Raw genomic sequence first — 450,861 nt, forward strand, 5'->3', positions numbered from 1 at the left:
CCGGGTCTTCCCCGGCATCGACACGCTCAACGTGCGCCACATGGACAAGGTGCGCATCCGGGTGGGCAACCTCACCATGACCAACCACCCTATCCACCTGCACGGCCACGAATTTATGGTGACCGGCAGCGACGGCAGCCCCTGGCCGCTGGCAGCACGCGTGCCTGAAATCACCACCGACATTGCGGTGGGGCAGATGCGGCAGTTTGAGTTTTTGGCCGACGAAGAAGGCGACTGGGCCTTCCATTGCCACAAGAGCCACCACACCATGAACGCCATGGGCCACAACGTACCGACCATGATCGGGGTGGACCACCGCGGGATGGTGGGTGCCCTACAAAAAGCCATGCCCGACTACATGGTGATGGGCGAGCGCGGCATGGCCGACATGGGCGAGATGGAAATGGCTATCCCCGACAACACCGCCCCCATGATGACCGGCAGTGGCCCCTATGGCGGGGTGGAAATGGGCGGCATGTTCAGCATCCTCAAGGTGCGCAAAGACCAGAAGGCCGGGGATTACAAAGACCCCGGCTGGTACCGGCAGCCCCCGGGAACCCAGGCCTTTGAATGGACCGGCGCCCTGCCCGAACCCGCACGCTTTCAAGCCGAGGGCAAAGGCAGCATGCCGCTGGCCCAGCCGCCCCACCATGACACCCAGGTCCAAGTACGCAAGCCCACGGGCCATATGAACCACTGAGCTTTTCTTTCAGACTCAACACCCATCAAGACCATGAAAAATACTATCAAATTCATAGCTTCTAGCGCAGTATTGGCAAGCGCCGGAGCCACATTTGCCGCCGGAAGTCACGCCGGAGGCCACGGCCACGGCACCGAGGCCATCGGCAAGCCCGGCGTCGCCGCCAAAGCGACCCGTACGGTGCAGATCGACATGACCGACAACATGCGCTTCACGCCCGATACCGTGACTGTGCGCCGGGGGGAGACGGTGCGTTTTGTCGTCAAGAACTCGGGGAAGCTCAAACACGAGTTCAACCTCGGTACCGAGAAAGACCTGAGGGAACACTACGAGATGATGAAGAAATTCCCCGAGATGGAGCATGACGAACCCAACATCGCCAGCGTGGAGCCCGGCCAGACTGGTGAGGTCATCTGGCAGTTCACCAAGGCGGGTACCGTGAACTTTGCCTGCCTGCACCCCGGCCACTACGAGGCCGGCATGAAAGGCGCTGTGAAAGTGGGAGCTGGCAAATGATGAACACACGCCGTAGCCTGCTTGTGTCCTTGGGCGCCCTGTTGGCCGCACCTGCGTGGTCCGCCAAGCCACCGGCAATACCGATGGAGGTCTGGAAAGACCCGAACTGTGGCTGCTGCAAAGACTGGGTGAAACACCTGGAGCAAGCGGGCTTTGCCGTGCGGGTGTACGACACCGGCAACGAGGCCAAGCGCGCAGCACTCGGCATGCCACAAACCCTGGGCTCGTGCCACACCGGCCTGGTGGGCGGCTATATCATTGAAGGCCATGTGCCCGCCAAAGACATTCAGCGCCTGCTGCGCGACAAGCCCAAGGCGCTGGGCTTGACAGTACCCGGCATGCCGATCGGTTCACCAGGCATGGATGGCGCGATTTACAAGGGCCGCAAAGACCCGTTTGATGTGCTGCTGGTGGCTGCCAATGGCAGCAGCACCGTGTTCCAAAGTTACCGCTGAAAAGACTGCACCATGAATCTCAATCGATATGCCCGACGCGTCGGTGTCGCTTTGGCCGCGCTGTCTTGCGCGACGTCTGTCTGGGCGCAAGCGACAGCGGGTCTGGCGCATGGCGAGATCCGAAAAATCGACAAGGCTGCGGCCAAGATCACCATCAAGCACGGGGACATTCCCTCCCTCGAGATGCCGCCCATGACCATGGTGTTCGGCGTCAAGGACGCGGCGTGGCTTGAGAGCGCCAAGGCGGGCGACAAAATCCGCTTCGATGTCGTCTTGGAGGGCGGTAGGTACATCGTCACCCGCTTCGAAGCCGCCCCGTACGAGGAGACTTTGCGTTAGGGGCTGCGGTCCGTTAAAAGCAGCGCCGCAGCCACCAGCACGGCCACGGCCACACCGGCCATGGGCCACACCAGGCCCGCCAGAAGAGGCGTAATCCACACTAGGCTGCGCAAGCCCACGCTGTAGAGCAGTCCGGCGCTACGCAGGTGGCGGCGCCCGGTGTCCATCCACTGGGTGCGAAAGGCGGAGCCCACCGGCATGGCGCACACAAAGCCGGTGTGGTGGTAATAGCGGATGGACAAGGTGGTGGTCACCAAGGTCAGCACGAGCAACAACATGACGGTGATCTCTCCGGCCAAGGCGGGGGTCAACACGGGGCTGCCGCCGCCTTCCGACAAGCTGCGCAGAGCCGGCGCCGCCAGCCCCAGCGCCCCCATGAGCCCGAGTGCCGCAGTGGACGCTGTCATGGTGGCGGTCATGACGGAGTTACGCAGGGTTTGCACCGCCAGTATTTCAGAGCCGGGCTGGGCGGACATGGCGTCCAGCCAATCCTGGCGCAACTGGCCGTGGGTACGCCAAGCAACGGTGCGTGCCAGGAGTGCGAGGTAGAGCATGTAGGCCACCATGATGGTGACCGTAGCGCACCACGCCCACCAAGCGGGTTGCAAGGTGGTCATGGCTTACAGCGCATTGAGCGGAATGCGCAAGTAGGACACGCCGTTGCTGTCAGCAGGTGGCAGGTCCCCCGCACGGATGTTGATTTGCACCGAGGGCAGGATCAAGGTGGGCATGGCCAGTCCGGCGTCGCGGGTGGTGCGCATCGCGACGAACTCCTGCTCGCTCACGCCATCGCGGATATGGATGTTAGCTGCACGTTGTTGGGCTACGGTGCTTTCCCATGCGGCCTCGCGGCCGGCGGGCGGATAGTCGTGGCACATGTAGAGGCGGGTGTCTTCGGGCATGGAGAGCAAGGTGCGCACGCTGCGGTACAGGGTGTTGGCATTGCCACCGGGAAAGTCGCAACGGGCGGTGCCCACATCGGGCATGAACAAGGTGTCACCCACAAACACGGCATCCGGCGCGCTGCCACCCTCCACTTTGAAGGCCATGCACGCGGGGGTGTGGCCGGGCACGGCCAAGGCCTGCGCGCTGAGTTCGCCAATGGCAAAGGTTTCGTCCGGCGCAAACAGATGATCGAACTGGCTACCGTCCGGGTGGAATTCGGGTTCCAGATTGAAGATGCCTTTGAACACGTTTTGCACATGGGTGATGGCGGCACCGATGGCAATGCGACCGCCCAGGTGCTTGCGCAGGTAGTGCGCGGCGGACAGGTGGTCGGCATGGGCATGGGTTTCCAGAATCCACTGCACGGTTAAGCCTTGCTCTTTGACAAATGCCATCAACATATCTGCCGAGGAGGTGCTGGTGCGGCCGGCTTTGGCGTCGTAGTCGAGCACCGAGTCCACGATGGCACATTGGCCGCCGGTGTGGTCATAGACCACATAGCTCACGGTCCAGGTGGCGGGGTCAAAAAAGGATTTGACTTGGGGGCTAGCAGTGGAAGCGGTCATCGAGAACTCCTTGTAAAGGTCGTTATTTCAATTGCGAAGTAAATAGTTTATTGACTTATATATTGTTTGTCAATAAACTATCGGTATTGAATGTGAAAGGAGCCTCCTCATGATGGCTGACACCGCAACTCCCGCCGCCGCTTTGGATCTGGAGCAACTGCGTCGCTCCGCAGACGCCGCCTGCCGGCTGATGAAAGTGATGTCCAACCCCGACCGCTTGCTGCTGCTGTGCCAGCTCAGCCAAGGGGAAAAGCGGGTGGGCGAACTCGAAGAACTGGTGGGCATTGCCCAGCCCACCCTATCGCAGCAGCTCGGCGTGTTGCGGGAAGAAGGCCTAGTCACCACCCGGCGCGAAGGCAAATCCATTTACTACGGCATTGACAGCCCACAGGCCATGGCGGTCATGGGCGTTCTCTACAACCAATTCTGCCAAGCCATCCGTGGCGAGTAAGCACTAACAACCACTTAGAAAGACACACCATGCAAATCGATTGGAACCATTTCACCCCCTGGGCCTCGCTGATCGGCGGCCTCTTGCTGGGGCTCTCTGCCAGCCTCTTCATTTTGGTGAACGGGCGCATTCTGGGCATCAGCGGCATCGTGGGCGGCCTGCTCACACCACGCGCAGGAGACACCTCGTGGCGGCTGGCGTTTGTGTTGGGCTTGGTGATCGCGCCCTCGGTTTACACCCTTTTTGCCGGACCGGTGCTGGCCACGGTAGACGCCGGCTGGGTCACCCTGATCGCCGCCGGCCTGCTGGTGGGCGTGGGCACCCGCTATGGCGCGGGCTGCACCAGCGGACACGGCGTATGCGGCTTGTCGCGCTTGTCCCCCCGCTCGCTGGTCGCCACCCTGTCCTTCATGGGCGCGGGTTTTGCCGTCGTGTTTGTGATTCGCCACTTGTTAGCCTGAGTTGAATTGTTGAATCTGGAGCCACTGATATGAAAAACACTTTCCATCCCCACCGTCTTGCTGAATTCGGCGTAGGCCTGCTATTCGGTATCGGCCTGATCCTCGCCGGCATGACAGACCCGTCCAAGGTCTTGGGCTTTTTGGACTTGGCGGGCTTGTGGGACCCCTCGCTGGCCTTCGTGATGGGCGGTGCGATTCTGGTGAGCCTGGGTGCGTTCACCTTGGCCAAGAAGCGCACCACCAGCCTTTTGGGTGGTGCCATGCGCTTGCCTACCAGCCGCGACATTGACAAACGCCTGGTCACAGGCAGCCTGCTGTTTGGCGCCGGCTGGGGTCTGGCAGGCTTTTGCCCCGGCCCTGCGCTCGTGTCTCTGGGCACCGGCAACCCTAAAGCCGTGGTGTTTGTGGTGGCCATGCTGGCGGGTATGGCGCTGTTTGAAGTGCTGGAACGCCGCCCCGCTACACTCGCGCTGAAAGGATGAACCCGCCATGAGCCTGCCCGTACGTTCCGTCACCCCCGAGTTTTATGTGGCCGCGCAATTGGCGCCCACCGACATGGCAGCCGCTGCTGCCATGGGCTTCAAAACCGTAATCTGCAACCGCCCCGACATGGAAGGCGGAGCCGAGCAACCCGCCAGCAGCAGCATGCAAGCGGCGGCCGTGGCCGCCGGCTTGCACTATGTGTACCTGCCCGTCGTGCCGGGCTCCATCACCCCCGAACAAGCGGTTGCCATGAAGCAAGCACTGGACGTTGCCCAGCAGCCGGTGCTGGCGTTTTGCCGCTCTGGCGCCCGCTCTACCCAGCTGTTCATGCTGGCGCAGCAAACCGCTGCCTGAACACTCCCCCCCTGTAAAGCGCAAAAGGGCCACCGGTCAGACCGGTAGCCCTTTTTTGCTATTGTTTTGGTAGCTTCTGGCGCACACGCTGTGTGCGCTGGCAGCAGTTTTTGCTTAGCGCCCGCTGTTGAACGACAGGGACTGGCCCAAGGCGAATACCGAATTCGGCGCCGTCGTGCGAATCACCGACTGGGGCTTGAGCTTTTGCAACACGCCCTTTTTGGTGATCTTGCGCTCTTTGACCGCAAAACCCTTGGAGCGCTGCTCGTCCGCCAAGCTGCGTAGGGTGATGGTGCGCATGTGCGCCACCACGGTGCCTTGCAGCGCAGCCCACAGGTCGCGGGTCATGTCTTGTGCGCTCTGCGAGGTCTCACGGCTGGACTCCTCTTTCTCTTCAATAGCGCCAATGATGTCAGCCACGGTGATGTTGTCACCCCGGAAGCCCAGGGAATAACCGCCACCGGGGCCACGGGTGCTCTCCACCAGACCGTGCTGGCGCAATTTGGCGAACACCTGCTCGAGATAAGACAGCGAAATGCGATGGCGCAGTGCGATGTCCTGCAAAGGCACCGGTTGACCACTTTCGCGCAGGGCCAAGTCAATCATGGCAGTGATGGCAAAACGTCCGCGGGTACTGAGTCGCATACAAGGTCTCCTTTGGTGAACGACTGATAGACCTGTAATGTAGAGATGGTTATGCTTCGCGTAAATTCGAATTTTGTAAATTTTTAATTCGTTTTTTTCGCAGTTTTTCGGTTTGTATCCAACAAGGCGACCATGAACTTCAAGCACCTTCACTACTTTTGGGTCACGGCCAAGGCCGGCGGCATCATGCGCGCAGGCGAACAACTGCACACCACGCCCCAAACGCTGTCGGGCCAGATCAAGCTGCTGGAAGAGTGGCTAGGCCGCAAACTCTTCCAGAAAAGCGGCCGCAACCTGGAGCTGACCGAAGACGGCCGCCTTGCCTTGGGCTACGCAGACCAAATTTTTTCGCTGGGTGCCGAGCTCGAAAACGCGGTGCGCCTACCTCGGGGCGCTCACAAGGTGCTCGACTTCAAGGTCGGCGTGGCGGACTCGGTCACCAAGTCCCTGGCCTACCGCCTGCTAGAGCCGGCCCTCAACCTCGAAGACCCGGTGCGCATGATTTGCAGCGAGGGCAAGTTCCCCGACCTGTTGGCCAAGCTCGCCTTGAACCAGCTCGACCTGGTGATTGCCGATGAACCCATGTCCAAGCGCATGAGTGTGAAAGCCTTTAACCACGAGCTAGGAAGCACCCCGATGAGCTTCTTTTGCGCACCGGCCTTGCGCAAGACGCTCAAAGGCGACTTCCCGGAGTGCCTGAACGACGCACCGATACTTATCCAGGGGGCACAAGCCTCGATCCGCCAGCAATGGGAGGGCTGGCTTAGTCGCCACCAGCTGCACCCGCGCACCATCGGGGAGTTTGACGACGGCGCGCTGATGAACGCGTTCGGGCGCAAGGGGCGCGGCATATTCATGGCCCCCTCGGTGATGGAAGCCGACATCATTGAGCAGTTCGGGGTGGAGGTGATCGGCCGCAGCGACGAGCTGGTGGAAGAGTTTTTTGCGGTGTCGGTGGAGCGACGTATCACCCACCCCTGCGTGGTCGCGATCACCAAAACCGCGCGGGGGCAATTGTTCAGTTAAGGCTTACAAAGCCTACGGGCGTAGACAATGCGCACCTGACCCCACCTCTTATGAAAGCCCCCTGATGTACGACCTGTCCAAACTCCTGCACCTGATTGCTGCCATCGTCTGGATGGGGGGCATGACCTTTATGCTGATCGCCCTGCGCCCTGCCACACTGGCGGTCATGGATGCGCAGCCCCGCGCCCGGTTGATGGACCAGGTCTGGCAACGGTTTTTCGCGGCGGTGCTGATCGCCATCGTTGTGCTGCTGGCAACCGGCGGCTATATGTTCGGGGGGGCCATGAAAGCTGCCCGCGAGGCGACCGGCAATGCTGTAGCGCCCTTGGGCTGGACCATCATGACCGCGCTGGGCAGTTTGATGTTTTTGATCTTCGGGCACATTTACTTTGCGGGCTTCAAGAAGTTCCGCCGCGCTGTCGCTGGCATGCAATGGCCTGTGGCCGCCAAAGCGGCGGAGCAGATTCACCTGTTGGTGGTGGTGAACTTTGTGCTCGGCTGGGCTGCTATTGCCGCCGTGAAGCTGCTGTAACTCACTTTTTACGGACTACCCATGCCCCATCAGCGCCCCACCCCCACATCAACCACGCTCAAACAGCGTGCAGCACCCTTACGCTCTGCCCTGTGCGCGGCCGCACTGCTCGCAACCACCTTGGGTGCTACACCGGCCCACGCCGACACCGCCAGCGAAGGCCTGCCGCTGTGGGAGTTGGGTATGTTTGCCGGCGCGGTATCCACCCCGGCCTACCCAGCGTCGGTGGAGCGCAGTGGCCTCGGGCTGGTGCTGCCGGTGCTGGTGTACCGCGGGGAAATCTTCCGGGCTGAGCGTGGCAGCGTAGGTGCCCGCCTGGTGCACACCGAGGACACCGAGTTCGACATCGGCTTTGCCGCCTCCCTGCCCGCCAGCTCCAACGATATTGCCGCCCGCAAGGGCATGCCCGACTTGGGTACGCTGGTGGAGTTCGGTCCCCGCCTCAAGACCGTGCTGGCCCGCCCTGACAGCCAGAGCCAAGTGCGCCTCGAGCTGCCTTTGCGCAGCGTGATCGAAGTCCAGGGCGGACTGCGCACCCAGGGCTTTGCGGCGGAGCCGGAGTTGATCTGGGAGACCCGTGCCCCCGGATCGGCGTGGCGCTTTTCAACCAGCGCCGGCCTGATCTTTGGGGATGCCCGGCTTAACCGCCACTTTTATGGAGTTCCGGCCGACCTGGCTACGGCCCAGCGCCCTGCCTATGACGCCCAAAGCGGGCTGATTGCCTCCCGGTTTTCTGTCAGCGCCTCCCGTGCGCTGGGGCCGGATTTACGCATCTTTGGCTTTGTGCGTGCCGAGAACTATGCCTCCAGCGCCAACATCGGCAGCCCACTGCACCAGCGCAGCACCGGTACGTCGGCAGGTATTGGCCTGAACTGGACGCTCAAGCGCTCTGCAGCCCGGACTTACTAATAACCAGTTTGCAGGGCTAAGACCCTGTGCTTAGACGTAATTGCACATAAACAAACAACGAACTATTCGTTGTAGTTTGCGCCCCGCGTCTTCAGAATCGGATCATCACCGACTTGTGGGCCGTTTTGTTACGGCCCACGCACCTTCTGGAGCCGCTATGAATTTCAAACAAAAAACCTCGTTGGCGCTTGCTGCCATTGCGCTGACTGCTAGCAATTTTGCAGTAGCACAAACCTCGCTGCTCAACGTGTCGTATGACGTGGCGCGCGAGTTCTACAAAGATGTGAACACCGCGTTCATTGCCAATTACAAGGAAACTACCGGCAAAGACATCAAGATCGACCAGTCCCACGCCGGCTCCAGCGCCCAGGCGCGCGCGGTGAACGATGGCTTGGAAGCCGACGTGGTCACCATGAACACCACCACCGATGTGGACTTTTTGGCCGGCACCGGTGTAGTGGCCAAAGACTGGGCCAAGAAATTCCCCAACAACGCAGCCCCCACCAGCTCCACCATGCTGTTTCTGGTGCGCAATGGCAATCCCAAAGGCATCAAGGATTGGGACGACCTGATCAAGCCCGGCGTGCAGGTGATTGTGGTGAACCCCAAAACGGGCGGCAACGGCCGCATGGCCTATATGGCCGCATGGGGCCAGGTTCGAAAAAAGGGCGGCACCGACGCCCAAGCCCAAGAATTTGTGAGCAAGCTGTACAAAAACGTGCCCATCCTGGCCAAGGGCGGCCGCGATGCGACCAGCGTCTTCTTGCAGCGCAACATCGGTGACGTGCTGATTACGTTCGAATCTGAAGTCGTGTCGGTGAACAAAGAGTTCGGCACGGGCAAGGTCGATGCGATCCACCCCGGCATCTCCATCGTGGCCGAGAACCCGGTCGCCGTGGTGGAACGCACCGTGGCCAAGAAAGGCACTGCCGAGCAGGCCCGCGCCTACCTGAACTTCTTGTACACCGATGAAGGCCAAGAAATTGCAGCCAAGCACGCCATCCGCCCCAGCAACCCAACCATCCTGAAGAAGTACGCCAGCACCTTCAAGCCGATCACGCTGTTCCGTGCGGAAGAATTCTTTGGCTCGTTCGCGGAAGCGCAAAAAGTGCACTTCAACGATGGCGGCCAATTCGACAAGCTCTACACCGTCAAGTAAATGACTGCTGATGTTCTGCAGGCGCCGCTTAGCAAGCGGGCGCCCAAACGGGTGCTGCCCGGTTTCCGGCTGACGCTGGGCTACACCTTGTTTTATCTGGCGCTGATCGTGCTGTTGCCGCTCTCAGCGCTGGTCTTCAAAACCTTCACCCTCACGTTAGACCAGTTCTGGGCAGCCGTGGCGAGCCCGCGTGTCGTAGCCTCGTACCAACTGACTTTCGGGGCTTCATTTTTTGCTGCACTGGTGAATTCGGTGTTCGGCCTGCTGATCGCCTGGGTACTGGTGCGCTACCAGTTCCCCGGCAAAAAGATCATTGATGCGCTGGTCGACCTGCCTTTTGCGCTGCCCACCGCAGTGGCGGGCATTTCGCTCACCGCGCTGCTGGCGGGCAACGGCTGGATTGGCAGCTTGCTGGAGCCGCATGGCATCCAGCTGGCCTTTAACCGCAATGGGGTGGTGATCGCCCTGATCTTTATCGGCCTGCCCTTTGTGGTGCGCACGGTGCAGCCGGTGCTGGAAGATGCAGAAAAAGAACTCGAAGAAGCCGCTACCTGCCTGGGTGCCACGCGCTGGCAGACCTTCAGGCACGTGATCTTTCCGACCATCGCGCCCGCGCTGCTCACCGGCTTTGCCATGGCCTTTGCCCGCGGTGTGGGCGAGTACGGCTCGGTCATTTTTATTGCCGGCAACATGCCCATGATTTCTGAAATCACCCCGCTCATCATCATCAGCAAGCTCGAGCAATATGACTATGCGGGCGCCACGGCGGTCGCTACCGTCATGCTGCTGGCGTCTTTTGTCATGCTGATGGTGATCAACAGCCTGCAAGCTTGGCAGCGCAAACGTGCGGGAGCCTGATCATGAGTAGCACACGCACGATCCGCCGCGCCAAAGCTGGCACTACCGAGCCCGCATGGGTGAAGTGGTCGCTCATCGCTGTGGCGCTGGGCTTTATCTTTTTGTTTCTGGTCTTGCCGCTGGCTGCGGTGTTTACCGAGGCCTTGCGCAAAGGCGGCGAAGAGTTCCTGCTGGCCCTGAAAGAGCCGGACGCTTGGAGCGCCATCCGCCTGACGCTGCTGATCGCCGCCATCACGGTGCCGATGAATCTGGTGTTCGGTGTGGCAGCCGCCTGGTGTATTGCCAAATACGAGTTCAAGGGCAAAGCCTTTTTGACCACGCTGGTGGACCTGCCGTTCTCGGTGTCACCTGTGGTGGCGGGCCTGATTTATGTGTTGATGTTCGGAGCGCACGGCTGGTTCGGCCCGTGGCTCATGGCCAATGACATCAAGATCGTGTTTGCTGTGCCCGGCATTGTGTTGGCCACCATCTTTGTAACCGTGCCTTTCATTGCCCGGGAGTTAATCCCGCTCATGCAAGCGCAAGGTACCGACGAAGAGCAGGCTGCCCAAGTGCTGGGTGCCAGCGGCTGGCAGACCTTCTGGCACGTGACACTGCCCAACATCAAGTGGGGCCTGATTTATGGCGTCATCCTGTGTAACGCACGCGCTATGGGCGAATTCGGCGCGGTATCGGTTGTGTCTGGGCACATCCGTGGCCAGACCAACACCATGCCACTGCACGTCGAGATTTTGTACAACGAATACCAGTCGGTCGCCGCTTTTGCCATTGCCTCGTTGCTGGCCTTGCTGGCGCTGGTCACCCTGGTGATCAAGTCCTTTGTGGAGTGGAAGTTTGAGCGCGACCAGAAGGCCGCTGCAGACTTGCCCCCTGAGCGCCCTCTGGCGTAAGCGCCCCATTTTTCGAGATTAGAACCATGAGTATTGCAATCCGCAACGTCAGCAAAGACTTCGGCACCTTCAAGGCGCTGCAGGACGTGAACTTGGACATCGAGTCCGGTGAACTCGTCGCCCTGCTCGGGCCCTCCGGCTGCGGCAAGACCACGCTCTTACGCATCATCGCGGGCCTGGAAACTGCAGACCACGGCAACATCCTCTTCAGCGGCGAAGACACCACCGACGTGCATGTGCGTGAGCGCAACGTGGGCTTTGTGTTCCAGCACTACGCCCTATTCCGCCACATGAGCGTGTTTGACAACGTGGCTTTCGGCCTGCGCATGAAGCCGCGCGCTATCCGCCCTTCTGAAGCCGTCATCAAGCAAAAGGTGCACGACCTGCTAGGCCTGGTGCAACTGGACTGGCTGGCCGACCGTTACCCCGCGCAGCTCTCTGGCGGTCAGCGTCAGCGCATTGCGCTAGCCCGCGCTTTGGCCGTAGAGCCCAAAGTGCTGCTACTGGACGAGCCCTTTGGCGCGCTGGATGCCAAGGTGCGCAAGGAACTGCGCCGCTGGCTGCGCCGCCTGCATGACGACTTGCATGTAACCAGCATCTTCGTGACCCACGACCAGGAAGAAGCCCTGGAAGTGGCCGACCGCGTGGTGCTGATGAACAGCGGCAAGGTCGAGCAGATCGGCTCGCCCCAGCAGGTGTGGGACCACCCCGCCAGCCCGTTTGTCTACGGCTTCTTGGGCGATGTGAACCTGTTCCACGGCCGTGCCCACGAAGGCGAAATGCTGATCGGCGAAGACCACCACGGCGTGCGCCTGGCCAGCCCTGAGCACAGCGAAGCGCAAAACGCCAAAGCCTTTGCCTATGTGCGCCCGCACGATCTGGATGTGCAGCCCTACAAGGCAGGCCAGCCGGTGAGCGGCATCGTTGCCAAGCTGGTTCGCGCCATTGTGGTGGGCCCGATTGCAAGGCTGGAGCTGCTGCCCGAAGACCGCAGCGCAGCGGGCAGCGGCGACATCATCGAAGCGCAGATCGGCGCGCAGGAATACAAAGCGCTGGAACTCAAAGACGGCGACACCGTGGTGCTGACACCGCGCAAGGCGCGGGTGTTTACGGCTTGATGTGAGATGAAGAGCGCGAAAGCGCTATAAAAACAGGAGCTGCTAGCGCAAATTCCATATGCGCTAGCAGCTCTTTTGACTATAGCGCCGATTTCCAGAGCACCAAGGAGTGCACAGTGGTTTAGCGCGTCGTCAACAAATAGACAACTGCCCACACCAACATCGCGACGGCCCCAGTGGTGAGGTAAGACACCAGCGCCAGTCTGCGGCGATGGAGCTCTACGCGTTGCACCAAGACGGTGTTCTGGTCGGCCAGCTGTTTGATCAGACCGGTGGCTGAGAGCAACTCCTCCCGTAACTCTCCGACCGAGGCCTGCAGTACCTGGACATCCGCACGCAAGCGCTGGATTGAATCGTCCGGCAGATCGCCCCCGGTAGCGCCGGTACCGGCTTGGGGTGCGAGCTCGGCGTCGTTCTTTTTTCTGCGGGTGACCGCGCCCCACAATTTGGTGGCGCCCTCTGCGACTTTGGGCGCAGCGTCGATCACTTGGCCCCAAGGTACGTTGGAAAGCACAGTGATGATGGTTCCTGCGGCCATGAAAATCTCCTCTTGGGGGGTTAAAGGACCCTGCGTCTTCCCTCCATTTTGCGGGATGGTCCGTTTTCACCAAAAGCGGTAGGGGTACCGGGTATTGGCAGACACTACTAAAACCATAGCAACTCCCGCAGACTGTGCGTGGGCCAGCATCAGATTTAGCTTGAAATCACAAGCCACAGCCCCGCAAGATAAACGACACCAAGTGCTGGGTCGCGCGCTCAAAGTCTTTCTCACCGAGCGTCTCCTGGTCCATCACGGCACAGACCTGCACATCAAAGTCAGCATAGGTCTGAGTGGCGGCCCAGATGGTGAAGAAAAGGTGCATGCCGTCCACCGGAGCGATGCGCTTGGCGTCCACCCACGCTTGTACCACTGCGGCTTTTTCCAGCGTGAGTTGGCGCAGGTCCGTCGCCAACAACTCTTTCACCACCGGCGCGCCGTGCAACAGTTCGTTGGCCCACACTTTGGAGCCGTCAGGCCGCTGGGCGGAAAGCTCCATCTTGGCGCGTATGTATTGTTCCAGCGCGGTGCGCGGGTCGGCATCGTCGGTAATGCCATGGGTGGGCACCAGCCAGTCGCTCAGAATTTGGGCCAGTACGGCGCGGTACAGCACTTCTTTGCTGCCGAAGTAGTAGTGCAGGTTGGCCTTGGGCAGTCCACTGGCCTCGGCGATGGCGGCCATGGTGGCTCCACTGAACCCGGCTCGCGCAAACACTTTCTCGGCGGCAGACAAGATAAGGGCCTCATTCGCCCGGCGAATGAGGCCCTTGGGAGCTTCGGCAACGTGAGTCATGTCGCCGAACTATAAACGCCCCCACGCTCCGCCGCTGCGCGGGTCGCTGCCCCCCGAGGGGGCGCGTTACGCCTTGGGGCGGCCCGGCGGCGAAACGTCATCACTTCTGGGCAGCTTCATAGATGGCGTGCGAATACGCAGCCTTGCCCGGGTCTTTCTTGATCACCGGGTCGCTGCCACCGGCCAGCAACACCTTGACGGTGCGCTCGTAAGCGGCGGGCTCGAGGTAACCAATCTTCTTGGTACCGGCATTGGTGATCAGCTTGGCCACGTTTTCCATCTGGCGCTTCTGCACCTTCACGCTGGCGCTGCCGGAGGTGTCTGCGGCGACCACGGCTTTGGCAGCACCTTCGGGATCTTTGACCGCAGCGTCCCAGCCCTTGAGCGTGGCTTTGAGGAACTTGCCCATCTTGGCGACGAAGGCCGGATCCTTCAGGTTGCCTTCGAGCACGTACAAGCCGTCTTCCAGCGTAGCGACACCTTCTTTTTCGTAGAAGAAGGTGACCAGGTCGTTCTCTTTCACACCCGCGTCCACCACTTGCCAGTACTCGTTGTAAATCATGGTGGAAATACAAGCGGCCTGGTTCTGCAACAACGGGTCGACGTTGAAGCCTTGCTTGAGGATCTTGATGTCGGAGTCGGTTTTCAGGCCGAGCTTGCCCATCCAGTTGAGGAAGGGGTATTCGTTACCGCCGTACCAGACGCCCAGCGTCTTACCCTTGAAGTCTTTGGGGCTGGCTACGCCGCTGGCCTTTTTGCAGGTCAGCATCAGGCCGGACTGGTTGAACACCTGGGCCACGTTCACCAAGGGCACACCGGCTTCACGCGCGGCCAAGGCCGAGGGCATCCAGTCCACCACGATGTCGGCTTGTTTGCCCGCAATCACCTGGGTGGGCGCAATGTCGGGGCCACCCGGCTTGATGGTCACATCCAGGCCGGCATCTTTATAGAAGCCCTTGGCCGCAGCCATGTAGTAGCCGGCAAACTGGGCCTGGGGCACCCACTTGAGCTGCACAGTCACCTTGTCGGCAGCGTAGGCGGCAAAGCCTGCAGCAACCAGCGCCAGAGCCAGCAGGCTCTTGGCACATTGGGAAGAACACATCATGGAAAGCTCCTTCTACGGGTTAATGGAAAAACGCAACACGGACCTAGCGCGGGCTCACCCTTCGCGCACTGAGGGATGCCAGAACGCCGCGCGGCGCTCCAGTGCAACTAGCAAGGCGTAGGCCACCGATCCGGTTACCGCCGCCACCACAATCGCGCCCCAGACCAACGGCATGTTCATGCGCGCTGCTTCGGTGCTGATGCGAAAACCCAGGCCCGCCGTGGGCGAACCAAAAAACTCGGCCACGATGGCGCCAATCAGTGCCAGCGTGGCATTGACCTTGAGCGCCCCAAAAATGAAGGGCAGCGCAGCCGGCAAGCGCAGCGCCAACAAGGTGCGCGGGTAACTGGCCGCGTAGCTGTACATCAGCTCCCGCTCCAACTTGCCGGCTGCCTGCAGGCCTGCCAAGGTGGACACCAGCATGGGGAAAAAGGTCATGAGCACCACCACCGCTGCTTTGGAGGGCCAATCGAACCCGAACCACATGACCGCAATCGGCGCCACACCGACCAGAGGAATAGCGCTGGTGAGCGAGGCCACCGGCAGCAGGCCGCGCTGCAAAAACGGCATGCGGTCAATCGCCACAGCCACGCCAAAGCCGAGGCCGCAACCCAGTGCCCAACCGATCAGCACCGCCTTGCCCACGGTTTGCACAAAGTCGCCCCAGAGCTTGGGGGCGTTGTCGCCAATCGAACCTATCACCAGGCTGGGGGCGGGCAGCAGTACACGGGGTACCTCCAGCGCGCGCACCAAAATCTCCCAGAACAACACCACCCAGGCACCAAACAGGGCGGCAGTAGCCATGCCCACCCAACTGCGGCCCTGGATGGCTGCCATGCGGTAGACGCTGTAACCCGCAACCAGAGCTAGCAGCACGATGCCGGGCCAAAACCATGGAGCAACGCCGGTAGCGACGGTTTCGATTGCGGCTGTATCGCTCATTTCGCACCCCGGCTACGCAACACCAAACGCTCCACACCAGCGACGATGCCGGTGAGCGCTAGACCCAACAGGGCAGACATCACCAGCGCAGACCAGATTTGCGTGGTCTGCCCGTAATACGAGCCTGTGAGTAAGCGGGCACCCAAGCCAGCCTGCGCACCGGTGGGCAACTCCGCCACCATAGCGCCGACCAGGCCCGCCGCCACGCCCACCCGCAGTGCGGGAAACAAGAAAGGCAGAGCCGCCGGCAAGCGCAGCAACCACAGCGATTGCCAGCGCGAGGCGGCGTAGGTGTACATCATCTCGGTTTCTATTTTTTGCGGTGAGCGCAAGCCCTGCACCATGGCCACGGTGACCGGGAAAAAGCACAGGTACATGGCAATGAATGCCTTGGGTGCAGTACCGGCAAACCCGAGACTGCCCAGCACTACCAGCACAATGGGCGCAATCGCCAGCACCGGCACGGTTTGCGACGCCACGATCCACGGTAGCAAGGCTTTATCGAGCGTGCGGCTGTGCACGATCAGCACCGACAGCAACAAACCCAAAGCCGTGCCCATGGCAAAGCCCAGTAAGGTCGACTGGCCGGTGACGATGACGTGGTAGATCAGGTTGCGGGGCGAGTCGATGGGCCATTCGGTAAGGCTCTCGTAGAAGTCGGCAGCCACTTGGTGGGGCGCCGGCACGAGTGGGCGCTCCATGGTCATGGTGGCTTCAAACAGCTCCATGTGGGTGTAGCCGGCCTCTTCGTCCAGCACACGCTCGATGGCGCCTTGTGCATTCATGCCCCAGGCCGCGCCGTACCAGGCCAGCACCACGGCCAGCAGCACCACCACGACCGGCAGCCAGTCGTGCGCGATGCGTTGGGTCAGGGTTTTAGTGGTGGCCATCGGCTAGAGCCTCGCGCACTTCGTGGGCCAGCTCCATAAAAGCCGGCGTATCCCGCAATCCCAGATGGCGCTCATCGGGCAAGGGGGAGTCAATCACCTTGACGATGCGCCCGGGGCGCGGAGACATCACCACAATTTTGGTGGACAGATAAACCGCCTTCGAAATGCTGTGGGTCACAAACACTACGGTGCGCCGCTCGCGCTGCCAGAGCTGCTGCAACTGCTCATTGAGCCGGTCGCGCGTGATTTCATCCAGCGCACCAAAGGGCTCGTCCATCATCAGAATCTTGGGCTCGAAAGACAGTGCACGCGCAATCGAGACCCGCTGCTGCATGCCACCGGAGAGCTGCCACGGGTATTTGCCCTCAAAGCCTTTGAGACCCACGCGCTCCAAGTGCTCGAGGGCAATGGCTTTGGCCTCGGCCCTGCCTTTGCCCTGGATTTGAAGCGGCAGGGTCACGTTGGCCAACACATTGCGCCAAGGGAACAGGGCGGGTGCCTGGAACACATAACCATAAGCACGGGCCAGCCGGGCATCGTGCGGGCTCACGCCATTGACCAGCACTTCGCCGGAACTGATGTGCTCGAGGTCTGCAATCACTCGCATCAGCGTGGTTTTGCCGCAACCGGATGGGCCAATGAGCGAGACGAACTCCCCCTCACGGATATCAAGATCGATGTTGGATAACGCATGAACTGGTGTGTCCGCCGTTTGGTAGATCACGCTGGCATTTCGGACAGCCACCGCGGTGCGGGCAGCGATGGGCGCCGCGGTATGGGAGGTGGCCCGGGGGCCTGATGCTTCGGAATGGTTCATTGGCACACAGTAGCAGGAGTCATGGCTGCACCAAGGATGGGCACAGCCGCCGATTCAACCGTCACAAGTTAACCAAACGGTCAAGTTATAGACCCATCCTAGCCAGTTCCGTGCCAAACCTATTACGGGGTTTGTACGGGGCCTGTGTTTCAAACCTTGTCCGGGGGAGCGCCTATGGGCTGCAGGCGGCCGAGCTTGTGGGCCAGCTCGATGGCCGAGCTCACCCCCATTTTTTCGAAGATGTTGGCGCGGTGAAACTCCACCGTGCGCGGAGTGATGCCCAAATGATCCGCAATGTTCTTGTTGTAGTGCCCCAGGATGAGCTGGTCCAGCACCTCGCGCTCGCGCGGGCTCAGCGAGGCCAGTGCATAACGCAGGCGGTGTGCCTCTTGATTGGCATTGCCGTGTGCCGCTGCAGCGGCCAGGGCCTGCTCGACACGGTCGACCAGCACATTGTCTTGAAATGGTTTTTCCAGAAAGTCCCAGGCCCCGTTTTTCACAGCGGCTACTGCCGTGCCCACATCGCCATTGCCCGTCAAAAACAACACCGGCCAGGGGCAGGCTAATGCCTTGAGTTGCTCAAACACCTGAAGGCCGGTCATCGGCACCATCCGGATGTCGAGCAACACCACCGCCTGCTCCCACACGCCGGCGCGGGCTCTGACAGACTCCAAGAACGGCGGGCCGCTGTCCCAGGTAGTGGCTTTGTGCCCGCGGGAATCAAACAGCCATGCCAAGCCCTCGCGCATGTCGGCGTCGTCATCAACGATGTAAATGGCTGCAGTGCTCACAGGTGCCTTTCCGGGGGGCCTATTGTGCCGCTAGCGGCAAACTGACCGTAAACCGTGCGCCCCTGAGCTCCGGTGCACGGTCTACGACGATGCGCCCGTGGTGGGCCTCGACGATCGAGCGGCAAATCGGCAAGCCCATGCCCATGCCGCCTTCTTTGCTGCTGTAAAACGCATCAAAAATGTGCGCCTGGTTTTCATCGGGCACCCCCGGCCCGTTGTCCGACACGCTGAGCTGGGCCCACTCCCCCTCCACCAACAATGCCAGATGCACTTGTGGCGTATCGGAGTGCGCTTGGGCAGCCTCTTGGGCGTTTGTGAGCAGGTTGTTGAGCAGGTGTTCGATCAGCAGCTCATCCGCCTTGACCCACACCGGTGCGAGCTCGGGCATGGCGTGGGGTGCCATGCTTTGGAGCACCGGCACCAGATCGAGCCGCTGCAAGGAAATTTCGCGCCGGCGGGCAATTGCGTTGACCCGTTGAATGATGCGGCCGGCGCGCTCCGCGAGACCGGCAATACGTTGCACCACAGGCGCTGTCTCATCAGGGCTGATGCGTCCGTCTTTCAACCGGTTCAGCAAGCCGGTAGCAAAACTGCTGAGGGCACCGAGCGGCTGGTTGAGTTCATGTGCCAAGGTCGACGCTACCTCGCCAACAGCAACCAAACGGCCTGTAGCCTCCAGACGCTCTTGCTGCTGCAACGCAACGGCTTGCGCCCGCTTGCGCTCGCTAATGTCAAGGACCGAGCTCATCCAGCCGATGTGCGCGCCGGTGTCGGTATGCAATGGGGCTTCGTGGATCAGCACATCCAACAGATGGCCATCCCGATGCTGGAACTGCACCTCGACACCATCGATCTGCGTGCCGTGGACCAAGATATCTCGGTGCACCTGCTCAATGTGAGTGTCGTTGCCCTTCGGCCAATACGGCATGGGTGCAGCCACACCCACCAGCGCCTGCGCCGGGTAGCCTACCAAGCGGCAAAAGGCTTCGTTGACATACAGCACCCGGCCTTCCATGTCCCATGCCCGCAAACCGATGGTGACCGAGTTCTCCATGGCGGTGCGCAGGGCCACCTCGGCCTGCAAACGCGCCTGCACTCGCTGGCGCTTCTGGATATCGCGCCTCAGCGCCCACAGACTCACCAGCATGCCGCCCAAAAACACCATGGCCACCAGCAAAAACATACGCGGCACGGTAGCGGGTTGACCTTGGATCGGTGTGACCTCCAGATACACATCGGTGCCGGCAAGGTTCATGGCGGCACGAAAGGGTTTCAGCGAAGAGGGTTCCGCCTGCACCCTACCCTCGTCAAGCACGAGGCGCACTTGGTGTTCACGTGCAAACCACTCTGGCACCACGCCCTGCACCGCAACGTCGAGTGACAAGGCGGCCACGTAGTTGCCCACAAAATAGCCCCGCTCAAAATACGGCACCGCCAGCCACACCACCGGCAGCAAAGCGCCATCAGACGCCCGCATCGGGCCCCCATAGGCGGAGCGGCGCAGCCCTCGTGCGGTGTCATTCATGGTGGCCAGCGCCTGAGCATTCAGGGGGTGGCGAGACTCGTCTACTTGCCACAAACCCGGCGGGGCGTTCAAAGGCGCGCCCACCCAACCTTGGGCCAGCAACACACCGGGCTCGCGCCACAGCAAGCCCCCCTGCACATCGGCCGACTGGCGCGCAGCGACCCGCAAATCTTCTTCGAGACGGCGGAAGTGAAACTGCACACTCTGCTCCAGCCATTGTGCGTCCGCCGCCCTCCGTCGGGTGTCTTCCTCCGATTCAAAGTGCTGGAGATACAGCACCAATGCAATCACAGACCCCACCACCAAGGCCAAAAAGCCCGACAGCCATACCCCGGGCCAGCGGCCACGGCTCCCTGTGCCTGTGCCGCTTTCGCGCAAGGCAGCAAAGTTCAAAGCAGCGGACGGGTTGCGCTCAGGCATGGTGAAGGTGAGATCAAAGGCACTCGCATAATAGCGACCATGCCCTCGAGCCGCACTCCTACGCTGACACGGCGCCACTGTTTACAGCTGGCTGCAGCCACTGGTGCGGCCAATACGGCGCCCAGGGTTTGGGGTGCCCCGTCGATCACGGTACGGCTGTCCCATGTCGTTGCGCGTGACACCCCCAAAGGCATGGCGCTGGAGCGCTTCCGCGCCCTGACCGAAGAGCGCAGCCAAGGGCGCTTGCGGGTTCAGATTTACCCACAAGGCCAGCTCTATGGAGACCACGACGAGATGCAGGCCCTGCAGCTCGGTGCGGTCGACATGGTGGCCCCCTCATTGTCCAAGTTCGGCCCCATCGGATTCCCGGAATTCGAGTTGTTCGACCTGCCCTTCCTGTTCGACACCTTGGACGCAGTGCGCCGACTCACCCGTGGCAAAGTGGGCAAGACCCTGCTGGAGAGCTTGCAGCGGCAGCGGTTATCGGGCTTGGGGTTTTTTGACAACGGCTTCAAGCACATGAGTGCGAACCGGCCCTTACTGGAGCCCCGCGACTTTGTGGGTCTGCGCATGCGAGTACAGGCCTCCCGGGTGATTGCACAGCAAATGCGGGCTTGGGGCGCTTGGCCCGTCACGCTGCCATTCAGTGAAACAAGGCGCGCATTGGAAACCGGGGTGGTGGACGGTACCGAAAATCCGGTGTCCAACTTCTGGACACAAGGCATGCAAGCGGTGCAGAGCGACTTGAGCCTTACCGCCCACGGCTACCTCGGCTATGCCGTCGTGACCCACCAGCGCTTTTGGGAGAACCTCCCGGCAGGCGATCGCCGCATCATGCATAGCGCACTCGAAGACGCGCTGGTATTCGGCAATGAAATTGCAGATGCGCAAAACGGCAAAGCACTCGCCGCATTGCACTTAACCGGCGCAGCCCACATCCATAACCCGACCCCTGCGCAAACCCGACTCCTCAAGAATGCATCCAGACCGGTGCACGCCGAGCTGGCTGCCCGGATCGGGCAGGACTGGTTACGCACGGTACAAAGCGCCCTCGCCAAAGGCGCCTAGGGTTACTACTGAAGGGTTTTCCCGAGCTGTTGAACGCCACAGTTACCGGGTCAGACACCACTGGATAACCTTCGCCCCGCAGAGTCGGGTTGCAGCTTCGGCAACCACGCCCGCGATCTCGTTTTCCCCAAAAACAAAGAAGGCACTCACTTGAAAATCCAAAGTCAAAAAGACTTCTACTCCGGCCTGATGTTCACCATCGTGGGCGGCAGTTTTGCGCTGGGCGCCAGCTCTTACCAGTTGGGTACCGGCGCCCGCATGGGCCCGGGCTACTTCCCCCTGATCCTGGGCATTCTGCTCGCCGTGCTGGGCTGTGCGATTGCTGTGAAGAGCATGATCACTCCCACGCCAGACGGCGACAAGATCGGCAAATTCGCCTGGAAGCCGCTGTTCTTCATCATCAGCGCCAACTTGGTGTTCGGCGCCTGCATCGGCGGCCTGCCAGTCATCGGCTTGAAACCCCTGGGCCTGATCGTCGGTATCTACCTGCTCACCTACATCGCCAGCCACGCAGGCGATGAACACAAGTTCAAGGAAGTCGCCATTCTGGCCACCATCTTGGCTCTCTTGAGCTACGTCGCCTTCATCGTTCTCCTCAAGCTGCAGTTCCCGGTCTGGCCTGCTTACTTCACCGCCTGAGCCACGACTGAACCATCGACAGGAACTGCACACACCATGGAACTCTTTGACAACCTCGCCCTCGGCTTTGGCGTGGCCTTCACCGGCCAGAATCTGATTTACGCCTTCATCGGCTGTTTGCTGGGCACCTTGATCGGCGTCTTGCCCGGCATCGGCCCCTTGGCGACCATCGCCATGCTCTTGCCTGCCACCTATGCACTCCCACCGGTATCCGCACTGATCATGCTGGCCGGTATTTACTACGGCGCCCAGTACGGCGGATCAACGACCGCCATCCTGGTGAACCTGCCCGGGGAGTCGTCTTCGGTGGTGACCGTGATTGACGGTTACCAGATGGCCCGTAACGGCAGAGCTGGTCCTGCACTCGCTGCAGCGGGCTTGGGTTCTTTCTTTGCCGGTTGCGTAGGCACCCTGATCCTGGCGGCCTTTGCAGGCCCCCTGACTGAGGTGGCCTTCAAGTTCGGCCCGGCCGAATACTTCAGCCTCATGATCCTGGGTCTGATTGGTGCAGTGGTGCTGGCCTCGGGCTCTTTGCTCAAAGCGCTGGCCATGATTCTCTTGGGTCTCTTGCTGGGCATGATCGGCACCGACGTGAACTCCGGTGTGGCCCGTTACAGCTTTGATATCCCTGAGCTCACCGACGGTATCGGCTTCATCGTGATTGCCATGGGTGTCTTCGGCTACGGCGAGATCATCAGCAACCTGTCCAAGAGCTCCAGTGAGCGGGAGATCTTTACGGCTTCTGTCTCCGGCCTCTTGCCCACCAAACAAGACTTCCAGCGCATGGTGCCCGCTGTTCTGCGCGGTACCGCCTTGGGCTCCTTGCTGGGTATCCTGCCCGGCGGGGGTGCGGTTATGGCAGCCTTTGCGGCCTACACGATTGAGAAGAAGACCAAGCTCCAGCCCGGTGAAGTAGCCTTCGGCAAGGGCAACATCCGCGGAGTGGCAGCGCCTGAAGCGGCGAACAACGCTGGTAGCCAAACCTCGTTCATCCCCCTGCTGACACTGGGTATCCCGCCGAATGCGGTGATGGCCTTGATGGTGGGTGCGATGACGATCCACAACATCCAGCCCGGCCCGCAGGTGATGACAGCTAACCCAGAACTCTTCTGGGGTCTGATTGCCTCCATGTGGATCGGCAACCTGATGCTGGTGATCCTGAACCTGCCACTCATCGGCGTCTGGATCAAGCTCTTGTCCGTGCCTTACCGCTGGTTGTTCCCCTCCATCGTGCTGTTCTGTGCGATCGGGGTGTATTCGACCAACAACAACACCTGGGATATCTGGATGGTGGGCCTGTTCGGCATCATTGGCTACATCTTTATCAAACTGGGTACTGAACCAGCTCCACTGCTGCTGGGCTTTATTCTGGGGCCGATGATGGAGGAGTACTTGCGCCGGGCGCTGCTGCTCTCCCGTGGCGACTGGAGTGTGTTTGTGACACGTCCAATCTCAGCGAGCCTGTTGGTCGCGGCGCTGGCATTGCTGGTGGTGGTGATGCTGCCTTCCATCAAGGCTAAGCGGGAAGAGGCGTTTGTGGAGGATTAGGGGCAGAATCTTGGCTTGTTAAAAACTACACGTTGGCGCACCATGATCCTCCTCCGCACCGCACTGCTCGGACTCTGTCTTGCCAGTACTTGGAATACAGCCCAAGCGCAACTTCGCATCGAGCAAACCGTAGGGGTCACAGGCGCAGTGGCCGCAACGGTCCAAGAGGCCGGACTGGGTGCGCAGCTCTACATTGATACGATCAATGCCAAGGGCGGTGTGGGTGGAGAAAAAATCGAACTTATCACCCTGGATGACAAGTTCGACCCCAAACTCACCGTGGCCAATGCGACGGAACTGATCGAAAACAAAGGAGTGCTGGCACTCTTCATGACACGCGGAACCCCTCACACTGAGGCGCTGATTCCGGTTCTGGACAAATACAACGTGCCGCTTCTGGCGCCATCCACAGGCGCCATGTCCTTGCACCAGCCGGTGAAGAAATACATATTTAACGTGCGCGCCACCTATCAACGGGAGGCCGAGCGCGCAGTGCTTCATTTGGCCGCTACGGAGCTGACCCGGTTGGCCATCATTCATGTGGACGATAGCTTCGGCTTGGATGGCCTGGCCGGCACACAAAAGGGATTGGAAGGGGCAAGGCTCAGCCCGGTAGCAGTAGCCAAATTCGACCGCAGCAAGCCTGACTTTTCACAAATCGGGCCTGCTATTGCCAAGCTCGAGCCCCAAGCGGTCATGGTGATCGGGTCTGGCACCGCGGTTGTCGATGCCATGAAATCCCTGCGCGACAACGGCAGCAGCGCGCAATTACTCACACTGTCCAACAATGCATCGTCTGGCTTTATCAAATTGCTGGGCGCGAACGCCAGCGGAGTGATCGTGAGCCAAGTGCTCCCGCAGTCGCCGAACTACGCGCTGGTTCAAGAAGCCCCCAGTCTCGCCAAAAGCAAAAACATCACCGACGTCAGCCCAGCCATGCTGGAAGGGTTTGTCTCTGCCAAGGTCTTGGTAGAGGCACTGCGCCGCGCAGGACCCAAGCCCACCCGGGCTAGATTACAAACGGCGCTGGAGACCATGAAAGGCTTCGACCTTGGCGGCCTGAGCCTGAGCTTCAGCGCATCCGACCACACGGGACTGGACTTTGCCGACTTGTCCATCGTGACAGCGTCTGGAAAATTCAGACGCTAGGCTCTAGGCGGCCGCACGGTGCCTCCACCGAACCGCTCAAAGCGGTATGCAACAGGGAACCACCACCCGCAACGCACAAGGGCTAAACCTTGGCGGGTCATGCTAGCGAGCTTGAAAACATGTCAGCGTTTGAATTGAAGAAGCTACAGCTCCACACGCTGCGAGGCCGCCTGGCGCTCTGGTTGGTAGTGCTGGCGATGCTGACTTTGCTCAGCGTGGGCTTGTTTGTCGGGAAACTGGCCACCCAGCAACGGGCCGCCTCTGCCGGCCAGACGCTGCACGCCGCGGCTACCGCGGCCGCCCAACTCCTGAGTGCAAACCTGCGCGAGCGCGAACTCGACATCGCACTCCTTGGACAAGAGCTGCATATGACCCGGGGCCCACTCAACCACCCGGACTTGCTGAAGTCCCTGCAGCTTCGGCGTGAGTCGCGCAGCGAGCTGGTCTGGATGGGTCTGGCCGATGCAGAGGGCAAGGTGATCCAGGCCATTGATGGCTTGCTGGTCGGGCAATCGGTCGCCTCGCGACCCTGGTTTATCGCGGGCAAACAACGCGTGTTCACCGGCGATGTGCATGAGGCTGTTTTACTGGCCAAACTCTTGCCTGCAGTAGCACCAGGGGAGCCTGTACGATTCATTGACTTTGCAGCACCGATCCGGGCTCCTGATGGCCGATTGCTTGGTGTTGTAGGTGCGCACGCAAGTTGGAGCTGGGTCACGCACACCGTGCAAGAGGCGATCCAGAAAGCCGGGAGTGATGTAGAAGTCTTGATTCTGGATCGGCAAGGCGCGGTCTTGTTTCCGGAGGCCATGCTCCAGGAAGCCAAGCGTCCACCTACTGCATCTCCGCCGCCGGCCTTTAGCACCGTGACATGGGAGGATGGCCGCGACTACCTCACCAGCGAAGTGGCGGTAGACGCCAAAACGCCCAATGACCTAGGCTGGCGGATTGTGGTGCGCCAGCCCATTGACGAAGCTTTGGCGCCTGCACGAGCCTTGCGCGACCACTTGATCGTGCTGGGCTTTATCGCCGCCTTGGGCTTTGGTTTGCTGGCGCTACCGCTGGCGCACACGGTGAGTCGCCCGATCGAACAACTGGCCGCTACCGCCCAGCATATCGAGCAACGCTCCGGGCTACCGACGGCGCCAGTGCGAACGCGCTTGCGGGAAGTACAGCAGCTCGACAGGTCCATCCAGTCCATGACACGCTCCCTGCTCGCGCGGGAGCAGGAACTCGAAACCCTGAATCAGACCCTGGAACAACAAGTCACGCAGCGCACACGAGCCTTGGAAACCGCCAACCTAGAGCTCGAACGCCTGGCAACCCACGACGCGCTAACAGGCCTGTACAACCGCCGGCACTGCGACGACCGCCTGGCCGAATGCATTGCTGCGGGGCTGCGCACGGGCAGGCCGTTTGGCATGTTTTTGCTGGATGCAGACCACTTCAAACAGATCAACGACCGGTTCGGCCACGCCACCGGCGATCTGGTGCTACAGCAAGTGGCCGAAGTCCTGCGAAGCCAGGTACGACAAACCGACCTTGCGGCCCGCTATGGCGGGGAAGAGTTTGTGGTTGTTCTACCTTTGAACGGTGATACTGAAGGCGTAGCGCAGGTGGCGGAGAAGGTGCGCGCAGCCATCGAAGCGGCTGAGTTTTCGGACGTCGGCAAAGTCACCGTCAGCATCGGCACCTGCGTCTGGGAACCACCAAACACCAGTGTGGCTGGCCTGGTGCACCGGGCCGATCTCGCGCTCTACCGCGCCAAAGCCCTGGGGCGTAACCGGGTGGAAATAGCGGCCCCCACAGCCTGACACACCAACGACAGCAAAGCGGGTGCCGCATGTCTATAGTGGAGGTTTCGCACCTCCAGGGAATTCAACCATGCGTATCTGGCAAAAAGACGTGTCTGTCGACATCCTCACCCATATCAGCCTGAACACAGCGGTACAGCAGTTGGGGATCGAGTTTCTGGAAGTTGGCGACGACTACCTCAAAGGCCGGGTACCTGTGGACCACCGCACCCATCAACCCTATGGCCTGTTGCATGGGGGCGTATCAGTCGTGCTGGCTGAAACGCTTGGCTCTTGTGGTGCGGGCTTTTCGGTTCCTGAGGGCTACAACGCGGTGGGCCTAGATATCAATGCCAACCACCTCAAAGGCGTCAAAACCGGTTGGGTGACCGGTATTGCCCGGCCGGTACACCGGGGCCGCACCACCCACGTGTGGCAAATCGACATGCACAACGACGCCGACGAATTAACCTGCGTCTCGCGCATCACCATGGCCATATTGGCCCCCCGCTAAAGGCGCCTTTTCAGCCCTGCTCCACCCGGTTGCGGCCGGCCTGCTTGGCACGGTAGAGCGCCTCGTCTGCAGCGCTGATGACGGTGTCCAGCACCTCCGGGGCGCTGTCACAGGTGTGCACACCAATGCTCACCGTCAGCGAAATGCTGCGGCCATCCAGTGTGCTCCACCCGGCGCTTTCAACATCCGCAGGCAAGTGATCTGCCAAGGCTACCGCACCCATGGCGTCGGTATCGGGCAGCACTACCAAAAACTCTTCACCCCCCCAACGGCCTGCCATGTCCTGCTCGCGCAGCCTGTTGCGCAAGCCGGCGGCCAAATGGCGCAAGACCCGGTCCCCCGTCAGGTGGCCGTAGGTGTCATTGATGGATTTGAAATGGTCCACATCCAGCATCAGGATAGAAACGGGTTTGCCGCTGCGTCGGGCCTGCGCCAGCTGGATGGCCAGTGCCTCCATGATGAATCGGCGGTTGCTCAAGCCCGTGAGCTCATCCTGCATGGCCAACAGGCGATTACGTTCGTCCGCACGTTCGTTGGTCATGAGCACCAGCCCCTGACACACCATCATCAACGCAACCGATACAAATAAGAAAGTAGCGCTTTGCACGGGATTGGACGTGTTGATGGACCCGATGCCCGCCTCGCCGGACAAGGCGCCCACGGTGCGCAACACAAAGGCCGCACTGATCGCCAAGAAACTGCCGATCACAAAATAAGCCCCCCGGCCGGTTGTCTTGTCAAGCTGCGAGCCAAGCTGCCACGCAATCAGCCCACACTGCCAGGCAATGATCACGCCAGAAAGGATGATCCGCGTCTGCGCATGGCCCAACAGCACAAAAAACAGCACCGCCACCAGAGGCACCGGAGCCCAGACCAGCCAGCGTGGCCACCGGACCTGCAAGAACTGCTGCACCCCCTCTGAAATCAGGGCGAAGCTGATCGCCAGCAAAGTGTTGGCCAGCACCACCGAAACCAGATCGCTGATATGCCCGCGCAACACAAACAGGACATAGGTCAGGGTATGCAACACAAAACCCCAGGCCCAATACATCATGCCGTCGCGCTTGAAGCGGCGGGCCACAGAAGCCAGTGTGGCACTCAAGGTAAAACTTACCACCAGAATGACCAGTAGCAACGTAGGCGTGTGAAGGTCAATCATGTGTACACGCTAACGCACAAGCGATGCCCGCGCGCTAGGGGAACTACCAAGCCAGCGCCGGCCTTGTGCAACTACCTTGCACACGCCATACTGCCCGCCAAACCACGAGGCAACTTTGTGATTCCGGCACACCCCATAACCCGGCGCACCGCGCTTGCTGCAAGCCACGCATTTCTCTGCGCCCTGCTTTTGGGGAGCCAAGCCGCACAAGCCCAAGCAGAGGGGGATGACCCAGCCAACCATTACGACAGCTACACCTCCGCCCAGCTGGAGGCAGTGTGCGACGCCATGTCGCCCACCCGCTACATCAGCGGCTTGACGGACGGTGGCTGGGGCTCTATTGGCATAGGCGGTAAAACCTACTTTTACCGTTCGGCCTGCTACATGGAGCTGGTTCGCCGCACCGGGCGTGCGGAACTGTGTGCCAAGGTGGTGGAGCGCCGCTCGCTGCTGGGGGACGGCTCTAATCATTCACCCAAAGCCTGCGCGGCGGTGGCTGCGGCCTACCAGGCGCGCGAAAAACAAAGCGCCGAGGACGTGGCGGCTTTCAAGGCATCGGTAGAAGGCGCCTTCAAAATCAGTGATCTGCAGGTGCAAGTCCTGCCGGGAGGGCGTTGGCGCGTAGAGGTCCACACCGTGGGCCAGCGCGTGGGCAACTATCAGCTGCAGCTCGTGAAAGTGCGCGACGGTGCGGTTTTGCGCGAGAAAACCGTTGCACTGAGCCGCCCCGAAAATTTCCAGTGGGATCTGAGTCGTGCCGAAGTGGTTGCGGGCACGCCGCTCCCGAACATCTTCCCGATGGCAGTCCGCATGAGCTATCTCGTACCTGCCAGCGCCAGTCGGCCTGCGGCAGAGCACAGCACAGACCTACGCAACTTCACACTCTCTGCAGAGTGAGTGGTGTTCAGGCAGACTCGCTGCCGTTCTTGGCCATGCGCTCGCTCTTCCAGTACACATCGTCGCCCACTGTGCCATCGGTTCGGTAGCGGTTGAGCACGCGCGAGAGCACAAACATCAGGTCCGAGAGGCGGTTGAGGTACTGGCGGGGCGTGTCTTTAAGCGCCTCTTCATTGCCCAGTGCCACCACCGCGCGCTCGGCCCTGCGGGCCACGGTACGGCAGACATGCGCCAGCGATGCAGCGCGGGTACCGGCCGGGAGAATGAATTCCTCGAGGCGCGGTAATGCCGCGTTGTGTTCAGCCAGTGCCTCATCCAAGGCCAGCACCGCTTCGTGCTTGAGCAACTCAAAGCCGGGGATCGACAACTCGCCGCCCAGATTGAAAAGCTGGTGCTGGATTTCGACCAACAGGCTGCGCACCGCAGGCGGCATGTCTTCGCACAGCAGCACACCGAGGTGGCTGTTGAGCTCATCCACATCGCCCATGGCGTGCACCCGCAGGCTGTTTTTAGAAACACGGGTGTTGTCGCCCAGCCCCGTGGTGCCGTTGTCCCCTGTACGGGTGGCGATTTGTGTAAGTCGGTTTGCCATGTACCCATTGTGGCAGGCAGCGCTGCCGCTTGCCCGCCAGCAAAGTGACAGCCCCTCGCGCCGCGCAGATTCCTACAATGGCGAAAACAAGGAGACCTGCCATGAACGCCCCCACCGCCCTGAACCACCTGTTGCCCCAAGTCAACCTGCGTGAGGTGCCAGCTGCTTTGCTGGACGCCCTCAAAGCCCGCTTCGGCGACCAGCTCTCCACCGCGCTGGTAGTGCGCGAGCAGCACGGGCGCGATGAGTCGGCCTTTGACGTGCCGCCACCCTCGGCGGTGGTGTTCGCGCAAAGCACCCAGGACGTGAGCGACGCGGTGAAGTTGGCCGCGCAATACCTGGTACCGGTGATTCCCTTCGGCGTGGGCTCCTCACTGGAAGGCCATTTGCTGGCCGTACAAGGTGGCATCAGCCTGGATGTGAGCCGCATGAACAAGGTGCTCTGCATCAATGCCGAGGACCTGACGGTGACCGTACAGCCCGGCGTGACCCGCAAGCAGCTCAATGACGAGATCAAATCCACCGGCCTCTTCTTCCCCATCGACCCCGGTGCGGACGCCACCATTGGCGGCATGAGCGCCACCCGCGCCAGCGGCACCAACGCAGTGCGCTACGGCACCATGCGCGAGAACGTGTTGGCCCTGGAAGTGGTGACCGCCAGCGGGGAAATCATCCGCACCGGCACCCGCGCTAAGAAAAGCAGCGCCGGCTACGACCTGACCCGCCTGATGGTGGGCAGCGAAGGCACGCTGGGCGTGATCACCGAAGTCACCGTCAAGCTCTACCCCCTGCCCGAAGCAGTGATGGCAGCCACCTGCTCATTCAACAGCCTGGCCGACGCGGTCAACACCACGATCCAGCTCATTCAGCTCGGCGTGCCGATTGCGCGCTGCGAACTGCTGGACGAAAACACCATCCGCATGGTCAACGCGCACTCCAAGCTCACGCTGCGCGAAGGCGCCATGTTGCTGATGGAGTTCCACGGCTCCCCCGAGGGCGTGAAGGAGCAAGTGCAGACCGTGCAGGACATTGCAGCCGAGTTCGGCGGTGCTGCGTTCGAGTGGGCCGAGACGCCGGAAGAACGCACCCGCTTGTGGACCGCGCGGCACAACGCGTACTTTGCCGGCATCCAGTCCCGCCCGGGCTGCAAAGCCATCACTACCGACACCTGCGTGCCCATTTCCAGCCTCGCGGATGCGCTGCTGGACAGCGTGACCGAGGCCCAGGCGGCGGGTCTGCCCTTCTTCTTGGTCGGCCACGTGGGCGACGGCAATTTCCACATGGGCTACCTGATTGACCCGGCCATTCCTGCCGAGCGTGAGCTGGCCGAGCAGCTCAACCACCAGCTGGTGGCGCGCGCGCTCAAACTGGGCGGCACCTGCACCGGCGAGCACGGCGTGGGCCTGCACAAACAGGGCTTTCTGGTGGAGGAAACCGGCAGCGGCGCAGTCGAGATGATGCGCACCATCAAACGCGCACTGGATCCGCACAACATCCTGAATCCCGGAAAGATCTTTGCGCTATAAATAAGATAGCTGACTGCGCAGATTTCATTAGCGCTAGCAAGGTATTTCTTCATTAATTTACAACAAGGGGTTGGCAATGGGCGTGATGTTTTGGGTAGTCTTGGCGGTCGCGGTGTTTTACTTGATCAGCCTCTACAACGGGCTGGTGGAGGTCAAAAACGCGGTGTCCAAAGCATGGGCCAACATCGATGTGCTGCTCAAACAGCGCCATGACGAGCTGCCCAAGCTGATCGACACCTGCAAGCAATACATGCAGCACGAGCAAGCTACCTTAGAGAAGGTGATTGCCGCCCGGGCCAAGGTGTCGAATGCGCGTGAGTCGCAAGACGTGGCCGCCGTGGGCCGGGCCGAGACCGGTTTGCGCAGCGGCCTGGGCCAGTTGTTTGCCCTGGCCGAGAGCTACCCCGACTTGAAAGCCAACGAGCAGTTTGTGCAACTACAAGCGCGCATCAGCAGCCTGGAGAACAGCATCGCCGACCGGCGCGAGTTTTACAACGAGTCGGTCAATATCAACAACGTGCGCATCGAGCAGTTTCCCGGTGTGCTGGTGGCGCGACTCTTTAACTTCAAGGCGTTTGAACTGCTCAAGTTCAGCGCCGAAGAACTCACCGACGTGGACGTCAGCGCCCGCTTTAAAGCCTGATAGAGAACCGCGTGAGTCTGGAACTTGCAGGTCTGCGCTCGCTGCGCAGCCAGAGCCTGAACGGCCTGCTGGCGGCTGCCTACTTCGGAGCGGCCGGCGCTGCTTTTCACGTGGGGCCGGGGCGCGCGCGGCTCTGGTGCGTCGGGGCTGCCAGCGTGATCGGCTTGCTGGCCTGGGGAGCCTCCTTGCGTCGAGCCCGGGCAATTGCCAATATCGCCACATCGCGCATTGCCTCTGCCGCGCAAGGCTATGTGGAGCTGCAAGGCCGCTCCACAACCACCGACCTGATCTACAGCCCGCTGACCCAGACACCCTGCATCTGGTACCGCTACCGGACCTACGAGCGCGACAACCGCGAAAAAGAATGGCGGGAAATAGACAGCGGCGTGAGCAGCGCCACCTTTGACCTGCTCGACAGCAGTGGCAGTTGCACCATCGACCCTGACCATGCCGAGGTCATGGGAGCGGAGGTCGTGACCCGCTATGCCAACGAGCACAAGCATGTCGAAGAACTCTTGCACGGGGGCCGCACCCTGCACGCGCTGGGCGAATTCATCACTATCGGCGGTGCACACACTGCCTTGAGCTTGCGCGAAGACGTGAACGCCCTGCTCACTACCTGGAAACAAAACCCCACCGATCTGCACCGACGGTTCGACCTGAACCGCGACGGGGAGATTGACCTTCAGGAGTGGGAGCTGGCCCGCCGGCTGGCGGTGCGCACGGTAGAGCATGAACACCGCAACATCCGGGCCCAACCCGGTGTGCACATGCTGCGCGCCCCGCAGGATGGGCGCCTGTTTTTGCTCTCCCCCCTCTCGCCGCAGGCCTTGCGCCGGCGCTATCTGCTGTGGAGTGCGCTACACCTGAGTGTGTACTTGGGTGGCGCGTTTATCGCCCTCAAGGTGCTACTAAAAATATAGCGCTATCCGTACGTTTAACGTGCGCTGGGGGCTGATTACGTACTTAAAGTACGGCCACCTCGGCAATCGCGTTGGCCATGTATTCGATCTTCTGCTGCATGTCGGCATTGGTATCGGCATGGCGCACCGCGATACTGCGAAAGGTTTCATGCACCTCTAAGAACGCATCCACAACAGCAGGGTCGAAATGCGCGCCCCGCCCTTCGGTGATGATTTGTACCGCCCGGTCATGCGACACGCCATCTTTGTAGACCTTGTTGCTGATCAGCGCATCAAACACGTCCGCCAGGGCCACAATGCGCGCCGACAGGGGAATCTGCTCCGCCCACAGGCCTTTGGGGTAGCCGGTGCCATCCCATTTTTCCTGGTGGCACAGCGCCAACTCTTTGGCAACGGCTAACAAGGGCGATGCCCTGCCCAGGGTTTTCTCCGCACGCACCAAGGCGTCGTGGCCGAGCGTGGTGTGGGTCCGCATGATGGCGACTTCATCCGGTGTCAGGCGTCCGGGCTTGAGCAAGATACGGTCGGGAATGCCCACGGTGCCCATGTCGTACATCGGCACGCTGCCCGCCAGGGTTTCGACATACGCCGGTGTCAGTGTCCCGGCATAAGCGGGGTTCTTTTGCAGCTCGCCGCACAAAGCCCGCACATACTGCTGCACCCGGATGAGGTGGCTCTCGGTATCAGAGTCGCGCAACTCCGCCAGAGTGGCCAACGCGAATACCACGACCTGCGCGGCGTGCAAGGCTTCATGGACGTCGACTAGGGGAGGAGGGTTGGTTTCGGTCATGCAATTTCTCCTGGTTGCAACGGCAGAGGCACTTGGTATAGCCACACCATTTTGCCACCCGGCCCGCGCCAATGGGCAACAGGTGCCGCGCTGGTGGCTTCAAATTCCAAACTCACCAGCCAAGTGCCGGGCCGCATCTCTGCATTGGCCTTGGCAACCGCACGTGCCATGCTCTCGGGTCTTTGGAACAGGTACACCATGTCATAGGTAGACCAGTTGGCCCGCCAGATGTCACCCCGCGTTACGCGCGCCCAAGGGCAGCGCAGACCGCACAGCAGGCGCAAGGGCCAGCTCCACTCCATGCCGTGCAGTTCGGCCTGCGGATAGGCCAAGCGCAGTGCCTGGAGGCCGTGGCCCAAGCCGCAGCCTGCATCGAGCACATGGGCGCCCACCGGCAGCGGTGAGTGGGCAGGCAACTCTGCGAGCGCGTTGGGCGGGGTGGGAAACAGCGGCGCATCGCGCCAGGCATTCACCGGGTACACCAGCAACAGCAGCGCCAAGGGCAGCAACCAGGCCCAGGCCGGCAAAGACTCGGCGCTTAGGGTGGAGAGGCTCACCAGCAAGGACAGCGGAAAGCCCCCCGCGATCAGCAGGCGCCGCCACCAGGTAGCACCCCAGAGACTGCACGCCACGCCCAGCGCACTGCTCAGGCCCAGGGCCCACGACAGCGCGACCCCCTGCCCCAGCAAGGCGCGAAAGAGTGCCCAGCAAGCAGCCCAGGCAAACACCGCAGGCAGCGGCCATTGCCAATGGGCGGGGTTGAGGCGGCGCATCATATTTAATAGCCCAAAGAGCCTCTAGCGCTCGTGGAATATGCGCAGAATGCTCTCATTTTCATAGCGATTTACAGTTAACGGTTACCGCCGGGTGCCAAGCGGTCGATCAGGCCGTTGAGCTCTTCGAGCGAGCCGAACTGGATCACCACTTCGCCCATCTCTTCCATACGGCCGTGGCGTTTGACCCGCTTTTTGATGTGCACATCCACCTGCGCCATGAGCAGGTCGGAGAGCTCTTCTTCGACCCGCTTGATATCGCGCGATTTCTCTTTGGCCGGCTTTTGCGGGGTGAGCGAAAACTCGGCGCCCAGTTTCTTGACCAGGCTCTCCGCCTCGCGCACCGACATCTTTTTGGTGGCAATCTGGTTGGCCGCCGTGATCTGGGTCGCACGGTCCAGTGCGAGCAAAGCACGGGCATGGCCCATGTCGATATCGCCGGCCATCAGCATGGTTTGCACCGGGTCGGCCAAGTTCAACAAGCGCAGCAAATTGCTGGCAGCACTGCGCGAGCGGCCTACGGCCTGGGCCGCGGTTTCGTGGGTCAGGCCGAACTCTTTGATCAAGCGTTGCAGGCCTTGGGCCTCTTCAAGCGGGTTGAGGTCTTCACGCTGGATGTTTTCGATCAGCGCCATCGCGGCCGCAGCCTCGTTGGGCACATCGCGCACCAGCACTGGCACCTCGGTCAGGCCGGCCAACTTGGCGGCGCGGAAACGGCGCTCGCCGGCAATGATTTCATAAATGGCGCGCTTGCGGCCTTCGCCGATGTGGGGTGCCGCATCTGCCTCATCGAGCTTGCGCACCAAAATCGGCTGCATGATGCCCTGCGCCTTGATGGATTCGGCCAGCTCGTACAAAGCACCCTCGTCCATGTGGGTACGCGGCTGGTACACGCCGGCCACCATGTCGGCCAAAGACAAGGTGCTGGGGGCAGCCGCAGTGGTGGTGCCCGTGGACTCGGTAGCCGGGGGCGCGTCGACCACTTTGGGGCCGAGCAGGGCTTCGAGGCCCATGCCCAGGCCTTTGGGTTTTTTGGTGACCATGTTCTTTTCCTTCTTGATATCGTATGTGGTGGTTGCCGGCATATCAGCCGGCGCGCGCCATCAGCGTGTGCAGGCGGGCGATGCCCTCAGGCCAGTCGCCCAGGCCGGAGTCGGCATTGAGGTGGCCGGCGTTGCCGCAGTCCACCCAGTCAGCGCCCCAAGCGGCGGCGAATTGCCGGGCGCGCTCAAAGCTGCAATACGGGTCATTGCGGCTGCCCAGCAGTTCGGCGGGAAACAGCAGTTTGTCCATCACTACTGGCCACCAGCTTTTGAGCTGGGCTTGCAACTCTTCGCGCTCCGGGTCTCCGGGCCCGACCAGAAAGGCGGATTTCACCCGGTGGGTGTTTTGCGAATGCTGGGCCCAGGCAGCGGTGAGGATGCAACCCAAGCTGTGCGCTACCAGCACTACGGGTGTAGGCGCGGCCAGCACGGCTTCTTCCAGTTGCATCATCCAGTCGCCCCGCAAGGGTTGCATCCAGTCGTGCTGCTGCACACGGGTGAAGCCGTGCAGTGCCTCCCAGCGGCTTTGCCAGTGGGCGGGGCCGGAGTTTTGCCAGCCAGGCAGAAGGAGGACAGTCGGGTTGGGCATGGTTGCTATGAATTCAGGAGCTATTGGGGCAACAAGCGTCTGGGCCAAAGGCGAATTTGGCTTGCAATGGCGCCTACATCACCTTGATGCGGTCGACCATTTCTTGCGCGAAGGTCAAAAAGGCCTGTGCCCCCTTGGACTGGGGATCAAACACCACACCGGGCACCCCATAACTGGGCGCCTCGGCCAGGCGCACATTGCGGGGGATGACGGTGTTGAACACCTTGTCGCCAAAGTGGGCGCGAAGCTGTTCGCTCACCTGCTGCTGCAGGGTAATGCGCGGGTCAAACATCACCCGCAGCAGACCGATGATTTGCAAGTCGTCGTTCAGGTTGGCTTTGACTTGCTTGATAGTGTTGACCAAATCGGTCAGCCCTTCGAGCGCAAAATATTCGCACTGCATCGGCACGATCACGCCATGGGCACAGCACAAGCCGTTGAGGGTGAGCATGCTCAACGAGGGCGGGCAGTCGATGAGCACGAAATCGTATTCATGGTCCACCACCGCCAGCGCCTGCTTGAGGCGGCGCTCGCGCCGCTCCAGCTCCACCATCTCGACCTCGGCACCGGCAAGCTCGCGGTTGGCGCCCAGGATGTCGTAGCTGCACCCCCCCTCGATCAGCTTCTCGCTTTGGGCACGGGCTTCGGCCACCGTGGCGGATTCGAGCAGCACGTCATAGACCGTGAGTTCCAGCTTGCGCTTGTCCACGCCCGAACCCATGGTTGCGTTGCCTTGGGGGTCGAGGTCAATCATCAGCACACGCTGGCCGACTTTGGCCAATCCGGCCGCCAGGTTCACAGTAGTAGTGGTTTTGCCGACGCCACCTTTTTGGTTGGCAACGCAGAAAATTTTGGCCATAGAGCGCTCAGGGTGAGAAAACAGAAAACCGGTTCAACGGGACTTTTATTTGGCCGACTGCAAGGCCAGGCGGATGCCAAAGCCGACCAGGAACACGCCCGCCAGCTTCTCGAGTACCCGCCCGATCATGGGGTTGGCGCGCACGCGCTCGGCGAAAAAGTGGGTCAGCAGCGTAGCGCCCAGTCCGTACAGAAATGTGAGAAAAGCGATAGTGGCCGCCATGAAGGCATACGTCACCAAGCCTTGCTGGCTGGTGCGGTCCACAAACAGGGGGAAGAAGGCCATGTAAAACAAAATGGCCTTGGGATTGAGCAAGGTGATCAGGAGCGCCTGGCGCAAGTAGTGGCCAGCCTTGATGTTGAGTACCGGCGCTGCGCCGGGTTTGGCCGTCAGCATCTTGAAGCCCAGCCACCCGAGGTACGCGGCACCCGCCCACTGTACGGCATGGAAGGCATCCGGATACGCCGCCAAGAGCGCCGCCACCCCAGCCACCGCAGACCACATGAGCACCTGGTCACCCAGAATCACACCCAGGGTTGCGGCTAGCCCGCCCTTGATGCCACCCTTGCTGGTGGACGTGACTAGCGCGAGATTGCCCGGGCCGGGGATCGCCAGAAACACGATGATGGTAATGACAAAGGTGCCGTAATCGGTGACGCCGAGCATGGGTTTTCTTTCGGGAGGAAGGCGTCGAGTTTACGTTGGAAATTTTGTGGCGGGCGTTGGGTTCAACCAAGCGGCTGCGAGATGGGTGCCTGAGTGTTGTTTCACGTGAAACTTGCCTGTGCGCAGCTTGCTCATTAACGATCTTGCTGAGCACATCTTGGGGTAGGCGTGAGCCCCGCCGTTCGTGTCCCCCGCCTGCTGCGCAGGCTCCTCCTTGACCTCACTCTGGGGCTCACGCCCACCCCAAGACTACGAAAAACGGCCAGAAACTCAACAGGCCGCGAAAAGATCAATCACACCGCTAGGTTGGGTAGGGTTACGCGTTTTGCGCAGGTCAAGGAGGAGCCCGCGCAGCGGGCGGGGGACACGGAGCAAAACGCGTAACCCCACCCAACCTTCACACCAAAGGAAAAAGCAAAAAGAGCTTAGTTCACCGCCCGCTTACGCATCCACACAATGCACCGCTCCGCATCCAACCCCGGCACCACAAGTTGTTCCACGTGAAACACTTCCACCGACGGTGACAGGGCAGCCATTTCATCCGCAGGGTGCTTGCCCTTCATGCCCATCCACACGCCCTGCTCTGCCAAGGCTTTTTCAGACCAAGTCGCAAAGTCGACCAACGATGCAAAAGCGCGCGAGCTCACTACGTCGTAAGGCTCGCTCAAGCTCTCTACCCGGGCATGAATGCCACGCAGATTTGGCAACTTCAAGGTCACCGCCACTTGCTGAATGAACGCAGCCTTCTTGGCCACTGTGTCCACACAGTGCACCGTGATGTGGGGGAAGCAAATCGCAATCACGATGCCGGGCAAACCGGCACCGGAGCCCACATCCAGCAGGCGGGGCTTGTCGCCGCAAACACCTGCTGCCTGCTGTACCGCCAACTGCTTTTGCAGCGGCGCAATCGCTGCCAAGCTGTCAAACAAGTGGTGGGTTAGCATTTCGGCCGGATCGCGCACCGCCGTCAGGTTGTAGACCTTGGTCCACTTCTGGATCAAGCCCATGTATTCCAGCAGCGCCGCCGACTGCGCAGACTCCAAGCTGAGGCCTAGCGCCGCACAAGCCTTGTCCAATTGCTCCGAGTGCCCTACCCCGCTCATACCGTCTCCCCCTTTTCCACAAAGCCGCGGAAGTTACCTTTCCGGAGGTGAATCATCAACAGCGAGATCGTAGCAGGCGTGATACCGGACAGGCGCGAGGCCTGCCCCAGCGTTTCGGGCTTGAACTTAGTGAGCCGTTGGCGGGCCTCGATGCTCAAGGCGGTGACCTGCATGTAGTCGAGGTCTTCAGGCAAGCGGAGGTTTTCGTAATGCGCGGCGCGTTCGACTTCATCTTTCTGGCGATCGATGTAGCCGGAGTACTTGGCGGCAATCTCCACCTGCTCCACAACAGACGCCACAAATGCAGCTTCCGCCAGATCTGTCGCGGGCAGGCCCGCTGTTTCACGTGAAACGTTGTCCAGCAAATCACGGTTGGCGTATTTGCCATGGTCCAGTGACATCAAGCCGCCGTAACTCACATTCGGGCGGCGCAGCAAACCGGCAAGGTTGTATTCGTGTTCAATCGACTTGCCCAACACCCGCTCGGATTCATCGGCAGCGAGGTTGCGGGGGTTGACCCAGATACTGCGCAGGCGTTCTGTTTCACGTGAAACAGCATCCCGCTTGCGGCAGAAAGCATCCCAGCGGGCGTTGTCCACCAAGCCCAGCTCGCGACCCACTTCGGTCAAACGGGCATCGGCATTGTCTTCACGCAGCTGCAGACGGAACTCCGCCCGGCTGGTGAACATGCGGTAGGGCTCGGTCACGCCCTTGGTGATCAAGTCATCCACCAGCACACCCAGATAGGCTTGGTCGCGGCCGGGCAACCAGCTACTACCGGTATAGCTAGCCGCACCAGCGGCACTCAGCGCCACATTGCCACCGCCCATGGCGCGCACTTGCAGTGCCGCGTTGATACCGGCAAACATGCCTTGTGCCGCCGCCTCTTCATAACCGGTGGTGCCGTTGATCTGGCCGGCAAAGAATAGGCCGCCGATCTGGCGTGTCTCGAAGCTGCTCTTGAGCGAGCGCGGGTCAAAGTAGTCGTACTCAATGGCGTAGCCAGGCCGCAGGATGTGCGCGTTTTCCAAGCCGGCCATGCTGCGCACCAAGTCGTACTGAATATCAAACGGCAGGCTGGTACTGATGCCGTTGGGGTAGTACTCGTGAGTGGTCAGGCCTTCGGGCTCGAGAAAGATCTGGTGACTGTCTTTGTCGGCAAAGCGGTTGATCTTGTCTTCCACGCTCGGGCAATAGCGCGGGCCCACGCCCTCGATCTTGCCGGTGAACATGGGGCTGCGGTCAAAGCCACTGCGGATGATGTCGTGGGTGCGCTCGTTGGTGTGGGTGATCCAGCAGGGCACTTGCTGCGGGTGCATGGCTGTGTTGCCCATGAAGCTCACCACCGGCATCACATCGCTCATACCGCCGGGCACGCCGTCGCCTGGTTGGATGATGCACTTGCTGAAGTCAATGCTGCGCCCGTCGATCCGCGGCGGGGTGCCGGTCTTGAGGCGGCCTTGGGGCAGCTCCAGTTCCTTGAGTCGGGCAGACAGCGACACGGCGGGCGGGTCCCCTGCCCGGCCGGCGGCGTAGTTGTTCAGGCCCACATGGATCTTGCCATCCAAGAAGGTACCGGCAGTGAGCACTACCGTCTTGGCGCGGAACTGGATACCCACTTGGGTCACCGCCCCCACCACACGAGCGCCGTCACCATCGCCCTCGACCATCAAATCGTCCACCGCTTGCTGGAACAGCCACAGGTTGGGCTGGTTCTCCAGCATCCGTCTAACGGCGGCCTTGTAGAGCACGCGGTCCGCCTGCGCACGGGTTGCCCGCACTGCCGGACCCTTGCTGGAATTGAGGATACGGAACTGGATACCCGACTCGTCGGTGGCCAGCGCCATCGCGCCGCCCATGGCATCCACCTCTTTGACCAGGTGGCCCTTGCCGATACCGCCAATGCTGGGGTTGCAGCTCATCTGCCCCAGGGTTTCGATGTTGTGGGAGAGCAGCAGGGTTTTACTGCCCATGCGGGCAGCCGCGAGCGCAGCTTCGGTGCCGGCATGGCCGCCGCCGACAACGATGACGTCGAATTCTTGTGGGTACAACATGGCAAGGGGGCGCGAGGGCGGACCACGGTGCGAGTCCGGCCGGCGCGAAAAGAAAGGGAGTTGCCTATTTTAACGGCAGCTCCCCTTTTTGCCGAGTGCGGGGGCTTGCTGCTACCCCAACGGCTTGTTCAACCATCAAAACAAGTGCTAGCCCAATCGCATGTTGCGGAAGCAGCTCCTATTTTTATAGCAAAGCGTAATCCACGTCAAAACGGATAGTGACGCGGCGTGGTTTGCAGGGTGATCCAACGCAGCTCGGTGAACTCGGCAACACCGGCTTTGCCCCCAAAACGCCCCATGCCGCTGCCCTTGACGCCACCGAACGGCATCTGGGCTTCGTCATGCACCGTGGGACCGTTCACATGGCAAATGCCGGAGTCAATGCGGCGCGCCACGTTGAAGGCGCGCGCCATGTCACTGCCAAACACCGCCGCGCTCAGGCCGTATTCATTGTCATTGGCGCAGGCCACCGCCTCTTCCACACCGCGGACCCGCACCACCGCCTTGACCGGGCCGAAAGTCTCCTCGTGGTAGATACGCATGGCCGGTGTCACATGGTCCAGCACGGTGGCGGCCATCAGGGTGTTGGTCGCCTTGCCGCCGCACAGCAGCTTGGCCCCTTTGGCCAGCGCATCGTCAATCAATGCGTTGCAATGCTCGACCGTGTTCATGCCGATCACCGAACCCAGCACCACCGGGTCGGGCTTGCGCGGGTCCCCCACGGGCAGGGCTGCGGCCTTCGCGGCAAACTTCTGGGTAAACGCATCCGCAATCGCCTGATCCACGATGATGCGCTCGGTGCTCATACAGATCTGGCCGCTGTTGGCAAAGCAACCGAAGGCCGCGCCGTTGACCGCATCTTCGATGACGGCGTCGTCCAGAATCACCATGGGCGCCTTGCCCCCCAGTTCCAGCACCACCGGCTTGAGGTATTTGGCACAGGTCATCGCAATGATCTTGCCGACGCGGGTAGAGCCGGTGAAGTTCACACGGCGCACCGCCGGATGCGCCACGATGGCCTCCACCACTGCGCCGGCATCGGCCGGCGCGTTGGTGATGTAGTTCACCACGCCAGGCGGAAAGCCCGCATCTGCAAACGCCTCGGCAATCAACTGGTGGGTGCGCGGGCAGTTTTCGCTGCCCTTGAAGATCACGGTGTTGCCGCAGGCCAAGGGAGTGGCAATGGCGCGCACCCCCAGAATGATGGGGGCGTTCCAGGGTGCAATCCCCAGGACCACGCCTGCAGGCTGGCGCACTCCCATGGCCAAACTACCAGGCACATCGGACGGAATGACCTCACCGCTGATCTGGGTGGTCAGCGAAGCGGCCTCCCGCAGCATGCCGGCCGCCAAGTGCACATTAAAGCCAGCCCACATGCCGGTGCCACCAGTCTCCGCGCCCACCGCCTCGATGAACTGCGGCGTTTTGACCTCGAGGGCATCTGCCGCTTTGAGCAGCAGCGCACGGCGTTCGCCGGGCCCGGTCTGGCTCCAAGTCTTGAAAGCGGCAGCCGCCGCATCGGCCGCCATGACCGCATCCGCCGCCGAGGCGGCAGGGGCCCGGGTGGCCACGCTGCCATCCAAAGGGTTGCGCCGCTCAAAGGTCGCGCCTTGTTCAGCCGTGACATGGAGGCCGTTGATCAACATAGACAAATCATACATGGGTTCTCTCCTGTAAGGGGTGGGGTCAACGCTCCATCGTAAAAAGCCCCTGGGGTATCCGCTGTGCTCCGCGTGCACAAAGTACTGACTCGGGCGTGCACAAGCGCTAGGGATAACCCTTGCAGCCCCCGCAGACTCCACTGCCCCGCCCATAATGTGCCACCATGCCCCACCGACAGGCCATGAGCACCGACGACTTCGCCCCCCGCGAGCGGGCGCCGCTGTGGTGCGAGTGGGTGTGGAAACACTTTGGCGGCCTGCGCTCCGACCTCTATGGCGACACAGACTTTAACGGGCATCTGAGTACCGGTCGTGCCGGCGACTTGATCCTGACCCGGCTGGAAGCCAACCGCCACCGCGTGGTGCGGACCCTCGACATGGTGCGCGCTAGCGAGGAAAGTTATCTCAAGATCGTGGCACCGCTGCGCGGCCGCGCGGGGGTCGAGCAGTCAGGCCGGCAAGCCTGGGTAGGCCATGGTGCATGGACCATTTACGACACCACCGCTGACTACCTGATTGCCAACCCCGAACGGGTAGAGCACTTGATCGTCATGGTGCCCAAGTCCCAACTGGCAGGCCAAGGCTTGCGACTGGAACAATTGATGGCACGACCGATCAACGGGCAAAGCGGTATCGGCCGGGTAGCACTCACCACCATGCGCAGCACTTTCGAGGAACTGCCCCACATGCGCGTAGATGCCGCCCGCGGCGCCGGCGAGTTGCTCACCCAGCTGGTACGGCTATCACTCACTGAGCTGGCGGGCCTGCACACGCCGCTCACCCAGCGGGAAGCGCTCAAAGACCGTATCCGTCAGTACGTGGCTTTGCACCTGCGGGACCCGCAACTCTCGGTCGAGCAGATTGCCACGGCGCTCAACTGCAGCAAGCGCCACCTCTACAACGCCTTTGCCGACGAAGCCCAGCCACTGGCCAGCTACATTCAACATCAACGGCTAGCCGCTTGCTTACGCGAACTGCAGCAGGTGGGATCCGCCGGGCGCCCTATCACCGAGATTACGCTGCACTGGGGCTTTAACAGCCCCTCGCACTTCAGCCGCGTGTTCCGGGAGCACACGGGGCTCAGCCCCAGCGAGTTCCGGCAACAGCACTGAGCGGGGCTGCTTCAGGCGAGTGCGGCCTCGCGCTTCAACAGCTCGGTGTCGCGGAACTCGATGTGCCCATACCCCAGCGCAAGCGCACCTGCGCCCACTAAGTACTTGAGCTCTTTGGCAAGCGTTTGCCGGGTCACACCGAGCATCATGGCCAACTCCTCATGGGAGACCTGCACACCGCTGCGACTCTGGTGAGAGAGGGTCATGTCGCCGCGGGCCAGGCTGATCAGGCGCCGCGCCACCCGGGTGCGCGTGGAACGCAACATCGAGTCTTCAACCAACCCACACAAGCCCCGCACCCGGGTCGCCAGCAGCACGCTGATGCCTTGCACAAACCCGATCCGCTGCATCAAGGCCTGAAAATCACGGGGGGTAATCACCAACAGAGTGCCAGCCTGCAGGGCGACGACGTCGTGGGGCCGGATTTCTCCGTCCACCATGGAGGTCTCACCGAACCAGTGTCCGGCCTCTAGGACCGACAAAATCCCCTCGCGCCCATCTTCGCCCGAAGCGGTCACCCGGAACACGCCGGAGAGCACGCCGTAAAAGCCCCCGCTCGCATCCCCACGGCGGTACACCGCTTCACCCGGCGACACTTCTTGCTCAATGGCCACCGCGAGCAGCGCTTTGCGCTCGACGAGCGGCAAGCCATCGAACCAGGTGTTGATTGACATTTTTTTAATAACTCTGCTTTGGAGTGTGTCATCCATTCCCCTTTAGTGATTACCCTGAATTGTTAGTTTTTTTACAGTGTATCGATCGCGATGCAAGTACGCTGGACCTTGTTGTAACTAGGGAGGCATCCATGCCCGCTTCATCCGTTCAAGCCCAAGTCAGTGCGCAAGAGTGGCAGCTGCGCCAGGATCTGGCTGCTTGCTACCGCCTTGTGGCCCATTACGGCTGGAGCGACCTGGTGTTCACCCACATCAGTGCGCGCATACCGGGTCCGGATCACCATTTCCTCATCAACCCATACGGATTGATGTTTGACGAAATCACTGCAAGTAGTCTCGTCAAAGTGGACCAGCATTGCAATAAGCTGAATGACTCACCCTACTCCGTCAATCCGGCCGGTTTTGTAATCCACAGCGCGATCCATGAAGCGCGGGAAGACGCCGGTTGCGTGCTGCACACCCACACCCGCGCCGGTGTTGCCGTCAGTGCCCAAAAGGATGGCGTACTGCCCTTAAGCCAGCAGTCGACCTTTGTGCTGGCGTCCCTGGCGTACCACGACTATGAGGGCGTCGCCTTCCGCCCGGAAGAGAAGCCCCGCTTGCAAGCCGACCTCGGGCACGCCAATTTCATGGTGCTGCGCAACCACGGCTTGCTGGTGGTGGGTAAAACCATTGCCGATGCCTTTTTGAGCATGTACACCTTTGAGGCCACCTGTCAGATCCAGCTCGCCGCCCAATCGGGCGGTGGCGCCCTGACCCATGTCGACCCGCGCATCGTGAGTGGTGTGGCCGAGGCCATGCGGGTCCAAACCGGCGGACTGGGCGGCGCATTTGTCTGGCCTGCGCTGCTGCGCAAACTGCAACGCATAGACCCCGGTTACCTGGATTGAGACCGTATGAACCCCACAGAATTTGACTACATCGTCGTTGGTGGCGGCTCTGCCGGCTGCGTGCTCGCGGGGCGCTTGAGCGAAGACCCGAACACCACCGTCTGCCTGCTTGAAGCCGGTGGCCCGGACACCAGCGCCTTTATCCATGCACCGCTAGGCTTTGCAGCCACCGCCCCGCTCGGCATCTTCAACTGGAACTATGAAAGCGTGCCGCAACCCGGCTTGGGCGGGCGCCGCGGCTTCGCGCCCCGCGGCAAAGTGCTGGGGGGCAGCAGCTCGCTCAACGCCATGGTCTACACCCGCGGCAACGCTGCCGATTACGACCGCTGGGCAGACCACGGCAACCCCGGCTGGAGCTATCGGGATGTCTTGCCCCTATTCAAGCAATCTGAAAACAACCAATGCATCGGCGCCACCGACCTGCGCGGTGTGGGCGGCCCCCTGAACGTGTGCTACCTGCGCAGCCCCAGCCCGCTGAACCAGGCCTTTATTGAGGCATGCAAAAGCCAAGGCCTGCCCCGCACCACCGACTACAACGGCACCCAGCAATGGGGCGTGGCGCCCGCCCAGGTCACCCAAAAAGACGGCGAACGCTGGAGTGCAGCCAAGGGCTACCTCACCCCCCACCGCCACCGCAGCAACCTGACGGTCATCACCCAAGCCCACACCCACAAGGTGCTGCTCGACAGCAGCCACGGGGACCCGCGCGCCACCGGTGTGCAGTACGAGCACAAGGGCCAGCTGCGCGAGCTGCGTGCCCGCCGCGAGGTGCTGGTCAGCAGCGGCGCCTTCGGCTCGCCGCAGTTGTTGATGCTCTCAGGCATCGGCCCCGCAGAGCACCTGCGCCACCATGGCATTCCGGTGCGGCACGCCCTGCCGGGCGTTGGCCAAAACCTGCAAGACCACATCACCACCGTGCTGATCTACCGCACCCGACACCAGCGCGAAACGCTGGGCTTCTCATTCGGCGGCGCACTGGCATTGCTGAAGTCCATCTTTGAATGGCGCAGCCAACGCACCGGCTGGATCACTACCAACGTGGCTGAGACCCAAGGCTTCATGAAAACCCGCCCGGAGCTCGACATACCCGATATCCAGCTCGCTTTTTGCACCGGCATCGTAGACGACCACACCCGCAAGCCCCACCTCGGCCACGGCTACACCCTGCATGTGACCCTGATGCGGCCTAAGAGCCGTGGCAGCGTGACCCTGCAAAGTGCCAACCCCGAAGACGCTCCGCTGATCGACCCTGCCTATCTGCAACACCCTGAAGACCTCGAGGCCCTGGTGCGCGGCACCCAGATGGGCCTGGACATCATGGAAGCGCCCGCCTTGCAGCCCTACCGCGGCAAGATGCTCTACCCGGTGGAGCGCAACAACCGCACGCAAATCGAGCAGTTTTTGCGCAACCACTCCGACACCGAATACCACCCGATCGGCACCTGCAAAATGGGCCCGGCCAGCGATCCGATGGCGGTAGTGGATGCCAACCTGCGGGTGCACGGCATCCAGGGGCTGCGGGTGGTGGACGCGTCCATCATGCCCGACCTGGTCACCGGCAACACCAATGCGCCCACCATCATGATTGCAGAAAAAGCCGTGCACAGCATCCGCACTGCCGAGGTCCGCTAGCATGTCGGCTTCACCTCTTTAAGGCCCACCATGAAGCTGTACTACTCCCAAGGCGCCTGCTCGCTGGCACCCCATATCGTGATGCACGAAGCTGGCTTGACTTTTGACGCCATTTCCGCGCCCACCAAAACCCACCAGCTGGCCGACGGCACCGACTTCTACACCATCAACCCGCTGGGCTACGTACCGTTTTTGGTGCTGCAAGACGGCCGCAGCCTGCATGAGACACCCGCCATCGTGCAATACCTGGCCGATTTGGTGCCTGAAAAACACCTCGCCCCGGCCAACGGCTCGTTTGAGCGCTACCAACTGCAACAGTGGCTCACCTTCATCGGTACCGAAGTGCACAAAAACTTCAGCCCCTTGTTCAACCCGGCAGCACCCTTAGAAGCCAAAGAACAAGCCAAGCAAACCTTGGCCAAACGCTTGGCATGGGTGGACGGCGAACTGGCCGGCAAAGACTACCTGCTCGGCGCCACTTTCAGCGTGGCCGATGCCTACCTGTTCACCGTGACCAATTGGGCCCGTCTGGTCAAGGTAGACCTCAGCGCCTTCGCCAACCTGCTGGCCTACCGGGCCCGCGTTGCCGAGCGCCCCGGCGTCCAAGCCGCCATGCGTGCAGAAGGATTGCTGAAGTAACACGCAGCGCGCTTCAAAAGCCAAGGGCCCTTACGGGCCCTTGTTGCTATGTAAATAGTAGCAACAAGCGCAATTATCAAGAGGGCTTCAGTGCTTTTTGACGTATAGCCAGCGCGGCACCCATCCACAAAGCAATTGCCGAAAACACCAGCCCCCGTGCCAAGCCACCGGGGCCGTCTGCGATCCAGCCGACCACCGTGGGGCCCACAATCTGGCCGGCTGCAAACACTGTGGTGAACGCACTGATACCCGCTGCCCAGGCCGTGGGCGGCAAGTTGTGCCGCACCAGGGCAGTGGTGGACGCCACCACCGACAAAAACACCGCGCCAAACAACATGCCCGAGGCCAGCAACGCCGGCCACCACTGGGTGAGCGCCGGCAAAACAATGGCCACCCCCAACAGGGTGTTGAGGGTCGCCAAGGGCCGGCCGTCCTGGTGCTTGTCGAGCAAACCCGCCCAAATGCGGCTGGAGGCAATCACTGCCGCACCCAAGAGCGCATAAAACACCGTCACCGCCGCAGCCGACGTGCCCTGAGATCGCAGGAGCGCCACCACAAACGTCATGTAGCCGATATAGCCCACCCCGAAAAACAGGTACCCGGCCAGGCCAAAGCGGAAATCTCTCCAGTGAAACTGCTGCGGCCCGCCCGCACCCGCAGGTGCACCCGGCAGCGCCCAGCGCGACATGACCCGTGCCGGCCACGCCAACACAGCAGTACCCGCCACACACGCCAACGCCAAGGCCCACCACGACCACTGCCAACCATGGGGCTGCGCGGCATACACCTCCAGCAGGCGGGGTACAACCAGCGCACTGAGCACAATGCCCACGCCGGTGCCCCCGTAGTAGATGCCCAGCAGCAAACCGTTATGGCGCGGAAAGCGTGCACCCAAGCGAGCGGCGAGCAAACCACCGGCCACAAACACCAGCGCACTCGCCACACCAGCCAACAGGCGCTGCGCGAGCAGGGTCGTGGTATCGGTAAAAAACCCGCTCAGGCCCATGAACACCGAAGCCAGCACCGCGCCGCGCCACAGCACCTCGCCCGGGCCGCGGGTGCGCAACAAACGGGGCGCCCACAGCGCCCCGATCAAGTAGCCCAGCGCGTTGGCCGTGTTCATGGCGCCAGCCAGGGTGTAGCTCCAGCCCAGATCGGTGCGCATGGCTGGCAAAAGCAGGCCATAGGCAAAACGGGTAATCCCCAGAGAAACCGCAGCCCCCAAAGACAAAGCCAGCGCGAGGCACCAGCCTTGAAAAGAGATTGCTGCAGGGGTGGCTAAGGGTTGGTCCGCGCCCGCCATCAGGCGGCGCTGCCCTGCAAGCGGAACTGGCGCACCACCTGCGCCAAGGCATCGGCCTGCTCGCGCAAACCTTGGGCAGCTGCAGCGCTCTGCTCCACCAGCGCCGCGTTTTGCTGGGTTGCCTGGTCAATCAACCCGACCGACTGATTGACCTGCGCAATACCGCTGGACTGCTCGGTGGAAGACGAAGAGATTTCGCCAATGATCTCGCCCACGCACTGCACGCCATCCACCATTTCTTTCATGGCGGCACCGGCCTCTTCCACCAGCTTGACGCCGCCATCGACCGCATGCACGCTGGTGCTGACCAGGCCCTTGATTTCTTGCGCCGCCGCCGCCGAGCGCTTAGCCAGCATCCGCACTTCAGACGCCACCACCGCGAAGCCGCGACCCTGCTCACCAGCGCGGGCGGCCTCAACGGCCGCGTTCAGCGCCAGGATATTGGTCTGGAAAGCAATGGAATCGATCAGCCCGACGATGTCGTTGATCTTGCTGCTGCTGGCGGCGATCTCGTGCATGCTGCCCACCGCCTGGGTCACCACCTGACCGCCACGGGCTGCCAAGTTGTAGGCTGAGTCCGACAGCTGGCGCGCGGTTTGGGCCGCATGGGCGGTTTGCTGCACGTTTTCGGTCAGCTCTGCCAAAGAGCCCACGGTGTCTTGCACGCTGCTGGCAGACTTTTCGGTACGGACCGACAAATCCTGATTGCCTGAGGCAATTTCCTGGCTGGCCGTGGCCACACTTTCGCTGGCGTTGCGCACCTGCGAGACCAAGGCGCTCAGGCCGTCTTGCATCGCCTGCTGGGCGCGCTGCAAATCGGCCACCTCGTCTTTGCCATGCACCACGACCCGGTGTGACAAATCACCGCCGGCAATCGCCTGTGCCAGCAACCGGGCTTTCTCCAAGGGCTGGCAAATCGAATTCATGTTCAAAATAGTCAGCGGCACCACCACGAGCGACGCCACCGCCAGTGCTGCAATGAACACCCACCGCACCACTTCCGCCACCCTGTGCTGCTCCTCCACCGACGCTTCGACCTCCCGGTTGAGAATCAGCTCTAACTCAGACAGCTGCTTATCAATCACCAAAAACTCAGCGAGTGCTTTTTGGCTCATGCGGTTGGCGGTGGTGGCGGATTCGTAGCCACTACTTTTGAGTTGCACAGCGACTGCCTCAAACGACTTGGCATAGGTCTGCAAGCGCAAAACCAACTCGCGGACCACCACGTTACCCGGGTCTTCCTCGCCATCCAGGAAGCCATTAGCAACCTTCTCGGTTTCTGCGAGGTTCTGCTTCCAGCGGGTATAGGCTTTCTCTACTTCGTTGGGGCGCTCGTACTCAATGATCATGTCTTTCTCTGCCATGCGCACCATGGCGAGTGCGCCACGCAGATGGGACAGGTGCTGCACTTCTGCGAACGCGTGGTGCAGAAAATCATCGCTCTGAGCTTTGATCTGCCCCATGCCCCAGAGCCCGCCCAAGCCCAACATGCTGAGCAGCGCCAACACCATGGCAATGGCACACAGCATGCGCAGCCGGATCGTGAATTGGCGCATCATTGTCATCATGGTCATGTGGTGTTCCTCGGGTGAACCGGACTGGCGTGTCTGGCCATTCTTTCAGAGTCTAGAGCGGGCTACAAGCCGCAATCCAAGGCAAAAACCCTGTGTTGCCCGCCATTTCCCGCCTTCGGGGCGCCGCAAGAATCCCACGAGGCACCGTGCCCTGTTTTGACCTCAGTTATACCGGGGCGCGCGGCCCCAGTACGATGATCGCCATACCGGCCAAAGCCAAGCCTGCGCCCAGCAGATCCCAGCGGGTCGGCGCAATGCCATCCACCCACCAGAGCCACACCAGCGCGGTGGCGACATACACACCGCCATAGGCCGCATACACCCGGCCGCTGGCAGCGGAGTGCAGGGTAAGCAGCCAAACAAACAAAGCGAGTGACGCCGCCGCCGGCAGCAGCACCCACACCGGTGTGCGCTGCTGCAGCCACAGCCATGGCAGGTAGCACCCCACGATCTCGGCGATCGCGGTGAGCACATAAAGACCGGTAGTGAGCAGCAGGGATTGCATGGGTGCCTTGAAGTTTGCTCACATTTTAGGAGCTAACCGCGCAGATTCCATGAGCGCCAAAGGCACTTTTTACTACTATTCAGCGGCTTACTTGCCACCCTGCTCCGGCGTCCAGCGCTTGAGCAGCAGGGCATTGGTCATCACGCTCACCGAGCTCAGCGCCATGGCCGCACCTGCCACCACCGGGCTCAAGTAGCCCAGCGCCGCCAGCGGAATGCCCGCCGCGTTGTAGGCAAAGGCCCAAAACAGGTTTTGCCGGATTTTGGCCACCGTGCGGCGGCTGATATCCAGCGCAGCAGCCACCAAAAGCGGGTCGCCCCGCATGAGGGTGATGCCCGCCGCGTGCATGGCGACATCGGTACCGCCACCGTGGGGGTTGGCCATGGCCATACCCACATCGGCCGCCGCCAGCGCGGGGGCATCGTTCACACCGTCACCCACAAAAGCTACGCCGCCTCGGCCCGCCTTCAGTTCCAATACCTTCGCGGCCTTGTCGCCGGGCAACACCTCGGCCAACACGTCCTTCACGTCCAAGCCCAGCCGTGTGGCCATGGCTTCGGCCGCACCGCGGTTGTCACCGGAAATCATCACAGTCTGGATGCCGCGGGCCTTCAAGGTGGCCAACGCTTCCCTGGCACCGGGCTTGGGTTCGTCCGCGAACGCAAGCAGGGCCAGCAGCTGTACACCATCGACTTGTTGCTCCGCCATCGCCGACACGGTGGCGCCGCGCTTCTGCAAACCCGCCGCTTGCGCTGCGACCGGCGCCATGTCCACCCCCAGCTCCGCCATCCAGCGCAGGCTGCCCAGCAAGACGCCGCGCTCGCCCACTTTGCCTTGCATCCCCCGGCCGGCGACGGCTTGCACATCGGTAGGTGCGGCCACAGAGAGTCCTTTGTCTTTGGCGGCCTGCAACACGGCGCGGGCCAACGGGTGCTCGCTGCCGCTTTGCAACGCAGCCGCCAAGGCCAGTGCTTCGTCTTCTGCCATGCCCACAGGCACCAGCGCGGTGAGGCGTGGCTGGCCTATGGTGAGCGTGCCGGTCTTGTCAAAGGCCACCACGCGCACGGTGCGCGCCACTTCCAGCGCTTGCGCGTCCTTGATCAAAATGCCGAACTTGGCCGCCACCCCGGTGCCCGCCATGATGGCGGCCGGTGTGGCAAGGCCCAGCGCGCAGGGGCAGGCAATCACCAATACCGCCACCGCGTGAATCAAGGCCACTTCAAAGCTGTGGCCGGTGAAATACCAGCCCAGCAGCGTGACCAGCGCAATCACCAGCACCACCGGCACAAACACTGCGCTCACCTTATCCACCAAGCGCTGGATAGGCGCCTTGGCGGCCTGCGCGTCTTCCACCAGGCGGATGATGCTGGAGAGCACTGTGTCCACGCCTACCGCGCGCACCAGCAACACCACGCGGCCTTCGCCGTTGATGCTGCCGCCGGTGAGCTTGGCGCCCACCTCTTTGGTGACCGGTAGAGGCTCGCCCGTCAACATGGATTCGTCCACCTGCGTGCGGCCTTCGAGCAGCGTGCCATCTACCGGAAAACGCTCGCCGGGTTTCACCACCAGCCTGTCGCCCACCAGCACTTCGGCCACAGGCACATCCACCTCGCCATCGCGGCCGATCAGGTGCGCCGTGTCGGGCCGCAGGCTGTGCAGGGCGCGAATGGCGGCCGTCGTCTGGCGCTTGGCGCGGGCCTCCAGCCACTTACCCAGCAACACCAGCGTCACCACCACGGCACTGCCTTCAAAGTACAGGTGCGGCTCCATGGCGGGCATGCCGTGCGCGCTGTGGTCCGGCGCAGTCAGCCACAGCCACATGGACAAAGCCCAACCCGCCGTGGTGCCCAGCGCTACCAGCAAATCCATATTGCCGCTGCGTGCCAGCAAAGCATGCCAACCGGCCTTGTAGAAACGTGCTCCCAGGATGAATTGCACCGGCGTAGCGAGCAAAAACTGCCACAGCGCGGGCAACATCCAGTCTTTGCCAAACAGGTCACCCACCATCGGCAGCACCAGCGGCGTGCAAAGCGCCAGGCCGATGCCCACCGGCCCGAAGCCCGCCCAGGGCGAGGCATCCACCGCGTCAATGGCCGCACTCGGCGCCAGCGGCTCGTAACCTGCGTCCCGCACCGCGCGACGCAAACGGGCTTCCATGCCCGCGTCATGCACCGCAATGCGGGCGGACTCGGTGGCCAGATTTACCGTGGCACTGTCCACACCCGGCACTTTTTTTAACGCTTTTTCCACCCGCATCACACACGATGCGCAGGTCATGCCGCCAATGCCGATATCGATGGTCGTGGAGGACGGGTTGACGGAGGGATTTTCAGTGTTCATGGGCAGAGCGTAAGCCTTGCCATGGTAGGAAGGTCAAGCGCCTATTTTGGATAGGTGTCCTTCATTCAAACCGAATGGCGACATTCAGAAACCAATGTCTGTAAGCTCAATTACCCAGGAATATGCGACAGTCAATCGCATTACGCGAAAAATTCAAATTGGAGTGCCGCCGATGCGGGAATTACCGACACCACCTATCGATCCAGAGATTTTAAAAATAGCAAAAGCAATGTCGTTGGCCAAGACGCCAGCGAAGAAGCTAGAGCTGTTAAACACACTAAAAGAATTGTCTGGGAAACTGGAACAGGCTACCCAGAACGCCGTAGCGGAAGCCCGTCACAAGCAAGTCTTAGCGGAACTGAAAGTGACTCAAATTCAGACAGGGCAAGCGATTCAAGCAGCGTACGGCGAAGGTTATAGCGCCGGCTCATGGCCGCATACCAGTGGTACTTCCAATTAGCGCTTTCCGCCACCCTTCCACCTCCAACGGCCGCAACCCAAAACGCACCGCATTACCTGCATGCAGCGCCTTGAGTTCAAGCAATGCGAGCGCCGTAAAACCCGATTGATCCGCCTGTGCCACTTCCAGGGGCATACGCCTGAGCAGGGCCTCCTCGGTCGCAGGCGCTATCCCTCGCACCATGGCGGCCACTACGTCACTCAGTTCCCGCCGATAGCGCATGCGAAACACATCCGGCTTGCCCATGTTTTGCTGCACCGCCACGTACTGCTGGCAAGAGCGCCCGTAGGCCCACACAAACACATCGCGCAGCAACTCCACCCGGTTGAGTTCGTACACGCCCAGCATAGCGTCCACGTAGGCTTGTTGGGGCACGTCAATAAACGACAACGGGCACAGGTTGTGCTGAATGAACGGAATGTTGGCCGCCAGGCGCGAGACGCGTTTGTTCACATCTTCAAAGGGCTGCAAGTAGGGCAGGTGCACCATCAGAAAGAAAGCTTGTTCGAATGGGTCTGCAATCTCTGCCGCCATCTCCAACACAAACCCGAAAAGGTCTTGTATCCCTTGCGGCGAGGCCAAGGGCAAATACACGCTCCCCCCAATGCCGACCGCTCGCTGCCGTAGACGGCCTACTGCGGCAGGGTCGGCCATCAACCCATCGGATAGGAAAGCGTGCAGCGCTATCACCGTATCGGGCGTCAGACTCGCGCGCTCGGGGTCGTGCACCAGGTATTCAATAGCCTCTTTGTGATTCAGGATCATCTGGGTTTCCACCGCGTCTTTCCCCTCGGCCACTTGGCCCTGGGCAATCAGGCGCTCGGTGTCCAGACGGCTGTAGGTGTTGCCCTCCAGCCGGGAAGACGCCCAAGCAAGATCAATCAACAAGCGGTTCAGGATGTCTTTCGCAAAAGTGCCTGCCGGGGTCTGCGCGGCGGGTGACTGGCCCAGGGTGTGAAGCTGGGCGCGTAGCTCTGGCAACAGGTAGGCGGTGACATTGGGAACGTAGGCCTCCAGAAACGCTTGTTGGTAGCCCACGGGCTTGCGCAAGTGGCGCGGCTGGCGCACATAGGCCTTGATGGCCTCACCCTCGGGAGAGGTGGGCACGTAGGCGTCAGTCGGATAGTCCGCGCCGGGTTCGCGCGCAAGCACGGGGGCAACGGGCTGAGGCACTGTCTGTGCGCTGGTGGTCGCCAGCACATACCGGGCCCCCCGCCCTTTGCCTTCCAGCACCACGGCGTGCGCCTGCGCCAAGGTGGCCATGCGCCGCTGCAGGGTGCGTCTGGGTACCGAGGGGAACGCGGCACACAAGGCATCCATGCCCAGGCCTGCTGGGCATCGGGCGATAAAGCGAAGCGCATCTGATTCAAGCGTGGCGTGATTTGGCGTATTCATGGCGCATTCATTCTTAATTGCGCCATTATTGCGCCACCACCCATGGCGCGCAAGCCAAACCCCACAGTGCTTGACCCTCCCACCATGGCAAGGTTCACAATACTTCGATTCACTATCGAAGGAGTCCCCATGAACCAAACCTTTACCGTCACCGGCATGACCTGCGGCCACTGCGAAAAAGCCGTCACCCGCGCCATCCAGGATGTGGACGCCCAAGCCCAAGTAAAGATTGACCGCAGCGCCAACTTGGTAGAAGTCGAATCCACCCAAGCCCGCGAAACCCTGGCTAAGGCGATAGCCGAAGAAGGCTATGCCGTCGCAGCCTGAAGGTGGGGTTTCGCCGCTGGGCCGCCCCAAGGCGAAACGCGCCCCCATGGGGGGCAGCGCAGCACACGAAGTGGCAAGCGTGGGGGCATCAACTCAACCGGTCAACATCGGCGAAGCAGCGCGGCAAAGCGGCGTGTCCGCCAAGATGCTGCGGCACTACGAGTCGCTAGGCCTGCTGGGAACAGTGTGTCGCACTGACAGCGGTTACCGCCTGTATAGCCCGGCCGACGTGCACACGCTGCGCTTCATCAAGCGCTGCCGCGACCTGGGGTTCTCGATGGCCGAGATTGGCGAGCTGGTGGGTCTGTGGCAAAACAAGCGCCGCGTTAGCGCTTACGTCAAAAACATCGCCCAAAAACACATGGACGAGTTGAGCGAGCGCATCGCCGCCATGCAGGCCATGCAGCGCACGCTGTCCACCCTGCTGCACTGCTGCCATGGGGATGACCGACCGGACTGCCCCATCCTCGATGATCTCGCAGGTAACATTAAGCCGCTATCTAATTCATAGCTACTCGCGCAAATTCCACGAGCGCTAGAGCACTAAAACACCACAATCTATGTCCACCGCCATCCTCAACCTGTACCCCGCGCTGGCCGATGTGTCGCCCGCCCTGACGGCACTGGGGCCGGAAGGGCACAGCATGACGGTGCCGGACCACACCGAGCTGTTCTCCGAAGGCCAGCCCTGCCAGGGCTTCCCGCTGGTCTTGCGCGGCGAGGTACGAGTAGCACGTCGTGCCAGTGACGGTCGCCACCTGGAGCTGTACCGCGTAGTGCCGGGCGAGTTGTGCCTGGTGAGCAGTGCGTCGCTGTTCCGCAGCCAGGCGCTCAGCGCACATGGCGTCAGCACCAGGGAGACGGAGCTGGTCATGATCAGCCCCGCCACTTTTGCCCAGTGGCTGGACACACCCGCCTTCCGCAACCTCGTGCTGGGCCTGTTTGCCGAACGCATGGCCGACTTGACCAGCCTGATCGATGCGGTGGCCTTCCAGAAGCTGGACCAGCGCCTGGCCAATGCCCTGGTGGGGCGAGGGCAGGACTTGCACCTCTCGCACCAAACCCTGGCCGACGAGTTGGGCACGGTGCGCGAAATGGTGACGCGCCTACTGCGCCGCTTTGAGCGGGAGGGCTGGCTGACGCTGGGACGGGAACATATCCACATCTTGAACAGCCAAGCCTTGCGGGCACAGGCCAGCGGGGGCTGAGCGCCATACTGACTGGATGAAGGCTGCGTGACCTAGGTCACATACTTCTATGGCCCAAGGGCGTCCAATCACTCCATACCAACCCAAGGAGTGATTCCATGAAAGCAAATGTCGGCGGTATTGACCGCATCGTCCGTATCGGCGCTGGCGCCGTACTCATCGGCCTGGCCGCCACTGGCACCGTGGGATGGTGGGGTTGGCTGGGCGCCGTGCCCCTGGCCACCGGCTTGATGGGTTGGTGCCCGCCGTATGCCATCTTTGGTTTCAGCACTTGCGCTGTCAAACACTGAATCCGCTATGAAATCAGGAGCCGACTGCGCATATTCCATGAGCGCCAAGACCTGATTTCATATGAATCAAAGCAAGCGTTCTTGCAGTGACGCATCCGCCAAAGGCCGCAGCCGCGCATAGTCCAGCAGCTCTGCCAGCCGCGCGCCTTTGCCCTGCCACTCGTAGACGACGTTTTCTGCCAGCAGCACGTAGTGCCACGGTGGGCCGCCGCGCTGCCCGGGCGTGAGGGCGTTGATGCGCTCACACCACGCCAGCGCTGCCTTGAGCTTGCGCTGCACGTTGGGGTGCGCCGTTTGCTGCTGCGCCTTGGTTTCTGCCAGGTACACCGCGTCTGCTGTGCGCACCAGAAAATCGGGGGAGTAGAAGGCGGGCAAGCCGTCTTCTTTCACATACCGCAGTCGGGCAAAGGTGTGGCGGTTTTCGCTGATCTTGCAAAACGCCTGCACCTGCGTGTCGGCCTGCGCCCAATGAATGAAAGCGCGCTCCAAGCCGCCGTTACGGGCAGGCCAGCCCAGGCGGGTGTAGATGCACTTGCTCACCTCCACCGAATGGCTCTCGCGCAGCATCAGCTTGGGCACTTCGCTCAAAGCTCGCAGATGCACTTCGGTCTGGCCGGTGGTGTGCTTTTGCTCGGATTCCAGCAAGGCCACCGCAAACACCTTGGTAATGTGGTCCACCACCGGCTGCAGCAGTAACACGCGCCAGTTTTCGCCCTCCAGCGGGTTGAAGGTGGCGCCAAATAAAGCGGTCCAGATGTAGTCGTCCAACCAGCCCGTCAGCTCCGCCGTGTTCACCTGTAGATACGGTTTGGCCAAATGGGTGGCAATCTTGTTGCCCTTGGGCATGGGCTCGCTCAGCGCCTGGCTGATGCGCCGGGTCAGGCGCGACAGGTATTCGTTGTAGCCACCCACATTCATCACCGCGCCGTCCACCCGGTAGTCGCCGAACAGCGTGGCGCTCTGCAGGTCCTGTGAGATAAAGGTGTCGCCCTTGCCCAGCATGCCGGTGAGTTGGTCCACACTCATAGTGGTAAATGTCGGCAGTGCCGATACGTCCAATTCATCATGGGCATGCAGTTCATCCGCCTCTTGCAGGATGAAGGGAATGCCAAAGTCAAACGCCTCAAAACCATCCCGCAGCTCTGCCGCCAGCACATCGCCGGTGCTGGAGGTGTCGTCGGTATCGTCTCCCGTGGTGCCTGCCAAGCCTTCGTTCAGCAGCTCGTCATAGAACGATTGGAACGCCGGGTGCTCCACGATGGACAGCACGTCGATCAGGCTGCCCGGCTCTTGCCCGGCGTTGATGCGCTCGCGGTTCTCGCGTTTCAGGTCGGTATATTCATCGTCGCGCCACATCAGGCGCAGGCCCCGGCCAATGGTTTGCTCCAGCAGAATCTGCGCCTGGCTGGAGCGCAGCGGCACGATGACGCAGATGTTGTTCACGTCAAAGCCCTCGCGCAGCATCAGCACGCTCACGATCACACGCGGAGTGGCATGGCTGTCTACACTGAACAAGCGCTCACGCACGGGCGCCCAGTCCTTTTCGCCCAACTCCGCCTTTTTGCCGGAGTCGATAGTCATCACCTCTTCGTCGCTTAGCCCTTCTTGCTCTTGCAGAAAGGCGGCCACCAGCGGCGACACGGTGGTGTCCTCGCACACCACCAGCATCTTGGGGTGCCGGTTTGGGTCGATCTTGGCAAAGTCGGCTTCCAGCTTGCGCAGCTTCTTCAAGCCTGCGCGCAGCATCACGCGCTGGCCCTCGCTCAGCGTGGGGTTGCCAGATTCATCGCGCTCGGCTTTGAACTCCAACGGCAGCGCGCCAATCTCTTTGCGCCGGTCCAGCACCAGAGACTTCACTAGTCCGGCGCGCATGGCGCTTTTCAGGTCAAAGTCCACCACGATGTGCGGGAAGTACAGCTTGCGTTTGTTCTTACCGCTGCCCACAGCGTTGTAAGGCGTGGCCGAAAAGTCCACCTGTACAAACCGCCGCCCCTTGATGGCGGCAATCCGGCTCAGGCTCTTTTGCCATTCCACCTCGGTGGTTTCGCCTTCCTTCTTGAATTCATGGATGTGGTGCGCCTCGTCGTTGAACACCATCAGCTCCGGCAAGCCCGCCAAAAACTCCAGCACATTGCCACGCGCATAGCGGCGGTCCAGCACGTCCAGGCTGTTGCCTGTGGCGCGACCCGGCGTGAGTGGCAGCACTGCATCCACCACCAAGTGCGGGTCCAGCGGCGCACCCAAGGCCTCCACATCTTCCACCGTGTCATCCAGCACATCGCCCTCGGCCAATAGATGCCAGTTGGTGATGGCAATCATGCCGTTGCCCGTAGCCTTGAGGCCAATCTCGGCTTTGCTGCACACATTGCCGCGCACAAAGGCAAATACCGCATCGCGGTAGGCCTCGGGCACAAACAGGTCGGCAAACTTGAAAACGTCCGAGGTGCTGAAGTCACGCCCCGTGCCGCCCGCAACGAGCTTGCCGCAAAACGCATCCAGCAGCCGCTCGTACACGATCAGCCCCGGCGCCACCACCATGAACTGGCGTGTAAACCGCGCATCGTTGATGCCTTCTGCCGAGGCAGCCGTCTTGTTCAGCAGCTGCCACACCATCAGCGCCTGCATCACCCAGGTTTTGCCTGTGCCCGTGGCCATCTCGAAGCAGTACTTGGGGTGGGCGTGTTTGGGTGAGGCCACCTCGTTCATGCGGTTTCCGGTCAGCAATGCATCGGGCGCGCAGGCCTGGTACAAGTCCAGTAGCGTCCAGTGCTCGCGTTCATGCCCCAGTACTTCGTGGGCCACGATGGCGTTCAGGATGGCCTGCTTTTGCCCGGCGTGGAAGTTAAGCCCCTGCCGGGCTAGCACCATGTCTTCACCAAACCACCACAGCAACAGCTCGGCGGTGGTCGGTGTCACCAATTCCAGAATGTCCGCCGCGCCAGACTCTAGGCCCAGGCACAGTTGCTGGGTCTTGGCGGTAAGGCCTGCGGCCAGGGCCAGTTGATCTTCGGCCTTGGCGCTCATGCGGCACCCACCATCGTCACCACCTCGGCCTCAAAGCCGAACACATCCACCACGCGTACGCACACCGTGCGCGGCCCGGCCTTTACAGGGGCTGTCACTGTCGCCGTAGTAACTACCCGCAGCGCATCGGCATCGTTGGCGGTGTTGCCCCGGTAGTCCTGCCAAACTGAGCGGAATACCTTGCCGTCGTAGTCTGGGTCCACCGCCCAGTACTCAATCAGGGCTAGGGGCTCGGCATTGGCAATCTGCTGCAGCTTGAGGCGGTTGGTGTCGTCCAAGTTGATGGCCTCGGGCGAGAGCAGCACATAGTTCTTAAGCTGTACGGTCAGGGTCTCGTTATCACCGTCAGGCTTGCGCGAAATGGGGTGGATGGTGAGGTACTGCAAGCTAGAGAAGCGCACCTGGCCGCGCAGCTTGTCGATGCCGCCTTTCTTTTTGAGCCGGTCCATCAGGTCGGGGGGAATCACCAGCACCTCAAGGCGCGAATCGTTGAGTGCAGTAATGGTCTCGCCAATGCTGGGCTCAAAGTTCCAACCTAACACCACCACTTTGTCCCAGCCGCCCAGCAGGTTGTCGCGTTGGGCGATGGCTTTTTTGAGCGTGGCCATGCCGGTGAGCTTGTTGGGCGAGTCGGCCAGCACCAGCGTCTTGCTGCCACGGCGCCCGCCGAACTCCAAGCCTGCAATTTGGCCCAAGTTGCGCTGCGGGTTCACGTCAGCAGGCAGGGGCAGTGCGCCGTAGAGCGAGAGCACGATGTGCGACAGGTCGCCAATGCGGAAGTCCCGGCCCAGTGTGGCCTTGGCGGCCTCCACTTGGTAGTCGCCAATGGCTTGGTACAGGAAGGGCTTGGCTTCTAGGTCGATCAGGCGCTTGCGCATGATCATGCAGGCGGGCTTACCGAGATCAGTGGTGATCCACCGACGATTCAGACTTTCAGCGACAGAGGCGGTAGTACCTGAGCCTCCGTTGAAATCTGCTACGAGGGCACCCTCTTTGGTTGACGCTTTAATAATTCGCTCTATCAAACTCTCAGGCTTTTGCGTCGCGTAATTTCGCGACTCCTTCGCAGAGTTGTTGATCTTGTCAATTTTCCAAACGTCATCTACGACTTTGCCACGTGCGAGTGACTCTTCCAAGTAGATTGCCGTTTGACGAGTTCCACCATCGCGGGTATCCAGCGTGTACTCACGCCCTGATTCATCTGTGTAGAGTTTTTGCTTACGAGTAGCAAGATACTCATCTTTCGATTTGTAGGGCTCTGCGTAAGACGCGAAAAATTGACCTTCAGTTTTTCCGTAGAGAAAGATTGTGTCGTGTCTCTTTTCGAAAGAATTCAATAAGGACTTGTTCCATCCGGAGTAGTGCCAAACAATTTCATTTCGAAATTGCTTTTTCCCAAACACCTCATCCAACACCAACTTCACGTAGTGCCCCACATGCCAATCTAAGTGCACATAGATGGAGCCCGTATCCGCGAGCAGCTCCCGCATCAGGATCAGGCGCGGCGTGATCATGGCGAGATACGACGCAGTGCCGTCGCTCCAGGTGTCGGAGTAGGCGAACTGCTCGATCACCGTAGGCTTTTGCTCCAGCTCCAAGCCCGGTAGCGTGACCTTGGTGCGGTAGTCGGCCTTGCTGTCAAAAGGCGGGTCGATGTAGATCAAATCGACCTTGCCGCGCAGGCTGGGCGTGGTGTCGTCGCCCGCAAGCAACGCGGCCATGGCCAACAGGTTGTCGCCATAGATCAGGCGGTTGGCCCACGGTGCTTCGACCTGCTCAGTACCCAGCAGCGGCTGCGCGCTCTCCAACAAGCTGCCCTGCCCCGGTGCAAAGACTTCACGCCGGTCGGCACGGGCTTGGGCCGTAATCCAGTCGGTGGCCGCCGCGTCTTTGGCGGGCAGCACCACTTCACGGGTTTGCAGGCTCACGCGGTGCCGGCTCTCAATGCTCTCTAGGATTTTTTCGGCTTCTTTGCGGCCCTGGGCCACGATCTCGGGGAGTTGTTCTAGTAGGGATTTGGGCATGGGTGTTGCCGCAGCAACCGGCCTCCCGCCGGACCACTGCGGTTGAGTGATTAATTCAACTAATGATTGAATTAATCGTACAACACTAAGTTGAACCGTCGTTCAACCGGAAACTACTTTCGCCGGATGGACAACAAGATTGAATTCGCCCAGCGTTTGAAGGACGGTATGGTGGCCGCGGGCATGGAGCCGCGGCCGGGCGTTTTGTTGACCCAGTTCAACACGCGGTACTGGGGACGCTCAGTCACGTTCCAAGCGGTATCACGTTGGTTAAAAGGCGAGGCGATTCCTGCACATGACAAGCTGCTGGTGCTGGCGGAAATTCTGAACATCGAACCCGAGGTTTTGCAGTTTGGCGAAGCGATACGCAAAACACTTCAAGAACGCAAACAGCGTTGGGAAGATGGCGTGGGCTATCTAGAACGCGAGACCTTTGATGCTTATTTACGCCTGGAGCCCAAGGCACGAAACACCGCCCGAGAGGTCATTCTGGCGTTAGCTACCGCACAAAAAACAAATCACGACAAATAAGCAACCAGAGTTCGCTATGAAATCAGGAGCTGCTTGCGCACATTCCATGAGCGCCAGAGGCTGATTTGACTCAGTAAAAGCGGGTAAAAGCTCTCCGGCTTGCACCAAAGCCGCGCGCACCGCTTTGCTCACAAGGCGTGTTGCACCGCACAATGCCGGTGCATTTTGTACACAATCTTTGAAAAACATTGTGTACAAAGCTGGCACGCGGTTTGCGTAAAGGTGTGGCATGAACGCCATCGCACCTGCCGCCATCGAAGTCATCGGGCTCACCAAGCGCTACGCGCAGGGCAAACCCGCTGTGGACAGCATCAATTTGCGCATTGCCAGCGGCAGTTACTGCTGCCTGCTCGGCCCTTCGGGCTGCGGCAAGAGCACCACGCTGCGCATGATTGCAGGGCACGAGTCGGCCTCTGACGGCGACATCCTGCTGGAAAACCGCAACATCACCGACCTGCCCGCCGCAGAGCGTGGCACCGCCATGATGTTCCAGAGCTTTGCGCTCTTCCCCCATCTGAGCGCCCTGGACAACGTGGCCTTCAGTCTCAAGATGAAAGGCGTGGGCAAAACCGAGCGCCACGCCAAGGCCAAAGACTTGCTGGAACGCGTGGCCATGGGCCATCTGGCAGACCGCAAACCGACTGAACTCTCGGGTGGTCAACAACAACGTGTGGCGCTGGCCCGGGCATTGATTACCCAACCTCGTGTGCTGTTGCTGGATGAGCCGCTCTCAGCCCTCGACCCCTTCTTGCGCATTCAGATGCGCGCCGAGCTGCGCCGCTGGCAAAAAGAACTGGGCCTGACCTTCATCCACGTCACCCACAGCCAGGAAGAAGCCATGGCCCTGGCCGACACCATGGTGGTGATGAACCACGGCGTGATCGAGCAGGTAGGCAGCCCGCACGAGGTGTACAACCGGCCCGCCAGTGAGTTCGTGGCCCGCTTCATGGGGGGTCACAACGTGATCGAGACGCCTGAGGGCAAGGTGGGCGTGCGCACCGACCATCTGCAGGTCGTACCCGAACACGAAGCCGAGCATGCTGCCCCGCACACCAAGATGGCGCTAATCACCGACGTGGAATACCAGGGCACCTACGTGCTACTGGGCCTGCAGAACCCGGGCACCTCAGTGACTGCATCCACCACCGCCGACATCTCGGTGATGTTGTCTGAATCCGCGTTTACCGCACGGCCCTATGCCGTAGGCGAGACCGTGCAGCTGCGTTGGGCGCCTGAAGCTGCGCACCCGCTTGCGCGCTGAACGCGCCACTTGTTTTTCCCTGTCTTCGCAAGAAGTTTTCAAACCCTCCGTAACCCACTAGGAGTTTTCTCATGGCTGACGATCTGAAAGACACCCTCACCAACGCCGCCCCCGTGCAGCGCCGCAGCTTGCTCAAAGGCACCGCCGGAATTCTGGCCGCTGGCATGTTCCCCGCAGTGCACTCTGCAGAACCCATCGTGCTGCGTTACCTGGGCACCGCCGTGAACCAGGACAAAGCCATTGGCGAAAGGTTTGAAAAAGACACCGGCATCAAGATCCAGTACGTGGCTGTGACCACCGATGACGTGACCAAGCGTGCCGTAACTGCGCCCAACAGCTTCGACCTGATCGACACCGAATACTTCTCCCTGAAGAACATCGTGCCTACCGGCAACCTGAAGGGCATCGACACCAAGCGCATCAAAAATGCGGACAAGATCACCACCCTGTTCACCACCGGCATGGTGGCCGGCAAGGCCGTGGGCGACCAGGGCACGGCGCCGAAGAAGACCATCTTCCTGGAAGGCGAAAAGAGCAAAGTGTTTGCCAAAAGCCCCACGCAATTCATGTCCATCATCCCCACCGTGTACAACGCCGACACGCTGGGCATCCGTCCTGACCTGATCAAGCGCCCGATCTCGTCGTGGGCCGAGTTGATGAACCCCGAATTCAAGGGCAAGGCCGCGATTCTGAACATCCCTTCCATCGGCATCATGGACGCCGCCATGGTGGTGGAAGCCATGGGTATCTACAAATACCCCGACAAGGGCAACATGACCAAGAAGGAGATTGATATCACCATCAAGACCCTGATTGAAGCCAAAAAGCAAGGCCAGTTCCGCAGCCTGTGGAAAGACTTCAACGAGTCCGTCAACCTGATGGCCTCCGGCGAAGTCGTGATCCAGTCCATGTGGAGCCCCGCAGTCACCGCCGTGCGCACCAAGGGCATTGCCTGCAATTTCCAGCCACTGAAAGAGGGCTATCGCGCGTGGGCGTCCGGCTTCGGTATTCCATCCACACTGTCCGGCCGCAAGCTTGATGGCGCCTACGAGTTCATCAACTGGTTCTTTGACGGCTGGGCGGGTGCTTACCTGAACCGCCAGGGCTACTACAGCGCTGTGCTGGAAACCGCCAAAGCCAAGATGGAAGCCTATGAATGGGCGTACTGGATGGAAGGCAAGCCTGCCAGCCAGGACATCAAGAGCCCGAACGGCGACGTGCTGGCCAAGAAGGGCGAAGTGCGCGACGGCGGTAGCTACGAACAGCGCATGGGCGGCATCGCCTGCTGGAACGCCGTGATGGACGAGAACGCCTACATGGTCAAAAAATGGAACGAGTTCGTCGCGGCGTAACTTGTGACCCACCCCTGACCGGGCTCACTGCGTGTAGCCCGTTCCCCCCTCAAGGGGGCAACACCAGCGGTCTGGCAAAGCCAGTCCCGCGGTGTTCCCGGACATCACAAACCAACTGACTTATGAGCACGAACACATCACCCCCACTTCCGGCGGCATCTGCCCCGGGCCGCAGCCTTGCGGCCTGGTGGCAGGCTTTGCCGCTCACCACGGTGTTTGCGCTCTTCTTTTTGATTCCATTAGCCCTGGTGTTGATGGTGAGTTTCTGGGACTACAACCAGTACGAAATGCTGCCGGGCTTTACCTTCAAAAACTATATCTCGGTGTTTGAAGGTTGCCTCTCGCGCAATGAATACGGCGACTTGTGTGTCACCCTCAAGACCTACTTGTCGACCTTTAAGTTTTGCTTACTAGTCTGGGCTCTGACCTTGGTGATCGGGTTCACCGTGTCGTATTTTTTGGCCTTCCATGTGAAGTCCAGCGGCATGCAGGTGGTGCTCTTCGTCATTTGCACCATCCCGTTCTGGACGTCTAACGTGATCCGCATAATTGCCTGGGTGCCGCTGCTGGGCCGCAACGGCTTGGTGAACGACACCCTGATAAGCGCGGGCTTGATGGAGACACCGGTGGAGTGGCTGCTGTTTTCTGACTTTTCGGTGGTGCTGGCTTTTGTGCACTTGTTCACCACCTTCATGATCGTGCCCATTTTCAACAGCATGATGCGGATAGACCGCAGCCTGCTGGAGGCCGCTAACGACAGTGGCGCCAGTGCCTGGCAAACCCTGTGGAATGTGATCGTGCCACTGTGCCGCACCGGCATCATCATCGGCTCCATCTTTGTCATCACCATCGTGATGGGCGACTTTGTGACCATCGGCGTCATGGGCGGGCAGCAGATTGCATCGGTCGGCAAGATCATTCAGGTGCAAACCTCTTACCTGCAGTTTCCACTGGCGGCGGCCAACGCAGTCGTGTTGCTCGCCATCGTGCTCATGATCATCTGGGCCTTGACCCGTATGGTCGATATCCGCAAAGAGCTGTGACCATGACCCACGACAAACGCACTCCGGCTTTCTGGCTACTGGCCGCTTTTTTCGGTGCCTACGTTTTGTTCTTGTACGGGCCGATGTTGGTCATCGTTGTCCTGAGTTTTCAAGGCCCCGAGGGTGGACTGACATTCCCGATGCGCGGGCTGTCGTTGCACTGGTTCCATAAACTGGCTGAAGGACTTGGCGTTGTGGATATCGGAGCGGCCTTGTATCGGTCCCTCGGATTGGGCCTGGTCGTGATGGGTTTCACGATCGGATTTTCCGTGCTCGCAGGTCTGGCATTTCGTAAGAAGCTGCGTTTTGCCAACGTGCTGTTTTTTACCGTAGTGGCGAGCTTGATCATGCCGTCCATCATCGTGTCGCTAGGGATCGGCCTGGAGTTCCGCCTGCTCGATTCCGGCATCAAAAAAGCACTTGAGTGGGCGGGCATGGAAAGTAGCTTGGAAACCTATGGCACCGCCTTAGGTATCTACACCTCGGCACTGGGCGCCCATTTGACCTGGACCTTGCCTTTCGGCTTGCTGATCATGTTCGCCATCTTCAACCGCTTCAACCCTGCTTATGAAGAAGCCGCCCGCGATCTGGGTGCCACGCCGTGGCAAACCTTCCGGTACGTGGTGTTGCCGCTGATAGCGCCCTCGGTAGTCGGTATAGGGATGTTCGGCTTCACCCTCAGCTGGGATGAAATTGCCCGCACCTCGCAAGCGATCGGCGATGTGAATACCCTGCCCTTGGAGTTACAAGGCCTCACCACCACCGTGACCACACCGTCTATCTACGCGCTGGGCACAGTGACCATGGTGGTATCGTTTCTTGTGATGGGACTGGCCGTGGGGCTGTCCACCCTTTTGGCTAAACGCCAGCATGCAAAGCGGGACACATGAGCGATTTTGTAGCACTGACCGAGAACGAGATCTACGAGCGCATGGTCGCCACCATCCTGGACCACCGGCTACCGCCCGGGACCAAACTCATTGAAGAAAAGCTGGCCAGCGCCTTCGGCGTATCGCGCACCCGTATTCGGCCAGTGCTGGTGCGCTTGGCGAACGAACAAATCGTGACGCTGACACCCAACCGCGGCGCCATGGTCGCGCAACCCACTGAAAAAGAAGCGCGCGAAGTCTTTGAGGTGCGCCGCATGATCGAGCCTACGCTCATCGAATGTTTTATTGTGAGCGCCACTGCGGACGACATTGCTACCCTCAGTCAGTGCATCGACGACGAGGAAGCAGCACGGGCCAGTGGCGACATGCGCCGTGCCATCCGACTCTCGGGCGACTTTCACCTGCACATTGCCAACGCCTCGGACCATCAGACGCTGGGGCGCATCTTGCGGGAGCTGGTGTCGCGCACCTCGTTGATTTTGATGACTTACAGCGATAACCATGTGCAGGCCAAAGCAGAGGCTACCTCGTGCGGCTGCCAGGAACACCGTGCCCTGCTCGACGCCATTCGCTTGCGGGACCCGCGTGAGGGCGCTCGCCTGATGCGTGAGCATCTTGCATTACTGGAACAGCAGCTGCAATTCAAAGAGACGGTCGAAGACGCACCGGATCTGCTCTCTCTGTTTGGCGGCACCGGCAGCAGGGGTACCTGATCGCAATGCGACGCTTGCTGGTTATCAACCCGAACACCACCGAGTCTGTCAGCGGACTGCTGCAAGGCCATGTGCAAGGTATTGCTGGCCCGGGCGTCCGCGTCGATACAGTGACGGCCCGCTTTGGTGCGCCCTATATCGCCTGCGAAGCCAGCTATGCCGTAGCTGGTCACGCGCTGTTGGATGCATGGGCTACAGATCAATGTGCCGCGCCTCATGCGCTACCGGATGCGGTACTGATTGGCTGCTTTGGCGATCCTGGGCTTTGGGCCCTGCGCGAGGCCAGTGCTGCGCCGGTGACCGGACTGGCGGAGGCTTCATTTCTTCAAGCACGTCGCCATGGTGGCTTTGCCGTTGTCACGGGGGGCGCCAAGTGGCGACCCATGTTGGAGCGCCTGGCATGGGGATTGGGTGTCACTGAGCAATTGGTCGCTATCCACACTGTGGCGCCCAGTGGGGTGGAGCTGGCTAACAACCCGACGTCTGCAATTGCGCTGCTGGCGCAAGCCTGCCAAGAGGCTGCCAAAGACATCTCGGTGAAAACAGTCGTATTGGGCGGCGCAGGTCTGGCGGGTATGGCGGCGCAAGTGCAACCTTACGTGTCGCTGCCCATCATCGACAGTGTGACGGCGGGTACCGAGTACGCGCTCTCCGTCCCAATGCCTAGCGGCGCCACCAACCGGTTTGCAGTGCAATGGCGCCACGTATCCGCAGAGTTAAGCGCCCTCGGCCAGACGTAAGCAAGTAACCACAGGTGTAAAGACCTGTAATCCGCGTCATCCCGGCAGACATCCACGCGTTGAAAGTGCATAAACCGTTACTTTTAACGGTACGGGCCTCGCCCCTTGTTGCATGTTGAACTTGTCTACCCTCCGTCGTGCCTTGACACATTCCCGTTGGATGGCGGTCCCCCTGATGGCCGCAGCTTTGTGTGCGGCGCCACTGTCGCACGCCAATGACTGGACGCCCATCCTGGGCGGTGGTGCTGGTGCAGCGGCTGGCGCTGTGCTGGGGCAAAGTGTCGGTGGCAAAAGCGGCGCAGTGATTGGTGGTGCTATCGGCGGCGCAACAGGTGCGGCCGCGACCTCGCCCGGACGCAATCAGAGTGGCGCCATGATTGGCGGTGCGGTCGGTGGTGCTGCCGGTGCAGCAGTGGGCCAATCGGTCGGTGGCCGTTCAGGCGCCGTGGTGGGGGCTGGTATTGGCGGCGCTGCGGGCACGGGTATCGCACGCGGCATGAACGACCATGCACAAGCAGAGCGTTATGCACAGGGTGGCCCTCGCCACCCGGGTTACCAATCCGGCTACCGCGATGATGACCGTGGCTACCGCAAAGGCTTTGGCCATCACAAGCCGCACCATGGCCACCACGGCAAAGGCCGCGGCCATGACCGGTTCCGCGACTAACCCTTAGCTTTTCAACGTCTGGCTGAAGAATGCCAAGGTGCGTTCCCACGCCAGCTTTGCAGCAGTCGCGTCAAAGCGAGGCGTGGTGTCGTTGTTGAAGCCGTGTTGGGTTCCGGCGTATTGGTGCGCGGTGTAGCGCGCGCCAGCTGCCTTCAGGGCGGCTTCATACGCGGGCCAGGCAGCATTGATGCGCTCGTCCACCCCAGCAAAATGAATCAACAAAGGCGCTTTCACTTTGACGGCATCCTCTGCCGCCGGGTGGTTGCCATAAAACGGCACGGCCGCTGACAGGCCGGGCAAGCGCACAGAGAGCGCGTGTGCCACACCGCCGCCATAACAAAAACCCACGGTGCCAAGCTTGCCGGTGGAATCCGGGTGCGCTTGCAGCCATTGCGCCGCTGCCACAAAATCTTCGGCGGTTTTCTTTTGGTCCAGTGTTGCGAATAGTGCTCGAGCCTTGTCCTCGTCGCCAGGGTAGCCTCCCAATGGGGCGAGTGCATCTGGCGCTAGAACCAAATACCCCTCAAGCGCGACGCGGCGGGCAATGTCTTCAATGTGCGGGTTCAGCCCCCGGTTTTCATGCACCACCAATACGACTGGCAATTTGCCGGTCACGCCTGCAGGCCGCACCAGATATCCCTTGACCGTGCCGTAACCAGCGGCAGATGGCAGCTCCACCGTGCTGGTCAGCAGGCGTTTGTCATCTTTCGGTACTTGCTGTGCCGCCGCAAAGTTGGGGCTGAGCGCCGCCAACAAGCCTGCTGCCGTTAAACCACCGACTGCAAATTTCTGCGCTTTCTCCAGAAAGCCCCGCCGGTCCACGATGCCATGCACATAGGCATCAAACAGAATGAGCAGTTCTTGGTCAAAGTCTTGGGCAGTTTTGCGTGACATGCGGTCTCCCTTTTAAAAGCGACAGCGTAGCCGAGCCCGGCAGTGTCTGGGCCGCCGTCAGTCGGAAGCCCCTGTCTGCGTCGCGCCTTTATGGGGCAACAGGCATGCCCGGCATAGAGCCCAAGGGAACTTCACCGCCCAGTGCTTCCATCAAGTCGGGAATCAGCTGCGATAGCTCACCGGTAGAAATCACAACGTCGGCATCAAAGTTGTCTTCTTTGCGGTCGCCTGCGGCTTTGGGCGAGTCTTCAAACACGGTATCCAGAAAAGTCACTTTCTTTAACTGCAGGGCCTCGGTCAACACGAAAGAGACGCGGTCGTTCCATGTCATGGCCAAACGGGTCGGCATCTTTCCGAGTGCGATGTGTTGGCTCACCTCTTCGGTGTCCAATGGGTGGCGGGTATAGCGGACCACGGCCTTGGATTCATCAGACGCCTTGAGCTCACATTCGCGGTCTACCGAGAAGTCAGGGGGAGACTCGCGGGTCGACAACCAAACCGCCATCGCTGCAGCTGGAGAAATTTGGGTGTTCACTAATTGCACCGCAAAACCGGGAACGGCCTTGATCAGCGCAGTCATGACCTCATCCGCCTTGCTCTGGCTGCCTGCATCCAAAACGAGTAGGCCGTCTTTGGGATCGATCCAGACACCCACGCTACCCTGCTTGGTAAATGCCATTGGGAGCAAGGTCAAACGGGCTTCGTCCCGCAGTTCACGCACCTCTTTTTTACCGGGCTTGCGGCCAGTGCTCACCTCGATCTGTGCGACTTGTTCTTCCACCTTGCGCTTGACCACCGAACCGGGGACCGACTTCACTTCCATCATGAGTTTGAGTACCCATTGCCCGCCGACCACCTCCACCAACGGACCATGGGCTTGACCACGCGGCTCCACCCAACCTACAGACTTTTCTTGACTGGCACCGCACTCGACAAAGCGGTCCGGTTGCAAAGCGTCTTCTAAATCAGCCTGGGTGACAGACCAGGGTGACGCCAAGCGGTACACGATCACGTTTTTAAACACACAACACCTATCGATTTGTTAATGGAGCATTTTCACGCATCTTTACAAAGCACCATGCTTCCTGCACATCGCAGTTACATGGCCGGACCACACTTACTCTCAACCTGAACGCGATTCCCGCTACCAGGTGCACCACTCAAGGACAAACCTATGAAACCCGCATTCAAAACTTTGGTAGTTGCAGGCTTGTTGGCAACGGCTGGCTTTTCAGTGATGGCACAAAAGCACGGAAATCCTGATGAAGCCATGGGCGGCCGCCCGGGCATGCACCGGATGGATCCCGCAAAAATGGAAGAGATGCACGCCAAGCGCAGCGCTGAACTGAAAGACAAACTCAAGATCACCGCGGCCCAAGAGGCTAACTGGAACACGTTCTCCAATGCCATGAAACCCGCAGCACGGGCCGACAAGCCCAAAATGGACCGCGCTAAATTGGCCAAGTTATCGACCCCTGAACGCTTGGACAAGATGAAAGCTATGCGCACAGAGATGACCAATGAGCACAACAGCCGCATGGAACAACGCGACCAGGCCGTAAAGACCTTTTACGCTACTCTGACGCCAGAGCAAAAGAAGATTTTTGACACCGAATCATCCAAGCACAAGGGCGGACGCGGCGGGAAGTCCAAGCACTGATCTTCTGAAAGCTTCCGTTTTCAACCATTGAATTGATTTTCGTCAATCGATGACGGGGAGGGGTGCCATAGACTGGTTTGCACTATGGCCCCAACCCCCATTTCTCGCATCACGATTCGCCAAGTGGGTTTCTTACAACCCTTGGCCTGGCTGGCTATGGGATGGCGGGACCTGCACAGGGCGGGAATCGTCAGCCTGACCCATGGACTGGTACTGACGTTTATCGGAGCCGTGATTGTGGCCTTTGCACGCCACCAATTTTGGCTTCTGGCGGGGGCACTGAGTGGGTTTCTCGTCATTGCACCGGTTCTCGCCACTAGCTTGTACGCACTGAGTCGCGTTCTCGAGCGGAATGAGCCTGCAGATTGGGGCGTAATTTCTCAAACCTGGCTGAATTGGCAAGATCAGCGGCTGAATCGTTGGGGTGAAGATTACTGGCGCATGCTGCGCTTCGGCATCTTGCTGGCCGGTGCTGCAACTACCTGGGTATTGACGTCGGCAGCACTCATTACCTTGTTTGCACCTTCGCCAGTTCACTCGCCCATAGACTTTGTCCGCTTTGTCATATTGGCCAAGGATGGCTGGCTTTTTGAAGTCTGGATGGCCTTGGGTGCGGTGCTGGCTGCCCCAATGTTTGCATCGACTGTGGTCGCAATGCCTTTGCTACTGGACCAACAAGTCACTCTCAAAACCGCCATATTGACCAGCTGGCGGGCCGTCCTGGAAAACCCTGCAGTCATGGCGTGGTGGGCCGCCCTGATTATGGGCTTCACCTTGCTGGGATTGGCCTCCTTACTGCTCGGCTTGATTCTGGTGATCCCCATGCTGGGCCATGCCAGTTGGCATGCCTATCGGGATTTGGTGCGGATCGAGCCCTTGTCTGACGAGGCGCCTTGATGCTGGGTTTTTCCGAAGAACAGATTGCCACTTTCGGACTCACGTTCGGAGTAGGCGCCTTTATTCTCTACATGCTGTTCATCATTGCCCAGCTGGCTTGGGAGTCAAAAGCCGGAAAGTTTGGCACCTTTGTCCTTTTCCTCGGGCTCGCCTTCGGCATGGTGGGTTTTATCGCCAAATTCCTGATTCAGTGGTTTCTTACTTCAGCACTGTGAAGCCGCCTCAAGCGCCGAGCACCCGGTTTTTACCGGCTCTTTTGGCAAGGTACATCGCCTGATCCGCACGACGTATCGCCTCAGCCGGTGTTTCACTCTCGGTCATTTGGGCGACCCCGGCACTGAAGGTGATCAACACCTTCTCGGTACCGGCCAGAAAGAACCGTTTAGTCAATTCACGCTGCAGACGGGTCATGGCCTCGATTCCCTTGTCGAGCACCGTATCGGGCAGCAAGATCACAAACTCTTCGCCACCGTATCGGGCCAGAGTGTCTTGCGGTCGCATGCATTCACGCGCGACCGTGGCCAAATGGGTGAGCGCGATATCGCCCGTAGCGTGGCCCATCGTGTCGTTGAGCTTCTTGAAGTTATCAATGTCCAACAGTGCCACACTCAACACACTGGCATTCCGCTTGGTGGTTGACACCTCACGAATAAGCGCTTCGTCGAGACCCTTGCGGTTCAAAGCCCCTGTCAATGCATCATGGCGGGCTTGCAGACTCACGCGGTCCAACTCTTTGTGCAGCTTGGCCAACTCCACTTCGGTTTGCTTGGCGCGCTCTTGCATGGCCCCCAGCTGTTCGCGCGACATCTGACTCTCTTGCGCCATACCGCGGGTGGTACCCACCACATCTTTCAAAACAGGCGCAATGTCTGACAAGTTTTTGGCTTGCTCAATCAGGCGTGCACTTTCTTCCAATTTGCCCTGAAAACTACCGGTGGATTGGGTCATCTGGGCCAAGCGCTCGATAAAGGTCGCCAGCATGGTGCGCATTTCGTCCTGCGCCTTCAGCATTTTGAATTTGGCATCCTTCTGCTTGAAGATCACATCGTTGAGCAATCGCTCCAGCTCATCGATCCGGCGCAAGCTCAGAGGTGGCGTGGACACGCTGATCAAGGCATCCATTTGGCCTTTGAGCCATTGCTCATCAATGCTGAGTTCGCCGATATTGACGAAAACCAGGTGCAAAAGCTTGAGCAAGCCATTACGAATTTCTGCCTGATCCTCGGCTGCAAAGGACAAGCGATGGCTGTATGCAGAGAGTAGGTTTTTAAGCGTCAATGCCTCAGCCTGAGGGTCACGCATCGCTTGCAGCAACTGCTGTGTTTGCTCGCGGAATCGGGCATCGTCAGTATCAAGCGCAGGTTGAGCGTATTCGATCAAACGCGCTATCTGCACAAAAAACTCGCTGGTCAGCGCTGCCGGATTGGGGGTCGCAGCCCCATTCGCACTCTCTGCGCCGGCCAGTGGAGCGCTACCTGATGAATCTGTTGCCACTGTCGACACAAAACCACCATAGCCCACCAAGGCTGTTTTCACACCATCCCAGCTCAAGCGATCAATCGCGTAGTCCAACAAAGCCTTTTGCTTTTGCTGCCCGGGCGTTTTAAGTGGCAAGGAATGCGATAGATCCCGGAGGAAATCCGCCGGGAACGGTTGTATGGACGGAATACCAGCGATCTCGTTGTAGACCGACTGGTAATTCGCAGGCGTAGGTACCAGCTTTCTGGCGGTGAGTTGCTTCAGCGTTTCTCTGGCAATTTCAAAAGAACGTTTTTCGACCATGCGCAATTCTCTCTTTGACCCACGCCTGTACCAAGCGGGACCTCATTGTCGTTCGAATGGATGGAGAGACATCTCTCCGCTTCGCCATTGTCACTCAGACCGCGAACCTTCGATGAGAATAACTCTGTGTATAAACTTCACAACAACTCAGAGTTATCCACAAAATTTTCGAAAAACTCGAAGTTATTCAAGGTTTGGGTACAACTCAAAAGCAGAGTCACGCACAAGACTGAGAATACCGTAAGTTATTGATTCATATAGTGAAAAATTGCTTATCCACAGAAGAGGGCAATCCTTATCTACTACTACTATTTTGAATTTAAAGAATTAAGACAATAGCAAGGAACTTTTTTTCCACTTTTTTGAGCTCGTTTTTTTTTATGAAAAAAACTTGTGTACATCTGAAATTTCGTGATCGAATCTGCTCAAACCGCACCATCGATCAAGTAAGATTTGCGTATTCGAATCCGTTCAGTACTTACAACCCTCCATGCCAGTTACTCCTGCAGCGCAAACGCGTCAGACGTTTGAAATCAAAAGCGCTCAAATGAATCTGGTTGCTTTGCTGGTGAAGTCGGCAAATCTGGAGGAGTTGTCAGAAGAACTCGCGAAAGCTTTTGGAGCTGCAGGGGAAACACCAGATTTTTTTGACAACGATGCGTTAGTCATTGATTTCTCACAGGTTCCAGACAATGAGCAGCCACGAGATCTTGTGGAATTCACCGGATTTCTCAAAAGCTGTCGTTTAACGCCTGTAGCTGTCCGTGGGGGACACCCTGCTTGGAAAGAGTTCGGCCTGAAAGCCGGTTTGGCAGAAGCGGAACAGGACGTGCAACTAAGCAAACAAGTTGCCAGACCGGTCGCAGTCAAAGAAACCGTCATTCAAGAAGTGATCCGGGAAGTACCCGGGCCTTCAACAATGGTGGTCGACAAACCTTTGCGATCCGGACAGAAAGTCTACGCAAGAGGCTGCGATCTTGTGGTGTTAGCTATCGTCAACCAAGGCGCTGAAGTGGTCGCTGACGGTAACATTCATGTATATGCACCCTTGCGTGGCAAAGCCATGGCAGGTGCGCGTGGAAATACCAAAGCACGAATTTTTGCTTTGCAATTGGAACCTGAACTGGTGTCTATCGCCGGGGTGTACCGCACCAGCGAAAATCCTTTGCCCAAAGACATCCACGGAAAAACTGCCCAGATTCGCTTGAGCGAAGATGGGCAAGAAAAATTACTGATTGAAGCCCTCAAGGCTTGATGTTCCACACCTTTTGAAAGATTTGCTTTTCATGACCAAGATCATTGTTGTCACATCCGGTAAAGGGGGCGTTGGAAAGACAACGACCAGCGCAAGTTTCGCAACAGGTCTGGCGATGAGAGGCGCAAAAACCGCGGTTATTGACTTTGACGTGGGTTTGCGGAATCTGGATTTGATCATGGGTTGCGAACGCCGCGTGGTGTACGACCTGATCAATGTGATTCAGGGAGAAGCGAACCTGAACCAGGCGCTCATCAAAGACAAGCAGTGCGACAACCTTTACATCCTGGCAGCTTCGCAAACCCGGGATAAAGACGCACTGACCCAGGAAGGCGTGGAAAAAGTTTTGAAGGACTTGTCCGCTTTGGACTTCGAATTCATCGTGTGCGATTCACCCGCCGGTATTGAAACCGGTGCACTCATGGCGATGCATTTTGCCGATGAGGCCTTGGTGGTTACCAACCCTGAAGTGTCTTCAGTCCGCGATTCCGATCGTATTTTGGGAATGTTGTCGAGCAAGACCAAACGCGCCATGGAAGGCGGAACGCCCATCAAAGAGCATTTGTTGATTACCCGCTACAACCCTGCGCGAGTCGATCAAGGACAAATGTTGTCCTTGGACGATATCCAGGACATCTTGCGTATTCCTTTGATCGGCGTTATTCCCGAGAGCGAGTCTGTTTTGCAGGCATCGAACCAAGGCGTTCCTGCTGTTCACATGCAAGGCAGTGATGTGTCAGAGGCTTACAAAGACGTGATTGACCGTTTCTTGGGCACTGACAAGCCGATGCGTTTTACAGAAGCACCCAAACAAAGTCTGCTGAAACGCTTGTTTGGAGGCAAGTAAGGCCATGTCACTTCTTTCCTTTTTGCTTGGTGAAAAGAAAAAAACAGCAAGTGTTGCCAAAGAGCGTTTGCAAATTATTCTTGCCCACGAGCGCAGCGGCCGCAATGCCGCCGAACCGGATTACCTGCCTGCGTTACAACGTGACTTGGTCGCCGTTATCAGCAAATACATCCATATCAATCCGGATGACATCAAGGTAAATCTGGAGCGCCAGGACAATCTGGAGGTTTTGGAAGTCAAGATCGAACTGCCTGACGCTCGTTAAGCGATTCAGGTCACCGGCAGCGCGGTTCTGTCGATGACGCGGCGCAAGACGAAACTGGAGTGCACACCGGTAACGCCGTCGATACGGGTGAGCTTGTTGAGCAGCAAGGCTTGGTAATGGTCCATGTCCTTGACGGCAACTTTGATCTGGTAATCCGCATCTTGTCCGGTGATCAACAGGCACTCCAACACTTCCGGCAGGACTGCAACACTGGCTTCGAAGTTGGCAAAACGCTCCGGTGTGTGCCGATCCATGGAAATGTGGACGAGTGCTATCAGCGATAGGCCCAGCTTTTTCGCGTCCAGCATCGCCCTGTATCCCAGAATCAAACCAGACTCTTCCAAAGCGCGGACGCGTCGCAAACACGGTGATGGAGACAAACCAATGCGGTCAGCAAGGTCCTGATTGGCAATACGGCCATCTACTTGGAGAATTTCCAAAATTTGCTGGTCATAGCGATCGATATTCATTAGATTCCAATTTTTCTTTGATTGTTGAAATATTGTGCCATTAATACGCGAAATCTCTGCAATTACGCTATAACCTGACTCACCTTCAGTTTTACACTTTAGCCATGGATTGAACAACGATCCTGTTGAACGAAGTGATCCGATCAAGATCGTTTTTTCGGGAAATCCGCAAACCGGATGACCCGTAAAAAATGCCCTGACCTCCACCTGGAGTCAGGGCATTTTTTTCGCCGCTAGGATGTCAGCATGACTGAACAAGCTCCTTACCAGACAGTTTTGCAAAATCTACTGTTTCAGCAACGGGTTGCCGCCTTGGGGACCGTGGACGAACACGGGGATCCACAGGTATCGATGGTGCCTTTTGCCTTGGACCGCGAAACGGGTCATCTGGTCATCCATGTGAGTACCTTGTCCACGCATACAGCCAACTTGAGAAAACAAGCATCAGCTGGTTTGATGGTCATGCAGCCAGAACAAGCCGACACAGGCGTTCATGCGCTGCCACGCGTATCACTGCAAGTGGAAGCTAGTTTTGTGGACCGTGATACGGCACTCTATGGGCAAACGAAAGAGATCTATACCAACCGGTTTCCGGACATGGCATCCATGACTGATTTCGCTGATTTCTCATTGGTACGTCTGGTTCCACGATCCGTACGCCTGATTTCAGGCTTTGGAGCAGCCCGAACAATAGAACTTTCGCAATGGATGGGCGCTGTGGCCCCAGATTAGGCTTGTTCAATAAACTTGACCATCACTTTGGCAAAGTCTTGGCCTTCATGTCCGAGCTCTAAGCTTTCCATACTCTCTGCGTAATGGGCTTCGCCCAAGACGTGTTTGCGTTTATTCAGCAGATAGGCACTGTAATCTTCTACAAACTCCGGGTGCGGCTGTATGCACAGCACTTCATTCCCTTTCGCGTAGGCCGCAATCGGGCAGCGGTCACTGCTGGCTAGTAGGCGGGCACCCTCTGGCAACTCTAGAACCTGATCTTGATGGCTTGCCAACAAGGCAAACTGCTCCCGGCCACTAGCTGCGAAATCCGCGTCATGCCATTGATAGGTGTTGCGACCAGTCAACCAGCCTTGAGGAGCTCTTGCCACCTTGGCTCCAAGACAATAAGCAATTAATTGATGGCCAAAACAGATACCCAGCAATTTGGTGTCGGTCTTCAGGAGTTCTGTCACCCGACGACGCAGTTCGACGACCCAATCTTCATCAGAAAACGAATCGGCTTTGCTGCCAGTCAACAACACAGCGTCGTAATCGTCAAAAGAATTGGGGTATTGCTGGTGGGGCGTACTGAAATGATCCATCGCCCAGTCTGTTGCGCCCGCTTGACGCAAAACCTTTTCCAGCATCGCACCGTAGCTGCGATAGGTTGGCACGAGTGCTTCGTCGATTATGTCGTTGTCCAGAATACAAATTTTCATCATCTCGCCTGTCGCTGTTTCACTAAGAAAACCACACCCGATCGGCCGGGAATCCCCGTCGAATATCGCTTTTGAGCGCTCCATGCTACATTAGCGGGTCGCCAAAAAGCGATTGGCAGTGTGAATGCGTGATGCAAAAACACAATTCTCCCGGCTGTGGAGAGTCCAATCCGGCTCCAATAAAGCCACTTGCAGCGATAGATTCCACGAAACGGCAGCTTTTCTCCTCGTGAGCACTTTGCCTCTGCTGTGGCCAGCGTGTTGGTATTTTATTGATTCAGAACCGAAATTAGATTGACGATTTGCATCCAGTCATCACCGGCGAACACCGCATTGTTGCCCGCATCCAGTCACATTGTGTTGGAAGGCAGCTGCACAATCACCGATCGTGAGCGTTAACGCATCAACCGATCGAATCATGCGCAATCACGACAAATTTTTCACGCTAGATGCGACTGCAGTCGCTGCAATCGCATCAGGCAACCATGGGGTTCTGGCCTTGTCAGTCCCCGGTAATACATAAGTTCAGAGGACGTTATATGGCTAAAGAAGATCTGATTGAAATGATGGGCGTAGTGAACGAAGTTCTGCCTGATACGCGTTTTCGCGTGACTTTGGATAACGGTCACCAGTTGATCGCTTATTCGGCGGGCAAGATGCGCAAGAACCACATCCGTATTTTGGCGGGTGACCGTGTGTCCCTGGAGTTGTCTCCTTACGACTTGAGCAAGGGTCGTATCAACTTCCGCCACATCGAAGGCCGCGGCCCGATGACCCCACGTCGCTGATCACCGAATAGAGATCTGGCCGAAAAGCGCTATTGAGTGCAATTAGGCCGCTCATTCAGTTCTTTTGTGTCCTCGCCAATCTTCATTGGTAGCCGAGTGCAAAAGTATAGCTTTGCATTGGACCCCACCAATGCCCGACCGGGTGCAATACCTTGATCTATCGATCGAGGTCTATGTTCACCGTAGACATCCCTTCAAATTTGCTCCTGATTTGATAGCGGCTTGCGGACATTCCATAAGCGCCAGAGCCTGATTTTGCTCATAACTTGAAAGTCGCCACTACCTGTACCAGGTCATTGGCCTGACTTTTCAAACTGCTGGCTGCGGCCGCCATTTCCTCCACCAAGGCGGCGTTCTGTTGGGTAGCCTGGTCCATCTGGGTAACTGCTTCTCCGACTTGGGAAACACCGGCACTCTGCTCAGAGCTCGCTGCGCTGATGGCTCCCATGATGTCAGTCACCCGGCGGATGCTGCTGACGACTTCGGTCATGGTCTCGCCAGCCTTATCCACCAGGCTGCTGCCCTGCTCCACCCGCTCCACACTGGCGTTGATCAGGCCCTTGATTTCTTTCGCGGCTTCGGCGCTGCGGCCGGCGAGTAATCGGACTTCGGAAGCTACCACCGCAAAGCCTCTTCCCTGTTCACCGGCCCGGGCCGCTTCAACCGCCGCATTCAGGGCCAGGATGTTGGTCTGGAAAGCGATGCCGTCAATCACGCTGATGATGTCCGCAATTCTGCGGCTGGACTCATTGATGCCTTTCATCGTCTCCACCACTTGACCCACCACTTCGCCACCTTGAATAGCCACGGTAGACGCATTCATGGCCAACTGATTGGCCTGGCGGGCAGAGTCGGCGTTTTGTTTGACGGTGGAGCCGAGCTCCTCCATGGAAGCTGCGGTTTCTTCCAAGGCGCTGGCTTGTTGTTCGGTGCGGGCACTCAGATCGTGGTTACCTTGGGCAATTTCAGAGCTGGCAGTGGCGACGGATTCGGAGCCTGAGCGCACTTGGTAAACGACGCTGGCCAATCTGGCTTGCATGCGCTGTAATGCAGCCAGCAGTTGACCTGTCTCGTTCATCGAATCCACCGTAATGGTTTTAGACAAATCACCGTCTGCGATGTTGTCAGCCAAATCGATCACCGTCGATATGGGCCTGGTCACCGACTTGGTGACCCATAAGGTGGCGAAAACTGCAGCGATCGCACCCACCAGCAAGGCCGTGAGCATGGAGACGCGCGCGGTATGAAAGCTTTTTTCGGTTTTGCTGCTGGCACTCGTCGCACCGGTTTGGTTGTATTCCGAAATCTTTTTGGTTGTGACGATGATCTTGTCAAACAAGACTTTGCCTTCTCCTTCAAGCAGCTTGCGGGCCGGAAACTTTTCGCGTTTGGCGGACATGTCCATCAACTGCGCGTGAAGTGCCTGATACGCTTTCCAATCGGTTTCCAATGCAGCGAACAGGGCTTTTTCGTCGGGTTCGTTCACCAGCTTGCCGTATTCCTGGCGTGTGGCCTCGACGGTCGCTACTGCTTGCGAAGCCAACTTGTCGATGCGTTCCATGGCACCTTCATCGGTATTGAGCACATGCTGGCTTTCCCATGCCCGCAAATCCGCCAAGCCCGCTTTCAGATCGCCCACCAAGCCGATAGTGGGTAGCCAATTGGTGGTAATAGCGGTAGTGTCGTGGCGCATGGCTTGCATCTGCGAGATTGCAAGCACCACAACGGCGACCAGCAGTGCGGTCAGACCACCCATCACGGCCATCAGGCGCGTGGAAATCTTCATGTCTTTGATACTCATGGCCTGTCTCCCTATGGTTATAGCGGGGCCAAATTAGCAAGCGTCGCAACGACGAAAAAGGCCCATAACAACGGTGTTTCCGTTGCTATGGGCCTTCAAGGCTTTAAACAGTACGCAATTTTTAGTGGGAATCGCGCGGAACAGCCGCTCCGCTTCCGCCCACCAAAAAGTCTAGGTCGGCACCCAAGTGCGCTTGCTGCACGGTCTCGACATAGAGCTTGTACCAACCGCGTTTCGGCTTTTCAGGCGATTTCCATAATGCCAGGCGGCGCGCGAGTTCTTCGTCTGAAATTTCAAGATGCAGTTTGCGCTCCGGCACATTAAGTTCAATCATGTCGCCGTTTTGCACCACGGCCAGCGGGCCGCCTGCCGCCGCTTCCGGAGAAGTGTGCAAAACCGTCGTGCCATAAGCGGTGCCGCTCATCCGCGCATCCGAGATACGGACCATATCGGTGATGCCCTTTTTGAGCACCTTGGGTGGCAGGGGCATGTTGCCGACTTCCGCCATGCCGGGGTAACCGCGCGGGCCACAGTTCTTCAACACCATGACGCTGTTTTCATCGATGTCCAAGTCAGGGTCATCAATCTTGGCGTGAAATTCTTCAATCGATTCAAACACCACAGCAGGCCCACGGTGCTGCAGCAAATGCTTGGACGCGGCAGACGGTTTGATCACGGCGCCATTTGGGGCCAGATTGCCACGCACCACTGCAATGCCGGCTGCCGGCATGAAAGGATCGTCGACGGTTTTGATCACGTCGCGGTTGTAGCAAGGGGCGTTGGCCACGTTGTCGCGGATGGTTTTTCCATTCACAGTGAGGGCATCACCGTGCAGCATCGGCAGAATTTCGCGCATCACTGCCGGCAAACCGCCGGCGTAGCAGAAATCTTCCATTAAGTACTTGCCCGACGGTTGCAGGTTCAGGATGTTGTTGACCTCAGAACCCAGCCTATCGAAATCTTCGAGCTTCAGCTCAACACCGATACGGCCCGCGATCGCCAACAAGTGAATCACAGCATTCGTGGATCCACCGATCGCAGCATTTGTGCGGATGGCGTTCTCAAATGCCTGGCGCGTCAGGATCTGAGACATCTTGATGTCCTGTTTCACCATTTCGACGATACGGCGGCCTGTCAATTGGGCCAAACGTTTGCGGCGGGTATCGGCAGCAGGAATCGCTGCATTTTCTGGCAGTGCCATGCCCAAGGCTTCGACCATGCTGGCCATGGTGGACGCTGTACCCATGGTCATGCAGGTACCGCTGGAGCGGTGCATATCGCTTTCGCAGGAAGAAAACTCTTCCATGGTCATTTCGCCGGCACGCACCATTTCGGACATTTGCCAGACACCTGTGCCGGAGCCGACATCCTTGCCACGGAACTTGCCGTTGAGCATGGGACCTCCCGACAAACCGATGGTCGGTAAGTCACAACTGGCTGCACCCATCATCAAGGAGGGCGTTGTCTTGTCACAGCCCATGAGCAGCACCACGCCGTCAATCGGGTTGCCACGGATACTCTCTTCAACATCCATTGATGCCAGATTGCGGAACAACATGGCCGTGGGGCGCAGCTGGGTTTCACCCAGCGACATCACCGGAAACTCGAGCGGGAAACCGCCTGCTTCGTACACCCCGCGCTTGACGAATTCAGCCAACTCACGGAAGTGGCCGTTGCAAGGAGTTAACTCACTCCAGGTGTTGCAAATGCCAATGATCGGACGGCCATCCAGCAAGTCGTGGGGATAGCCTTGGTTTTTGATCCAACTGCGGTGCACAAAACCATCACGGTCTTGCCGGCCGAACCAGGCTTGGCTGCGGCGGAATGGGGGCTTTTCGGAACTCATGGGCTTGCCTCTTTATAGGTGGAGGCGGTGCCTCCGGTTCTTGACAGCAGGCATGGTAACAATGCACAGTGATAATAGAAAATGAATTTCGAGACAGTTCATATATCTATATTGCAATCAAAATTGAGAAAAAATGATGTCAGACCCTACAAAACTCGCTCGCTATCTCAGTCTGGAAGGTAAAAACGTTTTCATTACAGGTGGTGGAACAGGCATTGGCGCAGCCATCGTCTCCGCGTTTGTGGAGCAAGGTGCCAACGTGGCGTTCGTGGATGTGGCCGAGGCCGAAAGCCGCGCACTGGCGGCGCAGCTGGCAAGCAGCAGCAAGGCGAAAATTTGGTGGCGCACCTGCGATGTGCGCAATATCGCTGCCTTACAGGCCGCAACGACCGAAGCTGCCCGAGATCTTGGCGAATTTTCGGTATTGGTGAACAACGTAGCGCGCGATGACCGGCATACCTTGGAATCGGTGACCCCTGAGTACTGGGATGAGCGCATGGCAGTCAACCAGCGTCCGGCCTTCTTTGCTATCCAGTCATTGGTGCCGGGTATGAAACGTCTTGGCGGTGGGTCCATCATTAACCTCGGGTCCACCGGTTGGCAAACCAAAGGCAGTGGCTATCCTTGCTACGCGGTGGCGAAATCATCAGTAAACGGACTCACCCGAGGCCTTGCAGACACCTTGGGTGCGGATCGTATTCGTATCAACACAGTGTCTCCCGGCTGGGTCATGACAGAGCGCCAGATCAAGATGTGGCTTAACGCTGAAGGAGAAGCTGACATCCAGCGCAACCAATGTCTGCCGGACAAGCTCCAACCCCCTGATGTTGCACGCATGGTGTTGTTCCTCGCCTCAGATGACGGCGCCATGTGCACCGCCCAGGAATTCAAAGTTGACGCCGGCTGGAACTAAGTCCGATAGCGCTTAACCAGCAGGGCCGGGCTCTACGCTGAAAGCTTTGCCATAGACGGTCATGGCAGATGCTTTCAGCGCCCGCAATACCACCTCGCCGGCGGGCGACAAAAGCCGGTCCCGTCGGGTGATGAACCCGAAGGGCTCCATCTCACACGGCATGGCCACCGGCAAAATCGACATCAGTCCGTGGTTGGCGTAATAACGCGCGACGTCTACTGCCATCACACTCACCATATCGCTCTGCTGCATCATTTTGCTGATGAAAAGCATGGCGCTGGTCTCCACACTGTTGGAGGGCTGCTCCAATCCGAGTTCCTGAATCATCAGATCAAAGCGGTGCCGCAACATACTGCCGGCAGGCGGCACAATCCAACCGAACTTGAAAACGTCTTCCAAGCTCGGTTTGATGGCGGTAAGCAAAGGATGCCCCGGTCGAGCCACTGCACAAATCGGCTCTTCAGCCACCATCTCGTAACGCAGAGCGGCCTTGTCGTGTTCTGGCGAAAGGCGCCCCACCAGAATATCCAGGCTGCCGCGATTCAGTTTTTCGATCAGCACATTGCTCGGCTCAATCTGGATAGTGATTTGCAGATTCGGATGTGCCTGCTTTACGGCAGCAACCGTCGGTGGCAGTAAGGCCAGCCCCGGCGCGGTGATGGAGCCGATATTCACTTGACCGAATTGCCCGTTCTTAGCAGCTTGCAACTCCTCGTGCGCCTGATTCAGGCTCGCCAATGCCGCACGGGCATGGCGAATCATGGTGTCGCCGTACCAAGTCGGCCGCATACCGCGCGGCAAACGCTCAAACAGAGACACCCCCAGCACGTCTTCCAAGTCTTTCAGCAATTTAGACGCAGCAGGCTGCGTCATGTTGAGCACTTGGGCTGCGCGGTGGATATTGCCTTCCTCCGCTAACGCGACCAATAGCAAAAGTTGTCTGGTTTTCAGCCTTGCACGTAAGAACCAATGGGTGTAATTCGTCATATAGGGTTACCACCAATCTGTATTTACATATCGAATAAGCCCCAAACTATATTGGAAATAAATCAATGTGCTGAGTAAGATTCGCCGCCTGAGCCAAAAAGGCGAGGACGTATCTGACAGAAGCAATCAAACACAGGAGACATTTCATGACAGCACGTAGAACCACCCTCAAGGCGCTTGCAGCAAGCCTTGCCATGGGTCTGGCATTTGGCACCACCGTGGCCAATGCGCAAGACAAGGGCCTGGTCGGCGTCGCCATGCCCACCAAGAGCTCGACCCGCTGGATCGCTGATGGCAACAGCATGGTCGCTGCTTTGGCAGCCAAAGGCTACAAAGCCGACCTGCAATACGCCGAAGACGACATCCCCAACCAGTTGGCCCAGATCGAAAACATGATTACCAAGGGTGCCAAGGTGTTGGTGATTGCCGCGATTGACGGCACCACCCTGACCAACGTGCTGCAAAAAGCCGCAGACAAGGGCATCAAGGTCATCTCATATGACCGCCTGATCGTCGGCTCCAAAAACGTCGATTACTACGCCACTTTCGACAACTTCCAAGTGGGCGTATTGCAAGCCCAGTCCCTGGAAAAAGCGTTGGGCCTGAAAGAGGGCAAAGGTCCTTTCAATATCGAATTGTTCGGTGGTTCCTCTGACGACAACAACGCATTTTTCTTCTACGACGGAGCCATGTCCGTGTTGGACCCTTACATCAAGTCCGGCAAGCTGGTGGTTCGCTCTAAGCAAACCGGCATGCAAAAGGTGGCAACCCTGCGCTGGGACGGCCAAGTGGCCCAAGCCCGTATGGAAAACCTGTTGAGCGCCTTCTACGGCAAAGACAAAGTGAACGCTGTTTTGTCTCCGTATGACGGCATCTCCATCGGTATTCTGTCCGCACTCAAGGGTGTGGGTTACGGTACTGCTGCTCAGCCCATGCCTTTCGTGAGCGGCCAGGATGCGGAAGTGCCTTCCGTGAAGTCCATCATCCGCAAGGAACAGTACTCCACCATCTTCAAAGACACCCGCGAATTGGCCAAGGTCGCTGCCAATATGGTGGATGCCGTGATGACAGGCAAACAACCTGAAATCAACGACACCAAGACCTACAACAACAAAATCAAGGTGGTGCCTTCCTACCTGCTGAAGCCTGTCGCTGTGGACCTGTCCAATTACAAGCAAGTGTTGGTCGGTAGCGGATACATCAAAGAAGAGCAGCTGAAGTAATCTTTAGCGGCGGTAAAGAGGCCCTGTGCCCCACAGCACAGGGCTTTTTACATTCTTCTGGTTCAAGAGAACGATCGTTGAGGCACCATGGCTGAACCCATTTTAGAAATGCGTGGAATGCGCAAGACATTCCACGGCGTGACCGCCCTAAGCAATGTGAACCTCACAGTGCAAGAGGGCCAGATCCACGCCGTCGTCGGCGAAAACGGCGCCGGCAAATCAACCCTGATGAAAGTGCTGAGCGGCGTCTACCCTCACGGCGACTACGAAGGCACCATCCGCTACCAGGGCGAAGAATGCCGCTTCCGCGGCATTCAGGACAGTGAAGAAAAAGGCATCATCATCATCCACCAGGAGCTGGCCTTGGTGCCGCTGCTGTCGATTACCGAGAACATTTTTCTCGGCAACGAGCAAGCCAAAGGTGGCGTGATTAATTGGAACGCGTCTTACGTCAAAACGCAGGCCTTGCTGAACAAAGTCGGTTTGAAGGAATCTCCAAACACCCTGATTACCAATCTGGGTGTTGGCAAACAGCAGCTCATCGAGATTGCCAAAGCGCTGTCCAAAGAGGTCAAGCTGCTGATTCTGGATGAGCCCACCGCCAGTTTGAACGAGACCGACAGCGATGCACTGCTCGAACTGCTGCTCGAACTCAAGCGCCAAGGCATTTCCTGCATCCTAATTTCGCACAAGCTCAATGAAATTTCCAAGGTCGCAGACGCCATCACGGTGCTGCGCGACGGTGCGACCGTGGCCACGCTGGACTGCAGAGCAGAACCCGTCAGTGAAGACTTGATCATCCGTCACATGGTCGGGCGTGAAATGGCGGACCGCTACCCCAAGCGCACGCCCAATGTAGGTGACACCGTGTTTGAAGTGCGCGACTGGGTGGTGCACCACGCGATTCACCCCGAGCGCAAGGTCATCAAGGGCGTGAACCTGCATGTCAAGCGTGGTGAGATCGTCGGCATTGCCGGCCTCATGGGTGCAGGCCGCACCGAACTGGCCATGAGCATCTTCGGCCGCACCTACGGCCAGAACATCAGCGGCAAAGTGCTGCTCCATGGCAAAGAAGTCGACACCGGCACCGTGCAAAAAGCCATCGATCACGGCATCGCCTATGTGACCGAAGACCGCAAAGGCTACGGGTTGGTGCTGGACGAAACCATTGCCTGGAACACCACACTCGCCAACTTGCCAGCGGTCTCCAACAAAACAGTGGTGGACGAAGGCAAAGAGTTCAGCGTAGCTCAGGACTTCCGCAAAAAGCTCAACATCCGCAGCCCCAATGTGTTTGCCCGCACCGTCAATTTGTCAGGCGGCAACCAGCAAAAAGTGGTGCTGAGCAAGTGGCTGTTTTCGGAGCCCGAAGTGCTGATCCTCGATGAGCCTACCCGCGGTATCGACGTGGGTGCCAAGTACGAGATTTACACCATCATCGCGCAGCTCGCTGCCGAGGGGAAATGCGTACTGATGATCTCCAGCGAAATGCCCGAATTGCTGGGCATGTGCGACCGGATCTGTGTGTTGAATGAAGGTGCTTTTGTGGCGGAGTTTCCGGCTGCAGAGGCAACCCAAGAAAAAATTATGCGTTCTATCGTGACGTCAGGAGTGAACTGAAATGACAAGCACAACCCCGGAAACAAACGCCCCCGCTTCGGGCGGCGGCATGGCTTTCCTGAAAAGCAATCTGCGCGAATACGGCCTGCTGATTTCGCTGGTCATCATCATGGTGTTCTTCCAGGTGCAGACCGAAGGCACGCTATTTCAGCCCCTGAACCTTACCAACTTGATTCTGCAGAACAGCTACATCATCGTGATGGCGCTGGGCATGCTGCTGGTCATCGTGGCCGGACATATCGATCTATCGGTGGGTTCGGTGTGCGGCTTTATCGGCGCCGTTGCCGCGGTGTTGATGGTCAACTACAACTGGCACTATGTGCCCGCCGCCATCGTCTGTTTGATTCTGGGCGGTGTCATTGGCGCAGCACAAGGCTATTGGGTGGCGTTCTACAAAATCCCATCCTTTATCGTCACGCTGGCTGGCATGTTGGTATTCAAGGGATTGGCGTTGGCGGTGCTCGAAGGCGCATCTGTCGGCCCCTTCCCGCCCGAGTTCCAGTTGCTCAGCACCGGCTTTATTCCTGACCCCTTTGCCGGCGAAACTTTACGGGTTGCCACTCTGGTGATCGGTTTGTTGATTGCTCTGGTCATGTTGATTGCCAAGGTGCGCGGCCGTGCAGACCGCGCAGCGCATGGCATGGAAAACGAGCCCATCGCCTTCTTTGCGATTGCCAACCTGATCTTTGTCGCCATGATCGTGGCCTTCAGCTACCAGCTGGCGTCCTACAAAGGCTTGCCCAACGTGTTGGTCGTCATGTTGCTGCTGATGCTGGTCTATGACTTCGTAGCATCCCGCACCACCATCGGCCGCCGCATCTATGCGCTGGGCGGCAACGAAAAAGCTGCCAAGTTGTCGGGTATCCGCACTGAACGCCTGACCTTCTACACCTTCATCAACATGGGTGTGTTGGCGGCTCTGGCCGGACTGATCTTTGCGGCCCGCCTGAACACTGCTACCCCCAAGGCTGGCCTCGGTTTCGAGCTCGACGTGATTGCCGCCTGCTTTATCGGGGGCGCCTCCGCCTCCGGTGGTGTGGGCAAAGTATTGGGCGCAGTGATCGGCGCTTTCATCATGGGCGTCATGAACAACGGTATGTCCATCATGGGCATCGGTATCGACTACCAGCAGGTCATCAAGGGCCTGGTCTTGTTGGCAGCCGTCTGCTTCGACGTCTACAACAAAAACAAATAAGGACTCACCATGTACTCCGCAATGAATGCCCGCTACAAGGGCGTATTCCCTGTCGTCCCTACGATCTTCAACGACGCTGGCGAGCTGGACCTCGAGAGCCAGAAACGCTGTGTCGACTTCATGATCGACGCCGGCTCTACCGGCCTGTGCATTCTGGCCAACTTCTCTGAGCAGTTTGTACTGGCGGATGCCGAGCGCGAAGTGCTCACCAAAACCATCCTCGCGCATGTGAATGGCCGGGTGCCGGTCATCGTGACCACGACGCACTTCAGCACCCAAGTCACCATCGCGCGCAGTGTGCAGGCCCAGCAGCTGGGTGCGTCCATGGTCATGGTCATGCCTCCGTACCATGGCGCCACCATCCGCGTACCTGAGGGTCAGATCTATGAGTACTTCGCCCGCCTGTCCGATGCGATTGATATTCCCATCATGATCCAGGACGCGCCGGTCAGCGGCACAGCGCTGTCGGTGCCTTTTCTGGCCCGCATGGCGCAAGAGATCAAACAGGTGTCGTATTTCAAGATCGAAACCGCCGGCGCAGCCTCCAAGCTGCGCGAGCTTATTCGCGTAGGTGGTGCCGCTATTGAAGGCCCATGGGATGGCGAGGAAGCCATCACCCTCATGCCCGACCTGGACGCTGGTGCCACCGGCGCCATGACCGGCGGTGCCTACCCCGACGGTATCCGCAAAATTGTGGACGCCTATGCAGCAGGCAAGCGCGACGAGGCCGCCGCCCACTACCAGCAGTGGCTGCCCCTCATCAATTTTGAAAACCGCCAGGGCGGCATACTGACTGCCAAGGCCCTCATGAAGGAAGGTGGTGTCATCGCTTGCGAGGCCGGCCGCCATCCCTTCCCCGCCATGCACCCTGACACGCGCGCCGGTTTGATCGATACCGCCAAGCGTCTGGATCCCATGGTGTTGCGCTGGGGTTGCTAAACCCACATACCACCCGATAAGGAATCGCCACCATGTCAGAAAACACCGTCTTCCAACTTCTGGGTCGCCGCTTGCGGTTGGCCGTAATCGGTGGTGGTCCCGGTTCCTTCATCGGTGCCATGCACCGGCAGGCCGCGCGCCTGGATGACCGGTACGAGCTGGTCGCGGCGGCTCTTTCTTCCGATCCCGAGCGGTCCAAGGCCGGAGGCCAGAGCATCGGGGTACCGGCAGACCGCTGCTATGCAGATGGCAGCGCTTTGATCAAAACCGAAGCCCAACGCGCAGATGGTGCGGAGGTCGTGGCCATCATGACGCCCAATGACAGTCATTTCCGGTTTTCCATGCTCGCGCTGGACCACGGCATGGACGTCATTTGCGACAAGCCCATGACCAACACCTTGCAAGAAGCCGAAGCTTTGCACGCCAAGGTGCAAAGCAGCGGGCGCGTGTTTTGCCTGACCCACAACTACACCGGCTACCCCATGGTGCGCCAGGCGAAAGCCATGGTGATGGACGGTTTGCTGGGTGACATTCGCCTGGTGCAGGTGGAATACGTGCAGGGCGGTCGTGCTAAGGCAGGCCCCGGCCGCAGAGCCTGGAAAGAAGACCCCACCCGTGGCGGCCCCTCACTGGTGATGGGCGACATAGGCACCCACGCCCACAACCTGTTGCGCTTCATTACTGGTCTGGAAGTGGCAGAAGTAGCGGCAGACGTCGGCAGCGTCGTGCCCGACCGCATCACCCATGACTACGCCGGTGCCATGCTGCGCATGAGCAACGGTGCGCGTGGCAGCTTCTGGGTCACACAGGCCGCAGCCGGTGTGGAAAACGGCTTGCGCATCCGCGTAAGCGGTTCATTGGGCAGTGTCGAGTGGCATCAAGAGCACCCGCAAGTGCTGCAGTTCAAGCCATTGGACGCCCCTGCCCAAGTGCGCACTCCCAACGGCCCCGGCACCCTGCCCCTAGCAGCCCGCGCTTCGCGCATCGTGGCAGGCCACCCCGAGGGCTTTCACGAAGCCTTTGCCAACCTGTACACCAATGCGGCAGACACCATTGCCGCGCAGCGCAGTGGCAACACGCCAGACCCGCTGAACCAGTTTTTCCCGAATGCGACCGATGGCCTGCAAGGCATCCGCTTTGTAGACGCCGCTATTCGTTCCAGCCACCACAACGGCGCCTGGACCACCGTTTAACTAACCTGATCTCACCATGACCACCCAACACAACAACCTGATCAACGGCGAATGGCTCGCCGGCACCGGCTACGCGCCCAACCTCAACCCCTCCAATCTCGCCGACGTGGTGGGCGAATACGCCCAAGCCGATGTAGCCCAACTCAACGCTGCCGTGGCTGCCGCCCAAAAGGCCTTCCCCGCCTGGTCCACAGGTGGCATCCAGGCCCGCGCCGACGCGCTCGACAAAATCGGCACCGAAATCTTGGCCCGCAAAGAAGAGCTGGGTACCCTGCTCGCCCGTGAAGAAGGCAAGACCCGCGCCGAAGGCATCGGCGAAGCTGCCCGTGCCGGCAACATCTTCAAGTTTTTTGCCGGTGAATGTCTGCGCCAGGCCGGTGAAACATTGCCCTCGGTGCGCCCGGGCATCGGGGTCGAAGTCACCCGTGAGCCTTTGGGTGTGATTGGTCTCATCACCCCCTGGAACTTCCCGATCGCTATTCCCGCCTGGAAGATTGCACCCGCTCTGGCCTATGGCAACTGCGTGGTGTTGAAACCTGCAGATCTGGTGCCCGGCTGTGCGTGGGCGCTGGCTGACATCATTCACCGCAGCGGTATTCCGGCCGGTGTGTTCAACCTCGTCATGGGTTCCGGCCATGTGGTTGGTGATGCCTTGGTCAACCACCCCGGCATCACCGCGGTGAGCTTTACCGGCTCGGTAGGCGTGGGCCAGCGCATTGCAGCCGCTTGTGCCGGACACATGAAGAAGGTGCAGCTGGAAATGGGTGGCAAGAACCCGCAAGTGGTGCTGGACGACGCTGACCTCAATGTGGCGGTAGAACTCAGCGTGCAAAGCGCCTTCTACTCCACCGGCCAGCGCTGCACCGCATCGAGCCGTTTGATCGTGACCGACAAAATCTACCCCGCGTTCATCGAGGCCATGCAAAAACGCATGGCCGCCATCAAGGTGGGCGATGCGCTACAAGCCGGTATCGACATTGGCCCCGTAGTCTCGCAGGCCCAGTTAGAGCAAGACTTGTCCTATGTAGAAATCGGCAAGGCGGAAGGCGCCACGCTGCTCACCGGTGGCGAGCGCCTAATGCGCGACACCGAGGGCTTTTACATGGCTCCCGCCCTGCTGGTCGACAGCACGGCCTCCATGCGCATCAACCGCGAAGAAATTTTCGGCCCGGTGGCCAGCGTCATCCGTGTCAAAGACTACGACGAGGCCCTGGCCGTCGCCAACGACACCCCCTTTGGCCTGTCGGCCGGCATTGCCACCACCAGCCTCAAGTACGCCACCCATTTCAAGCGCCACAGCCAGGCCGGCATGGTGATGGTGAACCTGCCCACCGCAGGGGTGGACTACCACGTGCCCTTCGGCGGGCGCAAAGGCAGCAGCTACGGCTCACGCGAGCAGGGCAAATACGCTGCCGAATTCTTCACCACGGTGAAGACGGCTTACACACTGGCATAAGCAACACGGCCCACCGCATGCACACCCTTCGACGGATCTTTTTGAGTAGTTTGTTGTTGGTGTCCATGCCCTGGGCCTATGCACAGAACAGCAAGGGCGGCGTGGGCATCCTGATGCCCACCGTCACCTCCCAGCGCTGGGTGGTCGATGGCCTGGCCATGGTGCGCGCGATGGACAAACTGGGCTACCGCCCCGACCTCAAGTACGCCAACGACGATGTCGCCACCCAGATCGCCCAAACCGAGGAAATGCTGAGAAGCCCCGATATGAAGGTGCTGGTCATCGGCGCCATCGACGGCAGTAAGCTGGCACCGGTGCTCAAAAAGGCCGCAGAGCGCGGCATCAAGGTCGTTGCCTATGACCGCCTGATCCGCGATACCCCGCATGTGGACTACTACGCCACCTTTGACAACTTCCAGGTGGGCGTTTTGCAGGGCAGCTACATCATCGAAGCCCTTGGCGTCGATAAAGGCAAGGGCCCGTTCACCATCGAACTGTTCGGCGGCTCTTCGGACGATAACAACGCCTTCTTTTTTTACAACGGCGCCATGTCGGTGCTCAAACCGTATATCGACAAAGGCCGCCTGGTGGTGGGTTCCGGCCAGATGGGCATGGAGAAGGTTGCCACCCAGCGCTGGAGCGGCTCGGTAGCCCGTGCCCGCCTAGTGCAGATCCTGGACAAGCACTACACCAAGCAGCGCCTGGACGCCCTGCTCTCGCCCTATGACGGCATCAGCATAGAGCTGATCACCGCCATGAAAAAAGCCAACTACGGTCCTGCCAGCCAACCCTTGCCGGTGGTCACCGGCCAAGACGCCGAAATGCCCTCCGTGCGCTCCATCATCCGGGGTGAGCAAGCGTCTACCGTTTTTAAAGACAACCGCGAACTGGCCCAGGTCGTCACCACCATGGTGGACGCTATCCTGTCGGGCAAAAAGCCCACCATCAACGACGACAAAACCTACAACAACGGCCAAAAGGTCGTACCTGCGTTTTTGCTCAAACCTGCGGTCGTCGATATCAATAACTGGCGTGCCACCCTGGTGAACTCCGGCTACTACAAGCCCGACCAGTTCCGCTAAACACGCCCCTTGCCGGCCCCATAGCCCCCTCGTGCAGGGGGCTTTTTTACGTGCGCGCCGCGCAGTGCTGCTAAGGTACATCTAGAGGCCCCGAAGGTGGGCCGCACACACAGAGGAACCCCTATGACCATGCATGTGATTGACTACGAAATCTTCGGCGCTGAAATGCAATACGTCGAGATCGAGCTCGACCCCGGCGAGGCTGCCATTGGTGAAGCCGGTGTGATGATGTACATGGAAAACGGCATCACCATGGACACCATCTTCGGCGATGGCTCGCAGCAAGGCGGCTTTTTCGGCAAGCTCATGGGCGTGGGCAAGCGCCTGCTCACCGGCGAGGGCTTATTTACCACCGTGTTTCAAAACGACGGCAACGTAAAACAGCGGGTGGCGTGTGCAGCGCCCTATCCCGGCAAGATTGTGCCCATCGACCTGCGCCAACTGGGCGGCACCCTGATCTGCCAGAAAGACTCTTTTTTGTGCGCTGCCAAGGGGGTGGCGTTGGGCATTGCCCTTCAGCGCAGGCTGGGTGCAGGTTTGTTTGGTGGCGAAGGCTTCATCATGCAAAAGCTCGAGGGCGATGGCATGGCCTTTGTCCACGCCGGTGGCACCCTCATGGAGCGCACCCTCGCCCCGGGCGAGACCCTGCGGGTCGACACCGGCTGCGTAGTGGCATTTCAGCCCACGGTGGACTTTGATATCCAGTTTGTCGGCAAAGTGAAGTCCGCCATCTTTGGCGGCGAAGGCTTGTTTTTTGCCACCTTGCAGGGCCCGGGCAAGGTGTGGCTGCAGAGCTTGCCGCTCTCGCGTTTGGCCAATCGCATCATGCTTGCGGCCCCGGCAACCCGCAGCCTGGCCGGGGGTGGCGGCAACGACGACTAAACCGCCGCCACAGGGGCCCGGCGGCTTGTCATCACCGTATCAGGCGATTGACGCACAATGGCTGCACAACCTACCGCGCCATATGGCTACTACCCCTCCGACCGAACGCCCGCAACTCACCGATGAGATCCGCAAGCTGGTGGAAACCCACCAGCCGGTGGTGCACTCGGTAGCGCGCCACGTCGGCAAGCGCCTGCCCCCCAACGTAGACCGGGCCGATTTGGTGCAAGACGGCATGCTCGGCCTGATGGAGGCGCTGCTGCGTTGGACCAAAGAGGCTTCTGGCCCCTATTTTGAAAACTACATTGCCCTGCGAGCCCAGGGCGCCATGATCGACGGCCTGCGCGCCGCCGACCCCATGAGCCGTAGCCTGCGCGACCAGATGCGCAAGGTCGAAAAATCTCTCCAGCTCCTCAGCCACCAGCTCGGGCGTGCGCCCACTGAAGGCGAGCTAGCCGCCCACCTGGACATGCCCCTGGCTGACTACCAACGCCTTTTGCAAGACGCACAGGGCTATGTGCTGCTCTCTTTGCAAGACCTGAGCGGCGACAACGTCGACCACTACCTCCAGCGCTGCATGGACGAGCACGAAGACCCTTTTGCCGTGCTGGAGCGCGCCAGCTTGCGCAAAGCGCTGGCCGAGTCGATCGAGTTGCTACCCCGCAAGAGCCAGATACTGCTGACCTTGTACTACGAGCACGAAATGCGCATGCACGAGATTGCCCGGCACCTGGGGCTCTCAGAAGCGCGCATCTCGCAAATGCACACCCAGTCCATCGCCCAGCTGCGGGCTTCGCTGGCCATGCGCGACGTCCAGACTCTGCTAACCCCCCGCAAGCGCCCGCGCGATCAGCCGGACACCGCGTTCCAGAGCATTTAAGCCAGCTCAGGCCCGGTCTTCTGGCGGCGCGCACGCACAGCGGCCGCCAGTTGTTCCAGCACCGGCACAGTCTGCGCCCAGCTGATGCAGGCGTCCGTCAAGCTCACGCCGTGCTGCAGCGGCTTGCCATCCACGATGTCCTGGCGGCCCTCGTTGAGGTGGCTCTCGATCATCAGGCCGGTAATGCGTGCATCGCCTGCGGCAATCTGCGCCGCCACGTCTTGCGCCACCACGATCTGGCGGGCGTGCTGCTTGCTGCTGTTGGCGTGGCTCACGTCAATCATCACCTGCTCGCGCAGGCCCGCAGCTTTGAGCAGCGCGCAGGCTGCGTCCACATCAGCCGCCGAGTAGTTGGGCGCCTTGCCGCCACGCAAGATCACGTGGCAGTCGTTATTGCCACGGGTTTCAAAGATGGCGGCCTGGCCCATTTTGGTCATGCCCATGAAGGCGTGCGCCCCTTGCGCGGCTTGGATGGCGTCGGTGGCGACCTTAATGCCGCCGTCCGTCCCGTTCTTGAAGCCCACCGGGCAGCTCAGGCCGCTGGCCAGTTGGCGGTGGCTCTGGCTCTCGGTGGTGCGCGCACCAATGGCGCCCCAGCTCACCAGCTCGCTGATGAACTGCGGCGAGAGCAAATCCAAAAACTCGGTGGCCGCAGGTAGGCCGGTGTCCAACACGTCGAGCAACAGCTTGCGCGCCATCTCCAGCCCTTGGTTGATGGCAAAGCTGCCGTCCAGGTGCGGGTCGTTGATGTAGCCCTTCCAGCCCACGGTGGTGCGCGGCTTCTCAAAGTACACTCGCATCACCACCAGCAGGTCGGCGCTGAGCGCATCGGCCTGCGCCTTGAGCAGGCGCGCGTATTCCATGGCCTGGCTGTGGTCGTGTATGGAGCAGGGCCCCACCACCACCACCAGCCGGTCGTCCTGCCCCTGCAGGATGCGCGAGATGGCCGCACGGCTGCTCTCCACCAGCGCCTCGGCCGCGGCCGGCACGGGCAGCTTTTCTTCTAAGAGCGCGGGGGTGATGAGCGGGCGCACCGCACCGATGCGCACATCGTCAATGCGGGTGGTGTCGTGGGTGGTCAGGGCGGCGATGGTGGAGTGGGTCATACTATGAAATTGATAGCTGCTCGCGCAGGTAATACGAGCGCTGGAGGGGTTTTTTGTTTAAAAATTGATAAAAAATGGTACGGACGCTGTACAGGATCGACATTCAGCAAAAAATTCCTTGCCGCTCTTCCGAAGCTTTCCCTCTTCTCCACATTCGGGGCAGTCAAAACGTAGAGGTGTGTTCTTTGTGCAAGATTTGCACTGGAAGTAGTAGCCGAACTTTCCGTAACTTAGTTCAAGATTGTCGCTTGCGCAGTGTTTGCAGGCTTTATCGGGCAATTTCCCGCCAGCGGTGCTGGGTGTCGGCGCTGGGTTAGTGTCTGGCGCTGATGCTGGCGGCACAGTCGTTACTTCTTCCGGCGCTACTGACAGCACAGGTTTGTGCTTTTTCATCAAGAACTCGGCAATACGCTTTCTGTTTTCGCTGTTTAGAACCGATGGCGTCGTTTGCAGGGACTGGATAAGCGATTGGACTTTGCCGGGAACTTGGTCGGCTTTGCAAACTTCGGGTAGCGGACCCGTTGATGGCCATTGAATTGTTCCGCCGTCCGAGATGGCAACAATGACGTCAAAGCGCACCTTATCGAAGGCAGCTTTGTTTTTAACGCTCTCAGTTAACAACTCTTTCAGCAAGTTGCATTGCATTTGAGCTTGAGTAATTGGGGATCGCATTCCAGAAGCTTTTTTCTGTTCGTTGATAACGCTCCAACGTATCCATTGACCGTCATCTTTTATTTGAACGCTTCCAGCCACACTTTTGCTTTCCACGATCAGAACGCCGTAAGGATGCAAAACTATGTGGTCCATTTGGGCTATTTCGCCATCTAGCTCGATGCGAATACCGTTTAAACAATCGATAGATTCACTTTTTCCAAAAAAGCGCAGGAGGTAATGCACCATTTGTTCTTCGGCCTTACGCCCCGCTCTGTCGAATTTGCTTTGTGCGATGAATGGATCAAGCTCTTTGAAAATCATGGGGCTCCCTAAAAACAGGCCCATATTATTGGTCGCAAAAGTAGTACCTTCTTCGCCTGGCATACTGATTCTTCAATCGGAGGGACACCATGGCCAACGAAGCCAATCCTAGAAATTTGTGGACTGAAGAGCAAACGCTTGCGGCCTTGCATGTGTATCTGCAACTGCCTTTTGGGAAGCTGCACACAGGCACTCCAAAGGTCAAGGAGTTGGCAGTATGGATTGGTCGTACACCGAGCGCGGTTGCTCGCAAACTTTCTAACTTGGCAGGGCGAGATCCGGCCATACTTGCAAGTGGAAAGGTCGGCCTAACTAACGGTTCGGCTGTCGATGACAAGATTTGGGCTCATCTCAAGGCGAACTGGGATCAGACGGCGACGCTAGCCGCTGAGGCTCACGACCGATTCGCAAAAGCGCACGGCGTCGAACCCGAAGCCGAGTCGTTAGAGAAAGTCCCAGAAATTGAGATGGGAAGAACTCGCATGGCCACGGTTCAATTGCGGGTGAACCAAGAGCGTTTTCGAAGCTACGTACTTGCGGGTTACAACAGCACCTGCTGTATCAGTGGTTTGCAGAATGAAAAATTACTCATTGCGAGTCACATCGTTCCTTGGAGCGAAGATACCCACAACCGCTTGAATCCACAAAACGGCCTGTGTCTTTCTGCGCTGCATGACCGCGCATACGATCAGGGGTTGATTACGGTGCTACCTGACTACACCGTCCGCGTGAGCTCCAAACTCAAATCTAAGAGTGCTGATTCGTTTCTGCAAGATTCACTTTTGCGGTTTGATCATGCGCCCATTCGTATTCCTTCGAGGCTGGCACCCTCACCCGACTTTTTGACTTGGCATGCCGCTCACTTTGGGTTTATTTAATGGCGTTAGATGATCGAGATTACATGCGGGAGCGCAGCGAGAGTGAGAAGGTGCGCCATTTCAGGCCTGCGCCACAGAAGGCATCGGTTTTTACCATTGCGCTGTGTGTCGTAGCGGCTTTGTATGTGCTGTATCAAGGAGCACTTTGGTGGCAGAACAAGCAGCGGCAAACGAAGTTATCGCCGGCACCTTCGATAGTTATTCCCAATTCACGATCCTTGGACTCAGATCTGCCGCGCGTCCAAAAACCTAAGCCACAAAGTGCCGCGCAGACAGTCCCGAATCAACCGCCCGCGCCTGGTACGGTCAACAAATGTGTAGTGAATGGACACGTAACTTACTCGGATGCGGCATGCCCTAAGGAGGCCGTCGTTGGAAGCGTGAAACTACCTCCCCCTCCAGATGTTGACCCAAACCAAATGCCCAGAACGGTATCTGCGCCCAACATTGCGCTTCAACAAGCAGGTGCATCGCCAGAACCTCAGCCCACATTTCACGACGCATCACAGCTAGCACCTGCGAAGTCTGCCGAGTGCAAACAATTGGATGAACTTGTGAAGCAAATCGACATTCGGGCTTTGCAGTCTCAGTCTCTGCAGCTCCAAGATTTGTTGCGTGCGGACAGAAAGAAAGCGCGAGATCGGCAGTTCTTCTTAGGCTGCTAGTGCTCTAATTTTGATAGCTACTCGCGCAATATCTACCAGCACTAGAGCATGATTCGGTCCCCAAGCCAACCCACGCCGCTCCATCACCTCCCGCCAAACCGCCAGCTTGCGCTCAAAGCTTTAGCTAGCATTCGCCAGGCTGCTGCCGGGGAGCTGGTAAACGGGCACGCCGCCGTTGTCGGCGACGGCCTGTAGCTGTGGCGGGCGCAGCGCGGCAATATCGTTGGGCACCGCATTGCGGATCGCACTGTCCAAGCGGCCTTCTCGCTCCAGCAGCCAATTGCTACTAATTTCATAGCTGCTTGCGCATATTCCATGAGCGCTAGAGCCCCAAAAGGTGTTGACTTACATGTCAGATGCAAGCAGGGTGGGGGCGGGGTGAGTCTGGTGTGAATGGCAGAACCAGTGCCGTCCATCTGACCCGAAACGCCGTAGCCCCGCTGCATGGCTCATTCGGACTATTGATCATCACGGACCCACGGCCCTAGCATGCGCAGGCACCTCACGTTTTTCAAGTCACTCAACCTAGGGAGATATTTGAAGTATGCAAAACGCAAAGAAACTGATGTCCGTAGTTGCAACAGCGCTACTTTTTGCAGCACCAGTAGCTTCCCATGCTGTTGACCTGGACTTCAATGGAGCTGTCAGTAACGGCGTCAGTCTTGCCCAAACCTATGGCGACGGCCCAACGTGGGACGTCACCTACCGGGACTTAACAACTCCCTCTTCCTCTCTCTTGGGTTGGACCACGGGTTACCAAGGAACGCGGGATGTGCTCTATTCAGGCACCAGCGACGCCAACTCGCATGGTCGCATCACCATTGCCCCCTATGCGGGCTACCAAGTGACGCTCAACTCGTTTGACCTAACCCCTTATTTGCCAAACAACCCGCTTGGCTTTTCATCGCAATGGGCGGTCTACGCTGCTGGAGGTACCCCTTCATTCGCATCCGTCGGGCCGTTGACTACCTTGACTACGTTTAGCCCAGCTTTGTCGTCAACCACCGGTGTTGTCATTGAGTGGAAGACCAGCGCATACGACATGGGTATCGACAACATTCGTTTTACAGTGACCGCTGTCCCCGAACCCGAAACCTATGCATTGCTGTTGGCTGGCTTGGGCGTGGTGGGTGCGATAGCGCGCCGCAAAAAGCCCGCCGCCTGACAAGCACGTTAATGGCATGTCAATGAACTGCAAACCCCGCTTCGGCGGGGTTTGTCGTTTCTAGAAGCTCGGTCGCTACACCAATGCACTCTGCATGCGAGCCAGCTACATGCTTGGGCCACTGACCGCGAGGTGTCGCTGAAGCCTTTAAACCGCCTCGAATCCGGCGATGTGTTGTTGCCCGAGGTTGCCGCGCAAGCAATCGCTCTGTGGCGGGGCACGCAGGGATGGCTAAAGACCAACGTCAAACCAACCCACACCGCTCCATCACCTCCCGCCAAGCCGCCAGCTTGCGCTCAAAGTTCCAGCTCGCGTTGGCCGGGCTGGTGCTGGGGAGTTGGTACACGGGTACGCCCAGGGTGCGGGTGTGGCGGGCGTGTTTGAAGCTCTCGCCGCCGTTGTGGGCGATGGCCTGTAGCTGCGGCAGGTGCAGTGCGGCGATGTCGTTGGGCACCGCGTTGCGGATGGCACTGTCCAAGCTGCCTTCGCGCTCGCAGCTGGCGTACACGTCCCACACGCCCAGGCCGCGTTCCAGCAACCATTTGCTACGGTTTTCATAGCTGCTTGCGCACATTCCATGGGCGCTAGAAGGCCAAATGGCTTGCAATATCTTCCAGAACTGGTTTTGCGGGTGGCCGTAATACTCTTGCGCCTGCAGCGAGCGCACCCCGGGAAAGCTGCCCAGTATCAGCACCTTTGTGGCGGGTGACACCAGCGGCGCCAGGCCGGTGAGGGTGACTGCCGCCATGCGCGTGCCCTACTTTACTTTTTGGCCAGGGTTTTGCGGGCTTGCTCGATGCCGCCCACGTTCTCGGCTTTACTAAAACCCAAGCCCTTAAGCGTGTCCAGCGCGATGCTGCTGCGCCGGCCACTCTGGCAGTACAGCAGCACGGTGTCGTCCTTGCCCACACCGGCTTTGGCGATCTCTTTAGCGATGTTGCCGTGCTCGATGTTGATGGCGCCTTCCACATGCCCGGCAGCAAATTCCTGCGGGCTGCGCACGTCGATGATGACGTCTTTGGCCTGGGCCGAGAGGGCCGCCAAAGACATGGTCAGGGCGAGGGTGATGTTGGCGACGAGTGTTTTCATACGGGGGCCTCAGGAGGTGGTGGGTTCCTGCAGATTGTCGCCGCCTCGCGCCAATCCGGTCTATTGCGGGATAAACCGCAGCCTATAAATCAGCGCGCTCTCCGCATACATGCGTGGCAGTGGCAGGCCCACCGCGGCCAGCCACGCGCCGTGGGCGGTGGGCGGCAGTGCCGTTTGGGCACCGGCGGCCAGGGCTGCGTCGTTCAGTGGGCTACTGGTCCACTCGGGCGGGGTCGGGTCCAGCCGCTCGATGGTGTAGTGCGCCGCCGGTCGCAGCATGGGCAGGCGCAGAGGCGGTGTATTGCGGTGGGTGGTGGGCGCGGTGCGGTACACCAGCAGCAGCACTTCGCTGGCACCGGCGTCGCCATGGGCTTGCCAGACTACGCCGTCGCCCGCCTCGCCCAGCCACACCTGACCGGTGTGCAGGCGGTTGCGCAGCTGCTTGTACATGCCCACCCAGCGGCCCAGAGCCATGCGGTCTTCATCGCTCATGTGGCGCACGTCTGCTTCTATGCCCAGGTGCCCGCTCAACGCTACGCCGGCCCGAAAGTTCAGGCTTTGGCTGCGGCCGGTGGTGTGCGCAGGTGCGGGGCCGATGTGGGCGCCCAGAATCTCGGGCGGTAAAAACTGCAGCGCGCCGCGCTGGATGGCCACGCGCGAGAGTGCGTCGTTGCAGTCGCTGGTCCAGACACGATGGGTGTGGGCCAATACGCCCATGTCCAGCCGGGCACCGCCGGAGGCGCAGCTTTCAATCTCCACCTGCGGGTGGGCAGCGCGCACCCGGTCTACCAGCGCATACAGCGCGTGCACAAAGCCTCTGTACGCCGGGCGGCCCAGCGCGTCACCGGCGGTGGTGAGGTCGCGGTTCATGTCCCACTTGAGGTAGGCAATGGGCACGTTGCTCAGGAGTGTGTGCAGCTTGGCAAACAGGTAGTCGGCTACTTCCGGGCGGGCTACGTCCAGCACCAGTTGGTTGCGCATGGTGAGCAGGGGGCGGCCCTCCAGCTGCAACGCCCAGTTGGGGTGGGTGCGGAAGAGCTGGCTGTCGGGGTTGACCATCTCGGGCTCTACCCACAGGCCGAACTCCATGCCGAGTGCATTGACGTGGCGGGCTAGGGGGTGCAGGCCGTCGGGGTATTTGGCGGGGTCGGGCCACCAGTCGCCAAGCGCCGCGCGGTCGCTGTGGCGGCCCTGGAACCAGCCGTCGTCCAGCACAAAGCGCTCCACGCCTACGCTGGCGGCGGCTTCGGCCAGCGCCCGGATGTCGTCGGTGCGGTGGTCAAAGTACACCGCTTCCCAGGTGTTGAGGTGCACCGGGCGCGGGCGCATGCGGCCACCGGGCCAAGGCAGGCGGCTGCGCACCGTGGCGTGGAAGTTGGCGGCCAGGCCGTTCAGGCCCTGCACCGAGCAGCTGGCAAACAGGGTAGGCGTTTGCAGCGATTCACCGGTTTCCAGGCACACTTCGCCGGGGGCCAGCCACTCGCCCATTTGCCATTGGTATTGCCCGTCGTGCAGCCACTCGATGGCCTGGCGGTGGTTGCCCGACCAGGCCAAGTGGGCGCCATACACGGTGCCGGTGTGTTCGGTGCTGCCGGGCGTGGTGACTACCGCACCGGGAAAACTGTCGTGCGAGGTGCGGCCGCGCCGGTTTTCGCGCACCCAGGTGCTGCGCGAGAGGGCGTCCACCTGCAATTGAAATTCATTGGCCCATTGGCCGGTGTAGTGCCGCACCGCTTGGGCGTTGCCGGGCAGCGGCACGGTGCCTGCGGACAGCCACTGAACGTCCAGCGCATCGGGCCTGTCGTTCACCAGGGTGCTGCTCAAGTGCAGCACGTCGTGGGCGTCCAGCGCCATGTGCACAGTCAGTCGCAACTGCGCCACGCTATCCGTGAGGTGAATGGCAATGCGCTTGTCGGTGAGCAGCGTTTCCACCTCGCAGCGGGTGAACGCTTGTGCAAACTGCTGGCCGCTACGGTGGGCCAACAAGGCGCTTTGCATGTACCAGCCCACGCCGAAAGTGGGGGCCACGGTCAGCGGCTGGTCGAACTCCATGCTGCTGGGCGGGATGGCCCGACCGTCGCGCAGCGGGGCCAGGGGCACGCAGTGGTCCGGCAGGCGGGGCCCCCAGTATCGCCACAGCGGGGCTTCATGGTCGCGCACCTCCAGCACCACGCTGGTGTGGGTGCCGTGCAGTGTGACGAAGGTGGCAGAAGCCTCGCGGGGGTGGGTGCTCATGGCGGGAGTCTAGGCCGCGTAAATGCGTTGGCCGTCTTTGTGGAACAGCAGGGCTTTGCCCGCATCAAACCGGGCGTCCAGGGTTTGACCGGAGCGCAGGTTGCGACCGTCTTTGGTCTCTATGACCACCATCACATCGCCACTGGAGCGGGCGTACATAAAGGTCTCGCCACCCAGGTGCTCCAGCATGTCGATGGTGACCGGCAGTACCGCGTCACCGCCGTCCTGGAAGTGTTCAGGGCGCACACCCACCGACACCTCGGTACCCACGGCAGGCACCGGGCCGGCAAAAGGCAGATTCACCACGGTGTTGTGAAAGCCTTTGAGGGTGACTTCGCAGTGGTTGGTGCCATTGAAGCGGGGCTGGGCGGTTACGGTGCCCTCTAAGAAGTTCATGCGTGGCGAGCCGATGAAGCCGGCCACAAAGGTGTTGGCCGGGTTGTCGTATAGCTCCAGCGGTGCACCCACCTGCTCCACCACACCGGCGCGCAGCACCACGATTTTGTCGGCCAGGGTCATGGCCTCTACCTGGTCGTGCGTCACATAGATGATGGTGGTGCCCAGCTCGCGGTGCAGGCGCGCAATCTCGATGCGCATGTGCACGCGCAGCTCGGCGTCGAGGTTGGAGAGTGGCTCGTCAAACAAAAACACCTGCGGGTCGCGCACGATGGCACGGCCGATGGCGACGCGCTGGCGCTGCCCGCCCGACAGGGCCTTGGGCTTGCGGTCCATCAGCGGCTCCAGGCCCAGAATCTTGGCGGCAGCGTCGACCTTGCTCTTGACCACGTCTTTGGCCACACCGGCGTGCTTGAGGGCGAAGCCCATGTTTTCGCGCACGGTCATGTGGGGGTAGAGCGCGTAGCTCTGGAACACCATGGCAATGCCGCGCTTGGACGGGTCCACATGGTTCATGACCTGGTCGCCGATGCGCAGCTCGCCGCTGGTGATGTCTTCCAGGCCCGAGATGGCGCGCAACAGCGTGGACTTGCCGCAGCCCGAGGGGCCGACGAACACCACGAATTCGCCGTGTTTGATGTCGAGGTCCACGCCCCGGATGATGTCGATCTCGCCGAATGATTTGCGGACCTGGGTGAGTTTGACGTCTGCCATGTTCTATTCCTCGTCGACTCCGTAATTTACGCGGCTTGCAGCGTCACGCGCTGCTCGCCCATGCGGCGGGTGGATACGCTCAGGGTGATGTCGCCCACAGCGCCGGTAGTCTCCAGCCAGAAGCCGGTGGTGCCGCCCTTGAGCGTCAGCAGGTGCGGGCCCAGCAGCTTGGCAGCGCCTATCACCTCGACATGCACCACGTCGTCCATGAAGGGCAGCAGGCGGCCGGCTTGGTCCAGCGCGCGCACGATGACGCGGGTGGCGTCTTTCTCGTGGGCGTGCAATTGGGTGTCGTCCACCTGCACTTGCAGGGTGGTGGGCAGCGGGTTACCCGAGAGCTTGACGGTGGAAACCGCCTTGCCGTTGATATAGCCGGTGACGGTGGCGTCGCGCCACAGCATGCCCCAGGCGCCCAGGTCGTTCATGTTGACATGGCGGCTGTCAAAAATCACCGGCGCATGCGGCAGGTGCGGGTAGCGCTCGCGGTCAGGCTCGGCGCGCTTGGGCGCAAAGTCGCCCACTTGCAGTTCCACGTAGTCGCAGTTGGTGAGCACGATCAGGGGCAGCACTTCGCAGCGGTCTTTTTCGCCCCGCGCCCAGTAGGTCACGGGCTGTAGCACCACTTGCTCTGCCGGGCTGCATTGGCTGGTGTAGCCCCAGGCGGCGAACTTGGGCTCGCGGAAGATGTCCATCACACCGTGATGGCAGATGCGGTCGCCCGCACCGAAGTCTTTGTGCGTGTTGTAGTCAAACATGCACCAGCCGATGGCGCCGCTGATGACGGGGTTCTCGTAGGCCTTGTTCAGCACGTCCAGATGCCGGCTCACGTGCTCAGCCTGACGGTCTTCGGGGTCGATGCGCTTGGTCGGGTACATGTGGCCGTTGAACTCGGTCACCAGATACGGCACCTCGTGGTCCAAGCCCGTCACCTGGCGGGGCTGGCGCAGCGGTGTGGGGGCAATGCCCTTCATCCATTCCTCGGTAGCTACGTGGCAGAAGTCGTTCACGGTGTACACGTCTTCCAGCAGCTCGCTGTTTTCGATGTAACGCACGCCGCCGGTCTGGCGGGTGCTGTCCAGGCTGCGGGCCATGGCGTTGGTGCGGGTGTAGAAGTCGTGGTTGTCCTGCGACTCGTTGATGCGCACGCCCCAGATGATGATGGAGGGGTGGTTCCAGTCGCGCTCGACCATGCGGCGCACGTTCTCCACCGACTCGTCCTGCCAAGCTTGGCCGCCGATGTGCTGCCAGCCCGGAATCTCTTCAAACACCAGGAGGCCGATCTCGTCGCAACGGTCCAGAAAGTAGGTGGACTGCGGGTAGTGCGAGGTGCGCACCAGGTTGCACTTGAGCACGTCCTTCATCACGTCGGCGTCTTTGGCCTGCGCGCGCTGGCCCATGGCGTAGCCCACGTAGGGGAAGCTCTGGTGGCGATTCAGGCCCCGGATCTTGACGTGCTTGTCATTGAGGAAAAAGCCCTCGGTGGTGAAGCGCGCGGTGCGGAAGCCAAAGCGGGTGCTGTGCTGATCAGTGCCAGCGCTGGTGTTCAGCGTGACACGGGCCACATACAACACAGGGCTGTCCAGTTCCCATAGCGCGAGACCGGCCAGGCCTTCAAATGGGGCGCTGAATTCCGCGCCCGCCACGTCCACGGTTTGCTGGTGCAGCACAGCGCCATCCACAGTGCACAGCTCCACCAGTGCGGTGCCGGTGAAGGCCGCCTGTGTGGGGTTGGCCAGGAAGCCTTTGACGGTGACGCCCTTGGCGTCGCTCAGTTCGTTCGCAGTTTCGACCTTGAGGTTGGCAATCGACACCGCGTCGGTGATGTGCAGCCACACATCGCGGTAAATACCGGCGTAGGTCAGGTAATCGATTTGGCCGCCGAAGGGGGGAATTTCGGGGTTCTCGCTGCCATCCACCTTCACGGTAATCAGGTTTTCGCCTTCTTTCAGCAGACCAGTCAGGCGGGCGTTGAAGGGGGTGTAGCCGTCTTTGTGGGCCGCCACTTGCTGGCCGTTGACCCAGACCACGCTGTTGGCCATGGCACCGTCAAAGCGCAGGGTTACTTCGCGGCCTGCAAAGGCGGGCTGCCAGGCCAGGGTGTACTGGTAGGCAAATTCCTTCTGGAATGCGCGTTCGTCGAAGTAGGTCATGTCCAGGTCGACGGCGTTGTGCGGCAGGCGCACGGCTTCGCCGGCAGCGGCTCGGGTAACCAGATCAGACGAAAAAGAGGTGTGAAAGGTCCAGCCCGAGACGAGCTTGGTAACAGTACGCATGTGAAAACCTTATTTGACGGAGCCCAGCATTCCCTGTACGAACTGCCGTTGCATTGCGAAGAAGACGACCAGGGTGGGCAGGGTGGCCATCATGGCCGCCAGCATGATCACGCCGAAGTCTGGGAAGTAAGCCGAGCCCAGTGAGGACAACACCAGAGTGATGGTTTTGAGCTCAGGGGACTGCAGCACGATGAGGGGCCAGAGGAAGTTGTTCCACGCCGCCATGAAGACGATGATGAACGCCGCCGCATAGGTGGAACGCATTACCGGCACATACACAAACAAGAAGATTTGCCACTCTTTGAGACCGTCCAGACGCGCGGCTTCGCGAAGCTCGGGCGGGAAGGCTTTGGTGCTCTGGCGGAAGTAAAAGATGATGTACGCCGAGGCCAGTGCGGGCAAGATGACCGCGAGGTGGGTGTCCAGTAAATCGAACTGCGCCATCAAAATAAACAGCGGAATCATGAGCGCTGCAAAGGGCACCATCAGCGTGAGCAACAGGCCGTTGTACAGGCGCTCACGAGCCTTGGAGCTGAACACCTCAAAGCCGTAGCCCGCCATGGACGAGATCAGCAGCGTGAAGAAGCCGCCGATGATGGCGATCTTTCCGGAGTTCCAGAAGACCTGGGCCACATCGAAGGTTTTGTTGAGCTTTTCGAGGTTCTCCAGAAAAGCGGTACCAAAGGTGAATTTGCCCTTGGTAACGTCGACCGAGGCGTTGGTGGAGCTGATCACCATCCACGCAAACGGGAACAAGGAGACAAAGGCCATGACCCCCAGAAAGAGGTAGGCGCCGGCCATACGGAATTTTTCTGCCCAGTTGGTCATGTCAGTTGCGCTCCCGGGCGGCATAAAACTGGATGGCGGCCAGCGCGGCCACCAGCAGCACGATGACGTAAGACACCGTGGCGGCGTAGCCGAAGTTAGGCACAAACTTGAACGACAGGTTGTAGATGTACATGGACAGCGTGAGCGTGTTGTCAGAGAACACGGTGCCCACGGTGGTGATGTTCATGGGTTCATCAAACAACTGCAGCGTGCCGATGGTGGAGGTCACTGTGGTGAACAAAATCACCGGCTTGAGATTGGGAATGGTGATGGACACAAAGCGGCGGTAGGCCGAGATGCCATCAATGCGGGCGGCCTCGTAGATCGACTTGTCGATGTTTTGCATGGCCGCGAGATAGAAGATCATGTTGTAGCCGGTCCAGCGCCAAGTGATGGCGATGATGATGACCACCTTGGACCAGAACGGATCATTGAGCCAGGGAATAGGCTCAGCAATGAGGCCCAGCCACGCCAGCGCGTGGTTGACCAGGCCGTCATAGGAAAACATGCTCTTGAACACCACCGAGTACGCCACCAGCGAGGTCACACAGGGCAGGAATACGGCCGTGCGCAATAGCCCGCGAAAGCGCAGGTTGGGCATGTTGAGGCAGCTGGCCATGACCAGCGCCAGCAACAGCATGATGGGCACTTGAATCACCAAAAAGATGCTGGTGTTTTGCAGTGCCTTTAAAAACACAGGATCACCGGCAAGGCGCACGATGTTGCCCATGCCTACGAATTCGACCACCGTTCCCTGCCCGGCATGCAGGGACATCCACAGCGAGCGGACGATCGGGTAGGCCATAAAGACCCCGATCAACCCGAGTGCGATGGAAACAAATAGCCAACCGTTGACGTCGTAAAAACGCCGGTAGCTGGTCGTAGGCTTGGGCGCCATGGTGCTCCTTGGGTTCAGTGTTGCCGTGTCTTACTTGATTTGCGAGGCGAGCTGGTTGTGGATGTTTTCCAGCGCCTTCTCAACCGGCAGGCCTTGGGCCAGACCCGGCAGTTGGGCGGCTACCGCAGCGTCACCCTCGGCGGTGTAGATGCCGTAGTTCACGCTGGGCACCTTGCTCATCCAGTCGCTGTACTTTTGCCAGACCTTGTCGCCACCGAAGAAGGGGTCGGCTTCCGAGTAAGCCTTGCCATTGCGGGATGCCAACAAGGAGCCCACGGCGCCGCGGGACTGCAGGATGGTCTGGTAGAAGTCCACGTCTTTGGCGTAGATCTGGTTCAGGAAGTCGGCAGCGGCCGCTTTTTCTTTGCCAGCAGCCAGCACATACCAGCTGGAGCCGCCGAGGTTGGACGCATTGGTGGCGCCTTGCACATTCAGGCGCGGAGTAGCGGCCACAGCCCACTTGCCGGACTGGCTGGCTTCGGCTTTCACAGAGCCGGTGATCCACACGCCAGTGATCACCGATGCCACATCACCCTTGTTCAAGGCACCGACCCACTCGCCCCAGCCGGAGGTTGGCTTGTAGACGCCTGTCTTCATGAACTTGACCTGGGTTTCCAGGGCCGCCTTGAGTGCAGGGTTGTTCTTGATGTCGAGCTTGCCGTCTTTGTCAAAGTACCAGCGGCCTGCGGACTGCATCATGATGCGGATGCTGGCGATGTCTTGCGGGTCCATGGCGAACATCTTCTTGCCGGTTTTGGCTTCGACTTGCTTGCCGATTTCCAGGTAACGGTCCCAGGTGATGTTCTGCATGTCTTTGTCGCTGAAGCCGGCCTGCTTGATCAGGTCGCTGCGGTAGTACATGCCGGTGGTGCCGGTGTCAAAAGGCAGGCCGTAGACCTTGCCGCCCAAAGTCATCAGGTTTACCTTGTAGTTGGCGAACGCCTTGTGGTCTACCTTGCCGGACAGGGGCTCAAAGGCGCCGGGGAAAGAGCGCAGGTACTTGGGGGCGTTGTAGTCTTCTACCAGCACGATATCGGGCAGGTTTTTGGTCACGCCGGAGGCCAGGGTGGTTTGCAGCTTTTGCTCCACATCGGCTTTGGCCATGTCCACGATCTTGAAGGTCACGCCGGGGTTCTTGGCGGTGTAACGCTTGGCCGCCTCTTGCATGATGGCGATGTTGAAGTTCGGGTCCCATGCCCAGATGGTGACTTCGCCGGCATTGGCGGCGTGGCTGGCCATCAGGCCGGTGGTGCCCAGGGCCAGGCCCAGCATGGCGGCAGCGGTGCTGCGGATGGTGAAGCGTTTTGCGAAATTCATAGTCTGTCTTCCTGTTGATATGGGGTCAGGCGCGTAGTGCACAGGGTGCACCGTAGCACGCGTTTCTGTTGTCTTCAGAGTCCTGTGCCTGCCTCCCGGAGGGGGCGGAGCAGCTCTGCCTTTGTGAATGAAACCAGAGTGTGTGGCGTTGAATCCTTGTACCGGCTGGCGTCCTTTCCTAAATTTAAGCGGTTAAATTTCTGACTGAAACACATGCCGACATTCGATCCGCCCACGGTCTGGCAGGGCTTGCAGACCCGCCGGGGAGACATCCGTAAATATAAAATTTAAGCGGTTAAATTCGACAATTTTTGGAGTATACCTATGGGTATCCGTAAAAATACCGGCCCCTAGGGTAAGTCCTAGGGGTCAAAAAAAGTATCAATCGATGTCAATTCACACCATGTTGCAGCACCTATGGCTACTCTGAGCGAAGTGGCCCGCCTGGCAGGCGTCACCACTGCCACTGTGTCCAACGTGCTGCGCAACACGCAGAAGGTGAAGCCTGCCACGGTGCAAAAGGTACAGGAGGCGATTGCCGCGACCGGCTACCGCCCCAACCTCATGGCCCGAGCGTTGGCCGAAGGCAAGTCGTCCATGGTGGCGCTGGTGCTGCCCGACATCAACAACCCGTTCTACCCCGAGTTCGTGCGGGTAGCCGAGCGGGTGGCCCGGCACCGTAATTACTTTTTGATGGTGTGCAACACCGACGAGCGGCCCGACATCGGCCGTGCGTATCTGCACCAGATTGCAGGCACCCTGGCCGACGGCGTGCTGGTGCTGCACACCGGTATCAGCGCCGGTGATATCAATGAACTGAAAACCCGGCGCTCCCCCATCGTGCTGGCATCCGAAGAGCACGTAGACCTGGCCGACAAGATTCCCCATGTGGTGGTGAACTTTCACCGCGCGGGCCAGATCGCCGGCCAGCATCTGCTGGAATTGGGCCACACTCGCATTGGCGCGATTGTGGGTTGCGGACTGGAAGGCATGCAACTCGGGCGTCTGGAGGGCTTCAAAAGCGCACTCGCGGCAGCCGGCATCACGGTAGCCGAAGACATGGTGCGCAATGTGAGTGACACGGTAGCAGGCGGCCACGAAGCCACCGACTCGCTGCTGGAGCAGCACCCCGACATCACCGCCCTGTTTTGCACCAACGACCTGATGGCCTATGGCGCCAGCCAAGCGCTGGCTGACCGGGGGGTGCGCATTCCGCAAGACATTTCGCTGATCGGCATTACCGATATTCAGCTCGCCCGTGACATGCGCCCCGCGCTCACCACGGTGGCGCTAGGCATCGAGCAGGTGGCGACCATGTCGATTAACCTGTTGCTGGACTTGATTGAAAACCCGCAACACGAGCCGACCATCATGCACGTGCCCGACCCAGTGCTCGTGGCGCGCGCTTCGACCGGGCCGGTACGCAATATCGCCTAGGGACAGTGTGGCGGAGGTCTTGAAAGCAGCCATTTGCTATCAAAACAGAAGCTAATTACGCACATTCCATGGGGGATGCAGGCACTTTTTGCTTATAAATGCCGAGCTTGCGAATCAGGCGGTCGCTGCAGTGAATGCGATTTCCAGCAAGTAATCCGGGCTGGCCATTTCGGCGCTCACGCACACCCGGGCCGGTGCGCAGCCCTCCGGCAGCCATGCTTGCCAAGCGGCATTAAAGGCAGCGCGGTCAGCCATGTGCTTGAGGTAAATGGTGGCAAGCAGCAAGCGGCTTTTGTTACTGCCGGCCAGCGCCAGCGTGCGCTCGGCTTGTGTAAAGACAGCCTGCGACTGGCTGGTGATGTCGGTGCCGCTCTCAGGCACTTCTACAAAATATGCGGTGCCGTTGTGCACCACAGCGTCGGACCACTGGGCTGCGGGGTTGATGCGTTGGATCGGGGAGCTGTTCATGGTGTGTATCTGCGCTGGTGAAATTGAGTGCGGCCGATCCTACTGCACCCTACTTTTTGACAGAGGACTTGCGGGCCACCAGCTTGGTACTTTTTGCAGCTTTGGCTGGCTTGGCTGCTTTCGGCGCCTGCGGCAGCGTCAAGGTATCGAGCTGCAGCAGGGTGTCCAGGTGGCTCATGAAGTGGTGCAGGTAGGCCGGTGACAGGTCTTGCATCAGACCCAGGGTGCGCAGCACCAGCCGGTGCGAGTTGAGGGGGCCTGCATTAGCGGGGCCTTGGGTGAGTGCGTGTCCGACCTGGTCTTGCACTTTCATGCGGCCCCAGGCTAGCTTGAACTGCTGAACGCTCTTCATTTCCGGCACACCGTGTGGGGGTGGGGTGACCCCGCCAGACGGCGCATCCGCTTGCGGCTCACGAAGCTGCGTGGTGAGCGCTTTCAAGCTGTCCAGGCCCGCTCGCCTCAGGGGTGCGCGGCCAGGCGCGGCCGGGCTCGCTGGTCGGGCCGGGGCTAACGCGCAGCGGCGCTCAAAATCTGCCAGCGCGTTATTTAGGGCGGTACACAGGTAGTGTTGCACTGCGCCCGATTGCGTGGGCAGCCGTTGTGCCAGTGTCTCTAGGTAGCGAAAGCGCACCGGGTCGAGTGCCTGCCGGCCGGCAGAGCGCAACGCGTCCACGCTGGCCAGCAAATCAGCTGCTGGGGCTGCCGGAGCGGCAGCCTCATTCATGCGCAGGCGCTCCCTTGGGAACGGGCGCCATTTCGACCCGGCGGTTGAGCGCGCGGCCACTGTCGTTTTGGTTGGAGGCCACCGGCTGCTCAGCGCCGAAGGCGGCAGCAAACACGCGGGAGGCGGGCATGCCCTCTTCGATCAATGCGCGGGTCACAGTGAGAGAGCGTTGGGCCGAGAGTTCGAGGTTGTCCGCAAACCGCCGGTTGCTGCCGGAGACGGGCTGGTCGTCAGTAAAGCCGCTGACCATCAGCATTTCGTTGCGTTCACCCAAGTACACCTGCAGCGGTGGCACCAAGCTTTTGAGGAGCTGCCGCCCATCGGGGCGCAGCTGGTCGGAGCTGACGGCAAACAGCACACTGCCGCTGATGCCGATGCGGCCGTTATTGAGGGTGACTCGCCCCGATTGCAGCGGTATGGCCAATGCTTTTTCGAGGGCCATGCGGCGCTGCTCTTCTTGTTGGCGCTTTTTCACCTCGGCCTCGAGGTTGGCTACCAGGTCCATCTGCACTACCAGCACGCCCACTAGGATCAGCACAAACGCGCCGAGCAGCCCGGCCATCAGGTCGCCAAAGACGGCCCATACCGGTGCGGTCTCCAGTTCGCTTTCGTCGGCGATGTCGGTATCGCCGGTCATGCCTGGCCTTGGGCGGTGGTTGCGGGCTGGTTGCGCAGTTTGCGCAGGTCTTCGACCACGGATTTTTGCGCGCTCAGGCTCAGGTCAATGACCTCGCGGGCCTGGGTCACGTAGTAGGCCAGTTGCTCGTCGCTGCGCTCGACCGATTGGCTCACAGCGGCTTCAATGCCTTGCAGGCTGCGCACCAGGGCGTCGTTGCTGCCCACAAACAGCTCCACCGCATGTTGGAAGCTGCTACTCAGGCTGGTGAGCTCCACGGCGCTGCCTTGTACATGGGCGGCAAGTTGCTCGGCCTTGTCGCCTTGCAGCGCCAAGGTTTGTGCAAACTGCGCTTGCACTTGGGCCAATGTGCTGCCGGCGGTGGCGACCAGGGTGTCAATCGCGGCGCGCTGCCCTTGGGTGGTGGCTTCTGCAGATTGCAGCAGCCCGCTGAGTCGCTCCATGAGCTGATGGCGCTCTTGCAGGGTCTGGGTATCGCGCTCGTCGAGGCGCGTCATTTCAGTGCGCAAGCGGGTGGTGAGCTCACCGAGTCGGGCACTGGCGGCCTCGCCACGGGCGGCTTCTTCGGTGCGGAGTGCGGCCAATTCGGTCCGCCAGAGGGCGGCGAGCGCGTCCATGCGGCTTTGTTGCTGCGCGGCCCATGCGGCTTCGCTCTGGTGGTGGGCGTCGAACAGCGCTTCCGATCGGGCCAGCACCTGCGTAACCCCGCCCAAAGCGGCTGCCGCTTGCTCGGTGGTGCGGGTGGTAATGGTGGCAGCACTGGTCTCGAGTGCGGCGCACACGGCTTGTTGCTGGGCAAGGGCTTGAGCCCCGGCGTTTTGCCATTCGGTTTGAAGGGTTTGGGTGCTTTTGCCCAGCGCTTGCGCCCAGTCTGAGGTCAGGGCCTGTGTGCTTTCGCGGAAGCCGGCCAGCATGTCTTGCAACTGGGTGTGCAGGGTGTTGCTGGTGCGGTCGTGCTGGGCGCGGGACTCTGCGGCCAGCTGCTGCATGGCGGTTTCCACCACTGGCGCGATGGTTTCGCCGGCATGGCGGGCGGCTGCCAACATGCTGTCTTGCAGGGATTGGCCTACTGCCGTTGCCAGGGAGGTGTAGGCGCGGTGGACGTCTTCGTGGAAGGCGTGTTGGCGGCTTTCGAGTTGCGTGCTGAGCGTGTCGTGGCGCTGCTCCATCTGGGTCATCAGGCGTTGCAGTTGCTCGGCCACCGCGGGCAAGGCCTGTGACTGTTGCTGCAGGGCCAACAGACTGGCTTCACGCTGGTGCGCCAGCGAGAAAGGCCGCAACACGCCGGCAATGCGCTGGTCGAGCAAGCGGCCGGTGTGCAGGCGATCGCGCCGGCTGAGCGCCGACACCAGCCCGAGCATGGCCGAACTGGCCACACCGGCCACCGAGGTGCCGAAAGACAAGCCCAAGCCCTTGATCGGGGCCGCCAGCGCAGAGCGGATGGCTTGCAGGTCGGTAGAGCCTTCGAGCGCAAATACCGCGCCCTTGAAGGTCAGCACCATACCGAGAAAGGTGCCCAACATGCCGAGCATGACCAGCAGACCGACCAGATACGGCGTGAGTGCCGGACCGGGCAGCGCCACGCGCTCGCCCTCAACTCGCAGGCGCACGCTGTGCTGCAGTGGGGCTGGTACTTGTTCGAGCCACGGCGCCAGCGTGTCCAACGCGGGCGGAACATTCGAGAGTGCCGCATGCAGCCCCCGGGTGCCGGCGCGGTAGTGGTGGAGTTCGCGCAGGCCTGCTGCGTAAACGGCGGCGATCACCAAGGTCATGACCAGTGCCAATGGGCTGGTGCTCACAAAACCCGCAGCGATCCAGACCAGCGCCAGGGCACCGACGGCCGAGGCGGCAGGGATGAAAAACCGGTTCAAATCTTTGTTCATATCGTCTCAAGCACCAGTGCGCCAGGCCTCTACCAGGCCGGTGACCGGTTCCAATCTAAAGTGCAGTTCTGCCACGAGGGCAGCTTGAAAATCCTGCTCAAAATCAGCCATCGGCAGGCTCTCGTCCTGGCGGTAGCGGTGAAAGCGCCGCTCCAACAAGACCGCCAGGGTCGCGAGCAACGCCTGGGTGCGGGGCATGAGCATGGTCTCCAGCGTGGCATCGAGTTGTGCCAACTGACGCAGCCGGGGGCTGGTTTGTGACAGCACCTGCCGGCAGTGTTGGCGCAAAGGGTCGATGCGCAGCTCAAAGCGCCGCTGAATATCAAGGTAGCGTTGCCGGTAGCTGCCGTACTCCTCTTCTACCAGTGCCTCTGTCAAGGCTTGCGGCATCGGGACCGAGCGCAGGCTGGAGCGTTGCGGGGCGGGTATCAGGCGGACAAAGCGGGTCAGGTCGTCTTGCAGCTGTTGCAGCAGCTGGGTGATATCTACCGCCTGCTTCTTGCCGGCCTCTGGTGCGGCTACTCCCGCGTTGCGGATCTCGGGCAGTGCCGTACTGAGCGCGATCGCATCTAAGGGGCCCAGCCACGCGCTCCAGTGCTCTGCCCAGTCTTGCCGCGGGGCGCGGGTATCAACCGCGGCCCATGTTTCCAGCAGGCCGACGAGCCCCGAGGGGCTGGAACGGCCCTGCATCAAACGTCGATATTGCCTGCGCGCAGTGCGTTGGTTTCAATAAAGTCGCGGCGCGGCTCCACTTCGTCGCCCATCAGCATGGTGAACACGCGATCAGCTTCGATGGCGTCGTCGATCTGTACGCGCAGCAGGCGGCGTACGGTCGGGTCCATGGTGGTTTCCCACAACTGGGCCGGGTTCATTTCGCCCAGTCCTTTGTAGCGCTGGCGGCTGGTGGTGCGCTCGGCCTCGGTGATCAACCAGGCCATGGCTTCGCGGAAGTCAGAGACTTTTTCTTCCTTTTGCTTTTCGCCTTCGCCGCGCATGACGCGGGCACCTTCACTGAGCAGGTTGCGGAAGGTGTTAGCGGCTTCAGCCAGGGCGGCGTAGTCTGCACCGTGCACAAAGTCCTGGGTCAACACGCTGCTTTTCACGTTGCCATGGTGGCGGCGGCTGATGCGCAAGATGGGCTTGTCGGTGCGGGCATCGAACTCGCCGGCAACTTCGGCATCCGGCAACTTCGCTTGCAGGGCGGCGGCAGAGGCTTCTGCATCGGCCACGGTGTCGAGGTTGAGCACCACGCCATCGGCTACCGAGCGGAGGGCTTCGGCATCCATGAAGTTTTTCAGGCGGGCAATCACAGCCTGTGCCAGCTGGTGTTTGCGGGCCAGTTCGGCCAGTGTGTCGCCGTTCAGGGTGGTGCCGTTGGGGCCGCCGGTATAGACCGATGCATTCACCAAGGCGATGCGGAGCAAGTAGCCGTCCAGCTCGGCGGGGCCTTGCAAGTACAACTCTTCCTTGCCGGACTTCACTTTGTAAAGCGGGGGCTGGGCAATGTAGATATGGCCGCGCTCTACCAGCTCTGGCATCTGGCGGTAGAAGAAGGTCAGCAGTAGCGTGCGGATGTGCGCACCGTCGACGTCCGCGTCGGTCATGATAATGATGCGGTGGTAGCGCAGCTTGGCCACGTTGAAATCGTCGTTGCCGGTGGTGCCGCCGGCCTTGCCGATGCCGGTGCCCAGAGCGGTGATCAGCGTCAAAATTTCGTTGCTGGTCAGCAGCTTTTCGTAACGCGCTTTTTCTACGTTCAGAATCTTGCCGCGCAGGGGCAGGATGGCCTGGAATTTGCGGTCGCGGCCTTGTTTGGCAGAGCCGCCGGCGGAGTCACCCTCGACGATGTAGATTTCGCAGCCGGCGGGGTCTTTTTCCTGGCAGTCGGCCAGTTTGCCGGGCAGGCCCATGCCGTCGAGCACGCCCTTACGGCGGGTCATGTCGCGGGCTTTGCGGGCGGCTTCACGGGCGCGGGCGGCTTCGATGATCTTGCCGACAATGATCTTGGCATCGTTCGGGCGCTCTTCCAGGTAGTCGGCCAGTAGCTTGCCCACGATGTCCTCCACCGGGCCGCGCACTTCGCTGGAGACCAGCTTGTCTTTGGTCTGGCTGGAGAACTTGGGCTCTGGCACCTTGACCGACAGAACGCAGCACAGGCCTTCGCGCATGTCGTCACCGGTGACTTCGACCTTCGCCTTTTTGGCCATTTCGTTTTGTTCGATGTACTTGCTGATGACGCGGGTCATCGCGGCGCGCAGACCGGTCAAGTGGGTGCCACCGTCACGCTGCGGGATGTTGTTGGTGAAGCACAGCACTTGCTCGTTGAAGCCGCTGTTCCACTGCATGGCCACTTCGACACCGATGTTGGTGCCTTGGTCGCTTTGGCGGTCGCCCATGGCGTGGAAAACGTTGGGGTGCAGAACCGTCTTGCCCTTGTTCACGTAGTTCACAAAACCCTGCACGCCACCGGCGCCGGCAAAGTCATCTTCCTTGCCGCTGCGCTCGTCTTTGAGGCGGATGCGCACACCGTTGTTCAGGAAGCTGAGTTCGCGCAGACGTTTGGACAGGATTTCGTAGTGGAAATCGTTGTTTTCCTTGAAGATCTCGGTGTCAGGCAGGAAGTGCACCTCGGTGCCGCGCTTTTCGGTGTCGCCGATGATCTTCATGGGCGACACCTCGATGCCGTTCTGCGTTTCAATAATACGGTTCTGGACAAAACCCTTGCTGAATTCCAGCGTGTGGACTTTGCCGTCCCGTCGGATCGTCAGACGCAGCATTTTGGACAGCGCGTTGACACAGGACACACCCACGCCGTGCAGACCACCGGACACCTTGTAGCTGTTCTGGTTGAACTTGCCGCCGGCGTGCAGCTCGGTCAGCGCAATTTCCGCCGCCGAGCGCTTGGGTTCGTGCTTGTCATCGAGCTTGATGCCGGTGGGGATGCCACGGCCGTTGTCGACGACGCTGATGGAGTTGTCGGAGTGGATGGTGACCAGGATGTCGTCGCAATGGCCGGCCAACGATTCGTCGATGGAGTTGTCCACCACCTCGAACACCAAATGGTGCAGGCCGGTGCCATCCGACGTGTCACCGATGTACATGCCGGGGCGCTTGCGCACGGCCTCCAGGCCTTCAAGAATCTGGATCGAGCCTTCGCCATAGGCCTCAGTCGCACCGGCTTGGTTGGTGTCGATGGTGGGCTGGAAGTTGGAACTGTCGGCTCCGCCCTCGCCCGTGTGCACAGCGCCATCGGCGTTTTCAGGGGTGGAAACCGACTTGTTTTCTTCAGTCATGGCTAACTTCTCTTCGAAAAATCTCAAACTCTTGAATGACCAAACCCCCGGTAGGTGGGGGTTTGATTGCGCGGGTAGCTACTATTTTTATAGCGTCAGATTCTCATGGGCATCACGACATACTTGAAGGTCGTGTTGTCGGGGATGGTGATCAGGGCAGAACTGTTGCCGTCTGACAGCTCTACTTTCACCATGTCCTGGCTCATATTGCTCAGTGCATCAATCAGGTAGGTCACGTTGAAGCCGATTTCGATGCTGTCACCGCCGTAGTCGATGTCCAACTCGTCCACTGCTTCTTCCTGCTCGGCGTTGTTGGACGCTACGCGCAGGCTGCCGGGATCAATGTTCAGGCGCACGCCCTTGAACTTGTCGCTGGTCAGGATGGCGGTGCGTTGCAGCGTCTTGAGCAGCGCTTCGCGGCCCAGGGTGATGCTGTTCTTGTGGTTCTTGGGGATGACGCGGTTGTAGTCGGGGAATTTGCCTTCCACCAGCTTGGTCACGAATTCCATGCCGTCGAAAGTGAATTTGGCCTGGTTGTTGGCGAATTGCATCTCGATGGCGCCTTCGGCATCAGATAGCAAGCGCTGCAACTCGATCACTGTCTTGCGCGGCAGGATGACCTCTTGCTTGGGCACTTCCACATCAAGCGTCGCGGAGGCGAATGCCAGACGGTGACCGTCGGTGGCGACCAGGCTGAGCTGCTTGCCTTCGGCCACAAACAAAATGCCGTTGAGGTAGTAGCGGATGTCGTGGACCGCCATGGCGAAGGACACCTGGCTCAGCAGGTCCTTCAGGGTTTTTTGCGGCACGCTGAAGACAGGGCCGAAGCTGGCGCTTTCCTGAACTAGCGGAAAGTCTTCCGCCTGCATGGTCTGCAGCGTGAACTTGCTCTTGCCGCCCTTGAGGATGATTTTGCTTTGGCTGGATTCGAGGGACACGGTCTGGTCACCGGGCATGGTGCGCAGAATGTCGATCAGCTTGCGCGCACCGATGGTGGTGGTGAAGTTGCCGGTGTCGCCGCCCAGTTCTGCCGTGGTACGGATCTGGATTTCGAGGTCGCTGGTGGTGAGTTGCAGGGAGGTGCCGGTCTTGCGCAGCAGTACGTTGGCAAGAATGGGCAAGGTGTGGCGGCGCTCAACAATACCGGCCACCGATTGCAGAACCGATAAGACCTTGTCTTGCGTTGCCTTCAATACGATCATGTCAACCTCTTTGTGAATCTCTGCCAAACAAACAATCCCACCATTTTCCCTGTTTTTTCAGTGACTTACGGGGGCTTGCCTCTGTTTTTACCCTTAACCCTTGAGCGTTTGCTCCAGAACGTGTAGCTGCTGGTTCAGTTCGGTCAGTTGCTGGCGCTCGCCGCCGATTTTTCGTACGGCGTGCAAAACCGTCGTGTGATCGCGCCCACCGAATAGCTCGCCGATTTCCGGTAGGCTCTTTTGGGTCAGTTCTTTCGCCAGATACATCGCAATCTGGCGCGGCCGGGCAATGCTCGCCGGACGCTTCTTGGAATACATGTCCGCGACCTTGATCTTGTAGTAGTCGGCCACGGTTTTTTGGATGTTTTCCACCGAGATCTGCCGGTTCTGGATCGACAGCAAGTCACGCAGGGCTTCGCGGGCCAGTTGGATGGAGATTTCCTTCTGGTTAAAGCGCGAGTACGCCAGGATTTTGCGCAGCGCGCCTTCGAGCTCGCGGACGTTGGAGCGCACGTTTTTCGCCACGAAAAACGCGACTTCTTCAGGCATTTCAGAGCCCTCGGCATGCGCCTTGTTGATCAGAATTGCGACCCGCATTTCCAGTTCCGGTGGCTCGATGGCCACCGTCAGGCCGGAGTCAAAACGGGATACCAAACGCTCGTGAATGTCGGCCAGACCCTTGGGATAGGTATCGCTGGTCATCACGATGTGGGACTTCTTGGCCAGCAGCGCCTCAAAGGCATTGAAGAACTCTTCCTGGGTGCGATCTTTGTTGGCAAAAAACTGCACATCGTCGATCAATAGCAGGTCCAGGGAGTGGTATCGCTCTTTGAACTCGTCAAAAGTCTTGCGCTGATAGGCCTTGACGACATCTGACACAAATTGTTCTGCGTGGATGTAAAGCACCTTGGATCCGGGTTTATCCACAAGCAAGCGGTTACCTACGGCGTGCATCAAGTGGGTCTTGCCCAAGCCTACGCCACCATAGATGAACAGGGGGTTGTACAGGTGCCCGGGCATGGTGGCCACATGCATGGCGGCTGCACGCGCCATGCGGTTGGCGGTGCCTTCCACCAAGCTCTCGAAGGTGAGCATGCTGTTGAGGCGGCTTTTGGGAACGCCGGCGAAGCGGTCTTCGCCCACCTCGACTTCTTCGATGGCAGCAGGCACCTCCGCGGCACGGGGCGCTGCAGTCGGGCGCACCGGCGCTTCTCGCGGAGTGATCACTAACTCAACTGCTACGGCCTGCCCGTAAAGCTTTTCAAGCATGCCGGCAATGCGCTGGCTATATTGGGCGCGAACCCAGTCGAGTTTGAAGCGATTAGCGACAAACACGGTAATCTTGGACATGTCCTCATGAACGAGGGCGGTGAGTGGCTTGATCCAAGTGTTGAACTGTTGCTCGGGAAGCTCTTGGGCGAGCTGATCGACGCAACTCTGCCACAGGCTTTGCCCGAGTTCAAAATTGGAGCCGTCGTGGGAGGAAGGGAGGGAGCCCTGGGTCATTGTGCGGGTCAGCTTCTGTGGATAGTTGTTGTTTGCTGCGAAGCGCATTCTAATTTATCAATACTTTATCCACATTGTCGACCGGGATGGCCGCAGTTCGTGCAAAAGAATCTGATTGCCACCTAAGGTGTTGCCCTGCTTGGGAAAATTTGCGATAATCCGCGGTTCCCCTGATTGTGTTCGGGGCGATAAGACCGAAATCTGCGTTATCGAGTCCCTGGTGAGTAGCACTAGCGGGCCACGCAGATACCACTGAGCCTGTTAGGAAAATTTCATGAAACGCACATACCAACCTTCCAAAATCCGTCGCGCACGTACCCACGGTTTCCTGGTCCGCATGAAGACTCGCGGCGGCCGCGCTGTGATCAATGCACGCCGCGCCAAAGGCCGCAAGCGTCTGGCTGTCTAAGACGGCTTCGCAAACCAGAGCTTTTGGCTTTTGGTGATAGCGGAACCGCACATCGGCAGGCTGCCTGCCGTTAAGCGCCTTCAAACGCGCGCCCAGTTCCAAGCGGTTCTGGGTGGCTCTACGGTTTCAAAAACAGCGCACTTTGCTTTGCATTGCTGCGCTGTTGGTGTTTCTGGCGTAGATGCAAATCCTTCCGTTTTTCCGGAGCCAGGCTTCTGGTTGGGAGCGATGGCACCCAAGCGCTGGGCCAAACGGGCGGTGACCCGCAATACGATCAAGCGCCAGGTGTACAGCTTGGGGGCTGAGTTTGCTCCGTTGCTGAAAGAAAAAGCCCACTTGATCCGTTTGCGGCGCGACTTTGATCGCAAAGTCTTTGTGAGCGCTACGTCGGATGCCCTGAGAGCGGCGGTGCGCAGCGAACTGATGGATCTTTTCGGCCAAATTGTGGGCCCGTTGCCCGGTAAGGCGGGGCTCGACCCGTCACAGGTGATGCGATGATGAAGCGGATCCTGATGGGTTTGGTGCGTGGCTATCGCTTGATGCTGAGCCCCTGGCTAGGATCCGCTTGCCGCTTTAACCCCACATGTTCTGTGTATGCGCTCGAAGCCCTCGAACGGCACGGTGCGACAATAGGTAGCTATCTGATGGTCGCGCGTCTTGCGCGCTGTCACCCGTGGTGCGCGGGTGGGCACGATCCCGTGCCTGAAAATGCGCCGCGACTGTTCCGTCGCTTGATTCAATCCCCCTCTGAGAAGAAGTCTTCATGAACGATATTCGCCGCACCATTTTGTGGGTGATCTTTGGGTTCTCCATGGTCCTGTTGTGGGATCAATGGCAGATCCACAACGGAAAGCAAGCCACTTTCTTCCCTAATCCGGCACAAAAAGCAGCGTCGGCTCCCGCCCCTGCAGTGAGTGCATCAACGGGTGTGCCCGTTGCACCAGCGGTCGCAGGGCAAGCACCAGTGGCCGAGTCTGCGGTAGCCGTGGCGTCTGAGCGTTTTGAGGTCAGCACAGATGTGCTCAAAATGACGTTCGACACCCAAGGTGGCGCATTGGTGCGGACTGAGTTTTTGCAGTATCTGGACTCCAACGACAAGACACGCAATTTCGTCTTGTTGGACGACACCAAGGATCGTTATTACCAAGCCCAGACCGGGTTGATCGGCGGCGTGGCGCCGGACAGCTTCCCGACCCACAAGTCGGTGATGGCGGTGAGTGGTGACAAGGCACTCAAAGACGGACAAGACGAGCTCAAACTTGTTTTCACCTCGCAAGACACGGGCGGTATCAAGCTAGTAAAGACTTACACACTGCGTCGGGGTGCCTACGATGTTGCCGTTAAGCATGAGGTGATCAACACTGGCGCGACGGCCCTGAACCCCCAGTTGTACTTGCAGTTGGTGCGTGACGGCAACAAACCTGCCGGTGAGTCTTCTTTCTACTCCACTTTCACAGGCCCTGCGGTTTACACCGACCTCAAAAAGTACCAGAAGGTCGAGTTCAGTGACATCAAAAAAGGCAAAGCCGATTTTGAGAAGGAAAGCGCCAACGGCTATATCGCCATGGTGCAGCACTACTTCGCCAGCGCCTGGATTTTGCCTGCGGATGTGAAACGCACTTTCTCTTTGGATGCGCGAGATGTGGGGGCGACGGTTGCTGATTGTTGCTACCGAGCTACCATGATTACGCCGCTGGAAACAGTAGCACCCGGCCAAACCAAAGCAGTGGAAGCCAAACTGTTTGTGGGCCCCCAAGAGGAGAAAAAGCTTGAAGCTTTGGCGCCCGGCATGGAGCTGGTGAAAGACTATGGTTGGTTGACCATTCTGGCCAAGCCTTTGTACTGGTTGCTCGACAAGCTGCACAGCTTCATCCTGAACTGGGGATGGTCCATTGTGGCTTTGGTGCTGTTGCTGAAGATCGCGTTCTACTGGCTCAATGCCAAAGCGTATGCCAGCATGGCCAAGATGAAGGCGGTGAACCCACGCATCATGGAAATGCGCGAACGTCTCAAGGACAACCCGCAGCAGATGCAACAGGAGATGATGCGCATCTATCGTGAAGAGAAGGTGAACCCCATGGGTGGTTGCTTCCCGATCATGGTGCAGATCCCGGTCTTCATTGCGCTCTACTGGGTGTTGTTGTCCAGCGTAGAAATGCGCAACGCCCCGTGGATTCTGTGGATCCAGGATTTGTCCTCGCCTGATCCATTCTTCATCCTGCCTGTGGTCATGACCTTGACGACCTTGCTGCAAACTGCGCTGAATCCGGCACCTCCGGATCCTTTGCAAGCCAAGATGATGTGGTTCATGCCATTGGCGTTCAGCGTGATGTTCTTCTTCTTCCCGTCCGGCTTGGTGCTGTACTGGATCACTAACAACATTCTGTCGATTGCACAGCAGTGGATCATCAACACCCGCATGGGTGTGCCACCGCAGTTCAATCTGCCGAAGTTCAAGTAAGCGGGCCGGGACGAGGTGCTGTCACGGCATACGGACCCGATTGCCGCCATCGCTACGGCCTCTGGCCGTGGCGCCGTCGGCATCGTGAGGGTGAGCGGCAAATCGCTGCTTGCGTTCACCGAGGCGTTCTTCGGGCGCACACTGGTGCCGCGCGAAGCAACTTACCTCCCCTTCCCCGACGCGCAAGGCCAGCCCATTGACCATGGACTGGCTTTGTTTTTTCCGGGGCCCCGTTCATTCACCGGCGAAGATGTTCTCGAGCTGCAAGCGCATGGTGGACCGGTTGTTTTGCAGCTTCTGGTCGCCCGATGCCTCGAGATAGCTGCTCAGCCCGGGCACGGTGGTGAAGGCATGGTTTTGCCCGCCTTGCGCTTGGCGGATCCCGGTGAATTCACCCAACGTGCGTTTTTGAACAACAAGCTCGACCTCGCGCAAGCGGAAGCGATTGCGGACTTGATCGATGCAAGCACGGAGGCCGCTGCACGCAGTGCCAGCCAGTCTCTCTCGGGTGTTTTTTCAGCACAGGTCGCCTCCTTGCGCGATGCCTTGATTCACCTGCGCATGCTGGTAGAGGCCACGCTGGATTTCCCCGAAGAGGAAATTGATTTCCTTGAAAAAGCGGATGCTGTGGGCCAGTTGCAGCGCTTACAAACCGCGTTGCTCGCGGTGCAAGCCAAAGCCGCACAAGGCGCGCTGCTGCGTGAGGGCATGAAGGTGGTGATTGCCGGGCAGCCGAATGCCGGTAAATCGTCCTTGCTCAACGCGCTGGCGGGTGCCGAACTCGCCATCGTGACGCCGATCGCCGGGACCACCCGCGACAAAGTGCAGGAAACCATCCAGATCGAGGGCGTGCCACTGCACATCATCGACACGGCGGGTTTGCGCGCAAGCGAAGATGCCGTGGAGCAAATCGGCATTGCGCGTGCCTGGGAAGCTATTACTGCCGCAGATGCGGTCGTGTTTTTGCACGACTTAACCCGTTGCAGTGCTCCTGATTACATAGCAGCTGACGCAGATATAGCGGCCACGATAGCCCAAAAACTGCCTCAGAAGGTGCCGGTCATCCATGTCTGGAATAAAACCGATGCCCATCCACGGGCTTCTTCTGATGATGGGCTCGTACTTTCCGCGAAGACAGGGGCGGGCCTTGACACTCTGCGCTCACGCCTCCTGGAGGCGGCGGGTTGGCAGCCCGCCCAAGGGGGCACCTTTATCGCAAGGCAGCGCCATTTGCACGCTTTGAAGGAAGTGGCCGACCATTTGGCGCAGGCTTCTGATTTGCTGGCGAATGGTAGCAACGCCCTGGACCTGCTCGCCGAAGAGCTGCGTTTGGGTCAGAATGCGCTCAACCGAATCACTGGTGAATTCGGTGCCGATGACTTGCTGGGCGTCATTTTTTCGAAGTTTTGTATTGGCAAATAGTCGGATGCCGTGCTTTCAAGGGAAGGACTAGTTCTGATGTCTTTTTTCAAATGGTTTAGCCGTTCGGCAGACACCACACACCCTGTAACGCCTGGCGCCCCGTCGGGTCGGAGTGCCGGTACACGCTCCCGTGCGAAAAAAGCGCTTTCCGCGGACGCACAAGAGCCGCATGGCCGCAAGGCCGAACGTAATGAGCGTCGAGAGTCTTTGTATGCTGTTGTCCGTGAGTCGATGACAGGTGCAGGGCTACTCTCCGGCAGCTACAAGTTCAAAGTTTTGTCTCTGGACTCACGGGGACGCCAGTACTTGATCATGGTGGATTTGGCTGAGCACAATGTGCGCGATGCCAAGTTGCTGCTCGGTATCGAAAGCCATATCGGGAAAATTGCGAAGAATCGCCACGACTTGCTGGTGACTGCCATGTACTGGCGCATCAATGAACAACTGGGCATGAACGAACAGCCCCAGCCTGTTCACTCACAGGCAAATCCGAGCCAAGCGGAGCGATTTGAGCCGCTTCAACCTTCAGAGATTGAGGCCTTCAAGCGTGCACTTTCGTCGGTGCCCGCCGCGCCTGCCTTGTCTGCACCGGGAGAGATCATCAAGTCCGCCAAGCGGAACCCAGCCCCCGTTCGCTTCAGTGATGCAGAGTTGAACGAGCGCTTGTTTCCTTTGGGTACGACACAATACGGCGAACTGAACTGAACTGAACTGAACTGAACTGAGCCGGTTCGGTCCGCCGTTACCCGTGCTGCTTTCAGTGGCCGGAAAAGTCCACCAAGGTAAACAGCGGCAGGCCCGAATCACGCAGCTTCTGCGAGCCACCCAACTCCGGCAGGTCTACGATGGCAGCACCTTCCATCACATGGGCCCCTTGCCGCTCCAATAGTTTTCTCCCCGCCATCATGGTGCCCCCGGTCGCGATCAGATCGTCTATCAATAGCACCCGGTCGCCCGGCTTTACGGCATCGGTATGGAGTTCCACGGTTGCGCTGCCGTATTCCAGCTCGTAAGTCTCTTCGACGGTGGTGAAAGGCAGTTTGCCCTTTTTTCGGATCGGCACGAAACCGATGTTGAGCTCATAAGCCACGACGGCACCCAAAATAAAGCCGCGTGCATCCAGCCCCGCAACGACATCAGGCCGCATCGCGGGGTCCATATAACGGTGCACGAAGGCGTCGATCAAGACCCGAAATACCTTGGCATCTTGCAGCAAAGGGGTGATGTCACGGAACTGCACTCCCGGCGTCGGCCAATCAGGAACTGTCCGGATGTGGTCACGAAGATACTGATTAATGCTCAGATGTTGCATAGAAGACTCATGAAAAAAGCGCCAATGTGGCGCGGGAGCTATTGTGCGCCCAAGTCCGGCAGACCTTATAAGCCTTTCAGCAGTTTTTGTTCAGCGGTAGCCAATTCAACGGCTTTGCCACTAAGTACCAGTGTGTCCCCACCTTGGATACAGACTGACTCGTCCACTGCAATCTGTGCACCGCTAGCCCGCCGCAGGCTGACCAGACGAACTCCGAGGCGGTCAAGCTGGAAAGTCGCGACCGGTTGCCCACTGGACTTGAACGCTGCAGGAAGGCTGACCGTGGCAAGCCGCTCGTTCTGCAACTCATCGACGGAGTTATCGTCCGCTCCATGAAAGAAGCCTTTGAGCAGGTTGTAACGCGCATCGCGTTGTTCTTGCACGATGCGGATAACGCGTCGCATTGGCACCCCCACCAGCGCCAACGCGTGACTCGCCAACATCAGGGAGCCTTCGATGGCCTCGGGGACTACTTCAGTCGCGCCGGCTTCTTGGAGTTTTTCCAGATTTTGATCGTCCTGGGTGCGCACAATCACTGGCACCTGAGGCGCATGGGACCGGGTGTTGGCCAGAACCTTGAGCGCGCCGGGTACATCTAAATATGTAATAACCACAGCGCTTGCACGCGCAAGGCCAGCCGCCATCAGCGCCTGCAGGCGGGCCGCATCGCCGAAGACCACCGAGTCACCAGCTGCCGCCGCCTGCCGCACCCGATCGGGGTCCAGGTCAAGGGCCATGTAGGGAATCCCCTCCCGTTCCAACATGCGCGCCAAGTTCTGGCCACAACGCCCGTAGCCGCAAATGATCACGTGCCGGTTGGCGTTGATCGATTTGCGGGCAATTGAGGTCATTTGCAGCGATTGTTGCAACCACTCACTGCTCACCAGCTTCATCACAATCCGGTTGGTGTTCATCACAATAAAAGGCGTGATCAACATCGACAGCACCATAGCCGCCAATATCGGGTTCAGCAGCTCCGGGGGAACCAATGCGTTCTTTTGCGCCAAGGTCAGCAAGACAAAACCGAATTCGCCCGCCTGTGCAAGATAAAGTCCGGTACGGATGGAAACCCCTGCCGTTGAGCCTAGAACCCGGGCAATGGCGGCAACCAAGGCCGCTTTAAACACGGTGGGTACCACCACCAACAGCAACACCAGCGGCCATCGTTCCAAGACCAATCTCCAGTCCAGAAGCATTCCGATGCTGATGAAAAACAAGCCAAGCAGCACGTCGTGGAAGGGGCGTATATCGGTCTCCACCTGGTGCTTGTACTCGGTCTCGGAAATCAGCATACCGGCGATAAAAGCGCCTAGCGCCAAGCTCAGTCCGGCCATCTCGGTCAACCAGGCCAGTCCGAGCGTGATGAGCAACAAATTGAGCACAAATAGCTCGTCGCTTTTGCGCCGCACGACGATGGTGAGCCAACGCCGCATCAGATGCTGGCCACCCACCAGCAACACCGTCACCAGCACGGTGGCTTTTACGGCCGCCCACGCTAGTGCTTCAAACAAAGCCTCACCTGAAGCGCTGAGCGCGGGTATCAACACCAGCAGCGGCACTACCGCCAAGTCCTGAAACAGCAAAACGCCCATCACCCGTTTGCCGTGTTCAGACTCTAGCTCCAATCTCTCGATCATGAGCTTCACGACGATTGCCGTGCTGCTCATTGCGAGCGCACTTGAGAGGGCCAAAGCGGCTTGCCATCCCAGGCTCCATGCTCCGGACAGCCAGATGGATAGCCCCAGAGTTAAGCCTGTAGCCAGCAGAATGGTGAGCGTCACTTGCAAGAGCCCGAGGCCGAAAACATGCTGTCGCATCGCGCGCAGGCGCGGCAGGTTGAACTCCAGTCCGATCACGAACATCAAAAAAACGACGCCAAATTCCCCAAGGTGCCTTACCGCTTCCGAGTTCTGCGAAAGTGCAAGAGCATTTGGCCCAATCACCACGCCTACCGCCAGATATCCCAGCATGGGGGGGAGCTTCAGCGAGCGGCACACCACAACGCCGAGCACAGCGGCCAACAGGTAGAGCAGAGTAATTTCTAAACCGGACATGCACGGATACTAGCAAGAGACATGCGCTCTATAAAATGTCGGGATGACAGCATCTACTGCAGCGGCTCCCGCTTTCAATGCCCAGCGGGCTATTGACCTCGCCCGTGAAACATTTGATATCGAGGCTGCGGCTATACAGGGGCTGAAAGCCCGCGTAGGGCAGGGCTTTACCCGGGCAGTTGAAGCCATCTTGCAGATCCCGGGCCGGGTCGTCGTCATGGGCATGGGCAAAAGCGGGCATGTAGGCCGCAAGATAGCGGCAACCTTGGCTTCTACTGGTACCCCTGCGATGTTTGTGCATCCGGGTGAAGCCAGTCACGGCGATCTGGGCATGGTCACCACCTTCGATTTGGTGCTCATGATTTCCAACAGCGGTGAGTCACAAGAGGTAGCTGCGATTCTGCCGGTGCTCAAGCGCCTCGGTATCCCCTTGGTCGCCATGACTGGTAATGGTCAAAGCACGATGGCGCTACATGCCACTATTTGGATCGATACCGCGGTCAGCAAAGAAGCATGCCCGTTGAATTTGGCGCCCACCGCAAGCACCACGGCCCAGCTCGCGATGGGCGATGCATTGGCTGTGGCGCTGTTGGATGCACGAGGGTTCCGGGCGGAGGACTTTGCCCGTTCGCACCCGGGCGGGGCCTTGGGGCGCAAGTTGCTGACGCATGTGTCGGATGTCATGCGCATTGGAGATGCTGTGCCCCGAGTTTTGCCGGGTGCAAACTTCAGTGAGTTAATGCGCGAAATGAGCAGCAAAGGCTTGGGCGCTACGGCTATCGTGTCAGAGGCAGGTGATGTCTTGGGCATATTTACCGACGGTGATTTGCGTCGCTTGGTGGAGCAAGGCGCCGACTTGCGGGGCAAAACAGCAGCCGAAGTCATGCACGCGTCCCCATGCACTATCAGTGCGCACGCCTTGGCGGTTGATGCTGCGGATCTCATGGAGGCGCGACGCATTACCAGCGTCCTGGTGGTCGATGAAGCTGGCCGCTTGTGCGGCGCAGTCAACAGCAACGATTTGATGCGGGCCAAGGTCATTTGATGACACCTTTTCTCAACTTTCCCGCAGAGCTGCTTCTTAAAGCGCAAGGCATTCGCGTTCTGTTTCTTGACGTCGACGGCGTATTGACGGATGGTGGCCTGCATTTCACTGCGGAGGGCGAAACCAGCAAGCGCTTCAATACTTTAGATGGCCACGGACTGAAGCTACTGCAAAAAGCTGGCATCACACCTGCCGTGGTGACCGGGCGAGATTCCTCCGCGCTGCGGGTCCGTCTCCAGGCGCTGGGCGTGCACCATGCGCGTTTCGGAACGGAGGACAAACAACCGGCTGCCGAAGAAATTTTGACCGAATTGGGGCTGACTTGGGACCAGGCCGCAGCGATGGGCGATGACTGGCCGGATCTGCCCATGATGGAGCACGCTCGCTTTGCCTGTGCTCCGATAAATGCCCATACGGAGGTGAGTGGTCGTGCTCATTACGTGACACGTGCTGCCGGCGGTCATGGGGCCGTGCGCGAGGTGTGTGACGTCTTGTTGGTTGCCAGTGGTCGCTACGCGGGGCTCCTGAAGCCTTACTTGCGGTGAAAGGCATTTTGTACGCAGCGTGGGAGCGGCTCATGCTGTATCTCCCGGTGTTGGTGATGGGGGTGTTGGCTCTAGGTACCTATTGGTTGGTGCGTAGTACGCCTGTATCCGGGCCTCAAGTGCCGGAGCGGGTACGCGGGCACGAGCCCGACTACTTCATGCATGGTTTCAAGGTGAAAACCTTTGACGCAACAGGCCGCTTGCGATCCGAGGTGGCGGGCGATGTCGCCAAACACTACCCTGACACGAAGTGGATGGAAATTGATGCCATCCGCATCCGCTCTTTCGACGCCAGCGGTCGCTTGACGACGGCGACGGCCAACAAAGGCTTGGCCAACGAGGATGGCTCAGAGGTACAGCTAATGGGCAACGCGGTGGTCGTTCGAGAGGCGGCAACTGCAGTAGGCTCGGCGCCTGCACAGCCTCGCTCTGAATACCGCGGAGAGTTTTTGCATGCCTTTATGGACACTGAGCAAGTAAAGTCCCACAAGCCTGTGGAACTGCGTCGCGGCCAAGATGTTTTCACCGCAGATAGCCTGGACTTTGACAATGTGCAGCAAACCATGCTTCTGCAAGGTCGCGTGCGTGGCACGTTGATTCCGAGCAAGCGCTGACTCCAACAGCATTCAAAGAATGAACATATGCCTCCACTGATTTTCATCACAGGCGCCTCCAGCGGCATCGGCCAAGCGCTTGCCAAGCGGTTTTATGACGCGGGCTATTCGCTTGCACTAGCGGCTCGCCGTACGGCGGAGATTCACACATGGGCGCAAGCCGAGAATCTGGATCCCCAACGTTTCCGGGTTTACAGCGCCGATGTGTCTGATATCGAGAGCATCGTCGCAGCTGGGCAGCAATGTATTCAGGCGCAAGGTCTGCCGGATGTGGTGGTGGCCAATGCGGGCATTAGTATTGGAATGGATACCGGTGTGCGGACTGATCTGGACGTCATGCAGCGTACTTTCGCCACCAACAACCTCGGGTTGGCAGCTACTTTCCACCCTTTTGTGCAGGCGATGGAGCAGAGGGGGTCCGGTCGTCTGGTGGGGATTGGCAGTGTGGCCGGTATTCGTGGATTACCCGGGCACGGGGCCTACTGCGCAAGTAAAGCTGCAGTTATCGCCTATTGCGAATCATTGCGCGGGGAGCTGCGTGCAAGTGGAGTGCAGGTTGTGACGATTTGCCCCGGTTATATAGACACCCCCCTGACCCGACAGAACCGGTACTCCATGCCATTCTTGATGCGGCCGGAGGTTTTTGCAGATAGAGCCTTCGACGCGGTGCAACGCGGTGATCGCTACCGCGTGATTCCATGGCAGATGGGTTGGGTTGCAAAGATGCTGCGGGCCTTGCCTGATGCATGGTTTGACCGTGTTTTGGCGGGACGTCCGCGTAAACGTAGGGCAGACGAAGCCTGAAAGTAAAGGTCACCATGCAAAAAGGGACCCGAGGGTCCCTTTTTAGTTCTGCAGAAGCAGTTCCTGGCTTAGTAGCTGGAACGGCCACCGCCGTAGCCGCCGCCACCGGAACGGTCACCGCCGCCACCGTAGCCGCCGCCACCGGAACGGCCACCGCCGCCGTAGCCGCCGCCACCGGAACGGTCACCGCCGCCACCAAAGCCGCCGCCACCGGAACGGCCGCCACCACCGTAGCCGCCACCGCCGCCGCCGAAGCCGCCGGAACGTGGAGGACGTGGCTCCATCGGACGTGCTTCGTTCACCACGAGACCGCGGCCACCGAATTGCTGACCGTTCATTGCGTTGATAGCGGTTTGTGCTTCAGCATCGCTGCCCATTTCCACAAAGCCGAAACCCTTGGAGCGACCTGTGTCGCGTTCCATCATGACTTTGGCGCTGGAAACAGAACCGTGTGCTGCAAACGCTTGTTGCAGGTCTTCGTCACGGAAAGAATAAGGCAGGTTGCCCACGTAAAGTTTGTTGCCCATGGAGGGACTCCTCAAAATAACTCAAAACGCGATGGAGTCCTTAACCGCAATCAACAAACCATTGAAGACTTAAAGCAGACGCGAAACTGACACTTCACCGCAAACTTGCATACCGATATTTCGGCAATGCGAGACCATTATGCGTTACTTTGCTGCTGAAACCTAATTTTTCTTGTTTTTTCAGGCTAGCCGGCAGAATCGATATCGTTTTCGCGGTAGTGCCGCCACTCCCGCATGCTATGCCGCAAAGTGAGTAACTGTTTTTCAAAGCGCGGGCATGTCTTGCATGCCATCAAGTGGAAATAGAGTGCTACCTTGTCATCGAGTGACAGTATTCGGTCTTCGCGCGCCACCATCAGGGCGGCAGCTTCTTTGCAGGTGCGACGTAAGAAGGTCATGTAGCCCCTACTTTCTGGAACCAGTTCATTTCAAGACACTCGCGCAAGCGCAAACGGGCGCGGTGGAGTTGGACGTACAGGTTCGTCGGCGTCAGATTCAATTCCTTACAGATTTCATCGCTAGAAAGCTCAAGCCACTCCCGCATTAAAAACAACCGTCCTTGCGCCGGTGGGAGTCGATCCGCGCAGGCCTCTAAGACCTCGAAGAACTGGCGGCTTTGTGTCTGCTGTTCAGGATTGCCCCACTCAGCGGGCGCTTCAGTGAAGTGACCGTCTGTTCTAAAGTTCAACAACTCAAGGGGATCTGTGTCGTCATCTTCGCTGCTGCTTGCAGCCGTGATTTCGCGACTGTGGTGGCGCAGCGCATCAATGACCTTATGTTTCAGAATACCAACCAGCCATGTTTTGAGCTGGCTACGTTGCTCGAAGGCTTGAGGTTTGACCAACGCGGCCAGGAGAGTCTCGGAGACGGCGTCTTCTGCCCACGCATCGTTGCGCAGTTGCATGCGGGCGAATTTATAGAGATAGTCCCGGTGTCCGGCAACCTGTTGTTCAAAGCTGTGCATGGGAGTCCCAGTCGAGAGGCAAGCAGTGTACGGGGCTTGTTTGAGATTTTTTATGCAGTAGCGTAAGAAAAGTGCCTGCCGCAGTACTAACCATCAACCACAGCGCTGCGGCAAAGCGCAACAGATGCTGAATGGTTATTTGTCGGTAATTTCACCCTACCACTTGAAGGAGTTTTGACATGAACCAACGCGCTCTGCTCGCCGCTACTGCTGCCACTTTAATGACCATGGCTTTGGCCACTGCACCTGTGGCTGCACAGGAAAAAGAGAAGTGCTACGGCATCGCCAAAGCAGGTCAAAACGATTGTGCCAATGCCTCCGGTAGCCACTCCTGCGCAGGTCAAGCCAAGGTTGACATGGACAAAGGCGAATGGAAATACGTGGCCAAAGGTACTTGTGCCAGCATGAAGGGCAGCACCATGGCCCCGAAGATGTAATCGACTATCTCTACATTGAAAGTCCGCCCGCCTGTGTCTAGCCCTGCTGATACCTCTTTGCACGAAAGAGGCCAAGCACCAGTGGGCATTGGGTGGCGGCATCCCCATTACGCCGAGTTGCTTCAACGGCAGCCTGCCTTGGACTTCCTCGAAGTCCACTCAGAGAATTTCTTCGCCCCTGGCGGAGCTGCACTTGCGGTCTTAGAGCAAGGCCGGTCGCACTACCCGGTGAGTTTGCACGGTGTCGGTTTGTCGCTGGGCTCCGCAGCGGGTTTGGACCCGTGGCACCTTGACCGACTGGCATGGCTGGTCCAGCGCATAGACCCGGTGCGAGTAAGCGACCACGCATCTTTCGCGCGTGCACCTTACGGGGCTGCTTCACAGGTCAGTCAGGTGCACGCCTCTGACTTGCTACCTCTGCCTTTCACCGATGAAGCTTTGGCGGTACTCTGCACCCACGTGCAACAGGTGCAAGATCGTTTGCAACGGCGCTTCATGGTGGAGAACCTGTCGGCTTACCTCAGCTGGCGACTTCCGTCCGGGGAGAGGGAGTGGACCGAGCCAGATTTTTTGGTCGCGCTTGCTGAGCGCACTGGCTGCACTCTCTTGTTGGACATCAACAACATTTATGTGAACGCCTTGAACGCACAGATCCAGGGTTTGATTAAAGACCCCTTGGTCGCGTGCCGGGAGTGGTTGAGAGCCATCCCGCCGCAACACGTGGGAGAACTGCACCTTGCGGGCCATTGCGAGGTGCATGACGAGCACGGCCATATCGTTATCGATGACCATGGCAGTCGCGTATGCGAGGAGATCTGGACTTTGTATCGCGATGCGCTCCGGCGCTTTGGCGATGTGCCCACCCTGATTGAGTGGGATACCGATGTTCCCGAACTCGATGTGCTGTTGGGCGAGGTGGCCCGTGCCCGTGCGTTGGGCTGCGAGGTCCAGAACGCCCCAATCGCATCGCGCGAGGGTTTGCTATGAGCGGCTTGCTCGCACAGCAGCAAGCACTGGTGCGCGCGTTGTTTGACACCCCCGCACAAGATGCTATGAAAAACATAGCTAACTTGGCAATAGATACGGGGGCTAGAGGGCTAAAAGCCTATCAATCCAATGGCCATGCGCTGGCGCGCCGTACATTGTCAGCAGCTTACCCCGTTGTCACTCAGCTGTTGGGGCAGGACAGTATGGATGACCTCGCCCGCGCACTGTGGCACGCACAACCTCCCGTGCGCGGTGACCTTGCCCAATGGGGCGATGGACTGGGTGCATTTATGGCTGAAAGCCCGCAGCTGCGGGATACCCCTTATCTGCCCGATATCGCCCGCCTCGAATGGGCGCTGCACCAAGCGGCCGGCGCTGCGGACCAGCTTGTGGATGCAAGCAGCTTTTCGCTTCTGGCATCTCATGACCCGAATCAATTGACTTTGCAACTCGCTCCGGGTGCAGGCGTGGTGCCAAGTGCTTGGCCGGTCGTTGCTATTTGGGCGGCTCACCAGCCGGAATCGCCGGGTTTTGAAGAAGTACGTGCGCTGATGGACGATGGCATCGGCCAAACGGCGGTGTACTGGCGCCAAGGGTTCCGCCCGAAGGTGCGCTTGGCCATGCCTGGAGAGGCAGAGGCTTTATCCGTATTGTTGGCCCAAGGCGATCTTGGCGCGGCCTTAGATGCCGCGCCCGCCTTGGATGTAGCCGCCTGGTTGCCATTGGCGGTGCAGACGGGGCTGCTCCTCGCAGTTCATGTTCGGGCGGCCGACCCTGACCCGGCTGTTGGCGCGTAGGTTTAAATAGATGACAAGGCTTGATGTGAATACCTCTGCACCTGTGTATTTCCCCCGGACCCGCTCTGCGTGGACCTTTGCGGCACGCCGTCTGGTGAGAACCTGCCACGCTGTCTTGGACGCGCTTCAGGCGCCCGCGGCGCTGCTGGCGCGCCTGTATGTGGCGCAGGTTTTCTTCAGTGCCGGGTTGACCAAGCTGCGCGACTGGGACACGACAATGCTGCTCTTCTCCGAGGAATACCACGTGCCCTTCCTGTCGCCTCAGTTAGCCGCCTGGCTGGGAACCGGCGGAGAGCTCGTGTTGCCCGCGCTGTTGGTGTTGGGCTTGGGTGGTCGCCTTGCTGCACTGGGCCTGAGCGTGGTGAATCTGGTGGCCGTGCTGTCATTGAGTGACATCGCTCCCGCTGCTTTGCAGCTGCACGTCACTTGGGGGGTGTTGCTCATGGGTTTGGCGTTGTATGGGCCCGGCAGCTGGGCGCTCGATAAATTTCTACACAAGCGCTGGCTGACTACTGTTTAATTTGGCGTATGTCGCACCCTCCCCACACCATTTCTCCGCGGGGTTGGGCCAGGCTATTGCCTTGCAGTATTGCAGCCCGGCTGGCATGGGCATTGGGTGCTTTGGTGCTTTTGCTGCTACTGGCGCTAGCGCAGGGCGCGTGGCAGTTGCGACTGGTCACTAGCCTGACTCAGCAATTTGCCTATGGCGATATGCAGCGCCTGTTGCGGGTGCAAACGCTATCTCAACAGATCGAAGGTGCCGGTAGCGCTCTGGTCCGGCTGGTGCATGCCACCCGCGCCGAGCGGGTGCAGGAATATGCCGTAGTCGACGAACGCAACCGTACCCTCGATGGACTCATTCAAACGCTATCTCAAGACTTGATGGACGCGCACCAAGAGGCCACCTTGGGCCTTTTGGTGGAGCGCCGGCAGCGCTATGCCGACGCGTTTATCAATACCGTCGATCAAATTGAGGCCGAAGACCTGTCCGCCGCAGTGCGTATCTTGAATGCAGAGGTCAACCCTGCGCTGCGTGAGCTGCTGGAGTCGTCCAAAGCATTGCAGCAGCGCGAGCGGGAGCGCGCGGAGACCCGCTTGTCCGACGCGCTGGCTCTGCTGGAGCGTGTGATATCGGGCTTGGCCCTGGTGTCTGCGCTGGCCATGGGCCTGGCAGTGGTTGTTGCATGGCGTACAGCGCGGGGTATTGTTGTGCCCCTGCAGCAACTCGAGGCAGTGGCATTGACGATTGCCGATGGCGACTACACCCAGCGTGTGGTCCGCACCGGCACCCGTGAGGTGGACCGGGTGGGTCGCGCACTCAACACCATGGCAGAAGCGGTTTCGCAGCGGGAGCAAGAAATCGTGCGGCTCGCCTACCAAGACGGTTTGACCGGTTTGCCCAACCGCACAGCATTACTCTCCCCCTTGCAGCCAGCTACTACCCCCGCCAACACGGTGGTGTTGATGGATGTAGCACGCCTGAAAAGCGTCAATGAGACACTGGGGTACACCACGGGCGATTCATTGATCCGTGAGTTGGCGGTTCGCGCCTCGGAAGTTGCGGCGCAGGCTGTCGAGCTTGGGCTCATAGGGGCGTGTCCTACGCTCGCACGTCTCACAGGGGGCATGTTTGCACTGGCTGTCGTGGTGCCTGACCGCGAAGCTATCACTCGCCTGCACCAGCTGCTGGATGCTGCCATGGCACCCACCGTGGCGTGCAGTGGCCATTTGGTTGATTTGGCGGTCGCGTATGGCTGTGCCGATACGCCGGTAATTGCCGCACCACGGTCTACTCCCCACAGCCTGTCGACCTTGCTCCGCAATGCCGAGGTGGCATTGCACAGTGCCAAGCGCGCACCGGGCGGTTTTGCCTGGTACAGCGAGGCCCAAGAGGCGGCCCGCCTGGGGCATTTGAGTTTGGTGTCTGATTTGCGGGTTGCGGTGGCCCAATCGCAGTTGCAAATGTGGCTGCAGCCCAAGTTCAGCTTGCACGATGGCCGTCCCGTTGGTGCCGAGGCGCTGGTGCGCTGGGCTCACCCGGAGCGGGGCATGGTGTCGCCGGCCGAGTTTGTGCCGTTTGCCGAGCAGACCGGCCACATCACCATGGTGACTGATTGGATGCTGTCAGAGGCGCTGCGCACCCTGCAGCAGTGGCAGCACAGCCATCCGGACTTGACAATCGCCGTCAACCTCAGCACCCGTGATTTGCAGGACCCCGGCTTTGCGCAGCGCTTGGCGCAGCGGGTTGCCGCCAGTGGCGTTGCTCCCAAACGGCTGCGCTTGGAGATTACCGAGAGTGGCCTGATGGAGGACCCGGCCAAGAGCGTGGCCTTGTTGCACGCGCTGCGGGCCGAGGGAATGCCGCTGTCGATTGACGACTTTGGCACTGGGTACTCTTCCTTGGCGTATTTGCAAAAGCTGCCGGTGAGCGAGCTGAAAATTGACCGCAGCTTTGTGGACGGCATTGATGCGGCGCCCGCCACCCAACGCCTGGTCAAAGCCATGATCGAGATGGGTCATGGCCTCGGCCTGATGGTGACCGCCGAAGGGGTGGAAACCCCTGCAGAGCGCGATACGCTGCGCGACCTGGGTTGCGATGTCATGCAAGGCTATCTGGGGAGCCGCCCCCTGCACGGCGAGAAGCTTCAGGCATGGTTGCTATCTAATTCATAGCTACTTGCGCTTATATCTATTGGGCTGGAGTCAGATATCGCGCGCAAGTGCCAGCTATTTACCAGTTTGCTTCACGCTCGGGGCTGGCGCTGATTTTGTGGATGGAGAGGTCGGCGCCGTCGAATTCTTCTTCTTGGCTCATGCGCAGGCCCATGGTGGCTTTGAGTACGCCGTACACCACAAAGCCGGCGGCGGTCGCCCATGCCACCCCCATCGCGGTGCCAATAAGCTGAGCACCCAAGTTCACGCCGCCCAAACCGCCGAGTGCCTTGCTACCGAAAATGCCGGCCGCAATACCGCCCCAGGTGCCGCACAGCCCGTGCAAGGGCCAGACGCCCAGTACGTCGTCAATCTTCCATTTGTTTTGGGTCAAGGTGAACATCACCACAAATATGGCGCCAGCTACACTGCCCACGACCAGCGCGCCCAATGGGTGCATCAGGTCAGAGCCCGCGCACACGGCCACCAAGCCGGCGAGCGGGCCGTTGTGCACAAAGCCGGGGTCGTTTTTGCCCATGAGCAGGGCTACCAGCGTGCCACCCACCATGGCCATCAACGAGTTCACGGCTACCAGTCCCGACATTTTGTCGAGCATTTGTGCACTCATCACGTTAAAGCCGAACCAGCCCACGATCAGGATCCAGGCGCCCAGCGCGAGAAAGGGAATGCTGCTTGGCGGGTGGGCCGATATCGCACCGTCTTTGCGGTAGCGGTTGCTGCGGGCACCCAACAAGAGCACGGCGCCCAAAGCGATCCAGCCGCCCAAGGCATGCACCACTACGCTACCGGCAAAGTCGTGAAACTCGTCGCCGGTGAGTTCCTTGATCCAGGCCTGCACGCCGAAGTGCTGGTTCCAGGCAATGCCTTCAAAGAAGGGGTACACCACGCCCACGATGACGGCCGTGGCAATCAGCTGTGGCCAAAACTTGGCTCGCTCGGCAATGCCCCCAGAAATAATGGCGGGAATCGCGGCTGCAAAGGTCAGCAAGAAGAAAAACTTGACCAGCGCGTAGCCGTTTTGCGCGGCCAGCTGCTCGGCTCCGATAAAGAAATGGGTGCCATACGCTACACCGTAGCCCACCGCAAAATACACCACGGTGGACACCGAAAAGTCCACCAGAATTTTCACCAGCGCGTTCACTTGGTTTTTGCGGCGGACGGTGCCCAGCTCTAAAAAGGCAAAGCCGGCATGCATGGCCAGCACCATGATTGCGCCCAACAAAATGAACAAGGCATCCGCGCCCTGTTTTAGTGCTTCCATACGAGTCCTTTGGTCGTTAAATGCTTGTGCTTGGTGCAAAAACAGCTTGAAACTGCTTTGCGCACCAAAATTAAGCAAAAAACACGCCAACCAGTCCAAGCTGGTGCATTGCGCCCTTGATCGCAAAAATGCGTGCCGTTGATATACTCGCAACCCACAGCGCCAATTTGCTCCAGCTTGCGGGCGCTTAATAAATTCAGCTAAACACGGACCCGCCTTCAGGCATTGCAACCCGGCCCGCGTTTAGCGTTGCCGGGTTTTGTTTTTATGCTGATTGCCACACCCCAAACCATGCGCTTTGATGCTCCTTTGCAGTTGCAAAGCGGGGCGTCCATCCACGGCTACTCTTTGAGTTACGAGACCTACGGCACGCTCAATGCCGACAAGTCCAACGCGGTGCTGGTCTGCCACGCCCTGAACGCCTCGCACCATGTGGCCGGCGTGTACGAGGGCCAAGACAAGTCCGAGGGCTGGTGGGACAACATGATCGGCCCCGGCAAGTCGGTGGACACCAACAAGTTCTTTGTCATTGGCATCAACAACCTGGGCTCTTGTTTTGGCTCCACCGGCCCGATGCACAGCCACCCCGACACGGGCAAGGTCTATGGCGCGGACTTTCCAGTGGTTACCGTGGAAGACTGGGTGAATGCCCAAGCGCTGCTGCTCGATGCGCTGGGCATCCAGACATTGGCCGCTGTCTTGGGTGGCAGCTTGGGCGGCATGCAAGCCCTGAGCTGGACGCTGCAATACCCCGAGCGCATGCGCCATGCGGTGGTAGTGGCGAGCGCGCCCAACCTGAATGCGGAAAACATTGCGTTCAACGAAGTGGCACGCCGCGCTATCGTGACCGACCCCGACTTCCATGGCGGGCACTTTTACGAACACGGCGTAATCCCCAAACGTGGCTTGCGCATTGCCCGCATGATTGGCCACATCACCTACCTGAGCGACGATGTGATGAATGCCAAGTTCGGCCGCGAGCTCAAAGACAAAGTGCTGGCCAGCGCCAACGGCTACAAATACAGCACACAGGAGGTGGAGTTCCAGATCGAGAGCTACCTACGCTACCAGGGCGACAAGTTTGCCGAATATTTTGATGCCAACACCTACCTGCTGATCACCCGCGCGCTCGATTACTTTGACCCGGCCAAAGCCTATGGCGGCGACCTAAGCCAGGCCCTGGCCCGCACGCGCGCGAAGTTTTTGTTGGTGAGCTTCACGACCGATTGGCGCTTCAGCCCCCAACGCAGCCGCGAGGTGGTGAAGGCCCTCTTGGATAACAAGCGTGACGTGAGCTACGCCGAAATCGATGCGCCCCACGGCCATGATGCCTTTTTGCTCGATGACGCCCGTTACATGGGTGTGATGCGCTCTTATTTCGATAGCATTTCCACGGGTTTGGAGGTGGCGGCATGACCGACTTGAATACCTTGCATGCGATTGCCAGCTTGGTGCCTGAAGGCTCGCGCGTGCTGGACCTCGGTTGCGGCGACGGCGCCCTGCTGGACCACCTGCGGCGCGAGCGCGGCTGCAGCGGTTACGGCGTGGAGCTGGACGATGCCAATGTGCTGGCCTGCGTGAAGCGCGGCGTGAACGTGCTGCAGCTCAACCTTGACCAAGGCCTCACCGTGTTTGAAGACGCCAGCTTCGACGTGGTCTTGCAGATCGACACCCTGCAACACCTGCGCAATGCCGAGACCATGTTGCGTGAAACCGCGCGCGTGGGCAGGGTCGGTATCGTGGCTTTCCCCAACTTTGCCCATTGGCCTAACCGCCTGAGCATCTTGCAGGGGCGTATGCCGGTAACCAAGCGGCTGCCTTACCAGTGGTACGACACGCCCAACATCCGTGTGGGCACCCATGCGGATCTCGAGGTATTGGCAGCGCGCAATGGATTGCGCGTATTGGATAGTTTTGGCTTGCAGAACGGTCGTACGGTGCGTTGGTTGCCGAACTTGCGAGCTGGCACTTCGGTGTACAAATTGGCGCGCTAGAGCGACTTTTTGCGGGTAAGCCAGCGGCTGCAGGGGGCGGCGCGCATGGCATGATGGATGCTTGGCTTAATTTGCAGCAGGAGCTCCATGAACGCCCGCGTTCCTTCGTCCGTTTTCGATACCGCCCAAGCCCTTTGACCACGTCAGTGCGGCCTGGGATCAAGACATCGTTCACCGCCTGACCGATTACATCCGCATCCCGGCCAAGTCGCCGATGTTCGACCCCGACTGGGCTTCGTCTGGTTTGCTCGATACCGTGGTGCGCAACACCGCCCAGTGGATCGAAGCCCAGAAAGTACCCGGCCTGACGCTGGAAGTCATCCGCCTCGAGGGCCGCACGCCGGTCCTGTTTTTCGAAGTCGAGGCCAGTGGTGGCGAAGCCGGTGAGCAGCCGGCCTCCGGCCAGACGGTGCTGATGTATGGCCATTTGGACAAGCAGCCCGAGTTCTCCGGTTGGCGCAACGACCTCGGACCTTGGACCCCCAAATATGAGAATGGCAAGCTCTATGGCCGCGGTGGTGCAGACGATGGCTATGCCGCATATGCCGCCATTGCCGCCCTGCAAGCGCTCAAGGCCCAAAAACTGCGCCACCCGCGCATCGTGGGTTTAATTGAGACCTGCGAAGAAAGCGGTTCTTACGACCTGCTGCACTATGTGGACGCGCTCAAGCCCCGGCTGGGCGAGGTCGGGCTGGTGGTCTGCCTGGACTCTGGTGCCGGCAATTACGACCAGCTCTGGCTGACTAATAGCCTGCGCGGCATGGCCAGCGGAGTGCTGAAAGTGGAAATTTTGACCGAGGGCATTCACTCGGGGGATGCCAGTGGCTTGGTGCCGTCCAGCTTCCGCATTCTGCGTCAGGTGCTGGATCGCTTGGAAGACAGCAAGACCGGCCACCTACTACCCTCCAACTTCCATTGCGAGGTGCCTGTACAGCGCCTGCAGCAGGCCCAAGCAACGGCGGCCATCTTGGGTGACGAGCTTTTCAAACGTTTTCCGTGGGCCCACTACGATTGCGGCGGCGCGACCACGTTTGCGCTGCCCACGACCTCCGACCCTCTGGAAGCCCTGCTCAAGCGCACTTGGCAGCCGACTCTGAGCGTGACCGGCGCCGATGGATTTCCGGACATCCAAAACGCAGGGAATGTGCTGCGGCCCTACACCGCGTTCAAGCTAAGTCTGCGGCTGCCACCCTTGGTGGAGGCTTCTGCTGCGGTCCAAGAACTCAAGGCGCTCTTGGAAGACAACGCGCCCTACCAGGCCAAGGTGACTTTTGAAGGCCTGTCCAGCGCAACCGGCTGGAATGCGCCGGATACCGCCCCCTGGTTTGACGCCGCATTGAACGAGGCTTCGAGTGCGCATTTCGGTGAGCCATGCGGCCACATCGGTCAGGGCGGCACGATTCCATTGATGAACATGCTCTCCGAGGGCTTTCCCAAGGCTCAGATGATGGTCTGCGGCGTGCTCGGACCCAAGAGTAACGCCCATGGTCCCAATGAGTTTTTGCATGTACCCTACGCGAAAAAACTCACAGCAGCGGTAGCGCAAGTGATCTCCCGATTCCCTTGAACAGGCAGGAACGCATGGCCTCTGACTCGACCCTCAGCACCTTTACCGCTAACGACGGTGATAACCTGGCCGTGCAAGACTGGCCGCTCGAGCCCGAAATGCCCGTGCGCGGTGTGGTGCTCATCGTGCATGGACTGGGCGAACATGCGGGCCGCTATCAGCATGTCGCGGAACAACTGAATCAATGGGGCTTTGCAGTTCGCGGCTATGACCAATGCGGCCATGGTGAAAGCTCCGGCCTGCCCGGTAGTTTGCGGTCGGACACACGACTCCTGGATGACTTGGCCGATCTCGTGGACTCCACGCGGGCACGCTTCAAGCCCGGCACCCCTCTGATTGTGCTGGGGCATAGCATGGGCGGCTTGGTTGCAGGCCGGTTTGTGTCGTTAGGGCTGCGCAATATCGATGCCTTGGTGTTGTCTTCGCCGGCCTTGAACCCCGGCATGAACGCCTTCCAAAAATTTCTGCTCTCGGTGTTGCCCAAGATCGTGCCCAACCTGCGTGTGGGTAATGGCCTGAATGCGGCGCATATCTCGCACGACCCGGCAGTAGTCCGCGCGTACCTGGAAGACCGGCTGGTGCATGACCGTATCTCGGCGCGTTTGGCGCAATTCATTGCCACGCAAGGCGAGGCGACCTTGCAAGCAGCACCCTCATGGACCGTGCCCACGCTCTTGATGTATGCCGGAGATGATCGCCTCGTCAACCCCCAAGGCAGCCGCGACTTTGCCGCTGCAGCGCCTGCGTCTTTGGTGACGTCGGTCTGTTTTGACGGTTTTTTCCATGAAATTTTCAATGAGCCTGATGCCACGCCGGTTTTTAATACCTTGCGTGATTGGCTGGACAAGCGCTTTTAACGCGCAGGAACCGTGTTGATCGTGTGGCTTGTTAACCCCTCCGTCGGATGAACTTTCTTCTCACACGGTGGCGGCGTTTGCGTTTGCGCATGCGCAAAGGCATGCCTTTGCGCTACACCATGATGGTCGTGGTGGTGGTAGGTGTCTTGCTTCCTGCGCTCTTGCTCTTGGCGTTGGAGCAGCGGATTTCGGAAAAGTCCCAGCAGGCGCTTTTGACCCAGAGCGAAACAGCGCTGATGAAAATCGGCAGTGTGTCTATCGCGGAGCCTATGTGGGTCGTGGACCGTGTGGCGCTGGATGCTGCGGCCGTGCGCTTGCTGGAAAGCCCGCAGATCGTGGCGGTTCGCATTGAAGACGGTCTTGCCAATACCCCGGTTCTGGAGCGTGTGCGAGCCGACTTCGCCGGTGACCTGGATCGCGATACTGCCGGTGCCCGGCTAAGCCGTCGTGCGCAAGCAGTGATGCGCAACGGCGAGTCCCTGGGCACGCTGGTGCTGTGGTTTGACGCCGATTACGGGCGAGGCCTGTTGCAGGCGCGGCGCGACCAGATGTTGGTTTTGGTATTGCTCCAGACACTCGCAATTTTGGCGGTACTGATGCCAATTCTGGTCACCCGGGTGTTGCGGCCTATCGAGCGCTTGAAAGAGCATGCCAGTGCCTTACTGGACCACAACCTCGACGCTCCAGCTGGTCAACTTTTTGTCTGGCGCAGGCACGATGAGCTCGGCTTGCTGGGCCGGCATTTGGGTCGGGTGCAAGAGGAGTTGCGCGAGCTGTTCATGCAGTTGGGCAAGAAGAATGCGCAATTGCAGCAAATGGCGTTTTACGACCAGCTGACCGGTTTGCCCAACCGCTCGTTGTTTATCGACTTGGTGCAGCGCGAAATGTTGTCGGCAGAACGCAGCGGACAGCACTTCGGAATTCTCTTTATCGATTTGGATCGCTTCAAGGCGGTCAACGATTCCATGGGGCACGCAGCTGGGGATGTCTTGCTCATCGAGGTTGCGCGCAGGTTGCGCGAAGTGCTGCGGGAGATTGATGTAGTTTGCCGGCAAAGTGGCGACGAGTTTCTTGTTCTTGTGCGAGACATCGACCATTGGGAATCACTGGGAGAGCTTGCGCAGCGTATCTTGCGGGCTGTTGAAGCCCCGGTGGTACTGGCACAGGTACCGGTCAAGGTGTCGGCCAGTATGGGGATTGCACTGTTCCCCGAAGATGGCTGCGATTTCGAAACGCTGGTCAAAAATGCGGATATCGCGGTCTACCAAGCCAAGACACTGGGCCGGGCCCGCTACAGCTTTTATCACTCGGAGTTGAACTCGCGATTGCTCGCCAACCTAGAGCTCGAGCAAGAGCTTGCCTATGCGATCGACCATAACCAACTGGTGCTGCATTACCAGCCGCAAGTTGATGCGACCGGTGCCCAACTCGTGGCTGTGGAGGCCTTGGTCCGCTGGCAGCACCCTACCCGCGGACTTTTGTACCCGGCCCAGTTCATCGGCTTGGCCGAGGAGTCCGGACAAATCGCGGAAATGGGCGTTTGGACCTTGCACGAGGCCTGCCGCCAACTCGCAGACTGGACCGCGCGTGGAATCATGGTCGGCAACATGGCGGTGAACGTGTCGGCGCTGGAGTTCCGCGATCACCGCTTGTTAGACAGTTTGCAAGCCGCCTTGGAGGCTAGTGGCGTGCCGCCGCAGCGCCTGGAGATCGAGATCACCGAAAGTGTCTTGATGGCGGAGACGGAAACCAGCCAACGCATCATTGAGCGTTTGCGGCAGATCGGTGTGGGTATTGCTATTGATGACTTCGGAACGGGTTACTCCTCGTTGGCCTACCTCAAGCGCTTGCGCCCTCACCAACTTAAAATTGACCGTTCGTTCGTGAATGACACCGAAACCGACAGCGACTCACGTGCCATCGTCAAAGGTGTGATCGGACTTGCGAATGCGTTGGGGTTGAATGTGGTGGCCGAAGGGGTAGAGACTGCGGACCAGCAGCAGTTTTTGATCGAGGCGGGGTGTCACACTTTACAAGGGTATTTCATCGCCAAGCCGTTGACCGTAAACGCATTGGAAGGGTGGATTCGAGACCGCCAATAAATAAAATTTTCAGGGAGAAGCAGGATGAATCATTTATCAAAAACATCCGTTGATACATCGTTTGTGTTTACAGCATTGGTGCTAGCAGCATTGAGCGCCTCGCCGGCGGCGGTGCAGGCTGCAGGGGCTATCAACAGCACATTTGAATCCAGGCCGGTAGTGCAAGGGGTGCCCTTGCAGCTCAACGGTGCGGGTACTCGCTACCGTGCGATTTTCAAGGTCTATGACATGGCTTTGTACACCCCCGCCAAGGTGAACACGCCGGAGTCCTTGATCGCCATGCAGGGCCCTAAGCGCTTGAGTTTTGTGGCTTTGCGCGATTTGCCGGGAACGGATTTGGGTTTGGCCTTCATCAAAGGCTTGACCAACAATTCACCGGCAGAACTGGTTCAAAAACACACCGCTTCGAGCACCCGTTTGATCGAGATTTTCTCGGGCAAGGCAAAGCTGTCAGCGGGTGACACCTTTGCGATGGAGTTCGTACCGGGCAAGGGCACTACCTTCTTCATTCAAGGACAAGCGCAGGGTGCACCGATCGGCGATGCCGAGTTTTTCAGCATGGTGCTCAGAATCTGGATCGGCCCGGTGCCGGCAGACTTCAAACTCAAGGACGCCCTGCTCGGCCTTTGAGCTTTAGCCAGAGCAAGCCGGCTGCCGTGAGCAGCAGCGGGGGGATGGATCCGATGTTGAGCCAAGTCCAGCCCTGCGTGATCACCAGTGCGCCGGAAGTGAGCGAGCTCAGGGCCATGACTGCAAAGACGCAGAAGTTGATCGCGGCTTGGGCACGGTCTTTTTCTTCCGGCCGGTAGGCGCTGAGTGCCAAGGTGGTGCTGCCGGTGAACAGGAAGTTCCAACCCACACCCAGTAAAAACAGCGATACGACAAACTGCTGCAGCTCCAAGCCGCTCAGGGCAATTGCCACGCACAGCAGGTTCAGGGCCAGTCCGACGGCCATCACTGGCAACGTGCCAAAACGCTTGATCAGGTGGCCGGTGAAGAAGCCGGGCGCAAACATGCCGATCACGTGCCACTCCAGCACCAGCGCGGCATCGTCAAAGCTGAGGCCGCATTGCTGCATTGCCAGTGGGGTTGCCGCCATCAGCAGGTTCATCACGCCATAGCCCATGGATGCGCTCAGGCAGGCCACCAGAAATGCCGGTTGGCGTGCGATCTCTGCCAGGGTGCGACCGGTGTGCGACTGGCTCGCAGGCGGTTGGTGGGGCGGAAACTGCACCCACGCCATGAGCACCATTGCCAGTAATGCGACGCCAGCCAACACGATATAGGCCCCGGTGAATGGCACCTCCATCAAGGTGCGGGTTTGGGCGGCAAGGTTAGGTCCGGCAATGGCGCCCAGGAGACCGCCCGCCAGCACCAGCGAGACCGCTTTTTCACGAAAGGCCGGCAAGGCCAACTCGGCAGCTGCAAACCGGTACAACTGCCCGTTGGCGCTGTAATAGCCGGCCACCACTGTTGCCGAGACCAAGCCCCACAACTGGTGGTGTGCCACGCACCAGGCGCCCGCGAGCGCAGATACCACGGCGACTGCCAAGCCAATCTGAAACGAGGTTCGGCGCCCGAAGCGCGCCTGTGTAGCAGCCACCAGCGGGGTGGCCAGTGCGCCGCCCACGACGTAGCCCATAACGGGTAGCGTCGCCATCCAGCCATAGGGGGCCAAGCTCAAGCCCACGAGGCCGTTGATGGCAATGAAGGTGACGTTGTTGGTGAGAAACAGCCCCTGGCACAGAGCGAGCAGCCAAAGGCTACGGTTCATGCTTGGGTAAGCAAAGTAAGTGCCGCAAGCGCTGCGGTCTCGGCCCGCAGCACGCGCGGCCCCAGAGACGCGGGTGCAAAGCCGGCCACGATGGCTAACTCTTCTTCCGCGGGGCTCAGGCCGCCTTCGGGGCCTGAAAGAAACCAGGCAGGCCCGGGTTGCGTGGGCAAGCGCGCAACCGGTGTGCTGCCAGGGCGCAAGGACAGCAGTAAACGCTGGTGGTCGACTTGCCCCGCAGCCGGTGTTTTCAGCCACTGGGTCAGGCTTTGCATCGGGTGGATGACAGGGACCAGGTTGCCACCACATTGCTCGCACGCCGAGATGGCCACGCTTTGCCAATGGGCGATTTTTTTCTCAGCCCGCTCGCCGCTGAGTTTGAGCACACTACGCTGTGTCATCAGTGGCTGAATGCTGGTAACGCCGAGCTCGGTGGCCTTTTCAATCAGCCAGTCCATGCGGTCGTTGGCGGGCATGCCGACGGCGAGGTGGATCTGCCGTGCAGGTTCACGCGCCATGCTGCGGGCTGCGCCCACATGCACTTGGACATCGCTGCGGCCCATGCGGGTGACGGTGGCATCGTATTCGTCCTGGCTGCGCCCATCGAACAGGGTGATGGCATCCCCCGGTTGCAGCCGCAGCACCTGGACGTGCCGGGCGGCTCCCGCAGGCAAGTCGAGTTCCGTGTCGCTCACCAGAGGGGCAGCGCAGTAAAAGCGTGGCATATATTGCTATGAATTCAGGAGCGATGCGCGCAAGTAACTAGAGCGCTTGCGCTGTTTTTGGCTATGAACGGCCGAACGCGAAGACATTCGGCACTTCAATGCCATCCACCTTTTCCACCAAGCGCAACAAAGGCTTGAGCTGGATATAGCGGCTGCAGGTGCTGCGGATGTAGTCAATAAAGCGGGGCGTATCCGCAAGGTACTTGGGCTTGCCATCACGCAAGGTCAGGCGCGCGAAGATACCGGCGATTTTGAGATGGCGCTGCAGCCCCATCCATTCGACGCCACGGTAAAACTCGCCAAAATCATCCCCCACGGGCAGGCCCGCTTTGCGGGCTTTTTCCCAGTAGCGGATCGTCACGTCGAGGCAGAAGTCTTCCTCCCACGTCAAGAATGCGTCACGCATCAGGCTGGCAATGTCATAGGTGATGGGGCCGTACACCGCATCTTGAAAGTCGAGCACACCCAAGTACCGCGGATCGGTCTTGCCGGGCACTGCGAGGTCATCGGGCACCATCAGGTTGCGGGGCATGAAATCGCGGTGGACATAGACGCTGGGCCACGACAGGTTGTTTTGAATCAGCAGCGTGAAGGTGTCATCCAGCGTTTTGCGCATGGCCGGGTCGATGGTGACCTGGCGGTGTGCGCCGATGTACCACTCGGGGAACAATTCCAGCTCGCGGCGCAGCAGCGCCTCGTTGTAGGGCGGTAGCACTTGGGGGGCGGACGAGAGTTGCCACTGGACCAGGGTATCCACTGCATTCAGGTACAAATTCAAAGGGGGCTGCGCCGGGTCTATGGTTTGCATCATGGTCTGGGTGCCCAGGTCCGTCAGCAGCATGAAGCCATTGCCTTCGTCCCATGCCAGGATCTTCGGGGCGCGCAAGCCCGCATGGTTAAGCAAGGCGGCAATGTCCACAAAGGGCTTGCAGTTCTCTTTTTCCGGCGGTGCGTCCATGATCACCAGGCTTCCGCGGTTGCTTTGCACCCGGAAGTAACGGCGAAAACTGGCGTCGGCAGAGGCCAGCCCCAGGGTGTCGGGCACAAAGCCGAAACCCGCTTGTTGGCTATCAAACCAGGCTTGAAAACGCTGTTGTCGTTCCGTATCAGCCCATGGAATGGGTTGCAAGGGCGAGGTGGGGGGAGTGGAAGTGGCGGACGGCACAGGGTGAGAGCTTGGGGTCATGGATAATCCATTCTACAAAGCCATGCCGCCGCGCCCTGTGGGCAGTGTGCTGGTGCCTTTCTCCCATAACGTGGTTTCTGCCTTCCGCCCATGCGTTTTTCTATGTGCGCTCTGCCCGTCGGGGCGCCTGATTGCCGGCCGCCGTTGATCCGCCTTGTGGCCTTGGTGGCGTTGGCTTGTGTCCAGATGTCTGCACAAGCACAACAGGAAGCGGATCAAAGCCCGTTAAAGCTGAACACCACTCCCAGGTTGCAAGAGGGGCTTTCCGCGGCCCAGCTGGAGTCTGCGCCGACTTTCTTGTTGGGTGACACCCTGACCGGCCGCACCGATTTTGAAACCATCGTGCAAGGGAACGCTGAAATGCGTAAACCCGGCACAGTCATCAAAGCGGACCGTCTCGAGTACTACGCACCGGATGATTTGGCGCGTGCGACCGGCAATGTGCGGATCAACCGCAATGGCAATGTATTTGAAGGGCCTGCGCTCGAGCTGAAGGTCGAGGCCTTTGAAGGCACTTTTGAGTCGCCGCGCTACCAGTTTTTGCAAAACGGCGCCCACGGCGACGCGTCTAAAGCTGTGTTCCTCGATGAAAGCCGAACCACGGTATACGGAGCCACCTACACCACTTGTCGCCGCAAACCCGGGCCTGATTGGGCGCCGGACTGGGTGCTCCGCGCCGCAGATATTGAGTTTGACAGTGGCGAAGACGTTGGCATTGCGCATGGCGCGTATCTGCATTTCATGGATGTGCCCATCCTGCCGGTTCCGGCCATCAGCTTTCCGCTGAGTGATGCCCGCAAGTCCGGAGTCATGCCGCCCACCATCGGCTTGGGGGATGTGAACGGTACCGAAGTCAGTGTTCCCTACTACTGGAATATCGCGCCCAACCGGGATGCCACGGTCACCCCGACCGTGATGACCGCGCGTGGCGTGACCGTGGCGGGCGAGTTCCGCTACCTCGAGCCCACCTATTCCGGCGTCGTGCGGGGCAATTACATGCCCGCTGACAAACTGCGCAGCGCAGACCGCTGGGGCGCCACACTGAACCAAACGGGCACGCTCGGCGCGGACTTCGGGAATGCGGCGTACGCGCTCAATCTGAACCGGGTCAGCGATGACAACTACTGGAGCGATTTCGCCAGTATTGGTACCCTGACTTCGCGGACATTGGCCAACGATGCGGTGACGACCTGGTCCCGCTCCGGCTATATGGTGACGGGTCGGGCGTTGCGGTGGCAGACCTTGCAGTCTTCCACATCCGTGATCACTCCACCCTATGACCTGACCCAGCTCAATGTGCTGCGGAGCCAGCTCAATGATCGTGGCTTCGATTGGTCTGTGCAGGGCGACCTGTCGCAGTTTGAGTCGGATCGTGCGCTCACGCTGCAGCCGAATACCCAGCGGATGTACGGCTTGGCCCAGGTGAGTCGGCCTTTTATTGCGCCGGAGGGCTTTGTGACCCCCAAGCTCCAGTTGCACACATCGGTTTATCAGTTCGATTCGGCTATTTCTACCGGTAACCGGTCGGCTGACAGTACCGTGCCCACGTTCAGCCTTGATAGTGGCTTGGTGTTTGAGCGCGACACCGGGTGGAATGGGCGTGCTATGACCCAAACCTTGGAGCCGCGGCTGTTTTATGTCCGGACCCCTTACCGCAACCAGAGCTTCCTCCCTAACTACGATACTGCTGCCAGCGACTTCAACTTTGCCAGCATCTTTACCGAAAATGCCTACGTCGGGCACGACAAAATTTCTGACAACAATCTGGCCACTTTTGGGCTGACGACCCGCTTTTTGGATGCGCAAACCGGCGAGCAACTCGCGCGCTTCGGTGTGGCACAACGGTACCGCTTTGAAGACCAACGGGTGACTTTGAGCCCCGCTGCCGAACCTGCGTTGGCCGGTTGGAGCGACATTCTGCTCGGGGCCGGGGTCAATGTGTCGCGTCAATGGGGACTCGATTCGACGGTGCAATACAACCCTTTGACCTCGCAGTCGAGCCGTGCAACCGTCGGCGCCCGCTACACGCCTTCGCCCTATCGTGTGCTGAATGCCGCCTATCGGTTCCAGCGTCGTGTGAGCGAGCAAATCGACGTGAGTTGGCAGTGGCCCCTGAATGATCTCTGGGGCGATGCAGGCAGCGCAGCAGTTCCCGGCGGTGGCTTGGGTGAGGGCCGGTATTACGGAGTGGGGCGTTTGAACTACAGCTTGAATGAGAACCGTATGGTCGATACCCTGTTGGGTGTCGAGTACGATGCCGGCTGTTGGCTTGCCCGGGTCGTCATCGGGCGGGTGCAGACGAGCGCCAGTTCGTCGACCAGCAGCATCAAATTTGAACTGGAGTTTGTGGGATTTACCCGTCTCGGGGTAAGCCCCCTCCAGGCCTTGAAATCGAATATTTCGCGTTACCAGAACTTGCGGGAACCAGGCGGCTCCAATAACAGCCGCTTTAGTAACTACGAATGAAAACCATGAATTTATGTGTAAGGGCGTTGGCCCTGGCCTGCATGCTGACCGTGTCGGTACCTGCATCGATGGCACAGACCGGTCAAGCCGCAGACTACATCGTGGCGGTCGTGAACTCTGAGCCGATCACCTTTCAAGAGATGAACCTTGAAGTCCGTCGTGTCGGGCAGCAACTGGCGCAGCAGGGGCGTCCTGTGCCGGGTGCTGAAGACTTGCGTCGTTTGGTCTTAGATAGGCTGATTAATGACCGGGCTCAGCTGCAACTGGCGCGGGAGCAGGGTATCCGGATGGATGCGGTCGCCATAGACCGGGCCGAGCAAAACATCGCCAGCCAAAATGGGTTGGACGTGGAAGCGCTTCGCCAAAAGGCCGTCAATGACGGTTTTTCTGTCGCCAGCTTCCGTAACAATTTGCGGGATCAGCTGATTTTGAACCGGCTCCACGAACGCGAAGTGGAGTCGTCCATCCGAATTTCGGATGTGGATGTCGATCGGGCGATCCAAGAACAGCAGGCCACGAATTCGGACCCGTTTACGCAGGAAATCAACCTCGCCCAGATTTTGTTGGTGCTGCCCGAGAAGGCTAATGGCGAAGAAGCCGCGGCCTTGTTATTGAAAGCCCAAAAAGTGATGCAGCGTGCCCGCAATGGTGAGGACTTCAATGCACTGGTGCAGGAGTTTTCAGCGGCAGATCGCAAAAATGGTGGGCAAATCGGGCTGCGTCGCGGCGACCGCTTGCCCCCTGCTTTTGTGACCGCGACTCAGGGCTTGCAGCCGGGTCAGGTTTCTGACGTAGTGCGCACCGGCGCAGGCTTTCACATTTTGAAATTGATAGAGCGCAAAGCGCCGGAACGCTTGGTGGTGACGATGGTGCAGACCCGTGCACGGCATATTTTGCTGCGCACCAGCGCCCAGATGACGCAAACACAGGCGATCGCGAGATTGGCTGATGTGCGCAAACAGATTGTCAGTGGTCAAGCGGACTTCGCCAGCATGGCGCGCAAGATGTCGCAAGACACTTCTGCCGAGCAGGGTGGGGATTTGGGCTGGGCCTCTCCGGGGATGTTTGTTCCAGAGTTTGAGGAAGCCATGGGCCGCTTGCAAGAAGAAGGTGCGGTCAGTCCACCCGTGGTGTCGCGGTTTGGTGTGCACTTGATTCAACTAAATGATCGCCGCCGTGTGGAGTTGAGTCCGCAGCAAGTTCGCGAGTCGGTGCGCGCTCAATTGCGACAAAGCCGCTACGAAGAGGCTTACACCGCGTGGGCGCGTGATGTACGGGCTCGGGCTTTTGTCGAGCTGCGTGAGGCACCGCTATGAAACATTTGGCGCGTAAACGCTTTGGCCAGCATTTTTTGTCGGATGCCGGCATCATCGATGCCATAGTGCAAGCCATCAATCCCCAACCCGGTCAACCGGTTGTGGAAATCGGGCCAGGCCTTGCCGCTCTAACCCAGCCTCTGGTGGAGCGTTTGGGGCACTTGACAGTGATCGAACTGGACCGAGATCTCGCCAAGCGGCTGCGCAGTCACCCGCAACTCACCGTGATCGAGTCAGACGTCCTGAATGTAGATTTCAGCACCATTGAAATCGCCTCGGCGGCCCACGAGTCTGGTGCCAAAGCCGCATCTGGCAAGCTCCGTGTGGTGGGCAATTTGCCCTACAACATCTCGACCCCGATTCTTTTTCACCTGTTGGACCACGTAGCCCGCATCGAAGACCAGCACTTTATGCTGCAAAAAGAGGTGATCGACCGGATGGTGGCAGCACCCGATAGCCCCGATTTCAGTCGCTTGAGCGTGATGTTGCAGTGGCGCTACGCCATGGAAGATGTCTTGTTTGTTCCGCCCGAGTGTTTTGACCCGCCTCCACGCGTCAATAGCGCGGTCGTGCGGATGGTGCCCTTGGCGCAGCCGCCGGTGCTCGATATCTCGCTCTTTTCAGAAATGGTGCAGGTGGCCTTCAGCCAGCGCCGCAAACTGCTGCGCCACACCTTGGGTGCATGGTTGGAGCAAAAAGGCTTTACCGGGCAGTTTGATGTCCAGCGCCGCGCGCAAGAGGTGCCTGTGGAGGAATACGTCGCGTTGGTTCAGGCTATCAAAACCTGATCAGACTTTTGTCTGAAACCCCTGAACAGAAAACTCAGGGGCAAAAAAAGGCCTGTCATCGACAGGCCTTTTTTATCGCTCAATGCGTGGTCTTTAAGCTGCTGCCAGCCAATAACCGGCATTGAAAGGGCTGCTCATGCGCAGCGCCAAAGGTGATACGTCCAATAACTTGTCAGTGGGCATTTTTTCACCACTCTCGGTTACGGGCTCTGCGATGGCCAATTCGGCCACTGCATCGCTGCTTGCCTCGTTCGCCCGTTCTGCTTGGCTGGTTTGTGCAGAACGGGCTACAGAAAAGAATAGAAGCATCGGAATGGAATCTTCCGGTCCCCCCAGTAATCAGCGGTGTCGCGGAAGATGTCGAGCAGTTGCTCGCGCGCTTCCTTGTCGAATTTCACGTTAGCCGGAATGTGCTCCAGCACAGCCACAAAACCGGGCTGTGGGCCTGATTTGTGAACGGGATCCGTCAGGTTGTCGTACAGCGCGTCAAAGTTCTTGCTGACCGTAGTAGGCAGCATGAATTGCTGTCCAATCATGTCCAAGACATCTTGTTTGGTTTGCGCTTCCGCCAAATTGGCGTACAAAAAGTGGTGGCCCAGACCCTGAGCGGCTTCTTGCAAGTCCGACACGCGAAAAGCGCGAATCGACTGAACGATATTCGTTCTAACAGTTCGAAGTGGCATATCCATCCCCGATTCTCTTTCTCAAAGTACAAAATTCGATTCAGGGCACGATCTTGCGAAAGCTCGCATAGTGATCGGCCGTGTAGTAACAGGCTTGCGGCGCAGTGATCTGGCGCCCGCCGCACACAATTCTTCGTGCGCCGCGATTGGAGGCGCCAGGAGTCTTGACGGTGTATTCACGGTAGAAACCACGCGTTTGTAGCGGGAGCAATCGCTCCCGATTACCAAACACAGTTCCGTCTTTGTCGTAGGGAAAAGGGCCACCTTGCAGTACCAGTTGGTAGGTGGTGCGCGCTTGGGGCGGTAGGCTGTTAAGGGATACAACACTGTCTGTTGCGAAGCCCGGTATCTCTTTGGCAATTACATGCCCAGAGGTCAGCGCTGCCGATAAAAACAAGCCAGTGAGTACTAACTTGATGACTCCCTTGTGCACCCAGAATCCTTTGCGACTACTGCGGGTTAACCCGAAAAACTAAGGCACTAGTGTCGCGGAAACAGTACAAAAAAGCAAGGGCTTGCTCAATAAATAAGCAAGCCCTTACACAAGATTTACAGATTTTGAGGGGTGAGCCTCCTCCGTTTTCAGCGTGTGGCGTTGGCGTCAGCGACTGTCAATGCTGTCATATTCACAATGCGTCGGACCGTGGTGCTGGCAGTCAACACGTGCACCGGTTTGGCTGCGCCCAACAACACGGGCCCAATCGCAATGTTGCCGCCTGCCGCTGTTTTGAGCAGGTTGTAGGCAATATTGGCAGCGTCGATGTTGGGCAGAACCAAGAGGTTTGCATCGCCATGCAAGGTGCTGTTGGGCATCAGGGCTTTGCGGGCCGCGCTGTCCAGAGCGACATCGCCGTGCATCTCCCCGTCGACTTCCAACCACGGCGCCTGTTCGCGCAATAGCTCGAGGGTACGGCGCATCTTGATCGCACTAGGCTCGTTGCTGCTGCCGAAGTTAGAGTGGCTCAGCAACGCTGCCTTGGGCTTGAAACCAAAGCGCATCATTTCTTCGGCGGCCATGACCGTGATTTCGCACAGCTGCTCGGCGGTGGGGTCGTAGTTGACATGGGTGTCCACCAGAAAGACCTGTCGGTTGGGCAGCATCAGGCCGTTCATGCAGGCGTAAATCTGGACATCCTGGGGCGTGCTGGGGCTGCCGCCCTGACGTTTGCCGATCACTTGGTCGATGTACTGCAGGTGGGTCGCGGTGGTGCCCCATGTGCCGCAGATCAAGCCATCTACGTCGCCCTTGTGGAGCAGCATCGAGCCGATCAGGGTTAGGCGGCGGCGCATTTCGATCTTGGCCATCTGCACCGTTACGCCCTTACGTTCGGTCATCTGGTGGTAGGTCTGCCAAAAGTCGCGATAGCGGTGGTCTTGCTCGACGTTGACTACGTTGTAGTCAACGTTCTCTTTCAAGCGCAGCCCGAATTTTTCAATACGCTCAGCAATCACTGCAGGGCGACCAATCAAGGTCGGGAGCGCCAAACGCTCGTCCACCACAATTTGCGCAGCGCGCAGCACGCGCTCGTCTTCGCCTTCCGCGTAGGCCACCCGTTTCTTCAGTGCCTTTTTGGCGGCATTGAATATCGGCTTCATGGTGGTGCCGGAAGCGTAGACAAAGCTTTGCAACTTGTCTCGGTAGGCATCCATGTCTTGGATCGGGCGCAAGGCCACGCCGCTGTCCGCCGCTGCCTGAGCAACTGCAGGAGCAATTTTTATCATCAAGCGCGGGTCAAACGGCTTGGGAATCAAATACTCTGGTCCGAACGCCAGCTGTTCGCCCACATAGGCTGCAGCCACCACTTCGCTTTGCTCCGCTTGGGCAAGCTCTGCAATAGCATGTACCGCAGCGATTTCCATCTCCAGGGTGATCGTGGAAGCGCCTGCATCCAACGCGCCGCGGAAGATGTAAGGGAAGCACAGGACATTGTTGACCTGATTGGGGTAGTCGGTGCGTCCGGTGGCCATGATGGCGTCGTCACGTACCGCTTTGACTTCTTCAGGCAGGATTTCCGGGGTGGGGTTGGCCAGAGCGAAAATCAAAGGGCGCGCCGCCATCGATTTCACCATCTCTGGCTTCAACACGCCACCTGCGGACAGTCCCAAGAAAATATCGGCACCGACAATGACCTCGCGCAGGGTACGGGCGTCAGTTTTTTGAGCGAACTGGATCTTGTCTTCGTCCATCAACTCGGTGCGGCCCTCATAGACCACACCCGCCAAGTCAGTCACAAAGATGTTTTCGCGTGGAATGCCCAGTTTTACCAACAAGCCAAGGCAGGCCAACGCAGCGGCACCCGCGCCGGATGTCACCAGCTTGACCGATTTGGGGTCTTTACCTGCGACCTTCAGGCCGTTCAGAATGGCGGCGCCCACGCAAATGGCGGTGCCATGCTGGTCATCGTGGAACACCGGGATCTTCATGCGCTCGCGCAACTTGCGCTCTACATAGAAGCAATCAGGCGCTTTGATATCTTCCAGGTTGATGCCACCGAAGGTGGGCTCCAGCGAGGCGATGATGTCAACCAGCTTGTCGAGGTCGTTCTTTTCATCGATTTCGATGTCGAACACATCGATGCCGGCGAACTTCTTGAACAGGACGCCCTTGCCCTCCATAACCGGCTTGGAGGCCAGCGGACCGATGTCACCCAAGCCCAGAACTGCGGTTCCGTTGGTGATCACCGCAACCAGGTTACCCCGGCTGGTGTATTTGAACGCGTTGTTGGGGTCTTTGACGATTTCTTCGCAGGGAGCCGCCACGCCGGGCGAATACGCCAGCGCCAGATCGTGTTGATTGATCAGCTGTTTGGTCGCCGCAATCGCCACTTTGCCCGGGGTTGGGAACTCGTGGTATTCCAGCGCTGCTTGACGCAATTGGGCTTTTTTCTCAGCGGAATTTGAAACAGGGGGACGTGGCGTGAGCGGCTGGATCAGATCTGTCATTCGGCTTCCTCTGCGGCTGGGGCTCTAGCAAAGGCGCGTGACCCGCAGCACGTTAATGGGCTTTGCATTGTAGACCTCGCTCACTAAAGGCTTACTTGTAAGGAGGTAAACTTTATGCGAATGGGGTATGGGTTTATGTCCGCTTACTGTGTCGTGAGTTTGGACATTTCCATGCGGCGCGCGGTGCTCTTTCCGGCAAGCACGAAGCCGCGTTGCACGCCCGCTTTGTCTACAAATCGCCAAGCACCCTCACCACCCTCGGCCTCCCAGTCACCTGCTACCGCCGGATGCGCTGCGGCAATCACCAAGGGCAACGCAGGTGTTTTGACACTGACAGGCATGAGCGGGAATACCACCTCGGTGGGTGTACCCGCCAGCGTAGCCGCCAAGGCGCGTGCAGCCGTCATCAACGGCATTACGTAAGGCAGGGTGCGATGTCCTGCACTCTCGTACTGCGCACAATCCCCCAAGGCATACACGCCCGGTGCCGAAGTCTCCAGCATCGTGTTGACCACAACACCCCGTTCACACACCAAGCCCGCGGCACGGGCCAGTTCAGTATCCGCCCGGAGCCCGATGGCGCTCAGCACGATATCGGCGACGAGGCTGCGACCGTCTGACAGAGTGACAGACAAGCGCTTGTCTTCCCCGCGCACTACCGTGGCCACAGAGGTGCCAAAGTGCCACTCTATGCCCAGGCCTGCGAGGGCGGTTCCCAACTGCTGGCTGGCGGCTTCGGGCAGCATGGCTGCCAAAGGGCGCGGTGCCAGATCGCTCACATGGACATGCACACCCGCTTGGGCCAGGTCGTTGGCAAATTCGCAGCCGATCAAGCCGGCGCCCATGATCACCACGGTTTTGCCCTTGCCGCTGTCCGGAACGCTCGTATCCACTGCTAGCGCTTGGTGAAAAGCAGCGAAATCGTCCAAGGTATTGACGGATTGCACTGTCTCGGCCGCATCGCCAGCCAAGGGCACGCGAATCGGGTGAGCACCGGTGGCCAGAACCAGTTGACTGAAAGCCAAAGTCTGGACGCCTGATGAGTTGTGCAGAGTGACGGTGCGGGCCGCTGTGTCAAAGCTAAGCATCTGCGTGTGTGCCATCAATGTGATGGCGAGTGTCTCAACCATTTTTGCCGCTGGCGTGGTGACCAACTGGGCCGGCGTACGCTTCTGTGCATAGGCGTTGGAAAGCGTCGGCTTGGCATAGAAGTCGCCGCTGTCGGTCGTGATCAAGACGACAGGGGTGGCGGTATCCAGCTTGCGGAACTCACGCACCGTGGACCAACCGGCGACGCCAGTACCGACAACGATAAGGGGTGCTTGGCTCATGCGGGTGCTCCTTCTGCAGCGCGCATTGCCTTGCGCTGGTTGATGCGCTCCCAGCCTTTTTCATGGAAAAAGAAGGCAACGGCTTGCACGGTTGGCTCAAGCAAGCTGAGCGTCAAAGACATCAGTACGTCGCCAGTGACTGCGTAGGCGACCATGGCGGCTACGCTGATGTGCACCACGTAGTAACTGGCAGTCTTTTTCAGCGTGGATAAGTTTTGTCGGACAAAGCGGGTCATGCGAGTAGTTCCTTGAGGTACTTCACCGGGAGGGCTGTGGTTGATGGTGCCCATGCTCCGGCGACTGAAATGAATGGTATCGGAAGCGGATTCCTGTATCCAATCGATATTTACTAACTAATTCATAAAAACTATGATCGGGTAGACGCCGCCGTTATGCCGGTGGTGCGCCGGAAACGCAGCATTAGCGGGGAACCGTGATGCTGCTCAGCGCTTCGCGCAGGGTGTCCAGTTGAACTGGTTTACTCAAAAAGAAATCCATGCCCGCAGCACTGCAAGCGGCCCTGTCTTCCGCGTAGGCATTGGCAGTCATAGCGATGACAAAAGGTTGAATGTCCAGCGGCATAGTGCGCAACGCCCTTGTCGCGCTCAAGCCATCCAGCTCGGGCATTTGCATGTCCATCAACACCACATCGAAGGGTTGCTCGCTCAACTTTTGCAAAGCGACCAATCCGTTTTCTGCTTCCGCTACGGGTGGACAACCGAGCTGCCGCAATTGGCTACGCGCGAGAAGCCGGTTAATCGGTTGATCGTCCACCAACAAAATACGCAGGCCACTCAAGTCCGTAGTGGGCGCCTCAGGGATTGATACAGGTAGCGCGGGCGGTGTGATCCAGGTGTCGGAGGCTTCCAGTCCCAACGACGCTGCCGACAAAGTAAAGCTGAACTCCGAACCCTCGTCAGGACAGCTCTCTACCTTCAGATCAGCGCCCATCTGCGTGATGATGGCTTTGCAAATCACCAAGCCCAGGCCGGTTCCGCCGAATTTTCGGGCAATCGAACTGTCACCCTGCTTGAAGGGGGAGAACAGCTGTTGCATGACCTCTTCGGTCATGCCGATGCCCGTGTCTTTGACGGAGCAGTGCAGTCCCTCCGGCGTGCACCGCAGGCTGATGGTGATGCTTCCCTGGTGGGTGAACTTGAGTGCGTTGCCCACCAGATTCATCCACACCTGGCGCAAGCGGCTGGGGTGTCCCGTGGCGGCGTGGGGCACATGGCTATCGACCTGGAGTGACAGTACCACTTGCTTGGCGTTGGCTTGCGGGCGGAACATGTCCAAGGTCTCGGTGACCAAACTCCGGGGGTTGAACCTGATGCGCTCCAGCTCCATCTGATTGGCCTCAATCTTGGAAAAGTCCAAGATGTCGTTGATCAGGTTCAGTAGCGCATTACCTGCCAGCAAGATGTTGTCCACAAAGTGCGATTGCTCCGTGCTCAGTGGGGTGCCCTTGAGCAGTTCGGTCAGCCCCAGCGCCCCATTCAGCGGCGTGCGAATCTCGTGACTCATCATGGCCAGAAAGCGGCTCTTGGCAACATTGGCCGCTTCCGCCTGCGCCAAGGCGGCCTGTAGAGCGGCAGTCCGTTCGTTTACCCGTTGCTCCAAGGCCTGGTTGACCTCAAACAGCGCCATGCTTTTTTCTTCCAGCAGTTGCTCGGCTTGTTTGCGGGCCGATTTCTCGCGCTCCACCCGGTTGAGCAAACGGCGCAGCTTATCTGCGTGGGCGTCGGAGGCGGGTGGGTTCACCGGGTCAGACATGCGCTTAAGATTTTTGACGCAATTCAAACTGGATGGAGCCATCCGGCAAGTTCACCCTTGTCAGCCCCAAAGGGTCACCGAAATGCGCAATCGCGCCGCCGATAAGGCCCTCCGCCAAATCGCCGAAGTGGCGCGGAGATGCGTACACCATATCGAGCCCGTCGTCCCGGCGCACACAGTCAAAGCTGGGGAGCTGGGCATCAGGGTAGAGCTTGCGCACTTCGGTGTGGATGACGGATTCGATGCCAAACAGAAAATCCACTGCCGACGGAATGCCTTCGAAAAAGCGGGGGTACAGCGCATGAAACCGGCCAAACAGGTGGGTACCGAACCCATGGATCAGCGCTGGCACCGGCAAGCCCGAGCGGGCGGACAAAGCCGTCACCATGCCTACGAGTTCCTGGTGGTCATAGGTGCCCACCGAGGTGTAAGCCCCTCCACTGGGCGGTGCGCTGTCGCCAATGATGTCATCCACCATGTCCGCGGAAAAGGTGCTTTCCACCATTTCCAGAAATTCGGTAAAGACCATGCCTTTCATGCGCCATCTCCTTGAAGGTACTGGGGTTATACCTGAGCAGGGAACCGCTGTCTCGCCCATTTTGCCGACCGGGGCGAACGCCCGGTGCCATACGGAGGTGAGCGCGCGGGGGTATGCTCGCGCCCCTATGAAAACTTCCTTCTTCGGCACCGCCCTGGTGCTTGGCTTGCTGTCAGCCATCGGCCCTTTCGCCATCGACATGTACCTCCCCGCCCTCCCCTCTATCGGCCAAAGCCTCGGTGCCTCCATGGGAGCCGTGCAGGCTAGCTTGATGGCTTTCTTTATCTCGCTGGGTGTGGGGCAGATTATTTATGGCCCGGTCTCTGACATGCTGGGTCGCAAGAAGCCGCTGTACTTCGGCCTGGTGCTGTTTGCCTTGGGCAGCGTGGGCTGCGCACTGGCACCGGATATTGAAACCCTGGTGGTGTTGCGCTTTATCCAGGGGCTGGGCGCCTGCGCGGGTATGGTGATCCCGCGCGCCGTGGTGCGCGACCTGCACACAGGCCACGACGCCGCGCGGCTGATGTCGTTGTTGATGCTGGTGTTCAGCGTGTCCCCCATCCTGGCCCCTTTGGCTGGCAGTGTCTTGATAGAGGCATCCGGCTGGCGCGCGGTGTTCTGGGCGGTGACGGTGGCCGCTATCTTGGGCCTGGTGTTGTTGGCCACCAGCCTACCGGAAACCCGGCCCGCGAAAGACCGTGTCAATAGCAGCGTCGGCAGTGCTTTGGCGGCGTATGGTGTGTTGCTGCGCGACCGGCATTTTCTGGGGCTGGTGTTCATCGGTGCTTTTGGCATCTCCAGTTTTTTTGCCTACCTGGCGAATTCGTCCTTCGTGCTGATCGACCATTACGGTCTCACGCCCCGGCAGTACAGCATTGCGTTCGCGGCCAACGCGGCGTCCTTCATCGGCATTTCGCAGTTCACCGGCAAACTGAGCGCGCGCTTCGGGCTGGTCAAACTGGTGAAGTTCGCGGTGGTGGGCTACGCGCTCATGATGAGCCTGCTGCTGGCGGTGAACCTCAGCGGCATCGAGCGGCTCGATGTGATGCTAGGCATGCTGTTTGTGGGCTATGGCTTTTTGGGCCTCGTGGTGCCCACGACGGCCGTGTTGGCCTTGGATGAGCACGGCGAAATTGCCGGCACCGCTTCTGCCTTGATGGGCACCTTGCAGTTTGTGACCGGTGCCGTGGTCATGGGCATTACCGGCGCGCTCGCCGATGGCACCGCCCGGCCGATGGTGGCTGGCATTGCCGGATCCGGTATCGTGGCATTGTTGTTGACCCGTATAACGCTGGGCAAAACAGCCGCAGCGGCGGACTAAACCCTCCATCTTCAGATACACGTTTTCGCAGGAGTGACCCCATGACCGATATCGTTGTGCAACAGCCCGCGGGCGCAGCCAAACAGCTTTTCTTACTGCACCATGGCGTGGGTGCCACGCCCCAAGGTTTGTTGCCCTTGGGGCGGCGCTTGGCGGCCGAATCTCCGGAGGCTTTGGTCGTGAGCGTGCAGGGGCCAGAAGCCTCTGACTTGGATCAGGGCTACCAATGGTTTTCGGTCATTGGCATCACCGAAGAAACCCGCCCCGAGCGCGTGGCCGCCGCCATGCCCGCGTTTGTGAAAGTCGTGCAAGACTGGCAAGCCCGCGCTGGCGTCAGCCCTGAGGCCACGGCGCTGGTGGGTTTTTCGCAAGGCGCCATCATGTGCCTCGAGTCCACCCAGCACAACGACTTTTTGGCCGGCCGCGTGGTCGCCTTGTCAGGCCGCTTTGCCCAGCTGCCACTGGCGCCGCACGCCCACACCACCCTGCACATGGTGCACGGCAAGGTGGACACGGTGATTCACTATGGCTACACCGTGACGGCGGCGGAGCACTTGGTAAGCCTGGGAGCTGATGTGACGGCGGACGTCATTCCCTTCCTGGGCCACGAGGTGAACGATGCGGTGGTGGACACCGTGATCGAGCGCCTGTTGGGCCACCTGCCCAAGCGCCACTGGGCGGCCGCCCAGCAAGCCGCTGTCGAGGACGACGCGGCAGAAGACTGATCAGCCGCGCATCAAGGCTTCAATAGCATCAGCCTCCACCGGCACGCCGCGGCTGATGAGCTCGCAGCCGGTGTCGGTGACGATGGCGTCGTCTTCAATGCGGATGCCGATATTGTGGAACTGCTCCGGCACCCCTGGTGCCGGACGCACATAAATGCCGGGCTCGATGGTTAGCACCATGCCGCTGCGCAGAATGCGCGCGGGCCGGTTCACGATCTCATTGCCGGTGAGTGCGTCCTTGCGCACATGCTTGGTGCCCAGCTCAGACGGCTCGGTGTACGAGCCGCAGTCATGCACATCCATGCCCAGCCAGTGGCCGGTGCGGTGCATGTAGAACTGGAAGTAGGCGCGCTTCTCGATCACATCGTCCAGGCTACCCACGGTGTTTTTGTCCAAGAGCCCCAGGTCCAGCATGCCTTGCGCCAGTACGCGCACCGTGGCGTCATGCGGGTCGGTAAAGCGCGCGCCGGCCTTGGTAGCGTCCACCGCGGCCACTTGAGAGGCCAGCACCAGGTCATACAGCGCACGTTGCGGGCCGGTGAACTTGCCATTCGCCGGGAAGGTGCGGGTGATGTCGCTGGCGTAGCCGTCCAGCTCGCAACCCGCGTCAATCAGCACCAGCTCGCCGTTGCGCACCGGGGCCGCGTCAGCACGGTAATGCAGCACGCAGGCGTTGGCACCGGCCGCCACGATGGAGCTGTAAGCCGGGTACTGCGAGCCCTGCAGGCGGAACTCGTGCAGCAGTTCGGCGTCGAGGTGGTATTCACGCACGTCTTTGCCTTCGCGCAGCATGCGGGCAGACAGTTGCATGGCACGGATGTGGGCTTGCGCGCTGATCTGCGCGGCGCGGCGCATCACGTCCTGTTCATAGGCATCCTTGATCAGGCGCATTTCGTCCAGCGGGCCGCACAAGTCGCGCACCTGCTCGGGCACCAGGGTGCCAAAGCGCACGCGGGCGCGCAGGCTGCTGAGCCAGCCGTCGATGCGGGTCTCCAGGCCCTTGTGGGTGGCAAAGGGGTACCAGACGGCGTCGGCCCCGTCCAGCAAAGCGGGCAGGCGCTGGTCCAGCTCGTCTACCGAATAGGCGGCGTTCACGCCGAGGGCGCCCGGTGCGGCATCCGGCCCGAGGCGGAAGCCGTCCCAGATTTCGCGCTCTAGGTCTTTGGGTTGGCAAAACAGGGTGGTGGTGCCGTCACCCTGGATCACGAGCCATGCCCGCGGCTCGGCAAGGCCGCTCAGGTAGTGGAAATAGCTGTCGTGGCGGAACAGAAAGTCCGCATCCCGGTTGCGCTGCTGCTCCGGGGCCGTGGGTAGCACGGCCACGCCATGCGGGCCGATGTGGGCGGCCAGGCGCGCGCGGCGGCCGGCGTAGTCTGCGGTGAGTGCGGAGATCGCAATGGAAGAGGGCTGGGTCATGGTGTCTGTGCGTTGAGTTCTGCCAAGCGCTCGGGGGTGCCGACGTCGGTCCAGCGGCCAGTGTAAATCTCGGCGCTTACCCGTGCACCCTGCATGGCCCGGCGCAATAGCGGTGCCAGCGGTGCTTTGACGCCCTGCGGGTTACCCGCGGGAATGTCGCACCAGGGCTGGGCAAACAAGTCTCGATGGAAAAGCGCAAAGGTGCTGTAGGTGTAGCGCGGCGCAGTGCTGCTAGGTGCGGGGTCTATGCAGCGGCCAATGCCATCCGCGCCCACGGCTTCCAGCCCGAAGTCGCCTCGTGCGTTGTGCGCCGGGTTGGGCACCAGCCACAGGTGGGCCAGCATGCCGCTGCGCGCAAAGCGCTCAATGGCGCTACGGGTGAACACCATGTCAGGCGCAAACACGTCACCGGCCATGGACCAGAACACCGTGTCCAGCTGCGGCAGGGCACGGGCAATGCCGCCTGCCGTCTCCAGCGCGCCGCCGAAATCTCGGCCCTCGTGGGAGTAGTGCAGTCGGATACCGGTAGCAGATTGCTCTGAATTTGATAGCTGCTCGCGCACATCCAACGAGCGCTGGAGGGTTAAAACATCATGAAACGTGGTTTCGATCTGTTCGCCCAGCCAGGCCGTGTTCACCACCGCAGACGCAAAGCCCCCTGCGGCCAGCGCCTCCAGGTGGTACTGCATGAGCGGCTTGCCGTGCACTTGCAGCAGGGGCTTGGGGGTGGTGTCGGTCAAGGGCCGCATGCGCTCGCCGCGCCCCGCGGCCAGCACGATGGCGGGGCTGGTGGATGCGCTCGTGGCGCTGTCAGGAAAGGAGTCAGCAGGCGATAGGTCAGGCATGGTGCGGGAGCATAGCCCACGCATTGGCGCAATTTTTGCCTGCATGGCGTGTGCGCAGGTGTGTCCAGCGCCGTGTCATGCGGCCCCGCTAGACTGCCTGCACATCTCGTGGCCCGCTTTGAGCAAAGGAATTCGTCATGCAGCACGTTGTTTTCAACCAGAAAGGTGGCGTCGGCAAGTCCACCATCGCCTGCAATCTGGCGGCCATCAGCGCCTCGCAGGGACTGCGCACCCTGGTGATTGACTTGGACTCGCAGGGCAACTCCAGCCGCTATTTGCTAGGGGCCGATATGACGGACGAACTGCCGAATGTGGCCGAGTTTTTTGAGCAGAGCCTCAAGTTCACTGTGCGCGACAAGCCCGCCAGCGACTACATCAGCGAGACCCAATGGCCGAATCTGGACCTGCTGCCTTCGAGCCCGCTGCTCGATGAGCTGCACAGCAAGCTGGAGAGCCGCCACAAGATCTACAAGCTGCGTGACGCGCTGGAGCAGTTGGCCGCCGACTACGACCAGATTTACATCGACACTCCGCCGGCCCTGAACTTTTACACCCGTAGCGCGCTGATTGCCGCGCAGGGCTGCCTGATTCCGTTTGACTGCGACGACTTTTCCCGCCGCGCGCTCTACACCCTGCTGGATAACGTGCAAGAGATCAAGGCGGATCACAACAAGGCGCTGGAGGTGGAAGGTATTGTGGTCAACCAGTTCCAGCCGCGTGCCAACCTGCCGCAGCGCATGGTGCAGGAGCTGATTGACGAAGGCCTGCCGGTCTTGCAGCCCTACCTCGGTGCCTCGGTGAAGATCCGCGAGTCGCATGAGCAGTCCAAGCCCATGATCTATTTGGAACCCGGTCACAAGTTGACCCTGGAGTTTGTGGCCTTGCACGACGCCCTGTTACCCAAGAAAAAAACAGCAAAAAAGCCCGCTAGCCAGCGTAAATAGTTCCGGATTAGCTCCTTATTTCATAGCGTTTACAAAGACGGCCACCCACCGGCCCTCGGGCTGCCCATAATGCGCGGTCCAATTGTGAATTGCTATGCAAACTACCTCCCGGGGCTCCTGGCCCCTGCGCCTCTTGAAAATCAGTCTGGTATTGGCCGGCCTGGGCCTCGTCGCCCTGCTGGCGCTCACTGCGTATTTTTCCACCCAGCTGCCTGACACTTCGTCCCTCTCCAACTACCAGCCTAAGCAACCACTGCGTGTGCTGACGGCTGATGGCGTCGAAATTGCTGGGTTCGGCACCGAGCGCCGGGTCTACAAGCCGATTGACCAGATTCCTCAGTTGATGAAAGACAGTCTGCTGGCCGTGGAAGACGCGCGGTTTTATGAACACGGTGGGCTTGACCCGATTGGCGTGGCCCGGGCTATCGTGGCTAACCTTACCGGCGGGCGTACCCAAGGGGCATCCACCATCACGCAGCAGGTGGCGCGCACCTTCTTTTTGAGCCGCTCCCGCACCCTAGAGCGCAAGCTCAAAGAAGCACTGCTGGCGTTCAAAATCGAGTCCCAGCTCAGCAAAGACCAGATTCTGGAGCTCTACATGAACCAGATCTATCTGGGTCCGCGGGCTTATGGCTTTGAAGCGGCGGCTCAGGCCTATTTTGGGAAGCCACTCACAGCCCTGAGTGCCGCCGAGTCCGCGATGCTGGCCGGTTTACCCCAGAACCCCCACTTTGCCAACCCGATTCAAAACTTTGAGCGCGCTCGTGCCCGCCAGCTGTTGGTCCTGGGTCGCATGCGGGCGCAAGACGTAATCACCGACGCTCAGTTTCAGGCAGCCAAAGCAGAAAAGCTGGTAGTGCGCAAGCGCAACGAAGTCGATGTGCACGCCGAACACGTGGCCGAAATGGTGCGCCAGCAGGTGTATGCCCAGTTCGGCGAAATGAGCTACACCACTGGCCTGAATGTCACCACCACCCTGCGATCTGCCGAGCAGCAGGCTGCCCACAAGGCACTGCGTCGCACGCTGGTGGAGCACTCCTTGCGCCAGGTCTGGCGCGGCCCCGAAGGGCAGGAAACGCTTGCCGCCGACCTGAAAGACGACGACTCAGCGGTGGCCCAGGCACTTGCCGATTACGATGACGATGAAGACCTGCGTATTGCCATCGTGACCCGTGCCAGCGCTAAATCGGTGACCGTGGTTTTGGGTACTGGCGAGGTCGTGACCATAGAGGGCACTGGTTTGCGACCCGCCCAGTCAGGCCTGGCCGAATCTGCCGCCGCCAAGTTGCGGGTACGGCGCGGCGCGGTGGTGCGGGTGGTGCAGCAGGCCAAGGCCTGGAGCTTGGTGCAGTGGCCGGAGGCTGAAGGCGCACTGGTCGCCATGGACCCCCTGAATGGCGATATCCACGCCCTGGTGGGTGGGTTCGACTTTCACCGCAACCAGTTCAACCACGTCACTCAGGGCTGGCGCCAGCCGGGTTCGAGCTACAAGCCCTTCATTTACTCTGGCGCGATAGAGAGCGGCATGCAGCTTGAATCGCTCGTAAACGATGCACCCATGGAAAACGTAGGCGACTGGGCCCCCGAGAACGACGACGGCAGCACCGATGGTCCCATCACCCTGCGCCGCGCCTTGGCGCGCTCCAAAAACCTGGTGTCTATCCGCCTGATGCAGTTGCTCTCGCCGCAGGGCGCGCGGGAGTGGGTCAGCCGCTTTGGGTTTGACCCGGAACGCCAACCGGACAACCTCACCCAGGCCTTGGGCTCGGGCTCCACCAACCCCCTGCAAATGGCGGGTGCTTATTCGGTGTTGGCCAACGGTGGCTACCGCGTGAATCCGGTACTGATCCAGAAGATTGCCCGCGCCAGTGGCGAGGTGGTGTTCGAAGCCAAGCCCCGGGTGTTGGACGAGACGCTGCGCACCGTGCCGGCCCGGAATACCTTCATGGTGTCGAGTCTGTTGCAAGAGGTCACTCGCTCCGGCACCGCCGCCAAAGCACAGGCCACGCTCAAGCGCCCCGATCTGTACGGCAAAACCGGCACCACCAATGACGTGGTGGACGCCTGGTTTGCCGGTTACCAACCCGGTGTGGTGGCAGTGGTTTGGGTGGGCTACGACACGCCCCGCAGCTTGGGCAACCGGGCTTCCGGGTCCGCGCTAGCGTTACCTGTATGGATCGACTACATGGCCGTCGCGTTGAACGGCGTGCCGGTGCAAGAGGTGCAGCCCCCTGAGGGTGTAGTGCGCGCCGGCGACGATTGGCGCTATGCCGAATGGGCCGAAGGCGGTTTCATTGAGCGCCTCGGGGTAGACGGGCAAGCGATTTCGCCGTCATTGGCCGTAATGCCAGCGACACCGCCAGCGGAGTCGGATCCCCAATAACTGTGACTTTTTCCACAATTTCAGGGGCCGGTTAGTCCATATGGACTAGTCTCTGCGAAGGCCCGAATTTCTAAAATAGAGCTTGTTACTGATTCTTACGAATAGGGGATTTATGAAAAAATTTGCAATCGCTGCTGTCTTGGCGGCTGGCTCGTTTCTGTCTGCTCACGCTGCCTCGATTACCGGCTTGGTTAACACCGGTAGCTTTGCTAGTGGTCAGCAAGACACCAACTACTCGCTCAACAGCACCGGCTATGGTTTCGTGACCAGCAACGGATCTTTCCCTCTTGGCCCATGGATGGCCAACTCCACCACATCCAAGTGGATCACGCCTACTGCTGCTCAAGGTGCTACCTCGGCCGCGGGCACTTACACCTGGTCTTTGAACTTTGACCTGACCGGTTTTGATGCGGCTACCGCCAGCTTCGATGGCAAATTTGCGGCTGACAACTCCGCTGTGGTCAAGCTCAATGGCACGAAGATCGGTTATGCCGATGGCTTCAAAAGCTTCTACAACTTCGGCGCCGCCACTGGTTTCAACAGCGGTGTCAACACTCTGGACTTCGTGGTTACTAACTATGCCGGTTCGAGTGGCAATCCCACCGGTTTGCGCGTGGAGTTCACTGCATCCAATGTCACGCCCGTGCCAGAGCCAGAAACCTACGCCATGTTGTTGGCAGGTTTGGGCTTGATGGGTGTGATCAGCCGTCGGCGCGCGAAGCGCAACGCTGCTTAAGCATTGATTCGGTAACAACCAAAAAAGGGGAGCTTCGGCTCCCTTTTTTGCGTCAATCAGCGTGTGCCTACCGCCACTTTGCCAAAAACGCTTTGCGCTTCGCGTGGCAGGCAGCGCCAGTAGACCGGGTTGCCCTCTACCTGGCCGCCCAGCGCGGCCGCGGCATGCCAACCCCAACGCGGGTTGTATAAAAAGGCGCGCGCCAGGGCGATCAGGTCCGCATCGCCGGCTTGCAGAATATCTTCAGCTTGTTGCGGCTCAGTGATCAGTCCGACCGCGGTGGTGGCCATGCCGCTCGCAGCACGGATGTCACGCGCAAAAGGCACTTGGTAGTTGGCACCCAGCGCAATTTTTTGCTGGGGAGACACCCCGCCGCTGGAGACGTGGATGAAGTCGCAACCTAGTGCCTTGAGTTGCTGCGCGAAGACGGCACTTTGGGTGACATTCCACGCGCCCTCGACCCAATCGCTGGCGGAAATACGCACACCCAGCACGCCGTCGAATACCGCCCGCACGGCGGCGAACAGCTCCAGTGGAAAGCGCATGCGGTTTTCCAAGCTGCCGCCATAGGCATCGGTGCGCTGGTTCGCAATCGGCGACAAAAATTCATGCATCAGGTAGCCGTGGGCGGCATGCAGTTCGATAGCTTCCACACCCAGTCGCGCGCTACGAATGGCGGCTTGCACAAACGCAGCCTTGACGCGCTCCATGCCGTCTAAGGTCAGCTCGGCAGGTGGCGGCTCTTGGGGCAACTGCGGCAGGGCTGAGGGGCCCACAGGTTCCCATCCCCCGTCTTCGCGTGCCAGCAGTTGCCCGCCTTGCCAAGGCAACTTGCTCGACGCTTTGCGCCCCGCGTGTGCCAGCTGGATGCACACCGCCGTGTGCGGCGCGAGCTTTCGCGCGCGGTGCAGTTTGTCTGCCAAGGCCGCTTCGGTGCGGTCGTCCCACAGCCCGAGGCAAGCGGGCGTGATCCGACCCTCGGGCAACACACCGGTCGCTTCAATCGTGAATAGGCCCGCACCACTGTTGAGCAAATTGGCCTAGTGCATCAAATGCCAGTCCGTGGCTTCGCCTTCCACCGCCTGGTATTGGCACATCGGAGCGACGACGATGCGGTTCGGTAAAACAAGGCCGCCGCGGGGCGAAGGCAGGGTGTAAGGGCTGAAGAGTTGACTCATGCACAAAAGCATAGCCCATGGGTCAAATTCGGTGCGGTACTGCGCTGTAACGGCCCCAAAGCGCGCACCGGTAAAATCAGCGGAGTTTTGCCTTTCACCTGTTTCTCAACCTTACCCTTGGAGCTGCCCTCAATGGCCCCCACCCCCAACACCCAAGATATGGCAAATGCCATTCGCGCACTGTCCATGGACGCTGTGCAGCAAGCCAATTCCGGCCATCCCGGCGCCCCCATGGGCATGGCCGACATGGCAGTGGCATTGTGGGGTGAGCACCTCCGTCACAACCCCGCCAACCCGAACTGGGCGAACCGCGACCGCTTCATCCTGTCCAACGGCCACGGCTCCATGCTGATCTATGCGCTGCTGCACCTGACCGGCTACAAGCTGCCCATCAACGAACTCAAGAACTTCCGCCAACTGCACAGCAAGACTGCGGGCCACCCCGAGTTCGGCATCACCCCCGGTGTGGAAACCACCACCGGCCCCTTGGGTCAGGGCATCACCAACGCCGTGGGCTTTGCATTGGCAGAAAAGCTGCTGGCCAAAGAATTCAACCGCAAGGTCGTTGACGTGGACCACACCATCGTGGACCACCACACCTATGTGTTCATGGGCGACGGCTGCCTGATGGAAGGTATCAGCCACGAAGCCGCCGCACTGGCCGGCGCCTGGAAGTTGGGCAAGCTGATTGCGCTTTACGACGACAACGGCATCTCCATCGACGGCCAAGTGGCTCCTTGGTTCATCGACAACACCGCTCAGCGTTTTGTGGCCTACGGCTGGATCGTGATCGGCCCTGTAGATGGTCACGATGCTGTTGCTGTATCTGCTGCCATTGCACAAGCCAAGGCCGGCACCGACAACCGCCCCACCTTGATCATCAGCAAGACCCACATCGGCAAAGGCAGCCCCAACCGCGCCAATACCTCCAAGGCCCACGGCGAGCCTTTGGGCGCAGAAGAAATCAAGCTCACCCGTGAGTCCATCGGCTGGAGCCACGCACCCTTCGTGATCCCCAAAGAAGTCTATGCAGACTGGGACGCCAAGGAAAAAGGCAAGGCCGCAGAAGCTGCGTGGAACGACAAGTTCGCCGCCTACAAAGCAGCCTTCCCTGAGTTGGCCAAAGAGTTCGTGCGCCGCATGAAGGGCGAGCTGCCCAAGAAGTTTGTGCAGACCGCCGTGGACACCGTGATCGCCGCCCACCAAAAGGGCGAGACCGTGGCCAGCCGTAAGGCGAGCCAGCTGGCGCTGGAATCGTTCACCGCAGCCCTGCCCGAAATGCTGGGCGGCTCTGCCGACCTGACCGGCTCCAACCTGACCAACACCAAGAGCACACCCAACCTGCGCTTCGACGCATTGACCGGCGACGTGGTGACCAACGAAGCCGGCCAGGGCGGCCGCCACATCAACTACGGTGTGCGCGAATTCGGCATGGCCGCCATCATGAACGGTGTGGCCCTGCACGGTGGCTTCATCCCCTACGGCGGCACTTTCCTGACCTTCAGCGACTACAGCCGCAACGCCATCCGCATGGCTGCGCTGATGAAGCTGCGCGTGGTGCACGTGTTCACCCACGACTCTATCGGTCTGGGCGAAGACGGCCCCACCCACCAGTCCATCGAGCACGCGGCTTCCTTGCGTCTGATCCCCAACCTGGACGTCTGGCGCCCCGCAGACACGGCTGAAACTGCCGTGGCATGGACCGTGGCCCTGCAGAACAAGTCCAAGCCCACTGCGCTGCTCTTGAGCCGCCAGAACATCGCCTACATCGCCAAGTGCGATTCCGCAGTGGCGCCTGATGCCTCCGGCATCGACTCCATCAGCAAGGGCGCCTATGTGCTGTCTGAGCCAGCAGACGCTGGCATCAAGAAAAAGGCCCAAGCCGTGATCATCGCCACCGGTTCCGAAGTGCAGTTGGCGATTGCCGCGCAAAAGGTGCTGGCCGAGCGCAAGATCGCGGTGCGCGTGGTCTCCATGCCCTCCACCACCACCTTTGACCTGCAAAGCACCGAGTACAAGTCCAGCGTATTGCCGGCCGGCGTGCCCCGCATTGCGGTGGAAATGGGCTCCACCGGTGGCTGGTGGAAGTACGGCACAGCCGCTGTGGTTGGTCTGGACACCTACGGTGAATCCGCCCCCGCACCGGTGCTGTTCAAGCACTTTGGCTTTACGCCTGAGAACGTGGCGGACACCGTCGAAAAAGTGCTGCGCAAGTAAGTCACCCTAGTTTTTGAGTCCGACAATTTTTTAATTGAAGAGAGAAGCAAATGGCAATCAAAGTAGGTATCAATGGTTTCGGTCGCATCGGCCGTATGGTGTTCCGCGCAGCGGTGCAAAACTTCAACGACATCGAAATCGTCGGCATCAACGACTTGTTGGAGCCTGACTACCTGGCCTACATGCTGCAGTACGACAGCGTGCACGGCCGCTTCAAGGGCGAAGTGTCTGTCGACAACGGTGTGTTGATTGTCAATGGCAAGAAAATCCGCCTGACCCAGGAGCGCGACCCCGCGAACCTGAAGTGGTCTGACGTCGGTGCCGACATCGTGGTCGAGTCCACCGGCCTGTTCCTGACCAAGGAAACTGCCCAGAAGCACATCGATGCGGGCGCCAAGAAGGTCATTCTGTCTGCGCCTTCCAAAGACGACACCCCCATGTTCGTGTTTGGTGTGAACGACAAGACCTACGCCGGCCAAGCCATCATCTCCAACGCGTCCTGCACCACCAACTGCCTGGCTCCCCTGGCGAAGGTGATCAATGACAAGTTCGGCATCAAGCGCGGCCTGATGACCACCGTGCACGCTGCTACTGCGACCCAGAAGACCGTGGACGGCCCATCCAACAAAGACTGGCGCGGCGGCCGCGGCATTCTGGAAAACATCATTCCTTCCAGCACTGGCGCAGCCAAGGCCGTGGGTGTGGTGATTCCTGAGCTGAACAAGAAGCTGACCGGCATGGCGTTCCGCGTGCCCACCAGCGATGTGTCCGTGGTTGACCTGACTGTCGAGCTGAATACCTCTGCCACCATTGCCGAAATCAACGCTGAGTTGAAGGCCCAGTCCGAAGGCGCTTTGAAGGGCGTGTTGGGTTACACCGAAGACAAAGTGGTTGCCACCGATTTCCGTGGCGACAGCCGCACTTCCATCTACGACGCAGAAGCCTCCATCGCGTTGGACGGCACTTTCGTCAAGTTGGTGAGCTGGTACGACAACGAATGGGGTTACTCCAACAAGGTGTTGGAAATGGCTCGCGTTGTTTCGAAGTAAAACACGCCTCCTCAAGCAAGCAAAACGCGCCTTCGGGCGCGTTTTTTTATGGGCGGGTGGTCGGCCGCTCTACTCGCATTCCGCGCGCAGCGCCTGCAGGTCCAGCAGCTCAATAGAGCCGCGTTGCGCCTGCAGCACCCCACGGGCTTTGAAGTCACGCAGGATCTGGTTGGTGGTCTGGCGTGACACGCCGATCATCAAGGCCAGTTGTTCCTGGGTAACCGTCAGCACCCGCAAGGTGCGGTCGCGTTCGTTGGCTTGGCCATAGCTCAGGGCCATGGTCAGCAGGCGTCGCGCCAGGCGTTGGGGCGCAGGGAGCACGGTTTGTTCCTCCATGCTCACAAAGGCCAGGCGCAGCTTGTCGGCCATCAGCACGGCTAGGTCACGCCAATGCGCGGGATGCTGGGTGAGCCATGCGAGCAATTCGTCATGCGGAATATGCAGCAGGGTGCAGGCTTCGGCCGCATGGGCGTCGTGGGTGCGGGCGGATCCGTCAAACACCGAGATTTCGCCGAACCATTGTGGTGGCGACAGCAGTACCAGTACTGCTTCCCGGGCCGCATCGCCTTCGCCGCTGTGGCCGGAAATGCGGATGGTGCCGCGCACCACCGCATAGAGCCCGCAAGGCGCAGTCTCCCGCAAAAACAGCTTCTCGCCGGCTTGCAGGTAGCGTATCCGGGCCATAGCCAACAGGCCTTGGGCAAAGCCCGGTGGCAACTGGGCAAACCAGCGACCGCTACGCAGCATGGGTAGAAAACTCGAGATATCGGGCATGGCGTCGGCGCTAGGGCTTTCACTGGGTGGGTGGTTTTGTGTCGGGTACTTGACAGACGGCAAGCATACCTGCGCCCATGATCCCCCCACAGCCAAGGAGACCCCTATGAAAACCCTCACCGACCACCTGACCCAATACGCGGCCTATCACGAGAATGGCCGCAACATCGCCACCCACTTTGTGGGTATCCCGATGATTGTTCTGGCCGTCACGATTTTGTTATCCCGACCCCAGTGGTCTGCCGCCGGGCTGCACCTCAACCCTGCTGTGTTGGTGGCCTTGGGGTCCACCTGGTTTTACACCCGCCTCGATGCACGTTTTGGTGTCGTCATGGCGGTGCTGTTGGCTGCAGCGCTGGCGGCCAGCCAATGGTTTGCGGCGCAGAGCACCGGTGTCTGGTTGGGCTGGGGCATTGGCTTGTTTGTGGTGGGCTGGGCGTTCCAGTTTGTGGGCCATTACTACGAGGGCAAGAAACCGGCCTTTGTGGATGACCTGATCGGCTTGCTGGTGGGTCCGCTTTTCCTCGTGGCCGAGGTGGCGTTTCACTTGAACATGCGCACCGAGGTGCGCGATGAAATCCGTCGCCGCTTAGGCGCGACCCCCGCTGCTACCGGCCTGGCAGCATGAGTTTCACCGCTGCGCTGCCCACCTTGTTGCTACTGGCGCTCGCGTTGGTGATGTTCGGCTTAGGTTTGTCATTAACCGTTCGGGATTTTGCCCGCTTGCGTGAGCACCCGCGCGCCGTCTTGCTGGCCCTCGTATTGCAAATGGTGGCACTGCCGGCAGTGGCGGTCGCGCTGATCGTGCTGTTGGGCGTTCAGCCGATCTACGCGGTGGGTCTGATGTTGCTGGCGGCCTCTCCGGGCGGGGTGTCGGCGAATCTGTTCAGCCACCTGTTTGGCGGCAATGTGGCGATGAATATTTCGCTCACCGCCATCAACACGGTGCTCTCCATCGTCAGCCTTCCTCTCATTGCGAATTGGGCGATTGCTACGTATTTGCAAACCGGCCAAGTAGTCCCCTTGCAATTCGGCAAGGTGCTCGAGGTGGTGGGTGTAGTGATGGTGCCTGTGCTCATCGGCATGGTGGTGCGGCGCCGCCAGCCCGGCTTTAGCGAACGCATGGGGTCGCCCATGAAGGCCTTCAGCGCGGTGGTGCTGGCTGCGTTCTCGTGGATTGCCATCGTCAAAGAGTGGAGCGCACTCACCGCATCCATCAACAGCCTTGGCCCTGTGGTGTTGGCCTTCAACCTCGCCAGCTTGCTGGTCGGCTACTACCTGTCACGGGCAGCGGGGCTTGCCAAGCCGCTGGCCACGGCGGTGAGTTTTGAGATCGGTATCCACAACTCCACCTTGGCGATTTTTGTGGCGTTATCGGTCTTGGGCAATCTGCAACTGGGTCTGCCAGCTGCGATTTACTCGGTGAGCATGTACCTGACTGCAACGGCGTTCGGATTTTTGGTGCTGCGCCGGGGCGGGTAAGCTCGTCGGATGCAAATCGGCGTCCTGTATGCGGCCCTGGCCTATCTGGCTTGGGGCCTTTTCCCACTTTATTTCAAGCAACTCTCCGCCATCCCCGCCCTGGAGGTGGTGATGCACCGCACTGTCTGGTGCATGGTCCTGTTGCTGGCGGTGTTGGCCATGCGTCGCCAGTGGGCATGGTTGGGCGCGGTGTGGCGCACCCCTCAAGTGATGGGGGCGTTTGCCCTCTCGGCCGTGCTGCTGGGGGTGAACTGGCTGGTGTACGTGTGGGCGGTGCAAAACGGCCATGTGCTCGACGCCAGCTTGGGTTATTTCATTCTGCCGCTGGTCAACGTGGGGCTGGGCTTTGTGTTTTTGCACGAGCGCCCGCGCCCTGGTCAATGGATCGCGGTGGCTGTGGCGGCCGCCGGCGTGCTCTGGCTGGCACTGCTCTCGGGCCATGTGCCGTGGGTGGCGCTGGTGTTGGCGGTCACTTTCGGGTTCTATGGCTTGTTGCGCAAAGTGGGCGCTTTGGGCGCATTGGAAGGCCTCACGCTGGAGACGTTGGTGCTCGCACCGGTAGCGGGCGGCCTGCTGCTGTGGTGGGGCCTGCACGGCCAGGGCGCCTTGGTCCAGGGCAGTGCGTCGGATATCGGTTGGCTGCTGCTGGCCGGCCCGTTTACCGCGGTGCCCTTGCTCTTGTTTGCAGCCGGTGCGCGCCGGGTGTCCATGGCCACCATGGGCATCCTGCAATACATCTCCCCCAGCCTGCAACTGCTGATTGGTGTGTGGCTTTATGGCGAACCCTTCGAGGCGGCCCGGGCCATCGGCTTTTGCCTGATCTGGGCCGCCTTGGGGGTGTACAGCCTCGAGGGCTGGTGGTTCAGCCGCTGGGTCGCAACAGAGCGCAAGGCAGGCTAGCGCGACGGGTAGAGCACTTTGCCCCGCTCGCGGATGTGGGCGGTCAGCGGGCTCTCCAAGCCCAGCAGGGCCGCACTTTCCAGCAGCACCTCAATCACCCTCGGTTCGGGCGAGTAGTGCATGGTTTGCAGCGCAGCGGTGTACAGAGCGCGAGCTGTCTCAGGCGTTACCGGTGTGGTGGTTACATACGCAAACTGCACTGCGCTGCGAAACAGCACCGCGTCTTTGACTTTTTCGTAGGTGTTGTCTTTCAGCTCAGGGCTGCGCGCCTGGGGATGTATATAAAGCTGACTCACCCGCGAATACTCCCAGCCGGTGAAGGCCGTGATGGCAATCAATGCGCCCGCCAGACCACAGGCCACCAAACGAAGACCGTTTCGTTGCAGGCCGCTCCCTTGCTGGCGCTGCGGAGTGCACAACATGCCTATCGCCAACAGGACCGCAACCTGAAACGGCCCGTACCACAGGGGGTACTCCAGCAGGCTATGCAGCCCGATCACCAGCAGCACACCCCAGGCCAACTGGGTAGTAGGGTGCTGTGCGCGCCACGGCTTGGCGCGGGCCGGCAAAACCAGCGCGCCACCACACAGCAGGGTCGCAGCCGGCAGCCCCAGCTCCACCGCCAATTGCAAGGGCAGGTTGTGCGCGTTGTCCAGAATTTCACTGAACCGCGCACCGGTATAGGGGTGCATGAAATGGGCAAACTTCAGCTCTCCCCAGCCCCAGCCGGTCCATGGATGCACGCTGATCAGCTCAATCACATTCGCCCACAGAATCATGCGGCTTTGAGAGCCTGCGTCTTCTGAAAAACGCGCCAGGGCATTGGTAGGTACTTGCCCGGTCAGGGCTTGCAGTGCAAACGGCAGCGCTACGTTGGCCGCAAGGTAGGCCGCCAGCGCCCACAGGCCCAAGCGCCAAGCGGTGCCCTTGGCCGCGTTGGTGCTGCTGCGGCTCCAGAACCACGCCACCGCAGCGATCAATATCCACTGCAAGGCACCCGTGCGGGAGCTGCTGGCTGCGTTGCCCCCGGCCAGCAATAACACTGCAGCCCCCAGCGCTGCCGTGCGCAAGGCTGGCATGGCCAGTGGTGCCGCAACTGCCGGCCTGTGTGCCAACCACAGCAGGCTCAGCAAGCCGATGGAGGTGAGTGTGGCGAGCTGGTTGCGCTGGCGCAGGTTGGCGAATGCCGTGCCTTGGGTTGTCTGCATGATCCAGTCCGACCAGCTGGGGTCCACCGCCCCAAAGAATTGCAGCCAAGCCATGCCGGTGCTGAGCAGGGCAGCGAGCAGCCAGCCCCAGGCCACAGTGGCGACCAGCGCGTAGCGGGACATCCGGTACCCGCCTATCACCCATACCAGCAAAAACAACGCGCAGCAGCCCACCGTGCCCAAGCGCTGGAGCATGTCAGGGTTAGGTCCCCAGGACAGCGGGCTGACCCAGGGTAAGGCAATCGCCGCCAGCATCAAGCCGATGGTGAGCTGCACCTTCACGATGTGTGTGAGGTCGGGGGCAGCCGGTGACAGTGCGGGGTGTGGTGGCAGCGCCATGCCTCAGGCCTTGCTAAACAGGGGGTGCAGGGTGCTGTGCTTGCCGTCAAACACTTCGTGGCCTTCATCGATCTGCACCGTGATCCCTAAGGGTTTGCTGGCCAACACCGCCGCCAGATAGGTGCCAGCAGTGGCCTTGAGGGTCTCGCCCATTTGCTGGTGCACCACCGGGCTGCGGCCCTTGGCCATGCGCAGGTTCATGTACACAAAACCGTAGTCGCCCTTGCCGTCGGCCACAGCGCTGTGCGCAGCCGGGTAGGCCAGCACGCGGGTACCACCAGTGGGGAAGACTTGTTTGCCGCTCTCGTCGCGCTGGGCGAGCATGGTGTCGCACAAACTGCGACACAGGCCGGACATATCGGCCTCACGGTCGAGATTCGCGGTGTACAAAACAACCAAGTGCGGCATGGCGGGGCTCTCCGGGTTTTAGAGTCAAATCGGCCTCTAGCGCAGGTTTTAAGTGCGCGAGTAGCTATCAAAACAGGAGCGGATTATCCACCGGCCGGCACAGCTTCTTGCGCCAAGTGTTGTAACGCGAGGTGCGCCGGTGTGTCGAGGTGCGGGGGGAGCTGGTGCTTGGCCTGCAAATAGTGGTGGGTGTACACCTCTAGCCAAGCCTCCAGCGCCCGGGCGGCACGGGTCTCGCCGGCCAGTTCGAGGCACAAGGCCCCCACTTCACTGGTGCAAAAGTGGTCTTCTCTGCGGCTACGGCGCAACTGGTAGCGCGAGATCTGCTCGGGCTGCAAGCTGAGCACCGGGAACCGGTCGAGGTAAGGGCTCTTGCGGAACATCTTGCGCGCTTCCGGCCAGGTGGCGTCTAGCAAGATAAACAGGGGTCGCTTGGCAGACACGGCGTCTGCCCCCTCCGGCACCAATGCCGGCGGTGGCAAGGTGTTCATCACCCGCCCCGGCGTCACAAACTCGCCGGGGAATACCACCACCGGCAGCCACTGCGGGTCTGCCAGCAGGGCTAGTAAGGCGGGGTCGACCTCGGTGCGCGCCCAGCCGAAGGCATAAGTGTCAGCCACCACATCGGCAATCAGCCACCCCGTGTTGCTGGGTTTGAGGGGCTCAATGTCCGCCATGATCAGGCACACTCCAGCGCGCGCCTGCACTCGGGGCTGTAATGCGCAAATGCAGTGCGCCGGGTTGATGCGGCAGCCCGGGCAGCGCTCCCCCTTCATACCGCCGCGCGCCAGGAACGGCTTACTGCTGCGGGCCAGGCGTGCAGCGCGCAGGCGCGAGACCGCGTGGGGTTCTGCGGGAACCGGCTTATGCATGGGGTTCCCATCCGTCCATGCGAGCTTGCACCGTCTGCAAGACTGCAAACAAAGACGCGGCCTCCGCCTCGCCCAGCGCGCCAAACAGGTCTTCGGCCAGTGTGGCCTCCAGGGCCAGAAACCAGGCACTTTTCTGTTCCCCCTCGGGCGTCAGGCTCAGGCGCCACACCCGACGGTCCCGCTCATCGGGGGTGCGCACCAGCAGTTGCCGGTCTTCCAGCTCGCGGATCAGGCGGGCCATTTGGCCCTTGTCCCGCCCCATCGACTGCACCAGTTGTTGCTGGGTCGCCCCGGGACTACGCTGGCACAGGCACAGCGCGTGCAAGTGCAGCGGGCCTAGGCCCTGCTCAATGTCGGCAGCCAGCATGCGGGCCTTGAGGATTTGCTGCGCCTGGCCTGAGGCCGTCATAAACGCGACAAATGTGGCGACTGTCAGCCGGGTCTCGGCGGGGGTAGAGCGGGTCGGTGGGGAAGGCGGTGCGGTTGGCATGGCGCTACATGGTTGACTTTATCAACCAATATTTCTACAATGTTGATATTGTCAACTATTAACGCTTACATGCCTACTTCTGCCTTCCGCAAAATTCCACCGCCCGTTCTCATCCTGCCTGTGATCGCTTTGTTGCTCAGCGCCTTCATGACCTGGGCCAATGCCGCAGTTGGTGCCCCGTTTGCAGCGCTATGGGCGCGCAACTTCGCGACCTGCCTGGTGATGCTGCCACTGATTTTGCTGGGCATCGCACAACTAGAAAAGCTCGTAGCCCTGGTTGCGCCTGATCTCAGCCCGTTGTGGGGCAAAGTGGTGGTGTCGTTGCTCAGCTCATTGGCCATTGAAAGTCTGTTGGCGCTGGTCATCTCGCTAATCAACAGCCCTTGGGACGCCACTTTGCCGCTCTACTGGTGGAAGGCCTTCAGCCGCTCGCTGCCTATCGGGCTGCTGATCGGTTTTTTCATGGGTTTCTATATGAAACCCAAGCTCGACGCTATGCGCCGCGCACGCCAGAGTTAGCCAGTAAACGCACAAAGGCGACACACGCCTTTGGTGGCTGTTCCGCCATAATCAGACGCATGGTGAATCCACGAACCAGGCGTATTTCGAGCGGCTACTTGTTTTTGGTGGCGCTGCTTTTGTTGGCCTTGGTGCTGGGCTATCTGGTCGTTCGCAACACGGTGCAAAAAACCGTAGACCATCAGGCGCTCTCGATTGCACAGGTAGTCGCCAGCCAAGCCGCTTCCGCCCGCACGGTCTATTCCCGCGAGATTGCCGAAAAATTGCGCCGTGACGGCTCTGGCCCCAGTGAAAACTTTCTCACCATGCCCGGCCATGTGCCGATTCCAGCGCAGTTCTTGAAACAAATGGCGCAAGCCGCCAGCCAGAACACCGATAACCTGTTTGCCTACCGCCCCGTCAGCAAATGGAATCTGGACCCCGGCCAGGGCCTGAACGACGACTTTCTGCGCTGGGCCTGGCCACAGCTCGAAACCCAGGAAAAATCTGCCCCGCCAGACCTAGTGCAATGGCGTGTCATCAGCCGTATCGACGAGCAAGACGGTATCCGGGTGCTGCGCTACCTCAAGGCCGACCCCGCCTCCGACATGTCGTGCGTGGCATGCCACAACGCCTACGAAAAGCGCCCCGACATCCTGGCCCGCCGCACCGCAGAGGGCATCACCCCCGGCAAGCAATGGAAGCAAAACGAGCTCTTGGGCGCCCTCTACGTCACGGTGCCGCTGGACAAGGCCGAGCTGGTCGCCAAAAGCTACGTCACTGACGCCACCTTCTTTTTCGGCCTGATTCTGGTCGCCTCGGTGATCGCCATGATGGCCTATAAAACCCGCACCGAGCGGGAGCTGCGTCAAGCCAAGCGCGCCGCCGAGCAGGCCAACAATGCCAAAAGCGAGTTCCTGGCCAACATGAGCCACGAGATCCGCACCCCGATGATCGGGGTCATCGGCATGACCGAGCTCGCACTCGACACCGACCTCTCTCCTCAACAGCGCGACTACCTCAGCACGGTCAAAGGCTCGGCGCAGACCCTGATGGTCATCCTGAATGACCTGCTCGACTTCTCCAAGATCGAAGCCGGCAAACTGCATATTGAGCACATCGACTTCTCGGTGCTGGAAACCCTCAACGACATCTTGCGCCCCCTCATCGCTCGGGCAGAGGCCAAGAACATCGCACTCGAATACCTCTGGCCCACCAACGTGCCCACCGTGTTGCGTGGCGACCCTGGCCGCATCCGCCAAGTGCTAAGCAACCTGGTGGACAACGCGATCAAGTTCACCTCGGAGGGGCAGATCCGCGTCACGCTCCGTTCCACCCGTCTGCCCAGTGGCACGGTTGAGCTGCAGTTTGCGGTGAGCGATACCGGCATCGGCATGTCGGCAGATACTCAAAAACACATTTTTGAGTCCTTCAGCCAGGCCGATGCGTCTACCACCCGGGGCTTTGGCGGCACCGGGCTGGGCTTGAGCATCTGCAAAAACCTCGTCGAGCTCATGGGCGGTGGCATCTGGGTCGAGAGCGCGCCCTCCATGGGCAGCACCTTCTATTTCACGGTGCCGCTGCAGCCCGCCCAGCAGGGCCCGGCGGTGGTCTACACCCCCGAAGTGTCTGCGCCACCCGTGGCTAACCCGCCTGCAAATCCGCCGCTTACACCCCCATGGGGCCCCTGCCGTATCTTGCTGGTGGAAGACCACCCCATCAACCAGAAACTGGCCATCACTCTTTTGACCAAATGGCGCTACGAAGTGGTGCTCGCCGAAAATGGGCAAGAGGGCCTCGACCTGTTCAAGGGCAGTCACTGGGACTTGGTGCTGATGGATGTCCAAATGCCCGTCATGGGCGGCCTTGAGGCGACCCGCGCCATGCGCGCGTGGGAGCGCCAGGAACAGCGGCCCCGCACCCCCATCATCGCCATGACCGCCAACGCAATGGACCGCGACCGCGCCGACTGCCTCGAAGCCGGCATGGACGAGCACCTCGCCAAGCCCTACAAGGTCGAAATGCTGCGCATCCTGCTTGCGCGTTTCCTACTCTGGTCTGAATAACCTGCGCTGCGGCCAGGTGACGATGCCGCGGTAACAATGCGGCATCGTTTTTACACAGCAGGAGCAGCAATGGGAACCATGGTTGAATTCAAGCGCCCCGACGGCAAAGCCGTGCAAGGCTATCTGGCCGTACCGGCCCACGCAGCCAACGCCCCGGCCATCGTGGTCATCCAGGAGTGGTGGGGCCTGAACGACCAGATCCGTGGCGTGGCCGACCGGCTGGCCTTGGCCGGCTTTCAGGCATTGGTGCCAGACTTGTACCGGGGCAAATCCACTGTGGAGGCCGAAGAGGCCCACCACCTCATGACGGGTCTTGACTTTGGCGACGCTGCCAGCCAAGACATCACAGGTGCAGTGCAGTTTATGAAAACCCGCGCCCCCAAGGTCGGCCTCACCGGCTACTGCATGGGCGGCGCGCTCACACTTTTGGGCGTGACCCAATCGCCGGATATCGATGCGGCAGTCGTCTGGTACGGCTGCCCGCCGCTCGACTACATCGACGCCAGCAAAATCAAGGCGCCCTTGCAAGGCCACTGGGCTACCCAGGACGAGTTCTTCAAAATCGACACTGTAGATGCGCTAGAGGCCAAACTCACCAGCGCCGGTGTCGGCTTTGAGTTTCACCGCTATCTAGCCCACCACGCGTTTGCCAATGAGACGGCGGTCGGCTCCGGGCGTATCCCCGCCACTCAGTACGACCCGGTCTGGGCGCAGCAAGCGTGGGACCGTACCTTGCACTTCTTTGGCAAACACCTGGGCTAAGCCCGCAGCTGAAGCGCTGTGTGCCTCAAAGCCCCAGTTGGATAGCTTTTTCTTTGGCGTATCTGGCTGCTTGCGGGCTCACAGAGCCCAAGCACACATAAACCGCGAAGTCTGCACCTAGTGCTTCTTTCTGGGCTACCAAAGCTTCGAGCGGCTCCACCCCATGGGTGGCCGCTTTGTAGCGCTTGGCAGCGACCACGGTGACCTGTCCTGCCTTTTCCAAACGGAAGTCGGCCGCACTCCCCGAGGCGTTGGCCCCCAAACGCGTCACGCGGTATCCCTGGCGGACAAATTTAGTCTCTAACTCTGCCGAAAACTCCCGCCAAGACAAGCCAGCCAAGCGCGTTGTTTCGGCCTCGATGGCCGCTGCAGACGGCGTGTTCCATTGCCGTTTAAGAGCTATGGCCGCGATCACCAAGAACGGAAACGCCCCCATGACGCCAAAGACCACCAAGTCCTTTGGCATCAGTGCGGCGCACACGGCGCTGATGGCGCCTGCAATCAAAACGCTGTACCACCACGGGTTGCGCAACAAGATCGCAAACAGTGAGTTGGGGGCCATTTTGTATTTCATCGGCGCGTTCTTCGTGAGGGGTTTGTATTGTGGGGCGCCATGCGCCTGCCCGGAGCAAAGCGCTCAAGCCTGTCATAGCAACCCCAGATTAAACCGCACCGCACAAAGCCATCATGGGTGCTGCAGTCTCTGTGGACTCACAACACCAGCTGATTAGCCCTCGAAGCCGGAGATGAGAGCCAACATATTGGTCTTGCTGGACTTCTGTGCGGCGGTCATTTCGTTAACCACGTCCTGGCGGGACTTGGTCGACACGGGCTTGGCAAACGCCTTAGGGCTGGTCAACTCTGTGAACTCCACAGGAGCAGTGTCCACGTTCTTCACCAGCATCTCAGCGCGCACTTGAACGCGGGTCTTGTCGCTGGCAACACGTGCGAACGCTTGGGGGCTGATCAAGTCGCTGTAAGCGAAATTCTGCACGGACGAAGCGGTCGTGCTGGGAGCTGCCATAGCGGAGGAAGCAGCCAAAGCGCAAATAGCGATAGCGATAGAAGAAGTAAATGTTTTAGTCATGATGAAGTTCCTTTCCAAGTGATTGAATTGGCTGCGGCGGTCAAACACCGTCTGAACAGCATCGATGGGGCGTTTAGTGAAGTTGCGTCTCGTCGATGGGATGAATTGTGCAATTTCTATTTAGGAATAGAAACCGTCTAAATGGAAATGCATAGTTGCTGATTTCGCAACAAATGGCGCCAACTGACCCATCGCAATCGGTGCGCGCTAGGCCTGCGGGTGGGTTTTGCTAACCCCCGGCCATGCGCAGCCGGCGTGCGGCGTCTTCGGCGCGGGCGTCGTCGATCTCGCGCAGCACCGCCAGCATGTCCACATCGGCGTGTTGGCGCTCGTAGCGGCCTGTGAGCGGCGTGTCGTTGGCCAACATACCGGCCTGGTACATGCTCCAAATCTCGGGGCCGTATTCGGTGGCAAGCAGCTCGGGCGCAAACTGCCCGAAAAAATCCCGCAGGTTGCCCACATCGCGCATCAGCATGCGCTGGGCGTGGTTGTTACCCGCCGCATCCACCGCCTGTGGCAGGTCAATGATGACCGGCACATCCGCCCCGCCCGCTTCCACGCCGGTGTTCGCCAGCAAGATGTTGAACTCCGACAAATCCCCGTGCACCACCCCCGCGCACAACATGCGCACCACCTCGCCGATCAGCGTGGCGTGGTGGGTGAGGGCTTGTTCGGGCGTAAAGGCCACATCGTTCAGGCGTGGCGCGGCGTCGCCATGGGCGTCGGTGACCAGCTCCATGAGCAGCACGCCATCGTGAAAGTTATAGGGTTGCGGCACCCGCACACCCGCTGCAGCCAGGCGGTAGAGCGCGTCTACCTCGGCGCTTTGCCAAGCGGCTTCTTGCTCCTGGCGGCCAAACTTGCTGCCCTTGGCCATGGCCCGGGCGGAGCGTGAGTTTTTGACCCTGCGGTTCTCGGTGTAGTCCACCGCTTGGCGAAAGCTGCGGTGGGTGGCCTCTTTGTAAATTTTGGCGCACAAGGTGTGCTCACCGTTGCGCACCACAAACACCATGGCTTCCTTGCCGCTCATGAGCTGGCGCACCACAGTGTCGATGAGGCCTTCTTCCATCAGGGACTGGAGGCGGGGGGGAGCTTTCATCTACCGATTGTGACCGCCCCCGCCAAGCCCGTCTGAACCGTGCGGGCTGAAAGGCGCTTTAGCGCGAGGGCAGCGACCATCCGGCCTGCTGGTTATTCTTGTCGTTTTCGTAATCCCAGGTGCTGGCGCAGCGGTCGCAGCGCCAGCGGGTGATGGTCACCGGCTTGCCGCCGCGCTCTTCTTTCCAGTTTTGGGTTTGCACTAGTTCGGCGTGGCCGGGGGCACGGCGCCAGTTGCGTTGGATGCCGCGGCAGGGTTCGCAGAGTGCGGCTTCGCGGGCTTCGGCCGCGGCTTTGTATTTGTCAGTCATGCGCCCGATTGTCGCTGGCCTTGCGCCGGGTGCCAATGACAGCCACCTGCACTGCAGGATAAATCTATGCAGATAAACGCCTAAGCACCTGATTTAAATAGGTTTTATGGAGAATAAATCTATTCATATAATCATTCATGCCTGCCGCTAGCGACCTTTCTCACACCATCGTGCAAGCCTTGCGCCGCCAGGGCGGGGCGCTCAGCAGCGCCGAGCTGCAAGCGGTGTTGCAGGTGAGCCAGCCCACGGTGTCGCGCGCACTCGAGCCGCTCATTCAGTCGGGCGAGGTGCAAAAAGTGGGTGCCGCCCGCAAGCAACGCTACGTGCTGCCCCGCACCGTGCGCGATGTCGGTCGCAGTGTGCCGGTCATGCGCATCAACGCCCACGGCCAGCCCAGCCCCTTTGGCCGCATGGTGCCGCTCGCCAGTGGCGCCGTGTGGGTGGACGAGGAAGACGGCCTCAGTGCCCGCTTTGATGGCCTGCCCTGGTTTCTGGACGACATGCGCCCTCAAGGCTTCATGGGCCGCACCTTTGCCAGCACCCACCCCGAGCTCCAACTCGGCAACGACCCCCGCTTCTGGAGCGATGACGACGTCTTGCGCGCCCTCGCCCTGTGTGGCGACGACCTGCCCGGCAACCTGGTGGTAGGCGAAGCGGCGTTTGCCCGCTTCCACACCCTGCCGCAACGCGCCAGTCGTGTGGCATCGCCTGCGGACTACCCCGCCTTGGCCGAAGCCGCCATGCAAGGCAGCATCGGCGGCTCATCCGCCGGTGGTGAGCAGCCCAAGTTCTGCACTATCGTGCAAGGCGATGCAGCCGCGCCCGGCACCGCAGCGGGCGACGGTGCCCGCCATGTGCTGGTCAAGTTTTCACCGGCAGGTGATGCCCCCACCGACCAGCGCACCCGCGACCTGCTGGTGTGCGAGCACCTGGCTTTGCAAACCCTGGCCAGCGCAGGCATTGCTGCTGCGGCCAGCCGCATCAGCACTGCGGCGGGCCGGGTGTTTCTCGAGGTCGAGCGCTTTGACCGCACGCCCCTAGGCCCCGCCAATCCGCTGGGGCTGGGCCGCATCGGCATGGTGTCGCTGATGATGTACGACGCCGAATACGTTGGCGCCATGGACAACTGGGGCGCCACGGCCAACCGCATGCAAGAACGCCAGCTGCTGCGCCCCGCCGACGCGCGCACCCTGCGTCTGCTCGAGGCCTTTGGCGTTTTGATTGCCAACACCGACCGGCACTACGGAAACATCTCTTTGCTGCTTGAAGACGACGACTGGGTCTTGGCCCCCGCCTACGACATGCTCCCCATGCTCTATGCCCCTGTAGGCGGCGAAGTGGTGCCCCGCAGTCTTGCCGACCGCCCCTTGCAGCCCACCGCCGCCATCCTGGCGGAATGGCCGCAAGCCCTGGCATTGGCCCGCAGCTTTTGGAGTGCTGCCGCGCAAGACGCCCGCATCTCCGGCGGCTTCCGGGCGCTTTGCGCTGGCAATCTGGCGCACATCAGTACCCTGTGAGGCGGTTTTGATTTGCTCCGCGCGGAGCAATTTGCCTGTGCTATGCTCCGGCCCATGTTGTGCCCTTTTTGCTTGAACCCCCACCGCGCTTTGGCGCGTGCCCACACGGGCGAGGCAGCGGTACGCAGCATTACCACCATTACCACCACGGCCACCTGAGTCGTGCAGGTGGCCGTTCCGGCTGCCACCTGGTGTACCTCCCGCAGAGCGAACCGGCCCCGGCAGCCGGGCCCGCAACTGTTCCGGAAGACACCTTATGTACCAAGACCACTTCTCCCTCTCTGCCAGCAGCCCGGCCGGCAACGCGCCGCCTGTTGCGCCCGCCCCCTTGCGCATAGGCCTGCTTGGGCTGGGCACGGTGGGCGGCGGCACCTATGCGGTGCTCCAGCGCAATGCCGCCGTTATTGCCGCCCGCGCCGGCCGCCGGATCGAGGTGCGCATGGTGGCCGTGCGCAACCTGGCGCGTGCCCGCACCGTGCTGGGCGAGCAGCCGGGCACCCCGCTGCTGACCGACAACCCGCAGGCCCTGGTCTGCAGCCCCGAGGTCGATGTGGTGGTCGAGGTCATGGGCGGCACCGGGCTGGCCCGCAGCGTGGTACTGCAAGCGATTGCGCACGGCAAGCACATCGTCACCGCCAACAAGGCTTTGCTCGCCGAGCACGGCGCCGAAATCTTTGCCGCCGCCCAAGCCCGTGGCGTGGTGGTGGCCTACGAGGGTGCGGTGGCGGTCAGCATCCCGATCATCAAGGCGCTGCGCGAGGGCCTGACCGCCAACCGCATCGAGTGGGTGGCTGGCATCATCAACGGCACCAGCAACTTCATTTTGTCGGCCATGCGCGAGCGGGGGCTGGGCTTTGCCGCCGCGCTGGCCGAGGCCCAAGCCCTGGGCTACGCCGAGGCCGACCCCACCTTGGATGTGCAAGGCACCGATGCCGCGCACAAGCTCAGCCTGCTGGCGGCCAACGCCTTTGGCACGTTGCCGCAATACCCGCAAGTGCAGGTGCAAGGCATTTCCGGTCTGGACGCGGCCGACGTCACCTTTGCCGAGCAACTGGGCTACCGCCTCAAGCTGCTGGGCATTGCCAAGCGCCATGGCAGCGGGCTAGAGCTGCGGGTGCACCCCACCTTGCTGCCGGAGAGCCACTTGCTCGCACAGGTGCATGGCAGTATGAATGCGGTCATGGTCAAGAGCGATGCGGCGGGTATCACTTTGTATTACGGCGCCGGGGCTGGGGCCGAGCCAACCGGCTCGGCAGTCATTGCCGACCTGGTAGACCTGGCCCGCAGTGCCAGCCTGTCGCCTGCCCAGCGGGTGCCCGCACTCGGCTTTGCCAGCGGAGTGCAGCCTGGCCTGCAGGTGGTAGGCGCAGACGATGTGGAGAGCGCTTTTTATGTGCGCCTGGACCTGAGCCGCCCGGACGCTACCGTGCCCCGTGTGTTGCAGCAGCTGGCCGCTGACGGCGTGCAGGTGCAGCGCATGGCGCAGCACCCCCACCCCAGCGACCCCGAATTGCGCTGCCTGGTGCTGCTAACCGCCCCGCTGGCCTTGCGCACCTTGCGCCCCGCCTTGCAAGCGGTCGAGGCCTGGCCCACCGTGCTGGGCTACGCCAGCGTGCTGCGGGTAGAGAGCTTGGCTTGAAACCGTGTTTAAGAGCCAAAAAGCCCGCTAGCCCAATAATTCATTGCGCAAGCAGCTATAAAAAATGTAGCAATTACACCTTGGGCGGGCGAAACAGCGCGCAGATTTTGTTGCCGTCCGGGTCGCGCAGGTAGGCCAGATACAGCTGGCCCGAGGCGGCGGTGCGCCAGCCCGGTGGGTCTTCGCAAGTGGTGCCGCCGTTGGCTACACCGGCCGCGTGAAACGCATCGGCCTGCTCAGTGCTGCTCATGGCAAAACCGATGGTGCTGCCGTTACCGGCAGTGGCCGGCTCGCCATTGATGGGGGTGGTAATGCCAAACAGGCCCGTGGCCGTGCGGTAAAAGTAGCGCCCGGCCTCGCCGTTGTGGTTGTGCACACCGGGCTTAATGCCTAGGGCGCCCAAGAGCGCGTCATAAAACGTGCGCGAGGCTTCAAGATCGTTAACACCAAGGATGACGTGACTGAACATGGGGGCTCCTTTGTTGTGTGCCATGGCCGAGCTGAGTTCTACCAGAAAGCCTCGGAACCCAGCGCACCTGCGGGACTGCCCACCCCGGCACTGCCTTGGCGCGACTCGAACAAGCTCAGCCCATGGGGGTGCACAGCTCCACCAAAAAGCCGTTGATGTCGGCCACATAAGCGATCGTCTGGCCCCAAGGCATCACCTCCAGGGGGCGCATGGGTGTGGCGCCAGCAGCTATGGCGCGCTCCAGCGCGGCGGCCACATCGGGCGTGCACAGCGCAATCTCAAAGCAGGGCGCCGTGGGGCTGGCCGCTTGCGGGTTCTTGCCCAGCTGTTGCATCAGGCGGTGGGCTGAAAACGCCAGCGTGGTGCTGCCCGTCTCCAGCTCTCCGTAGTCGCCACCCTCGTGCAAAAAGCGGGTAGTGAGCCCAAAGGCCGCTTCGTAAAACTTGAGCGTGGCAGGCACGTCGGGGACGTAGAGGATGGTGTAGCCGAGCTGCATGGCAAGTCTCCCTAGGGTTTGTAATGGGCACACAATGAAGCACCGCCTCATTTTTACCAAGGGAGATTTTTATGAAAAAAACACTAGCCGCCTTGCTGCTCAGCAGCCTTGCGCTGGCTGCCAGCGCCGAAACCGTGGGCACTGTCAGCACTACTTTCAAACTGCTCAGCCCCAACGACAAAGTGGTGGTTGATGTGTTTGACGACCCAGTCGTCAACGGCGTGGCCTGCTACCTGTCGCACGCCAAAACCGGCGGCTACGCCGGTGCGCTGGGCTTGGCAGAAGACACGTCTGATGCCTCAGTCGCCTGCCGTCAGGTGGGCCCCATTAGCTTCAAAGAAAAGGTCGACAAGCAAGACGAAGTCTTCAAGGCCAGCGCCTCTTTCTTGTTCAAACACGTGCGCGTGGTGCGCATGGTGGACGCGAAGCGCAACACCCTCGTCTACCTGTCGTACTCCGACAAAATCATCGACGGCAGCCCCAAAAACAGCGTGACCGCGGTGCCAGTGCCGGCGGAGCTGCCTATTCCGGTGAAGTAACAAGCATCAACCTGCACCGCTGTGCAGGTCTTGCCACGCGGCAAGCTCCAAGGGTCTGATGCCGAAACGCACCGCATTCCCAGCGTGCAAGGCGGCGAACTCTTCTAAAACCAGTTGTGTGAAGTGGGCCTTGTCCGCTACAGCGACCGTGGCGGGCACTCTGGCATTCACAGCCGCAGCGGTGGCAGCCTCGTTGTTTTTGACGATGGCAGCTACTACCTCGCTCAAGATCTGGCGATAGCGCAGGCGAAATATGTCGGGCGGCACCAGGTTTTGCTTGACTGCCACATACTGCTGGCATGAACGCTCATAGGCCCACACAAACACGTCACGCAGCAGCTCAAAGCGGTTGAGCTCATACACACCGATCATGGCGTCCACATAGGCCGACTGCGGAACGTCTATGAACGACAAAGGGCACAGGTTATGGCGAATCAGCGGTATGTTGGCTGCCAATCTAGAGGTGCGTTTGTTCACATCCTCAAAGGGCTGCAGATAAGGCAAGTGCACCATCAGAAAAAACGCCTGCTCAAACGGGTCGTCAATCTGCGCCGCCATTTGCATCACGATGCCAAACAGCTCCTCCAGCCGCTGGGGTAGGGCGACCGGCAAATACACACTGCCACCAATCTCTACCGCCCGACGGCGCAAACGCCCTACCGCAGTGGCGTCCGCCATCAAGCCGTCGGACAAAAAGGCGTGCAAAGCAATGATGCAGTCGGGTGTTAGCTGGGCGTGGGCCGGGTCAAGCACTAAGTATTCAATGGCCTGCTTGTGGTTGAGGATCATCTGGGTTTCCAGCGCATCTTTACCCTCAGCGGCTTGGCCCAACTCGATAAGCCGTTCGGTGTCGAGCCTGCTGTAGGTGTTGCCTTCCAGTTGTGACGACGCCCACGACAAATCAATCAACAAGCGGTTGAGGATATCGCGCGCAAAGGTGCCAGCAGGGGTGTGCCCGTTGCTAGCGCTACCCATGGTGTGCAATTGATCTCGCAAACTTTGCGGTAAATAAGCCGTGTGATTGGGGTGGTACTGCTCCAGAAACGACAGCTGGTAGCCCACGGGCGGGCGCTTGGTGCGGGGCTGCCGCACGAACGCTTTGATTGCTTCACCCTCTGGTGAGGTTGGCACGTAGGGCCCCCCAGCTGCCTCCACCACTGCCATAGGCGCCTGTAAGGTTGCAACCGCCTGCACAACCCGCACATAGCGCACTGCCCGTGCCTCCCCTTGCATCAGAACCTGCCCCTGCGCCACCAACGTGGCCAGCCGGCGCTGCAAGGTACGCCGCTTCATGCTGTCGCCCAAGGCTTGGGTTATGGCCTCTATCCCCCAACCATCGGGCTGCGCAGCAATCAGGGCGAGCAGTTGATCCAGCTCGGCTTGGGGCGTCATACGTGGCATGTGTTCTGGCTCCTGGTGGAATTGCGCCAGTATCGCGCCACATGAAGTGGCGCGCAAGAAGTATTGCGCCACTTCATGTGGCGCATAACTGGCGCAAGGCAACTGACGTCACCCCGCAAATAGAAGCCAACTCGACAGCTAGCCCACATTAAATCGGCGCAAACCGCTATCAATACCGGAGCAAATTCCAAGGGCGTCGGTCTGGCAAGCAGGGCCCATGTCATCGGCCCCTCTCGAAATCCCAGCGTGCCCTACTCAGTTTCAGACGAGGTCATGAGGCCCCGGCAACTCCGCAAACTTCGCCGCCATCGTCGGGTTGCCGCGGGTGAGCTTTTTGATCGTCAGGTCGTCCGCCTTGTCGTTCGCCAGGCGCAGGTTGTTGGCGGACTTGTGCAGCGCTTCTTTGGTTTTCTCCAGGTCCTTGATGGCTTCGTCAATGCGCTTCACGGCTTCTTCAAAGCCCTCCGACGCCAAGCGCCAGTTGCGCCCGAACGCTGTCTTGAATTCGTCGAGCTGGGTTTCGAACTTGGTGATGTCCACATTCTGCGAGCGCACCAGCGCCAGCTCGGACTTGTATTTCAGCGCGTTCAACGCCGCATTGCGCAAGAGCGTGATCAGCGGCACAAAAAACTGCGGCCGCACCACATACATCTTGGGGTAGCGGTGCGACACATCCACGATGCCGCTGTTGTACAGCTCGCTCTCCGGCTCCAGCAGGGACACCAGCACCGCGTACTCGCACGCCTTCTCGGTGCGGTCCTTGTCCAGCTCTTTCAGAAAATCTTCGTTGCGCTTCTTGGTGGCCGTTTCGTCGCTCTCGTTCTTCATCTCAAACATGATGGAAACGATTTCGACTCCGGACTCGTCCATGTCGCGAAAAATGTAGTCGCCCTTGCTGCCGGTGCGGGCGTCGTTGTCTTTCTCAAAATGCGCGCGCTGAAACGCCGCCGCACGGATGCGGTTGAACTCAATCTCGCAGTGCTGCTCCAGCGTCTCGCCCACCATCTTGGTCGATAGCCGCGCCTTCATGTCGCGCAGGCGCTCAATCTCGCCCTCGCGGTCGCGCAGCTGCAAGGCGAATTGCTCTTTGATGGCTTTCTCTTCCAGCTGGTTTTTGACAGTGATGAGGTTCAGGTCATTCTTCAACGCATCGCGCTCGCGGGCGATCACGCCCACGGCCTCGTTCACCGCCAACTGGCGCGCCACATCGCTGGACTGCAGCTTGGCGTGCAGCGCCTGAATCTCGGCGTCCTTTTTGGCGGCTTCTGCCTGCAGCGCATGGGCCAGCTTGGCCTCGGCCAACTGGGCTGCGGCTTGTTGTGCGTTGCGGGCTTGGGCCAGCTCATTCTTCAGTTGGTTGGCCAGCGCATCGCGCTCCCGGCTCACCGTGCCCAAGGCCTCGGCCACCGCCAGCTTGCGCGCCACCTCGCCCGCGTCGAGCTGGGCCTTGAGCGCCTGAATCTCGGTGTCTTTGGCAGACGCAGTTCTTTGCAGCGTGTTGGTTACCTCGGCCTTGGCCAGGGCAATGGCGTCGCGCTTTTCCCGCTCGGCCAATTCGAGGCGCTCGTGCAACGCTTGCTCAAACGCGCCATCGCGCACCTGCTTGAGGATGTCGGCATACCCCGCTTCGTCGATTTTGAAGGCTTTGCTGCAGTGGGGGCAGATGATTTCATGCATGGGGGTTGAATATTTTTTAATCAAATAGGGCGGTAGACCTTGTGAGGTGAGGGTAAGCAGCTACTAAAAACGTAGTGGACACTGTGTTTCGGACTGGTCCCTCCGGGAGTATCTGAATTTCTGTGTGTGAGGCGGGGATACTCGCCCACGGTAATGGGCAAGCGAATTTCATCTTAATTGAACTGCTTGGTGAATCGGTCGTCGTAGAGAATCGCGAACTGATTCATAGCCTCCTTCCAATCTCTGCCCGCGCGGTCCCAGTCGGCCGTGATGTTGCGCAGAGCCAGCCAGATCAGTTTGGTGGCCGCATCGTCAGTTGGGAAGTGCCCGCGTGTCTTGATGATCTTGCGCAGCCTGGCGTTGACGCTCTCGATTGCGTTGGTGGTGTAGATCACCCGCCGGATGTGCGCGGGGAAGGCGAAGAACGGGATTACCTTGTCCCAGGCCCGCCGCCATGCAGCCACAACGGTCGGAAACTTCTTGCCCCACGGCCCCTCCTCAAACGCATCCAATTCGGCCAGGGCGCCTTCTGCACTAGGCGCTGTGTACACGGGCTTGATGGCCGCTGCCAGCGCCTTGCGGTCCTTCCATGACGCGTAGTCCAGGCTGTTGCGAATCAGGTGCACGATGCAGGTCTGCAGCGTGGTGGCCGGGAACACCGTGCCCAGCGCCTCGGCCATGCCCTTGAGGCCATCGGTGACCGCAATCAGGATGTCATTGGCGCCACGCGTCTTGAGGTCGTTGAACACCTTCATCCAGAACTTGGCGCCCTCAGTGTTCTCGATCCACAGGCCCAGGATGTCTCGTGTGCCGTCTGGGCGTATACCCAGCGCCAGATAGATGGCCTTGTTGCGCACCACTGCGTCCTCGCGAATCTTGACCCGCAGGGCATCGAAGAAGACCACCGGATACATCGGCTCCAGGGCGCGTGCCTGCCAGGCGGTGACCTCGCTCATCACCGCATCCGTGACCGAGCTGATCAGGTCCGGCGAGACCTCGGTGCCGTACTGCTCGGCCAGGAAGCCCTGGATCTCACGCACCGTCATGCCGCGTGCGTACATGGCCACGATCTTGTCGTCAAAGCCGGTGAAACGGCGCTCGTGCTTGGGGATCAGCAGGGGCTCGAAGCTGCCCGAGCGGTCACGTGGCACCTCGATGCGCACAGGGCCATCCTCGGTCAGGATAGTCTTGCCGGAGGCGCCGTTGCGATGGTTCTTGCCCTCGCTGGGCTTGTCCGTACCAGCGGCATAGCCCAGATGGTGGGTGAGCTCTGCGCCCAAGGCGCGCTCAATCAGCGCCTTCTTGAACGCCATGGAAGCGGCATTCACCGCCTCCGCGCTCATGGGGCCGTTAACAAACTGGTCAATGAGTTCTTTGGGGATGGTGGGCAGCACCTGTGCTGCTTTGGGCTTGCGTGTCTTGCTCGGCATTCATGTTCCTTAGTGACATGTTAGGCCTCACACACAAAATTCCTGACAGGCTCCAGCCAACAGCCGCTTGAGTTTTCCATTCTCCAGCTCCAGTTCCCGAAGCCGTTTGGCCTCGCTGGCGTCCATGCCTGCGTACTTGGATCGCCACTTGTAAAAGCTGGCGTCACTGAAGCCGTGTTTGCGGCCGATCTCCTTGATCGGCATGCCGGCCTCGGCTTGGCGCAGAAAGCCAATGATCTGTTCTTCGCTGAATTTGCTTGTTCTCATGTCCATCATTCTCCGGGTTGATGGACTCCTTGGAAAAATAACTGGTACGGTTTATGGGGAGCAGGTCACCATCCCTTACTAAACGCTTTGTTAATGCTTAATGTTCAAGTTGCGAGAGCGTAGTCAAGAGCAACTTTCTTATCGAATCGCGAGTTCTTGCTGAGCGTCCAATACTTTTGCCTAGGCACCAGCAAGCCGCGGCGCGGGTGCAGCACACAAAAGTCGGGGTGGGTGTTGCGCGGGCCCATAGGCACGTCGTACCAGAGCAGGTAGTCGTCATCGAGCTTTTGCTCCAGCCGCTCGGCCACTCGGCGCTCGCCACTGGTCATGCGCGAGACGCACGAACTTATTGCCGGAATCAATGTCGCCATGAACTACCTGCCACCCTGAATGCTTTTTTTTGGATGGCTGACATCATGCCCGCACAAAAGGGCAAATTCCAGTCGATGCGCTTGCGAATATCACTAATTTTTACGGGAATCCGTTGGTAACCTTGAGCCGTCTGATTCCGCTACTATCTTGGTAACCCCCTCAAACTTTGAGCCAAATATGCCTCTGGCGCTTATTTCCTCTGCACGGGTAGCTATTAAATTTATAGCTTGTTGCCTGATGCTGCTGCCGCTGTGGGCCGCAGCCGCCACCGTAGAGGTGCGTGTGCCGGGCTCCGGCAGTGTGGACCCTGCCCCAGCGGTGTTGTTGCTAGAGGACGAGTCGGGTGCGTTCACCTTGCCCGAGGTTTTGGCGGCAGACCGCGCGGGCGGGTTTGAGCGAGAGTCCGAGCTCACCGAGGGCCTGTCGATGGGCTACAGCCGCTCTGCGTTTTGGTTGCGTTTGGTGCTGCGCAACCCCGGGCCGCAGTCGGTGCAGCAGTTGCTGGAGGTAAGCAATGCGCGCATCTCTCACGTGTCGCTATACGCGCCTGATGCTGCGAGCAACTACAAGGCCTTGGTAACCGGCGCGAGTGCGCCGTTTACCAGCCGGCCGTATCCGCACCGCCATTTTGTGTTCCCCATTAGTGTCAGCCCGCAGTCCGAACAGGTGGTGTACTTGCGGGTGCAAAACAGCACCACTTTGCTGGTGCCTATGCTGCTGTGGGAGCCGCATGATTTTGAAATCGCCAGCCGCTCCGAGTACTTGGTGCAGGGGTGGTATTTCGGCATGGTCTGCGCCATGGTGCTGTTTAACCTGATGCTGTGGCTCGCTATTCGGGACCGCATCTACATCTACTACGTGGTGTTTGTGCTTGCTATGGGTGTGACGGTGGCCTCCAAAACCGGCTTGGGCGCCCAATATCTGGGTCCGTCGAGCTGGGTGTGGGGCAACTTTGCGTATTTCGTCACGATCTCGTGCACGCTGGCGGCGTTTTATCCGTTTATCCGCCGGATGCTCGACACGCCCCGCACCATGCCCCGGCTCGATGCCGCCATGCAGGCCACCACCGGGTTGCACTTGGCGGCGCCTGTAGCTTATTGGCTGGCTCTGCCAGCGGTGGCGCCTTATGCCACGGCGTTTTTTGGGTTGACCATTTTGTTTTACTGCGGCGTAGCGGTGTGGGGCACGCTGCAGCGGATGCGGGCGGCGTATTTTTTACTCGGTGCGTTTTGTATGTTGGTAGCAGGCACCTTGCTGGTGGTGTTGCGCGCCTATGGCCTGGCGCCGTCCAATGTGTTTACCGTAGATGGTTTGCAGCTGGGCTCGGTGTTCGAGATGCTGGTGCTGGCCTTGGCCCTTGCAGACCGCTTTAATGAAATGCGCCGCGAAAAAATGCGGGCCCAAAACCAGTTGGTCGTCATTCAAGACCAGTTGGTCGACACCCTGCAGGCCTCCGAAAAAGAGCTGGCAGACCGGGTCGAAAAGCGCACCCACGAGTTGCAAGCGGCCAATGCCCGCCTGGAGGCCCTGAGCACGGTGGACGGCCTGACCGGCATTGCCAACCGCCGCCACTTTGACCAAGTGCTGCACAAAGAGTGGACGCGGCTGGAGCGCACCGGCCAGCCCTTGGCGCTGGTGATGCTGGATGTGGACTGGTTCAAGCGCTACAACGACCACTTTGGCCACCAGGCGGGCGACGAGTGCCTGCGCGCAGTGGCGCAAGCCATTAGCAGCGTGAGCCGCGCGAGCGACTTGGTAGCCCGCTACGGTGGCGAGGAGTTTGTGGTCATCGCCCCCGGCAACGATGGCCCGCAAGCCGAGCAATTGGCGCAGCGCGCCTGCGATGCAGTGCGCGAGCTGGCCATGCCGCACCCGCTGGCCGACGCGGGGTTGATTACCCTGAGCTGCGGAGTGGCGTTCACGGTGCCCGGCCCCGACAGCAGCCCCGAAAACCTGTTGGGCAACGCCGATGCCGCCCTCTACGAGGCCAAGGCCCAGGGCCGCAACCGGGTGGTGCTGGCACAGCCTTTGGACTAGGGGCTATTTGCACCCTTACGAGGCGCACTGCAGGCTGATGGCCTGCAAAGACTCTCCGCTTTTGGCGTCGGTAACCACCACGTTAATTTGGCGCGGGTGTTCGGGCTTGGCCGCGATGGCGCCAATCTTTAAAACCTGGGCACCGTCGTAATGCCCCAACGTGACGTACTGCCGCACCACAAAGTCGTGCTTCAAAAACTCGCCGGCGTTTTCGCCCGCTTTGACGCGGGAGCTGTGGTTGTGCTCGGTCACCGTCCAATACGCCGTCCAGGGGCCGGTGCCACGCGCGGGGGTAACGCGTGCTTCAAACTGGTCGCTGCCTTCGGCTTTGCGCAGCGCAATGTGGGCCTTGGCAGGCGCTTTGCTGTCCAGCGTTTGCAATGGCAGGCGCCAGGTGCGCCAGTCTTGCCCGTTGCGCACGACTTGCGGGGTGTAAATGTTGCTCAGCCGGTTGGCCGCGGCGATGTCACGTTGCCGGGTGGTGAAGGCGGGGCTGGCGTAGACGTCTTTCCAGCCGATGTAGTCCCAATACGCCACATGAAATGCTTGCGCCACCACCGGTTTGCCCTTGAGGCCGGACAGCCATTGGTCCGCTGGCGGGCAGGAGCTGCAGCCCTCCGAGGTGTAAAGCTCAATCACTGGGGTGAGCTTGTCGCCGGTTTGTGCCTCGCATACGGCATTGGCGGCTTGGGCCAGCAGCGGCGTGAGAGCCAGGGCAACCGGAAGCAGGGCAGAGGTACGCAGCATGGTCGGGCCTTCCAGTGTGAAACGTGCTGTTTGGTCGGGTGCGAGCGGTCGTTCTTACGTGCGGATTGCCCTAATTCAAGAGTTTTATATGCATTTTTTTATTAAGAGCTTGACTATTATTTCAGTTTGAATATAATAAGCAGCAGGAATACGGTGCAACCCAACACACCCCGTTCCACGGAACCGCCAAGATATGTGTCTTGATGCCGGTTTCCGGCTTATTCGACACCTGTCGACCGAGTTGATCTGCAGAGCAGCAGCCAACCGAATTTCTTTTTGCTCAAGCCGGCCTGATAACGTGGCCCGCACCTCTCCCCTCAAATGAATCAGAATTTCGAATCCGCTATCCCGATGGGCAACTACATTGTTTCGCCCGCAACGCAAGAAATGAGCTCCGGTCTGTTCCGTGCCTCCATCGCTGTCCAGCGCAGCCAGAGCAAAGGCGCTCACTGCCGCATCTTTAACTTCACCAGCGAATTTGCGTCCCGCGAAGCCGCCCGTGTTTACGCCATTACCCAAGGTTGGTTAGAAACCAGCAGTGCCAGCCCGCAAACCTGCTAAAGCAGGCCGGACGCACGCTTCTAACCCCCATCACCCCATTCCCGCCGCCCGACAAGGCAGCAAAACCGCACATGACAGCACACTTGGTTTGCATGCGCATTCACTGAAAGGCTCACCATGAGCAGCAAAATTTATGTGGGCAACCTGCCCTACTCCGTCAACGACGACAGCCTGTTGAGCAACTTCTCCGAATTCGGCGATGTGACCTCTGCCAAAGTCATGATGGACCGCGACACCGGTCGCTCCAAGGGCTTTGCCTTTGTTAAAATGACCACCCCCGAATTCGCCCAAGCCGCCATCAATGGCCTGAACGGCCAATCCGTGGATGGCCGCTCCATCGTCGTTAACCTGGCCCGCCCACGTGAAGACCGTGGCAGCTCGGACGGTTACCGCGGCGGCCGTAGCAGCTATTAAGCGCTAACCGCCCACAAAAAAGCCGGCTCATGTAGCCGGCTTTTTTTTGGGTAAGCAGCCCATCGCCCTGTCACCCGCCACAGATAAACTTCCGCGATGACCTATGAAACTTTGACTCTAGACGGCGCCCCAGCCGTCCGGCTGCACGGCCCCGCAGGCGATTCGGTAACGGTGCTTTTGCGCGGTGGGCAGGTGGTGTCTTGGCGCGATGCGAGCGGCACCGAGCGCCTGTACTGCAGCCCGCTCTCGCCCCTGGCCGGCCCGCAGGCGGTGCGCGGCGGGGTGCCGGTGATTTTTCCGCAGTTCAATGAGCGCGGGCCGCTGATGCGGCATGGCTTTGCACGCACCCGCGTCTGGGCATTGGCCGAGTCCCCCGCCGAGGCCGCGCACCCGTGCGTGGTCTTGCAGCTGAGCCATGCCGCTGCTGAAACCGCTGGGTGGCCGCACGACAGTGTTTGCACACTCACGGTGCGCTTGTTGCCGCAGGGCCTGGAGATGGCCTTGCGTGTGGACAACACCGGCAGCAACACCCTGTCGTTTCAGGCGGCGTTGCACACCTATCTGGAGGTTGGCGATGTCACCTGCGCGGTGCTGACCGGGGTGCTGCCGCAGGCCGCGCCCCTGGCACTAGCGCAACCCATCGATACCGTGTTTGAAGCCGTGCCCGGCCCCTTGGCCTTGCGCAGTCCGGCGGGTGCTTTGGACTTGACCCACGAGGGCTTTGCCGATGTGGTGGTCTGGAACCCCGGGCCCGAAGCGGTGCTGGCCGATTTGCCCGCCGGGGGCTACGCCCGTTTTGTGTGTGTCGAGGCCGCCGCCATTGCCGTACCGGTGGTGCTGGCCCCCGGTGACCACTGGCAGGGCAGCCAGACCCTGCGAGCCTTGGCCTGATGGCCGTGCCGGCTTTTTTACAATCCCGCTGCGTCTCCTTTTTTTGCGAATCTTCTGTATGACTACACCCTCTACCCCTTCCAAGACGCCCTCGCTGCGCCCCTTGCCCCGTTTTATTTTTGCCAGCCGCTGGCTGCAGCTGCCGCTCTACATCGGGTTGATTGCCGCACAAGGCGTATACGTTTTCCATTTCTGGCTGGAGTTGGTGCACTTGCTGGAAGCTGCTTTCGGCAGCCAGACCGCGCTGCAAGCGCTGGTGACCAGCATCGGCTACAAGTCCGATGTGCCGGTACCCGCGCTGAACGAAACCATCATCATGCTGGTGGTGCTGGCGCTGATCGACGTGGTGATGATCTCCAACCTGCTGATCATGGTGATCGTGGGCGGCTACGAGACCTTTGTGAGCCGCATGGACCTGGACGGCCACCCCGACCAGCCCGAGTGGTTGAGCCATGTGAACGCTTCGGTGCTCAAGGTGAAGCTGGCGACGGCCATCATCGGTATCAGCTCTATCCACCTGCTCAAGACGTTTATCAACGCAGCCAATTACGACGAAAAGGTGCTGATCGCCCAGACGGTCATTCACATCACCTTTTTGTTGTCGGCGATTGCGATTGCCTACACCGACAAGCTGCTCAACAGCAGCCACCAAAACGCCGGACACTAAGCCGGAGAGTGGCAGCCCGCAGGTAGGGCCTGCTATGTGATGATTGCAGGGGGTTAGAGGCTAAATATGCCTCTAGCCCCCGTTTTGTATGCGCTGGCAGCTACTAAAATAATAGCAAATTGGGAGGGTTCTGATGATCCAAGTACGCGATGTGGTGTTTGACTACCTGGGCCACCGTGCCTTGCACGGGGTGTCGGTCGATATTCCCCGGGGCACGGTGACGGCCCTGGTGGGGTCCAACGGGGCCGGCAAATCGACCCTGATGCGCTGCATGGCGGGGCTGGATACGCCGCTCTCGGGCAGCATTACGGTGGGCGGGGTCGATGTGCAAGAGCACCCGCGCGAGGTGCACACCAAGCTGGGCTATCTGTCAGACTTTTTCGGGCTGTACCAAGAGCTCACGGTTCAGCAGTGCCTGAGCTACGCCGCGGCGGCCCAGGGCATTGCCGACAAGCACATTGCCAAGCGGGTGCAGGATGTCGCTCGCTTTTTGAACCTGACCGACAAGCTGCAGAGCCTGGCTAGCAACCTCTCGCGCGGCCAGCGCCAGCGCGTGGCGATCGGGCAGGCCATCGTGCACATGCCGCAGGTGCTGTTGCTCGACGAGCCTGCCAGTGGCCTCGACCCCGAAGCGCGGGCCGATTTGTCGGCGCTGTTCCGTACCCTGCAGGCCAAGGGCATGACGCTGGTGGTGTCGAGCCACATCTTGAGTGAGCTCGACGAGTACTGCACCCACATCCTCTCGATCCGCGATGGGCGGGTCAGCCGCTTCGCCAGCCTGGCTGCTACAGCCACTGGCGCCGAGGGAGCCATCAAGACGCTGATGCAAATTCAGCTCGCTGCACCTGCACCGCAATTAGCCGAGCTGTTGGGCGGCTACGAGGTAGCGCATCTGGACGCGCAAGGCCTGGCCCCGAGCACGGTGTATTTGCCTTCTGGCGACTTGGCCGCACGCGCTGCGCTGCTGGCGCGCCTGACGGCTGCCGGTGTGCCGGTGTGTGGTTTTCAGGAGGTGCGCACCACGCTGCAAGCCAGTTATGACCAGGCCGGCGCAAGCGGCCGCCCAGGAGAGTCCGCATGAACCCCGAATTCAAACGCAACCTGTGGTTGGAAATGTCGCCCACCCGTATGGCCATCATGCCGGGGGTATTGGCCTTGATTGGTCTATTGGTCTATGTGTTGAACCCGGACGATCCGCAGCGCAGCTTGTTTATAGCGTTCTCGGTGCTGTTTGTCGGCTTGACCGTGGGGTGGGGCAGCTTGCTGGTGGTATCGAGCATCAACAACGAGGTGAGCGAGCGCACCTGGGACCAGCAGCGCTTGAGTGCCCTGAGCCCGTGGGACATGGCCTGGGGCAAGCTGTTTGGCAGCGCTGCCTACGCTTGGTATGGCGGCTTGCTGTGTGCACTGGTTGCAGTGGTGGCTGCGCTTTCGGGGCCGGCGTTTTGGAGCCGCTGTGTCTGGTTGCTGGTGGGTGCCGTGGGCACGGTGGCGTTGCACGCGTGGTTGATGGCGAGTCGCCTGCACACCCTAGATATTCGCTCTGAAAAAGCCAGCGGCACGGCCGGGCGCCTGTTGGGGGTGTTTCTGGTGCTGCAAACCTTGCCGGTTATTTTTATGGTGTTGCGCGACCCGAGTTCGCCCGACCGCGAGGGCCTGGGCAGCTGGTGGGGCTGGGGGCTGCCCCTGTCCATTCAATCGCTGTTGGTGGCCTTGCTGCTGTTGGCGTTAGGTCTACTGGCGCTGTGGCGCAGCATGGGCAAGCAGCTGATGGTGCGCGGGGTGCCTTGGGCTTGGGCAGTGGGCGTGTTGGGTCTGGGCTGGGTGATTGCCGGCTTCATGCCGACTCCTGGCTGGGGCGCGCCGCTGTGGATGACGCTGGCGTGCACCGCGCTGGCATCGACCTACGGTGCGCTATTCACCGAGTCCAATAACCGGCTCGTCTGGCAAGCGGTGCTCTACCACCGCACACACAGCCCGGCACGCCGGGTCTGGCAGGCGCTGCCCTTGTGGCCGGTCAGTTGGGCGCTGGCTGCGGTGTGTTTGGTGGCCTATTCGCTCACCGGTGGTGCTGCCAGTGAGACTGCCCGCGATCTGCCGGCGCTCCAAAGCTTGATGTGGCTGGCCCTGCTGCACGCCCTGCGGGACTGCGGCATCTACCACTTCTTCGCCTTGCGCAATACCAGCCGCAAGCCCATCGCCATGACGCTACTCACGCTGTTTGTGCTGGGGGTGGTGGTGCCGGCCTTGGTGGCCAGCGCTGCGCCCGGCTTGGCGGTCTGGTTCGAGCCGTTCTTTGGTGTCAAGGCGCTGGTCAAGGGGGAGGAGTCGCTCGGGCTGAGCGCCTGGCTCGGTATGGCCTTGCATCTAATGGTGGTTGCCGCGCTGGTGGTCTGGCGCTGGTCGGCCGGGGCACCCGCTGCCCAGCGCAGCGCCCGGGCGGACTAAGGGCGAGCGTGGTCTGCGTCGGGCCGGTGGGCCGGGTCGACGTGGGTCATTAAATTCAAGACCCGGTGGCGCTGGAGCACCGCTTGGCGCGCAGCCACGGCGATGTTGTGACCTTCTTCCACGGTGAGCTGTGCGTCCACCTCGATGTGGGCATCCGCCACCACCATGTCGCCCATCTTGCGGGTGCGCACATCGTGCACGCCAGATACCCCGGGCGTGGCCAGCAGGGTGGCGCGAATGGCTTGGACTTCAGCTTCATCAAGGCCACGGTCCATCAGGTCGTGCAGCGCGTCCCACGCAAAACTCCAGCCCATTTTGCCAACCATGAAGCCCACAATTAGCGCCGCTATCGGGTCGAGCAAGGGGTAGCCGGCCATGCTGCCCAGAATGCCCAGGCTCACCACCAATGACGAGGCAGCATCCGACCGCGCATGCCAGGCGTTGGCCACCAGCAGGCTGGATTTGACGGCTTTGGCGACGCGCAGCATGTAGCGGAACAAGAGTTCTTTGGTGACGATGGCCCCTAGCGCCACCCACAAGGCGGTGGTGTGGGCCGGGGCAATGGTGTCGGGCGACTCCAGCTTGCCCAGGGCCGCCCAGACCATGCCGGCGCCCACCGATAGCAGGATCACACCCAGCACCAGCGAGGCCGCGGTTTCAAAGCGGTGGTGACCATAGGGGTGGTCTTCGTCGGCGTCTTTTTTGGCATGGTGGCCGGCGAACAGCACCACAAAGTCTGACACGAGGTCAGACAGCGAGTGGATGCCGTCGGCAATCAGTGCCTGGGATTTGGTGAGGGTGCCCACGATGATCTGGGCACTGGCCAGCACCACGTTCACCACCACGCTCACCCAGGTGCTACGGCTCGCAGCGGCCGCGCGCTCGGCGGCGCTGTGTGGCGCGTGTTCGTCATCTTGTTCGGTAAATTGCATGGTGTGCAGTGTGCCCGCCCCGGATGACGGCAGCCTTAACTCAGGTGTTTGCCTGCAATGCCGGCCAACTCAAACATGGTGACTTGCGGCTTGCCGAACACTGCGAGCAGCTTGGCATCGGCGTTGATGCTGCGCTTGTCTTTGGCGTCTTGCAGGCCGTTGGCCTTGATGTAGTCCCACAGCTTTTTCATGACCTGCGGGCGCGCGACCGGCTCGGCGCCGATCACCGCTGCCAACTCAGCGCTGGGCTGCTTGCCGCTGGCTGCAGTGGTTTTGCGCGGGGCTTTGGGCTTGGCATCCTTGATGGCGGCAGCCTTCTTTGCAGGGGCTTTTTTGGCTGCAGCGCCCGTGGTTGCTGCGCGGGCAGCTCCTGTTTTGGTAGCGGCGCTGGTTTTGGTGGCCGCCTTGAAGGCAGTCTTGCGCGGCGGGAACTTGCTGGGGGCGAACTCGAAGTTCACCTTGCCCTCTGCCGCGTCCCATGCCAGCATGGCCTTGAAGGCACGGCGGGTGCGCATGCTGACAAACTTGTCGAGCAGATCGGTCTTGCCGGTGGCCAGCAGCTTTTGCATCTGCTCACGCTCGATGGGTTGCTGCAGGATGATCTGGCCGCTCTTGAAGTCGCAGCTCGGGGTGGCTTGCGCATCAGTAGGCACCGACTTTTCGCACACGTAGTTTTTGCCGTGTTCAAACACGTTGCCACCGCACTTGGGGCAAGCGCCCAGCGCGGTTTGGTTTTGGAAGTCGATGATTTCGCCGTCTTCCTCGCCGGCTTTGTCGTCGCCGAAGTCGAACTCCAGTTTGTAGTTCTTGGCCTCTTCGTCAAACTTGATGACCATCTCTGCCACAAAGGGCCAGCCGGCCTTGGAGCGGAAACCGTCCAGCGGGCCGATGTGCTTGTCGCGCAAGAACTGCTCCACTTCTGCGGGCTCGAAGGTGCGCCCTGCAGGCGACTTGCCAAACGAAAAGCCGCAGCCTTCGCTGTGGCCATCTGCGCCGGTGCAGGTGTAACGGCGGTAGTTTTCTTTGACGATACCGCCGCAGTTGGGGCAACGTGCCTCTAGCGTGGCGTAGTCACCGGGGATGGTGTCGCGGTCGTATTCCTTGGCCTTTTTGACCATGTGCTCGGTCATGGCGGCGATCTCGGCCATGAACTTCTCGCGGCTGAGCTTGCCCTGCTCCATCTGGGCGAGCTTGTATTCCCACTCGCCGGTGAGCTCGGCCTTGGTCAGTTCCTGCACGTCCAAGCCGCGCAGCAGCGTCATGAGCTGGAAGGACTTGGCGGTGGGAATCAGCTCACGGCCTTCGCGCAGCATGTACTTCTCGGCAATCAGGCCTTCGATGATGCTGGAGCGGGTGGCTGGCGTTCCCAGGCCCTTCTCTTGCATGGCTTCGCGTAGCTCGTCGTCTTCCACGGTTTTGCCGGCACCTTCCATGGCGCCGAGCAGCGTGGCTTCGGAGTAGCGGGCGGGCGGCTTGGTCTTGAGGCCTTTGGGCTCAACAGGGTCGCCCTTGACCTTTTCGCCGGGTGCCACGGGCACCAAATTCTGGCCCTTGTCGCCTTCCTTGGCGTCTTCCACTTCCGCAGCGGCTTCTTTGCCGTAAATGGCCAGCCAGCCCGGCTTGACCAGCACCTTGCCCTCTGTCTTGAATGCGTGCTGGGCCGCGGTGGTGATGCGGGTGGTGACTTGGTATTCGGCGCTCGGGAAGAACACTGCCATGAAGCGGCGCACCACCAGGTCGTACACCTTTTGCTCGGCCTCGCTCAGGCCGCTGGGCGCTTGCAGGGTGGGGATGATGGCAAAGTGATCCGAGACCTTGGCGTTGTCGAACACGCGCTTGGTGGGGCGGATGTAGTTGTTGTTCAGGGCGACCAGTGCGTGCGGCGCCAGATGGCGCATGTCGCTGTCGGCCAGCATCTCGAAGGTCTTTTTGACGACCGGCACATAGTCTTCCGGCAGGTTGCGCGAATCGGTACGCGGGTAGGTCAGGGCCTTGTGACGCTCGTACAGGCTCTGGGCAATCTGCAAGGTGGTCTTGGCACTGAAGCCGAACTTGCCGTTGGCCTCGCGCTGCAGGCTGGTCAGATCAAACAGCAGGGGAGAGGCCTGGGTGGTGGGCTTGCTCTCTTCGGTCACTGTGGCGGGCTGGCCGCGCACCGCGTCTGCAATTGCCCTGGCCTCGGCCTGGGTCCAGACCCGGTCGGCCTTTTTTTCAGCGTCGTCGGCATCTTTTTTGTGGGCTGGGTTGAACCACTTGCCAGCGTACTCGCCCGCTTGGGCGGCGAAGGTGGCGTGGATCTCCCAATAATCGCGGCTGACAAACTTGCGGATCAGCTCTTCGCGCTCTACCACCACTGAGAGCGTGGGGGTCTGCACCCGGCCCACGGTGGTCAAGAAGAAACCGCCGTCGCGGCTGTTAAACGCGGTCATCGCACGGGTGCCGTTGATACCCACCAACCAGTCGGCTTCGGACCGGCAACGGGCGGCGTCGGCCAGGGGCTGCATCTGGGCGTTGGTGCGCAGGTTGTCAAAGCCATCGCGGATGGCCTGGGGCGTCATGGACTGCAGCCACAGGCGGCTGACCGGCTTGCCCAGCGGCTTGGCGCCACCGGCGTATTGCTCAATCAGGCGGAAGATCAGCTCTCCTTCGCGGCCCGCGTCACAGGCGTTCACGATCTTGTCTACATCTTTACGCTTGGCCAGCTTGACCACGGCGTTCAGGCGCGTCTTGGTTTTGTCGACGGGCTTGAGGTCAAAGTGGGGCGGGATGACGGGCAGCTGCGCAAAGCTCCATTTGCCGCGCTTGACGTCATATTGTTCGGGGGCTTGGATCTCGACCAAGTGACCTACGGCGCTCGAAACCACGTAGTTGTCGCTCTCGAAATATTCGTCGTGTTTTTCAAACTTGCCCGCCACCGGAGTGAGTGCACGCACGATGTCTTGTGCGACCGACGGCTTTTCAGCAATAACCAATGTTTTGTTCAAAACGGTGTTTTTCATCTGACTACAATCCAATTCTCGCGTGCGCGCAGGCACGCACACATGCGCGCCCATACGATTCACCATACCAAAATTTCCGGCCGTGGCAAAAACCCCAGTGAAATCCTCCACCAGTGTGCCCGCCTCGCCGGCACGGCGCATCCAGACACGGCGCTCCGGGGTACATGGCAAAGGGGTGTTCGCGCTGCAGGATATCGCCGAAGGCGAAACCATCATTGAGTATGTGGGTGAGGTCATTAGCTGGCAGGAAGCCCAGGACCGCCACCCCCACGACCCCAAAGACCCGAACCACACGTTTTACTTCTCGCTCGAAGATGGCAACGTGATCGACGCCTTGTTCGGCGGTAACTCCTCGCGCTGGATCAATCACTCCTGCGATGGCAACTGCATGGCTGACGAAGAAGAGGGTCGTGTATTCATCAAGGCGCTGCGCAACATCCGTGCAGGCGAAGAACTGAATTACGACTACGGACTGATTCTGGAAGAGCGCTACACCAAGAAGCTCAAGGCCGAATACCCCTGCTGGTGCGGTAGTGCCAACTGCCGTGGCACCTTGTTGGCCCCCAAGCGATGAACGTGACCCGCTGGCCTGCGGAAGCGATTTGGGAAGCGGTGTTTGCGGTCCTTCCCGGTTTCTCTGTTGAGGTGTTGCCGGAAATTGATTCCACCAACTCGGAACTGATGCGACGCGCACGCGCCGGCCAATGTGAGCCGGTGCTGCTGGTCGCAGAACGGCAGACCGCCGGTCGTGGCCGCCTGGGTCGCGACTGGCAAAGCGACACGCAGGGCGATGGGGGCACGTTGACCTTCTCGTTAGGCCTGCCTTTGCAGCCAGCGGATTGGTCGGGGCTGTCGCTGGCGGTGGGACTGTCCGTGGTGCAGAGCTTGCACCCGGAGTTGCAGCTGAAGTGGCCCAATGACGTCTGGTGGCAGGGCCGCAAGCTGGCCGGCATTCTGATTGAAACCGCCAGCGCTGGCACACAACGCTACGCCGTCATTGGTGTGGGGATCAACATCACGCCGCGCAAGGGGGATGGTTTGCGCACCCCGCCTGCAGCCTTGCAAGAATTGCTGCCGGAGGTGGATGCGCCTGAGGTCTTGCACCGGGTGATCGCGCCTTTGGTGCAAGCGGTGCTGACGTTTGCGACCGAGGGTTTTGCACCTCTGCGCAGTGCCTACCAAGCGCGTGATCTGTTGGCGGGTCAGGCGGTGGTCTGTACTGATGGCACACAAGGGACCGCAATGGGTGTGGATACCAGCGGCGTGCTGCTGGTCGACACCGGGGCGGGAACTGTCAGAATCAACAGCGCGGAAGTGAGCGTGCGTCCGGCACCTGCACCCCCCCTCAACCCCTCCTGACTTCTATGTTGCGACTGATTGTCCTGCTACTCCTTTTGGCAAACGGCTTGTACTTTGCGTGGAGTCACCGTTATCTGCAGATGTATGGCTTTGCCCCGCACACCAGCAGCGAGCCGCAACGGGTGCAGCAACAGATCAAGCCGGATGCGGTGCAGCTGTTGACTGCTGCAGAGCTGAAAAAGGTGGAAGCCCAGATGCTGGCCGATGCGGGCCCCAAGGAGTGTCTGCAAGCTGGTCCCTTTAGTGACGAGGAAGCCGCTGCTTTGCGCCGGGTGCTGAATGAAGCGCTACCCGCAGGCGGCTGGCAGGTGGACCCTGTCAAAGTGAGTGCGCGTTGGGTTGTTTACTTGGGCAAGTTGGCCAAAGGCGATACGCTGGCCAAAAAGACCGCCGATCTGGCGGCTTTGGGCGTCAAGGCGATACCGGTGGCGAACCCAGATCTACAACCCGGTTTGGTACTGGCGGGCTTTGAAACGGAGGCGGCCGCCAAGGCAGAGCTCGCCCGTTTGGCGCCCAAGGGCATCCGTGGCATCAAAGTGCTACAAGAGCGCCAGGCAGCTACTGTGCAGCAGTTGCGTGTGCCGGCAGCCACCGAGGCCATCAAACTCCGGCTTCAGGATGTGAAGGCCGCTTTGCAGGGGCACGGGCTCAAGAGCTGCAGTTAAGCGCCCTCTGAGGGGCGGCGGGCCGCAGCGGGCGAAAAGCGCAAGGTGAAGGTGGTGCCCGGCGGCGAGTAACCGGGCCTGCTGTCTTCTACCGCAATCTCTGCGTGGTGCTGGCGCGCAATTTCCTGAACGATTGGCAAACCCAAGCCGGAGCCATCGGCTTCATTGCCGAGTGCGCGGTAGAACGGTTGAAAAACGAGTTCCCGCTCGGCCAGGGGGATGCCGGGGCCGTTGTCTTCCACCTGCAGTACCAAGGCGCCGCTGAACGGATCCAGTAGGACCCGGGCTGTGATCACGCCTGCGCGGCTTGCTGTGGACGGCGTGTAGTTGATGGCGTTGTCGACCAGATTGCGCACCATTTCTTTGAGGAGGGTGACGTTGCCCGGAATCGCAACGCCCGGGGTGCCGGGCTCCACGCCCTCGTAGCCGAGGTCGATCGATTTTTCCAAGGCTTTGGGTACACAGTCGCGCACCACTTCCATGGTGAGTTTTGCCAGATCGCAGGGCAGGTGCGCGAGCACAGTGCCGCTGCTTTCAGCGCGCGCAAGGGCCAGCAGTTGGTTGACGGTGTGGGTCGCACGGATGCTGGAGCGCCCGATCTGGCGCAATGACTGTTTCAGGTCGTCTGCGCTCGCGCCTTGCCGCTGCGCAAGATCGGCCTGCATGCGCAGACCCGCCAACGGGGTTTTGAGCTGGTGCGCTGCGTCGGCGAGGAAGCGTTTCTGCGTCGAGATTGAGTCTTTGAGTCGCATCAGCAGGTCGTTGACCGAGGAGACGAGCGGCACGACCTCCAAGGGCACTGCCTCTACATCCAACGGGCTCAAATCGTCCGGACTACGGGCCCGGATGCGCTCTTCCAAGCGGTTCAGGGGTTTGATCGCCTGCACCAGCGCCAACCAGACCAGCAGCACCGCCAGAGGCAAGATGACGAATTGCGGCAGCATCACCCCTTTGACAATTTCGGTTGCCAGGACTGAACGTTTGTCCATGGTCTCGGCGACTTGCACCAGCGCCGGCCGGGCGCCTGGGATGTCGGTGCGCACCCACATGGAGGCGACCCGCAGGTCGACTCCTCTGTAATCCAGTTCCCGCATCCGGACTTCGCCGGTGGGTATCCGGTCGTCATCAGGAGGGAGTGGCAGGTCTTTCTCGCCGCTGAGGTACTCACCCTGGCTGCCGAGGACTTGGTAGTAGACGGTGTCCGCATCGTCTGCCCTGAGGAGCTCGCGGGCAGGCAGAGGGAGCACAAACTGCACACGATTTTTGTTCACCGTGATGAGTTGGGCCAGGGCTCCGGCGTTGTATTCGAGGGCGCGGTCAAACGGCTTGCCGGCAATGCCCTGCGCAACAAGCCACGTCAGTACCAGGCTCACCGGCCACAGCAGCAACAGCGGGGTCAGCATCCAGTCGAGGATTTCCCCGAACAGGCTGCGCTGTTCCCGCTGGAATATTTTCATCCCGGTATTTTTTCCAGGCAGTAGCCGAGCCCGCGGACGGTGGCGATGCGAATTGGGCCCTTTTCAATCTTTTTGCGCAGGCGGTGGATATAGACCTCGATGGCGTTGTTGCTCACCTCTTCGCCCCACTCGCAAAGGCGCTCCACCAGCTGGTCTTTGCTGACCAGGCGACCTGCACGCTGTAACAGAACCTCGAGTAGGCCAAGCTCACGGGCAGAGAGCTCGACCATCTTGCCGTCGATAGTGGCGACCCGGCCGGCCTGGTCGTAGGTGAGGGGGCCATGTTTGATGCTGCTGCTCGTCGCACCCATGCCGCGGCGGACCAAGGCGCGCACCCGGGCTTCCAGCTCTTGCAGGCTGAAGGGTTTGGCCATGTAGTCGTCGGCACCGTAATCCAGGCCTTTGACACGTTCGTCGACGCTGTCCGCAGCAGTGAGGATCAACACGGGCAATGAGGATCCCCTGCCCCGCAGTTTCTTGAGGACTTCCAGGCCGTGCATCTTTGGTAAGCCCAAATCCAGAATCAACAAGTCGAATTCGGTATTGGTCATGAGCGCGGCGTCGGCCTCGGTGCCGCTGGCCACATGGTCTACCGCTGCACCCGCGCCGCGCAGTGCGCGTAACAAGCCATCGGCCAGAACTTGATCGTCTTCAGCTATCAGTATGCGCATGCGTGTCTCCTGGCAGGGTGCGGCACTGTGTCCGCTTGACGCCATTCTAGGCGTGCAGCTGCTGTGCAAGGCGGCCACTGTCGGCGGGCTTAATGGCCGCAGTAGGCCTCCAGGCCCAGATGGATCACGGTGGCGACCTCGGGGCCGACTGCCTGTTGCAGCTCATCTTGGGCTTGGGCCACCGCATCTTGATACGCCTGCAGCCATGCCAGCCCGGTGGCGGTGAAGCGGATGTGCTTGGCACGGGCATCGTTTGTATCGCCGGTGCGCTCCACCATGCCCCACGCTTCGCATTGGTTGACCAGGGTGGTCATGGCCTGTTTGGTCATGCCGGCGCGATTGGCAAGCTCGGTAAGGCGGCTGCCCTGAATGTCGAGGTGTCGGGTGATGTGGATATGGGCTGCCCCGACCTGCCCGCGGGCAGCGAGGTTGGCCAAACCCAAGGGTGCTGCGGTGTGCCGAGCCATGAGCTCGAGGACTCTGGCATCAAAGCGCTCCAGCGCCAGCCGCAACCAATGACCGACGTGGTTGCTGCGCCAGGGTTCGATAGAGACGGGAATCGACATGGGGTAAATGGTAATGCAAACTGACTAAATATCGGCTTGTTTGAATTTAACAGGGCGCTTAGACTACTGTTCAAGCATCCAGCCTGTTGTTAATGACAGATGGATAGACAGTCACCCTACCCTTGATTTTTCAGGAGATTCCCATGGACGCAGTGAAGAACCCCGCCGCCAACGCAGAAAAGGCCAAGGCCCTGCAAGTAGCCCTGGCCCAGATCGAAAAGCAATTCGGCAAGGGCACCATCATGCGCTTGGGCGAGGGCGAGGTGATTGAAGACATTCAGGTGGTGTCCACCGGCTCTTTGGGGCTGGACATTGCCTTGGGCGTGGGCGGCCTGCCCCGCGGCCGTGTGGTGGAAATCTATGGCCCGGAGTCGTCCGGTAAAACCACCTTGACGCTGCAAGTCGTGGCCGAAATGCAAAAGCAAGGCGGCCAGTGCGCCTTTGTGGATGCCGAGCACGCGTTGGACATCCAGTACGCCCAGAAGCTGGGTGTGAACCTGCAAGACTTGCTGATCAGCCAGCCCGACACCGGTGAGCAGGCGCTTGAAATTGTGGACAGCTTGGTGCGCTCCGGCGCGGTGGACCTGATCATCGTGGACTCGGTGGCAGCCCTGACCCCCAAGGCTGAACTCGAAGGTGAAATGGGCGACAGCCTGCCCGGCCTGCAAGCCCGCCTGATGAGCCAAGCGCTGCGCAAGCTGACCGCCCACATCAAGAAGACCAATTGCATGGTCATCTTCATCAATCAGATCCGCATGAAGATTGGTGTGATGTTCGGCTCGCCCGAAACCACCACCGGCGGTAATGCGCTGAAGTTCTACGCCTCTGTGCGTCTGGACATTCGCCGCACTGGCACGATCAAGAAGGGTGAGGACGCGATTGGTAACGAGACCAAAGTCAAAGTGGTCAAGAACAAGGTCAGTCCCCCGTTCAAGACGGCGGAGTTCGACATCCTGTTCGGGGAAGGCATCAGCCGCCACGGTGAAATCATCGATATGGGCGTGACCGCCGGTATTCTGGAAAAGTCCGGTGCTTGGTACGCTTACCAAGGTGAAAAAATCGGCCAAGGCCGGGACAACGCCCGCGAGTTTTTGCGTGAGAACCCTGACTTGTCGGTGGAGATCGAAAACAAAGTGCGCTTGTCCTTGGGTATTCCCTTGCTGCCGGTCGCAGAGCCTGAGGCCAAGCCCAAAGGCAAAAAGGCAGACAAAGCGGACAAGCCGGAATAAGTGTCAAATCAACTGCTTGCGCTCATTAAATAAGCGCAAGCAGCTATTCATTTAGTAGCAAAACAAGAAGAAGTCAGGCTGTGGCAGTTCAAGCACTCTCACTCACCGGCAGGGCCTTGCGGCTGCTCAGTACCCGGGAGCACTCGCGCGCTGAACTGGAGCGCAAGCTCCAGCGCTACGAGGAGGAGCCCGGTGCCTTGGCCCGGGTCCTGGATGCACTCACCGCCAAAGACTTCATCAATGAAGATCGTGTGATCGGCTCGGTGGTCTACCGGCGAGCGGGCAAGATGGGGGCGTCCCGCATCAAGCAGGAGCTTCAATCGAAAGGGCTCGCGCCCGAGGCGGTGGCCGAGGCGGTGGCTGTCTTGCGCAGCACCGAGCTGGAGCGCGCCCGCGAGGTCTGGCGCAAGAAGTTTGGCACCCAGCCGCAAGATGCGGCTGAGCGGGCCAAGCAGATGCGCTTTTTGGCCAGCCGGGGCTTTGGCGGCGACACCATCCACCGTGTGGTGTCCGGTGGCGGGGACGACGAGGGGTTGTAAGCCCTACAAGCCCAGCATCAGCTGCAGGTTTTGCACCGCAGCGCCGCTGGCACCCTTGCCTAGGTTGTCCAACCGGGCTACCAGCACCGCATGGGCAAAGCCATCGGCCGTAGCGTCGTTGGCAAAAACCCGGAGTTCGAGCTTGTTGGTGTCTGCGAGGGCCACGGCATCCAATTTCAAATCCGAGGTGGCGGGCTCCACGCTCACCCATTGACTGCCGGCGTAATGGCTGGCTAATGCGTCGTGCAAGGCTTGTGCGCTCGGCTTGCCGGGCAATGCGTCGAGATGCAGTGGGAGCTGCACCAGCATGCCTTGAATGAAGTTCCCGACCGAGGGCACAAACAGGGGTCTGCGCGTCAGGCCGGTGTATTGCATGATTTCAGGAATGTGCTTGTGCTTGAGGCCCAGTGCGTAGAGCTCAAAAGGTGCTGCGCTGCCTTGTTCGTAAGCCTCGATCATCGCGCGACCACCGCCGGAATAGCCGCTGACCGAAGGCAGGCAAACCGGGTGGTCGGCCGGCAACAATCCGGCATCGATCAAGGGGCGCAGTAGTGCGATTGCACCGGTGGCGTAGCAGCCCGGATTGCTCACGCGGCGGGCCTGCATCACGGCATCGCGCTGGGTTGCGGCTAGCTCCGGAAAACCGTAGACCCAGGTCGGGTCGACCCGGTGAGCAGTAGAGGCATCAATGATGCGCGGGCCCGGCTGACCTGTCTCGCGTTCCATGGCGTCGATCATGGCAACCGTGTCTTTGGCGGCATCGTCGTGCAGGCACAAAATCACCAGATCTGCCTCGGCAATCAGTGCACGTTTGGCCAGCGGATCTTTGCGCAGCGCGGGGTCGATGCTGATCAGTGCGACCTGCGGCATGGTCTGCAAACGTTCGCGGATCTGGAGGCCGGTAGTGCCGGCTTCGCCGTCGATAAAGATTTTTTTCATGGTGTAAGCAAGAGGCAAATAATGGGCATCAAACTGCGCGCTGCATGGAGCATGACCGACCCGCAATGCCCCAGCTGTAAGCATCGCACCAGTATTGTGCGTCGCAGCATGATACATTCGCGGGTTGATGTGTCCAGTGCCGCGTGGTGATTACATCCTCGTTACCACACGGTGAACATAGTCCTGTCCCAAAGAGAGACGTCATGAAGATTCACGAGTACCAAGGCAAGGAAATCTTGCGTCAATTCGGTGTGCCCGTTCCCCGCGGCATTCCGGCTTTCACAGTGCAAGAAGCGGTGGAAGCCGCTCAAAAACTCGGCGGCCCAGTGTGGGTTGTCAAGGCACAAATCCATGCAGGTGGTCGCGGCAAGGGCGGCGGCGTGAAGGTTGCCAAGTCGATTGACGATGTCAAACGCCTCGCCACCGAAATCCTGGGCATGCAGCTCAAGACACACCAGACCGGCCCCGAAGGCCAAAAAGTCCGCCGCTTGTACATCGAAGACGGCGCTGACATCAAGAACGAACTCTATGTGTCGCTGGTCACCGACCGCGCTACACAGAAAATCGCCCTGATCGCATCCAGCGAAGGCGGCATGGACATCGAGGAAGTGGCCCACTCCACTCCTGAGAAAATCATCACTGAGATGATCGACCCCCTGACCGGCATTACCACTGAGCAGAGCAAGAAGGTGGCGGCAGCCATCGGCTTGACCGGTGCTTCCGTGGACCAGGCCGTGGACATTTTCGCCAAGCTCTACAAGTGCTACATGGACACCGATGCGTCCCTGGTGGAAATCAACCCCCTGAACTGCGACAGCAAGGGCAATGTAATGGCCCTGGATGCGAAGTTCAACTTCGATCCGAACGCCCTGTTCCGTCACCCTGAAATCGTGGCTTACCGCGATTTGGACGAAGAAGATGCGGCCGAAGTGGAAGCTTCCAAGTTCGATCTCGCCTACATCAGCCTGGATGGCAACATTGGCTGCCTGGTGAACGGCGCTGGTTTGGCCATGGCCACCATGGACACCATCAAGTTGTACGGCGCTGAGCCTGCCAACTTCTTGGACGTGGGCGGCGGTGCAACCCCCGAGAAGGTGACAGAAGCCTTCAAGATCATGTTGAAGAACCCCAAGGTCGAGGCCATCATGGTCAACATCTTCGGCGGCATCATGAAGTGCGACACCATTGCCACCGGCGTGATCACTGCTTGCAAGGCAGTGAACCTGTCTGTGCCTTTGGTGGTGCGTATGAAGGGTACCAACGAAGACCTCGGCAAGAAGATGTTGGCCGAGTCCGGTCTCCCCATCATCAGCGCCGACAGCATGGCCGAAGCGGCCGAAAAAGTTGTTGCAGCCGTCAAAGCCCGCTAAGGAATCACCATGTCGATTTTTATCAACAAAGACACCAAAGTCATTACCCAAGGCATTACCGGCAAGACCGGCCAGTTCCACACTGAGAAATGCCAAGAATACGCAAACGGCAAGAACTGCTTCGTAGCGGGTGTGAACCCCAAAAAGGCTGGCGAGTCGATTTTCAACATTCCAATCTACTCCTCCGTCAAGGAAGCTGCCGGTCAAACCGGTGCAACTGTGTCGGTGATCTACGTGCCACCAGCGGGCGCTGCTGCTGCGATCTGGGAAGCCGTAGAAGCCGACCTGGACCTCGCGATTTGCATTACTGAAGGCATTCCGGTCAAGGACATGTTGGAAGTGCGCAACCGCATGAAGGCCAAAGAAGCTGCCGGCGGCAAGAAGACACTGTTGCTCGGACCCAACTGCCCCGGTTTGATCACTCCCGATGAAATTAAGATCGGCATCATGCCCGGTCACATTCACCGCAAAGGCCGTATCGGCGTGGTGTCCCGCTCCGGTACATTGACTTACGAAGCAGTGGCTCAGCTGACCGAAATCGGTCTGGGTCAATCTTCTGCTGTCGGTATCGGTGGTGACCCGATCAACGGCTTGAAGCACATCGATGTGATGCAAGCTTTCAACGATGATCCTGATACTGATGCGGTCATCATGATCGGCGAAATCGGTGGGCCTGACGAAGCTGAAGCAGCCCGTTGGTGCAAGCTGAACATGAAGAAGCCGGTTGTTGGCTTTATTGCTGGTGTGACAGCGCCCCCCGGAAAGCGCATGGGCCACGCGGGTGCCCTGATCTCTGGTGGTGCAGATACTGCAGACGCGAAACTGGCGGTGATGGAAGAGTGCGGTTTCAAAGTGACCCGCAACCCTTCAGAGATGGCAAAACTGTTGAAGGCCTTGCTGTAACAAGCGCGCCAGACCTGCTGCTATCCAAGCGCAGGGAACAGACAGGAGCCCGGTCTCAGGACCGGGCTTTTTTACGTCTATCGGGTTGCGTGTGTTGCCGCGAGAAAGCGCCTCTGGTAAGGTGCGTCGAGCTGTCAGGTGAGTAAATGCGAAGCACACAAACAAGTATGCGCAAGGACAATCGGGGGAGTCAGGGAGGGTGGCTAGCGCACCCAAAAACAGAGCGTTCTGGCGAACTGATTGGTTTGTCGGATTGCTTGTTTCCGCAGTCGCGACCGTTGCATTGCTGACAACGGGCTTGGCGGCTTCTTTGGAGCGGCGTTTTTACGATGTTGCCAGTGCGTCCAACGGCCGCCTTCCCTCAGACCAAATTGCCATCATAGCGATTGACGATCTCAGTGTTTCGAAGCTGGGGCGGTGGCCTTGGCCGCGGAACTACCACGCTGAATTGATAGATCTACTGGCGCAGGCCAAGCCCGCGGCGATTGTTCAAACCATCTTCTTTTTTGAGCCGCAACGGGATGCCGGATCGGTGCATATCCAAAAGTTAAAAGCGCTGATGGCCGAAGCAGGGGAGATGCCCAATCAAGAGGCTATCGACAAAGCTTTTGCCGAGGCTGAGACTGCCCTCAACACTGACGCTGCGCTCGCGCAGAGCATTCGTGGTGCGGGAAATGTCTTGCTGCCTGTGGTCTTCAAGTGGGGTATGGGCCGATCTGCACCCGACACATCACTCCCCGATTTTTGGACGAAAGCAGGCGTTTCTGTAGCCGCCTCTGATTTTCTTCCTGCAGAACAGGGCCAGTTCCCGATGGAAGAATTGGCGCAAGCCTCGGCTGGTGGCGGACACCTGAACCAGATACTCGATCCTGATGGTGTGGTTCGCACCGAGCCACTCTGGATCAATGCGGGTGGGAAGGCGGTACCTTCACTCGCACTATCCGCTGTGGTCCAGGCCTTGGGCTTGTCTGCGACCGATGTTCGGTTTGTGCCTGGCAGCGGGATTCAGCTCGAAAACTTACACATACCAACGGACGAGCACGCCTTGATGCTTCCCCAGTTTTACGCGACGCGCAACGGCAAGCCTGCCTTCCCGGTAACGTCGTTTTATGACGTCCTGACCAAGAAAGTGCCCGCTGCCAAGTACCAAGGCAAGATTGTCATTATCGGAGCGACTGCGGCAGGTATTGGCGTTCAGTTTCCCGTTGCGGGGCAGATGGCCTTGTCCCCCGCAGAGACAACGGCGCATGTGATCTCCAGCCTTTTAGAGCAACACGCCAGTTCACAACCGGTGTGGGCCGATTGGGTTGGCATTATTGCCTTGCTGGTCGTTAGTGCTTATTTGATGGGAGTGCTGGGCACGCTCTCCGCGCCGGTCGCCGCAACGCTGACAACCATTGCTTTAATCGGCATGGTCGGAGGTGAATACTTGTTGCTGGTTAACTCTGCTGTTTGGATCAAGTTGCTGTTACCTGCGATGGTTTTAGCCATCGGCCACATCGGGTTGACGACCAAGCGCTTCTGGATCGTGGAGTTAGGGAAAACGCAGTCTGATGCAGAGTCCGCTGAGACCAACCGCATGATGGGCTTGGCTCTGCAGGGGCAAGGTCAGTTGGACATGGCTTTCGACCGCTTCCGACGGGTGCCTGCTAGTGATTCGGTTCGTGAGAATTTGTACCAACTGGCACTTGATTTTGAACGCAAGCGTCAGTTCAACAAGGCTCTTGCCGTCTATGAATACATTGCTGCACAAGACCCTGACTTCAAAGATGTGAAACAGAAGCGAGTGCAAGCGCAACGTCTGTCCACCTCCATCGTGATAGGGCGCGATGAGAAGTTGATTGCCGCAGCGGTTTTCGAAAATGAAACGATAGAAAAGCCCACACTTGGTCGGTACACCTTGGATGCCGAACTTGGCAAAGGTGCGATGGGAGTTGTTTACCGCGGCCTCGATCCGAAAATAGGTCGAGTGGTGGCGCTGAAAACGATGGCTCTCGCCGAGGAATTTTCTGGCGATGAGTTGGTGGATGCGCGTGCTCGCTTTTTCCGTGAGGCAGAAACCGCCGGGCGGTTGCAGCATCCCAACATCGTGACTATTTTCGACGCTGGTGAAGAGAGCGATTTGGCCTTCATTGCCATGGAGTTCGTCGGTGGAGCCGACCTTGTTAAGCACACCAAGCTCGAAAGTCTGCTCCCTGTTGACAATGTTTTGAGTATCGTAAGCCGTGTCTCTTTGGCTTTGGACTATGCCCACCGTCAGCAGGTAGTGCACCGCGATATAAAGCCGGCCAATATCATGTTCGAGCCCGATACCGATGCGGTGAAGGTGACAGACTTCGGTATTGCAAGAATCTCTGACAGCTATAAAACCAAAACGGGCCTAGTGCTGGGTACGCCCAGTTTCATGTCGCCCGAGCAATTGGCAGGGGCGTCTGCCGACGGGCGCTCTGACCTGTACTCTTTGGGTGTGACGCTGTACCAGTTGTTGACAGGAGTACTTCCATTTCGTGGGGACTCCATGGCGGAGTTGATGTACAAAATTACCAATGAAGAGGCTGTGGATGTGCGCCTGCATCGCCCGGATCTGTCGGAAGCGTTAGCGAGACTGGTGCAGCGTGCCGTGATGAAAGCTCCTGAGGCTCGCTTCCAAACCGGGGCTGAGTTTGCGCAGTGTCTTGAGAAGTACGTCACAAATCACGGCAACATATCGTCGAAAGGTGTTCAAGCTGTCACTGTAGACATTACGATGCAAAACACGATTCCACTGAAACGGCCAGCAAGGTCGGCGCCGGATATCGAAATCTAAATAACCATGATGTACCAATTCCACGCCAAAACGGATCCGGGTCGATGCCGCGAAAACAATGAAGACTCCGTGGCTTTTGATGATCAGGCCTTGGTTGCTGTCCTCGCAGATGGAATGGGCGGTTACAACGCAGGCGAAATTGCCAGTGGGATGGCCACTGCTTTTATTAAGGCGGAGCTGAGTCGTTGGCTGTCGGAGGCCGGTCCTAATGCACAAATCAGGGATATTCGCCGGGCTATGGAGATATGCGTGGACAACGCCAATATCGCCATTTACAACTCAGCCAACGCCAACCCTTCGTTTGCCGGGATGGGGACCACTTTGGTTCTCGGAGTGATTAAAGACGGAAGACTGTTGGTCGGGCATATCGGTGATTCCCGCTGCTATCGGCTCCGGCAGGGTCGTATGGAGCAGATCACCAAAGACCATTCCTTGTTGCAGGAGCAAATGGATGCAGGATTGATTACGCCAGAGCAAGCGGCCGGCTCCCCGATCAAGAATCTGGTCACAAGAGCGCTTGGTGTTGAGCAAGGGGTGATGTTGGAGGTCAACGAGTTCAACATCGAAGCTGGCGATGTGTATCTAATGTGCTCAGATGGGCTTTCAGATATGGTGTCTGATGAAGTAATCGTTAGAATTGCTTTCGAGGACCTGCGTCTGGAGCCCCTTGCAGAGCATCTAGTCTTGGCTGCCAATGAATGCGGTGGCCGTGACAATATTTCTGTTCTGTTGGTTGCCGCGGGGGAAGCAGTTGAAAAAAAAGGCTTTATTGCCAAGCTGCTCGGGAAATAAAGTCGAAACGCTTTCAAAAAGCAACTACAGGAAAAGGAGTCGATCATGCCGAAAATGATCGTATCGATCGATGAGGTCGTGATCAAAGAAGTTCAAATTACTAAAGATCGGACAACTTTGGGGCGCAGGCCTTACAACGACATCGTGATTGATAACCTGGCTGTAAGTGGCGAACATGCTGTTATTTTGATGGCGGGACAAGATATTTTCCTTGAAGACCTCAACAGCACAAATGGCACTTATGTGAATGGTAAAGCTGTTAAAAAGCAGCAACTCCGCCATGGCGACGGTATCGAAATCGGCAAATACAAGATCAAGTACATGGCTGACGGTATGGTCGATAGTTTTGACAAAACGATGGTGGTGCCTGCGCGTCCGTCTGCGATCACTACCCAACCTTTGAATTCAGGGTTTGCTACGGTCGCTGGGGATTCCCAAGGGCTGGGAGCGTTTCACGCTGCAATCAAAGTACTGTCTGGCGCCGCATCCGGGCGAGAAGTGCCGCTGACAAAAGTAGTGACCACCATTGGAAAGCCGGGGGTTGCGGTTGCCGCGATTACGCGCCGCCAACAGGGTTTCGTGGTGCACCATGTGGAAGGTGCGGGTAATCCAACCTTGAACGGTGCTCCTATCGGAGCTGCACCCCTTCCCCTGAAGAATGGGGATTTGGTGGAGTTGGCAGGAACCCAGATGCAGTTCATATTGCATTGAATAGCCTCGCACACAGAATCCCTTGCGCGCAATACCGCTTGAGAGGTGAATTCCATCTATCGGCATCGAGCCCGTATCGCGGTCACTCTGGTGCCGTTTATTTTTTCAGTGCTTCACCTTTTAGGGGTACTGGAACTCGGTGCACTTCACCGGTTAGATAACCTCATTTACGATGCGCGTCTTCGGTCCACGATGCCACGGACGATCGACGACCGTATCGTCATCGTCGATGTAGATGAAAAGAGCCTGGCTGAAATAGGACGCTGGCCATGGAGTCGTGATGTACTCGCCGACTTGGTCGATAAGCTATTTGACAAGCACGACATAGGCCTACTTGGAGTCGATATTGTTCTTGCAGAGCCAGACACTAGCTCAGGGCTTCAGCATCTGCGCTCGCTGGCTGCGAATGAGCTCAAAGACAATCCGACCTTTGCCGAGCAGGTAGATCGTCTCGCACCACGCCTTGATTTTGATGCCAGACTCGCAACCGCTTTAACGAACAGGCCAGTAGTTCTGGGCTACTTCTTCTCTGACGCGCCGGCGTTTCGCTCGGGAGGCGCGCTGCCTGCCGCGGTCTTTACAGGGGCGGACCTTGATGGTCATTCTGTGATGGCGCCTGTGTGGTCAGCGTTCGGGGCGAACCTTGGAGTTTTCTCAAGTGCGACCCCACTGGCGGGTCATACCAATTCTTTTACCGATGCGGATGGCGTTGTCAGGTCCTTGCCGCTCGTTGCACGCTATGGTGATGCGTTCTACGAGTCTCTCGCCTTGGCAATGTTTCGTGCGGTCACGGGGGCGCCACAGGTTAAACCTTCATTCTCCAAAGAAACTGTTTTGCCCAAGGCATATCGCGGCCTTGAAAGTCTGGAGCTGACTAGAGAGGGAAAGAGTCTTGTGCTACCCGTTGACAATCGTGGTGGAGCACTCATTTCTTTCCGTGGCTCCGGCGGGCCTGCTGGTGGGTCTTTTCGCTACGTGTCTGCGGTAGATGTACTGAACAACACGCTTCCCCCTGGAATGCTCCAAAACAAAATTGTGCTACTTGGTACAACTGCACTGGGTTTGTTTGATATGCGGGTGACGCCGGCCGGAGAAACCTACCCTGGGGTTGAAACACATGCGAGCGTTTTGTCCTCCATGCTGGATGGGCGCTTGAAAGTAAAGCCTGATTACGCGTTCGGGTACGAGTTCATCATGCTGTTGAGCGCCGGCTTAATGCTTGCTTTTTGTTTGCCTCTGCTTTCGGCGTTCAAAGCAGTACTGTTGAGTTTTGCAATGTTCGTTGCATTGATCGCCTCCAACTTCTGGCTCTACGACGAGTTTGGCTTGGCATTGCCGCTGGCGACCTCGCTGGTGATGACTGTGACTGCGTTTGCGCTGAACATGAGCTATGGATATTTTGTCGAGAGCCGTTCAAAGAGAGAGTTAGCAAATCTTTTTGGTACCTATGTGCCGCCAGAGTTGGTAGATGAAATGGTTCGAGATCCAGACAGTTACACCATGCAGGCCACCAGCCGTGAGTTGACGGTCATGTTTTGCGACATGCGTGGTTTCACACGGATGTCGGAGTCTATGGAGCCGATCCAGTTGCAGTCCATGTTGACTGACATATTCAGTCGTATTACTACTGTCATCCGGGCTAACAAAGGCACGATTGACAAGTACATGGGCGACTGCGTCATGGCCTTTTGGGGGGCACCGGTCGAGGCGGTGGATCACGCCGCCTTGGCAGTAAAGTGCGCCGTTGAAATTGAGCAGATGCTTCAAACACTAAACACGGAATACCGAGTGCGAGGCCTCCCTGAGATCGGGGTCGGGATCGGCATCAATACGGGGCTCATGTGTGTCGGTGATATGGGGTCCGACATGCGGCGCAGCTACACCGTGATTGGCGATGCAGTCAACCTTGGTTCCCGTTTGGAAGGGCTGACCAAGATTTACGGCGTTAGCATCATCGTGAATGAAACCACAAGAGCGCTCATTCCTGAGTTCTCCTGGCAAGAGCTAGACAAGGTGAGGGTAAAGGGCAAAGAACAGTCCGTGAGCATTTGGACTCCTCGGGCGTCCCGCGATGTGCCGGATGTGGCGGTTAGGGGAGAGTTGCTTTTGTGGAATGAATTTTTGGGGCACTACCGTCTGCAATCGTGGGCGGCCGCTGAAAGGGTGCTGTTGAACTTGTTGGAAGTTGCCGGTACCAAATCTCTGTATACCTATTACGCCGCCCGGATTGCAAGTTTGAAACTGTTACCGTTGGATCCGGAATGGGACGGAAGCACCCAGTTCGGGTCCACTTAGGGTGACGTCTGCTCCGGTTGCCGTTTAGCCGTCGTTGGCTGTTCATGCTATTTGACTGTCCGAAAAAGAAAGAAGTACTTCCATGAATCATTCGCAGCCGGGAGGGGGGAGCTCCTCGTTGAGTGAGCAGGCTTTTTACGACTCACAAAAGCAGCCCGTTAAAAAACGCGGAATGACGTTCGAGGCACTGTTCTATCGGCAATTACATCAAGTAACCGCGCGTATTCACGATACGGTGCAGCTCGAGCAAATCATGCTCGAAACCAGCCAAGAAATATGCAAACTGCTTAATGCGGATCGACTCACCTTGTACGCAGTAGCGGATGATGGTGTTTCTATCGTCTCAAAAATAAAGACCGGTCTCAATACAAGCAAGGAATTAAAGCTACCAATCTCGCCGCAAAGCCTTGCCGGCTACGCGGCTTATAGCAGGACGATCCTCAATCTGCCGGATGTGTATAACGAAGAGGCGCTGCGCAAGATCCATCCTTCCCTTAATTTCTTAAAAGAAGTGGACAAGCGCTCCGGCTATCGAACCAAGCAGATGATGGTTGCTCCCATTCTCGACGGTAACGTTTTGCATGGCGTTCTGCAGGTCATCAATAGTAAGAGCGACGAACCCTTCGGAGAGTTAGAACTTGATGGAGTGACGGAGCTCTGCAAAACCCTTGCCACCGCCATCCGACAAAGGGTGGCCACCCAAGAGAATCGACCAAGACGTGAGCGCACTCGCTATGACAGTCTGGTGAACGCCGGTTTGTTGTCAGATATCGATCTTCAACAACTCGCACAAGAAGCACGCGACGAAGGTGAACCGCTTGAGCAACTCATCATCAGCCGCACAGGTTTGCTGCCGAGTCAGGTTGGTGCCGGATTAGCGCAGTTTTTCGGAGTGGCCTATGAGCCGCGTAGCAGCGCTCGCATCCGCTCGGAAGCATTGCATGGGCCTCTGAAACGCGAGTTCCTAGAGGAGCAGGGTTGGGTTCCTCTGGAGGAGTCGCCGGAGGGGTTGGTCATCATGTGCCTAGATCCTGAGGCGGTAAAAGGCTCGAGAGTCGTGCCGCAAGTTTTTCCGAAGTTCAGTAAGTTTGCGTACCGGGTTACCACACAGCAAGAGTTCGCGGAGACGCTAGCCCAGCTGTTTGGAGCTGCCACAGACACCAGCACCATTGACCAACTGCTTGCCGATATGGATGGTGGCCCTATCGAAGATCTGGGCAACGACGAGTCTTTGGAGTCCGCTGCGGCCGACAACGAACTGGTGAAGTTCGTGAACAAGGTGATCATCGATGCTTATCACCAGAAAGTTTCAGACATCCATATCGAACCTATGCCCGGGAAATTCAAAACCGGCATTCGATTTCGTATTGACGGAAGTCTTGTTCCTTATGTCGAGGTCCCCGCCCATTTTCGGCAGGCCATGGTTACGCGTCTCAAAATCATGTGTGATCTCGATATTTCGGAACGCCGCAAGCCGCAAGATGGAAAAATAAAGTTCAAAAAATATGGTCCTTTAGATATTGAGTTGCGCGTGGCAACCATCCCGTCTGCGGGTGGAGTTGAAGATGTGGTGATGCGAATACTGGCTGCTGGTGAGCCGATCCCACTCGAGAAACTCGGTCTAACAGCCCATAACAAAAATCGACTGGAAGCTACGGTCAGTAAACCCTACGGGCTTTTCTATGTTTGCGGACCAACGGGTTCTGGAAAGACCACTACGCTGCACTCCATATTGAAGTTCTTGAATACACCCGATACCAAAATATGGACGGCAGAGGACCCAGTAGAAATCACCCAAAAAGGCTTGCGGCAAGTACAAATTAACAAAAAAGCCGGAATCGACTTTGCTTTGGTGATGCGGGCGTTTCTTCGTGCCGACCCAGACATCATCATGGTGGGCGAGTCACGTGACAAAGAAACAGTGTCCATGGGCGTAGAGGCCTCATTGACGGGTCACATGGTGTTCTCTACCCTTCATACCAACTCTGCGCCTGAATCGATCACCCGTCTTTTAGATATGGGCATGGATCCTTTTAATTTTGCTGATGCCTTGTTGGGCATCTTGGCTCAACGACTTGCCAAGAAACTGTGTGATTGCAAGGCAGAGTACGTGCCCACAGACGAAGAACTCCGCCTTTTCTGTAAAGAATATGCGGAAGAGTTGCGCAACACAGACGCTTGGAAGAGCGATTACGAATCAGAAACCCAAAAGCTGATCCGACAGTGGAGGGATGCATACTGCGAAGGCGGACCGATAAAGCTCTACAAGGCAGTAGGTTGCGACAAGTGCAATAAAACAGGGTACAAAGGACGGGTAGGCCTCCATGAGCTGATGGTGGCAGACGACCATCTCAAAAAGCTGATCCAAGAGCGCGCGCGAGTGGCTGAGCTATTTGCCAGTGCAGTTCAGGGTGGTATGCGCACCTTGAAGATGGACGGAATGGAAAAGATTTTGATGGGCCTTACGGACCTTAAGATGGTGAGGCAAGTGTGTATCAAGTGACAAACTTGTCACTCGCTGTAATTGACACCTTGAGGCGCTAGCAAAAATGTCAGGTGGACAGCTGGATTTGTGCACTAATTCACAGATTCAGGCCTCGGACAGCTTGGCATGGAAGCTGCTCATACCTCAGCCTCTTTTCTCAAACTGGAGTTTTTATGAAGCGTTCCATTCAAAAAGGTTTTACCTTGATCGAACTGATGATCGTTGTGGCGATTATTGGTATTTTGGCTGCAGTGGCTTTGCCTGCTTATCAAGACTACACTGTTCGCGCGAAGGTCACTGAAGGACTATCGTTGGCGGGTGCTGCTAAAGTTGCTGTCGCTGAAAATGCGGCTAATGGACAAGCATACGCCTCCGGATTTTCTGCGCCTGCAGCGACAGCTAGCGTCGCATCAGTTGGAATTGCTGACGGGACTGGAGTTATTACTATTACCTACTCTGGGGCAATCGACGGTGGTTCCAAAACAGTGACCTTGGTTCCTACGTCCGGTGGTACACCTTTTACCGGTGGTACAGCATCTGCTTCAACGGTGCCTAGTGGCGGTTCTGTCGAGTGGTCCTGCAAAGGCGGTACTTTGGCAGCCAAGTATCGCCCAGCGCAATGTCGTTAATGGGCGCGATATAAGTTTGTTTCCCACTGCTGGAATCAATTTCGAAAAGGGAGCTTTGCTCCCTTTTTTTATTATCAAAATAAATATCTAGAAACATATGGCTGGCACAGTTTTGAGTGACTTAAGGCTGGTATTAGTCGGTTCTCTATGGTCTTTCGCTTGGCTCTATCCGTTTGCTGATGGGCCAATCAGGGACTTGAAAAATTCTGCATTATTTTTGATTGCTACATACTCTGCGCTATTAATCGTCGGGTTGCGGCACTTGCCAAATCGGTACTGGATCCTTGCTGCATTTGCGCTCGTTGTTTGGATAAACAATTCTCCGAATCCCTATTTCGAGTTTAAGTTAATAGGGGTGTTGGGCATACTGGTGTTTTTGACGGCTATATCTTTTGGACTCGAACTACGTGAGAGCCCGAAGATGTTGCAGACATTTCTTATTGCTGTTTTGCTTGCTTCAGCGATTAACGCTATTCAAGGAATTCTTCAATGGTTAGGTCTTGCCGATGAGCTGTATAAATGGATGGTAGTGCCTGAACAACGAGGGACAGCGTTCGGTACGTTTCGCCAAAGAAATCTGTATGCTACTTTTATTTCGGTGGGCCTTATCGCTACATTTTGGCTTCATCATCTTAAGAAGTTAAGTACAGCAATGTCGTGGATGGTTGTATGTCTCTTCACTATGAGCATAGCAGCATCAAGTTCGCGCACTGGGTTGTTGCAAGTCATTGCAATATCTGTATTCGGTCTTATTTGGCGCTCTATGCGAAGTAAGCAATTGACATGCCTGATGATCGGGCAGTTCTTGGTTTTGATCATGTGGTATTGTTTTCTACCACTTGTCGCCGAGATGCATGGAGTCAATGCAGATTCTGGATTGTTGAGGGTGGCGCAGGCGACTGAAGATACCCGACTCCTTATCTGGGCGGATTCAATAAATCTAATTTCCCAGCGTCCTTGGCTTGGTTGGGGGTGGAAGGAACTTAACTATGCGTACTTTGTATCAAACTTCGATCCACGGTATCAAGGGTTAATTGATCATGCGCACAACTTGGCATTGCATCTGGCCGTTGAGTTCGGAGTGCTTGTGGCAGCTTTGCTAATTTCAATGTGTCTGTGGCTCCTCTTCACCTTCTATCGAAAAGTGGCTGATTTGAAACCACTTAACGAGAAGTTAACTCATGTTCAGGGCGAGCAATTTTCATTTGTTATCCTGATCCTGATCGTAGGAATACATAGCTTCTTGGAATTTCCTTTGTGGCACTACGGATTCTTATTTTTGACAGGTTCTTTTATTGGATTTTTATCTAAAACACCTAGTTTGAAGGCAATCGATTATCGGTTTTTAAGTATTGATCGCTTTATATCGGTAATAAGTGTATGTTCGATGATTGTCATTCCTATAGTCGCACTGTATCAGTATGAGCGCTTGAAGTTGGCCTATAGTGTTTCTTTCTTCGACGAAGTTGCTGTTCGTAATGCAAAGATAACTAGAGAAATTGAATACGCACAGGAGTCCTGGTTGTATCGGTCATATTGGGAATTTCTTCAACTAAGAAGTTTCGCTATAGACATTGTTAATGCTTCCGAAGTAAAGGTGTTAGCACAAAAGCAGCTGCATTTTTCTAGTGGTCCAGAGGTTGTAATTCCTCTTATGAGGAGTATGTGGTTGCTCAATGAAAGGAATGAGTTGATTCGCTATGCCGACAGATTTTGTCAAATAAATTCGTCTTATAAAGAAATTTGGTTTACATCAAATGCCGGTGATTCAATGGTAGAGTTTCTAAGGCGGCATGCAAAAAAATGCTCTCAAATCGGAAATGAGTAAATATTCTTATACTGATGCAACCAAGTCCCTCATTGAATAGGATTTGGCCCACCATGTGGGCGGTCCTTTATTCCCTGACATGGCTTTTGCCTGTAGGGTCTTCGCCGTGGGCAACATTTTTCTCGGATTTATTGGCCGGGTATCTTGTTCTGTGCGCCGGATTGTTTCTCTTTGTGCGATTCCATGAGTACGTAAACTGGAGCGGCATTGCTATTTCTTGCCTCTTGCTTGCCACGGTTCCACTAATTCAGTGGCGGTGCGGACTGCTACCATATTTCGGTCAAGCGTGGATATCGGCTCTTTACACTGCTGGCTTGGGTTTGTGTGTGCTTATTGGGGGAGCTTGGGAAAGGTGCAGCCCGGGTGTGTTGCTGACATCCTTATTTTCTGCAATTTTGATAGCTGCGATCGTTTCTGTCGGCCTTCAGCTTTATGTTTGGCTCGATATACCCCAAATCTCTTCGTTAGAGTCTTTTTTTATGCCGGCAAGAATTCCTCGAGTTGCTGGTGCTCTAGGCCAGCCTAACCAACTAGCTACTCTACTGTTGTGGGCGATGTTGTCTACTCTATATTTTCACATAAAAAAATATATTACTTCTGGAATTGCTGTCCTATTGTTAATATATTTATTAACCGGCTTGACTTTGACTCAGTCGCGGACGGCAGTCTTGAATGTACTATTGGTTTCCGCTTTAATGGGGGTGCGATGGACTGAATTTGGAAAGTTTGTTTCATTTAAGTCGATAATGGCAGTCCTTCTGTATACCCTTATTTGTCCGTTTCTGTTGGAGGGTTTGGCAAGCGTTTTGGCTATCAATCCAGAGATCATCATCGACAGGCTGGGAGAACCTAGAGAGATAAGAATTCAAGCATGGCTAATGTTTTTGGATTCTGCAATTTCTAAGTTTTGGTTTGGCTATGGTTGGTCTGACGTATCGGTTGCGCAAGTCATGAATGCTGATAGCCAAGTAGCATTTGGCGGTATTTTTAAGCAGTCGCATAATCTTTTTCTCGACCTCTTTATTTGGGTGGGACTTCCATTAGGTTTTCTGATTTCATCAATGATAATGTGGATCATTTATAGGCTATGGATGCAGTCGTCTGATGCAATCAGTATTATATTGTTTTTGATAATATTTGTTGCTGGAATTCATTCTATGTTAGAGTTTCCATTGCATTACGCATATTTTCTGGCGCCAGCTGGACTGGTGCTGGGCGTGGCCTTATCTAGACATCAAAAATTGGAATTTTTGGTGACGCGACGGTGGTGTGCATTGAGCGCTCTGCTCGCCTTTGGCCTTGCGATGTGGATAACCGCCTTTGACTATTTAAGAGTTGAAGAGGATTTTCAGTCTTTTCACTTGGAGCAGGCATTTCCCGGTGTCGGGAGCTTAAGTCAGGCGAAAATTTCTGATGTGATTGCTTTGGATCAATTGGAGGAGTTAAACGCGCTTTTGCGTATCGTTCCACAGGCAAATATGTCAGAAGATGAGTTGCAAAGACTTGAGTTGTTTGGTCGTTATTACCCGTCAAGTGTCATGGCACATAAACTGGTGCTCGCTTATCGAATAAATGGCTACCCTCATGAAGCCGAGCTTTGGTTGAAGAAGTTATGTGGTTTTTCGAAACATGATGCTTGTTTGTCTTTGAAGCGTTAGTGGCGAGACATTTCAATGAGTAACTAACTATTATTGGCTGAAGAATAGATGTAACTTCAACAGGCAGAAATTTCTTGATGAATGTCTTAAAGATTTTCCTTTTTTTTGGCGTTTTGGTTATCTGTGAATCCGGCGTTGCGGAGGTTCCCTATGCTCAAGAGCGTCGTTTAGGCGACCAAATCGCCCGTAGTCTATTCAGCGATCCAGATTATCTTGATGATTCAGTTATCGCCGATTACCTTCAATCTCTTTGGCGTCCTTTAATGTCCACTGCGCGAGAGCATGGTGATCTTTCTCCTGAGTTGGACGCCGCATTTGCTTGGCAGCTCCTTCAAGGGAGAGACCGGACCGTGAATGCGTTCGCTTTACCTGGAGGTTACTTTGGTATTCATCTGGGGCTTGTGGGTGTCGTTTCGTCGAAAGACGAGCTCGCATCGGTGTTGGCTCACGAGCTGAGCCATGTCACGCAGCGGCATATTGCACGTCTGATCGGGCGGCAAAGTGAGCAAACGCCTTTGCTGATAGGCGCGATGATCTTGGGAGCGCTGGCTGCGAGCACTAACCCAGCGGGTGCCAACGCGGTCATCGTGGGCGGCCAGGCTGTTGCGGCGCAATCGCAGTTGAACTTCTCGCGCGACATGGAGCGCGAGGCAGATCGCGCAGGGTTTGAGGTCGCCACCAAGGCGGGCTTTTCGCCTGGTGCTTTTGTCAGCATGTTTGAAAAGCTACAGCAGACCAATCGCAATAACGATGCTGGTAATTTCCCGTATCTGCGCAGCCATCCATTGACCACTGAGCGTATTGCCGACATGAAGTCGCGGATTTCCGATGGCGCTGATATGTCTCCTAGGGGCTCTTTTGAGCACAGTATGGTGTCTGCAAGGGCGCGGTTGCTGTCGAATGCAAATGTCGATGGACTCCGCAATTGGTCCGCTGAAGCGGAGTCTTCCGCGTTGTCGAAGCTCACGCCTCATCAACAGGCCGGCGTCTTGTATGGTGCCATGTTGGCAGCCGTGAAGTTGCGTGAGTTTGACCGCGCCGAAAATTACGGGGTCGCTCTCAAGAAGCTGATTGTTGACGACGTTGACGCCGCTCGGCAATGGCGCTACCTGAGCGCAGAGCTTGCGTTAGCTGCTGGTCGCCCGGCTGATGCCCTGTGGGCGCTGGACCAAGCCGCACCCCCTAAAACCCGGGCAGAGCTCTTGATGTGGGCCCAGATTCAAACGCAGCTAGGTCGGCCTGATGCTGCTGCCGATGCTGCACAACTGTGGGTATTGGATAACCCGGTTGACGCTGCCATGTGGCAAGCTCTTGCCGGGGCCCGCGCGGCACAGGGCCGCATCGTGGCCTCGGTGCGCGCGGAGGCCGAAGTGAATGCGGCGCAACTCGACTACCCCTCTGCAGTGGCTCGCCTGAAGGCGGCTCAAGCCTTGTCGAAATCGAATGCCCAGCCAGCGGATCTCATTGAGGCGTCGATCGTGGATGTGCGCTTGCGCCAGATCGAGCAGTTACTTCGGGAACAAGCGGTCGAGCGCTGAGTTAATCACCATGCCTGCCACGGTGTAGATCAATGATCCGAGCAGTGCTGCGCCGAAATCGCGTACGGCAAACCCGTCAAGCAGGCTTGCTGCCCACCAGAAGAGCGTGGCATTGATAACGAAGAGAAAAAGTCCCAAGGTGATCAACGTGACCGGCAAGGTCAGGACAACAAGGATGGGGCGAAGCAGCGCGTTGAACAAACCCACCACAAGTGCGGCTATCAGTGCCGAACCGAAGCTCTGCACCTGCACGCCAGAGTAAAAATGCGCCACCGCTAATAAGGCAGCGGCGCATAAGGCCCATTTCAAAATAAGTTTCATAGGGCTCAGGATAGCACCGAGCCCATCTTTCAGACCTTAAGCAGCGGTATCACCTGTTGAGCTGCGCTTTTGCGCCATCCAGCCTGCGCCCAACACGGCAACAATGGCCAGCACATAGACCGCCCAGCGGGTCATGCTTTGTGCACTTGTCAAGTCAGCATCTGTACCAAAGAAAGATACCAACCAAGGCTCATGCACGACCATTTTTGCTGCGGTAAACGCCAGCACAGCAGCGCCGATCATGATGATGGAAGGGAAGCGCTCCACCAACTTGAGAACCACGTTGCTACCGAAAACCACAATAGGCACGCTGATCAGCAGGCCGATGATTACCAAATCCATCGCGCCATGCGCAGCGCCTGCAACACCGAGCACGTTGTCGACGCCCATCAGTGCGTCGGCGACGATGATGGTTTTCATGGCACCCCAGAATGTGGTGGCTGATGCGCCCTCATGGTCGCCATCGCCTTGGTCGGCAAGCAATTGATAGGCGATCCACAAAAGGCCCAAGCCGCCCACCAACATGAGACCGGGGATCTTTAGTAGCCAAACGACACCCACAGTCATGACGGATCGGACGACGATCGCGCCCACGGTGCCCCAAATGATGGCCTTTTGCTTGAGTGCGGGGGGGAGGTTGCGTGCTGCTAACGCGATGACGATCGCGTTATCGCCCGCCAATACCAGATCAATCAAAACGATGGCCAAAAGGGCGGACCACCAGGGTGCTGACATGAATTCCATGAATTTTCCTAACAACGAGACAAATAATCGCTGGAGGCACAGGTGTCAAAACAGCTGGGGCAGCTGCACCAACGACTCTGCCTCCAAGGGGGCGCGAATCGAAGGTCTTGCTCAGGCTCCCGTGTGCGGGATCCCCGACAGACCGGAAGCAATCAGCTTCGTATTGACGATCTGGCGAAGCGGCTTGCGGCGCTTGGAGCTACTCCCCTTCGGAGCGAGTAGCAATATAACAATAAAACTTTTAGGTGTATAGGCTTCGGGGGCATTGCTGTTTTTCAAAATCACTGCGCGTCTCAAAAAAATGGGCAAATTTCTGCAGCAAGTCCCTCAATCCTGCGTGCTTGAAGCCGCGGGATATCATGCGCTCCCTCATAAGAACTTCAGGTAATCACCCACCGTGGCAGGTATACACATCACCGACATTGAGTCGGCCATCAATTTCTGGCGTGCACGCGAGCCTTCGCCTGATGGTGTGTCGCTCCCTGGGCCTACCCGAGCCTTGGCTGAGGTTTACGCCTTGCTTGTGTACTACCACGAGACAGAGGCGGACGAGTTCAGCATGCCCGCAAAGGCGCTTGCCGCATGGCAGGCTTGGTACGACACCACGCCCGATACACCTTGCATCGCGATTTGCTCGACGAGCCAAGGTGATGAGCTGTGCAAGGGCTGTGGTCGCACCTTTGAAGAAGTGCAACTTTGGCCGGAAATGGGAGCCGCCGAAAAGCGGGCCACCTGGCGTCGTATCACGCTTGACGCTACCTCTTGGCGCTTCAACCGCTACGCTGAGCGTGCCGCAGAATCACGCGCTAGAGCGAGTTCGCTATAAAAATAATAGCTACTCTCGCTCTGATGTCGAGGGCTAAAGGCCGTTTGGGCTTTAAACGGGTGCTACTTCCACCGGATCGGCTCAATATCGACTGTGCTACTGCCATCGCCAAGCATGAGCACACCTTCTTGAACCGTCGCTTGCAATTGCATGCTGCGGGCGGCGAGTTTTGCTAGCGCTTGTGAGGTTGCAGACGGGATTCGCCAAACCTGCAGCTTGTCCAAGCGACTCAATTTCGACTCTATGCCCTTCCACCAAATGTCCGCTGAGTGGGCAAACGGATACAACAACACCGCATCAGATTTATTGCACGCTTTGGAGATGGGTTTGTCCTCTGGCTGACCCACCTCTATCCACAGGCGTTTCTGACCAGTGAAATCAGTGAGCGAAACGTCCGGATCCTCAGGGTCGGACAAACCGGCGCCGAAGGCCAAAGTGCCATCGCCGTTGCACACACTTTGAAGTTTGTGGGCGTTATAAGCCATCGCCACCAAGCGGACCATCATCCGCTCGTCCGTCTCGCTCGGGTGCCGAGCCAAGGTCAGCGCATGGTCGGCGTAATAGCTGTTCTCAATATCTGCAATTTGCAGATTGGCTTTATAGATGGTGGATTTGAGTGCCATGGCTTGGGTGCGAGGGGGAGTGTTTTCAGGAATGCCGTGGGGCCGGCTTAGCCGGTCCACTGGCATTGCCCCCTGCAAGGGGGAAGCGGCACAAGCCGCACGGGGTGTTAAACGCGTCTCGCGAGTTCAGACGCCTTACCGGTATAGCTACCGGGGGTCATGGCCAGCAGGCGCTCTTTCTCAGCTTCTGGAATGTCCAAACCTGCAATAAAGCCTTGCATCAACTCACGGGTCATGGCTGCACCCCGGGTGAACTTCTTGAGTTGCTCGTAGGGCTGGGGCAATCCGAAGCGGCGCATCACGGTTTGGATGGGTTCGGCCAACACTTCCCACGATGAGTCCAAGTCTTCGGCGATGGCGGATTCGTTGATCTCGAGCTTGTTCAAGCCGGTCATCAGCGAGCTGTAGGCCAGCACGGCGTAGCCCAAGGCTACGCCCATGTTGCGCAGTACGGTGGAGTCAGTCAGGTCGCGCTGCCAGCGGGAAATCGGCAACTTTTCGCTCAGGTGGCGAAGCACTGCATTGGCCAAGCCCAGGTTGCCCTCGGCGTTTTCAAAGTCGATGGGGTTAACCTTGTGCGGCATAGTGGACGAACCCACTTCGCCGTCCTTGAGCTTTTGCTTGAAATAACCCAAGGACACATAGCCCCAAATGTCACGGCTCAAGTCAATCAAGATGGTGTTGGTGCGCGCTACGGCATCAAACAGCTCCGCCATGTAGTCATGGGGCTCGATCTGGATGCTGTAAGGCTGGAAAGTCAGGCCTAAGCCAAGTGGTTCGGGCGTTTCGACCACTTTTTTGCTGAAAGCTTCCCAGTCGAAGTCGGGCCAGGCGCTCAGGTGGGCGTTGTAATTGCCGACAGCGCCGTTCATCTTGGCGAGAATCTTCACGTTGGCAATGCGGTCGCAGGCTGCTTGCAGGCGGACGACCACGTTGGCCATTTCCTTGCCCACGGTGGTCGGGCTCGCTGTTTGGCCGTGAGTGCGGCTCAGCATGGGCACATCGGCGTAAGCGTGGGCCATGTCTCGCAGCTTGAGGACGATTTTGTCCAATGCTGGCAACACCACGACATCGCGTGAGGCGCGCAACTGCAACCCATGACTGGTGTTGTTGATGTCTTCGCTGGTGCAGGCAAAGTGCACGAACTCCCCGGCTTTTTCCAGTTCGGGCCGGGCTTCGAACTTGGATTTGATCCAGTATTCGACCGCTTTTACATCGTGATTGGTGGTCTTTTCAATAGCCTTAATGGCTTCGCCGTCGGCTTCCGAGAAGTTCTTCACCAAGCCCAGCAGGTAGGTGCGGGCGCCGGGGGTCAGGGGTTTGAACTCGTCAAAGCCAGCGTCGCTCAAGGCAATAAACCAGGCCACTTCTACCTGCACACGGCGGTGCATATAGCCCAGCTCACTGGTCAGCGGGCGCAAGGTGGCAAGTTTGGCGGCGTAGCGGCCGTCCAGCGGAGAGAGGGCGGAAATGGCGGAGAAGGTCATCTCCCGATTGTAGGTTGTGCGCCACTGCAATGACCGCAGGGTGTGGGGGCAGGCCCCGCTGGATAGAATCATGCGCTAGTTAACTGCAAAGCGCTCATGAAACTCATCGGATCCACCTCAAGCCCCTTCGTTCGCAAAGTCCGTGTTGTGATGGCCGAGAAGAAACTTGATTACGTCTTGATCCACGAAGACGTTTGGGCTGCTGACACACGCATTGCCGAATCCAATCCACTGGGCAAGGTCCCCTGTCTGATCATGGAGGGTGCAGAGGCGCTGTTTGATTCCCGGGTGATTGTGGAGTATCTGGATACCCTGTCCCCTGTTGGAAAATTGATTCCCACCGTGGGTCGCGAGCGCGCGGAGATCAAGACCTGGGAGGCCTTGGCTGATGGCCTGATGGAAGCCGCAGTCCTCGCCCGCTTGGAGGCTGCGTGGGCAGGTCGCGCGCCGGCCGAGCGCAGCCAAGCTTGGATTGACCGGCAGCTGCTCAAAATCCACGAGGCACTCAAAGCCATGGAACGTGGTCTGTCCGATAAGCCGTTCTGCGCTGGCATTCACCTTACGCTGGCGGATTTGGCGGTGGGTTGTGCACTTGGCTACCTTGATTTCCGTTTCCCCGACATCGCTTGGCGCAATGAACACGCCAGCCTGGCCAAATTGTTTGACAAGCTTTCGCAGCGGCCAAGCTTCGCTGATACCTTGCCTGCCTAAGCCCCGCGCGGCTTTCTGGGCGAAAACGGCCCGGAAGCCGCGTGTTTACAACGGATTACAACAATACACTCGCCAAAAAGCGCATGATTCTTTACAGTTGCGCACATCATGAAGACGTACAACACTGTCTATAGATGCCGCGAGTGTGGTGCCACAAGCTACCAGAGAGTGCTGGAGCGCTCAGCCAATGGTTCGCTGCAAGCCACCGGCGAATACAAGTGCACCGGTTGCCGCAATGTTTTTGCTTCGCTACGGGATTGGTGGCAGCCACGTCCCCCTATGGATTTTCAGAGCAGCAAGATTTCGGCGCTTGAAGCGGGGATGCGCTAACTACGCTCAGCTGTTGGCTCTTTTTTTGAGCCAACGCATCAGGCTTCCTACGAGCGGGAGCTTCTCGTACAGCTCTTCAGCCGCGTCCCAGTAGTCGCGGTGCAGGCAGACAAGGCCTGTGTCATCAAACACCAGGTGGCTGGCGCCGAGAATGACCTGTTCGGAGTCTGTGTCAAACCGTCGGAATTTGAATCGGAATTCCCAAGTCAAGAAGCATTGGCTCCCTTGCAGGACACGCTCGGTGACGACGAACCGGGGCCTTTCCAGTGCTACAAACATGTGCTGAAAGATGCGCTCAATCGAACCCAAGCCGGTGACGTCGTTAAACGGATCTTTGAAGCGGGCATCGCTCGAATAGATGGTCCGCAAGTCCACAACCGTTTCGGGCGTCAGCCCTTCAAAGAAATCCACCACGCGCACAACGGCAGCTGAGTTGTCTGCTGCGGGCTTTTGAGCCGTATTCATACGGTAATCCGTCGCACTAGGGCAAAAAACGCACGGTCCGGCAGTAGCCGCAAGAGCTGCATCCAGAGCGTGAATCGCTTCGGAAAGTGAATGTCAAACTGGCCGCGTGCCCAACCTCGCAACATGGCCTGGGCTGCTTCTGCCGGCGTAATGAGGGCCGGCATGGAGAACTGGTTGTTGGCTGTCAGTGGCGTTTGCACAAAGCCCGGACTGATAAGTGACACCCCCACCCCCCGATTACGCAAATCAAGGTACAGCGTTTCGGCCAAGTTGATCATTGCAGCTTTGGTGGGGCCATAGGCAAGGCTGTTGGGCAAGCCACGGTAGCCGGCTACGCTGCCGACCAGGCTGATGTGGCCATGGCCTTGGGCCAGGAGGGCTGGAATCACGGCGTGTAACAACTGCAGCGCGCCGATGTAGTTCACTTGCAGGTGTCGCTCCATATCAACAACGTCCATGGCAAAAGCGCGCATGGCGTTGTAGTGACCTGCGCAATAGACCACGCAGTCCAAAGGGCCCATCGCCAGCACATCGCGTGCGGCGGCCTCCACCCCTGCTGCATCCGACACATCAAGGGGGAGTGCGTGGCTGCCCGGGTGACTATCTACAAAGGCTTGTAGCGCATCCCGCTTACGAGCGGATACGGTCACGATCGCGCCTTGTGCATGCAGAGCCGAGGCAGTGGCCTCACCTATTCCTGTCGAGGCACCCACCAGCCACACCCGTTTACCGGCCCAGTCGGTAATGCGGGGGTTGAGCGATTCCCATAACGAGGGCCAGGCTGTAGTGGCTGCTTGCGGGGGGGCTTTATTGCCGTTCCCGGCGCTTGCAAAGTGATTTTTGGACATAGTTCAGCGCCGCGTGAATGAGAGAGTGACCTCTCCCAACTTCACACCAAATTTGCTCATGGTGGCTTTGTTGAGCATGACTTTGTCCGTCATCAGGTACATCCAGTCATCAAATCGCACTTCGTAGACGCTTCCGTCCACTGGCAAACTCAGCGTGTAGGCCCAGTAAAACGCGTTGCCGCGTGCTTGGCCTTGTGCCGTGCCGATCACATCGTCGGCAGTACCGGTGTAGCGCCCATCGGCCAGCCGTGTGAGGCGCCAGATCCGTTTCTGCTTGGTGCCGTCCGAGTAAGTGAAGTCCTCGTCGAGCACTCCTTGATCCCCTTGCCAGCTGCAGTTCATGACGACAGTGAAGCGCTTGACGACGCTGCCCGAGCGGTCTGTGAAGACGCCGTAGGCATCCAAAGTACCGTTGAAATACTCTTTGAGATCGAGCACCGGTTTGTCGTTGCGGTATTGGTCGATAGATTGCGAGGCACAACCTCCGAGTGCGAGGGCACTGCCGGTGGCGGCAGCAAGAAGTAAACGTCGTTTCATGGAGACCTCCGCAAAATCAGGGTGTAGAGCAGGCCGGCCGCGAGCGCTTTGAGGCCGCAGGGCAAAAGGCAATAGGCCACGGTGAGTGCATTCAGCGCGACCGGATCGCGGGCGCCGGGCGCGTAGCCCCACCACGCCAATGCGGGTAGCGCCACTCCAGCTGCCAAAGCCAAATTGAGTTTGGTGACAAAGTTCCACCAGCCGAAGTAAGCGCCCTCGGCTTGGCCTTGATCGCCTTGGCGGGCGATCAGCCCTGCCAGCAATGCGCCGGGTATGGTGAGGTCGGTGCCCAGCGCTACGCCGGACAAAGCACACACCAGCACAAACTGCACGGTGTCGCCTGCCCCCAGTTGCGAGGCAAAAATGAACACAGCGATCGACAGCAACATGCCGCACAACCAAGTTTTGGCAAGGCCGATCCGGCCCACAACTTTGAGCCACAAGGGGATGGCCAATGCGCCGCACAGGAAGTAGCTGCCTAAAAATAGCGGCTCCATAGCTGGGGGGGCTTGCAGCCGGTCTTGCACAAAAAACAAAATCAAAGTGGCCGGAATGGCGCTGGCAATGCCGTTTACGACAAACACAGCAAGTAATGCCCTGAAATCAGGTCGTCCCAACGGACGCCACACCGAGTGCGGGCTGGTGCGGCCGTCTGCGTGGTCTGCCTCTGATGGCGCGGCGGGAGTAGGTGCTTGTGTCCATAACCACAAGCCCACACTAATTGCTATGAAAAATATAGCGGTAGTCGCAGGTAAACCAAGGGCTACGGGTGTAATGGCGGCTGTAATTACACCTGCAAGACCGAGGCCTTCGCGCCAAGCGACGACCTTGCTGCGGTAACTTTCGTCGCCACCCAGCATGGCGCCCCAGCTTTGGTGGCTGATACTCAAAAAACTGTAGGCAAGATACGTCACCAGTAGCGTGCCAGCGGCCCAATACAACAAGGCTTGCGGGTCAGAGACCCACGGAAAGAAAAGTGCGTAAAACCCTGTGCCAAGCAATACACAGGCCGCAGCCGCGCGCTGCAAGAGTGCTCGTGTGCCGCGTTGGTAGAGTGCATCGCTCCACCGTCCCAGCAGCGGATCAAAAAACGCATCCAGCAACCGGGCGAAAAGCAGTACGCCTCCCAGTGCAGCCATGGAGACGCCGAATGTCTTGGCGTAGTGGTTCGGCAAGACCACATACAAGGGCAGAGCGACAAAGGCCAAAGGCAGGCCCATCATGCCGTAGCGCAGGCCTTGGCGGGTGGTCAGCGTGGTGCTCATGGCTGGAGGCCGGAGAGCAGTTCGGCGCGCAAGCGGGGCTCGCTGGTGCGATCAGACAGCCAGATACCAAAAAACAAACGGCTGAACTCCGGGTCCGGCACGGTGGAGCGCAATTGCCCGTTGAACCAAAACCGCGCACCGGTACCGACCATGTGGACACCTGCAATGCGGTCGCCCAAGCCCACGTTCGGGAATATGCTGTTCATGGTCGAGAGCCACAGGGAAGCTGTCTCTGGCGCGATAGGACCGTTACGTCGCATTTCGTCCAGCGAGCGTTGGGCAATGGCAGAGCCTTTGAGGTCGCGCTGGTAGGTCAGCTCGAGGGCCAGTGGATGTTGCCAATAGGTGGCAAGCTGAAAGCGTGGGTGCACCCAAAGGCGCGCATCGCAGACGGAAAAGCCGAAATAGCGCATTCGGGCACTGCCCGCGAGCACACCATCCGGCATTTCGCGGGCTATTTCAGCCGGTACTGCTACGCTGTTCGCGGAAGCGGGAGGCAGCAATCCGCTGCATCCGGTGGCAGCTCCCGCTGCAAGAATGAGACGGCGTTGCATGGCGGCGGCCGGTGTCTTATGCGGGCTTGCGCAGGGTGTACTGCACGACGTCGATGTTGTCTTCCAGGAAGGCGGCCTCGCAGTAGCAGAGGTAGAACTCCCAGATGCGCATAAAGCGCTCGTCGAAGCCTTTGGAAAGGACCTCGGTACGCTTTTCAAGGAATGCGTCTCGCCAGCGCTTGAGGGTTTCCGCATAGTCGTGCCCAAATGACAGTTCGTTCACCACTTCCAATCCGGCAGCACGGGCTTGTGCGTGGAACTCGCGAGGGCAGGGTAGGCAGCCGCCGGGGAAAATGTACTGTTGGATGAAGTCTGTGGAGCCAATGTAGCGTTCAAACAGGGCGTCTTCGATCACGATGCTTTGGATGCAGGCGTGCCCACCGGGTTTCAGTTTGTTGGACACCGTGCTGAAATACGTCGGCCAGAACTCGCGTCCAACGGCTTCGATCATTTCAATGGAGCACACAGCGTCAAATGCTGGGTCAGGAATGTCTCGATAGTCTTGCAGGCGCAGGTCTGCGCGCTCACTCATTCCCAAGCGACGCATGCGCTCTTGGGCGAATGCGAGTTGCTCGGTGCTCAGCGTGACGCCGGTGATGTGGGCGTTGAACTCGGTGGTGCTCATTTCTGCCAGCGCACCCCAGCCGCAGCCAATTTCCAGCACCCGGTCGCCGGGCTTCAGGTGTACCTCTTGCAATGCACGGCGGACTTTGGCCTTCTGGGCGCCGGCCATCGGCTGCTTGAGGTCAGAGTTGAACAGCGCCGACGAGTAGTTCATGGTGTCATCCAGCCAAAGGCTGTAGAACGCGTTCCCTAAGTCGTAATGGGCGTGGATATTTTTCTGACTATTGGCTTTGGTGTTGCGGTTGAGCAAGTGTTTGATCCGGTAGACCAGACGACCCACCCAGCTACCGTAAATCACGGTTTCCACTTCGGCGCGGTTTTTAACCAGAACGCGGAGTAGCGCGGTCAGGTCCGGTGTGGTCCAGTCACCCGCAATAAAGCTCTCGGCGAATCCGATATCTCCAGACTTGAGTGCCGCCGCAAAAGGTTTCCAGTTGTGCAAAACCAGGCTGGCGTGCGCGGAACTGTCGCTGCCGAAGCGATGAACGCTGCCATCCGGCAGTTGGACGCTAAGGCTGCCGTGCGTGAGTCGTTGCAACAACTTGAACACGGTGCGTGTAGCGGCAGGAGTGCCTGCTGGAAGTGCTGCCGCGCCAGATGCCTGGCCCGCGATCGGTGAGGGTTTCAGGGTGTTGGTGTTCATGACGGTGTCTCCGGGCTGGTTCATGACAAGGTTGGTTTTCTACCGGCTGACTAAGGTATCAGGCGGGACGGGTTTGTGGAAGAGAGGCACTTTCTTGAGCCAGAGCTTCAATGCCTGCCAATGGATCTTGACGACAACGCCCCACGTCATCATGGGGTAATGCCATAGCGCGCGGCGAATACTTGCTGGGCTTAGTGCCTCAAGTTGGCCACTCACGCTGGTATCGATCAGTGCACCATTGCCGTCGTGATAGTCGATGCGTGCGACGGTGCGGCGCATATCGGGGGTCACCATAAAACGGAAGCGGTATCCGCCCTCTACCGGGCAAAAAGGAGAGACATGGAACACCTTCGCTGCTTGTAGTTCGCGGCCGAATTGCGGGGCGTCCAGCAAGTAGCAATGCCGCTCTCCGAAGGTGTTGTTCACTTCCACCACGATCGCCCGCAGGCTACCGTCTGTGCGGTGGCAGTACCAGAAGCTCACAGGTTTGAAGGTAAAACCCCATACCCGCGGGTAGCAGTGGAGCCAGACTTCTCCAGTGGCATCTGCAATACCTTCCTTTGCCAGCAGCGCGTCGAGCCAACCCAGGGCACCACCGGCGTTCATGCTCCGGCCGTCCCCGTGGTCAGTATCGTAAAAGCTGATGGGAGCGAAGCGGTTCCGTGCGAGTGCACCGTCTCCTTGGGCCTGCAAGCTGCGCATGGGCAACATCAAAAAATAGGTGCCATAGGAAAACACGTTGCGTACAGGGCGATGACGTGCATGTCGGACTTCACCAAATCCGATCAGCGCGGAGTGTGCTGGCACGATGCGTGGAACGGTGGACGGATGCATAGTGACTTAAGCGGCAAGGCCTGCGTGCTGCTTGAGCAGTCGGGCTGCTTCCAAGCCGGATTTCAAGCCATCTTCGTGGAAACCATAGCCTGTCCAGGCGCCACTGAAATAGGTATGTTGCTGCCCCTGCAGCGCGGGAAGCGCAGCTTGCGCCTGAATGGCGCCAAGATCGAACACGGGGTGGGCGTAGTCACAGGTTCCATGAATGTGTTCGGCTTTGATTTCCGACACAGGATTCAACGACACCACTACGCTTTGTTCGAAGGGCAGGGGCTGCAGCATATTCAGTAAGTAGTGCAAGCAGACACGCGCGTTGTTTTGCCCTGCGTCTTGGCTGCGCTCGTAGTTCCATGAAGCCCATGCTTTGCGGCGCTGTGGCAGGACGGAAGTGTCGGTGTGTAGCACCGCGGTATTCGCTTGGTATCGGACAGCGCCCAAGGTCGCTTGTTCCGCGGGGCTGGGGTCTGCCAGCATTGCCAAGCTCTGGTCCGAATGACAGGCCAGTACGACCTTGTCAAATCGCTCGGTGTTGCCTTCGGTGGTCACCAGCACTCCGTGTTCATCCCGGGTGATGCGGTGGACCGGCGTGTTGAGGCGCTTGTCGGGGATTTTTGCAACGATTTTCTCCACATAGTGGCGAGCTCCGCCAGTCACCGTCCACCACTGCGGACGGTTGCTGACTTGGATCAAGCCGTGGTTATGGCAGAAACGGATCATGGTCGCCACAGGGAACTGCAGCATCTGGTCCGTCGGACAGCTCCAGATGCAACCAAGCATGGGTAAGAAGTACCAGTCCCGAAATTCTGAAGACAGCCGGTGCTGGTCCAAGAAGGCCGACAGTGGTTGCATGAGCTCAGTTTCAGCGTTTCGGGTGGCAATGTCTGTCGCGAGCTGATTGAACCTCAATACGTCTCGCAGCATACGCAAGAACCTTGGGTTGACTAAATTGCTCCGCTGGGCGAACACCGTGTCCAGAGAGGATCCACTCCATTCCAGCGGCTTGCCGCCCTTGGCGTGGGGAACCTGCACCGAGAACGACATATCCGACTTTGAAGTCGCTACATCCAACTCGGCCAGCAGGGCAATCAAGTGAGGGTACGTGCGCTCGTTAAATACCAAAAAACCTGTGTCCACCCCATGGGTCATGGGGCCGCCTCGGCTTGGCAAGGTAATGTCTACGGTGTTGGTGTGCCCCCCAAAGTAGCCACCAGCTTCAAACAAAGTGATGTCTGCTTGGCAATGCAGACGGTGAGCCGCAGCAAGGCCGGAGATGCCGGAGCCGATGATCGCGAGTCTCATAGGTGTAATTTTTATGAACGTGTTGGTAATTTTGTGACTGATTGGTAATATATCGCAAGAGAAGTTGTGTGTGTCTGTTTTTTTTATGCGGTTTTTGCGGCGCAGGTCCAAGGGACTCCCGCTGAACCTGTCAAGCTACCGACACAGCTTCCGTCTAGAATTTGTTCAGTTTTGAAAGGTCGTCATGCTGTACCCCGAACTCTTTAAGCAACTCGAATCCGTGCGCTGGGATATGGAAAAAGATATCCCATGGGCGAGCTTTGATCCCGCTCAGCTGTCGGATGAGCAGGCTGCGACGATCAAAATGAATGCGATTACCGAGTGGGCTGCATTGCCTGCCACGGAAATGTTCTTGCGCGATAACCGCGGTGACAGCGACTTTTCAGCGTTCATGTCCATTTGGTTTTTTGAAGAGCAAAAGCACTCACTGGTGTTGATGGAATACCTCCGCCGATTCCGTCCTGATCTTGTGCCCACCGAAGAAGAGCTGCATGCCGTGCGCTTCGAATTCGATCCGGCACCGGCATTGGAAACGTTGATGCTGCATTTCTGCGGTGAGATCCGACTCAACCACTGGTACCGCCGCGCGAGCGATTGGCACACAGAGCCGGTAATCAAGGCGATTTACACCAAACTCAGCCAGGACGAGGCCCGCCACGGCGGTGCCTACCTCAAGTACATGAAACGCGCTATCGGCAAGTTCGGGATCGAGGCAAAGTCTGCATTTGCCAAGGTGGGCGTGCTCATGGCAAGTGCGCGCCGCACAGCGCAGGCGCTCCACCCCACGAATTTGCATGTGAACAAAGCGTTGTTTCCACGCGATACGATTCAGAGCCGTCTGCCAAACCCGGAGTGGTTGGAGCACTGGCTGGACCGTCAGATCAATTTTGATGCGGTCTGGGAGACCAAAGTGGTCGAACGCATTCTTCACAACCTGAGTTTGCTGATGGAGCGCAGCTTCACTACTGTCCAAGAGCTCAACAAATACCGCAAGGAGCTCTCCAAAGACTTGGCTGCGGCTCCGGAAGCTTCACCAGGGGCGGTCTGATTTTGGAAGGGCGGTGAGCGGAAGCAGCCGCTCCAAATTCAGCTGAACCTTGACCTCTTTGTGTGCCACGCTGGCCACGATACGGTGGTCGCGCACGGTGGTGTCGCGAATGGTGGGCTCGATAGTGGGTACGCCGCTGCGGTTCACTAACACCGCTACTTTGGGCGTTGTGGTGTTCAACCCACGCTGGATCACGACGGCAACCTCGTTGGTAGCCAAGCGCACGAAGGAGCCGGGCTGATAAATGCCCACCGCTTTGATAATCGCCGCACCGGTTTCATCGATCGCCTGGTTTTCGTCAAAGTAGCAAGCCTGCATCGCGGCGGCTGGAGAAATCGGCATGCGCGAGGCTCTGGGGGCCAAGCGGGCGGCGAACATATCAGCGCGCCGAATCAGGCGGGCGAGGCGCTCACCCCGATTGCGCGGCGCCAAAGGGCCCGGCGGAGCGGTGTGATGCCACTGTATGGCTTCGAGCCAATCGGGGTCAGTGATCCCCATACGGCCAAGCAGCTCCACGGTGCGCTCCGCGTGTTGGTCTATTTCTGTCCGCTGCGCTAATGAGGGCGGCTCGACTTGCGTTGTCAGCCTGTCTTGCAGTTCTGTCATGCTGACATTCATCGTGAGCGCTGCGACTCCTACTAGTCGCTGATCCTCAACCGACCAGTTCAGCACCTCTTTGGCTGCCATCATGCACATGACGCTCACGAGCATGGCATGGGTCGCGCTGTACATGCGGAGTTCGGCAGCAGACAGATAAATCAGGGCGAACAGAGTCCCATCGGGGTTGCGCTGGCTGTGGCGTTGCAGTTGGCGCATTAAGCGATCCAGGCGGCTGCGAAAGCTCGCTGGTTGTGTGTCGCGCAAAAGGGCGTTGGAGATGGCTTGAAGATCCAGCCAGTCCATGCGGTCGTCTTGCGCAGCTTGACGTTCTATCAGTGCATCGCCCGACAGCTTGGTATCTGCGATTTCTCCGAGTGACCTGTCGTCGCGCACTAGTTCGTACAGGTGCTCGACATAAGCGCGGTGCAGGGCTTCCGAGTCCGCCACATTGATAAACAAGCCACCGCCTCGCTGGGAAAACTCTTCCAAATCCCGGCGCGAGGAAATCACATACGATTTGCGGGCCAGCAGTACCCCGTCCTTGTCCATCAATGGAAAAGGAAGCGGCGATCCGATGCGGATGGTTTCTATATTGATGGGGACAAGGTGCATAGGGCCGGGTGATTATGCAGTTTCCATCGGCTGCAACGGACCGTACTTAAGCCACGGCCTCCCGGCAAATGGGGCTGCTAGGATGCTGCCCATGACTTCATCTGCTCCATTACCTGCTTTCCTCGACAAAATCCAGCCTGCTGAAAGCTTGTCCGATGCGTTGGCAGTGCTGCCTCGCCCTTGGGTGTTCACCAATGGCGTTTTCGATGTCTTGCACCGCGGGCATGTGCTGTACCTCGCACAGGCTCGTGCTTTGGGCGGTAGCTTGATTGTGGCGCTCAACACGGACGCATCGGTGCGCAGGTTGGGCAAGGGAGATGACCGCCCCCTCAACGCGGAGGCGGATCGCGCGGTCGTGATGGCGAGTCAAGGCGCTGTGGACTTGGTCACTTGGTTTGCCGAGGACACGCCAGAGGCCTTGATCGCCCGCATCCGCCCGGATATCCTGGTGAAGGGCGGCGACTACGACATGTCGGTTCTGCCCGAAACCCGCTTGGTGGAGTCGTGGGGCGGGCGGGCACAGGCTCTGCCGTTTGTGAGTGGTTATTCCACTACTGGTTTGGTAAAAAAGATACGGGCAAGCGCCTCGTAAGACGCTGGTGCCAACGCGCATCAAGTTCCGAACACGTGTGCCCACAGAGCAAGGCCCGCAGCCTGTTCGGCCGGTAGCGCTGTGCTCACGATCGTGGTCGGGCTTTCGTTGAGTCGGGCCGTGTGCTGGATGTGCCGCAGCTCCCGGTAGCTTTGCGCCGCATCGGAGCCCATCGAGCCGGGCAGTAGCCCCGCGGCTTGCGCGCGCTGCAACAGCGCAATGTTTCCGACGTTATCCAACAACGAGGCATGAATGCGCCCATAGCTAAGCACCAAAAACTGGACCGCGAATTCGATATCCACCATGCCGCCGGGGCTATGTTTGACGTCGAAAAAGTCAGGCTGCACTGTGTGCGCTTGTCGCACACGGTCTCGCATGTGGTGTATCTCAGCCCGCAGCGAGGGCACATCCCGTGGGCTGCAGATCACGGCATGGCGCACGGATTCAAAACGCTGTGCCAAAGCGGCGCTGCCAAATACGCAGCGGGCCCGGGTAATGGCCTGGTGCTCCCACGTCCACGCGGTATTGCTACCGCGTTGTTGTTGGTAATTGGAGTAAGCATCGAAACTGGTGACCAGAAGGCCGGAGTTGCCATTCGGTCGCAGGGCCGTGTCGATTTCATACAAGTCGCCCTCACCGGTTTTGACGGTCAACCAGTTGATGAGCTTGCGCACCAGTGCGGAGTACACCTCGGCGGCCCGGTCATCGGTATCGTCGTAGACGAACACGATATCGAGGTCACTGCCGTAGCCAAGCTCTTTCCCTCCCAACTTGCCATACGCGATGATGCCGAAATTCGGCGTTTCGACATGCCGGTTTTTCAGCCGCATCCAGCACCAGCGTGTCGTCACGCTGAGAACAGATTGCGCTAGAGCGCTCAAGTCATCCGCAACTTGTTCAACGGTCAAGCGCCCTTCAATATCGCGTGTCAGCGTTCGGAAAATCTCGGCATGGTGAGCCCGGCGCAAGAGGTTGAGCAGGCTTTCGTCATCATCCTCTCCGCTGATTTGGAGTGCTGATCTTCGCCGCTCCAAGTCCGCTTCGAATAGCAAGGCATCAAACCGATCATCCAAGGTCCGGCTGTCCGCCAGCTCATCAATGACTCCAGGATGCTTGAGCAAGTAGCGCGCTGGCCAGCGGGCCGCGCCCAACATGCGAAGCAGGCGTTCGTGCACCTGCGGGCGTTCCAGCAGCATAGCCAGATAGCTCTCTCTGCGCAGCAGGGGCTCCATCCAGTCCGCGAGCCGGACAGCTGCGTCCTCGGTGGTGCGGCCTTCGGCGATCCACTGTCCGGTGCGCACAATCAGTCTCAGCAGGCGGTATCGCGATTCATCTTTCAGTGCCAGAACCCTGGGGTGGCTCTGCCAGTCTTTGATCCTTGACTGGAAGCCGCCTGCCAGACTGGGAAGCACGGACTCCAAGTCCATGGCGTTGGGGCTATGCTTGCCGGTACAGCCCTTGCAGGCAGGCTCACTGCCACCGAGCAAAGAATCGAACTCTTGCGCCACGACCTCGCGGTGCCGGTCGAGTTCCCGCAGTAGCTCACTGCTGTCGCGCAGGCCCAGCGTCAACGCGATCCAGCACAAATCCTCTTCGTTGGTGGGCAAAACATGGGTTTGTTGGTCATCGAGGTACTGGATACGGTGTTCCACCTTGCGCAAGAAAACATAGGCCTCAGCCAACGCAGTGGCACTTGTTGGGGGCATCAAGCCCGCACGCACCAAACGGCCTAGCGCACTGGTTGTCGGTCGGGTGCGCAGGTCTGGAAATTGCCCGCCGCGCACCACTTGCAGCAATTGAACGGTGAACTCAATTTCCCGGATTCCGCCGCGCGATAGTTTGACATCGTTACTGCGCTCGGGCCGCCCGGCGCTGCGCTTAGCGGCATGGTCCCGGATTTGCCGGTGTAGCACCCGGAGGGAATCAAATACGTTGTAGTCCAGATAGCGCCGGAAAACAAATGGCACTACGACAGCGCGAAGTTGCAATGCAAAGGCACTCCCCACTGCCGCAGCAGGTGCCACTACGCGACTTTTGAGCCACGCAAATCGCTCCCATTCACGCCCCTGCACATGTAAATACTCTTCAAGGGCGCTTAGCGACACCGCTGCAGGTCCGGAGTTTCCGTTGGGCCGGAGCGCCAAGTCCACCCGGAACACAAAGCCGTAGTCTGTGCTGTCTCCGATGAGTGCGTAGATACCGCGCACCATCTTGGCAAAAAACTCCTGGTTAGAGATCCGGCCGCGTCCCACACTGTCGCCGGTGGTCTCGCCATCCTGGTCATAGACATAAATCAGGTCAATATCGCTTGAGACATTGAGTTCGCGGGCGCCCAATTTGCCCATACCCACTACCAATAACTGCGCAGGGGTGCCGGAGGGGGATAGGGGGGTGCCGTACTGGGCGCTCAAAGCCGCGTAACTGAGTGCAAAGGCGCGATCCAGCGAACACTCCGCCAGGGCAGTCATCGACGCGGTAACGTCTTCTACTGTTGACCCTTCTTCGCAGTCCAAAGTAGCCAACCTCTCCAGTATCAGCTGCCGCGTGATCCGCAGCACATGGCCCGGTTCATGGCCTTCAGTTTCTAGGGATGACGCTAGTGAGGCGATAGCTGCTTTACCCGGAAGGCCGGGGGGCAACAGAGCGGATTCTGTGGCGTACCGGCGTCTGACACGTTGAACAAAACGAGCGTGTGCCGCCGAAGCCTGATTCTCAAGGCGGGTCATAATTCTTGAATAGTCCCCATCGCACAATGACCGAACTTATCTCCGCTCCCTCACTCCGCATTCGGGTGTTCGCAAGCCTTGCAAAGTGGGCGTTGCGACTGCTGGCAGTGGGCTGGCTGGCCGTGGGATTGCTGTGGGGCGGATTGCATTTTCTCATTGTGCCGCGAATCGCAGAACTTCGCCCATGGGTCGAAACGCAGGCCACGCAAGCCCTAGGGTTGCCCGTCCGGATAGGGGATATGCAGGCCCGCTCTAACGGCGTGATCCCGTCTATTGAGTTGCTGCGGGTCAGTGTGTTGGATCAAGAGGGGCGTGAGGCTCTCGTGCTGCCCAGTGTGCTGGCCGCGCTGTCGCCCCGCTCACTACTGGTCGGTGGGTTGGAGCAGTTGCACATTGACAGCCCCTCGTTAGACATCCGGCGCTCCGCCGACGGAAGCTGGTGGATTGCCGGGCTGCCGGTCAGTGGCTCGAACAACACAGACGGTCGCGTGGCTGACTGGTTGTTCTCGCAGCCTGAAATTGCCTTGCTTCGCGGCCGTGTCACTTGGACGGACGAGACCCGCCCGGTGGAGTCTGTGGTGTTTGACGATGTTGATTTGGTGATTCGCAATAGCTTGCGTGGCCATGCATTGCGCCTTGACGCGACGCCACCCGCATCTTGGGGGCAACGCCTGAGTGCGCGTGGCATATTCAAGCAACCCTTGCTGTCTCGCCACGAGGGCCAATGGCAGGACTGGGACGGCGAGGCATTCGTCGACTTCCCCCAAGTGCATTTGGCAGAGTTGGGTCGCTATGTGGATTTGGGGGTGGCACTGACACGCGGAGAGGGCGCGATGCGGGCGTGGGTTGATGTCGTGGCCGGGGCGCCTACAGGTGCCGTGGCCGACGTCAGCTTGCAGCAAGTGCAAGTGACCACGCGCCAAGGTTTGGAGCCGCTCGAACTGAGCGCGGTGTCGGGCCGGTTAGGCGCAAAGACGCTGACCGGCGGCTATCAGTTCAGCACAGAGGCGCTTCAGTTTGTTACCCAGGACGGCTTGCATTGGCCCGGAGGCAATGTGCAACTGCAGCTGTTTGCGCAAACCCCTAGTCAAAAAGAGCGGGGTGCTTTGAGTGCAGATCGCCTCGATCTCGCCGCGTTGACTCAAATCGCTGCGCGCTTGCCGCTTGATGCGAGTGTTCACGACAGCTTGCTCCGCTTGAGTCCCAAAGGCGTGGTGGAGACTCTCAACGCCAGCTGGAGTGGCCCGACCACCAGCCCGACTGAATACGCTGTCAAAGGGCGGGTCAGCCAGCTGGGTGTGCCTGCATGCCTTTGCGGCGCTGAGAGTCGCCCCGGTTTTGACGGGCTGGATGCCACCTTTGAGTTAGACCAGTCCGGCGGCAAGACGACCTTGGCGATGCAGCGCGGCACTGCAGATATGGTGGACTTGCTGGCAGAGCCGCTCATAACGTTTGACCAACTCGCAGGTGACCTGCAGTGGAAGCTCAACGGCAAGAGATTGCAGCTGAGCGGCAGCGGCGTGCGCTTTTCCAATGCGGATGCCGCAGGCGAGTTGAAGTTCACTTGGAGCAGCCCGGAGACGGGGGCTGTGACTGCGCTGAACCCGGGCGTTCTGGATTTGCAGGGCAGCGTGAGCCGGGCTGACGCAGCCCGCTTGCCCCGCTACTTGCCCTTGGCGATGGAGCGTGATGGGCGCGACTATTTGCAAGCTGCCTTACTGGGTGGTGCACTGACTAGCGGAACCTTTAAGGTAAAAGGGGATTTGGCCCGTTTCCCGTTTCGCACCGCCAGCCAGGGTGAGTTCAAAATTGCGGCGGCTTTTCAGAATGGCAGCTTTGCGTTCGCGCCGGCGGCGCTCATGCCCAAAGACAGTTTGCCCTGGCCTGCCTTGAACCAGCTGCAGGGCGACATGGTGTTGGACAAAGATCAGCTCCAAGTCAGACTCACCCGCGGCACTCTGGGGGGCGGGGGCGTGCAGTTTTCAAAGGCGGATGTTCAGGTCAGCCGCTTGTTTGATGCATCTACCGTCGCAGTGACAGCCGATGCCAAAGGGCCGGTCATGGATGTAGTGAGTGTGGTGAATAGCTCCCCGCTGACCGAAGCCTTGGACAAAGCACTGGCGCAGACCTCTGCCACGGGAGTGGCGGATTACAAATTCAAACTGGGCTTTCCCCTGGCGGACACCAACAAATTGGCGGTGCAAGGTACCGTGGTGTTGCCCGGCAACGACCTGCAGATTCGCCCCGATACCCCCAAACTCTCACGTCTCCGGGGCACTATCAACTTCAACCAATCCGGCTTCAGTTTGAGCGGTGCGCAAGCCCGCGCTCTGGGAGGGGATGTGCGCATTGAGGGGGGCTTGTCGGTGGCGCCGGTGTCCAATATTGCGAGCGGCGCCAAGCCTGCGGCGTCGCAGCTGCGCTTTGCCGGTATCGCCACATCAGAAGGCTTGCGTCAAGCCAAGGAACTCGGCCCCGCCGCGCGCGCAGCCCAGTTCGCCATTGGCAGCGCCAGTTACACCGCGACCCTGGGTTTTCGCTCGGGAGTGCCGGAACTACAAATCAACTCTAATCTGGTGGGCATGGCATTGAACTTGCCCGCACCCTTGACCAAAACCGCCGAGGCAGCGCTTCCGGTGCGGTTCGAATCGGCGGTGCTGCGCCCTGCAGCGCCCGCGGTGGCCACACGCCTGAAAGACCGTTTGCAACTGGATGTCGGCCGGCTGGCATCGGTCATTTTTGTGCGCGATATCTCGGGCCCCGAGCCCCATGTGCAAAGCGGTGCGATTGCCGTCGGGCTGGGCCCCGATGAGGCGGCTCCACTACCCGATGCCGGTGTCGTCGCCAACCTCAACATTCCAAGATTGGATCTGGAGGCGTGGACGGCGGTTGCGGACAAGCTTGGGAGCGATGGAGCCGTTGACTCGGCAAAAAGCCCCTCGCCGGGTGCGATGTCCGCCTCCGAGTACCTGCCCAATGTGCTGGTGCTCCGCTCCAAGGAGCTGTTGGCTTCCGGACGCCAACTCAACAACGTTGTAGTGGGGGGCGGGCGCGAAGGCCCTTTGTGGCGCGCTAACGTGGACGCGACAGAGCTGTCCGGCTATGTCGAATACCGCCAGCCCTCGGGTAGCAATGCCGGGCGCTTTTACGCGCGCTTGGCCCGGCTCTCTATTGCCCAGAGTGGTGCGCAAGATGTGGAGTCGCTCTTGGACGAGCAGCCTGCCGCGATTCCTGCGTTGGATATCGAGGTTGATGACTTTGTGCTGCGGGGTAAAAAATTGGGCCGGATCGATGTCGAGGCGGTGGACCTGGGGAGTGCAGGTGCCCGCGAATGGCGCCTCAACCGTTTCAATATCCGCACCCCGGAAGCCGAGCTGACCGCCAGTGGCAACTGGGCAGCTATCAATGCGTCTGCCACATCACCGGGGAGCACTGTGCGGGATCGCCGCCGCACGGTTTTGAACTTCAAGCTCGACATTCGCGATTCGGGCGAACTGCTCAGCCGCTTGGGCATGCCCGGAGTGGTGCGCAAGGGCGAAGGCAAAGTGGAGGGCCAGGTTGCGTGGGCCGGCTCGCCGATCACGGTGGACTACCCCAGTATGAGCGGCAAATTCAATCTGAACGTGGAGACGGGCCAGTTTCTCAAAGCCGAGCCCGGCATTGCCAAGCTTTTGGGCGTGTTGAGCTTGCAAAGCCTGCCGCGCCGGCTGATGCTAGATTTCCGCGATGTGTTCAGCGAAGGCTTTGCTTTTGACTATTTCCGGGGTGACATTGCGATTGAGCAGGGCGTCGCCAAAACCAATAATTTGCAGATGAAAGGCGTCAATGCCGCGGTGCTGATGGACGGCCAAGCCGATATTGCCAAAGAAACGCAGAACCTGCGGGTGGTGGCGGTGCCAGAAATCAATGCGGGCAGCGCCTCCCTGATCGCGTCGGCTATTAACCCGGTGGTTGGCTTGAGTACCTTTCTGGCCCAGCTGCTGTTGCGCGGACCATTGGTAAACGCGGCTACCCAGGAGTTTGTGGTGGACGGCACTTGGCTGGACCCTAAAGTAACCCAGGTGCCGCGTAAGCCCTGATGCACTGATGCGTTTGAATTACGGAGTTGATCTATGAAAGTCGCAGCCATCCAGATGGTGTCTACCGGCCATGTGCAGGACAACTTGCAGATCGCCCAAGCCTTGCTGACAGAGGCCGTAGGCCAAGGGGCCGAGCTCGCTGTGTTGCCCGAGTATTTTTGTTTGATTGGGCTGCGCGATTCCGACAAGCTGGCGATTCAAGAGCCCTTCGGGCGCGGCCCCATCCAGGACTTTGTGGCCGGGGTAGCGCGCTCGCTGGGGATCTGGATCGTGGGCGGTACCTTGCCCTTGACGGCCAGTCAACCCGACCATGTGTTCAACAGTTCGCTGGCCTTCAATCCGCAGGGGGAGTGCGTGGCCCGATACGACAAGATCCACCTGTTTCGCTTCAACAACGGTGCCGAGAGTTACGACGAGTCCCGGGTGCTGGAGCGGGGCAGCACGCCCACCGTCTTCAGCCTGCCGTCTCGGGATGGGCACACCTGGTCTGTGGGCATGAGCGTGTGCTACGACATGCGCTTTGCCGAGCTTTACCGGGAATACGCTGCACGCGGTGTCGATTTGCTGTTGGCCCCGAGTGCCTTTACCCACACCACGGGGGAGGCCCATTGGGAGGTGCTGTTGCGTGCCCGGGCGATTGAAAATTTGTCGTTCGTGGCTGCGGCTGCGCAAGGGGGCGTGCACCCAAGCGGGCGGCGCACTTGGGGGCAAAGTCTGCTGATCGACCCCTGGGGCAAAGTGCTCGCAGAGCAAGCCGAGGGCCCGGGCGTTGTGCTGGCGGAACTGGACTATCGTCAGCTCCAGCATTGCCGCGCCCAGTTGCCGGCGCTCCAGCACCGGATTTTGGGATGATTGCTATTAAATTAGTAGCAAGCTGCGCAATCAATATATGGGCTAGTCCTCTTTTTTGTCATTATTCTCTTCGGGCGGCAGTTCACCGTTCTTGCGCCCGTGAAACATGGTCCACCAGATGATGCCTATGAATATCAGGCCAGCGCCTAGCGCTTCGAGGAGTAGCAAAGTCATGCGTCGTTGTTTGAGGTGGACTGTATCGGTCTTGATTGTAGGAATTCTGGCCGCGTGCGGTAGCGCGCCACCGGTGGTGCGCGCACCGGTCGAGCCTGTGCGCACCGCGGTACCCGCAGCGCCCGGGCCCGCGCCTGCGGTCGGCCCGGTGGTCACTCAGTCGCGCAGCCGTTGGGTGCCGGTTCCGTGGGACAGCCTTCCCGGCTGGGGTGCTGACAACCTGTTCGAGGCGTGGAATGCGTGGCTGAAAAGCTGCGAGAGGCCTCAGCCACCCATGGCGGCTTTGTGCGCAGAAGTGCGCCGCTTGAGCATCGGCAGCCCGCAAGAGCAAATGGAGTGGATGCAAACCCGCCTTCAGCCGCACCGGGTGGAGACATTGCAAGGGGAGGCTACGGGTTTGTTGACCGGCTATTACGAGCCGATACTGGAGGCCAGCCGTAAGCCAGCAGCAGGCTTTTCAGTGCCGCTGTACCAGCTGCCCACTGGAATGACGCCCCGCAAACCATGGTTCACCCGCCAGGAAATGGAGACCCTGCCGGAAGCGCAGGCAGCCCTGCGTGGCAAGGCGATCGCCTACCTAGCGGATCCGGTGGATGCTTTGGTGCTGCAAATTCAGGGTTCCGGGCGGGTACGGATTACCCAGCCTGACGGCAGCGTGCGTTGGGTGCGCTTGGCTTATGCGGGTACCAACGAGCAGCCCTACCGCAGCGTGGGCCGTTGGCTCTTGGATCAAGGCTTGATCAAAGACGCCTCATGGCCCGGTATCAAAGCCTGGCTTGCGCAAAACCCGCAGCGCCAGCAGGAGCTCTTATGGTCGAACCCGCGGGTGGTTTTTTTCAAGGAGGAGCTACTCGGTGAGTTGGATGCAGCCTTCGGGCCCAAAGGCGCCCAAGGCGTTGCCTTGACCCCCGGTCGCTCGATCGCTGTGGACCCCGGCAGCATCCCGTATGGCGCGCCAGTCTGGTTGACTTCAACGGGAAATCAAACAAATTTGCAAAAATTGGTACTTGCGCAGGATACCGGGAGCGCGATTATCGGTGCGGTGCGTGCCGACTACTTTGCCGGCTGGGGGCCGGAGGCCGCAGAGCTAGCCGGCCGCATGCGGCAACCATTGCAAATGTGGATTTTGTGGCCCAAATAGCGCAGAAACCGTTAGTATGGATACATTCAATCTGTGAGATTCGGAAATTAAGGACGGACTTATGAGCAAAGAGATGCGCGACATTGATGAGCGGACCAATCTGGCCGCCAACAGCATGTTCGAACTGCTGCTGTTCCGCTTGGGCGAAGCCCCCGGCACCCAGCGCCGGGAGTTGTTCGGCATCAACGTGTTCAAGGTCCGGGAAATCCTGGTGATGCCCGAAATCACCGCTATGGTGAATTCACCGCCCGCCGTGATGGGCGTCGCCAACATCCGTGGGCAAATGATCACCGTGATCAACTTGCCGCAGGTGGTGGGCTGTACGCCGACCAAGGGGCTGGGCATTCTGCTGGTGACCGAGTTCGCCCGCACGACACAGGCCTTTGCGGTTGAAGAGGTCAACGAAATCGTGCGCTTGGAATGGAAGCAAGTCCTGTCTGCCGAAAACACCGGCGGTGGCTTGGTGACCAGTATTGCGCGTCTGGATGGCAATGCCGAAAACACCCGCCTGGCCCAAGTGCTGGATGTGGAGCAGATCCTCCGTGATGTGATGCCCCAAGAGGTCAAGGAAGAGGTGCCAAGCACCGCGCCCAAGCTTCGTTTGGAGCCGGGCCAGATCATTCTGGCGGCTGACGATTCTGCCGTGGCACGCATGATGATCGAGAAGGGCCTCAAAGGCATGGATGTGCCTTACATCATGACCAAAACCGGCAAAGAGGCGTGGGAAAAACTGCAGTCACTCAACGCCCAAGCCACGGATGAAGGCAAGTCCATCAAAGACAAAGTGGCCTTGGTGTTGACCGATCTCGAAATGCCCGAAATGGATGGTTTCACTTTGACCCGCAACATCAAGCAAGATGGCCGGTTCAGCAGCCTTCCGGTGATCATTCACTCTTCGCTAACCGGTGCCACCAACGAGAGCCACGTCAAGAGCGTGGGGGCAGATGCCTACATCGCCAAGTTCGTGGAAGAAGAGTTGGCCGCTACCATCCGCGAAGTGCTGCACCGCTGAGGGCAGCGCCACCCGGCGACCGGAGGTGGCCGCCGCGGGCTATCAGCGCAAGCTCACCTTGAGTTGAACCTCCGTTCGAGTCACGCCACTCTCCATCTGCGTGCCGCCCAGGCTCTGCTGGTTGTTCTGCAGGTTTTGCTCGGTCTCTGCCACCGTCATCCACTCGCCCAAGGGGAGCAACAGGCTGCTGCCGGTGCTGAACTGTGCAGGTGGCGCATTCACTGCCCCTGCTTGGGGAAACAGGGGCCGCATCGCTTGCTGGGTATTGAGTTCTACCTCGACCACATCGCCACCCTCCCAGCGCGGCAGCGCGCTAAAGCCCGTGCCAGCTTCGATCAGCACGGTCCCTTGGTGACGATGCGCCCGTTGCGCACAAAGCTTTGCAGCAGGCGCAGTGGCGTTTGCGTTTGCACTGCGATGCGTGCTGGCCGGCCATTCAGAATGAGGATTTGTTGCACCGCCGTGCCGCTGCTCCGGCCTTGCGCCAAGCCGCCTGTGACCCTGCCGCCTTGCAGGTCTACGCCCGCCTGCTGGCCATCTTCGGATTGCACCTGTCGCACTTCGATCAGCAGATTACGCAGAGGCAAGAGAGTTGAATTTGCTCCTGAATTGATAGCTGCTTGCGCATATACCGCGGGCGCTAGGTGCCAAAACAATGCTAAAGCGAGCCAATGTCTGCTTTTCATGAGCGTCCTTTCATGGTGGCGCCTGTGGGTGGCGCTTGCAGTTGGCTCAAGGGCAAGGCACTGCTGGCCTTGACCTCACCAAGCGAAAAGCTGGTGTGCAGGTCTTTGACGTTGGGCAGGTTGATCAGCACTTCGCGTGCGAACTGGCTGAAACTGTTCAGGTCGCGGCTGACCACTTGCAGCTCAAACGTGCCAGTGCCACTGATGTAGTGGCAGCTAATGACCTCTGGAATTTGCCGTATCGCCTCTTCGAGTTCTTGAAGCACATCGCCGCTGTTGCGGTTGGCGTCCAGGCGCACAAAGGCCAATACTCCCAATCCTATTCTCTGGCGGTTGATTTCCGCGCGGTAACCGGTGATGAAGCCGCTGTCCTCCAGCGCCTTCACTCGCCGCCAACAGGGCGCCGCACTCAGGCCCACGCGGGTGGCGAGTTCAGCGTTGCTTAGGCGTCCATCGTTTTGCAGCTCGCTCAGAATAGCCAGGTCATAGCGGTCAAGTGTTTCCATAAAACGCATTATGGAGAAAGAATCGTTCTTTGGGAGGTGGTTTCCAGGCAAAGAACGCAAACACCTATCTGAGATGCGGGCATACACTTTGCCGAACAAAAACACGGAGACAAGCACCATGAATGCACCCCTCAACCGGGATCTGCCCGCGCACATCCGCACGGCGCTAGAGACCGTCACCCCTGATGACAAATACGCCCTTGACCGCGGAAGCGCTTTCATGAGCGGTGTGCAGGCGCTGGTCAAGCTGCCCATGCTGCAGCGCGTGCGCGACCAGCGAGCGGGCAAGAACACGGCCGGCTTTATCAGCGGCTACCGCGGCTCGCCCCTGGGCACCTATGACCAGTCGCTGGTCAAGGCAGAAAAATACTTGGAGGCCCACCACATCAAGTTCCAGCCGGGGGTGAATGAGGAGCTGGCTGCCACTGCCTTGTGGGGCACCCAGCAACTGGGCTTTGCACCGCCCGGCACGAACAAATACGACGGCGTGTTCGGCATCTGGTATGGCAAGGGCCCTGGTGTGGACCGCTGTTCTGACGTGTTCAAGCACGCCAACATGGCCGGCACTACGCCGTGGGGCGGTGTGATCGCCGTGGCGGGGGATGACCACATTTCCAAAAGCTCTACCGCCGCCCACCAAAGTGACCACATTTTCAAGGCCTGCGGGTTCCCGGTGTTCTTCCCGGCGAATGTGCAGGAGATTCTGGATCTGGGTCTGCACGCCTTTGCCATGAGCCGTTTTTCCGGCGTGTGGGCGGGCATGAAGACGATTCAGGAAATTGTGGAGTCCAGCGCGACCGTCACCATCGACCCAGAGCGTGTCATCACCCGCATGCCGGCTGACTTTGAGCTGCCGCCCGGTGGCCTGCACATCCGCTGGCCCGACCATGCGCTAGACCAGGAAGCCCGCCTGTTTGATTACAAGTGGTACGCCGCGCTGGCCTACATCCGCGCCAACCGCCTGAACCACAACGTGATTGAGGGGCATCACGGCGGCAAGGGGGATCGCTTCGGCATCATTTCCAGTGGCAAAGCCTACAACGACACCCGCCAGGCGTTGCTGGACCTGGGGTTGGATGACGACACCTGCCGCCGCATCGGCATCCGCCTGCACAAAGTGGGTGTGGTGTGGCCGCTGGAGGCTCAGCTGACCCGCGAATTCGCCACCGGCTTGCAAGAAATTCTGGTGGTGGAAGAAAAGCGCCAGGTCATCGAATATCAGCTCAAGGAAGAGCTCTACAACTGGCGCGCGGACGTGCGCCCCACGGTGTTGGGCAAGTTCAACGAGGTGGAAACGCCAGATCACTATGGCGCCGGCGGCGAGTGGTCCATGCCCAACCCGAGCGCCAACACCTTGTTGCGTGCGAATGCGGATTTGTCGCCAGCGATCATCGCCCGCGCGATTGCCCAGCGCATCAAGAAGCTGGGGCTGGATGCGGATACGTGTGCCCGCATCGACGCCCAGATGGCGATTCTGGAAGCCAAAGAGCGAGCCATGCACGTCATTGACTTGGGTAACTCCGGTGCAGCGGCTGCGGTTCGCCAGCCCTGGTTCTGCTCAGGCTGCCCGCACAACACCAGCACACGGGTGCCGGAGGGCTCGCGTGCGATGGCTGGCATCGGCTGCCATTTCATGACCATCTGGATGGACCGCAGCACTGACGGCTTTACCCAGATGGGCGGCGAAGGTGTGCCATGGGTCGGGCAGCAGCCGTTCACCAACGACAAACACATCTTCGCCAACCTGGGCGATGGCACCTACTTCCACAGCGGCTTGCTGGCGATTCGCCAGAGCATTGCGGCCGGTGTCAACATCACCTACAAAATCCTCTACAACGATGCGGTCGCCATGACCGGTGGCCAGCAAGTGGGTGAGCGGCCGGAAGGGCACTCTGTGGTGCAGATAGCGCAGAGCATGCGTGCGGAAGGTGCTATCAAAATCATAGTGGTGACAGACGAGCCTGAAAAATACGATGCAGTCGAGGGGCTGCCCGAGGGTATTGCCATCAAGCACCGCGATGGGCTGGATCGCATCCAGCGTGAGTTCCGCGACATCAAAGGGACCACCGTCATCATTTATGACCAGACTTGCGCCACCGAAAAGCGCCGCCGCCGCAAGCGCGGCACCATGGAGGACCCCGCCAAGCGCGTAGTCATCAATGAGCTGGTGTGTGAGGGCTGTGGCGATTGTGGTGTGCAAAGCAACTGCATGAGCGTGGAGCCGCTGGAGACCCCCTTCGGGCGCAAGCGCCAGATCAACCAGAGCACCTGCAACAAAGACATCTCCTGCGTCAAAGGCTTTTGCCCCAGCTTTGTGACGGTAGAAGGCGGCAGCCTGAAGAAACCGGTGAAGCTGCAAACCGATGCCAGTGGTTGGCCGGCGCTGCCGGACCCGCAGCTTCCAAACCTTGCCACGGTGCAGGGCGGTGTGTGGGGCACCATCGTGGCTGGCGTGGGCGGCACGGGCGTGATCACCATCGGACAACTGCTCGGCGTGGCGGCCCACCTTGAGGGCAAAGGCATCGTCACCCAGGACGCCGGTGGGTTGGCGCAGAAGGGCGGAGCGACCTGGAGCCATGTGCTGATCGGCGCGTCGCAAGATGCGATCCGCACCACCCGTGTGGGCACCGCGTCTGCAGATTTGGTGCTGGGCTGTGATCCGGTCGTGGTGGCCGGTAAAGAAACGCTCATTCGCATGCGGCCCGGCCGCACCCATGTGGCGCTCAACGCCAACACGGTGCCGACCGCCGGCTTTGTGCGCAACGCCGACTGGTCCAACCCCGGAGATCAGTGTGTCGCCGACATCACTCGCTCAGTGGGTGAGTCGCATGTGGGCTTGTTCGATGCGGATGCCGCTTCTACTAAATTGTTGGGAGACAGCATTTACACCAACCCCATGATGCTGGGCTACGCGTGGCAAAAGGGCTGGATCCCCTTGGGTCTGACATCGCTGATGCGCGCCATCGAGCTCAATGCAGTGGCGGTGGGCAACAACAAGGCGGCATTTGAATGGGGACGCCGCGCCGCAGTGGATTGGCCGGCGGTTCAATGTGCCATCAACCCCGGGCAAGTGATTGCTTTCGCGCCGCGCAGCAAAGAAACGCTGGATGAACTTATCCAGCGGCGCAGCGAGTTTTTAAAGGCTTACCAAAATGCAGCGTATGCGGGTCGCTATGTCGACTTTGTGACCCGGGTGCGCGCAGCAGAGTCCGGCATCGAGGGGGGCAAGCTGGCGCTCACGGAAGCGGTTGCCCGCTATTTGTTCAAGCTGATGGCCTACAAAGACGAGTACGAGGTAGCCCGGTTGCACACCGATAGTGCGTTTCACCGCAAGATCAGCGGGATGTTTGAGGGAGATTTCAAGCTCGCCTACCACTTGGCACCCCCGATCTGGTCGCGTAAAAACGAGCAGGGCGAGGCCTTGAAGTCCCGGTTTAGTGCCTGGATGGGCTGGGGCTTCCGTCTCCTGGCACCCATGAAAGTGCTCCGGGGTACCGCACTGGATGTCTTTGGGTATACCGAGGAACGCCGTGAGGAGCGGGCGCTGATTGGCGAATACCGCTCTGCCATCGAAGGAATGTTGCCTGTCTTGAGTGCATCCAACCGGGATGCCGCGCTGGCGTTCGCCCGTGTGCCCGAGCACATCCGTGGCTATGGCCATGTCAAGGCCCGTCACTTGAAGGCTGCCAGGACCCAGTGGGTCGATTTGTTGTCCCGCTACCACGCAGGCACCGCGACCCAACGGGCCCGGGCCGCCTAGGGCCTTGCCCGCCCATCATGGGCGGGCCTTTTCCCCCGCTTACAATGACCGGTTGACTGGTTCTCAGCCAGTCGGTTCGCGCGCGGCTGTGCCGCGGGTGGAAAACTATTTGTTCTGATCCCTTTTGTGGAGTTTGCCTGTGTTCATTTCTTCTGCTTTTGCCCAAACTGCTCCTGCTGCCGCTGGCGGTGACATGCAATCCTCATTGATGAGCATGTTGCCTTTGGTGCTGATGTTTGTGGTGCTGTATTTCGTGATGATCCGCCCCCAAATGAAGAAGCAGAAAGAGCACCGCGCCATGATCGACGCCTTGGCCAAGGGTGATGAAGTGGTCACTGCTGGTGGCGTATTGGGCAAGGTCAGCAAGATGGGCGACAGCTATGTCGCCCTGGAAGTAGCCAGCGGCGTGGAAATCCAAGTGCAGCGCAGTGCGGTAGTGCAAGTGTTGCCCAAAGGCTCCATCAAGTAAGCGGCTGTTTTTAACTGTTAGCGAAGCGCGATCATGAACCGTTATCCGGTGTGGAAGTACGCGATCATTCTGGTCGCGCTAGTGGTCAGTGGCTTGTATGCCCTGCCCAATCTGTTTGGCGAAGCACCGGCAGTGCAAGTTTCAACGGCCAAGTCGTCGGTGAAGGTCGATGCCGCCACACTGGCCAAGGTCGAGCAGGCGCTGAAAAGCGCCGGCTTGACGCCCGATGCGGTGGCCTTGGATGGTGCGTCCATTAAGGCGCGCTTTGCTGACGCCGATACGCAGCTCAAGGCCAAGGATGCGGTTCAAAAAGCGATCAACCCTGACAGTGCGGACCCCTCCTACATTGTTGCGCTCAATTTGCTGTCTCGTTCGCCGGCTTGGCTGACGTCTCTGCGCGCATCGCCGATGTACTTGGGATTGGATTTGCGCGGTGGTGTGCACTTCATGTTGCAGGTCGACATGCAGGCAGCGCTCACCAAACGGGCAGAGTCGCTTGCCGGCGACATTCGCACCATCTTGCGTGAAAAGAACGTGCGCCACAGCGGTATTGCCCGCAACGGCCAAGCCATCGAGATCCGGTTCCGGGACGCGGCTACCGCTCAGGCGGCACAGCGCATCATTCAAGACCAGTTCACCGACCTTGATGCGGTGTCTGCCCCTGAAGGGCAAGACGTCAAACTGGTCGCCACGATCAAACAGGTTTCCGGAAAAACCATCCAAGACCAAGCGCTTAAGCAAAACATCACTACCTTGCACAACCGGATCAATGAGCTGGGTGTTGCAGAGCCGGTGATTCAGCAGCAAGGCCTAGACCGCATCGTGGTGCAGTTGCCCGGTGTGCAAGACACAGCCAAGGCCAAAGATATCCTCGGACGTACCGCAACTCTGGAGGTGCGCCTCGTCGATGAGGGCACTGAAGCCCGTGCGGCAGAGACCGGAACCGCTCCTGTTCCCTTTGGCTCTGAACGTTACCTGGATCGCGAAGGCATCCCGGTCATCGTGAAGAAGCAAGTGATTCTGACGGGAGAAAACCTGACGGACGCGCAGCCCGGATTTGATGGCCAGACCCAAGAGCCCACCGTGAATTTGTCACTGGACGCCAAGGGCGCCCGCATCTTCCGTGATGTGACCCGCGAGAACATCAACAAGCGCATGGCGATTTTGTTGTTCGAAAAAGGCAAGGGCGAAGTGGTGACTGCGCCCGTGATCCGTTCCGAAATCAGCGGCGGCCGTGTTCAGATTTCCGGCCGGATGACCACCGTCGAGGCGGCAGACACTGCGCTGCTGTTGCGTGCCGGATCTTTGGCGGCTCCGATGGAGATCATCGAGGAGCGCACGATCGGGCCGAGCTTGGGTGCCGAGAATATTGCCAAGGGTTTCCTGAGCGTCACTTGGGGCTTTGTGGCGGTTGCCATTTTCATGTGCGCTTATTACATGCTGTTCGGCGTGATTTCCAGCCTGGCGCTGGCCTTCAACCTGCTGTTGTTGGTAGCGGTGCTGTCTATGTTGCAAGCGACTTTGACATTGCCGGGCATGGCAGCCATGGCCCTTGTTTTGGGCATGGCAATTGATGCCAACGTGTTGATCAATGAACGCGTTCGCGAGGAGTTGCGCAATGGCGCATCGCCACAGGCGGCTATCCACGCAGGTTATGACCGTGCGTGGGCGACCATCATTGACTCCAATGTCACCACCTTGATCGCTGGGTTGGCGCTCTTGGCCTTCGGCTCGGGCCCGGTACGGGGCTTCGCTGTGGTGCACTGTTTGGGTATTGTGACCAGCATGTTCTCGGGTGTGTTCTTCTCTCGGGGATTGGTCAATCTTTGGTATGGTCGTCAGAAGAAGCTGAAAACGGTCTCTATTGGTACCGTGTGGCGTCCGGACAGCGGCACCGTAGTCACTACCCCTTAAGGAAAAGTCATGGAATTTTTTAAAATCCGCCGTGACATTCCGTTCATGCGGAATGCCCTGATCTTTAATTTGATCTCGTTCGTTACCTTCCTGGCAGCAGTGTTTTTCTTGTTCTCGCGTGGCCTTCACTTGTCGGTGGAGTTCACGGGCGGTACCTTGATGGAAGTGAGCTACTCGCAACCTGCGGATCTCAGCAAGATTCGCAGCACGGTAGACCGACTGGGTATCAGCGATGTTCAAGTGCAAAATTTTGGAACCGCGCAAGATGTCCTGATCCGCATGCCGGTACAAAAGGGGTCTACCTCCGGCCAGCAAAGCGAAAAGGTGCTTGCTGCGCTCAAAGAGGCGGATCCAAGTGCCACTATGCGCCGTACTGAATTTGTAGGCCCTCAGGTGGGTGACGAGTTGGCTGCTGACGGACTGAAAGCACTCGCGTTTGTGGTCATTGGAATCATGATTTACTTGGCCATCCGCTTTGAATGGAAGTTTGCGGTGGCTGCCATCATTGCCAACCTGCACGATGTGATCATCATTCTCGGTTTCTTTGCATTCTTTCAGTGGGAGTTCTCTTTGCCGGTGCTGGCGGCTGTGCTCGCCGTGTTGGGGTATTCGGTAAATGAGTCGGTTGTGATTTTTGACCGGATTCGCGAGAATTTCCGCCGCTACCGCAAGATGAACACGGAGCAGATCATTGACAATGCCATTACGTCCACCATCAGCCGGACCATCATCACCCACGGGTCTACCCAATTGATGGTGCTATCGATGTTGATTTTTGGTGGTGCTACTCTGCATTACTTTGCCCTAGCGCTGACGATTGGTATTCTGTTCGGTATCTACTCCTCTGTATTCGTGGCTGCGGCGATTGCGATGTGGCTTGGAATCCAGCGTGAGGATTTGGTAAAAAGCGGGCCCAAAAAGGACGTTGATCCCAATGATCCGAATGCGGGAGCGACCGTTTAAGTAAAGGATTTTTTTCACATGGCTACAGGCCAAGCGCTTTCACCTCGATTGCAACTCGCTCGCGTACTGCGGGAGCGATTTTTCGCGGAATCTTGTAAAGCGCTATCGGAAATTGCCGCAGCGGTTCAGGACCGGCTGACGGAGCTTGTCGATGAGCCGACGAATGCCCGTGATTCACAAACCCGTCGTGACAACTGGATGGCCTACAAACAGAGCCGTCCGTTGTGGGTCGAGGGCACACAGAAGTCTTGGCGAGAATGCCTGTCTCCTGCTGAAGTAAAGAAGACTGCAGAAGTCCGTTCCCTCAATCTAGAACTCGTGGGCACCGAGGTCGTCGAAAACAAAATCCTCGCGTCCCGGATGGTGTTGTCTGTGAACGAGAAGGTCTTGCCGCAGCTTGAAGACTTGCGCGTGCGGATCAAATACCTTGAAGGCCTGGAAGATCTGGACGGAAAAGACCTTTTTCGCCCGGAGGTACTGGTCCTCTTGCTGGTGGAACAGTGGTCTGTTTCAGGAATGCCAGGAGACTCTTGGCCGATGGTGACAGAAGTTGTCCAGCGCTTGTTGATTGAGCGACTGATTACCGCCTACAAAAATGCGAATGATGTCCTGATCAGCAAGGGTGTATTGCCTACGATCGAGTTAAAAGACCGCGTCAAGTCGCCTGCCAAAGCTCCCAACCAACGCTCGCCAAATTCAGGCGCACCTGTATCCGGTGGTGCTGAGTTAAGCGGAGCAGGGTATGAAAATGGTGACTCCTACGAAGCTGGCAATAGTGGTCCGCGCGGCCCACAAGGCACGGGTGCCCCCTCATGGTCTGGAGATAGAGCCTCTTATGCCGGAGGGTATGCCGGTGGAGCTGCTGCCTCGGCGGGCTCTGAGGCTCGGGATGCCCGCCTTTTCAGTGGCCGTTTGGGATGGGGCGGGGCTGCAGCCGATTCAGCAAGCGCAGGTGCAACGTTAGCTTCCGGTGCGCAAGGCGCAGGCACTTCTACGCCTACGCCGTTCTGGCGACAGTCCACCACCTTCAGTGCAGCGGGCAACGCATATGGCGCGACGGACGAGACGCGTATGCTGACTGCAACCACGCCGCTCGCGCGGGCGCGGAGTCGTGCACAAGGGGTCATCGGCCAAATTCGCAGACTGTTTGTGAGCCATGCGGGCGGCGACTTTGGTGGCGCTGAGCACCAGCCGCCATCACCCGCCTTGGCTGCTGCCATGGCCTATCGACCTGGCGTAGCCGGAGACTATGCGCCTGGCGGCACGCAATTTGAAGACTACAGCCCTGCAGGGGTTGCCCGTGTCGCGGGAGATTTGCGCCAGAAAACCCAGGAGCTCAAAAAGAAAGCGGAAACCAAGGGGGAAAAAGCCACGATTGAAATCGTAGCCCTCATGTTTCAGGCGATTCTGGCCGAAGATCGCATCCCTTCGGGCATACGCGTTTGGTTTGCCCGTCTGCAAATGCCTGTATTGCGGGTTGCTTTGGAAGATGCGGATTTTTTTGGTACCGCTACGCATCCCGCCCGGATGTTGATAGACCGGATGGGCTCCTGTGTCATGGGTTTTGACGCTGTGGGCGTACATGGCAGCGCGATGGAAGCAGAGATCAAGCGGATCGTGCAAGTCATTGAGCAGTATCCCGAAACAGGCAAGAAGGTCTATCAGATCGTTTTTGACGAGTTTCAAAAATTTCTTGCCAAGTTTTTGACTGAGAAGGGCCCCGCCCAAAAGGTGGTGGGAGTCGCACAGCAGGTCGAGCAAAAAGAGACGCTCGCGATTCAATACACCATTGAAATGCGCAACATGTTGAAAGACATGCCTGTGCGGGACGAGATCCGTGAGTTTTTGTTCAAAGTCTGGTCAGAGGTGTTGGCCGTCGCGGCTGTCCGAAAGGGCCCACAGCATGCAGACACGCTGATTTTGAAAAAAACTGCGACGGATTTGGTGTGGGCGGCGAGTGCCAAGCCGGATCGCGACGACAGGGCTCGTGTCATCCAAGATTTGCCGAATCTTTTGTTGCGCTTGCGCTCCGGCATGACTTTGCTGGCCATGGCTCCGTCTGAGCAAGAGGCGAATGTCAAGCGGATCAGCGATACCCTCGCCGACGCGTTCATGTCGAAAACCCAAGCCATACCGCAGGCACAAATTGATGCGATGGCGCAGCGCCTCGGCCATCTTGAGGATTTTGTCTCCGAAGATGGCATGGGCGATTTGCCGCTGGATGCCGAAAGCATCGAGATGATGCTTGGCATCGATGCCTCAGCGATTGAGGTGGTGGTGAATGGTGGCTCCAAACCCACCGCTGCCATGCTGGCTTGGGCACATGAGCTGCAGATCGGTAGCTGGTACACCCTGGACCACAACCATCAGATCATCCAAGTCCAATTCGCTTGGCGTAGCGACAAGAAGCACCTTAATTTGTTTGCTTCCACCGCCGGAAAGAGTTTCTTGATCCAAGGCGGACGATTGGCTGCATATTTGCAGGCGGGTCTTTTGTTGCCTCAGGAAGAGGAGGCGCTGACGGTCCGGGCCACCCGTGATGCGTTAGCGAAATTGGAAGCAAATCCGGAGCGATTGCTCGCCTGATTTTTCAGCAGGCTGCTCAGTGAATCGTGCGTGTCTCGTGCGTTTCGCACAGCTCATCGAGTGCGAGGGCGTCCGGCTCCTGGCCGAAGCTCCAAAACACCATCAGGATGATGATTTTCAGTTCATCCAGTGATACGGGGCCATCTTGCACTGCCATTGCGCGCTCTAACACCACTTCGCGGATATGGGCGGGAGTGATGCCCGCATGATCCAGAAAATGAAGATAGCCAATGCATTCGGGCTTCAAACGGTTCTGCTCCCGTGGCGAGTAGATCCGCATGCTGTCGGTCGTCGGTAAATGAAAGCCTGCGGCAGGCAAGACGGTGGGAGTTGAAGCTATCGCCGGTTTGGCAAACCGGGCAGCATTGCCAAGGCCGGTCAGCCAATCCAGTGCGTCAGCGATTTCTTCGGGGTCGAACCCTACACCGCTGAGTTTGCGTTGCAGATGCGCCGGCTCCGGGCAGCTGTCTTCCGCGTAAAAGTTTTCGTACACAAAGGCGAGGACTTCAAACATGGAAGGCAATATATCGCACAAAAAACTGACTTCTCAAGGCGGCCAGAACTGCCCCCTATTTCCTCGGATTGAACCGTTAGAAGTGTTTTTCAGGCCCGTCCGAGCTGCTGGAACTTGCCACCCGGCAATCGGGCAACCCAGCCGGCGAGCTCGAGACCCATCAGCAAAGCCTGCAAAGTGGGGGTGTCCATCCCGCTGCGTTGCTGCAGGCTATCGAGCGTCATCGGATCAAAGCCCAAGGCATTGAGCAAACCCGCCTCCAGCGAGGAAAGTCCATCCGAAGCAGTGTCGCTTTGTTCGCTGCTGGAATTCTGGGCAGATGCGGAGAAATCGCGGCTGCCGGAGGCGGTGGGGAGTTCATCCAGAATGTCTTGCGCAGACTCGACCAATTTGGCGCCTTGTTTGATCAGCGCATGGCAGCCGCGTGCTTGCGTGGAATGGATAGAACCGGGAATCGCAAAGACGTCCTTGCCTTGCTCCACGGCTAGGCGGGCCGTGATCAGGGAGCCGGACTTCAAGGCCGCCTCTACAACCAGTGTCGCCTTGCACAAGCCCGAGATAATGCGGTTCCGCTTGGGAAAGTTTGCTGAGAGCGGTGCGGATCCCAGGGGATACTCGCTGAGGAGAATCCCGTGTTCTGCAATACGGTGGGCAAGCTCAAAATGCGCTCTGGGGTAGACACGGTCTAACCCAGTTCCTACAACGGCCACGGTACCCCAGGCTGGACCCACATAGCCTGCAAGCGCGCCTTCGTGGGCAGCGCCATCAATCCCCAACGCAAGTCCGGAAACGACGGTGATGCCCGATTGCCCCAGTGACTCCGAAAATTGCCGCGCATTCTGTACGCCCTGGGGCGTTGGGTTCCGGCTACCCACCACGGCCACGCCAGTCCGGGCACATTCCTGAAAGCCTTCTCGGAGCTTGTCGACACGCCCAAGCGCATAGAGCATGAGCGGAGGATCCTCGGTGTCCAACAAGGCCTGCGGGTAGGCGCTATCGCCCAGTGTGATGATGCTCCGTTGGTTGGGCGCTTGGTTCAGCCACTCTTCCGTGCGCAAGACAAGGGCTTCCAAGCCTTCCGGCGCCAAGCAGAGCGAAGCCGCTTGACGAGCCGTGACACATGCGCGCAGCTCTGACTCGGTGGCCTCAAAGATGGCTTGTGGCAGGCCGAAGTGCTTCAGGAGACTCCGCGCAGTGACATCGCCTACGCCATCCGTAAGCCCCAAGCGCAGCCATGCGCGCAGTTCGATCGACTCCACAGAACCTGCCTTGCCGCGGATCAGCGGGGGTTGATCAGGCGGTCGCCGATCCGAACGGAGTCACTAATCTCCAGAATCAGCGCATACGACACCCGTTCGTAGGAACTGAACACCATCAAGATGCCATTGCGCTCATCGGGCAACTTCATCAGCGGACGGGACGGGTCGGACCGGTCCACCACCCGCGCTCCATCCTTTTGGATGGCCAATACATGGCCGGACTCAATGCCATCACGTTTGCCCAAGCTGATCGCCACCACTTGATTCTGGGAGGCATTCACAATCGACGTGCTGCCGTAGACCGACACAATGCGGCCATTAACGCGCGCTTCCGGGGCCCGCGGCGTGTAGCTGGTGAATTGCTTGGGTGGTTCGGGAATCAGCCGATCACCCACCCGCATCTCTTCCTTGGCGGACACAATATCGATGGTGGCGGGAACCACCACGCTCTGCACCTTTCCATCAGAGCCGTTGACCTCGGACGTGCTTTCACTCCGTGCGAGGACCGCCTTGCCGACGTACTGCGCCTCATACGCCAGCACCTCGCCAGTGCCGGGATCTTTGAGAGGCTTGGCATTGCGGAACACGCGGAACAGCTGTTCCTTGTTTTGGTTGTCCAGCAGGGGCGTTTCGGTGCCGCGGGCGTAGGCCCGGTCGCCACGTCCCAGCAGTACCCGCTCTTCTTGCGTCGCCACAATACGGGCTGCGCCCTCCAGACCTGCTTCATCAACGATCATTGGCTCTGCCAAAAACGCCTCAATCACACTGGTGCGAAGTGTGGGGAGCGCAAAGTCAGGCAAATTCTCAGAGCGGGTACGCGGGCTGAGCCGCACGGTGTCCGGTGCACTGTTCGCTGTGCCGACGGCATTGGCGAGCCTCAAGGTGGCAACGCCGTTATTCCGCTCCAGCAGCAAAATCTGGCCCGGGAAGATGCGATGAGGGTTCTTGATGTCCTCAAGGTTCATGCCCCAAAGCTCCGGCCAGCGCCAAGGGCTCTTCAAAAAGAGGGTCGAGATGCCCCATAGCGTGTCACCGCTCTTGATGGTGTAACGATCGGGCGCGTTGGCGGCCAATTCGCTCAAGGGCACACCCTTTTGCGCCACTGCAGCGGCGGTCTGGCGCTGTTCGCTGGTAATCGGGAAACTTTGCGCCCCTACGCTTGCGCTTGTCAGCGCCCCAGCCAGAGCAGCTACAGCGGCCAAGGCCAAGCGGGATTTCGCCATCAGGTGTGTCGTCATAGGGTGCAAATCAGGGTCTAAACTTGATAATTTACGCGCGATTTTGCGCTCAAGCCCTTGATTCAGCAACGATTTTGGGCTGCCCGTAATGCAAGCAAGCGTAAAAGTGGCGAAAATACCCACATCTCCAAGGCAGCATTCATGGCTCTACTTCCCATCCTTTGTTTTCCCGATCCCCGTTTGCACACGGTGGCCCAACCCGTAAGCGCCGTCGATGACCGTATCCGAGCACTGACCTGGGACATGCTCGAAACCATGTACGACGCCAGTGGCATCGGCCTGGCTGCCAGCCAGATCGATGTCCATGAACGTGTCATCGTGATTGATGTATCGGAAGACCGAGACCAACCCATGGTGTTGATCAACCCCGAATTGATCTGGACCAGTCCGGAAACGCACCTGAATGAAGAGGGCTGCCTCTCCGTGCCGGGTATTTACGATGGCGTGACGCGGTTTAACGCGGTCCACTGCAAGGCCTTAGACGCGGACGGCAAAAGCCGGGTGATCGAAGCAGACGGTTTGCTGGCGGTTTGCATCCAGCACGAAATGGACCATTTGATGGGAAAAGTGTTCGTCGAGTACCTGTCGCCGCTGAAGCGCAACCGGATCAAAACCAAGATGCTCAAGGCCAAGCGCGAGGAAGCGCGCTAAGTGCCGGCAGCGTTCACGCCGCTTCGGGTCATATTTGCAGGCACCCCTGAATTCGCCCGGCTCGCTTTGGCAGAGCTCCATGCCGCCGGCCACACCATCGCGCTGGTGTTGAGCCAGCCTGACCGGCCTGCGGGCCGGGGCATGAAGTTACAGGCCTCGGCGGTCAAGCAATATGCGGTGGAACACCAAATCCCTGTCGCCCAACCACGCAGCTTGCGCTTGGACGGCAAATATCCGGATGATGCCGCTTTGGCCCGCGCAGCGATTGCCGACGCTCCAGCGGACGTCATGGTGGTGGCTGCCTATGGGCTGATATTGCCCCAGTGGGTGCTTGACGACATGGCCGCCCCTCATGCCGACGGACGGCCCCGCTATGGCTGCCTGAATATCCACGGCTCCTTGCTCCCGCGTTGGCGGGGGGCAGCGCCTATCCACCGGGCGATCGAGTCCGGCGATACCCACACCGGCGTCACCATCATGCAAATGGATGTGGGCCTGGATACCGGTGATATGTTGCTCAAAGAGGCGCTCCCGATTGCCGATAGCGACACCACCTCGACCTTGCACGACAAGGTGGCTGCGCTAGGCGCGCGCATGGTGGTACAAGCCTTGGCCGATGCTGCGCATGGTGCTTTGCAGCCGGTAGTGCAGCCGGCTGAGGGTGTGACCTACGCCCACAAGATCGATAAAGACGAGGCACCTATCCGTTGGGCGGATGACGCGCACGCCATCGTGCGGCGCGTCCGGGCCTTTAACCCTTTTCCCGGGGCCAGCACGGTGTTGGACGGCGAGGTGATCAAAGTATGGGCTGCGCAAGCCCAAGCGACGGAAACAGTAGCTCCTTTGGGGCAAATTGTGGCGGTCGCCCCCGAAGGGGTTGCGGTAGCTGCTGTGAATTCTGTAGTGCTGTTGACGGAGTTGCAGCGCCCCGGGGGCAAGCGCCTACCGGTGGCTGACTTTTTGCGCGGCATGCCCTTGCAGGTCGGCCAGCGCTTCGATGTGCCGCCGCTGTAAAGGCCGGCTTATCCATGTTTTTTTTGCGGGAAAACTACCGCCACCCTGAGTTTCGCAAAGGCTTTCGCGACATGGCCGGCGTGGCTCCCGGCATTGCCGCGTGGGGCCTGATGACGGGCGTTGCCATGGTGAAGTCCGGATTGAGCGTTAGCGAGGCCTTGCTGATGGCGCTCACCGTGTTTGCCGGCAGCTCGCAACTCGCAGCCATGCCGCTCATTCAAGCCGGTGCGCCGGTCTGGGTGATTTTGGCGACCGGTTTCTGTGTGAATTTGCGTTTTATGGTGTTCAGTGCGCATTTGCGGCCGTATCTGATGCACTTGCCGCGTTGGCAGCGACTGGTCACCGGTTATTTGTCCGCCGATTTGACCTATGTGCTGTTTACCCAGCGCTACCCGCAGCCGGGTGAAGGCGAAGCGGCCCGGCGCGCTCAAATGGCGTATCTCGCGGGTAACGGCGGTATCAACTGGGCCAGCTGGGTGAGCAGCAGTGTGGTCGGGGTGGTGCTGGCCAATTTTGTTCCCACGGCGTGGGGCTTGGGGTTTGCGGGCATCTTGGCGCTGGTCGGTATGTTGGCATCATTAGCCAGTAGCCGCATGCGTTGGGTGTCGGCCGGCGTTGCCGGTTCTGCGGCGGTGGCGGCTTTCGCTTTGCCCCTCAAACTTAATATTCTGGTGGCGATTGCCGCTGCGGTGGCGGTTTGCCTGTTGCTGGAGTCACGGCTCGCACCCCTTAAGCCGGAGGAGGCTGCGGGATGAGTATCTTTGAAAACACCGATCTCTGGACCCTGCTGACGATCATGGGGCTGGCCTGCGTAACCGTGGTTGCGCGGTCTTTCTTTTTCATCTTCGATAGGCACTGGGAGATGCCGGCATGGGCGCAGCGCGGCTTGCAATATGCGCCCATCGCCGCTTTGGCAGCGGTGATCGTGCCGGAGATCGTGATGGTTCAGGGCCAGATGATCCACACGCTCAAAGACGCGCGCCTGTATGCGGTTGCTGCAGGTTTGGCGTATTTTTTCTGGCGGCGTGGTCAGGGGCAGGCCGTGCTGGGCACCATCATGTCCGGCATGGCGGTGTATCTGCCGCTGCATATCGGCTGGGGCTGGTAAGCGCTGCACCGTACCCGGTAGGGAACCCGCACACCGGTAGTGCGCTTCTACAATGCGCGCAGTGACAGCGCTGCGCTGCTGCCGAACCGGTTTCTCAATTAACTATCCCGAGGTTTTTTCATGCAAGTGATCCGCTTTTCTGATCTGGTCGCCCAAGGCCAGGTGGCCGGCAAACGTGTATTCATCCGTGCCGATTTGAATGTGCCGCAAGACGATGCCGGTCATATCACCGAAGACACCCGGATCCGCGCCAGCATTCCCTGCATCGAGATGGCGCTGAATGCCGGAGCTGCCGTGATGGTGACTAGCCACTTGGGGCGCCCTACTGAGGGCGAATTCAAGCCCGAAGACTCTTTGGCGCCTGTGGCCAAGCGCATGGGCGAGCTGATGGGCCGCGAGATTGCAGTGCTGGCCAATTGGACCGACGGCGTAACGGTTGCCCCCGGTCAGCTGGTGATGCTGGAAAACTGCCGCGTCAACAAGGGCGAGAAAAAGAACAACGAAGAACTCGCCAAGAAAATGGCCGCGCTGTGTGACATCTTTGTGCACGACGCGTTTGGTACCGCCCACCGCGCAGAGGCCTCCACGTATGGCATCGCCCAGTTTGCGCCGGTGGCGTGTGCAGGCCCCTTGCTCGCTGCGGAAATGGATGCGATCAGCAAGGCCCTGCTGGCGCCCAAGCGCCCGTTGGTGGCTATTGTGGCCGGCTCTAAAGTGTCGACCAAGCTCACCATTTTGAAGAGCCTGGCTGACAACGTGGACCAACTGATTGTCGGTGGCGGTATTGCTAACACCTTCATGTTGGCCGCCGGCCTGAAGATCGGCAAGAGCCTGGCGGAGCCGGATTTACTGGCAGCGGCAACTGCAGTGATCGAGGCCATGAAAGCGCGCGGTGCCGCAGTGCCTATCCCTACCGACGTGGTCACTGCCAAAACTTTTGCCGCAGATGCGCCAGCCACCATCAAGGCGGCCACTGACGTGGCGGATGACGATTTGATTCTGGATATTGGCCCCCAGACTGCCCAGGCGTTGGCAGAGCAACTCAAGAAGGCCGGCACCATTGTGTGGAACGGCCCGGTAGGCGTGTTTGAATTCCCGGCTTTCGAGAACGGCACCAAGGTGATTGCCCACGCCATCGCGGAGAGCAGCGCCTTCAGCATTGCCGGCGGTGGCGACACGCTGGCTGCGATTGCCAAGTACGGCATCGAAAAGCAGGTGGGTTACATCTCTACCGGTGGTGGTGCGTTCCTCGAGGTGCTGGAAGGCAAAACCCTGCCGGCTTTCGAGATTTTGGGTAAGCGCGCAGCGGGTTGATTTGCTATCATTTTAATAGCTAGGGGCGCACGTTCTATGTGCGCTAAGGGCACTTCCGGCATTCAGCTGGCAGTGCCTTTTTTTATGGGCGTGTTCGCGCTCAGGTTGCCGGCTGGGTGGCGCGGTCGAGTTGCAGGGCACGGATCTGCCCGGTCCCCGCTTTTTTGGCGTGTTGGAGTTGCTCGTTGGCGGCCTGCAAAAACGCTTCCCAAGTCACAGGGGCGGCCTGCAAGCGGGTCACCAGTCCCAAGCTGATCGTGACCTGTCGCCCTGCAGCCTGATCTGCCTTAAGGCCGGTCAGTTCGCGTACACGTTGCTCCATGCTGTTTGCAAGCTTGCGCGCGTGTGCGGGCGAGGTGTCTGGCAACAGGCAGGCGAATTCTTCTCCCGCAAACCGGGCCACTACGTCGGCCGGGCGGCGCAATACCTCTTTGAGCGCTAACGCAATTGTGCGCAAACAGTCATCGCCGGCTTGATGGCCGTAACGGGTGTTGTAGGCCTCGAAGTGGTCCACATCCACCAGAATCAAGGAGAGTGATTGGCCGCTGCGGGTCGAGCGCGCCCATTCCGAGGCGAGCTGTTGATCAAAATAGCGGCGATTGAACACCCCTGACAAGCCGTCGAGCAGTACCAGTTTCTTCAGCATGTCTGCCTGGAACTTGAGGGTGAGCTGGGTGTGCACCCGTGCCTTGACTACCGCTGGGTTGATCGGCTTGGCAATAAAGTCCACCGCGCCCAAACTCAGGCCGTGGGTTTCCTGGCCGGGGTCTGAGCGGGCGGTCACAAAAATGATCGGGAGCGCAGCCGTCTGCGGGTCGGCTTTTAGGGCTTTGCACACGGTGAAGCCATCCATGCCCGGCATCAACACATCCAGCAGCACCAGGTCGGGCGGGTCGCTGCGGCACAGGGCCAAGGCCTGCTCACCGCTGGTCGCCATGTAGACCTGGTAATCCGCAGAGAGCGTGTGCATCAGCAACTGCAGATGCACGGGCTGGTCATCGACCACCAGAAGCTTGGGTTTGCCGTGGGTGCTGTCCAGCAAGGCGGCAGTGTGTGAGGCAGCGGCATTCATGGTGCGGGCGATGAACTAATGAGCGGCAAAGCTGGTGATTCCACCATGACCCGTAACTCGCCGGCCCCCGTAGATACCCGCCACTGTGCGATCTTGTCCCTTGCATGTAACCAAGGTACATACAAGCGTGTAAAAATAGGTAACTACCTCTAGGAGACAGACATATGCCGCGCCGCGCCACCAAAATTGTTGCCACCCTCGGACCCGCCTCCAGCGATGCCGCCATTCTGGAGCAAATGATCCGGGCCGGTGTGAACGTAGTCCGGCTGAATTTCAGCCACGGCAAGGCGCAAGACCATATCGATCGTGCCCGTCTGGTGCGCGAAGCGGCGCAGCGCGCAGGGCGTGAAGTGGCCATCATGGCCGACCTGCAAGGCCCCAAAATCCGCGTCGGCAAATTTGCCGAAGGCAAGGTGTTTCTGGAGCAGGGTCAGAAGTTTGTCTTAGATGCAGGCCGCACCGAATTGGGCGATATCGACGCCGTGGGCCTCGATTACAAATCACTGCCCAGCGAAGTAAAAGCTGGCGACGTGCTCTTGCTCAATGACGGTTTGATCGTGATCGTGGTGGATGCTGTGGTCGGCGACAAGGTGCACACCACCGTCAAGCTGGGCGGCGAGCTGTCCAACAACAAGGGCATCAACAAACAAGGCGGCGGCTTGACTGCGCCTGCCCTGACCGGCAAAGACATGGAAGACATCCGCACTGCGATGAGCTTCCAAGCGGACTACGTGGCCGTGAGTTTCCCCAAAAACGCCACCGACATGGAAATGGCACGCCAGCTCTGCAACGTGGCCGCCGCCGAGTACAACCACAAGCCTGGTTTGATCGCCAAGATCGAGCGCGCTGAAGCCATCCCCAAGCTCGAAGAAATTTTGCTGGCATCGGACGGCATCATGGTGGCCCGTGGTGACCTAGCCGTGGAGGTGGGTAACGCTGCAGTCCCCGCACTACAAAAGCGCATGATCAAGATGGCCCGCGAGCACGACAAAGTGGTGATCACTGCGACGCAGATGATGGAATCCATGATCACCAACCCCGTGCCTACCCGCGCGGAAGTGAGCGACGTGGCCAACGCCGTGCTGGACGGCACCGACGCCGTGATGCTGTCTGCTGAAACCGCAGCCGGCAAATACCCGCTGGAAACCGTGATCGAAATGGCCAAAATTTGCTTGGCCGCCGAGAGCAGCGAAATGGTCAAGCTGGATGCAGACTTCACCGGCAAAACCTTTACCCGTATCGACCAGTCCATCGCCATGGGCGCGCTGTTCACTGCCCACCATCTGGGTGCCAAAGCCATCGTGGCCATGACCGACAGTGGCAGTACCGCTCTGTGGATGAGCCGCCACCTGATCCATGTGCCGATTTACGCTTTGACCCCCAAGGTCAGCACCCAGCGCAAGATGACGCTGTACCGCAACGTGCGCCCTTTACTGATGGGTACCAGCGCGGACCGCGATACCGCGTTGATGGATGCTGAAAAGCACCTCAAGACCCGCGGTATTGTGCAAAAGGGCGACATCTACGCCATCACTTGTGGCGAGCCGATGGGTGCCCCGGGTGGCACCAATATGCTGAAGATTTGCGCGGTCAGCTAAGCGGCAACTGCAGTCAAAAAAGGGAGCTGAGGCTCCCTTTTTTTATGCCGCCAAGTCGAAGTGGCGGGGGTTAACCCTTGGCGAGTAAAATCCGGCAACGGTAAAAGTTACCAAGCGGTTACCAAGTCGGGCCGTTGACGGATTTTTAACTTCCTGGGGATAGAAAAATGGCACTCGTTTCGATGCGCGAGCTTCTGGACCACGCGGCAACGCATAACTATGCGATTCCAGCGTTTAACGTCAACAATCTGGAGCAAGTCCAGGCCATCATGGAGGCCGCCAAGGAAACCGGTGCCCCCGTGATCATGCAGGCCAGCGCCGGCGCCCGCAAATATGCCGGCGAACACTTTCTCAAGCACCTGATCCAGGCGGCTGTTGAGAGCTACCCCAGCATTCCGGTGGTGATGCACCAAGACCACGGCCAAAGCCCCGCGGTATGCCAGGGCGCGATCGACCTGGGCTTCAGCTCGGTGATGATGGACGGCTCTTTGGAAGCCGACGGCAAAACCATCGCCAGCTTTGAATACAACGTCGAAGTCACCCGCAAGGTGGTGGACATGGCCCACAAGTTGGGTGTGACCGTGGAAGGCGAGTTGGGCTGCCTCGGCTCCCTGGAGACCATGAAGGGCGACAAGGAAGACGGCCACGGCACGGACGCTGTCATGACCCGTGAGCAGCTGCTCACTGACCCTGAAGAAGCCGCTGAATTTGTCAAGCTGACCCAGCTGGATGCCCTAGCGATTGCCATCGGTACCAGCCACGGCGCATACAAGTTCACCCGCCAGCCCACAGGCGATATCTTGGCGATTGAGCGCATCAAGGAAATTCACGCCCGCATCCCCAACACCCATTTGGTGATGCATGGCTCCAGCGCAGTGCCTCAAGAGTTGCTGGCGGCCATTAACCAATACGGCGGCAAGATGGCCCAGACGTGGGGTGTACCGGTCGAAGAGGTGCAGCGCGCCATCCCCTTTGGCGTGCGCAAGGTCAATATCGACACCGATATCCGCATGGCCATGACAGCTGCTGTGCGCAAGTTCATGTTTGAGAACCCTGAAAAGTTCGATGCCCGCGAGTGGCTCAAGCCCGCGCGTGAGGCCGCCAAGCAACTGTGCAAGCAACGTTACATCGAGTTCGGTTGCGAAGGCCGTGCGGCCAGTATCAAGGGCCACAGTCTGCAAGTGGTGGCTGCTCAGTACGCGCGCGGCGAGTTGTCTCAAGTGGTGCAGGACATGGCACCCGCTTGAGTGGGGTTTTCAAGCTAGTTGAATGGCCGCTGATGCGGCCATTTTTTATGGGGTCGCAGGGTTAGACTTGACGCTCTTTTCAAGAACGCAGGGAAGCATGATGCAGCGCAGATTCCTAGGAATATGGTTTTTTTCATTTCTGCTTTTGGCAGGGTGTGAAACGACCCAGCCTCGCCAGTTTGCGCCGCCGGCTGACTACGTACCGCTTGAAGGGCTGCGCATAGAAAGTCGCTTGTCGGTAGTGGAAGTTACGTCGAGTAACCTTGCCGAAGAGGCGCTCAAATGCGTCCCCACTCTTCACACCACAAGCAAGAGTATTCAGCAGTTAGCCGGCAAGTTGCCCCTAGCAGCCGGGAACACAACGGTGCTCGGGCATGCGAGTTCTGCCCACCAGTTTATGGTCCGCGGCACTTTGTCTGCATGTTTACGCCGCAGCGAAGCGCGGCATGTGATTCTTGCTGCCGATGCGTTGTTGGATACGGTGAATCCAGTCGGTGTGTCCCCTGATGTGCAGGACGATTGGTACAAACAGATCGCCCTCAAATTGGCCCAATCCGGGACTGTGAAGGTCGCCTATGCTTACTCATCCGGAGCTGCGAGCGCAGCCACTTACTGGTTAGGTATGGGGCAGCACGATGGAAGCACGCTGTTCTACACCTACGAATTCAAGAAAGCCGGGGCGTGGGAGCCCAGTACTTATGGTTTGGTTTTCCGGGATCGCAATCTGGCATCTATCTCGGAGACAAAGCGTGGTGGCGTTGGGCGGAAAAGTGACTTCTTTCCCTTTCGGCGATGAGTCCCGCGCTATCCAAGATTTGAACTTGCGATAATCCAAGGCTTCGCCCTCCATTCCGGGGCGAAGCCTTTTTACTTTTGTGGACGCCATGACTTCAGCTTTGCACACCTCCGCCCTGTCCCTTCCATTGCTTGCCCGCGGCAAGGTGCGCGACAACTACGCGGTGGGCGACGACCGTATCCTCATGGTGGCCAGCGACCGTTTAAGCGCGTTTGACGTGATCATGGGTGAGCCGATTCCGGGCAAAGGCGCGCTGCTGACGCAGATGGCCCTGTTCTGGTTCGAGAAGCTGGGTAAAAACGGCGCCGATGTGTGCCCCAACCATTTGACGGGTGACGCCCCCGAGAGCGTAGTGACTGCCGCCGAGGTGGCCCAAGTGACCGGGCGCTCGATGTTGGTCAAGCGCCTCAAGCCTCTGCCTGTTGAAGCCGTAGTGAGGGGTTACCTGGCAGGCAGCGGTTGGAAGGAGTACCAAGAGAACAGCGCAGTCTGCGGCGTGCCTTTGCCGGCTGGTTTGCAAAATGCCAGCAAGCTGCCTGAGCCCATTTACACCCCGGCCGCCAAGGCAGCAGTTGGTGACCATGATGAAAACATCACGTTCGAGAAAACTGTGGAGATGATCGGCTTGGACCTCGCCACCCGCATCCGCGACATCAGTATCCAGATTTACAAAGTAGCGGCTGAGTTTGCTCTCACCAAGGGCATCATCATTGCAGACACCAAGTTTGAATTCGGCCTGGACAAAGACGGTACCTTGACCTTGATGGACGAGGTACTGACGCCGGACTCCAGCCGTTACTGGCCGGTGGAAAGTTACCAGGTAGGTACCAACCCGCCCAGCTACGACAAACAGTTCGTGCGCGACTGGCTTGAACAGGCGCTGGTCGATGGCAAGCCTTGGGACAAAACGCCTCCCGCACCGCGCGTGCCCCGCGAGGTGATCGAGAAGACGGCCGACAAATACCGCGAGGCTTTGCAGCGCTTGACTGCTTGACCGCTTGATGGGCTGCGGCAAGTGCGCAGTCGCATTGCCTGTGTCTCCAGCCGCCACGCGTGAAATAAAAAAGGCCCCTCGGGGCCTTTTTTATTGGGCGGCAGGTGGCAGGCCTTAGTTCAGCGCCATGCTGAGCTTGCGGCGGTAGCTGGCCACCAACTGCGCCTGTGGGTCTTGCTCAGTGACCACTTTGCCCAGCACCTCGATGCCGCCTGTGGCTTTGCCGGCAGCTGCAGGGTCAACTTTGGGCTTGGGTGGGGTCAGCAATTCGAGGATGGCCACAAAGGTCTTGCGCGGTACCTCGTTGTTCCAGGCCTTGTCGCGCATGATGATTTCCAGCAGCTCGTCCATGGAGCCGGTCCAGTCACCACCCACCATCAGCACACGGGCTTTGGCCAATCGGGTGTCGAAGTCGCGCTTGTTGGTGGCAATGACTTCGTCAAACTGAGCGGGGGTCCACAGGCCCTTGTCGTCGGTCAGGACGAACTTGATGGCATCCAGAAACTGCGCCAGTGCCTCAAAGCGCTGCTGCTTGGGGATGTAGGCCAAGGTCGGGGCCAGGGCGGCCTCGGCGTCTTCGATCATGTCGTTTTCGATGAGCAGCTTGACATAGTCATAGCGGGCGTCATCGTTGCCGGGGTTCAGGGTCAGGGCTTCGTGCAGCTTTTGCAAAGCGGCACGCGGGTCACCCGCTTCTGCCAGAGACTGGGCATCTTCCACATCGGCTGCGGCTTCCAGCACGTCTTCTGTGGGCACGTGCTTGTCCAGAAACTCCTTGAGCTTGCTCTCGGGCACTGCACCCATGAAGCCATCGGCGGGCTTGCCATTGATCATCAGCACACAGGTGGGAATGCTGCGGATGCCGAAGGCTTGCGCAAGTTGCTGCTCCTGGTCAGAGTCGATTTTCACCAGCTTGAAGCGGCCGCCGTAGTCGGCTTCAACCTTCTCCAGCAGCGGTCCCAGCGTCTTGCAAGGGCCGCACCAAGGTGCCCAAAAATCGACCAGAACGGGCACCTGGTGGGAGGCGGCGATGACTTCGGTTTCGAAGTTTTCTAGGGTGACGTCGATCATGGGAAGTAGCTCGGGGTGAAAAAGTAAAATTCAACGATGAAAACAATTCAAATCGGCGTCGTCATGGGTTCCAACTCGGATTGGGACACCATGCAACACGCAGTCCAGATTCTCCAACAGTTTGGTATCGGCTTTGAGGCGCGCGTCATTTCAGCCCATCGCATGCCCGACGACATGTTCCGCTACGCCGAGGCCGCTGCGGGCCGTGGCCTCAAGGCCATCATCGCCGGTGCCGGTGGTGCGGCCCACCTGCCGGGCATGCTGGCGGCCAAAACCACGGTGCCGGTGCTGGGTGTGCCGGTGCAGAGCAAAGCGCTCTCCGGGGTCGACTCCTTGCACAGCATTGTGCAAATGCCCAAGGGCATTCCGGTGGCGACCTTCGCTATCGGCAGTGCCGGTGCCGCCAACGCGGCCCTGTTTGCAGTAGCCCTGCTGGCCAACGAAAACCCCGATTTGCGCATGGAGCTGGATGCGTTCCGTATCGACCAGACCCAGATCGCACGCAACATGACCCTGCCGGTGACCGGTAGCGCTGCGTAATGGCGGCCGCAGACACAGCGCCTGTCGGCGCAGCACTGGGCGGCGCAGAAGAAATCACCTTGGGTGTGATGGGCGGTGGACAGTTGGGCCGCATGTTTGCGCATGCTGCGCAGCAAATGGGCTTTTTCACCGCGGTGCTGGACCCGGATGCCACCAGCCCGGCCGGCCGCATCAGCCACCACCATGTGCAAACGGCCTATACCGATGCCGAGGGGCTCGCCCGCTTGGCCGCCGTGTCTGTTGCAATTACGACTGAGTTTGAGAATGTGCCGGCCGAGGCGCTGAACCAACTGGCGCAAAGCCGCCCGGTGGCGCCCAGCGGCGCTGCGGTGGCGATTGCCCAAGACCGCGCGGCAGAGAAGGCGCACTTCGTGCAATGTGGTGTGCCCTGCGCGCCCTACGCGGTCATCGAGACTGCCGAGCAATTGGCGGCCATTGACGCCAACTTGCTCCCCGGCATTCTCAAGACTGCCCGCATGGGCTACGACGGCAAGGGCCAGGTGCGCGTGAAGACGCCCGCTGAGTTGGCTGCCGCGTGGGCGGACCTGAAGGGCGTGCCCTGTGTGCTGGAAAAGATGCTGCCCCTGCAGTGGGAGTGCAGCGTCATCGTGGCGCGCGGTGCCGATGGCACTTGCGTGAACCTGCCGGTGCAGCGCAATCTGCACCGCGACGGCATTCTGGCGGTTACCGAGGTTTATGAAGGAAATGTGCCTCCAGCCCTCGCAGAACGTGCGGTGGCTGCTGCGAAATCGATAGCGCGGGGTGTCGGCTACGTCGGTGTGCTGTGCGTGGAGCTCTTTGTGCTCGATGAGTCAAACCCTGCCGCTGCAGGCTTGGGTGGCTTGGTGGTCAATGAGATGGCGCCGCGCCCCCACAACAGCGGCCACTACAGCATGGACGCTTGCGATGTCTCCCAGTTCCACCTGCAGGTGCGCACTTTGGCGGGCTTGCCGCTGGTACAGCCGCGCCAGCACAGTCCGTCCATCATGCTGAATTTGTTGGGTGATATCTGGCCCCAAGATGGTCGCAACGGCGGTGAGCCCGACTGGGCCGCCGTGCTGGCGTTGCCCGGCACCCACCTGCACCTGTACGGCAAGCTGGACGCCAAAAAAGGCCGCAAGATGGGCCACCTCAACGTCTCGGGCGCCACGATCGAGCAAGTGCGGGCCACCGCTCTGGAAGCGGCGCGCATCCTCGGCATTGCCGCGTTCTGAATGGCTGCTTTGCAGTCTCGCCGTCCATGATCGTTTCCGCCTACCAATTCGCTGACGGGGTGGAGCTTGCTCCTGATTTCGTAGCTGCTGCCGCAGGTGCAGTGAGGGCTGGAAGCCTGATCGGCTTGCCTACCGAGACGGTGTACGGACTGGGGGCCGATGCGTCGGACCCGGTGGCCGTAGGCCAAATTTTCAGTGCGAAGGGCCGCCCGTCAGACCATCCCTTGATCGTTCACGTCGCGGCCTTTGACGGCGGCATGGGCGGCGTGGCGCATTACTGCGCCCGCGTGCCGGCGTTTGCCCAGCAGCTCATGTCGGCCTTCTGGCCCGGTCCGCTCACCCTGATATTGCCGCGCAAAGAAGGCGTGGGCGAGGCCGCTGCCGGTGGCCAGAACAGCATCGGCCTGCGCTGCCCGGCGCACCCGGTGGCCCAAGCCGTGTTGGCGAGCTTGCGCAAGCCATCTGACGGGGGGCGGGAGGTCTGGGGCATTGCCGCGCCCAGCGCCAACAAGTTTGGCCGGGTGAGCCCCACCACGGCGGCCCATGTGCACAGTGAATTCGGGGACGACTTGCTGATCCTCGATGGCGGCCCTTGCGAGGTGGGCATTGAGTCCACCATCATCGACTGCACCCGCGGTGCGCCGGTGCTCTTGCGCCCGGGCTCCATCACCGCCCAGCAGGTGGAAGATGCGTGCGGGCGCAAATTGCTATCAAAAGAAGAGCTGGATGCGCAGACGCAGCAAGCGCCGCGGGCCTCCGGGACCCTGGAGTCTCACTATGCGCCCAGCGCCACCGTGCGCCTGATGGACGCCAAAGCCTTGCAAGCCGCCCTGGACTTGCTCAGCGGCACCACCCCGCCCGACAGGCGCCCCACGATTGCGCTGTACCACCGCAGCGCGCTGCAAGTGCGTTCGCCCTTGGTATCCCCCCACCGCATGCCTTCCCATGCGCAGCCGGCTGCGCACGAGCTGTTCTCCAAGCTGCGGGAGATGGATGCGCTCGGCGTGAAGCTGATCTGGGTTGAAACACCGCCCGACACCCCCGAGTGGGATGGCGTGCGCGACCGCCTGACCCGCGCAGCCGCTTGAAGCGGCGCTGCCGGCCTCTGGCAGGGTGCCTGCTCGCTTTTACTGATCCCGTCCGGCCCAGTCCACCAATGCGTCCAGCGCAGGGCGGGCCTCATTGGCGTTGGGGTGGTTGATAAAGGCAACCAGCACATAGCGCTTGCCGCTTACCGCATGCACATAGCCCGCCAAGGTAACCACGCCGTTGAGGGTGCCGGTTTTCAGGTGAGCGGTGCCGCTGGTGCGGGTTTTGATGCGCTTGAGCGTGCCATCGACCCCCGTGATCGGTAGGGATGACATCAACTCCGGCATAAAGGGGGCGGTGAACGTGGCTTGCAACAGCCGACCCATCGCTTGCGCGCTGATGCGCTCCTGGCGGGAGAGGCCGGAGCCGTTGTCCAGCACCGGGGCGTCGTCGGTGCCGATCCGGTCTTTCCACCAGCGCTGCACCAGTGTGCGGCTGGCGGCAAAGCTGCCGGGCGGCAAATTCACGTCCGCCACTGTGTCAACCGGCAGCCCCTGCGTGGTGCCTGCCACGCGGCCCAGCGTCAAAAATACTTGCTGGGCCATCACGTTGTTGCTGTATTTGTTGATATCGCGAATCACCTCGGCCAGCGACGCGGACTGGGTCACCAGCGCCGGTTTGCCGGCCAATAAGGCGGCCGGCACGCTGCCAGTGCGCACGCTGCCCAGCACCCGGCCTCCCATGTTCTCCCACAGGCCTTGCACCGTGCGTGCGGCATAGGCTTTGGGGTCGGCGTAGGCGACCGGCCAGATTTTTTCACCACACGCCGCGGGGTAGTTGCCGCCAAAGCGGATGCGCAAGGGGTCTGAAAAATCTGCCTTGAGGGCGCCGCGGTAGTCCCCGCACTCGGGGGCGGTGGTGTTGAGGGCTACGGTGGAAGGCAGGCTCACTCCGGCCAGGGGCGGGTCGTACTGCACATAGGCGAGGTTGGCGCTGCGGTCCGGGGTGAAGGTCATCACCACCGACTTGAAGTTAAGCAGCATCGCATCGGGGGCCACGTTGTAGGGGCGCAGGGGCTCGCCATCGAACTTGGCCGGGTTGGGCTCGGGCACTTCGAGTGCGCTGCGGTCGAGCACGATGTCGCCGGCAATGGTCTTGATGCCCATGCCCTGCACCCGGCGCATCAGCAGCCACAGTCGCTCCATCACCAGCTTGGGGTCGCCCTGGCCTTTGATAAAGAGGCTGCCATTGAGCACGCCGTTTTGCACCGTGCCATCCAGGTACACCGGGGTGGTCCAGGTGTAGGCGGGCCCCAGTAGGTCGAGGGCAGCAATGGTGGTCACCAACTTCATGGTGGACGCCGGGTTCATGGGGCTGGTGCTGCGGTGGGCAAGGCGTGGTGCTGCGCCGCCTTGGGCATCGGTCACGAGGAACGACACCGCGTCGCGCGGCACTTTGGCGCGGGCCAGGGCAGCATCGACTTCGGGGGGCAGGGCTTGGGCCGAGACGGCGGCATGCAGGGCCCACACGGCGAGGGCGGCACAGGGGATGCGGGAAAGTGAGCGGGGGAACAACATGGGGGCATTATCTGGCCCGCCCCAGCAGGGATAATCGAACCATGAACCTGTTGGCCCTGGATACCGGAACCGAATTTCTCTCGATCGCCCTGCGCACCGACGAGCCCCACGGCTCGCGCGTCGTGGAGCATCAGAGCGCCGGGGGAGCCAAGGCCTCGACGGATTTGATTGCGGCGGTGTTGCAGATGCTGGCCGATGCCGGGGTGCGCTTGGCAGATCTGGACGCCATTTGCTTTGGCAGCGGCCCGGGCTCGTTCACCGGTCTGCGCACCGCTTGCTCGGTGGTGCAGGGCTTGGCCTTTGGCGCAGACGTGCCGGTATTGCCGGTGGATTCTCTGTTGGCGGTGGCAGAAGATGCGCGGTTTCGTGCGCAGCCGGACGCGCCGATGCTGCAAGTCACCGCCCTGTTGGATGCCCGCATGGACGAGATGTATGCCGCTCGCTACCGTTTTGAAAGCGGCCATTGGCAGACCTTGAGCGCCAGAGCCCTGCTGCGGCCCGAGGACTGGACTGCAACCCCCGCGGACGACGCGCCCCATGTGGTAGCGGGCAATGTTTTTGCGGTGTATGCCGATCGCCTGTCGCCTGCATCACTGCAGGCTGCGCAGGTCGTGCCGGCCTTGCCTATGGCGGCCGCCATGCTGCGACTGGCACCGGCCTTGCTCACGCAGGGTCTGGCCGTGGACGCCGCTTTGGCCATGCCCAGTTACATCCGCGACAAAGTGGCCAAAACCACTGCCGAGCGGGAGGCCGAGAAAGCGGCTGTCTTTGCTGCCACTGCTCCATGAGCCCGTATCGCGCCGTACCAGCCGCCGACGTGGTCCACGAGGCCGTGTTCGAGCCGATGCTCGCGGAATCGCTCGACCGGGTTCTCCCGGTGGAGCAGCGCACCTACTCCCACCCGTGGAGCCGGGCCAACTTTATCGACGCCCTGCATAGTGGCTACCAGGCCCAAATGATCAAGGGCCATGGCGAGTTGCTGGGTTACTTTGTGGCCATGAAAGGGGTGGATGAAGTGCACCTGCTCAACATCACGGTCGCCCCCGAATACCAAGGCCAGGGCTGGGCCCGAGTCATGCTCGATGCGTTGGGTGTGTGGGCTCGCGGACAAGGCGCGCAGTGGCTCTGGCTGGAGGTGCGGGTGCACAACGCGCGTGCTATCAAGGTCTACGAGGCGCATGGTTTTCGCCGCGTGGGCATGCGCAAGGCCTATTACCCGGCAGACCGCGGGCAACGCGAAGACGCCATCGTCATGAGCCTGGCACTGGAGCACTGAACACCATGGCATTGCAACTCGACGAGCGCCAACGCGCCATGCTGCTGGAGATGGGCGTTCGCGTCTGGTTGCCAGGTACCGCTTTTGCGGTGTTGGCAGAGAACGACCCGGCACCCGCTGTGCCTACGCGCCCAGCGGCGGCTCCGGTAGAGGCCCGTGCGCCGCTGCCCGCGCCGGTGGCGCCCAAGGTGCCTAACGTGCCGGTCGTTGCGCCGGAAGTCATGGTCGCAGCATCAGACTTGGCGGCGCTGGATTGGAATGGTTTGGCCGATACGGCGGCGGCCTGCACCGCCTGCGGCGTGTGCGCGGGCCGTAAATTCGGCACCCTGCAACCAGCTGCCCAAGCCCAGGCCGATTGGATGGTGGTGGGCGATCCGCCGGAAGAGGAGGAAGACGCCGCCGCCCAAGCTTTCACCGGTGCACCCGGGCAACTGCTCGACAACATGCTGCAAGCCGTAGGGGCCAGTCGCACTGGCAGCGGGCCGCAAGGGGCGTACGCCACCAATGTAGTGAAGTGCCGCCCGCCGCACGGTCGCAACCCCACGCCGGCTGACTTGGCGGAGTGCGCGCGGTTCCTGCAGCGCGAGGTGGAGCTGGTCCGGCCGAAAGTGATTTTTGCGGTGGGCCGCTTCGCCATCCAGACGCTGCTGTCCGAGCATGGCGCGCTGGCTACCCAACCTTTGGGCAAGCTGCGCGGCATGGTGTACCGCTACCGCGGCATCCCGGTGGTGGTGAGTTACCACCCCAAGCTGCTGCTGCGCAACAGCGCAGACAAGGCCAAAGCCTGGGCCGATTTGTGCCTGGCTATGGACAGCATGTCCCCTTCTTAAAATAGGTTCCCATGACATTCATTGAACAATTGCTCACAGCCGAGCGCGAAAACGGCTCGTTGTTGTGCGTCGGTCTGGACCCGGAGCCGGCCAAGTTTCCGAACCATTGGCGCGGCGACGCTGGCAAGATTTATGACTTTTGCGCGGCTATCGTTGACGCAACGGCGGACCTGGTGAACTCGTTCAAACCGCAGATTGCCTATTTTGCAGCCCATGGCGCCGAGGCCCAACTCGAAAAGCTGATGGAGCACATGCGCCGCACCGCGCCGAACGTGCCTGTCATCCTCGATGCCAAGCGCGGTGATATCGGGAGCACCGCGGAGCAATACGCCAAAGAGGCGTTTGAGCGCTACGGTGCCGATGCAGTCACCCTTTCGCCCTTCATGGGTTTTGACTCGGTTGCTCCGTATTTGAAGTACCACGGCAAAGGCGCGTTCCTGTTGTGCCGTACCTCCAACCCCGGTGGCGACGACTTTCAGCCGCAGCGCTTGCTGGATGTGCCCGGGCAGCCACGGCTGTATGAGCACATTGCAGCCCTGGCTCAGGGCCCTTGGAACCTTAACGGTCAGCTGGGGCTGGTAGTCGGCGCGACTTATCCGGTGGAGATTGAGCGGGTGCGGGCTTTGGCGCCCACGGTGCCCCTGCTGATTCCCGGGGTAGGCGCGCAAGGCGGTGATGCGGTCGCCACTGTCAAAGCCGGCTGGAAGTCGGTAAACGGCGAGACGACCGCGCCCATCGCAGTGAACTCTTCCCGTGCGATTCTGTATGCGTCTGCGGGCATGGACTTTGCTGCAGCAGCCAGGGCTGAGGTGATTCGCACCCGGGCCACCTTGCAGCAGGCGGCTGTTGCGTAAGCATCTTCGTAAGTGTTTGTAACCCCACTGATGAACTAAGGGCGCCGCACCGTAATTCGGATTGAAGGGCTTGTTAGCATCGGTGCGCAAGTCAGTCCGCCAATGAAAGACGGTATGGAAACAGATACATCCCCTATTACGCAGCAACCGCGCGCCAGCACACCCCAGCGGAGTGCCGGCATGTCGATGGCGGGACTCTCAGCAGTTGCGCTGGCTGCTTGTGGCGGCGGTGAGGGGGGTAGCAGCACTGCTGCTACGACGACCTCTTACACCCCGGTTGACGCCGGCAGGAGCGTGGCCTTGGCCAACACGGCTGCCCCTGTGAATGATGCGCAGGCCGCGCGGTTTTTGTTGCAGGCCGGTTTATCCGCGAGTACCGCCGAGATTGCCTCGGTGCGCAGCTTGGGCTACGCCGGTTGGATGAAGGCTGAGATCGCTAAACCGTCAGGCATCAGTGGATGGGACTGGCTCGACTCGCAGGGTTACGGCAATGTCCTGAATCCCGGCAATTTTTACGACTCGGAGTCTCCTGGCGATCACATGATCTGGAGCCAGCTGGCGACCGCCACCGATCCGATGCGCAAGCGCGCAGCTTTGGCGCTCTCTGAGGTAATGGTCGTGTCCCTTAGCGCACTGGACTTCAGCTGGCGCAGCCATGCGATCGCACGGTATTGGGACATTTTGGTGCAGCACGCGTTCGGCAACTTCAGGGACTTGCTGGAGGCCATTACCCTGAATACTGCGATGGGGTACTACCTCAACACCAAAGGGAACCTGAAGGAAAACGTCAGCACCGGGCGCCTGCCCGATGAGAACTACGCCCGCGAGGTGATGCAGCTTTTCACCATCGGGCTCTACAAGCTGAATCCTGACGGTACTCAGCAGCTGGACGGTAATGGCAAGCCCCAGGAAACCTACACCCCCAGCGATGTTGCGAACCTGGCGCGCGTGTTCACCGGCTACGACGTGGACCGCAGCCAGAATGTGGACACCGTGATCCCCCAAACCGGCGGCGGCACCCGTAACGTTCCAAACACCAGCTACGTCCGCTTGCCGATGAAGCTCACGGCGTCCAACCACTCCACATTGGCCGCCACATTCCTGAATGTGACGATTCAGGCCAATACACCGGGCGCCCAGGCCTTGAAGATCGCGCTGGACACCTTGTTCAACCACCAGAACACGGCGCCCTTCATTTGCAAACAGTTGATTCAACGTTTGGTGACCAGCAACCCCACTCCAGCCTATGTGGCCCGTGTAGCAGCTTTTTTTGCCAATAACGGAGCCGGTGTGCGCGGCGACATGGCCTATGTGTTTGCCGCCATTTTGAATGACGACGAGGCGCGCAACGCCACTGGGCTGACTGCCCCTGAGTTTGGCAAGCTGCGTGAACCCATGTTGCGCTTGGTGCAATGGTTACGCACCTTCAATGTCACTTCTACCGCAGGCACCTGGAAAATCTGGAACACGAGTAACGCGGCTGACTCTTTGGGCCAAAGCCCCTTGCGGGCGCCGTCGGTGTTCAACTTCTTTCGGCCCGGCTATGTGCCGCCGTCTACCGTGGCGCCACCGGCGACTGGCTTGAGTGCTGGGAAAGTGGCCCCCGAATTCCAGATCGTGAACGAGAGCAGCGTCGGAGGCTACCTGAACCTCATGATGAATGTGATCGACACGGGTTTTAACTCCGGCGACATCAAGGCCGCGTACACCACTGAGCTAACGCTGGTGCTCGACCCGACAGCGTTGGTGCAGCGCCTGAACCTTCTGATGGCTGCAGGGCAGTTGTCCGCTGGCACGGTGAGTACCATCGTTACCGCTCTGTCTGGTGTGAACGTGACCGCAAGCAGCAGTGCCGCGATCAAGCGCAACCGGGTGTGCGCGGCGGTTCTCATGGTGATGGCGAGTGTGGAATATCTGGTTCAAAAATAAGGCGCAAACCGATGACAAGCTCCAATCTTCCTGATCTGCAGCGCCGCGCATTTTTGCGTCGTTCCGGCCAACTGGCTTTGACCGGTACCGCACTGCCATTTGCCATGAATCTGGCTGCACTGGGCGAAGCCGCTGCCTTCAACGCACCCGCCGGGGACTACAAGGCACTGGTCTGCGTGTTTTTGTATGGTGGCAACGACTATGCCAACACCCTGATCCCTTACGACGATGCCAACTACAACCTCTACAGCACCATTCGCGGGGGCGGGAGCGGCCAAACAGCGGGTGGCATCGCGCTTGCCAAATCGGGCTTGGCAGCTACGGTCTTGAACCCGCTTGCGGCACCTTTAGACAGCCAAGGCCAAGCAGGGCGGCAGTTTGCCCTGAATCCGGCCATGACAGGGCTTGCCGGCCTGTTCAATAGCGGCAAGATGGCCGTGCAGCTTAATGTGGGGCCCCTGGTGAAGCCGTTGACGCGCGAGCAATACAACAGCAGTGACCGGGTCAGTTTTCCTCGCCCGCCGCAGCTGTTTTCGCACAACGACCAGCAGAGCATCTGGCAATCATCTTCCCCCGAGGGCAGCACAGTCGGCTGGGGCGGCAACCTGGGCGATCTGACGCTTGAGAACAGCTTGAACAGCAAATCAGTGTTCACCGGGATTTCGGTCTCGGGGAATGCGGTGTTTTTGTCCGGCGATACAGCGCTGCAGTACCAGGTCAGCACCAGCGGAGCGATCAAGATTAGGCCAGCGACGAATACTTGGGTTTATGGAAACCCGTCCGTCGCAGCAGCGATAACCAGTTTGCTTCGGGAAAACCGGGTGCACAAACTGGAGAACGAATACAACGCCGTCACCAAGCGCGCGTTAGATGCCGAGGCTTCAGTCTCCACCGCTTTGGCCGAGACCGTGCCCAGCACCGTGTTCCCTACGGATTCGCTGGGCAACCAGCTCAAAATGGTGGCGCGCTTGATCAAAGGGCGGGCCGCCTTGGGCGTGCGTCGGCAGGTGTTTTTTGTGTCGATCGGCGGATTTGATTTGCACGACAACCTGATCCGGGACCATGGCACTTTGCTAGGCCGGGTCAGTGCCGCCATGACCGCGTTTTACAACGCGACGGTGGAAATGGGCGTGGAGAACCAGGTCACCTCGTTCACCGCGTCTGACTTTGGCCGCACCTTGTCGTCTAACGGTGATGGCTCTGATCACGGGTGGGGTAGCCACCACTTTGTCGTGGGCGGTGCTGTGGATGGCCAGCGCTATTTCGGTGAAGCTCCGCCCATCAATGTGACCGATGGCACTGGCTGGCCCCGCGTCTACACCGCGGCGGAGCAATGGCATGTCGGGCAGGGCCGCTTGTTGCCCCGCACTTCCGTCGACCAGTACGCCGCTACGCTGGCGAAATGGTTCGGTGTGACTACCACCGAAATGCCCCAGGTGCTGGGCAATATCAATAACTTCGGCACGCCGGCTGGCCGGACCGACTACCCCTGGGACATGGGTTTTATGAAGTGATGCTATGAAATCAGGAGCTGTAGGCGCTTGTTTTTAGCTCGCAATAGCCTGATTTCATGCGTTTTTATCGTTGGGGTTTCTCAATGCCCAGCTCGGCCAGCTCCGCATCCGTGAACACCCGGGAACGCGTGTGAAACGCTTTCCCCTCTGGCCCTTCGAGTGAGAAGGTGCCGCCGTGGCCTTCGATAACGTCGATGATGAGCTGGGTGTGTTTCCAGTACTCGTATTGCCCGATGCCGATGTAGAAAGGGCTGCCGCCGATGTCGCCCAGGTACACGTCACCGGCGCCCATGGTGATTTCGCCGGGCAGGTAGCAGTTGGCCGCGCTGTTGTCGCAGCAGCCTCCGCTTTGGTGGAACATCAATTCCGGGCCGTGTTTGGTTTTCAGGAACGCCACCAGCTCCAGGGCAGCGGGGGTTGCTACTACTTTGTCGACCATAGTTGTGTCTCCTTGTGGTCTGTGTTGGTGCTCGCAGCGCAGCGGCTTGGTTGGCGTTCGCAGCTTCGTGGACTGTGTGGGCGGCCACCTCATACTGGAGTACCAGAAATCGGCGTCCGCCCACACAGTCCACGAAGCCGGGTGCTTGGCGCGCCGCCGTCGCATCGCACTGCAAAAGAGCCACGTGGATTCCCAAGGGGTGACCGCCGATTTCTGGTACCCCAGTATGAGGTGGTCGCCCCTTGGGGAGCCGCGTGGCGGTCCCTCCGGCGAGAAGGGACTCAACGGCGCGTCAGAAGAAGCCCAGCTTGTTCTCGCTGTAGCTCACCAGCAGGTTTTTGGTCTGCTGGTAGTGGTCCAGCATCATCTTGTGGGTTTCACGGCCGATGCCGGATTCCTTGTAGCCACCGAAGGCCGCGTGTGCGGGGTAGGCGTGGTAGCAGTTGGTCCACACGCGGCCCGCTTTGATCGCGCGGCCCATGCGGTAGGCCACGTTGCCGTTACGGCTCCACACGCCGGCGCCCAAACCGTAGAGGGTGTCGTTGGCAATCGCCAGGGCTTCAGCTTCATCCTTGAAGGTGGTCACGGCCAGCACGGGGCCGAAGATTTCTTCCTGGAAGATGCGCATCTTGTTGTGGCCCTTGAACAGGGTAGGCTGCACGTAATAGCCGCCTTCCAAGTCGCCACCGAGATGGGCTTGGCCGCCGCCGATGAGCACTTCCGCGCCCTCTTGTTTGCCCAAGTCCAGGTAGCTCAGGATCTTGGTCAGCTGCTCTTTGGAGGCTTGTGCGCCCATCATGCTGTCGGTATCCAACGGGTTGGCGTGCTTGATGGCAGCTACGCGCTTGAGCACACGTTCCATGAACTTGTCGTAAATACTCTCCTGGATCAGCGCGCGGCTTGGGCAGGTGCAGACCTCGCCTTGGTTGAAGGCAAACAGCACCAAGCCTTCGATCGCCTTGTCGAGGAAGGCGTCGTCCTTGTCCATGATGTCCGCAAAGAACACATTGGGGCTCTTGCCGCCGAGTTCCAGCGTCGCGGGGATCAGGTTGTTGGCAGCGGCTTGCGCAATCACGCGGCCGGTGGTGGTGGAGCCGGTGAAGGCGATCTTGGCGATGCGCTTGCTCGTGGCCAGCGGCATGCCAGCTTCACGGCCATAGCCGTTCACGATGTTGAGCACGCCGGGTGGCAGCAGATCGGCAATCAGCTCGGCCATGATCAGGATGGAGATGGGCGTGCTTTCGGCGGGCTTGAGCACCACGCAGTTGCCGGCGCCCAAGGCAGGCGCCAGCTTCCAGGCGGCCATCAAGATAGGGAAGTTCCACGGAATGATCTGACCCACCACGCCCAAGGGCTCTTGGATGTGATACGCCACGGTGTTCTCGTCGATATTGGACAAAGCACCTTCTTGGGCACGCACGCAGCCCGCAAAGTAGCGGAAATGGTCTACGGTCAGGGGAATGTCGGCATTGAGCGTTTCGCGGATGGCTTTGCCGTTGTCTACCGTTTCCGCATAAGCCAGCAACTCCAGGTTTTGCTCGATGCGGTCAGCAATCTTGAGCAAGATGTTGCTGCGGGTGGCTGCATCGGTTTTGCCCCAGGCATCGCTAGCGGCGTGCGCAGCGTCGAGTGCCAGTTCAATGTCTTCTGCGGTCGAGCGCGCCGCCTGGGTGTAGACCTTGCCGGTGACCGGCGTGATGACGTCAAAGTACTGGCCCTTGACCGGTGGCACGAACTTGCCGCCGATGAAGTTGTTGTACTGGGATTTGTAAGCGATCTTGGCGCCTGCTGCGCCGGGTGCTGCGTAAATTGCCATGGTTGTCGTCCTCTTGTGCTTGGTTTGAGTTCCTGCCGAGTGGCCTCTGGCAGGTGCTCTTCTGACTCAAGAGGCGTGCCACCTGCAGGTGCGCATGACCAGCGTTGATTTCATTGGGTTTTTTCTGTCTACAGGTTCGTCTGCCAGTGTCCGCTCGCGTGTGCTGTCACGCTTTGCCACAGTGACAGGTGTCACAAAATGGAACACTCGGACAGTTTTGAGGGTCTGCGCCATTGCTCCCTGCGCACACAACCCCCATACTAAAACGCAGAGCGGGGCGACATGACTCCGCGCAGGAGACAACGTGCGATCACCTTCCCCTTTGCTGGCCTTACGTCAGGCCCGACAGCAGCTTTTGGAAACTGGGCAGTGCCCGGCCGGTATCGTGGATGAGCGGCTGGCGCGCTCGTGGCACCGCAGCATGGGGGCTGGGTTGGCGCCTACGGCCAGAGTGTCGCCCGAGCACGCCAGTTCCCACCATTTACGCCATGTGCTGGCCAGCAATCACGCACTGCTGGCCCACTCGCGCCCGGTCATGGAATATGTGTTCGACCAGGTGCGCCAAAGCCAGAGCGTAGTGGTGCTGGCCGATTCGGCCGGCATGTTGATGCACACCTTGGGCGACCCGCATTTTGTAGACAAGGCCGAACGGGTGGCACTGACCAGCGGCGCGTCATGGAACGAAAGCCACCGGGGCACCAACGCCATCGGTACCGCGCTGGCAGAGCGCAGCGCAGTCGAAGTCCATGGCTCAGAGCACTTTTTGGAGCGCAATGGGTTCTTGACCTGCGCGGCCTCGCCGATCTTGTCGGCTACGGGCGAGTTGAGCGGCATTCTGGATATTTCAGGCGACCATCGCAACGGCCACGCCCACACCTTGGGGCTGGTCAGCACCGCCGCCCGCATGATTGAAAACCGTCTCATGGTCGCGACCTGTAAGCGCAATATCCGGCTGCATTTGCACGCGCACCCGGAAGGCATCGGCAGTGTGGCTGAAGGCATCATTGCGCTCTCAGACGACGGCTGGATTGTGGGCGCCAACCGCGTGGGCCTGGCGCTGCTGCGGCTCAACACCGGCGACATCGGTGCTACCTTGCTGGAGCGGGTGCTGGATGTGCGGCTGGACGATCTGCTCTCCCGTCACAAGCGCCGGCCACTGCAAGCCCAGCAACTGCGACTGCACAACGGCGCCATTGTGTTCGCGCAGATTCAGGTAGATCCTGCGGTGCTGCCCGCCATCAGCCACGCCGCACTGTCACCTACAGCCACGCCTGCTGCCACTGATGCAGCCAAGTCCGGGGTCGACGCGCTGAGCGCACTGGATACGGGGGATGCCCGCTGGCGCAGTGCCGCCGACAAGGCGCGCCGCATCGTGACCAAGCCAATTCCGCTGCTGGTGCAGGGTGAATCCGGCGTGGGCAAAGAGATGTTCGCCCGCGCTTTGCATGCGAGCGGCCCGCGCCGCGACGGCCCTTTTGTGGCCATCAACTGCGGGGCGATTCCCGAGAGCCTGATCGAGTCCGAGCTGTTTGGCTATGTGGCGGGCGCGTTCACCGGTGCGCGCAAAGAGGGCAGCCCCGGCCGCTTGCGCGAGGCCCACGGCGGCACCTTGTTTCTGGACGAAATCGGTGACATGCCCCTAGCCATGCAAACCCGCTTGCTGCGCGTGCTGCAAGAGCGCACCGTCACGCCGGTGGGCGCCGGTAAAGCGGTAGCGGTGGATTTTGCGCTGGTGTGCGCCACTCACTGCAAGCTAGCGGATGCGGCGGCTAACGGCAAATTCCGCCACGACCTGTACTACCGCATCAACGGCTTGACGGTTACATTGCCTGCCTTGCGCGATCGCAGTGACTTCGCAGCGCTCACTGAGCGTCTATTGAGTGACCTGAGCCCCGCTCTAGCAGTGCAGGTCGCCCCGGAGCTGCTCAGCCGTCTGGCGGCCTACCCGTGGCCCGGCAACCTGCGGCAATATGCCAGCGTACTGCGCACCGCCTGCGCGATGTTGCAAGACAGCGAAGACACCCTGGACTGGGCGCACATGCCTGACGACCTGTTGGACGCGCTACAAGCCGTAGCGCCCGTGGCGGCGGCGAGCTCCCCGGGCCCGGCAGTGGCTGCAGGGGCTGCACCGCTAGAGCCGCTGCCCGCGGCAGTGCAGGTGCCCCAGAGCTTACAAGCACTCTCGCAAATGGCCATTCAGCAGACCTTGGAGGCCACACGCGGTAATGTGTCGCTGGCCGCCCGGCAGCTGGGCATCAGCCGGCAGACGCTGTACCGCAAGCTGGCCGCTGCCAGCGTTTGATTTGCCATCCAACTTTGCTACTGAATTTGTAGCTGCTTGCGCATGTTTTATGAGGGCTAGGGCCTTGTTTTGTTAAAAAATGCGCCTGCATTCTCTTTCAGAGCAGCGTCTTCAAATAGCGCCCCGTGTGGCTAGCCGGGTTGGCGGCAATGTCTTCCGGCGTGCCCACGCCGACCACGGTGCCACCACCGGCACCACCCTCGGGGCCAATGTCGATCAGCCAGTCCGCGGTTTTGATCACATCGAGGTTGTGTTCAATGATGACGATGGTGTTACCCGCATCGCGCAGCTGGTGCAGCACTTTGAGCAGCAGCGCAATGTCGGCAAAGTGCAGGCCGGTGGTGGGTTCGTCCAGGATATAGAGTGTGCGGCCGGTGTCTTTTTTGGACAGCTCAAGCGCCAGCTTTACCCGCTGGGCCTCACCGCCGGATAGCGTGGTGGCGGCTTGGCCTAAGCGGATGTAGGACAGGCCCACATCCAGCAGCGTTTGCAGTTTGCGGGCGATGGTGGGCACCGCGTGCAAAAACTCGTAGGCGGCCTCCACCGTCATGTCCAGAATCTGGGCGATGTTCTTGCCTTTGTAGAGCACTTCCAGCGTTTCGCGGTTGTAGCGCTGGCCGGCGCACACGTCGCAGGGCACATAGACATCGGGCAAAAAGTGCATCTCGACTTTCACCATGCCGTCGCCCTGGCAAGCCTCGCAGCGGCCACCGGCCACGTTGAAGCTGAAGCGGCCCGGGCCATAGCCCCGTTCGCGCGCGGTGGGCACCTCCGCCATCAGCTCGCGAATGGGTGTGAACAGACCGGTGTAGGTGGCCGGGTTGGAGCGTGGCGTGCGGCCAATGGGCGACTGGTCGACGTTGATGACTTTGTCGAAGTACTGGATGCCGTCGATGCTCTCGTGGGTGGCGGGTTCGTCGTGCGCCCGGTAAAGCTGGCGCGCCACCGCCGCGTACAAGGTGTCGTTCACCAGCGTGGATTTGCCCGAGCCGGACACGCCAGTCACGCAGGTCAACAAGCCCACCGGGAAGTCAACGCTCACGTGTTTGAGGTTGTGCCCTGTGGCGCCAGTGATGCGGATGGCTTGCAGTTCTCCTTGGGTGGCAATGTGTTGAGCTTGCCGCTCGGCCCAAGCCAGCGCAGCCTTGCTGGGGGCGCTTTTGCCGGCACCTTTGGCAACTGGCTTGGCTTCTTCCACCACGGGCAGCCAAGGCGTACGGCGCTTGGGAACTTCGATCTGCAGGGTTTTGGCCAGATACTGGCCGGTCAGCGAAGCCGGGGTGGCTTTGACCTCGTCAAACGTGCCCTGGGCAATGACCCGCCCGCCGTGCACGCCCGCGCCCAGGCCCATGTCGATCACATGGTCGGCGGCGCGCATCATGTCCTCGTCGTGCTCGACCACCAGCACGCTGTTGCCAATGTCGCGCAGGTGTTGCAGGGTGCCGATCAGGCGGTCGTTGTCACGTTGGTGGAGGCCGATGCTGGGTTCGTCCAGCACATACATCACGCCCGTCAGGCCGGAGCCGATCTGGCTGGCCAAGCGAATGCGCTGGCTCTCCCCGCCAGAGAGGGTTTCGGCACTGCGGTCCAGGCTCAGGTAGTTCAGGCCCACGTCGTTCAAAAACTTCAGGCGCAGGCCGATTTCGCGGATCACCTTGGCCGCAATTTCGCCGCGCGCACCCGGCATCTGCAGGCGGTTGAAGTACTCAAAGCTTTCGCGCAGCGTGACGTGGCTGATCTCGTAGATCGCGCGCGCCTGGGCGCCTTCGCCGATCTTCACATGGCGGGCCTCTTTGCGCAGGCGGGAGCCGCCGCAGTCCGGGCAGGGCTGGGTGCTGCGCAAGCGGCCCAGGTCTTCCCGGACGACAGCAGAGTCGGTCTCCCGGTAGCGGCGCTGCATGTTGGGGATGATGCCTTCGAAGGGGTGCTTCTTGGTGACCTTCTTGCCCTGCGAGGCGCCTGAGTCCATGATGTAGCTGAACTTGATTTCATCCGCGCCAGAGCCCTGCAGGATGGCGTGCTGCACCGTCGGTGGGAGGCTCTCAAACGAGGCGTCAATGTCGAACCCGTAGTGCTTGGCCAGGCTCTCCAGCATGCTGAAATAGTAGCCGTTGCGCCGGTCCCAGCCTTTGATGGCACCGCTGGCCAAGCTTAGAGTTGGGAAGGCCACCACGCGGGCCGGATCGAAAAACTCATGCTGGCCCAAACCGTCACAGGTCGTGCAGGCGCCGACCGGTGAGTTGAACGAAAACAGCCGCGGCTCCAGCTCCGCGATCGAATAGTTGCACACCGGGCACGCGAACTTGGCATTGAACAGGTGTTCCACGCCCGTGTCCATTTCGAGCGCTATGGCGCGGCCACTGGCTATGCGCAAGGCGGCCTCAAAGCTCTCGGCCAGCCGTTGTTTGAGGTCTTGCCGCACCTTGATGCGGTCGACGACTACGTCAATGTCGTGCTTCTCCGTCTTTTTGAGTTCAGGCAGGTCTTCCGCTTCATAAGGCTTGCCATTGAGCCGGAATCGCACGTAGCCCTGCGCCTGCATCTGGGCAAACAGGTCCTGGAATTCTCCTTTTTTCTCCCGCGCGACGGGCGCCAGAATCATGAGCTTAGTGTCTTCGGGCAGCGCCAATACGGCGTCCACCATCTGGCTGACGGTTTGACTTTGCAGGGGCAGGTCGTGGTCAGGGCAGTAAGGCGTGCCGGCGCGGGCGAACAGCAGGCGCAGGTAGTCGTGAATTTCGGTGACGGTACCGACGGTGGAGCGCGGGTTGTGGCTGGTGGCTTTTTGCTCGATGCTGATGGCGGGCGAGAGCCCTTCGATCATGTCGACATCGGGCTTGTCCATGAGTTGCAGGAACTGGCGTGCGTAGGTCGAGAGGCTCTCCACATAGCGGCGCTGGCCCTCGGCATAGAGGGTGTCAAACGCCAGACTGGACTTGCCCGAGCCCGACAGGCCGGTGATGACCACTAGCTGGTTTCGCGGAATATCGATGTCGATATTTTTCAGGTTGTGGGTGCGCGCACCCCGCACACTGATGTTTTGCTGCTGCAAAGCGCGGGCGAGATATTTACCGTCGTCAGAAGAGGAGTTCAAGAGAGTGGCCGCCGGAAGAGTAACCCGCCATGATAGACAATGTCGGGCTGTGGCGTCACCCTCCGGTTTCTGCCACCCTTTAACGCTTGAGAGTGACCGATTTGTCCGTCCCCACTGATCCCGATACCACCATGACCCCGCTGGAGCGGCGCTCCAGTGCATCGCTGGCACTGATTTTTGCGTTGCGGATGCTGGGGCTTTTTCTGGTGCTTCCGGTATTCGCGTTGGAAACCCGCAAATACCCCGGTGGGGACGATGCGGCGCTGGTGGGGATTGCAATGGGCGTGTATGGCTTGACGCAGGGCTTGTTGCAGATTCCCTTCGGTATTGCTTCTGACCGGTTCGGGCGCAAACCGGTGATGGTCGTTGGATTGCTGGTGTTTGCGCTGGGGAGTGCTGTGGCCGCGTGGGCGCCCACTCTTGAGTGGCTGGTAGCCGGCCGGGCGGTTCAAGGCGCAGGGGCTATATCCGCAGCGGTGACTGCCTTGTTGGCAGACCAGACCCGGGACATCGTGCGCACCAAAGCCATGGCTTTGGTGGGGGCGAGTATCGGGCTGATGTTTGCTTTGTCACTGGTGCTGTCGCCCTTGCTCGCAGCTCACATCGGCTTGCACGGCTTGTTTGCCCTGACCTCCGCGTTAGCGCTGGGCGGGGTCGCAGTAGTGATCTGGTGGGTACCGCCGGCGCCGCTGCAGCAGGTCGACCAAGCCAGAAGCGGCGTGCTTGCAGTGCTGCGCCACCCGGCTTTGCTGCGATTGGATTTCGGTGTTTTTGTACTCCACGCAGTGCAATTGGCCATGTGGGTGGCGCTGCCTGCCATGTTGGTGCAAGCGGGATTGGCGCGCGATCAACATTGGCAGGTGTACCTGCCGGCGGTGTTGGCCTCGTTCTTCGTTATGGGGGCCACCCTCTTTCCGCTTGAGAAAAAAGGTTACCTGCGCGCGGTGTTTTTGTCCGCTATCGGGCTGATTGCGGTGGTGCAAGTGGCGTTGTGGCTGCTCACCCAGGCTGGGCCCAGTGTCTGGGCCATGGGTCTGGTGTTGTTTGTGTTTTTTTGCGGCTTCAATGTGCTGGAGGCCAGTCAGCCCAGCTTGGCCTCGAAGGCGGCGCCAGCGTCGGCCCGTGGTGCGGCACTGGGGGTTTACAACACCTTGCAGTCCCTGGGTTTCTTTGCTGGGGGCGCTTTGGGCGGCTGGTTGGTCAAGTCCGCCGGGGCTCAGGCCCTGTTTGTGGCCAGTGGTGGCGCCATGGTGGCATGGCTGCTCGTCGCCTGGCGAATGGAGGCGCCTGCTGCTAAACCTGTGGCAAAGGCGGGATAATCAGCGACTAATCTGGAGAAAACCATGGCATCCGTCAATAAAGTCATTCTGGTCGGCAATTGCGGCCGCGATCCTGAAATCCGCTACTTGCCCTCCGGTCAGGCGGTGGCGAACGTCAGTGTGGCCACCAGTAGCCGTCGCAAAGACCGCAATACGGGCGAAACCGTAGAAGATACCCAATGGCACCGTGTGACTTTTTACGACCGCTTGGCAGAGATCGCCGGTGAGTACGTTAAAAAAGGCCGCCCTATCTACGTCGAAGGGCGTTTGAAATACGGCAAATACACCGATCAGTCCGGTATCGAAAAGAATACGGTCGATATCGTGGCGACCGAGCTGCAATTGTTGGGCGGTCGTGAAGGCATGGGCGGCCCTTCGGATGCGGGCGATGAGGGTGGTGCGCCACCACCCCGCCGCATGGCACCGCCCCCGCGCGCTGCTGCGCCGGCCCCTGCGCCTCGCCAGGCTCCTGCACCGCGCCAGGCCAGCGGCTTTGACGACATGGACGACGACATTCCGTTCTAAGGCCTGCTCACCGGAGTTTGAGCAGCAACAGCGGCTCTGCCGCTTGGTGAAGCTCATAAAAAAAGCGACCCTCGGGTCGCTTTTTTTGTGAAGGCCTGCAGCTTAGAAGGTGCGACCTTTGGTGACGGTTTCTTTCAGGATTTTCCAGGCGCCGTTGGCATATTCCATCGAGAGTGTTTTCTCAACGGTGTCGCGGTAGTCTTCAGAACCGTATTCTTGGGTGAAAGAGACTTCCGTTGTATTGCCATCGCAGCGCGCGGGGGTGATGTTTTTCAGCACGGTAGAGATTCCACCTTGCTTGCCCACCCGCTTTTTACGCAAGTTTTCCCACTGGGAGCGGCTAAGGCCTTGTGCAGGTACAAAGCTGTCGGAGTAGGCGCTGAAATAGCCGTTGATGTCTTTGCCGTTCCAGGCTGCAATCCACTTTTCCACAGAGGGTGCGACAGCATCACACAAAGCTTTGGCGGGTGCAGTTGGGGCCACCGGTGCCTGCAAAGGTGCCGGTGCCGGAGCCGCCGCGATGGGGGTTGCCAAAGTGGGTTGGGGCAAGGTGCTCTTGTCGAGAACTATATCGGGGCCCAGGTCACTGGCGCAAAGCATCGCGTCGTCGTTGGCGTCCGTGCCACCACTTTCCTGAGGGACAGCTACTTCCAAAGGGCGAAGCTTGAGCGCGCTCAATAGGGTTCCGTTGGCACCTAAAACCCGTGCTTTGGCCAGCGACAAGTCGTATTCGGCATTGACCAGCGCACGACGTGCTTGGAAATATTCGTTTTCGGTGTCCAGCAAATCTAGCAATGAGCGTTGGCCGATATCAAATTGCTGGCGGTAGGCTTCACGCGCCTTGGACGTGGAGAGCTCATGCTGGCTCAAAAAGCCGATTTGGGACTCGAGCTTTGCCACATCATTCAGCGCGATTCGGGCAGTTTGGCGCACGTCCCGGCAGACTTTGTCACGGAGATCGTAAGTGGCGTTGAGCTTGTCTACGTATTGGCGGATGCGAGCTTGGTCAGAGCCGCCGCGGTACAAGTTGTAGTTCAGAACCAGCTGGACCGCAGAGTCGCGGTAGTCGCCGGTCACTGCGGAGCGGTTTGTCTCAAAACTCTGCGACGCGCGGAACTCCAAGGTCGGGTAGTTTGCGGCCTTGCGCAATTCAGCATCTGCACGGAATGCGCGAATGTTGGACACCGCACCCAGAAACTCAGGGTTACCGCGCACAGCGTTACCCACATAGTTCTCGCGCGCTGGAAGCGATGGTGTCAAGTTAGGGATGGGGCTGAGGTCAGCGGCGGGCTGTTCACCAACCAAGCGCTGATAACGTGAGGAGACATCATGCAAGTTAGATGCTTCAGTCAGCCAATTGGATTCGGCGAGTGCCAAGCGGCCGGACGCTTGCTCCAGATCAACCCGACGGCCCACTCCTGCTTTGACCCGTGATTCCAAGCGGTTGAACACGTCTAAGTGATTGGCATAGTTCTCTTTGGCGAGTTCGACCAGCTCGCGGAACCGCTGAACATCCAAATACGCGCGTGCAGCTTCCAGTCCAATGTTGTCGCTGCTGGCTAGGAGATCGTAATAGGCTGCCATACGGCTGTAGCCCAAGCGCCGCACATCGCTTGCGGTGGCAAAGCCGTCAAACAGTGTTTGTCGCAACTGCAAGCTAGCGGTCGAGTTGGAGTACGCGCGATCTCCAGACAATCCGGGGGAGAACGTGGACTTCTCACCCACTGAGGCCTCCAAGTCAATCCGCGGTTTGAATCCTCCTTCAGCAACGGCGCGCTCGTTGGAGCTTGCCATCAGATTCTTGTGTTTGAGTTTGACCTCTGGGTTTTCCAAAATCGCTTTTTCAACAGCGCTAGACAGCTGGGTCGCAAGCTGAGCATTCGAAAAACCGGTAAGGAAAAGACTGGTAATTGCAAGAGCTAATGGAGTGCGATAGGTCATTTTTCAGCTGTACCCGCTTTTCCAGCAGGTGACTAGAGGAGTCGAAATCAAAAACAAGTCGTTACAAAAAGGCTCGACTTGATTGGGCCCAACTTGCAATTTTAACCCTTTAGGTCAAAATGAGAATAGCCATTTTGTGACAAACGCCCGTTATTTCTATTTTTTGCGTAATGCGCATCGTCTTTAACAAATTAATGGTTTCTGTTGCGAGCGCTTTATTGCGTATGCAGATGCCATTAGTTTTAGCGCTTTTGGGCGGGGTGATGCTGAGCGTTCACGTGGGGGCTGGTATTGATGCGGTTCAGGCGTCTTTCGCACAGCGTTGGGGCGCAACGTCTCAGTCTCGGTTCGATGCATGGCGCAAACTTCTCCCCTCCTTATCGGAGTTGGGAGATGCAGACCGCCTCAAGCGCGTCAACAGCTTCGTAAATCAACAGGTGCAGTTTGGTGAAGACACTTCCGTTTGGGGGCAGACAGACTATTGGGCGACGCCGGTCGAGACACTGGGGCGCGGTGCTGGAGATTGTGAAGACTTTGCAATTGCCAAGTACTTCACGCTGCTTCAGGTCGGGATGGCGCCGGATAAGCTGCGATTTATTTATGTGCGTGCAAAAACGGGCACTTCTGATGCGACTCAAGCGCATATGGTGCTGGCCTTTTATGCCACGCCGGATGCCGAGCCTTTGGTGATGGACAACTTGGTCGGCGAGATCAAGCTGGCTTCGCGTCGACCGGACTTGGTTCCGGTATTTAGTTTTAACAGTACGGGCGTTTTCACTGGGGCTGCGGGCGCGAGCCCTGCGGCCGGTGGAACCGGGCGTTTGTCGCGCTGGGAAGATTTATTGCGCCGGGCTAAGGCCGAAGGCTTTGAGTAATTCAGTAGGAAGAGGAAATACCCATGTCTATGTACCGACAACTTTGGCTGGCGATCATTGCCAGCATGTTGCTGGCCCTTGGTGGGGGCTTGTTGGCATCACTGCTCTCGGCACGGGGCTATCTGGAGTCGCAGTTGGCGATCAAGAATACAGACAATGCCTCTGCGCTGGCGCTTGCTTTGAGCCAGAGTGATCCGGATCCGGTGAGTGTGGATTTGGTGTCTGCGTCTTTATTTGATAGCGGTCACTACCAACTTGTGCGTGTGCTGGATCCGACGGGTAATGTAATTTCGGAGCGGATTGCGCCACAGGGAGAGTTCGATGCACCCGCATGGTTTGCGGCATTGCTTCCGATTCAATCGGCTCCGGGGCAGGCGCAGATATCCAATGGCTGGAAGCAGTTCGGCACGGTTACGCTGATCAGCCATAGCCGTTTTGCATATGGCGCTTTATGGAAAAGTGCGTGTGACATGACACTGGCACTCGCTTTGGCTGGCTTGGTGGGCGGCTGGCTGGGGAGCTCGGTATTGGGGCGCTTGCGGCGACCTTTAGACACGGTGATCGAACAAGCGACGGCTATTACGCAGCGACGCTTCGTTACGGTAGAGGAGCCCAAGGTACCAGAGCTGAAGCAGCTCGCCAGCGCGATGAATGCAACGGTCGGGCGCCTGAAGTCAATGTTTGACGATGAAGCCCTTCGCCTTGAGCAAGTCAGGCAGGAGGCTAATTTTGACAACTTGACTGGATTGGCTAATCGCGCTTACTTCATGGCGCGATTGCGTCAAAGCATGGACGCGGAAGACTCTTCAGGTGGTTTGCTGTTGATGGTTCGTTTGGCGGATCTGGCGGGTATCAACCGGCGTCTGGGGCGTGCAGCGACGGACGACTTCTTGAAGTTGACCGGACATGTCCTCAAGCGGGTAGCCGAAGCCTACTCAGAGAGCGTGCCTGCCCGACTGAACGGTGCTGATTTTGCGCTTTTAGTGCCAGCCAACGTGGAGGGGCAAGAGCTCGCAAGCCGACTCATCCAAGTACTGATTAAAGAGGCTGCGCCTTTTGTGGAGGGCGGTAACACAGCAGCAGTGGGCTATGGACGTTTCAGCCAAGGCGAAAACATCGGTGAGCTTCTGGCTCGGATCGACAGTGCGCTGGCGACTGCAGAGGCCTCCCAGGCAAACAGTGTTCAAGAGGCTCGCGTATCAACAGATGATGATTTGCCACGTACTGCAGACCAGTGGGCCATCATGATCCGACGTGCTTTGGAGCATGGCTGGGTGCGCCTCATTTCTTTCCCCGTAATGACCATGTCTGGCGGCCTATCGCACCGCGAGTGCCCTTTGCGCTTGATGTTTGACGAGCGCGGAGAGTGGTTGCCGGCCGGGCGTTTTTTACCGATTGCAGAGCGACTGAAGTTGACGGCTGATTTGGACCTCAAGGCCGTGGAGCTTGGGTTGCAAGATTTAACGAGGTCGCCTGCGCTTCCGGGATTGGCTATCAACCTCTCCGCGAGCTCATTGGCGGACCGTTCCTTTATTCCGAAGCTGATTGCTTTGGTTCGCCAGAGTGCGGGGGCCGCTGATCGGCTTTGGCTTGAGGTCGCAGAGGAAGGTGCTTTCAAGCATTTGGATGCATTCCGGGCGCTATGTCCGCAGCTAAAGCTGCACGGTTGTCACGTAGGTTTGGAGCACTTTGGTCATCGCTTCAGTCAAATCGGGCAGTTGCATGACTTGGGACTCGACTATTTGAAAGTTGACTCTAGTTTCGTCCGGGGTGTTGATGCCAATGCGGGTAACGCGGCCTTCTTAAAAGGTCTTTGCGGGATTGCTCACAATATTGGACTTTTGGTCTTGGCTGAGGGAGTTTCGACTGATGCTGAGATCGACGCGTTGAAGGCCTTGGGCTTTGATGGCGCAACTGGGCCTGCAGTGAAGGACGTCCCTGCTGCTTGACTGCGATCCGCAGTGGTGCCAATCTCTTTGGGTTGCGGCCCTCCTCTTGGTTGAGTAAAGCTTTTCGCTAGAAAAGGCGATACCTACGAGAAAGCTTGCCCTTTATGCGGCCACTGCGATCTCACTTCTGTCCAGATAAAGCTCAATCGTAAAAGGCTTGGCCTCCATTTCTGGAGGGTATGTGTCAAGAAAAATGACCAAATCCGTCCGAACGGAGAGTTGGCTGGCTTTCGGCTCATTAAGTTGCTTTACAGACGGTCTGTCCGTAATTGTTAACGGCGAATGACTTTCGCCACTACCGAATGAGTAGTGCGGTCTGGGAAAGCCGAAGAGTCTTGGAGGTCCTCTCTTCGGCTTTCTTGTGCAGACCCTATTAGTCAGTAATCAACTTTCCTTTTGAAATTAAGTCATTGATTAGTTGCTGGTCAGTGGTAAATCCGGACGTGAGGTTTACACCGGAGAACACGATTCGCTGGACTGTATTGTTCGTCACATCCGCAAATGTGCCTCCAATTGAATGCCCCGCAGTGAATGCGCCTGTCGTACTGATTTGAAGCACAGTTTCAGTACCGTTTGTACTGAAATGCAAGTACTTATCCAAAGTCGCGCTGTTTTCGCCTGATAACAAATCACGCAAGTCGATACGATCGCCCCCGGAAGCAAAGGTAGCAGCACTGAAGTCAGTAACTGTGTCCACAGCTTGGGCAGCGTTGGTCCCTTGGTCGTTGAGCGACCACCTAAACGTATCTGACCCTGTTCCACCGGTGAGCGAGTCATTCCCAGCTCCGCCAATGAGGACATCATTACCGGCTCGGCCGTTAATGGTGTCATTGCCTGCATAGCCATAAATAATATCGCTCACGGAATCGCTGCCGGTCAAAGTATTCGCGGCGGCAGTCCCTTCTAAGTTTTGATGGCCGCTCAGATTCAATGTCAAAACATTAGTGGATGTATCTCCATCTTTATCTGTAATCGTGTAGTTGTAGGTGGCGGTTAATTGATCACCCGTCCTGATGGCACCACGTGTCGCTTCATTCATTGTGAAGGTGTAAGTCCCGTCACTATTGCCAACGAATGAACCTAAGCTGCTTGTCCCGCTCCATACAACACCGGAGTTCGCCAACCCGTCTGCCCCACCTTGAGCAAAGACGTTTCCGGTTGCGGTGGGCAATGGTTCAACGGTAGTGATCGAAGCGAAGATTCCAAAGCTCGACGCCTGTTGTTCCTGTGTAAAGATTTGCGTGACCAAATTGCCATTCGCATCTCTGAATCCATTGAAATTGACAACGTAATTCTGTCCTGCAATATTAATTGTGGAGCTAGAGGTAGGCAGGGTGATGATGTCACGGGAAGCATCATCCGTTGGAGTACTGGTGTTTGGAGTTTCCGTATGGTCTAGGCGAATGGTGAAAGGCACATTCGTGGTAACTCCGTTGATCACTACATTGAATGCCAATGTCAGGTCAGTGTAGTTCAGCGGATTTCCAGTCACTGGGAAGTTGTTATGGGTAAACGTGCCGACTTGGAATAACTGATTCAACGCAACAGCATTACCTGCCGCTGAAGTGAAAGAGGTGTTATCCACCAACGTGTAGCCCGATTGCGTGCTGCCCGTACCCCACCGCAGCACCTCGCGCTGGGCATCCGTATCCCCTCCCTCTGTCGCCGCAAGCGCATTGCCGTCATCCAGGACAGCGTTGATAAAGCCGGCTTGTAATGTGTTTACGCTGAGGGCGTCTACGCCGACATAGATATTGTGGCTAACCGCTCTTGTGGATGGTGAGTCGTCTTCAACGTTGATAGTCAGCGTACCGCTGCCACTCAATGCCCCATCATTTGCGCTGACGACGAAATTGAGTGCCCTTACATCCTCACCGGCACCTGCGTGATCAATCGGCGCTAATAAATCAAAGGTGTAGTTGCCACCGCTTGTTAGGCTAATGGTTGCTACATCGACCGAGCCGGCCCGCCCCGTATAGGTTTGCCCGCTTAATGTCCAGACCACCGCAATGCCGTTTGAAGTGATGCCTGAGGGCGCGGATGTGAAAGACCAAGTCGCGCTAGGGCTATCAACATCGGTCGAAACCAGTGTGCCGCTAACAGTCTTCAAGTTTGTGGTGTCCGGTGATCCGGTGGTATCCGCCAAGCCTACTGCCAAGCCTTCTTCGGAGACGCTTGCAGATTGGTTAATCACTATTGGTGCGTCGTTTACGCTGACCACATTGATTGTTGTAATTGCGGTGTTTGACGCGTTCGCCCCGTCATTCACCACTACTTCTATAGTGCGAGCAATGTTGCTGGGGTTTTCGCTTGTGCTGGCAAAGGTGATGGCGCGGATGGCATCTTGGTAATTCGCCAAGTTAGCATTCCCCGTCAGGGTAATGACATTGCCCGTGATTGATGCTGCAATGCCCGAAGGCAAGCTTCCTACAGCCAATACATCGCCCGTTTGTCCGTTTGTCAGCGTAATGGTGGCACTAGCGAGGTTGGTGCCATTTGCATCCGTGATAGTGATGTCTGAGTCAGAAATCGATATAGGAGCACCATTCTCGGTGTAGCTCGTAATGAAGTTCGCTCCTGTGGCGGTACTGGAGTTGTTGATGTCCAGATCCAATACAGGTGCGAAATCATCGTTGGTGATAGTGCCGGTGGCCGCAGCGGTCGTGGCCGTCAGAGCCACCGCGTTGCTGGTGGCGCTGGTGATGGTGGCGATAACCGTTTCATTGCCCTCGAACGTGGTGTCCGTTGTGGGGTCAATAGTGATGGTGGCCGTGGTCGAGCCTGCCGGAATGGTCACAGTCCCTGTGAGGGCCGAGCCGGTGTAGTCGGCGCCGTTAGTGGCCGAGCCGCTGAGGGTGTAGTTCACCGTGGTGGCAAACGCAGACGGATTGCTCAGGGTGAAGGTGTACACCAGGTTGGTGGCGCCATCTTCTGCCACGCTGGCAGGAGAGACCGAGACAGCAACCGTAGGCTGGTCGTTGTCGGTGATAGTGCCGGTGGCGACATTATTGGTCGCACTGACAGTGGCCCCGCCGGTGGCGGTAGTCACAGTGGCGATCACAGACTCATTGGATTCAAAGACGGTATCGCTGGTCGGATCGACCGTGAAAGTCGCAGAGGTCTGACCGGCCAGGATAGTGACGGTACGGGTCGCCGCGGTGACGTAGTCGGTACCCTCGGTGGCAGAGCCAGTGAGGGTGTAAGTGACCACCGTATCGACGGAGCTGGGGTTGCTCAGGGAGACGGTGTAGGTCATCACGTTACCGGCAGCCGCGTCTTCAGCGATGGTGCTTGGAGTCACGGCGATGGAGACCACAGGAGCGGTGTCATCGTTGGTGATAGTGCCGGTGGCCGCAGCGGTCGTAGCCGTAAGAGCCACTGCGTTGCTGGTGGCGCTGTTGATGGTGGCGATGACCGTTTCATTGCCCTCGAACGTGGTGTCCGTTGTGGGGTCAATGGTGATAGTGGCCGTGGTCGAACCTGCCGGAATGGTCACAGTCCCTGTGAGGGCCGAGCCGGTGTAGTCGGTGCCGTTAGTGGCCGAGCCGCTGAGGGTGTAGTTCACCGTGGTGGCAAACGCAGACGGATTGCTCAGGGTGAAGGTGTACACCAGGTTGGTGGCGCCATCTTCTGCCACGCTGGCAGGAGATACCGAGACAGCAACCGTAGGCGCATCGTTATCGGTGGGGCCGCCCGGAGGCGAGCCGGTGCCGTCGTCACGGATGGTGCCCGAGCCGGAGTTATCGGCAATGGCAGAGCCGGCAGAGGCGTTGGAGAGATTGACGGTAAAGGCCTCGCTGACCTCGTAGACGGCGTCATTGGTGACGTTGAGGGTCACGGTCTGGGTGAGCACGCCGGGGGCGAAGGTCAAGGTGCCAGCCAAAGCGCTGGAGCCTGCGGTGACGTCGCTACCGGCGGCGCCCACGGAGGCGGTGCCGCTGGCGGCGGCGTAGTCCACAGTCAAAGCGCTGGAGCCTGGGTTGGACAGGGTGACGGTGAAGGTGATGGTGCCTGCGCCCTCATTGACGGTGACGTCATTGATGGAGAACTGGGGCGTACCGTCGTTATCGGTGATGGTGGCGGTGCCGGAGGCAGGCGTGGTGGTGGCGCCGGAGACCGGAGTGGCGGTGAGGGTGAAGGACTCGGGCCCTTCGGAGATCACATCATCGGTGGTGGCCAGGCGCAGCTGCACGGAGGTGGCCCCTGCGGGGATGGTCACATTGCCGGTCACAGGAGTCCACACGGGAGCGGCGTCGGTGCCGCTGTTGAACTCCAGGTTGCTTGCGGCGGCGGTATCGGTGCCCAGGGTGGCAGAGCCACTGGCCAGGGTTGGTGTGAAAACCACCGGGCTGGTGCTGGGGTTGGAGATGCTCACGGTGAAGACGGCGCTGGCGCCTTCTGCGACGGAGATGTTGGCCACGGACAAGACGGGGGTGTCGTTGTCGGAGCCGGGAGGGCCGCCGGTGCCATCGTCATTGATGGTGGTGGTCACGGAGCCGGTGGCAATGGTGGCGCCGCCGGTGGGGGCCGACAGATTGACGGAGAAGTTCTCGGCACCTTCAAACGTGGTGTCGTTGGAAATATCTACGGTAAACGTCTGGCTGGTCACGCCCGGGGCAAACGTCAGGATGCCGGTGGTGGCGGCGAAGTCGGAGCCGGAAGTGGCGGTGCCACTGGTGGCGTTGTAGGCCACGGTGATGGGGCCGCTGGCGGCATTGGACAGGGTGACGGTGTAGGTCAGGGTGCCTGCGGCTTCGTTGACGGTGGCCGGGCCGGCGATGACCAGGCTAGGCGCATCGTTATCGGTGGGGCCGCCCGGAGGCGAGCCGGTGCCGTCGTCACGGATGGTGCCCGAGCCGGAGTTATCGGCAATGGCAGAGCCGGCAGAGGCGTTGGAGAGATTGACGGTAAAGGCCTCGCTGACCTCGTAGACGGCGTCATTGGTGACGTTGAGGGTCACGGTCTGGGTGAGCACGCCGGGGGCGAAGGTCAAGGTGCCAGCCAAAGCGCTGGAGCCTGCGGTGACGTCGCTACCGGCGGCGCCCACGGAGGCGGTGCCGCTGGCGGCGGCGTAGTCCACAGTCAAAGCGCTGGAGCCTGGGTTGGACAGGGTGACGGTGAAGGTGATGGTGCCTGCGCCCTCATTGACGGTGACGTCATTGATGGAGAACTGGGGCGTACCGTCGTTATCGGTGATGGTGGCGGTGCCGGAGGCAGGCGTGGTGGTGGCGCCGGAGACCGGAGTGGCGGTGAGGGTGAAGGACTCGGGCCCTTCGGAGATCACATCATCGGTGGTGGCCAGGCGCAGCTGCACGGAGGTGGCCCCTGCGGGGATGGTCACATTGCCGGTCACAGGAGTCCACACGGGAGCGGCGTCGGTGCCGCTGTTGAACTCCAGGTTGCTTGCGGCGGCGGTATCGGTGCCCAGGGTGGCAGAGCCACTGGCCAGGGTTGGTGTGAAAACCACCGGGCTGGTGCTGGGGTTGGAGATGCTCACGGTGAAGACGGCGCTGGCGCCTTCTGCGACGGAGATGTTGGCCACGGACAAGACGGGGGTGTCGTTGTCGGAGCCGGGAGGGCCGCCGGTGCCATCGTCATTGATGGTGGTGGTCACGGAGCCGGTGGCAATGGTGGCGCCGCCGGTGGGGGCCGACAGATTGACGGAGAAGTTCTCGGCACCTTCAAACGTGGTGTCGTTGGAAATATCTACGGTAAACGTCTGGCTGGTCACGCCCGGGGCAAACGTCAGGATGCCGGTGGTGGCGGCGAAGTCGGAGCCGGAAGTGGCGGTGCCACTGGTGGCGTTGTAGGCCACGGTGATGGGGCCGCTGGCGGCATTGGACAGGGTGACGGTGTAGGTCAGGGTGCCTGCGGCTTCGTTGACGGTGGCCGGGCCGGCGATGACCAGGCTAGGCGCATCGTTATCGGTGGGGCCGCCCGGAGGCGAGCCGGTGCCGTCGTCACGGATGGTGCCCGAGCCGGAGTTATCGGCAATGGCAGAGCCGGCAGAGGCGTTGGAGAGATTGACGGTAAAGGCCTCGCTGACCTCGTAGACGGCGTCATTGGTGACGTTGAGGGTCACGGTCTGGGTGAGCACGCCGGGGGCGAAGGTCAAGGTGCCAGCCAAAGCGCTGGAGCCTGCGGTGACGTCGCTACCGGCGGCGCCCACGGAGGCGGTGCCGCTGGCGGCGGCGTAGTCCACAGTCAAAGCGCTGGAGCCTGGGTTGGACAGGGTGACGGTGAAGGTGATGGTGCCTGCGCCCTCATTGACGGTGACGTCATTGATGGAGAACTGGGGCGTACCGTCGTTATCGGTGATGGTGGCGGTGCCGGAGGCAGGCGTGGTGGTGGCGCCGGAGACCGGAGTGGCGGTGAGGGTGAAGGACTCGGGCCCTTCGGAGATCACATCATCGGTGGTGGCCAGGCGCAGCTGCACGGAGGTGGCCCCTGCGGGGATGGTCACATTGCCGGTCACAGGAGTCCACACGGGAGCGGCGTCGGTGCCGCTGTTGAACTCCAGGTTGCTTGCGGCGGCGGTATCGGTGCCCAGGGTGGCAGAGCCACTGGCCAGGGTTGGTGTGAAAACCACCGGGCTGGTGCTGGGGTTGGAGATGCTCACGGTGAAGACGGCGCTGGCGCCTTCTGCGACGGAGATGTTGGCCACGGACAAGACGGGGGTGTCGTTGTCGGAGCCGGGAGGGCCGCCGGTGCCATCGTCATTGATGGTGGTGGTCACGGAGCCGGTGGCAATGGTGGCGCCGCCGGTGGGGGCCGACAGATTGACGGAGAAGTTCTCGGCACCTTCAAACGTGGTGTCGTTGGAAATATCTACGGTAAACGTCTGGCTGGTCACGCCCGGGGCAAACGTCAGGATGCCGGTGGTGGCGGCGAAGTCGGAGCCGGAAGTGGCGGTGCCACTGGTGGCGTTGTAGGCCACGGTGATGGGGCCGCTGGCGGCATTGGACAGGGTGACGGTGTAGGTCAGGGTGCCTGCGGCTTCGTTGACGGTGGCCGGGCCGGCGATGACCAGGCTAGGCGCATCGTTATCGGTGGGGCCGCCCGGAGGCGAGCCGGTGCCGTCGTCACGGATGGTGCCCGAGCCGGAGTTATCGGCAATGGCAGAGCCGGCAGAGGCGTTGGAGAGATTGACGGTAAAGGCCTCGCTGACCTCGTAGACGGCGTCATTGGTGACGTTGAGGGTCACGGTCTGGGTGAGCACGCCGGGGGCGAAGGTCAAGGTGCCAGCCAAAGCGCTGGAGCCTGCGGTGACGTCGCTACCGGCGGCGCCCACGGAGGCGGTGCCGCTGGCGGCGGCGTAGTCCACAGTCAAAGCGCTGGAGCCTGGGTTGGACAGGGTGACGGTGAAGGTGATGGTGCCTGCGCCCTCATTGACGGTGACGTCATTGATGGAGAACTGGGGCGTACCGTCGTTATCGGTGATGGTGGCGGTGCCGGAGGCAGGCGTGGTGGTGGCGCCGGAGACCGGAGTGGCGGTGAGGGTGAAGGACTCGGGCCCTTCGGAGATCACATCATCGGTGGTGGCCAGGCGCAGCTGCACGGAGGTGGCCCCTGCGGGGATGGTCACATTGCCGGTCACAGGAGTCCACACGGGAGCGGCGTCGGTGCCGCTGTTGAACTCCAGGTTGCTTGCGGCGGCGGTATCGGTGCCCAGGGTGGCAGAGCCACTGGCCAGGGTTGGTGTGAAAACCACCGGGCTGGTGCTGGGGTTGGAGATGCTCACGGTGAAGACGGCGCTGGCGCCTTCTGCGACGGAGATGTTGGCCACGGACAAGACGGGGGTGTCGTTGTCGGAGCCGGGAGGGCCGCCGGTGCCATCGTCATTGATGGTGGTGGTCACGGAGCCGGTGGCAATGGTGGCGCCGCCGGTGGGGGCCGACAGATTGACGGAGAAGTTCTCGGCACCTTCAAACGTGGTGTCGTTGGAAATATCTACGGTAAACGTCTGGCTGGTCACGCCCGGGGCAAACGTCAGGATGCCGGTGGTGGCGGCGAAGTCGGAGCCGGAAGTGGCGGTGCCACTGGTGGCGTTGTAGGCCACGGTGATGGGGCCGCTGGCGGCATTGGACAGGGTGACGGTGTAGGTCAGGGTGCCTGCGGCTTCGTTGACGGTGGCCGGGCCGGCGATGACCAGGCTAGGCGCATCGTTATCGGTGGGGCCGCCCGGAGGCGAGCCGGTGCCGTCGTCACGGATGGTGCCCGAGCCGGAGTTATCGGCAATGGCAGAGCCGGCAGAGGCGTTGGAGAGATTGACGGTAAAGGCCTCGCTGACCTCGTAGACGGCGTCATTGGTGACGTTGAGGGTCACGGTCTGGGTGAGCACGCCGGGGGCGAAGGTCAAGGTGCCAGCCAAAGCGCTGGAGCCTGCGGTGACGTCGCTACCGGCGGCGCCCACGGAGGCGGTGCCGCTGGCGGCGGCGTAGTCCACAGTCAAAGCGCTGGAGCCTGGGTTGGACAGGGTGACGGTGAAGGTGATGGTGCCTGCGCCCTCATTGACGGTGACGTCATTGATGGAGAACTGGGGCGTACCGTCGTTATCGGTGATGGTGGCGGTGCCGGAGGCAGGCGTGGTGGTGGCGCCGGAGACCGGAGTGGCGGTGAGGGTGAAGGACTCGGGCCCTTCGGAGATCACATCATCGGTGGTGGCCAGGCGCAGCTGCACGGAGGTGGCCCCTGCGGGGATGGTCACATTGCCGGTCACAGGAGTCCACACGGGAGCGGCGTCGGTGCCGCTGTTGAACTCCAGGTTGCTTGCGGCGGCGGTATCGGTGCCCAGGGTGGCAGAGCCACTGGCCAGGGTTGGTGTGAAAACCACCGGGCTGGTGCTGGGGTTGGAGATGCTCACGGTGAAGACGGCGCTGGCGCCTTCTGCGACGGAGATGTTGGCCACGGACAAGACGGGGGTGTCGTTGTCGGAGCCGGGAGGGCCGCCGGTGCCATCGTCATTGATGGTGGTGGTCACGGAGCCGGTGGCAATGGTGGCGCCGCCGGTGGGGGCCGACAGATTGACGGAGAAGTTCTCGGCACCTTCAAACGTGGTGTCGTTGGAAATATCTACGGTAAACGTCTGGCTGGTCACGCCCGGGGCAAACGTCAGGATGCCGGTGGTGGCGGCGAAGTCGGAGCCGGAAGTGGCGGTGCCACTGGTGGCGTTGTAGGCCACGGTGATGGGGCCGCTGGCGGCATTGGACAGGGTGACGGTGTAGGTCAGGGTGCCTGCGGCTTCGTTGACGGTGGCCGGGCCGGCGATGACCAGGCTAGGCGCATCGTTATCGGTGGGGCCGCCCGGAGGCGAGCCGGTGCCGTCGTCACGGATGGTGCCCGAGCCGGAGTTATCGGCAATGGCAGAGCCGGCAGAGGCGTTGGAGAGATTGACGGTAAAGGCCTCGCTGACCTCGTAGACGGCGTCATTGGTGACGTTGAGGGTCACGGTCTGGGTGAGCACGCCGGGGGCGAAGGTCAAGGTGCCAGCCAAAGCGCTGGAGCCTGCGGTGACGTCGCTACCGGCGGCGCCCACGGAGGCGGTGCCGCTGGCGGCGGCGTAGTCCACAGTCAAAGCGCTGGAGCCTGGGTTGGACAGGGTGACGGTGAAGGTGATGGTGCCTGCGCCCTCATTGACGGTGACGTCATTGATGGAGAACTGGGGCGTACCGTCGTTATCGGTGATGGTGGCGGTGCCGGAGGCAGGCGTGGTGGTGGCGCCGGAGACCGGAGTGGCGGTGAGGGTGAAGGACTCGGGCCCTTCGGAGATCACATCATCGGTGGTGGCCAGGCGCAGCTGCACGGAGGTGGCCCCTGCGGGGATGGTCACATTGCCGGTCACAGGAGTCCACACGGGAGCGGCGTCGGTGCCGCTGTTGAACTCCAGGTTGCTTGCGGCGGCGGTATCGGTGCCCAGGGTGGCAGAGCCACTGGCCAGGGTTGGTGTGAAAACCACCGGGCTGGTGCTGGGGTTGGAGATGCTCACGGTGAAGACGGCGCTGGCGCCTTCTGCGACGGAGATGTTGGCCACGGACAAGACGGGGGTGTCGTTGTCGGAGCCGGGAGGGCCGCCGGTGCCATCGTCATTGATGGTGGTGGTCACGGAGCCGGTGGCAATGGTGGCGCCGCCGGTGGGGGCCGACAGATTGACGGAGAAGTTCTCGGCACCTTCAAACGTGGTGTCGTTGGAAATATCTACGGTAAACGTCTGGCTGGTCACGCCCGGGGCAAACGTCAGGATGCCGGTGGTGGCGGCGAAGTCGGAGCCGGAAGTGGCGGTGCCACTGGTGGCGTTGTAGGCCACGGTGATGGGGCCGCTGGCGGCATTGGACAGGGTGACGGTGTAGGTCAGGGTGCCTGCGGCTTCGTTGACGGTGGCCGGGCCGGCGATGACCAGGCTAGGCGCATCGTTATCGGTGGGGCCGCCCGGAGGCGAGCCGGTGCCGTCGTCACGGATGGTGCCCGAGCCGGAGTTATCGGCAATGGCAGAGCCGGCAGAGGCGTTGGAGAGATTGACGGTAAAGGCCTCGCTGACCTCGTAGACGGCGTCATTGGTGACGTTGAGGGTCACGGTCTGGGTGAGCACGCCGGGGGCGAAGGTCAAGGTGCCAGCCAAAGCGCTGGAGCCTGCGGTGACGTCGCTACCGGCGGCGCCCACGGAGGCGGTGCCGCTGGCGGCGGCGTAGTCCACAGTCAAAGCGCTGGAGCCTGGGTTGGACAGGGTGACGGTGAAGGTGATGGTGCCTGCGCCCTCATTGACGGTGACGTCATTGATGGAGAACTGGGGCGTACCGTCGTTATCGGTGATGGTGGCGGTGCCGGAGGCAGGCGTGGTGGTGGCGCCGGAGACCGGAGTGGCGGTGAGGGTGAAGGACTCGGGCCCTTCGGAGATCACATCATCGGTGGTGGCCAGGCGCAGCTGCACGGAGGTGGCCCCTGCGGGGATGGTCACATTGCCGGTCACAGGAGTCCACACGGGAGCGGCGTCGGTGCCGCTGTTGAACTCCAGGTTGCTTGCGGCGGCGGTATCGGTGCCCAGGGTGGCAGAGCCACTGGCCAGGGTTGGTGTGAAAACCACCGGGCTGGTGCTGGGGTTGGAGATGCTCACGGTGAAGACGGCGCTGGCGCCTTCTGCGACGGAGATGTTGGCCACGGACAAGACGGGGGTGTCGTTGTCGGAGCCGGGAGGGCCGCCGGTGCCATCGTCATTGATGGTGGTGGTCACGGAGCCGGTGGCAATGGTGGCGCCGCCGGTGGGGGCCGACAGATTGACGGAGAAGTTCTCGGCACCTTCAAACGTGGTGTCGTTGGAAATATCTACGGTAAACGTCTGGCTGGTCACGCCCGGGGCAAACGTCAGGATGCCGGTGGTGGCGGCGAAGTCGGAGCCGGAAGTGGCGGTGCCACTGGTGGCGTTGTAGGCCACGGTGATGGGGCCGCTGGCGGCATTGGACAGGGTGACGGTGTAGGTCAGGGTGCCTGCGGCTTCGTTGACGGTGGCCGGGCCGGCGATGACCAGGCTAGGCGCATCGTTATCGGTGGGGCCGCCCGGAGGCGAGCCGGTGCCGTCGTCACGGATGGTGCCCGAGCCGGAGTTATCGGCAATGGCAGAGCCGGCAGAGGCGTTGGAGAGATTGACGGTAAAGGCCTCGCTGACCTCGTAGACGGCGTCATTGGTGACGTTGAGGGTCACGGTCTGGGTGAGCACGCCGGGGGCGAAGGTCAAGGTGCCAGCCAAAGCGCTGGAGCCTGCGGTGACGTCGCTACCGGCGGCGCCCACGGAGGCGGTGCCGCTGGCGGCGGCGTAGTCCACAGTCAAAGCGCTGGAGCCTGGGTTGGACAGGGTGACGGTGAAGGTGATGGTGCCTGCGCCCTCATTGACGGTGACGTCATTGATGGAGAACTGGGGCGTACCGTCGTTATCGGTGATGGTGGCGGTGCCGGAGGCAGGCGTGGTGGTGGCGCCGGAGACCGGAGTGGCGGTGAGGGTGAAGGACTCGGGCCCTTCGGAGATCACATCATCGGTGGTGGCCAGGCGCAGCTGCACGGAGGTGGCCCCTGCGGGGATGGTCACATTGCCGGTCACAGGAGTCCACACGGGAGCGGCGTCGGTGCCGCTGTTGAACTCCAGGTTGCTTGCGGCGGCGGTATCGGTGCCCAGGGTGGCAGAGCCACTGGCCAGGGTTGGTGTGAAAACCACCGGGCTGGTGCTGGGGTTGGAGATGCTCACGGTGAAGACGGCGCTGGCGCCTTCTGCGACGGAGATGTTGGCCACGGACAAGACGGGGGTGTCGTTGTCGGAGCCGGGAGGGCCGCCGGTGCCATCGTCATTGATGGTGGTGGTCACGGAGCCGGTGGCAATGGTGGCGCCGCCGGTGGGGGCCGACAGATTGACGGAGAAGTTCTCGGCACCTTCAAACGTGGTGTCGTTGGAAATATCTACGGTAAACGTCTGGCTGGTCACGCCCGGGGCAAACGTCAGGATGCCGGTGGTGGCGGCGAAGTCGGAGCCGGAAGTGGCGGTGCCACTGGTGGCGTTGTAGGCCACGGTGATGGGGCCGCTGGCGGCATTGGACAGGGTGACGGTGTAGGTCAGGGTGCCTGCGGCTTCGTTGACGGTGGCCGGGCCGGCGATGACCAGAGAAGGGGTGTCGTTATCCAATATGGTTCCGGTCCCGGTGACGCCGCCGATATCGATAGGAACGCTTTCATTACCCTCGAAGACCGCATCATTCGTAGTCGGCACAGAAACGGTAAAACCAATCACGCCTGGCGGGACAGAAATCGTTTTTCCAATGGGATCGAACGTGACCCCATTGCTGAATGTGGGACTTCCGTAATCCGAGTTGATCGCCGAGCCACCTCCTAAATTGAATGAAAAGGTCGAAATCACCGATGAACTTGCATTGAGCGCGACACTGAAAACCAAGACGTTGCCTTCAGTCTGTACAGGGTTGCTAATGCCGGCAATGCTTGGTGCCGCAGGCGTAGCGGCGTTTTCTTGTACAAAGACTGTTTCTTGGGTGTCAGCGCCGCGATCAATGGAGGCTGTACTGAGGGACTCATTGATTCGCATGACGCGAACGAAGCTATGAGAGTCACTGGCATCACCGCCGGAGAGGCCGGCCGCGGTCGCTTCGAGCTGTGTGCTCAGGTCTCCGCCTGACGCAATGATTTGTTCAATGGCTGCTGAACCGCTATTCAGGTCCCGTAAGGCGGCTTCAGTGGCATCGGTAGGGCTCAATCCCAGCAGATTGGCGTCGATCAACAGCTCTCTGCCAGCTTCCAAGCTGATGGCTTGCCCATTGGGTAAAGCCAACTCTAAGCGAGTCCCGTTCTCGGTGATGACGACTTGACCCTCTTGGATTTCGTCGCCGACCTTGATGGCACGCTTAGTTCCGTCCGGAGATACGACCCATGCGTTGCCCTGCAAAATTACGACGACGCCACGGGCTTGGGCGGAAACTTGGGATGTAGCCATGTCAAAAACTCCAGAATCAGCATTGAATACTGACCAATGTAGAGCCTTTGAACTGTCTTAGCTATTGTCCCGGAGTACAGGTTTTCGAAAATTATTGGATCCCGTGAACTTTTAACGCAAGTTGCAGGCGGTCCGTAACGCCCAGTTTTTCAAAAACAGCGCTCAAATGCGCTTTGACCGTTCTTTCGGTGATGTCGCATTGGGCTGCAATCACCGCGTTGGCCGCGCCATGTGCTGCGAGTGATGCGATTTCCCGCTCCCGTGAGGTCAGTTGTTCGGCCCAAAGGGTCGGGACCGGTTTGTTCATCGGCATTGCGCTATTGGCCCGTTGGATCAATTGCTGCATCAGTTGTTGCCCGATCCACACATGGTCGGCCGAAGTCACCTGGTGGACCTGAAGAAGCGTTTCCGGGTCTGCGAACGCATGGCAGTAGCCCGCACACCCTCTATCCAGCGCGATCATGGCCTCTTCGTCCTTGGGGTAAGAGCTGGCGGCCAGAATCCGCAGCTTTTTGTGTTGCAGCAGCTCGTTCCAAACAGGGTCAGACCACGGGGGAATATCGGCCACTGCCAAATCCAGCCAGACGATGTCACCAGTTCGGCGCACCAGACCTTTCAAGGCAGCGAAACTGCCGAGCTCAATCGGCGACTCGATGCCCAGCGCACTCCGCCAGTGCCTCAGTAAGCCGGGATCGCTGCTGACGAGCAGGGGCGCGGAGTTTTGTCTCATCGTTCAGTCATTGCGTTGGATTTGGCTCGCAGGATAGGCTTCATCAAGTAAGCTAGTACTGACTTCTTTCCAGTAAGTATGTCGACCTCCGCCACCATCCCAGGAATGATGGGCAGGTTTTTTTGCCCGATGGTGGTGGCAAGCGTGCGAACTTTAACCACAAAAAAGGCATTCCCTTTTTCGTCGATGACGCTATCCGCGCTGATCTGTTCGAGGGTTGCTTCCAGTCCGCCGTAAACGGCAAAGTCATAAGCGGTGAACTTGACCAATGCCTTTTGCCCGGGGCGCAAGAATGCAATATCTCTGGGCAACACGCGCGCCTCAAGCAGCAGTGCGTCGTCAGAGGGAACCAGTTCAATCAAGTCTTTGCCCGGTTGCACCACCCCACCCACGGTATTGACGCGCAATTGTTTGACTGTGCCGTTTACCGGCGATCGAATCTCGGTTTGTTTGACCCGGTCTTCAAGTGCAGTGCTGCCCTCAGACAACGCACTCAGTTTTGCACTGGTTTCACTCAGTTCAGAGCGCGCAATGTTACGGAAGGTCAATTCCACTTCCTGAATTTTTCGGTTGGACTCGGCAACAGCGGATTCCAGCCGTGGAATGTCCGCGTTCGCACTGTCTCTTTCACCCCGGTACCGGGCGACATCCCGTTCCAAACGCAGAAGCTCCACGTCAGAAACAGCGCCGGACTTGACCAGCGGACGTGTGAGCTCTAACTCACGGGCGGTAAGGGTAAAGCTCTGGGCTGCTTGCTCCCGCCTTGCGCGCACAGAGATCAACTCCTGCGATCGTTGGGACGATTGTTGACGCGCTACCCCGACTGTCGCATCCAATTCGGCACGGCGGGATTCATACAGGGCCCTCTCTTGCTCGACCAGCAGCGGCGCCTCTTTAAGCACTTCTTCTGGGGGCACAAACCGCGAGCCTTCCGCCAGAGCCTTCAGGCGGGCGGCCTTAGCCAAGAGTGACAAGTATTGCGACTGGTTTTCACGCAGGGACGACACCATCCGTGTCGGGTCCACCTTCAGCAAAAGGTCGCCGGTTTTTACCACTTGACCTTCTCTGGCCAATATCTCGGAGACGATGCCGCCATCCAGGCTTTGCAAAATCTGAATTTGTCGTGAAGGAATGACTTTCCCTTCACCTCGGGTAACTTCATCGAGCTCGGCCAATGCCGCCCAGACTATCAAAACTGCAACGGTCAGCGCACTGAGCCACACGATGATTCTTGCCCCATGGGGCGTCTGCTCTGCGATAGCCCAGTCAGCGCTGGCATCAAAATCACTGTCGAGACTGGCCTTTTTAGACGCCGTGAGGTCCAACGCCCGGTCTAGTGCAGGGGAGCAGAAGCCATAGATGCGCTCCCACAATCGAATCCACCAAGCTTTTTCTTTGGGTGGGGTATCCATCAAGAGGCCCTCCCAATACGGCCGCTTTGCAGTGCTTCCACCACCTGTGCCTTGGGGCCATCTGCGACGATCTTGCCGCTATCGATCACGATCAGCCGGTCCACCAATTCAAGCAGCGAGGTCCTGTGTGTGACCAGCACCATGGTTTTGCCGGAACAGAACCGCTTCAGGCGACTCTTCAAGGCGTCTTCGCTCTGGTGGTCCATCGCACTGCTGGGCTCGTCGAAAAGCAGCATCGGACTGTCATTAAGAACGGCGCGTGCGATGCCGACTGCTTGCCGCTGCCCGCCTGAGAGGGACTCACCCCGCTCGCCGATGGTCATGTCAAAGCCTTTGGGGTGCTTGTTGGCAAACTCGGTGACTCCTGCCACTTCAGCTGCAGCCAGAATGTCTTGGTCGTCTGCGAAAGGCGCGCCCAGCGCAATGTTTTCTTTCAAAGTGCCGTAAAAGAGACTCACGTCTTGCGACACGAAGCCTGCGGCCCGGCGCAACTCGGCAGGATCAATCTGCCGCGCGTCGATGCCATCGATCAGGATTGCCCCCTCTGTCGGTTGCTGCAGACCCAAAATCAGTCTTTGGATCGTGGATTTGCCCGACCCAATACGCCCAATGAAGGCCACCTTCTCGCCAGCCTGGATTTTGAATGTGACGTTGCTCAATACCGATTGCTCCTGCCCCGGGTAAGTAAAGCTCACATTTTTGAACTCGATGGTGCCTTGAAAGCTGCCCCGGTGAAGGTACGCGGTGTCTTCACTTCTTTCGGGTTGCTGTTGCATATGCATGTCTACCGACGCCAAGCCGCTTTTTGCGCTGTGGTACTGCAACAAAAGGCCTGCGACCTGACCAAATGGCGCCATCGCGCGACCCGCCAACATAGACGCAGCAATGATGGCGCCCATGCTGACTTGGTTAGCAATCAGCAAATACACCCCCGCGATGATGCTGGTGACAGACACCAATTGCTGCATGGCCTGTGCAAAGTTCATGGTTCCGTTAGACAGCAGTTTCAGCTTTGTGCTGGTTTGCGCCAAGAACACGGTGCTCTGCTCCCACTGTCGCTGAAAGCTGCTTTCCGCCACCATGAATTTGATGGTTTCAATACCCACAAGGCTCTCTACCAAGGTCGCGTTTCGCTGGGATGTGGCCCGTTGGGAGGTTTCGACCAGCTCTTGCATCTTGCGCTGGGTTATCAGGGATACGATCAATAACAGCACGATGCAGACAAGCGGGGGTATTGCCAGCCAGGGCGAGATCCAGATCAGCGCCAGGAAGAACACCAGCACAAAGGGCAGGTCGACAATCGTCGTGATCGTGGCCGACGCCACAAAGTCGCGAACAGACTCAAACGCCCGGAGGTTGGCGGCAAAAGACCCGACCGACGCTGGCCGGTCAGACATCTTTAAGCCAAGCACCCGCTCCATGATGCGCGCAGACAGTGTCACGTCAATCCGCTTGCCGGCCGTGTCCAATATATATGCGCGCATCGTCCGCAGCACCGTATCAAACAGCATCATGAGAATGACACCTACCGTGAGCACCCACAGCGTTTCTTCCGCACGGTTGGGGACTACGCGGTCATACACCGTCATCGAAAACATCGGCATGGCCAGCGCAAACAGGTTGATCAGCAGCGCTGCAATCAAGCTGTCACGGTACAGGCGCCAATTCTGGAACACCACGCTCCAGAACCAATGCTTGGATTTGAGCTCACCGGTGGCCGGGGTTCGTGGATCAAATTTGAACACCGGGCGGACAAAAAACACCACTCCCGAAAACAAAGCCTCCAAATCCTTGCGACTGATCACGTCACCAGACTCGCCGCTCTCCGGAAAACGCACGCGCGCTTGATCGGTTTCCACCCATTCCAGAAACACGCAGGCTTGTTTGTTTTGCAAAAGCAAAATGACCGGCAAGAGTCCGGGGCGCAGATCGTCTAGTTTACGTCGCGCCAAGCGGGCAGTCAGCCCTGCCCGGGCCGCAGCGCGGGGAAACAGCGCCGGGGTGATCAGGTTGTTTTCCAGGGGGAGACCCGCTGACACAGCGGCTTGCGTAGTCGTGATCCCGTAGATCCGCGCCAGCGAAACCAAACTATCCAGCAAAGGATCGACGTGTGTGCTGTGCTCACTGATGCGCCAGCCACTGTTGGGGGGCGGCGTGATTACGGCGGAGGTGGGCAATTGCACAGTCATTCAAATAATACGCTGGTCATCGCCTAATAGATTCAAAGCGCCTTGCATTCGATTGCGCAGGCCCTTGCGACGGGTGATTTTCTGTTGTGCGGCGACGGGGAGATCGGTGTGCCGGATGATGTTTTTCACAATCAGAGTGTCTATCAGGTCTTCCAGAACCCGCACAAACTCTGCGTCCGCCTCGCTGAAGCTGGATACGTTCCCGCTGCTACCTTTCAGGAACGCCTGAATCGCCGGGTGGTCATCCGGAAGCAGTTCGCCGCCGGGTCTTTCCGTACGAGCGAGCGAGGCAATCGAGCCATCTTCATTTCTCAGCACGTGAAACATAACAGGCACATCCTCAAGGTAACGGGTGGGCTGGAGCGTGCGCCCAAGCGCATTCATACTAGCACTGCAACTTCAAATTCCGAAGGCAAAAAAGCCCTGGTTTTTACGAATATTTGCTGAGGCGATGGCAGTGCGGCGGGCTTTCACCTAGCAAGTGCAGAGGCCTGCTCAATCACGCCCCCACCCAAACAAACCTCGCCTTGGTACAGCACGGCGGATTGGCCCGGCGTCACGGCCCACTGCGCCTGCGGAAACTGCAATGCGAACGTGGCCACCCCATCGGCTTGGAAGGTGCAGGGTGCATCGGCTTGGCGGTAGCGTGTTTTTGCCCCTGCAGTTTGCGGGGCCGGCGGAGTGCCTGCAACCCAGCTTGCGTTCAGCGCCGACAAGCTGTCTGACAGCAACCAAGGGTGGTCATGGCCCTGAACGACCCACAAGGTGTTGTTGTCCAAATCCTTGCGCGCTACAAACCAGGGATTGTGGTCGCCGCTGCCGCGCTGCGCGCCTTTGGCCTTGATGCCACCTATGCCCAAGCCCTGGCGCTGGCCCAGGGTGTAGAACGACAGGCCGACATGCTCCCCGATGGTGTGGCCTTTGGGGTTTTTGATCGGCCCGGGCTCTTTGGAGATGTAGCGATTCAAGAAGTCGCGGAAAGGGCGCTCCCCGATAAAGCAAATGCCCGTAGAGTCTTTCTTCTTGGCATTGGGCAGCCCGATGTCGTCTGCGATCCGGCGCACTTCGGTTTTATGAAGCTCACCCACTGGAAACAGCGTTTTGGACAATTGCGCCTGATTCAGCCGATGCAAAAAGTAGCTCTGGTCCTTGGCGGGATCCAAGCCTTTGAGCAGCTCATGTTGGCCATTGGCCTCATTGAAGCGCACTCGGGCGTAGTGCCCGGTGGCAATTTTTTCGGCGCCTAAGCGCATGGCGTGGTCTAAGAATGCCTTGAACTTAATTTCTGCGTTGCAGAGAATGTCGGGGTTGGGCGTGCGCCCGGCCTGGTACTCCTGCAAGAACTCCGCAAACACCCGGTCACGGTATTCGGCTGCAAAGTTGACGTGTTCGATTTCAATGCCCAACACATCGGCCACGGCTGCGGCATCCACGAAGTCGATGTTGGAGGAGCAGTATTCACTGTCGTCGTCATCCTCCCAGTTTTTCATGAAAATGCCGACGACCTCATGGCCTTGCTGCTTTAGCAGGTGGGCCGTGACCGCAGAGTCGACACCGCCGCTCAATCCAACCACAATTCTTTGCTTGCTCATGCCGGCATTTTAGTCGGCGCGATGGCTGGCTGGATTTTATGTAAAAAAGACCTCTGGTCCACGCGGAATATGCGCATGCAGCTATTATTTTTATAGCAATTCTGTGGCGCTCAGCAGGCTGGGGTCGGTGTGTACCAATGACAAGGGGAAGCGCTGGCCGCGCAGGTAGTCCTCCATGCACTGCAAAACCAAGGGACTGCGGTGCCGCTCGTGGCTGGCGCGAACCTCTTCGGGCGTGAGCCACAAGGTTCTTACGATGCCGGCATCCAAACTGCGCCCTTGCAGCTCAGGGCCGACGGTGCCGCAGAAGGCAAACCGCACGTAGGTGATGTCTTCGGTACCGCTTGCAGTGCGCCTTACAAACCGCGAGAGGTACACGCCCACCAAGGCGGTGGGCTCCATGAGGTGGGCGGTTTCTTCCAGTGTCTCCCGCACGCAGCCTTGGGCGGGCGATTCCCCCGGGTCCAGATGGCCTGCCGGATTGTTGAGCCGCAGTCCCTCCGGGGTGTGCTCCTCGACCAACAAGAAGCGCCCGTCGCGTTCAATTACCGCGGCCACCGTCACACTGGGTTTCCATCGTTCAATCATGTTCGATTATGTGCATTGAGCGCAAAAGTCTTTGGCGAAACTCGCAGCTTTAGCCCTATGGCATGCAGGGAAACTCATGTAAGCTTGCTGACAGCTTGAATCCAACCTTTATAGGAGAGCCGCATGCAGATAGGCGTACCCGCTGAAACATTAGCGGGCGAGACCCGAGTTGCCGTGACCCCGGAAACAGTCAAAAAGCTGAAGTCTCAAGGGCATACGGTTCGTATCCAAAGCGGCGCTGGGGTGGCAGCCAGTGTGACGGACGAGGCCTATGTGGCTGCGGGCGCGGACATCACCGATGCGGCGGGTGCGCTCAGCTGCGACTTGGTCCTCAAGGTTCGTACCCCTACGGAGGCAGAAGCCGCGTTGATGACGGCTGGTGCCACCTTGGTGGGCATGCTCAACCCGTTTGATGCAGAAGGCCTGCAGCGCTTGGCAGCCGCCAAGCTCAATGCCTATGCCCTCGAGGCGGCACCCCGCACCACACGCGCACAAAGCATGGATGTGCTTTCCAGCCAGGCCAATATTGCCGGCTACAAAGCCGTGATGATGGCGGCCGACAAATATCAGCGCTTCTTCCCGATGCTCATGACAGCTGCCGGTACGGTCAAAGCCGCCCGCGTGGTGATTTTGGGGGTCGGCGTGGCCGGTTTGCAGGCAATTGCCACCGCCAAGCGCCTAGGCGCTGTCATTGAAGCCTCCGACGTGCGCCCCAGCGTCAAAGAGCAAGTGGAGTCCCTGGGGGGCAAGTTCATCGACGTTCCTTACGAGACGGATGAAGAAAAAGAAGCCGCTGTAGGCGTGGGCGGTTACGCCAAACCCATGCCCCAGAGCTGGCTGGACCGCCAGAAAGCTGAAGTTGCCAAGCGCGTGGCGCAGGCCGATGTGGTGATCAGCACCGCGCTGATTCCCGGTCGCGCAGCCCCCACCCTGATCACCGAGGACATGGTCAAGTCCATGAAACCCGGTTCTGTGATTGTGGACATCGCCGCGGGTAAGGGGCCGAATGGTGGAGGCAATTGCCCGCTGTCCGAGGCTGACAAAACCGTCGTCAAACATGGCGTCACCCTGATCGGCGAAACCAACCTGCCTGCACTGGTGGCGGCCGACGCGTCTTCCCTCTATGCGCGCAACGTGTTGGATTTCTTGAAGTTGATCCTCAACAAAGAAGGCGCTTTGCATATCGATCTCGAAGACGACATCGTGGCAGCCTGCCTGGTGACCCACGGCGGTGAAGTGCGCCGCAAGTAAGCGCCACTCCACAGGCCTGTGTTGACGCATATCTCCGTATCCACCCTTACTTAAGGAGCGACACCATGGAAATGGTTTCCCCCACTATCCTGAACCTGATCATCTTTGTGCTAGCCATTTACGTGGGTTACCACGTGGTCTGGACCGTGACGCCCGCACTCCACACGCCGTTGATGGCCGTGACCAATGCCATTTCGGCCATCGTTATTGTGGGGGCCATGCTGGCCGCTGCACTGACAGAAACCGGCCTGGGCAAGACCATGGGTGTTCTCGCCGTTGCACTCGCTGCCGTGAACGTCTTTGGCGGCTTCATGGTGACCCGCCGCATGTTGGAGATGTTCAAAAAGAAAGAGAAGAAAGCCCCCACCGCAGGAGTTAAAGAATGAGCCTGAACCTCGTCACTCTGTTGTATCTCTTCGCCAGCGTCTGTTTTATTCAAGCGCTCAAGGGGCTCTCGCATCCCACGACGTCTATTCGCGGCAATGTATTTGGCATGGTGGGCATGGGCGTGGCCGTCTTCACGACCGGCGCCTTGATCTTCAAACTCGCAGGGCAACTTGGCCAGGACGGTATGGCCGGCATGGTGTGGGTGCTGGGTGCCTTGTTGGTGGGGGGCACGGCTGGCACGCTGATGGCCAAGCGCGTGGAGATGACCAAGATGCCCGAGCTGGTGGCCTTCATGCACAGCATGATCGGGTTGGCGGCGGTGTTCATTGCCGTGGCTGCGGTGGCTGAGCCTTGGGCCTTCAGCATTGCCGCCAAGGGCGAGGCCATCCCCACCGGCAACCGCTTCGAGTTGTTCTTGGGTGCGGCCATTGGCGCCATCACCTTCAGCGGCTCGGTCATCGCATTCGGCAAGCTCAGTGGCAAATACAAGTTCCGCTTGTTCCAGGGCGCACCGGTGCAGTTCGCCGGTCAGCACAAGCTCAATCTGGTGTTGGGTCTTGCCACTCTGGGCTTGGGTTTGATGTTTGCCTTCACCGAAAACTGGACTGCGTTCTTTGTGATGCTGGCGCTCAGTTTCGTGATGGGCGTTCTCATCATCATCCCCATCGGCGGTGCCGACATGCCGGTGGTGGTGTCTATGCTCAACAGCTACTCCGGCTGGGCGGCAGCCGGTATCGGCTTCAGCTTGAACAACAGCATGCTTATCATTGCTGGATCTCTGGTCGGCTCCAGCGGCGCCATCCTGAGTTACATCATGTGCAAGGCGATGAACCGCTCGTTCTTCAACGTGATTCTGGGCGGCTTCGGCGGCGAAGCGTCCTCTGGCCCGGCGGGTGCCGCGGTACAGCGCTCCGTCAAAAGCGGCAGCGCAGACGACGCCGCCTTTGTGTTGGGCAATGCTGAAACCGTGGTGATCGTGCCCGGCTACGGCTTGGCTGTAGCCCGCGCTCAGCACGCCGTCAAAGAACTGGCTGCCAAGCTCACTGAGAAGGGCATCACCGTCAAATACGCCATCCACCCGGTAGCGGGCCGTATGCCCGGTCACATGAACGTGCTGCTGGCGGAAGCTGAAGTGCCCTACGACCAGGTGTTTGAGATGGAGGACATCAACGGCGAATTCGGCCAAGCGGATGTGGCCATCATCCTAGGCGCCAACGACGTGGTGAACCCCGCCGCTCACACCAAGGGCAGCGCCATCTACGGCATGCCAATTCTCGAGGCCTACAAGGCCAAGACCATCATCGTGAACAAGCGCTCCATGGCGGCGGGTTATGCCGGCTTGGACAACGAGTTGTTCTATATGGACAAGACCCTGATGGTGTTCGGTGACGCCAAAAAAGTCGTCGAGGACATGGGTAAAGCCATCGAATAGAGGCGCACGCCTAAGTACAGCCCGCCTAAGGTAAACACCGTGGGCGGGCTTGTTCGTCTGCATCAAAATAGCAGGCTGCATAAAAATTGACCGGAGACACAAGACATGACTGAACGCGTTTGGCTCGGCAGCTACCCACAAGGTGTGCCTGCTGACATCGACCCTGCCAAATACTCCTCCTTGGTGGCGTTGCTGGAAGAAAGCTTTCACAAATACGAAAGCCGCGTGGCCTACAACTTCATGGGCAAAGATGTCACTTTCGGTCAGACCGACAGTTTGAGCTTGGCGTTTGCCGCTTACCTGCAAGGCCTGGGCCTGAGCAAGGGCGACCGGGTCGCCATCATGATGCCCAATGTGCCGCAGTACCCGATTGCGGTGGCCGCCATTTTGCGGGCCGGTTTTGTGGTGGTGAATGTGAACCCGCTTTACACCGCCCGTGAGTTGGAGCACCAACTCAAGGACTCCGGCTCCAAGGCCATCGTCATCATTGAGAACTTTGCTCACACGCTGGAGAAGTGCATCGCCGCTACGCCGGTCAAGCACGTGGTCTTGTGCGCCATGGGCGACCGCTTGGGCCTGCTCAAGGGCACCATGGTGAACTACGTGGTCCGCAACGTCAAAAAGATGGTGCCGTCTTTCAGCCTGCCGGATGCAGTGCGTTTCAACGAGGCCATTGCCCGTGGCACCAAAGCGCCCTTCAAAAAACCCGAAATCAAGGCCGACGATGTGGCGGTCCTGCAGTACACCGGCGGCACAACCGGAGTGTCCAAAGGTGCGGTGCTCTTGCACCGCAACGTCATCGCCAATGCATTGCAGTCAGAGGCCTGGTATGCACCGGCCATGGCCAAGGTGCCTGCTGATCAGCAGCCCACCACGGTGTGTGCCTTGCCGCTCTACCATGTGTTCGCCTTTACGGTGGGCATGATGCTGTCGGTCCGAACCGGTGGCAAGCTCATTTTGATTCCGAACCCGCGTGACATTCCGGGGGTACTGAAAGAGCTATCCAAGCACACTATCCACAGTCTGCCTGCGGTGAACACCCTGTTCAATGGCTTGGCCAATCACCCCGACTTCAACAAGGTGGACTGGAGCCATTTGAAAGTTGCAGTGGGCGGTGGCACCGCCGTTCAGAGCGGTGTGGCCAAGTTGTGGTTTGACAAGACCGGCTGCCCGATTTGCGAAGGGTACGGCCTGAGCGAGACCTCGCCCACCGTGAGTTGCAACCCGATTACCTCCACGGAATTCACCGGCACGATCGGTGTGCCTTTGCCCAGCACCTACATGAAGCTCTTGGATGATGAGGGCATAGAGGTCGCGCAAGGGCAGAGTGGAGAGATTGCCATCAAAGGCCCGCAAGTGATGGCGGGTTATTGGCAGCGGCCGGACGAGACGGCCAAGGTCATGACGCCCGATGGCTACTTTAAAACCGGTGACATCGGGGTGGTCGACGCCCGCGGCTTCTTCAAAATCGTGGACCGCAAAAAAGACATGATCCTTGTGAGCGGGTTTAACGTGTTCCCCACGGAGCTTGAAGATGTGGTCACCCAGATCCCCGGTGTGTTGGAGTGCGCCTGTGTCGGGGTGGCAGACGCCAAAACCGGCGAAGCCGTAAAGTTGGTGATCGTCAAAAAAGACCCCAACCTGAGCGAAGAAGACGTGCGCGCTTTCTGCAAAGAGAACCTCACCGGCTACAAACAGCCTAAAGTGGTGGAGTTCCGGACAGATCTCCCCAAAACGCCGGTCGGCAAAATTTTGCGCCGCGAGCTGCGGGATAAGTAAGCCCCTTGATCGCTATCCTGAGTGCCTTGGCCGAGGAGCAGGCCGGCTTGGTGGAGTGCATGACCCGGGTGGAGTGCGTGGAGCACGCCGGGCGCACTTTCTGGTTGGGGCATCTGGACGGGCAGGGGGTAGTGCTCACGCTGTCCCGCATCGGCAAAGTGGCGGCGGCCCTGACCGCTACCGCATTGATTGCCAGGTGGGGCGTCCAGCGGATGGTGTTTACCGGGGTTGCCGGCGGCACTGGGCCCGGGGTGGCGGTGGGTGATGTGGTGGTCGGCAGCCACTATTTGCAGCACGATATGGACGCCTCCCCGTTGTTCCCCCGTTACGAGATTCCATTGACGGGCCAATCCTTGTTTCCGGCGAATCCCTTGTTGCTGGAGGCCGCGTGTGCGGCGGTTCGCGAGGTTCAATCGGATCTGCGCGGCGGGCGCTACCGCGCAGACCTGCACTGTGGACTGATCGCTAGCGGCGACCGTTTCGTGAGTGCCAGTAGTGAAGTGCATGCGCTGCTGGCAGCCGCTGCCGCGTCAGGCTTCCATCCCTTGGCGGTGGAAATGGAAGGCGCTGCGGTAGCCCAAGTCTGTTCAGACTATCAGGTGCCTTTCGTGGCGATTCGCACTATTTCGGACTGTGCGGATGACGCTGCCCACACCGATTTCCCGCAGTTCGTGCGGGAGACTGCCAGTGTCTATGCGTTGGCTATAGTGCGCAAAATGCTGCGATTGCTATAAAAATAATAGCTGATTGCACACTATTTCCGGGCGCTAAAGGCGGAAATGGTTCTTATCTCAGCCAACCGCGTCGGTGGAAATACCACATCGGCACCACGGCGCTGGCAATCATCAGCCCGAGTGCATAGGGGTAGCCCCAGGTTTGCCTGAGCTCAGGCATGAACTCGAAATTCATGCCGTAAACGCTGGCGATCAGGGTCGGCGGCAATAAGGCCACGCTGGCGACCGAAAAGATCTTGATAGTTTTGTTTTGGTTGATGTTGATGAAGCCGACGGTCGCATCCATCAAAAAGTTGATCTTGTCGAACAAGAACGCGGTGTGCGAGTCCAGCGAGTCAATATCTCGCAGAATCTGCCGCGCTTGATCAAACTGCTCAGCGTTGAGCATCTTGCTGCGCATCATGAAGCTCACCGCGCGCCGAGTGTCCATCACGTTGCGGCGAATCCGGCCGCTCAAATCTTCGTGCCGGGCAATTGCGCCGAGTGCCTCGCCGGCAATCGCATCCGTCACGTTGCCGGACAGCACCTTTTTGCTGACTTTCTCCAGCTCGTCGTAAATGCCTTCGAGCGTGTCCGCTGAATATTCCGCGTCCGCGTCAAACAGCTTGAGCAGGACTTCTTTGGCGTCTTCGATCAAGCCCGGGGCGCGTCGTGCACGCATGCGCAGCAGCCGGAAGACCGGGACGTCTTCATCGTGGATGGAGAAAAGCACTCCTTTGCTTTTGAGGTCGTCGTTGACCAAATTCAAGATAAAGGCGGCGCGGACGGTGCGGGGCTCGTCGTCATCGGCAATCAAAAAGTCACTGCGGATATGCAGGTCACCGTTGTCTTCCGCATAAAAGCGGGCGGACTCTTCGATGTCCTCGTCCATCGCGTCGTCCGGGATCGACAGGCCGTAGTACTGTTTGACCCAGCGCTTTTCTTCGAGCGTGGGGGATTCCAAATCCACCCAGATGGGTTGGAATTTGGACAGCTCTTCCAGGGACTCGATTTCTTCTTGAAAGAGTCGCCCGTTGGCGAGCGTAAAGATGTTGAGCATGGCTCACTCCCAGGTGATGTTGGCTGCAATCGGGTGTTGGGTGCTTTCAACCCCGATGCAGTGGTGGGAGTTGAAAGCTACCGACTAGGGTAGGTTTCCAAGGAGTGCTCTCCGGTAATTCAGAAGCAGAAATTATCGCACCGCACAGACTGCTAGAGTCAACGCCCGCCCTGATCAACCGAGACTCTTTTCACCATGCCCTCTTCTCTGACTCCCCGGCGTGAACGCTGGCTGCTAATCACGCTCGCGGGCATCCAGTTCACCAACATCCTCGATTTCATGATCATGATGCCTCTCGGGCCGGCATTGACCAGCCTGTTCCGCATCAGTGACGCCCAGTTCGGCCTGTTGGTCTCGACCTACACGCTGGCGGGAGGTGCATCCGGCCTGCTGGCCTCGACCTATATTGACAAGTTTGATCGTAAGCGCTTGCTGTTGGTGTTGTACAGCTTGTTTGCGCTCTCCACCTTGGCTTGCGGCATTGCGCCCAGTTACGAGGCCCTGATGGTCGCGAGGGTGTTTGCCGGTCTTTTTGGCGGGGTGTTGTCCGCCTTGAGTCAAACCATCGTGGGTGATGTCATTCCTTTTGAGCGCCGTGGTCGTGCCATGGGTGTTGTGATGACATCCTTCTCGGTGTCCACGGTGGCCGGTGTTCCTCTGGGTTTGTTTCTGGCGGCACAGTTTGGTTGGCATATGCCGTTTCTTTTGATCGCCGCCATCTGCGTTCTGTTTGCGGTGTTTGCTTTCTTGACCCTGCCTGCATTGAATAGCCACCTTCAGGGCCAAGCTGATGGATCTGCCTGGGGCCGGATATCGGAGGTTCTGCATGATCGAAACCACCTCAAGGCCTTCAGCTTTTCAGCCTTGCTGATGTTCTCAGGATTCACTGTCATCCCGTACATCACGATCTTCATGCAAACCAATGTGGGTTTGCGGGCGGATCAGGTGCCTTATGTGTACCTGTGCGGTGGCGTTGCGACCTTGGTTACCGCGCGCTGGTTCGGTGGCTTGGCGGATAGTTGGGGCAAGTTCAATACCTTTCGCGCGATTGCCTTGGCATTCGTGTTGCCCCTAGTGGGCTTGACGCTTTTGGGTCGTGTGGGAATGGCCGGCGCTTTGCTGGTGTCCACCTTATTTTTTGTGTGTGGCAGCGGTCGCATGATTCCCGGCATGGCCATGGTGACTTCCGCTGCCAACCCGGCTTTACGGGGCACCTTCATGACGCTGAACGCATCGGTGCAATCCGCTGCCATGGGCTTGGCTGCGTTGGTGGGGGGGCACATCATCAGCCGGGATGCTGCCGGCCTGGTGCAGAACTATTGGCTTTCCGCCTTGATCGGTGCGGTAGCCAGCGTTTTAGCGGTGTTTGTTGCAGGAAGACTGAACCTTCATCAGGGTCTGGCCAAGCCGTCTTGAACAAGTCCATTTTTGTTGCGGTGCATTACAAAAAGTTTTTGCATTTGGGCCGAAACGGGCGCATAGTGAGTTCAACGAGACCGCAATTTGGTGAACAAGTTTGAGTGCTGAATGCCTGAGTGGCATGAAGCTTTTTCAACCCTGAGAGCAACTGGAGGTTATTTATGAATTTGACGATCAGCGGTCACCATCTTGAAGTTACCCCGGCCCTGCGTAGTTATGTCACGACCAAGCTCGATCGCATCATGCGCCACTTCGATCAAGTGGTAGATGTCAAGGTTCTGCTCACCGTTGAAAAGCAAAAGGAAAAGGAACGACGGCAACGTGCCGAATGCAACATCCACGTCAAAGGCAGCGACATGTTTGCCGAGAGCGCGCACTCAGACCTGTATGCGGCGGTGGATGATCTGGTCGACAAGCTGGACCGCCAAGTGGTTCGGCACAAAGACCGTTTGCAAAATCACCATCACGAGGCACCTAAACGCCTGATGTAGTGTTGCAATTGGGTCCACGACACTAAAACCGCCCTAGTACGGGCGGTTTTTTTATGTGCATAATCCGCTCCTTACCATGAACCGCCTCGCGTCCATCCTCCCTCCTTCGCAAGTACTTGCGCAAGTCGATGTCACCAGCAAAAAACGCGCATTTGAAGAGGCGGGTTTGCTGTTTGAAAACCTGCACGGCCTCAGCCGGGCATTGGTAACGGACAGCTTGTTTTCTCGTGAACGCTTGGGCTCTACCGGCTTGGGGCATGGTGTCGCCATTCCGCATGGCCGCATCAAAGGGCTCAAGTCACCGATGGCGGCTGTGTTCCAGCTGGCTCACCCGATCGGGTTTGATTCGCCCGATGATGTGCCCGTCAGCTTGTTGATTTTTTTGTTGGTTCCCGAAGCGGCTACACAAAAGCACTTGGAGATCCTCTCCGAAATTGCAGAGCTGCTCAGTGATTCCGTGCTTCGCGAGCAAATCACCAGCTGCGCAGACGCGACCCAGTTGCACGGCTTGATTGCCGGCTGGCAATCGGCGAGAGCTGCATAACTATCCGCTGTCGAGCCTGGTACTGCCGTGAAACCTACCGCCGTTAGCGCTGACGCCCTTTTCGAAGAATTCCGGGGGCATTTGCGGTGGGAGTGGGTTGCAGGCTTGGGGGCTTCAGAGCGCCGCTTTGACGAGGTGGCGATCAAAGCTGCCAGGTCCGGTGCCGACTTGGTGGGTTACCTCAACTACATCCACCCTTATCGCGTGCAGATCCTGGGCGAACGTGAGATCACCTACATCACCAATGCTACCCCCGAGGACTGCGCCCGCCGCATCTCACGCATTGTGACCTTGGAGCCGCCCGTATTGGTGCTAGCCGACGGGCAAGTGGCTCCGCAAGCGCTGCTGGCCATGTGTGAGCGCGCGCAGATTCCCATGTTTGCGACCAAAGAGTCGTCTGCGTTTGTGATCGACGTGCTGCGGGCGTATTTGTCCAAGCACTTTGCAGATCGCATGTCCATGCACGGTGTGTTTATGGACATTCTGGGCTTGGGAGTGTTGATTACCGGCGAATCGGGTTTAGGCAAAAGCGAGCTGGGTCTGGAGCTGATCTCGCGCGGCAATGGTTTGGTGGCCGACGATGCAGTGGACCTTTTTCGCATCAACCAGACCACGATTGAAGGTCGCTGCCCGGAGCTTTTGCAGAATCTATTGGAAGTCCGTGGGATCGGTTTGCTCGATATTCGCGGAATATTCGGCGAGACTGCGGTTCGCCGGAAGATGCGACTCAAGCTGATCGTGCATCTGGTTCGCCGTGAAACTCTGGAGCGCGATTACGAGCGCATTCCCTACGAGCCACTCACCCAAGACGTGCTCGGGATTCCGGTTCGTAAAGTGGTGATTCAGGTGGTTGCCGGCCGCAACATTGCCGTGCTGGTAGAGGCTGCGGTGCGCAATACTATTTTGCAGTTGCGCGGTATCGATACCTACCAGGAATTTGTGGAGCGCCATCGCAAAGCCATGGCGCAGGGCTACTAGTTCGTAGCGTTCCGGTGCGGGCAGTCGCCCTTGGTGCAGTGGGCGTAAAGGCTCAGTGCATGGTCTGCAATCGCAAAGCCTTTGGATTTGGCGACTGATTGCTGGCGCTTTTCAATCTCGGCATCGTAAAACTCTTCCACGCGTCCGCAGTCCAGGCACACCAAATGGTCGTGGTGCTGCCCTTCGTTGAGTTCGTAGACCGCTTTGCCGCTTTCAAAGTGGCTACGGCTGAGAATGCTGGCCTGTTCGAACTGTGTCAACACACGGTACACGGTAGCCAGACCGACATCGGAGCGCTCTTGCAGCAAGACCCGGAACACATCTTCAGCGGTCATGTGGCGTTGGGTGCCGCGCTGGAAGACTTCCAAAATTTTCAGGCGCGGGACAGTGGCTTTGAGTCCGGTGTTTTTCAGTTCATCAATGTTGTTCATCAGCACATTCCTGGCGTGGTCATCGGACAGGCCAATTGGGGCCAACCGCTACAATGCCGCGATCATATCGTTCTTACATTTTCATGCCCCTTATATCCATCCGTAGTCTCCGGACTACCGCCGTTGTCTTGTCTTTGGCAACGCTGGGCGCATGCGGATCGGTCCGCTCTTCCAGCGACAAAGCGCTCGGTGTGTTGACGCCCTACAAGATAGATATCGTCCAGGGCAATGTGGTGACCCGCGAGCAGTTGGCCGTATTGCGTGTGGGCATGCCGCGCGCGATCGCACAAGACGTGCTGGGCACCCCATTGTTGACCAGCGTGTTTCATGCAGATCGTTGGGACTATGTGTTCACATTGAAGCGCCAAGGCAGTGAGCCGCAGTCCCGCAAGGTCACCTTGTTTTTCGCCAACGATGCGATCAGCCGTATCGAAGCAGATGAGCTACCCAGCGAAACGGAGTTTGTGTCTACCCTGCGCTCGAAGGTGGTCGCGGGTCCGGTGCCATCCTTGACTGCCTCTGAAGAAGCCCTGAAGAAATTCCCCGCACCCAGGCGGGATGAAGGTGCTGCCACCTCTGCTCCGCCTTCCGCCAACCCCAGCACTGCCTATCCTCCGTTGGAGCCCGGTGGACTTTGATCTCATTTTGAACTGTTAGACCATGACCCATACCATTGCCATTGCGGGTGCCTCCGGCCGCATGGGACAAATTTTGATCGAAGCCGTGCGCGCGGCAGACGACTGCACACTCGCGGGCGCATTGGATATCGCAGGCAGCGCCGCATTGGGCTTGGATGCAGGCGCTTTCTCGGGGAAGGCCGCAGGCGTGTTAATCACATCCGACCTGCGCGAGGGCCTCAAACATAGCAAGGCGCTGATTGATTTCACCCGGCCGGAAGGCACTCTGGCGCATTTGCAGGTCTGCCGCGAGTTGGGGGTGGCCGCAGTGATCGGCACCACCGGCTTCACGGACAGCGAGAAGGCAGAAATCGCGGAGATCGCCAAGTCCATCCCCATCATGATGGCTCCGAACATGAGCGTCGGTGTAAATGTGACCTTGAAGTTGTTGGAGATGGCGGCCAAGGCACTGTCCACTGGCTATGACATTGAAATCGTAGAAGCCCACCATCGTCACAAGGTGGATGCTCCCTCCGGCACCGCGCTCAAGATGGGCGAAGTCATCGCCGACGCCCTCGGTCGTGACTTGAAGGAATGCGCTGTGTACGAGCGCTATGGCGTAACCGGTGAGCGCGATCCCTCCAGCATCGGCTTCGCTACCATTCGGGGCGGCGATATCGTGGGGGACCACACCGTGCTATTCGCTGGTACCGGCGAGCGGATTGAGATTACCCACAAGTCCTCCAGCCGAGCCACCTACGCGCAGGGTAGTTTGCGTGCGGTGCGCTTCTTGGCTGGCCGCGCGCCCGGGTTGTATGACATGTTCGATGTACTCAATTTGAAATGAGTGTGTTGCAAATCATCTTCCAAGGGGATGCGATCCACACCAGTGTTGCGCTGGTTTTGCTCAGCATGTCGGTGGTCGCATGGTTTGTGATTTTCTGGAAGGGCTGGCTTTTGCAGCGGGCCTTGCGCGACGTGTCCCGCAGTACAGCCGCCTTTTGGCAGTCACTGGATGTGCAGGGCGCTTTGCTTGCCCTACCGGCTTTTGACCGCGAGCGCTTGGTGCTTCCCTTGGTGCAGGCGTCTCAAATTCAACAGCCGGGTACCCTGGCGAGTGCCGGTGATCGCGGGCAGCAACTCACCCGGGTGCTGCGCGATGCATTGCATGGTGTGCTGCAGCGTCTCCAGGCTGGGCAGGTGCTGTTGGCCACGGTGGGCTCCACCGCCCCCTTCGTTGGGCTACTGGGCACGGTGTGGGGTATCTATCACGCGCTGGTCGGTATCACGGGCGGTGGCCAGGTCAGTATCGATAAAATCGCAGGGCCCGTCGGCGAAGCGCTGATCATGACGGCCGCAGGCTTGGCAGTGGCGATTCCTGCCGTGTTGGCTTACAACATTTTTGGTCGGCTGATCGGGCGCATCGAGGCCGATCTGGAAGGCTTTGCGCTGGATCTGCGTGAGTTGCTGCTCACGCGCGGCAACGGGGCCTGACCATGGCTTTTGGCCGCCTGGAGCGCTCCAATACTCCCCAGCCGATCAGCGACATCAATATGACGCCGCTGATCGACGTGATGCTGGTGCTGCTGGTGATTTTTATCATCACCGCACCTTTGATGGTGAGCGCTGTCAAGGTAAATCTCCCGCAAGCCCAAGGAGGACAAGCGCTCAATGCTCCTCAATTTATAGCGGTTTCCGTGGATCCTGCAGGGCAGGTGTATGTGAACGAGCAGCCGCTCGACCAGACTGCTGTCGGCAAAGCATTTGAAGAGGCCGCCAAACGCAACCCCCAAACAGAAGTCCAGTTGCGCGCCGACTCCACCGTACCCTATGGGCGGGTGGTGGAGTTGATGGGGCTGGCCCAAAAAGCGGGTCTGAGCAAGATCGGATTCGTGGCCGAACCGCGGGCTACAGCAGCTCCCTGAACCAGGGCGCAGTGCAGCGCCTAAAATCGTACCAAGCCTCTCTATTCGGCAGCGCCATTGCTGCTCACTCCCCATGCAAGACAAGTACCAGCACCTCGACGTAGAACAAGCCGCGCAAGCCCATTGGGCACAGCCTTTGTGGAATGGCGATACCGCCTACCGTGTGACCGAAAACGCCGTGGGCGTGGACGGCAAGCCCAAGAAGAAGTTCTACGCCTGCTCCATGCTGCCTTACCCCAGCGGCAAGCTACACATGGGCCATGTACGCAACTACACCATCAACGACATGCTGGCCCGCTACCTGCGCATGAACGGCCACAACGTGCTCATGCCCATGGGCTGGGATGCCTTTGGTCTGCCCGCCGAAAACGCGGCGCTCAAGAACAAAGTGCCCCCTGCTAAATGGACTTTTGAGAACATCGCTTACATGAAGGGCCAGATGCAGGCCATGGGCCTGGCCATCGACTGGAGCCGTGAGGTCGCCACCTGCGATCCCGATTACTACCAATGGAACCAGTGGTTGTTCTTGAAGATGCTGGAAAAAGGCATCGCCTACCGCAAGACCCAGGTCGTGAACTGGGACCCGGTGGACCAGACCGTGTTGGCCAATGAGCAGGTGATTGACGGCAAGGGCTGGCGCACCGGTGCAGTGGTCGAAAAGCGCGAGATTCCTGGCTACTACCTCAAGATCACCGATTACGCGCAAGAGCTGCTGGACCATGTGCAGATGGGCAACGACAAGGCCACGCTCACCGGCTGGCCCGACCGTGTGCGCCTGATGCAGGAAAACTGGATCGGCAAGTCCGAGGGTGTGCGCTTTGCGTTCACCCACGACATCAAAGATTCGACTGGGGTATTGATCGGCGACGGCCGCATGTACGTGTTCACCACCCGTGCGGATACCGTGATGGGTGTGACCTTCTGCGCTGTGGCGCCCGAGCACCCGCTGGCGGCGCACGCAGCTGCTAACAATCCCGCGCTGGCGGCCTTCATTGAAGAATGCAAGACCGGTGGCACCACCGAAGCCGAACTGGCCACGCAAGAGAAGAAGGGCCTGTACACCGGCTTGTTTGTGACCCACCCGCTGACCGGCGCGCAAGTGCCGGTGTGGGTCGGCAACTATGTGCTCATGGGCCATGGCGATGGTGCTGTGATGGGTGTGCCTGCGCACGACGAGCGCGACTTTGCGTTTGCCAAGAAATACGGCATTGAAATAAAGTCTGTTTATCAACTGCATGGCCCGATCTCGGATGCGCCTCGGGGAGTAAACGCAGAGCCCGGAGCAAACATTGTGCGCGTGGAGCCGGCGGGTGAATGGATGGAGTGGTACGGTCTCAAACCAGATGATCGGCGGGAATCGTGCGAACGGGAGCTAATTAATTCGGGCGAACTGAATGGGCTTTCGTTCAATGAAGCGGTCGACAGAGTTGCATCACTGCTTGCTGCCAAAGGCCTGGGCGAGAAGAAAACCACTTGGCGCCTGCGCGACTGGGGTGTGAGCCGCCAGCGTTACTGGGGCACGCCGATCCCCATCATCCATTGCGATGAACACGGCGCCGTGCCGGTGCCAGAGAAAGACCTGCCCGTGGTGCTGCCGCAAGACTGCGTGCCCGATGGCTCTGGCAATCCGCTGCACAAGCACGAAGGCTTCCACGCCGGTGTGACTTGCCCCGTGTGCGGCAAGCCCGCCCGCCGCGAGACCGACACCATGGACACCTTTGTGGACTCGTCCTGGTATTTCATGCGTTACTGCGACCCCAAGAACGCCGACGCCATGGTGGCCGGCGGCACCGATTACTGGATGCGCGACCAAGCCCTGGCCACGGGCGGCAGCGGCATGGACCAGTATATCGGCGGTATCGAACACGCCATCCTGCACTTGCTGTACGCCCGCTTCTGGACCAAGGTCATGCGCGATCTGGGCTTGGTGAAGGTGGACGAACCGTTCACCAAGTTGCTGACCCAGGGCATGGTGCTCAATCACATTTACTCCCGCAAAACAGCCAAGGGCGGCAAGGAGTATTTCTGGCCGCATGACGTGGAACATGTGCAGGACGCCGCCGGCAAGGTGGTGGGCGCCAAGCTCATCAACCCGGTGGACAGCGCCGATGGCCTGCTGCCAGTGGGCACCGCGATTGACTACGAGGGCGTGGGCACCATGTCCAAGTCCAAAAACAACGGTGTGGACCCGCAAGAGCTGATCGCCAAGTACGGCGCAGACACCGCCCGCATCTACACCATGTTCACCTCGCCCCCAGAGGCCACGCTGGAGTGGAACGACTCGGCGGTGGAAGGTAGCTACCGCTTCCTGCGCCGTGTCTGGAACTTCGGCTACAAACTGTCTGCTATGGATTCTGTAGCTGCTCGCGCAAGCGTAGCGGGCGCCAAGAGCCTGAATGACGTGGAATTCGGCAAAGAGGCCAAAGCCCTCCGACTGGAAATGCACACCGTGCTCAAGCAGGTGGACTTCGATTACCAGCGCATGCAATACAACACGGTGGTGTCGGGTGCGATGAAAATGATCAACGCGCTAGAAGGCTTCAAGGCTATGGACAGCGCCGGTGCACAAGTGGCCTTGATCGAAGGCTTCGGCATTCTGCTGCGTTGCCTGTACCCGGCAACGCCCCACCTCTCCCACGCCTTGTGGTCGGAGTTGGGCTATGCCTCCGCGCTGGGTGACCTGCTGGATGCGGCTTGGCCCCAAGTGGATGCAGTGGCTCTGGTGCAAGACGAGATCGAGCTGGTCCTGCAAATCAACGGCAAGTTGCGCGGCGCGGTGCGTGTACCGGCAGGCGCTCACAAGGGCGCCATCGAAGCCGCTGCGCTGGCCAGTGACGTGTTTGTAAGCCATGCCGCTGGCGCTCCTGCCAAGAAGGTCATCGTGGTGCCCGGTCGCCTGGTCAACATCGTCGTCTGATCACGATGCTGCAACGCCGATCGCTTTTTGCGCTGCCTGTGGCTGCCCTGCTGGGAGGCTGCGGCTTCAAGCTGCGCGGCAAACAAAACTACGCTTTTGAGACGATTGCGGTCACGCCCGAAAAGGGCGCGGCGGTGGCCTCGGAGCTCAGCCGCTACCTGGGCGACATGGTGCGGCCGGTGGCGCCGCCTGCGGGCGGAGTGGCCCCTGAGGTGATCGTCGATATTTTGGGTGAAACACGCGAAAAGGTGATCGTGGCCCTCAACGCCTCCGGCCAGGTGCGCGAATACCAATTGCGGATCAAGGTGCTTTTTCGGATGCGCACCTCGCAAGGCCGTGACCTGATCGAGCCTACCGACATCTTGCAGGAGCGGGACATTAGCTTTAACGAGTCCGCCGTGCTGGCCAAAGAGGCGGAAGAGGTGCTGCTCTACCGTGATATGCAGTCCGATATCGTGCAGCAGTTGCTGCGCCGTATTGCGGCTGTGAAAAATCTGAATCCCTAGGGCGGCCATGGACCGGGTCGATCACACCCTGCTGGAGTTGCTGCAGCGCGACGGGCGCATGAGTGCGCAAGCCCTGTCAGAGGTGGTCAACCTGTCGGCCCGAGCAACTTTGAACCGGATTCACAAGCTAGAGGACGAAGGGCACATCGAGGGTTACCGCGCCTTGCTGGCACGCCAGTCCATCGGTGAGCATGTGTCGGTGTTTGCCGAAATCGCGCTCAAGGACCAGCGCCAGGCCACCGTGCAGCGCTTCGAGCAGGCCATGGTGGCCTGTCCGGAAGTCATTGCTTGCTACCTGGTGAGTGGCCGCTACGACTATCTGGTCCGCCTGGCTTGCCGCGACCTGAACCACTACCGTGAGCTCACCAATACCTGGATTGACGATGTCGGTCTGGGTGTCGACAAGGTGGTGACCAGCACAGAGCTGCAAACCGTGAAAGAGTTTGCCGGCTTCCCTCTGATGGTCCGCACCACCCGCTGATAGCGGGCAATTCCGTTTCGGAAGTGGCATTCGAGGTCGACAGCGGTTTGCGCGCTTTGCCAGCCCGACTTCGTCGCTTAACTCCCTGTTGGCAGGCCTAGACTAGGTGTAGCTGCCGGCGTTGCGGTAGATGCGGAATCCGCATCCCCTCGCGGCACTTTGCCCTGAGGAGAAGCCCATGACCCGCTATATCGACGTCCATGACATGCAAGCCTTGGTGCGCCAGCACGGTCTGGCTCCCATGATGTCCGAGATGGCCCAGACCATCCGTGAAGACTTTTTGCGTTGGGAGGACTTCGACAAATCCCCCCGCACCGCCAACCACAGCACCAACGGTGTGATCGAGCTGATGCCGGTGTCCGACAGTGCGTTGTACGCGTTCAAGTATGTGAACGGCCACCCCAAGAATCCGCTGCAAGGCCTGTCCACCGTGATGGCCTTTGGCGTGCTGGCCGATGTGGCCACCGGTTACCCCGAGTTGCTCAGCGAGCTCACCATTACCACCGCCTTGCGGACGGCTGCGACCTCGGCCATGGCGGCCAAAGTGCTGGCCCGCCGGAATAGCAAAACCATGGCGCTGATCGGCAATGGCTCGCAAAGCGAATTCCAGGCAATTGCGTTTATGACGCAGCTCGGCATCACCACGCTGCGCGTGTTTGATGTAGACGCTCGCGCTACCGACAAGCTGGTGGTGAATTTGCGTCCTTACACCGAGTCCGGCGCGCTGACCATCGTGCGCTGTGCCTCCACCCGTGAAGCGGTGCGCGGCGCCGACATTGTGACTACGGTCACCGCCGACAAAACCAATGCCACCATCCTGACGGCGGACATGATCGAGCCGGGCATGCACCTCAATGCCGTGGGTGGCGACTGCCCGGGCAAGACCGAGCTGGCGGCCGCCATTCTGAATCAGGCCAAAGTTTTCGTGGAGTTTGAACCCCAGACGCGCATCGAGGGCGAGCTGCAGCAGATGCCTGCCGACTTTGTGACCCACCCACTCTGGCAGGTACTGGCTGGCCACTCTGCGGGCCGGGACCACGCCGAACAAGTGACCTTGTTTGACTCGGTGGGTTTTGCCTTGGAGGATTTGTCGGCCCTGCGCTATGTCCATGCACTCTCGCAGAAGCTGGGCGTAGGCAGCACCGTGCAACTGGTGCCCGACCTGGCAGATCCCAAAGACTTGTTCGCCTGTGCCACCGCCGTTCCTGCGCCATTGCGCAAAGCCGCATGAGCCAGCCGGTGTTACACATCGTCGGCGCAGCGGTCGGCGAGGGCGCCAGTGATGGCGGATGCAAATGGGGCTCCAACGCCCTGAATGAGCATGGTCTGCAACGCGCTTTGGCAGCGACCGGACGTACCGTCACCTGGGGCGAGACGGTGAGTGCCCAGCCTATGCTGGCGAGCAGCCGCTTGGGTGCGATTGAAGGCTTCTCGGAGCACCTAGCCCACACGGTTGCACAGGTGCTGCGCCACGGGCAGCAACCCCTGGTGGTGGGCGGTGACCATTCGTGTGCAGTAGGCACCTGGAGTGCCGTAGCAGAACATCTGCGCCCCCAAGGCAGAGTGGGGCTGGTCTGGATCGACGCGCACCTCGATGCCCACACCCCCGATACCTCCGATACCCAAGCCCCCCACGGCATGCCCTTGGCAGCGCTGTTGGGTCACGGTTCGGTGGGGATGACGGATGTATTTGGCTGGCGCGGCAAGTTGTTGCCTTCGCAGGTCGCCATCATCGGTGCCCGCAGTTACGAGCCGGCTGAGCAGGCCTTGCTCAGTCAATTGGGCGTGCGCGTGATGTACATGCCTGAGGTCTTGGAGCGCGGGTTTGCCGCCTGCTTTGCCGAGGCCCGGGCTATTGCGTCTACGGGCACTGCGGGATGGGGCATCAGCTTCGATCTCGATGGGCTTAACCCGCGCGATGCGCCCGGCACCGGCACGCCAGTGGAGCAGGGCATTCGCCTAGCGGATGCGCTTCTGGCCCTCGACAGCTGCAGCCACGATCCGCAGTTTGTGGCCATGGAGCTCACCGAGTACAACCCCCTGCGCGACTTTGGGGGGCAGACCGCCCGCGCGGCGACCGCGCTGCTGTGTACCGTACTGGCGCCATCGGCTGCGACGCTGGGGCTGGCCGCCTAGGCCCTGCACCGCGGCTGTGCAAGGGCCGGTGTGCCAAGTAAACTCACCACCCTATGCAAGTCGCGGCCCACCAACTTCAGAACCATTTGCAACGCGGGCTCAAGAGCCTATACACCTTGCACGGTGATGAGCCGCTGCTGCAGCAAGAGGCGCTGGATGCAATCCGCGCCGTGGCCCGTACCCAAGGCTACACCGAGCGAACCTCGCACACCGTAGCCGGTGCCCACTTCGATTGGAGCGAGGTGCTCGCCGCAGGCGGTTCGCTCAGCTTGTTTGCAGACAAGCAAATTGTGGAAATCCGCATCCCTAGCGGCAAGCCCGGCAAAGACGGCAGCGTTGCGCTGCAGCAGTTGGCCGAAGCCGCGCAAGGCAACGACTCCACCCTCACCATCGTCTTGCTGCCGCGCTTGGACAAGATGACCAAGTCCGGCGCTTGGTTCTCCGCGCTGGAGAGTTATGGCATTTCGCTCCAGGTCGATCCGATTGAGCGCAACGCCTTGCCGCAGTGGATTGCCCAGCGCCTGGGCGCCCAGGGGCAGCGGGTGGCCGCAGGTGAAGAAGGGCAGCGCACCCTGCAGTTTTTTGCCGACCGTGTGGAGGGCAACCTGCTGGCTGCGCACCAGGAAATCCAAAAACTCGGCCTGCTGTATCCGGCCGATGCCGGTGACAGCGTGTTGACGCTTGCCCAGGTCGAAAGCGCCGTGCTGAATGTGGCGCGCTACGACGTGTTCAAGCTCTCCGAAGCGGTGCTCGCCGGCCAGGCAGCCCGGGTGCAGCGCATGCTCGATGGTCTGCAGGCCGAAGGCGAGGCCGAAGTGCTGGTGCACTACACCCTGGCCGAAGATATCCGCTCCCTGAAACGGGTCAAAGACGCCATGGGCCAGGGGCGACCCTTGCCGATGGCCCTGCGCGAAAACCGCATCTGGGGCGCCAAAGAACGCCTGTTCGAGCGGGTGCTGCCCAAACTGTCTGAGCGCACCTTGGCAGAACTCTTGCAGTCCGCCCATGTGGTGGACGGCATTGTCAAAGGCCTGAAGCAGCCCGCCTGGCCAGCCAGTGGCTGGCAAGCCCTGCACCGGCTGGCCCTGCAGGTGTGCGCTTTATGCGGCGGCCAAGCCCATCCTGCATCAGCCGGCGGCTTGCGTCGCTAGGGCACCGGCAGGAGATATCTGTGACCGATGCCAACCCCGCCCAGCGGCATGTGCAGCGCCACAACCAGATCTCCATACGACTGCACTACCGGCGTGAGGCCGATTGGCACCGCTTGGAGGCCCAGCAGTGGAATGAGCGTGGGTTCTGCTTTTTCCACACCCATGCGCTGAACGCCAATTCAGTCGCTTTCAAACGCAGTTTGCAGCACTTCGAGGGTGAGATTGTCTGGACACGCGCTTGCCAGGACGAGGCACTGGTGACTGAGATGTTGCTTAATGAAGCGATACACCGACAGGCCGACCGTTTGTCTGCCCAAGCTGAGATGCAGCAGCGCCTGCTGCGGCTGATGCGTGTGCAAGGCATGGTGGAGGCCAAGCAGCGGGTGCTCGCCTCTTTGGGCGGAATTCCCGATGCTGCCCAATGGCAGCACCAGATCCAGCAGCGCATGCAAGAAGCACTGTTCCAGTCCGGCGTGCGTGTGGCCTCACCGGTGTGGTCTGCGGTGGTGGTGGATGCGCTGGCTTTGGGCGGTGTGGTGCAGGATCTGGAGCGCTGGTCGGGCAGTCTGGGCAAGGGGTAGGCGGGGCTGGATCGGGTCTTTCTGTGTTCTGCGAAAATCAGACCATGAACGCCACCAACACCACCGAATACACCCTGGCCCTTGGTTCACAAGCAAAAGTGGCATCCGCCCTCATGGCGCGTGCGCCGTCCGCTATGAAAAACGTAGCGCTGCGAGCTTTGGCCCGTCTGCTCCGCGAGAACACTGCGGCACTGCAGGTGGACAACGCCAAGGATATTGAGCGGGTCGTGGCCAACGGCCTGTCTGCGCCGATGGTGGATCGCCTCAAGCTCACGCCCAAAGTGCTAGAGACCTGTGCTGAAGGCTGCGAGCAGCTGGCTGCCATGGCCGATGTGATCGGCGAAATCATTGGCATGAAGCAGCAGCCCAGCGGCATCCGCGTGGGTCAGATGCGGGTGCCCATCGGCGTGTTCGGCATGATTTTCGAGAGCCGGCCGAACGTGACCATCGAGGCCGCGAGCCTCTCCATCAAGAGCGGCAACGCCTGCATTTTGCGCGGGGGCTCGGAGGCGATTGACTCCAACAAAGCCTTGGCCAAGCTGGTGCAGCAGGCCCTGACCGAAGCCGGCTTGCCTGCGGATGCGGTGCAACTAGTGCAAACCACCGATCGTGAGGCGGTGGGCCAGTTGATCGCGATGCCGCAGTTTGTGGACGTGATCATCCCCCGCGGTGGCAAGGGGCTGATTGAGCGCATCAGCCGCGATGCCAAGGTGCCAGTCATCAAGCACCTCGACGGCAATTGCCACACCTATGTGGACGACCCTTGCGACATTGCCATGGCGGTTAAGGTTGCCGACAACGCTAAAACCAATAAATACAGCCCCTGCAACGCGACCGAAGGTCTGCTGGTGGCGCGCGGTGTAGCCGCTCAGTTTCTGCCGCTGATCGGCAAAATCTATGCGGACAAGGGCGTCGAGATGCGATGCGACGCCGAAGGGCGGGCCATTCTTGAGGGCATAGCCGGTGCCAAAGTCACAGATGCCACCGAGCAAGACTGGTATGAGGAGTACCTGGCTCCCATCGTCAGCGTGAAGGTGGTAGATGGCGTGGACGAAGCGATTGCCCATATCAACCGGTACAGCAGCCACCACACCGACGCCATACTCACCACCAACCACGTGCACGCCCAGCGGTTCTTGCGCGAAGTGGACTCTGCCAGTGTGATGGTGAACGCCAGCACCCGGTTTGCCGATGGCTTTGAGTACGGCTTGGGTGCAGAGATTGGCATCAGTACCGACAAATTCCACGCTCGGGGTCCGGTGGGTATCGAGGGCCTGACCTCGCTGAAATATGTGGTGTTGGGCGAGGGTGAAGTCCGAACCTGAGCCCCGATGCATGTCCGCGCAGGTTGTGCAGATTGTGCAAATAATGACCGGAATGGAACTTGCTGCACTTGTCGGTCGTGTTGTAAACTGCGTAGTAACATTCAAATAAAGAAAGCCACTCCATGGTTCCCCATCTCATTACAGCGCTGACCGGTCCCATCAATGAACTCGAGCAACGGATCCTGGATTCCATGCCCGCGATCGAGCGTTGGTTCCGCTTGGAGTGGATGGAGCACACGCCGCCGTTTTATACCGCCGTTGATGTGCGCAACGCGGGCTTCAAGCTCGCGCCGGTCGATACCGATTTTTTCCCCGGTGGCTGGAACAACCTGACCCCCGCCATGTTGCCTTTGGCGGTGCAGGCGGCCCAGGCAGCAATTGAAAAGATTTGCCCCGAGGCCCGCAACCTGTTGATCATTCCTGACAACAATTTGCGCAGCACCTATTACCTGATGAATCTGGCGCAGCTGGGCCGCATCTTCAATATGGCGGGTTTGAATGTGCGGATCGGTTCGATCAGCGCTGATATCAAGAAGAGCACCAAAATTGATTTGCCGGATGGCGATTCGATCACTTTGGACCCGGTGGTGCGGACCAAGGGCCGTTTGGGGGTGAAAGACTTTGACCCTTGCACCATCCTGCTGAACAACGATCTGCGGGCCGGTGTACCCGGAATTTTGGAAGATCTGCACGAGCAGTACCTGTTGCCACCCCTTCACGCCAGCTGGTCAACCCGCCGCAAGAGCACCCATTTCCGCTGCTACGAAGAGGTCGCCAAGCGCTTTGGCAAATTGATCGGCGTAGACCACTGGCTGATGACGCCCATGTTTGAACCCTACGGTGTGGTGGACTTGCAGAGCCCTGAAGGGATTGCGGCGTTAGTTTCGCGCGTTGATGGAATGCTGGCCAAAGTCAAAAAGAAGTACAAGGAATACGGCATCAAGGAAAAGCCGTTCCTAGTCATCAAAGCCGATAACCGAACCAGTGGCAACACCATTCTTTCGGTGCGTGACACCAGAGATTTAGAGGCCAAACTCCGCAAAATGGGAGCGGAGCTGGAAGCCGGGCCGGAGCCGCTGGAGCTGATTTTGCAAGAAGGCGTGCTCACTAATGAGCGCGTCAACGATGCGGTAGCCGAGCCCGTGGTGTACCTGATGGACCGCTATGTGGTGGGTGGTTTTTACCGGATGCACGCGGAGCGCGGGGTTGACGAAAACCTTAGCGCCCCTGGCTCCAGCTACGTACCATTGGCTTTCGCGGAGAGTACGCACTTACCTCAGCCGGGTGTTCGCCCCGGCGGTAGCGCGCCAAATCGCTTTTACATGTACGGTGTGATCGGCCGTCTTGCGATGCTGGCAGCCAGCTACGAATTGGAAGCCACGGACCCCGACGCAGAACGCTACGACTGACCCTCGTCAAGTCCTGCCGGGCTTCTGAGGTCTCCAGTTGCTGCACTGCAACACGGAGCGAAAAAGCCCGCGAAACGCGTGTTTAGTACTTGCCCACTCGTTTACAAAGCGCAAAATAGTGGTCCCTCAAGGAACGGAACCCGGCGCTTCATGCAGGCTGGGGGTTTTTGTGTCAGCATCCAAATCGTCTCTCGCGGCACTCACGCTTGGTGCCATCGGCGTTGTATATGGCGACATCGGTACCAGTGTGCTGTACGCGCTCAAAGAAGTTTTTGGCTCCGGCCATGTCCCCTTCACGGAAGAGAATATCTACGGAATTCTCTCCATCTTCTTCTGGACCCTGACGGTCATCGTTTCGCTCAAATACGTGGTGCTAGTCCTGCGGGCCGACAACCATGGCGAAGGCGGGCTGGTGGCCATGTTGGCCTTGGCGTCTCAATCGGTCAAAGACAAACCTCAACTGCGCCGCGTATTGTTGCTGTTGGGCATTTTTGGCACTTGCTTGTTCTACGGCGACGGGGTGATCACTCCGGCCATTTCAGTGCTGTCGGCGGTGGAGGGGCTGGAGGTGATATCTCCGGGTTTTAAGCGCTTTGTGATTCCGCTCACGCTGGTGATTTTGTTTTGCCTGTTTGCAGTGCAAAAGCGTGGCACAGCTGGCATTGGCAAGTTCTTCGGCCCGATCACGGTGGTCTGGTTCGTCACCATCGCTGTACTGGGCGTGAGCCACATCATTGACCAGCCGCGGATTTTGTGGGCGATCAGCCCGCATTACGCCCTGGGCTTTATGTGGAACAACCCCGGCACCACCTTCATCATTCTGGGGGCGGTGGTCTTGTGCGTGACCGGCGGAGAGGCCCTGTATGCCGATATGGGCCATTTCGGAAAAAAACCGATCCGCCTCGCCTGGTTTTCTATCGTGATGCCGGCACTCACCCTGAATTACTTCGGTCAAGGCGCGTTGTTGCTGGACTACCCGGATGCTGTCAAAAACCCGTTTTATTTGATGGCGCCTGATTGGGCCTTGCTGCCCCTGGTCGGCCTTGCCACCATGGCCACCGTGATTGCATCGCAGGCCTTGATTTCGGGCGCGTTCTCGGTGACCAAGCAGGTGATCCAACTGGGCTATCTACCCCGTTTGCGCATCGACCACACCAGCGTCAAAGACACCGGCCAAATTTACATGCCATTTGTAAATTGGGGCTTGTTTGTGGCGATTGTGCTGGCGGTGGTGATGTTCAAGTCGTCCAGCAATCTGGCAGCTGCCTACGGCATTGCGGTGTGTACCGACATGCTGATCACCACCATCCTCACTTTTTACGTGATCCGCTACAACTGGAAGTACCCGCTGTGGCTGTGCATTGGTGCGACCGGGTTTTTCTTTGTGGTGGACTTCGCCTTCTGGACGTCCAACCTGCTCAAGTTCTTTGAAGGTGGCTGGTTCCCACTGGCAATCGGCGGCGCGATCTTCACGCTGATGGTGACCTGGAAAGATGGCCGCCGACTGCTCAATGAAAAACTGCGTGCTGATTCACTGGACCTCTCGAGTTTTCTGGAGGCTGTCTTTGTCAGTCCACCAGCGCGGGTCGAGGGTACAGCCGTGTTTCTGACGGCAGATAAAGGCAGCGTGCCGAATGCGTTGTTGCACAACCTCAAGCACAACAAAGTCTTGCACGCCAACAACTTGTTTGTGACGGTCAAGAGCCATGAGGTGCCTTGGATTGGTCTGGACAAGCGCTTGCAGATCGAGTCGCTCGGGCACGATTGCTGGCAAGTCATCATCAATTACGGCTTCAAGAACGACCCGGATGTGCCCAAGGCGCTGGAGCAAATGCGGGGTCGCGGTTGTACTTTAGATGCCATGACCACCAGCTACTTCCTGTCGCGCGATACGGTAGTGCCCACCCTCGGGCAGGGCATGGCGCCGTGGCGCGAAAAGCTGTTTGCACAAATGCACCACAACGCGAGTGGCGCTGCCGACTTCTTGAATTTGCCCAACAACTCGGTCGTAGAGCTGGGTTCCAAAATCGAAATCTGAGCGGCGTAGCACTGCCGCTCCGCAGCTCCTCAGGTCGTTGACAATCTGCCTATGCATTTTTTCAAAGACTTGAGTCTCTCGGCCTTCACGGCCGGTTTTGTGGCGGTATTGGTGGGCTTTACCAGTTCGGTGGCGATCGTGTTCCAGGCAGCGCTGGCGCTGGGAGCCACGCCGGAGATGGTGGCCTCGTGGATGTGGGCCTTGGGCATCGGCATGGGGCTCTGCACCTTGGTCCCCTCCCTCTGGCTTAAGAAGCCGGTGATGGTGGCGTGGAGTACACCGGGCGCCGCGGTGCTTGCGACGGCTGCAACTGCAGGCGGATTCACCATGGCGGACGGCGTAGGCGCTTTCATTCTGTGTGCCGTCTTGATCACAGTGGCAGGGGCGACTGGCTGGTTTGAGCGGGTGATGAACAAGATCCCCTTGTCGTTGGCCTCTGCCTTGCTGGCCGGTGTCTTGGCACGTTTCGGTTTACAAGGCTTCGCGGCGGCCCAGACCGCTTTGCCCTTGGTGGGTTTGATGTTGGTGACCTACCTCGCGGGCAAGCGTTGGGCGCCCCGTTATGCGGTGCCTCTTACGCTGTTGATTGCTATTATTTTTGTAGCTGCTCGCGCTGAATTCATCAGCGCGGACATTCATTTTGGCTTCACAATGCCCTTGTTGCTCCAGCTTTTTCGCTCGCGGCCTTTGTCAGCATGTCGCTGCCGCTTTTTGTGGTGACCATGGCTTCGCAGAATTTGCCGGGTGTTGCAGCCATTCAGGCCGCCGGCTTTGCAGACCGCCGAGCGCAAGGGGGCGATGCCGGTATCCCCGTCTCCAAAGTCATCACCCTCACGGGGCTGATGACGCTGGTGCTGGCCCCTTTCGGTGCCTTCGCGCTCAATCTCAGCGCGATTACCGCCGCCATTTGTATGGGGCCGGAGGCCCATGCCCGGCCGGAGCGGCGCTACACGGCGGCGGCGTCTTGCGGCGCCATTTATCTGGTGATCGGCCTCTTCGGTGCTGCCATCACCGGGGTGCTCACGGCTTTTCCTAAAGAGCTGGTGGCGGCGATTGCCGGGTTGGCGTTGTTGGGCACGATTGGTGGCGCCTTGCACACCGCGGTGCAAGACGAGCGTAACCGCGAGGCGGCCCTGATTACTTTTCTGGTCACGCTGAGCGGGGTAGTAATAGCCGGTGTGGGCTCGGCCTTTTGGGGTGTGGTGGCCGGCGTGTTGGCGCTTTTGGTGCAACATACAGGCCGTGTGCCCCCGAGCAAGGCTTGACGGGGCTCTGGGGCTGCCCTTTGGCGGGCCTCCAACTTTTTGCAAAGAGAGAGCATGCACATTCTTTTCGTGGCAGATCCGCTGGAATCCTTCAAGATCTACAAAGACACCACCTTCTCCATGATGCGCGAGGCCCAAAAGCGCGGTCACCGCATCAGCGCTTGTGAGCCCAAAGACATCATGTGGCAGCGCGGCGGTGTGGTCACCGCCTATGTGCGCGACATCACGCTGACGGGTGAGCCCGATGTTTGGTTCACCGCAGCCCAAAGCAAGCCGGACGAACGCCCACAGGCCATCAAAGATTTCGACTGTGTGGTGATGCGCAAGGACCCGCCGTTTGATAGCGAGTTTTTTTACGCCACCCATTTGCTCGAGCAAGCCGAGCGCGAGGGCGCCAAGGTGTTCAACAAGCCGCGCGCCTTGCGGGATCATCCCGAAAAGCTGGCGATTCTGGAGTTTCCCCAGTTCATCGGCCCGACGCTGGTGACACGGGATGCTGAGGACGTGCGCCGCTTCCATGCCGAGCATCGCGACATCATTTTGAAACCGCTCGACGGCATGGGCGGCATGGGCATCTTCCGGGTCAAAGACGATGGCCTGAACTTGGGCGGCATCATCGAGACACTCAATAAAGACGGCGCTCAGACCCTGATGGTGCAAAAATTCTTGCCCGCCATCAGCGAGGGAGACAAGCGGGTGCTGGTCATCGGCGGCAAGCCGGTGCCGTTTTGCCTTGCCCGCATTCCCCAGGGGGGTGAGGTGCGTGGCAATCTGGCTGCCGGAGGCAAAGGAGTGGCCCAGCCGCTCTCCGACAGCGACCGTGCGGTGGCAGAAGCCTTGGGCCCGATTCTGGCTGCGCGTGGTTTGCTCTTGGTGGGGTTGGACATCATCGGTGACAGCCTGACGGAGATCAATGTGACCAGCCCGACTTGCTTCCAGGAGATCACCGACCAGACAGGCTTCAATGTGCCGGTCATGTTTATCGACGCACTGGAAGCGGCGGTGGCAGCACACCCCGGCGGTTGAGCCTGTTCTTTTTTTTGAAGGGTCTGTATGTCTGAATCTACTGCTGTCGTGATGCCGGTGCCCGCGACTAACCCAGCGCCTTTGTCGCCTTTTCATCTGGCCTTCCCGGTGCACGATCTGGCAGCTGCACGCCGGTTTTATGGCGAAACGCTGGGCTGCCCCGAGGGCCGCAGCTCACCGGAGTGGATCGACTTCAATTTTTATGGGCACCAGATCGTGGCCCACCTCGCGCCCGGGGAGTGCGGTAGCGCGGCCCGTAGCGCGGTCGATGGCCATGGCGTGCCGGTACGCCACTTCGGCATCGTGTTGCCCATGGCGGATTGGGAGGCCATGGCATCACGCCTGCAAGCGCAAGGCATTGAGTTCGTGATTGAGCCTTACATCCGGTTCAAAGGCGAGCCGGGTGAACAGGCGACGATGTTTTTCCTGGACCCCTCGGGCAATGCGATCGAGGTGAAAGCGTTTTCTGACATCGGCCGTTTGTTTGCCAAATAAGTCCGCATCAGGGGCTGACATAGTTCACAGATAGCCGGTTTCGCTGCAAAAGCGGCCAATCAGCCCCTAGCGGCAAGCGCGAGCAAGTCACACAATGACGGTTGTAGCGCGCTGGCCAGCCGGGTGCAGCGGCTCGCAATCCTTTGGAGACCGCCCTATGACATCACGTACCCTCGCTTCCATTCTGGCCGCCGCAAGCCTCTTGCTCGCAGGCGCAGCCCATGCCCAGTTGCTGGGCGCCATCACGGCTTCGTCCACCAACGTCAAAGTGGGCGAGCCCGTGACCATCACGGCTAACATTGATGTGATCAACGCCAATTACTGCGGATTCGTGGTGGGCTTTGGGGATGGCACTTTCAAAGACGCCGTTAGCAACGTCAACACGCCGGTTCCTTTGGTGATCACCCGCACCTTTGACAAGCCGGGCTCCTACCATGTCACACTGGGCGGTAAAAACGTTCAGAACCACCCTAATTGTGGCGGCCAAGAGAGGGCTGTCGACATCACGGTGACTGGTACTGCCGTTGCCGCGGCGCCTGTCGCTTCTGCTACGTTGACGGCTGCATCGGTGTGTGAGAAACCGTGGAAGCTGTCCGGCAAACTCAACGCCAAAACCGGCACCTTCACCTGTGCTGCCAAGGCCGGGACCGCATTCCCCGCCGTGAAGCCGGTGTGCAAAGGCGATTTGAGCTATTTCGAGAACAGCAAAAAAGGGCAGTACGGCTGCAAGCCTTAAGTGCGACGCGGGTGCGGCCATGAGGCCGTTTACCCGTAGCAGGTCGTGCGATCGTTAATTCGCAGCAGGGGCTGCCAGGGCTGCGGCTTTGGCAGCCTCTTCTGCTTCTCGCTGGGCCGCTGCCGCTGCAGCAGCTGCCGTCAGAGTGGTTTTGCACACAGCGCGCGCAATCGGCCGGCCTTCGACAAAGGCCTGCAGCTCACCTGACTCCATCGCCACCCAAGCCTCATTGGTCGTCAAGGGCTCGGTCACGACGATCACCTGGCGGTCTTCGGGGCCGTTCAGGTCAGACAAATCGACCGTCACATCCTCATCCTTGAGCTGTACTTCGGGGAACGGGTGTTGTCGCGATACGTAACATAGCTTGGTGCTGGCATGGGCCCACAGCGCTTGGCCGTTGCTGAGCAAAAAGTTGAATGTTCCGTGGCGTGCAATTTGGGGCACCAACTCCGACAAGGTGTTGGTCAACTCCTCGACCGAGGGCACCGTGACATGCGATTTGTTGAGCTCTTGCAGAAGCCAGCAGAACGCTAGTTCGCTGTCGGTGCTGCCAACCGGCTTGAAGCTGCCGTGCAAGGGCGGTTGGAACTCTTTCAGATCCCCGTTGTGGGCGAAGACCCAGTACCGCCCCCAGAGTTCCCGCGTGAAGGGGTGGCAGTTCTCGAGGGTCACTGCACCGACGGTGGCTTTGCGTACATGCGCCACCACGTTGTGGCTTTTGATCGGGTAGGACTTGAGCATCTTCGCAATCGGCGAGGTTGCTGCACTTTCCTTGTCCACAAAGTGCCGGGCTGCTTTGCCGGGCAGGTTGCCTTCGCTTTCAAAGAAAGCGATACCCCAGCCATCGAAATGGTGGTCTGTGCAGCCGCCCCGTTGCGAAAACCCGGTGAAGCTCAGGGTCAGGCTGGCCGGCAAGCGGCTGTTCATACCTAGCAATTGACACATAGAAGCAGTTTACCCCGCAGGACGAGGTTCACGTGCGTGGTTCCGACCACAGTTTGCCGCCAGTGGACCAATTTTCGCGCTTCACCTCGGTGATGATGATGTCTACCGCCTCCGGCGAGCAACCCAGCGTTTCCGCGGTGACCCGGGTCACTTCTTCCACCAGCTTTTTCTTCTGCTCGGGGGAGCGGCCTTCAAACATTTCAACGTGGTAGGTGGGCATGGTGTTCTTTCAAAGGGGATAAGGCGCGCAGATTAGACTGCGGACTTCTTATTTTCCTCTGACTTGTCCTTTGCAATTTTTGTTACCTACCTCGAGGCATTGGATCGCCCATCGGGTCTTGTGGCTGGTCTTTGTGCTGCACGCCGTGTGGGGCGCGGTGCTGGGCCTGTCGGTCGATGAGGCGCATTACCTCTTGTATGCCGCCCATCCGGCGCTCAGTTACTTTGACCATCCGCCCCTGGTGGGCTGGGTGCAAATGCCCCTGGTCGCGTTGGATGTGCCGGTGGCGGTATTGCGCCTGGTGCCTGGCCTCTGCTGGCTGCTCACCGTCTGGGGTGTACACCGGCTCACCTTGCGGATGTGGGCGGGGCATGCCAAGGCGGACCAAGCGGCCTTGGCCGCAGTTGCAGCCTTGGCGTTAGCGCCCTTGTTGCATGTGCTGGGTATTGGCTTGCTGCCCGACACCCTGCTGATGCTGCTCACCGTCGCCCTGATGTACCAGACCTGGACCCTCATGCAGCCCGGTGCCGTGCACCGCAGCGCAGCGTGGTGGGCGATGGGTGGTTTGCTGGGGCTGGCGGGCTTGGCCAAATACACCGCAGTGTTCACTGCGCTGGCAATTGCGCTGTGCCTGGTGCAAGCCCACGGCTGGCGGATGTTTCGGTTACCCGCCTTATGGGGCGGCATGGCCCTCGCCGCCTTGTTGATCAGCCCTGTCTTGGTGTGGAATGCCCAGAACGGCTGGATATCGTTTGCCTACCAGCTAGCCCATGGAAAAGGCAGCGTGTGGCAGACGGTGCATGTGCTGCGCTTTTTGCTCACCCAACTGGTGGTGTTTGGGCCTTTGTGGTGGTGGGCTGCGGTGGGTTGGCGCAGCGCGCCTGCGGCCATGCGGAGCCTGGTAGGCCTGTTCGCTGTTCCCTTTGTGATCTTTGCCTACATGGCTGGTGGTGGCACTGCGCTACCGCATTGGACAGCGCCCGCCTGGGTCGCGCTGGCCCCGTTCGCAGGTATGGGGCTGGCACTGGCTTGGCAAGGGCGTGTGCGCGTGGTGCTGAAAGGTCTGGGCGTGCTGCAGGCGGTGGTGTGCCTGGCCTTGCTGGGCCTGATGGGCAGTGCCGGGTGGCCGCTGGTGCCCCGGAGTGACGCCGCGGTGGCGTCCCAACCCAATCCTTTTGCAGACCTGCATGGCTGGGACGCGGCCGGCGCTCGCGCCAGCGCATTAGCGACCCAACACGGGCTCTCGCAGGTGGCGGTGCAAAACTGGACATTGGCGAGCCGCCTGGGTTGGTACGCGCGGCCACTGCCGGTGTTTGTGTTGGAGGAGGGCGATTCGCAATTCCAGCTGTGGTCCGGCTCGCTGCCCGCAGGCGAAGGTGCGTTGCTGGTGGACTGGTCGCATATGGCCTACGACCCGCCGGTGGGAGCGCATGGATTTGCCACTTGTCAATTGCTAGAAAGCCTGCCGGTGCAGCACATCGGCATGCCATTGGCCCGCTTCCGTTTTTACGATTGCCGCGGCTGGGCAGGCGCCACACCGCAGCCGCGCCTTACACTCGCGCCCATTTCCCAGAACTGAACGCCATGTTGTCCACCCCCACAAGCCCTCACGCTCTGGCCAGCCCGGTTGCCCACCGCAGTTGGTGGTGGCCTTTGGTCATTTTTGTGCTCGGCACGCCACTGTGGCTGCAGACCTGGGAGCCAGCCCTGTTTGTGGCGATCAACCAGTGGTGTGCTCCTGTGGCGGCAGAGTTCTGGACTGGACTCTCTTTATTGGGCAATGGCTGGGGTTTGCTGGCTGTTACGGCGCCCCTGCTCGTACTCGCCCCCCGGCTGATGCTGGCCTGGCTATGCGCTGCGCCCTTTGCTGTCTTTTTTGCCCGCACCGGCAAGTTTTTGATTGAGAGCCCGCGCCCGGCAGCCGTCGTCGATAACGCGCAAATGCGGGTGGTGGGCGAGTTGCTGCACAACGTGTCTATGCCCTCCGGGCACACTCTCACTGCGTTTGCGGTGGCCTCCGGCATTTACTACGCGCTCACCCCGGCGCAGCGCCGCAAGTTCGGCTGGGTGCTGATGGTGTTGGCAGTCGGCTCAGGTGTGTCGCGCATTGCGGTGGGTGCCCATTGGCCCGGCGATGTGGTGGTCGGCGCGAGCCTGGGCCTGTTGTCCGGTTTGTTGGGCCATCAAGTGTGGATGCGCCTGTCTGAGCGGCAGTTCGCGCTCCAAGCCAAAGGCCTGCAATTGGCCGCCGTCTTGGTGGCGCTGTCGGTGTACCACCTGCTGACGGAGGAGCTGGATTTCGCTGAAAACCACGTGCACCAAAAGGTGCTGGCGGTGGTGGCGGTGCTCAGCTTGTTCGCCTATGTCTGGCGGCTCTTGCGCGAGTTATTCAGAGGAAAATAGGCCTGTAGCCCAGATGATATCTGCGCAAGCAGCTATTAAATAGATAGCATTTAAGACTTGCTGTCGTGAACGACAGCACGTGTCGTGCGCTGCCGAAGGTGCAGCAGACTTTTGCGTTCCAAGTCCGACACTACTGGTTTGCACCATCCATAATGGTTGCGTCAAATATCCTGCGCAACACGTTCACATGCCTAGCAAACCAGACAACCTGGAAACTCTGCAAATAAGTCTGGAATTGCTAAAACGCATTCCCCGTCAACGCAAAATTTCTGCACCTGAACTACATGCGCAACTGCTGGCAGCGGGCTTTGTTCGCGACTTGCGGTCTGTTCAACGCCAGTTGGAGTCCTTGTGCAGGCATTTTGATATCGAACGTGACGAAAGCTCGCGGCCCTATGGCTATCGCTGGAAAGAATCGGCCGCAGGCTTATCGCTGCCGGGTCTGACAGAGCAAGAGTCACTATTGCTGTGTTTGGCCGAACAACAGTTGCGTCACCAGCTACCTGCTACGTTGATGAAGTCGCTGCAAAGCTTTTTTGACCAAGCGCGGCGCAACCTCTCGCCGGCACAAGCCGAGGTATCTGCAGTACGGGCCCGCGAGTGGCTGAGCAAGGTGCGGGTGGTGAGCTCCACCTTGCCCATGCTGCCGCCCCACATTGCGCCTGGCGTGTTTGAGCAGGTGAGCCAAGCGCTGTACAACAACTGCTGGCTGGAAGTTGGGTATCGCAACGTAGATGGCAAACGCACCGATGCCAAAGTGATGCCCTTGGGGCTGGCACAGCAAGGCGTTCGTTTGTTTATGGCTTGCCGTTTCGACGGCTATACCGACACCCGCAACCTGGCCCTGCACCGCATCCAAGAAGCCCGTTGCACCAACCTGCGCTTTACCCGTCCTGCGGACTTCGATCTCAAAACCTATGACGACAACGGACGCTTCTCTTTCGGGCAAGGAACGCGCTCGCAAATTCATTTGTGGATAGACGCAAGCCTGGCGGTTTTGTTGGCCGAGTCGCCGTTGTCGCCGGACCAGCGCATCGCGCCTTCCAAGCACCCGCAGGGTGGGCATGAGTTGTTGGCCACCTTGGCCGATTCCAGTCTGCTGGTCTGGTGGGTGCGTAGCCAGGGCGATGCCGTCAAAGTACTCGCCCCCGAAGAGTTAGCCAGCAAAATTTAAGGAGCCACGCACTTTGCAAACGCCCAATCCGCGCTACCTCACCAAGTCCCGTTTCAAATTGGCGGTGGACTGCCCCAGCAAGCTTTTCTACACCGGCAAACAGGAATATGCCAACGCCAACGATGGCAACGAGCTTCTGGCAATGTTGGCCGATGGAGGCTTTCAAGTAGGTGAGCTTGCCAAACAGATGTACCCCGAAGGGGTAGAAATTCTTGCCAAAGTGCCCGCGCAAGCCATCGCCGAAACTGCGCCGTACCTGGGCCAAGAAAACTTCACCTTGTTCGAGCCTGCCATCGTGGTGGGGAGCTATTTGGTGCGGGTGGACGTGCTTGTCAAACGGGGCACTAGCCTGCAGGTAATCGAAGTCAAAGCCAAGTCTTACAGCGGCGACCCAGCCAGCCTGAGCGGCAAGCGCAAACCCATTGCGAATGACTTCTTGCCCTATGTGCAAGACGTGGCTTTTCAGAAGTGGGTGGTGCAACAGGCTTTTCCGCATTGCAGCGTAAGTGCTTCTTTGCTGATGCCGGACAAAAGCAAGACCACCACAGTGAGTGGCTTGAACCAATGGTTCAAGGTGCAGCGTAAGGGTCGCAGCACCGAAGTGCTGGTGGACCCACGCGCCCACACGCCGGGCTTGGCCGAGAGCGTGCTTACTTGCATCAGCGTGGACCACCTGGCCAACGAGGTCATCAACAACCCTATCGACATACCCGGTGGCCAAGGCACCATGGCCGAACTGGCCAAACTGTGGGCACACAGCTACCAAGCAGACACCCGCATTGCCCCGGTCGTTGGGGCGCATTGCCGAAGCTGCGAATTCAAAGGCGAGCTGGGTGCCGACAAGCGCAGCGGCTTTCATGAATGCTGGAAGTGGGCCCACAACTGGACGGATGCCGACTTTGCCAATGGCACGGTGCTGGACATCTGGAATTTCAGGGGCAAGGACAAACTCATCCAGCAAGGCGTGCTCAAGCTCAAGCAGGTGACCGACGCTGACCTGGGCGTCACCGACTTTGACCTTGCCACCCTGAGCAACAACCAACGCCAGTGGTTGCAGGTGCGAGGCATGCCGCCCGAGCACCAGGCGCAGGGCTATTACCTGGACCGCGAAGGCCTGGCTGCGGAGATGCGCAACTGGGTGTACCCCTTGCACCTAATCGACTTTGAAACCGCCGCCGTGGCGCTGCCCTTTCATGCGGGGCGCAGGCCGTATGAGCAGGTGGCTTTTCAGTTTTCGCACCACACCCTGCAAAAAGACGGCAGCCTTGCGCATGCGAGCGAATTTTTGTGTGCGGAGCCCGGTGCGTTTCCTAACTATGCGTTTGTGCGGGCGCTTTACGAAAGCCTGCGCCACGACCAGGGCACCGTGTTCCGCTGGAGCCACCATGAAAACTCCATCCTCGCCGCCATCAAACACCAATTGGAGCAGGATGCCGTGCCGCCGGCCGACAAGAATGAGTTGATTGCCTTTATCAACAGCATCACCAAAGGCGGCGAGCGCGCCATGGTGGACTTGGCCGATGTAGCCCGCAAACACTACTTTCACCCTGCCACCAAGGGCAGTTGCTCCATCAAGCGGGTATTGCCCGCCGTGTTGGCGGGGGCACCGGGGTTGCAAGCCCTGTACTTGCATCCGGTGTATGGCGCTGAAGGGGCCATCCCCAGCAAAAACTTCAAAAACATGGCTTGGGTGCAATACGACCCAACCGGGCAAATCATCGACCCCTACAAACTGCTCAAAGGCGAGCTGGAAGGTGTGGACGAAGATGAGGAAAACCCCGGCATTAACCAAGGCGGTGCTGCCAGTTATGCCTATTTACGGATGCAGTTTGAAAATATGGACCCGGACGAGCGCAAGGCTTTAAAGAATGGGTTGCTGCGGTATTGCGAGTTGGACACGCTGGCTATGGCGCTTGTAGTGCAGGCCTGGAGTATTGATTTGATCTCTGCGTCGCGGTAATAGATGGTAGGCTGGGTGATATGGAGACATACACGATATTTTTGCGAGATACAACGAAGTTGATATCTCTTGCTCAAAGAATGAAAAATAAGGGGTAATTCAAATGTCAGGTATTGAAAATGAAATTGCGTTAAATACAAATTTTGTGAAGCTTGATCAAGCACTTAAGAGATTCAACATTTTTGATGCACTGGGCGTTCGAAATCACGAGATTCGCCATTCCAATTTTTTGGGATATTTGCTTGATCCTAATCAGTCTCATGATCTAGGTGCGGAGTTTTTGATTGAGTTTTTACGAAATGTTTCTCGCGAGTCGGCAGAAGTTATTCCCCTGCTAGACCTCAATTTGCCACTAGCGCAAGTGGAGCGTGAGAAAAAGTTTCAAAATGCCACCGACTCTTCATTGGATTTATTTGTTGACATTCCGTTGATGAGCGGAGGTGGAAAGTTTGTGCTTGCAATTGAAAACAAGTTAAATTCAACGCAAGCTAATGGACAGCTTTCAAGATATTCCGAGCATCTTCATCGAGAAGTTATTGGCACAGCCGGCAAGCTCCTAAAGGTGTTTTTAACTCTAAATGGAGAGGATGCAAATTCGGACGGGTGGCGTTCATTGTCATATTTTCAAGTTGTCACACCAACTATTGAAGCCCTAATCGACAGTAGGTCGGATACGTCTGGAGATTATTTCATTCAGATACTTAAAGACTACTTGGCTGCAATCACGCGTGACGCGGATTCAAGTGATTTGGATGATGTGGTTGTCGATTTTGTCAAAAATAAACCTCAACTTGTTCAGTCCATCAAGGAGGACAAGAGTGCAAATAGTCTTCCAAGAGTTCGCGTTCTCTTCCCTCGGGCCTATTCTTATGTAAGAGGCTTCGATAACGACCCTCGTGTCAAAGTTTTGACTGCATTTAAAGCTACGAAGTTTGAGTTAGGTAGCAATTTAAAGATTGAAACCTCCAGTCGCAGCTATTTGCGGTTGTCATTTCTTACTGAGGAAAATGGCAAAAAGCTCGCTACTGCCTGTGCTCATCCAACTCGACCTTGGCTTGAAAGTAAAAGACACTTGGCTTTGGAGCTAAGGCTGGATAAAAGTCTTAAAGACGACGTAGCTACAGGAGTTAATGGTAAGGTTTGGTTAATGTTGGGGCCTACCGATGAAAACTATCCATACAGAAAAGAACTGGTTAAATTTTTGAATGGTTGGGAAGAGATTAAAGATGTTTCACCCCGATACACAAAAATTCTGCTGGATGCCCAGCATGAAAAATCATTTAGAAACTTGAATCCCGAAGGTGTTAATGCTTGGATTCAAAGCAAATTTTTTAAGATTGCACAAGATATTCAAAAAGATATAAATAAAAAATTGGAAATTTTCTTTAAAGATTATTGTTTTTGAATTGAGCGCATTTGAAGGTGGTTGCAGTCCATGCCGTTATCGTTGTAATGGGGTTCTCTTCCTCTAAGATTTCGGCAGTGCTTGCACTCGCGGGAGGCTTTACATATCGAAGCACTCGGAGTCAAAGTCGGCGATAAAGCTCAGTGAGTCTTGGCGGGGTTACCGCATTCTGAGTTTGAGTGTGTCAAGCAGGGTCGGATCATCACGGCGTGGTCCATCCAAAACCATTGCTCCACTCGGTATAAGTGACTCTGCAAGCTCGTGAAACTGCAGCCTCGGATTCAGCCGCCAATAACTGGCGATGTGGCTGAGCAGTGTGTCGATTTCCTGTTGCCTGCCCGCCTGCAGGTCTGCCAAGCGGGTAATGGTGTGAATACCCGCCAGCATTTTTTCACGGGCAGACGCGTTGGCGGAATGAACGTGCAGGCGCGGCGGCTTCAAGCCATGCAGGGCCACTGCTTCTTCAATCCACAAAATGACGTCGTATCCGGTGCCGCGCTTGTCATCGCCCAAGTCGTGGTCCAAGCTGATTTCAGTGACTTGGTCTGTCTGGAGCAGCGCTATCACTTCGTCCGGCCAATAGCAACGTGTCCACCCCTCCGGGGTGGCGCGTTCGTCATCTAAATAGATTCTCATGCGCGACTCAAGCGGGCTCGTGGCTCACCAAACCGGCCGCCATCTGCGCTATCTGCGCTCCCAAGTGAACCCGGTCTTTCCACGTTTGCGGGATACCGTTTGCACCATAAAACGCACCGGCAATCTGTCCTGCCACGGCTGCGGTGGTGTCCGCGTCGTCCCCCAGATTGGTAGCAGCCAATACGCAGCTTCGGTAGTCGATGGTGGTGGCAAAGCTCCACAGGGCGGCTTCCAGGCTTTGCACCACATAGCCTGTGCCCCGGATTGCTTCTACCGTTTTGTGAAGGTAGGCGCCCGTGGCTATGGCTTGCAGGCCAGGTGTGCACGCCAAGTTCAGCTTGGAGGGCGCCAAAACTGCGTCTTTACTTTCACCTTGTAAGGCGCGCAACATCGTCTCTGCCATGAGCTGGCAGGCCACCAAGCACTCCGGGGCGCGATGCGTGGTTTTGGATTGCTCTACCGCATAGCGGATAGCGTCAGCCGGGGTGTCTTGAAAAAACAAAACTACCGGAGCCAGCCGCATGATGCTGCCGTTGCCTGCGTCATTCGGGTCCGTGGAGCCGGCGCGCGCGGTGCCGCTTCGTCGATAGCGCTCCAGCGCGTCGGATGTAGTGCCGCCTATGTCAAAGCCATGCTCCAGCAGGCTGGCTGCCAGGCACAGCGCCATGCTGGTGTCATCCGTCCATTGGCCGGGCTGCAAGCCAAACACCCCGCCGCCCACCATGTCGGAAACGGGTGTAAATGAACCCCGTGGCGAGAACTCCACGGAGGTGCCTATGGCGTCTCCGATGGCGAGGCCGAGCATGGCACCCTGGGCTTTAAGGATGCGGTCATTCATGTTCATGGGGCTTTCATGTTTGGGCGGGGGGCTGGTCAGCATACTCCGGCAACCTTGTGCGTTGGGTGGAGTCACCAGCGTGCCCTCCAGGGCGCGCATGAGTGCAGAGGCTGTTGCATATTCCAGCTTGAGCATGCGTTGCAAGAAGGCGACGGATGCGTTGTGATGCTGGGCTACCAAGGTTTGGGCTTGGTCAAGTAGTGTGAGGTTGACGACGGGTTTCTTCAACGTGACCTCCTGCCGCAGGCGAGAACAAGCAGCATCACGGTCGCTATAAAAAGCAGCGGATGTGGGCGAGTGAGCCAAGCCGGTGTGCTTGTGGGGAGTAGATGGGGTGCCCACCGGCACCACAGTCGCCAGAGCAGGTAGTAAACCGCAACCAACAGGGCGATTTGAACGACTGAAAGCAGCATGGCGTTCAGGATGGGTCGTCTATCTCACCTTCCGGGTCCGACTGGCCTGGAGGAAGCGCGATATCGTTATCGGGATCTAACTCTGCCATTGCACGGTTGATGTTGTCGCTAAAAATCCGGCAAGAGCGGATAAACGTTTCCCGTGTCATGCCATCGCAGAACAAAAGCGTGTAATCCAGACGCAGCTTTTTCTCGTCAGTACTTGCAGTAAGTAGTATGAATTTGCGGTTGATTTCATTGCAAAACTCTAGGCGCTGCGTCACGCTTGTGGCGCGGCAAAATTCGGTGTGCGTCGTGAAAATGAGAATTCCTGTGGCTTTGCGGATGCGAATCCAGAATGGAAACCAAGCGCCTTCGTGAACGTAAATTTCTCCGTCTTTGTCGAGCCGGTGTTGGATTACAGCGCGCTCCAGTTCCAGAGAAAGGTTGACGGTTGAAACATCGCTTTCTTCAATCACAGTACACATGTTTTCTCCTGAGGCATGCAAGGGAACTCCGATCTATTCGAGTGGCACCAGTGTCAACGCCAACCATGCGTTTTGTTGATTTCTCCGTTATCAAAGCGACACCAAACGTCGTGTTCAGTGTGGCGTCTGTGTTGAGGGCATCGCATTAAAGTCCAGAATTTTTGCAGGGGTATCCACCAGTCTGCGATCATCCCTACACCTATAGGGGAGTAGCTTTCCCGGCACGCAGGTGTCGGGGTTGCATGTTTCGTCAGTACGTCGCGGGTGAATCGCCATCCCGGCCGGAGCATGCAGAGGCGCCAATAGTGCGCTCTCCCGCAAGACCTACAGGGAATGTTCCATTCATTTTGAGGTCTTGCTTATGCAAACAATTGCTCCCCTGTGGCTATGGGCCACGTTCGTCGGCATCGTTCTGGTGTCGCTTTTTGTTGATTTCGTTGTTCTCAAAAAGCAGGGCGCGCACGACATCGGTGTCAAAGAGGCGCTCAACTGGTCGCTCGTCTGGATTGCCTTGAGCTTTCTGTTCAATGGTTTGTTCTGGTGGGCAGTCAAAGACACCACAGGCTCGGTGGAGCTCGCTAACACCAAATCGCTTGAGTTTCTGACCGGCTATCTCATTGAGAAGTCGCTGGCGGTGGATAACATCTTTGTGTTCCTGCTGATCTTCACCTACTTCGCGGTGCCTTCGCACTACCAGAAGCGGGTGCTGATGATCGGCATCATCGGTGCCATTGTGTTGCGCTCCATTATGATTCTGGTGGGCGGCTGGTTGCTCGCTGAGTTCCACTGGATCTTGTATGGGTTCGGCGCGTTCCTGATCCTTACCGGTGTGAAGATGTGGTGGGCGGCTGGCCAAGAGCCGAGCCTGGATGACAACCCTGCCTTGAAGTTGTTGCGTAAAGTGTTGCCTGTGAGCAAGAACTTTGATGGCGAAAAATTCTGGACCGTGGAAAACGGCAAGAAGATCGCGACACCCCTGTTCATGGTGATCTGCTTGGTGGCCCTGACCGACGTGATCTTTGCAGTGGACTCGATTCCCGCGATCTTCGCGATCACCAGCGACCCCTTCATTGTCTTGACCAGCAACGTGTTTGCGATTCTGGGTCTGCGTGCCATGTACTTCTTGCTGGCAGCGGTTGCTAACAAGTTCCACTTGTTGAACTACGGCTTGGCCGTGATCCTGGTGTTCATTGGTACCAAGATGTGCTTGATCGATATCTACAAGATTCCGGTGGGCGTGTCCTTGGGCGTGGTGATCGGTATCCTGGCTGCCACCATGTGGTTAAGCGTTCGCACCAGTAAGAACGAAAACCACGCATGAGCGTCCATCACACGCAGGCCGAGCGTCTGCGGGCTGCGGCCACCGCGCTCCAAGACGAGCCGCTGAGCTTGCAGCAACTGTTCCGCCTGCACGGGCGGGCGGGGCCGGGGGCTTTGCTGGTGGTGCTCGCCGTTCCCTGCCTCTTGCCTGTGCCCGGCGCGGGCATGCTGCTCTCGATGGGGATGTTGATGGTGGCTTGGATGATCTGGCGCTACTACCCGCGCCTCGTCATGCCGCGCAAAGTGGGGCGCTTTCAGTTGTCGCCGTCCATGGCGCGCCGTGCACTCAATACCCTGGCGTGGCTGTATGAAAAGGCTGCCCGGGTCATGCGGACGCGGCAGCGCTGGTGGATGCAGCCGGGCCATCGTGTCTGGCTTGCTCCGTTTGTGGCTGCCATGGCGATGGTCATCTTTTTGCCTATTCCTTTTGGCAACGTCGTGCCGGCAGCGGCCCTGCTGCTGATTGGTTTAGGGCTGGTGTTTGAAGACGGGTTGGCTATGCTCTCAGGTGTCGTACTGGGTGTGGCTTTGTTGGCAGTCCTGGCCGCTCTGGCCGGCGGCGCTGCCCACTGGGCGCCCGAACTCTGGGCCGCCTGGTTCGCACGATTGCCGTGAGTCAGTGCCCGCCTAGCCGCAGCGCCAACGCGCTGAGGGCTTGGTAGGCCTCGCCACTGGGCGCATCCCATGCTTTCACCACCGCGGTCTGGCGCTCAATGGCGGCCACATCGCCCCGCGCAGCAGGGCCTGTGAGCGCACCTGCCGGCCCAAGCCGTGTAATGTTGGCTACCGCATTGCGTAACAAGGTCGCACGCAGGTGCGGTAGCAAGTGGGCGGGTACACCGCTGCGGGTCCAGGCCGCTTCAGCGACCGATTGGATCACCGGCAGAAAGTTGGTCGCGAACACCGCAGCAGCGTGGTAAAGCACCTTGTCCTCGCTGGCCACACCAAACGTCTGCGCGCCAATCGCATCGAATGCCACGCGCAAAGTTTCGCAAGCTGAGGCGTCGCCTTCCAGGGCACAGGCGGTACCTGCAAACTGCTGTACCGCGGCATCGACATCTGCAAAGCTCAAGATGCAATGCGCACTGGCCGTGCGCCATCCGAGCTCGGCCAGGGGCTGCAAGCTGTTGGCGTTTTGGGCGCCGCTGCAATGAAAGACGGTAGGGCGGGCGGCCCCAGTATGTTTCGCGGCGGCGAGCGCACGGGCGGCTTCGGCGATCCGTGCGTCTTGCACCGCCACCATCCACACATCGGCGGGGCGCATGGCCTCCAGGGTGGCGGTTGCATTGCCTGCGCCTATCGCAGCGCAGGCCTCTTGGGCGCTCGCCGCGCTGCTGGTCAACACATCTTGAATCTCGAACACGCCATACCGTGCCCACAAAGTGGCCAATGTGCGGCCCACACGGCCAGCGCCAATCAGATTCAAAGTTGTCACGCGCGCTTCACTCCGGGAACGGTGGGCGCCGGTACCATGGCGCCATGAAAAAAATTCTGGTTACAGGCGGCACTGGTGCCGTCGGCAAATACATTGTGGACGATCTGGTGCAGCACGGGTACACCGTAGGGGTGCTCGATGTGGCAGCCCCGGCCCGCAGCGACGTGGCGCACCATGCCGTAGACGTGTTACAGCTCGATGCGGTGCTGCAGGCGATGGCCGGGTATGACGCGGTGGTGCACGTGGCGGGCATTCCGCACCCGCTCAACGACCCGGCCAAACGGGTGTTTGATGTGAACGTGAATGGCACCTTCAACGTGTTGGAAGCCGCAGCCCAGCATGGCATTGCCAAAGTGGTGTTCACCTCCAGCGAATCGACCATGGGTTTTGCCTTCGCCGCGCACCGGCTGGCGCCCCTGTATATCCCTGTGGACGAAGCGCACCCGGTCCGCCCGCAAGACCCCTATGGCCTGAGTAAGGTCGTGAGCGAACAAATCTGTAAAACCTATTCCGACCGCTATGGCATGCGCACGGTGTGCCTGCGCATGCCGTGGGTCTGGCTGCCGGACGATGCACAGCGCCCCTTCTACCGTTCGCTGGTGGCGGAGTACCCGAACTGGTACAAAAACATCTGGACCTTCGTGGATGCCCGTGATGTCGCAACTGCGCACCGTCTGGCATTGGAGGTAGAGCTGGACACCCCGCATGAAGCCTTTTTCATTACCGGTCCGCACAACTGGACGGGCCGCGATGGCCGTGCGCTGATGGCTGAGTTCTGGCCGGAAGTGAGCCGATTTGCCCCCGACTTCAGCGGCACCCAGCCCTTGATATCGCATGCCAAAGCAGCCCGTTTGCTGGGGTATGCACCCCGTTATGGCGTGGCAGAGGTGCTCGCTTAGGCCGGGCCGGCCTGTCCATGGGGCGTCACGCTGACCGGCCCCGTGGGGGCTTGGTGCAGCTGGTGCCGCCGAAACGGTTGAACTTTGCCCGAGAGCCAGAGGGCTATCCGAACTTCCAAGGCATGGGTCGGCAGGTAGGTCGCGGTGCTGGTATTCAAGGCCAGTACCAGCAGGCAGGGCGCCCACCGTGAAGCCGGGTGCCGCAAGGGCACCTGCCCCAAACGTCGCACCACCGGCACACTGACTGCAAGCCCAAGCAGCCATGCGGCTACGACCTCACTCACGCTGTGCGCTCCTACGACGACCCGTGACACGCCCACCAGCAAGGCCAGCGCGGCACCCAGCGGAGCGCCGAGATCGCGCCCCCACCGGCTGGGCAAACCCCGTAGCAACAAGGGCAATATGGCCGCGGCCAGCAGGCCATGGCCGCTCACGCCGGTGAAGTCGATCGCGGCAATCCCGATGCCCCAGCCATAAAACAGGCATTTGCTGGTCACGGTGAGTGCCACCGCAGTCGCCATCGCCACGACATAGTGGCGGGCAGCGGCCTGTGCGCCACTGCGCCGTAGCCCGAATGCCACCAACACAAACGCCGGCAACAGCAGGCTGGACGAGCCGAAATGGGTTACTGTCCACCAGACCGGGGCAATGGGGGTGTTGCTCAAGGCCTCGTTCATACGATCAGGGGACTCTCGCTCATGGCCTCGATCTGGTCCTCCAGCATTTGGATCTGGCCTTTCCAGTAGTCGCTGCTGCCAAACCACGGGAAGTTCACCGGAAAAATCGGGTCGCTCCAGCGCCGGGCCAGCCAGGCGCTGTAGTGAATCAGGCGCAGCGTGCGCAGGGGCTCGATCAGGGCTAGCTCCATAGGATCGAACTCGCGGAATTGCTCGTAGCCATCGACCAGCATGCCGAGCTGCCGGGTTTGCTGCTGCCGGTCGCCGCTGAGCAGCATCCAGAGGTCTTGCACTGCCGGGCCGGTGCGCGCGTCATCTAAGTCCACAAAATGCGGGCCGGGACCGGCGCTGGCCGCGGCATCGGTCGGCGTCCATAGAATGTTGCCAGGGTGACAGTCGCCATGCAGTCTCAGCTGGCGTATACCGCTGGAATTGGTCTTGTTTTTGCCTGTAGCGCCCGCCATATCTGCGCGAGCAGCTATCAAATCAATAGCTTCCTGGCAGCGCTTGCTCCAGAGGGTTTGTACATCCAGTGGCACGCAGTCGTGCGCGAGCAGCCACTGCATCGGCTCCACCGCAAAGGTTTGCACATCCAGTGCAGGGCGTTGCACAAACGGGCGGCGCGCGCCCACGGTATGGATACGCGCCAGAAAGCGGCCTATCCATTCCAGCACTTCACCATCGTCGAGTTCAGGCGGGCGGCCACCGCGGCGCGGGCTCACGCTGAAGCTGAAATTCTGAAACCGGTGCAGGGTCTGGCCGTTCAGTACCAAAGGGCCGACGGCCGGAATTTCGGCCGCCATCAGCTCGGCGGCAAAGTCGTGCTCTTCTTGAATTTGCGCGTCGCTCCAACGATCGGGGCGGTAGAACTTGGCCACCACCGGCGCGCCGTCTTCGAGCTGGACCTGGTAGACCCGGTTTTCGTATGACGAGAGGGCGGTGAGCCGCCCGTCGCCGCGCAAGCCCACGCTCTCCAGCGCGTCGAGCACCACGTCCGGGGTCAGGGTTTCAAAAGGATGGGCGGCGTCGGGCGCGGTGGGGGAGTTCATGCGGGCATTGTCCCCCGCTTTATGACTCGTGCGGCCTAGCGCTGTGATGTCCGCAACCAGATGAATGAGCGCGCCGACACCGATTGATGCAAGTCAATGTGTGTTGCTTGGGGCGGCCCTACAGTTACTGGATGCGCAAAGTCAAACTGCACAAGCTCGTGATAGGTCGCCGGGGGCTGGCGTATTCGCTGGGGCTGTGCATGTTGATTCTGGGCATCGGGGGGCTGGGCTTTTGGGTGCTGGAGCCGCGCGCAGAAACCTTTAGCGACGGCTTGTGGCTGGCCTTCACGACGGCGGCGACCGTGGGGTATGGGGATATTGTGCCCAGCACACACGTTTCACGCTTTTTCGCGGTGCTGGTGGTGCTCATGGGGTTGGCCGTGCTGTCGCTAGTGACCGCGTCGGTGGCCGCCATGCTGGTGGAGGTGGAAGAACGCGCGATAGATAGTGAGTTGCTGCGCGAAATTCACGCCCTGCGCTTGGAAGTGCGGCACTTGCGCGATGAAGTGCAGGCTCATCATCCTGCGCGTGACAAAGAAAAAGCCGACCCACCCGAAGGTGTGTCGGCTTCGTGAGCCTGCAGCGCTGCAGCAGCGCCGGAGCACTCGCGATTAGACGACGGTGATGGTCACTTCGATGTTGCCGCGTGTCGCGTTGGAGTACGGGCACACTTCGTGAGCCTTGGCAACCAGGGCTTCTGCTGCGGCTTTGTCCATGCCAGGAATGCTGACTTCCAGGGCGACCTCGATGCCGAAGCCTTGCGGGATCTGGCCGATGCCTACTGCAGCCTTGATGCTGGTATCTGCAGGCAGCGCGATCTTCTGGGTACCCGCCACGAATTTCATGGCGCCGATAAAGCAAGCGCTATAGCCGGAGGCAAACAGTTGCTCAGGGTTCACGCCGGCGCCAGGACCACCCATTTCTTTGGGTACCGCCAGCTTCAGGTCCAACAGGCCGTCGGAAGTGCGTGTGGTGCCATCACGGCCGCCGGTGGAGGTGGCGTGGGCGGTGTAAATCACTTTTTCGATTTTGTTGACCATGGTGCTTCTTTCATAAAAGCTGCGTCAGCAGCGGTTGGGGGTAATCGTGAAGGGGTTTAACCGTGTGAGCCGGTCAGCCGGTCACGCAGGGTTTGAACTTGTCCGGTCAGAGCCATGAGCTCCGGCACGGGGCAGCCGCTGGCGGCAACAACGCAGGCCGGGATACTGATGGCCTTGGCTTTCAGGGCGCGACCTTGGGGGCTTACAAACACTTCCACACGGCGCTCGTCCTGGGCACTGCGCTGACGGCGCAACAAGCCGCTGGCCTCCATGCGCTTGAGCAAGGGCGTGAGCGTTCCGGAGTCGAGGAACAGGCGCTCGCCCAAGGCGGAGACGCTCAAGCCGTCTGTTTCCCACAGTACCAACAGGACCAGGTATTGCGGATAGGTGAGTTGCAGGGTGTCCAGCAGTGGTTTGTACAGCTTGGTCATGGCCAACGATGCGGAGTACAGCGCAAAGCACAGCTGGTTGTCCAGCCGCAGGGCAGCGTCGTTGGCAGGAAGTGGATGGGCGCTGTCTGACATGGGTTGAAGTGTATTTCACAATTAAATTGTGTGCAATTTGATTGCGAAATGCCTTTTGCAGTGTGAGGGCGTTCAGAGATCTGCTGCCCGTATCCGGCGAAAGTCTGTTAACGGCTCGCGGGGCGCAGATAGGTTTGTGCAATCGTCTCAACGTTGACCTGCTTGAGTCCTTCGTTCAAGACCAGTCGCATCGCCTCGGCAGAGGGGGTGCGGTTAAAGCAGACGTAAAGAGGCAATCGCCCGGTGACCGGCCGAGCCGCCAGTTCGAGCGATGTCAGTGAATGCACTTTCTGGAGATGCTCAAATACCCGAGCATCTGTCACGGCGTAGTCCACCCGTTTGGCCGCCAGTTTTTGGAGGCTGGACAAATCATTGGGCGCAGCATCCAGCACTATCAGCGATTGCGATCCCAGGCGCGCAATATCGGGGCCGTTGTCGTAGCCCTCGATCACACCGATACGCTTGCCATGCAAGTCGCTCCACTGGCGCCAAGTCGACTGACCACCCTTGCGTTGTGCCAAATAAAACTGGTAGTAGCCAATGGGGTCGGATGTCCGGCCATTGGCATCGGTGCATTCTTGTTGCGACGCGGAGTAAAAACCCAAGGGACTGTTGCGAGCACCGCTCATGGTGACTTTGATGGCCCGGAGCCAGGGAAGCACCTTGACGGAGACGCTATGCCCCTGAGTGGCGTAGGCCTCCCGTAACACTACGGACAGGAAGCCTTGATTGGGTACGGCGCCGGAGTACGGCGGCCAATCAAGCGTCACCAGATTCACCTCATTGGCAGCTGCCGGGCGAAACGCCAGCACGAAGAGGCTGGCAAGGGCGACGCGGAGAAGTGGGCGCATGGCGGTTTTACTTGGAAAAGCGCTTTCGAGTGAAAGCAAGCGCCACCCAAAATGCACCCGTCGCATAAGCTACGAGAACCAAGCCATGGCGCAAGGCATCCGTCGGCCATTGATCCATGAACAACGGTCGCACCAACGCGACCGCATTGGACAACGGCAACCAGTCCGCAACGACCCGCACAGCCGATGGCAGTTGATCCAGAGGAAAAAACACGCCACTCAAAAACATCATCGGTGTGAGAAAGAGCGTGAAGTAGTAGGTAAAGAAGTCGTAGCCCTTGGCCAGCGCATTGAAGATCAGTGCAATGCAACTGAAAGTAATGCCTACCCCCAGCAAAATGGGCCAGGCCACCAGCAGCTTGGGGCTGTGGCTGATACCAAGCACCAACATCACGCCAAGAATGGCGGTGACCGTGAACAAAGACTTGAAGGCTGCCCACAACATCTCGGCCAGCACCACGTTGTCCAAGCTGACTGGGGCGTTCATGATGCCGTCCCACGTCTTTTGCACATGCATACGGCTAAAGGCGGAATACAAGGCCTCAAATGACGCGGACTGCATGGCGCTCATGCAAATCGAGCCACTGGCCAAAAACAGGATGTAGGGTACCTGCTGCCCATTCACCGTGATCTGCCCCACCAGTGCGCCCATGCCGTAGCCGAATGCGACCAGCCACATCAAGGGCTCGGCAATATTGCCCACCAGGCTGGGGATGGCCAGCTTGCGCCAGACGAGCAGGTTGCGCAAAAACACCGGCCAAAAGCGCATGGACAGCTCGGGCGCGCGCCAGATGCTCTGGGGTTTGAGAAGGCGGGCAGTTGTGGGGGTGCTCATATCAGGCGTCCTCCCGGATCTGGCGTCCGGTCAATTTCAAAAACAGGTCTTCCAGGTTGGCCGGGCGGTGCAGGGTGCGCAACTGCGGATAAGCGACCAACGCATGCAGCAACTGGGCGGAATCCTGGGTGTAAAAGAAGACGGTCTCGCCGCTCACTTCCACCCGCGCGGCCAAACTACGCAAAGGGCTATCTAGCAGCGCGTGGGCGCCGACGCCGAACACCTCGACCACATCGGGCTCCAGGTGGGCGGCAATCAGGTCGCGTGGCGTGCCTTCGGCAATCTTCTTGCCATGGTCCAGCACCAGCAGGCGGTTGCACAGGCGCTCGGCCTCGTCCATGAAGTGGGTGGTGAGCAGTATCGACTTGCCTTGCTGCAGCAGCACCTGCAAGCGCTCCCACATCAGGTGGCGGGCTTGGGGGTCCAAGCCGGTCGTAGGCTCGTCGAGCAGAAGCAGCTTGGGGTCATTCACCAGAGCACGGGCGAGGCTGAGGCGTCGCCGCATGCCGCCCGAGAGTTCGCCGGGCTTGGCGTTGGCCTTGTGGGTGAGGGCCGCGAACTCCAACAGCTGCGGGATCCGTGCCTTGATGGCGGCGTCTTTCATGCCGAAGTAACGGCCATAGACCAGCAGATTCTCCGCGCAGGTGAAGTCCGGGTCCAGGGTATCGAACTGGGTCACAACGCCCAGTTGCGCCTTGATGGCCATGGCCTCATGCGGCATCTGCAGGTCCATCGCAGTGATGGTGCCGCCATCCGGCAGGGTGTGGCCCAGGCACATGCGGATGGTGGTGGTTTTGCCAGCGCCGTTGGGCCCGATCACACCCAGGCACTCGCCCGGTGCGATGTGGAAGCTCAGGTCTTTTACGACTTCGGCATCGCCGTAGCGTTTGTGCAGGTGATCGACCTGAAAGAAGGTGGTGTTGGAGCTGCTCATTACTGAAATGCCACTTCCGCAAAACTGCGCAGCTTGCGGCTGTGCAACTGGTCTATGCCCTGCGAGCGCAGCAGTTCCAGGGCGCGGATGCCGATGCGCAAGTGCTGATCCACCCGCTCGCGGTAAAAGTGGTTGGCCATGCCGGGCAGTTTGATTTCGCCGTGCAGCGGTTTGTCGCTCACACACAGCAAGGTGCCGTAGGGCACCCGGAACCGAAAGCCGTTGGCAGCTATGGTGGCGCTTTCCATGTCCAGTGCTACGGCGCGGCTCTGGCTGAAGCGGCGTTGGGGCTGGTTGTCGGGCAGCAGTTCCCAGTTGCGGTTGTCGGTGCTGGCCACGGTGCCGGTGCGCATGATGCTCTTGAGAGCTGCGCCGCTCACCTGCGTCACATCCGCCACGGCTTGCTCCAAAGCGACCTGAATTTCTGCAAGCGCCGGAATCGGCACCCACAGCGGAAGCTCTTCGTCCAGCACATGGTCTTCGCGCACATAGCCGTGGGCCAGCACATAGTCGCCCAGCTGCTGGCTGTTGCGCAGGCCCGCGCAGTGGCCCAGCATGATCCAGGCATGCGGGCGCAGCACGGCAATGTGGTCGGTGATGTTTTTGGCGTTGGCCGGGCCGACCCCGATGTTCACCATGGTGATGCCGGCGTTATCCGCCCGCACCAGGTGGTAGCCGGGCATCTGGGGCAGGCGGGGTGGCTCTTTGCCTAGGGCATCTGCCGCCTCAGCAGGCAGGCCGACCCGCCGGGTGACCATATTGCCGGGCTCTATAAAGGCGATGTATTCACTCTCCGGGTCTTGCATCGCTTTGCGGCCCAGCGCGATGAACTCATCAATATAGAACTGGTAGTTGGTAAACAGCACAAAGTTCTGGAAATGCTCCGGCCCCGTGCCGGTGTAGTGGCGCAGGCGGTGCAGCGAATAGTCCATGCGCGGCGCAGTAAACAGTGACAGCGGCATGGGCTCGCCGGGGCGGGGTTGGTAGGTGCCGTTGGCAATGCCGTCGTCCATGGCGGCCAGGTCGGGCAGGTCGAACACATCGCGCATCAGGGTGCGGCGCTCGGCGCTCATCTGGCCTTCCACATGGTCGTGCTCGGCGAACGAAAAGTGCACCGGAATCGGCTGGTTGCTGGTGGCCACCTCAATCTCGCCGCCGTGGTTTTGCAGCAGCAAGCGGAATTGCTCCAAGTAATAGCGGTGGTACAGATCAGGCCGGGTGAGCGTGGTCTCGAACCGGCCGGGGCCGGCGACAAAGCCGTAGCTCAGGCAGGCAATGTCTGCCGCCGCCTTGCGGGACACGGTATCGGTGTGGATGCGCACCAGTGGATAGCAGGCGCGAACGTGGCCACCCAGCGCTTCACCGGCCACAAAGCGCTGCATGGCCTGGCGCAGGTAAGCGATGCTTTGGTCGTAGATGGCGTGAACCTGCGCCAGCGCAGCGGCGGCGTCGGTGAATCGGGCGGGTGCGATGAAAGAGGGATGGCTGGTCATGCGCCCATTGTGCCGTTGTATTTTCGCGCTGCGAAGACAAGGGGCATGGAGTAAAGTGCAGCCAGTACCACCCAATTGACCTCTGGTGACTGACCCCAAAGACTCCCGCTATACCGAAACCGGTTTCCCCTCGCTGCAGTGGGAAGACGATGACTTGGACACGCGCCCCCTGCCTTTGAACGAGAGGCCCTTGCAGGCCCGTATTGACCACGAGATGGCCATCATCGCGGAGCACCACATCCGCATCGCCCTGGCGATCGAGCGGTTCTGGGGGCACCGGGATTGCGTGGAGTACATCAGGACCCTGATTTTGAATGGCGGCTATTCGGACGGCGCGACCAAGCGGGTCGGCTTCAAGGCAGAGGTGGTGTCTGCCCTGATCAATCTGATTGCCCTACATCAACTTGAGTAGCGCAGTGTGCGCAGACGCAGGCCAAGCCCTTGGCTTGCTCAGGGATTCGGCCGAGTAGCGCTGCGCTGAAACTCACCTGTGTGCACCAGCACGGGCCCTGCGCCTGGCCGGTAGCTTTCGCAAGCTCCATGGCGCACTGGTTCGCCTTGCCGCATACAGGGCACACTTGGGGGTTGATGGCTGGCGGAGTGGTCATGGTGTTGGCAGTGTAGCCATCCGCTGCCCGCAGCTCACACACGGAGTGCTTCATGGGGATTGAGATCGAACGCAAGTTTTTGGTGAGCGGGGACGCTTGGCGCAACGACAGTGGCGTGCTGTACCGGCAGGGTTATCTGAACCGTGACAAAGCACGCACCGTGCGCATCCGTATTGCGGGTGGGGTGGCCTTTCTCACCATCAAAGGCAAAAGCACTGGCGCGACCCGTGCTGAGTTTGAATACCCGGTGCCCTTGGAAGATGCGCAGGCACTGCTAGCCCTGTGTGATGGTCCGCTGATTGAGAAGACCCGCTATGTCGTCTTGTATGCCGGTCACCGCTGGGAAGTGGATGAGTTTGCCAGCGATAACGCTGGATTGGTAGTGGCAGAGCTGGAGCTGTCGGCAGAAGACGAAGCTTTCGAGCATCCCGCTTGGCTGGGGGCAGAGGTCACCCACGACGCTCGCTATTTCAACTCCAACTTGGCTGCACACCCGTTCAGCGCTTGGTGAGTCGGGGGCATGACGGACGCTGATGGGCAGTCTTATTCGTCCACCGGCACGTACAGGTCTGACTTCATCGCATCAATCACCACATTGGTGGTCATGCGGATCACCTGGGGCACCTCGGCCATGAGTCGGGCGGAGAGGGCGTCGTATTCCTTCACGCTTTTGCTCAGGATGACCATCACCAGATCAACGGCACCGGTTACGTAAAAAAGCTGCTGCACTTCAGGCTCTTTTTGCACCCATACGCGGATGCGGGGCAGGGCTTCGTAGTTATCCTTGAGCTCAATGCCAGCGATGAACTGCATGCGTTGGCCCACCACCTGCGGGTCCACGATGGCCACCTCGGCCGTGATGACCTTTTCTGCCCGCAACCGGCGCAGGCGCCGCTGCACCGCGGACGCAGACAGGCCCACGGCCTCGGCAATCACTTCTGCATTGACCTGGCAATCGCGTTGCACGAATTCCAGAATTTTCCGGTCAAAAGGGTCCAGAGACGTTTCCATCCAGAGATTGTAGGGAAATGCCTGCAATTGGCATGGCCGGCATTTGGGTGGTGCGGCGTGCCGCTTGGCCGCGCCAAAGCTGGGAATTGCGCCGCTCGGCGTTATTTCTTTGGGCGAAACTTCAGGTTCCTTTGCGTCTTGAAAACGCAGTGTTGCTTGAACTAAGCGGCGTCCTCCGGTGGGCGCCCGGATGGAGATACAAAGAATGAAGCGTCAGTTTGTGAAAGCGTTGTTGGGCGGCCTGTTCTTGGTTGCTGGCGTTGCCTATGCCCAGGATGTGGTGCGTATCGGCACTCTGTCCGACTACCCTCCGTTTGAGTACAAGGATGCCTCCGGCCAGCTCAAGGGTATGGAAATTGAGTTGGGCAACGCGATGTGCAAGCACATGCAAGCCAAGTGCGAATACGTCACCATGGACTTTGATGCGCTGATCCCTGCGCTCAAGGCTAAGAAGATCGACGCGGTGCTTGCCCAGATGTCTATCACCGCCGAGCGCCAAAAAGTGGTGGACTTCACTGATCTGTTCACCCTGGCACCCGTGCAATACGTGGCCAAAGTGGGCTCCGGAATCAGCGAAGACCCTGCCACCCTGCGCGGCAAGACGGTGGGCGTGTACAGCGGCTCCAACAGCGAGACTTACTTCAAGAAACGCCTGCCCAAGGGCAAGTCCGGCATCGCCACCAAGTCTTACCCCAATCAGGACGCGATCTGGCTGGACCTGGAAGCCGGCCGCCTGACCACCACCCTGACCGACACCACCGTGGCCTACGAGTGGCTGCAAAAAACCGGCAAAGCCAAGGGCTTCGACTTCGCCGGCAAGCCGGTGAACGACGTGGAAATCTTCGGCGAGGGCACTGGCATTGCGGTGCGCAAGGGCGACGCCCTGAAGGCCCGCTTCAACGCCGCCATTAAAAAGGTGCTGACCGATGGCACTTTTGCTGCCGAGAATAAAAAGGTGTTCCCGTTTAGCATTGCGCCTGCCAGCAAGTAATTGACAGGCCGCCTTCCGCCCCGTGCGGGCGGTGGCCGCGCTTTTCCGGAGTCGAGATGGATGTTTTGCAGGCCTACACGGGCCAGCTGCTGCAAGGTGCGCTGATGACCGTGCAACTGGCCTGCGCCGCCTTGGTGTGCGGGCTGGCGTTGGGCTTGCTGCTGGCGGCTTGCCAGCTCAGCCGCCACGCCTTGCTGCGCCGTCCGGTTGCAGTGATCACCGGCGTGCTGCGCGGAGTGCCCGAGTTTCTGGTGGTGCTGGTGTGCTACTTCGGGCTGTCCAACCTCATCAACAACCACTTTGATGGCGCGTTCGACATCAGCCCCTTTTTTGCGGGCGTAGTGTCTCTGGCGCTGGTGCTGGGGGCCTATTCCTCTGAAGTGTTTCGCGGCAGCTTTGTGGCGCTGGAGCGCGGGCAGCTGGAAGCGGCGCGCTCGCTGGGCCTGGGCCCAACGCAGACCTTCTTTATGGTGCGTTTGCCACAGGCGTGGCGCATCGCGATTCCCAGTCTGGGCAACCTTTGGCAATCGCTGCTCAAAGACACTTCGCTGGTGTCTGTGGTCGGCTTGGAAGACTTGCTCAAAAAGTCCAACATGGCGGCGCAGGCATCCCGCGAGCCGTTTATGTTTTTGATGGTGGCAGCTGTCATGTATTTTTGTTTGCTGGCCCTGTCTGACCCGCTGATTACTGCGCTGGAGCGGCGGGCTCAGCGCCCTTACCGGCCCTCTCGCAGCTAGCCATGGACGCATGGTTCACTGACACCCTCGTCCTGCTGCAGGACAACCGCGCCGAATTGTGGGAAGGCCTAGTCGTTACCTTGCAGCTGTGGGCGGCCGCTGGCGCCGCCGGTTTGGTACTCGCGCTTGGCTTGGCGCTGGGTGCCACGCATGGCGGGGCGCTGGTGCGGCGACTGGTGCGCATCTACGGTGCGGCTCTGCGGGGCACACCGCTGTTGGTGCAGATGTTTCTGCTGTACTACGGACTCAGCCAGTTTGAGTGGGTGCGAGCCTCCGTTGCATGGGTCGTACTGGAAGATGCGTTTTACTGCGGGCTCATCGCCTTGACGCTCAATATTGCCGCCTACATGGCCGAGGACATCCGCGCTGGCATTCTGGCCATTCCCGCTGGCCAAACCGAGGCGGCCCGAGCCTTTGGAATGCCGGGCGGCACTTTGCTGTGCCGTATCGTGCTGCCGCAGGCTTTGCGCATTGCGACTCCCGCTTTGGGTAACGAAGTGGTGTCCTTGCTCAAAGCCACGGCGCTGGTGAGCACCATCACGGTGTTTGATCTGACCGGCGTTGCACGCCGCCTGTCTAATGAGTCGTACACCACGGACGCGCTGGTGCTGGCTGGCGTGGTCTATGGCGTGCTGACCCTGCTGATTTCAGCAGGTGTGCATTTTCTGGAGCGACGCCGCAAAAGCCACGTGGCCTGAGCTGCTTGTCTGCACAGAGGCTAGGCAAATTGCCGCCGCCGCGCGGGCGCTTTGTCTATGCTCATCCTCGAATTTTTGAATGGCCCCCATGATGCTGAACCCCTTGGATAGTTTTCTCGCCCACGACCGCCTGATGGTGCTGGATGGCGCTCTGGCCACCGAGTTGGAGCGCCGTGGCGCCAACTTGAACGACGCACTGTGGTCTGCCAAGTTGTTGATCGAGCAGCCCGAGCTCATTCGCGCGGTGCATGCGGACTACTTTGAGGCTGGTGCCGATGTGGCCACGACCGCCAGCTATCAGGCCACCTTTGAAGCCTTTACCCGCCGTGGCATGAGCCGGGCGGAGGCTGCTGATTTGATGCGCCTCTCCGTCACCCTGGCTATTGAGGCGCGTGACGCCTTCTGGGCGGAGCCTGCCAACCGTGTGGGCCGCCTGCGTCCGCTGGTGGCAGCGTCGGTAGGCCCGTATGGCGCCATGCTGGCTGATGGCTCGGAGTACCGCGGCAACTACGGCCTCGGCCGTGCCGCGCTGGCTGACTTCCACCGCGAGCGCATGCAAGTGCTGGCGACTTCGGGCGCTGACCTGCTGGCCTGCGAGACCATTCCTTGCTTGGACGAAGCCTTGGCGATTGCCGATGTACTGGCCGAGCAAAACACCATCAGCGCGTGGATCAGCTTCTCCTGCAAGGATGGCGAGCGCAACGTGCAGGGCGAGCGCTTGGCGGATTGCGTGGCTGCACTAGAGGCTTATCCGCACATCGTGGCAATCGGCGTGAACTGCACTGCGCCTGAGTATGTGGCCAGCTTGGTGGAGCAGGCTAAAACCCGCACCACCAAGCCGGTGCTGGTCTATCCGAACTCGGGTGAACATTACGACGCCGAAGGCAAGGTCTGGTCCGGCGCCTGCAACCCAGCGGATGCTTACGCAGAGATGGCCGCGCGTTGGCAAGCTAAAGGGGCCCGCATGATTGGCGGCTGCTGCCGCACGGGCCCGGACGATATCCGCGCGGTACGCCACATGGCTGCAGCTTGATGTGTTGAGGTATGAAATGGGCCTCTAGCGCCCATGGAATATGCGCAGATAGCTACTAAAAACGTAGCAGTTTTGGTTTTTGCTGCAGTTCACTGCGCTGCCGGTGGCAGCGACATCACCCACTGCGCCATCTGCCGCGCTTGCGCTTCGCTGAGCTGCGGGTGCCGAGGCATCAGGGCCCGGCCCCATTCTCCGGAACCGCCGTTGCGTATCTTGCCAACCAGGTAATCCACTGCATCCGCACGGCCTTGGTAGCGGGCAGCCACTTGATTGAAGGCGGGGCCGACATAGCGCCGGTCTACCCCGTGGCAGCGCATACAGTTGGACGCGTTGACAGCAGCTTGGCCCAGCGCCAGTGAAGCAGCGGGGGTAGCCGGTGATGTTGGCGACTCCACACCGCTGGCGCTTTTTGCAGGTACAGCGGCACTTTGTATCGTTCCGCCTTCGCTGTTGTCGGCCTGCAGCGTGCGCCAGCCCACTGTCAGCATGCCCGCGACGACTAAGAGCACCGCTACGATAAGTGCCGCCGCAAGCCAACGTGGCCGCTGAGGTGGGGTGTCGTCTTCCGGGTGCATGTTCTGGGTCTCTGTTAGTGAGGACCCCGAGTGTCGCGCGAAAGCCATCGCATTGTTGGGAGCAGGCTTTTGGGGACCCGGTTCCGCAATCTTGAGTAGTTCGCCTCTAGCGGGGATTCAAATCCGAGAAGTTACTTAGGGAATTCTTCATGGTGTCGATCCAGTCCGGTTGTGGCTTGGGTGTATCGCGAGAGGCAAATTTAAGTACGGCATTGACAACCAGAAAGGCCAAAGTCCAAATCATCGCAGCCACGCCAAGCACGAATTCGAACGAAACAGTGTGGTTCCATATTCGGGCAATACCCAAGAAAGAGCAAAAGAGCCAGATGCTATTGGATAGGGAAACACATGCGGCCACAGTGAGTCACTCTTGACGGCTCCATTGAGAAACAGGGCGTGCGCGACCAAGTATTGGGAACACCGTTTTGTGTAATGCCACTGCGTTAAGTGTGAGCAAAGCAACCAGCAAAAGTTTTGCCAATAGCTTTTCATTGTTCAAATAGTGAGGGCTGGCCTGAGTGCCGATGTAAACGATCAAGCCGCCCGTGAGGTAAAGCAGCACAAGTGCCAAGGAGATGATCGTGGTTTCAAGCCGTTCAGGCTTGGGTATGACTACCCGGTAGCCGATAACCTTGGCAATCAGACGTAAGTCTGTCAGCACTATCGTGCCAATCGCTGCGCAGGTAGCAATGAGATGGAGAAAAATCAACAGAGTTTTAAACATGGTGTGACAGCATCAAGTGAAAACGGTGTGATCCGAAGGCCTTCATTGCTATAGCAGTGCATGCCTTGGGTCATTTTTTTGGACGGAATATATCTGAATCAAGCGACGATTTTCACCAGCGCCGCCAACCAATGCGTTCTCGCAACCGAACCGACGGCATCGTGTTCAGTGCTGTAGAAAATATTTCATCCGATGTATTTGGGGCTGCAAGTTCAATGCCAGAACCTCGGAGCGAGGTACTGTGCCCGAGCTATGTGGAGGGTACTTGACTACGTTTGTACTAAAAGTTCGTAGGTGCTACCCGGCGAATATTTCTGATCCGCAAATGACGCGAGTCGATATCTTGCTTTATGCCGGCTGAGTGTCTCGGCCATGATTGAGTGATGGCGAGTAGCTATTGAATATGTAGTAACTTTCGCAGTTTCTCGGGCCGCAGCTTGCGCAGTCGCCTTCAGCTTCAAGCGCCATTCATACAACGGCGCAGTGCTATGCCAACTAAGCTGCACCGGGCCGTTGAGCACCAACTTAGTCTTTGCCCGGTACGCCGCACCTTTGAAGTTCCCCACCATGGGGGTGCAGTGCCCGTCGCCGACGTTTTGCTTCTCCACCTTGGCGACCATGCGCTATGTGGTTTCGTTAACTTGGGTTTTTGTTCTGTTTGGGGTAGTCGTCACCGGGATCTGCAGCAGGTTGTCGAAGACGCCTTGATTTGTGGGCCGCAGACTTTTTGGCATCGAGTCCGTGAATCAAATGGTGATGCAAAGTCAGCGAAAAACCATCCACAACCCGCAGACCGCTTCGATACTTATCACCCCGATGGTGAGCGCCATACCCAAGCTGCGGCTCCAGGCCGCATGATTCGTCAGCAAACTCGCTGCATGGATGACTCGGCCCACCAGCAAGGCGACCCCGAAAACCATCACCCACACGCGATCCAGACCACTGAATTCCAGCAGCGCCATCAGCAGCAAAGCCATCGGCGCTGTTTCGGCAAAGTTGCCGTGCGCACGGATGCGGCGCAGCAGAGGGTCGTCACCTCCGTCCAAGAAGTAAACGCCCGCGTTCAGCCGGCGGCGGATCACCAATACAGTCAGCAGACACTGCATTAATGCGCAGCACGCTGCAAAAAACAAGGTCACGGCAACGGAATTCATGGGCGCCTTGTTTTTAAGCTGCCTCTGCCGTGCGTTTAAGGCCAGCGAGCGCAGCAGGCAGGGTCTTCTTCATGCCTGAGCCGATCAAGCGACTCCAAAGAGGTGCAAGAAAGCCTGAAAACGTGGTGCGATGCGTTGCGACGGTGCTGGCGCCTTGCGCCTGCAACTCATAGTCGAATTGCATCATCCCCAAGGGCAATTTGCATTCCATGCGTACGCTTTTGCCCTGAACCACCTCGATAAACCGCAGTGCAGACTTGGGCCCACTGTGGGGCGATACCTCGCCCACCGCACCCGAAACTAAGGGGCCACCCAAGCTAGCCGCTTTTAAATCAGGGTCCCAAACGGGCCAGCCCGCGACATTGGCATAAAGGGCGAACACAGTGGTTGCCGGGGCATTGATGGTGATGCTTGCTTCGAATTGCATGGCTCTGGCGCTTTCTTTGTTGAGGGAGGAGGGTTGGGGCAGTGGGTTGTTCATCGTATCTGGCGTTGATGAAATGCTCGAATTCACACGGGTGAGTACGCCACTTGGCGTACTTCCAGCGCGCCAAACTGGGCGGCTGGGCATTTGGCCGCCCAGCCTGTGGCCTCTGGTTCGCCGGGAACGTCGATCAGGTAGTAGCCGCCGATTTGTGTGTCGCCTTTCAGAGCGAAGCCCTCTTCTGTTTTGATCCGGCCTTTTTCTGCAAACACCCGCTGGGCGGATTCTGGTGGAGCAAGCTGGCCAGCGGCGATCAGCACGCCAGCTTGGATCAGTTGCTGGTTGTAAGCCATCATGGCTTGCATCATTTGTTGCATGGCCGAATCTGGTACGTCGGTCAGGGCGGCGGGATGCATTTGGCACAAAAGGAGGTATTTCATGGTCAGTTTCTTTCAAAAATCAGCCCGAAATTGGGCATGGGTGAACTCTAAAAGTCGCCAAAGTGTTGTGCAACTGACCTAATGCTTCATAAATACCAAACTAAAACTTTGCAATATGCACTTGGTGGCTGAGAATTCCGGGCATGCAAAGTCTTCGAGGCATTCTTAACTTCACCCGCACCGCCGAGCTCGGCAGCTTTGCCAAAGCGGCGAAGGATCTCGGTATTTCCGCAGTAGCCGTCAGCCAAAACATCAGCCGCTTGGAAGCTGCCCTGGGGGTGCGCCTGCTCGCGCGGAGCACCCGTGCCTTGCAGCTCACACCGGAAGGCCAAGCTTTTCTGGAGCAGTGCCGCCTTCCACTCGCGCAGCTCGATGCGGCCTGTAAAGAAGTCGCCAGCGATGCGCGCAGTGCCAGCGGTAAGTTGCGAGCCACCGTGATTTCGCCGGTCGCTTATCTGTACCTGATCCCGCTCTTGCCCAAGTTTCTGCAGCGCTATCCCGGCATCACGCTGGAGCTGGAGTTGAGCGAAGACAGCAGCCCTTTGATAAATAAGCGTTTTGATGTCGGCATTCGGGTGGGCGCCCTGAACGATGCAGCATTTGTGGCGCGGCCGCTTGGGCCGCTGCGGTTGCTTTTGTGCGCATCGCCTGCGTATTTGGCGCAAGCGGGTCTACCGCAGAGCTTGGAGGATTTGGAAAAGCACCAAACGCTGCTGATGCAGATCACCGGGCGGGAGCAGACCACGCCCTTTATCGTTCAAACCCGTGGCGGCGACGCCGGTGCAGGAGCACGCAGCATGCGGTTTCTACAGTTGCCAGGGCACTTCATTTGCAATGATTTTCGAAGTCTGGCGCAGGCTTGTAGCGGTGGCTTGGGAATTGCCCAACTGCCCCAGCCACTGGCGCTACCCATGCTGCGCAACGGACAGCTCAAAGTGCTTTTGCCCGATAGCGTGGCTGAGAACATTCAACTCTTCATTCACTACCCCACTCGCAAACAATTGCCCGCGCGGGTGCGTGCTTTTGTCGACTTTGTGATTGAGCATTTCGCTGGACATCCGGATTTGACGGCGGATATCTCCGCATTTGTTGCCTAGCTCCGTCGTGCCGATGGTGCATAAAAGCAGGCAATTGCCCCAGTACATAGTGCGCGAGCAGCTCCTAAATTGATAGTGAGCTGCCCGCCTTGACTGCTTACGCGGCCGCCTTCACCGTCAAGCACCAAGCATGCAGCAGTGGCTCGGTGTGGCCGCTAGGCCGTGTGCAGGAAGGTTCCTGCCGTTTGGGGCCGCGTGACTACACCGTGGTGGGTAGTCCATACGGGCCATTGATATGTAAACAAGAGTAAGTAAAGTGCGCCAGTCGGTATGTGGAGTTCACCTTGTCCTGTGTTGCTTCGTCTTACCCACTCGAAACTGTCTACCCAGGAGAAATTATGAACACACTCAAGTCCAGCCTTTGCGCGCTGTCCCTCGTCGCCCTGTCTGCTGCCGCCGGCGCGACGACTTTTGAAGTCAAAGCTTTGGAAAACAGCACTAGCGGTGGCGTCGGTGTTGCTACGCTGGCGTTAACAGCTGGTCAGCAATTCTCGGTGTCGGTCGCAGCAGAGGACCTTTGGAACGCTGGTTCGCTGCCCCGCTGGTCCAACGCCAATGGTCTCACCACTGGTGTTTTTTATACACCTGGTACCGACTCCCAAGTCCCGGTTTACGCCACCGGTACACAAATCGGAAACAATTTCGGAGCCTATAGCCAAAACGGCCTGACCGCTGCCTACGGTACCTTGGTTGGTCAATTCGGTGCTGGCTCTTTCTTCGCCATTGGTACGTCCTACACCGGAGTAGCTACCAGCACTAACACCCTCAAGCTGTTCTACTTCGACTCCAACAACGGCGACAACTCAGGCAGCGTGATGGCTAACGTCACCGCAGTACCCGAGCCCGAGACTTACGCCCTTTTGTTGGCTGGTCTGGGTGTCATCGGAGCCGTGGCGCGGCGTCGCAAATCTGCGTGAGCTTGAGCCGCGTTTCTTAAAAAGTGAACTTGGGAGCTTCGGCTCCCATTTTTTTGTCCATACGGCGGACAAATCGGACAAGTCGTTTACTTTCTACAACTTAGGCTCGGGATTCTTGATCTAAATAGGGATGACAAACCCATGATCATCACCGCGGCATAGGCCATCAAAAGCAAGCGGCACCCAAAGGTGCCGCTTGCTTTTTTGATGCCAAATGGGCATCTGGCGCTCATAGAATCTGCGCGAGCAGCTCCTAAATTGATAGTGAGCTGCCCGCCTTGGGCGGTTTAAGCAGCCGCCTTCACCTTCAAGCGCCAAGCATGCAGCAGTGGCTCGGTGTAGCCGCTGGGCTGCTCTTTGCCTTTGAAGACGAGATCGCAAGCTGCCTTGTAGGCCGCGCCCGTGAAGTTCCCCACCATGGGGGTGTACAGCTTGTCCCCCGCGTTCTGCTTGTCCACCTTGGCGGCCATGCGCTGGAAGGTTTCTTCCACCTGTGCCTTGGTCACCACGCCGTGGTGCAACCAGTTGGCCATGTGCTGGCTGCTGATGCGCAGGGTGGCGCGGTCTTCCATGAGGCCGATGTCGTTGATGTCGGGCACCTTGGAGCAGCCCACGCCTTGGTCCACCCAGCGCACCACGTAGCCCAGGATGCCCTGGGCGTTGTTATCCAGCTCGGCTTGCTTCTCGGCGTCTGTCCAGTTGGGCGTGGACGTCACGGGGATCTGCAACAGGTTATCCAGAATGCCGTCACGGGCTTTCTCGTAGTTGGTCTTTTCCAGTTCCTTTTGCACGTCGCTGACCAGCAACTGGTGGTAGTGCAGGGCATGCAGGGTGGCGCCAGTGGGGCTGGGTACCCAGGCGGTGTTGGCACCGGCCTTGGGGTGAGCAATCTTTTGCTCCATCATCGCCTTCATCAGGTCGGGCATGGCCCACATGCCCTTGCCGATTTGCGCCTTGCCGCGCAAGCCGCTGGACAGGCCCACCAACACGTTGTTTTTCTCGTACGCGGCAATCCATGCGCTGCTCTTCATGTCCGCCTTGCGGATCATGGGGCCGGCCTGCATGGCGGTGTGCATCTCGTCGCCGGTGCGGTCCAGGAAGCCGGTGTTGATGAACGCCACGCGGCTCTGCGCCGCAGCAATGCAAGCCTTCAGGTTCACGCTGGTGCGGCGCTCTTCGTCCATGATGCCCAGCTTCACGGTGCTGTCTGGTAGGCCCAGCATCTGTTCCACGCGGGTGAACAGCTCGGCGGCAAATGCCACTTCGGCAGGGCCGTGCATCTTGGGTTTGACGATGTAGACCGAACCTTTGCGCGAGTTGCGGATAGCGTCTTTCTTGGTCTTCTTGAGGTCATGCAGGGCGATGGTGGTGGTGACCACCGCGTCCATGATGCCTTCGGGGATTTCTTTTGTCGTGCCGTCGGCTGCGGTGTAGGTGATGGCCGGGTTGGTCATCAGGTGGCCCACATTGCGCACAAACATCAGGCTGCGGCCATGCAGCTTGACTTCCTTCTTGCCGTCGGGCGCGGTGTACACGCGGTCGCCGTTGAGGTCACGGGTCAGCGTCTTGCCACCCTTCTCAAAGCTCTCGACCAAAGTACCTTGCAGGATGCCCAGCCAGTTGCCATAGGCCAGCACTTTGTCTTCGGCGTCCACCACGGCCACGGAGTCTTCCAGGTCCAAGATGGTGGAGAGGGCGGCTTCCAGCACCAGGTCACTCACGCCAGCGGCGTCTGATTTGCCGATGGGCGTGGCGCGGTTGATGATGATGTCTAGGTGCAAGCCGTTGTGCTGCAGCAGCACGGATGCAGGATCTTTGGCAGTGCCTTGGAAGCCGATGAACTGGGCCTTGTCGGCTAGCTTGCTTGTCGTGCCGTCTTTGAGGGTGACGACCAGGTCACCGCCCTTGATGGCGTAGCCGGTGGAGCCCACGTGCGAGCCTTTCTTGAGCGGTGCGCAGCGGTCCAGCACGTGGCGCGCGTACTCAATGACCTTTTTGCCACGCTTGGGGTTATAACCCTTGGGGCCGACCTTCTCGCAACCTTTGTCTTCGCTGATGACGTCGGTGCCATACAGCGCGTCGTACAAGGAACCCCAGCGAGCATTAGCGGCGTTCAGCGCGTAGCGGGCGTTGAGCACGGGCACCACCAACTGCGGGCCGGCTTGCGTGGCCAGCTCGGCGTCCACGTTTTTGGTGGTGATCTTTACCTTCTTGGGGCTCTCGACCAGGTAGCCGATCTTTTCCAGAAATGCCTTGTAATTCGTCATATCCGAAGGTTTCGAAGGATCACCTGCGGTGATGGGGCCGGGGTTGGCCTTGTGCCAGGTGTCCAGCTCGCTTTGCAGGCGGTCGCGCTCTGCCAGCAGCGCGATGTTCTTGGGGGCCAAGTCGGCCACGATGGCGTCAAACCCTTTCCAGAAAGCCTCGGGCGCAATGCCGGTGCCTGGCAGCACTTTGTCCTGAATGAACTGGTGCAGGCTAGTCGCGATTTGTAGGCGGTGCTCAGCAGTGCGAGGGGTAGTGGAAGTCATGGTGGGCCTTTCAGAAGAAGGGGCGTTCAACAAGGTGAAAACGGATCGCGTGAAGGGCAATGCCCTCAGGCTATGGAGGTACTGTATTCCATACTTTGCAAATCACTATATGGAAGAACATCAATCGATTTGTGACTTTTAGGTGCGCAATGAGCCCCGGTGGGCCTCGTGCACCCCTGCGCCACCGAGCGGCTGCTACCCGTCAGTCGAAGGCCTCAGCCTTGGCTGCCCGGCAACTAGTGCTTGTCGCGGGTCATGCGTTCGGCAAACGAAATCCCCATCGCGGAGAGCACGAAAGTGAAATGGATGACCGCCACCATGGTCACGACTTTGATGCTCTCGAGGCTCAAGTCACTGCTCAAATACGTCTTGAGTGCATGCACCCCCGAAATGGAGATGATGGCGAACGCCAGCTTGAGTTTGAGGTTGTAGGTGTTGACATGGTCGAGCCAGTCCGGCTTTTTGATGTCCACTTTGTCGAAGTGCCCCGTCGTCACAAACAAAGACACACCCGCCAGTGCAACCACCCACACTAGCTGGGCCACCATCGTCATGTCAACGAGCTCCAGCACCTTAATGATGAGATCGATTTTTGCGAGCTCGCCAAAAAGCAGGGTCTGCATAAGCTTGTAGCTTTCCAGCAGAAACTTGCCCAATATGCCGATGATGATGAACACCAGCCCGACATAAAAGAACAACATGCTGAATCGCATGCCGTAGAGCAGGGTGCCTACTTTAGAGAGCGCTTTTTCCATCGTCCAATAGCTTTCGCAATGCGGTTGTCAACAACAAAGGCCATAGCCCTCAGTGTTGGTTTTTGCCGTAGGTCTCGTATTCGGGCTCAGCCCCAATAAAGGGTCGAGTCTGGTCGTCCATCGTTGAGTTGGTGACGGTGCCTGCTTGAGGCAGTGCACGCGACAGAATCAACAGCCCCGCCACCGCTGAGAAGATGGACCCGACATACACACCCAAGCGCACCGGTGTGGCCAAGGCAGGGTCTGTGAAAGCCAGTGCGCCTACAAACAAACTCATGGTGAAGCCCACACCTGCAATACATCCAACGCCTGCGAGTTGTAGCCAGGTGCCGGGCTTGTTGGCTTTCAAGAGCAGGGCACCGATGAAGGTCATCAGTACGATGCCGATAGGCTTACCCAGCGCCAAGCCCAGCGCGGACCCCAGCGTGATGGGGTGCAGCAGGTAGTCCCCTGCGCCGTCCAGGCTGATGCCAGCATTGGCAAAAGCGAACACGGGCATCACGCCAAACAAAATCCATGGTCTGAAGTTGTGTTCAGCCTCATGCAAGGGGCTGTGCCCATCGCTGGCTTTAAGTGGCACGCACGCTGCCACGATGACGCCGCCAATCGTCGGGCTGATGCCCGAGCGGTACATCACAACCCACAAGGCGATCCCGACCAGGATGTAGAGGCTGACAGATGCCACTTTGAGCCGGTTCATCACCACCAAAAGCGCACTCACGCCGGCTGCCATGAGCAGGTAGTCGGTCAACACCTGTTCGGTGTAGAAAAACGCCACGATCAGGATGGCACCAAGGTCGTCCACCACCGCAACCGCCAGCAAAAAAGCTTTGAGTGCAACCGGCACACGGTTGCCCAACAGCGACAACACCCCCAGTGCGAACGCAATATCCGTGGCAGCCGGAATGGCCCAGCCTTTGCCAAAGCCTGCACTACCTGCCAAGGCTACAAACAACAGGGCTGGTATTGCCATGCCGCCAGCGGCTGCCAACACGGGCAGTAGTGCTGCCTTAGGGTTGGAGAGTTGGCCCTCCAGCATTTCGCGCTTGAGCTCCAGCCCTACAAAGAAAAAGAACAACGCCATCAGTGCGTTTTTGATCCAGTAGGCCACCTTCATCTCGATACCGCCCCCGGTAGGGCCGATGCTGAACGAAGTGGCTAAAACTGATTGGTACGCCGGGCCCCAAGGGGAGTTGACCACCACCATGGCCAAGGCCGCGACAAAAACCAGCAGGGCGCCGGGTACCGCTTCTTGGGGCAAAAAACCTAAAACTTTGGGCGAAGGGGTCGTAGCAGACATCGGTAAGCGTGCTCTCAGGCAATAGAAATCAGATAGCCGGTGTAAGCGCAATACGACGCGAGAAGCACGCCGCCTTCCCAGCGCTGCAGCGTTGCACCAGAGCGGGCAAAGAAGACCAGCAGACCCGTCGCAACCAACATGACCCAAATGTCAAAGTGAGCAATTTGAGCAGGCATGTCGATCGGCTGAATGATCGAGGTGCTTCCCAAGATAAACAGTACGTTGAAGATGTTGGACCCGACGATGTTGCCGTAGGCCACATCCGCATGCTTGCGCAAAGCCGCCATCACCGAGGTCACCAATTCCGGCATGGAGGTGCCCACCGCCACAATGGTCAGCCCGATGATGGTGTCTGACACGCCCAGCGTTTTGGCAAGCGAGATAGAGCCATCCACCAGAAAACGGGCACCAAAAATCGTGATAGCAATGCCGCCCACCGCCATGGCGAGCGATAGCGTGAGCTGTCGAGGTCCCTTGGGGGCGTCTTCGGCGCGGTGCTCTGCAACCGTGGCGGCTTCATCTGGTGCCCGTTTTTCCTGCACGTACACAAACACCACGTAGGACACCAAGCTCACAAGAAAGCCAATGCCGAGCAGCATGCTCATGCGCCCGTACAACACAACGCCCATACATGCCAAAGCGGCAGCCGACAGCATGATGGCGTCGCGTCTGAAGCCTCTGGGGTTCACCGCCATCGGGTAGATGATGGCGGACACCCCCAGAATGAACAGGATGTTGGCGATGTTCGAACCCACCACATTGCCTACGGCAATGCCCGCTGAGCCATTGAGTGCGGCCGTCACACTGGTGACCAGCTCAGGGGTGGAGGTGCCAAACCCCACCAGGGTCAGCCCGATCAGCAACGGCGATACGCCCAGTGCGGTGGCAGACGCCACAGCGCCGCGCACTAGCAACTCTCCGCCCACCACCAGCAAAACCAAACCGATGCCTATTGATATCCAGATGTCCATGCGATAGCGCTCCCGTTGATAGGCAAATTCATTGTTTGTTGATCGCAGAGTATGCCGCCGAACTGCGAAAACACCTCGGTGAAATGTATCTTCTCCACTCTTTTTGGATTGTCTTTGGGCGCACTTGGATAGCCCGTGCGGGCAGCGGGTGTCTCGCATACACACGGCTGTCACATAGCCCTTCTATTCTGAGCGGGATCTCCGTAGACAAGGGTTCTACCGCGCTGGCGGTACCCCATATTCCTTGAAAGGTACTTCCGCATGTATGTAAAAACCGCCATCTCCGCCTTGGTTTTGACGTTGGCATCGTTGTCCGCGCAGGCTCAGGCATTCAGCCTCAATCACTACACGGTGCAAAACACCTACGGGCTGGATCTGAGTGTGGGCCCTGTTTCAGGCTTGGAAGGGTCCGCCATCACATACGCGCAAGACCGCGGTAGCCTGTTTTACATCGGCGACGAAGGCCAAGGGGTGATCGAAATTTCACGCACCGGCGCGGCACTGGGCGCTATGGCTTTTACCGGTTGGGGGGCTTACAGCACGGGCGTGAATGGCCGCAATCCCGGCAACGACTCGGAAGGCTTGACCTACTTGGGCGGAGGCGTGCTGGCAGTCGCCGAGGAGCGCCTGCAGAACATCTACAAATTCAGCTACACCGCTGGTGGCTCTGTGAATTTGGGCGCGATGCCTTTTGCGTCCGTAGGCCCCACGATAGGGAATGTGGGTATCGAGGGTTTGAGCTATGACGCCCGCAACGGAAATTTCATTACTGCCAAACAAGACAACCCTGCCACGCTGAGCATTTTCAACAGTTTGCCTTTCTCAACTGCAGCGGGCCCCGATGCGGTCGCGACAGCCACATTCAGTGGTACCAACAGCTTGTTTGGACTGACCCAGTTGTCTGACGTGCAGGCGCTGTCCATTCTGGGTAGCGACAATTTGTTGGTGCTGAGCACAGGTACCGGAAATGGAGACTCCCGTGAGCTTATCGAGATCACCCGCAGCGGGACCGTGGTCAGTCGCTTAGATCTTAGCCATATCGCACCGCGCAACGCCATCGAAGGTGTGACGATTGATGAGCGCGGCACCATTTACTTATTGGCTGAGCAAGACCAACTCAGTGGCGCAGCGGCTGGCGCCAAATCGCAGCTGATTGTGTTGGCGGCCCCGGTGCCGGAGCCGGAAACTTATGCCCTGCTTTTGGCCGGCTTAGGTCTCATGGGGACGGTTGCTCGCCGTAAACGGGCAGCGTAAGCCCGCAGCGCTGGATAGTCGGCCTGCAGTGGGCCGGCGCTGCTGTTGATAATTGACGTAAAGTTTATGGCCTGTTCGGTTCCGTTGAGGGACCGCGCAGGCCTGCTTGTTGGTGCTCTCTCCAGACAAGTGCTATCGACCGTATTCCATGACCCAAGCCACTCCCACCACATCTTCTTTGCCGCTCGCAGGCATCCGCGTCGTTGAATTCACCCACATGGTCATGGGGCCCACTTGCGGCATGACGCTGGGCGATCTGGGTGCAGATGTCATCAAGGTCGAGCCACTGGCGGGCGACAGCACCCGCAAATTGCTGGGCAGTGGCGCCGGCTTTTACCCGCTGTTCAACCGCAACAAGAAGAGCATTGCGGTGGACCTCAAAAGTCCGCAGGGCCGCGAGATCGTGCTCAAGCTGATCGCCACGGCCGACATCGTCAGCGAGAACTTCAAAACCGAGACCATGCAGAAGCTCGGCTTGGACTACGCGTCTTTGAGCAAGCTGGACCCGCGCCTGATCTACGTGAGCCACAAAGGCTTTCTCCCCGGCCCCTACGACCATCGCACCGCGCTGGACGAGGTGGTGCAAATGATGGGCGGCCTGGCCTACATGACCGGCCGCCCGGGCGACCCGCTGCGCGCAGGCTCCAGTGTGAACGACATCATGGGCGGCATCTTCGGTGCCGTGGGCGCCATGGCGGCACTCATGCAACGCCAGCAAACCGGCAAGGGCCAAGAGGTGCAAAGCGCGCTGTTTGAGAACAACATCTTCTTGGTGGCCCAGCACATGATGCAGTTCGCCGTGACCGGCAAGGCCGCAGCTCCCATGCCCGAGCGCATCTCGCCATGGGGCATTTACGACGTGTTCAGCGTCAAGAACAACGAGCAGATTTTTTTGGCCGTGGTGGGCGATGGGCAGTGGAAAACCTTTTGCGAAGCCTTTGGCTACGCCGACCTGTTTGCTGACCCGCGTGTTGCCACCAACAACGACCGCGTACTGGCCCGCGGCTGGCTCATCCCTGAGTTGCGCACCCGTTTGGCGCAGTTCAGCCGGGCTGAACTCTCGCAGCGTTTTGAGCAGGTGGGCCTGCCCTTTGCACCCATCACCGACCCGCAGCATTTGTTTGACGACCCGCACTTGCAAGCCACGGGCGGGCTGGCCCCCATGGAGCTGCCCGACGGCCGTCAGACGAAAGTGCCTTTGTTGCCCTTAACGCTAGGTGGTGAGCGCCTGGGCTTGCGCCTGGACCCGCCCAAGCTAGGCGAGCACACCGACGCGCTGCTGCAAAGTCTGGGCTACACCGCAGACGATGTGGCTGCACTGCATACGCAAGGCGTGGTGCTATGAAAAATATAGCTGCTTGCGCATATCTGACGTGCGCTGGAGGCCTAAACGGCAGTGCGGTCTGCTCCGTGTCCCCCGCCCGCTTCGCGGGCTCCTCCTTGACCCACGCAGACCGCACTGCCGTTCAGACCTCCCGGGGTTAGCCATGGACAAACTCAAGCAACTCGAATCCTTCGTCTCCGTCGCCACCCGCGGCAGCTTGACTGCCGCTGCTAATGCCGAGGGCGTGGCTCCTGCCATCATGGGTCGTCGACTTGATGCGCTGGAAGAGCGCCTGGGCGTGAAGCTGCTGATCCGTACCACCCGTCGTATCACTTTCACGCACGAGGGCAGTGCGTTTTTGGAAGACTGCCAGCGCATCATTGCCGACGTGACCAATGCCGAGGCCAGCGTGAGCGCCGGGGGCGTCAAGGCAGCGGGCCATTTGCGCATTACGGCGCCGGCGGGCTTTGGCCGACGCCATGTGGCGCCGCTGGTGCCCAAGTTCCGTGAGCTGCACCCCGACGTGACGATATCGCTCAACCTCAGCGACCGCGTGGTGGACATTGCGGGCGAGGGCTTTGACTGTGCGGTGCGTGTGGGCGACATGCCTGATTCGTCCCTGGTGAGCGTGCGCATGGCTGACAACCGGCGCCTGTGCGTGGCCACGCCGGCCTACCTCAAGCGCTACGGCACGCCCAAAACACCCGCCGACTTGAGCCGCTTTCATTGCCTCACGTTGTCCAGCGACGCATCCCAAACCCGGGGCTGGGCGTTCAAGCTGCCCGGGGCCAAAGGTGAGCGCTCAGACGCGGGCGAGGTGATCTACCTCAAACCCGCCGGCCCGCTGGACTGCAGCGACGGGCAGGTGCTGCACGACTGGTGCCTGGGTGGCTACGGCATCGCATGGCGCAGCACCTGGGAGGTGGAGAACGAAATCGCCGCAGGTCGATTGGTCGCAGTGCTGGAAGACTATGCCGCTCCGCCCAACGGCATTTACGCCGTCTTCCCCCAGCGCAAACACATGCCCCTGCGGGTGCGCTTGTGGGTCGACTTCATCAAGGAGAGCTACAGCGCGCTAGGGTATTGGAACAAGGCTTAAAAGAGATTGATTTGCTACTGAATTAATAGCTGCTTGCGCATATTTCAAAAGCGCTAGAGGCCTAAATGAGCAAAAGCCGGTCTACCTGAGTAGAGCCGGCTTTTTCATGGACGAGACGGGCGGATTACTGGGCGTCGTCTTCCGAAGGCACGTCAAACGGATCGTCCAGGCTGTCGCTTTCCATCATGGCGATCTCGGCGCACTGCACGCCATTGAGCTGGTGGCGGTAAGCCAGAAAAGCGTGGCGGGCGTTGGCTTCGTCGTCGCCTTCGTCATCGGCTGCAGCGGCGGCCAAGTGGTGTTTGGCGGCGGCCTGGAAGTGGTGGGCAGCCATGCGGTGGTAGTCGCCGATGGTCTCAAAGTCTTCGTCCACCAGATCGTCTGCCAAGGTGTCGGCCACGGGGGAAGTGTCTTGGGTCATTCAGGGCTCGCTTATTCATGAAACACGGCAACATGCCGCCTGCACAGATTGCGCCCTCACCGTGAACCCTGTGTGACAGGCGCGTGAGTCTTTTGCGACGAGCTGCCTTTTAGATCAGACCCCAGTCGCGCGCGCCCTTGAACCCGGGGAACACTGTTTTCAGCTGGCTGTCGCTCAGGCCCCACTGGCGTTTAAATATGCCGCCCAATACGCTGCGGTACTCGTTCAGCACCGGGTAGTCGCGGTTCTGGAACAGGGTGGCCGCCGTCATCTGCACCTGCTCGCCCACTACCTGCTTACCACGCACCGCGCCACCCAGCACCCACATCACGCTGCCGTGGCCGTGATCGGTGCCGCGGTTGCCGTTCTGGCGGAAGGTGCGGCCGAACTCGCTCATGACCACCACCACGGTGTTACGCCATGCGCTGCCCATCTCCTGTGAAAAAGCGGCCAAGCCCTGGCCCAGCTCGTCCAAGCGGCTGGCCAGATAGCCGGTGGCGCCGCCTTGGGCGACGTGGGTGTCCCAGCCACCTACATCCACAAAGCCCAGCGCGTATTGCTCGCGCATCAGGCGGGCGATGCGGCGGGCGTCCAGCTCAAAGCCTTTGGCAGTGATGGCGCCGCGGCTGGCGGCATCCATCTCGGCCGACATTTCGCGCATCACTTGGTCGCGCACCGCAAAGCCGCTTTGCACCGTGCCCTCCAGGGCAGTGCCTTGATACATGGCGGCAATGATGCGGCTCTGGCGCGTGTCCACCGACGGTTTGGTCAGGTTGCGTAAGCTGGTGTTGGGAACACGCAGCTCGCCTTGCAGTGCAATTGGCAGTTGGTCGGTAAACGCCATGGGGGCGGCGCTGGTGGCAGGGGCGCGCCCTTGGAGCTGGGTGGCCAGCCGGTTCAGAAAGCCCGAGCCATAGGCGGTGCTGCTATGGTTTTGCTGGCCTAGCTCGATGCTGTCTTGCGTTTCGAAGTGGCTGCGCGACAGGTTGTCGGTGCCGCTGTAAGGCACAAAGGCGAGTTCACCTTGTTGGTAGAGCGGGTAGAGGGTGTCCCGCAGGGCGGGGTGTAGCCCCCAGTCGGCGGTGAGGGGCAGGGCGCTGGTCAAGTCGGCGTCGGGTTTGGCAATGGCGATGTCCGGTCGTGCCTCGTAATAGAAGCTGCTGCTCACTGGGGGAAGCAAGCTGGCGGCATCCATGCCGCCGCGCAAAAACACCATCAAAAACCGGGGTGCCCCCGTGGCCGGACCTGTGGCCGCGTGGAGTTGTACGCCGGGTAGGCCCAGGGCCGCTGCCGCACCAGTGTGCAGTGCGGTGTGCAGAAAGTGACGTCGTTGCATGGTGTGGATTCCTGTGGCTGTAGCCTTATCGGCGCATGGATTCCGGGGCCGCTAGTAAGAAGGTATTCCACTCTTGCGGCGAGTTGGCCTGGTCGAGTGCTGCGCGGGTGGCGTTGCTCAGGCCGCTTTGGATGGCCTGGTAATACAGTGCGTTGGCCAGCTGGGGGAATGCGGCTCTTTCGGTCGCTTGCGGGCCGTCGGTTTTAAAGAGGCCCGCGCTACCGGAGCCAATCGCCTTGGCAATTTCAAACCGGGTGGTGAGCTGGCCGGCGCTGTCCCACGCGCTGGCGACCAGGGGGTAGCCGTCAGGCGTTTGGCGGCCGTAGAGCGGTTGCCCCATGCGGTTGATCCAGTTGAGTACCGGGCCAACGTTGAGCACCGCTTTGTCGTCATACGCCAGCCGTACCGAGGACAGCACATAGCGCATCGGATCCTTGAATTTAGCGGGGCGGGCGTTGGTAAATTCCGGTGCGGTGAACAGCGTTTCCAGTACGCGGGCTATCTGGCCATCGGTCGCTCTCCAAGTGGCTGCCATGCTGTCCACAAGCGCTTGGGGCGGCGTGTCAGACAGCCAGAAGGTTGCCAGTTTGCGGCTCACAAACCGGGCCGTCGCCGGGTGGCGTGCCAGCAGGTCCAGCGCCTGCTCTATTTCGGCCAGACCCTCGCCGGTGATGGCTTGGCCCAGCAGGGCCTTGGGCCCTGTGTCGTGTCGTTAGGGATTGAATTCAAAAATACCCTTGCGCACATACAAGCGGTTTAACTCTTTGCGCAGGTTGGGGTTGCCGCTGTTCATGTTGACGCCCAGCCCGGTGAGCACGCGGGCCAGTTCTTGCACGTCTTTCTGGGTGTAGCCGCCATCCACCCCCAGGGTGTGCAGCTCCATCAGCTCGCGGGCAAAGTTTTCGTTGATGCGGCCAGCGGCATTCTGGTCGTTGTCCAGATACCGCAGCATCGCCGGGTGGTAGCTCACTGTGCCGAGCAGATCGCGGAATCGCCCAAGGGCGTGCGGCCGCAGGGCACTGTCTTCATAGTCGCCCAGCATCGCCCGCAGGTTGTGCTTGCTGAGGTGCACATTGAAGTGGTTCAGCCAGAACCATGTCATTTGCTCTTGTACCTGCGCCGGGCTGTAGAGCGCCCGCAGCACATGGCGAGTAGCGGCTTCGCGGGCGAGGCGGTTGAGCTCTTGCTGGTAGGCCTGCTGGGCAGTTTTTTTGGCTACGTCGTCCCGCAGTGCATCGGCGTCTTTGCGCTGCTTCTCCATGGTGTGCACCAGATCGGTCAAGCCGGTCTGGCTGATGGTCATGGCGCTGACAGTAGCCTGTGCGCTCTGGGGCAGGCTGGCGCCTTGTGGTTGGAGTTGCTGCTGCAGCCAGCGCGCGCTGCCCTGTTGTTCCACCACCCGGGCGGTGGAGGTGTTGGCCCCCCAAGTGATGCGGTTCAGCCATTCATAACGGGCCTGCGCCGTGGGGGACGGCCCGTCGGCCACCCCACCCGATGGCAGGGGTGCGCAGCCGCTCAGAGAGAGCAGGGCAACACACAAGCCCCACAGGGGCACGAAGCGATGGAGTTGGGTGTCAGAGGGCATGCGCCACATCGTAGCGGCGTGGCCCCCGCTTCACCAACTGTTACATCGACAGGCGGCCCTCAGGCCTTGCCGAACTCCGCACCGAGTTCGCCGGCACGGTGGTGCGCGGCAAACAGGGCCTTGGCAAACAGGTCTTTCATGCCGCTTTCATCCATGCTGGTGATGGCCGCATAGGTGGTGCCGCCTTTGGAGGTCACTTTTGCGCGCAGGCTCTCGGGTGCTTCAGAGGAGGCGCGTGCCAGTTCGCCCGCGCCGATAAAGGTAGCCACGGCCAGTTGGTACGCCTGGTCGCGGTCGAGCCCCATGCGCACGCCCGCATCGGTCATGGCTTCCATGAAATAAAACATATAGGCCGGCCCGGAGCCGCTGAGGGCAGTGACTGCATCGAGCTGCGTTTCTGCCGTGAGCCAGACCGTGGCGCCGGTGGTGGCGATCACCTCGTTGGCCCAGTCTTTGTCTGCCTGGGTGACACCCGGGCGGCCAAAGAGAGCCGTGATCCCCTTGCCGATCAATGCCGGTGTATTGGGCATGGTGCGGATGATGCGCTCGCTACCCAGCCAAGCGGCAATGCTGTCTGTGGTGATGCCTGCGGCCACACTCAAATGGAGGGCTGTGCGGTTGTGGTTACTCACCGCCGCGGCGGCCTCTTTGAAGGTCTGGGGTTTGACCGCCCAGACGATCAGGTCTGCGCTGGCCAAAAATGCGCCGGCTTCGGGCTGCGGCTGCAGGCCGAAGTCGGTCTCGAGACGTGTGCGAGCTTCTGCCCAGGGTTCGACCACATCGATGTCTGCGGCCGAAAACCCTTGGCGGAGCAGCCCGCCGATGATGGCGCTGGCCATATTGCCGCCGCCGATGAATGCAATGCGCTTGCCCATGCTGAGTCCTGTGCGTTGAAAAGTCAGAGCGCCCGAGTTTAGAGGGTGGTCTGGCGCACTGCGTGCTCCCAGCGCTCCATCAGCTCCTTGGCGCGTGCGGGTGGCAGGGTGGGGAGGAAGCGGCGCTCGGCCTTCCACAGCTCGGTCAGCTCGTCCGTATTGCTGTACACGCCTGTAGTCAGGCCGGCCAGGTAGGCGGCCCCCAGGGCGGTGGTTTCGGTCACCGCCGGGCGCACGACCGGAATGCCCAAAAGGTCTGCCTGGAATTGCATCAGCAAGTCATTGACACACGCGCCCCCGTCCACCCGCAGCTCTGACACGGCAGCAGCGCCCGCACTGACGGCATCTCGACTCATGGCCTGCAAGAGTGCCGCGCTTTGGAATGCTATGCTTTCGAGAGCAGCTCGCGCAATGTGGGCGAGGGTGGAGCCCCTGGTAAGGCCTGTAATCGAGCCCCGTGCATCAGGCTTCCAGTAGGGTGCTCCCAGCCCGGTAAAGGCGGGCACCACGATCACGCCGCCTGAATCGGGCACGCTTTGCGCCAGGCTTTGCACTTCGCCGCTGCCCTGAATGGCGTGGAGCCCGTCGCGCAGCCACTGCACTACGGCACCTCCCACGAACACGCTGCCCTCTAACGCGTATTGGGGCTGGGTGTTGGCTTGGGCTGCGCTGGTGGTAATGAGTCCATTGCGCGAGGTCTGGAAGGTGCTGCCGGTGTGCATGAGCATGAAGCAGCCGGTGCCGTACGTGTTCTTGACCATGCCCGCTTTGAAGCAGGCTTGGCCGAACAGAGCGCTTTGCTGGTCACCCGCCACGCCACCGATCGGAATCGCATGGCCGAAGAGGCAGGGCACGACCTCGCCAAACAGGGAGGCCGAGGGTTGCACCGCGGGCATCAAGCTGGCCGGAATGTCGAGCGCTGCCAGCAAGTCGTCGTCCCACAGATTGGTGTGCACATTGAAGAGCATGGTGCGGGAGGCATTGCTCACGTCCGTCACGTGTACACGGCCCTCGGTCAGCTGCCAGATCAGCCAGCTGTCGATGGTGCCGAAGGCGAGCTCTCCGTGGGCAGCTTGGGCGCGTGCGCCGGGCACGTTGTCCAGAATCCACTTGAGCTTGGTGCCTGAAAAATACGCATCCACCAGGAGGCCGGTTTTGGTTTGGATGGTGTCGGCCAGCCCGCGCTCGCGCAAGTCGGCACAGGTGGGTTCTGCTCGCCGGTCCTGCCAGACGATGGCATGGTGGATGGGGACACCTTTTTTGCGATTCCACACCACCGTCGTCTCGCGCTGGTTGGTAATACCGATGGCCTTGACCTGCGCGGCGGTGATGCCGGCTTTGGCCAGTGCTTCACGTGCGGTGGCGAGCTGGATGCGCCAAATCTCTTGGGCATCGTGTTCGACCCAGCCGGGCTGGGGGTAGATTTGTTGCAGCTCCAACTGGGCCATGGCCACGGTTTGGCCCGCCTCGTCAAAGACGATGCTGCGGGAGCTAGAGGTGCCTTGGTCAAGCGCGAGGATGTAGGTCATAGGCGTAGGGTCAGAAAAGGTGGGGGTGCGGCAAAGCGCGTCGCTGTGGCGGTGGGCTCAGGCCTGAGCCACGTCGAGTCGTACTTGTGCTTCTTCGAGTAACGCAGGAAACGGCGCCGGTGGCTGTGCGTCGGTGAATAGTCGGTCAATTTGCGACAGCGTGGCGACTTCGACCATGGCGGGGCGGTTGAATTTGCTGATGTCGGCAGCAAGCCAGACCTCGCGGGCGTGGGAGATGATGGTTTGCGCCACCTTGACCTCGCGGTAGTCGTAGTCCCGCAGGGTGCCGTCAGACTCAATACCGGAAATGCCAATCAGCGCCAAATCCACCTTGAATTGGCGGATGAAATCCACCGCGGCCTCGCCCACGATGCCCTGGTCCCGGCCGCGCACCACGCCACCGACCACGATGACTTCGCAGCGCGGATTGGTGCTCAGGATGCTGGCCACATTCAGGTTGTTGGTGATGACCCGTAAGCCGGTGTGGTGCAGCAGGGCGCGGGCTACCGCCTCGGTGGTGGTGCCGATGTTCAGGATCAAGGAGCAGTCGTTGGGTACGGCTTGCGCCACTTGGCGGGCAATGCGCTGCTTGCCATCGGCGTTGAGGCTTTCGCGCTGTTGGTGGGCCAGGTTTTCTGTGGTGGAGCTCGGCACCCGGACGCCGCCATGAAAGCGGGCCAGCAAGCCCTCGTCTGCCAGGCGCTGTACGTCGCGGCGCACAGTTTGCAGCGTGACGCCCAGCGTGTCTGCCAATTCATCGACCGTCACCGTGCCTTTGGCCTGGACGACGGAGAGCAGTGTGAGTTGTCGGGGATTTGGATTCATGCGTATTTGTACCCCCAAAGCTTGTAGGCGCCCAGACTATAAAACGAATCAAAAGGAATTATTTCAGGGTAATCACCAAGAAAAAACGAATCAAAACGAACAATAATTTGCAAATTCGAAAATCTACGGATTCGCAATGCAACAAAAAAAGGTGGCGTGATGCAATTGAATCTCGAAAGCATCAGCAAGAAAGTCGGTCCGCAAACCTGGCTGTATGACATGACGCTCGCTCCACGCAGTGGTGCGGTGACGGTTCTGTTGGGCGCTACGCAAGCGGGCAAAACCAGCTTGATGCGCATCATGGCCGGCTTGGATGTGCCCACAGCCGGTGCCGTGCGTGTCGACGGTGTGGATGTCACCGGCATGCCTGTGCGGGAGCGCAACGTGGCCATGGTCTACCAGCAATTCATCAACTACCCCTCGCTCAAGGTGCGCGGCGAGAAAAACAAGGATCAGCGCGTCCGCGAGTTGGCGGAGGGCTTGGACCTCTGGATGCCACTGGACCACCAAGCATCGCAAATGAGACAGGTGGCGTGATGCATCGTCGGGAGCGCTCCGGTATGGCCTTGTGCCCACCCAAGTTGAACGCCAAGAGCAGCCCCGACAAGTGGCTGAGCGATAAGGGCGCCCCTTGGAAGAAGTTGGCAAACGAAAAGCAGAAGGGTGAAACCATCGCTTACGACACGCTGCTGAACGCCTGGAAAAATGGAAAAGTGCGTTAAGTCTTCATGAAGAAAAGGGCGGCAGGAGCGCAGGCCTTGCGACTTCAGTCGCCCTTTGCCCGTAGGCATGGGCGCAACAGAAATGCCTGAGAATCTGGATATTGAGTAAACCTTATGAGCGCCACCCCTTCAAGCAATACGACGACTCGAGCAGACTTGCTGAACCGTCTCGCAGAGCCTCACTCGTACGACATCGCCGTAGTTGGCGGGGGCGCAACCGGGCTCGGTGTTGCCTTGGATGCAGCAGCCAGGGGTTTTCGTGTGGTGCTGATCGAATCGCACGACTTTGCAAAAGGGACCTCTTCACGAGCGACCAAGCTTTTGCATGGCGGGGTGCGCTATTTGGCGCAGGGGAATATATCGCTGGTGCGCGAAGCGTTGCACGAGCGTACGACGCTATTGCGGAACGCGCCGCACCTTGCGCAGCCTTTGGCTTTTGTGATGCCCTCTTACAAGTGGTGGGAAACCCCCTTTTACGGAGCGGGGCTTACTGCCTACGATTTCCTCGCAGGCAAGGCGGGTTTGGGTAAAACGGAGTTTTTAAGCGCGGCGGAGACTCAGCGCCTGGTACCCCGGGTAGCGCCTGCCGGCCTCAAAGGAGGCGTGAAGTATTGGGATGGCCAGTTTGATGACGCCCGTCTCGCACTGTCAATTGCGCGGACTGCAGCGTCAAAGGGGGCGCTTTTGATTAATTATTGCGCTGCCAAGTCTTTGACTTATGTGGACGGAAAGATCGCCGGCCTCGAATGTGAAGACACCTTGAGTGGTCGGCAGTTCTCTATCTCTGCCAGATGTGTGGTGAACGCTACCGGCGTTTGGGTCGATGGCCTCCGGGAAAAAGATGGCGCTGCGAATCCCAACGATGGCCGGAGCCCTACCAAACCTTTAGTCGCACCAAGTCAAGGCGTGCATATCGTTGTGGATCGCGAGTTTTTGGGGGGTGACACTGCTCTGATGGTGCCGAAGACACAAGACGGCCGGGTACTGTTCGCTGTGCCGTGGCTTGGGAAGGTGATTCTTGGCACCACGGATACGCCGCGAGCAGACCTCGATCGAGAGCCAAAGCCCTTCAAAGAGGAATTGGACTTCATATTAAGAGAGTCGGCACGGTATTTGACCAAAGCACCTGCCCACTCGGATATCCGGAGCATCTGGGTTGGGCTTCGTCCATTGGTGAAATCGCAAGCCGATGATGGTGAGAACACCAAGACGATCAGTCGTGAGCATACGGTCCTGGTGAGTCGCAGTGGCTTGGTAACGGTCACGGGCGGTAAATGGACGACGTACCGCGCCATGGCCGAGGACGTCTTGGCAAAATGTGCAGACCACCACCTGATTGACTCGCGCCCCGCGGGGGTGACCGAAAACCTGCGTTTGCAGGGGGCGCAGGGAGGCGAGGTCGCCCAAAGCGCTATGGCGGAACCGCAAGGCGCCCACTCTTATGGATGGGACTACGCAGCAGTACTGGCGCTTGAGGGTGCGCACAAGGAAATAGCACCAGGATTGACAGAGGCCATGGTGCGATACGCGGCCCGCTACGAATACGCAATTAAGGTGGAAGACGTACTGGCGCGCCGTTGCCGCATGTTGTTTTTGGATGCCCGATTGGCGGCATCGGTTGCATTGAGGGTTGCTGAAATCCTCGAGGGGGAGACCGGAATCTCGTCGGAGTGCCAAGAATTTGTAGCCTTGGCACTCCAATACATTGAAATTCCGGTTTAAAAGTAGTTGACGGCCGGCTTTAGGGCTGGCACAATAGTGGGCTTCGCTTGAAAAAGCTGAAGGTTCTGCCCAAATAGAAATCGTGCAAGTGGTTTGTGCGACGGATAGCGGGCCCAAGACTGACTTGGTTTTGTAGTTGCCAGTGTGGCAAAGCAGCTCCAGGTGCAAGTTGGGAATAATGAAATGATCCAAACTGAATCTCGACTGGAAGTTGCCGACAACACCGGCGCGAAATCCGTTCTCTGCATCAAGGTGCTGGGCGGGTCGAAGCGTCGCTATGCAAGCGTCGGCGACATCATCAAAGTTTCCATCAAAGAAGCTGCTCCACGTGGACGCGTCAAAAAAGGCGAAGTCTATAGTGCTGTAGTGGTTCGTACTGCCAAGGGCATCCGCCGTGGCGACGGTTCTTTGGTGAAATTCGACGGCAACGCAGCTGTGTTGCTCAACGCCAAGTTGGAGCCTATCGGCACCCGCATCTTCGGACCAGTGACCCGCGAACTGCGCACTGAAAAGTTCATGAAGATCGTGTCCTTGGCTCCTGAAGTTTTGTAAGGACGCGCCATGAACAAGATTCGCAAAGGCGACGAAGTCATCGTTATCGCAGGTCGCGATAAGGGTAAGCGCGGAGTGATCTCCTTGCGCGCTGACGACTCTCACGTAGTCGTTGAGGGCATCAACTTGGTGAAAAAGCACACCAAGCCAAACCCCATGAAGGGCACAACCGGCGGCATCGTTGAAAAAACAATGCCTATTCACCAGTCCAACGTTGCCATCTTCAATGCGGCAACCGGTAAGGCTGACCGTGTTGGTATCAAGGTGCTGGCTGACGGCAAACGCGTTCGCGTTTACAAGTCCAGCGGCGAAGAAATCAAGGTGGCATAAACATGGCACGTCTACAACAACACTACCGCGAAAAAGTGGCGCCTGAGTTGACAGCCAAGTTTGGCTACACCTCGCCTATGCAAGTGCCACGTTTGACTAAAATCACCCTGAACATGGGTGTGAGCGAAGCCGTTGCCGACAAGAAGGTCATGGATCACGCTGTGTCCGACCTGACCAAGATCGCAGGCCAGAAGCCCGTGGTGACCAAGTCCAAGAAAGCTATCGCTGGTTTCAAGATCCGCGAAGGCCAAGCGATTGGTTGCATGGTGACTCTGCGTGGCGTTCAGATGTACGAATTCCTGGATCGTTTCGTGACCGTGGCGCTGCCCCGAGTTCGTGACTTCCGTGGTATTTCTGGTCGTGCTTTCGATGGCCGTGGTAACTACAACATCGGCGTCAAAGAGCAGATCATTTTCCCTGAGATTGAATATGACAAGGTTGATGCCTTGCGCGGCCTCAATATCAGCATCACCACGACGGCTAAGACAGACGAAGAGTGCAAGGCACTGCTCGCTGGCTTCCGCTTCCCGTTCAAGAACTGAGGTGACCTGTGGCTAAAATGGCTTTAATCGAGCGCGAGCTCAAGCGCGACAAGTTGGCTGCTAAGTACGCTAAGAAACATGCGGAACTGAAGGCTATCGCTGGTGACGCAAAACGTTCTGACGAAGAGCGTGCTGCAGCCCGTCTGGGTCTGCAAAAGTTGCCCCGTAATGCAAACCCCACTCGCCAGCGCAACCGCTGCTCCATCACGGGTCGTCCCCGTGGGACGTTCCAGCACTTCGGTCTGGCTCGCGCGAAGATCCGTGAAATGGCATTTGCTGGCGAGATCCCCGGCATTGTCAAGGCCAGCTGGTAAGCGATAGGAGAACTGAACATGAGTATGAGTGATCCAATCGCCGACCTGTTGACACGCATTCGCAATGCACAAATGGTTGCGAAGACAACGGTGTCCGTGCCTTCTTCCAAAGTGAAGATCGCAATTGCACAAGTGTTGAAAGAAGAAGGCTACATTGATGGCTTCAAGGTTTCCACCGAAGGTGGCAAAGCCGAGTTGCAAATCGCCTTGAAATATTACGCCGGTCGCCCTGTGATCGAACGTATTGAGCGTGTGAGCCGTCCTGGCCTGCGCGTTTACCGCGGCAGCGAAGCAATTCCTCAAGTCCAAAATGGCTTGGGTGTTGCTATCGTGACTACACCCAAGGGTGTTATGACAGATCGCAAAGCGCGCGCTTCCGGTGTCGGTGGCGAAGTGCTGTGCTACGTCGCTTAACGCTACAGGAGTAATAAACAATGTCCCGCGTAGGCAAACTCCCCGTCACCGTTCCTGCAGGTGTTGAAGTGTCCATTCAAGCTGGTCAAATCAGCGTGAAAGGTACTGGCGGCACCCTGCAATTGGCTCAAAACAGCCTGGTGAATATCCAAAATGAAGCTGGCAAGCTCAGCTTTAAACCCGCAAGCGACTCTCGTGAAGCTGACGCAATGACTGGCACCTTCCGCCAGTTGGTCAACAACATGGTCGTTGGCGTTACCAAAGGCTTCGAGCGTAAGCTGAGCCTGATTGGTGTGGGTTACAAGGCGCAAGCAACAGGCACCAAGTTGAACTTGGCTGTCGGTTACTCGCACCCGGTAAATCTTGAAATGCCTTCCGGCATTTCTGTTGCCACACCGACACCTACTGAAATCTTGATCAAAGGTGCTGACCGCCAACGTGTGGGTCAGATCGCCGCTGAGATCCGTGCTATTCGCCCACCTGAGCCCTACAAGGGCAAGGGTATCCGTTACGCGGATGAGAAGATCACGATCAAAGAAACGAAGAAGAAATAAGGAGCTGCATCATGTTGACCAAAAAAGAGCAGCGTCTTCGTCGGGCACGTCAGACCCGCATCCGTATTGCAACGCAAGGCGTAGCACGTTTGACCGTGACACGTACAAACCTGCACATCTATGCCAGCGTTATCTCCGGCGACGGCGGCAAAGTGATTGCCTGCGCATCAACTGCTGAAGCAGAAGTTCGCAAGTCCCTCGGTGCAACTGGCAAAGGCGGAAACGTCGCAGCAGCACAAATCATCGGTAAGCGCGTCGCTGAAAAAGCGAAGGCAGCTGGCGTTGAAAAGGTGGCGTTTGACCGTTCCGGTTTCGCCTACCACGGTCGCGTCAAGGCGTTGGCTGATGCCGCGCGTGAAGCTGGCTTGCAGTTCTAAGCAGATCGGAAATTAAGATGGCTAAAGTTCAAGCAAAAATGCAAGGTAAGGCCGAGGGTCCTGAGGACGGTCTGCGCGAAAAGATGATCGCGATCAACCGCGTGACCAAAGTCGTGAAAGGCGGCCGTATTCTCGGTTTCGCTGCTCTGACTGTGGTCGGTGATGGTGATGGTCGTATTGGTATGGGTAAGGGCAAGTCCAAGGAAGTGCCTGCAGCAGTGCAGAAAGCCATGGAAGAAGCTCGCCGTAACATGATCAAGGTAACGTTGAAGAATGGCTCTATCCATCACAAAGTGATGGGTCACCATGGCGCAGCAAGCGTGATGATGGCTCCAGCACCAAAGGGTACGGGCATCATCGCCGGCGGTCCAATGCGTGCCGTTTTCGAAGTCGTGGGCATCACTGACATCGTAGCCAAGAGCCACGGCTCTTCCAACCCTTACAACATGGTTCGTGCAACCTTGGATGCTTTGTCTGTGTCGACGACACCAGCTGAAGTAGCAGCCAAGCGCGGCAAGACGGTTGAAGAGATCTTCGCTTAATCGAGGACTTCAAATGACTACACAACAAACTGTGAAGATCCAATTGGTGCGTAGCCCAATTGGTACCAAAGAGTCCCATCGCGCCACTGTGCGCGGACTGGGTCTGCGCAAGCTCAACAGTGTTAGCGAGTTGCAAGACACGCCAGCAGTGCGCGGAATGATTAACAAGATCAGCTACCTGGTCAAGGTGCTTTAAGAGGTTGATGATGGAACTGAATAACATCAAGCCCGCTGAAGGTGCCAAGCACGCTAAGCGTCGCGTCGGTCGCGGCATCGGTTCTGGTCTTGGTAAGACTGCTGGTCGCGGTCACAAAGGTCAGAAGTCACGTTCCGGCGGATACCACAAAGTCGGTTTCGAAGGCGGTCAGATGCCTATGCATCGCCGTTTGCCCAAGCGTGGCTTCAAGTCTCATCTCTTGAAGTTCAATGCAGAGATCACTTTGACCGCTTTGGAAGCCCTTGGCTTGGAAGAAGTCAACTTGGTGGCTCTAAAGCAAGCTGGCGCTGTTGGTGAATTGGCCAAGGTGGTGAAAGTCATCAATACCGGTGCAATTACTAAAGCCGTTAAGCTAAGCGGAATCGGTGCTACAGCTGCAGCCAAGGCTGCAATTGAAGCTGCCGGCGGCGCAGTCGCTTAATTAGCACGCGAAAGTAACTAGTGGCTACAAACGCAGCACAAACAGCCAAGGCAGGCAAGTTCGGTGACCTCCGTCGCCGGCTTGTTTTCTTGTTGTTGGCGCTCGTGGTCTACCGCTTGGGGGCACACATTCCTGTCCCCGGTATTGATCCGGCCCAATTGCAGCAGTTATTCAAGGGTCAGCAAGGCGGCATATTGAGTCTATTCAATATGTTTTCCGGCGGAGCTTTGTCGCGCTTCACAATTTTCGCTCTGGGCATCATGCCCTACATCTCTGCTTCGATCATCATGCAGTTGCTCACTTACGTGTTGCCTGCGTTTGAGCAGTTGAAGAAAGAGGGCGAAGGTGGTCGTCGTAAGATTACCCAGTACACCCGCTACGGCACTTTAGGGTTGGCGTTATTCCAGTCCTTGGGCATTGCGGTGGCGTTGGAAGCGTCTGCAGGATTGGTCATTTCGCCTGGCTTTGGCTTTCGCATGACTACGGTAGTGACCTTAACAGCAGGAACCATGTTCTTGATGTGGTTGGGTGAGCAAATCACTGAGCGTGGGCTGGGGAACGGAATTTCGATTCTGATCTTCGGTGGGATCGCTGCAGGTTTGCCAAGCGCCGTGGGTGGTCTTCTTGAGCTTGTCCGCACAGGCTCCATGGGCCCGATCGTTGCAATGCTTATCGTTGTGGTTGTTGCGTTAGTTACCTACTTTGTGGTGTTCGTAGAGCGTGGGCAACGGAAGATTCTTGTGAACTATGCTCGCCGCCAAGTCGGCAACAAGGTTTACGGTGGTCAGTCGTCCCATTTGCCTTTGAAGCTGAATATGGCGGGCGTTATTCCTCCGATTTTTGCTTCTTCGATCATTTTGCTGCCCGCCACGATTGCAAACTGGTTTAGCTCTGGTGAATCAATGCGGTGGCTCAAAGATATCGCGGCGACATTGAGCCCTGGTCAGCCTGTCTATGTAATGTTGTATGCGGCTGCCATCGTATTCTTCTGCTTCTTCTACACAGCGCTTGTTTTTAACAGCCGTGAGACAGCAGATAACTTGAAGAAGAGCGGAGCGTTTATCCCCGGGATCCGTCCTGGTGATCAGACTGCAAAGTACATCGACAAGATTTTGGTACGGTTGACGCTGGCTGGTGCGATCTACATTACCTTTGTGTGTTTGTTGCCGGAGTTCTTGATCCTGAAGTACAACGTCCCGTTTTATTTCGGTGGAACCTCGTTAATGATTATTGTTGTGGTCACTATGGATTTCATGGCTCAAGTTCAGAACTACATGATGTCCCAGCAATACGAGTCACTGCTGAAAAAGGCGAACTTCAAGGCGTCTTGAGTCAGGTAGTTCATAGTTGAAATGAAGCCTGACCAGCCTGGCTGGAACGGTAGATGTTTTAGTATCAAGTTATAGCGCTTGTTCCGCGCGATTCAAAGTCGGAACTTGGCGAAGAGTTTTAGGAGAAGAAAATGAAAGTTTCGGCTTCGGTCAAGAAAATTTGCCGCAACTGCAAAATCATCCGACGCAAAGGCGTTGTGCGTGTGATCTGTACAGATCCACGTCACAAGCAGCGTCAGGGTTAATTGCAAGAGTTTTAGAGGACGAAAATGGCACGTATTGCTGGCATCAACATTCCGCCGCACCAACATTCTGAAATTGGCTTGACTGCCATCTTTGGTATTGGACGCACCCGCGCACGCAAGATCTGCGAAGCTTGTGGCATCGCTTATTCGAAGAAGGTCAAAGATTTGACTGACTCCGATCTTGAGAAGATCCGCGACCAAATCGCTCAGTTTACAATCGAGGGGGATCTGCGCCGCGAAACAACGATGAACATCAAGCGTTTGATGGACATCGGTTGCTATCGTGGATTCCGTCACCGCCGCGGTTTGCCGATGCGCGGTCAGCGCACACGTACCAACGCACGTACACGCAAAGGCCCACGTAAGGCTGCTGCGTCTTTGAAGAAATAATAGGGATTGAGAGACCACTATGGCAAAGGCTCCCGCTAATAACGCAGCACAACGTGTTCGCAAAAAGGTTCGCAAGAACGTTGCTGACGGCATTGCACACGTGCACGCTTCGTTCAACAACACCATCATCACCATTACGGACCGTCAAGGCAACGCTTTGTCCTGGGCCTCGTCCGGTGGTCAGGGTTTCAAGGGTTCGCGTAAATCCACTCCGTTCGCTGCTCAAGTAGCGTCAGAAGTGGCTGGTCGTGCAGCTCTGGAACAAGGCATTAAGAACCTCGACGTCGAGATCAAGGGCCCAGGCCCAGGTCGTGAGTCTTCGGTTCGTGCCTTGGCAGCATTGGGTATCCGCATCAATATGATTGCAGACGTTACCCCTGTGCCGCACAACGGTTGCCGCCCTCAAAAGCGCCGCCGTATCTAATCTCAACCAAGCCCACCGCCACCAACTTTTGTTGGTGGCTTGCGTGTTTCTACGCGTCAGATGACATAAAAGGAAGTTCAAGTGGCACGTTACCTCGGCCCCAAGGCCAAACTATCTCGCCGTGAAGGCACGGACTTGTTTCTGAAGAGCGCTCGTCGCTCTATCGCAGACAAGGCTAAATTCGACTCCAAACCAGGTCAGCACGGCCGCACTTCTGGTGCACGTACCTCTGATTACGGTTTGCAATTGCGCGAAAAGCAAAAAGTCAAACGTATGTACGGTGTTTTGGAGCGTCAGTTCCGCCGTTATTTTGCTGAAGCCGACCGTCGTCGCGGAAACACAGGCGCGAACCTGATGGTTTTGCTGGAGTCCCGTTTGGATAACGTGGTTTACCGTATGGGCTTCGGTTCTACACGTGCAGAAGCGCGTCAGCTGGTGTCTCACAAAGCGATGACCGTGAACGGCGCGCCTGTGAATATTCCTTCTTACATGGTAAAGGCTGGTGACGTTATCGCTGTTCGCGATAAGTCCAAAAAGCAAAACCGTATCGTTGAAGCTCTCCAGTTGGCCCAGCAAGTTGGCTTGCCAGCATGGGTGGAAGTGAACGTTGAGAAGACTGAAGGCACATTTAAAACTGTTCCTGACCGTGACCAGTTCGGGGCTGACATCAACGAATCGCTGATCGTTGAATTGTATTCCCGCTAATATTTTCGGGTTTTTGTAATCGTTCCTTTGCTACGGGGCACCGTGGCAAAGGTACTTCACCAGCCTTACCGATGTAACGAGTCGGGGGTATTGAGAGGAAGTTTGCATGCAAAACAATTTGTTGAAGCCAAAGTCGATCAGCGTTGAACAGCTTGGATTGAATCGCGCGAAGGTGGCCTTGGAGCCTTTCGAGCGCGGTTACGGACACACACTCGGAAATGCGCTGCGTCGTGTTCTGTTGTCGTCTATGCCAGGCTTTGCTGCGACAGAGGTGACAATCGCAGGCGTGTTGCATGAGTACTCTTCGATTGATGGTGTTCAAGAAGATGTTGTTAACATTTTGTTGAACCTCAAAGGCGTTGTCTTTAAGTTGCACAACCGCGAAGAAGTCACATTGAGTTTGCGTAAGGACAGCGAAGGTGTAGTCACTGCCGCTGACATCCAGACTCCACATGATGTAGAAATTATCAACCCTGAACACGTCATTGCGAACCTGTCACATGGTGGCAAGCTCGACATGCAGATCAAGGTTGAAAAAGGCCGCGGATACGTTCCGGGAAGCATGCGTCGCTATGCTGACGAGCCAAGCAAGTCCATTGGCCGTATTGTGTTGGATGCGTCTTTTTCTCCGGTTCGTCGCGTAAGCTACACAGTCGAGAGCGCTCGCGTAGAGCAACGCACTGACTTGGACAAACTCGTGGTCGAGATTGAGACCAACGGCGCAGTGACCGCTGAAGACGCCGTTCGCGCTTCCGCTAAAATCTTGGTCGAGCAATTGGCAGTGTTTGCCCAGCTCGAAGGCAGCGAATTGGATGCGTTTACTGCTCCAGTTCCTCGCGGCAACACGCAGTTCGATCCAATCTTGTTGCGCCCAGTGGATGAATTGGAACTCACTGTCCGCTCTGCGAACTGCTTGAAGGCCGAGAACATTTACTACATCGGGGACCTGATTCAGCGAACCGAAAACGAGTTGCTCAAAACGCCAAACTTGGGTCGTAAGTCCCTGAATGAGATCAAGGAAGTTTTGGCTTCCCGTGGTTTGACTCTGGGAATGAAGTTGGAAAGCTGGCCTCCAGCATCCCTCGAGAAGCGTTAATAAATTGAACCCTGCGAAGGGTTCCGTGCATCGGACAGTACCTGATACGGCTGTCTGTTAAATAACTGAAGGAAATTAAAATGCGTCACGGACACGGTTTACGTAAATTGAATCGCACTAGCTCACATCGTTTGGCGATGTTGCGCAACATGATGAACTCGCTTATTCAGCACGAGGCCATCAAAACTACAGTGCCTAAGGCCAAAGAGCTACGCCGCGTGGTGGAGCCTATGATCACTTTGGCTAAAGAAGCAACCGTTGCAAATCGCCGTTTGGCATTTGACCGTTTGCGCGACCGCGATAGCGTGACCAAGCTGTTTGACGTGCTTGGCCCCCGTTTCAAGGCTCGTCCTGGTGGTTACACGCGCATCTTGAAGATGGGTTTCCGCGTGGGTGACAACGCGCCTATGGCTTTGGTCGAATTAGTTGAACGTTCCGAAGAAGTTTCTGCAACTTCTGAAGAAACCAAGGTTTAATGAGTTATAATTAAAGCCTCGACGCGGAGTGGAGCAGCCTGGTAGCTCGTTGGGCTCATAACCCAAAGGTCGTTAGTTCAAATCTAGCCTCCGCAACCAATAGACACGTGGTGCACCACGGCAACAAAGGCTCACTTCGGTGGGCCTTTTTTGTTTATGGCACAATTTTGGGCCGTTTGAGGGGTTAGGGCTTCTGCTTTCCTCTCGACCAGTACTGCGTTCGCTTTCGCGGTATCCCGACCACAAGCTTGAATAGCTTGATTTTGAGAAGATAGATGGCCAAATCACCGACCAAAGACACCATCGTGAATGATGGTCTGAATTACAAGTCCAAAGCAGGAGGCTCACCGTTCCTTGAGTCCTCTTATCTCGGGGCCGCGACTATGTCTTGTTTTCTGTGTGGAAAGCATCGTTCACGTCAGTTCCTTAAAACACGTAAGTTGATCGGGAAGTCACACACCGTTTGTGCACCTTCCTGTAAGGAGCTGGCTGAGCAAGAAGCTAAGCAATAACATGCGTAAGCGCAAGCTTGTCCTTGGGCAAGGCTTCTGATGGTTTCCACTGGGCTCCAAGTGGTTCAAGACCGGCTTTCTGGTGAGCTTGAGCGCCTCTATGGCTTGCAGGCCTGTTCGGAGCCAAAGGAAGTCAGTCAAGGTGATTCCAGAGTTCTTTTTCTGCAACTGAGTAAGCCGAGCGAATGGTCATCTCTGGCGGTCTTATGGCACGCCTTCGTCAGTGAATGGGGCATGCCGGCCCCCGCTATCGCCGTTAATGGCCGCGATGGCATTCAGATTTGGTTTTCGTTATCCCAACCTGCTTCAAGTAGTACGTGCGAACGCTTTCTGATGGCGTTGCGTGAACGATTTCTGGACGAACTGCCCCAAGACCGGGTCGCTTGGTATCCGAGTTCTAAGCCTCTGAGCGAGCATGGTAATAGACTGTTTACCGCAGTGCCTGCCTGCATGTCGGGAACAGACCATTGGTCCGCCTTTGTTACGCGGGATTTAGCTGCAGTTTTCGGCGATGAGCCCTGGGTCGATGTTCCCCCGGTGCGCGACCAACAAGCCGAAATTCTTTCCCGGCTGTCGCCCATGACTCGGGCGCAGATGGACTTTGTGCTTGAGCAGCTGGACGCTACGAACTCTTTGGACCGAAGAGATCCGGCGACCTTTATAGTAGAACGCTCTGATGGGACAGACCGCCGAAACGGAGTGGACCCCCCGTCAGAATGGCGAGGACCTGCCGAATTCCTGTGGGCCGCCATGAACAACACGTCGCTCCCTATGGGCGAACGCATTGGAGCTGCAAAAGCGCTGCTGCCTTATTCTGAGAGCTATTGGAAACGGGGCTAGGTTCACGCGCCAGCGACTCGGAATGCAACGTACACGTATAGAGGGATTCCGATCACCAGATTGAGTGGAAGCGTAATACCCAATGACATGCCGAGGTACAAGGCTGAATTCGCCTCTGGCATGGAGTGTTTAAGCACCGCGGGCACGGCAATATAAGACGCACTCGCCGCGAGCACCATCAAAAGGGCCAAATCTCCGGCCTTGATTCCCAAGCCAAACCCCAGCAATAGCGCCAACGCGGCATGGACCAGCGGTGCGCTCAGGGCGTATACGTAGATCCACGGCGTCTGCCCCCTCAACTTGGGCAAGTTCCTGGCCGCGCTAACGCCCATGTCTAGCAAGAAAAACGCGAGCATTCCCTTGAACAGATTTCCGGTGAAGGGTTCCATGGCCAGCTTGCCTTCTTGACCCGTCAACAATCCAATTGCGATTGAGCCCAGGAGCAGAAATTGAGCGCCGTCCGTTAACGACTCATGGAGCACCCCTTTGAAGCCCATAGGTGCGACTGCCTGAGGCCCGGGATGGACGGCAAGCTTGCTCCGCATCTTGCTTGCCAGTGCAATCGCAAAAATGATCGCAGGGGACTCCATCAGCGCCATCGCGGCAGCCATGTGGCCACCAAAGGTAAGGTTGCGACCCTCCAGATACTGGATCGCGGTGATGAAGGTCACCGCACTGACGGAGCCGTAGGTGGCGGCTACGGCAGCCGCATCAAACGGCGCTATGAGCCTACGCATGAGCAAGAAGCTCAGTGCCGGAATGATCATCGCCAAGAGCAGGGCCAACCCCAGCGCCAACCCCACCTCGCTGCCAAAACCCGACTGAGAAAGTGCAAACCCCCCCTTCAAGCCGAGTGCCATCAGCAAATAGAGCGCAAGGAAGCGGGACACTTGGGGAGGAATCTCAAGGTTCGACTTCAGAAATCCAGCCGTCAAACCTAGCAAAAAAAACAAAATGGCCGGATCGAGTAAAGCTTGCATTGCACACCTACAGAAAGAGTCCTGCGATGGTACGAACAAGCATGCATAAGGCAAAATCAAAAATAATCGATTTGAACATAGACTAAAAACTATGAACATCACATTTCGCCAACTCAAGACCTTTCTGGCCCTGGCCGAGCATTGCAGCATCACCGAAGCCGCGCGGGCTATGCATGTCACCCAACCCACTGTTTCCATGCAACTCAAAGAGATGGCGGAGATTGTGGGTTTGCCACTCTATGAAGTCACGGGCAAAAAGCTGCAGCTCACCGACGCTGGCCGTGAACTCGAAAACACGGCCAAGAACCTTCTGGACGAGTGGGATCGCTTCAAACAAGCCATCGCTGCCCAGAAAGGTCTCACGGCAGGTCGATTACGCCTCTCCGTAGTCAGCACTGCCAAGTATTTCACGCCACGCTTGTTAGGCGATTTCTGCCGTATGCACCCTGATGTGGAGATCTCGCTCGAGGTACTCAACCGCGATGGCGTGGTGCAGCGCTTGCGCGACAACGTGGACGACCTCTACATCATGTCCAAACCCCCGGTTGATATTGACGCGGCAATCCACGCCTTTCTGCCCAACCCCTTGGTGCTCATAGCGCCCGTAGGTCATGCCTTGGCAGGACGACCGCATGTCATGTTGGCAGACCTCCACGCAGAGCGTTTTGTTTTGCGGGAAAAAGGCTCAGGAACCCGGCTCACCACCGACGCTCACTTTGCGAAGCACCACTTTGTGCCACGCTTGCGTCTTGAAATGGGCAGTAACGAGGCGCTCAAGCAGGCCGTTGCAGGCGGGCTAGGCTTATCAGTCGTGTCACAGCACGCGCTGGGCCCTGACCTTGCCGGTCAAGGCCTCACCGTGCTTGGCGTGGAAGGGTTCCCTGTGGAGTCCAACTGGTACACCGTGCACCTCCGGGGAAAGCGGCTCTCCCCGTTGGCTGCGGCATTCATGCAATACCTCGACCACTTCGCAGCCAAGGCCTGAGGCGCCGCAGCACCTACAATCCAGCCCTTTTGCGTAGGCACACCCGGTATGGACATCATCGTCAACGAAGAACTCAAAGCCTATATTGACCCTCTTACCCCCGAGGAGCACGCCGCGTTAGAGCGCAGTATTCTGTCTGAGGGGTGTCGTGATGCCCTCGTCCTGTGGGGCGACGTGTTGGTTGACGGGCACAACCGCTACGGAATTTGCCAAAAGCACGGCTTGCCTTATCAAACAGTGCAGAGCAGTCTGTTCAAGTCCATAGACGATGTGCACCTGTGGATGATTGATCAGCACCTCGGACGCCGCAGTGTCTCTGACTTTCAGCGCGGTGTCTTGGCATTGCGTAAGCGGGAAATCCTTACCGCACGCCGCCAAGCAGCGCTCGCTGAAAACACCGCCACAGGCACTGAGGATGTGGCAACCCGCCCCGATGAAACTGCGCTCAGCACCGGATCTGGGGGAGCTGGCGACGAGGGCGCCTTCAAGAGCCGAGAGGATCTCGCCAAAGCAGCGCGCCTCAGCAGCAGCCAAGTGGTGATGATCGAAAAAATTCAAAAGCAAGCGGCTCCTGAGTTGGTTGCGGCGGTGAAATCCGGTGTGATCTCGATCAATGCAGCGGCAGCGGTTGCTAGCTTGCCTGAGCAAGAGCAAGTCGCAGCTGCCAGTGCGGGCAAAGATGAACTTAAGCAAGCAGCCAAGCGGGTGCGCGATGCCAAGCGGACCGCTCGCGAAGCGATGGCCGCCAATCAGCCGCCGGTCGCTGCCGCTGAAAGCGACCCGTCCGGGTCTGCGGTTGAATGGACTTTAGAGACGTTGAAAGCCCGCGTGGCACAGCTCGAAGCTGAAAACGCCTACCTTCGTCAGCAACTGGCGGAAGTCAAACCCTTCTAGAGCCACTGCACAGCAAGTGCAGAGAGCGTGAATGGGAAGGGCGGATATTGCAAAACGGCATAACTAAGAGTGCATATCCGCAGTTGCACTAGCGTGAGCAAAGGGCGATAGTCGCACACAGTGTGATTCTAAAAACCGTTCAGGAGACAACACGTGAACAAACGCCACTTCCTACGTGCAACCGCATTGGCCTCGTTGGCAATTGCCGGTTCCACAGTCTGTGCACAAGACAATGTTTTCAAAATCGGCTTGATCTTGCCCATGACCGGGCAGCAGGCAACGACCGGGCGCCAGATCGAAGCAGCCGCCAAGTTGTACATGGCCCAAAACGGTGACACCGTTGCAGGCAAAAAGATCCAGCTCATCATTAAGGACGACACCAGTATTCCTGATGTGACCAAGCGCATGGCGCAAGAACTCATCGTCAATGACAAGGTGAATGTCTTGGCAGGGTTCGGTATCACTCCATCCGCCTTCGCAACGGCACCATTGGCTACCCAGTCCAAAACGCCCATGGTAGTGATGGCTGCTGCTACTTCATCCATTACAGAATCGTCGCCCTACATCGTGCGCACCAGCTTCACACTGCCGCAGGCATCAGTCTCAATGGCAGACTGGGCGCCTAAAAACGGTATCAAAAAGGTAGTGACCCTGGTGTCTGATTACGGTCCGGGCCTCGACGCGGAGAAATTCTTTAAAGAGCGCCTGGTCTTCAATGGTGGCACTATCGTGGACTCCTTGCGCGTGCCGATGCGCAACCCTGACTTTGCCCCGTTTTTGCAAAAAGTACGTGATCTGAAGCCTGATGCCCTGTTTGTGTTTGTCCCTTCCGGGGCTGGTGCAGCAGTCATGAAGCAGTTTCTCGAGCGCGGCATGGACAAAGCCGGCATCAAGCTCATCGGCACCGGCGATATTACCGATGACGATCAGTTGAACGACATGGGCGACGGCGCTCTGGGCGTTGTAACTTCACACCATTACTCTGCCGCGCACCCGTCTGCCCTCAACAAGAAGTTTGTTGACGCTTTCCAAAAGGGTAACAAAAATCTGCGTCCCAACTTTATGGCTGTAGGTGGCTATGACGGCATGCGCGTGATTTATGAGGCGCTTAAGGCCACCAAAGGTCAGGGCGGTGGCGATGCCTTGCTGGCCGCCATGAAGGGCCAGATCTTTGAGAGCCCGCGGGGCCCGGTCTTCATCGACGCCCAGACCCGCGATATCGTGCAGAACATTTATTTGCGCAAAGTGGAGCGGAAAGACGGCCAGCTCTATAACGTGGAATTTGATGTGATCAAAGACGTCAAAGACCCGGGTAAAGCCCGCTAACCGACTCCCCTGATCGCTGACCACGCGATAAGCAGTGGGCGGCAGTCTGCAGGCACAAAAAGCGATGGCAACGCCCTCGCTTTTTTGTTGCCCGAACCCGGCTGCTCACCAGCAAGATTGACCCGGAAACTACCTTTATGTTGACCATACTTTTCGACGGCATCGCCTACGGCATGTTGTTGTTCATCCTCGCGGTCGGCCTCGCCGTCACTATGGGGTTAATGAACTTCGTGAACCTCGCACACGGCGCCTTTGCCATGGTGGGCGGGTACGTCACCGTGCTGCTGATGCAGCGCCTTGATGTGCCATTTCTGGTGTGCCTACCCATTGCGTTTGTCACTTCGGCTTTGCTGGGTGCCGTCCTGGAGCGAACGCTGTACCGCCCGCTGTACAAACGGCCGCACTTGGACCAAGTGATGTTCTCCATCGGCCTGACCTTCATGGCGGTGGCCGCGGTGGACTACTTTGTGGGCTCCACCCAGCAGATCATGCAGTTGCCGGAATGGCTCAAAGGCCGCACTGAAATCGGTGAGGGGGCCTGGATGCTGGGCATGGGCCACTACCGCTTGTTCATCATCGCGGTGTGTGCAGCGCTGACCATTGCTTTGCAGCACATCCTGACCAAAACCCGTTTCGGCAGCCGCCTGCGCGCCTCGGTCGATGACCAGCGGGTGGCTGCCGGTTTGGGCATCAATGTGAACGTGGTGTTTCTGGCTACCTTTGCAGTGGGCTCCGGCCTTGCCGGTCTGGGCGGTGCGCTGGGGGCGGATGTGCTGGGTATGGACCCCACCTTCCCGCTCAAGTTCATGATCTACTTCTTGATCGTGGTCGCCGTGGGCGGTACCTCGAGCATTACCGGTCCGCTCTTGGCAGCGTTGCTCTTGGGCATTGCGGACGTCGCAGGCAAGTACTACATCCCCAAACTCGGCGCCTTCATTGTGTACAGCCTGATGATCATCATTCTGGTCTGGCGCCCGCAAGGCCTCTTTGTGCGCAAAGGCGGCAAGGCATGAACACCCCGGACTCTTTCTCCATGAATAACACCAATATCCTGATGCGTGCCGGCCGCTGGCGCTGGTGGGAGCTGCTGCTCTGGGCGGTGGCCCTGTCACTGCCCTGGGTCATGAACACCCACGCGCTCATCATCAACGAAATTGCCATCGTCGCGCTGTTCGCGCTGTCGCTGGACATCATCCTCGGGTACACCGGCATCGTGTCGCTGGGCCATGCGGCCTTCTTTGGCATGGGCGCGTATACCGCAGCCTTGTTCTCGAAGCACATCAACCCCGACCCCTTGTTCGGTTTGGCAGTCGCCATGGCCGTGTCCACGGTGTTGGGTGCCCTTTGCAGTGTGACGGTGCAGCGGGGTACCGACCTCACCCGCCTCATGGTGACCATGGGCGTCGGCCTCATCCTGATGGAACTGGCCAACAAGCTCGACTGGCTCACCGGTGGTGCCGATGGCCTGCAAGGCGTGATGATGGGTCCCTTGCTCGGCCGCTATGAGTTCGACCTTTACGGCAGCACGGCCGCCACCTATTCCATCGTGGTCCTGTTCATCATGTTTGTGTTGGCGCGCCGCTTTGTGAACTCGCCGTTCGGCAGCACGCTCAAAGCCATTCACGACAACCGCTTGCGTGCCATGGCCATTGGCATTCCGGTGGCCAGCCGTATCGCAGTGGCGTACACCGTGGCCGCAGGTGCTGCGGGCATGGCCGGAGCACTGCTGGCGCAGACCACCGGCTTTGCCTCGCTCGACGTGTTTGAGTTCCACCGCTCGGCAGATTTGGTGTTGCTGCTGGTGATCGGCGGGGTGGGTTGGTTGTATGGTGGCGTGATCGGTGCCATCGTGTTCAAGGTGTTGCAAGACGCCATATCGAGCATCACTCCCCAGTACTGGACCTTCTGGATCGGCCTCTTCCTCGTGGTGCTGATGCTGGTGGGCCGCGAGCGTGTGGTGCGCCCCTGGACCTGGTTCGGCACTTCGTCCTCCAAGAAGAAGGAAGGTGCCGCATGAGCGCCACCTCTAGCCCCATGAATTCCAACACCGTACTCAGCGCGCAAGGGCTGGTGATGAAGTTCGGCGGCATCACCGCCACCAACAACGTCACGCTCAACCTGCAAAAAGGCGCACGCCATGCGCTCATCGGCCCCAACGGCGCGGGCAAAACCACGCTCATCAACCTGTTGACCGGCGTGCTCCAACCCACCGAAGGCCGCATCGTGCTCGAGGGGGAAGACATCACGCATTTGGCACCGCACCAGCGTGTGCGCCGTGGCATGGTGCGTACCTTCCAGATCAACCAGCTGTTTGACAGCATGAGCCCGATGCAAACCCTGGCCATGGTGGTCAGCCAGCACCAGGGGCTGGGTGGCAAGTGGTGGCAAGCCTTGGGCGCAGACCGCAGCGTGGTGGAGCGGTGCGAGCAGTTGCTCGAGCAGTTCCACCTCAGCAGCGTCATGCACCAGGAAACCCGGGTGCTGGCCTACGGCAAGCGCCGCTTGCTGGAGATTGCGATTGCGCTGGCCTGCGAGCCCCGCGTACTCCTGCTCGACGAACCGGTGGCCGGTGTGCCTGCCGGCGAGCGCGAAGAGCTGCTGCAAACCGTGGCAGCCCTGCCGGCGGATGTGTCCATCCTTTTGATTGAACATGACATGGATCTGGTCTTCAGCTTTGCAAACCGCATGACGGTGCTGGTCAATGGCACCATGCTCACCGAGGGCAACCCCGAAGAAATTGCCAATGACCCGCAGGTCAAGGCGGTGTACCTCGGCCACGCCGAAGGCGAAGGAGCCCACGCATGACCGAGCTGCTCAAAGTAGAAAACCTGTCCGCTGGCTACGGCGAGGCGGTGGTGTTGCACGGCGTGTCTGTGTCCATCTTTGAGGGTGAAACGCTGGCGCTGCTGGGTCGCAATGGCACCGGCAAAACCACGTTCATGAACACCCTGGCCGGCGCTACGCGGCAGCACGGCGGCACCATGCGCTTAGGGGGCGCCGACTTGCACAAAATGCCCCAACACGAGCGGGCAGCAGCCGGTATCGGTTGGGTGCCCCAAGAGCGCAACATCTTCAAGTCGCTTACGGTGGATGAAAACCTCACCGCGGTGGCACGCCCGGCCCGCGCCGGCCGCAAGGCCGCCATGTGGACGCCCGAGCGCGTGTACGAGCTCTTTCCCCGTCTGGCAGAGCGCAAGACTAACCTGGGCACCCAACTCTCAGGGGGCGAGCAGCAAATGCTGGCAGTAGGCCGCGCGCTGGTGCTCAACCCCACGCTGCTGCTGCTGGATGAGCCGTGCGAAGGCCTGGCGCCCATCATCGTGCAAGAGTTGTTGCGTGCCATCCGCCGCATCACCCGCGAAGAGGGCTTGAGCGCCATCATCGTGGAGCAACACCCGCAAGCCATTCTGGCCATCAGCGACACCGCTGCGGCGTTGGACCGTGGCACCGTGGTGCACAGCGGCACCGCCCAGAGTTTGCGGGAGCAACCCGAGCTGTTAGATAAGTTGTTGGGTGTCGCCCGCTAAGGGTTGATTTGCTATCAAAAATAGAGCTACTCGCGCAGGTCTCATAAGCGCCAGTGGCTCTTTTTTACTTCAAAGGAGACAAGAATGAACCATTTCACACGCCGCAGCGCACTGGCTGCAATCGCCACCTCTGCCTTGGCCGCAGCAGTGCCCGCTATGGCAGACACCTTCCCCAGCAAACCGATCCGCATCGTGGTGCCCTTTGGTGCCGGCGGTGTGGCTGATCTGACAGCCCGCACCGTGGCGCAAAAGCTCGCCGAGTCGTTAGGGCAGCCGGTCATCATCGACAACAAGCCGGGCGTCGGTGGTGTCGGTGCGGGCGAGGCGGTGGCCAAGGCGGAGCCCGATGGCCACACGCTGCTGCTCATGTCCAACGGCACGGCAGTGAGCGCTGGCTTGTTCAAAACTTTGCCATTCGATGCCCAGCGCGACTTTGCGCCCGTGTCCACTTTGGGTTTCTTCGACCTCGCGGTGCTGGGCTCGGCCAACGCGCCCTATAAGAACCTGGGCGAGCTCATGGCCTTTGCCAAGGCCAACCCTGGCAAGCTCAATGTGGGCACCATCAACATCGGCAGTACCCAGCACCTCGCGGCCGAGTTGTTCAAGTCCCGCACCGGGCTGGACTTTTTGATCGTGCCCTTCAACGGCACTCCCGCACTGACTACCGCGTTGCGCGGTGGGCAGGTGGATGTAGCCATCGAAATCCTCGGGCCCATGATGGGGCAGGTCAGCTCCAAGGCGGTGCGCCCGCTGGCCATTCTGGGGGACGAGCGCGCAGCGCAGGTGCCGGACGTGCCCACCGTCATGCAAAGCGGCGTGGCCAACTTCGATGTGTCGTCCTGGAACGCGCTGGCGGCGCCTGCCAAAACGCCCAAAGACGTAATCGCCCGCCTCAACAAAGAGGTGCAAGCCGCCTTGGCTAACCCCGATGTGAAGAAAAAGCTGTTTGAGCTCAATGTGTCTGCGCGTGGCTCTACCCCCGAAAAGTTGGGCGAGTTGCTGGGTAGCGAGATCAAGCGTTGGGGCGAAGTGATCATCAAGTCGGGGGTGCCGCGCCTGTAAGTTTTGCTATTATTTCAGGAGCTGCTGGCGCTTTCTCGGTGAGCGTCAAAAGCCTTTTTGATACTGAATGTAAGGGGTGACAATGCAGGTCTGCGTGCCGTTTTGGGTGGGGGGTATGCAGAAGACGGTCGCATTGGCGCTCCTTACACAGCCATTCCCTCTCTGACAGCTTCTGATGCTTGATATTTTGGCCATCACCGGTCCCATTTACCTGTGCATTGCCATGGGTTACCTCTGCACCCGCATGGGGGTGTTCAGCAAACCTGATTTGCGGGTACTGGGTAAGTTCGTGCTCAACCTGGCCTTGCCTGCGCTCTTGTTCAATGCCATTGCCCAGCGCCCGCTGGCCGACGTGATGCACCTGGACTACCTGCTCGCCTATGGCCTGGGCTCTGCGGTCATGATGCTGGCGGGTTACCTCTGGGCCCGTTATGTGAACCACAGCACCGGCAGCTACCGCGCCTTCTTCGCCATGGGCACCTCCTGCTCCAACAGTGGCTACATGGGTTACCCGGTGGCGCAGTTGGTGTTGGGCAGCATTGCCCCGGTGGCGCTGGCGCTCAATATGGTGTTTGAAAACCTCATCAAGCTGCCTGTGCTTCTCACGCTGGCAGACAACGCCGATGCCGGTGGCCACCGCCCGTGGCGCACCGTGTTACTGGATATTGCGCGTGGCTGGGTGCGCACCCCCATGCTGGTGGTGATTCCACTGGCGCTGCTGGTGTCGGTGATGGGCTGGGTGCTGCCCGGCCCGGTGGCACGCACCATTACTTTGTTCTCGCAAGTGACGACCGGCCTTGCGTTGTTCATCATTGGCGGAGCGCTGGTGGGGCTGCAACTCAAGGGCAAGCGCCGGCTGGTGGGGCAGATCACCATCGGCAAGCTGGTGTTGCACCCGCTGTGCGTGTTTCTCGTGTTCACCTTCGTGGTACCGATTGCCGATCCGCAACTGCGAACCGCCGCCTTGCTTTACTCCGCCATGCCTATGCTGGGCATTTATCCCATCCTCGCGCTGAAGTATGGTCACGAGGAGGTGAGCGCCGCCACCTTGCTGGCTGCCACGGTGGGTTCTTTTTTTACGTTAAACGTGCTGCTGTGGGTGTTGAAGCTGCATCCGCTTTAGGGATGCGTGCATCTGTCACAAAGCAGCAGACCTAGCCCCTCAATCCGCCTTGACCCGCCCACCGCTGATCACTGGTTTCCAGCGGGCAATTTCCGAGGCGATCAGCTTGCCAAAGTTGGCTGGTGTGTCTGGGGTCGCGATAGCGCCCTCGGCATTCAACCGGCCTTTGAGTTCGGGCGAGTTCAGCACTTGGTTGATCTGGGTGTTGAGCTTGGCCACCACATCGGCCGGAGTGCCGGCTGGTGCCACTACGCCGTACCACTGGTCGGCCTCAAAACCTTGGTAGCCGCTCTCGGCCACGGTGGGCAGGTCGGGCAAGGCGGCCATGCGCTTCGGGCTGGATACCGCCAAGGCCCGGAGTTGTCCGTTTTTGATCTGGGTAATGACTGCCGGTGCGCCGGTAAACAGCACCTGAATCTGGCCGCCCACTAGGTCGGTCACAGCGGGGGCGGTCCCGCGGTAGGGGATGTGCAGTAATGAGCTGCCGGTTTGCAGCTTGAAGTACTCGCTGGCTAGGTTGGCCGCACTACCGTTGCCACCGGAGCCGTAGTTCAGTTGGCCGGGTTTGGCTTTGGCCAGTGCCACCAGCTCTTTCACGTTTTTGGCCGGCACGCTGGGGTGCACCACCAAGATGTTGGGCACGCGCGCCACCCACGCTACCGGCGCGAAGCTCTTGATGGGGTCGTAAGGCAGGTTGGGGTAGAGCGAAGGGTTGACGGCCAGTGTGCCGATGTGGCCCATGAGCAGGGTGTAGCCGTCGGCCGGGGCCTTGGCCACTTTGTCGGCGCCGATCGACCCGCCTGCGCCGGGCACGTTTTCGATGACCACTGGTTGGCCCCAGGCTTCGTTGAGCTTCTGGCCAATGGCGCGGGCCAAGATGTCGGTGGACCCGCCGGGTGTGAAGGGCACCACCAGTCGGATGGGTTTGGCGGGGTAGGTTGCGGCTGTCTGTGCCACCGCAGTTTGTGAAATAAAAAGGCCGCTGGCGCCCGCAAATACAGCGCAGACTGCTATGAATTTAGTAGTGTTTTGGGTCATTGTCTCTTCTCGTGAATTGTTGTCGAGACAGTGTGCGGGCAGCATCGTACGCAAAGCAAGCCGCGCACGGCATAGCAGCTATGCAAAAAGCGGTGCTGCGGTCAACGGTGAATGGCCTCCAGCACCACTTTGCTGACCACATCCATGGCCTTACGCTGTGTCTGGGTGGTGGGGCGGCGGGCTGACCACACCAGCATGAGCTGGCTCATGATGCGCGGGCTGTGGATGGACTGCACGGTGAAAGTCTCGGGGTTGTCGAAGTTGCTCAGCGTGTAGCCCGGCAGCACCGCGTGGCCCATGCCTTCTTTCACCAGGTTCAGGATCGCGTTGAGCCCGTCCACTTCCAACAGCACTTCAGGCCGGCGCCCCAGCGCCATCATTTCGCCCTCCAGCAGGATGCGGAAGGCATTGGGCCGGCTGGGCAGGATCAGCGGCAGCTCTGCCACGTCTCTGAGGCTGATGGCGGGTGCCGCTTTGCTTTTGCCGTTTTTGCCGCCGCTGGGGTTGTGCGAGATGAGCGAGAGCTCGTCTTCATCCAGCGTACTCATTTCCAAATCGGCGCTCTGGCCGGGGTTGTAGAGAACCGCCATGTCGAGGTTGCCCAGGCGCAGGCCTTCGTGCATCTGCACCGAGAAACCTTCGGTGAGCGTCAGGTGGGCGTGGGGCAGGGCCTCGCGAAAGGCCTTTACCAGCGGCACTGTGATCAGCTTGGAGAGGCTGGGGGGCAGGCCTATGGACACCCTTCCGGCCAGCGCACCGCGGGCGGCGCCCATCTCTTCGCGGGTGAGTTGCACCTGGTGCAAGATGCCGCGGCCGTGCTCCAGCAGCAGTTTGCCGGCTTCGGTGGGCACGGCGCCACGGCCGTTGCGGGTGAGCAGGTTCTGGCGCAGCTCCACCTCCAGCAGGCGGATCTGCCGGCTCAGCGCAGGCTGGGCCACGTCCAGCGAGATGGAGGCGCGGGTAAAACTGCCCATTTCGGCCACGCGCACAAAGTATTCCAACTGTTTCAAATCCATAGCAAGCTGTCCATAGCGGGATTCCGGGATGAGTGAGTTTCTTCTGAGAATAGCTGCGCGTCAATTATGCCGATATGTGATAGCTGCTAGTCGCCCCCTCGGCTTATCAAAGCCCGCCTGCCCGACCAGAATACCCAGCATGCAAAGCCCTGCCTCCCACTCCCACGCCCCTGCTGGATTGACCCTGAAAGCCATCTCGTCAATGGCCACGCGCCAGGTGTTGACCGAGCTGGCCGCGGCCTATGAATCCGCCACGGGCGTGCACCTCGCGCTGGAGTCTGTGGGCGGAGTGGACGCGGCCAAGCGGGTGCAAGCGGGTGAGGTGTTCGACATCGTGTTTCTCGCGTCCGACGCTATTGACAAGCTGTTGGCGGCGGGCCATCTGGCTGCCGGCAGCCGTGTGGACTTGATGCATTCCGGCGTGGCCGTCGCGGTGAAAGAGGGCGCTGCGGCACCCGACATCAGCTCGGAAGCCGCCGTGCGTGCAGCCGTGTTGGCCGCACCCACCCTGAGTTACTCCACCGGCCCGAGCGGTGTCGCACTGGCCAAGCTGTTTGAGCGATGGGGCATTGCGAGCGAGATACAAAGCCGCATCGTGCAAGCACCCCCTGGCGTGCCGGTAGGCACGCTGGTGGCACAGGGTGAGGTGGCGTTGGGCTTTCAGCAGCTCAGCGAATTGATCCACGTAAAAGGCATTCGCATCGTGGGCCCGCTGCCCGCAGAGATACAGATCACCACCACCTTTTCTGCCGGGCTCGGGGCGCACAGCAGCCGAGCCGACGCCGTGCGCGCGCTGCTGGACTACATGGGATCGCCCCAGGCCCATGCCGCCAAGCTGCGCCAGGGCATGGAACCCGCATAAGCACACATACCGACAACATCACCGGAGACTTCCATGATCATTGATTGCCACGGCCACTACACCACGGCCCCCAAGGCGCTGGAAAACTGGCGCAACGCCCAGATCGCCAACCTGTCCACGCCCGAACTGGGCCCCAAGGTGGCTGACCTGAAGATCAGCGATGACGAGCTGATCGAGACCATCGAGACAAACCAGTTGCGCCTGATGAAAGAGCGGGGCTCCGACCTCACCATCTTCAGCCCGCGCGCCAGCTTCATGGCCCACCACATCGGCGACTTCAACACCAGCGCGACCTGGGCGGCCATCTGCAACGAGCTGTGCTTCCGCGTGAGCCAGCTGTTTCCGGACCACTTCATTCCCGCAGCAATGCTGCCCCAGAGCCCAGGTGTGGACCCCGCTACCTGCATTCCCGAGCTGGTGAAGTGCGTGGAGCAATACGGCAACGTGGGCATCAACCTGAACCCCGACCCCAGCGGCGGCCACTGGACGTCGCCCCCCCTGAGCGACAAGCACTGGTTCCCCATCTACGAGAAGATGGTGGAGTACGACATCCCCGCGATGATCCACGTGAGCACCAGCTGCAACGCCTGCTTCCACACCACCGGCGCCCATTACCTCAACGCGGACACCACCGCCTTCATGCAGTGCCTGACGAGTGATTTGTTCAAGCAGTTCCCCACGCTCAAGTTCCTGATTCCGCATGGCGGCGGCGCCGTGCCTTACCACTGGGGCCGCTTCCGCGGCTTGGCGCAAGAACTCAAGAAGCCACTGTTGGAAGAGCATTTGCTCAATAACATTTACTTCGACACCTGCGTGTACCACCAGCCCGGCATCGACCTGCTTAACACCGTGATCCCGGTGAAGAACGTGTTGTTTGCGTCCGAGATGATTGGTGCTGTGCGGGGCATTGACCCGCAAACCGGCCACTACTACGACGATACCAAGCGTTACATCGAAGCCTCCAAGATCCTGAGCGCGGACGACCGCCATCAGATTTACGAAGGCAATGCGCGGCGCGTCTTCCCGCGGCTGGATGCGGTTTTGAAGGCCAAGGGGCGGTAACTTGGTTTCGTGCTGCGATTGGAGGGCTCGGGATGGCTATGCGTTTTGCTACGTGTCCCCCGCCCGCTTTGCGAGCTCCTCCTTGACCTCCGCAAAACGCATAGCCACTCCAAGCCTTGCCCGCGTGTTTGGATAGGCGGCTGAATGAAGTCAATTTCGTTCGCAGCGGCAGAGTAGGGGTGAGTGCCGCAGCGAAGTTAAGGAGGAGCCCGCTGGAGCGGGCGGGGGACATGAGCGGAGGTACTCACCCCTGCTCTGCTGCGGGTCCAGCGAAAAGCAGGTCCAGTGAGAAATGCAGCCAGAAATATTGAGGAGTCTTAAATATGTATGAACTAGGCGTTTGCTACAATAACATCACCCGCGCAGACCGCGCAGCCGCAGACGGCTTGGCCGCCTTGGGCTCTGCCACCGTGCACGAAGCCATGGGTCGCGTGGGCCTGCTCAAGCCCTACATGCGCCCCATCCAAAGTGGCGTGCAGGTGTCCGGCACCGCAGTGACCGTGCTGCTGCAACCCGGCGACAACTGGATGATGCATGTGGCCGCAGAGCAAATCCAGCCCGGCGACATCGTGGTGGCAACCGTGACCGCGGAGTGCACGGATGGTTTCTTCGGCGACTTGCTGGCCACCAGCTTCCAAGCCCGCGGCGCCCGCGCGTTGATCATCGACGGCGGTGTGCGCGACGTGAAAGAACTGCAGCGCATGGGCTTCCCGGTGTGGAGCAAGGCCATCAGCAGTAAGGGCACCATCAAGGCGACCTTGGGCTCGGTCAACATTCCTATCGTCTGCGCCGGCATGCTGGTGACGCCCGGTGATGTGATCGTGGCGGACGACGACGGCGTGGTGTGCGTGCCCGCAGCCAAAGCGGTTGCCACGCTGGCTGCTGCCCAGAAGCGCGAAAGCTTCGAGGGCGAAAAGCGCGAGAAGCTGGCCGCCGGCGTGCTGGGGCTGGACATGTACAAGATGCGCGAGCCTTTGGCGGCGCTGGGTTTGAAGTACATCGACTGAGAGCCCGCCATGAGCAAACCTACTTCGGGTGACTTCACCAAAACTGCTGGCTGGCTGGACTGGTACACAGGACCATCTAGGCCTACCTTCCAACTGCCCGCTAGCGCTGTCGATGCGCACTGCCACGTGTTCGGCCCGGGTGGCGAATTTCCTTATGCGCCTGAGCGCAAGTACACACCGTGCGACGCCTCCAAGCACCAGCTGTTCTCCCTGCGCAACCACCTGGGCTTTGAGAAAAACGTCATCGTGCAAGCCACTTGCCACGGTGCTGACAACCGCGCCATGGTGGATGCGCTGCTGGCCAGCAACGGCAAGGCACGCGGAGTGGCCACGGTCAAACGCAGCGTCACTGATGACGAGTTGCAGGCCATGCACGATGCCGGCGTGCGCGGTGTGCGCTTTAACTTCGTCAAGCGCCTGGTGGACTTCACGCCCAAGGACGAGCTGATGGAAATTGCCGGCCGCATCGCCAAGTGGGGCTGGCATGTGGTGATCTATTTTGAGGCGGTGGACCTGCCTGAGCTGTGGGACTTCTTCACCGCGCTGCCCACCACCGTGGTGGTGGACCACATGGGCCGCCCGGATGTATCACTGCCCGTGGACGGTCCGCAGTTCGCGCTCTTTGAGAAATTCATGCGTGAGCACAGCAATGTGTGGAGCAAGGTAAGCTGCCCCGAACGCTTGAGCGTCAGTGGCCCCAAGGCGCTGAACGGTGAGCAGCATGCCTACCGCGACGTGATTCCGTTTGCCAGGCGCATCGTCGAGCAGTTCCCGGATCGTGTGCTGTGGGGCACCGACTGGCCGCACCCCAACCTGAAGGATCACATGCCCGATGACGGCCTGCTGGTGGACTTCATCCCCCATATCGCCACCACTCCAGAGCTGCAGCGCAAGCTGCTGGTGGAGAACCCCAACCGCCTCTATTGGAAGGATTGATGGCCCCCACGCTCTGCCGCTGCGCGGATCGCTGCCCCCCAGAGGGGGCGCAAATCGCCTTGGGGCGGCCCTACGGCGATTTCTATTGTTTTGAGAAAGTACTGAATGGCACTCGATAAACCCTACCAGGACATTCCTGGAACCATCATTTTTGATGCCGAGCAAAGCCGCAAAGGCTATTGGCTCAACCAGTTCTGCATGAGCCTCATGAAGGCCGACAACCGCGCGCGCTTTAAGGCCGACCAGCGCGCCTACTTGAACGAATGGCCCATGAGCGAGGACCAGCGCCAGGCGGTGATCGATATGGACCTGAACCGCGCTATGCAGCTCGGCGGCAATATCTACTTCCTGGCCAAGATCGGCGCCACCCATGGCCGCAGCTTTCAGCAGATGGCCGGAAGCATGACCGGCATGACCGAAGAAGAGTACCGCGCCATGATGTTGGCCGGTGGCCGTTCGGCCGAAGGCAACCGCTATATCGGTGAGAACGGCGACGCCCAGGCCCACCGTCAACCCCAAGGCCAACAATCCACCGTTGGTGGCAAGAAAGACTGAACCCCATGGCCAAAATTACCGCCTCTGTATTCACCTCGCACGTGCCGGCCATTGGCGCGGCTATGGACCTCGGCAAGACCCAGGAAGACTACTGGAAGCCGCTGTTCGCGGGTTATGACTTCTCCAAGCAATGGATGAAGGACAACAAGCCGGACGTGATCTTCTTGGTCTTCAATGACCACGCGACAGCCTTCAGCCTGGACATGATTCCCGCTTTCGCCATCGGTACCGCTGCGGAGTACACACCGGCCGACGAAGGCTTCGGCCCCCGCCCGGTGCCCAAGGTGCAAGGCCACCCTGACCTGGCCTCGCACATTGCGCACTCGGTGATCCAGCAGGACTTTGACCTCACCATCGTCAACAAAATGGATGTGGACCACGGCTTGACCGTGCCCTTGTCCTTGATGTGTGGCGAGAAGGACCCGGTCAAGGATGCCTGGCCCTGCCAAGTGATTCCGTTTGCGGTCAACGTGGTGCAGTACCCCGTGCCCAGCGGCCAGCGCTGCTTCAACTTGGGCAAGGCCATCCGCAAGGCGGTGGAGAGCTACGACGAAGACCTGAATGTGCACATCTGGGGCACCGGTGGCATGAGCCACCAGCTGCAGGGCGCGCGTGCCGGCCTGATCAACCGCGAGTGGGACAACGCCTGGCTGGACCAGATGATTGCCGATCCGGCCGCCTGTGCCGCGACTCCGCACATCGACTACGTGCGCGAAGCCGGCAGCGAAGGCATTGAGCTGGTGATGTGGCTGATCGCCCGCGGCGCCATGTCTGACGTACCCTACGATGCTACAGATTTGGAAGCAGCTCGCGCACACTCCGTGAGCGTTAAGCACCGTTTTTATCATGTGCCTGCCAGCAATACGGCAGTAGGACACCTCATTCTGGAAAACAACTGATATGAGTAAAACTATCAAAGTCGCCCTCGCGGGCGCTGGCGCTTTCGGCGTCAAACACCTGGACGGCATCAAGAACATCGAGGGTGTGGAAGTCATTTCCCTCATCGGTCGTGAGCTCGACAAGACCCAAGAAGTGGCCGCCAAGTACGGCGTGGGCCATGTGACGACCGAGCTGTCTGAAAGCTTGGCTTTGCCTGAGCTGGACGCAGTGATTTTGTGCACTCCGACCCAGATGCATGCCGAGCAAACACTGGCTTGTTTGAAAGCCGGCAAGCATGTGCAGGTCGAAATTCCTCTGGCCGACAGCTGGGCCGGTGCCGATGCCGTGGTGGCGGAGCAGAAGAAGACCGGCCTGGTCGCCATGTGCGGTCACACCCGCCGCTTCAACCCCAGCCACCAGTACGTCAACGAGCAGATCACAGCCGGCAAGTTCAACATCCAGCAAATGGATGTGCAGACCTACTTCTTCCGCCGCACCAACACCAACGCGCTGGGCCAAGCCCGCAGCTGGACCGATCACCTGCTGTGGCACCACGCCGCCCACACCGTGGACTTGTTTGCCTACCAGGCCAATAGCCCCATCGTGCAGGCCAATGCCATCCAGGGCCCGATCCACCCAGTGCTGGGTATTGCTATGGACATGAGTATTCAGTTGCGTGCAGCCAATGGTGCCATCTGCACGCTGTCCTTGAGCTTCAACAACGACGGCCCCTTGGGCACTTACTTCCGCTACATCGGCGATACGGCCACCTATCTGGCCCGTTACGATGATTTGTACACCGGTAGGGAAGAAAAGATCGACGTGAGCAACGTCGCCGTCAGCATGAACGGCATTGAACTGCAAGACCGCGAATTCTTTGCTGCCATCAAAGAGGGCCGCGAGCCCAACGCGAGCGTGGGCCGCGTGTTGGACTGCTATCGCGTGTTGCACCAGCTGGAGCTGCAACTGGCGCAACAGAAATAGAGCGCCGACCTACAATGGAACGCTATGCCTGCACGAGCCGGCATAGCGTTTTTTATTGAGGTGTATGCAATGCCCTTTCCCCTTGAGCCGGATGCGGTCTCCCACGGAATCCAGCTGGCGGTTGCGCCCGTCTTTCTTTTGACAGCAGTGTCCGGCATGATTGCGGCGGTGGCCGGGCGACTGGCGCGCATCATCGACCGGGCGCGCAATGTGGAAACGCGCATCAAGCAGGGCGCCCACCCTGCGGAGGACGCAGATGGCTATACCGAACTCGCGGAGCTGCGGACGCGCGGTTTGCTGGCGAATTCGAGCATTGCGTTGTTAACGGCCTGTGCGTTCCTGATCGGCCTCACCATCGTGGTGTTGTTCCTTGGCGAAACGATTGACTTCCCCGGCTTGCGTATCTCCATCTTTACGTTTGTCGGGGGTGTCGTGTGCTTTTTGAGCGCCTTGATCTGCTTCATGGTGGAGACTTTCATCGCCACCCGTCTGCTCAATTTCGGGCGAAAAAAGCGCTAGCTTTTCTTCACCTCCACCGCGCAGTCGTAAAACGTAGGCGCCCGGCCCATGTCGGTCAGGCGCTGGCTGGTCAGCTCATTCACATTGGTGCCGTCGCGCCCCAGCTTGCGCCACCAGATGCCCAAGCCATTCACGACCCCAGGGCGTGCGCGGGCGGACACTCGGGCCTTGCAGCGGTGGCTGCCGCGGGCGTTGAACACTGTGACCTCATCTCCGTCTGCGATACCGCGAGGGATGGCATCGGCCGCATGCAACTCTACCAAGGGCTCGCCTTCAATATCGCGCAGGCTCTTCACATTCACGAACGTAGAGTTGAGGAAGTTGCGCGCCGGAGGCGAGATCATGGCCAACGGGTACGCCGGGTCTGCTCCGGCGGGTTCGTAGTTAGGTAGGTGGTCGGGCAGTCCGTCGTCCCCGCGCGCAGCCAAGCGCGCGCTGAAAAACTCGCACTTGCCACTGGGAGTCGGAAAACCGCCATCAGCAAACGGTGCATCCGGCACCGGTAGGGGCGCGTACCCTTGGCTGAGCAGCAAGCCAAAGTCCACTTTGTCCCCAAAGGCCGTGCGGCACAGGCTTTCATCAGACTCGGAAAATACGTCTTCGGTATAGCCCATGCGCTGCGCCAGATCGCGAAAGAACTGGGTGTTGGTGCGCGCCTCACCCAGCGGGGCAATAGACGGCCGGTTCAGAAGGATGTCGGTGTGGCCGTAACTGCTGTGCACGTCCCAGTGTTCGAGCTGGGTGGTGGCGGGCAACAGGTAGTCGGCGTAGTCGGCGGTGTCGGTCTGAAAGTGCTCCAGCACCACGGTAAACAGGTCTTCGCGCGCAAAGCCTTGCACCACTTTGGCGGATTCCGGGGCCACCGCTACAGGGTTGCTGTTGTAGACGATGAGGGCTTCAATCGCCGGACCGAACTCGGCGCTGGCCGGGCGCAGCAGGTCATCGCCAATAGTGCTCATGTTGATGGTGCGGGGCGTGCGGCCGGCTAGCAGCTCTGGCCGCTCCAGTGCCATGGTCTGGGTGGGTACATAGCCCGAACTGGACAGCAGCACGCCGCCGGCGCGGTGCCGCCAGGCGCCCACCAACGCGGGCAGGCAGGCAATCGCCCGCACCGCGTTGCCGCCGCCCCGCACCCGCTGCAAGCCGTAGTTCATGCGAATGGCCACCGGCTCGCCTGCACGTGCCATTTCGCCGTATTCGCGGGCCAGCGCGCGCACTTCGTCGGCGGTGATGCCACAGACCTCTGCGGTGCGCTCAGGCGTCCATTGCAAAGCCCGCTCGCGCAGTCCTTCCCACCCCAGGGTGTGGCGTGCAATGTAGTCGTGGTCCAGCCAGTCGTGGGTGATCAGCTCATGCATCAGGCCCAGCGCGAGGGCGGCATCGGTGCCGGGCAGCAGGGCAATGTGCTGGTGACATTTCTCGGCCGTCTCGGAGCGGCGCGGGTCGATGCAGATGATGCGCGCGCCATTGCGCTTGGCGGTTTGCACATGGCGCCAGAAGTGCACATTGCTGGCAATCGAGTTGCTGCCCCAAATCAGGATCAACTTCGCCTCTGCAAAGAACTCCACCTTGGTGCCGACTTTGTTGCCTAGAGTGAAGGTCAGTGCCTCCGCGCCGGCTGAGGCGCAGATGGTGCGGTCCAGCCGGGCCGCACCCAGCTTATTGAAAAAGCGGGCAGCCATGCCTTCGCCCTGCACACGCCCCATGGTGCCGGCGTAGCTGTAGGGCTGAATAGCCTGTGGGTCGCGAGCGGCAATGGTCTGGAGCTTGTTCGCAATGTCGCTCAGCGCCTGGTCCCAGCCTACCCGCTCAAACTGGCCGGACCCTTTGGGCCCTACGCGTTTGAGCGGGTGCAGCAGCCGTTCGGGGTGGTAGGTGCGCTCGGTATAGCGCGATACCTTGGTGCACAGCGCGCCATTGGTGGCAGGGTGGTCCGGGTTGCCCTGTACTTTGATCGCGATGCCGTCTTGCACCGTGACCAGCATCGAGCAGGTGTCCGGGCAGTCGTGGGGGCAGGCGCCCAGAATCTGGGTGGGTGCGGTGGTTGGGGGGTGAGAGGTCGCGGGAGTGTCTGAGTGCATGGTGCGGACTTTACCGAATTGCGTATGCTCTTGCGATGACACAAACGGGACATTTCAGTCCCCGCGTAGGACACTTGCCATGAAATTGATCGAACCCATTGTTGCCAACACCCCCGAAATTGCGGCCCTGCGCAAAGACATCCATGCCCACCCGGAGCTGTGTTTTCAGGAGGTGCGCACAGCCGATGTGGTGGCTGCCAAGCTGGCCGAGTGGGGCATCCCCATCCACCGCGGCATGGGCACCACCGGGGTGGTGGGCATTGTGAAGGCCGGTACCTCCAGCCGCGCATTGGCTTTGCGCGCCGACATGGACGCCCTGCCCATGCAAGAGTTCAACACCTTTGCCCACGCCAGCCAACATGCCGGCAAGATGCACGCCTGCGGGCACGACGGCCACACCGCCATGCTGCTGGCAGCGGCGCAGCACTTTGCCAAGCACCGCAATTTTGACGGCACGGTGTACCTCGTGTTCCAGCCCGCAGAAGAGGGTGGCGGTGGCGCCCGCGAGATGATCAAGGACGGCTTGTTTGAGCAGTTTCCGGTGGAGGCGGTATTCGGCATGCACAACTGGCCGGGCATGGCAGCTGGCACCTTCGCGTCTAGCGCGGGCCCGGTGATGGCGTCCAGCAACGAATTCAAAATCACCATCCGGGGGAAGGGCGGCCACGCGGCCATCCCCCACAACGCCATTGACCCGGTGGTGGTGGCTTGCCAGTTGGTGCAGGGCTTTCAGACCATCATCAGCCGCAATGTGAAGCCGATTGAGGCGGGCGTGATCTCGGTCACCATGATCAACGCCGGGGAAGCCACCAACGTGATCCCCGATTGCTGCGAACTGCAAGGCACGGTACGCACTTTCTCGATCGAGGTCTTGGACCTGATTGAACGCCGCATGCGCGAGATGAGCGAGAGCCTGTGTGCCGCATTCAACACCCGGGTGGAGTTTGCCTTTGTGCGCAACTACCCGCCCACGGTCAATGCGCCCAAAGAGGCCGCGTTTGCCCGCAAAGTCATGGAGAGCATTGTGGGCGCTGACAAGGTCTACACCCAGGAGCCCACCATGGGCGCCGAAGACTTTTCGTTCATGCTGCAGGCCAGACCCGGCTGCTACGCCTTTATTGGTAACGGGGACGGCGACCACCGCACCATGGGCCACGGCGCCGGACCTTGCACCTTGCACAACCCGAGCTACGACTTCAATGACGAGTTGCTTCCCTTGGGCGCTACCTTCTGGGTGCGGCTGGCTGAAGAGTGGTTAGCGACGGACGTCTGACATCAAGGCGTCAGTTCAAGGGCGTAGCGGTCTTTTGCCATTTGCAGCAGGCCGTCAAAAATCAGGTTGTCCACCAGTTCAAACGGGCGGGTCATGCTGGGAGCCATCTTCCAGCCCGCACCGCCCGTCATGATGCGAGCCGGGTCTGCACCGCAATGGGCTTTGACGTGTTGCACCATCCGCTCCACCGCCCCCGCAATCGCAAAAGTCCCGCCGCTCGTGAGCGCGTCGCTGGTGTTGGTCGGGAAGTCACGCACCTCGCCTGTTGGCACATGCAGGCCGGCGGTGCCGGACTCTAGTGCTCTGAGCATGATGCCGTGGCCGGGCAAAATCAGCCCGCCCAAGAATTTGCCCTGTGCATCGATGGCCTCCACCGTCACCGCTGTGCCCACCATGACCAGCACCATGGGGCGCGCAGGGCCTTGGCTCAGCATGTGGTGATAGGCCCCGATCATCGCGACCCAGCGGTCCGCCCCGAGGCGGGTGGGGTGGTCGTAGCCATTGCGTAAGCCGGCTTCGGCTTCGCTGGAGACCACCCATTGCGGCACCACATCCCACAGGTCCATCTGCTCTCGCACCCGGCGTTTGACCGCATCTCCAGCCACCACGCACCCTAATACATGGCGTGGTGAGGGCAGTGCGCTCCAGGCGCCATCTGCGAGCTTGTCGATGTTCTCCAGAAACTCGGCACCTTGTGCCAACAAGGCTGCACCGGGGCGGGGGGATGCGTAATGTGCCCATTTGAGGCGTGTGTTGCCGATGTCCAGCGCGAGAAATGTCATGGTGCCGCAAGCAGTGTCTTGATAAGTCGCACTCTACCGGATTCAGCACCGCAGACGAGAGCCAATGGCGCTCAGTGCTAAGTACTTACCCTAGGGTAGGCCGTAAGCCACCGTGAGGGTGATTGGTTTACAGTTGACGTTTACGTAAACGTCAATCACGCCGCTGCACGCGGCAACCCTTTGTGAATAAACTATGACCGATCTGTCTGCTGACTACAAAGCCCTGGCCAATTACCGCCCGACCCACAAAGTGCGGTTTGTCACCGCGGCCAGCCTGTTTGACGGGCACGACGCAGCCATCAACATCATGCGGCGCATCCTGCAAAGCATGGGTGCAGAGGTGATTCACCTGGGCCACAACCGCAGTGTCGATGAGGTGGTGACAGCAGCCCTGCAGGAAGATGTGCAAGGCATTGCCATCAGCTCCTACCAAGGCGGGCATGTCGAGTACTTCAAGTACATGGTCGACTTGCTGCGTGAGCGCGGCGGCTCGCACATTCAGGTGTTTGGCGGCGGTGGCGGAGTGATCGTGCCGGCCGAAATCCGGGAGCTGCATGCGTATGGCGTGGCCCGGATTTACAGCCCGGAAGACGGTCAACGCATGGGGCTGGCCGGCATGATCGGCGAAATGGTGATGCGCTGTGACAAAGACATCACCGCCCTAGCACCCAAGGATTTTTCGGCGATTAAAGGTCACACAGAGGCTAGCTGGCGCGCCCTGTCTCAGCTACTGACGGCAGCAGAGGCTTCTAAGCTCAATCCGGCCTTGGCGCAGGAGATGCGTGCGCAAGCAGCTACCAAAAAGATAGCGGTTGTGGGTATCACCGGCACCGGCGGTGCCGGCAAGTCTAGTCTGACCGATGAGCTGATCCGTCGCCTGCGGCTGGACCAGAACGACGCTTTGCGCGTTGCGGTGATCTCTATCGACCCGAGCCGCCGCAAGAGCGGGGGCGCACTCCTGGGTGATCGCATCCGCATGAACGCTATTTCGCCTTGGCAGCAGGGAAGCCGAGTGTTTATGCGCTCGCTAGCGACCCGGGATTTCGGCTCCGAGATCAGCGCGGCGCTGCCGGATGTGATTGCGGCCTGCAAAGTGGCAGGCTTCGATGTGATCGTGGTCGAAACCTCCGGCATCGGCCAGGGCGATGCGGCCATCGTGCCGCATGTGGATGTACCGCTGTACGTCATGACGCCCGAGTTCGGTGCGGCCAGCCAGCTCGAAAAGATCGACATGCTGGACTTTGCCGAGTTCGTGGCGATCAACAAGTTTGACCGCAAGGGCGCCAGCGATGCACTGCGCGACGTGGCCAAACAGGTGCAGCGCAACAAGGAAGCCTGGAACACCCCCACCGAGCAGATGCCGGTGTTTGGCACCATGGCGGCACGCTTCAATGACGACGGCGTGACCGCCCTCTATCAAGCGGTGTTGCCGCGCCTTCAAGCCTTGGGCGTGCCACTCCAAGGCGGCTGCCTGCCCCGGGTGAGCGTGCGTCACAGCTCCAACCAGACGCCGGTGGTGCCGGCAGCGCGCACCCGGTATCTGGCCGAGATCAGCGACACGGTGCGTGGCTACAAGAAACGCGCCAAAGAACAAGCCCGGCTGGCCCGCGAGATCCAGCAACTGCGCGAAAGCGGCCGCATGCTGCGCGAATCGGACCCCGAAAAAGCCGGCGCGGTGCAAGCCGTGGCGGATCTGGCGGAGCAACGCGTGGAGCGCATGGGCGCCGCTGAGCGCAAGCTGCTGGCCCAGTGGCCCGAGATGCAAAAGGCCTATGCGGGTGACGAGTACGTGGTGAAGATCCGCGACAAGGAAATCCGCACCGCGCTCACCACTAAGAGCTTGAGTGGCACCACCATCCGCAAAGTGGCCTTGCCGCAGTACGAGGACCATGGCGAAATCTTGAAGTGGCTGATGCTGGACAACGTGCCCGGCAGCTACCCCTACACCGCAGGCACCTTTGCCTTCAAGCGCGAGGGCGAGGACCCGACCCGCATGTTCGCGGGCGAGGGCGATGCCTTCCGGACCAACACCCGCTTCAAGCTGCTGTCCAGCGGCATGGCGGCCAAGCGCCTCTCTACCGCTTTCGACTCGGTCACGCTCTACGGCAACGACCCCGACCCGCGCCCGGACATCTACGGCAAGGTGGGCAACAGCGGCGTGAGCATTGCCACGTTGGATGACATGAAAGTGCTGTATGGCGGGTTTGACTTGTGTAGCCCGAGCACCAGTGTGTCCATGACTATCAATGGCCCCGCACCTTCGATCCTAGCCATGTTCATGAATACCGCCATCGACCAGAACATCGACAAGTTCAAGGCCGATAACGGCCGCGAGCCTACCGACACCGAGGTCGCCAAGATCAAGGAATGGGTGCTGGCCAATGTGCGCGGCACGGTGCAGGCCGACATCCTGAAAGAAGACCAGGGCCAGAACACCTGCATCTTTAGCACCGAGTTCTCCCTGAAGGTGATGGGCGACATTGCCAGCTATTTTGTGCACCACAACGTGCGCAACTTCTACAGTGTGTCCATCAGCGGGTACCACATTGCCGAAGCCGGGGCCAACCCCATCAGCCAATTGGCGTTTACGCTATCCAACGGCTTCACCTTTGTGGAGGCGTATCTGGCGCGCGGCATGCACATTGACGACTTTGCGCCTAACCTGAGCTTCTTCTTCAGCAACGGCATGGACCCGGAGTACACCGTGATGGGCCGCGTGGCGCGCCGCATCTGGGCCGTGGCCATGAAGGAGAAATATGGCGCGAGCGAACGCAGCCAGAAACTCAAGTACCACATTCAGACCAGCGGCCGCAGCCTGCACGCGCAGGAAATCCAGTTCAACGACATCCGCACCACGCTGCAGGCGCTGATTGCGATTTACGACAACTGCAACAGCCTGCACACCAACGCGTTTGACGAAGCCATCACCACGCCCACTGAAGACTCGGTGCGCCGCGCTATGGCCATCCAACTCATCATCAACCGCGAGTGGGGGCTGGCCAAAAACGAAAACCCGAGCCAGGGCGCTTTCATCATCGAAGAGTTGACCGAGCTGGTGGAAGAGGCGGTGCTCAAGGAGTTTGAGGCTATTGCCGACCGTGGCGGCGTGTTGGGCGCGATGGAAACCGGATACCAGCGCGGCAAGATCCAGGACGAATCGATGCACTACGAAATGCTCAAGCACACCGGCGAGCTGCCCATCATCGGCGTGAACACCTTCCGCAATCCGCATGGTGACCAGGTGATGGAAAAGCTCGAGCTCGCCCGTAGCACCGACGAAGAAAAGCAAAGCCAACTGCAGCGCTTGGCAGATTTCCACGCCCTGCACGCCGTCGAGGCGCCCGCCATGCTCAAGAAGCTGCAACATGCGGTAATCGACAACGTCAACGTGTTTGAGGTGCTAATGGATGCGGTGCGCGTGTGTTCGCTGGGACAAATCACCAGCACCTTGTTCGAGGTGGGCGGGCAGTACCGTCGCAATATGTAAACTTCTGGTGCGCTTATTGCTTGCAAGGCCCTGAGCCGTTGGAGCCCGCGTGGCGGGTGGCTCTGAGGATCGGGCCTTGCATATGCTGTCAAAAATTTCGCACTGGTTGGGGCGTTTGAGTGTCGGGCGCAAGCTCACACTCATTTATTTGCTGGATCTGACGGCGGTCATCTATGTCTCCGGCATCCTGATCCACGAAAAGTACCTCGCCATCGACTTTGCCCGCAAAGAAATTGTGGGCGCCAATTACACCGAGGTGGTGCGGCACAACGTGATGGACACCATCCTCGCCGCTCCGGGTAACGCCCCGGCCGCCCGGGCGCATGCCCTCCAAGCCATGGCGCAGGCGCAGGCAGACTACGACAGCCAGCTCAACACTGGCGGCCCCTCGGCCCGCCTGCACGCCATGCTCGCCGCCACCCCATCGGCGCCCGAGCACGGTCTTCTGGTGGCCCAAGCGCGGGACCTGCTCACGGTCGTGGGTAACCAATCCAACCTGATTCTGGACCCGGACCTCGACAGCTACTACGTGATGTCGCTGACCCTGTTGCGCCTGCCGGAGTTGCTGCAAGTCATGTTGGACACCCACAACCTGATGCGCCATTGGGATACACGTGTTCCCGGTTTCAGCCCCAACGCCCAGTTACTCACAGTGTTGGGCCGGCTGGATGCGGTGCAGCAAGGCCTGGAGTCGGACTACGAGCAAGCCTGGTTGGCCGGTACGCCCGAGTTGCAAGCGGCACTCAAGCCGGGGCGCGACGCGCTGCAACAGTCGCTGGCCGAGTTCACCCGGGCTGTGCGGGACATCAATACCGCCAACATCACGCCCGAGCAGATAAACCGCCTCGATGCAAGCTCCCAGCAGGCATTGCAAGACCTGTCGGTGAGCTGGCAGACCGGTATTGCACAGTTAGAACTCTTGCTGACCCAGCGGGTAGACACCTTGTTTCAGCGCATGTGGATCCACTTGGGCACGGCCCTGCTGCTGTTGGGCTGCATTTTGAGCTTGGTGTATCTGGTGGCCAGCCAGATCGCCAAGCCCTTGCAGGGCCTGGCCCGTGTCGCCCACGATGTGCGGCGCAACGCGGACTACACCTTGCGAGCCGAGTGGCACAGCCGTGATGAGATCGGCCAACTCTTTTCCGCGTTCAACGGCATGCTGGCGCAACTGGACCGCGATCGCCTGGTGCAACAAGAGTTGGCCGCCAGCGCCCGCGTGGCAGAGGCCCAGCGCGAGCTAGTGGAGGCCTTTCCCATCCCCATTGTGGTGACCTCGGTGCCGGACCACGAGGTGCTGCACGTCAACACCCCGGCCCGGCCCTGGTTGGGCGGCCGCACCGATGACCCGTGGCGCCATGGCCTGGAGCCAGGGGTGCGCGGGCGCTTTTTCCAGCGCCTGGCTGACTTTGATGCAGTGGACGAGTTCGAGGTGCGCTGGCACGGCGGCGCCACCCCGTCGTGGGCGGTGCTGTCCGCGAGGCGCTTGAACTACCAAGGGCGCGACGCCGTGCTCACCGCCTTCACCCCGATCAACAAACTCAAGGTGATGGAGCAGCGGCTGGAACTGTGGGCCAAGGTGTTTGAAGCCTCCAGCGAGGGCATCATCATGGATGAGAGTCGCAAGATCATCAGCGTGAACCACGCCTTCTGCCGCAGCACCGGGCACGACATTTACGAGGCGCTGGGCCGCGACCTGAGCTTTGTCATGCAGACTCCGCAAGACGCGGTCTGGTCCGAGCTGGAGAGTCACAACGACTGGCAAGGCGAGGTGCGCTTCTGCAAACAAAATGGCGATACCTATCCCGCCTGGCTGATGGTGTCCTCGGTGCACAAGAGTGCCACCAGTGGCGAGGTGGTGAACTACATCGGCATCTCCATCGACATCACCGACCGTAAAGCCAAAGAGGAGCGCATCCGCTTCCTGGCCCAGCATGATGTGCTGACCGAGCTGCCCAACCGCGCTCTGTGCCAGCAGCGGCTTGGGGAGGCGATTGAAAGTGCGCGCAGCAGCGGCGAGAAAGTGGCCGTGCTGTTTATCGACCTTGATCGCTTCAAAGCCATCAATGACACCCTGGGCCACCACATTGGCGACGGGCTGCTGCGCACGGTGGCGCGTCGCCTGTCGGCCGCAGTGCGCACCGATGACACCGTGAGCCGCTTGGGCGGCGACGAGTTTGTCATCGTGTTGCGTCATGTGGGTGAACTGGATGAGCTGCACGCCTTGGTCAATGACCGTCTGATTCCGTCCATCCGCCAGACTGCAACGGTCGATGGCCATGTGCTATCGGTGTCGTGCAGTGTGGGTGTTGCGCTCTATCCTGATGACGCGTTAGACCAAGATGAGCTGATGCGCCGTGCCGACGCGGCCATGTACGAGGCCAAATCAGCCGGCCGCGACATGGCGCGCTTCTTTTCCCCCGAAACCGACCAGCGGGTGTTGGCGCGGCAAACCATGGAGACCCAGCTGCGCCAAGCGCTGGCCAATGACGAGTTCAGCCTCCACTACCAGCCGCGGCTGAACGCCCGCACCCGCAAGGTGCAGGGCGCCGAGGCCCTGCTGCGCTGGAAAAACCCCCTGCTGGGCCAAGTGCCGCCAGGCGAGTTCATCCATGTGGCCGAAGAAAGTGGCTTGATCAAACCCATAGGCGCCTGGGTGCTGCGCGAGGCCTGCCGCGACTGGATGGCCTTGGAAGCGCAAGGCATTTGCAAGGGGCTGGAGCTGTCGGTCAACCTGTCGGTCGCCCAGCTGGCCGACCCGGAGCTGGTGGACCAGCTCATTGCGGTGTTGCGCGATACCCGCATGCCCCCGGCCCAACTGGAGCTGGAACTCACCGAGTCGCACCTGATGGACAACCCCGTCGCCGCCCAACAAAAAGTGGCAGCCCTCAAGGCGCTGGGCGTAAAGGTGGCGATTGACGACTTCGGCACCGGCTACTCCAGCCTGGCCTACCTCAAGCGCTTCGACATCGACAAGCTCAAGGTGGACCAGTCCTTCGTGCTGGGCATGCTGGAAGACAGTGCCGATGCCGCCATCGTGCATGCAGTGATTGCGCTGGGCCACACGCTGGGCCTGAAGGTAGTGGCGGAAGGCGTGGAGAACCTGCCCACCGCCCAGACCCTGACTGCGCTGGGCTGTGACGAGCTGCAGGGCTACTGTTTCAGCCGACCGATTCCCTTGGTCGAGTGGGTGAGCTACCTGCGCAGCCACGCCTTGCGCGAGGACCGTCGCCGACCGCCGCTTGCAGGCTGATTTGCTATTATTTTGATAGCTGCTAGCGCATGTTCTATGAGGGCTAGCGGCACATTTGGATTGAATCTTGCGGATCAGGCAGTCAGCTTCTGCTGCAGCCAGCGGCACGCCGGGCTGTTGGCGTCTTCCAGCCCGTGGATCACGGTGAAGTGATCGGCGCTTTCGATGGCGCTCAGTTCCACCGGGTTACCCAAGGCCACTGCGGCATCGCGGTAGCCGGTGGACTGGCGGGCGAATTCGCCGGACTCGGCACCACCCCAAATGACCCAGGTAGGCGTAGGGCAGGCGCGCAGGTTGGGCGTGGGGGAGCAGCGGCGGATGATGCGCTCGTCCAACTGGATCATGGGTTGCAGGTAGCTGTAGCGCAGCGGCTCCAACTCATAGAGGCCGCTGAACAGCAAGCCGGCCTTGAGCGGGTCGCGCGGCAGGCCGTAGTCGGTGTCCCAGGCGGTTTGCAGGCACATGGCCCCAAGGTGGCCGCCGGCGGAATGGCCGCCCACGCCCACGCGGGTCGGGTCACCACCGTAGTTTTGGATATTGCGCAGCGTCCAGGCAACGGCAGCGCGGCACTGGCGGGTGATTTCTTCAATCGTCACAAACGGCGCCAGCGCGTAGTTCACCACCACGGTGGTGATGCCACTGGCGTGCAGGCCCAAGGCCACGTTGTGAAAGTCTTTGCTCTGGAAGGCGCGCCAGTAGCCGCCGTGGATAAATACGAAGACCGGGGCGTTCGGCACGTCCGCCGGAAAGATGTCCAGCGTTTCGTGCACCGTGGGGCCGAAGGGGATGCCCACATGGTGCTGGAGGGTGCTGCGGGCTTTTTCGGCTTGCGCAGCAAAGTGCTTGCCGGGCGCGGCCGGGTCAGGCAGCGCGATGGAAGGGTTGTACTGCGCGTCGATCTGCGCCTGGGTGTCAAAGTCGCGGTAGAGCTTGGGCATGGTGGTAGTCCTTGATGGTTCAGATGCCGACGTAGCGGTGCCAGAGTTCGGGTTGTGCGGCCAGTGTGGTTGAGTCACCACTCCATACTGCGCGGCCGCGCTCCATGATGGTGTGGTGGCTGGCCAGCGCGATCAGGCGCTGCACATATTTGTCGATGACCAACACGCTCTGGCCTTGGGCGCGCAGGGTGTTCAGGCATCGCCAGATGTCTTCACGGATGAGTGGCGCCAGGCCTTCGGTGGCCTCGTCCAAGATCAGCAGGTGCGGGTTGGTCATCAGCGCGCGGCCAATGGCCAGCATCTGCTGTTCGCCCCCGGAGAGCTGGTTGCCCATGTTGCGCGCGCGGTGCTCCAGCACCGGGAACAGGTGGTAAATCCGCTCCAGCGTCCAGGGCTCGGCACTGGCATTGCGCCGCGCGGCAAAGGCAATCAGGTTCTCTTGCACCGTGAGGTTGGGGAAAATCTGCCGCCCCTCGGGCACCAGCGCCACGCCCATGCGGGCAATGCGGTCGGGGCTCAAGCCCTCAATGCGCTCGCCCCTGAAGCGGATGCTGCCGCTGCGTGCGGGTGTCAGCCCCAGGATGCTGCGCACCGTGGTTGTTTTGCCCATGCCGTTACGGCCCAGCAGGGTAGAGGTGGTGCCGGCCTGGAGCTGCATGTCCAGCCCGAACAGCACCTGGCTGTTGCCGTAAGCCGTCTCCAGGCCCTGAATGTCGAGCAGGGTCTCGGTGCTCATGGGCGGGCCTCCGGCAAAACTTCGTCGCCAAGGTAGGCGCGTTTTACGTCGTCGCTCTGACGGATGGCATCCGGCTGGCCACTGGCAATCACGCGGCCGGCCACCAGTACCGAAATGGTATCGGCGAGTTGGAACACGGCGTCCATGTCGTGCTCCACCAGCAACAGGGTGGTCTCGGCGCGCAGCGATTGCAGCAGTGCCACCATGCGCTGGGACTCGTCCGGCCCCATGCCGGCCAGGGGTTCGTCCAGCACCAGCAGCTGCGGGCGGCTGGCGAGCGCCAAGCCCACCTCTAACTGCCGTTGCTCGGCGTGCGACAAGGCGCCTGCCGTGCGTTGCAGTTGGGCCTGTAAGCCTACGCGCGCAGCCACATCTGCCGCCGCCTGCATACGCTGGGTCTCGGTGTGCACCGGGCGCCAGAAGCGCATGCTGCTGCCCGCCACTGCCTGTAGGGCAAGGGCCAGGTTGTCCTGCACGCTCAGGCGCAAAAACACGTTGGTGATCTGGTACGAGCGGGCCAAACCTCGCTTCACCCGGGCGTGCATGGGCAGGCGGGTGATGTCTGCCCCGTTGAGTAATAAGCGCCCGGCATCCGGCCGTAGCGCGCCCGAAATCTGGTGGATGAGCGTGGTCTTGCCTGCGCCATTGGGGCCAATCAGGGCATGGACCTCGCCCTTGTGTACCTGCAGGCTGGCGTGGTCGGTGGCGGTGAGTGCGCCGAAGCGCTTGACCAGCGTATCGATCTGCAGCAATGGGGGTGCGCCGGTGTTCATGCCTGACTCCGCGTCCACACGCTGCGCAAGCTGGCCAAGCCATGCGGTGCCAGCAATACGACGGCCAGCAACATGGCACCCAGGCCCAGCTGCCAGTGTTCGGTGGTGTGGCCTAGCACTTCTTCAAGCAGCAGGAAAGCTGCGGCACCGAGCACGCCGCCATACAGGTGGCCCACGCCACCCAGAATCACCATCACCATCAGCATGCCGCTCTGGCTCCACTGCATCATGGACGGGCTGACAAAACCTCCTTGGTTGGCCAGCAAGGTGCCGGCCAGTCCTGCCATCGCACCCGCCAGAGTAAAGGCGGTGAGCTGCGTGCGCAGCACCGGAAAACCCAGTGCCTGCATGCGCACCGGGTTCTCGCGCAGGCCTTGCAGCACCTGGCCGAAGCGCGCGTTGAGCAGGCGTTGGGTCAGGAGAAGGCACAGGGTGAGCGCACCGAGAGCGAGGTAGTACAGCGCCGTGTCGTCAGGGGCCATGCCGGCCCAGGTGTTGCGCCCCGCTAGCTGGAGGCCGTCGTCCCCGCCATAAGTTTTGAGGGAGACAGCCAGGTAGTACAGCATTTGCGCAAAGGCCAGCGTGATCATGATGAAGTACACGCCCTGGGTACGCAGGCTGATAAATCCGATCAGGCAGGCTAGGCCCGCGCTCACCAGCATGGCAGCGGGCCAGGCGATGGCAGCAGGCACAGTGCCATGCTGCATCAGGATGCCCACGGTGTAGGCGCCCGCGCCCACAAAGGCCGCATGCCCGAAGCTCACTAGGCCGCCGAAGCCCAGAATCAGGTTCAGGCTGCTGGCCGCCAAGGCAAAAATCGCGATGCGGGTGGCTAGCGTGACGTAGAACTCTGCGTGCAAAGCCGCCGTGATCTGCGGCAAGGCCAGCAGCACCAAAAATATAGGGAGTGCAGCCCGCAGGTGCAGTGTGTGGTGCAGCGAGGTGCGGGCGTTGTTGGAATCAACCATGGGCAGGGAACAGACCGCGCGGCTTGAAGAACAGTACCGCAGCCATCAACACATAAATCAGTATAGAGGCCACCGCCGGCGCCGCATCGGCTGCCAGCGCTGCGCCGAACAGCGACTCGAACACCATGGGCAGCAGAGTGCGACCGCCGGAGTCCACCATGCCCACCAGTAGCGCGCCCACCAGTGCACCGCGGATGGAGCCGATGCCGCCGATCACGATGACCACAAAGGCCAGAATCAGAATGCTCTCGCCCATGCCCACCTGCACCGCCAGTAGCGGCCCGAGCATGCCGCCGGCCAGCGCGCACAGCGCAGCGCCCAGGCCGAACACCGCGGTGAACAGGCGCTGCACATTGGTGCCCATGGCCAAGGCCATGTCGCGGTTGGAAGCGCCGGCACGCACTTGCATGCCCAGCCGGGTGCGGGTCACCAGCAGGTAGAGCAGCAGCGCCGTGGCCAAGCCGACCACGATGATGAGCAAGCGGAACGTGGGGTAGAAAAAGCCGGGCAACAACTCCACCGGGCCCGAGAGTGCCGCCGGCGGGTTCAGCGACAGGGGTTGTGAGCCCCAGATCATGCGCACCGCCTCGTTGCACATCAGTAGGATGGCAAAGGTGCCCAGCACTTGGGTGACATGGTCGCGCCGGTACAGCCGGCGCAGCACCGATACCTCCAGCAGCACCCCGAAAAGGGCGGTACCCGCCACACCTGCAGACAAGCCCCACCAGTAGGAGCCACTGGCCTGGGTGGCTGTGGCGATCAGGTAGGCACCCACCATGTACAACGAACCATGGGCCAGGTTCACCATGTCCATGATGCCGAACACTAGCGTCAGCCCGGCGGCCAACAAAAACAGCATCAGGCCAAGCTGCAGGCCGTTCAGGGCCTGCTCCAGCAGCAGAATTCCGCTCATGCGCGTGCGTCAGGCCTTAGAGGCCAGGCATCTTGCAGTTGGTGGCGTAGGCGTCGGCGTGGTTTTTGAACACGGTGCCCAGGGTACGGTTGGTGACGCGGCCTTTGGCATCACGGGTGATGACGCGCAGGTAGTAGTCCTGGATGGGGAAGTGGTTGCTGTTGAACTTGAAGGCGCCACGTACCGAGTCGAACTTGGCGGCCTCCAAGGCCTTCTTGACGGCGGCCTTGTCGTCCAGCTTGCCCTTGCTGTCGCGCACGCCGGCATCCATCAGGCGGGCAGCGTCATAGCCCTGGGCCGCGTACAGGGTGGGCAGGCGGCCGTATTCTTTTTCAAACTCCGCCACAAACTTCTTGTTGGCTGCGTTGTCCATGTCGTGGCCCCACTGGGAGGTGTTGAACATGCCCAGCATGGGCTCGCC

The 450,861-nt window shown here is 59.5% G+C and carries 420 protein-coding genes, 1 tRNA gene and 11 pseudogenes (2 of these 432 only partly in view); 252 read left to right on the forward strand and 180 right to left on the reverse strand.

What is annotated here, in order from left to right; all coding sequences use genetic code 11:
• The 4 genes in view from U5L73_RS02155 to U5L73_RS02170 are tightly spaced (at most 33 nt apart) and all read left to right on the forward strand, a layout consistent with a single transcriptional unit that may run on beyond the window.
• Positions 1-700, forward strand: partial view of a copper oxidase gene (locus tag U5L73_RS02155; RefSeq protein WP_322560813.1) — the 3' portion only. It extends 713 nt beyond the left edge of the window; the window shows 700 of its 1,413 coding nt (coding positions 714-1,413); its start codon lies beyond the left edge, outside the window; the stop codon is at positions 698-700.
• A gap of 33 nt (positions 701-733) precedes the next feature.
• A complete protein-coding gene (locus tag U5L73_RS02160; RefSeq protein WP_322560814.1) occupies positions 734-1,216 on the forward strand; it encodes a cupredoxin family protein in 483 nt (160 codons plus the stop codon).
• On the forward strand, positions 1,213-1,671 hold the full coding sequence (locus U5L73_RS02165; protein WP_416221253.1) for a DUF411 domain-containing protein: 459 nt from the start codon (positions 1,213-1,215) through the stop codon (positions 1,669-1,671). Before U5L73_RS02160 ends, U5L73_RS02165 begins: the two co-directional genes overlap by 4 nt.
• Before the next feature lie 12 nt (positions 1,672-1,683).
• A complete protein-coding gene (locus U5L73_RS02170) occupies positions 1,684-2,010 on the forward strand; it encodes a copper-binding protein (protein ID WP_322560815.1) in 327 nt (108 codons plus the stop codon).
• On the opposite strand, the gene U5L73_RS02175 is transcribed toward U5L73_RS02170, so the two are convergent.
• On the reverse strand, positions 2,007-2,627 hold the full coding sequence (locus U5L73_RS02175) for a DUF599 family protein (RefSeq protein WP_322560816.1): 621 nt from the start codon (positions 2,625-2,627) through the stop codon (positions 2,007-2,009). The two genes, U5L73_RS02170 and U5L73_RS02175, sit on opposite strands and share 4 nt — an antisense overlap.
• 3 nt (positions 2,628-2,630) lie before the next feature.
• Complete coding sequence (locus U5L73_RS02180; RefSeq protein ID WP_322560817.1) at positions 2,631-3,521, reverse strand: MBL fold metallo-hydrolase; 891 nt, start codon at positions 3,519-3,521, stop codon at positions 2,631-2,633.
• 109 nt (positions 3,522-3,630) lie between these two features.
• Here U5L73_RS02180 and U5L73_RS02185 point away from each other — a divergent pair, with 109 nt between their 5' ends.
• From U5L73_RS02185 to U5L73_RS02200, 4 genes are read left to right on the forward strand one after another with little or no spacing between them, the layout of a single operon-like run.
• Positions 3,631-3,972, forward strand: a complete 342-nt coding sequence (locus U5L73_RS02185; RefSeq protein WP_322560818.1) for a metalloregulator ArsR/SmtB family transcription factor — start codon at positions 3,631-3,633, stop codon at positions 3,970-3,972.
• 29 nt (positions 3,973-4,001) lie between these two features.
• The gene (locus U5L73_RS02190) at positions 4,002-4,433 is read left to right on the forward strand and encodes a YeeE/YedE family protein (RefSeq protein ID WP_322560819.1); all 432 of its coding nucleotides are present in this window, start codon (positions 4,002-4,004) and stop codon (positions 4,431-4,433) included.
• A 29-nt stretch (positions 4,434-4,462) separates the two neighbouring features.
• The gene (locus U5L73_RS02195; protein ID WP_322560820.1) at positions 4,463-4,915 is read left to right on the forward strand and encodes a YeeE/YedE family protein; all 453 of its coding nucleotides are present in this window, start codon (positions 4,463-4,465) and stop codon (positions 4,913-4,915) included.
• Between the two features lie 7 nt (positions 4,916-4,922).
• Positions 4,923-5,270 carry a TIGR01244 family sulfur transferase gene (locus tag U5L73_RS02200; RefSeq protein ID WP_322560821.1) on the forward strand — a complete coding sequence of 116 codons (348 nt, stop codon included), beginning with the start codon at positions 4,923-4,925 and terminating at the stop codon, positions 5,268-5,270.
• 114 nt (positions 5,271-5,384) lie between these two features.
• On the opposite strand, the gene U5L73_RS02205 is transcribed toward U5L73_RS02200, so the two are convergent.
• Positions 5,385-5,915 (reverse strand): Rrf2 family transcriptional regulator, encoded by a 531-nt coding sequence (locus U5L73_RS02205; RefSeq protein WP_322560822.1) that lies wholly within the window; start codon positions 5,913-5,915, stop codon positions 5,385-5,387.
• A 132-nt stretch (positions 5,916-6,047) separates the two neighbouring features.
• On the opposite strand from U5L73_RS02205, the gene nhaR reads away from it, so the two are divergent.
• The 7 genes from nhaR to U5L73_RS02240 all read left to right on the forward strand — a co-directional run bounded on the left by nhaR (position 6,048) and on the right by U5L73_RS02240 (position 12,407).
• The gene (gene nhaR / locus U5L73_RS02210; protein ID WP_322560823.1) at positions 6,048-6,941 is read left to right on the forward strand and encodes a transcriptional activator NhaR; all 894 of its coding nucleotides are present in this window, start codon (positions 6,048-6,050) and stop codon (positions 6,939-6,941) included.
• A gap of 64 nt (positions 6,942-7,005) precedes the next feature.
• Positions 7,006-7,473, forward strand: a complete 468-nt coding sequence (locus U5L73_RS02215; RefSeq protein WP_322560824.1) for a CopD family protein — start codon at positions 7,006-7,008, stop codon at positions 7,471-7,473.
• A gap of 21 nt (positions 7,474-7,494) precedes the next feature.
• Positions 7,495-8,382 carry a MipA/OmpV family protein gene (locus tag U5L73_RS02220; RefSeq protein WP_322560825.1) on the forward strand — a complete coding sequence of 296 codons (888 nt, stop codon included), beginning with the start codon at positions 7,495-7,497 and terminating at the stop codon, positions 8,380-8,382.
• A 157-nt stretch (positions 8,383-8,539) separates the two neighbouring features.
• A complete protein-coding gene (locus tag U5L73_RS02225) occupies positions 8,540-9,541 on the forward strand; it encodes a sulfate ABC transporter substrate-binding protein (protein WP_322560826.1) in 1,002 nt (333 codons plus the stop codon).
• Positions 9,542-10,399, forward strand: coding sequence for a sulfate ABC transporter permease subunit CysT (gene cysT, locus U5L73_RS02230; protein WP_322560827.1), 858 nt, complete (start codon positions 9,542-9,544; stop codon positions 10,397-10,399).
• Positions 10,400-10,401: 2 nt separating this feature from the next.
• Entirely contained in the window at positions 10,402-11,289 is an 888-nt protein-coding gene (gene cysW / locus U5L73_RS02235; protein WP_322560828.1) for a sulfate ABC transporter permease subunit CysW, read from the forward strand.
• A gap of 26 nt (positions 11,290-11,315) precedes the next feature.
• On the forward strand, positions 11,316-12,407 hold the full coding sequence (locus U5L73_RS02240; RefSeq protein WP_322560829.1) for a sulfate ABC transporter ATP-binding protein: 1,092 nt from the start codon (positions 11,316-11,318) through the stop codon (positions 12,405-12,407).
• A gap of 121 nt (positions 12,408-12,528) precedes the next feature.
• On the opposite strand, the gene U5L73_RS02245 is transcribed toward U5L73_RS02240, so the two are convergent.
• The 8 genes from U5L73_RS02245 to U5L73_RS02280 all read right to left on the reverse strand — a co-directional run bounded on the left by U5L73_RS02245 (position 12,529) and on the right by U5L73_RS02280 (position 20,228).
• Positions 12,529-12,945 (reverse strand): hypothetical protein, encoded by a 417-nt coding sequence (locus U5L73_RS02245; RefSeq protein WP_322560830.1) that lies wholly within the window; start codon positions 12,943-12,945, stop codon positions 12,529-12,531.
• Positions 12,946-13,111: 166 nt separating this feature from the next.
• Positions 13,112-13,738: a TetR/AcrR family transcriptional regulator gene (locus tag U5L73_RS02250; protein ID WP_322560831.1), complete on the reverse strand. Its 627-nt coding sequence runs from the start codon at positions 13,736-13,738 to the stop codon at positions 13,112-13,114.
• 100 nt (positions 13,739-13,838) lie between these two features.
• Positions 13,839-14,843, reverse strand: a complete 1,005-nt coding sequence (locus U5L73_RS02255) for an ABC transporter substrate-binding protein (RefSeq protein WP_322560832.1) — start codon at positions 14,841-14,843, stop codon at positions 13,839-13,841.
• A 54-nt stretch (positions 14,844-14,897) separates the two neighbouring features.
• Positions 14,898-15,785, reverse strand: coding sequence for an ABC transporter permease (locus U5L73_RS02260; protein ID WP_322560833.1), 888 nt, complete (start codon positions 15,783-15,785; stop codon positions 14,898-14,900).
• On the reverse strand, positions 15,782-16,675 hold the full coding sequence (locus U5L73_RS02265; protein ID WP_322560834.1) for an ABC transporter permease: 894 nt from the start codon (positions 16,673-16,675) through the stop codon (positions 15,782-15,784). Before U5L73_RS02265 ends, U5L73_RS02260 begins: the two co-directional genes overlap by 4 nt.
• On the reverse strand, positions 16,662-17,492 hold the full coding sequence (locus tag U5L73_RS02270; RefSeq protein WP_322560835.1) for an ABC transporter ATP-binding protein: 831 nt from the start codon (positions 17,490-17,492) through the stop codon (positions 16,662-16,664). The genes U5L73_RS02265 and U5L73_RS02270 overlap by 14 nt, the downstream gene beginning before the upstream one ends.
• Before the next feature lie 149 nt (positions 17,493-17,641).
• Positions 17,642-18,283: a response regulator transcription factor gene (locus U5L73_RS02275; protein ID WP_322560836.1), complete on the reverse strand. Its 642-nt coding sequence runs from the start codon at positions 18,281-18,283 to the stop codon at positions 17,642-17,644.
• A gap of 19 nt (positions 18,284-18,302) precedes the next feature.
• Positions 18,303-20,228, reverse strand: coding sequence for a two-component system sensor histidine kinase NtrB (locus U5L73_RS02280; RefSeq protein ID WP_322560837.1), 1,926 nt, complete (start codon positions 20,226-20,228; stop codon positions 18,303-18,305).
• A 39-nt stretch (positions 20,229-20,267) separates the two neighbouring features.
• Between U5L73_RS02280 and U5L73_RS02285 the strand changes: the two genes are divergently transcribed.
• The 6 genes from U5L73_RS02285 (at position 20,268) to U5L73_RS02310 (ending at position 26,939) form a co-directional block, all read left to right on the forward strand.
• Positions 20,268-21,296: a TRAP transporter substrate-binding protein gene (locus U5L73_RS02285; protein WP_322560838.1), complete on the forward strand. Its 1,029-nt coding sequence runs from the start codon at positions 20,268-20,270 to the stop codon at positions 21,294-21,296.
• Positions 21,297-21,446: 150 nt separating this feature from the next.
• A complete protein-coding gene (locus tag U5L73_RS02290; protein WP_322560839.1) occupies positions 21,447-21,935 on the forward strand; it encodes a tripartite tricarboxylate transporter TctB family protein in 489 nt (162 codons plus the stop codon).
• A 36-nt stretch (positions 21,936-21,971) separates the two neighbouring features.
• A complete protein-coding gene (locus U5L73_RS02295) occupies positions 21,972-23,483 on the forward strand; it encodes a tripartite tricarboxylate transporter permease (RefSeq protein WP_322560840.1) in 1,512 nt (503 codons plus the stop codon).
• Between the two features lie 42 nt (positions 23,484-23,525).
• A complete protein-coding gene (locus U5L73_RS02300; protein ID WP_322560841.1) occupies positions 23,526-24,632 on the forward strand; it encodes an ABC transporter substrate-binding protein in 1,107 nt (368 codons plus the stop codon).
• 119 nt (positions 24,633-24,751) lie between these two features.
• Entirely contained in the window at positions 24,752-26,446 is a 1,695-nt protein-coding gene (locus U5L73_RS02305; protein ID WP_322560842.1) for a diguanylate cyclase, read from the forward strand.
• Between the two features lie 70 nt (positions 26,447-26,516).
• Positions 26,517-26,939 (forward strand): hotdog fold thioesterase, encoded by a 423-nt coding sequence (locus U5L73_RS02310; protein WP_322560843.1) that lies wholly within the window; start codon positions 26,517-26,519, stop codon positions 26,937-26,939.
• A gap of 10 nt (positions 26,940-26,949) precedes the next feature.
• Here U5L73_RS02310 and U5L73_RS02315 read toward each other — a convergent pair whose 3' ends face one another.
• A complete protein-coding gene (locus tag U5L73_RS02315) occupies positions 26,950-28,098 on the reverse strand; it encodes a GGDEF domain-containing protein (RefSeq protein WP_322560844.1) in 1,149 nt (382 codons plus the stop codon).
• A 117-nt stretch (positions 28,099-28,215) separates the two neighbouring features.
• Between U5L73_RS02315 and U5L73_RS02320 the strand changes: the two genes are divergently transcribed.
• Positions 28,216-28,995: a hypothetical protein gene (locus tag U5L73_RS02320; RefSeq protein ID WP_322560845.1), complete on the forward strand. Its 780-nt coding sequence runs from the start codon at positions 28,216-28,218 to the stop codon at positions 28,993-28,995.
• A 7-nt stretch (positions 28,996-29,002) separates the two neighbouring features.
• On the opposite strand, the gene U5L73_RS02325 is transcribed toward U5L73_RS02320, so the two are convergent.
• Positions 29,003-29,587 (reverse strand): cob(I)yrinic acid a,c-diamide adenosyltransferase, encoded by a 585-nt coding sequence (locus tag U5L73_RS02325; RefSeq protein WP_322560846.1) that lies wholly within the window; start codon positions 29,585-29,587, stop codon positions 29,003-29,005.
• 101 nt (positions 29,588-29,688) lie between these two features.
• Here U5L73_RS02325 and U5L73_RS02330 point away from each other — a divergent pair, with 101 nt between their 5' ends.
• The 3 genes from U5L73_RS02330 (at position 29,689) to U5L73_RS02340 (ending at position 32,679) form a co-directional block, all read left to right on the forward strand.
• On the forward strand, positions 29,689-31,113 hold the full coding sequence (locus tag U5L73_RS02330) for an FAD-binding oxidoreductase (RefSeq protein WP_322560847.1): 1,425 nt from the start codon (positions 29,689-29,691) through the stop codon (positions 31,111-31,113).
• Between the two features lie 76 nt (positions 31,114-31,189).
• Entirely contained in the window at positions 31,190-31,756 is a 567-nt protein-coding gene (locus U5L73_RS02335; protein WP_322560848.1) for a LemA family protein, read from the forward strand.
• An 11-nt stretch (positions 31,757-31,767) separates the two neighbouring features.
• A complete protein-coding gene (locus tag U5L73_RS02340) occupies positions 31,768-32,679 on the forward strand; it encodes a hypothetical protein (protein WP_322560849.1) in 912 nt (303 codons plus the stop codon).
• A 43-nt stretch (positions 32,680-32,722) separates the two neighbouring features.
• Here the strand turns inward: U5L73_RS02340 and U5L73_RS02345 are convergent, their stop codons facing one another.
• The 9 genes from U5L73_RS02345 to U5L73_RS02385 form a co-directional block, all read right to left on the reverse strand.
• Complete coding sequence (locus tag U5L73_RS02345; protein ID WP_322560850.1) at positions 32,723-33,469, reverse strand: HD-GYP domain-containing protein; 747 nt, start codon at positions 33,467-33,469, stop codon at positions 32,723-32,725.
• Positions 33,466-34,242, reverse strand: a complete 777-nt coding sequence (locus tag U5L73_RS02350; protein ID WP_322560851.1) for a class I SAM-dependent methyltransferase — start codon at positions 34,240-34,242, stop codon at positions 33,466-33,468. The genes U5L73_RS02345 and U5L73_RS02350 overlap by 4 nt, the downstream gene beginning before the upstream one ends.
• A 77-nt stretch (positions 34,243-34,319) precedes the next feature.
• Positions 34,320-35,285 carry a ParB/RepB/Spo0J family partition protein gene (locus tag U5L73_RS02355; RefSeq protein ID WP_322560852.1) on the reverse strand — a complete coding sequence of 322 codons (966 nt, stop codon included), beginning with the start codon at positions 35,283-35,285 and terminating at the stop codon, positions 34,320-34,322.
• Between the two features lie 43 nt (positions 35,286-35,328).
• The gene (locus U5L73_RS02360; protein ID WP_322560853.1) at positions 35,329-35,874 is read right to left on the reverse strand and encodes an RBBP9/YdeN family alpha/beta hydrolase; all 546 of its coding nucleotides are present in this window, start codon (positions 35,872-35,874) and stop codon (positions 35,329-35,331) included.
• Between the two features lie 73 nt (positions 35,875-35,947).
• Positions 35,948-36,733, reverse strand: a complete 786-nt coding sequence (locus tag U5L73_RS02365; protein WP_322560854.1) for a ParA family protein — start codon at positions 36,731-36,733, stop codon at positions 35,948-35,950.
• A gap of 45 nt (positions 36,734-36,778) precedes the next feature.
• On the reverse strand, positions 36,779-37,399 hold the full coding sequence (locus U5L73_RS02370) for a LysE family transporter (protein ID WP_322560855.1): 621 nt from the start codon (positions 37,397-37,399) through the stop codon (positions 36,779-36,781).
• Positions 37,400-37,824: 425 nt separating this feature from the next.
• Positions 37,825-38,502 carry a 16S rRNA (guanine(527)-N(7))-methyltransferase RsmG gene (gene rsmG / locus U5L73_RS02375; RefSeq protein ID WP_322560856.1) on the reverse strand — a complete coding sequence of 226 codons (678 nt, stop codon included), beginning with the start codon at positions 38,500-38,502 and terminating at the stop codon, positions 37,825-37,827.
• Complete coding sequence (mnmG, locus tag U5L73_RS02380) at positions 38,499-40,556, reverse strand: tRNA uridine-5-carboxymethylaminomethyl(34) synthesis enzyme MnmG (RefSeq protein ID WP_322560857.1); 2,058 nt, start codon at positions 40,554-40,556, stop codon at positions 38,499-38,501. Before mnmG ends, rsmG begins: the two co-directional genes overlap by 4 nt.
• Before the next feature lie 206 nt (positions 40,557-40,762).
• Entirely contained in the window at positions 40,763-42,217 is a 1,455-nt protein-coding gene (locus U5L73_RS02385; protein WP_322560858.1) for an aldehyde dehydrogenase, read from the reverse strand.
• Between the two features lie 164 nt (positions 42,218-42,381).
• Here U5L73_RS02385 and U5L73_RS02390 point away from each other — a divergent pair, with 164 nt between their 5' ends.
• Positions 42,382-43,329 carry a helix-turn-helix domain-containing protein gene (locus U5L73_RS02390; protein ID WP_322560859.1) on the forward strand — a complete coding sequence of 316 codons (948 nt, stop codon included), beginning with the start codon at positions 42,382-42,384 and terminating at the stop codon, positions 43,327-43,329.
• Positions 43,330-43,340: 11 nt separating this feature from the next.
• Here the strand turns inward: U5L73_RS02390 and U5L73_RS02395 are convergent, their stop codons facing one another.
• On the reverse strand, positions 43,341-44,003 hold the full coding sequence (locus tag U5L73_RS02395) for a Crp/Fnr family transcriptional regulator (protein ID WP_322560860.1): 663 nt from the start codon (positions 44,001-44,003) through the stop codon (positions 43,341-43,343).
• Positions 44,004-44,134: 131 nt separating this feature from the next.
• Here U5L73_RS02395 and U5L73_RS02400 point away from each other — a divergent pair, with 131 nt between their 5' ends.
• From U5L73_RS02400 to gstA, 3 genes are read left to right on the forward strand one after another with little or no spacing between them, the layout of a single operon-like run.
• Entirely contained in the window at positions 44,135-44,893 is a 759-nt protein-coding gene (locus U5L73_RS02400) for a class II aldolase/adducin family protein (protein ID WP_322560861.1), read from the forward strand.
• Positions 44,894-44,899: 6 nt separating this feature from the next.
• Complete coding sequence (locus tag U5L73_RS02405; protein ID WP_322560862.1) at positions 44,900-46,525, forward strand: choline dehydrogenase; 1,626 nt, start codon at positions 44,900-44,902, stop codon at positions 46,523-46,525.
• A 30-nt stretch (positions 46,526-46,555) separates the two neighbouring features.
• The gene (gstA, locus tag U5L73_RS02410) at positions 46,556-47,164 is read left to right on the forward strand and encodes a glutathione transferase GstA (protein ID WP_322560863.1); all 609 of its coding nucleotides are present in this window, start codon (positions 46,556-46,558) and stop codon (positions 47,162-47,164) included.
• Between the two features lie 76 nt (positions 47,165-47,240).
• Here the strand turns inward: gstA and U5L73_RS02415 are convergent, their stop codons facing one another.
• The 4 genes from U5L73_RS02415 to U5L73_RS02430 form a co-directional block, all read right to left on the reverse strand.
• Positions 47,241-48,467: a YbfB/YjiJ family MFS transporter gene (locus U5L73_RS02415; RefSeq protein ID WP_322560864.1), complete on the reverse strand. Its 1,227-nt coding sequence runs from the start codon at positions 48,465-48,467 to the stop codon at positions 47,241-47,243.
• Entirely contained in the window at positions 48,467-50,041 is a 1,575-nt protein-coding gene (locus U5L73_RS02420) for a methyl-accepting chemotaxis protein (protein ID WP_322560865.1), read from the reverse strand. Before U5L73_RS02420 ends, U5L73_RS02415 begins: the two co-directional genes overlap by 1 nt.
• Positions 50,042-50,207: 166 nt before the next feature.
• Complete coding sequence (locus tag U5L73_RS02425) at positions 50,208-50,546, reverse strand: YnfA family protein (protein ID WP_322560866.1); 339 nt, start codon at positions 50,544-50,546, stop codon at positions 50,208-50,210.
• An 87-nt stretch (positions 50,547-50,633) separates the two neighbouring features.
• The gene (locus tag U5L73_RS02430) at positions 50,634-52,886 is read right to left on the reverse strand and encodes a heavy metal translocating P-type ATPase (protein ID WP_322560867.1); all 2,253 of its coding nucleotides are present in this window, start codon (positions 52,884-52,886) and stop codon (positions 50,634-50,636) included.
• 94 nt (positions 52,887-52,980) lie between these two features.
• Here U5L73_RS02430 and U5L73_RS02435 point away from each other — a divergent pair, with 94 nt between their 5' ends.
• A complete protein-coding gene (locus tag U5L73_RS02435) occupies positions 52,981-53,346 on the forward strand; it encodes a hypothetical protein (RefSeq protein WP_322560868.1) in 366 nt (121 codons plus the stop codon).
• Here the strand turns inward: U5L73_RS02435 and U5L73_RS02440 are convergent.
• Positions 53,314-54,741 (reverse strand): Fic family protein, encoded by a 1,428-nt coding sequence (locus tag U5L73_RS02440; protein ID WP_322560869.1) that lies wholly within the window; start codon positions 54,739-54,741, stop codon positions 53,314-53,316. The genes U5L73_RS02435 and U5L73_RS02440 overlap by 33 nt on opposite strands.
• Before the next feature lie 129 nt (positions 54,742-54,870).
• Here U5L73_RS02440 and U5L73_RS02445 point away from each other — a divergent pair, with 129 nt between their 5' ends.
• The 4 genes from U5L73_RS02445 (at position 54,871) to U5L73_RS02460 (ending at position 56,566) form a co-directional block, all read left to right on the forward strand.
• Positions 54,871-55,068, forward strand: a complete 198-nt coding sequence (locus U5L73_RS02445; protein ID WP_322560870.1) for a heavy-metal-associated domain-containing protein — start codon at positions 54,871-54,873, stop codon at positions 55,066-55,068.
• Positions 55,069-55,114: 46 nt separating this feature from the next.
• Positions 55,115-55,579: a Cu(I)-responsive transcriptional regulator gene (gene cueR, locus U5L73_RS02450; protein WP_322561917.1), complete on the forward strand. Its 465-nt coding sequence runs from the start codon at positions 55,115-55,117 to the stop codon at positions 55,577-55,579.
• A gap of 49 nt (positions 55,580-55,628) precedes the next feature.
• Positions 55,629-56,276 (forward strand): Crp/Fnr family transcriptional regulator, encoded by a 648-nt coding sequence (locus U5L73_RS02455; protein ID WP_322560871.1) that lies wholly within the window; start codon positions 55,629-55,631, stop codon positions 56,274-56,276.
• Positions 56,277-56,374: 98 nt separating this feature from the next.
• On the forward strand, positions 56,375-56,566 hold the full coding sequence (locus tag U5L73_RS02460) for a DUF2892 domain-containing protein (RefSeq protein ID WP_322560872.1): 192 nt from the start codon (positions 56,375-56,377) through the stop codon (positions 56,564-56,566).
• 66 nt (positions 56,567-56,632) lie between these two features.
• On the opposite strand, the gene U5L73_RS02465 is transcribed toward U5L73_RS02460, so the two are convergent.
• Positions 56,633-59,590 carry a DEAD/DEAH box helicase family protein gene (locus U5L73_RS02465; RefSeq protein ID WP_322560873.1) on the reverse strand — a complete coding sequence of 986 codons (2,958 nt, stop codon included), beginning with the start codon at positions 59,588-59,590 and terminating at the stop codon, positions 56,633-56,635.
• Positions 59,587-61,614 carry a site-specific DNA-methyltransferase gene (locus U5L73_RS02470; protein ID WP_322560874.1) on the reverse strand — a complete coding sequence of 676 codons (2,028 nt, stop codon included), beginning with the start codon at positions 61,612-61,614 and terminating at the stop codon, positions 59,587-59,589. The genes U5L73_RS02465 and U5L73_RS02470 overlap by 4 nt, the downstream gene beginning before the upstream one ends.
• 126 nt (positions 61,615-61,740) lie before the next feature.
• Here U5L73_RS02470 and U5L73_RS02475 point away from each other — a divergent pair, with 126 nt between their 5' ends.
• The 8 genes from U5L73_RS02475 to U5L73_RS02510 all read left to right on the forward strand — a co-directional run bounded on the left by U5L73_RS02475 (position 61,741) and on the right by U5L73_RS02510 (position 68,811).
• Complete coding sequence (locus U5L73_RS02475; protein ID WP_322560875.1) at positions 61,741-62,145, forward strand: transcriptional regulator; 405 nt, start codon at positions 61,741-61,743, stop codon at positions 62,143-62,145.
• Between the two features lie 229 nt (positions 62,146-62,374).
• A complete protein-coding gene (locus tag U5L73_RS02480; RefSeq protein WP_322560876.1) occupies positions 62,375-63,406 on the forward strand; it encodes an ABC transporter ATP-binding protein in 1,032 nt (343 codons plus the stop codon).
• Positions 63,407-63,477: 71 nt separating this feature from the next.
• Complete coding sequence (locus U5L73_RS02485) at positions 63,478-64,758, forward strand: ABC transporter substrate-binding protein (RefSeq protein WP_322560877.1); 1,281 nt, start codon at positions 63,478-63,480, stop codon at positions 64,756-64,758.
• A gap of 122 nt (positions 64,759-64,880) precedes the next feature.
• Positions 64,881-65,801, forward strand: a complete 921-nt coding sequence (locus U5L73_RS02490; RefSeq protein ID WP_322560878.1) for an ABC transporter permease — start codon at positions 64,881-64,883, stop codon at positions 65,799-65,801.
• Between the two features lie 2 nt (positions 65,802-65,803).
• Complete coding sequence (locus U5L73_RS02495) at positions 65,804-66,691, forward strand: ABC transporter permease (RefSeq protein WP_322560879.1); 888 nt, start codon at positions 65,804-65,806, stop codon at positions 66,689-66,691.
• Positions 66,688-67,404 (forward strand): GntR family transcriptional regulator, encoded by a 717-nt coding sequence (locus tag U5L73_RS02500; RefSeq protein ID WP_322560880.1) that lies wholly within the window; start codon positions 66,688-66,690, stop codon positions 67,402-67,404. The genes U5L73_RS02495 and U5L73_RS02500 overlap by 4 nt, the downstream gene beginning before the upstream one ends.
• A 5-nt stretch (positions 67,405-67,409) precedes the next feature.
• Complete coding sequence (locus tag U5L73_RS02505; protein WP_322560881.1) at positions 67,410-68,144, forward strand: aspartate/glutamate racemase family protein; 735 nt, start codon at positions 67,410-67,412, stop codon at positions 68,142-68,144.
• A gap of 121 nt (positions 68,145-68,265) precedes the next feature.
• Positions 68,266-68,811 carry a glycine zipper domain-containing protein gene (locus U5L73_RS02510; protein WP_322560882.1) on the forward strand — a complete coding sequence of 182 codons (546 nt, stop codon included), beginning with the start codon at positions 68,266-68,268 and terminating at the stop codon, positions 68,809-68,811.
• Positions 68,812-68,814: 3 nt separating this feature from the next.
• On the opposite strand, the gene U5L73_RS02515 is transcribed toward U5L73_RS02510, so the two are convergent.
• Both U5L73_RS02515 and U5L73_RS02520 read right to left on the reverse strand, forming a co-directional pair.
• Positions 68,815-69,705 (reverse strand): dienelactone hydrolase family protein, encoded by an 891-nt coding sequence (locus tag U5L73_RS02515; protein ID WP_322560883.1) that lies wholly within the window; start codon positions 69,703-69,705, stop codon positions 68,815-68,817.
• A gap of 88 nt (positions 69,706-69,793) precedes the next feature.
• Positions 69,794-70,729 carry a recombination-associated protein RdgC gene (locus U5L73_RS02520; protein WP_322560884.1) on the reverse strand — a complete coding sequence of 312 codons (936 nt, stop codon included), beginning with the start codon at positions 70,727-70,729 and terminating at the stop codon, positions 69,794-69,796.
• Positions 70,730-70,879: 150 nt separating this feature from the next.
• Between U5L73_RS02520 and U5L73_RS02525 the strand changes: the two genes are divergently transcribed.
• The 3 genes from U5L73_RS02525 (at position 70,880) to U5L73_RS02535 (ending at position 72,477) form a co-directional block, all read left to right on the forward strand.
• Entirely contained in the window at positions 70,880-71,365 is a 486-nt protein-coding gene (locus U5L73_RS02525; RefSeq protein WP_322560885.1) for a Spy/CpxP family protein refolding chaperone, read from the forward strand.
• Between the two features lie 84 nt (positions 71,366-71,449).
• Entirely contained in the window at positions 71,450-72,262 is an 813-nt protein-coding gene (locus U5L73_RS02530) for a DUF2189 domain-containing protein (protein ID WP_322560886.1), read from the forward strand.
• Positions 72,262-72,477, forward strand: a complete 216-nt coding sequence (locus U5L73_RS02535; protein ID WP_313874633.1) for a DUF2788 domain-containing protein — start codon at positions 72,262-72,264, stop codon at positions 72,475-72,477. Before U5L73_RS02530 ends, U5L73_RS02535 begins: the two co-directional genes overlap by 1 nt.
• A 7-nt stretch (positions 72,478-72,484) precedes the next feature.
• Here U5L73_RS02535 and U5L73_RS02540 read toward each other — a convergent pair whose 3' ends face one another.
• On the reverse strand, positions 72,485-74,044 hold the full coding sequence (locus U5L73_RS02540; protein ID WP_322560887.1) for a GGDEF domain-containing protein: 1,560 nt from the start codon (positions 74,042-74,044) through the stop codon (positions 72,485-72,487).
• Between the two features lie 490 nt (positions 74,045-74,534).
• Between U5L73_RS02540 and minC the strand changes: the two genes are divergently transcribed.
• From minC to minE, 3 genes are read left to right on the forward strand one after another with little or no spacing between them, the layout of a single operon-like run.
• Positions 74,535-75,299 (forward strand): septum site-determining protein MinC, encoded by a 765-nt coding sequence (gene minC, locus U5L73_RS02545; protein ID WP_322560888.1) that lies wholly within the window; start codon positions 74,535-74,537, stop codon positions 75,297-75,299.
• Positions 75,300-75,330: 31 nt separating this feature from the next.
• Complete coding sequence (gene minD / locus U5L73_RS02550) at positions 75,331-76,146, forward strand: septum site-determining protein MinD (RefSeq protein WP_313874636.1); 816 nt, start codon at positions 75,331-75,333, stop codon at positions 76,144-76,146.
• 4 nt (positions 76,147-76,150) lie between these two features.
• On the forward strand, positions 76,151-76,411 hold the full coding sequence (gene minE / locus U5L73_RS02555) for a cell division topological specificity factor MinE (protein WP_322560889.1): 261 nt from the start codon (positions 76,151-76,153) through the stop codon (positions 76,409-76,411).
• 5 nt (positions 76,412-76,416) lie between these two features.
• Here minE and U5L73_RS02560 read toward each other — a convergent pair whose 3' ends face one another.
• Positions 76,417-76,881: an Lrp/AsnC family transcriptional regulator gene (locus U5L73_RS02560; protein ID WP_313882256.1), complete on the reverse strand. Its 465-nt coding sequence runs from the start codon at positions 76,879-76,881 to the stop codon at positions 76,417-76,419.
• A 246-nt stretch (positions 76,882-77,127) separates the two neighbouring features.
• On the opposite strand from U5L73_RS02560, the gene U5L73_RS02565 reads away from it, so the two are divergent.
• Positions 77,128-77,613 carry a HugZ family protein gene (locus U5L73_RS02565; protein ID WP_322560890.1) on the forward strand — a complete coding sequence of 162 codons (486 nt, stop codon included), beginning with the start codon at positions 77,128-77,130 and terminating at the stop codon, positions 77,611-77,613.
• On the opposite strand, the gene U5L73_RS02570 is transcribed toward U5L73_RS02565, so the two are convergent.
• Positions 77,610-78,398 carry a glutamine amidotransferase-related protein gene (locus tag U5L73_RS02570; protein WP_322560891.1) on the reverse strand — a complete coding sequence of 263 codons (789 nt, stop codon included), beginning with the start codon at positions 78,396-78,398 and terminating at the stop codon, positions 77,610-77,612. The genes U5L73_RS02565 and U5L73_RS02570 overlap by 4 nt on opposite strands.
• Positions 78,399-78,853: 455 nt before the next feature.
• On the opposite strand from U5L73_RS02570, the gene infA reads away from it, so the two are divergent.
• A complete protein-coding gene (gene infA, locus U5L73_RS02575) occupies positions 78,854-79,102 on the forward strand; it encodes a translation initiation factor IF-1 (RefSeq protein ID WP_087495722.1) in 249 nt (82 codons plus the stop codon).
• 259 nt (positions 79,103-79,361) lie between these two features.
• Here the strand turns inward: infA and U5L73_RS02580 are convergent, their stop codons facing one another.
• Together U5L73_RS02580 and U5L73_RS02585 are read right to left on the reverse strand one after the other, a co-directional pair.
• Complete coding sequence (locus U5L73_RS02580; protein WP_322560892.1) at positions 79,362-80,903, reverse strand: methyl-accepting chemotaxis protein; 1,542 nt, start codon at positions 80,901-80,903, stop codon at positions 79,362-79,364.
• 121 nt (positions 80,904-81,024) lie between these two features.
• A complete protein-coding gene (locus tag U5L73_RS02585; protein WP_322560893.1) occupies positions 81,025-82,749 on the reverse strand; it encodes an IlvD/Edd family dehydratase in 1,725 nt (574 codons plus the stop codon).
• Positions 82,750-82,885: 136 nt separating this feature from the next.
• Between U5L73_RS02585 and U5L73_RS02590 the strand changes: the two genes are divergently transcribed.
• Positions 82,886-83,662 carry an SDR family oxidoreductase gene (locus U5L73_RS02590; protein WP_322560894.1) on the forward strand — a complete coding sequence of 259 codons (777 nt, stop codon included), beginning with the start codon at positions 82,886-82,888 and terminating at the stop codon, positions 83,660-83,662.
• A gap of 12 nt (positions 83,663-83,674) precedes the next feature.
• On the opposite strand, the gene U5L73_RS02595 is transcribed toward U5L73_RS02590, so the two are convergent.
• Complete coding sequence (locus U5L73_RS02595; protein ID WP_322560895.1) at positions 83,675-84,649, reverse strand: LysR family transcriptional regulator; 975 nt, start codon at positions 84,647-84,649, stop codon at positions 83,675-83,677.
• 194 nt (positions 84,650-84,843) lie between these two features.
• Here U5L73_RS02595 and chvE (U5L73_RS02600) point away from each other — a divergent pair, with 194 nt between their 5' ends.
• The 9 genes from chvE (U5L73_RS02600) (at position 84,844) to U5L73_RS02640 (ending at position 95,119) form a co-directional block, all read left to right on the forward strand.
• A complete protein-coding gene (chvE, locus tag U5L73_RS02600) occupies positions 84,844-85,872 on the forward strand; it encodes a multiple monosaccharide ABC transporter substrate-binding protein (RefSeq protein ID WP_313882723.1) in 1,029 nt (342 codons plus the stop codon).
• A gap of 87 nt (positions 85,873-85,959) precedes the next feature.
• Positions 85,960-87,492, forward strand: coding sequence for a multiple monosaccharide ABC transporter ATP-binding protein (gene mmsA / locus U5L73_RS02605; protein WP_322560896.1), 1,533 nt, complete (start codon positions 85,960-85,962; stop codon positions 87,490-87,492).
• 1 nt (position 87,493) lies between these two features.
• Complete coding sequence (gene mmsB, locus U5L73_RS02610; RefSeq protein ID WP_322560897.1) at positions 87,494-88,687, forward strand: multiple monosaccharide ABC transporter permease; 1,194 nt, start codon at positions 87,494-87,496, stop codon at positions 88,685-88,687.
• Between the two features lie 21 nt (positions 88,688-88,708).
• Positions 88,709-89,626, forward strand: coding sequence for a dihydrodipicolinate synthase family protein (locus tag U5L73_RS02615; RefSeq protein WP_322561918.1), 918 nt, complete (start codon positions 88,709-88,711; stop codon positions 89,624-89,626).
• Positions 89,627-89,658: 32 nt separating this feature from the next.
• On the forward strand, positions 89,659-90,819 hold the full coding sequence (locus tag U5L73_RS02620; protein WP_322560898.1) for a Gfo/Idh/MocA family oxidoreductase: 1,161 nt from the start codon (positions 89,659-89,661) through the stop codon (positions 90,817-90,819).
• Positions 90,820-90,835: 16 nt separating this feature from the next.
• The gene (locus tag U5L73_RS02625; protein WP_322560899.1) at positions 90,836-92,275 is read left to right on the forward strand and encodes an aldehyde dehydrogenase family protein; all 1,440 of its coding nucleotides are present in this window, start codon (positions 90,836-90,838) and stop codon (positions 92,273-92,275) included.
• 17 nt (positions 92,276-92,292) lie between these two features.
• A complete protein-coding gene (chvE, locus tag U5L73_RS02630; protein ID WP_322560900.1) occupies positions 92,293-93,357 on the forward strand; it encodes a multiple monosaccharide ABC transporter substrate-binding protein in 1,065 nt (354 codons plus the stop codon).
• Positions 93,358-93,480: 123 nt separating this feature from the next.
• On the forward strand, positions 93,481-94,239 hold the full coding sequence (locus U5L73_RS02635; protein WP_322560901.1) for a TIGR00266 family protein: 759 nt from the start codon (positions 93,481-93,483) through the stop codon (positions 94,237-94,239).
• An 82-nt stretch (positions 94,240-94,321) separates the two neighbouring features.
• The gene (locus U5L73_RS02640) at positions 94,322-95,119 is read left to right on the forward strand and encodes a FliA/WhiG family RNA polymerase sigma factor (protein ID WP_322560902.1); all 798 of its coding nucleotides are present in this window, start codon (positions 94,322-94,324) and stop codon (positions 95,117-95,119) included.
• Here the strand turns inward: U5L73_RS02640 and U5L73_RS02645 are convergent.
• A complete protein-coding gene (locus tag U5L73_RS02645; protein WP_322560903.1) occupies positions 95,116-96,225 on the reverse strand; it encodes a 3-deoxy-7-phosphoheptulonate synthase in 1,110 nt (369 codons plus the stop codon). The genes U5L73_RS02640 and U5L73_RS02645 overlap by 4 nt on opposite strands.
• A 57-nt stretch (positions 96,226-96,282) precedes the next feature.
• Positions 96,283-97,263, reverse strand: a complete 981-nt coding sequence (locus tag U5L73_RS02650) for an NERD domain-containing protein (RefSeq protein ID WP_322560904.1) — start codon at positions 97,261-97,263, stop codon at positions 96,283-96,285.
• Positions 97,264-97,289: 26 nt separating this feature from the next.
• Here U5L73_RS02650 and U5L73_RS02655 point away from each other — a divergent pair, with 26 nt between their 5' ends.
• Positions 97,290-98,078: an HNH endonuclease gene (locus tag U5L73_RS02655; protein WP_322560905.1), complete on the forward strand. Its 789-nt coding sequence runs from the start codon at positions 97,290-97,292 to the stop codon at positions 98,076-98,078.
• Positions 98,079-98,863: 785 nt separating this feature from the next.
• On the opposite strand, the gene U5L73_RS02660 is transcribed toward U5L73_RS02655, so the two are convergent.
• A complete protein-coding gene (locus tag U5L73_RS02660; RefSeq protein ID WP_416221254.1) occupies positions 98,864-98,998 on the reverse strand; it encodes a hypothetical protein in 135 nt (44 codons plus the stop codon).
• Positions 98,999-99,308: 310 nt separating this feature from the next.
• Between U5L73_RS02660 and U5L73_RS02665 the strand changes: the two genes are divergently transcribed.
• A complete protein-coding gene (locus U5L73_RS02665) occupies positions 99,309-99,908 on the forward strand; it encodes a PEP-CTERM sorting domain-containing protein (RefSeq protein WP_322560906.1) in 600 nt (199 codons plus the stop codon).
• 244 nt (positions 99,909-100,152) lie between these two features.
• Here U5L73_RS02665 and U5L73_RS02670 read toward each other — a convergent pair whose 3' ends face one another.
• The 8 genes from U5L73_RS02670 to U5L73_RS02705 are packed head-to-tail and all read right to left on the reverse strand — an operon-like array spanning position 100,153 to position 109,658.
• Positions 100,153-100,656: a DNA-deoxyinosine glycosylase gene (locus U5L73_RS02670; RefSeq protein ID WP_322560907.1), complete on the reverse strand. Its 504-nt coding sequence runs from the start codon at positions 100,654-100,656 to the stop codon at positions 100,153-100,155.
• Between the two features lie 14 nt (positions 100,657-100,670).
• Entirely contained in the window at positions 100,671-100,997 is a 327-nt protein-coding gene (locus tag U5L73_RS02675) for a rhodanese-like domain-containing protein (protein WP_322560908.1), read from the reverse strand.
• 60 nt (positions 100,998-101,057) lie between these two features.
• Positions 101,058-103,232 (reverse strand): alpha-galactosidase, encoded by a 2,175-nt coding sequence (locus tag U5L73_RS02680; RefSeq protein WP_322560909.1) that lies wholly within the window; start codon positions 103,230-103,232, stop codon positions 101,058-101,060.
• Positions 103,233-103,241: 9 nt separating this feature from the next.
• On the reverse strand, positions 103,242-104,342 hold the full coding sequence (locus U5L73_RS02685) for a sn-glycerol-3-phosphate ABC transporter ATP-binding protein UgpC (protein ID WP_322560910.1): 1,101 nt from the start codon (positions 104,340-104,342) through the stop codon (positions 103,242-103,244).
• A gap of 26 nt (positions 104,343-104,368) precedes the next feature.
• Complete coding sequence (locus U5L73_RS02690) at positions 104,369-106,615, reverse strand: glycoside hydrolase family 2 protein (protein ID WP_322560911.1); 2,247 nt, start codon at positions 106,613-106,615, stop codon at positions 104,369-104,371.
• A 9-nt stretch (positions 106,616-106,624) separates the two neighbouring features.
• Complete coding sequence (locus tag U5L73_RS02695; protein WP_322560912.1) at positions 106,625-107,443, reverse strand: carbohydrate ABC transporter permease; 819 nt, start codon at positions 107,441-107,443, stop codon at positions 106,625-106,627.
• Between the two features lies 1 nt (position 107,444).
• Positions 107,445-108,341, reverse strand: coding sequence for a sugar ABC transporter permease (locus U5L73_RS02700; RefSeq protein ID WP_322560913.1), 897 nt, complete (start codon positions 108,339-108,341; stop codon positions 107,445-107,447).
• A gap of 30 nt (positions 108,342-108,371) precedes the next feature.
• Positions 108,372-109,658: an ABC transporter substrate-binding protein gene (locus U5L73_RS02705; protein WP_322560914.1), complete on the reverse strand. Its 1,287-nt coding sequence runs from the start codon at positions 109,656-109,658 to the stop codon at positions 108,372-108,374.
• A 417-nt stretch (positions 109,659-110,075) separates the two neighbouring features.
• Here U5L73_RS02705 and U5L73_RS02710 point away from each other — a divergent pair, with 417 nt between their 5' ends.
• Entirely contained in the window at positions 110,076-111,095 is a 1,020-nt protein-coding gene (locus U5L73_RS02710) for a LacI family DNA-binding transcriptional regulator (RefSeq protein WP_322560915.1), read from the forward strand.
• Positions 111,096-111,209: 114 nt separating this feature from the next.
• Here the strand turns inward: U5L73_RS02710 and U5L73_RS02715 are convergent, their stop codons facing one another.
• From U5L73_RS02715 to dnaA, 8 genes are all read right to left on the reverse strand, one after another.
• On the reverse strand, positions 111,210-111,563 hold the full coding sequence (locus U5L73_RS02715; protein ID WP_322560916.1) for a RidA family protein: 354 nt from the start codon (positions 111,561-111,563) through the stop codon (positions 111,210-111,212).
• Between the two features lie 49 nt (positions 111,564-111,612).
• Complete coding sequence (locus U5L73_RS02720; protein WP_322560917.1) at positions 111,613-112,287, reverse strand: DUF2894 domain-containing protein; 675 nt, start codon at positions 112,285-112,287, stop codon at positions 111,613-111,615.
• Positions 112,280-112,924, reverse strand: coding sequence for an OmpA family protein (locus tag U5L73_RS02725; RefSeq protein ID WP_322560918.1), 645 nt, complete (start codon positions 112,922-112,924; stop codon positions 112,280-112,282). Before U5L73_RS02725 ends, U5L73_RS02720 begins: the two co-directional genes overlap by 8 nt.
• Positions 112,921-114,807, reverse strand: a complete 1,887-nt coding sequence (locus U5L73_RS02730) for a hypothetical protein (RefSeq protein ID WP_322560919.1) — start codon at positions 114,805-114,807, stop codon at positions 112,921-112,923. The genes U5L73_RS02725 and U5L73_RS02730 overlap by 4 nt, the downstream gene beginning before the upstream one ends.
• A gap of 6 nt (positions 114,808-114,813) precedes the next feature.
• Positions 114,814-115,497 carry a DUF3348 family protein gene (locus tag U5L73_RS02735; protein WP_322560920.1) on the reverse strand — a complete coding sequence of 228 codons (684 nt, stop codon included), beginning with the start codon at positions 115,495-115,497 and terminating at the stop codon, positions 114,814-114,816.
• Positions 115,497-118,100: a DNA topoisomerase (ATP-hydrolyzing) subunit B gene (gene gyrB / locus U5L73_RS02740; RefSeq protein ID WP_322560921.1), complete on the reverse strand. Its 2,604-nt coding sequence runs from the start codon at positions 118,098-118,100 to the stop codon at positions 115,497-115,499. The genes U5L73_RS02735 and gyrB overlap by 1 nt, the downstream gene beginning before the upstream one ends.
• Positions 118,101-118,195: 95 nt before the next feature.
• The gene (gene dnaN, locus U5L73_RS02745; RefSeq protein WP_087495810.1) at positions 118,196-119,302 is read right to left on the reverse strand and encodes a DNA polymerase III subunit beta; all 1,107 of its coding nucleotides are present in this window, start codon (positions 119,300-119,302) and stop codon (positions 118,196-118,198) included.
• Positions 119,303-119,395: 93 nt separating this feature from the next.
• Positions 119,396-120,808 (reverse strand): chromosomal replication initiator protein DnaA, encoded by a 1,413-nt coding sequence (gene dnaA, locus U5L73_RS02750; protein WP_322560922.1) that lies wholly within the window; start codon positions 120,806-120,808, stop codon positions 119,396-119,398.
• Positions 120,809-121,082: 274 nt separating this feature from the next.
• On the opposite strand from dnaA, the gene rpmH reads away from it, so the two are divergent.
• The 6 genes from rpmH to U5L73_RS02780 are packed head-to-tail and all read left to right on the forward strand — an operon-like array spanning position 121,083 to position 125,805.
• Positions 121,083-121,217, forward strand: coding sequence for a 50S ribosomal protein L34 (gene rpmH, locus U5L73_RS02755; RefSeq protein WP_006299042.1), 135 nt, complete (start codon positions 121,083-121,085; stop codon positions 121,215-121,217).
• A 33-nt stretch (positions 121,218-121,250) separates the two neighbouring features.
• Positions 121,251-121,715: a ribonuclease P protein component gene (locus U5L73_RS02760; RefSeq protein WP_322560923.1), complete on the forward strand. Its 465-nt coding sequence runs from the start codon at positions 121,251-121,253 to the stop codon at positions 121,713-121,715.
• The gene (gene yidD, locus U5L73_RS02765) at positions 121,712-121,984 is read left to right on the forward strand and encodes a membrane protein insertion efficiency factor YidD (RefSeq protein WP_322560924.1); all 273 of its coding nucleotides are present in this window, start codon (positions 121,712-121,714) and stop codon (positions 121,982-121,984) included. Before U5L73_RS02760 ends, yidD begins: the two co-directional genes overlap by 4 nt.
• A complete protein-coding gene (gene yidC, locus U5L73_RS02770) occupies positions 121,981-123,678 on the forward strand; it encodes a membrane protein insertase YidC (RefSeq protein WP_322560925.1) in 1,698 nt (565 codons plus the stop codon). The genes yidD and yidC overlap by 4 nt, the downstream gene beginning before the upstream one ends.
• Positions 123,679-123,693: 15 nt before the next feature.
• Positions 123,694-125,100 carry a tRNA uridine-5-carboxymethylaminomethyl(34) synthesis GTPase MnmE gene (gene mnmE / locus U5L73_RS02775; RefSeq protein WP_322560926.1) on the forward strand — a complete coding sequence of 469 codons (1,407 nt, stop codon included), beginning with the start codon at positions 123,694-123,696 and terminating at the stop codon, positions 125,098-125,100.
• Positions 125,101-125,136: 36 nt separating this feature from the next.
• The gene (locus U5L73_RS02780) at positions 125,137-125,805 is read left to right on the forward strand and encodes a hypothetical protein (protein ID WP_322560927.1); all 669 of its coding nucleotides are present in this window, start codon (positions 125,137-125,139) and stop codon (positions 125,803-125,805) included.
• Positions 125,806-125,857: 52 nt separating this feature from the next.
• Here the strand turns inward: U5L73_RS02780 and U5L73_RS02785 are convergent, their stop codons facing one another.
• Both U5L73_RS02785 and U5L73_RS02790 read right to left on the reverse strand, forming a co-directional pair.
• Entirely contained in the window at positions 125,858-126,412 is a 555-nt protein-coding gene (locus U5L73_RS02785) for an adenine phosphoribosyltransferase (protein WP_313882307.1), read from the reverse strand.
• A gap of 65 nt (positions 126,413-126,477) precedes the next feature.
• Positions 126,478-128,466, reverse strand: a complete 1,989-nt coding sequence (locus tag U5L73_RS02790; protein ID WP_322560928.1) for a monovalent cation:proton antiporter-2 (CPA2) family protein — start codon at positions 128,464-128,466, stop codon at positions 126,478-126,480.
• Positions 128,467-128,509: 43 nt separating this feature from the next.
• On the opposite strand from U5L73_RS02790, the gene U5L73_RS02795 reads away from it, so the two are divergent.
• From U5L73_RS02795 to U5L73_RS02810, 4 genes are read left to right on the forward strand one after another with little or no spacing between them, the layout of a single operon-like run.
• Positions 128,510-129,511 (forward strand): KpsF/GutQ family sugar-phosphate isomerase, encoded by a 1,002-nt coding sequence (locus U5L73_RS02795; protein ID WP_322560929.1) that lies wholly within the window; start codon positions 128,510-128,512, stop codon positions 129,509-129,511.
• Positions 129,511-130,056, forward strand: coding sequence for a KdsC family phosphatase (locus tag U5L73_RS02800; protein ID WP_322560930.1), 546 nt, complete (start codon positions 129,511-129,513; stop codon positions 130,054-130,056). The genes U5L73_RS02795 and U5L73_RS02800 overlap by 1 nt, the downstream gene beginning before the upstream one ends.
• 32 nt (positions 130,057-130,088) lie before the next feature.
• Positions 130,089-130,670, forward strand: coding sequence for an LPS export ABC transporter periplasmic protein LptC (gene lptC, locus U5L73_RS02805; RefSeq protein ID WP_322560931.1), 582 nt, complete (start codon positions 130,089-130,091; stop codon positions 130,668-130,670).
• Positions 130,671-130,697: 27 nt separating this feature from the next.
• Complete coding sequence (locus U5L73_RS02810) at positions 130,698-131,474, forward strand: SDR family oxidoreductase (RefSeq protein WP_322560932.1); 777 nt, start codon at positions 130,698-130,700, stop codon at positions 131,472-131,474.
• A gap of 68 nt (positions 131,475-131,542) precedes the next feature.
• On the opposite strand, the gene U5L73_RS02815 is transcribed toward U5L73_RS02810, so the two are convergent.
• From U5L73_RS02815 to U5L73_RS02825, 3 genes are all read right to left on the reverse strand, one after another.
• Positions 131,543-132,001 carry an RNA recognition motif domain-containing protein gene (locus U5L73_RS02815; protein ID WP_313874695.1) on the reverse strand — a complete coding sequence of 153 codons (459 nt, stop codon included), beginning with the start codon at positions 131,999-132,001 and terminating at the stop codon, positions 131,543-131,545.
• Positions 132,002-132,186: 185 nt separating this feature from the next.
• Positions 132,187-132,399, reverse strand: a complete 213-nt coding sequence (locus tag U5L73_RS02820; protein WP_322560933.1) for a zf-HC2 domain-containing protein — start codon at positions 132,397-132,399, stop codon at positions 132,187-132,189.
• Positions 132,396-132,965 (reverse strand): sigma-70 family RNA polymerase sigma factor, encoded by a 570-nt coding sequence (locus tag U5L73_RS02825; RefSeq protein WP_322560934.1) that lies wholly within the window; start codon positions 132,963-132,965, stop codon positions 132,396-132,398. The genes U5L73_RS02820 and U5L73_RS02825 overlap by 4 nt, the downstream gene beginning before the upstream one ends.
• A 179-nt stretch (positions 132,966-133,144) precedes the next feature.
• Here U5L73_RS02825 and U5L73_RS02830 point away from each other — a divergent pair, with 179 nt between their 5' ends.
• From U5L73_RS02830 to U5L73_RS02850, 5 genes are read left to right on the forward strand one after another with little or no spacing between them, the layout of a single operon-like run.
• Complete coding sequence (locus U5L73_RS02830; RefSeq protein WP_322560935.1) at positions 133,145-133,402, forward strand: DUF2282 domain-containing protein; 258 nt, start codon at positions 133,145-133,147, stop codon at positions 133,400-133,402.
• 33 nt (positions 133,403-133,435) lie between these two features.
• A complete protein-coding gene (locus U5L73_RS02835) occupies positions 133,436-134,389 on the forward strand; it encodes a DUF692 domain-containing protein (RefSeq protein WP_322560936.1) in 954 nt (317 codons plus the stop codon).
• Complete coding sequence (locus U5L73_RS02840) at positions 134,386-135,186, forward strand: putative DNA-binding domain-containing protein (RefSeq protein WP_322560937.1); 801 nt, start codon at positions 134,386-134,388, stop codon at positions 135,184-135,186. Before U5L73_RS02835 ends, U5L73_RS02840 begins: the two co-directional genes overlap by 4 nt.
• 25 nt (positions 135,187-135,211) lie before the next feature.
• Positions 135,212-135,706, forward strand: a complete 495-nt coding sequence (locus tag U5L73_RS02845) for a DoxX family protein (RefSeq protein ID WP_322560938.1) — start codon at positions 135,212-135,214, stop codon at positions 135,704-135,706.
• Positions 135,707-135,714: 8 nt separating this feature from the next.
• Complete coding sequence (locus U5L73_RS02850) at positions 135,715-137,859, forward strand: putative bifunctional diguanylate cyclase/phosphodiesterase (protein WP_322560939.1); 2,145 nt, start codon at positions 135,715-135,717, stop codon at positions 137,857-137,859.
• 58 nt (positions 137,860-137,917) lie between these two features.
• Here U5L73_RS02850 and U5L73_RS02855 read toward each other — a convergent pair whose 3' ends face one another.
• A complete protein-coding gene (locus tag U5L73_RS02855) occupies positions 137,918-139,120 on the reverse strand; it encodes an ammonium transporter (RefSeq protein ID WP_322560940.1) in 1,203 nt (400 codons plus the stop codon).
• Positions 139,121-139,387: 267 nt separating this feature from the next.
• On the opposite strand from U5L73_RS02855, the gene metX reads away from it, so the two are divergent.
• The 6 genes and pseudogenes from metX to U5L73_RS02885 all read left to right on the forward strand — a co-directional run bounded on the left by metX (position 139,388) and on the right by U5L73_RS02885 (position 146,270).
• Complete coding sequence (gene metX, locus U5L73_RS02860) at positions 139,388-140,536, forward strand: homoserine O-succinyltransferase MetX (RefSeq protein WP_322560941.1); 1,149 nt, start codon at positions 139,388-139,390, stop codon at positions 140,534-140,536.
• A complete protein-coding gene (metW, locus tag U5L73_RS02865; RefSeq protein WP_322560942.1) occupies positions 140,533-141,114 on the forward strand; it encodes a methionine biosynthesis protein MetW in 582 nt (193 codons plus the stop codon). Before metX ends, metW begins: the two co-directional genes overlap by 4 nt.
• A gap of 87 nt (positions 141,115-141,201) precedes the next feature.
• Positions 141,202-142,681 (forward strand): annotated as a pseudogene (locus tag U5L73_RS02870) (M20/M25/M40 family metallo-hydrolase).
• Between the two features lie 14 nt (positions 142,682-142,695).
• Positions 142,696-143,538, forward strand: coding sequence for an alpha/beta hydrolase (locus tag U5L73_RS02875; protein ID WP_322560943.1), 843 nt, complete (start codon positions 142,696-142,698; stop codon positions 143,536-143,538).
• Between the two features lie 47 nt (positions 143,539-143,585).
• Entirely contained in the window at positions 143,586-145,640 is a 2,055-nt protein-coding gene (locus tag U5L73_RS02880; protein WP_322560944.1) for a putative bifunctional diguanylate cyclase/phosphodiesterase, read from the forward strand.
• A gap of 24 nt (positions 145,641-145,664) precedes the next feature.
• Positions 145,665-146,270, forward strand: a complete 606-nt coding sequence (locus U5L73_RS02885; protein ID WP_322560945.1) for a chalcone isomerase family protein — start codon at positions 145,665-145,667, stop codon at positions 146,268-146,270.
• On the opposite strand, the gene U5L73_RS02890 is transcribed toward U5L73_RS02885, so the two are convergent.
• The 3 genes from U5L73_RS02890 to U5L73_RS02900 form a co-directional block, all read right to left on the reverse strand.
• Complete coding sequence (locus U5L73_RS02890; RefSeq protein WP_322560946.1) at positions 146,245-147,414, reverse strand: MFS transporter; 1,170 nt, start codon at positions 147,412-147,414, stop codon at positions 146,245-146,247. The two genes, U5L73_RS02885 and U5L73_RS02890, sit on opposite strands and share 26 nt — an antisense overlap.
• Positions 147,411-148,136, reverse strand: a complete 726-nt coding sequence (locus U5L73_RS02895) for a 16S rRNA (uracil(1498)-N(3))-methyltransferase (protein ID WP_322560947.1) — start codon at positions 148,134-148,136, stop codon at positions 147,411-147,413. Before U5L73_RS02895 ends, U5L73_RS02890 begins: the two co-directional genes overlap by 4 nt.
• 61 nt (positions 148,137-148,197) lie before the next feature.
• Positions 148,198-149,322, reverse strand: coding sequence for an aminoglycoside phosphotransferase family protein (locus U5L73_RS02900; RefSeq protein ID WP_322560948.1), 1,125 nt, complete (start codon positions 149,320-149,322; stop codon positions 148,198-148,200).
• A gap of 186 nt (positions 149,323-149,508) precedes the next feature.
• Here U5L73_RS02900 and U5L73_RS02905 point away from each other — a divergent pair, with 186 nt between their 5' ends.
• The 3 genes from U5L73_RS02905 to rsmA are packed head-to-tail and all read left to right on the forward strand — an operon-like array spanning position 149,509 to position 153,892.
• On the forward strand, positions 149,509-151,788 hold the full coding sequence (locus U5L73_RS02905; RefSeq protein ID WP_322560949.1) for an LPS-assembly protein LptD: 2,280 nt from the start codon (positions 149,509-149,511) through the stop codon (positions 151,786-151,788).
• A gap of 5 nt (positions 151,789-151,793) precedes the next feature.
• A complete protein-coding gene (locus U5L73_RS02910; RefSeq protein ID WP_322560950.1) occupies positions 151,794-153,104 on the forward strand; it encodes a peptidylprolyl isomerase in 1,311 nt (436 codons plus the stop codon).
• Entirely contained in the window at positions 153,101-153,892 is a 792-nt protein-coding gene (gene rsmA / locus U5L73_RS02915; protein ID WP_322560951.1) for a 16S rRNA (adenine(1518)-N(6)/adenine(1519)-N(6))-dimethyltransferase RsmA, read from the forward strand. Before U5L73_RS02910 ends, rsmA begins: the two co-directional genes overlap by 4 nt.
• A 93-nt stretch (positions 153,893-153,985) precedes the next feature.
• On the opposite strand, the gene U5L73_RS02920 is transcribed toward rsmA, so the two are convergent.
• From U5L73_RS02920 to U5L73_RS02955, 8 genes are all read right to left on the reverse strand, one after another.
• Entirely contained in the window at positions 153,986-154,201 is a 216-nt protein-coding gene (locus U5L73_RS02920; protein ID WP_322560952.1) for a hypothetical protein, read from the reverse strand.
• Positions 154,180-154,581 carry a barstar family protein gene (locus tag U5L73_RS02925; RefSeq protein WP_322560953.1) on the reverse strand — a complete coding sequence of 134 codons (402 nt, stop codon included), beginning with the start codon at positions 154,579-154,581 and terminating at the stop codon, positions 154,180-154,182. The genes U5L73_RS02920 and U5L73_RS02925 overlap by 22 nt, the downstream gene beginning before the upstream one ends.
• A gap of 34 nt (positions 154,582-154,615) precedes the next feature.
• Positions 154,616-154,936 (reverse strand): ribonuclease domain-containing protein, encoded by a 321-nt coding sequence (locus tag U5L73_RS02930; RefSeq protein WP_416221273.1) that lies wholly within the window; start codon positions 154,934-154,936, stop codon positions 154,616-154,618.
• Positions 154,937-155,157: 221 nt separating this feature from the next.
• Positions 155,158-157,518 (reverse strand): NADP-dependent malic enzyme, encoded by a 2,361-nt coding sequence (locus tag U5L73_RS02935; RefSeq protein WP_322560954.1) that lies wholly within the window; start codon positions 157,516-157,518, stop codon positions 155,158-155,160.
• Positions 157,519-157,661: 143 nt separating this feature from the next.
• Positions 157,662-158,849, reverse strand: a complete 1,188-nt coding sequence (locus U5L73_RS02940) for an NAD(P)/FAD-dependent oxidoreductase (RefSeq protein ID WP_322560955.1) — start codon at positions 158,847-158,849, stop codon at positions 157,662-157,664.
• Positions 158,846-159,085 (reverse strand): DUF2061 domain-containing protein, encoded by a 240-nt coding sequence (locus U5L73_RS02945; RefSeq protein ID WP_322560956.1) that lies wholly within the window; start codon positions 159,083-159,085, stop codon positions 158,846-158,848. Before U5L73_RS02945 ends, U5L73_RS02940 begins: the two co-directional genes overlap by 4 nt.
• A 184-nt stretch (positions 159,086-159,269) precedes the next feature.
• Positions 159,270-160,622: an ATP-binding protein gene (locus tag U5L73_RS02950; RefSeq protein ID WP_322560957.1), complete on the reverse strand. Its 1,353-nt coding sequence runs from the start codon at positions 160,620-160,622 to the stop codon at positions 159,270-159,272.
• A 4-nt stretch (positions 160,623-160,626) separates the two neighbouring features.
• Positions 160,627-161,160, reverse strand: coding sequence for a heme NO-binding domain-containing protein (locus U5L73_RS02955; protein ID WP_322560958.1), 534 nt, complete (start codon positions 161,158-161,160; stop codon positions 160,627-160,629).
• Between the two features lie 127 nt (positions 161,161-161,287).
• Here U5L73_RS02955 and U5L73_RS02960 point away from each other — a divergent pair, with 127 nt between their 5' ends.
• Both U5L73_RS02960 and ypfH read left to right on the forward strand, forming a co-directional pair.
• Positions 161,288-162,481: a multidrug effflux MFS transporter gene (locus U5L73_RS02960; RefSeq protein ID WP_322560959.1), complete on the forward strand. Its 1,194-nt coding sequence runs from the start codon at positions 161,288-161,290 to the stop codon at positions 162,479-162,481.
• A gap of 41 nt (positions 162,482-162,522) precedes the next feature.
• The gene (ypfH, locus tag U5L73_RS02965) at positions 162,523-163,206 is read left to right on the forward strand and encodes an esterase (protein WP_322560960.1); all 684 of its coding nucleotides are present in this window, start codon (positions 162,523-162,525) and stop codon (positions 163,204-163,206) included.
• Here ypfH and U5L73_RS02970 read toward each other — a convergent pair whose 3' ends face one another.
• On the reverse strand, positions 163,207-164,622 hold the full coding sequence (locus tag U5L73_RS02970) for an aminopeptidase P N-terminal domain-containing protein (RefSeq protein WP_322560961.1): 1,416 nt from the start codon (positions 164,620-164,622) through the stop codon (positions 163,207-163,209).
• Positions 164,619-165,467, reverse strand: a complete 849-nt coding sequence (locus tag U5L73_RS02975; protein ID WP_322560962.1) for a nucleotidyltransferase family protein — start codon at positions 165,465-165,467, stop codon at positions 164,619-164,621. The genes U5L73_RS02970 and U5L73_RS02975 overlap by 4 nt, the downstream gene beginning before the upstream one ends.
• A 137-nt stretch (positions 165,468-165,604) precedes the next feature.
• Here U5L73_RS02975 and U5L73_RS02980 point away from each other — a divergent pair, with 137 nt between their 5' ends.
• From U5L73_RS02980 to U5L73_RS02990, 3 genes are all read left to right on the forward strand, one after another.
• Positions 165,605-166,411, forward strand: a complete 807-nt coding sequence (locus U5L73_RS02980; RefSeq protein ID WP_322560963.1) for a ParA family protein — start codon at positions 165,605-165,607, stop codon at positions 166,409-166,411.
• Between the two features lie 94 nt (positions 166,412-166,505).
• Positions 166,506-168,794, forward strand: coding sequence for a PBP1A family penicillin-binding protein (locus tag U5L73_RS02985; protein WP_322560964.1), 2,289 nt, complete (start codon positions 166,506-166,508; stop codon positions 168,792-168,794).
• A gap of 112 nt (positions 168,795-168,906) precedes the next feature.
• Positions 168,907-169,530 (forward strand): PEP-CTERM sorting domain-containing protein, encoded by a 624-nt coding sequence (locus tag U5L73_RS02990; RefSeq protein WP_322560965.1) that lies wholly within the window; start codon positions 168,907-168,909, stop codon positions 169,528-169,530.
• A gap of 56 nt (positions 169,531-169,586) precedes the next feature.
• Here the strand turns inward: U5L73_RS02990 and U5L73_RS02995 are convergent.
• Positions 169,587-170,708: pseudogene (locus tag U5L73_RS02995) on the reverse strand (NADH:flavin oxidoreductase/NADH oxidase).
• A gap of 132 nt (positions 170,709-170,840) precedes the next feature.
• Between U5L73_RS02995 and tkt the strand changes: the two are divergent.
• Both tkt and gap read left to right on the forward strand, forming a co-directional pair.
• Entirely contained in the window at positions 170,841-172,925 is a 2,085-nt protein-coding gene (gene tkt, locus U5L73_RS03000; protein ID WP_322560966.1) for a transketolase, read from the forward strand.
• A 50-nt stretch (positions 172,926-172,975) separates the two neighbouring features.
• The gene (gene gap, locus U5L73_RS03005; protein ID WP_322560967.1) at positions 172,976-173,974 is read left to right on the forward strand and encodes a type I glyceraldehyde-3-phosphate dehydrogenase; all 999 of its coding nucleotides are present in this window, start codon (positions 172,976-172,978) and stop codon (positions 173,972-173,974) included.
• A gap of 69 nt (positions 173,975-174,043) precedes the next feature.
• Here gap and U5L73_RS03010 read toward each other — a convergent pair whose 3' ends face one another.
• Complete coding sequence (locus tag U5L73_RS03010; protein ID WP_322560968.1) at positions 174,044-174,748, reverse strand: Crp/Fnr family transcriptional regulator; 705 nt, start codon at positions 174,746-174,748, stop codon at positions 174,044-174,046.
• Between the two features lie 106 nt (positions 174,749-174,854).
• On the opposite strand from U5L73_RS03010, the gene U5L73_RS03015 reads away from it, so the two are divergent.
• The 3 genes from U5L73_RS03015 to rarD are packed head-to-tail and all read left to right on the forward strand — an operon-like array spanning position 174,855 to position 177,130.
• Positions 174,855-175,376, forward strand: a complete 522-nt coding sequence (locus tag U5L73_RS03015; protein ID WP_322560969.1) for a DUF962 domain-containing protein — start codon at positions 174,855-174,857, stop codon at positions 175,374-175,376.
• A complete protein-coding gene (locus U5L73_RS03020) occupies positions 175,373-176,230 on the forward strand; it encodes a bile acid:sodium symporter family protein (RefSeq protein ID WP_322560970.1) in 858 nt (285 codons plus the stop codon). The genes U5L73_RS03015 and U5L73_RS03020 overlap by 4 nt, the downstream gene beginning before the upstream one ends.
• A gap of 9 nt (positions 176,231-176,239) precedes the next feature.
• A complete protein-coding gene (gene rarD / locus U5L73_RS03025) occupies positions 176,240-177,130 on the forward strand; it encodes an EamA family transporter RarD (protein WP_322560971.1) in 891 nt (296 codons plus the stop codon).
• Here the strand turns inward: rarD and U5L73_RS03030 are convergent.
• The 4 genes from U5L73_RS03030 to U5L73_RS03045 form a co-directional block, all read right to left on the reverse strand.
• Positions 177,127-178,677, reverse strand: a complete 1,551-nt coding sequence (locus U5L73_RS03030) for a Wzy polymerase domain-containing protein (RefSeq protein WP_322560972.1) — start codon at positions 178,675-178,677, stop codon at positions 177,127-177,129. The genes rarD and U5L73_RS03030 overlap by 4 nt on opposite strands.
• Before the next feature lie 3 nt (positions 178,678-178,680).
• The gene (locus U5L73_RS03035) at positions 178,681-179,085 is read right to left on the reverse strand and encodes a 5-carboxymethyl-2-hydroxymuconate isomerase (RefSeq protein WP_322560973.1); all 405 of its coding nucleotides are present in this window, start codon (positions 179,083-179,085) and stop codon (positions 178,681-178,683) included.
• A gap of 83 nt (positions 179,086-179,168) precedes the next feature.
• Positions 179,169-179,957 (reverse strand): tRNA-uridine aminocarboxypropyltransferase, encoded by a 789-nt coding sequence (locus U5L73_RS03040; RefSeq protein ID WP_322560974.1) that lies wholly within the window; start codon positions 179,955-179,957, stop codon positions 179,169-179,171.
• Positions 179,950-180,447 (reverse strand): MarR family winged helix-turn-helix transcriptional regulator, encoded by a 498-nt coding sequence (locus U5L73_RS03045; protein WP_322560975.1) that lies wholly within the window; start codon positions 180,445-180,447, stop codon positions 179,950-179,952. The genes U5L73_RS03040 and U5L73_RS03045 overlap by 8 nt, the downstream gene beginning before the upstream one ends.
• Before the next feature lie 69 nt (positions 180,448-180,516).
• Here U5L73_RS03045 and U5L73_RS03050 point away from each other — a divergent pair, with 69 nt between their 5' ends.
• The 3 genes from U5L73_RS03050 to U5L73_RS03060 all read left to right on the forward strand — a co-directional run bounded on the left by U5L73_RS03050 (position 180,517) and on the right by U5L73_RS03060 (position 183,773).
• Positions 180,517-180,966 (forward strand): DUF2798 domain-containing protein, encoded by a 450-nt coding sequence (locus U5L73_RS03050; protein WP_322560976.1) that lies wholly within the window; start codon positions 180,517-180,519, stop codon positions 180,964-180,966.
• Positions 180,967-181,028: 62 nt separating this feature from the next.
• Positions 181,029-183,011, forward strand: coding sequence for an ATP-binding protein (locus U5L73_RS03055; RefSeq protein WP_322560977.1), 1,983 nt, complete (start codon positions 181,029-181,031; stop codon positions 183,009-183,011).
• 78 nt (positions 183,012-183,089) lie between these two features.
• On the forward strand, positions 183,090-183,773 hold the full coding sequence (locus U5L73_RS03060) for a dienelactone hydrolase family protein (RefSeq protein WP_416221274.1): 684 nt from the start codon (positions 183,090-183,092) through the stop codon (positions 183,771-183,773).
• A 25-nt stretch (positions 183,774-183,798) separates the two neighbouring features.
• Here the strand turns inward: U5L73_RS03060 and U5L73_RS03065 are convergent, their stop codons facing one another.
• From U5L73_RS03065 to U5L73_RS03080, 4 genes are all read right to left on the reverse strand, one after another.
• Complete coding sequence (locus U5L73_RS03065) at positions 183,799-184,335, reverse strand: restriction endonuclease (RefSeq protein ID WP_322560979.1); 537 nt, start codon at positions 184,333-184,335, stop codon at positions 183,799-183,801.
• A gap of 165 nt (positions 184,336-184,500) precedes the next feature.
• Positions 184,501-184,860 carry a hypothetical protein gene (locus U5L73_RS03070; RefSeq protein ID WP_322560980.1) on the reverse strand — a complete coding sequence of 120 codons (360 nt, stop codon included), beginning with the start codon at positions 184,858-184,860 and terminating at the stop codon, positions 184,501-184,503.
• 229 nt (positions 184,861-185,089) lie between these two features.
• Positions 185,090-185,959 (reverse strand): PA4780 family RIO1-like protein kinase, encoded by an 870-nt coding sequence (locus tag U5L73_RS03075; protein WP_322560981.1) that lies wholly within the window; start codon positions 185,957-185,959, stop codon positions 185,090-185,092.
• 58 nt (positions 185,960-186,017) lie between these two features.
• On the reverse strand, positions 186,018-186,269 hold the full coding sequence (locus tag U5L73_RS03080; RefSeq protein ID WP_313874753.1) for a hypothetical protein: 252 nt from the start codon (positions 186,267-186,269) through the stop codon (positions 186,018-186,020).
• A gap of 137 nt (positions 186,270-186,406) precedes the next feature.
• On the opposite strand from U5L73_RS03080, the gene yjjJ reads away from it, so the two are divergent.
• Together yjjJ and U5L73_RS03090 are read left to right on the forward strand one after the other, a co-directional pair.
• The gene (yjjJ, locus tag U5L73_RS03085; protein ID WP_322560982.1) at positions 186,407-187,786 is read left to right on the forward strand and encodes a type II toxin-antitoxin system HipA family toxin YjjJ; all 1,380 of its coding nucleotides are present in this window, start codon (positions 186,407-186,409) and stop codon (positions 187,784-187,786) included.
• A gap of 256 nt (positions 187,787-188,042) precedes the next feature.
• Positions 188,043-189,425 (forward strand): homoserine dehydrogenase, encoded by a 1,383-nt coding sequence (locus U5L73_RS03090; protein ID WP_322560983.1) that lies wholly within the window; start codon positions 188,043-188,045, stop codon positions 189,423-189,425.
• A gap of 73 nt (positions 189,426-189,498) precedes the next feature.
• Here the strand turns inward: U5L73_RS03090 and U5L73_RS03095 are convergent, their stop codons facing one another.
• Both U5L73_RS03095 and U5L73_RS03100 read right to left on the reverse strand, forming a co-directional pair.
• Positions 189,499-189,894, reverse strand: a complete 396-nt coding sequence (locus tag U5L73_RS03095; RefSeq protein ID WP_322560984.1) for a VOC family protein — start codon at positions 189,892-189,894, stop codon at positions 189,499-189,501.
• Positions 189,895-190,009: 115 nt separating this feature from the next.
• Positions 190,010-190,390, reverse strand: a complete 381-nt coding sequence (locus tag U5L73_RS03100; RefSeq protein WP_322560985.1) for a VOC family protein — start codon at positions 190,388-190,390, stop codon at positions 190,010-190,012.
• A 71-nt stretch (positions 190,391-190,461) separates the two neighbouring features.
• Between U5L73_RS03100 and U5L73_RS03105 the strand changes: the two genes are divergently transcribed.
• Positions 190,462-190,929: a CreA family protein gene (locus U5L73_RS03105; RefSeq protein WP_322560986.1), complete on the forward strand. Its 468-nt coding sequence runs from the start codon at positions 190,462-190,464 to the stop codon at positions 190,927-190,929.
• 6 nt (positions 190,930-190,935) lie between these two features.
• Here U5L73_RS03105 and U5L73_RS03110 read toward each other — a convergent pair whose 3' ends face one another.
• From U5L73_RS03110 to U5L73_RS03130, 5 genes and pseudogenes are all read right to left on the reverse strand, one after another.
• Positions 190,936-192,330 carry a Fic family protein gene (locus U5L73_RS03110; RefSeq protein ID WP_322560987.1) on the reverse strand — a complete coding sequence of 465 codons (1,395 nt, stop codon included), beginning with the start codon at positions 192,328-192,330 and terminating at the stop codon, positions 190,936-190,938.
• 261 nt (positions 192,331-192,591) lie between these two features.
• Positions 192,592-194,007 carry a DUF2130 domain-containing protein gene (locus U5L73_RS03115; protein ID WP_322560988.1) on the reverse strand — a complete coding sequence of 472 codons (1,416 nt, stop codon included), beginning with the start codon at positions 194,005-194,007 and terminating at the stop codon, positions 192,592-192,594.
• Positions 194,008-194,180: 173 nt separating this feature from the next.
• Positions 194,181-195,437: an IS256 family transposase gene (locus tag U5L73_RS03120; protein WP_322560989.1), complete on the reverse strand. Its 1,257-nt coding sequence runs from the start codon at positions 195,435-195,437 to the stop codon at positions 194,181-194,183.
• A gap of 48 nt (positions 195,438-195,485) precedes the next feature.
• A pseudogene (locus U5L73_RS03125) lies at positions 195,486-195,704 on the reverse strand (transposase); the annotation flags it as partial.
• Positions 195,705-195,865: 161 nt separating this feature from the next.
• Positions 195,866-196,075, reverse strand: a pseudogene (locus tag U5L73_RS03130) (nuclease-related domain-containing protein); the annotation flags it as partial.
• A 238-nt stretch (positions 196,076-196,313) separates the two neighbouring features.
• On the opposite strand from U5L73_RS03130, the gene U5L73_RS03135 reads away from it, so the two are divergent.
• Positions 196,314-198,113, forward strand: coding sequence for a diguanylate cyclase (locus U5L73_RS03135; protein ID WP_322560991.1), 1,800 nt, complete (start codon positions 196,314-196,316; stop codon positions 198,111-198,113).
• Between the two features lie 15 nt (positions 198,114-198,128).
• Here the strand turns inward: U5L73_RS03135 and U5L73_RS03140 are convergent, their stop codons facing one another.
• Positions 198,129-198,860, reverse strand: a complete 732-nt coding sequence (locus U5L73_RS03140) for a DUF1223 domain-containing protein (RefSeq protein ID WP_322560992.1) — start codon at positions 198,858-198,860, stop codon at positions 198,129-198,131.
• Between the two features lie 321 nt (positions 198,861-199,181).
• Between U5L73_RS03140 and U5L73_RS03145 the strand changes: the two genes are divergently transcribed.
• From U5L73_RS03145 to U5L73_RS03170, 6 genes are all read left to right on the forward strand, one after another.
• The gene (locus tag U5L73_RS03145) at positions 199,182-199,421 is read left to right on the forward strand and encodes a hypothetical protein (protein WP_322560993.1); all 240 of its coding nucleotides are present in this window, start codon (positions 199,182-199,184) and stop codon (positions 199,419-199,421) included.
• A 117-nt stretch (positions 199,422-199,538) separates the two neighbouring features.
• A complete protein-coding gene (locus U5L73_RS03150) occupies positions 199,539-199,835 on the forward strand; it encodes an RNA-binding protein (protein ID WP_322560994.1) in 297 nt (98 codons plus the stop codon).
• Positions 199,836-199,931: 96 nt separating this feature from the next.
• Positions 199,932-200,726: a D-hexose-6-phosphate mutarotase gene (locus U5L73_RS03155; RefSeq protein ID WP_322560995.1), complete on the forward strand. Its 795-nt coding sequence runs from the start codon at positions 199,932-199,934 to the stop codon at positions 200,724-200,726.
• 58 nt (positions 200,727-200,784) lie between these two features.
• Positions 200,785-201,393 (forward strand): TIGR00645 family protein, encoded by a 609-nt coding sequence (locus tag U5L73_RS03160; protein WP_322560996.1) that lies wholly within the window; start codon positions 200,785-200,787, stop codon positions 201,391-201,393.
• A 133-nt stretch (positions 201,394-201,526) separates the two neighbouring features.
• Entirely contained in the window at positions 201,527-202,474 is a 948-nt protein-coding gene (locus U5L73_RS03165; protein WP_322560997.1) for an ABC transporter ATP-binding protein, read from the forward strand.
• Positions 202,471-203,841 carry a hypothetical protein gene (locus tag U5L73_RS03170; RefSeq protein ID WP_322560998.1) on the forward strand — a complete coding sequence of 457 codons (1,371 nt, stop codon included), beginning with the start codon at positions 202,471-202,473 and terminating at the stop codon, positions 203,839-203,841. Before U5L73_RS03165 ends, U5L73_RS03170 begins: the two co-directional genes overlap by 4 nt.
• Here the strand turns inward: U5L73_RS03170 and U5L73_RS03175 are convergent.
• Positions 203,838-204,773, reverse strand: a complete 936-nt coding sequence (locus U5L73_RS03175; RefSeq protein WP_322560999.1) for a cation diffusion facilitator family transporter — start codon at positions 204,771-204,773, stop codon at positions 203,838-203,840. The two genes, U5L73_RS03170 and U5L73_RS03175, sit on opposite strands and share 4 nt — an antisense overlap.
• A 35-nt stretch (positions 204,774-204,808) precedes the next feature.
• Positions 204,809-207,757, reverse strand: coding sequence for a DNA topoisomerase III (locus U5L73_RS03180; protein WP_322561920.1), 2,949 nt, complete (start codon positions 207,755-207,757; stop codon positions 204,809-204,811).
• Between the two features lie 97 nt (positions 207,758-207,854).
• Here U5L73_RS03180 and U5L73_RS03185 point away from each other — a divergent pair.
• The 3 genes and pseudogenes from U5L73_RS03185 to U5L73_RS03195 all read left to right on the forward strand — a co-directional run.
• A pseudogene (locus U5L73_RS03185) lies at positions 207,855-208,343 on the forward strand (SET domain-containing protein); the annotation flags it as partial.
• On the forward strand, positions 208,343-209,131 hold the full coding sequence (locus U5L73_RS03190) for a biotin--[acetyl-CoA-carboxylase] ligase (RefSeq protein ID WP_322561000.1): 789 nt from the start codon (positions 208,343-208,345) through the stop codon (positions 209,129-209,131). The pseudogene U5L73_RS03185 and the gene U5L73_RS03190, both read left to right, overlap by 1 nt.
• 5 nt (positions 209,132-209,136) lie before the next feature.
• A complete protein-coding gene (locus U5L73_RS03195) occupies positions 209,137-209,796 on the forward strand; it encodes an SPOR domain-containing protein (RefSeq protein WP_322561001.1) in 660 nt (219 codons plus the stop codon).
• On the opposite strand, the gene U5L73_RS03200 is transcribed toward U5L73_RS03195, so the two are convergent.
• The 3 genes from U5L73_RS03200 to U5L73_RS03210 all read right to left on the reverse strand — a co-directional run bounded on the left by U5L73_RS03200 (position 209,793) and on the right by U5L73_RS03210 (position 212,490).
• Entirely contained in the window at positions 209,793-211,253 is a 1,461-nt protein-coding gene (locus tag U5L73_RS03200) for a sensor histidine kinase (RefSeq protein ID WP_322561002.1), read from the reverse strand. The two genes, U5L73_RS03195 and U5L73_RS03200, sit on opposite strands and share 4 nt — an antisense overlap.
• Positions 211,250-211,924 (reverse strand): response regulator transcription factor, encoded by a 675-nt coding sequence (locus U5L73_RS03205; RefSeq protein ID WP_029706776.1) that lies wholly within the window; start codon positions 211,922-211,924, stop codon positions 211,250-211,252. Before U5L73_RS03205 ends, U5L73_RS03200 begins: the two co-directional genes overlap by 4 nt.
• Positions 211,925-212,013: 89 nt before the next feature.
• Positions 212,014-212,490: a MarR family winged helix-turn-helix transcriptional regulator gene (locus U5L73_RS03210; RefSeq protein ID WP_322561003.1), complete on the reverse strand. Its 477-nt coding sequence runs from the start codon at positions 212,488-212,490 to the stop codon at positions 212,014-212,016.
• A 143-nt stretch (positions 212,491-212,633) separates the two neighbouring features.
• Here U5L73_RS03210 and recA point away from each other — a divergent pair, with 143 nt between their 5' ends.
• Both recA and recX read left to right on the forward strand, forming a co-directional pair.
• Positions 212,634-213,719: a recombinase RecA gene (gene recA / locus U5L73_RS03215; protein WP_322561004.1), complete on the forward strand. Its 1,086-nt coding sequence runs from the start codon at positions 212,634-212,636 to the stop codon at positions 213,717-213,719.
• 80 nt (positions 213,720-213,799) lie between these two features.
• Positions 213,800-214,258 (forward strand): recombination regulator RecX, encoded by a 459-nt coding sequence (recX, locus tag U5L73_RS03220; protein ID WP_322561005.1) that lies wholly within the window; start codon positions 213,800-213,802, stop codon positions 214,256-214,258.
• Positions 214,259-214,261: 3 nt separating this feature from the next.
• Here the strand turns inward: recX and argC are convergent, their stop codons facing one another.
• The gene (gene argC, locus U5L73_RS03225) at positions 214,262-215,197 is read right to left on the reverse strand and encodes an N-acetyl-gamma-glutamyl-phosphate reductase (protein ID WP_322561006.1); all 936 of its coding nucleotides are present in this window, start codon (positions 215,195-215,197) and stop codon (positions 214,262-214,264) included.
• Positions 215,198-215,400: 203 nt separating this feature from the next.
• Between argC and sucC the strand changes: the two genes are divergently transcribed.
• The 11 genes from sucC (at position 215,401) to U5L73_RS03280 (ending at position 232,212) form a co-directional block, all read left to right on the forward strand.
• On the forward strand, positions 215,401-216,567 hold the full coding sequence (gene sucC / locus U5L73_RS03230) for an ADP-forming succinate--CoA ligase subunit beta (RefSeq protein ID WP_313882399.1): 1,167 nt from the start codon (positions 215,401-215,403) through the stop codon (positions 216,565-216,567).
• Between the two features lie 9 nt (positions 216,568-216,576).
• Positions 216,577-217,470: a succinate--CoA ligase subunit alpha gene (gene sucD / locus U5L73_RS03235; protein ID WP_296510162.1), complete on the forward strand. Its 894-nt coding sequence runs from the start codon at positions 216,577-216,579 to the stop codon at positions 217,468-217,470.
• A gap of 199 nt (positions 217,471-217,669) precedes the next feature.
• Positions 217,670-220,276: a serine/threonine-protein kinase gene (locus U5L73_RS03240; protein ID WP_322561007.1), complete on the forward strand. Its 2,607-nt coding sequence runs from the start codon at positions 217,670-217,672 to the stop codon at positions 220,274-220,276.
• A gap of 6 nt (positions 220,277-220,282) precedes the next feature.
• Positions 220,283-221,068 carry a Stp1/IreP family PP2C-type Ser/Thr phosphatase gene (locus tag U5L73_RS03245; protein ID WP_322561008.1) on the forward strand — a complete coding sequence of 262 codons (786 nt, stop codon included), beginning with the start codon at positions 220,283-220,285 and terminating at the stop codon, positions 221,066-221,068.
• A 45-nt stretch (positions 221,069-221,113) separates the two neighbouring features.
• Positions 221,114-221,779: an FHA domain-containing protein gene (locus tag U5L73_RS03250; RefSeq protein ID WP_313874788.1), complete on the forward strand. Its 666-nt coding sequence runs from the start codon at positions 221,114-221,116 to the stop codon at positions 221,777-221,779.
• A 45-nt stretch (positions 221,780-221,824) separates the two neighbouring features.
• Complete coding sequence (locus tag U5L73_RS03255; RefSeq protein ID WP_322561009.1) at positions 221,825-224,074, forward strand: adenylate/guanylate cyclase domain-containing protein; 2,250 nt, start codon at positions 221,825-221,827, stop codon at positions 224,072-224,074.
• A gap of 82 nt (positions 224,075-224,156) precedes the next feature.
• On the forward strand, positions 224,157-226,577 hold the full coding sequence (locus tag U5L73_RS03260) for an ATPase, T2SS/T4P/T4SS family (RefSeq protein ID WP_322561010.1): 2,421 nt from the start codon (positions 224,157-224,159) through the stop codon (positions 226,575-226,577).
• A 155-nt stretch (positions 226,578-226,732) separates the two neighbouring features.
• Positions 226,733-227,188 (forward strand): pilin, encoded by a 456-nt coding sequence (locus U5L73_RS03265; RefSeq protein ID WP_322561011.1) that lies wholly within the window; start codon positions 226,733-226,735, stop codon positions 227,186-227,188.
• 97 nt (positions 227,189-227,285) lie between these two features.
• Positions 227,286-229,016 (forward strand): PglL family O-oligosaccharyltransferase, encoded by a 1,731-nt coding sequence (locus U5L73_RS03270; RefSeq protein WP_322561012.1) that lies wholly within the window; start codon positions 227,286-227,288, stop codon positions 229,014-229,016.
• 53 nt (positions 229,017-229,069) lie between these two features.
• The gene (locus tag U5L73_RS03275) at positions 229,070-230,674 is read left to right on the forward strand and encodes a PglL family O-oligosaccharyltransferase (RefSeq protein WP_322561013.1); all 1,605 of its coding nucleotides are present in this window, start codon (positions 229,070-229,072) and stop codon (positions 230,672-230,674) included.
• A gap of 350 nt (positions 230,675-231,024) precedes the next feature.
• Positions 231,025-232,212 carry a M48 family metalloprotease gene (locus U5L73_RS03280; RefSeq protein ID WP_322561014.1) on the forward strand — a complete coding sequence of 396 codons (1,188 nt, stop codon included), beginning with the start codon at positions 231,025-231,027 and terminating at the stop codon, positions 232,210-232,212.
• Here the strand turns inward: U5L73_RS03280 and U5L73_RS03285 are convergent.
• From U5L73_RS03285 to U5L73_RS03295, 3 genes are all read right to left on the reverse strand, one after another.
• Positions 232,183-232,533, reverse strand: coding sequence for a phage holin family protein (locus U5L73_RS03285; RefSeq protein ID WP_322561015.1), 351 nt, complete (start codon positions 232,531-232,533; stop codon positions 232,183-232,185). The two genes, U5L73_RS03280 and U5L73_RS03285, sit on opposite strands and share 30 nt — an antisense overlap.
• Before the next feature lie 36 nt (positions 232,534-232,569).
• Entirely contained in the window at positions 232,570-233,277 is a 708-nt protein-coding gene (locus tag U5L73_RS03290; RefSeq protein WP_322561016.1) for a TerC family protein, read from the reverse strand.
• 111 nt (positions 233,278-233,388) lie between these two features.
• Complete coding sequence (locus U5L73_RS03295) at positions 233,389-233,562, reverse strand: hypothetical protein (protein WP_322561017.1); 174 nt, start codon at positions 233,560-233,562, stop codon at positions 233,389-233,391.
• 112 nt (positions 233,563-233,674) lie between these two features.
• On the opposite strand from U5L73_RS03295, the gene U5L73_RS03300 reads away from it, so the two are divergent.
• Positions 233,675-234,103 (forward strand): DUF3717 domain-containing protein, encoded by a 429-nt coding sequence (locus U5L73_RS03300; RefSeq protein ID WP_322561018.1) that lies wholly within the window; start codon positions 233,675-233,677, stop codon positions 234,101-234,103.
• 62 nt (positions 234,104-234,165) lie between these two features.
• On the opposite strand, the gene U5L73_RS03305 is transcribed toward U5L73_RS03300, so the two are convergent.
• Together U5L73_RS03305 and purB are read right to left on the reverse strand one after the other, a co-directional pair.
• Positions 234,166-234,726: a YaeQ family protein gene (locus U5L73_RS03305; protein ID WP_313874796.1), complete on the reverse strand. Its 561-nt coding sequence runs from the start codon at positions 234,724-234,726 to the stop codon at positions 234,166-234,168.
• 107 nt (positions 234,727-234,833) lie between these two features.
• On the reverse strand, positions 234,834-236,213 hold the full coding sequence (gene purB, locus U5L73_RS03310; protein ID WP_322561019.1) for an adenylosuccinate lyase: 1,380 nt from the start codon (positions 236,211-236,213) through the stop codon (positions 234,834-234,836).
• Between the two features lie 96 nt (positions 236,214-236,309).
• Here purB and U5L73_RS03315 point away from each other — a divergent pair, with 96 nt between their 5' ends.
• Complete coding sequence (locus U5L73_RS03315) at positions 236,310-236,924, forward strand: glutathione S-transferase N-terminal domain-containing protein (protein ID WP_322561020.1); 615 nt, start codon at positions 236,310-236,312, stop codon at positions 236,922-236,924.
• Between the two features lie 336 nt (positions 236,925-237,260).
• Here U5L73_RS03315 and U5L73_RS03320 read toward each other — a convergent pair whose 3' ends face one another.
• The 8 genes from U5L73_RS03320 to U5L73_RS03355 are packed head-to-tail and all read right to left on the reverse strand — an operon-like array spanning position 237,261 to position 244,323.
• A complete protein-coding gene (locus U5L73_RS03320) occupies positions 237,261-237,719 on the reverse strand; it encodes a nuclear transport factor 2 family protein (RefSeq protein WP_322561021.1) in 459 nt (152 codons plus the stop codon).
• Entirely contained in the window at positions 237,716-238,567 is an 852-nt protein-coding gene (locus U5L73_RS03325; protein WP_322561022.1) for an SDR family NAD(P)-dependent oxidoreductase, read from the reverse strand. The genes U5L73_RS03320 and U5L73_RS03325 overlap by 4 nt, the downstream gene beginning before the upstream one ends.
• Positions 238,568-238,570: 3 nt before the next feature.
• Positions 238,571-239,104 carry a DUF3833 domain-containing protein gene (locus tag U5L73_RS03330; protein ID WP_322561023.1) on the reverse strand — a complete coding sequence of 178 codons (534 nt, stop codon included), beginning with the start codon at positions 239,102-239,104 and terminating at the stop codon, positions 238,571-238,573.
• Positions 239,101-240,369, reverse strand: coding sequence for an MFS transporter (locus tag U5L73_RS03335; protein ID WP_322561024.1), 1,269 nt, complete (start codon positions 240,367-240,369; stop codon positions 239,101-239,103). The genes U5L73_RS03330 and U5L73_RS03335 overlap by 4 nt, the downstream gene beginning before the upstream one ends.
• A complete protein-coding gene (locus tag U5L73_RS03340; RefSeq protein WP_322561025.1) occupies positions 240,366-240,923 on the reverse strand; it encodes a chalcone isomerase family protein in 558 nt (185 codons plus the stop codon). The genes U5L73_RS03335 and U5L73_RS03340 overlap by 4 nt, the downstream gene beginning before the upstream one ends.
• A gap of 16 nt (positions 240,924-240,939) precedes the next feature.
• A complete protein-coding gene (locus tag U5L73_RS03345; protein WP_322561026.1) occupies positions 240,940-242,190 on the reverse strand; it encodes a cyclopropane-fatty-acyl-phospholipid synthase family protein in 1,251 nt (416 codons plus the stop codon).
• Between the two features lie 39 nt (positions 242,191-242,229).
• A complete protein-coding gene (locus tag U5L73_RS03350; protein WP_322561027.1) occupies positions 242,230-243,024 on the reverse strand; it encodes a DUF1365 domain-containing protein in 795 nt (264 codons plus the stop codon).
• 6 nt (positions 243,025-243,030) lie between these two features.
• Complete coding sequence (locus tag U5L73_RS03355) at positions 243,031-244,323, reverse strand: NAD(P)/FAD-dependent oxidoreductase (protein WP_322561028.1); 1,293 nt, start codon at positions 244,321-244,323, stop codon at positions 243,031-243,033.
• Positions 244,324-244,507: 184 nt separating this feature from the next.
• Between U5L73_RS03355 and U5L73_RS03360 the strand changes: the two genes are divergently transcribed.
• A complete protein-coding gene (locus U5L73_RS03360) occupies positions 244,508-245,371 on the forward strand; it encodes a ferritin-like domain-containing protein (protein WP_322561029.1) in 864 nt (287 codons plus the stop codon).
• Here U5L73_RS03360 and U5L73_RS03365 read toward each other — a convergent pair.
• Positions 245,354-246,583 (reverse strand): hypothetical protein, encoded by a 1,230-nt coding sequence (locus U5L73_RS03365; RefSeq protein ID WP_322561030.1) that lies wholly within the window; start codon positions 246,581-246,583, stop codon positions 245,354-245,356. The two genes, U5L73_RS03360 and U5L73_RS03365, sit on opposite strands and share 18 nt — an antisense overlap.
• A 91-nt stretch (positions 246,584-246,674) precedes the next feature.
• Between U5L73_RS03365 and U5L73_RS03370 the strand changes: the two genes are divergently transcribed.
• Entirely contained in the window at positions 246,675-247,175 is a 501-nt protein-coding gene (locus U5L73_RS03370; protein ID WP_322561031.1) for an adenylyltransferase/cytidyltransferase family protein, read from the forward strand.
• Between the two features lie 20 nt (positions 247,176-247,195).
• Here the strand turns inward: U5L73_RS03370 and glnE are convergent, their stop codons facing one another.
• On the reverse strand, positions 247,196-249,901 hold the full coding sequence (glnE, locus tag U5L73_RS03375; RefSeq protein WP_322561032.1) for a bifunctional [glutamate--ammonia ligase]-adenylyl-L-tyrosine phosphorylase/[glutamate--ammonia-ligase] adenylyltransferase: 2,706 nt from the start codon (positions 249,899-249,901) through the stop codon (positions 247,196-247,198).
• Positions 249,902-249,927: 26 nt separating this feature from the next.
• Here glnE and U5L73_RS03380 point away from each other — a divergent pair, with 26 nt between their 5' ends.
• A complete protein-coding gene (locus tag U5L73_RS03380) occupies positions 249,928-253,980 on the forward strand; it encodes a YhdP family protein (protein WP_322561033.1) in 4,053 nt (1,350 codons plus the stop codon).
• Positions 253,981-254,013: 33 nt separating this feature from the next.
• Positions 254,014-254,832: a carbon-nitrogen hydrolase family protein gene (locus U5L73_RS03385; protein WP_322561034.1), complete on the forward strand. Its 819-nt coding sequence runs from the start codon at positions 254,014-254,016 to the stop codon at positions 254,830-254,832.
• 42 nt (positions 254,833-254,874) lie between these two features.
• On the opposite strand, the gene U5L73_RS03390 is transcribed toward U5L73_RS03385, so the two are convergent.
• The gene (locus U5L73_RS03390) at positions 254,875-255,006 is read right to left on the reverse strand and encodes a hypothetical protein (RefSeq protein WP_313874812.1); all 132 of its coding nucleotides are present in this window, start codon (positions 255,004-255,006) and stop codon (positions 254,875-254,877) included.
• Between U5L73_RS03390 and U5L73_RS03395 the strand changes: the two genes are divergently transcribed.
• Positions 254,951-256,147 carry a murein transglycosylase A gene (locus tag U5L73_RS03395; protein ID WP_416221255.1) on the forward strand — a complete coding sequence of 399 codons (1,197 nt, stop codon included), beginning with the start codon at positions 254,951-254,953 and terminating at the stop codon, positions 256,145-256,147. The two genes, U5L73_RS03390 and U5L73_RS03395, sit on opposite strands and share 56 nt — an antisense overlap.
• Positions 256,148-256,208: 61 nt before the next feature.
• Positions 256,209-257,159: a chemotaxis protein gene (locus tag U5L73_RS03400; protein ID WP_313874814.1), complete on the forward strand. Its 951-nt coding sequence runs from the start codon at positions 256,209-256,211 to the stop codon at positions 257,157-257,159.
• Positions 257,160-257,201: 42 nt separating this feature from the next.
• Here the strand turns inward: U5L73_RS03400 and U5L73_RS03405 are convergent, their stop codons facing one another.
• The 3 genes from U5L73_RS03405 to U5L73_RS03415 all read right to left on the reverse strand — a co-directional run bounded on the left by U5L73_RS03405 (position 257,202) and on the right by U5L73_RS03415 (position 258,351).
• A complete protein-coding gene (locus tag U5L73_RS03405) occupies positions 257,202-257,501 on the reverse strand; it encodes a hypothetical protein (RefSeq protein WP_322561036.1) in 300 nt (99 codons plus the stop codon).
• Entirely contained in the window at positions 257,495-257,746 is a 252-nt protein-coding gene (locus tag U5L73_RS03410) for a hypothetical protein (RefSeq protein ID WP_322561037.1), read from the reverse strand. Before U5L73_RS03410 ends, U5L73_RS03405 begins: the two co-directional genes overlap by 7 nt.
• Positions 257,747-257,841: 95 nt before the next feature.
• On the reverse strand, positions 257,842-258,351 hold the full coding sequence (locus U5L73_RS03415) for an Lrp/AsnC family transcriptional regulator (protein ID WP_322561038.1): 510 nt from the start codon (positions 258,349-258,351) through the stop codon (positions 257,842-257,844).
• A 118-nt stretch (positions 258,352-258,469) separates the two neighbouring features.
• On the opposite strand from U5L73_RS03415, the gene U5L73_RS03420 reads away from it, so the two are divergent.
• The 5 genes from U5L73_RS03420 (at position 258,470) to U5L73_RS03440 (ending at position 268,043) form a co-directional block, all read left to right on the forward strand.
• Positions 258,470-262,111 carry an indolepyruvate ferredoxin oxidoreductase family protein gene (locus U5L73_RS03420; protein WP_322561039.1) on the forward strand — a complete coding sequence of 1,214 codons (3,642 nt, stop codon included), beginning with the start codon at positions 258,470-258,472 and terminating at the stop codon, positions 262,109-262,111.
• A gap of 139 nt (positions 262,112-262,250) precedes the next feature.
• The gene (gene yajC, locus U5L73_RS03425; protein ID WP_322561040.1) at positions 262,251-262,580 is read left to right on the forward strand and encodes a preprotein translocase subunit YajC; all 330 of its coding nucleotides are present in this window, start codon (positions 262,251-262,253) and stop codon (positions 262,578-262,580) included.
• 33 nt (positions 262,581-262,613) lie between these two features.
• On the forward strand, positions 262,614-264,494 hold the full coding sequence (gene secD, locus U5L73_RS03430) for a protein translocase subunit SecD (protein ID WP_322561041.1): 1,881 nt from the start codon (positions 262,614-262,616) through the stop codon (positions 264,492-264,494).
• Positions 264,495-264,503: 9 nt separating this feature from the next.
• The gene (gene secF / locus U5L73_RS03435; RefSeq protein ID WP_322561042.1) at positions 264,504-265,457 is read left to right on the forward strand and encodes a protein translocase subunit SecF; all 954 of its coding nucleotides are present in this window, start codon (positions 264,504-264,506) and stop codon (positions 265,455-265,457) included.
• Positions 265,458-265,475: 18 nt separating this feature from the next.
• Positions 265,476-268,043, forward strand: a complete 2,568-nt coding sequence (locus tag U5L73_RS03440; protein WP_322561043.1) for a DUF1631 family protein — start codon at positions 265,476-265,478, stop codon at positions 268,041-268,043.
• A 16-nt stretch (positions 268,044-268,059) separates the two neighbouring features.
• Here the strand turns inward: U5L73_RS03440 and U5L73_RS03445 are convergent, their stop codons facing one another.
• The 3 genes from U5L73_RS03445 to U5L73_RS03455 all read right to left on the reverse strand — a co-directional run bounded on the left by U5L73_RS03445 (position 268,060) and on the right by U5L73_RS03455 (position 271,054).
• Positions 268,060-268,557 (reverse strand): DUF494 domain-containing protein, encoded by a 498-nt coding sequence (locus tag U5L73_RS03445; protein ID WP_322561044.1) that lies wholly within the window; start codon positions 268,555-268,557, stop codon positions 268,060-268,062.
• A gap of 89 nt (positions 268,558-268,646) precedes the next feature.
• On the reverse strand, positions 268,647-269,816 hold the full coding sequence (dprA, locus tag U5L73_RS03450; RefSeq protein WP_322561045.1) for a DNA-processing protein DprA: 1,170 nt from the start codon (positions 269,814-269,816) through the stop codon (positions 268,647-268,649).
• Positions 269,817-269,836: 20 nt separating this feature from the next.
• Positions 269,837-271,054: a LysM peptidoglycan-binding domain-containing protein gene (locus U5L73_RS03455; protein WP_416221256.1), complete on the reverse strand. Its 1,218-nt coding sequence runs from the start codon at positions 271,052-271,054 to the stop codon at positions 269,837-269,839.
• Positions 271,055-271,195: 141 nt separating this feature from the next.
• Here U5L73_RS03455 and def point away from each other — a divergent pair, with 141 nt between their 5' ends.
• From def to U5L73_RS03480, 5 genes are all read left to right on the forward strand, one after another.
• Positions 271,196-271,705 carry a peptide deformylase gene (gene def, locus U5L73_RS03460; RefSeq protein WP_322561047.1) on the forward strand — a complete coding sequence of 170 codons (510 nt, stop codon included), beginning with the start codon at positions 271,196-271,198 and terminating at the stop codon, positions 271,703-271,705.
• Positions 271,706-272,719 (forward strand): methionyl-tRNA formyltransferase, encoded by a 1,014-nt coding sequence (gene fmt / locus U5L73_RS03465; protein WP_322561048.1) that lies wholly within the window; start codon positions 271,706-271,708, stop codon positions 272,717-272,719. It abuts the gene before it with no gap.
• A 14-nt stretch (positions 272,720-272,733) separates the two neighbouring features.
• Entirely contained in the window at positions 272,734-273,474 is a 741-nt protein-coding gene (locus U5L73_RS03470) for an AzlC family ABC transporter permease (RefSeq protein ID WP_322561049.1), read from the forward strand.
• Complete coding sequence (locus U5L73_RS03475; RefSeq protein ID WP_322561050.1) at positions 273,471-273,827, forward strand: AzlD domain-containing protein; 357 nt, start codon at positions 273,471-273,473, stop codon at positions 273,825-273,827. The genes U5L73_RS03470 and U5L73_RS03475 overlap by 4 nt, the downstream gene beginning before the upstream one ends.
• Before the next feature lie 120 nt (positions 273,828-273,947).
• A complete protein-coding gene (locus U5L73_RS03480; protein WP_322561051.1) occupies positions 273,948-275,141 on the forward strand; it encodes a phosphoglycerate kinase in 1,194 nt (397 codons plus the stop codon).
• 100 nt (positions 275,142-275,241) lie between these two features.
• Here U5L73_RS03480 and U5L73_RS03485 read toward each other — a convergent pair whose 3' ends face one another.
• On the reverse strand, positions 275,242-276,213 hold the full coding sequence (locus U5L73_RS03485) for a diguanylate cyclase domain-containing protein (protein WP_322561052.1): 972 nt from the start codon (positions 276,211-276,213) through the stop codon (positions 275,242-275,244).
• A gap of 164 nt (positions 276,214-276,377) precedes the next feature.
• Here U5L73_RS03485 and pyk point away from each other — a divergent pair, with 164 nt between their 5' ends.
• From pyk to U5L73_RS03505, 4 genes are all read left to right on the forward strand, one after another.
• Complete coding sequence (pyk, locus tag U5L73_RS03490; protein WP_322561053.1) at positions 276,378-277,811, forward strand: pyruvate kinase; 1,434 nt, start codon at positions 276,378-276,380, stop codon at positions 277,809-277,811.
• A 167-nt stretch (positions 277,812-277,978) separates the two neighbouring features.
• Entirely contained in the window at positions 277,979-279,058 is a 1,080-nt protein-coding gene (gene fba / locus U5L73_RS03495; RefSeq protein ID WP_322561054.1) for a class II fructose-bisphosphate aldolase, read from the forward strand.
• 22 nt (positions 279,059-279,080) lie between these two features.
• Complete coding sequence (locus U5L73_RS03500; RefSeq protein WP_322561055.1) at positions 279,081-279,854, forward strand: hypothetical protein; 774 nt, start codon at positions 279,081-279,083, stop codon at positions 279,852-279,854.
• A gap of 88 nt (positions 279,855-279,942) precedes the next feature.
• Complete coding sequence (locus tag U5L73_RS03505) at positions 279,943-280,848, forward strand: phosphoribosylaminoimidazolesuccinocarboxamide synthase (RefSeq protein WP_322561056.1); 906 nt, start codon at positions 279,943-279,945, stop codon at positions 280,846-280,848.
• 114 nt (positions 280,849-280,962) lie between these two features.
• On the opposite strand, the gene trxA is transcribed toward U5L73_RS03505, so the two are convergent.
• A complete protein-coding gene (gene trxA, locus U5L73_RS03510) occupies positions 280,963-281,919 on the reverse strand; it encodes a thioredoxin (protein ID WP_322561057.1) in 957 nt (318 codons plus the stop codon).
• Between the two features lie 36 nt (positions 281,920-281,955).
• Between trxA and purE the strand changes: the two genes are divergently transcribed.
• From purE to U5L73_RS03525, 3 genes are read left to right on the forward strand one after another with little or no spacing between them, the layout of a single operon-like run.
• A complete protein-coding gene (purE, locus tag U5L73_RS03515; protein ID WP_322561058.1) occupies positions 281,956-282,459 on the forward strand; it encodes a 5-(carboxyamino)imidazole ribonucleotide mutase in 504 nt (167 codons plus the stop codon).
• Positions 282,459-283,673, forward strand: a complete 1,215-nt coding sequence (locus U5L73_RS03520; RefSeq protein WP_322561059.1) for a 5-(carboxyamino)imidazole ribonucleotide synthase — start codon at positions 282,459-282,461, stop codon at positions 283,671-283,673. Before purE ends, U5L73_RS03520 begins: the two co-directional genes overlap by 1 nt.
• A gap of 26 nt (positions 283,674-283,699) precedes the next feature.
• Positions 283,700-284,761 carry an L-threonylcarbamoyladenylate synthase gene (locus U5L73_RS03525; protein WP_322561060.1) on the forward strand — a complete coding sequence of 354 codons (1,062 nt, stop codon included), beginning with the start codon at positions 283,700-283,702 and terminating at the stop codon, positions 284,759-284,761.
• Between the two features lie 39 nt (positions 284,762-284,800).
• On the opposite strand, the gene dacB is transcribed toward U5L73_RS03525, so the two are convergent.
• Positions 284,801-286,279: a D-alanyl-D-alanine carboxypeptidase/D-alanyl-D-alanine-endopeptidase gene (gene dacB, locus U5L73_RS03530; protein WP_322561061.1), complete on the reverse strand. Its 1,479-nt coding sequence runs from the start codon at positions 286,277-286,279 to the stop codon at positions 284,801-284,803.
• 41 nt (positions 286,280-286,320) lie between these two features.
• On the opposite strand from dacB, the gene tsaB reads away from it, so the two are divergent.
• The 6 genes from tsaB to U5L73_RS03560 all read left to right on the forward strand — a co-directional run bounded on the left by tsaB (position 286,321) and on the right by U5L73_RS03560 (position 292,682).
• Entirely contained in the window at positions 286,321-287,067 is a 747-nt protein-coding gene (gene tsaB, locus U5L73_RS03535; RefSeq protein WP_322561062.1) for a tRNA (adenosine(37)-N6)-threonylcarbamoyltransferase complex dimerization subunit type 1 TsaB, read from the forward strand.
• The gene (gene rimI, locus U5L73_RS03540) at positions 287,064-287,555 is read left to right on the forward strand and encodes a ribosomal protein S18-alanine N-acetyltransferase (protein WP_416221257.1); all 492 of its coding nucleotides are present in this window, start codon (positions 287,064-287,066) and stop codon (positions 287,553-287,555) included. Before tsaB ends, rimI begins: the two co-directional genes overlap by 4 nt.
• Positions 287,556-287,560: 5 nt before the next feature.
• Positions 287,561-288,385, forward strand: a complete 825-nt coding sequence (locus U5L73_RS03545; RefSeq protein WP_322561063.1) for a uracil-DNA glycosylase — start codon at positions 287,561-287,563, stop codon at positions 288,383-288,385.
• 11 nt (positions 288,386-288,396) lie between these two features.
• Positions 288,397-289,239 (forward strand): orotidine-5'-phosphate decarboxylase, encoded by an 843-nt coding sequence (gene pyrF, locus U5L73_RS03550; protein ID WP_322561064.1) that lies wholly within the window; start codon positions 288,397-288,399, stop codon positions 289,237-289,239.
• 114 nt (positions 289,240-289,353) lie between these two features.
• Positions 289,354-291,168, forward strand: a complete 1,815-nt coding sequence (locus tag U5L73_RS03555; protein ID WP_322561065.1) for a DUF1800 domain-containing protein — start codon at positions 289,354-289,356, stop codon at positions 291,166-291,168.
• Between the two features lie 11 nt (positions 291,169-291,179).
• On the forward strand, positions 291,180-292,682 hold the full coding sequence (locus U5L73_RS03560) for a DUF1501 domain-containing protein (protein WP_322561066.1): 1,503 nt from the start codon (positions 291,180-291,182) through the stop codon (positions 292,680-292,682).
• A gap of 64 nt (positions 292,683-292,746) precedes the next feature.
• Here the strand turns inward: U5L73_RS03560 and U5L73_RS03565 are convergent, their stop codons facing one another.
• Together U5L73_RS03565 and U5L73_RS03570 are read right to left on the reverse strand one after the other, a co-directional pair.
• Positions 292,747-293,121: a DUF779 domain-containing protein gene (locus tag U5L73_RS03565; RefSeq protein WP_322561067.1), complete on the reverse strand. Its 375-nt coding sequence runs from the start codon at positions 293,119-293,121 to the stop codon at positions 292,747-292,749.
• A gap of 292 nt (positions 293,122-293,413) precedes the next feature.
• Positions 293,414-294,937 (reverse strand): aldehyde dehydrogenase family protein, encoded by a 1,524-nt coding sequence (locus tag U5L73_RS03570; RefSeq protein ID WP_322561068.1) that lies wholly within the window; start codon positions 294,935-294,937, stop codon positions 293,414-293,416.
• A 304-nt stretch (positions 294,938-295,241) separates the two neighbouring features.
• On the opposite strand from U5L73_RS03570, the gene U5L73_RS03575 reads away from it, so the two are divergent.
• Entirely contained in the window at positions 295,242-297,239 is a 1,998-nt protein-coding gene (locus tag U5L73_RS03575; RefSeq protein ID WP_322561069.1) for a sigma-54-dependent Fis family transcriptional regulator, read from the forward strand.
• Positions 297,240-297,336: 97 nt separating this feature from the next.
• On the opposite strand, the gene uvrA is transcribed toward U5L73_RS03575, so the two are convergent.
• Complete coding sequence (gene uvrA / locus U5L73_RS03580; RefSeq protein ID WP_322561070.1) at positions 297,337-300,333, reverse strand: excinuclease ABC subunit UvrA; 2,997 nt, start codon at positions 300,331-300,333, stop codon at positions 297,337-297,339.
• 131 nt (positions 300,334-300,464) lie between these two features.
• Between uvrA and U5L73_RS03585 the strand changes: the two genes are divergently transcribed.
• The gene (locus tag U5L73_RS03585; protein WP_322561922.1) at positions 300,465-301,652 is read left to right on the forward strand and encodes an MFS transporter; all 1,188 of its coding nucleotides are present in this window, start codon (positions 300,465-300,467) and stop codon (positions 301,650-301,652) included.
• Between the two features lie 24 nt (positions 301,653-301,676).
• Positions 301,677-302,177: a single-stranded DNA-binding protein gene (ssb, locus tag U5L73_RS03590; protein ID WP_322561071.1), complete on the forward strand. Its 501-nt coding sequence runs from the start codon at positions 301,677-301,679 to the stop codon at positions 302,175-302,177.
• 102 nt (positions 302,178-302,279) lie between these two features.
• On the opposite strand, the gene U5L73_RS03595 is transcribed toward ssb, so the two are convergent.
• Positions 302,280-304,118, reverse strand: coding sequence for a TolC family outer membrane protein (locus tag U5L73_RS03595; protein WP_322561072.1), 1,839 nt, complete (start codon positions 304,116-304,118; stop codon positions 302,280-302,282).
• Between the two features lie 170 nt (positions 304,119-304,288).
• On the opposite strand from U5L73_RS03595, the gene U5L73_RS03600 reads away from it, so the two are divergent.
• Positions 304,289-304,993, forward strand: coding sequence for a transglutaminase-like cysteine peptidase (locus U5L73_RS03600; RefSeq protein WP_322561073.1), 705 nt, complete (start codon positions 304,289-304,291; stop codon positions 304,991-304,993).
• A 23-nt stretch (positions 304,994-305,016) separates the two neighbouring features.
• The gene (locus tag U5L73_RS03605; protein ID WP_322561074.1) at positions 305,017-306,942 is read left to right on the forward strand and encodes an EAL domain-containing protein; all 1,926 of its coding nucleotides are present in this window, start codon (positions 305,017-305,019) and stop codon (positions 306,940-306,942) included.
• Between the two features lie 373 nt (positions 306,943-307,315).
• On the opposite strand, the gene U5L73_RS03610 is transcribed toward U5L73_RS03605, so the two are convergent.
• From U5L73_RS03610 to U5L73_RS03640, 7 genes are all read right to left on the reverse strand, one after another.
• A complete protein-coding gene (locus U5L73_RS03610; protein ID WP_322561075.1) occupies positions 307,316-320,422 on the reverse strand; it encodes a Calx-beta domain-containing protein in 13,107 nt (4,368 codons plus the stop codon).
• A gap of 91 nt (positions 320,423-320,513) precedes the next feature.
• A complete protein-coding gene (locus U5L73_RS03615) occupies positions 320,514-321,152 on the reverse strand; it encodes a response regulator transcription factor (protein WP_322561076.1) in 639 nt (212 codons plus the stop codon).
• Positions 321,149-322,477 carry an HlyD family type I secretion periplasmic adaptor subunit gene (locus tag U5L73_RS03620; RefSeq protein WP_322561077.1) on the reverse strand — a complete coding sequence of 443 codons (1,329 nt, stop codon included), beginning with the start codon at positions 322,475-322,477 and terminating at the stop codon, positions 321,149-321,151. Before U5L73_RS03620 ends, U5L73_RS03615 begins: the two co-directional genes overlap by 4 nt.
• Positions 322,478-322,563: 86 nt before the next feature.
• Positions 322,564-324,753 carry a type I secretion system permease/ATPase gene (locus U5L73_RS03625; protein ID WP_416221258.1) on the reverse strand — a complete coding sequence of 730 codons (2,190 nt, stop codon included), beginning with the start codon at positions 324,751-324,753 and terminating at the stop codon, positions 322,564-322,566.
• On the reverse strand, positions 324,754-325,080 hold the full coding sequence (locus tag U5L73_RS03630) for a hypothetical protein (protein WP_322561079.1): 327 nt from the start codon (positions 325,078-325,080) through the stop codon (positions 324,754-324,756).
• Positions 325,081-325,223: 143 nt separating this feature from the next.
• Positions 325,224-326,345: a tRNA 2-thiouridine(34) synthase MnmA gene (gene mnmA, locus U5L73_RS03635; RefSeq protein ID WP_322561080.1), complete on the reverse strand. Its 1,122-nt coding sequence runs from the start codon at positions 326,343-326,345 to the stop codon at positions 325,224-325,226.
• A gap of 90 nt (positions 326,346-326,435) precedes the next feature.
• Positions 326,436-326,933, reverse strand: a complete 498-nt coding sequence (locus U5L73_RS03640) for an NUDIX hydrolase (RefSeq protein ID WP_322561081.1) — start codon at positions 326,931-326,933, stop codon at positions 326,436-326,438.
• 123 nt (positions 326,934-327,056) lie between these two features.
• Here U5L73_RS03640 and U5L73_RS03645 point away from each other — a divergent pair, with 123 nt between their 5' ends.
• The 5 genes from U5L73_RS03645 to U5L73_RS03665 all read left to right on the forward strand — a co-directional run bounded on the left by U5L73_RS03645 (position 327,057) and on the right by U5L73_RS03665 (position 332,516).
• The gene (locus tag U5L73_RS03645; protein WP_322561082.1) at positions 327,057-328,184 is read left to right on the forward strand and encodes a Re/Si-specific NAD(P)(+) transhydrogenase subunit alpha; all 1,128 of its coding nucleotides are present in this window, start codon (positions 327,057-327,059) and stop codon (positions 328,182-328,184) included.
• Between the two features lie 65 nt (positions 328,185-328,249).
• Positions 328,250-328,570, forward strand: a complete 321-nt coding sequence (locus U5L73_RS03650; protein ID WP_322561083.1) for an NAD(P) transhydrogenase subunit alpha — start codon at positions 328,250-328,252, stop codon at positions 328,568-328,570.
• Positions 328,567-330,003 (forward strand): NAD(P)(+) transhydrogenase (Re/Si-specific) subunit beta, encoded by a 1,437-nt coding sequence (locus tag U5L73_RS03655; protein WP_322561084.1) that lies wholly within the window; start codon positions 328,567-328,569, stop codon positions 330,001-330,003. The genes U5L73_RS03650 and U5L73_RS03655 overlap by 4 nt, the downstream gene beginning before the upstream one ends.
• A gap of 105 nt (positions 330,004-330,108) precedes the next feature.
• Positions 330,109-331,782, forward strand: coding sequence for a long-chain-fatty-acid--CoA ligase (locus tag U5L73_RS03660; RefSeq protein WP_322561085.1), 1,674 nt, complete (start codon positions 330,109-330,111; stop codon positions 331,780-331,782).
• Between the two features lie 59 nt (positions 331,783-331,841).
• Positions 331,842-332,516 carry a 5'-methylthioadenosine/adenosylhomocysteine nucleosidase gene (locus tag U5L73_RS03665; RefSeq protein ID WP_416221275.1) on the forward strand — a complete coding sequence of 225 codons (675 nt, stop codon included), beginning with the start codon at positions 331,842-331,844 and terminating at the stop codon, positions 332,514-332,516.
• 52 nt (positions 332,517-332,568) lie between these two features.
• Here U5L73_RS03665 and corA read toward each other — a convergent pair whose 3' ends face one another.
• Positions 332,569-333,555 carry a magnesium/cobalt transporter CorA gene (gene corA, locus U5L73_RS03670; RefSeq protein WP_322561087.1) on the reverse strand — a complete coding sequence of 329 codons (987 nt, stop codon included), beginning with the start codon at positions 333,553-333,555 and terminating at the stop codon, positions 332,569-332,571.
• A gap of 195 nt (positions 333,556-333,750) precedes the next feature.
• Between corA and U5L73_RS03675 the strand changes: the two genes are divergently transcribed.
• The 4 genes from U5L73_RS03675 (at position 333,751) to hprK (ending at position 336,987) form a co-directional block, all read left to right on the forward strand.
• Positions 333,751-334,971, forward strand: coding sequence for an MFS transporter (locus U5L73_RS03675; RefSeq protein ID WP_322561088.1), 1,221 nt, complete (start codon positions 333,751-333,753; stop codon positions 334,969-334,971).
• Positions 334,972-335,135: 164 nt separating this feature from the next.
• Complete coding sequence (gene hpf, locus U5L73_RS03680) at positions 335,136-335,465, forward strand: ribosome hibernation-promoting factor, HPF/YfiA family (RefSeq protein ID WP_313874876.1); 330 nt, start codon at positions 335,136-335,138, stop codon at positions 335,463-335,465.
• A 76-nt stretch (positions 335,466-335,541) separates the two neighbouring features.
• Entirely contained in the window at positions 335,542-336,009 is a 468-nt protein-coding gene (locus tag U5L73_RS03685) for a PTS sugar transporter subunit IIA (protein WP_313882472.1), read from the forward strand.
• Between the two features lie 27 nt (positions 336,010-336,036).
• Complete coding sequence (gene hprK, locus U5L73_RS03690) at positions 336,037-336,987, forward strand: HPr(Ser) kinase/phosphatase (RefSeq protein WP_296510778.1); 951 nt, start codon at positions 336,037-336,039, stop codon at positions 336,985-336,987.
• Here the strand turns inward: hprK and fur are convergent.
• The gene (gene fur, locus U5L73_RS03695) at positions 336,984-337,418 is read right to left on the reverse strand and encodes a ferric iron uptake transcriptional regulator (RefSeq protein ID WP_322561089.1); all 435 of its coding nucleotides are present in this window, start codon (positions 337,416-337,418) and stop codon (positions 336,984-336,986) included. The two genes, hprK and fur, sit on opposite strands and share 4 nt — an antisense overlap.
• Before the next feature lie 83 nt (positions 337,419-337,501).
• On the opposite strand from fur, the gene U5L73_RS03700 reads away from it, so the two are divergent.
• From U5L73_RS03700 to U5L73_RS03785, 18 genes and pseudogenes are all read left to right on the forward strand, one after another.
• On the forward strand, positions 337,502-338,056 hold the full coding sequence (locus U5L73_RS03700; RefSeq protein WP_322561090.1) for an outer membrane protein assembly factor BamE: 555 nt from the start codon (positions 337,502-337,504) through the stop codon (positions 338,054-338,056).
• Positions 338,057-338,078: 22 nt separating this feature from the next.
• Complete coding sequence (gene dapB / locus U5L73_RS03705; protein WP_322561091.1) at positions 338,079-338,882, forward strand: 4-hydroxy-tetrahydrodipicolinate reductase; 804 nt, start codon at positions 338,079-338,081, stop codon at positions 338,880-338,882.
• A complete protein-coding gene (locus U5L73_RS03710) occupies positions 338,879-339,529 on the forward strand; it encodes a MotA/TolQ/ExbB proton channel family protein (protein ID WP_322561092.1) in 651 nt (216 codons plus the stop codon). Before dapB ends, U5L73_RS03710 begins: the two co-directional genes overlap by 4 nt.
• A 2-nt stretch (positions 339,530-339,531) precedes the next feature.
• Complete coding sequence (locus U5L73_RS03715; RefSeq protein ID WP_322561093.1) at positions 339,532-339,960, forward strand: biopolymer transporter ExbD; 429 nt, start codon at positions 339,532-339,534, stop codon at positions 339,958-339,960.
• Between the two features lie 73 nt (positions 339,961-340,033).
• Positions 340,034-342,877: a leucine--tRNA ligase gene (gene leuS, locus U5L73_RS03720; protein ID WP_322561094.1), complete on the forward strand. Its 2,844-nt coding sequence runs from the start codon at positions 340,034-340,036 to the stop codon at positions 342,875-342,877.
• A 5-nt stretch (positions 342,878-342,882) separates the two neighbouring features.
• The gene (gene lptE, locus U5L73_RS03725; protein WP_322561095.1) at positions 342,883-343,383 is read left to right on the forward strand and encodes an LPS assembly lipoprotein LptE; all 501 of its coding nucleotides are present in this window, start codon (positions 342,883-342,885) and stop codon (positions 343,381-343,383) included.
• 7 nt (positions 343,384-343,390) lie between these two features.
• Positions 343,391-343,864, forward strand: coding sequence for an Lrp/AsnC family transcriptional regulator (locus tag U5L73_RS03730; protein ID WP_313874885.1), 474 nt, complete (start codon positions 343,391-343,393; stop codon positions 343,862-343,864).
• A 178-nt stretch (positions 343,865-344,042) separates the two neighbouring features.
• The gene (locus U5L73_RS03735; RefSeq protein ID WP_322561096.1) at positions 344,043-345,095 is read left to right on the forward strand and encodes an ornithine cyclodeaminase; all 1,053 of its coding nucleotides are present in this window, start codon (positions 344,043-344,045) and stop codon (positions 345,093-345,095) included.
• Positions 345,092-346,000, forward strand: a complete 909-nt coding sequence (locus U5L73_RS03740; RefSeq protein WP_322561097.1) for an arginase — start codon at positions 345,092-345,094, stop codon at positions 345,998-346,000. The genes U5L73_RS03735 and U5L73_RS03740 overlap by 4 nt, the downstream gene beginning before the upstream one ends.
• A gap of 53 nt (positions 346,001-346,053) precedes the next feature.
• Complete coding sequence (gene holA / locus U5L73_RS03745) at positions 346,054-347,151, forward strand: DNA polymerase III subunit delta (protein ID WP_322561098.1); 1,098 nt, start codon at positions 346,054-346,056, stop codon at positions 347,149-347,151.
• A 20-nt stretch (positions 347,152-347,171) separates the two neighbouring features.
• A complete protein-coding gene (locus U5L73_RS03750; RefSeq protein WP_322561099.1) occupies positions 347,172-347,732 on the forward strand; it encodes a hypothetical protein in 561 nt (186 codons plus the stop codon).
• Between the two features lie 44 nt (positions 347,733-347,776).
• On the forward strand, positions 347,777-349,057 hold the full coding sequence (locus U5L73_RS03755) for a glutamate-5-semialdehyde dehydrogenase (protein ID WP_322561100.1): 1,281 nt from the start codon (positions 347,777-347,779) through the stop codon (positions 349,055-349,057).
• A 122-nt stretch (positions 349,058-349,179) separates the two neighbouring features.
• Complete coding sequence (gene gshA, locus U5L73_RS03760) at positions 349,180-350,466, forward strand: glutamate--cysteine ligase (RefSeq protein ID WP_322561101.1); 1,287 nt, start codon at positions 349,180-349,182, stop codon at positions 350,464-350,466.
• Between the two features lie 169 nt (positions 350,467-350,635).
• Complete coding sequence (locus U5L73_RS03765; protein ID WP_322561102.1) at positions 350,636-352,504, forward strand: potassium transporter Kup; 1,869 nt, start codon at positions 350,636-350,638, stop codon at positions 352,502-352,504.
• 51 nt (positions 352,505-352,555) lie between these two features.
• Positions 352,556-353,769: pseudogene (locus U5L73_RS03770) on the forward strand (benzoate/H(+) symporter BenE family transporter).
• Positions 353,770-353,823: 54 nt separating this feature from the next.
• Positions 353,824-354,795, forward strand: a complete 972-nt coding sequence (gshB, locus tag U5L73_RS03775; RefSeq protein WP_322561103.1) for a glutathione synthase — start codon at positions 353,824-353,826, stop codon at positions 354,793-354,795.
• A 51-nt stretch (positions 354,796-354,846) separates the two neighbouring features.
• The gene (locus tag U5L73_RS03780; protein ID WP_416221276.1) at positions 354,847-355,290 is read left to right on the forward strand and encodes a VOC family protein; all 444 of its coding nucleotides are present in this window, start codon (positions 354,847-354,849) and stop codon (positions 355,288-355,290) included.
• Between the two features lie 157 nt (positions 355,291-355,447).
• A complete protein-coding gene (locus U5L73_RS03785) occupies positions 355,448-356,026 on the forward strand; it encodes a PKD domain-containing protein (RefSeq protein WP_322561105.1) in 579 nt (192 codons plus the stop codon).
• A 54-nt stretch (positions 356,027-356,080) separates the two neighbouring features.
• On the opposite strand, the gene U5L73_RS03790 is transcribed toward U5L73_RS03785, so the two are convergent.
• Together U5L73_RS03790 and U5L73_RS03795 are read right to left on the reverse strand one after the other, a co-directional pair.
• Positions 356,081-356,971 (reverse strand): class II glutamine amidotransferase, encoded by an 891-nt coding sequence (locus U5L73_RS03790; protein WP_322561106.1) that lies wholly within the window; start codon positions 356,969-356,971, stop codon positions 356,081-356,083.
• Positions 356,972-356,999: 28 nt separating this feature from the next.
• Positions 357,000-357,191 (reverse strand): 4-oxalocrotonate tautomerase, encoded by a 192-nt coding sequence (locus U5L73_RS03795; protein ID WP_087496029.1) that lies wholly within the window; start codon positions 357,189-357,191, stop codon positions 357,000-357,002.
• 70 nt (positions 357,192-357,261) lie between these two features.
• On the opposite strand from U5L73_RS03795, the gene U5L73_RS03800 reads away from it, so the two are divergent.
• The 5 genes from U5L73_RS03800 (at position 357,262) to U5L73_RS03820 (ending at position 364,133) form a co-directional block, all read left to right on the forward strand.
• Complete coding sequence (locus U5L73_RS03800; RefSeq protein ID WP_322561107.1) at positions 357,262-358,770, forward strand: glycosyltransferase family 39 protein; 1,509 nt, start codon at positions 357,262-357,264, stop codon at positions 358,768-358,770.
• 5 nt (positions 358,771-358,775) lie between these two features.
• A complete protein-coding gene (locus tag U5L73_RS03805; RefSeq protein ID WP_322561108.1) occupies positions 358,776-359,594 on the forward strand; it encodes a phosphatase PAP2 family protein in 819 nt (272 codons plus the stop codon).
• A gap of 187 nt (positions 359,595-359,781) precedes the next feature.
• On the forward strand, positions 359,782-360,768 hold the full coding sequence (locus U5L73_RS03810) for a WYL domain-containing protein (protein WP_322561109.1): 987 nt from the start codon (positions 359,782-359,784) through the stop codon (positions 360,766-360,768).
• A gap of 13 nt (positions 360,769-360,781) precedes the next feature.
• Complete coding sequence (locus U5L73_RS03815; protein ID WP_322561110.1) at positions 360,782-362,728, forward strand: DUF2779 domain-containing protein; 1,947 nt, start codon at positions 360,782-360,784, stop codon at positions 362,726-362,728.
• A 103-nt stretch (positions 362,729-362,831) separates the two neighbouring features.
• A complete protein-coding gene (locus U5L73_RS03820; protein ID WP_322561111.1) occupies positions 362,832-364,133 on the forward strand; it encodes a PD-(D/E)XK nuclease family protein in 1,302 nt (433 codons plus the stop codon).
• A gap of 159 nt (positions 364,134-364,292) precedes the next feature.
• On the opposite strand, the gene U5L73_RS03825 is transcribed toward U5L73_RS03820, so the two are convergent.
• The 3 genes from U5L73_RS03825 to U5L73_RS03835 all read right to left on the reverse strand — a co-directional run bounded on the left by U5L73_RS03825 (position 364,293) and on the right by U5L73_RS03835 (position 366,487).
• Complete coding sequence (locus U5L73_RS03825; protein WP_322561112.1) at positions 364,293-364,769, reverse strand: cyclic-phosphate processing receiver domain-containing protein; 477 nt, start codon at positions 364,767-364,769, stop codon at positions 364,293-364,295.
• Positions 364,770-364,776: 7 nt separating this feature from the next.
• On the reverse strand, positions 364,777-365,835 hold the full coding sequence (locus U5L73_RS03830) for an ADP-ribosylglycohydrolase family protein (protein ID WP_322561113.1): 1,059 nt from the start codon (positions 365,833-365,835) through the stop codon (positions 364,777-364,779).
• A gap of 190 nt (positions 365,836-366,025) precedes the next feature.
• Positions 366,026-366,487, reverse strand: a complete 462-nt coding sequence (locus U5L73_RS03835) for a YbjN domain-containing protein (RefSeq protein WP_322561114.1) — start codon at positions 366,485-366,487, stop codon at positions 366,026-366,028.
• A gap of 361 nt (positions 366,488-366,848) precedes the next feature.
• On the opposite strand from U5L73_RS03835, the gene U5L73_RS03840 reads away from it, so the two are divergent.
• Entirely contained in the window at positions 366,849-367,808 is a 960-nt protein-coding gene (locus tag U5L73_RS03840) for a TerC family protein (RefSeq protein WP_322561115.1), read from the forward strand.
• Positions 367,805-368,422 (forward strand): exopolysaccharide biosynthesis protein, encoded by a 618-nt coding sequence (locus tag U5L73_RS03845; protein ID WP_322561116.1) that lies wholly within the window; start codon positions 367,805-367,807, stop codon positions 368,420-368,422. Before U5L73_RS03840 ends, U5L73_RS03845 begins: the two co-directional genes overlap by 4 nt.
• Position 368,423: 1 nt before the next feature.
• Here U5L73_RS03845 and U5L73_RS03850 read toward each other — a convergent pair whose 3' ends face one another.
• Positions 368,424-369,242 carry a DUF2520 domain-containing protein gene (locus U5L73_RS03850; RefSeq protein WP_322561117.1) on the reverse strand — a complete coding sequence of 273 codons (819 nt, stop codon included), beginning with the start codon at positions 369,240-369,242 and terminating at the stop codon, positions 368,424-368,426.
• A 44-nt stretch (positions 369,243-369,286) separates the two neighbouring features.
• Here U5L73_RS03850 and U5L73_RS03855 point away from each other — a divergent pair, with 44 nt between their 5' ends.
• Positions 369,287-370,141, forward strand: a complete 855-nt coding sequence (locus tag U5L73_RS03855; protein WP_322561118.1) for an NAD(P)-dependent oxidoreductase — start codon at positions 369,287-369,289, stop codon at positions 370,139-370,141.
• Here U5L73_RS03855 and U5L73_RS03860 read toward each other — a convergent pair.
• Together U5L73_RS03860 and U5L73_RS03865 are read right to left on the reverse strand one after the other, a co-directional pair.
• The gene (locus U5L73_RS03860; protein ID WP_322561119.1) at positions 370,138-370,806 is read right to left on the reverse strand and encodes a phosphatase PAP2 family protein; all 669 of its coding nucleotides are present in this window, start codon (positions 370,804-370,806) and stop codon (positions 370,138-370,140) included. The genes U5L73_RS03855 and U5L73_RS03860 overlap by 4 nt on opposite strands.
• Before the next feature lie 8 nt (positions 370,807-370,814).
• On the reverse strand, positions 370,815-371,867 hold the full coding sequence (locus tag U5L73_RS03865) for a serine/threonine protein kinase (RefSeq protein WP_322561120.1): 1,053 nt from the start codon (positions 371,865-371,867) through the stop codon (positions 370,815-370,817).
• A 131-nt stretch (positions 371,868-371,998) separates the two neighbouring features.
• Here U5L73_RS03865 and U5L73_RS03870 point away from each other — a divergent pair, with 131 nt between their 5' ends.
• The gene (locus U5L73_RS03870) at positions 371,999-372,442 is read left to right on the forward strand and encodes a potassium channel family protein (protein ID WP_322561121.1); all 444 of its coding nucleotides are present in this window, start codon (positions 371,999-372,001) and stop codon (positions 372,440-372,442) included.
• A gap of 36 nt (positions 372,443-372,478) precedes the next feature.
• Here the strand turns inward: U5L73_RS03870 and U5L73_RS03875 are convergent, their stop codons facing one another.
• The 6 genes from U5L73_RS03875 to U5L73_RS03900 form a co-directional block, all read right to left on the reverse strand.
• Positions 372,479-372,907, reverse strand: coding sequence for an organic hydroperoxide resistance protein (locus U5L73_RS03875; protein ID WP_322561122.1), 429 nt, complete (start codon positions 372,905-372,907; stop codon positions 372,479-372,481).
• A gap of 56 nt (positions 372,908-372,963) precedes the next feature.
• Positions 372,964-373,431, reverse strand: a complete 468-nt coding sequence (locus U5L73_RS03880) for a MarR family transcriptional regulator (RefSeq protein WP_322561123.1) — start codon at positions 373,429-373,431, stop codon at positions 372,964-372,966.
• A 107-nt stretch (positions 373,432-373,538) separates the two neighbouring features.
• Positions 373,539-374,282, reverse strand: coding sequence for a transporter substrate-binding domain-containing protein (locus U5L73_RS03885; RefSeq protein ID WP_322561124.1), 744 nt, complete (start codon positions 374,280-374,282; stop codon positions 373,539-373,541).
• Positions 374,283-374,289: 7 nt separating this feature from the next.
• Entirely contained in the window at positions 374,290-375,117 is an 828-nt protein-coding gene (locus U5L73_RS03890) for an ABC transporter permease (protein WP_322561125.1), read from the reverse strand.
• A gap of 1 nt (position 375,118) precedes the next feature.
• Complete coding sequence (locus tag U5L73_RS03895) at positions 375,119-376,051, reverse strand: ATP-binding cassette domain-containing protein (RefSeq protein WP_322561126.1); 933 nt, start codon at positions 376,049-376,051, stop codon at positions 375,119-375,121.
• Positions 376,051-377,544 (reverse strand): AMP nucleosidase, encoded by a 1,494-nt coding sequence (locus U5L73_RS03900; RefSeq protein WP_322561127.1) that lies wholly within the window; start codon positions 377,542-377,544, stop codon positions 376,051-376,053. Before U5L73_RS03900 ends, U5L73_RS03895 begins: the two co-directional genes overlap by 1 nt.
• An 85-nt stretch (positions 377,545-377,629) precedes the next feature.
• Between U5L73_RS03900 and U5L73_RS03905 the strand changes: the two genes are divergently transcribed.
• On the forward strand, positions 377,630-377,956 hold the full coding sequence (locus U5L73_RS03905; RefSeq protein ID WP_322561128.1) for a hypothetical protein: 327 nt from the start codon (positions 377,630-377,632) through the stop codon (positions 377,954-377,956).
• On the opposite strand, the gene U5L73_RS03910 is transcribed toward U5L73_RS03905, so the two are convergent.
• The gene (locus tag U5L73_RS03910; protein ID WP_322561129.1) at positions 377,925-378,206 is read right to left on the reverse strand and encodes a cysteine-rich CWC family protein; all 282 of its coding nucleotides are present in this window, start codon (positions 378,204-378,206) and stop codon (positions 377,925-377,927) included. The genes U5L73_RS03905 and U5L73_RS03910 overlap by 32 nt on opposite strands.
• On the opposite strand from U5L73_RS03910, the gene U5L73_RS03915 reads away from it, so the two are divergent.
• Entirely contained in the window at positions 378,205-378,663 is a 459-nt protein-coding gene (locus U5L73_RS03915) for a CYTH domain-containing protein (protein WP_322561130.1), read from the forward strand. The genes U5L73_RS03910 and U5L73_RS03915 overlap by 2 nt on opposite strands.
• A gap of 32 nt (positions 378,664-378,695) precedes the next feature.
• Here U5L73_RS03915 and U5L73_RS03920 read toward each other — a convergent pair whose 3' ends face one another.
• The gene (locus U5L73_RS03920) at positions 378,696-379,163 is read right to left on the reverse strand and encodes an Lrp/AsnC family transcriptional regulator (RefSeq protein WP_322561131.1); all 468 of its coding nucleotides are present in this window, start codon (positions 379,161-379,163) and stop codon (positions 378,696-378,698) included.
• Positions 379,164-379,368: 205 nt separating this feature from the next.
• Here U5L73_RS03920 and U5L73_RS03925 point away from each other — a divergent pair, with 205 nt between their 5' ends.
• The 4 genes from U5L73_RS03925 (at position 379,369) to mmuM (ending at position 382,622) form a co-directional block, all read left to right on the forward strand.
• Positions 379,369-380,154, forward strand: a complete 786-nt coding sequence (locus tag U5L73_RS03925; RefSeq protein ID WP_322561132.1) for a transporter substrate-binding domain-containing protein — start codon at positions 379,369-379,371, stop codon at positions 380,152-380,154.
• Between the two features lie 56 nt (positions 380,155-380,210).
• Positions 380,211-380,891: an ABC transporter permease subunit gene (locus U5L73_RS03930; protein WP_322561133.1), complete on the forward strand. Its 681-nt coding sequence runs from the start codon at positions 380,211-380,213 to the stop codon at positions 380,889-380,891.
• Between the two features lie 2 nt (positions 380,892-380,893).
• A complete protein-coding gene (locus U5L73_RS03935) occupies positions 380,894-381,589 on the forward strand; it encodes an ABC transporter permease subunit (protein WP_322561134.1) in 696 nt (231 codons plus the stop codon).
• Positions 381,590-381,677: 88 nt separating this feature from the next.
• Positions 381,678-382,622, forward strand: a complete 945-nt coding sequence (gene mmuM, locus U5L73_RS03940) for a homocysteine S-methyltransferase (RefSeq protein WP_322561135.1) — start codon at positions 381,678-381,680, stop codon at positions 382,620-382,622.
• Positions 382,623-382,711: 89 nt separating this feature from the next.
• Here mmuM and U5L73_RS03945 read toward each other — a convergent pair whose 3' ends face one another.
• From U5L73_RS03945 to U5L73_RS03965, 5 genes are all read right to left on the reverse strand, one after another.
• The gene (locus U5L73_RS03945) at positions 382,712-383,197 is read right to left on the reverse strand and encodes a c-type cytochrome (RefSeq protein ID WP_322561136.1); all 486 of its coding nucleotides are present in this window, start codon (positions 383,195-383,197) and stop codon (positions 382,712-382,714) included.
• 364 nt (positions 383,198-383,561) lie between these two features.
• A complete protein-coding gene (locus tag U5L73_RS03950) occupies positions 383,562-383,921 on the reverse strand; it encodes a hypothetical protein (RefSeq protein ID WP_322561137.1) in 360 nt (119 codons plus the stop codon).
• 764 nt (positions 383,922-384,685) lie between these two features.
• Positions 384,686-385,075 (reverse strand): MAPEG family protein, encoded by a 390-nt coding sequence (locus tag U5L73_RS03955; RefSeq protein WP_322561138.1) that lies wholly within the window; start codon positions 385,073-385,075, stop codon positions 384,686-384,688.
• Between the two features lie 13 nt (positions 385,076-385,088).
• Entirely contained in the window at positions 385,089-385,502 is a 414-nt protein-coding gene (locus tag U5L73_RS03960) for an SRPBCC family protein (protein WP_322561139.1), read from the reverse strand.
• A gap of 83 nt (positions 385,503-385,585) precedes the next feature.
• Positions 385,586-385,939 (reverse strand): YciI family protein, encoded by a 354-nt coding sequence (locus U5L73_RS03965; protein ID WP_322561140.1) that lies wholly within the window; start codon positions 385,937-385,939, stop codon positions 385,586-385,588.
• A 143-nt stretch (positions 385,940-386,082) separates the two neighbouring features.
• On the opposite strand from U5L73_RS03965, the gene U5L73_RS03970 reads away from it, so the two are divergent.
• Both U5L73_RS03970 and U5L73_RS03975 read left to right on the forward strand, forming a co-directional pair.
• Positions 386,083-387,036, forward strand: a complete 954-nt coding sequence (locus tag U5L73_RS03970) for a LysR family transcriptional regulator (protein WP_322561141.1) — start codon at positions 386,083-386,085, stop codon at positions 387,034-387,036.
• A gap of 338 nt (positions 387,037-387,374) precedes the next feature.
• Entirely contained in the window at positions 387,375-387,953 is a 579-nt protein-coding gene (locus U5L73_RS03975) for a PEP-CTERM sorting domain-containing protein (RefSeq protein ID WP_322561142.1), read from the forward strand.
• A gap of 287 nt (positions 387,954-388,240) precedes the next feature.
• On the opposite strand, the gene U5L73_RS03980 is transcribed toward U5L73_RS03975, so the two are convergent.
• The 4 genes from U5L73_RS03980 to U5L73_RS03995 form a co-directional block, all read right to left on the reverse strand.
• On the reverse strand, positions 388,241-390,484 hold the full coding sequence (locus tag U5L73_RS03980) for a malate synthase G (protein ID WP_322561143.1): 2,244 nt from the start codon (positions 390,482-390,484) through the stop codon (positions 388,241-388,243).
• A gap of 236 nt (positions 390,485-390,720) precedes the next feature.
• Positions 390,721-391,239, reverse strand: a complete 519-nt coding sequence (locus U5L73_RS03985; protein WP_322561144.1) for a YqhA family protein — start codon at positions 391,237-391,239, stop codon at positions 390,721-390,723.
• 49 nt (positions 391,240-391,288) lie between these two features.
• The gene (nhaA, locus tag U5L73_RS03990) at positions 391,289-392,539 is read right to left on the reverse strand and encodes a Na+/H+ antiporter NhaA (protein ID WP_322561145.1); all 1,251 of its coding nucleotides are present in this window, start codon (positions 392,537-392,539) and stop codon (positions 391,289-391,291) included.
• Positions 392,540-392,553: 14 nt separating this feature from the next.
• Positions 392,554-393,510: a calcium/sodium antiporter gene (locus U5L73_RS03995; RefSeq protein WP_322561146.1), complete on the reverse strand. Its 957-nt coding sequence runs from the start codon at positions 393,508-393,510 to the stop codon at positions 392,554-392,556.
• Between the two features lie 261 nt (positions 393,511-393,771).
• Here U5L73_RS03995 and U5L73_RS04000 point away from each other — a divergent pair.
• The 4 genes and pseudogenes from U5L73_RS04000 to U5L73_RS04010 all read left to right on the forward strand — a co-directional run.
• Positions 393,772-394,605: pseudogene (locus U5L73_RS04000) on the forward strand (SdiA-regulated domain-containing protein); the annotation flags it as partial.
• A gap of 75 nt (positions 394,606-394,680) precedes the next feature.
• A pseudogene (locus U5L73_RS17275) lies at positions 394,681-394,764 on the forward strand (PEP-CTERM sorting domain-containing protein); the annotation flags it as partial.
• Positions 394,765-394,912: 148 nt separating this feature from the next.
• Positions 394,913-396,109 carry a CaiB/BaiF CoA-transferase family protein gene (locus U5L73_RS04005; protein ID WP_322561148.1) on the forward strand — a complete coding sequence of 399 codons (1,197 nt, stop codon included), beginning with the start codon at positions 394,913-394,915 and terminating at the stop codon, positions 396,107-396,109.
• Between the two features lie 142 nt (positions 396,110-396,251).
• Positions 396,252-397,187 (forward strand): LysR family transcriptional regulator, encoded by a 936-nt coding sequence (locus U5L73_RS04010; protein WP_322561149.1) that lies wholly within the window; start codon positions 396,252-396,254, stop codon positions 397,185-397,187.
• A 124-nt stretch (positions 397,188-397,311) separates the two neighbouring features.
• Here U5L73_RS04010 and U5L73_RS04015 read toward each other — a convergent pair whose 3' ends face one another.
• From U5L73_RS04015 to U5L73_RS04040, 6 genes and pseudogenes are all read right to left on the reverse strand, one after another.
• On the reverse strand, positions 397,312-397,608 hold the full coding sequence (locus tag U5L73_RS04015) for a hypothetical protein (RefSeq protein ID WP_322561150.1): 297 nt from the start codon (positions 397,606-397,608) through the stop codon (positions 397,312-397,314).
• 109 nt (positions 397,609-397,717) lie between these two features.
• Positions 397,718-398,944 (reverse strand): DUF1501 domain-containing protein, encoded by a 1,227-nt coding sequence (locus tag U5L73_RS04020; RefSeq protein WP_322561151.1) that lies wholly within the window; start codon positions 398,942-398,944, stop codon positions 397,718-397,720.
• A gap of 25 nt (positions 398,945-398,969) precedes the next feature.
• Positions 398,970-400,538 (reverse strand): annotated as a pseudogene (locus U5L73_RS04025) (DUF1800 domain-containing protein).
• A 50-nt stretch (positions 400,539-400,588) separates the two neighbouring features.
• Positions 400,589-401,404, reverse strand: coding sequence for a pyrroline-5-carboxylate reductase (gene proC, locus U5L73_RS04030; protein ID WP_322561152.1), 816 nt, complete (start codon positions 401,402-401,404; stop codon positions 400,589-400,591).
• Between the two features lie 38 nt (positions 401,405-401,442).
• Positions 401,443-402,933 carry a glycerol kinase GlpK gene (glpK, locus tag U5L73_RS04035; protein ID WP_322561153.1) on the reverse strand — a complete coding sequence of 497 codons (1,491 nt, stop codon included), beginning with the start codon at positions 402,931-402,933 and terminating at the stop codon, positions 401,443-401,445.
• 57 nt (positions 402,934-402,990) lie between these two features.
• Positions 402,991-403,758, reverse strand: a complete 768-nt coding sequence (locus U5L73_RS04040; RefSeq protein ID WP_313874937.1) for a DeoR/GlpR family DNA-binding transcription regulator — start codon at positions 403,756-403,758, stop codon at positions 402,991-402,993.
• A gap of 159 nt (positions 403,759-403,917) precedes the next feature.
• Between U5L73_RS04040 and U5L73_RS04045 the strand changes: the two are divergent.
• The 22 genes and pseudogenes from U5L73_RS04045 to U5L73_RS04150 form a co-directional block, all read left to right on the forward strand.
• Positions 403,918-404,280: pseudogene (locus U5L73_RS04045) on the forward strand (ATP-binding cassette domain-containing protein); the annotation flags it as partial.
• Positions 404,280-404,480: pseudogene (locus U5L73_RS04050) on the forward strand (carbohydrate ABC transporter substrate-binding protein); the annotation flags it as partial. The pseudogenes U5L73_RS04045 and U5L73_RS04050, both read left to right, overlap by 1 nt.
• A gap of 114 nt (positions 404,481-404,594) precedes the next feature.
• On the forward strand, positions 404,595-406,202 hold the full coding sequence (locus U5L73_RS04055; RefSeq protein ID WP_322561154.1) for a glycerol-3-phosphate dehydrogenase/oxidase: 1,608 nt from the start codon (positions 404,595-404,597) through the stop codon (positions 406,200-406,202).
• 183 nt (positions 406,203-406,385) lie between these two features.
• On the forward strand, positions 406,386-406,754 hold the full coding sequence (rplN, locus tag U5L73_RS04060) for a 50S ribosomal protein L14 (RefSeq protein ID WP_007861702.1): 369 nt from the start codon (positions 406,386-406,388) through the stop codon (positions 406,752-406,754).
• 9 nt (positions 406,755-406,763) lie between these two features.
• Positions 406,764-407,084, forward strand: a complete 321-nt coding sequence (gene rplX, locus U5L73_RS04065; protein WP_087496064.1) for a 50S ribosomal protein L24 — start codon at positions 406,764-406,766, stop codon at positions 407,082-407,084.
• 2 nt (positions 407,085-407,086) lie between these two features.
• Positions 407,087-407,626, forward strand: coding sequence for a 50S ribosomal protein L5 (gene rplE, locus U5L73_RS04070; RefSeq protein ID WP_087496065.1), 540 nt, complete (start codon positions 407,087-407,089; stop codon positions 407,624-407,626).
• An 8-nt stretch (positions 407,627-407,634) separates the two neighbouring features.
• Positions 407,635-407,940 (forward strand): 30S ribosomal protein S14, encoded by a 306-nt coding sequence (gene rpsN, locus U5L73_RS04075; RefSeq protein ID WP_322561155.1) that lies wholly within the window; start codon positions 407,635-407,637, stop codon positions 407,938-407,940.
• A gap of 18 nt (positions 407,941-407,958) precedes the next feature.
• Positions 407,959-408,354, forward strand: coding sequence for a 30S ribosomal protein S8 (gene rpsH / locus U5L73_RS04080; RefSeq protein WP_313882536.1), 396 nt, complete (start codon positions 407,959-407,961; stop codon positions 408,352-408,354).
• 20 nt (positions 408,355-408,374) lie between these two features.
• A complete protein-coding gene (rplF, locus tag U5L73_RS04085) occupies positions 408,375-408,908 on the forward strand; it encodes a 50S ribosomal protein L6 (protein ID WP_322561156.1) in 534 nt (177 codons plus the stop codon).
• Between the two features lie 11 nt (positions 408,909-408,919).
• The gene (gene rplR, locus U5L73_RS04090; protein ID WP_313882537.1) at positions 408,920-409,285 is read left to right on the forward strand and encodes a 50S ribosomal protein L18; all 366 of its coding nucleotides are present in this window, start codon (positions 408,920-408,922) and stop codon (positions 409,283-409,285) included.
• 17 nt (positions 409,286-409,302) lie between these two features.
• Positions 409,303-409,827, forward strand: a complete 525-nt coding sequence (gene rpsE, locus U5L73_RS04095) for a 30S ribosomal protein S5 (protein WP_313874948.1) — start codon at positions 409,303-409,305, stop codon at positions 409,825-409,827.
• A gap of 13 nt (positions 409,828-409,840) precedes the next feature.
• A complete protein-coding gene (gene rpmD, locus U5L73_RS04100; RefSeq protein ID WP_087496071.1) occupies positions 409,841-410,023 on the forward strand; it encodes a 50S ribosomal protein L30 in 183 nt (60 codons plus the stop codon).
• Between the two features lie 10 nt (positions 410,024-410,033).
• Positions 410,034-410,465 carry a 50S ribosomal protein L15 gene (gene rplO / locus U5L73_RS04105; protein WP_313874949.1) on the forward strand — a complete coding sequence of 144 codons (432 nt, stop codon included), beginning with the start codon at positions 410,034-410,036 and terminating at the stop codon, positions 410,463-410,465.
• A gap of 20 nt (positions 410,466-410,485) precedes the next feature.
• Positions 410,486-411,796, forward strand: coding sequence for a preprotein translocase subunit SecY (gene secY / locus U5L73_RS04110; protein ID WP_313874950.1), 1,311 nt, complete (start codon positions 410,486-410,488; stop codon positions 411,794-411,796).
• Positions 411,797-411,927: 131 nt separating this feature from the next.
• Positions 411,928-412,041 carry a 50S ribosomal protein L36 gene (rpmJ, locus tag U5L73_RS04115; RefSeq protein WP_012348927.1) on the forward strand — a complete coding sequence of 38 codons (114 nt, stop codon included), beginning with the start codon at positions 411,928-411,930 and terminating at the stop codon, positions 412,039-412,041.
• Between the two features lie 24 nt (positions 412,042-412,065).
• Entirely contained in the window at positions 412,066-412,431 is a 366-nt protein-coding gene (gene rpsM, locus U5L73_RS04120) for a 30S ribosomal protein S13 (RefSeq protein ID WP_087496073.1), read from the forward strand.
• A gap of 19 nt (positions 412,432-412,450) precedes the next feature.
• The gene (gene rpsK, locus U5L73_RS04125) at positions 412,451-412,855 is read left to right on the forward strand and encodes a 30S ribosomal protein S11 (protein WP_029706489.1); all 405 of its coding nucleotides are present in this window, start codon (positions 412,451-412,453) and stop codon (positions 412,853-412,855) included.
• Between the two features lie 81 nt (positions 412,856-412,936).
• Complete coding sequence (rpsD, locus tag U5L73_RS04130; protein ID WP_322561157.1) at positions 412,937-413,560, forward strand: 30S ribosomal protein S4; 624 nt, start codon at positions 412,937-412,939, stop codon at positions 413,558-413,560.
• Positions 413,561-413,666: 106 nt separating this feature from the next.
• Positions 413,667-414,656, forward strand: coding sequence for a DNA-directed RNA polymerase subunit alpha (locus U5L73_RS04135; protein WP_313882538.1), 990 nt, complete (start codon positions 413,667-413,669; stop codon positions 414,654-414,656).
• An 80-nt stretch (positions 414,657-414,736) separates the two neighbouring features.
• On the forward strand, positions 414,737-415,132 hold the full coding sequence (gene rplQ, locus U5L73_RS04140; RefSeq protein ID WP_322561158.1) for a 50S ribosomal protein L17: 396 nt from the start codon (positions 414,737-414,739) through the stop codon (positions 415,130-415,132).
• A 22-nt stretch (positions 415,133-415,154) separates the two neighbouring features.
• Positions 415,155-415,231: transfer RNA gene (locus U5L73_RS04145), tRNA-Met, on the forward strand.
• 452 nt (positions 415,232-415,683) lie between these two features.
• Positions 415,684-416,484: a hypothetical protein gene (locus U5L73_RS04150; RefSeq protein WP_322561159.1), complete on the forward strand. Its 801-nt coding sequence runs from the start codon at positions 415,684-415,686 to the stop codon at positions 416,482-416,484.
• Between the two features lie 2 nt (positions 416,485-416,486).
• Here U5L73_RS04150 and U5L73_RS04155 read toward each other — a convergent pair whose 3' ends face one another.
• A complete protein-coding gene (locus U5L73_RS04155; RefSeq protein WP_322561160.1) occupies positions 416,487-417,464 on the reverse strand; it encodes a sodium-dependent bicarbonate transport family permease in 978 nt (325 codons plus the stop codon).
• A 91-nt stretch (positions 417,465-417,555) separates the two neighbouring features.
• Here U5L73_RS04155 and U5L73_RS04160 point away from each other — a divergent pair, with 91 nt between their 5' ends.
• The 9 genes from U5L73_RS04160 to U5L73_RS04200 all read left to right on the forward strand — a co-directional run bounded on the left by U5L73_RS04160 (position 417,556) and on the right by U5L73_RS04200 (position 426,381).
• Positions 417,556-418,449, forward strand: coding sequence for a LysR family transcriptional regulator (locus U5L73_RS04160; protein WP_322561161.1), 894 nt, complete (start codon positions 417,556-417,558; stop codon positions 418,447-418,449).
• A gap of 48 nt (positions 418,450-418,497) precedes the next feature.
• The gene (locus U5L73_RS04165) at positions 418,498-419,343 is read left to right on the forward strand and encodes a plasmid replication/partition related protein (protein WP_322561162.1); all 846 of its coding nucleotides are present in this window, start codon (positions 418,498-418,500) and stop codon (positions 419,341-419,343) included.
• Positions 419,344-419,496: 153 nt separating this feature from the next.
• Complete coding sequence (locus tag U5L73_RS04170) at positions 419,497-420,669, forward strand: ABC transporter substrate-binding protein (RefSeq protein WP_322561163.1); 1,173 nt, start codon at positions 419,497-419,499, stop codon at positions 420,667-420,669.
• A gap of 137 nt (positions 420,670-420,806) precedes the next feature.
• Complete coding sequence (locus U5L73_RS04175; protein ID WP_322561164.1) at positions 420,807-421,682, forward strand: branched-chain amino acid ABC transporter permease; 876 nt, start codon at positions 420,807-420,809, stop codon at positions 421,680-421,682.
• Positions 421,679-422,686: a branched-chain amino acid ABC transporter permease gene (locus U5L73_RS04180; protein ID WP_322561165.1), complete on the forward strand. Its 1,008-nt coding sequence runs from the start codon at positions 421,679-421,681 to the stop codon at positions 422,684-422,686. The genes U5L73_RS04175 and U5L73_RS04180 overlap by 4 nt, the downstream gene beginning before the upstream one ends.
• Entirely contained in the window at positions 422,683-423,474 is a 792-nt protein-coding gene (locus U5L73_RS04185; protein ID WP_322561166.1) for an ABC transporter ATP-binding protein, read from the forward strand. The genes U5L73_RS04180 and U5L73_RS04185 overlap by 4 nt, the downstream gene beginning before the upstream one ends.
• The gene (locus U5L73_RS04190; protein ID WP_322561167.1) at positions 423,471-424,196 is read left to right on the forward strand and encodes an ABC transporter ATP-binding protein; all 726 of its coding nucleotides are present in this window, start codon (positions 423,471-423,473) and stop codon (positions 424,194-424,196) included. The genes U5L73_RS04185 and U5L73_RS04190 overlap by 4 nt, the downstream gene beginning before the upstream one ends.
• 84 nt (positions 424,197-424,280) lie before the next feature.
• Positions 424,281-425,258 carry a tripartite tricarboxylate transporter substrate binding protein gene (locus tag U5L73_RS04195; RefSeq protein ID WP_322561168.1) on the forward strand — a complete coding sequence of 326 codons (978 nt, stop codon included), beginning with the start codon at positions 424,281-424,283 and terminating at the stop codon, positions 425,256-425,258.
• Positions 425,259-425,433: 175 nt separating this feature from the next.
• Entirely contained in the window at positions 425,434-426,381 is a 948-nt protein-coding gene (locus tag U5L73_RS04200) for an AEC family transporter (protein WP_322561169.1), read from the forward strand.
• A gap of 39 nt (positions 426,382-426,420) precedes the next feature.
• Here U5L73_RS04200 and U5L73_RS04205 read toward each other — a convergent pair whose 3' ends face one another.
• Both U5L73_RS04205 and U5L73_RS04210 read right to left on the reverse strand, forming a co-directional pair.
• Positions 426,421-427,419, reverse strand: coding sequence for a tripartite tricarboxylate transporter substrate binding protein (locus tag U5L73_RS04205; protein ID WP_322561170.1), 999 nt, complete (start codon positions 427,417-427,419; stop codon positions 426,421-426,423).
• Between the two features lie 101 nt (positions 427,420-427,520).
• Entirely contained in the window at positions 427,521-428,435 is a 915-nt protein-coding gene (locus tag U5L73_RS04210) for a LysR family transcriptional regulator (RefSeq protein ID WP_322561171.1), read from the reverse strand.
• Between the two features lie 139 nt (positions 428,436-428,574).
• Here U5L73_RS04210 and U5L73_RS04215 point away from each other — a divergent pair, with 139 nt between their 5' ends.
• From U5L73_RS04215 to U5L73_RS04250, 8 genes are all read left to right on the forward strand, one after another.
• Positions 428,575-429,297 (forward strand): substrate-binding domain-containing protein, encoded by a 723-nt coding sequence (locus U5L73_RS04215; RefSeq protein ID WP_322561172.1) that lies wholly within the window; start codon positions 428,575-428,577, stop codon positions 429,295-429,297.
• 33 nt (positions 429,298-429,330) lie between these two features.
• Positions 429,331-430,359 (forward strand): amidohydrolase family protein, encoded by a 1,029-nt coding sequence (locus tag U5L73_RS04220; RefSeq protein WP_322561173.1) that lies wholly within the window; start codon positions 429,331-429,333, stop codon positions 430,357-430,359.
• 323 nt (positions 430,360-430,682) lie between these two features.
• Positions 430,683-431,366 carry a 4-carboxy-4-hydroxy-2-oxoadipate aldolase/oxaloacetate decarboxylase gene (gene ligK / locus U5L73_RS04225; RefSeq protein ID WP_322561174.1) on the forward strand — a complete coding sequence of 228 codons (684 nt, stop codon included), beginning with the start codon at positions 430,683-430,685 and terminating at the stop codon, positions 431,364-431,366.
• A 9-nt stretch (positions 431,367-431,375) separates the two neighbouring features.
• The gene (locus U5L73_RS04230; RefSeq protein ID WP_322561175.1) at positions 431,376-432,302 is read left to right on the forward strand and encodes an amidohydrolase family protein; all 927 of its coding nucleotides are present in this window, start codon (positions 431,376-431,378) and stop codon (positions 432,300-432,302) included.
• Positions 432,303-432,407: 105 nt separating this feature from the next.
• Complete coding sequence (gene ligA, locus U5L73_RS04235) at positions 432,408-432,857, forward strand: protocatechuate 4,5-dioxygenase subunit alpha (protein WP_322561176.1); 450 nt, start codon at positions 432,408-432,410, stop codon at positions 432,855-432,857.
• Positions 432,858-432,862: 5 nt separating this feature from the next.
• Positions 432,863-433,756: a class III extradiol dioxygenase subunit beta gene (locus U5L73_RS04240; protein ID WP_322561177.1), complete on the forward strand. Its 894-nt coding sequence runs from the start codon at positions 432,863-432,865 to the stop codon at positions 433,754-433,756.
• A 1-nt stretch (position 433,757) separates the two neighbouring features.
• Positions 433,758-434,720, forward strand: coding sequence for a Gfo/Idh/MocA family oxidoreductase (locus tag U5L73_RS04245; protein ID WP_322561178.1), 963 nt, complete (start codon positions 433,758-433,760; stop codon positions 434,718-434,720).
• 69 nt (positions 434,721-434,789) lie between these two features.
• The gene (locus U5L73_RS04250) at positions 434,790-435,239 is read left to right on the forward strand and encodes a DUF2721 domain-containing protein (protein ID WP_313876224.1); all 450 of its coding nucleotides are present in this window, start codon (positions 434,790-434,792) and stop codon (positions 435,237-435,239) included.
• On the opposite strand, the gene U5L73_RS04255 is transcribed toward U5L73_RS04250, so the two are convergent.
• The gene (locus U5L73_RS04255) at positions 435,236-437,320 is read right to left on the reverse strand and encodes a molybdopterin oxidoreductase family protein (RefSeq protein ID WP_322561179.1); all 2,085 of its coding nucleotides are present in this window, start codon (positions 437,318-437,320) and stop codon (positions 435,236-435,238) included. The two genes, U5L73_RS04250 and U5L73_RS04255, sit on opposite strands and share 4 nt — an antisense overlap.
• 79 nt (positions 437,321-437,399) lie before the next feature.
• Here U5L73_RS04255 and U5L73_RS04260 point away from each other — a divergent pair, with 79 nt between their 5' ends.
• Positions 437,400-438,593: a M20 aminoacylase family protein gene (locus tag U5L73_RS04260; RefSeq protein ID WP_322561180.1), complete on the forward strand. Its 1,194-nt coding sequence runs from the start codon at positions 437,400-437,402 to the stop codon at positions 438,591-438,593.
• Positions 438,594-438,595: 2 nt separating this feature from the next.
• On the opposite strand, the gene U5L73_RS04265 is transcribed toward U5L73_RS04260, so the two are convergent.
• A complete protein-coding gene (locus U5L73_RS04265) occupies positions 438,596-439,375 on the reverse strand; it encodes a type III pantothenate kinase (protein ID WP_322561181.1) in 780 nt (259 codons plus the stop codon).
• Between the two features lie 193 nt (positions 439,376-439,568).
• Between U5L73_RS04265 and icmF the strand changes: the two genes are divergently transcribed.
• Together icmF and U5L73_RS04275 are read left to right on the forward strand one after the other, a co-directional pair.
• Positions 439,569-442,862, forward strand: a complete 3,294-nt coding sequence (gene icmF / locus U5L73_RS04270; RefSeq protein ID WP_322561182.1) for a fused isobutyryl-CoA mutase/GTPase IcmF — start codon at positions 439,569-439,571, stop codon at positions 442,860-442,862.
• An 82-nt stretch (positions 442,863-442,944) separates the two neighbouring features.
• Complete coding sequence (locus tag U5L73_RS04275) at positions 442,945-446,112, forward strand: EAL domain-containing protein (protein WP_322561183.1); 3,168 nt, start codon at positions 442,945-442,947, stop codon at positions 446,110-446,112.
• A gap of 74 nt (positions 446,113-446,186) precedes the next feature.
• Here the strand turns inward: U5L73_RS04275 and U5L73_RS04280 are convergent, their stop codons facing one another.
• The 6 genes in view from U5L73_RS04280 to U5L73_RS04305 are tightly spaced (at most 19 nt apart) and all read right to left on the reverse strand, a layout consistent with a single transcriptional unit that may run on beyond the window.
• Positions 446,187-447,050 (reverse strand): alpha/beta hydrolase, encoded by an 864-nt coding sequence (locus U5L73_RS04280; RefSeq protein WP_322561184.1) that lies wholly within the window; start codon positions 447,048-447,050, stop codon positions 446,187-446,189.
• A gap of 19 nt (positions 447,051-447,069) precedes the next feature.
• On the reverse strand, positions 447,070-447,786 hold the full coding sequence (locus U5L73_RS04285) for an ABC transporter ATP-binding protein (RefSeq protein WP_322561185.1): 717 nt from the start codon (positions 447,784-447,786) through the stop codon (positions 447,070-447,072).
• Positions 447,783-448,559: an ABC transporter ATP-binding protein gene (locus tag U5L73_RS04290; protein WP_322561186.1), complete on the reverse strand. Its 777-nt coding sequence runs from the start codon at positions 448,557-448,559 to the stop codon at positions 447,783-447,785. The genes U5L73_RS04285 and U5L73_RS04290 overlap by 4 nt, the downstream gene beginning before the upstream one ends.
• On the reverse strand, positions 448,556-449,527 hold the full coding sequence (locus tag U5L73_RS04295) for a branched-chain amino acid ABC transporter permease (protein ID WP_322561187.1): 972 nt from the start codon (positions 449,525-449,527) through the stop codon (positions 448,556-448,558). Before U5L73_RS04295 ends, U5L73_RS04290 begins: the two co-directional genes overlap by 4 nt.
• Positions 449,520-450,440 carry a branched-chain amino acid ABC transporter permease gene (locus tag U5L73_RS04300; protein WP_322561188.1) on the reverse strand — a complete coding sequence of 307 codons (921 nt, stop codon included), beginning with the start codon at positions 450,438-450,440 and terminating at the stop codon, positions 449,520-449,522. The genes U5L73_RS04295 and U5L73_RS04300 overlap by 8 nt, the downstream gene beginning before the upstream one ends.
• A gap of 16 nt (positions 450,441-450,456) precedes the next feature.
• Positions 450,457-450,861: the end of an ABC transporter substrate-binding protein gene (locus U5L73_RS04305; RefSeq protein WP_322561189.1), read on the reverse strand. It continues 792 nt past the right edge of the window; 405 of the gene's 1,197 nt are visible here — the last part of the coding sequence; its start codon lies off the right edge, out of view; its stop codon occupies positions 450,457-450,459.

This window comes from Rhodoferax sp. (genome assembly GCF_034520025.1).
Classification (GTDB): Bacteria; Pseudomonadota; Gammaproteobacteria; order Burkholderiales; family Burkholderiaceae_C; genus Allorhodoferax.

Excerpts from the sequence above, each read along its gene's own strand:
- U5L73_RS02160 (WP_322560814.1), top strand. The coding sequence starts at position 734 with ATGAAAAATACTATCAAATTCATAGCTTCTAGCGCAGTATTGGCAAGC.
- U5L73_RS02165 (WP_416221253.1), top strand. The coding sequence starts at position 1,213 with ATGATGAACACACGCCGTAGCCTGCTTGTGTCCTTGGGCGCCCTGTTG.
- U5L73_RS02170 (WP_322560815.1), top strand. The coding sequence starts at position 1,684 with ATGAATCTCAATCGATATGCCCGACGCGTCGGTGTCGCTTTGGCCGCG.
- U5L73_RS02175 (WP_322560816.1), bottom strand. The coding sequence starts at position 2,627 with ATGACCACCTTGCAACCCGCTTGGTGGGCGTGGTGCGCTACGGTCACC.
- U5L73_RS02180 (WP_322560817.1), bottom strand. The coding sequence starts at position 3,521 with ATGACCGCTTCCACTGCTAGCCCCCAAGTCAAATCCTTTTTTGACCCC.
- U5L73_RS02185 (WP_322560818.1), top strand. The coding sequence starts at position 3,631 with ATGATGGCTGACACCGCAACTCCCGCCGCCGCTTTGGATCTGGAGCAA.
- U5L73_RS02190 (WP_322560819.1), top strand. The coding sequence starts at position 4,002 with ATGCAAATCGATTGGAACCATTTCACCCCCTGGGCCTCGCTGATCGGC.
- U5L73_RS02195 (WP_322560820.1), top strand. The coding sequence starts at position 4,463 with ATGAAAAACACTTTCCATCCCCACCGTCTTGCTGAATTCGGCGTAGGC.
- U5L73_RS02200 (WP_322560821.1), top strand. The coding sequence starts at position 4,923 with ATGAGCCTGCCCGTACGTTCCGTCACCCCCGAGTTTTATGTGGCCGCG.
- U5L73_RS02205 (WP_322560822.1), bottom strand. The coding sequence starts at position 5,915 with ATGCGACTCAGTACCCGCGGACGTTTTGCCATCACTGCCATGATTGAC.
- nhaR (WP_322560823.1), top strand. The coding sequence starts at position 6,048 with ATGAACTTCAAGCACCTTCACTACTTTTGGGTCACGGCCAAGGCCGGC.
- U5L73_RS02215 (WP_322560824.1), top strand. The coding sequence starts at position 7,006 with ATGTACGACCTGTCCAAACTCCTGCACCTGATTGCTGCCATCGTCTGG.
- U5L73_RS02220 (WP_322560825.1), top strand. The coding sequence starts at position 7,495 with ATGCCCCATCAGCGCCCCACCCCCACATCAACCACGCTCAAACAGCGT.
- U5L73_RS02225 (WP_322560826.1), top strand. The coding sequence starts at position 8,540 with ATGAATTTCAAACAAAAAACCTCGTTGGCGCTTGCTGCCATTGCGCTG.
- cysT (WP_322560827.1), top strand. The coding sequence starts at position 9,542 with ATGACTGCTGATGTTCTGCAGGCGCCGCTTAGCAAGCGGGCGCCCAAA.
- cysW (WP_322560828.1), top strand. The coding sequence starts at position 10,402 with ATGAGTAGCACACGCACGATCCGCCGCGCCAAAGCTGGCACTACCGAG.
- U5L73_RS02240 (WP_322560829.1), top strand. The coding sequence starts at position 11,316 with ATGAGTATTGCAATCCGCAACGTCAGCAAAGACTTCGGCACCTTCAAG.
- U5L73_RS02245 (WP_322560830.1), bottom strand. The coding sequence starts at position 12,945 with ATGGCCGCAGGAACCATCATCACTGTGCTTTCCAACGTACCTTGGGGC.
- U5L73_RS02250 (WP_322560831.1), bottom strand. The coding sequence starts at position 13,738 with ATGACTCACGTTGCCGAAGCTCCCAAGGGCCTCATTCGCCGGGCGAAT.
- U5L73_RS02255 (WP_322560832.1), bottom strand. The coding sequence starts at position 14,843 with ATGATGTGTTCTTCCCAATGTGCCAAGAGCCTGCTGGCTCTGGCGCTG.
- U5L73_RS02260 (WP_322560833.1), bottom strand. The coding sequence starts at position 15,785 with ATGAGCGATACAGCCGCAATCGAAACCGTCGCTACCGGCGTTGCTCCA.
- U5L73_RS02265 (WP_322560834.1), bottom strand. The coding sequence starts at position 16,675 with ATGGCCACCACTAAAACCCTGACCCAACGCATCGCGCACGACTGGCTG.
- U5L73_RS02270 (WP_322560835.1), bottom strand. The coding sequence starts at position 17,492 with ATGAACCATTCCGAAGCATCAGGCCCCCGGGCCACCTCCCATACCGCG.
- U5L73_RS02280 (WP_322560837.1), bottom strand. The coding sequence starts at position 20,228 with ATGCCTGAGCGCAACCCGTCCGCTGCTTTGAACTTTGCTGCCTTGCGC.
- U5L73_RS02285 (WP_322560838.1), top strand. The coding sequence starts at position 20,268 with ATGCCCTCGAGCCGCACTCCTACGCTGACACGGCGCCACTGTTTACAG.
- U5L73_RS02295 (WP_322560840.1), top strand. The coding sequence starts at position 21,972 with ATGGAACTCTTTGACAACCTCGCCCTCGGCTTTGGCGTGGCCTTCACC.
- U5L73_RS02300 (WP_322560841.1), top strand. The coding sequence starts at position 23,526 with ATGATCCTCCTCCGCACCGCACTGCTCGGACTCTGTCTTGCCAGTACT.
- U5L73_RS02305 (WP_322560842.1), top strand. The coding sequence starts at position 24,752 with ATGTCAGCGTTTGAATTGAAGAAGCTACAGCTCCACACGCTGCGAGGC.
- U5L73_RS02310 (WP_322560843.1), top strand. The coding sequence starts at position 26,517 with ATGCGTATCTGGCAAAAAGACGTGTCTGTCGACATCCTCACCCATATC.
- U5L73_RS02315 (WP_322560844.1), bottom strand. The coding sequence starts at position 28,098 with ATGATTGACCTTCACACGCCTACGTTGCTACTGGTCATTCTGGTGGTA.
- U5L73_RS02325 (WP_322560846.1), bottom strand. The coding sequence starts at position 29,587 with ATGGCAAACCGACTTACACAAATCGCCACCCGTACAGGGGACAACGGC.
- U5L73_RS02330 (WP_322560847.1), top strand. The coding sequence starts at position 29,689 with ATGAACGCCCCCACCGCCCTGAACCACCTGTTGCCCCAAGTCAACCTG.
- U5L73_RS02335 (WP_322560848.1), top strand. The coding sequence starts at position 31,190 with ATGGGCGTGATGTTTTGGGTAGTCTTGGCGGTCGCGGTGTTTTACTTG.
- U5L73_RS02345 (WP_322560850.1), bottom strand. The coding sequence starts at position 33,469 with ATGACCGAAACCAACCCTCCTCCCCTAGTCGACGTCCATGAAGCCTTG.
- U5L73_RS02350 (WP_322560851.1), bottom strand. The coding sequence starts at position 34,242 with ATGCGCCGCCTCAACCCCGCCCATTGGCAATGGCCGCTGCCTGCGGTG.
- U5L73_RS02355 (WP_322560852.1), bottom strand. The coding sequence starts at position 35,285 with ATGGTCACCAAAAAACCCAAAGGCCTGGGCATGGGCCTCGAAGCCCTG.
- U5L73_RS02360 (WP_322560853.1), bottom strand. The coding sequence starts at position 35,874 with ATGCCCAACCCGACTGTCCTCCTTCTGCCTGGCTGGCAAAACTCCGGC.
- U5L73_RS02365 (WP_322560854.1), bottom strand. The coding sequence starts at position 36,733 with ATGGCCAAAATTTTCTGCGTTGCCAACCAAAAAGGTGGCGTCGGCAAA.
- U5L73_RS02370 (WP_322560855.1), bottom strand. The coding sequence starts at position 37,399 with ATGCTCGGCGTCACCGATTACGGCACCTTTGTCATTACCATCATCGTG.
- rsmG (WP_322560856.1), bottom strand. The coding sequence starts at position 38,502 with ATGAGCGGGGTAGGGCACTCGGAGCAATTGGACAAGGCTTGTGCGGCG.
- mnmG (WP_322560857.1), bottom strand. The coding sequence starts at position 40,556 with ATGTTGTACCCACAAGAATTCGACGTCATCGTTGTCGGCGGCGGCCAT.
- U5L73_RS02385 (WP_322560858.1), bottom strand. The coding sequence starts at position 42,217 with ATGTATGATTTGTCTATGTTGATCAACGGCCTCCATGTCACGGCTGAA.
- U5L73_RS02390 (WP_322560859.1), top strand. The coding sequence starts at position 42,382 with ATGCCCCACCGACAGGCCATGAGCACCGACGACTTCGCCCCCCGCGAG.
- U5L73_RS02395 (WP_322560860.1), bottom strand. The coding sequence starts at position 44,003 with ATGTCAATCAACACCTGGTTCGATGGCTTGCCGCTCGTCGAGCGCAAA.
- U5L73_RS02400 (WP_322560861.1), top strand. The coding sequence starts at position 44,135 with ATGCCCGCTTCATCCGTTCAAGCCCAAGTCAGTGCGCAAGAGTGGCAG.
- U5L73_RS02405 (WP_322560862.1), top strand. The coding sequence starts at position 44,900 with ATGAACCCCACAGAATTTGACTACATCGTCGTTGGTGGCGGCTCTGCC.
- gstA (WP_322560863.1), top strand. The coding sequence starts at position 46,556 with ATGAAGCTGTACTACTCCCAAGGCGCCTGCTCGCTGGCACCCCATATC.
- U5L73_RS02415 (WP_322560864.1), bottom strand. The coding sequence starts at position 48,467 with ATGGCGGGCGCGGACCAACCCTTAGCCACCCCTGCAGCAATCTCTTTT.
- U5L73_RS02420 (WP_322560865.1), bottom strand. The coding sequence starts at position 50,041 with ATGACCATGATGACAATGATGCGCCAATTCACGATCCGGCTGCGCATG.
- U5L73_RS02425 (WP_322560866.1), bottom strand. The coding sequence starts at position 50,546 with ATGCAATCCCTGCTGCTCACTACCGGTCTTTATGTGCTCACCGCGATC.
- U5L73_RS02430 (WP_322560867.1), bottom strand. The coding sequence starts at position 52,886 with ATGAACACTGAAAATCCCTCCGTCAACCCGTCCTCCACGACCATCGAT.
- U5L73_RS02435 (WP_322560868.1), top strand. The coding sequence starts at position 52,981 with ATGTCTGTAAGCTCAATTACCCAGGAATATGCGACAGTCAATCGCATT.
- U5L73_RS02440 (WP_322560869.1), bottom strand. The coding sequence starts at position 54,741 with ATGAATACGCCAAATCACGCCACGCTTGAATCAGATGCGCTTCGCTTT.
- U5L73_RS02445 (WP_322560870.1), top strand. The coding sequence starts at position 54,871 with ATGAACCAAACCTTTACCGTCACCGGCATGACCTGCGGCCACTGCGAA.
- cueR (WP_322561917.1), top strand. The coding sequence starts at position 55,115 with ATGGGGGGCAGCGCAGCACACGAAGTGGCAAGCGTGGGGGCATCAACT.
- U5L73_RS02455 (WP_322560871.1), top strand. The coding sequence starts at position 55,629 with ATGTCCACCGCCATCCTCAACCTGTACCCCGCGCTGGCCGATGTGTCG.
- U5L73_RS02460 (WP_322560872.1), top strand. The coding sequence starts at position 56,375 with ATGAAAGCAAATGTCGGCGGTATTGACCGCATCGTCCGTATCGGCGCT.
- U5L73_RS02465 (WP_322560873.1), bottom strand. The coding sequence starts at position 59,590 with ATGAGCGCCAAGGCCGAAGATCAACTGGCCCTGGCCGCAGGCCTTACC.
- U5L73_RS02470 (WP_322560874.1), bottom strand. The coding sequence starts at position 61,614 with ATGCCCAAATCCCTACTAGAACAACTCCCCGAGATCGTGGCCCAGGGC.
- U5L73_RS02475 (WP_322560875.1), top strand. The coding sequence starts at position 61,741 with ATGGACAACAAGATTGAATTCGCCCAGCGTTTGAAGGACGGTATGGTG.
- U5L73_RS02480 (WP_322560876.1), top strand. The coding sequence starts at position 62,375 with ATGAACGCCATCGCACCTGCCGCCATCGAAGTCATCGGGCTCACCAAG.
- U5L73_RS02485 (WP_322560877.1), top strand. The coding sequence starts at position 63,478 with ATGGCTGACGATCTGAAAGACACCCTCACCAACGCCGCCCCCGTGCAG.
- U5L73_RS02490 (WP_322560878.1), top strand. The coding sequence starts at position 64,881 with ATGAGCACGAACACATCACCCCCACTTCCGGCGGCATCTGCCCCGGGC.
- U5L73_RS02495 (WP_322560879.1), top strand. The coding sequence starts at position 65,804 with ATGACCCACGACAAACGCACTCCGGCTTTCTGGCTACTGGCCGCTTTT.
- U5L73_RS02500 (WP_322560880.1), top strand. The coding sequence starts at position 66,688 with ATGAGCGATTTTGTAGCACTGACCGAGAACGAGATCTACGAGCGCATG.
- U5L73_RS02505 (WP_322560881.1), top strand. The coding sequence starts at position 67,410 with ATGCGACGCTTGCTGGTTATCAACCCGAACACCACCGAGTCTGTCAGC.
- U5L73_RS02515 (WP_322560883.1), bottom strand. The coding sequence starts at position 69,705 with ATGTCACGCAAAACTGCCCAAGACTTTGACCAAGAACTGCTCATTCTG.
- U5L73_RS02525 (WP_322560885.1), top strand. The coding sequence starts at position 70,880 with ATGAAACCCGCATTCAAAACTTTGGTAGTTGCAGGCTTGTTGGCAACG.
- U5L73_RS02530 (WP_322560886.1), top strand. The coding sequence starts at position 71,450 with ATGGCCCCAACCCCCATTTCTCGCATCACGATTCGCCAAGTGGGTTTC.
- U5L73_RS02535 (WP_313874633.1), top strand. The coding sequence starts at position 72,262 with ATGCTGGGTTTTTCCGAAGAACAGATTGCCACTTTCGGACTCACGTTC.
- U5L73_RS02540 (WP_322560887.1), bottom strand. The coding sequence starts at position 74,044 with ATGGTCGAAAAACGTTCTTTTGAAATTGCCAGAGAAACGCTGAAGCAA.
- minC (WP_322560888.1), top strand. The coding sequence starts at position 74,535 with ATGCCAGTTACTCCTGCAGCGCAAACGCGTCAGACGTTTGAAATCAAA.
- minD (WP_313874636.1), top strand. The coding sequence starts at position 75,331 with ATGACCAAGATCATTGTTGTCACATCCGGTAAAGGGGGCGTTGGAAAG.
- minE (WP_322560889.1), top strand. The coding sequence starts at position 76,151 with ATGTCACTTCTTTCCTTTTTGCTTGGTGAAAAGAAAAAAACAGCAAGT.
- U5L73_RS02560 (WP_313882256.1), bottom strand. The coding sequence starts at position 76,881 with ATGAATATCGATCGCTATGACCAGCAAATTTTGGAAATTCTCCAAGTA.
- U5L73_RS02565 (WP_322560890.1), top strand. The coding sequence starts at position 77,128 with ATGACTGAACAAGCTCCTTACCAGACAGTTTTGCAAAATCTACTGTTT.
- U5L73_RS02570 (WP_322560891.1), bottom strand. The coding sequence starts at position 78,398 with ATGGAGCGCTCAAAAGCGATATTCGACGGGGATTCCCGGCCGATCGGG.
- infA (WP_087495722.1), top strand. The coding sequence starts at position 78,854 with ATGGCTAAAGAAGATCTGATTGAAATGATGGGCGTAGTGAACGAAGTT.
- U5L73_RS02580 (WP_322560892.1), bottom strand. The coding sequence starts at position 80,903 with ATGAGTATCAAAGACATGAAGATTTCCACGCGCCTGATGGCCGTGATG.
- U5L73_RS02585 (WP_322560893.1), bottom strand. The coding sequence starts at position 82,749 with ATGAGTTCCGAAAAGCCCCCATTCCGCCGCAGCCAAGCCTGGTTCGGC.
- U5L73_RS02590 (WP_322560894.1), top strand. The coding sequence starts at position 82,886 with ATGTCAGACCCTACAAAACTCGCTCGCTATCTCAGTCTGGAAGGTAAA.
- U5L73_RS02595 (WP_322560895.1), bottom strand. The coding sequence starts at position 84,649 with ATGACGAATTACACCCATTGGTTCTTACGTGCAAGGCTGAAAACCAGA.
- chvE (WP_313882723.1), top strand. The coding sequence starts at position 84,844 with ATGGGTCTGGCATTTGGCACCACCGTGGCCAATGCGCAAGACAAGGGC.
- mmsA (WP_322560896.1), top strand. The coding sequence starts at position 85,960 with ATGGCTGAACCCATTTTAGAAATGCGTGGAATGCGCAAGACATTCCAC.
- mmsB (WP_322560897.1), top strand. The coding sequence starts at position 87,494 with ATGACAAGCACAACCCCGGAAACAAACGCCCCCGCTTCGGGCGGCGGC.
- U5L73_RS02615 (WP_322561918.1), top strand. The coding sequence starts at position 88,709 with ATGAATGCCCGCTACAAGGGCGTATTCCCTGTCGTCCCTACGATCTTC.
- U5L73_RS02620 (WP_322560898.1), top strand. The coding sequence starts at position 89,659 with ATGTCAGAAAACACCGTCTTCCAACTTCTGGGTCGCCGCTTGCGGTTG.
- U5L73_RS02625 (WP_322560899.1), top strand. The coding sequence starts at position 90,836 with ATGACCACCCAACACAACAACCTGATCAACGGCGAATGGCTCGCCGGC.
- chvE (WP_322560900.1), top strand. The coding sequence starts at position 92,293 with ATGCACACCCTTCGACGGATCTTTTTGAGTAGTTTGTTGTTGGTGTCC.
- U5L73_RS02635 (WP_322560901.1), top strand. The coding sequence starts at position 93,481 with ATGACCATGCATGTGATTGACTACGAAATCTTCGGCGCTGAAATGCAA.
- U5L73_RS02640 (WP_322560902.1), top strand. The coding sequence starts at position 94,322 with ATGGCTACTACCCCTCCGACCGAACGCCCGCAACTCACCGATGAGATC.
- U5L73_RS02645 (WP_322560903.1), bottom strand. The coding sequence starts at position 96,225 with ATGACCCACTCCACCATCGCCGCCCTGACCACCCACGACACCACCCGC.
- U5L73_RS02650 (WP_322560904.1), bottom strand. The coding sequence starts at position 97,263 with ATGCCAGGCGAAGAAGGTACTACTTTTGCGACCAATAATATGGGCCTG.
- U5L73_RS02655 (WP_322560905.1), top strand. The coding sequence starts at position 97,290 with ATGGCCAACGAAGCCAATCCTAGAAATTTGTGGACTGAAGAGCAAACG.
- U5L73_RS02665 (WP_322560906.1), top strand. The coding sequence starts at position 99,309 with ATGTCCGTAGTTGCAACAGCGCTACTTTTTGCAGCACCAGTAGCTTCC.
- U5L73_RS02670 (WP_322560907.1), bottom strand. The coding sequence starts at position 100,656 with ATGGCGGCAGTCACCCTCACCGGCCTGGCGCCGCTGGTGTCACCCGCC.
- U5L73_RS02675 (WP_322560908.1), bottom strand. The coding sequence starts at position 100,997 with ATGAAAACACTCGTCGCCAACATCACCCTCGCCCTGACCATGTCTTTG.
- U5L73_RS02680 (WP_322560909.1), bottom strand. The coding sequence starts at position 103,232 with ATGAGCACCCACCCCCGCGAGGCTTCTGCCACCTTCGTCACACTGCAC.
- U5L73_RS02685 (WP_322560910.1), bottom strand. The coding sequence starts at position 104,342 with ATGGCAGACGTCAAACTCACCCAGGTCCGCAAATCATTCGGCGAGATC.
- U5L73_RS02690 (WP_322560911.1), bottom strand. The coding sequence starts at position 106,615 with ATGCGTACTGTTACCAAGCTCGTCTCGGGCTGGACCTTTCACACCTCT.
- U5L73_RS02695 (WP_322560912.1), bottom strand. The coding sequence starts at position 107,443 with ATGACCAACTGGGCAGAAAAATTCCGTATGGCCGGCGCCTACCTCTTT.
- U5L73_RS02700 (WP_322560913.1), bottom strand. The coding sequence starts at position 108,341 with ATGGCGCCCAAGCCTACGACCAGCTACCGGCGTTTTTACGACGTCAAC.
- U5L73_RS02705 (WP_322560914.1), bottom strand. The coding sequence starts at position 109,658 with ATGAATTTCGCAAAACGCTTCACCATCCGCAGCACCGCTGCCGCCATG.
- U5L73_RS02710 (WP_322560915.1), top strand. The coding sequence starts at position 110,076 with ATGGCTACTCTGAGCGAAGTGGCCCGCCTGGCAGGCGTCACCACTGCC.
- U5L73_RS02715 (WP_322560916.1), bottom strand. The coding sequence starts at position 111,563 with ATGAACAGCTCCCCGATCCAACGCATCAACCCCGCAGCCCAGTGGTCC.
- U5L73_RS02720 (WP_322560917.1), bottom strand. The coding sequence starts at position 112,287 with ATGAATGAGGCTGCCGCTCCGGCAGCCCCAGCAGCTGATTTGCTGGCC.
- U5L73_RS02725 (WP_322560918.1), bottom strand. The coding sequence starts at position 112,924 with ATGACCGGCGATACCGACATCGCCGACGAAAGCGAACTGGAGACCGCA.
- U5L73_RS02730 (WP_322560919.1), bottom strand. The coding sequence starts at position 114,807 with ATGAACAAAGATTTGAACCGGTTTTTCATCCCTGCCGCCTCGGCCGTC.
- U5L73_RS02735 (WP_322560920.1), bottom strand. The coding sequence starts at position 115,497 with ATGCAGGGCCGTTCCAGCCCCTCGGGGCTCGTCGGCCTGCTGGAAACA.
- gyrB (WP_322560921.1), bottom strand. The coding sequence starts at position 118,100 with ATGACTGAAGAAAACAAGTCGGTTTCCACCCCTGAAAACGCCGATGGC.
- dnaN (WP_087495810.1), bottom strand. The coding sequence starts at position 119,302 with ATGATCGTATTGAAGGCAACGCAAGACAAGGTCTTATCGGTTCTGCAA.
- dnaA (WP_322560922.1), bottom strand. The coding sequence starts at position 120,808 with ATGACCCAGGGCTCCCTCCCTTCCTCCCACGACGGCTCCAATTTTGAA.
- rpmH (WP_006299042.1), top strand. The coding sequence starts at position 121,083 with ATGAAACGCACATACCAACCTTCCAAAATCCGTCGCGCACGTACCCAC.
- yidD (WP_322560924.1), top strand. The coding sequence starts at position 121,712 with ATGATGAAGCGGATCCTGATGGGTTTGGTGCGTGGCTATCGCTTGATG.
- yidC (WP_322560925.1), top strand. The coding sequence starts at position 121,981 with ATGAACGATATTCGCCGCACCATTTTGTGGGTGATCTTTGGGTTCTCC.
- U5L73_RS02780 (WP_322560927.1), top strand. The coding sequence starts at position 125,137 with ATGTCTTTTTTCAAATGGTTTAGCCGTTCGGCAGACACCACACACCCT.
- U5L73_RS02785 (WP_313882307.1), bottom strand. The coding sequence starts at position 126,412 with ATGCAACATCTGAGCATTAATCAGTATCTTCGTGACCACATCCGGACA.
- U5L73_RS02790 (WP_322560928.1), bottom strand. The coding sequence starts at position 128,466 with ATGTCCGGTTTAGAAATTACTCTGCTCTACCTGTTGGCCGCTGTGCTC.
- U5L73_RS02795 (WP_322560929.1), top strand. The coding sequence starts at position 128,510 with ATGACAGCATCTACTGCAGCGGCTCCCGCTTTCAATGCCCAGCGGGCT.
- U5L73_RS02800 (WP_322560930.1), top strand. The coding sequence starts at position 129,511 with ATGACACCTTTTCTCAACTTTCCCGCAGAGCTGCTTCTTAAAGCGCAA.
- lptC (WP_322560931.1), top strand. The coding sequence starts at position 130,089 with ATGCTGTATCTCCCGGTGTTGGTGATGGGGGTGTTGGCTCTAGGTACC.
- U5L73_RS02810 (WP_322560932.1), top strand. The coding sequence starts at position 130,698 with ATGCCTCCACTGATTTTCATCACAGGCGCCTCCAGCGGCATCGGCCAA.
- U5L73_RS02815 (WP_313874695.1), bottom strand. The coding sequence starts at position 132,001 with ATGGGCAACAAACTTTACGTGGGCAACCTGCCTTATTCTTTCCGTGAC.
- U5L73_RS02820 (WP_322560933.1), bottom strand. The coding sequence starts at position 132,399 with ATGACCTTCTTACGTCGCACCTGCAAAGAAGCTGCCGCCCTGATGGTG.
- U5L73_RS02825 (WP_322560934.1), bottom strand. The coding sequence starts at position 132,965 with ATGCACAGCTTTGAACAACAGGTTGCCGGACACCGGGACTATCTCTAT.
- U5L73_RS02830 (WP_322560935.1), top strand. The coding sequence starts at position 133,145 with ATGAACCAACGCGCTCTGCTCGCCGCTACTGCTGCCACTTTAATGACC.
- U5L73_RS02840 (WP_322560937.1), top strand. The coding sequence starts at position 134,386 with ATGAGCGGCTTGCTCGCACAGCAGCAAGCACTGGTGCGCGCGTTGTTT.
- U5L73_RS02850 (WP_322560939.1), top strand. The coding sequence starts at position 135,715 with ATGTCGCACCCTCCCCACACCATTTCTCCGCGGGGTTGGGCCAGGCTA.
- U5L73_RS02855 (WP_322560940.1), bottom strand. The coding sequence starts at position 139,120 with ATGGAAGCACTAAAACAGGGCGCGGATGCCTTGTTCATTTTGTTGGGC.
- metX (WP_322560941.1), top strand. The coding sequence starts at position 139,388 with ATGCTGATTGCCACACCCCAAACCATGCGCTTTGATGCTCCTTTGCAG.
- metW (WP_322560942.1), top strand. The coding sequence starts at position 140,533 with ATGACCGACTTGAATACCTTGCATGCGATTGCCAGCTTGGTGCCTGAA.
- U5L73_RS02875 (WP_322560943.1), top strand. The coding sequence starts at position 142,696 with ATGGCCTCTGACTCGACCCTCAGCACCTTTACCGCTAACGACGGTGAT.
- U5L73_RS02880 (WP_322560944.1), top strand. The coding sequence starts at position 143,586 with ATGAACTTTCTTCTCACACGGTGGCGGCGTTTGCGTTTGCGCATGCGC.
- U5L73_RS02885 (WP_322560945.1), top strand. The coding sequence starts at position 145,665 with ATGAATCATTTATCAAAAACATCCGTTGATACATCGTTTGTGTTTACA.
- U5L73_RS02890 (WP_322560946.1), bottom strand. The coding sequence starts at position 147,414 with ATGAACCGTAGCCTTTGGCTGCTCGCTCTGTGCCAGGGGCTGTTTCTC.
- U5L73_RS02895 (WP_322560947.1), bottom strand. The coding sequence starts at position 148,136 with ATGCCACGCTTTTACTGCGCTGCCCCTCTGGTGAGCGACACGGAACTC.
- U5L73_RS02900 (WP_322560948.1), bottom strand. The coding sequence starts at position 149,322 with ATGACCCCAAGCTCTCACCCTGTGCCGTCCGCCACTTCCACTCCCCCC.
- U5L73_RS02905 (WP_322560949.1), top strand. The coding sequence starts at position 149,509 with ATGTCTGCACAAGCACAACAGGAAGCGGATCAAAGCCCGTTAAAGCTG.
- U5L73_RS02910 (WP_322560950.1), top strand. The coding sequence starts at position 151,794 with ATGAATTTATGTGTAAGGGCGTTGGCCCTGGCCTGCATGCTGACCGTG.
- rsmA (WP_322560951.1), top strand. The coding sequence starts at position 153,101 with ATGAAACATTTGGCGCGTAAACGCTTTGGCCAGCATTTTTTGTCGGAT.
- U5L73_RS02920 (WP_322560952.1), bottom strand. The coding sequence starts at position 154,201 with ATGCTTCTATTCTTTTCTGTAGCCCGTTCTGCACAAACCAGCCAAGCA.
- U5L73_RS02925 (WP_322560953.1), bottom strand. The coding sequence starts at position 154,581 with ATGGATATGCCACTTCGAACTGTTAGAACGAATATCGTTCAGTCGATT.
- U5L73_RS02935 (WP_322560954.1), bottom strand. The coding sequence starts at position 157,518 with ATGACAGATCTGATCCAGCCGCTCACGCCACGTCCCCCTGTTTCAAAT.
- U5L73_RS02940 (WP_322560955.1), bottom strand. The coding sequence starts at position 158,849 with ATGAGCCAAGCACCCCTTATCGTTGTCGGTACTGGCGTCGCCGGTTGG.
- U5L73_RS02945 (WP_322560956.1), bottom strand. The coding sequence starts at position 159,085 with ATGACCCGCTTTGTCCGACAAAACTTATCCACGCTGAAAAAGACTGCC.
- U5L73_RS02950 (WP_322560957.1), bottom strand. The coding sequence starts at position 160,622 with ATGTCTGACCCGGTGAACCCACCCGCCTCCGACGCCCACGCAGATAAG.
- U5L73_RS02955 (WP_322560958.1), bottom strand. The coding sequence starts at position 161,160 with ATGAAAGGCATGGTCTTTACCGAATTTCTGGAAATGGTGGAAAGCACC.
- U5L73_RS02960 (WP_322560959.1), top strand. The coding sequence starts at position 161,288 with ATGAAAACTTCCTTCTTCGGCACCGCCCTGGTGCTTGGCTTGCTGTCA.
- ypfH (WP_322560960.1), top strand. The coding sequence starts at position 162,523 with ATGACCGATATCGTTGTGCAACAGCCCGCGGGCGCAGCCAAACAGCTT.
- U5L73_RS02970 (WP_322560961.1), bottom strand. The coding sequence starts at position 164,622 with ATGACCCAGCCCTCTTCCATTGCGATCTCCGCACTCACCGCAGACTAC.
- U5L73_RS02975 (WP_322560962.1), bottom strand. The coding sequence starts at position 165,467 with ATGCCTGACCTATCGCCTGCTGACTCCTTTCCTGACAGCGCCACGAGC.
- U5L73_RS02980 (WP_322560963.1), top strand. The coding sequence starts at position 165,605 with ATGCAGCACGTTGTTTTCAACCAGAAAGGTGGCGTCGGCAAGTCCACC.
- U5L73_RS02985 (WP_322560964.1), top strand. The coding sequence starts at position 166,506 with ATGCAAACTACCTCCCGGGGCTCCTGGCCCCTGCGCCTCTTGAAAATC.
- U5L73_RS02990 (WP_322560965.1), top strand. The coding sequence starts at position 168,907 with ATGAAAAAATTTGCAATCGCTGCTGTCTTGGCGGCTGGCTCGTTTCTG.
- tkt (WP_322560966.1), top strand. The coding sequence starts at position 170,841 with ATGGCCCCCACCCCCAACACCCAAGATATGGCAAATGCCATTCGCGCA.
- gap (WP_322560967.1), top strand. The coding sequence starts at position 172,976 with ATGGCAATCAAAGTAGGTATCAATGGTTTCGGTCGCATCGGCCGTATG.
- U5L73_RS03010 (WP_322560968.1), bottom strand. The coding sequence starts at position 174,748 with ATGCCCGATATCTCGAGTTTTCTACCCATGCTGCGTAGCGGTCGCTGG.
- U5L73_RS03015 (WP_322560969.1), top strand. The coding sequence starts at position 174,855 with ATGAAAACCCTCACCGACCACCTGACCCAATACGCGGCCTATCACGAG.
- U5L73_RS03020 (WP_322560970.1), top strand. The coding sequence starts at position 175,373 with ATGAGTTTCACCGCTGCGCTGCCCACCTTGTTGCTACTGGCGCTCGCG.
- rarD (WP_322560971.1), top strand. The coding sequence starts at position 176,240 with ATGCAAATCGGCGTCCTGTATGCGGCCCTGGCCTATCTGGCTTGGGGC.
- U5L73_RS03030 (WP_322560972.1), bottom strand. The coding sequence starts at position 178,677 with ATGGCGCTGCCACCACACCCCGCACTGTCACCGGCTGCCCCCGACCTC.
- U5L73_RS03035 (WP_322560973.1), bottom strand. The coding sequence starts at position 179,085 with ATGCCGCACTTGGTTGTTTTGTACACCGCGAATCTCGACCGTGAGGCC.
- U5L73_RS03040 (WP_322560974.1), bottom strand. The coding sequence starts at position 179,957 with ATGCATAAGCCGGTTCCCGCAGAACCCCACGCGGTCTCGCGCCTGCGC.
- U5L73_RS03045 (WP_322560975.1), bottom strand. The coding sequence starts at position 180,447 with ATGCCAACCGCACCGCCTTCCCCACCGACCCGCTCTACCCCCGCCGAG.
- U5L73_RS03050 (WP_322560976.1), top strand. The coding sequence starts at position 180,517 with ATGCCTACTTCTGCCTTCCGCAAAATTCCACCGCCCGTTCTCATCCTG.
- U5L73_RS03060 (WP_416221274.1), top strand. The coding sequence starts at position 183,090 with ATGGTTGAATTCAAGCGCCCCGACGGCAAAGCCGTGCAAGGCTATCTG.
- U5L73_RS03065 (WP_322560979.1), bottom strand. The coding sequence starts at position 184,335 with ATGGCCCCCAACTCACTGTTTGCGATCTTGTTGCGCAACCCGTGGTGG.
- U5L73_RS03070 (WP_322560980.1), bottom strand. The coding sequence starts at position 184,860 with ATGACTAAAACATTTACTTCTTCTATCGCTATCGCTATTTGCGCTTTG.
- U5L73_RS03075 (WP_322560981.1), bottom strand. The coding sequence starts at position 185,959 with ATGAAAGCTCCCCCCCGCCTCCAGTCCCTGATGGAAGAAGGCCTCATC.
- U5L73_RS03080 (WP_313874753.1), bottom strand. The coding sequence starts at position 186,269 with ATGACTGACAAATACAAAGCCGCGGCCGAAGCCCGCGAAGCCGCACTC.
- yjjJ (WP_322560982.1), top strand. The coding sequence starts at position 186,407 with ATGCCTGCCGCTAGCGACCTTTCTCACACCATCGTGCAAGCCTTGCGC.
- U5L73_RS03090 (WP_322560983.1), top strand. The coding sequence starts at position 188,043 with ATGTACCAAGACCACTTCTCCCTCTCTGCCAGCAGCCCGGCCGGCAAC.
- U5L73_RS03095 (WP_322560984.1), bottom strand. The coding sequence starts at position 189,894 with ATGTTCAGTCACGTCATCCTTGGTGTTAACGATCTTGAAGCCTCGCGC.
- U5L73_RS03100 (WP_322560985.1), bottom strand. The coding sequence starts at position 190,390 with ATGCAGCTCGGCTACACCATCCTCTACGTCCCCGACGTGCCTGCCACG.
- U5L73_RS03105 (WP_322560986.1), top strand. The coding sequence starts at position 190,462 with ATGAAAAAAACACTAGCCGCCTTGCTGCTCAGCAGCCTTGCGCTGGCT.
- U5L73_RS03110 (WP_322560987.1), bottom strand. The coding sequence starts at position 192,330 with ATGCCACGTATGACGCCCCAAGCCGAGCTGGATCAACTGCTCGCCCTG.
- U5L73_RS03115 (WP_322560988.1), bottom strand. The coding sequence starts at position 194,007 with ATGCATGAAATCATCTGCCCCCACTGCAGCAAAGCCTTCAAAATCGAC.
- U5L73_RS03120 (WP_322560989.1), bottom strand. The coding sequence starts at position 195,437 with ATGCCGAGCAAGACACGCAAGCCCAAAGCAGCACAGGTGCTGCCCACC.
- U5L73_RS03135 (WP_322560991.1), top strand. The coding sequence starts at position 196,314 with ATGCTGCTGCCGCTGTGGGCCGCAGCCGCCACCGTAGAGGTGCGTGTG.
- U5L73_RS03140 (WP_322560992.1), bottom strand. The coding sequence starts at position 198,860 with ATGCTGCGTACCTCTGCCCTGCTTCCGGTTGCCCTGGCTCTCACGCCG.
- U5L73_RS03145 (WP_322560993.1), top strand. The coding sequence starts at position 199,182 with ATGAATCAGAATTTCGAATCCGCTATCCCGATGGGCAACTACATTGTT.
- U5L73_RS03150 (WP_322560994.1), top strand. The coding sequence starts at position 199,539 with ATGAGCAGCAAAATTTATGTGGGCAACCTGCCCTACTCCGTCAACGAC.
- U5L73_RS03155 (WP_322560995.1), top strand. The coding sequence starts at position 199,932 with ATGACCTATGAAACTTTGACTCTAGACGGCGCCCCAGCCGTCCGGCTG.
- U5L73_RS03160 (WP_322560996.1), top strand. The coding sequence starts at position 200,785 with ATGACTACACCCTCTACCCCTTCCAAGACGCCCTCGCTGCGCCCCTTG.
- U5L73_RS03165 (WP_322560997.1), top strand. The coding sequence starts at position 201,527 with ATGATCCAAGTACGCGATGTGGTGTTTGACTACCTGGGCCACCGTGCC.
- U5L73_RS03170 (WP_322560998.1), top strand. The coding sequence starts at position 202,471 with ATGAACCCCGAATTCAAACGCAACCTGTGGTTGGAAATGTCGCCCACC.
- U5L73_RS03175 (WP_322560999.1), bottom strand. The coding sequence starts at position 204,773 with ATGCAATTTACCGAACAAGATGACGAACACGCGCCACACAGCGCCGCC.
- U5L73_RS03190 (WP_322561000.1), top strand. The coding sequence starts at position 208,343 with ATGAACGTGACCCGCTGGCCTGCGGAAGCGATTTGGGAAGCGGTGTTT.
- U5L73_RS03195 (WP_322561001.1), top strand. The coding sequence starts at position 209,137 with ATGTTGCGACTGATTGTCCTGCTACTCCTTTTGGCAAACGGCTTGTAC.
- U5L73_RS03200 (WP_322561002.1), bottom strand. The coding sequence starts at position 211,253 with ATGAAAATATTCCAGCGGGAACAGCGCAGCCTGTTCGGGGAAATCCTC.
- U5L73_RS03205 (WP_029706776.1), bottom strand. The coding sequence starts at position 211,924 with ATGCGCATACTGATAGCTGAAGACGATCAAGTTCTGGCCGATGGCTTG.
- U5L73_RS03210 (WP_322561003.1), bottom strand. The coding sequence starts at position 212,490 with ATGTCGATTCCCGTCTCTATCGAACCCTGGCGCAGCAACCACGTCGGT.
- recA (WP_322561004.1), top strand. The coding sequence starts at position 212,634 with ATGGACGCAGTGAAGAACCCCGCCGCCAACGCAGAAAAGGCCAAGGCC.
- argC (WP_322561006.1), bottom strand. The coding sequence starts at position 215,197 with ATGAAAAAAATCTTTATCGACGGCGAAGCCGGCACTACCGGCCTCCAG.
- sucC (WP_313882399.1), top strand. The coding sequence starts at position 215,401 with ATGAAGATTCACGAGTACCAAGGCAAGGAAATCTTGCGTCAATTCGGT.
- sucD (WP_296510162.1), top strand. The coding sequence starts at position 216,577 with ATGTCGATTTTTATCAACAAAGACACCAAAGTCATTACCCAAGGCATT.
- U5L73_RS03245 (WP_322561008.1), top strand. The coding sequence starts at position 220,283 with ATGATGTACCAATTCCACGCCAAAACGGATCCGGGTCGATGCCGCGAA.
- U5L73_RS03250 (WP_313874788.1), top strand. The coding sequence starts at position 221,114 with ATGCCGAAAATGATCGTATCGATCGATGAGGTCGTGATCAAAGAAGTT.
- U5L73_RS03260 (WP_322561010.1), top strand. The coding sequence starts at position 224,157 with ATGAATCATTCGCAGCCGGGAGGGGGGAGCTCCTCGTTGAGTGAGCAG.
- U5L73_RS03265 (WP_322561011.1), top strand. The coding sequence starts at position 226,733 with ATGAAGCGTTCCATTCAAAAAGGTTTTACCTTGATCGAACTGATGATC.
- U5L73_RS03270 (WP_322561012.1), top strand. The coding sequence starts at position 227,286 with ATGGCTGGCACAGTTTTGAGTGACTTAAGGCTGGTATTAGTCGGTTCT.
- U5L73_RS03275 (WP_322561013.1), top strand. The coding sequence starts at position 229,070 with ATGTGGGCGGTCCTTTATTCCCTGACATGGCTTTTGCCTGTAGGGTCT.
- U5L73_RS03285 (WP_322561015.1), bottom strand. The coding sequence starts at position 232,533 with ATGAAACTTATTTTGAAATGGGCCTTATGCGCCGCTGCCTTATTAGCG.
- U5L73_RS03290 (WP_322561016.1), bottom strand. The coding sequence starts at position 233,277 with ATGGAATTCATGTCAGCACCCTGGTGGTCCGCCCTTTTGGCCATCGTT.
- U5L73_RS03305 (WP_313874796.1), bottom strand. The coding sequence starts at position 234,726 with ATGGCACTCAAATCCACCATCTATAAAGCCAATCTGCAAATTGCAGAT.
- purB (WP_322561019.1), bottom strand. The coding sequence starts at position 236,213 with ATGACCTTCTCCGCCATTTCCGCCCTCTCTCCGCTGGACGGCCGCTAC.
- U5L73_RS03315 (WP_322561020.1), top strand. The coding sequence starts at position 236,310 with ATGAAACTCATCGGATCCACCTCAAGCCCCTTCGTTCGCAAAGTCCGT.
- U5L73_RS03320 (WP_322561021.1), bottom strand. The coding sequence starts at position 237,719 with ATGAATACGGCTCAAAAGCCCGCAGCAGACAACTCAGCTGCCGTTGTG.
- U5L73_RS03325 (WP_322561022.1), bottom strand. The coding sequence starts at position 238,567 with ATGTCCAAAAATCACTTTGCAAGCGCCGGGAACGGCAATAAAGCCCCC.
- U5L73_RS03330 (WP_322561023.1), bottom strand. The coding sequence starts at position 239,104 with ATGAAACGACGTTTACTTCTTGCTGCCGCCACCGGCAGTGCCCTCGCA.
- U5L73_RS03335 (WP_322561024.1), bottom strand. The coding sequence starts at position 240,369 with ATGAGCACCACGCTGACCACCCGCCAAGGCCTGCGCTACGGCATGATG.
- U5L73_RS03340 (WP_322561025.1), bottom strand. The coding sequence starts at position 240,923 with ATGCAACGCCGTCTCATTCTTGCAGCGGGAGCTGCCACCGGATGCAGC.
- U5L73_RS03345 (WP_322561026.1), bottom strand. The coding sequence starts at position 242,190 with ATGAACACCAACACCCTGAAACCCTCACCGATCGCGGGCCAGGCATCT.
- U5L73_RS03350 (WP_322561027.1), bottom strand. The coding sequence starts at position 243,024 with ATGCATCCGTCCACCGTTCCACGCATCGTGCCAGCACACTCCGCGCTG.
- U5L73_RS03355 (WP_322561028.1), bottom strand. The coding sequence starts at position 244,323 with ATGAGACTCGCGATCATCGGCTCCGGCATCTCCGGCCTTGCTGCGGCT.
- U5L73_RS03360 (WP_322561029.1), top strand. The coding sequence starts at position 244,508 with ATGCTGTACCCCGAACTCTTTAAGCAACTCGAATCCGTGCGCTGGGAT.
- U5L73_RS03365 (WP_322561030.1), bottom strand. The coding sequence starts at position 246,583 with ATGCACCTTGTCCCCATCAATATAGAAACCATCCGCATCGGATCGCCG.
- U5L73_RS03370 (WP_322561031.1), top strand. The coding sequence starts at position 246,675 with ATGACTTCATCTGCTCCATTACCTGCTTTCCTCGACAAAATCCAGCCT.
- glnE (WP_322561032.1), bottom strand. The coding sequence starts at position 249,901 with ATGACCCGCCTTGAGAATCAGGCTTCGGCGGCACACGCTCGTTTTGTT.
- U5L73_RS03380 (WP_322561033.1), top strand. The coding sequence starts at position 249,928 with ATGACCGAACTTATCTCCGCTCCCTCACTCCGCATTCGGGTGTTCGCA.
- U5L73_RS03385 (WP_322561034.1), top strand. The coding sequence starts at position 254,014 with ATGAAAGTCGCAGCCATCCAGATGGTGTCTACCGGCCATGTGCAGGAC.
- U5L73_RS03395 (WP_416221255.1), top strand. The coding sequence starts at position 254,951 with ATGATGCCTATGAATATCAGGCCAGCGCCTAGCGCTTCGAGGAGTAGC.
- U5L73_RS03390 (WP_313874812.1), bottom strand. The coding sequence starts at position 255,006 with ATGACTTTGCTACTCCTCGAAGCGCTAGGCGCTGGCCTGATATTCATA.
- U5L73_RS03400 (WP_313874814.1), top strand. The coding sequence starts at position 256,209 with ATGAGCAAAGAGATGCGCGACATTGATGAGCGGACCAATCTGGCCGCC.
- U5L73_RS03415 (WP_322561038.1), bottom strand. The coding sequence starts at position 258,351 with ATGGAAACACTTGACCGCTATGACCTGGCTATTCTGAGCGAGCTGCAA.
- U5L73_RS03420 (WP_322561039.1), top strand. The coding sequence starts at position 258,470 with ATGAATGCACCCCTCAACCGGGATCTGCCCGCGCACATCCGCACGGCG.
- secD (WP_322561041.1), top strand. The coding sequence starts at position 262,614 with ATGAACCGTTATCCGGTGTGGAAGTACGCGATCATTCTGGTCGCGCTA.
- secF (WP_322561042.1), top strand. The coding sequence starts at position 264,504 with ATGGAATTTTTTAAAATCCGCCGTGACATTCCGTTCATGCGGAATGCC.
- U5L73_RS03440 (WP_322561043.1), top strand. The coding sequence starts at position 265,476 with ATGGCTACAGGCCAAGCGCTTTCACCTCGATTGCAACTCGCTCGCGTA.
- U5L73_RS03445 (WP_322561044.1), bottom strand. The coding sequence starts at position 268,557 with ATGTTTGAAGTCCTCGCCTTTGTGTACGAAAACTTTTACGCGGAAGAC.
- U5L73_RS03455 (WP_416221256.1), bottom strand. The coding sequence starts at position 271,054 with ATGACGACACACCTGATGGCGAAATCCCGCTTGGCCTTGGCCGCTGTA.
- def (WP_322561047.1), top strand. The coding sequence starts at position 271,196 with ATGGCTCTACTTCCCATCCTTTGTTTTCCCGATCCCCGTTTGCACACG.
- U5L73_RS03470 (WP_322561049.1), top strand. The coding sequence starts at position 272,734 with ATGTTTTTTTTGCGGGAAAACTACCGCCACCCTGAGTTTCGCAAAGGC.
- U5L73_RS03475 (WP_322561050.1), top strand. The coding sequence starts at position 273,471 with ATGAGTATCTTTGAAAACACCGATCTCTGGACCCTGCTGACGATCATG.
- U5L73_RS03480 (WP_322561051.1), top strand. The coding sequence starts at position 273,948 with ATGCAAGTGATCCGCTTTTCTGATCTGGTCGCCCAAGGCCAGGTGGCC.
- U5L73_RS03485 (WP_322561052.1), bottom strand. The coding sequence starts at position 276,213 with ATGAATGCCGCTGCCTCACACACTGCCGCCTTGCTGGACAGCACCCAC.
- pyk (WP_322561053.1), top strand. The coding sequence starts at position 276,378 with ATGCCGCGCCGCGCCACCAAAATTGTTGCCACCCTCGGACCCGCCTCC.
- fba (WP_322561054.1), top strand. The coding sequence starts at position 277,979 with ATGGCACTCGTTTCGATGCGCGAGCTTCTGGACCACGCGGCAACGCAT.
- U5L73_RS03500 (WP_322561055.1), top strand. The coding sequence starts at position 279,081 with ATGGCCGCTGATGCGGCCATTTTTTATGGGGTCGCAGGGTTAGACTTG.
- U5L73_RS03505 (WP_322561056.1), top strand. The coding sequence starts at position 279,943 with ATGACTTCAGCTTTGCACACCTCCGCCCTGTCCCTTCCATTGCTTGCC.
- trxA (WP_322561057.1), bottom strand. The coding sequence starts at position 281,919 with ATGATCGACGTCACCCTAGAAAACTTCGAAACCGAAGTCATCGCCGCC.
- purE (WP_322561058.1), top strand. The coding sequence starts at position 281,956 with ATGAAAACAATTCAAATCGGCGTCGTCATGGGTTCCAACTCGGATTGG.
- U5L73_RS03520 (WP_322561059.1), top strand. The coding sequence starts at position 282,459 with ATGGCGGCCGCAGACACAGCGCCTGTCGGCGCAGCACTGGGCGGCGCA.
- U5L73_RS03525 (WP_322561060.1), top strand. The coding sequence starts at position 283,700 with ATGATCGTTTCCGCCTACCAATTCGCTGACGGGGTGGAGCTTGCTCCT.
- dacB (WP_322561061.1), bottom strand. The coding sequence starts at position 286,279 with ATGTTGTTCCCCCGCTCACTTTCCCGCATCCCCTGTGCCGCCCTCGCC.
- tsaB (WP_322561062.1), top strand. The coding sequence starts at position 286,321 with ATGAACCTGTTGGCCCTGGATACCGGAACCGAATTTCTCTCGATCGCC.
- rimI (WP_416221257.1), top strand. The coding sequence starts at position 287,064 with ATGAGCCCGTATCGCGCCGTACCAGCCGCCGACGTGGTCCACGAGGCC.
- U5L73_RS03545 (WP_322561063.1), top strand. The coding sequence starts at position 287,561 with ATGGCATTGCAACTCGACGAGCGCCAACGCGCCATGCTGCTGGAGATG.
- pyrF (WP_322561064.1), top strand. The coding sequence starts at position 288,397 with ATGACATTCATTGAACAATTGCTCACAGCCGAGCGCGAAAACGGCTCG.
- U5L73_RS03555 (WP_322561065.1), top strand. The coding sequence starts at position 289,354 with ATGGAAACAGATACATCCCCTATTACGCAGCAACCGCGCGCCAGCACA.
- U5L73_RS03560 (WP_322561066.1), top strand. The coding sequence starts at position 291,180 with ATGACAAGCTCCAATCTTCCTGATCTGCAGCGCCGCGCATTTTTGCGT.
- U5L73_RS03565 (WP_322561067.1), bottom strand. The coding sequence starts at position 293,121 with ATGGTCGACAAAGTAGTAGCAACCCCCGCTGCCCTGGAGCTGGTGGCG.
- U5L73_RS03570 (WP_322561068.1), bottom strand. The coding sequence starts at position 294,937 with ATGGCAATTTACGCAGCACCCGGCGCAGCAGGCGCCAAGATCGCTTAC.
- U5L73_RS03585 (WP_322561922.1), top strand. The coding sequence starts at position 300,465 with ATGACCCCGCTGGAGCGGCGCTCCAGTGCATCGCTGGCACTGATTTTT.
- ssb (WP_322561071.1), top strand. The coding sequence starts at position 301,677 with ATGGCATCCGTCAATAAAGTCATTCTGGTCGGCAATTGCGGCCGCGAT.
- U5L73_RS03595 (WP_322561072.1), bottom strand. The coding sequence starts at position 304,118 with ATGACCTATCGCACTCCATTAGCTCTTGCAATTACCAGTCTTTTCCTT.
- U5L73_RS03600 (WP_322561073.1), top strand. The coding sequence starts at position 304,289 with ATGCGCATCGTCTTTAACAAATTAATGGTTTCTGTTGCGAGCGCTTTA.
- U5L73_RS03605 (WP_322561074.1), top strand. The coding sequence starts at position 305,017 with ATGTCTATGTACCGACAACTTTGGCTGGCGATCATTGCCAGCATGTTG.
- U5L73_RS03610 (WP_322561075.1), bottom strand. The coding sequence starts at position 320,422 with ATGGCTACATCCCAAGTTTCCGCCCAAGCCCGTGGCGTCGTCGTAATT.
- U5L73_RS03615 (WP_322561076.1), bottom strand. The coding sequence starts at position 321,152 with ATGAGACAAAACTCCGCGCCCCTGCTCGTCAGCAGCGATCCCGGCTTA.
- U5L73_RS03625 (WP_416221258.1), bottom strand. The coding sequence starts at position 324,753 with ATGACTGTGCAATTGCCCACCTCCGCCGTAATCACGCCGCCCCCCAAC.
- U5L73_RS03630 (WP_322561079.1), bottom strand. The coding sequence starts at position 325,080 with ATGTTTCACGTGCTGAGAAATGAAGATGGCTCGATTGCCTCGCTCGCT.
- mnmA (WP_322561080.1), bottom strand. The coding sequence starts at position 326,345 with ATGAGCAAGCAAAGAATTGTGGTTGGATTGAGCGGCGGTGTCGACTCT.
- U5L73_RS03640 (WP_322561081.1), bottom strand. The coding sequence starts at position 326,933 with ATGATTGAACGATGGAAACCCAGTGTGACGGTGGCCGCGGTAATTGAA.
- U5L73_RS03645 (WP_322561082.1), top strand. The coding sequence starts at position 327,057 with ATGCAGATAGGCGTACCCGCTGAAACATTAGCGGGCGAGACCCGAGTT.
- U5L73_RS03650 (WP_322561083.1), top strand. The coding sequence starts at position 328,250 with ATGGAAATGGTTTCCCCCACTATCCTGAACCTGATCATCTTTGTGCTA.
- U5L73_RS03655 (WP_322561084.1), top strand. The coding sequence starts at position 328,567 with ATGAGCCTGAACCTCGTCACTCTGTTGTATCTCTTCGCCAGCGTCTGT.
- U5L73_RS03660 (WP_322561085.1), top strand. The coding sequence starts at position 330,109 with ATGACTGAACGCGTTTGGCTCGGCAGCTACCCACAAGGTGTGCCTGCT.
- U5L73_RS03665 (WP_416221275.1), top strand. The coding sequence starts at position 331,842 with ATGACCCGGGTGGAGTGCGTGGAGCACGCCGGGCGCACTTTCTGGTTG.
- corA (WP_322561087.1), bottom strand. The coding sequence starts at position 333,555 with ATGCTCAACATCTTTACGCTCGCCAACGGGCGACTCTTTCAAGAAGAA.
- U5L73_RS03675 (WP_322561088.1), top strand. The coding sequence starts at position 333,751 with ATGCCCTCTTCTCTGACTCCCCGGCGTGAACGCTGGCTGCTAATCACG.
- hpf (WP_313874876.1), top strand. The coding sequence starts at position 335,136 with ATGAATTTGACGATCAGCGGTCACCATCTTGAAGTTACCCCGGCCCTG.
- U5L73_RS03685 (WP_313882472.1), top strand. The coding sequence starts at position 335,542 with ATGAACCGCCTCGCGTCCATCCTCCCTCCTTCGCAAGTACTTGCGCAA.
- fur (WP_322561089.1), bottom strand. The coding sequence starts at position 337,418 with ATGAACAACATTGATGAACTGAAAAACACCGGACTCAAAGCCACTGTC.
- U5L73_RS03700 (WP_322561090.1), top strand. The coding sequence starts at position 337,502 with ATGCCCCTTATATCCATCCGTAGTCTCCGGACTACCGCCGTTGTCTTG.
- dapB (WP_322561091.1), top strand. The coding sequence starts at position 338,079 with ATGACCCATACCATTGCCATTGCGGGTGCCTCCGGCCGCATGGGACAA.
- U5L73_RS03710 (WP_322561092.1), top strand. The coding sequence starts at position 338,879 with ATGAGTGTGTTGCAAATCATCTTCCAAGGGGATGCGATCCACACCAGT.
- U5L73_RS03715 (WP_322561093.1), top strand. The coding sequence starts at position 339,532 with ATGGCTTTTGGCCGCCTGGAGCGCTCCAATACTCCCCAGCCGATCAGC.
- leuS (WP_322561094.1), top strand. The coding sequence starts at position 340,034 with ATGCAAGACAAGTACCAGCACCTCGACGTAGAACAAGCCGCGCAAGCC.
- lptE (WP_322561095.1), top strand. The coding sequence starts at position 342,883 with ATGCTGCAACGCCGATCGCTTTTTGCGCTGCCTGTGGCTGCCCTGCTG.
- U5L73_RS03730 (WP_313874885.1), top strand. The coding sequence starts at position 343,391 with ATGGACCGGGTCGATCACACCCTGCTGGAGTTGCTGCAGCGCGACGGG.
- U5L73_RS03735 (WP_322561096.1), top strand. The coding sequence starts at position 344,043 with ATGACCCGCTATATCGACGTCCATGACATGCAAGCCTTGGTGCGCCAG.
- U5L73_RS03740 (WP_322561097.1), top strand. The coding sequence starts at position 345,092 with ATGAGCCAGCCGGTGTTACACATCGTCGGCGCAGCGGTCGGCGAGGGC.
- holA (WP_322561098.1), top strand. The coding sequence starts at position 346,054 with ATGCAAGTCGCGGCCCACCAACTTCAGAACCATTTGCAACGCGGGCTC.
- U5L73_RS03755 (WP_322561100.1), top strand. The coding sequence starts at position 347,777 with ATGAACGCCACCAACACCACCGAATACACCCTGGCCCTTGGTTCACAA.
- gshA (WP_322561101.1), top strand. The coding sequence starts at position 349,180 with ATGGTTCCCCATCTCATTACAGCGCTGACCGGTCCCATCAATGAACTC.
- gshB (WP_322561103.1), top strand. The coding sequence starts at position 353,824 with ATGCACATTCTTTTCGTGGCAGATCCGCTGGAATCCTTCAAGATCTAC.
- U5L73_RS03780 (WP_416221276.1), top strand. The coding sequence starts at position 354,847 with ATGCCGGTGCCCGCGACTAACCCAGCGCCTTTGTCGCCTTTTCATCTG.
- U5L73_RS03785 (WP_322561105.1), top strand. The coding sequence starts at position 355,448 with ATGACATCACGTACCCTCGCTTCCATTCTGGCCGCCGCAAGCCTCTTG.
- U5L73_RS03790 (WP_322561106.1), bottom strand. The coding sequence starts at position 356,971 with ATGTGTCAATTGCTAGGTATGAACAGCCGCTTGCCGGCCAGCCTGACC.
- U5L73_RS03795 (WP_087496029.1), bottom strand. The coding sequence starts at position 357,191 with ATGCCCACCTACCACGTTGAAATGTTTGAAGGCCGCTCCCCCGAGCAG.
- U5L73_RS03805 (WP_322561108.1), top strand. The coding sequence starts at position 358,776 with ATGTTGTCCACCCCCACAAGCCCTCACGCTCTGGCCAGCCCGGTTGCC.
- U5L73_RS03810 (WP_322561109.1), top strand. The coding sequence starts at position 359,782 with ATGCCTAGCAAACCAGACAACCTGGAAACTCTGCAAATAAGTCTGGAA.
- U5L73_RS03820 (WP_322561111.1), top strand. The coding sequence starts at position 362,832 with ATGTCAGGTATTGAAAATGAAATTGCGTTAAATACAAATTTTGTGAAG.
- U5L73_RS03825 (WP_322561112.1), bottom strand. The coding sequence starts at position 364,769 with ATGAGAATCTATTTAGATGACGAACGCGCCACCCCGGAGGGGTGGACA.
- U5L73_RS03835 (WP_322561114.1), bottom strand. The coding sequence starts at position 366,487 with ATGTGTACTGTGATTGAAGAAAGCGATGTTTCAACCGTCAACCTTTCT.
- U5L73_RS03840 (WP_322561115.1), top strand. The coding sequence starts at position 366,849 with ATGCAAACAATTGCTCCCCTGTGGCTATGGGCCACGTTCGTCGGCATC.
- U5L73_RS03845 (WP_322561116.1), top strand. The coding sequence starts at position 367,805 with ATGAGCGTCCATCACACGCAGGCCGAGCGTCTGCGGGCTGCGGCCACC.
- U5L73_RS03855 (WP_322561118.1), top strand. The coding sequence starts at position 369,287 with ATGAAAAAAATTCTGGTTACAGGCGGCACTGGTGCCGTCGGCAAATAC.
- U5L73_RS03865 (WP_322561120.1), bottom strand. The coding sequence starts at position 371,867 with ATGAACTCCCCCACCGCGCCCGACGCCGCCCATCCTTTTGAAACCCTG.
- U5L73_RS03870 (WP_322561121.1), top strand. The coding sequence starts at position 371,999 with ATGCGCAAAGTCAAACTGCACAAGCTCGTGATAGGTCGCCGGGGGCTG.
- U5L73_RS03875 (WP_322561122.1), bottom strand. The coding sequence starts at position 372,907 with ATGGTCAACAAAATCGAAAAAGTGATTTACACCGCCCACGCCACCTCC.
- U5L73_RS03880 (WP_322561123.1), bottom strand. The coding sequence starts at position 373,431 with ATGTCAGACAGCGCCCATCCACTTCCTGCCAACGACGCTGCCCTGCGG.
- U5L73_RS03885 (WP_322561124.1), bottom strand. The coding sequence starts at position 374,282 with ATGCGCCCACTTCTCCGCGTCGCCCTTGCCAGCCTCTTCGTGCTGGCG.
- U5L73_RS03890 (WP_322561125.1), bottom strand. The coding sequence starts at position 375,117 with ATGAGCACCCCCACAACTGCCCGCCTTCTCAAACCCCAGAGCATCTGG.
- U5L73_RS03895 (WP_322561126.1), bottom strand. The coding sequence starts at position 376,051 with ATGAGCAGCTCCAACACCACCTTCTTTCAGGTCGATCACCTGCACAAA.
- U5L73_RS03900 (WP_322561127.1), bottom strand. The coding sequence starts at position 377,544 with ATGACCAGCCATCCCTCTTTCATCGCACCCGCCCGATTCACCGACGCC.
- U5L73_RS03915 (WP_322561130.1), top strand. The coding sequence starts at position 378,205 with ATGGGGATTGAGATCGAACGCAAGTTTTTGGTGAGCGGGGACGCTTGG.
- U5L73_RS03910 (WP_322561129.1), bottom strand. The coding sequence starts at position 378,206 with ATGAAGCACTCCGTGTGTGAGCTGCGGGCAGCGGATGGCTACACTGCC.
- U5L73_RS03920 (WP_322561131.1), bottom strand. The coding sequence starts at position 379,163 with ATGGAAACGTCTCTGGACCCTTTTGACCGGAAAATTCTGGAATTCGTG.
- U5L73_RS03925 (WP_322561132.1), top strand. The coding sequence starts at position 379,369 with ATGAAGCGTCAGTTTGTGAAAGCGTTGTTGGGCGGCCTGTTCTTGGTT.
- U5L73_RS03930 (WP_322561133.1), top strand. The coding sequence starts at position 380,211 with ATGGATGTTTTGCAGGCCTACACGGGCCAGCTGCTGCAAGGTGCGCTG.
- U5L73_RS03935 (WP_322561134.1), top strand. The coding sequence starts at position 380,894 with ATGGACGCATGGTTCACTGACACCCTCGTCCTGCTGCAGGACAACCGC.
- mmuM (WP_322561135.1), top strand. The coding sequence starts at position 381,678 with ATGATGCTGAACCCCTTGGATAGTTTTCTCGCCCACGACCGCCTGATG.
- U5L73_RS03945 (WP_322561136.1), bottom strand. The coding sequence starts at position 383,197 with ATGCACCCGGAAGACGACACCCCACCTCAGCGGCCACGTTGGCTTGCG.
- U5L73_RS03950 (WP_322561137.1), bottom strand. The coding sequence starts at position 383,921 with ATGTTTAAAACTCTGTTGATTTTTCTCCATCTCATTGCTACCTGCGCA.
- U5L73_RS03955 (WP_322561138.1), bottom strand. The coding sequence starts at position 385,075 with ATGAATTCCGTTGCCGTGACCTTGTTTTTTGCAGCGTGCTGCGCATTA.
- U5L73_RS03960 (WP_322561139.1), bottom strand. The coding sequence starts at position 385,502 with ATGCAATTCGAAGCAAGCATCACCATCAATGCCCCGGCAACCACTGTG.
- U5L73_RS03965 (WP_322561140.1), bottom strand. The coding sequence starts at position 385,939 with ATGAAATACCTCCTTTTGTGCCAAATGCATCCCGCCGCCCTGACCGAC.
- U5L73_RS03970 (WP_322561141.1), top strand. The coding sequence starts at position 386,083 with ATGCAAAGTCTTCGAGGCATTCTTAACTTCACCCGCACCGCCGAGCTC.
- U5L73_RS03975 (WP_322561142.1), top strand. The coding sequence starts at position 387,375 with ATGAACACACTCAAGTCCAGCCTTTGCGCGCTGTCCCTCGTCGCCCTG.
- U5L73_RS03980 (WP_322561143.1), bottom strand. The coding sequence starts at position 390,484 with ATGACTTCCACTACCCCTCGCACTGCTGAGCACCGCCTACAAATCGCG.
- U5L73_RS03985 (WP_322561144.1), bottom strand. The coding sequence starts at position 391,239 with ATGGAAAAAGCGCTCTCTAAAGTAGGCACCCTGCTCTACGGCATGCGA.
- nhaA (WP_322561145.1), bottom strand. The coding sequence starts at position 392,539 with ATGTCTGCTACGACCCCTTCGCCCAAAGTTTTAGGTTTTTTGCCCCAA.
- U5L73_RS03995 (WP_322561146.1), bottom strand. The coding sequence starts at position 393,510 with ATGGACATCTGGATATCAATAGGCATCGGTTTGGTTTTGCTGGTGGTG.
- U5L73_RS04005 (WP_322561148.1), top strand. The coding sequence starts at position 394,913 with ATGACCCAAGCCACTCCCACCACATCTTCTTTGCCGCTCGCAGGCATC.
- U5L73_RS04010 (WP_322561149.1), top strand. The coding sequence starts at position 396,252 with ATGGACAAACTCAAGCAACTCGAATCCTTCGTCTCCGTCGCCACCCGC.
- U5L73_RS04015 (WP_322561150.1), bottom strand. The coding sequence starts at position 397,608 with ATGACCCAAGACACTTCCCCCGTGGCCGACACCTTGGCAGACGATCTG.
- U5L73_RS04020 (WP_322561151.1), bottom strand. The coding sequence starts at position 398,944 with ATGCAACGACGTCACTTTCTGCACACCGCACTGCACACTGGTGCGGCA.
- proC (WP_322561152.1), bottom strand. The coding sequence starts at position 401,404 with ATGGGCAAGCGCATTGCATTCATCGGCGGCGGCAATATGGCCAGCGCC.
- glpK (WP_322561153.1), bottom strand. The coding sequence starts at position 402,933 with ATGACCTACATCCTCGCGCTTGACCAAGGCACCTCTAGCTCCCGCAGC.
- U5L73_RS04040 (WP_313874937.1), bottom strand. The coding sequence starts at position 403,758 with ATGAATCCAAATCCCCGACAACTCACACTGCTCTCCGTCGTCCAGGCC.
- U5L73_RS04055 (WP_322561154.1), top strand. The coding sequence starts at position 404,595 with ATGAGCGCCACCCCTTCAAGCAATACGACGACTCGAGCAGACTTGCTG.
- rplN (WP_007861702.1), top strand. The coding sequence starts at position 406,386 with ATGATCCAAACTGAATCTCGACTGGAAGTTGCCGACAACACCGGCGCG.
- rplX (WP_087496064.1), top strand. The coding sequence starts at position 406,764 with ATGAACAAGATTCGCAAAGGCGACGAAGTCATCGTTATCGCAGGTCGC.
- rplE (WP_087496065.1), top strand. The coding sequence starts at position 407,087 with ATGGCACGTCTACAACAACACTACCGCGAAAAAGTGGCGCCTGAGTTG.
- rpsH (WP_313882536.1), top strand. The coding sequence starts at position 407,959 with ATGAGTATGAGTGATCCAATCGCCGACCTGTTGACACGCATTCGCAAT.
- rplF (WP_322561156.1), top strand. The coding sequence starts at position 408,375 with ATGTCCCGCGTAGGCAAACTCCCCGTCACCGTTCCTGCAGGTGTTGAA.
- rplR (WP_313882537.1), top strand. The coding sequence starts at position 408,920 with ATGTTGACCAAAAAAGAGCAGCGTCTTCGTCGGGCACGTCAGACCCGC.
- rpsE (WP_313874948.1), top strand. The coding sequence starts at position 409,303 with ATGGCTAAAGTTCAAGCAAAAATGCAAGGTAAGGCCGAGGGTCCTGAG.
- rpmD (WP_087496071.1), top strand. The coding sequence starts at position 409,841 with ATGACTACACAACAAACTGTGAAGATCCAATTGGTGCGTAGCCCAATT.
- rplO (WP_313874949.1), top strand. The coding sequence starts at position 410,034 with ATGGAACTGAATAACATCAAGCCCGCTGAAGGTGCCAAGCACGCTAAG.
- rpmJ (WP_012348927.1), top strand. The coding sequence starts at position 411,928 with ATGAAAGTTTCGGCTTCGGTCAAGAAAATTTGCCGCAACTGCAAAATC.
- rpsM (WP_087496073.1), top strand. The coding sequence starts at position 412,066 with ATGGCACGTATTGCTGGCATCAACATTCCGCCGCACCAACATTCTGAA.
- rpsK (WP_029706489.1), top strand. The coding sequence starts at position 412,451 with ATGGCAAAGGCTCCCGCTAATAACGCAGCACAACGTGTTCGCAAAAAG.
- U5L73_RS04135 (WP_313882538.1), top strand. The coding sequence starts at position 413,667 with ATGCAAAACAATTTGTTGAAGCCAAAGTCGATCAGCGTTGAACAGCTT.
- rplQ (WP_322561158.1), top strand. The coding sequence starts at position 414,737 with ATGCGTCACGGACACGGTTTACGTAAATTGAATCGCACTAGCTCACAT.
- U5L73_RS04150 (WP_322561159.1), top strand. The coding sequence starts at position 415,684 with ATGGTTTCCACTGGGCTCCAAGTGGTTCAAGACCGGCTTTCTGGTGAG.
- U5L73_RS04155 (WP_322561160.1), bottom strand. The coding sequence starts at position 417,464 with ATGCAAGCTTTACTCGATCCGGCCATTTTGTTTTTTTTGCTAGGTTTG.
- U5L73_RS04160 (WP_322561161.1), top strand. The coding sequence starts at position 417,556 with ATGAACATCACATTTCGCCAACTCAAGACCTTTCTGGCCCTGGCCGAG.
- U5L73_RS04165 (WP_322561162.1), top strand. The coding sequence starts at position 418,498 with ATGGACATCATCGTCAACGAAGAACTCAAAGCCTATATTGACCCTCTT.
- U5L73_RS04175 (WP_322561164.1), top strand. The coding sequence starts at position 420,807 with ATGTTGACCATACTTTTCGACGGCATCGCCTACGGCATGTTGTTGTTC.
- U5L73_RS04180 (WP_322561165.1), top strand. The coding sequence starts at position 421,679 with ATGAACACCCCGGACTCTTTCTCCATGAATAACACCAATATCCTGATG.
- U5L73_RS04185 (WP_322561166.1), top strand. The coding sequence starts at position 422,683 with ATGAGCGCCACCTCTAGCCCCATGAATTCCAACACCGTACTCAGCGCG.
- U5L73_RS04190 (WP_322561167.1), top strand. The coding sequence starts at position 423,471 with ATGACCGAGCTGCTCAAAGTAGAAAACCTGTCCGCTGGCTACGGCGAG.
- U5L73_RS04195 (WP_322561168.1), top strand. The coding sequence starts at position 424,281 with ATGAACCATTTCACACGCCGCAGCGCACTGGCTGCAATCGCCACCTCT.
- U5L73_RS04200 (WP_322561169.1), top strand. The coding sequence starts at position 425,434 with ATGCTTGATATTTTGGCCATCACCGGTCCCATTTACCTGTGCATTGCC.
- U5L73_RS04205 (WP_322561170.1), bottom strand. The coding sequence starts at position 427,419 with ATGACCCAAAACACTACTAAATTCATAGCAGTCTGCGCTGTATTTGCG.
- U5L73_RS04210 (WP_322561171.1), bottom strand. The coding sequence starts at position 428,435 with ATGGATTTGAAACAGTTGGAATACTTTGTGCGCGTGGCCGAAATGGGC.
- U5L73_RS04215 (WP_322561172.1), top strand. The coding sequence starts at position 428,575 with ATGCAAAGCCCTGCCTCCCACTCCCACGCCCCTGCTGGATTGACCCTG.
- U5L73_RS04220 (WP_322561173.1), top strand. The coding sequence starts at position 429,331 with ATGATCATTGATTGCCACGGCCACTACACCACGGCCCCCAAGGCGCTG.
- ligK (WP_322561174.1), top strand. The coding sequence starts at position 430,683 with ATGTATGAACTAGGCGTTTGCTACAATAACATCACCCGCGCAGACCGC.
- U5L73_RS04230 (WP_322561175.1), top strand. The coding sequence starts at position 431,376 with ATGAGCAAACCTACTTCGGGTGACTTCACCAAAACTGCTGGCTGGCTG.
- ligA (WP_322561176.1), top strand. The coding sequence starts at position 432,408 with ATGGCACTCGATAAACCCTACCAGGACATTCCTGGAACCATCATTTTT.
- U5L73_RS04240 (WP_322561177.1), top strand. The coding sequence starts at position 432,863 with ATGGCCAAAATTACCGCCTCTGTATTCACCTCGCACGTGCCGGCCATT.
- U5L73_RS04245 (WP_322561178.1), top strand. The coding sequence starts at position 433,758 with ATGAGTAAAACTATCAAAGTCGCCCTCGCGGGCGCTGGCGCTTTCGGC.
- U5L73_RS04250 (WP_313876224.1), top strand. The coding sequence starts at position 434,790 with ATGCCCTTTCCCCTTGAGCCGGATGCGGTCTCCCACGGAATCCAGCTG.
- U5L73_RS04255 (WP_322561179.1), bottom strand. The coding sequence starts at position 437,320 with ATGCACTCAGACACTCCCGCGACCTCTCACCCCCCAACCACCGCACCC.
- U5L73_RS04260 (WP_322561180.1), top strand. The coding sequence starts at position 437,400 with ATGAAATTGATCGAACCCATTGTTGCCAACACCCCCGAAATTGCGGCC.
- U5L73_RS04265 (WP_322561181.1), bottom strand. The coding sequence starts at position 439,375 with ATGACATTTCTCGCGCTGGACATCGGCAACACACGCCTCAAATGGGCA.
- icmF (WP_322561182.1), top strand. The coding sequence starts at position 439,569 with ATGACCGATCTGTCTGCTGACTACAAAGCCCTGGCCAATTACCGCCCG.
- U5L73_RS04275 (WP_322561183.1), top strand. The coding sequence starts at position 442,945 with ATGCTGTCAAAAATTTCGCACTGGTTGGGGCGTTTGAGTGTCGGGCGC.
- U5L73_RS04280 (WP_322561184.1), bottom strand. The coding sequence starts at position 447,050 with ATGCCCAAGCTCTACCGCGACTTTGACACCCAGGCGCAGATCGACGCG.
- U5L73_RS04285 (WP_322561185.1), bottom strand. The coding sequence starts at position 447,786 with ATGAGCACCGAGACCCTGCTCGACATTCAGGGCCTGGAGACGGCTTAC.
- U5L73_RS04290 (WP_322561186.1), bottom strand. The coding sequence starts at position 448,559 with ATGAACACCGGCGCACCCCCATTGCTGCAGATCGATACGCTGGTCAAG.
- U5L73_RS04295 (WP_322561187.1), bottom strand. The coding sequence starts at position 449,527 with ATGGTTGATTCCAACAACGCCCGCACCTCGCTGCACCACACACTGCAC.
- U5L73_RS04300 (WP_322561188.1), bottom strand. The coding sequence starts at position 450,440 with ATGAGCGGAATTCTGCTGCTGGAGCAGGCCCTGAACGGCCTGCAGCTT.